Source organism: Thiohalophilus sp., assembly GCF_034521165.1.
GTDB lineage: Bacteria > Pseudomonadota > Gammaproteobacteria > UBA6429 > Thiohalophilaceae > Thiohalophilus.
In genome coordinates this window covers 57,228-518,600 of sequence record NZ_JAXHMV010000008.1, presented here as the reverse complement: position 1 = coordinate 518,600, position 461,373 = coordinate 57,228, and the positions used below count along the sequence as shown (strand labels likewise).

The window sequence follows — 461,373 nt, the reverse complement described above, 5'->3', positions numbered from 1 at the left end:
GCAAACACAAAATCGCCGCCAAATTCATGCTGCGTTATTTTCAGGATGGTTACATCAGAGGTGTTCCAACCACGTCGGAGATCGACAAGCTGAAGCAGCATTTTCCCGGTACCGAAGTACAGATCCATGTTCAGCCCGGCATGTGGTTACGTGATCTGCCCGATCAGGACAGCTATAGTTATGAAATTGCCACCATTTTCATGGGGGCGAACAACCTGAAACAGTTACTGGCAAACTATCAGACCGCGCTGGAAATGCTTTCTTTCGAGATCCAGAATACCGAACGAGGATAATATATGCGCATCGTCAATGAATTTCCGCACAAGGTTAAAACCATCGAAAATGTCTGGATCCCCATGCCGGACGGCATTCACCTGGCGGCCCGGATCTGGCTCCCGGAAGATGCCGAACAGCAACCGGTACCGGCGATACTCGAATACATTCCCTATCGCAAGCGCGATTCGGTCCGCGCCCGGGATGAACAGATCTACCCCTATTTTGCCGGCCACGGTTATGCCGGCGTCCGGGTTGACCTGCGCGGCAGCGGCGATTCCGAAGGCGTGCTGCGCGATGAATACCTGCAACAGGAACTGGACGACGGTGTGGCGATCCTGCAATGGCTGGAGGCCCAGCCGTGGTGCAACGGCAAGGTCGGGATGATGGGAATCTCGTGGGGCGGCTTCAACGGCCTGCAGATCGCCGCCATGCGGCCCCCGCAGCTCAAGGCGATCATTACCGCCAGCTCCACCGATGATCGCTATGCCGACGACGTGCACCACATGGGCGGTTGCCTGCTGGGCGACAACCTCTCCTGGGCCTCGACCATGTTCGCCTATAACGCCTGCCCGCCCGATCCGGACGTGGTCGGTGACAACTGGCGGGATATGTGGTTCGAACGGTTGCGCGGCAGCGGGCTGTGGCTGGAGCAATGGCTGCAACACCAGCGCCGGGATGATTACTGGAAGCACGGCTCGATTTGCGAGGATTACGCCGCCGTGCAATGTCCGGTGATGGCCGTCAGCGGCTGGGCCGACGGCTATTCCAATGCGGTGTTCCGCCTGCTGGAAAACCTCAACGGGCCCCGCTGTGGACTCATCGGCCCCTGGAGCCACAAATATCCGCATATCGGCCAGCCCGGGCCGGCGATCGGTTTTTTGCAGGAGGCGGTGCGCTGGTGGGACAAATGGTTAAAAGATCGCGACAACGGTGTTGACGATGATCCGATGCTGCGGGTCTGGATGCAGGACAGTGTCCCGCCCACGACACGCTATCATATGCGACCCGGTCGCTGGGTTGCCGAGAATGATTGGCCGACGGCAAAAATCGAACAGCGGGAATTCATTCTTGCCCCGGCGCGCCAATTGCTCCCCGCCGATGAAACCGCCGGGCAGGAAACCCGTAACCTGCAATCCCCGCTCGGTCTCGGCCTGTTTGCCGGTAAATGGTGCTCCTATGCCGCCGCGCCGGATCTGCCTCACGATCAGCGCCAGGAGGATGGCGGCGCCCTGGTCTTTGACAGCGAGCCGCTGGAGGAACCTTTCGAGATCCTCGGCGCCCCCTGCGTCGAACTGGAAGTGATACCGGACAAACCCGTCGCCATGCTGGCGGTTCGGCTTTCCGACATCGCGCCCGATAATAAAGCCGCGCGCGTCACCTATGGTCTGCTGAATCTGACCCATCGCGAGGACTCGGAACATCCGCAACCACTGCAGCCGGGCAAGCAATACCGGGTCCGTATTCAGCTCAACCACGTCGCCCAGCATTTCCCCGCCGGCCATCGTCTGCGCATCGCGGTGTCCACCTCTTACTGGCCCCTGGCCTGGCCGGCACCGCAGTCCACCCGGATCAAGGTCATCGCCGGGCCCAGCCGCGCCTTTTTGCCGGTGCGCGCGCCCCGGGAAAGCGATAACAATCTGCGTCCATTTGACGAACCGGAAGCGGCACCGCCGTTGGTCACCGAGATGATCGAGCCGGAACACCACAACTGGCGCGTGATTCGGGATCTGGATCTCGATCTTTCGACCCTCAAGGTGATCAACGACAGCGGTATTGTCTATATCAGGGACATCGATCTGGCGATGGGCCGCAAGGCACTGGAGTGGTATACCTATCAGGGTGACGACTTCAACTCGGTTCGTGGCGAAACCCTGTGGGAACGCAGTTACCGGCGCGGCGACTGGTTTGTCAAAACCGTCACTCGCACCATATTGACCTCGACCGAAAGTGATTTCTATCTGCGCGCCGAACTCGACGCTTACGAAGGCGATAAACGCGTCTATTCGGCCAACTGGGACACGGTCATACCGCGGGATTTTGTCTAAACGGTCTCAACCGCATAACCGACACTTCATTGCTCGCGGCATGATTGACAGCCGCCCTTTTAATGATAGATAGTTGTCGTCATGGCCCACACGCACCATCACCCCGCCCCGCATAGCTACAACCGCGCTTTCACCCTGGGGATCAGCCTGAATCTGATCTTTGTTGTGATCGAGTTTGTCTACGGCTTCCTCGGCAACTCCCTGGCGTTGATCACCGATGCCGGACATAACCTCTCCGATGTGCTGACCCTGCTGCTGGCCTGGGGCGCCATCTATCTGGCCGGCAAGGAGCCCACGCCCTATCGGACTTATGGCTTTCGTCGCCTGACCATTCTCGCCTCGCTGTTGAGTGGCATGCTGCTATTGGTGGCAGTAGGCGCGATTGCCTGGGAGGCGCTGGGTCGCCTGAGCGAGCCACAACCGGTCGACGGTATGACCGTGATCGTCGTCGCCGCCGTCGGTGTGGTGATCAATACCGTCACCGCGCTGCTGTTCATCCGTGGCCAGAAAGATGATCTCAATATCAAGGCCGCCTTTCTGCATATGGCCGCCGATGCGGGCGTCTCACTGGGCGTGGTAATCGCCGGTGCCGTGATCCTGTTCACCGGCTGGCTGTGGGTCGATCCATTGCTCGGTCTGCTTATCGCGCTGGTGATACTCTACAGCACACTGGATCTGTTGCGTGATTCCACCGGCCTGGCCATCGATGCGGTACCGAAAAACATTGATCCCCACCAGGTTGAGAACTACCTGGCTCAGTTGCCCGGCGTCAGTGAAGTGCATGATCTGCACATCTGGCCCATGAGCACCACCGAAACCGCGCTCACTGCCCATCTGGTCGTCCCGCAATTCCCGGATGACGATTCGCTCGTGCAACGGGCCAGCGACGAGCTGCACCACCGCTTCGGCATCGATCACGTCACCCTGCAGTACGAAACCGGCAACGATTACTGCAAGCTGGCCAGCCCGGGCAGTTTATAACTAACAGAGCCATATCGGCCTGGCCCGTTTTTTCACCACGAAGTCTCGAAGACTCGAAATCTATAAATTATTTTCTTCGTGTCTTCGTGCCTTCGTGGTAAAGCTTTTATAATAATCCTGTTTAGTACCGGCACTCTGTTATAAATCATCCGTAGCTGGCAGTTACCAGAAAAATGGGGTATTCCCCTTCTTCCTTGTTGACCACATGGGCGGTTGTAAATCGGATATCGGTAAAACCCTGCTCGCGCATTAACGACTCGAGGGCGTCGCGCTCGAAACCGTGGTGGAAGACCCCTTCCACGTCGGCCGGGTGGAAGGTGCCGTCCTCCTTGTCCAGATCCGCCAGGGCGACCCGTCCGCCGGGCCTGAGGATATCGGCAAAGCGCCGGAACAGTTTTTCGGTGTCTTCCACATGGTGCAGGGCCATGGCACTGACGATCAGATCAAACTCCCTGTTCAGGGGTTCTTCGAGAATATCCTGACAACAGACTTCCACCTTGCCCTGTAACTCCGGCTTGGCGGCGAGCTTTTCCAGCATCGACTCGGAAACATCCACCGCCGTGATATTGTTGACATGCGGCGCGAGATGCGCGCTGATCAAGCCGGTGCCGGCACCGAAGTCCATGACGGCCATTTCATAATTCAACGGGATACGCTCGACAATCGCCGAGCCGATGCCGGACGACAGTGCTGTAATCATCTCGTTGGTATCCCAATCCCGGGCCTTTTCTTCAAATAGATCTGCCATGATTTACTTCTCTTATAACGTCAGTGTGTGATACTCCAATCTGAGCAGTACCCGGCATGATTTACCGGGGTACCTGATGCACAAGATCGCCAGCACCGTTCAAGAACGGTTATTCTGCCAGCCGTGTGGCGATTTTAACATGGTGGTGTTCCAGCGCCAGATCAAGGGCGGTTTTACCATCGATACTCTGTATTGCCCTGTCTGCACCGTTTTCCAGCAGTATTTCGACCATTTTCCCCCGCCCTTCACTGGCCGCCCACATCAGGGCCGTCCAGCCTCGCTCATCGTCCTGCGCATCAAGCGCAATCCCCTGCTCGATCAGGTATTCGAGCATCGCCACCTGGTTGGTAATGACCACGGCGGTCAGCGCATGGTAGCCATCCTTGTCCTTCACATTGATATCGGCCCCGGCCTGTAACAGGGCCTGCACCACGGCAAGATGGCCGTTTTGCGCGGCCCGCATCAGGGGGGTCCAGAGACAATTGTCCCGGGCATCGACCATCGCGCCCTTGTCGAGCAGGCGCCGGACGGTTTCCAGATCGCCCTGTTCCGCCGCCAGGTATAACGGCGTGCGGCCGCGACCGTCACGCGCCTCGAGATCGACTATCCAGTAATCCAGCAAGAAATAGGTCAACAGCCCCAGAGTCAACAACACCAGGTAAAAGAGGTAAGGGTGACGATAGATCTGACGGATCAGTGAATCGAACATAGTCGTTGGCCGGATTGTCCCGGGGAATTATTGATCCGCCGTGTCGAGCAGTTCAATCCAGTGTTTCACCGGCTTGCCGGCTTTGCTGGCCAGGTGCATCTGACAACCGATATTGGCGGTAGCGATCACATCCGGCTCATCACCTTGCAGGGCGGTGAGTTTGTTATCCAGTAGTTGTTGCGACAGCGCCGGCTGCAGGATCGAGTAGGTCCCGGCGGAGCCGCAACACAGATGGGCGTCGGGTACCGCGGTAAGGGTGAAGCCGGCGTTTTGCAGAATCGTTTCCACCACACCGTGTACCTGCTGGCCATGCTGCAGGGTGCAGGGGCTGTGAAAGGCCACCTTGCTGTAGCCCGAGTTGTTATCCAGCTGCGACAGATCCTCGTCACGCAGCACTTCGCTGATATCCCGGGTCAGGTCACTGACCCGCGCGGCCTGTTCGGCCCAGGCGGGATCATGTTTGAGCAGATCGCCGTACTCCTTGACCATGGCGCCGCAGCCGCTGGCGGTGATGACGATCGCCTCGGCACCGGCTTCAATATGGGACCACCAGGCGGCGATGTTGCTGCGCATAAAATCCAGCCCCTCTTCTGTCGCCGACAGATGATGGCTGACCGCGCCGCAACAGCCCGCCCGCTCGGCGCTGATCAATTCAATACCCAGCCTGTTCAGCACCCGTGCGGCGGCGGCATTGGTATTGGGGGTGGAAACACTCTGCACGCAGCCCTCAAGTACCAGCATCTTGCGCGCATGCGTTTGCTCGGGTCTCGATATGGGGGTTTGCAGTGTCGGTATCTGATTGCGCAGCGCAGCCGGCATGACGTTCCTGAAAAGATTACCGGCTCTGACCAACGGCGCAAAACGTTTTGGATAAGGGACCACCTTGCGCAATAGCCAGCGCTGCAGGGTTTCGAACTTGCCGCGCCCAACCTTCTCCTCGACAAGTTCGCGGCCGATCTCCGCCAGCCGGCCGTAACGCACGCCGGACGGGCAGGTGGTCTCACACGCCCGGCAGGTCAGACACCGATCCAGATGTTGCTGGGTTTTGTGCGTGACCGCATTCCCCTCCAGCACCTGCTTGATAAGATAAATCCGTCCACGCGGCCCATCCAGTTCATCCCCCAGCAGTTGATAGGTCGGGCAGGTGGCGGTACAAAAACCGCAATGCACACAGGCGCGCAGGATGTCGTTGGCTTCCTGTCCCTGGGGGTCTCTAAATACTGTTGGCTCAGGTTGGTCTGCATGGTTACCTTTGTCTGCCTTGTTGCATCCCCCAAAAAAAGTGACGAGGTACGAGGGACGAGTTACGAGGAAAGCCTTCACCACGAAGTCACGAAGACTCGAAGTAAACCAATAACCCTTCGTGGCTTCGCGCCTTCGTGGTTCAATTTCCGATTCCCGACTCCCGATTACTGATTACTGACTGCCCTCTGCCAACTGCCCTCTGCCAACTGCCAACTTAGATTGTTTTATACATCCGCCCCGGATTGAAAATGCCCCGGGGATCGAAGGCCTGTTTCAGATTGCGCTGCAGTTTCATCAGGCTCTCGGGTAACGGGTGAAAGACGTCCAGGTTGCCGGGCTCGCCGCGATAGAGTGTCGCATGGCCGCCGGCTTTTTCCGCCGCCTTGCGGATCCGCCCGGCCGGCTCGTCGGATACCAGCCAGCGTTGCGCCCCGCCCCACTCATACAGCCATTTGCCCTTTAACGGGATGGGCGGCGTGGTGGAGGCCAGTGACAAACGCCATAACGGTTTGTTGCTGGAGAAAAAGGCGTGTTGCTGTTCCTTGAGTTTGTGCCACCAGGTCCGGGTCGGCGGCACTTCCTCCCCGCCGAGCACCTTGCGCGCAGCGGCAAGGGTCCCTTCAGTGCCGGACAGGCGTACATAGAGACTCGCGCCGTCGTAACAGGTGGCCGAGATGGGCAATGATTGCTGCGCCCACTGGTTCATGCGTTTGATCGCTGTCTCCTCGGAACACTCCTGGACCAGGGTCTGTTCACCTTCGGGACGGGGCAGTACCTTGAGCGAGACTTCGAGCAACACCCCCAGCGTCCCCAGCGCCCCGGCCATCAGGCGCGAGACATCGTAACCAGCCACGTTTTTCATCACCTCGCCGCCGAAGTGCAGGATCTCGCCCTTGCCGTTGATCAGTTTACAGCCGAGGACAAAGTCGCGTGCCGCCCCGGCCGTGGCACGCCGCGGCCCGGACAGGTTACAGGCCACGGTGCCGCCCAGGGTGGCCCCTTCCCCGAACTGCGGCGGCTCGAAGGCGAGCATCTGGCCCTGTTCGGCGAGAGTCTGTTCGATGGCTTCCAGCGGGGTGCCGGCACGCGCGGTCAAGACCAGTTCGGTCGGCTCGTAGGTCACAATGCCCGTGTGATCGGCCAACTCCAGCGGCGTCCCCGAGACATCCTGTCCATAGAACGCCTTGCTGTTGCCGCCGCGAATCGCCAGCGGCTGATGCTTCTCCAGGGCGGTTTGCACCTGCTGTTGTAACTGTTCGCTGATGTCGGCCATGCTCAGAACCGATCCAGTTCGGGAAACGGCAGCTCGCCGTGGTGCACATGCATGGCACCGAACTCGGCACAACGATGCAGGGTGGGAACGGCCTTGCCGGGATTGAGCAGGCCTCTGGGATCGAAGGCGTTTTTAATGGCGTGGAACTGGGTCAGCTCCCGGGCATCGAACTGGACGCACATCTGGTTGATCTTCTCCATGCCGACACCGTGTTCACCGGTGATGGTGCCACCGACTTCCACGCATAATTCCAGTATCTTGCCACCGAACTCCTCGGTGCGTTCCAGCTCGCCCGGTTTGTTGGCATCGTACAGGATCAACGGATGCAGGTTGCCGTCGCCGGCATGAAAGACATTGGCTACGCGCAGATCATACTCTTTGGATAATTCGGCCATCTTGCCCAATACTTCGGGCAGATGTTTGCGCGGGATGGTGCCATCCATGCAATAGTAATCGGGCGAGATACGGCCCACCGCCGGGAACGCCGCCTTGCGGCCCTTCCAGAAATTCATTCGCTCTGCATCGCTGCTGGCGGTGCGCACTTCGGTGGCACCGGTGTGATTCAATATCTCGCGTACCTGATAAACATGGGCCGAAACCTCTTCGTTGGTGCCATCGAGTTCACACAACAAAATCGCGTCGGCACCAACCGGATACCCGGCATGCACAAAATCTTCCGCGGCCTGAATGGCCAGTTTGTCCATCATCTCCAGTCCGGCGGGAATAATCCCGGCGGAGATAATATTGCCCACCGCTTCTCCCGCCCTGACGACATCATCGAAGGCGGCCAGTATCACCTGGGCGCGATCCGGTTTGGGCAGTAACTTCACGGTCACTTCCACGATCACCCCGAGCATGCCTTCGGAGCCGGTCATCAATGCCAGCAGATCATACCCGGGCGCATCCAGTCCGCTGCCGCCGAGGGTCAGCAGCTCGCCGTCAATGGTCACCACTTTCAATTGCTGGATGTTGTGTACCGTCAGACCATACTTGAGACAATGCACCCCGCCGGCATTCTCGGCCACGTTGCCCCCGATGCTGCAGGCAATTTGCGAGGAGGGATCCGGGGCGTAATACAGACCGTGTTGGGCCACCGCCTCGGAGATCGCCAGATTGCGTACCCCCGGCTGCACCCGGGCAATACGCTGCTGGGGATCCACCTGCACAATCCGGTTAAACCGCGCCAGACTCAGCAAAACCCCCTGCTCGTGCGGCAAGGCCCCGCCCGACAGACCGGTACCGGCACCGCGCGCCACCACGGGCACCTCAAATTCGCTGCAGGCTTTTAAAATGGTCTGAACCTGCTCGATGGTATCGGGTAATACCACCGCCAGCGGCAACTTGCGATAGGCCGACAGTCCGTCGCATTCATAGGGGCGCAGATCCTCATCGCTGTATAACACCTGCTCGGCCGGCAACAATGCCTTGAAGCGGCGAAGCAGTTTTTCGCGAATCTGCGGGGAACTGTGTTGTGCGGTGCTGGCGTTCATACTGAACCATCAATGGGTGCAGGGAATAGCCCCTGCAAATACAGGTTATGGATCATAACGAACAGGCATTCTACCCCTGTTACGACAGCGGTGAAACCATGGGTGCAATGTACCCATGCAGGTCCCACTGTTTGTTATCAGACAGGAGAATGATACAAGGCTGATAGTGATTTTTCGGTCTATTTCCCTGCACATGATGGTGTCATCAGGGCGAATTGGGTAACATTCACGGCCAGAAAAAATACCATCAGGGGGAAGCATGTTCGAGGATGTCACCAATTATCTGATCGCCGGCGGCCTGCTGGCCGGTCTCTTCTACGGCCTGGTTGCCAGACACTTTGATCTGGATATGATGCAGGCGGTGCGCAATGTCTATCGCCAGGCCAGTCACCGCCAGTTGCTGGCCGTGGCCACGGCCATGCTGGTGGCGATCCTCGGCACCGGGTGGCTGGAAGCGTCCGGCACGGTGGATATCGCCAGTGCCGGCTATCGCAACGGCCAGTTTGACTGGCTGGGCGTCCTGCTCGGTGGCCTGCTGTTCGGCATCGGGGCCAGCCTCGGCGGGCAGGATGCGGCGCGGGTCTTCGTCAACGCCGCCGGCGGCGATCTGCGGGCCCTGCTGGTGCTGTCGGTGTTCATCATTTTCGCCACCATTACCCAGTTCGGCCTGCTCGAGTCGGTGCGGCTGTGGCTCACCGGCCTGACCGCCATCCACCTGACCGGCGGCGACGCCGGGATCGCCAGCATTCTCGGGCTGCCCGGCTGGCTGGTGGTCCTGGTGATCGGCGCGCTGCTGGCCGGCTATATTGCCCTGCGCTGGAAGCGGGGTGGGCAGATCTCCCTGCTGGTCGCCGGCGGCATCATCGGCCTGATCACCGTGGCCAGCTGGTATGTCACCGGGGTGCTGGCCTTTGACGACTTCAACCCCAGGGCGCCGTCGGGCATCACCGCCTCCGGCCCCATGTCCCGAATCGGCATGCTGGTGATCGCCGGCGACACCCCGCGCTTCTCCTATGCGGTCTCCTTTGTCGTGGGCCTGGCGGCTATCGGCTTTGTCTATTCCGTGGTCCGCGGCCAGTTCCGCTTTACCCCCATCCCCGGCGGCAAGCTGGGCAGCTCGATTCTGGGGGCGGCGCTGATGGGGATCGGCGCCACCGTCGCCTATGGCTGCAACATCGGCCAGGGCCTGACCGGCTTCTCCACCCTGTCGCTGGAATCGCTGCTGGCCGTGGTGGGCATGTTCCTCGGCGTCATGATCGCGGCCAAAAAACGCTGGGAATAACCGCTGCCGACGGGCAAAAACCGGGCGCGGGATGATGTTTTCCCCCGCCCGAATCGGCTATCATTGGGCCACTTTCCATAGATAATAATCGATAGGTCAGGATAGCCAATGCACTCTGCTTGCGATGCCCTGAAACAACTGCGCGAAGGCAATGAACGCTTCACTGCCAATGTTCGCAGTATCGACTCCCTGTTGAGTTATACCCAGCGGGCCAATCTGGCAAAAAGCCCGCAGGAACCCATTGCCATCATCCTGGGTTGCTCCGATTCGCGCGCCCCGGCCGAGCTGGTCTTCGATCAGGGCCTCGGCGATCTGTTCGTGATCCGGGTGGCCGGCAACATTGTCGCCCCCTCCCAGGTGGGCAGCGTGGAATTCGCCGCCGATCGCTTCGGCACCAAGCTGGTGGTGGTCCTGGGCCACTCCAACTGCGGCGCCATTACCGCCACCCTGGACGAACTGCAGCGCCCCACCGAAAACCAGTCCCCGAATCTACACTCCATCGTCAGCCGGGTCAGTCCGGCGGTGCGCAACCTGCTCGACATTAACCCGGACATGCCCCGGGAAGAGCTGATCGACAAGGCCGTGCGCGCCAACGTGCGCGCCTCCTGCGATCACCTGCGCCACGGCTCGGCCATTCTCGAGGAACTAATCGCCAACAACGGCCTGCTGGTCGTCGGCGCCGAATATTGCCTGGAGACCGGCAAGGTCGACTTCTTCGACGACGTGCCGGCGGAGTGTGAATAACGCTCATCTCTCCAGGTCACTGGAAAAAACGCGGAGAGCGCGGAGGCGTTTATGCCCGTTGTTTGGGTGCAAAGGCGCGGAGAAAAGATTTTATAATTTCGCCTGAAAATCCTTTCGCAGATTCAATTCGATAAGGGCTTTGCCCCGAATGGCATTAACCCTTCCGTCCGTCTTCTCCGGTGTTACCCATGATTCTCAGGATTTATGTTTTCTTTGAGTTCATTAGATAGCCCCTGGATGTCCGACTCATCAACCAGTCCTTCCTTTCGTAGCATCATAAGCTGTAGCGTAGCTTTTGACCGACTATGGCCATCAAAAAGCAAAGCAATCCGCTTATCGTAGTTCTCAATTAATTTATATAAATATAGATATTTCTCATGATTTGTTGGCATATCTCTACTCGCCAAACCCTCTGAAACATCTTGTAATATAGTTCCGCAGAAGCGCTCCAATGCCGCTTCTTTTATTTTCTTAAATTTCTTCCAGTCTGATTCGGAGATCATTTTTCGTTATTGATGCGTATTGTGTGAAACAATAACCCAATCCGGAGTGAGTGTTGATTGTTGATCTCTGAAAGTCAAAAGGCAATACCTGACCTCGGTGGTTGCAGGATTCCCGATCCCCGTACCTCATTTTGGCGTCGGCTGGATGGGCTTGTTATGGGAGCTAGGCCTTCTTAATAACACCAATTAAAAATAACAAAATAACAGCGCCAATAGTGGCCATAATGATAGAGCCTAAAAACCCGCCTGTTGTTATGCCAAGCAAGCCGAATACAAAGCCGCCCACTATGGCACCAACAATTCCTACGATCATATTTCCTATGACACCAAATCCTCTTCCCTTAACGATGGTGCCAGCAAGCCACCCAACCAGCGCGCCAACAGCTAGAAATATTAATAAGCTAATAATATCCATGTTTCCTCCAGTATTATTTTTTAGCGAATAGGTAGATGCCAACAACAAAACTTATGGCGCCAGCAATGTAGAAAGTCATTACCTTGTCTGTATCTGAACCTGTTACTGCTTGTGTTATTTCTGATCCGACAGAACCAGATAATTGATACCCCCATATTGCAAGGCCAATTCCTAAAACTACCAGGACAATACCAATAATTTTCATTGTGGTTCCTGAATGCATTTCCATGTTGATCTCCAGTAGCTGAAGAGGTTCAAGGGGTCAGATTACTTGCTTCTATACTTTCATCAAACCGATCTGAGATATTTTCAAGCAGTCTCTTTCCATGGATCACTGCAACTATCAAAACTCTATTCCGTTAAATTTGATATATCAGGCGATAACTGTAAATAAATCGCTCTCGTATGCTCTCGTCATCTATCTCGGGAACAATGCGTCCTATCAGGGGAAATTCACCCGTGCACCGGGAAATCGACAACGTTTCTGTGACAACAGCCCGCGCATAATACTCAGAATCCCGCGCAATATATTCAGCGATGGCCTTAAGATCCTCAATGGCCTCTGGCGACCACCTTACTTCGAGGTCCATTTACTGAACTGCCTCTCAGCTTCAGCCTGGCCAATTGTACCTTCCTTATCGGCGCGTTCGATCCCTCTGTGGATTTTTTCCGCCACGTAAAGATGATACTGAACATCTTCCAATGAACAATCATCCGGCAGCTTATCAATTAGAGCCTTTACTTCGTCTTTTGCAGTATTCATATTTTTTTACCTCTTGTCTTCACGCACATAATGGTGATTTAGACAGAATCTGCCTATCCCAGACCCGGGTCCTGATATTACAGAAATTACCCATAATCCTAGCAGGGAGGATGGATTTTTTCGAGGTTACCCTGTTGTTGTTTTGTCGGTCTATCAGGGTTTACCCTGATACCACTTCACTCAACTCATCCACCACCCACTCAATAAGCTTGTCCGCTTCGCTAGCCTCGAATGCCACCTCCGGCTTGTCCCCGGCATCCAGACCCACCAGGACGAGCTCCTCAGGAAGCTGCCCCATGGCGCGGGCCAGCGCAACCGCCTCGGCCACACCAAAGTTATGGCTGGAAAGCCCTGCCGCCTGTTCACCGACCTGTCCAGCATCCAGCCGGATCACCGTCCCGCGCGGCTTGCCGGCCTGCACCGCGTCAATGAGAACAACCCGTTCGTAACCCTGAAGAGTTTCGATCAGACCGGCACCGGGACGATCCAGTTTGCTGAACTGGCACTGCGACAACATGGCGTCCGCTTGTGAATGCTCCTGTAATGCATCAATCACCTGCCACCCCAGCTGATCGGCGCCGAAGGGCGAGCCGATCCCCGCCACCAGGATGGTTTTCACTGCCGGTCGACCCGGATCTTGAGAAAGTGGGTGGAGCAGGAGATACAGGGATCGTAGTTGCGGATCACGCTTTCGGCGCGCAGGCGCAACGCATCGTCATCGTTGTGCAAACCGTAAGCTTCGAGGGACTGGCGCAGGTCCTGTTCGATGCGCGCCTGGTTCTGGCTGGTGGGCGGAACGATGTTCGCTTTTAACACCATCCCTTCGCCATCCAGATCATAACGGTGCCAGAGGATACCGCGCGGGGCCTCGGTGCAACCGTAACCGGTCCCGGCGTTGGGTTCGATGAACTCGGCGCTTTGTCCGGGGCGTTGATAGTTGTCCAGAAGGCGCACGGCTTCATGGAGGGCGTAATACAACTCGATGGCGCGGGCGATGATCGAATGGAACATGTTGCGGCTGGGGAACGCGATCCCGGTTTGTTCGATCAACGCCTGAACCGGTTCAGGCAGTTTGTCCCGGTTCAGGTTGAGCCGGGCCAGCGGGCCGACCAGGTAGGGTTGATCGTCCAGCAGGGCATGAAAGGAAGTCGAGTGCGGCACCTGGAATTCGCGAAAGTGCTGTTCATACTCGTCGATGGCGATATCCAGCCCGGCATCGGAAACCAGCCGCCCACCATACATGGGATAGTCCTGCTCGTGGCGCAGTGCCACGCTGATAAAGTCCTGCTGATCGTCGGGCAGGGCCAGCCCGGCGGTCCAGTGAACCAGGGCCTCGGCCTCGGGCAGCGCCGCCTGCAAATCCTGGCGCAGACTCTCGACCTTCTCTGGCGCCGGTTCATGATGAAAACCACCCACACAGACGCCGACCGGGTGTACCGAACGGCCCCCGAACAGGCTGATCAGCCGGTTGCCCAGGGCCTGCAGCTGCAGGCCGCGGCGTACGGCATCGGGATGCGCCCCGGCCATTTCGATCGCATTGTTAAACCCGAGAAAATCGGGCGCCGCGAGCAAGTGAATATGCAGGGCGTGACTCTGGATCCATTCGCCGCAATACATGGCCCGGCGCATGGCCATCACCCAGTCACTGACCGGTGTGGCAAAGATATTCTCGATCGCCTGCACGGCGCTCATCTGGTAGGCCACCGGGCAGATACCGCAGATGCGCGCGACCATGTCCGGCACTTCGCTGTAGTTATGCCCTTCGAGAAATTTTTCGAACAACCGCGGGGGTTCGAAGATACGCAGGCGCATTTGCTCGATGCGGCCTTCGCGGGCTTCCAGTTCCAGGGCGCCCTCGCCCTCGACCCGCGCCAGCACCGGCACATTGATGCGAATGTCGCGTTGCTCGTCCATTACTCGTCCTGTTTCCAGTGTTGCCCGGCGGCAGTGAAGGGCTCGGCACCGCTATTGATAAAATGAAAACGGCGACCGACGGTCACAGGCAACAGGCCCAGTTGACGAAACGCCTCACCCAGCGCTTCGGTATTGCTGTTTTCGGCCGGACCATAACAGGCGTAACAGTCACGCCCCAGCGACGGACAGATAGCGCCGCAACCGGTCCGGGTGACCGGTCCCATACACGGCTCTCCCTTGGTCACCATGACACAGACATTCAGCTGGCGTTTGCACTCCAGACAAACCTTGTCCTGTTCCACGACCGGCACGGCGCCATGCAGCAACGATCGAATCGCGCCCATCACCTGACGGCCGTTGACCGGGCAGCCCCATAATTCATGATCCACCTTGACGTGATGCGAAACGGGCGTGGAGGTCGCCAGGCTGTCGATATACTCCGGCGAAGCATACACATCGGCCAGCCATTGCTCGCCGTCGGCCAGGTTGCGCAGGGCCTGCAATCCCCCGGCGGTAGCGCAGGCACCAATGGTAATCAGATACTTCGAATTACGACGGATAGCCTGGATACGTTCCTCATCATGGGCGGCACAGATGCTGCCTTCGACAAAGGCGATATCGACCTCCGCTTCGGGGTTCATCGGCCCCGCCTCGGCAAAATGCACCAGCTCGACCTGCTGCGATAACGTTAACAGCGCTTCGCCGGCATTCAAAAAGGCCAGCTGACAACCGTCGCAGGAGGCGAATTTGTGCACCGCCACTTTCGGTTTATCGCTCATCCTAGAATCCTCTTATCCCCAGCAGCGGTTTGATTTCCGGATAATTGAAGACCGGCCCGTCTTTGCAGACAAAGTTCGGTCCGTGCTGGCAATGGCCGCAATGACCGACTGCGCACTGCATGTTGCGCTCCATGCTCAGCCAGATAGACGGCTCGGGCACCTGGCGCGGTAACAGTTCCTTGAGCGCGGCGATCATCATCCCTTCCGGGCCGCACATCATGACACTGCAGTTTTGCGGATCGAAATCGATCTCGCTGACCAGCTCGGTGATATGCCCGGTCGCCCAGGGCCAGCCCTGCCCGCCCTGACTGGCCGCCAGCACCACCTGGGTATCCGGCATGCGGTTCCAGGTTTCATACTTCTCGCGCCAGATCAGGTCATTGGCATGCTTGACGCCCTGCATGATGATCAGTCGTCGAAAGCGCTCGCGGCGGTTCAGCACATAATTGATCACCGAGACCACCGGGGCGCAACCCAACCCGCCCGTGATAATCACCATATCCTTGTCTTCTGCCTGTTGCATGGGCCAGCCGCGCCCGAATGCACCGCGCACACCGATCCGATCACCCTGTTTCAGTTCAGCCAGAGTATGGGTCACCCGACCCAGACGACGAATGGTGTGATCGTAGGCGTGTTCATCCTCCGGATCCGAGACGATCGAAATCGGGATTTCCCCTACGCCATACACATACAGCATATTGAACTGGCCCGGATCAAACCGGTAGGCCGCATGCATCTGCGGATCGGTAAAGCGCAGGCGCAGGGTAAAAATATCGCGCCCCTCTTCCAGGCGCTCGAATATCTCGGCTTCATGCGGTAAATAGGCTGAACTCATGCGTCATCGCTCCCGCATATGACCTGCAACTCCTCGGTGACATCGATACCGACCGGACACCAGGTGATACAGCGGCCGCAACCGACGCACCCGCTGCGTCCGTACTGATCGTGCCAGCTGCCGAACTTGTGGGTCAGCCACTGACGATAGCGCTCGCGGGTCTGCTGGCGAATCGTCAGGCCATGAATATAACTGTGGCCGGCGGTAAAACAGGAGTCCCACTGGCGCACGTGTTCCGAACTGCCGCCGTCCAGCGGGGCCAGCTCTTCCTCGCTGTGGCAAAAACAGGTCGGGCAGACCGAGGTACAGTTACCGCAGGAAAGACAACGTCCGGCAACCTCGTTCCAGCGTTCGTGTTCGAGATTGGAAAACAGGGCGTCACGCAACTGTCGGCCCGGCACCTGTCTCAACTGTTCATGCGCCTTTTCCTGCTGTATCTCGATGGCCTCCCGATGCCCGTCGGTCACCGGAATCAGGTTGAGCCGCGCCATGACCGCCTCGCCCTCCGCGGTGCCGGCCTGGATCATGAATCCGTCATCCAGTTCGTCGAGCAGCAGGTCATAACCCTGTTTTGCCACCGGGCCGTCACCGGTGGACGCGCAAAAACAGGTCGAGGCCGGATGCGAACAATTGACCGCCACCAGCAGCAGGTTTTCACGCCGCGCGGCATAGGCGGGATCGGGGTATGAGCTCCGCAGAAAATGCTGATCCTGCAAGGCCAGGGCGGCCAGATCACAGGCGCGTACGCCGATGATCGCCCGTCTGGGCGGATCAGGCGGGGTTTCTTCGAAGTTCAGTCGACCGGTTTCATCGCGGTTGACCCGCCACAGGGTCTCGCGCGGAGCAAACAGGAAGGGCTTCAGGGCCTGCGGGCCATTGGCCCAGGCAAAATCGCGCGGGCTATCGTGGACCTCGCCGCAATATTCCGCCGGGTACTGGTTGACCTTGATCCCGCGGGGTAACTGGTCGACGTCGTCGAGACGATCGTAAATGATGGCATCATCACGCCACCGGGGGCCAATGCACTCGTAGCCTTCGGCCTCCAGGGCCTGCAGCAGCATCGGCAGACGTTCACGTAGTAAAAAGGCGTGGTTATCGTTCGCTCCCATCCCCGCATCCCGGCATCCCCAGAGACTTCAAGAGTAGCCACTGCGCCGCGACGGCGTCAAACAATTCCCGCCCGGGAATTACCCTTTTACCGCCTGTTCCATGCGGGCCATAGCGGCCTGCCAGGCTTCGTCGTGGATCCGGTTATCCGCCATCATCTCCATCAGGCCGTAGGCCAGCTGCCGGTTCTCCGGCGTAAACTCCTTGAGCTTGCCCAGCATGTACATATGCCCGGTCTTCTCCACGTTCAGGGTGGAAACCAGCGCGAACAGTAACAACGACTGCCCCGAACGGGGATCGGTCTCGATGATCGACGTCACCTGTTCCAGTACATCATTCGACATAGCTATACCTGATTTATTTTTGTTTTACCGCAGAGACGCCTCGATATAATTTTGAATGTTGAATTTTAAGTTTTGAATTTTTGTATTGGCAGGAGTACTGGCTGGTTCAGTAAACCACGACCGGAACAATCCTTTGCAGACTGCCACTAACTAACTGTCAATTCAAAATTCAGCATTAAAAATTCAAAACTATTTTTGGCGCCTCTGCGGTGAAAAGCTTTTAAACAAAAAAGGCGGGCCGAGGCCCGCCTTTGATACAGCGATAGTCCGTTGACTTAAGCCGCCTTGGACTTGATCTTCGGGTCCAGCTCGCCGGAGGCGTAGCGTTCGACCATTTTTTCCAGGCTGGTCACGTCGATCTTGCTGGCATTGCCGGCACAACCGAAGGCTTCGAAGCGGGCCTTGCAGATTTCCTTCATGGCGGCGGTGGAAGCCTTGAGGAATTTGCGCGGATCGAAGTTGCTGGGGTTGTCGGCCAGGTGCTTGCGAACCGCACCGGTGGAGGCCATGCGCAGGTCGGTGTCGATGTTGACCTTGCGTACGCCGTGCTTGATGCCTTCCTGGATTTCGTGCACCGGTACGCCATAGGTTTCGCCCATGTCGCCGCCGTAGTTGTTGATGATTTCCAGCCACTCCTGCGGAACGGAAGAGGAACCGTGCATAACCAGATGGGTGTCCGGAATCCGCTCGTGGATTTCCTTGATGCGATCGATACGCAGGATTTCACCGGTCGGCTCCTTGGTGAACTTGTAGGCGCCATGGGAGGTGCCGATGGCGATAGCCAGGGCGTCCACGCCGGTCTGGGCCACGAAGTCCGCCGCCTGTTCCGGGTCGGTCAGCAGCATGTCCATGTCCAGCTTGCCTTCGGCGCCGTGGCCGTCTTCTTCGCCCATTTCACCGGTTTCCAGCGAGCCCAGGCAGCCCAGTTCGCCTTCGACGGAAACCCCGCCGGCGTGGGCCATTTCCACGACCTTGCGGGTCACGTCGACATTGTATTCATAGGAAGCGGGGGTCTTCATGTCTTCCATCAGGGAACCGTCCATCATGACCGAGCTGAAACCGGACTGGATGGAACGCAGGCAGACGCCCGGGGCAGAGCCGTGGTCCTGGTGCATGACGACCGGGATATGCGGGTACATTTCCAGCGCGGCGGTGATCAGGTGACGCAGGAACGGTTCACCGGCATAGGAGCGCGCGCCGGCGGAACCCTGCATGATGACCGGGCTGTTGGTTTCATCGGCAGCCTGCATGATGGCATGCACCTGCTCCATGTTGTTGACGTTGAACGCCGGCATGCCGTAACCAACTTCGGCGGCATGATCCAGCAATTGACGCAGTGAAATCAGGGCCATTTTCGGGACCTCCTTAAATGTGTGTTTCCGACTATTTTACTATGTTAAATCTTATCTTATAAGTGCGATTATTCGAGCGTGGCATCCTGATCGATGCCGTCCACATCGCCCACCCGGACGATGGTCATGGCATTGGTGCCGCCCCGAACGCCCATCAGGTCGCCCCGGGTAATCAAGACCAGGTCGCCGTCGCGCACCGCGCCACGGCGCAGCAACTCATCAATGGCTTCCCGGTTAACGGCGGAGCGATCCAGATCGGGCGGTACATCAAAACTGACCGGATAAACCCCGCGGTAGAGAGTCACCTTTCTACGCGTCTCCACATAGCTCGTCAAGGCGTAGATGGGGATCCCCGAGCTGATACGGGACATCCAGCGCGTCGTTGAGCCTGACTCGGTCAGGGCGGCGATCGCCTTCACCCCCAGGTGGTTGGCGGTATACATCGCGGCCATCGCAATCGCCTCGTCGATGCGTTTGAAGCGGGTATCGATGCGGTGGTCGGAGCGCTTGGCGGTGCGCTGTTTTTCGGCCTCGCGGCAGATCCGGTCCATGGCCGCGATGGCGCTGTCCGGATAGCGGCCGCTGGCGGTCTCGGCCGAGAGCATCACCGCGTCGGTGCCGTCCAGCACGGCATTGGCCACGTCGAACACCTCGGCGCGGGTCGGGATATGGCTGGTGATCATCGACTCCATCATCTGGGTCGCGGTAATCACCACCCGGTTCATGGCGCGGGCCTTGCTGATCAGCTCTTTTTGCACCGGCGGCAGGGCGGCATCGCCGATTTCCACGCCCAGATCGCCGCGGGCGATCATGATCACATCCGCCGCCTCGATGATCTCCTCGATCTTGTTCAGGGCATCGGCCCGCTCGATCTTGGCGACCACATGGGCGGTACTGCCCGCCGCCTCGATCAGATGGCGGGCCTCGTTGACATCCGCGGCGTTACGCGGAAAGGAGACCGCGATGTAATCAGCCTTCATGGCTGCAGCGGCCTTGATGTCCTCGCGATCCTTGTGGGTCAGGGCCGGGGCCGACAGGCCGCCGCCCTGCTTGTTGAGGCCCTTGCGATCCGACAGCTCGCCGCCGACCACGACCCGGCAATGCACCTCGGGCCCCTCGATGGAATCGACCCACAACACGATCCGCCCGTCGTCCAGCAGCAAGGTGTCGCCCCGGTTTACGTCCTCGGGCAACTCCTTGTAGGCCATGCCGACCCGCTCATGGGTGCCGGCTTCGGGATCCAGTTTGCCATCAAGGATGAAGATTTCGCCGTCCTTGAGCGTAATCTTGCCGTCCTTGAAACGTTCGATGCGGATCTTCGGCCCCTGCAGATCGCACATGACCCCGACCTGGCGACCGTGGGCGCGGGCCCGGTTGCGGATCTTGTCGGCCCGATCGATGTGCTCTTCCGGGCTGCCGTGGGAGAAATTGATCCGGGCAACATCCACCCCGGCCTCGATGATCTTGTCCATGACCTTCGGATCATCGGTAGCAGGGCCAAGCGTGGCAACAATTTTGGTTCTTCTCATAAGTCTAGTGACGGGTTCCTGTTACCGGCTGGCAAATCCGCCGATTGGATAATTGATAGCAGCTGGCCGCAGTCCGGCCAGCTCTCATACGACTCGTTACTCGTTCCTCGTAACGCGTCACTGTTATTTTTTGGCTCGCTCTTCCAGCATGGCCACCGCCGGCAGGGTCTTGCCTTCCAGGTATTCCAGGAACGCGCCACCGGCGGTGGAGATGTAGGAGACCTTGTCATAGATATCGTACTTCTGGATTGCCGCGATGGTATCGCCGCCCCCGGCCAGGCTGAAGCCTTTGGCGTTGGCGATGGCCATAGAGATGGTTTTGGTGCCTTCGCCGAACTGATCGAACTCGAACACGCCAACCGGACCGTTCCAGACAATGGTACCGGCCTGGGCGATCTTGTCTGCCAGTTGTTTCGCAGAATCAGGACCGATATCGAAGATCATGTCGTCGTCGGCCACTTCATCGACTTTTTTCAGCACGGCCGGTTCGTTTTCATCGAAGTTCTTGCCGACCACCACGTCGGTGGCAATCGGGATACTGGCGCCGGCCGCCTCGGCCTTTTGCATCAGTTCTTTGGCCGTGTCGACCAGGTCATCCTCGCACAGGGACTTGCCCACCGGATGCCCGGCCGCCTTGAGGAAAGTGTTGGCGATACCGCCGCCGACGATCAGCTGGTCCACCCTGGTGGACAGCGCTTCGAGCACGGTCAGCTTGGTGGAGACCTTGGAGCCGCCGACGATGGCGATCATCGGCCGGGCCGGATCGGCCAGCGCCTTGGCCAGCGCTTCCAGCTCCTCGGCCAGCAGCAGACCGGCGCAGGCGGTCGGGGCAAACTTGCCGACGCCGTGGGTGGAGGCCTGGGCGCGATGCGCGGTGCCGAAGGCATCCATCACGAACACATCGCACAGGGCGGCATATTTTTTCGCCAGTGTTTCATCATCTTTTTTCTCGCCGGTGTTGAAGCGCACATTCTCCAGCAGCACGACTTCCCCCCGGCCGGCTGCGGATCGTTTTCCAGGTAATCCTTGACCAGGCGAACTTCCTTGCCCAGCTTGGCGGACATGTCATCGGCAATCGGCGCCAGGGAGTTTTCCTCGTCCGGCACCCCTTCTTCGGGGCGGCCGCGATGGGACATGACCATCACCGCCGACGCACCCGCTTTCAGGCAGTGTTCGATGGTCGGCATGGAAGCGGTAATCCGCGCATCGGAAGTGACCTTGCCGTTTTTTACCGGCACATTCAGATCGGCGCGAATCAGTACTCGCTTGCCGGACAGATCCAGATCCGTCAACTTGATAAATGACATGTTTGTTACTCCGTGTAAATTTTCAAAAACTATTAGCTAAACGGTCGGCGCTTGGCGAATAGCTCTTTGCGTAAACATTCGTAATTAAAACGCGGAGAGCGCAGAGACGCGGAGGCGCAGAGAAACAAATTAGTCTCTGCGACTCTGCGCCTCCGCGTGCTCTGCGTTAATCAACTAACCCCAGCTGATTATTTAGCTGCATGTTCGAGGAAACGCAGCATGTTGCAGGTGTAGCCGTACTCGTTGTCGTACCAGGCGACGACCTTGACGAAGGTATCATCCAGCGCGATACCGGCTTCGGCATCGAAGATGGAGGAATGACCGATACCGCGGAAGTCGGTGGAAACCACTTTTTCGTCGGTGTAGGCCAGGGTCTTGCTGATGTCACCGGATTCGGAAGCGGCCTTCATCGCCTTGCAGATGTCATCGTACCTGGCGCCTTTTTCCAGCTCGACGGTCAGGTCAACCACGGACACGTCGGAGGTCGGCACCCGGAAGGCCATCCCGGTCAGCTTGCCGTTGAGTTCCGGCATGACCACGCCCACGGCTTTGGCCGCGCCGGTCGCGGAGGGGATGATGTTCTCCAGGATACCACGACCGCCACGCCAGTCTTTCATGGACGGACCGTCAACGGTTTTCTGGGTGGCGGTGGCGGCATGCACGGTGGTCATCAGGCCGCGCTTGATGCCCCAGTTGTCATGCAGCACCTTGGCCACCGGCGCCAGGGCGTTGGTGGTGCAGGAGGCGGCAGAAGTAATCGCCTGACCGGCATAGTCTTCATGGTTGACACCGTAAACGAACATCGGTGCACCGTCCTTGGAAGGCGCGGACATCACCACCTTCTTGGCGCCGGCGTCGATGTGCTTCTGGCAGGCTTCCTCGGTCAGGAACAGACCGGTGGATTCGACCACGATATCGGCACCGACGTCACCCCATTTCAGGGCGGCCGGATCCTTTTCGGCGGTCAGGCGGATCTTCTTGCCGTCGACGATCAGGTTATTGCCATCGACCTTGACATCACCCTGGAAACGACCGTGTACCGAGTCGTAACGCAGCATGTAGGACAGGTAGTCCGGATCCAGCAGATCGTTAATGCCGACAACTTCGATGTTGTCGAACTCTTTGGCGACGGCGCGAAACACCATACGTCCGATACGGCCGAAACCGTTAATCCCGATTTTAATTGCCATGTTACTTTCTCCCCTTACTCTAAGGTTTATAAATCAAAATTGTTACAGGACGTCTTCAACGGCCTTGGCCACGTTGTCGACAGTGAAACCGAAGTATTCAAACAGCTTGCCGGCCGGTGCCGATTCGCCGAAGCGGTTCAGACCCACGACCTTGCCATTGAGACCCACGTACTTGTACCAGACGTCGGTCACCCCGGCTTCGACCGCCACACGGGCCGTCACGGCGGACGGAATCACGGACTCGCGATACGCTTCGTCCTGGGCTTCGAACACGTTGACCGACGGCATGGAGACCACGCGGATCTTCTTGCCGGACAGCTTCTCCGCCGCTCCCATGGCCAGCGCGACTTCGGAGCCGGTGGCGATGATGATGGCGTCCGGGGTACCGTCGCAGTCCTTGAGCACGTAACCGCCGCGGGCGATGTTGGCCACCTGTTCGTCGGAACGTTCCTGATGCGGCAGACCCTGACGGCTGAAGATCAGCGAGGTCGGGCCATCGTTGCGTTCGACCGCGGCCTTCCAGGCAATGGCGGTTTCCACGCTGTCACAGGGACGCCACAGGGACATGTTGGGAATCAGCCGCAGGGTTGCGGTCTGTTCGACAGCCTGATGGGTCGGGCCGTCTTCGCCCAGGCCGATGGAGTCATGGGTATAGACAAAGATGCTCGGGATCTTCATCAGCGCGGCCATGCGCAGGGCATTACGCGCATATTCGGAGAACATCAGGAAGGTACCACCGAACGGCTTGAACCCGCCGTGCAGAGTGATCCCGTTAATGATGGCGGACATCCCGAACTCACGAACCCCGTAAGACAGATAATTGCCGTCAGCCACGGTGTTGGTGAGGATTTTCGCGTCCGGCCAGTTGGTCAGGTTGGACGGCGTCAGGTCGGCCGAGCCGCCGAGAAATTCCGGCAGGGCCTTGGCAAAAGCGGTGATCGCACCCTGGGAGGCCTTGCGGGTCGCCGGCGAGTCGGCTTTTTCGATGCATTCCTTGATGAAGCTGTTGGCGACCTCTTCCCAGTTACCGGGCAGCTCACCCTTCATGCGGCGCTCGAATTCGGCGGCCAGTTCCGGGTAATCCTTCTTGTAAGCATCGAACTTCTTGTTCCATTCCGCTTCGGCCTGCTGACCCTTCTCTTTCGCATCCCAGCCGCCGTAGATTTCATCGGGAATCACAAACGGTTCGTGCGGCCAGCCGATGTTCTCGCGGGTCGCCTTGACTTCGTCGTCGCCCAGCGGCGCACCGTGGCAATCGTGGCTGCCGCACAGGTTGGGGGCGCCGAAACCGATGGTGGTCTTGGTGCAGACCAGGGTCGGCTTGTCGTTGACCGACCTGGCCTCGTGTACGGCCTTGTTAACAGCGTCGGCATTATGACCGTCGACATCGCGGATCACGTGCCAGCCATAGGCTTCGAAACGCTTGGGCGTGTCGTCGGTAAACCAGTTATCAACGTGACCGTCGATGGAGATACCGTTGTCATCCCAGAAGGCGATCAGCTTGCCCAGACCCAGGGTACCGGCCAGTGCGCAGGATTCGTGGGAGATACCTTCCATCATGCAGCCGTCACCCAGGAACGCGTAAGTGTAATGATCGACAATGTGGTGACCGTCGCGGTTGAACTGCCCGGCCAGGGTCCGTTCGGCCAGCGCCATGCCCACGGCATTGGAGATGCCCTGACCCAGCGGCCCGGTGGTGGTTTCCACGCCGGCGGTATAGCCGTATTCGGGATGGCCCGGGGTCTTGGAGTGCAGCTGACGGAAGTTTTTCAGCTCTTCCATCGGCAGGTCATAGCCGGTCAGGTGCAGCAGGGAATAGATCAACATGGAACCGTGACCGTTGGACAGCACGAAGCGGTCGCGATCGAACCAGTTCGGATTGCCCGGGTTGTGCTTCAGAAAGTCGTTCCACAGGACTTCCGCGATATCGGCCATGCCCATGGGCGCGCCCGGGTGGCCGGAATTTGCCTTTTGCACCGCGTCCATACTCAGAGCGCGGATTGCATTGGCGAGATCTTTGCGAGATGCCATAAAGTTCCCCTCGGTTCATTAAATTGCAAAAATGCTGTTATCGATACTGCCAGGGGCGAAGCGTTTTCCGATGTTCATGTTTCATCAGAAATGAGCACTCCACCCGCGCCGTCGCTCGGCGCGTCTGAATTCGGTTACTAGCTTCCGTCGGGATTGCCGTAATGATGGAAGTCGAGCATTGTTGTTGTCAGGCGCTGTGTTGCCTGATGAAAATGCCGGTTCGGCTTCCTCCCCGGTTTAACGAGGCCGGGATTTTCCCATTTTTACCTGTGGCGGGCAAGCGCCGGGTGCGCCAGTGCTCCCGGCGCCTGCCTGGCTTATGGGGCAAACAGTGAATTTTATTGGTAAAAGGGCGGGGTTCCTGGCTCAGTCGCCCTCTTTCCACTTGATGGAACAGCCCATGCCGGGGATCTGCTCGGCCGGCCCCCGGCCGGTTTCGGCCACCTGCACCATCGCCTCGAACAGATCCCGGCGCGCGTCCGCCGGGGCGGTCTCCTTGCGACTGGCATCGAACCGGCCCCGGTACTGCAGCTTGAGATCGGCATTGTAACCGAAAAAATCCGGGGTGCAGACCGCGCCATAGGCCCTGGCGACCGCCTGGCTCTCGTCCAGTAAATAAGGAAAGGGGAAGTCGTACTCGGCGGCCACCTTCTGCATGTTCTCGAAGGAATCCTCTTCGTATTCGGTCGGGTCGTTGGCCATGATCGCCACGGTGTTGATGCCGTGCTTGTCGCGCAACTCGCGGGTATCGCGCACCAGTCGCTCGCGAATCGCCTTCACGTACGGGCAATGGTTGCAGATAAACATCACCAGCAGGCCGTTTTCCCCGACACTGTTCCAGCGTCCAGGTCTCGCCATCGATCCCCGGCAGGGCAAAATCCACCGCCGGCGCATCAAAATCACAGACCGGTGTTTCAAGACTGACCATCATTTTCCTCCCTATTTTTTCTAAACTTTTGTCACGAACAGGCCGTTAACCCGTGATAGGACAGGGTAACTACTTGTGGCTCTACGGATTAATCCGTATACGAGCTGCGTCCACTGATTGTCACCCGGCGTCATGCAGGAGGTTTTATGCACCCCGTCATCGTTATCCCGCGGCGCATCGCTGTCACTATTGTGTTGGTCCTGTACCTGCTCGCGCCGATCAGCCAGGCCGACAGCTATACCCTGGCCATTACGCCCACGATGCCCAAGGAACAGACCGAGGAATATTACCGGCCGCTGGCCGAGTACCTGGGCACCCGCACCGGCCACGTGTTCCAAATCGAGGCCCACCATAATTATGTCGCTTACTGGGAGGCCATGCGCCGGGAGAATACCGCGGATCTGGTACTGGACGCCCCCCATTTTACCGGCTATCGGGTCGCCAAGGCCAACTACCAGGTGCTGGCCAAAATCCGCGATACCCTCAGTTTCAGTCTGGTCACAAATGAGGATCTGCTGCTGTTCGAGCCCGCCGAACTGATCGGCAAAAAAGTGGTGACTCCGGCCTCCCCCAGTCTGAGCGGCGTCGAGCTGGCGCGGATGTTCCCGCATCAGATGCGCCAGCCGACCATGGTCAGCACCCAGAATTTCAACCAGGCGCTGGAACGCCTCAAATCCGGCCGGGCCAGCGCGGCGCTGATCCCCACCCCGCTGGTCAGTGGGGATACGACCGTCAACACGGTGACCACCACCGAACCGGTCCCGCACCATGCGGTTTCCGCCTCGCCCGATCTACCATCCGAAGTACGCCAGCAAATCCGGCAGGCCCTGCTAACCGCCCATGAAACCCAGGCCGGCCAGGCCATGCTGGAGAAAGTGAATATCAGCGGTTTCGAGCCGGCCGATAACGATCTCTACCGGCCCTACGCCGCCCTGCTCGAAGGCGTCTGGGGTTACTAGGCCCCTGGATGAATTGGATTCCCGGTACAGGGCGAGTGTAGGAGCGGCTTCGCCGCGATTCGTTCATCATCGCGCTGGAAGCGCTCCTACATCAACGCAGGTTATTACGCCTTGCGAAAGTGCAGGATGCCCCAGCGCAGATAGCCCTTGCTGCCGGCGTCGACCCAGTGGCCCAGGCCGGTGATCATGCGATCGATATAGGCATCGGAGACCTTGTCGGTGATGCTGTCACGATTCTGCTCCAGCTCGCGACGAACCCGGCCGTAGTGCTTGACCAGGTTTTCGGTCATCTCCTCCACTTCGATCTCTTCCAGACCGTTCTGTTTGGCCGCTTCGCGATAAAACTCGATGGACCCCAGTGAGGGCAGGTGAATCCGGTCGTAGACCGGCTGCAACACGCCCTCCGGACAGTCGTCGACCTGCATCGGATCGGTCATGATCAGCTCGCCACCGGGCTTGAGCACCCGCGCGGCTTCGGCGACCACTTTGGCCCGCTCGCTGCTGTGCAGGATGGAATCCTGTGACCAGACCACGTCGAAACTGGCATCCCCGGCATCGACCGATTCGAAACTGCCGTCCCATACCTCGATCAGGTGGTCCAGGCCCTGTTCCTGGTTCATCTTGCGATCGCGCTCGTTTTCCCGCTCGCTCAGATTCAGGGCGACCACCTGGCAACCATAGGTCCTGGCCAGGTAGCGGGCCACGCCGCCGTAGCCGGCCCCCATGTCGAGCACCTTTTTGTCGGCGTCGAGCGTGAGTTGGATCTTGGAAGCCATGTACTCGACGGTGCGCCGGCTGGCATCACGAATCGGCTCATCCTCGGACTGATACAGGCCGATGTGAATGTCCTCGCCACCCCAGACGTGGAAATAGAAATTATCGGCATCCTCGCTGTTGTAATAATCGCGGGCCGTTTCTACGACATCGGAATAGCTCTTGCTCATTCGTTCTCCCCTTCGATATAGCGTTTTTCGGCTACGTGAATGAAGAAGTCCGGCTCGGCTTCACGGTAGGTTTCCTTGAAGTCACCGTAGGTGGTCACTTTCTGGAAGCCAACGTCACGCATCAACTTGCGCACATACTCCTTGCGCAGCGGGAACATATTCAGATGGAAAGTGGAATTGTCCGGGAACTCGTAGCGGAAACGGGCCAGAGACTCGTCGATATGCTCCGGACTCGCCTTCACATTATCACCACAATAGTAGTAGTTATGCGTCGGCTGTACCTGATGATCCAGCAGCGCGTCATAGTTACGCTGGTCCAGAATCAGAATACCGTCATGGCGCAAGGTGGCGTAAAACTCGGCCAGGGTCTTGCGCCGATCGTTGTCGCTATGCAGGTGGGTGAAGGAGTTACCCAGGCAAATGACAGCGTCGTACAGGTCATGTACTGACTTGTTCAGATAGCGCCAGTCGGCATGCACGGTACGCAGGATGTGTCCGCGTTTGCGGCCGTTTTCAAACGCCTTGGCCAGCATTTCGGGGCTGCCGTCACCGCTGGTGACTTCAAAGCCGCTCTCCAGCAGGCGCACGGAATGAAAGCCGGTCCCGGCTGCCACGTCCAGCACCTTCTTGGCACCGTGTTCCTGCAGCAGGCGAATAAAAAAGTCGCCCTCGCTGTTGGCGCGGCCGTCCCAGTCGATCAGCTCGTCCCACTTGTCTACGAAGCCGGAGACATATTCGTCTTTGTAGTGATCCGTATCACGGACATCTAAAGGATTCTTACCAAAATCTTGCGTTTTCTTTTCTTGGGTCACGTCGTTTTCCTTATCTTGTTCAACAGATGAAGAGAAAACGGGCCCCTCATGAGCCGTACAGCTATAGCACGTATCCTGTGAACAACCCGGTTGCCACCGTTCAGGCAACGGCAATTTATTACATCCAGTTGTTTCAGGACTTGCGCCCTGGGCAGGGATACGAGCCAGGCTCGTCAGATTGAGCGTGTTTGCGGTGTTCGCAAAACAACGTTTGAATGTTCACCGACAGAAACTTGTTAAAAGTCTTCACTGACGGGATGAGGACCCGTGTTTGCGTATCCCTCTATCTTACCGTGTTGAGCAAAAAACGCCAGTGTTTTCCCTGATTTATTGCCGAATGACTTTCATAAACAGCAAAAACTACCTGATTTTCCGGGAAATTCGCCTATTTTCGGCGGTTGATCAAACGTTTTTTATACATAGATATTATAAACAACTATTTATATGAGTATTAAACAACATTAATACTATTGTTATATCAGGGGTACTGCCCTTTAATCCGAGGCCGTTTTCTGGCATTATATTAATGATTACTAATCAGGGTTGAATAATACTCCAGACTAACCCGCCCTAGCTTTCGATTATTCACGAAAGCGTCTGCGAATTTAAGCTGTAACTTTAGCGATACCATGCCGCATACGGCGACATTGCGCCACGATATGTATCGGCGAACAAAACTTATAGAAAGAAAGAGAGGACTTTAATGGCTGAGAAATATATCTTTACATCTGAATCCGTATCCGAGGGTCATCCGGACAAGGTCGCTGACCAGATTTCCGATTCCATTCTCGACGCGCTGCTGGAGCAGGATCCCAAATCCCGTGTCGCCTGTGAAACCATGATCAATACCGGCATGGTTATCCTGGCAGGGGAAATCACCAGCACCGCGCAAATCGATATGCCGACTATCGTGCGCGAACGCCTCAAGGAAATCGGTTACAACAGCTCTGACATGGGCTTTGACTGGGAAACCTGCGCCGTCATGGTCGCGCTGGACAAGCAGTCTCCGGATATCGCCATGGGCGTGGATGAAGGCGACGACAAGGAACAGGGCGCCGGCGACCAGGGCCTGATGTTCGGTTATGCCGCCGATGAAACCGACGTTTTGATGCCCGCGCCGATCACCTATGCGCATCGTCTGGTGCGTCGTCAGGCCGAAGTCCGTAAAAACGGCACCCTGCCGTGGTTGCGCCCGGATGCCAAGAGCCAGGTCAGCTTCCGTTATGACAAGGGCGAGCCGGTGGGTGTCGACGCCGTCGTACTGTCCACCCAGCACAATCCGGAAATCGATCTGAAGACCCTGCAGGATGCCGTGATGGACGAAATCATCAAGCCGGTACTGCCTGAAGGCTGGATCACCAAGGACACCAAGTTCCATATCAACCCGACCGGCCGTTTTGTTATCGGTGGTCCGGTAGGTGACTGTGGTCTGACCGGCCGCAAGATCATCGTGGATACCTACGGTGGTATGGGTCGTCACGGTGGCGGCGCTTTCTCCGGCAAGGATCCGTCCAAGGTAGACCGTTCCGCCGCCTACGCCAGTCGTTACGTGGCCAAGAACATTGTTGCCGCCGGCCTGGCCAAGCGCTGTGAAATCCAGGTTTCCTATGCCATCGGCGTGGCCGAACCGACCTCTATCTCGGTTGACACCTTCGGTACCGGCAAGGTCTCCGAGGAGCGCATCGAGGAACTGGTACGCGAACACTTCGATCTGCGTGCCGGTGGCCTGGTGAAGATGCTGGACCTGCTACGCCCGATGTACGCCCCCACGGCAGCCCATGGTCACTTCGGTCGCGAAGACCTGGATTTGCCCTGGGAGAAGACCGACAAGGCCGAAGAGCTGAAAAAAGCAGCCGGCATTTGATAAAATGCGGTTTTCAGGGGAGGTTTCGACCTCCCCTTCTATAATGTAATCAGCAAGAATTCACTGGGGCTCTGAGGAGCGCTGCAGCCACGCTACTCAATCCGTTTTGTCACACGTCAGACGTGCTGGATGAGACAGGATTGAGTAGCGGGGTCAGGCTCAGACCACCCAGTCTAAATAAACAACGGCGCTCACCGTAATATATACGGAGCTACAACATGAACGCTGTTCCTAAAGACTTTACAGATTACAAAGTCGCGGACATCAGCCTTGCCGATTACGGTCGCAAGGAAATGGATATCGCCGAAACCGAAATGCCCGGCCTGATGGCCCTGCGCGAAAAATACGGCAAAGACAAGCCGCTCAAGGGTGCCCGCATCACCGGCTCCCTGCACATGACCATCCAGACCGCCGTGCTGATCGAAACCCTGGTTGAACTGGGTGCCGAAGTACGCTGGGCGTCCTGCAACATCTTCTCTACCCAGGACCATGCCGCTGCCGCTATCGCCGCACAGGGCATCCCGGTTTACGCCTGGAAAGGTGAGACCCTGGAAGAGTACTGGTGGTGCACCGAGCAGGTACTGACCTGGCCCAACGGCGAACTGCCGAACATGATCCTGGACGACGGTGGCGATGCCACGCTGCTGGTTCACAAGGGTGTGGAATTTGAAAAGGCCGGTGCTGTGCCGGATCCCGCCAAGGAAGAAAACGAAGAATTCCGTGCCGTACTGGGTGTACTGCAACGCAACTTCGAAAAGAACAAGGGTATGTGGACCAAGATGGCCGAGTCCGTCAAGGGTGTCACCGAAGAAACCACGACCGGTGTGCATCGCCTGTACCAGATGTTCAACAAGGGCGAACTGCTGTTCCCGGCCATGAACGTCAATGACTCGGTCACCAAATCCAAGTTCGATAACCTGTACGGCTGCCGTGAGTCGCTGGTGGATTCCATCAAGCGTGCCACCGACGTCATGATCGCCGGTAAAGTTGCCGTGGTCTGTGGTTACGGTGACGTCGGCAAGGGTTCCGCCCAGTCCCTGCGCGGTCTCGGTGCCAACGTCTGGATTACCGAAATCGACCCGATTTGCGCCCTGCAGGCCGCGATGGAAGGTTATCGTGTTGTCACGCTGGACGAAGCTATAGGTCAGGCGGATATCTTTGTCACCACTACCGGTAACAAGGACATCATCACCCACGACCACATGGCGGCCATGAAAGACCAGGCTATCGTCTGCAACATCGGTCACTTCGACAACGAAATCCAGGTCGAAAGCCTGCGTAAGTACGAGTGGATCAACATCAAGCCGCAGGTCGATCAGATCATCTTCCCCGACGGCAAGCGCATTACCCTGCTGGCCGAAGGCCGTCTGGTGAACCTGGGTTGCGGTACCGGCCATCCGAGTTTCGTGATGTCCAACTCCTTTACCAACCAGGTCGTTGCCCAGATCGAAATGTTCACCAAGCCGGAAAACTATCCGCTCGGCGTGTACGTACTGCCGAAGAAACTGGACGAAGAAGTTGCCGCCCTGCACCTTGGCAAGATTGGCGCCAAGCTGACCAAGCTGAGTCAGGAACAGGCCGACTACATCGGTGTCCCGGTTGAAGGTCCGTACAAGTCTGAACACTATCGTTACTAATACAAGGGCCGAGTAACGAGGGCCGGGTAACGAGGAATAACCTGTTTCCTTGTTGCCCGGCCTTTCTATCTCGGAAAAAAAGATTATGGAATCACAAAAGAAATACTCACCCGTTTTCAGTGTGGAGTTTTTCCCGCCCAAATCAGAAGATGGCGCGGAGAAGCTGCGCAAGGTTCGCAAGAACCTCAACAAAGGCATGCAGCCGAGTTACTACTCGGTGACTTTCGGTGCCGGCGGCAGTACCCAGCAGGGGACGTTTGACACTGTCGTTGAAATCCAGAAATCCGGTAATGATGCCGCACCGCATCTGTCCTGTATTGGTGCGACCAAGGACACGCTGCGCGATCTGCTGGGCCGCTACAAGGAAAACGGTATCAAGCGTATCGTGGCCCTGCGCGGTGATATGCCCTCGGGCATGCGTGGCCCTGGCGAACTTCGTTATGCCAATGAACTTGTCGAGTTTATTCGCGCCGAGACCGGCGATTACTTCGAGCTCGAAGTGGCGGCCTATCCGGAGATTCATCCCCAGGCAACGTCTGCCTCGGATGATCTGAAAAATTTCAAACGCAAGGTGGAAGCCGGTGCCAACACCGCGATCACCCAGTACTTCTTTAACCCGGATGCGTATTTCCGGTTTATCGATGAGTGCGAGCAGATGAATATCGATCTTCCGATCATCCCCGGTATCATGCCGATCACCAACTACACGCAATTATCGCGTTTCTCGGATATGTGTGGCGCCGACATCCCGCGCTGGATCCGCAAGCGTCTCGACGATTTCGGCGACGACAAGGAATCGATTAAACAGTTTGGCGAAGAAGTCATTACCGATCTCTGCCACACCCTGCTCGAAGCAGGTGCGCCCGGACTGCATTTCTATTGCATGAACCAGTCCGCGCCAACGCTGGCTATCTGGCGTAATCTCGGCATCGAGCAGTCCTGAGTTTTACCCAGGGACAAACCTCATCCGACAGATAGCGGATGATTGCCGACGGCACAGGGATGTGCCGTTTCTTATTTTCACTTCCCGAAACCGAAGCAATAGCCGAACATCTCCCGTTCGCAATATTGCCGTCACACCTACCTTGACCCTCTTGCAAGAGGCCGGCATAGTGCCGTTATCCCGCATATTGCAGAGCAACGACGATTTCCATGTCCGAACAGACACCACAGATTATCGGCTGGCGTGAATGGATCCGGCTGCCGCAGCTGGGCATCGAGCATATCAAGGCCAAGATCGACACCGGTGCCCGCACTTCCGCCCTGCACACCTTTGATCTGGAGCCGTATGACGACAAAGGCATGCGCATGGTTCATTTCAAGATGCATCCGGTGCAACATCAGACTCGAAACCGATCATCGAGTGCCATAGCCCGATACTGGATCAGCGCACGGTTACCGACTCGGGCGGCCACAAGGAACAACGTTTTGTGATCATCACCGAAGCCTGCCTGGGTGAGCTGTGCTGGGAAATCGAATTGACCCTGACCAACCGGGACAGCATGCGCTTTCGCATGCTGCTCGGGCGCACGGCCATGGCCGGCCGTTTTCTGGTCGATCCCCGCGCCTCTTATCTGATCGGTCATAGGCCCGGCCATTGAAACAGGTTAAACTGGCACTATTGTTCTACCCCGCAACTACGGAGTCCTTATGAAAATTGCGATCTTGTCACGGAACGCAAAACTCTATTCCACCCGTCGTTTGGCCGAGGCCGCGAAAGAGCGCGGTTATGAGGTCAGTGTGGTTAATCCACTCAAGTGCTATATGGATATCACCAGTATGCGTCCCGGCATCTATTACCGGGGCGAGCAGCTCGAGGGATTTGACGCCGTGATTCCGCGTATCGGTGCCTCGATCACTTTCTACGGCACAGCGGTATTGCGTCAGTTCGAGATGATGGGCGTCTATCCTCTGAATGAATCGGTCGCTATCGGCCGCTCCCGTGACAAATTGCGTTCCCTGCAACTGCTGGCCCGCAAGGGCGTGGGTCTGCCGGTCACCGGTTTTGCCCATGATGTGGATGATACCGACAGTCTTATCAAGCTGGTCGGTGGCGCACCGCTGGTGGTCAAATTGCTGGAAGGGACCCAGGGCAAGGGCGTGGTACTGGCCGAAACGAAAAAGGCCGCCGAAAGCGTCATCGACGCCTTTCGTGAATTGAACGCCAACTTCCTGGTGCAGGAGTTCATCAAGGAAGCCGGCGGCTCGGACATCCGAGCCCTGGTGATTGGCGACAAAGTCGTGGCCGCCATGATGCGCACGGCCAAGGAAGGCGAGTTTCGCTCCAACCTGCATCGCGGCGGTTCGGCCAAGGTGATCAAGCTGACCCCCGAAGAACGCTCCACCGCGGTGCGTGCGGCCAAGACCATGGGGCTGAACGTGGCCGGTGTGGATATTCTGCGTTCCAACCACGGCCCGGTCATCATGGAGGTCAACTCCTCGCCGGGGCTGGAAGGCATCGAAGCGGCCACCAACAAGAACGTCGCCGGGCAGATCATCGATTTCGTTATCAAGTCGGCCAAACCGCACAAGACCAAGACCCGGGGCAAAGGCTGAGTCCATGGACCCGGATATCATTTCGGTCAACGGCACCGATATCCCGCGCAATTCCCGCGTCACCCTCGATCTGCCGGTGGCCCGGCTCTATACCCATTCCCAGGTGGCCATGCCGGTGCAGGTGATCCGCGGCAAAAAGCCAGGCCCGGCGCTGTTTGTCAGCGCCGCCATCCACGGCGATGAACTCAACGGCGTGGAAATCATCCGCCGTCTGCTCAACCTGCCAGCGCTGAAACGTTTGAACGGTACCCTGTTCGCGATCCCCATCGTCAACGTCTACGGTTTCATCCAGCAATCCCGTTACCTGCCCGACCGGCGCGATCTCAATCGCAGCTTTCCCGGTTACGAGCGGGGCTCGCTGGCAGCGCGCGTGGCCTACCAATTCATGCACGAGATCGTCGAACAGAGCACGCACGGTATCGATCTGCATACCGGTGCCATCCACCGCAGCAACCTGCCGCAGATCCGCGCCAACATCGACGATCCCCAGACTGCCGACCTGGCCCATATCTTCGGGGTGCCGGTGATTCTCAATGCCGATCTGCGCGACAACTCCCTGCGCGAGGCGGCCGCCGAATACGGTATCCCGATGCTGCTGTATGAAGCCGGCGAGGCGCTGCGCTTTGACGAGGTGAGCATTCGTGCCGGTCTCAAGGGCATCGTGAATGTGATGCGGCACCTGAACATGCTGCCGGCCTCGCGGCGCAAGGCCAAACGAGAACATAAACCCCTGTACGCCCGCGCCAGCAGCTGGGTGCGGGCGCCGGCCGGCGGCATCCTGCGCGCGATCGTCCCGCTGGGCGGCAGTGTGGAAAAAGATCAGTTACTCGGTATTCTCTCCGACCCTTTTGGGGAAAAAGAAATCGAAATCCACGCCCCTTGCGACGGGATTGTCATCGGCCGCACCAACCTGCCCCTGGCCAACGAAGGGGACGCGTTGTTCCATATCGCCCGCTATCGCAAGCTGGAGGCCGTCACCGCGCGGGTCGAGGAGTTCACCGAACAGCATCAGCCCGACACCAGTCCCGACTCGCCGCCCGATGCCGAACCCCCGATTGTCTGACTCAATCGCGGCGGGTCAGCAGCAGGCAGCCCGTCGCATGCACCTCGGCCTGCCAGTGCGGGGCCAGATAGGTGGTCGAGACGGTTTCGGTGATCAGCGCCGGCCCGTGCAGGATCTGCCCGACAGGCAGGGTCTCACGCGTATACACCGGCACCGGTTGTTCAACCTCCGGTAAATTGACCGTTTCACACGGCCCGGCGTCCCCGGTGGCATTCACCGTCTGCAAGGCCAGGGCCTGCGGCGGCCGCTGCAGGCCCACGCGCAGATTCACCACCTCCACCGGCAGTTCCAGCCGGTGCCCGTAGCATTGTTCATGCAGGCGGTGAAAATCCGTCAGGGCCCGCTGGCGGTCCTGCCAGGGGACATTCAGGTAATAGGATTGCCCCTGGTAGCGCAGGTCCAGGCTGGGCAGGATCGTGATCTCCTCGCGTGCCACCCCTTCCTGTTGCATCGCTGTCAGTCCCTGTTCGATCAACGGCTGCAACTGATCCGCGATGGCCTGATCGTCCAGCACGTCCAGCAACTGGCCCAGGGTCTGCGACAGCTGGCGCGCGCGTGGCGCCACCAGCATCCCCAGCGCGGATAACACGCCGGCATAGACCGGCACAATAGCCCGGGGCATGCTCAATGTCTCGGCCAGGGCACAGACATGCAGCCCGCCAGCGCCCCCGAACGAGACCAGCGCCAGTTCACGCGGATCGACCCCGCGTTGCACCGACATGACCCGCAGCGCATGGGCCATGTGTTCGTTGGCCAGGCGGAGGATCCCCTGTGCCGCCTCTTCGATGGAGACCCCGAGTTGCCGGCCGATCGCGCCGACCGCCGCCCTGGCCGCCGCCACATCCAGCGACATGTTACCGCCCAGGAAGGCACCGGGGCGCAGACGTCCCAGCACCAGGTTGGCATCGGTCACGGTGGGGCGGGTCCCCCCCTGGCCATAGCAGGCGGGGCCGGGCGCGGCCCCGGCCGATTCAGGCCCGACCTGCAGCAACCCGCCGGCATCGACGCTGGCCAGTGAGCCGCCACCGGCGCCGATGGTGTGCATGTCCACCATCGGTACCGCCACGGGATAATCACGAATGCGGCCTTCGCTGGTCAGCTGGAGTTCGCCGTCGATCAGCGCCACATCGGTGGAGGTGCCCCCCATATCGAAGGTCAGCAGGCGCGACTGCCCCAGCTGCTCGCCCATATAGCGCGCCGCCGCCAGACCGCCGGCGGGGCCGGAGAGCAACAGGTGCACCGCCTCCTCACCGGCCTGATCGGCGGCGAGGGTGCCGCCGGAACTTTGCATGACCGTGATATGCGCGTGCGGGACGCCCTGTTGCAGACGCTGCAAATAACCCCGGACCCGCGGCCCGACCGCGGCATTCAGCCAGGTGGTCATGCCGCGTTCATACTCTTTATATTCGGGCAGGACACGGGAGGAACGGGAAATAAACAGATCCTTGGGCAGCGAAGCCTCGATCTGCTTTTCGAACCGGTCATCGAGATAGGAAAACAACAGATTGATCGCCACCGCCTCCGGCGCCAGGCGCTCGACGGCGGCGCGTAACTGCCGCAGATCGGTTTCGGTCAGCGGTTCGATGATCGTCCCGTCGGCCGCCAGCCGACCGCCGGTCTCCAGACACTGCGCCCGGTCGACCGGGGGCGCCACCGGCGCCGGTTGCAGGTTATACAGTTGAGTGCGGATCTGACGACCAATCGTGAGCATATCGCCCAGCCCGCGGTTGGTAATCAATACCGTGCGCGCGGTCTTGCCTTCCAGCACGGCATTGGTCGCCACGGTCGAACCGTGCACCATATAAAAGCGGGTATCGGGCGGCAGTTGATCCAGGCCCAGATCCCGCACGCCCTGCAGAATCGCCTGTTCCGGTGCCGCCGGCGTGGATAACACCTTGTGCGTGGTGATGGCGCCATCCCGAACCAATACAAAGTCAGTAAAGGTTCCGCCGGTATCGACGCCGAGTATGACGCTCATGGATAAACTGCCCCGTCCAGATTCGGGCGCCATTGTAGCATCCCGCGGCAATCACGCTGTGTCATGATTATTGTCCGATGCCCCCTGCTTAACGTGAGGCCTCGCCAGGCTGTCATTGGATTCCCTGTGCATCACTGAATAACTGTTCCAAATTCATACATACCTTATACTCTGGCTAATTCTGCAGGTCACGCTGGCGTTAGCCTGCGTGATACCCCTGCTGATACGCACAACCTGACCTGCACCTCTGAGCACTTTTCAGGAACAGTTATTCAGTTGCAGAACCCGTCGTCATCGTTTCCGGCCGGGATTGAACCAACTGCGCTAACGCCAGTCAAAATAAAGGTGAATTGATTGGCCAAAGCCTCAATGCGGGCTTGTCAGCACGGCGCAGAAGCTTATAATTTCAGGCCAGTTCCCATACCGAATAATAATACCGGTTAGCGTTTATCCGCATGTCGAATGACAATCTGATCAGTGTCAAACATCTTTACCGGCGTTATGCCGGTCTGACCGCCGTGAACGATGTCAGTTTTGAACTGGCGCGCGGCGAGGTCCTGGGCTTTCTGGGACCCAACGGGGCCGGCAAAACCTCGACCATGCAGATGCTCACCGGCAATCTCGCCCCGAGCAGTGGCCGCATTCTGATCAACGGGATCGATTTGCTGGATAATCCCAAACAGGCCAAGGCCCTGATCGGCTATCTGCCGGAACAACCGCCGTTGTACCGGGAACTCACGGTAGACGAATATCTCCAGTTTTGCGCGCGGCTCAACCGTATCCGGCGAAACGCGGTTAGCCAGGCCGTGGAGCGCGCCAAGCAGCGTTGCGGTCTGGAGCAGGTCGGTCGACGTCTGATTAACAATCTGTCCAAGGGCTATCAGCAACGGGTCGGCATTGCCCAGGCCATCATTCATTCACCGCCGGTGGTGGTGCTGGATGAACCGACCGTGGGACTGGATCCGATCCAGATCCGCGAGATCCGCCGTCTGATCCGGGAACTGGGCGAGGATCATGGCGTGATTCTCTCCACCCATATCCTGCCCGAAGTCCAGATGACCTGTGATCGGGTACAGATCATCAATCGCGGCCATCTGGTGTTCAGCGATAACATTGAGAATCTCAATCGCCGCAGGGACTCGAGCAGCCTGATCCTCGGACTGCATCAGCCACCGGCCGAAACGGAACTGGCCGCCCTGCCGGCGATCACCGAAGTCCAGGCGCTGGACAATCACCGTTTCCGGCTGTTTCACGCCAGCGAACAGACACCGGCCGAAGCGATCGCCGAACAGGCTGTCGCCAAAAGCTGGGGATTGTTCGAACTGAGCCCGGAATACAAGACCCTGGAGCAGATCTTTGTCGAGATCACCAGTTCCGAGCAGGCTATAGCGGAGGGGCATGCCGCATGATGGTCCTGACCCTCGCACAACGGGAATTACGTACCCTGTTTCTGTCGCCCCTGGCCTGGGCGATTCTGGCGGTGATGCAATTTATTCTCGCCTATCTGTTTTTGACCGCGTTGAATGATTTCATCACTTTGCAGCCGCAACTGCAGAGCCTGGAGTCCCCGCCCGGCGCCACCGAACTGGTGGTCGCCCAGGTTTACGGCAGTGCCGCGTTTATTTTCATGATGGTGGTGCCGCTGTTGACCATGCGCATTATCAGCGAGGAGCGACGTAATCGCAGTATCGCGTTGTTGTTCAGCGCACCGGTATCGATGACCGAGATCGTTCTGGGCAAATACCTCGGCCTGCTTGGCTTTTTACTACTTGCCTGCCTGATGATCAGCCTGATGCCACTGGCGCTGATGTTTGGCGGCCCGCTGGACACCGGCCTGTTGCTGGCCATGCTGCTGGGGCTGATCTTGCTGGTGGCCTGCTTTGCTGCCGTTGGCCTGTTTCTCTCCACCCTGACAGTGCAACCGACCATTGCCGCGATCAGCACCTTCGGCGTGCTGCTGTTGCTGTGGATCATCGACTGGGCCGGCGATCAGGTCGGCGACGGTGTCACCAGCGGGCTGCTGGAGTACCTGTCCATTCTGCGCCATTTTGAATCACTCAGTCAGGGCATCTTCAACAGCGCCGACATCGTTTATTTTCTGCTGTTCATTACCGTCTTTCTGGTCCTTGGTATCCGTCGCCTGGATGCCGACCGGTTGCAACACTAACGCAGGATTGGGATCCGTATGCAGGTTACCTCCCGAAGTCGCTTACAGGTTCGCATTCAAAACATTCTGTTTGTCGTGTTGTTTCTGACTGTCATCGGCCTGCTCGCCTGGCTGAGTCTGCATTACAACTATGAAAGCGACTGGACGGCCTCGGGGCGCCATACCCTGTCCGACGCCACGGTCAAACTGCTGGAGCGCATGGACGATCCCATCGAGATTATTGCCTTTGCCCGCTCCGGCAACATGGTCTCCACCCGACGCAACATTGCCGACATGCTCGAGCGTTACCGGCAACACAAGGACGAGATTCGTGTTCGCTATATCAATCCGGATACCGAACCGGATATGACCCGTGAATATAATATCAGCGTCGATGGTGAGCTGGTCGTCACCTATAACGACCGGACCGAGCATGTACGCAATCTCAGTGAAGAGAGCCTGACCAACACCCTGCAGCAACTGCTGCGCAGCGGTGAGAAACATCTGGTGTTTGTCGCCGGCCACGGCGAACGTCAGCCGCAGGGTCAGGCCAATCATGATTACGGCCAGTTTACCCGCCATCTGCACAGCAAGGGAATCAGGACCAGCAGCCTGAAGCTGAGCGATAATCCCGAAATTCCGGACGACACCGCCGCGCTGGTCATCGCCGGCCCGCAACTCGATTACCTGCCCGGTGAAGTGACCCTGATCCGCGAGTACGTGCGTCAGGGCGGCAATCTGCTCTGGTTACACGATCCCGGCAAGCTGTATGGACTGCAGCCCCTGCTGGCGGATCTCGGTCTGACATTTGTCGACGGAACGATTGTCGATCCGTCTACCCGGATGCTCGGGATCAATGATCCGACGTTTGCCGTGGTGGCCGATTACAGCGCCAGCGACCATCCGGTGACCCGCGACTTTCGCTTCATGACCCTGTTCCCGCGTGCGGCCGGCATTGAAATCGGCGAGACGGAGAATTTCGAGATCAGCCCGCTGCTGGAAACCGTGCCACGCAGCTGGTCGGAGACGGGAGAACTGGATGGCGTAATCAACTACGACGCCGACGAGGATACCGCCGGTCCGTTGCAGATCGGTGTGGCGTTGAGTCGTACGCCGCAAGCGCAGCAGGGCGAACAACGCATCGTGGTACTGGGCGACGGCGATTTTCTTACCAACGCCTATCTGGGCAATCAGGGCAACCAGGATCTGGGCTATAACATTGTCAACTGGCTGAGCCATGACGACCGCTTCATTGATATTCCGGCCCGCGCCGCACCGGATACCGATCTGAGCCTGAATTCGACCACCTGGTCGATCCTCGGTCTGCTGTTCCTGTTCGGTCTGCCGTTACTGCTGCTCGGCTACGGCCTGTACATCTGGTGGCAGCGGCGTAAACCCTGATGCGTGCCCGCCTGCTGCTCAACCTGGCCCTCCTGGTCACCGTCATCATCCTGGTGCTGCTGGTCAGCCGCACCCCGGACGAGCCGGATACCCCGACGCCCCGGCCGTTGACCGATCTGGCGCCGGATAACGTCAACCAGATCCGGTTGCAACGACGTGATCAGGAACCGGTGACTTTATATAAGGAACAGGGGATCTGGTACATGCAGCAACCCTATCACCTCGCGGCCAACGATTATCGCGTTCAGGCCCTGCTGCGCCTGTTACAGGCCGAGTATGACAGTGCTCACCATCTCGAGGAGGATCGGGACCCGGCTCGCTACGGACTGGATCAACCCGGCGCCAGCCTGACTTACAATGACTCGCTGGTCATCGAGTTCGGCGATACCGAACCGCTTTCCAGGCAGCGCTATGTCCGCATCGACGATCGGCTTTATCTATTAGCTGATACACATTACTACCATACCATCAGCCCGGCCACCGGTTATCTCAGCCACGCCCCGCTCCCCGCAGGCAAGATTGTCGCACTGGCATTGCCCGATCTCCGTCTCAGTCTGGAAGCCGGCCAGTGGCAGGCCCAACCGCCACAGCCGTCACATTCCGCCGATGCGTTGACCGAACTGATCGCCAACTGGCGCACCGCCCAGGCCCTGCGGCTCGAACCCTATACGCAGGACCGCCTGCCCAGCGCCGACATTGAAGTGCAACTGGAAGACCGGGAGAACCCCGTTCGCTTCACGCTCCAGGAAAAGGACGGTCAGCACAGCCTGTTACGTCATGATGCCAGAATGCGCTACATCATCAACGATGAGAGCCGCCAACAGTTGTTACAACTCCCCGAGCCGATTCCTGAACCACAACCGAAAACCAGAAATTAACCACCAAGACACGAAGACACAAAGAAAACTTTCAGATTTCGCAGGCCAGATTGCGCACCACGTTTCCTGACACTACATCCCTTAGAGGTCCGATTACAGGCTACCTGCCAGCAAGATCTACGGCTTTCAACCCTGATACTTAAAATCAAAGCATTTAATCAACAGACTGCCGGACTCAGACACCCTGCCCCTGAAATATTACTTGGTGTCTTCGTGTCTTGGTGGTGAAATAATATAAATTTTAGAGAGAGACTGCTCCGAAGCCTCATGCCTGAATTGCCCGAAGTTGAAACCACCCGTCGCGGCATCGCCCCGCATTTGCTGGGACGCCAGGTGCGCGAGGTGATCGTACGCCAGCGCCAGTTGCGCTGGCCGATACCGCGCAATCTCAATGGACTGTTATCCGGACAAACTTTTAAAACCATCGAGCGTCGCGGCAAATACCTGTTGCTGGGCACAGAGAAAGGCACCCTGATCCTGCACCTGGGCATGTCCGGCAGCCTGCGCATTCTGCCGGCGTCAACGCCGACACAAAAACATGATCACCTGGATATCGTTCTGGATAACGATCAGTGTCTGCGCCTGCGGGATCCGCGCCGTTTTGGCGCGGTGTTGTGGAGCCGGGCGGATCCGTCGCAACACAAGCTGCTGAAGACGCTCGGTCCCGAACCCCTGTCACAAGCCTTTACCGGTGATTATCTGTGGCAACGTTCGCGCGGACGCAAGCTGGCAATCAAAGCCTTTGTGATGGACAGCAAGATCGTCACCGGTGTGGGAAATATCTACGCCAATGAGGCGCTGTTTCTGGCCGGCATTCATCCGCAGCGAGCCGCCGGGCGTATTTCCCATGACCGTTATCAACGACTGGTCGAAGCGATCAAGCAGGTGCTGGAAGCCGCCATCCGCCAGGGCGGCACCACCTTGCGTGATTTTACCGCCAGCGACGGCAAACCCGGCTACTTTCGCCAGCAACTGCATGTCTATGAACGCGAGTGCCAGCCCTGCCATCAGTGTGGCCAGGCCTTGCGCCACCGGGTAATCGGTCAGCGATCCAGCTACTATTGCAGCCATTGTCAACACTGACAAATTTTATCACCAGCGAACCTGAAGCAATCCGATACAGAAGTGCCTTGTCAGTCGCGTATTGACGCGCGGCCCTCGCCACGCGGGTCGCTGGCCGCGCTCACGCGCCGGGTCGCCTTGTCCCAGATAATCAGTTGCATGTTGCCATAGGGATGATTCAACTCGGTCAGCACATGTCCGCGCCGGGACAGTTCCCGACGCTGCGCGGGTTCGATGGCCTCCGGTTCGTGCTGCACCTGATCCGGCAGATACTGATGATGATAACGCGGCATGGCGACGATTTCGGCGGCATCTTTGTCCCCGGTGAAACCGAGAATGCCGTGCAGTACCATGGTAATAATCCGACTGCCACCCGGTGTGCCGAGAATGGCAACGCGATCCGGGTGTTCGACAAACGTCGGACTCATACTGGAGAGCATCCGCTTGCCCGGTTCAATCGCGTTCGCTTCGGCCCCGATCAGCCCATAGACGTTGGGCACGCCCGGCTTGGCCGAGAAATCGTCCATCTCGTCATTGAGCAACACCCCGGTGCCCGGCGGCATAAAGCCCGAACCAAACGGATAATTGATACTCAGGGTGGCCGCAACCCGGTTGCCCTCCCGATCCAGTACGGAAAAATGCGAGGTATCGCTCCCCTCCTCATCCGTGGTCGCTGCCGGCAACAGACTGCTGTCGGTCGCCCGTTCAGGCTCGATACTCTGGCGCAGGCGCGCGGCATGGGCCTTGCCCGTCAAACGCGGGATATTCATCGCCACAAAATCGGGATCACCGAGATACTCGGCCCGGTCGCGATAGGCGCGTCGCATGGCCTCGATGATCAGATGCTGGCGATCCACTGCCGCTAACCGGTCCAGCTCATAGGGCTCGAGAATATTCAGCATGGTCGCCAGTGCCACGCCGCCGGAGGAAGGCGGGGGCGCGGAAATGATCCGGTAATCACCATAACGCACGCTGATCGGCTCGCGTTCATCGACCGTGTACTGCGCCAGATCCGCCTGCGTCCAGATACCCCCGGCCTCGCGCGTCCCCTCTACCAGACGCCGGGCCAGCTCGCCCTGATAAAATCCGGCGCGCCCGGCAACGGCCAGGCGTTCCAGCGTCTGCGCCAGATCGTGCTGGCGAATGATATGCCCCGCCGCTGGCACCTCATTGTCATGCAAAAACACCTCGGCCGCAGCGGGCGACCGACGCAATACCTCGAGGCGAAAACCGGCCATGCGCCGGTAATGGGGCGTGACCTCAAACCCCTCGCGCGCGGCGCGAATCGCCGGCGCCAGCGACCGACCCAGGGGCAGGCGGCCATACTCTTCAGCCAGATGCACCAGGGCCGCCGGCTCACCGGGAATCCCGGCCGCCAGCGGACCATCCACCGACAGCCCGTCGATCACGTTGCCCTGTTCATCCAGATACATATCCCGGTGTGCCTGCAAGGGGGCTTTTTCACGGCCGTCGAGCATGATGTTACGGCCACTGTCCGCCTCATGCAGCAGCCAGAATCCACCACCCCCCAACCCGGAACTGTAGGGTTCGACCACCGCCAGTGTGGCGCTGACCGCCACCGCCGCATCGAAGGCATTGCCCCCGGCGTCCAGGATCTCCAGCCCCGCTTCGGTCGCCAGCGGGTGTGCCGAAGCCACCGCGTCAGCCGGCGGCGCCGAGCGGTCACAGGCTGCAACCAGCGCGACCAGAAGAACAAGGCACAGGCGAAGAATTTTCATGAGCGCTCCCATTAAAATCAGGCATCCAGAAGCAGGCTTCCGGCACACGCACAAGCCGGTCAATCGCCCGGCTGTCCACGCCGTTATGATTCAAGCTTAACAAATTTTTCCGTGCGTCCCGGCGCGATGTTCAGAAGGGCCAATAAAAAAGCCCCGTAAAGGGGCTTTTGTCAGGAGCGGAGCGGGATTGTCAGGCCGAGGCCATCAGCTTTTCATACTTGGCCTGCAGCTGTATCTTGCTTTCCTGGTTGTCCGGATCGACGATGATGCAGTCGACCGGGCAAACCTCGATACACTGGGGCTCATCAAAGTGGCCGACACATTCGGTACACAGATTCGAGTCGATCTCGTAAATCTCGTCACCCTGGTAAATGGCAGTATTTGGACACTCCGGCTCACAGACATCACAATTGATGCATTCGTCGGTAATCAATAAGGACATGCCGAACTCCAGATAGTCTTGCGCAGTGGATAAATCTTATCGCATCCGCCGGCTCAATGCAGCCACAACTTTCTCGTGGACAAACGACGACACATCGCCGCCCAGCCGGGCGACTTCCCGTACCAGGCTGGAGGATATATAGGAATATTCTTCCGCCGGGGTCATAAACACGGTTTCGATATTCTCGGCCAGGTGCCGGTTCATACTGGCCAGCTGGAATTCATACTCAAAGTCCGAGACCGCGCGCAACCCCCGAATAATCACCGTGGCCTCTTGCTGGCGCATAAAGTCCACCAGCAGGATATCAAAACCGCAGACACGCACATTGTCGATATCCTGCAGGACTTCCTGTGCCATGCCGATTCGCTCCTCCAGTGAAAAGACCGGCTGCTTGCCGGTCCCGCCAGCGGCGATCGCCACAATCACCTGGTCAAACAGCCGCCCGGCACGCTGCACCAGATCGCTGTGACCGTTGGTGATCGGATCGAAGGTGCCCGGATAGATCGCAATACGCATAGTTTATCCCCACGATTGAACAGTGCCAGTGTAACGCGTCGCCCGCGCCGCGACCACGCCCGGCCAGGAGAGGATTATTCCTGCGGCGGCTGACGACGGGCAAGCTGGTAAGCCACCTGCCCGGCCTGTTTGTTGCGCAACACTTGCCAGTGGGCCGGCAGGCTGGGCGCCTGGGTGTGGCTGTCGTGTTCGAAGTAGATCCAGGCCGTCTGTGTCAGCCAGCCGGTCTCCAGGGCGGTAAAACAGTCTTCCAGTACCCGGGTCTGGTAGGGCGGATCGAGAAACACAATGTCACAGGGTTCGGGCGGGCGGTCCAGGTAACGCAACACCTCTGACTGGCAAATCGTCATCCGGCTCGCCTGTAGCAGGCGAACATTCTGTTGTAACTGCGATACCACCCGTGGATGGCTGTCCACCAGGGTAACCTGCGCCGCCCCGCGCGAGGCGGCTTCAAAACCGAGTGCGCCGCTGCCGGCGAACAGATCCAGCACCCTGGCGCCGTCGATCACCGGCGCCAGCCAGTTGAACAACGTCTCACGGACCCGATCCGGCGTCGGACGCAAACCGGGCGCGGGGAAAAAACCCAGCTTGCGCCCGCGCCACTGCCCGCCGATGATCCGAAACTGGTTACGTTGCCCTGCCATCCTGGTTGATTCCCGCTGATACATCGTCACGGGTGTTATATCACGCCATCGGGTTTGTACCAATTATGATTACTCTCGCCGAGGGGCAAAGGGAAAACATAACATGGCGATCTCTGCGTCTCTGCGAGATCATGAGATGACTTATAATACAGTTGTGTACCAGCAATAATGAAACTCTCGCCAGGCCGCAGAGATACAAAGGGAACAACATAATCCGGGCATGCTCTGCATCCTGGTGGGAATATCAAGCGTTATTCACTACGACTCCCATTGCCGACGGTCACGGTGAGCAGTTTGTCGGGATGGATGCGTCGCTGGAAGGCATCACGAATATCGGCGGCGGTCACCGCCTCGACCCTGTCGTTGAAGGTATCGAGATAATCATGTGGCAGACCGTAAAACTCGATCATCGCGATGTACTGGACAATGTCCTTGTTACTGTCGATGCGCAGCGGAAAACCGCCGGTGATATTCTTTTTAGCGTGCTGTAACTCTTCCGCGGTCGGGCCCTCGTCGATAAAGCGGGTCAGCACCTCCTGCAACAAGCTCAGCGCTTGTTCGGCCTGATCGTTGCTGGTCTGCAGTCCCATGATAAACGCCCCGTTGACCCGCTGCGGCACAAAGTAGCTGTAACTGCTGTAAGCCAGCCCCCGCTCTTCGCGGATGGTTTCCATAATTCTGGAACCAAACCCGCTGCCACCCAGGATGTGATTACCGACATACAAACTGAAATAGTCACGATCGCCACGCCGCATGCCGGCCTGGCCCACCAGCAGGTGGGTTTGCGCCGAGGGATGGGAGCGGTCCACCCGGTTCGCCTCGTCCAGGGCTTCCACTTCCGGCAGGGCGGGCGCCGCTTCACCGGCATTCAGTTTTGCCGTGATTTTTTCGGCCAGCGCCTCGGCCTGCGGACGATCCATATCCCCAACGATGGCCACTACCGCATTATTAGCCACCAGATAACGTTGATGGAAGGCTTTCAGATCCGCCAGTTCCATGGCCTTGATGCTCTCCTCCTTACCCAGAACCGGCGTGGCATAGGGGTGCTGGCCGAACAGATGACGATAAAACAGATCCTCGGCCAGTTCGCCGGGCGACTGCTTTTTATTCTGCAGACTGACCAGCGTGTTACGTCGCACACGGTTGAAAGCCTCATGCGGGAAAGTCGGCTCGGCCAGGATCGTGGCAAAGGTTTGCATGGCCTGCTCCAGCAGGTCCTCTTCGGTCAGGCTGCGCAGGCTGAAGGCGGCCATATCCCGTTTGACCGACACCCCGTAATTGGCACCGATATCATCGAACCGCTCGGCCAGTTGATCCGAATCCCACTGCCCGGCGCCTTCATTGAGCATCCCGGCGGTCACATTGGCCAGACCCGGCAAGTCACCATCCCGTGCGCTGCCGGCATCGAACACCACCCGAACATCAACCATGGGCAGCTCGGGTGCCGGCACAAACACCACCCGGGCGCCGTTTTCGGTCGTCCAGCTCTGGAACTCGAAACTGCTGTCAACGCCGGCGGAAACCGGTTCGTCGCCACGCTCGAACCGGGCCAGGGTAAAGGTCAATGCCAGAATAACAATAACAGCAAGGGCAATTTTCCAGTTCAGTCGCTTCATCATATTAATCATCAGATAGAAAGGTCTCAGTGTCCGGTGGCGGTCGGTGATCCAGCAGGTTGTTGGCCGTCAAGCGGTAACGGATCGAGTATCGTCACACTGCGGTTATCCTGACGCAGATATTTGCGCGCCACCTGTTGAATCTGTTGCGGGGTGACGGCGTTAATTTTCTCGCGATAGACTTCCATGGTTTGCCAGCCGAGCCCGACGGTTTCCAGAATCCCCATCTGCATGGCCTGATAGAATACGGAATCCTTTTCATAAACATCGCCGGCCACCACCTGGGCCTTGATCCGCGCCAGCTCCGCTTGCCCGACCGGCTCGTTTTTCAACGCCTCGATCTCCTCCAGCAGGGCCTGCTCCAGTTCCGCGATATCATGGCCGCGCGCCGGTGTTCCGCTGAGCATGAACAGGTTGTCCTGCCGCGAATAGAGATCGTAACCGGCATCGGCACCGGCCGCGATTTGCTGCCCGCGCACCAGCCGCGCGGGCAGACGGGCACTGCGCCCGCTGCTTAAAATACCGGCCATCACTTCCAGCGCGTAGGCTTCCCACTCCTGTTCGACGGTTTTGAGTACCGGCACGTGATAGCCGATCAACAAATAGGGCAATTCGGCCGGCTCCTGAACAACGACTCGCCGCTCACCCTTTTGCGGCGGCTCGACCCGCGGCTTGATCGGCGGCACATCGACCCGGGGCAGGCGACCGAAATGTTCTCTTGCCAGGCGGTAAACCGCATCCGGCTCGACATCGCCAACCACCACCAGGGTCGCGTTGTTCGGCGCATACCACTGGTGATACCACTGTTGCAGATCCTCGACGGTCAGGTTCTTCAGGTCGTTCATCCAGCCGATGGTCGGATGCCGGTACGGACTCACCATAAAAGCGGCCGCGTTGAATTTTTCATAGGCCAGGGCGCGCGGGTTATCTTCCGTGCGCAGTTTACGTTCTTCCATGACTACCTGACGTTCCTTTTTAAACTCGTCTTCCGGCAGGGTCAGGTTACGCATGCGATCGGCTTCCAGTTCGAAGCTGATCGCCAGCCGGCTTTTTTCCAGTTGCTGGAAATAGGCGGTGAAGTCCTTGCTGGTAAAGGCGTTCTCGCGTCCGCCGTTTTCGGCGATGATGCGCGAGAACTCCCCGGGGCCGTGTTTTTCGGTACCCTTGAACATCATGTGTTCCAGGACATGGGAAACGCCGGTGATGCCGTTATGTTCGTAACTGGCGCCAATTTTGTACCAGATTTGCGATACCACCACCGGGGCGCGGTGATCCTCGCGCACCAGCAGTTTCATGCCATTATCCAGATTGTATTCGTGGACCTGGCCCAGTGCCGGTAAACAAAACAGTCCCAGCCCGAGCAGAATCAGTAAACGTCGCATTGATTTATTTGGCCTGTATGAGAGGTTGGTGGCTTACTCAAAACATCAAGCAGTGGTAGGATAGTGTCCCTGAAACACAGGAACAACCGGTTCCTCCACATTCCTCGATCACACTCACTACGACCCTGAAATTGATGTTTGGTTTCCGTAAATCCGATTCTGACAAGCGCGACGCAAAATCCGCCGCACCGGGTCTGTTTGCCCGCCTCAAACAGGGGCTGTCACGCACCCGCTCCGGCCTCACCGAGAGCCTGACCCGCCTGGCCCGGGGCAAAAAACAGATCGATGATGAACTGCTCGAAGAGATCGAGACCCTGCTGCTGGGCGCCGATGTCGGCGTCGAGGCGACCCGGCGGGTTATCGATGAACTGACCGCCCGGGTCTCGCGCAAGGAACTGCAGGACAGCGACGCCCTGCTCGACGCCCTGCAACAGGATATGCAGCAGATTCTGGCCCCCTGTGAGGCTCCGCTGACCATCGACACCAGTTGCCAGCCGTTTGTGATCCTGATGGTCGGCATCAACGGGGCCGGCAAGACCACCACCATCGGCAAACTGGCCCGGCAACTCCAGCAACAGGGCCATTCCGTCATGCTGGCCGCCGGGGATACTTTTCGCGCCGCCGCCATCGAACAGTTGCAGACCTGGGGGGAGCGCAACGACATCCCCGTTATCGCCCAGCAACACGGTGCCGACAGCGCCTCGGTCATTTATGACGCCATGGCCGCGGCCCGCTCGCGCGGCATCGATGTGCTGATCGCCGACACCGCGGGGCGTCTGCATACCCAGTCCAACCTGATGGACGAGCTGAAAAAGGTCAAGCGGGTCATGACCAAGCTGGATTCGGCCGCGCCGCACGAGGTGATGCTGGTGGTGGATGCCGGCACCGGCCAGAACGCCCTGGTCCAGGCCGAACAATTCCACAACGCCGTGGGCCTGAGCGGCATTACCCTGACCAAACTCGACGGCACCGCCAAGGGCGGGGTAATCTTTGCCATCGCCCAGAAACTGGGCGTGCCGATCCGCTATATCGGCGTCGGCGAAAGCATCGAGGACCTGCGCCCGTTCCACGCCGGCGAATTCGTCCAGGCCCTGCTGGGCAGCGACGCCGACGAGGCGCAAGAGCAATAATAAAAACCAGGCGGTCAGCGATTTCGTGACCGCATCAGGCAAACAGGCTGAACCAAAGCGTTACGCTTACAGCAGGCAGGTAAAAGGGAATCCGGGGTGAATCTGATCCAACCACCGAAGACACTGAAGCCACTGAAACCGGCTTTGGCCAGGCCGCGTGCGCGCTTTCCTCGGCCCTCGCCCCTCGTCCCTCGTCCCTTTTATTGCTGATGATTCGCTTTACCTCGGCCAGCAAACGCTATCCCGGCGGCTATGAGGCGCTGACCAATGTGAGCTTTCACATGCCGGCCGGTCAGATGGCGTTTTTAACCGGCCATTCAGGCGCCGGCAAGAGCACCCTGCTCAAGCTCATTGCGCTGCTGGAGCGGCCCAGCCGCGGCCAGGTGCTGATCAACAATCAGAACCTGGCCCGTGTCGGCCGCCGCCGCATTCCCTATTTCCGGCGCAACATCGGCATCATTTTCCAGGACCATCAGCTGCTGTTCGATCGCACCGTGTTTGACAATGTGGCCCTGCCGTTGATCATCGCCGGCCAGCCGCAGCGCGAGATCGGCCGGCGGGTGCGCGCCGCGCTGGACAAGGTCGGCCTGCTCAACAAGGAGAAGGCCTATCCGATCACCCTCTCCGGCGGTGAACAGCAGCGGGTCGGCATCGCCCGGGCGGTAGTCAACAAACCACTCCTGCTGCTGGCCGACGAGCCGACCGGCAACCTGGACCCGACGCTTTCCGCCGAGATCATGGGCATTTTCGAGGACTTCAGCCAGGTGGGGGTCACCGTGCTGGTAGCCAGCCACGATCTGGCCCTGATCTCGAGCCTGCCCTACCGTCGCCTGACCCTGGAACAGGGCCGGTTGAGCGCCGACAGTGACCCGAGCGAGTAAACCCATGCGCCGCGACCGTCCTGCCCCGTCCTCCAAACCCCGGCGCAGTGAAGCGCGCCGCCCCGGCCCGCCGGGCCGGCTGCGCATTCACCTGCTGCGCCATGCCCAGGTGTTTTTCTACACCCTTGGCCAGCTCAGCCGCCGCCCGGCCTCGATGCTGATGACCGCCGCGGTCATCGGCATTGCCCTGGCCCTGCCCGCCGGCCTGCATGTGGTGCTCAAAAGCGCCCAGCAACTCAGTGGCGGCTGGGACGAGACGAGCCAGATTTCCCTGTTTTTGCAACGCGGCACCCCCGAGGCGGAGGCACGTCGGCTGGTCCGCCAGCTCGAGGAGCATCCCCGGGTTCGCCAGGTCAACTACATTTCCCCGGAGCAGGCGCTGGCCGAATTCCAGCGCCTGTCGGGCTTCGGCGAGGCACTGGACGCCCTGCAGGAGAATCCCCTGCCGGCAGTGCTGGTGGTCCTGCCGGCCCTCGAACGCAGCAACCCGGCCGCCACCGAGACGCTGCTGGCCGAGCTGCGCGAGAACCCCCGCGTGGATCTGGCCCGGCTCGATGTGCAGTGGGTCAAGCGGCTCTACGCCATCATGGATATCCTGCGCCAGGGGGTCTATGTGCTGGCCAGCCTGCTGGCCCTGGCGGTGCTGCTGGTGGTGGGCAACACCATTCGCCTGGCCATCCAGAACCGCCGCGACGAGATTGTGATCGTCAAGCTGATCGGCGGCACCGATGCCTTCATTCGCCGTCCGTTTCTGTATACCGGCTTCTGGTATGGCCTGTTCGGCGCCCTGATCGCCTGGCTGCTGATCACGGTGTCCCTGTGGATCCTGAGCGGCCCGGTGGAAAAACTGGCCGGCCTGTATCAAAACAGTTTCAGCCTGAGCGGATTGAATATCCAGACCACGGCCATATTGCTGCTATCGGGGATCGCGCTGGGGCTGGTGGGCTCGTGGATCGCCGTGGGCCGCCATCTGCGTGACATCGAGCCGGGCTGAAGCCCAAAATAACCTGAAAATTTGTTACAGATTGCCCTGTTACGGTCGATACCTGTAGCAGTACAGTAATTTGTATCCGATACCCAAAAATGTCAGACATACAGACCCGAATCCTGGTGGTCGATGGCTCGTCCGTGTCACGGGCGATCCTCGCTCGCATCCTGCGCGAGGAGATGGACCACGTCGAGGTGGTGACCTGCGAATCGGGCAACGAGGCGCTGGCACTGCTCAAACAGGCGCATTTCGACCTGATTACCACTGCCCTGCTGCTTTCGGACATGGACGGCCTGGCGCTGAGCCGCGCGGTACGGGACACCAGGCAGCATCATTACACCCCGGTCATCGTGGTCTCCGGCGACGCCGATGAACGTCTGCTGCGCGAGGGTTTCGAGGCCGGGGTCACCGATTATTTCGACAAATCCAGCGGTTACAAGGCCTTTGGCGACTTCATCAAATCCTTCATCCAGCGCAATACCGGGCTGGTCGGCCATGTTCTGTACGTGGAAGACAGCCGCACTGCCGCCGCGGTGACCCGGAAAATCCTCGAAAAACACGGCCTCAAGGTCACCCTGACCGACAACGCCGAGCAGGCCATCGTGCTGCTGGACAACCCCAATCCCGACAGCGAGTTCGACATGGTCATCACCGATTTCTTCCTCGAAGGGGCGTTGACCGGCGGTGACCTGCTGCACGCCATCCGCGCCCGCCTGCACCTGTCGCAGCAGGAGCTGCCGGTGCTGGTGCTGACCGGCTCCGACGACAAACAGAAACAGGTCGAGGTGTTCCACGCCGGGGGCAACGATTTTGTCGGCAAGCCCCTGATCGAAGAGGTGCTGATCGCCCGGGTCCGCTCGCTGCTGTTGATCAAGCACCAGTATGATGCGCTCAAGCAGCAGACCGAGGCGATGCGCTGGATCGCCGCCACCGACAGCCTGACCGGCGTGCGCAGCAAACGCTATCTGGTGGACAACGGTGAAAGCTTCATTCGGGACACCACGCAGCAGCCGGTCTGGGCTATGCTGATCGACATCGATCACTTCAAACGGGTCAACGATACCCTGGGCCACATTACCGGCGATCACGTGCTGGCCGAGCTGGGCGCGACGCTCAATCAGTGGTTCCCGGACGATATGGCCGTGCGTTTCGGCGGGGAAGAATTCTGCGTGCTGGTCCGACAGACCCAGGCCGACGCCATGTTCGAGCTGGCGGAAAAGCTGCGCCACCACATCGAGCACCTGCAGCCGGCCGGGGTCGATATCACCATCAGCCTGGGGCTGGCCAGCACCGAGGACCACCCCGATCTGCCCCTGAGCGACTTCCTCAACAAGGCCGACCAGGCGCTCTACCATTCCAAGGAGCAGGGCCGAAACCGCGCCAGCCTGTTCGCCAGCGACGGCGTGCAGGCCTCCCCATGGAACTATTCCAGCCAATAGTGTTCCACAAGTCTTTGTAATCTTGACAATTTCAGTCTATATATTAGAGTGAACTAATAAGGTATTTGGCACTCTAACTTATCGAGTGCTAGTATTGGTGAATATGATGAATGAGGAAACACAGATTATGAGTAAGGGTCTAGAACTGCAACTGGCCGTCCCGACCGGCAACCTGGAATCCTATATCCAGGCAACGCGCAGTATTCCGATGCTTTCGGCGGAGGAAGAGACCTCACTGGCCCGACGCTGGCAGGAACAGCAGGATCTGGATGCCGCGCAACAGCTGGTGCTCTCGCATCTGCGCTTTGTGGTCCACATTGCCCGCAGTTACAGCGGCTACGGCCTGCCCCAGGCGGATCTGATCCAGGAGGGCAACATCGGCCTGATGAAAGCGGTCAAACGCTTCGACCCCAACGTGGGGGTGCGCCTGGTTTCTTTTGCGGTCTACTGGATCCGCGCCGAGATTCACGAATACATCCTGCGCAACTGGCGCATCGTCAAGGTCGCCACCACCAAGGCGCAGCGTAAACTGTTCTTCAACCTGCGCAGCGCCAAGCAGCGTCTGGGCTGGTTCAACCAGAACGAGGTCGAATCGGTGGCCGAGGATCTGGGCGTCTCCGCCAAGGATGTGCGTGAAATGGAGTCGCGCATGAGCGGCCAGGACGTCGGCTTCGATCAGCCGGATGACGACGACGACGATCGACCCAACCTCTCACCGGTCGGCTTTCTGGAAGACATGAGCCATGAGCCGTCGCAGGTGGTGGAAGACCAGCAGTGGGAGGCGCACAGCAAACAACAGCTGCTGGGCGCCCTGCAGAAGCTGGACGATCGCAGCCGCGACATCATCACCCGGCGCTGGTTGAGCGACAACAAATCCACGCTGCATGATCTGGCCGATACCTACAACATCTCGGCCGAACGGATCCGTCAGCTGGAAAGCAACGCCATGAAGAAATTGCGCGGGGCGTTGTCCGCCTGACGTCAAGGGGCTAGTTTCTAGGCGCTAGTCACCAGAACCCAAATTGAGCGACCAGCATCAAACTACTAAAAGGCCTCCATGCGGAGGCCTTTTTGTTTTCGCTTCTCTCATACGCCCTGGGAAGTAACGCGGAGAACGCAAAGGCGCAGAGGTCGCAAAGTAAAAATTATTTCTCTGCGTCCTTGGCGTCTTTGCGATCTTTGCGTTTTATTCCAGAGCGCCGAAAAGTGGATACCGGCCTGTCAGACGCAGCATCCGCTTCGTAGTCACTTCCCAGGTCGATGCCGAGTTCTTCGGCCACAGCCTGCCAGTAGGGTTCGGCCTCGCAGGAGCAACAGTCGCACCAGACGGCGATACCGTCGTGCATGCTGATGGAATTCCGGGGCTGTGATTTGCCGCTCATGGTTCACCTCTGCCAAACAAGTGATCGCGGAGCCCGCACGAGGGATTGCTTCTTATCCACCAGAGATATTACTGATTTGGTTTGGGTTCCTCGGTATCGGGGTCCAGCTCTGGTATTTCATCTTCGTCATCCGTTTCATGCCCCTGTTCCTCACCGTTGTCACTGGAAACCACCTTGCTGATCTTCTGCTGCAACTTGAACATTTCGTTTTTCAGCCGTTGCTCGCCTTCCTTGTGCCCGCCTTCATACATGGAGGCGTATTCGTCCATCATGTTCTCCATGGTTTCCATGGTGGTCTCAAGGTTTTTCTGCAAACTTGCCTTCTCATCCCGCAGCTGTTTGTTTTCGCGCTTGAGCTTGACGAGCAGCGATTCACGTTCGGCGTCGCCCTCGTCTTCGGTTTCCAGTAAATGATAGTAGCTTCTGACCAGCCTTTCGACATCGTGATCCACCTGCAGCAGCTGTTCCGGGTCCCGTCCCATGAACAGGCGCAACACGTGGGAGTAGAGGCTGGTTTCACATTTGAGCATCGCCCGGGCCCGGGCCTCGGCCTGCTCGGCATTCATTTCAAGATGCTCGGTAAGCAGCGCGACGAGTTTCTGCCGCCGTTCGGGCTCCGACTCGCGCAGGCGATGGATCAACTCCAGGGCCAGCCGCCGGTGCTTGCGCTGACGGCGAATCATCCACACCAGCAGCACAATGGCGCCCAGCAACAATACCGCGCTCAATTCACTGGTCAGCACCAGCAAGCCGGTCAGAAACTCGTTCATAGTTCCAACTCCTTCTCTTCGGAGGCCAGAACATCACGGCGTAACTTGCGCAAATAAACATAGATCGCCAGACCACCCAGGATGAGTAACAAATTGGTCACGACCACCATGCCAATCACCCAGCGCCAGTCCAGTTCCGTTTGCGTCTGCGGTTCACTTTGTGGACCGCCGGCGGTTGAGGCCGGGCTGTCGTCCCCTTCGCTGGCCAGGGCGCTGGCCGGCGCACGGCCTATCAGGCGTTCCACATGACTGACAAAATCACGTCCATCCTGGCGGGTCGCCTGAAATTCAATGCTCAGGCTCTCGCCACGCAAGCTCGCCGGCACCTCGGCCTGCCAGGCATTGCCCTCGCGGGTCAGTTCGATCGGCATATCGGCGCTGTTATGCACCGCCACCTGGATTGAGTCGGGCTGGAACAGGGCCGTCACCGGGTTAATCTGAAGTCGGTAATCTCCCTCAGGTTGCTCGTCCAGTCGGATGGTCAGCGGCGCGTCATACACGCGCAGATGATGGACCTGCTCGCGTTCGAAGGTCGGGCTGCTGGCTCGCACCCGCAGAGTATGCTCACCGACTACCAGAGCCTGTTGCATATCGCGCTGGTAAGCCCCGTCGGTGTCGGTATCGTTCAGTTCATAGCGCGACACCCCGGAATCCGGCGGATTATCGGTATGCAGGCTGAAGTCGACCAGTTCAAGGAAGGATTGATCGTTGAGCCGTTGCCCTTTGTCACTGAGCCAGGCATTTATCTTCAGCGGATCCTGAAGCAACAGATGATCCGGCAACGGATCCACCTGCAGTTGCAGATTGGTCAGCACCGTGACCCGGTTATCGGGATCCTCGCGGGTCTGCAGCTGCCACTCACCGCTTTGCGGCTGTTCGATGGTCACCAGATCATAGGCCTGTTCGCCATACCAGCGTGCCGACGAAGGATGATCTGTTTCGCGCCAGGATTGCTGTTCGGGAGTGACGATACTCAGAGATGGGTCGCCATCTTCACGAAACACCAGCAAGGTAATATCCTCGACCATGTCATCGACGACAAAGCGGTTGTTCGTCAGGGGCAGGGTCTGCACCGTGACCGCCTTTTCAAACAGCCGCAGAAACAGTCGTTGCAGCGCCTCGCTGTCGCGGGCCTCTTCATACCAGCCGCCGCTGGCGGCCGAAAGTGTCGTCAGCAGTTCCCGATCCACGCCGTCGGAGAGCCCGAGCGTATGGATTTTGACCCCGGCGCGTTGCAGGCGCGGCAACAGGTCCTCCAGGATTCGCCGACGGGAAGCCGCGCTCTCGCGCGGCTTATCACTGACATCCACCTTGCCGTCGGTGAGTAATAACAGGTGCCGATCATAGGCCGGATCCGGCGATTGCCAGTTGAACGCCGCCTTCTCCAGCGCGGCCTCGATGTTGGTATACAGACCGCGGGAATGGAGCGCGTCCGCTTCACGCCGGGCGCGCGCTTTCCAGTCGGCGTCAACCCGCCCGTAGGGTACGGCCATGTTCACGTACTGTCCGAACGTCCAGACGCCCGCGCGGGTTCCCTCCGGCATCAGACCGGTGAGCAGCTTCAATGCCGGACGACGCAGGTTGTCGGGATCGGTCTGCTTCATACTGCCGGAGATATCGATCAGGACACGCAGATCGGTCGTCGGCGCCGCGTCCGCCCACAGGGGCGCAGCGCCCGATAAGAGCAGAAGCATAAGAAATAAAGCGTAACAGCGTGAGTGTTGCACAAATGCCAAAAACCCGAGACTCCATCTTGAAATGACTCCCGCACGGAGAAAAATCCCGGCGGTTCATTCAGTTATCGGCGAATGCGACGACAGAGTTGAGTGTTTGACGGACTTTTGACAGAAAAAGTGACAGGCAGAGGGGAACAACCGACCCGAAAAGCGCCTGCGCACTTTTCGGGCAGGCAACGGTTCAGCCGGCGATAATCACGGACAGTAAACTGAACCAGGCAATGGCGACCAGAACAATCACAATCACCATGGGCAAATTCTGGAACGTGAACATTTCTTTCATGGGGCTCTCCAAAAAAACGTCGTCTTCAATAAGTAAATTCTAATAAACCCGGGACGGCGCATCAAGTCGACCTGTCCTTATCCTCTTCGGAGGTGTCTTCCCGGCGCCGACTGGGAATCCGCGGATCGTCATCATCCATCAAAATCCGGTGGGCCGGGCCTTCCAGGTCCTCGAACTGCCCGCTGCGCACCGCCCAGATCAGCGCCCCGATGGCCACCGCCAGCACGATCACGGCGATGGGGATAAGCAGATAGAGGATCTCCATAACGTCTCCTTGAATTCCCACTCCCGGCTTTATCAGCCGGGACGCCCCTCATTATCCGCCACCGGCGATAGCGGTGAAACCCCGGCTTCCCGATCCGGTGCCGACGCCGGCTTTTCCCCGCGTAACAGGCGCAGGGCATTGAGTACCACCAGCAGCGAACTCAGGGACATGCCCAGCGCGGCAAGCCAGGGCGTCAGGAAACCGGCCGCCGCCACCGGCAGGGCCACCAGATTATACCCCAGTGCCCAGCCGATATTCTGGCGAACGATGCGCAGCGTGGCGCGTGACTGCTTGACGGCCCCCAGCAAATGGCCCAGCCGGTTGGACTGCAAAATCATGTCGGCGCTGTTGCGGGCCAGTTCCACCCCGCTGGCCATGGCAATGGAGACATGGGCCTGGGAGAGGACCGGGGCATCATTGACCCCGTCGCCGACCATCGCCACGGTCTGCCCCTGCTCCTGCAGTTCCCGCAAACCGGCCAGCTTGTCCGCCGGCAGCAGGGCGCCCCGCGCCTGTTGAATTCCCAGCTGTTCGGCGACCCGGCTCACCGCGGCGGCGTCATCGCCGGAAAAGAGCCGGACCTCGATCCCCAGCTCCTGCAGTCCGGCCACGGTCGCCTTCGCATCACAACGCAGCCGGTCGCTCAGCTCCAGCAGTGCCAGCATCCCCTCGCCCGAGCCCAGATAGACCGGGCTCGTGCCGGGCGTCGCCGCGGGTACCGCGCCGCCCTCGATGCCGCTCAGTTCGCTGACAAAGGCCAGCGTCCCTACCCGGTAGGTCACCCCGTCGATCTCGCCGCTCACCCCGCAACCGGGTGTCGCCTGCAGCCGTTCAACGGAGGGCGGCGCCCCCGCTTCGGCGCGAATGGCCCGGGCCAGCGGGTGTTCCGAGCCCTGCTCCAGGGCCGCCGCCAGTGCCAGCGCGCGTGGCGCCGACAGCTCGCCCAGCGGGCGGACCCGGGCGAGCGACAGCTGACCCTCGGTGAGGGTCCCGGTTTTGTCGAAAATCAGCGTATCCATGCGCGCCAGGGTCTCCAGCGCGTGGCCCCGCGTGGTAATCACGCCGCGGCGGGTCAACTGACCGGTACTGGCGGTCATGGCCACTGGCGTGGCCAGTGACAGGGCACAGGGACAGCTGACCACCAGCACCGCCACGGCCACCCAGAAGGCCCGGGCCGGGTCGATCTGCCACCAGATCAGCCCCGCGCCGGCGGCCAGCAACAGGACCAGCAACACGAAATGGCCGGTGCCGCGCTGGGCCAGCCGGGCTATGCGCGGTTTTTCACTCTGGGCCCGATCCAGCAGCCGCTGAATACCGGAGAGCACGGTATCCTGTCCGACCCGGGTCACCCGCATCTCCAGCGGACTCTCCACGTTGACGGCACCGCCGATCAGGCCATCGCCGGCCTGTCGCGGGCGGGGCAGGCTCTCCCCGGTCAGCAACGATTCGTCCACACTCGAGGTGCCGCTGAGCACCTCGCCATCGGCCGGTACCGTCTCACCGGGTCGGATGCGGACCCGATCGCCGGGCACCAGTTCGGCGACCCCGACCTGGGTCTCCTCTCCCTGCGCATTCAGCCGCGTGGCCAGCGCCGGTAGCAGCGTGGCGAGATTTTCCACCGCCGCGCTGGCGCGCTGGCGTGCCCCCATCTCCAGATAGCGACTCAACAGCAGGAAAAACACAAACATGGTGGCCGATTCAAAATAGACCTCGCCACCGCGCGTGACGGTGGCAATGGCACTGGCGATGTAGGTGCCGCCCACGGCCAGCGCTACCGGCACGTCCATGCCCAGCTGACGCTGGCGCAGATCCCGCCAGGCGGCGGTGTAGAACGGCCAGCCGGCGTACACCACCACCGGGGTGGCGATAATCAGGCTGACCCAGCGCAAGAAGTGCATCATGTCGCGGCTCATGCCCTGGTCCTCGCCGGCATACAGCGCCACGGCCAGCATCATGACCTGCATCATCCCCAGGCCGGCAATGGCCAGACGCCGCAGGGCGCGGCCGCGCTCGCGCTGCTGGACCTGGGCCTGACGGTGCGGATCGTAAGGATGGGCGCGGTAACCGATGGCGCTGATCGCCCTGAGGATGTCGCTGAGCTGAATCTGTCGCTCGTCCCAGCGCACGCGGGCGCGCTGGGTGCTGTAATTGACGGAAAATTCCAGCACGCCGGGCAAGTTGCCGACGTGTCGTTCATTGAGCCAGACACAGGCGGCGCAGGTGATGCCTTCCAGAATCAGCGAGGCCTCGCGCTCCTCGGGTTCACCGCTGACGAAGCGTTGCTGCACTTCGGGCCGATCGTAGAGATCCAGCGTCTTCAGTGCCTCGGGCACCAGTTGCGCGGGGTTGGGGGCATTTTCGGTGCGATAGCGATAGAAGTCTTCCAGGCCGGCCTCGACAATGGCATTGGCCACCGCCTCGCAGCCGGGACAACACATGGGCCGGGCCTCGCCATCGATCACAGCCTGGTAATGGCTGCCTGGAGGAACCGGCTGCCCGCAATGAAAACAGCTGTGATGTTCCTCGCTCATCGCAAACGGCTCAGCGCGCCGCCTCTATCCGGGTGCTTGCCTTGATCTCATGGCGCTGTTCACCCCGGCGTATCTGCAGCAGCAATTCCCAGCGCCCGCCTTCGGGCAACACCGGTTCGGCCAGATAACTGCCGGGCTCGTCGCTCAGCGGTGACATGACAAACGCCTGATCCAGCCGGCTGTCGCCCGGGCGCAAAAAGAGGCCCCGCACCTCGGCGTCACTGATCGGTGTCCCATCCCGCTCAAGAACCCGCAGCTTGAAGACAGACGCCTGCCCGGCCCGGGCCTCACCCAGCCAGCCTTTTTGCACCTGCCAGCCCCGTTCCTGCTGTTCCTCAAAGCGCTGTTGAAACTGGTTGAATTCATCCTGCTCATTGCGAAAATCGCGCGCCACGGTACCGGGAAAATGGGAACTCACCTCCCCGCCACTGTGCGGCTCGGGCAGCAGCCAGCGGGTCGCCTCGCTGTCCAGGCCTTTTTGCGCCAGCAGGATATAGACGGAATTGACGGCAATGACGACCATGAAAAAGATCACGATCGCCGCCGGTCCCCAGTGAAACCAGCGACCGGTTTCGCCATCCGCGCGGCGCGCATCGCGTTGGCTGCTGATAATCCCCAGCACATAGACCGTCACCAGATAAACGGCAATATGAATGGCAAACACATCGGCCCCCGGCCAGGTAATGATGACCGTGGGCATATAGATACCCACCACCAGCAAGGCCGCGACCACTGCCACCATCTTGCCGTCCAGCCGGCTGAAGCGGTACAGCAGGGCAAAACCAATGGCAATGGCAATCACGCCACCGAGCAGGGAATACAAAATATCTGTCATGGCAGCGACCTTAGTCTGTTAGCGGTGTATAGAAAACGGTATTACGACGGGTCGTGAGCGGATCGTCACTGTCCAGCTGACGAATCACAAACTCGAACGACCGGCGTTCCTGCTCGGCTGTTTGCGGCCGCCGGTTCACCTTGGCGATCAGCTTGAGACTGTGTTCAGCGCTGACCGTGACTTCACTGTTCCCCCCCAGGTCCAGTTCCGCCTGCGGGAGTCCTTCAATACTGATCCGGTAACGGATCGCGTCGCTGGTCTTGTTGTTGATCTTGATCTCGTAACGATTCTGAATCCGGCCGTCGGAGAGTGTGACGGACAACGGCTGACGGAACTGGGCCACACTCAGCTCAACCTTGTCCCGATGCGAGATGGCCCAGGCCAACAGGCTGACCGCGGCGATCAGCACCAGCGCATAGCCCAGATTTTTCAGGTTGAAGGGATTGCTCTTTTTCCCTTCCAGGGCGTTTTGCGAGGTATAGCGGATCAGTCCGCGCGGATAACCGATGCTGTCCATGATGGTATCGCAGGCATCGATACACAGGGCGCAGGAGATACACTGATATTGCAGGCCATTACGAATATCGATACCGACCGGGCAGACCTGCACGCAATAGCCACAATCGATACAATCGCCTACCTTGTCGGCGATACGCGCCTCGCGCTCCATGTAATCTTTGGACGGTTTATGCCGACCCTGCCCGCGCTCGCCGCGTTGCTCATCGTAGGCCACAATCAGGGTATCCCGATCGAACATCACGCCCTGGAAGCGGGCATAGGGGCACATATAGGTGCAGACCTGCTCGCGCGCCAGACCGGCCATCACATAGGTTGTGGCGGTCAGAAACAGGGTCGTGGCATACGCCGCGAAGGGCGCCTGCCCCTGGAAGAAATCCACGGCCAGCTGCGGCGCATCGCCCCAGTAGAGCGTAAACGTCAAACCGGTGACAAACGCCATGGCCAGCCACAGCAGATGCGTCATTCCCAGTTTGATAAACTTGGCCATGCCCCACGGCGCGTTCGCCAGTTTAATCCGGGCATTACGTTCGCCCTGCACCAGCCGTTCGATCAGAATATAAACATCCGTCCACAGGGTCTGGAAGCAGAAATAACCGCAGAAGACACGCCCGGCAACGCCGGTGACGAAAAACAGCAACAGCGCAAATATGACCAGCAGCCCCGCCAGCCAGAAAATATCCTGGGCATAGACCACCAGATCAAACAGATAAAACCGTCGTCCGGCCAGATCGAACAATACCGCCTGGTCCGGTGCGTTTTCGCGCGCCCAGCGTAACCAGGGCAGCAAAAAGTAAACGCCATAGGCCAGCGTCAATATCGCGTATTTAATCGTGCGAAAGCGTCCTTTGACCGAACGCGGATAGATTGGAATACGGGCCTGGTAAGCGGGTTGTGTCATTCCTGCATCAATTTAGTGTCAGACATCCACGGGTAATGCCAAATAAATAAAGGGAGGGACGTTCGCCTGTTGCAAACGCGCCCTCCCACCGGTTGTTTTTGTTGTTTTCGAGTCGGGCAATCGAGCCTAGTTCCCGCCGCCCATTTCGTGCACATAGAAAGTCAGAATCTTGATCTCGGTATCCGACAGGCGCTCTTTCCAGGCCGGCATTTCTCGCGATACACCATTACGTACCATTTTCATCACGGTCTCTTTTTTCGCCTGATTGCCCGCGGCACCCGGAACATCGATAATGGTCCAGATACTGTCGGTGAGGTTCGCTGAACCCATCGCTGTTTTGCCTGTGGCATTGTCACCATGGCATACCGCACAATTGGTATTGAATACCTGCTTGCCGCGTTCGACTTCTCCGGCATCCAGGTCATCGCCGGAAAGGCTCAGAACATATGCCGAAACATCGCTGATTTGATCCTGCGAGAGCTGTCCCTTGAAGGCCGGCATATTGCCCTGGCGACCTTCACGAATGGTATGTTCGATCTGTTCGAACGAACCACCCCACAGCCAGGCATCGTCGATCAGGTTCGGGTACTTGCCCATCACGCCATTACCTCCGGTCTGATGACAGGCGGCACAGTTGTCCGCGAACAATACCTTGGCCCTGGAAAATGCGAAACCACTCTGCTCAGGATCGGCCTGAATCTCCTGGTATGAAGCCTGACTCAACTGCTCAACATATTTGGCCTGTGCCTCGCGAGCTTCCTGCATTTCTTTTTCAAACAGCGCACGCGTATTCCAGTGCGTGGTGACTGTCTTGCCGTCTTCGGTGGTATAGGTGATGTCGTTCATCACACCCTTGGTATAATCGTCACCAATGGGTAATGTGGGGTAAAGAATCCAGTAAATAATTGAAAACACAACCGTGGCATAGAACGCCCACAGCCACCAGTTCGGAAGCGGATTGTTAAACTCCTGCAGATCACCGTCCCAGGCATGACCGGTTGTCTGTACTGTCTTCTGGCTTTTATCTTTACTCATTGTCTGTATCCTTGCGATGGCCTACGTCATCATCTTCAAACGGAATATTCTTGTACGACTCGAGACGGCGACTGCGCTTGCGGTTTGTAAAGACATACAAAATGATGCCCACAAACGTAATGAAGAAAAGAAGCAACAGGAACGTTTTTGCGCCCCCGGAATGCACCATCGATTCTATCCAGTCATACATATCAGGTCAGCTTCCCTTTAACGGTACTGCACAAAGTGCCCGTCCTCGAACTCACTGAAGTCCACCATGGTGCCAAGTACCTGCAAATAGGCCACGAGGGCATCCATCTCACTGACAACCATCGGGTTACCGTCGTAGTTACCCTGGTTGGCCTCGGTGACGAGGTTTTCCGTAGCGGCATTGATGTCCAGCTGTTTGGCGACGTCTTCGCCGAAACGTTCGACATTGGTCTGGTACTCTGCCTCGGTTTCTGAATAAGGCACACCCACGACTTTCAGCGCCCGCATGCGGTCGGCTACATCCTTATAGTTCAGCTTGTTTTCCAGCAGCCAGGGGTAATTCGGCATAATCGATTCAGGGACCACGGAACGCGGTGCAACCAGATGCTGGACATGCCATTCGTTGGAGTATTTTCCACCAACACGCGCCAGATCGGGCCCGGTCCGCTTGGAACCCCACTGGAAGGGGTGATCGAACTTCGATTCGGCGGCCAGGGAATAGTGGCCGTAGCGCAATGCCTCGTCACGAAACGGGCGCACCATCTGGGAATGACACAGATAGCATCCCTCCCGCACATACAAATCACGACCACGCAGCTCCAGTGGCGTGTAGGGCCGAACGGTTTCCTTGCCGGAAACTTTTACCTCTTCGATCGTGTCATCGATCATGTATAGCGGAACGATTTCGACCAGACCGCCGATACTGATGACGATCAGAGTCAGGACGATAAGCCAGCCGGCATTGGTTTCTATAGTTTCGTGTTTCATTGCTCTTCTCTAATCCTGTTGTTCTTTAGGCCTTGGCCATTTTCGTGGCCAGCTTGGCTTCCAGTTCAGCCCTTTCACGACTTGCCTTGCGGATGGTCATGTAGACATTGAATGCCATCAGGATCATACCGGCAACAAAGAATGCGCCGCCAATGGCCCGGAATACGTATGGCTGGTGCAGGAAGGCAACGGATTCCACAAAGGTATAAGCCAGATTGCCGTATTCATCAAAAGCGCGCAGCAGCAGGCCCTGGCCGATACCGGCCACCCACATGGCGCTGATGTAGAGCACGATACCGATGGTCGCCAGCCAGAAGTGCAGATAGATCAAGCGGTCGCTGTACATTTTGGTTTCCCACAGGCGCGGGATCAGGTGATACAGCGAGCCGAAGGTGATCATGGCAACCCAGCCCAGCGCACCGGAGTGTACGTGACCGATAGTCCAGTCGGTGTAATGCGACAGCGCGTTAACACTCTTGAGCGACATCAGCGGGCCTTCAAAGGTCGACATGCCGTAGAACGACAGGGCCACGATCAAAAAGCGAATGATCGGATCGGTACGCAGTTTGTCCCAGGCACCGGAGAGGGTCATGATCCCGTTGATCATCCCGCCCCATGACGGCATGAGCAGCAGGATGGAGAAGGTGGCCGCCAGTGTGGAGGTCCAGTCGGGAATCGCGGTCCAGTGCAAATGATGGGTACCGACCCACATGTACAGGAAGATCAGGGCCCAGAAATGGATGATCGACAGTCGATAGGAATAGACGGGACGGCCGGCCTGCTTCGGCACAAAGTAATACATCATGCCAAGGAAGGCCGCAGTCAGGAAAAACCCTACGGCATTATGGCCATACCACCACTGGGTCATGGCATCCTGAACACCGGCATGCAGACTGTAAGACGAGAGGCTGAACATGCTGACCGGGACGGCCATGTTGTTAAAGATGTGTAACAGGGCGGTTGCCAGAATAAAGGCGATGAAGAACCAGTTGGCCACATAAATGTGCGGCTGGCTGCGGCGGCGCAGGGTCTGTACATAGATCCAGAAATAGGCCACCCAGGTGACGGCGATCAACAGATCGATCGGCCAGACCATTTCCGCGTATTCCCGGGCCTGGGTGTAACCGAACATGTAGGAGATCGCGGCCAGCGCGATGGAAGCCTGCCAGCCCCAGAAGGTCAGATTGGCGAGACCATCGTTGTACAGGCGCGCCTGACAGGTCCGTTGCACCACATAATAGGAGGTGGCGAACAGCGCACTACCCCCAAAGCCAAATATGACCAGTGTCGTGTGCACCGGACGCAGACGACCAAAAGTGATTTCCGGGATATCGAAATTCAGAAATGGCCAGGCCAGTTCGGAGGCAATATACAAACCTGCGAACATTCCCAGCACACCCCAGACAATGGTCATAATGGTGAACTTGCGAACAATATCGTAGTTGTATTGTTCCGCAGCCTGTGCAGTTGAGTGGGCCATATAACGCCTCTTGGTTCTAGGTTGAATCAGGTGATGATAAGGGAGTTTTCCGCCTGCACCGCCACAGGAATCCTGAGAAAATCCCTCGGAAATATCGATATATAAGAATATTGTAAAGTATCTGTAAAGCGACAGGCAACTGCCGATGACCTGGCCAGTATAGACGCGCCATCCCCTTCAGCACCAATCGGGGGAGGGGATCTGCCGAAGTCGACAGATTATAGCTTACTTATTGTGCGGTTATTGCCAGAGCGCCAGCAGTAACGGAATGTAGTGGTCTATCAGCAACAGCGCGAACAGCAACATCAGATAGAGGATGGAATAGCCGAACGTTTTGATGGCGATTTTCGGATCCCTGTCCGACTGCATGCGAATGGCGTAATAGAGAAAGATGCCGCCGAGGATAAGCGCCCCGATAAAATAGAGCCAGCCGCTCATCCGGGTGGCAAACGGCAACAGCGTCACGCCAAACATAATAATGGTGTACAGCAGCACATGCAGACGGGTGAACTGTACCCCGTGGGTAACCGGCAACATCGGCACATTGACCCTGGCGTACTCCTCGCGTTTATGAATCGCCAGAGCCCAGAAATGGGGCGGGGTCCAGGTATAGATGATCAAAAACAGCAACAGGCTGTCGGGATGGATATGCCCGGTTACCGCCGTCCAGCCCAGTACCGGCGGCGCGGCACCGGCCGCGCCACCGATCACAATATTCTGCGGCGTGGCGCGCTTCAGGTACATCGTATAAACAAAGGCATACCCGATCAGCGACAACAGGGTCAGTACCGCGGTCAACGGATTAACCAGATAGATCAGGATCACCATCGAGGCAATGCCAAGCAGGGCGGAGAACAGCAGTGCCTGTTTGTTGGTAATCGTGCCGGAGGGCAGGGGCCGTTTTGAGGTCCGTTGCATCTGCGCATCGATCTTCTGATCCACAATCTGATTGATCGCCGCCGCCGATGCCGCGGCCAGACCAATGCCCAGGGTACCGAAGATCAGCGGCTGCCAGGGCACCATCCCCGGCACCGATAAAAACATACCCACAATAGCCGTGAATACGATCAACGCAACGACCTTGGGTTTACACAGGGTATAGTAGTCACACCATAACCGGAAAATATCCGGGCGAACTTCAGACTGTTTGACGGTCTCCCCCATCATCTTCTCCGCGGCTCGAATGCCAGGTGGTTCAGGGTTACCAGGGTGAGTAACAATAACGCACCCACGCCGTTATGCGCCACTGCCACAGCCAGCGGCAGGGACAGCAGGACATTGGCAATTCCCAGGCTGACCTGGAGTAACAATACGGCCAACAGGGTCAAACCCACAGGCCGCAGAGTTTCACCAAAACGGCCCAGCAACAACATCAATCCCAACGCACCCAGGTACAAAAAGGTGACCAGCGCGCCAAGTCGATGGGTGAAGTGAACCGTGACCCGTGCGGTGTTGCTCATCACCCCGCCTTCATAATCCGGCCCGATACCGTGCCAGAAAGTAAAGGCTTCGCCAAAGTCAGTCTGCGGCCACCACTTGCCCTGGCAGGTCGGAAAATCAGTGCAATGCAACGCGGCATAGTTGGCACTGGTCCAGCCCCCCAGCATAATCTGCCCCACCACGATCAACAGAGCGATCAGGGCCAGTTTTTTCAATTGCCCGACCTGTATGCCAGTACGTAATCGAGAAAACAGGTTCATATGCCGCAGTGTTATCCACCAGAGCAAAGACAGGGTCGCCATCCCCCCCATTAAATGCAGCATGACGATCACGGGTTTGAGCTTGATCGTGACCGTCCACATCCCGAGCAAAGCCTGGAAGATAATCAACACACTCAGGAACAACGGCAACTTGAGTGCCTGTTGTGGATGACGGCGATTGCGCCAGGCAATAAAGGCCAGAGTAAATACCAGCAGACCCAGAATACCGGCAAAATAGCGGTGTACCATTTCCTTCCAGGCCTTGTGCGCCTCGACCGGACGCTCGGGATACAGCGCATTGGCCGTCAGCACATCCTGCTCGCTCTTCGGCACACCCAGGTGTCCATAACAGCCCGGCCAATCCGGGCAGCCCAGCCCGGCATGCGACAGGCGGACATAGGCCCCCAATATCACCACACACAGGGCCAGCACGCTGGCAATCAAACCCAGTCTGGCAAACAGTGTTTCTTTGTTCATGTTTATTATCCTGATCGCGCAAACTTCAGCAAACGTTCCAGATCCCGGATAGCGCCCTTTGGTTCGTAGTCTTCGGGATAACTCATCATCAGATAACCCCGTGGGTCCACCAGATACATTGACTGTAGCGACGGGCCCGAACCGGTATCGTGTTTAAATTGATCAACTACTTTCCGCAGGTTGGCATCATCCGCATAGACGATCTTCAAATCCGGATGGTCTTCCAGGACACCACGCAGGCTTTCTTGTGGCGCACCGTCTGTCGAGATATGAATACGGACAAGCCGCTGCCGGTTGCCCCCCTGGGCCAGACGAATCTGACGCATCAGGTACAACTCTTCGACACATTCCGGGTTACAGCTCGCACCACCAAAATGGATCATCAACCACTTATCACGCACATCGGAGAAACGAAAAGTCGCACCTTCTTGATCAGTCAGGGCAACATCCGTCAGCAGGCGTGGCGGCTGAATCAGATCACCATGGTTGCGTTCACCACCTATATCCCATTTATCCAGATTAAAATACAGGACCAGGACAATAATAATCGGCAAAAAGAATACCGCGACAAGCAGCAGGAATTCCCGCCGACCCTTGTTTCGCTGTGCCTCACTTACGTTCGTGTTCTGCATGTTCAATTTTTCTACTGTTGACAAATATAAATATCAAAAACAGCGCCAGCGCCAGGGTAAACCATTGCACGGCATAACTGGTACTCTTCTCGGGTGAACTACTGACAATCTTCCACTCTCTGACGAACCCGTGTGGCTCATTTTCATCCAGTTGCAATATATACGGATACAGCTTGTGGCCTGTTTGGTCCTCGAGTTCGTTTATATCCAGCCATTGCACCACCAGTGGCCAGCTTGCGTCAGTATAACTTTGTTCGCCCAGCTTCAGACCGATGTCTGACGGCAGTTTCAAGCGACCCGTCAATTCAATTTGTTGCTTCGGTGTTGTAAACTTCGGCAGCTTGTCACGTTGTAAATGGCCATCGATCCAGCCGCGATTAACCAGGATGTATTGCTGCATACCGTCGATTCGTAACGGTGTCAGCACGTGATAACCCGCCCGCTTTTGATGAACCTGGTTATCCAGCAATATTTGCCGATCATCGTCAAACTGGCCGCTGATTCTGACCCGTCGATATTCTATCTGATCTGTCGGGACGAGCCGGGATAGTTCAACGGCAGGCCGGGCTTGCTGCTCGGCGAAGCGCTGCTCAATTTCCCGTTTTTCCTGCGCCCGGTCCAGTTGCCAGAAACCCAGGCGCAGCAATACCGGCAGCAGGATAATTGTTGCGATCGTCGGCCAGAGGCGCGGCCTGAATTCACGATTGCCAAATTGCATTTTATCACCCGCCGTCCATATGCCCGTCGCGACATTTTGGGTATACTTTATTCACCAGTTAGCGGAGGTAACCATGCTTTTTAAAGCAGCGATCGTCATTGTCCTCGTGCTGATATTACTCAGCCTGGCCACAGCCATGTTTTCCATGCTCAAAGGTAACCAGGACTCCACGCGTACCGTCAAGGCATTGACCCTGCGAATCGCGCTGTCTATCGGTCTGCTTATCTTTATTATGATCGGTTATTCGCTCGGCCTTATTTCACCACACGCGCTGATATAACGCCACGGTGAATTGACTTTTTCTTGCGTCGGATTTTTTCCGCTACAGTGATTTACGGCCGTTATTCGGCTAAATAACCGGCATCTGTTTGATACCAAAAAAAAGGCGCCGCAATCGCGGCGCCTTCCATAGCCATGTTATCGCCTGTTACAGCCAGTATACGAAAATAAACAGGCCGAGCCAGACCACATCCACAAAGTGCCAGTACCAGGCCGCGGCCTCGAAAGCAAAGTGGTGCTTCGCGGTAAAGTGACCCTTGATCGACCTCAACAACATCACCAGCAGCATGATGGCGCCAATCATTACATGCAGACCATGGAAACCGGTCAACATAAAGAAAGTCGAGCCATAAATACCGGATGACAGCTTCAGATTCAGATCACTATAGGCATGACCATATTCCCAGGCCTGCAGTGAAATGAACACGGCCCCCAGTAGCACAGTCAGGAAAAGACCCCCAATCAGTTGTGTACGGTTGTTTTTCTTCAGACCCCAGTGCGCCCAAGTGACGGTCAAGCCGGATGTCAGCAGAATAATGGTGTTATAGAACGGGATTCCCCAGGCACCGACAACTTCCTTCGGCTTGTCGAAACCTTGCTGGTTCGGTACCTCAATAAGAGGCCAGGCGGCCTGGAAGTTTGGCCATAACAATTCGCCTGTCATCGCGTTATTGCCTGCGCCGTCCAGCCAGGGTATTGCCCATTGCCGTACGTAGAACAGGGCGCCAAAAAAAGCAGCAAAAAACATCACTTCCGAAAAGATAAACCAGGCCATCCCCATGCGGAAAGAGGTATCCACCTGCGCATTGTATTGTCCACCTTCACTTTCGGAAATGACTTTGCCAAACCAGCCAAACACCATCATGATGACAATAATGGCACCGGCGATCATCCACAGGCTGGTGCCACCATGCAGCCACCCGGCAAAACCGGCCAGCATAGTGAACAGACCGATCGAGCCGACAATCGGCCAATGACTCGGCTCGGGCAAATAATAGCTACCTTGTGCGTTTGACATGGCTACCCCTCTTTTATGCTTATAGTGCTGATTGTTATTAGTTCGAATAGGTCAGACTGTTTTCAGTAACCACCGCAATGCGTTTGTTGTCACCTTCCAGCCTGGCATTTTTATCAGTATCAAAAAATGTGTAACCCAGCGTTATCGTACTGATGTTTTTAGGCAGATCCGGATCCACCACAAACACCAATGGCATTTCTTTGGCCTCTCCCGGTTGGAAAGTCTGCTGGTTGAAGCAGAAGCATTCCATCTTGGTGAAATATTTTACTGCCTGGGACGGCGCCAGACTTGGCACCGCCTGTGCCACCACGGTCTGGTCTGTCTTGTTCCTGGCATAAAACTTAACTTGTTTTATTTCACCGGGATGCAACTTCATGGTCCGGGTCATGGTTTTGAACTCCCAGGCCATGTTCTGATTTAACGTGGTCGTGAATTGTACTGTTACCGTGCGATCCAGGTCTTTCCTCGCGGCCAGTTGCCGACCTTTGATCGAGCCTTTTTCAGCCGTGTAGCTGCCATCCTGAATCTCAAGAAAACGGCCGTTAATACCAAAGGCGTCACAAACCATATTGTACAAAGGCACCAGCGCAAACCCGAAACCGAACATGGCAAACACAACGACAGTCAGCTTACTTATCAGTCGACCATGTTTTTTTTCAGACTTATTATTACCCGCCATGATCGGTTACCAGTATTTGGCAAAAATTGCGATATAAAACCCCAGGGCGATCAACACCAGGATTGCAATTGTCGATTTTTTTGCCTTCGCTCTTGCCACGTTACTACTCATCATTACTACCTTATTTGGTCATACGGTAAGGCAGTTTTCACTGCCTTACCGTCTCGACTCATTTAACCTGCGGCGGTGTTTCGAAGGTGTGGTACGGCGCCGGTGAGGGAACCGTCCATTCCAGGCCATCCGCGCCATCCCAGACCTTGTCGGTGGCTTTTTCCCCGCCACGAATGGTCTTGATCAGGATATACAGGAACAACAGCTGGCTGGCACCGAAGACGAAACCGCCGAGCGAGGACATCATGTTGAACTCGGCGAACATCGGAGAATAGTCCGGAATCCGTCGCGGCATCCCGGCCAGGCCGACAAAATGCATCGGGAAGAACAGCACATTCACGGAAATAGCCGACAGCCAGAAGTGCCACCGGGCCAGGGTTTCGCTGTACATGTTCCCGGTCCACTTCGGCAGCCAGTAGTACACGCCGGCGATAATGGCGAAGACCGCACCGGTTACCAGTACATAGTGGAAATGCGCCACCACAAAGTAGGTATCGTGGTACTGGAAGTCAGCCGGGGCGACACCCAGCATCAGGCCGGTAAAGCCGCCAATGGTGAACAGGAAGACAAAGGCAATGGCCCACAACATCGGTGCCTCGAAGGTCATCGAGCCCTTCCACATGGTGGCGACCCAGTTGAATACCTTGACCGCGGTCGGCACCGCAATCATCACCGTGGCGTACATAAAGTAGAGTTCACCCGCCAGCGGCATGCCCACCGTGAACATATGGTGCGCCCAGACGATGAAAGACAGAAACGCAATCGCTGCGGTGGCGTATACCATTGAGGCATAGCCGAACAAGGGCTTGCGGGCGAAGGTCGGGATAATCTGTGAGACCACACCAAACGCCGGCAGAATCATGATGTAAACCTCGGGATGCCCGAAGAACCAGAACACATGCTGGAACAGAACCGGATCACCGCCGCCGGCGGCATCAAAGAAGCTGGTGCCAAAGTTGCGGTCGGTCAGCATCATGGTCACCGCACCGGCCAGTACCGGCATAACGGCAATCAGCAGGAAGGCGGTGATCAGCCAGGTCCAGACGAACAGCGGCATCTTCATCAGTGTCATACCCGGCGCGCGCATGTTCAAAATGGTCGCGATGATATTAATCGCGCCCATGATGGACGAGAAGCCCAGCAGGTGAATCGCAAAGATAAAGAAGTCCGTGCTGGCCGGCGCAAAGGTCGTAGACAATGGCGCATAGAACGTCCAGCCGAAGGCCGGGCCGCCGCCTTCCATGAACAGGGTACTGACCAGCATGGTGCCGGCGAACGGCAGAATCCAGAAGGACCAGTTGTTCATGCGCGGCAGGGCCATATCCGGCGCGCCGATCATCAACGGGATCTGCCAGTTGGCCAGGCCGACAAACGCCGGCATAACCGCCCCGAAGACCATGATCAGGCCGTGCATGGTGGTCATCTGATTGAAGAAGTGGGGGTCGACAATCTGCATGCCCGGCTGGAACAGCTCGGCACGAATGACCATGGCCATGGCGCCGCCGGTCAGGAACATGATGAAAGCGAACCACAGGTACAGGGTACCGATGTCTTTATGGTTGGTGGTAAACAGCCAACGCGTAATACCCGTCGGATGGTGATGCTCGTGTGTCGCAGCTACTGTACTCATTCTTATATCCTCCACTACGCCTTAGCGTGCTGCCTTGACGGCTGACGGTTGTACAACACTGGCACTATTACCCCAGCTGTTGCGTTCATAGGTAATCACCGCTGCCAGATCGGCGTCATTCAATTGCGGACCAAAGGCCTGCATAGCCGTACCGCTCTTGCCATTCATAACAATATCGATATGTCCTTTAGCCGGACCGGTGGCGATTTTCCCACCGGCCAGTGACGGGAAGGTGCCCGGGATACCCTGTCCGTTTGCCTGGTGACAGGCAGCGCAATTGGCTTTGTAAACCTCTTCGCCACGTCTCATCAGCTCTTCCTTGCTCCATTCGCGTTCACTGCCCGCATTGGCTGCTGCGGCAACTGCTTTTTGTTCTGCAACCCAGCTCTGATATTCATTCTCGGCGACAACTTTGACCACGATGGGCATAAAGCCATGATTTATACCGCACAGCTCGGCACACTGACCGCGGTAGGTTCCTGTTTCAGTCGCCTTGAACCAGCTTTCGTTAATGTAGCCGGGGATAGCGTCACGCTTGATACCGAGATCCGGTACCCACCAGGCATGAATCACATCATTGGAAGTGGTCAGGATCCGGACTTTCTTGTTAACCGGAACCACAATCGGCTTGTCGACATCCAGCAGATAATTTTCGACCGTCCGCACATCCACACCGGAGTCCTTTTGCCGGGCCTCGTTACTGGCCTGATCGAGATTACTGAAGAAACTAAGGCCTTCATCCAGATACTCATACTGCCATTTCCACTGCCAACCAGTCGCCTTGACGGTCACATCAGCATTGCCCGTATCCTCATACTTGATCAGAGTCTTGGTAGCCGGAATCGCAATTAACACCAGCACCACCAGCGGAATAATGGTCCAGATAACTTCCACAGTCGTGCTTTCATGAAATTGCGCCGGTTTAGCGCCTTTGGATTTGCGGTGCTTGAACAGGGAGTAGATCATCACCCCGAACACACCGATACCAACGATCGTGACAATCCAAAGCACCAGCATATGCAGGCCGTAGATCTCCTTGCCGACAACAGTTACCGTCTCGGACATATTCAGATCGTATTCCGCAAATGCGCTGCCTGGCCCCAACAGCAAAACAGCATATAGGAAGCTTCGGAGCTTTCTCGTTATAGTATTTGCCGACATACCTCTACCTCTTCCGGTTGGGATTCACTTTAACTTTATTGATTATGATTTCTTATGCGCCCATCGCTGCACATGCCTGTCTTTTTAATCTTATGGCCAGCGCGAGTGGATAGTTTATTAATCTGGATCTACCTGCCATTTGAGACTGCTTGATTGCCTGCTGCAATCAATCCGCCGTTTATTCTTGTTGTTATATGCGCTTGTTTCGACGCGGTCATAGTCGCTCACGGGTACACCACCTTTTTCAGACTGTTATGCATGGTAATCAGACGTCCGGGGCTGCGCAATAAAAAAGATAGAATGGGCTTATAACAAACAGATATAAAAGTAACTGCTAATATGTTTATTTTCTAATTAGCTATTCACCGGTTTTCTGCTAGCAGTCAGCCGTAAATCGCGTCACCAGTCATGCGGCTCGTGTAATAACCTTAACGATCAACCGAGAAATGACCAAGGAGTTTCACTCTTTAAGAATATTACAACCAGCTTATATTGATGCTTGTGGCCAGTTGTGCGTGTTGTTGCGGGGTAAGCGGGGAAGGTTGATAGGGAATCTGGCCCAGACAGGGGGCAGCGAGGCGGGATTCGAGGGTCAGAAGGTTGCCCCGTTGCGCGGCAAAACCGGGATCAACGCCATTGGCGATCCAGCCGACCACCGGGATGTTTTGTTGTTGGATACTTTCCATCGTTAACAGGGCATGATTCAGGCAACCCAGGCGTAGCCCGACCACCAGCACCACCGGCAAGCCGAGCAGGCCAGGCAGATCGGAGACCGACAGACTGTCACTTAATGGCACGCGCCAGCCGCCGACGCCTTCCACAATGACCTGATCGCTGTGTTGTTGCAATTGCGCATAAGCCTGCTGAATCGGCTGGCGCGCGATACGACGCCCCGCCTGGCTGGCGGCCAGGTGCGGGGCAATCGGCGGCTCAAACACATACGGATTCACCCACTCGTAGGGATGATGCATACCGGACTGCTGTTGCAACTGCAGGGCATCCTCGTTGACCAGTCGCCCGTCTTGTAACTCTCCGCCACTGGCCACCGGCTTCATCCCGGCCACCTTCAGACCTCGCTGCTGCAACGCCGCCATCAGCAGGCAACTGCAGAAGGTCTTGCCGATCTCGGTATCGGTCCCCGTAACGAAAACACCGGGATACTGTGCCATATTTGAGCTCATCGCCGCGGGACAAAGTTGACCGGCACTTCCTGCGGCACGGCACAACCCGCGCCGGCAGTTTCCACCGCCCAGGCATGGCCATACAGCACTTCGTAACTGACCGGCAAACGTTGTTCCCGGCGAAACTGTTCATAAGCCTCACCGACCGCCTGCATACGGCGCTTGCCGGTCAGACCACGGGCACGTCCCCGGGTAACGTTATGCGCGCCAATCTGTTTGAGATCGCGCATGATGGAAAACAGATCCGGATAAGTCAATGTCAGCATTTCCATGTCCATGACCGGATCGCCGAAACCGTGACGCAACAGGGCGTCGCCAATATCGTGCATATCAATAAACCGGTTGGTATGGGAATACGCATCCACCGCCTCGAAGCACTGGCGCAATTCTTTGAGGGTGTCCGGCCCGAAAGTGCTGAACATCAACAATCCATCCGGCTTCAGTACGCGACGCATTTCGGCAAAAGTCCGGTCCAGATCCACACACCACTGAATCGCCAGGCTGGAGAAAATCATATCCACACTGGCATCGGCCAGCGGCAATTGCTCGGCGTCACCGGCCACATACCGAAAGCGGCCGCGCAGTTTTTGCCATAAACTCGGCTTGCCCCGCGCCTGATCCAGCATGTTCACGGACACATCCAGCGCCCAGATCTCACTGCCGGGATAACGCTGTGCCAGCGCGGGTAAGGTATAGCCGGTACCGCAACCCACATCCAGCAGGCGTTGCGGAACATGCTTGATGTAATCCAGCCGTTCCACAATGCGATCGGCCACTTCCCGTTGTAATACCGCGGCCTGGTCATAACTGTGGGCGGCACGCTCAAACGCCGTACGGGACTGGCGCTTGTCGATCACCTGTGCATCATTGTCTTGCATGTAAAAACATCATCACTTGTTGAACGAATGTCTGCGGGTGGGAAACAAATGGCGCATGTCCCGCCCCCTCGATAATGACGGTCTGACTGTCATCAAACGCCCCGGCCAATGCCGGTGCAACTGCTGGCGGGACCAGCATGTCCTGTTCGCCCATCACCAGCAGAAGGGGCACCTCGCGGATCGCCGGTAACCGCTCACGCAGATCCGCCTCTTTCAAAATGCTCAGACCGCTTTGCAACGCCGCCACGTTGACGTCGGCCGACGCCAGTACCCGCTGGCGCAACGTACGCAATGCCTCCCGGGCCGACTCACTCCCCTTGACCTGCAAAGCCAGAAAACGTTGCAGGGTCGTTCGATAATCTTCGCGCAACTGTTCCGCGAAACCCTCCAGCAGTCCGGGCGACATGGCATGCGGCCAGTCGTCGGCCTGGCTGAAACGCGGGGTACTGGCCACCAGCACCAGGGCCCGAACCTGCCCGGGCTGTTGCAGCGCAATCTGCATGGCCGCCAGGCCACCCAGCGACCAGCCCAGCCAGAAAGCCGGCTCGCTCAACTGCGGCGACACGCTTTGCCATATGTCTTCCGCCAGCTGTGCCAGATCAAACTCACTGTCGGCGTGCTGACTTTGCCCGTGGCCGGGCAAGTCCACCAGGTGCAGACGGTACTGCGGCGCTAACGATTCGACCAGCGTGTGCCAGATGCCGCTGTGCATGCCCCAGCCATGCAACAACACCAGATCCGGCCCCTGTCCCGTGCGGGTCACCTGAAGCGCAGAGCCTGGCGCCATGCCTTATAACACCGTCTCGATACTGTCCAGCAGCTGCGTGACATCCGCCGGCTCATGCGCGGCCGAAAAGGTAATACGCAGCCGCGCCGTGCCCTGCGGCACGGTCGGGGGACGGATCGCGCTGATCAGGATGCCCTGCTGTTTCAATGTCTCGCTCAATGCCACCGCCCGTTCGGTCTCGCCGACGATCCATGGCTGGATGGGGGTGGTCGACGCCCCCAGCTGCAGACCCAGTTGCGCGGCGCCGGCACGGAACTGATCGATCAACTGTTGCAGTTTTTCCCGCCGCCAGCCTTGCGTTTGCACCAGTTGCAGACTGGTCCGGGTCGCCTCGGCCACGGCCGGCGGCAGCGCCGTGGTATAGATATAACTGCGCGCCTGCTGAATCAGGGTCTCTATCAGGGCCTCCTCACCGGCGACAAACGCGCCGAACGTGCCAAAACCCTTGCCCAGCGTGCCGACCAGAATCGGTACCTCATTGATGCCCAGATCGTACTGTTCCAGCGAGCCCCGCCCACTGACCCCGATCACACCCAGGCCGTGGGCATCATCCACCATCAACCAGGCCGCGTGCTGCCGGGCCAGTTGCGCCAGTGCCGGCAACGGCGCCAGGTCGCCGTCCATGCTGAAAACGCCATCAGTGGCGATCAGTCTGGTTGTTGCGTGGCTGTTGCCCAGCAGCTGTTGCAGATGTTCACTGTCAGCATGCCGGTAACGTTGCAATCGCGCGCCGGACAATTGCGCCGCATCGATCAGCGAGGCATGGTTGATGCGATCCTCGAACATCGCATCCTTGCGCCCGAGCAACGCACTGGCCACGCCGAGATTGGCCATGTAACCGGTGGAAAACAACAGTGCCCGCGGCCGTCCGACAAACCCGGCCAGTTCCTCTTCCAGCTGATGATGAGGCCGGGCATGGCCGCTTACCAGATGCGCCGCCCCGCTGCCGACCCCGAACTCATCGACACCCCGTTTGAACGCCTGTTTAACCTCGGGATGATTGGCCAGACCGAGATAATCATTACTGCAGAAATTCAGATACTCACGCCCGTCGATCACCACCCGCGGCCCCTGCGGTCCCTCCAGCACCTGCCGCGAACGATACAACTGCCGCGCCCGGCGCTCATCAAGAGCCTGCTGCAGTTTCAACATATCAACCATTTCTCAAGGTCTCTAGAAATAACGCAAAGTACGCAAAGGCGCAAAGAACGCGGAGAATAACAATTACATTCTGCATGCCGTGCAATACGGACAGAGAAAAGCCAAATCAACCGAAGTCTTTCTGGCAACATATTGAGGATTATTCATTCAACGCTCCTGTTTACCCGATACACCTTCAACTTTTCTCTTTGCGTCCTCTGCGCCTTTGCGTACTTTGCGTTTATTCCACGCTTATATCGCCTGGATGCCGAGTTTATCGAACAGTTGCTGGTCGTGATCGGCGCCGGGGTTGGGGGTGGTCAGCAGTTTTTCGCCGTAGAAGACCGAGTTGGCGCCGGCCAGGAAACACAGCGCCTGCATTTCATCGGACATCTCCTCGCGTCCGGCCGACAGGCGCACGTAGGATCCGGGCATCAGGATTCGGGCCACGGCGATGCTGCGCACGAATTCGATGTGATCGAAATCCTCGGCTTCCTGTAGCGGCGTGCCTTCCACGCGCACCAGCATGTTGATGGGGACGCTTTCGGGATGCTGCGGCTGATTGGCCAGTTGTTGCATCAGGCGAACGCGGTCATAGCGGCTCTCACCCATGCCGAGGATGCCACCGCAACAGACATGCATGCCGGCGTTGCGCACGTGTTCCAGGGTATCGAGGCGATCCTGGTAGGTGCGGGTCGTGATCACCTCGCCATAATATTCCGGCGAGGTATCCAGGTTGTGATTGTAATAATCCAGCCCCGCTTCTTTGAGCCGCCGGGTCTGGCTTTCGGTCAACATGCCCAGGGTCAGGCAGGTTTCCAGGCCCAGATCCTTGACCGCCTGGACCATTTCGATCACCGGTTCCAGATCCCGATCCTTGGGACTGCGCCAGGCCGCGCCCATGCAAAAACGGCTGGAACCGTTGGCTTTGGCGGCCTTCGCCGATTCGATCACCTCGTCCAGCGGCATCAGGGGTTCGACTTCCAGTCCGGTATCGTAGCGAATGCTTTGCGGACAATAGCCACAATCTTCGGGGCACTTGCCGGTCTTGATGCTCAGCAGCGTGCTGACTTGCACCTGGTTGGGCTCGAAATAGTTCCGATGGACCTGCTGGGCATGGAACAGCAGATCATTGAATGGCAGGTTGAACAGGCCATCGATCTCCTCGACCTGCCAGTCATGACGAAGATTGTTATCAAGCGTGGTGGCGGTGGCGGTTTGTGTCATATTAGTTCTCCCCTTCCCCATAGATGTCTTGCCAGGTTTCCTGTTGAATACGATACAGATCCCACAGCGACCAGGGGATCAGAATCAGGGCGACGATACCGCCGGTGATGATCCACAACTGCCACTGGGTGCCATAAAAAGTGCCCACCGGGATCACGATGCCAAAAGCGCCGTAAAACCGGTACGCCGCCTGCTGGGTGTAATGACCGACCCGCTCGTTGGGATGGTGGCGGGCGATGGTATAGACCGCGATGGAGACGCCAAACCACAGGATCGGCGGCACTACCATCAGAATAAACATGAAAATCAGGGTCATGGCCGGCGGCTCCCCCAGCAGGATCCAGGGTGCCATAACCAGCCCCGGCGTCACGGCAATGATATTGCCGAAATTGAACAGACGCGCCATTCGGCGACAGCTTTCAGCACTGATAAACTGGCTGGAAGTGCTGTTTTGCGATTCCATGACGGATCACTCTCGGCTAGACTGGGGGCAAGGAACCGCATGATAGACACCCCACCGCCGGTGTCAACTCGCAAGGATGCGCAAAGTGAACAACTGGTTAAATTTCGACCTGTTTCGACCGATCTGCTGGCTCTGCCACGCGCCGCTGGCCCCCGGCCAGCCCCTGTGCGCGGGGTGTCTCGCGACCCTGCCACACAATCACCATGCCTGCCGCCATTGTGCCCTGCCCGTCGCCCCCGGCCAGAGCGAGTGCGGCCAGTGTCTGGCCCGCCCGCCGCGCTATCAACAGGCGCTGATCCCCTTTATCTACGCACAGCCCCTCGATCAATTGATCACCGCGTTCAAGTTTCAGCAGCGGCTGCAATATGCCCGCCTGCTGGGCGAGCTGCTGGCGGACCACCTGCCCCAAAAACCGCTCGCGACGCTGGATGCCCTGTTACCGGTTCCCCTGCATCCGCAACGCCTGCGGGAACGGGGCTACAACCAGTCGCTGGAAATCGGGCGTTTCCTTGCGCGGCGCTATCGCCTGCCCCTGCTGAAGCATCTCTGTCACCGGGTTCGTCCCACGGCCGTCCAGAGCAACTTGCCCCTGGCACAACGGGCAACGAATCTGCGCCGGGCGTTTCAGACCCATGCCGACCTGCAGGGTTGCGCCATTGGCATCATTGATGACGTGGTCACCAGCGGTCATACCGTCAACGAACTGGCCCATTGCCTGCAACGCGCCGGGGCCGGGTCGATTACCGTTATCGCGATTGCCCGGGCTGACTTTCCACGCTGAAACGTCGGTAGCTTCACTGAGTGACGGGAGCTGGAATTAACGCAAAGTACGCAAAGACGCAGAGAACGCCAAGCAGATAATAATTATGTGTTATGTGGTGAATAAAAATGATGTTCAACAGGGATATAACCACCGAAACACGGAACGCACCGAACAACACTGAAAAAAACAGGAAATTTAATCATCGGTGGATTCGTTGTGTTCAGAGAAGACAGCGCGCAGGACACGCCCTGTTTGACTTTGGAGTTACTCCCGGCAACACGCCAGGCACCAAAAGATCAGAAATCCATGAACAGATCGAGAAAGACGCCCCGGGATTCATATTCCAGTCCGGGAGTGGTCTGGCCGTTATCCAGGGAGTATTGCTGATGGCGCCAGCCGCCTTCCAGACCGAGGCCACGATGCCATTTATATTGCAGCTTGGCCTGGTAATCGAAAGCGCGGGCCCGTTCACTGTCGCGATGGCTGCCTTCCAGCGACGCGGACAATCCGTCAAACGGCAGCTCGAACAGGGCGGTGGCATAAAACATGGGAATGGCCTGGTTGAAATTATGCACGCTGACCGGCCCTTCTGCCTGCGGATAACGCCCCACCGCATCGAGATACTTGATGTTCAATCCCAGATCCAGTGACATACCGTGCGCCGTGTTGACCGGATAGAACAAGCGGGCGTCATATTGCTGCAGGCGGTTGGTCGTACCGGAGGATGCCGCCAGCGAATCCACGTTGTGTAACCGGGGCTGCAGAAGCGCCTGGTGTGACTCGCTATCGTCCCGCAGCTGCAGGACCCGCCGGGTATCGTCATCAAGATTCAGACGAAACTGCGGCAAATAGCCCGGCTCATGCTCGCTGGCCAACAGCGGCGGAGCCACGAGCAGCAGGCTCGCGGCAACACTGAGCAATCCGGCATTCAGATAGCTGTTCAAAAGCATGGGCAAGGTCGGCAAGAACAAGAATGAGTTGGCCTGATTATAGATCAGCCCGCAACCGCGAACCACACACAAAGCGCGACTTAACGCAGAATTTACAATCCTGCCGCCGCCAGTGCATTCATTCGTTTGGCGGCATACTCTTTAAGATTTTCCGGCAGGGCGGGGCTGTTGCTTGCCCGTTCATAGGCCGAGCGGGCCTCGGTATATTTCTCCAGTTGTTCCAGGGAAATCCCTAACCCGAGCCACCAGTTTCCCTGACGGGGATTGACCCGCAACAGATCCCGGTAGGTTGCCGCCGCTTTGAGGTGGTAACCCGCCTGCTGATAGATCGCCGCCAGCAGAGCATGATAATCACGGTCCGCCCCCACCGGAGGCGGCTGGCGCTCGAGCACGGCGATAGCCTGTGTCAGTTTGTCCTGCTTGAGCAGCACGCGGGCATAGAGCTTGGCAAACTGGCTGTTCTGCGGTGCCAGGGCGAAGCCCTCTTTCAGCAAGGCCGCGGCCTCCACATAACGTCCGCTTTGAATATAAACCCCGGCCAGCAGTTCGCGGGCCCGGTGATGTTGCCGGTAATGTTGCAGGGCTTCACGCAGATGGCGTTCGCCGGCCTCGGTTTGATCCCGGCCCAGCAATTGATACCCCTGTTTATAGGCCAGTTCCGCGCGCTGCTCATCGCTCAATGGCCGGTTTCGTTTGGTAACCGGCCCGGCGGCTTCATTTGCCGTCGACCCGGTTTGCGTCGAACGACGTTCGGTCCGGGGCGAGGCGGCTTCCGGTTCAGGTTCTGGCTCCGGCTTCGTTGCCGGGTTGTTCGAAGTCGATGCCGTCGCGACTTTTTCTTCCGCCGAATCCTCATTCGTCGTGGCCGGCTCAGAAGGAGTGGTTTCAGCGGGCTGGGCCGTTTGAGCGGTGTCCGGCTGCGGCAACGGTGCCGATTCGACCGCTGGCGCGGGAGCCGTGGCAACCGGCGTCGCCTTTTCGGCCAACCGGAGTGGATTGAGATAGACCCAGCCAAGCACGCCGGCCAGCGCTACCACCAATACCAGCGACGCGCTCAGGGCGTAGACCAGATAGGGCGGGCGCCGACGCGCCACGCTGTAACGGTTCACGCCTTTTAACGAACCGTCCGGTGAGGCCACCGAATCGGCGCGACGCTTTTCCAGATCCTTGAGCATCTGGTTAATCAGGCTCATAAACTGACTCCCTGCAACCTGTCTCCCTGCCAGTACAACAGGGCGACCGACACCAGCACGGTGACTGCCGCCAGCCACCACGGCCAGTGCCGGCGCGGTGGATGCGACAGCTGCGCATCCTCGGTGTCTTTGACCGCCAGGCGCATATGTTGCTCGTCAACCGTGGTATCTCCCCGTCCGTAGGCGGCCATCATCGCCTTGTGGGACAGAATATTGATCAAACGCGGTATACCGCGACTGCACTTGTACAGGGTCCGCATCGCCCGGTGCTCGAACAGGGCGCCCCCCTGATAGCCGGCCACCACCAGCCGGTGCGACACATAGGAATCGAGTCCCTCGCGATCGATCGGTTCCAGTCGATAGGAGAAGGTAATGCGTTGCTTGAGCTGACGCACCTGACGGGTATTAAGGCGTTCGTCCAGTTCCGGCTGGCCGAATAGCACGACCTGCAACAACTTGTACTTCTCGGTCTCCAGGTTGGTCAACAGGCGCAGGGTCTCCAGCGTTTCTGTAGGCATGGCCTGTGCCTCATCAAGACACAACACAACTTTCTTGCCTTCACTGGTCAGCTCGACCAGCCGATCGGTGATCATTTTTTGTAATTGATGATGCCCATAGGGCCGGTTGGACAGAGCAATACCGAGTTCCGAGGCCAATCCCGCCTGCAGGCCATAGGGGCTCAACTGCGGATTGGGGATGTAGGCCGAGACAAACTCCTTGTCCATGGAGTTGAGCAGCTTGCGGCACAGCAACGTTTTACCGGTACCGACCTCGCCGGTCACCTTGATAAACCCCTCCCCGCTGCGCAAAGCCACCAGTAACGTATTCAGGGCATCGGCATAATGGCCGTAAGAGAAAAAATAGGCGGTATCCGGGGTAATCGAAAAGGGCGCTTCCCGCAGTCCGAAATGTTGCAAATACATCATGTTCTTGCGCCCATTCGTCTTGCCTACTGCCGGTTACGCATGCGTCGGATCCGCTCCTGCGAGGAACGTACCGCATCGGACCAGGTTTCATCACCTTCGACCAGCACCGGCTTGAGCAAAATGATCAGCTCGCTCTTGCGGGTCACTTCACGGGTATGGCGAAACAGACCGCCAATCAACGGCAGATCCCCGAGCAGCGGAACCGAGGCATCCTCATCGGAGACCGAATCCTGCATCAGGCCCCCGATGACGACCACCTGCCCGCTGCGCGCGCGGATGATACTGTCCGATTCGCGAATGGTACTGATCGCCAGCGGCACACTGAAATTGGTGGTCGAGGAGACACTGATGTTTTTGGTTTTTTCAGTGACCGTGCTGACAGACGGATGAATATGCAAAATGATATTGCCGTCATCGCTGATCTGCGGAATCACATCCAGCGCTACCCCGCTGAAGAACGGAGTCAGTTCGACATTGCTGCTGGTGGTCGAGGTACCGGTGGTAATGTCGGTATTGGACGCCACGTCGGTAATAAAGAACTCGTCCTCGCCCACCTTGATGACGGCCTTCTGATTGTTAATGGTCGACACCTTGGGGCTGGACAGAACCTGCACATCACCCTGGGTCTTGAGTAGTTCGATAAAGGCGGCAAAATCGTTGCCGATGTTCAGCGCCATGGAGAACACCCCGCCGAAAGCCGATGCCGCCGAACCGTCCACCTGATTCAGGGAACCGGGGTTGAGATTGCCGTCGCTACCGGCGGTATCCGCCACGCCCGATCCACCAAAGACACTGCCGCCGCCGGTCTGGTTGAGCAAGAAACTGTTATTGGCCGTGTCGTGCAGGGCCGACCAGTTGATACCACTCTGGAACTGGTCATTGAGTTCGACCTCGATGATCTTGGCTTCCAGAATCACCTGACGCTGCACCACATCCTGCGTGGACTGGATAAAGCGTTCCACCGCACGCAGTTCCGCCGGCATGGCATTGACCACCACCAGCCCCGACTGGGGATTGACCACCACATTGCGCCCCTCCTTGTTTCCCACGATGGTCTTGATGGCCGAGTCCATATCTTTCCAGAAGTCCGACTCGGATTCGGTATTGATGGAACTGCCTGACAGACTGTTACGCTGACCGCCCGGCTGGTTGATATTGCTCGTCCCGCCAAAACCGCCCCCGGCCAGTCCGCTGGTACCGCTCGTCGGTGCGTTCTCGGTGACCTGGCCGGAACTGACCCGCAGGTTGGAAACGCCCTTGCGTTTGATATCCAGATAATCGAGTTTGAAAATGCGTGAGGTCAGGGTGTTGGGGAACACCTTGAAGCCGGTGCGGGTCTGGTCATAATCATAGCCGTAAACATCGCGCACCACTTCCATCACGTCGGCCACGGTCACATTTTTCAAATCCAGGGTAATGCGCCCCTCCACCTCCGGGTGCATCACCATGTTGTGCGGCGTGCCTTCCACCAGCTCCATGAAAAAACGGCGTGCGCTGGCGCGATTGACCTTGATATCGAAGCGCGGCTCGGTATCGATGCCGCTGCTGTCGGGTAACTGCAGATTAAACTGTGGCATCAGGGCCTCGCTGATACTGGCCGGTGCACCGCTTTGCCGATCGGCCGAGCGCGCCCCCGCTTCATTGAGCGCCTCGTCAATCGACTCCAGCGTCGCCGGTGGCGGCCGGGTCCCCGCGCAGGCGGCCAGCTGCGCGAGGCAACCTGCGATAAGCGTCATTTTCAGTGTTTTTATCATAGCTTTTTCCAGCACGATTGCCTGCTCCGCGGCCAGGCCGCGATCATTGTCTAGCGAAACTGTTTGCGAATGCCACCCGGTACGAGCCGGATAGCGATCTCTTCCTGTTTGTAGCGCAACTGCACATAGCCGGGCTGAATCGCCAGCACCCTGGCGCCGTTAACACTGTCGCCCTCGCGGACGCGCTGGCCGTTGATCACGGCGATCCGTTCTTGCTCGCCGATCTTGATAGTGTCCACATGCCAGCTGGGCGCCGCCGATTTGCCCCCCGGCACATACAGTCGATAACCCGGCGGGCGGGTCGGATCATCCAGCTGCGCGGCCACCGGCGTGGCGAATACCAGCCCCAACATCAACAACCCGGTAGCGGCCCTGTCAAACACCGATCCAACCCTCTTTGAGACTCAGGGTATGCACGGTAATGGTCACGCTGGAAACCGGATAACTTTTCACCTGCAATTGCAGACTGTCCCAGTAAAAATCCCATTGCAGTTCCTGCAAGGCCTTGAGATAGTCCAGCGTACTCAGATAGCTGCCGCTGAATTCGATCTGCATCCCATGGCGATAAACGCCCGAGTCGGGATAATCTCCTTCCGCATCACCGGACAATTCGAGCAACGGCTGGATCGGCAGGTTGCGCACCGAGATCAACTTGAGATCGGTTTTTTGCGTCAACACCGCCTCCAGCACCTGCGCCATCTGCGCCGGACTGATCAGACTGGCGGTTTTTTCCTGCAGCCGGGCATCCACCTCGGCCAGTTGTTCCTGCAACTTTGCCTGACGCCGACGCTTGGCCTGATCGGGATCACGCGCCGACTCGCCGCTCAGCGCCGCAATCTGTTGTTCGAGAGCATCGATTTGCGAATCGGTAGTCTGTATGCGATTGCTCAGACTCTCGTTCTGCTGTGTCTGGGCCAGGAAAACGAACTCCAGCCACAGGATGGCGATCACCAGCAGGGCGCCCACGCCCAGAATCAGCCGCTCGCGTAACGTCAGCGCATCAAAGCGTTCGGCCCACTGTTGCAGTGTCTGCTTCATTCGGCGGCCTCCTGCTTCACCCGGCTTTGCAACTGAAAATCCAGCTGCCGGGGCTGGTCCGCGTTACGACGGATACTGAAATTATCGAATTCGGTGCCGGCGAAGATCGCCTCGGCGGACAGTTTCTGCAAATAGTTGGGCACATACTCGGGCTTGAGACTGCGCCCCTGCATGTCAAGGCGCGTGCCGCCCTGGCGCAGGGCCAGTTCGGTCAACCACAGCCCGTCGATGCGCTGGCGTGCCAGCCCCGTCAGATGTGCCTCAAAGCCTTCGGTATTGCCAAAACGTTTGCCGGACAGCGCCTGCAGAATCTGTTGCTTGACTGCCAGCTCTTTATTCAATGCCTCGACGGCCTGCTGCAACTGTTGATCGCCCTCACGGGCCGCGAGTTTTTCGCGCAGTGTCGCGACCTGGTGTTCCAGCTCGGCCTTGCGCTGTTCGCGTTCCGCCAGCTCGGCATCGAGCCCCTGTTGCTGCCATTGCACGAAGCCGGACACCAGTGCCAGCAACACGATCAGGCCCGGCAGCGCCCGGCTCACCTGCCGCGCCGAGACCGGCAGCTGCTGTTCGCGGAAAAGATCCTGATAGAGATTGATCTGCTGGTTCGCCATCATATTCCCGGCCCCCGCAGTGCGGCTCCGATGGCCAGCAGTGTTTCGGCCTGGAGGCTTCGATCCGGCAGGGGCTCCGCCTCGAGCAGCTCACCCAGTTCCAGCGGCTTGATCGACACCCCGAGGTTACTGCCCAGGTATTCGAGCAAATCGGGCAACGGCGCCGGGGTCGGAGCGAGAGCCAGATGACTGATGGGGGGCAAACCGAAATGGCTTTCGAAGTAATCCAGCGAGCGCTGCACTTCCAGCACGATGGTGTCCAACGCCCGCTGCTGATCCGGCGAGCTTCCGGCCTCCAGCTGCAGGCCATCGCCGCTGCCGGCTGCCGCGGCGCTCGACTCGAGCATGCGATAGCCCACATCCAGCTCCCGCGCCAGATAAATCGTGCCTTCGCGGGTCAGGGTCAGCAGGCCCGAATCAGGGCCCAGCGACAACATGGCCACCCCGCGGGCGTCCTCGGGCAGACGCACGGCCAGATTGCGCTGCGCCAGCTCGGGAATATCCACGCAGCAGAGATCCGCGCCGGCCCCCTCCAGTTCGTCGATGTACTGTTTGACCCGCTCCTGGCGGGCCGCGACCACATACACCATGGGCCGGCGACCGCGCTCCTGCTGACCCGGGATGGTAAACACATCCAGCACCGCCTCATTGATATCGAACTCGAGCCGGTCCTTGATGCGCCAGCGTACCGCCGCCTGTAACTCGTCCTCGGCTACCTCCGGCGCCTCGATCATTTGCAGATCGAATTCGCCGTGATTGAGCACGGTGCTGACCCGCATGCCGTTCAGGGCCTCCCCGTCCAGCACCTTGGCCAGCGCCCGGGGGCGTTCGGCCGGGCTGGCGGTCACGAATTCACACGCGACCAGTACCGGCTGCTCCCCCTGGTAACGGACGGCCGCCACGGCGATACCCTGATCGGAGAGATGCACTCCGATCAGTCCCGGCACCGCCCTGGATTTTTTCAGCCATCCGAACAGGGAACACCCCCTTGTTTAATTGATAACCCGGAATCCCTTCAGTATTTATCCGATGTCTTCGGACATCGAGGGTTAAGGCCGGATCTTGATATCCAGCTCGAAAAATCAGACCTAACTTATTGTAGTGTATAGTATTGTAGTGCAATTTACAGCCAAAAACAGGGTTCGGCCCGGTTCAGTTCCAGTTTCAGCCCCAGGCGTAAGCCACCAGCAGCCCGGCAAACACCGCCCCGCCCAGCCAGCTGTTGTTCAAAAAGGCCCGAAAACAGGCCGCCGGTTCCCGATCCCGGATCAGGTACTGCTGATACAGGGCAAAACCAAGCGCCGCCAGCAGGCCTATATAATAAGGTGTTCCCAGCGCCAGCTGACGCCCCAGCAACAGCAGTCCCAGCAAGACCAGCCCCTGCATCAGGCCGACGATCAAGCGGTCCGCGTCGCCGAACAGGATGGCGGTGGATTTGACCCCGACCTTCAGGTCGTCCTCGCGGTCGGACATGGCATACATGGTGTCGTAGGCCACCGACCAGACCACGTTGATCACAAACAGCAGCCAGGCCACCTTTGGCACTTCGCCGGCCTGGGCCGCAAACGCCATGGGAATCGCCCAGCCGAAGGCCATGCCCAGCACCACCTGGGGCAAATGGGTATAACGCTTCATAAAGGGGTAGATCGCCGCCAGCGCCGCGCCGACGAAGGCCAGATAGATCGTCAGCCGGTTCATGGTCAGAACCAGCAAAAAGGCCAGTAAACAGAGCCCCACGAACAGTCCCAGCGCCTCGCGCGGACGCACCTTGCCGCTGGCGATGGGTCGCTCGCGAGTGCGCGACACATGCGGGTCGAACTCGCGATCGGCGTAATCGTTAATCACGCAGCCGGCCGAGCGCATCAGGATCACGCCCAGCACAAACACCACGAACACCTCCAGCCGCGGAAACCCCTCGGCCGCGATCCACAGCGCCCACAGGGTGGGCCATAACAGCAGGAAAATACCAATCGGTCGGTGCAGACGGGTCAGCAGGAAATACTGATACAGGCGGTCGCGAATCTGATCGCGGTTTATCACCGGTCGCTGCGAATTCATTCAACCTCTGTCGTGTGCTGGCCTGGGAGTGAATGCTGAATTGTAACAATAATCCTGAGGCATGCGGAATCAGAATCTGTCAAACACGAAGTTCACAGTTTTTCGATCGCGGGCAGAAAAATTTCGTTCACCAGCAGCGGCTTGGCTGCCAGGTAAAACAGCGAACGGCGGCCCCAGATCACGGCCGGCACGGCATCGAGCCGCTGCACCGCCGCCCCGAACAGACGCTCGCCGGCCTGCAGGCGGGTGAATTCCATTGGCTCGCGATGCATGCGGGGATCGGCGAACAGCACCGCGCCCAGCGGCCGGTTACCCAGCACAGCGAGATGGCGCTCGGCGCCACTGAGGGTCGGACGGGGAATAATCGTGCGGGCAAACACGCAGGGCGTGTCATCGCAGTACAGGTAAACCTGGCGGATCAGCGCCAGATGTCGCGCGGACATTCCCAGGCGGCGCCGTTCGTTGAGCTGCGGTCGGGCCCAGTGCTGGTCGACCAGCTCGACCCGGAAGTGGCCGGCACAGGCCTGTTGTAAACGCCGGGTCAGTGAACCGGTATCGAACAACCAGTCGGCGATCGGCGGCGGGGTCAGCAACTGCTCGCGTCGACGCCAGACCGGCTGGCAAAAACGGTGGGCACAACGTTTCATCGGCCGCGCTTAGACACTGCCATAACGCACGGCCTGCCCGACCCAGCGTTGAATCAGGGGTTTGACGGCCTCGGGGCGATCCTTGAGAAGCCGGTCGGTCAGGCTGATCACGGTGGGCATCAGTGCCTCGTCACGTTGCAGGTCGGCGATTTTCAATTGCAGCATCCCGGTCTGGCGCGTTCCCAGCACTTCGCCGGGACCGCGCAGTTCCATGTCCTTGCGCGCGATCTCAAAGCCGTCGTTACTGCGGCGCATCACCGCCAGTCGTTCACGCGCATTGGTTGAAAGCGAGCCATGATACATGAGAACACAGACACTCGCCCGGCTGCCGCGCCCGACTCGCCCGCGCAGCTGATGCAACTGGGCCAGACCGAGGCGTTCAGCGTTTTCGATGATCATCAGCCCGGCATTGGGCACATCCACCCCGACTTCGATCACCGTGGTCGCCACCAGCAAATCCAGTTCGCCGGCCTTGAAGCGCGCCATGACCGCTTCCTTGTCGGCCGGCTTGAGTCGCCCGTGGACCAGCCCGACCCGTACATCGGGCAGAGCTTGCGCCAGTACCTGCGCGGTCTCTTCCGCTGCCTGGCATTGCAACACCTCCGACTCCTCGATCAGGGTGCAGACCCAGTAGACCTGCGAGCCCTGCTTGCAGGCCTGGTGGACCCGGGCGACCACCTCGTCGCGACGCGAATCGGGAATCACCACCGTCTCCACCGGGGTGCGTCCCGGCGGCAGTTCATCGATCACTGAGCAATCGAGATCAGCATACACCGCCATGCTCAACGTGCGCGGAATCGGCGTGGCAGTCATGATCAGCTGGTGCGGCAGCGCATCCTCCCGCCGTCCCTTCTCGCGCAGCGCGAGTCGCTGGTGCACGCCGAAGCGATGCTGTTCATCGATGATCACCAGCGCCAGATCATCGAACACGACGTCTTCCTGGAACAGGGCATGGGTCCCCACGGCGATCGCCGTTTGGCCCGAGACCAGTTTATCCAGCGCCGCGCGCCGTTCGCCCTGTTTCGCCTTGCCCGACAGCCAGGTCACTTCGATTCCCAAAGGGGTGAGCCACTCGGCAAAATTGCGATAATGTTGTTCAGCCAGAATTTCGGTCGGCGCCATAATGGCCGCCTGGGCCCCGGCATCCACCGCTGCCAGTGCCGCCAGCGCCGCGACCACGGTCTTGCCCGAACCGACATCCCCCTGCACCAGACGCTGCATGGGAAGGCCTTGCTGCAGATCGGTATTGATTTCCTCCACCACCCGTTGCTGCGCACCGGTCAGTTCAAACGGCAGTGCGGCCAGAAACCGTGCACCCGGCTCACCGTGTACGGATAACGCTTTGGCCTGATGGGTATGACTGCGCTGGCGCAACTGGCGCAAACTCAACACATGCGCCAGCAAATCCTCGATGATCAGCCGCTGCATGGCCGGATGTTGCGCCTCCAGCAGTTCATCCAGATCCGCTTCGACCGGTGGCTGATGCACATACAACAAGGCCTGTTTGAGATCCGGCAGACCCTCGGCCTGCAGCAGATCCGTCGGCAACAACTCGGGCAAATGCAACCGATCCGAACCCAATAACGCCAGCGCCTGCTGCATCGCGTTGCGCAGGGTCAATTGATGCAACCCTTCGGTGGCGGGATAAACCGGCGTCAGACTCGCCTCCACCTCGGGCGCGGGTTCCGGCTCGATGACACTGAATTCGGGATGCACCATCTCCAGCCCCCCACTGCCCCGACGCACCTCGCCATAGGCCCGCACCCACTTACCGCGTGACAGGCTTTCCTGTTGGCGCGCGTTGAAATGGAAAAAGCGCAGCGTGATAAACCCGGTGCGATCGCTCAGCCGCGTCAACAACATGCGCCGACGAGCAAATTTAATTTCACTGAGCTGCACTTCCCCTTCAACCACTGCATGCATGCCGGCCCGCAACGCGCCCAGCGGCGTAATACGAGTCCGATCTTCATAACGCAGCGGCAGGTGAAACAACAGCTGCTCCACCGACTCGATCCCCAGGCGCGCAAAGCGCTCGGCCATCTTCGGGCCAATCCCCTTGAGGCGGGTCAGGTCAGTCGCGGAAGAAGTCGGTGTCACCATGGCAGGAGACTATAGCACGCGGGAAATCGCACTGAATAAATCATCCATGATTACATCCTGTACAAAAAATTGTTGTTATCCGGCGGAACAAGCATAACCGTCATCCCGCCTTGTTCGACCTGTTAAACCTGTCCGTTTAGCACCATTACTGCATCCATCTCCACTTCCGCGCCCTTGGGCAGCGACGCAACACCGATGGCGGCGCGGGCGGGATAGGGTTCGGCGAAATATTCGCTCATGATCTCGTTGACCGTCGGGAAGTGGCTCAGATCAGTTAAAAAGATATTCAGCTTGGCAATATCGTTCAGACTGCCGCCGGCGGCTTCACATACAGCACTCAGGTTGTCGAATACGCGACGGATCTGGGCATTGATGTCGCCGGTGACCAGTTCCATGCTCTCGGGGATCAGTGGAATCTGGCCGGACAGATACACGGTGTTGTCGACCTTCACGGCCTGGGAATAGGGACCAATGGCCTGCGGGGCGTGATCGGTTTGGATTATTTCGCGAGACATAACAAGCTCCAATCGTGTTGTTATTGATAGTTGACAGTCATCAGTTGGCAGTTAGCAGTCAATTGAATGCTGCCAACTGATAACTGCATACTGCTAACTGCTAAAACTGCCAACTCCGCATTCACCGTTTCAAACGGTGAATGCGGGAAACCATATCAAGCTTACGTAAATGACGCATGATGCGCGCCAGGTGCTGGCGGTTTTTCACCGAGACGGTAAAACTCAGGGTCGAATGCAGGCCGTCGCGTTCTTCGATGCTGACGTTTTCGATGTTGGCTTCCATCTCCGAGAGGGTCGCAGCGATGGTGGCCAGGACGCCGCGCTGATTATAGACCAGCATACGAATATCGATGGGGAATTCGCCTTCGATTTCCTGTTCCCATTTGACGTCGATCCATTTCTCGGGCCGGTTACGATACTCGGCGACGTTCTTGCAGTCCTCGGTGTGAATCACGATACCGCGGCCCGAGGTGACAAAGCCCAGAATCGGATCGCCGGGGATCGGCCGGCAACATTTGGCATAGGTCACGACCGCGCCCTCAGTACCCTTGATCGCCAGCGGCCGGGCCGAGGTCCTGGCACTCTCGCCGGCAGGCTCCCGTTCGCCGGACATCAGCGCGCGGGCGATGACCATGGCCATCTGGTTACCGAAACCGATCTCGCTGAACATCTGCTCCATGTTCTCGAAGTTAAACTCCCCGAGCACCCGCTGTACCGGCTCTTCAGCCAGCTCTTCGAGCGCGGCACCATGAGCGGCCAGGCTCTTGTTAAGCAGGCGCATACCGAGAATGGTCGCCTCTTCCTTGCGCAGGTTTTTCAAGAACGCGCGAATGTTGGAACGGGCCTTGGCGGTGGTGACAAAATCCAGCCAGGCCGGGTTGGGCTGGGCTCCCTTCGAGGTGACGATCTCGACGGTCTGTCCGTTGAGCAGAACGGTGCGCAAGGGCATCAGGCGTCGATCGATCTTGGCCGCCACACACTGGTTGCCCACATCGGTATGCACCGCATAGGCAAAGTCGACCGCCGTGGCGCCACGTGGCAGGACCTTGATCTCGCCATTGGGGGTGAGCACGTAAACTTCGTCGGGGAAAAGATCGATCTTGACGTGCTCGAGAAACTCGATGGAGTTACCGGCGTTCTGCTGCATTTCCAGCAGTTCATGCAGCCACTGACGGGCGCGCTTCTGGGCATTGTTACTGATGTTTTCGTTGGTCTTGTACAGCCAGTGGGCGGCAATCCCGGCTTCGGAAACCTTGTGCATGTCCTCGGTACGAATCTGCACTTCAATGGCCACACCGTAGGGACTCATCAATACGGTATGCAGGGATTGATAACCGTTGGCCTTGGGGATGGCAATATAATCCTTGAAGCGGCCGGGCACCGGCGTATAGAGATTATGGATCGCGCCCAGTACCCGGTAACAGGCATCGACACTGTCGACGATAATGCGAAATGCGTAGACATCCATCACTTCACTGAAGGCCAGATGCTTGTCGCGCATTTTTTTATAAATGCTGTACAGATGTTTCTCGCGACCGATCACCTGCCCGTTCAACCCTTCCTGCTCCAGGCGGGTTTTGATGGTTTCTTCCATCTTGGTGACGATCTCTTTGCGATTACCGCGCGCCTTGCGCAGGCCTTCGTCGAGAATCCGGCTGCGCCACGGGTACATGGCACTGAAGCCGAGATCCTCCAGTTCCAGGCGCACATTGTTCATGCCCAGGCGGTTGGCAATCGGCGCGTAGATATCCAGGGTTTCGCGGGCAATGCGCCGGCGCTTGTCGGGGCGCATAACGCCCAGGGTACGCATATTGTGCAACCGGTCGGCCAGCTTGATCAGTATCACCCGGATATCGCGGGTCATGGCCAGCATCATCTTGCGGAAGTTTTCCGCCTGCGCCTCGGCCTTGTTCTCGAAGTGGATGTGGGTCAGCTTGGAGACCCCGTCGACCAGTTCCGCCACGTCCTTGCCGAAGCGCTTTTCCACCAGTTCCTTGGCGATCTCGGTGTCTTCGATCACATCATGCAATATGGCCGCCATGATGCTGAGGTGATCCACGTGCAGTTCCGCGAGGATGCGGGCCACGGCGACCGGGTGGGTGATATAGGGTTCACCGCTCAGGCGGTGCTGACCGTCATGCGCCTCGGCCCCGAACAGGTAGGCCTGGTAGACCTCGGCGACCTGCTCGGGCTCAAGGTATTCATCGAGCATCTCGCACAGATGCCTGATGCGAAATGTCTCGTGCCGGGGAGATGGAATCTCTGAAATCGGGCGGGCGATTACTCGCTGTCCTCTTCTGAATCAGCCGCGGCTTCGCCGGAGGCCTGACCGGTAGTGTCATCTTCACTGCCACTGTCGCTGTCGCTGCCCAGCTCGGCACCCAGCGCCGCCTTGATCGCGGCGGCCACGTCCATTTCGTCCTCATCACTGACTTCGGGCTGATCGGGCGTGCTGCTGCCGGCTTCCAGATCGGCGGCCGCAGCCAGCTCGGCGGCGGCCTGCTCATCGGTCAGCTCGGCGAAATGATCGACCACTTCCGGCGCCTCGTCCAGAATGGAGGCATCGATCAGGCCCTCGGAAATCTCGCGCAGGGCCATGACCGTCGGCTTATCGTTTTCATCTTCCACCAGGGGTTCGCGACCATTGGCAAGCTGGCGGGCCCGGCGGGCGGAAACCAGTACCAGCTCGAAACGGTTTTCGAGGTTTTCCAGACAATCTTCTACGGTAACTCGTGCCATTCTTTACTCCGGATATTCGGGCCGCGCCCCTGCTGGCACGGCCGGCAATTTGGTCAGGGACCGACCATTATAGTCATCCGGGCAGGGTCGTGCCAGAGATAAAAAACAGGGCCGAGTAACGAGGTACGAGGGCCGAGGGGTTTGTGGGGCTGTTTTCTACCCCCTTCCCCCACCGGGTTGCCGGACACCCCCTTCACTATGTCCGGCCTACGCGCTGAGAGAGAAAGGGGTTTTTTCACCTCGTGCCTCGTCCCTCGGCCCTCGTCACTGCTCCGCCAGGAGCTGCTTGAGGGACTGATCGGACAGGCGTTCAGCCCCGCTGACAAGCTGGGCGAAAAATTTGTCAGGCATCTGGCGTGCTGCCTTGATTGCCAATGAGATATCCCCCGGTCGATCGCGAAACAGGACTTCCAGCAATAATTCCGCCTGTACGAGATCTTTGCGAACCTTGGTTTGTTGCGCGGCGGGGCGCCGGACCGCGGTCACCAGTTTATGCAGGGCAAAGCGGGCCGGCGCCGGCACATTCACCACGATACCGGCACGCGCGACGAGCACAGCCGGTTGAGCCGACTCCATCAGGTAATCGAGAAATCGTACCGGTTCGGCATAGGTCTTCAGCGCCGGGAGCAACACCGGTTTGCCGGCAGGTTTACCGACCAACGGGGTCAGCAGATCAACGCTCAGCTGCTTGCCCTGGATACGAAAAGCGGTGGAAGGAGATTTGCGATCCAGCGCGGGAACCTCGACTACCCCCATGCCCGATTCCAATAACGCCTGGCGCAAATTTGTCTTCGGGTCATCGATCCCCACCGTAACCCTTTCATCGCCGGCAATATCAATATCGTGCGTCTCGAGGATGCGGGTCGGCCATTCGACGCCGAGCATGTTGCCGTAGATCGAAAACGCGTGCGAGCCAACCAGCACACCGCCCAGCAGAAATACCCCCGCCCGCTCCAGCACCTCCAGCAGGCGCGCCTCCGCCGCGCTGACCGTCAACGCGCCCCCGCTGATCAGCATTGAAACCAGCTGTTCCCGGGCCGCGCGATCGGGTTCGGCTTCTTTCCAGAGCTGTTTTTCGTTTTCGATGAGGGTACGAACTTCCGGTGTATCCGGCCCGACATAATGCTGGGTTTTACGGCTGCCAATCGTTAGCTGCAGATACCAGTGTCGACCGCCTTTAATCGACTTGCTGACAAAGGAGAGTCCCCGGTGGGCAGGCGCGTTCGCCTGCAGGCACTGGCTCAGCAGCTGGGTATATAACAGTTGGGTGCTCTGCGGCAGTTCGCGCATCTCCCGGCCTCCCTGGTGGTTATACGCAGTTTAGTAAAAAACAGCGTATAACGCCAGAACGCATGCCAGACATAAAAACAGGACCGAGTGACGAGGTACGAGGGCCGAGGGCCGAGGGGTTTGTGGGGCTGTTTTCTATCCCCCCTTCCCCCCCACCGGATTGCCGGACACCGCCTTCGCTATGTCCGGCCTACGCGCTGAGAGAGAAAGGGGTTTTTCACCTCGTACCTCGTTCCTCGGCCCTCGTCACTGCTCCGCCAGGAGTTGCTTGAGGGACTCGGCGTGGCGCCGGGACTGGGCGGCGAAGCGCAGGCGGCGGGCGAGGACGATGTTTTGCAGATCGGCCAGGGCGGTTTCAAAATCGTCGTTGATCACCAGGTAGTCGAATTCGGCGTAGTGGGACATTTCGTTGACCGCGTCGCGCATGCGCCGGGCGATGACCTCGTCGGGATCCTGGCCGCGACCGCGCAACCGCTCTTCCAGTGCCTCGCGCGAGGGCGGCAGGATGAAGATGCCGACGCAGTCGGGGACCTGCTTGCGCACCTGCGCCGCACCCTGCCAATCGATCTCCAGGATCACGTCGCGCCCGGCCTCCAGTTCCTGTTCGATACTGGCCATGGCCGTACCATAATAGTTGTCGAACACTTTGGCGTGTTCCAGAAAGTGGCCCTCGCCGATCATGCGCTCGAAGGTCGGCACATCGGTAAAGTGGTAATGGATACCGTCCTGCTCGCCGGGACGCATGGGCCGGGTAGTGTGCGAAACGGACACGTCGATATCGGGCGTGCTCTCCACCAGCGCCGCCACCAGCGAGGTCTTGCCGGCCCCGGAGGGCGCGGCGATCACATACAGGGTGCCGAGGGTGGAATCTTTGTCTGTCAGTGCCATAGGTTGTTATCCGGTTTGTTATTCGATGTTCTGGACCTGTTCGCGCATCTGTTCAATCAGCACTTTCAAATCGACCGAGGCCCGGGTCATCTGCTTGTCCACCGATTTGGATCCCAGGGTGTTGGCCTCGCGATGCAGCTCCTGCATCAGAAAATCGAGCCGGCGCCCCACGGGCTCGTCGCTCGCCAGCACCTCGCGGATTTCCCCCAGGTGCATGCGCAGGCGATCCAGCTCTTCATCCACGTCCGCCTTTTGTGCCAGCAGGACCAGCTCCTGCTCCAGCCGATCTTCGTCGACTTCCTGACGCAATTCGTCCAGCCGCGCGCGCAGTTTATCGCGCCACGCCTGGTGAATGCCCGGCAGGGCCGATTGCAGCTCGGCCACAATCGTCTCGATGCCCTCGCAACGCTGCAACAGCACCTCGCGCAGTTTGTCCCCCTCGCGCTGACGCATGGCCTGCAGATCTTCCAGTGCGCTGTCGAGCAGCTCGCCGAGGGCGCGGCGCAATTGCGCCTCATCGGCGGGCGCGCTGTGCATCACGCCCGGCCAGCGCATGAGATCCAGGGAGCTGACCGGCGCCGGGTTATAGATGTATTTGTCCACCGCATGGCTGGCCTTGGCCAGCTGTTCGACCAGCGCCAGATCCACATCCAGGCCCTGGGCGGCGACCGCCGGCTGAAACCGGAGGCTGATATCCAGCTTGCCGCGCACCAGTCGTTTGCCCACCTGCTCGCGAATCAACGGCTCGAACGCGCGCAGATCCTCGGGCAGGCGCAGGTTCAAATCAAGATAACGATGATTGACAGAACGGATTTCAAGACTGAATTCGCCCGGTTCGCCCGACCAGCGCTGGCGGGCAAAGGCGGTCATGCTATAGACCATGTGCGTTATCTTTCTTTATAGATTGGTGGTGGATGCCGATAGTTATAGCGTACAGCAAGCCGACGGGGTTGACCATCCATCCGGACCAGGAGTGTGGTAATCTTGCCGGGCTGATGAGGGCAAACAACACGCTATGGCCAGAATCACCCACGAACTTCCCAATGACACCCGACTTGACGGGTACACCATCCAGCGCGTGATCGGCGGTGGCGGCTTCAGTATCGTCTATCTGGCCACCGATGATACCGGTCGCAAGGTGGTGATCAAGGAATACATGCCCAGCAAGCTGGCGGTCCGCGACGAGCAGCTGGACGTGGTGGCCTCGCAGGATCATTTCGTCGAACGCTTCGCCCATGGCCGGCGCCTGTTCTTTCAGGAAGCCGGGACCCTGTCGAGCATCAAGCACCCCAACATCGTCAACGTGATCAACTTCTTCCGCCAGCACGGTACAGTCTACATGGTGATGGAGTTCGAGGAAGGGGTGAACCTGCAGGGCTATATCCTCAAACACAAGGGCAAGATGAGCGAAGCCTTCATCCTGACCGTGTTCAACGGCCTGCTCGATGGACTCCAGCATATTCACAGCAAGGGGCTGCTGCACCTGGACATCAAGCCCGGCAATATCCATCTGCGCCCCGGCGGCCGGCCGCTGTTGCTCGATTTCGGCGCCGTGCACGAGATGATGCATACCCGCCAGTTCCAGCCCAACCAGGTGGTGACCCCCGGCTATTCCCCCATCGAGCAGCTGGATCCTGGCGGCTATGTGGGGCCCTGGACCGATATCTACGCCATCGGCGCCACCATGCGCACCTGCATGAGCGGCCAGCCGCCTATGTCCGCCACCAAACGCCGCGAACGGGACAGCATGCGCCCGGCGGTCTATGCCTTCAAAAAGGGCTATTCCCAACGCCTGCTCAGCGCCGTGGACCGCGCCATGGAAGTCGATCCGATGCTGCGCCCCCAGTCGGTGGAGGAATTGCAGGCCCTGCTGGCTCGCGGCGAACCCGACAACGCGGTGGAAGAAGGAGGCTGAATCGTGCAGGTGGAGATCGGTCGTACCAGCCGCCTTGGCAACCGCGAGATCAACCAGGATCGCCTCGGCGCCTTTGTCAGTGAACAGGGGGCCCTGCTGGTGCTGGGCGACGGCCTGGGCGGCCGCCCCGGCGGGGATCTGGCCGCCCAGGCCCTGGTGGATACCATCGAAACCGAACTGGAACTGCATCCCCTGCCCGCCGAGGATCCGCCCCGCTTCTTGCGCGAACTGCTGCGCCGGGCCCATCGCGCCGTGCTGCTGAGCGGCCAGGAACAGGAACCGCCGCTGGCGCCCGGAACCACCGCGGTGTTGTGCCTGATGCAGGAGGGCAAGGCATGGTGGGCGCATGTCGGCGACAGCCGTTTTTACCTGTTCCGAGACGGCCTGCCCATCTATCGCACCCAGGATCACTCCTATGTGGAACAGCTCTATCAGGCAGGACGTATCTCACTGGCCAAGCGTCACGGCCACCCGATGCGCAATTACGTCACCCAGTGCATCGGCCTCAACCCCGGCGAGCCGGAAGTCTCGATCAGCAACAGCATTCCGATACAGGAAGGCGACGTGCTGCTGCTTTGTTCCGACGGATTCTGGGAACCGCTGGACGATGCCCTGATCGGCTCCAGTCTCGACAGTGGCAGCCTGCGCGATACGATCGATCACCTGGCCGAACGGGCCGAACAATCCAGCTATCCCCACAGCGACAACACCAGCGCGGTCGCGGCGCGCGTGATCTCATTGCAGCAACTGCACAAAAAATCCCGCCAGAGCGCCCGCCGCCGCCACGACGTCAACACCCTCGACGGCGCCATCGAAGAGATCGAACGCGCCATCAAGGCCTACGAAGACGAAATGAAATAAACAGCTCACCACCAAGACACCAAGTTTCACAAATTTATTATCTTGGTGCCTTGGCGTCTTGGTGGTTAATATTTTTAGGCGTTAACGGCCAGAGACAGACGCGCTATACTGCCGCCTCATTCAAGCGACGAGATTCCGATTATGCGACCCAGCGGCCGAAACCCCGATCAGTTACGCGATATCAACATCACCCGCCATTACACCAAACACGCCGAAGGCTCGGTGCTGATCGAGTTTGGCGACACCAAGGTGATCTGCACCGCCAGCGTCGAGGATCGGGTACCGGGCTTTTTGCGCGGCCAGGGCCAGGGCTGGATTACCGCCGAATACGGCATGCTGCCGCGCTCCACCGGCAGCCGCATGGGCCGCGAGGCGGCACGTGGCAAGCAGGGCGGGCGCACGGTGGAGATCCAGCGGCTGATCGGCCGCTCGCTGCGCGCCGCGGTGGATCTCAAGGCGCTGGGCGAGTTTTCCATCACCGTTGACTGCGACGTCATCCAGGCCGATGGCGGCACCCGCACCGCCTCGATCACCGGCGGTTACGTGGCCCTGGCCGATGCCATCAGTCATATGCTGGAAACCAAACAGATCAAAAAAGATCCCCTGATCAACCATGTCGCTTCCATCTCGGTCGGCGTCTTCAACGGCACCCCGGTCATGGATCTCGATTACGCCGAGGATTCCAATTGTGAAACCGACATGAACCTGGTGATGACCGACGAGGGCAAGTTCATCGAAATTCAGGGTACCGCCGAAGGCGAACCCTTCTCACCGCAGGAACTGCAGGCCATGCTGGACCTCGGCAAGCAGGCGATCGACCAGCTGATCGACAAACAGCGTGAAGCCCTGGGCGCCTGAGCATGCAACGCCTCGTGCTGGCCAGCAACAATCCCGGCAAGGTACGCGAGATCGATCAGATGCTGGCCGGCATTGATATGCACGTGTTACCCCAGTCCGACTTCAATGCCGGCGAGGTCGAGGAAACGGGGCTGACTTTTGTCGAAAACGCGATCCTCAAGGCCCGCCATGCCGCCGGGCAGGCGGGCCTGCCGGCCATCGCCGACGACTCCGGCCTGGAAGTCGATGCGCTGAACGGCGCCCCCGGCATCTACTCGGCCCGCTATGCCGGGGCTGGCGCCAGTGATGCGCAGAACCTGCAAAAACTGCTGGCCGATCTGCAAGACGTTCCCGAACAAGAACGCACCGCCCGCTTTCAATGCCTGCTGGTGTATATGCGCCACGCCGCCGATCCCACCCCGCTGATCTGCCAGGGCACCTGGGAAGGCGTCATCACCCGTGAACCGCAGGGCGACAACGGTTTCGGCTATGACCCTGTTTTCTATGTTCCCGAGCAGGACTGCACTTCCGCGCAGTTACCGTCCGAGACCAAAAACCGGCTGAGTCATCGCGGCCAGGCCCTGCGTCAGCTGGTTGCCGCGCTGTCGCGCGGCAACAGGGGCTATAGTTTCTAGCTGCTAGTATCTAGAGGCGTAGGTCCGGTTGCGCGCAGCGCTACCCGACATTCTCCTGTGGGAGCGTCCCACGGACGCGATTTTTCGGCCAGGATGTCGCGGTCGTGGCCCGCTCCCACCTCACTCGTTCCAATCTCTCCAGTGGACGGATATCACGCAGGCCGCCGCCAGCGTGGTCTACGCAACTGACCACATTATTTGTAGGCCCGATAGAACGACAGTGGTATCGGGCAGCACTCAGCACTCAAGTAGTCTGATCCAGATCAACTAAATGCGGCCTCACCTGTCACATCACTGCCATAATCTGATCCAGATCAATATTATTTTCCCTGTTTCTGCCACAGTCAGTGCTAACAACAATTTTCACGACGAAACGAGGCATACTCATGAATTACAAAGCACTGTTATCAACTATTGCCGCCGCCACGGCACTGGGCCTGGCCAGCCAGCCCGCCACCGCCATTGAAGAAGGCGATCTGCTGCTGCGTTTCGGTCTGGCCAACGTCAGCCCCAATGATGGCAGCACCGGCGTTGTAGCCGACGATGCCGTTGGTGTCGAGGACGACACCCAGGCGTTCATCAACCTGACCTGGATGTTCACCGACAACCTCGGACTGGATATCTTGGGCTCCACCCCGTTCACCCACGACATTACCCTGAATGGGGTCAAAGCAGGTGAAACCCAACACTTGCCACCAACTGTTGGCGTTCAGTACCACTTTAAACCCAAATCAGATGTGCGCCCTTATGTTGGTGCCGGTATCAATTACACCACTTTCTTCAGCGAAGAAACCACCGGTGCTCTGGCAGGGACTACTATGAGCCTGGATGACTCGCTGGGCCTGGCGGCACAGGCCGGCGTGGATGTAGACATCAACCAGGACTGGTTCTTCAACGCCGACCTGCGTTACATGAACATCGAAACCACTGCTTCAATTAGTGGCGTGGGTAACATCGATGTCGATATCAACCCCTGGGTCATCAGCCTGGGCGTCGGTACGCGCTTCTAAAAATACAGGGCCGAGTGACGAGGGACGAGTCACAAGCCCACCCCCTAATACTGGAACTTCAGGTTGAACAACCTGAAGTTCCGGTGTTTTTATTTCCTCGTAACTCGTCCCTCGTACCTCGTCACTTCCCGGCGGGTTTGGCTTACAATAGCCCCATGCGCCACTTCGCCACGCTGCTCTGTTCTCGTTGTAAATCCATTTCCCGTAGCGGGAAACGGGGGGGGGCCTTTCGGCTCTCTTTTTATCTCTCCTGACGGGCGAGGGAGGGCGATGAATTGTTACTTGCCACGAACTTCTCCAGTTCTATGGGCTTGCTGATGAAATAGCCCTGCGCATAATCCACGCCAAAGTCCTTGACGATATTGAATATCTCTTCGGTGGCGACAAATTCCGCCACCACCCGTTTTCCCAGACTGTGCGCCACATCCACCATCGAGCGAACCATAACCCGGTCTTCCTCGCTATTGGGCAGATTACGAATAAACGAGCCATCGATTTTCAAAATATCCACCGGAAAATTTCGCAAATAGGTAAATGAGGAAAGGCCGGTTCCAAAATCATCCAGCGCAATTTGACAACCGAGCGCTTTAATTGAATCGATAAACGAACGTGCCGCGCTGATACTGTGCAGCGACGCCGTCTCGGTAATTTCAAAAACCAGATGCCCCGGATCCAGCTGCTGTTCCTCGAACAATGTTTCCAGCCATGCGAACAGCTCGGGATCACCGATATTTGCGCCGCTCAGATTGATGGAAATGGAAATATCAGAACCTATGGCATTATGGCCTGCCAGATGAGTGATGGCCAGCTCCATCACCCGTCGATCAATTTTCTTTATCAGGCCATATTGCTCTGCCACAGGGATAAATTCACCCGGCAAAATAATCTTGTTATCCGGTCCTTTATAGCGCACCAGGGCTTCATAGTGAGTCACTTTTCCGGATTGTATTTCGAGAATGGGTTGAAACAGCAGGAAAAACCGATTCTCTCTTATGCCGGAAATAATTCTGTCAATCCAGACTTCCCTGTTCCTTTCTCCTTCGTCATCCTCCTTCACATAAACATGAATAACCTGCTGACCATCGGCTTTGGCACTGCGCAGAGCCGCCTCCGAGTGCGTCAGTAATTCGTTCGGCGTAGCTCCATGTTCTGGATACGTTGCTACACCAATTTTACAGGTGATGTTGATTTTATCCTGATTAACAACGAAGGGTTCCATTTCAATAGCAGAAATAATTCTGCTACCGGCATAAACCGCGCCTGTTTGATCAGTTTCCGGCAATATCACTACAAACCGGTTTCCCCCTGCCCGAACAAGCAGGTTGTCGTCGTAGGCGGCCAATAGATCACTGGTTCTTATTATCTCGTCGAGGCGTTTTGCAAACTCTATGAGCACCTCGTCACCACCCGTATATCCATAGGTATTATTAATAGTATGCATTCGTTCGACATCTATATTCAGGCAGGACAAACTCCGCTTATGGCGGTTTGATTGTGACAACAAGCTTTCCAAAAGTACTGAAAACCCGTTCTGATTAATCAACCCGGTCATCGGATCATGGGTAATATAAAAATCCGTCAACTGCTGTGCTTCACGCAGCTGACTGACATCCTGCACGGTACAGATAAAATACTGAACCCCTTCTACCTGCGCCATATCCAGCGCAATCTTAATGAAATGAAGGCGGCCATCGTTGGCTTTGATTCGATACTCCTTGAATTGGCCCTCAATATTTTGATTTTTCTTTATCTGATATTCACTATCAAAAGATTCGAGCGTTTTGCTGAACTCATTGGCCTCCATTTCCGGCATCAGACTGACAATGCTGTGTTCAACCAGGCTGGCTTTATTCCGCCCAAAAATTTTCTCCGCCGCCTTGTTGACCGTCAGCACAATGCCATTTCGATTTAGCGTCAAAATCCCTTCCGCGGAAATGTCCAGCACGGTATTAACGAACGCATTGGTGGTCGCCAGCTCCTTGTTTATTCGTCGTAATACGTTGAACCGGAAGTAGCCATAAGCCAGCACGCCCAGAACCATCAGCGCCATGACCAGATAGGCAACGCGCCGATGATCCCAGAACACTGGCTCCGGATGCCAGCGGGCATAAGTTGTCTTGTAGGCATCTGATGCCAGAACTGTCTGCAATGCCCTGTCAAGCTTTTGCGCCAGCTCCGGCTGTTGCTGATTCACGGCGATCGCCCGGGGGATTTCACGCAGCGGCTCCCCCAGTGCCTGCAGGCTGCCTTTTAGCCGCAGGTTCCTGGCAAGGTGTTTTGCGATGGGTGCCGGATAGATGATTGCATCGATCTTGTCTGTCGCCAGATCCAGCAAGGCATCCGCCAGATGCGGATATTCACGGCTTCTGATGGTCGGTTCGTGACTCAAAATCCTGATCCCGACATTATCCCTCACAACACCGACAACAAAACGCGAACCCCTCAAGTCACTCAAGCGTTCGAACAGCCCCTTGTCCTCCAGCACCAGTAACGAGACGGGTATCTTGTTGATCGGGCGGGTGAAGTTGACGAAGGCTTTTCGTTTCTCGGTGACCCCCAGATTGGGAATCATATCCGCCTGGCCGCTTTTCAGCTGCGCGAAGGCCGCGTCCCAGGAGGCGACCGGAACATATTTAACCTTCACCCCGGCCCGCGAGGCGACCTCCTCCATGATTTCGATGCCGAAACCCGTCGGCAAATTGTTGACCGTGATGTTGTAGATCGGCGGAAAGCGCTCGGGAAAAACGGCCACGACCGTTGGCCGGGCATTCTCAGCGTGACGTTCATCAGGTTCGGCGCTAACGCCGGTTTGACATACCATCGCCAGGAGCAGGCCGGCGAGATATTGGCGCGTGTATCGTCCCATCTGGTGATTTGGTACTCTATTGTCCCTACTACAATTAACTTTATCGTCAAGCCGGTGAATTTCTTAAATTTACTACTCGATTTATTCGACCCGCTGATTTTGCCGCTCCCCTCGCATCCCGCCGCTTCCTGCCGGATACAGCAAAGGCATTAAAGGAGGCGCCGCCGCTAATACTTCTGCTAATCTAGCAGCATTCCCGATACTCACAAGCCCTGATTGGCAGGTTGCCCCGTTCTATGTTTATCTTTCGCTCACTGCCACCGCTGTCACTCTACATCCACTTCCCCTGGTGTACGCGCAAGTGTCCCTATTGCGATTTCAATTCCCATGCCCTGACCGGGGCACTGCCGGAGCAGGCCTATGTGGATACACTGCTGCGGGATCTGGAACAGGACCTGCCGCTGATCTGGGGGCGTCGGATTATTTCGATCTTCATGGGCGGCGGTACCCCCAGTCTGTTTTCCCCCGAGGCGCTGGATCGGCTGCTCGGTGGCATCCGCGCCCGGCTCAGTCTGGCCGCTGACTGCGAAATTACCCTGGAAGCCAACCCGGGCTCGGCCGAGGCCGACAAGTTTGCCGAATTTCGTGCCGCGGGTATCAACCGGCTGTCCATCGGCATCCAGAGCTTCGACGACGAGCCGTTACAGAAACTGGGCCGGATTCATGATCGCCGACAGGCCTTTGCCGCGGCCGAGGCCGCCCACGCGGCGGGGTTTGATAACTTCAATCTGGATCTGATGTTTGCCCTGCCTGACCAGACGCTCGATCAGGCCCTGGCCGATTTGCACAATGCCTTCGCGCTGGAGCCCGCCCATCTGTCTCATTACCAGCTCACGCTCGAACCCAACACCTGGTTCTATCACCACCCGCCACCGCTGCCCGATGACGATCTGGTCTGGGAGATGCAATCCCGCAGCCAGGCCCTGCTGGGCGAACACGGTTACGCCCAGTACGAAGTCTCGGCCTATGCCCGGCCCGGACGCCAGTGCCGGCATAACCGTAATTACTGGGAATTCGGCGATTATCTCGGCATTGGCGCGGGGGCGCACGACAAGATCAGCGATGCCGCCGCCGGGCGGATCGTGCGTCGCAGCAAGCAGCGCGGACCGCAGGATTATCTGCAGGCCCGCGACCTTGTGCAAAGCGAACAGCAGCCCGACGAGGCCGAGGTGGTATTCGAATTCATGCTCAACGCCCTGCGCCTGAATAGCGGTTTTGAACTCGCCCTGTTCGAGCAACATACCGGCCTCTCCCGCGAAGTATTGCGGCCCCTCTTGCAGGAAGCCCTCGCCGATGGCTTGATCGAACAGGAGAACGACCTTATAAAAACCAGTATGCGCGGACGGCAATATCTTAACGATCTGCTAGCACGGTTTTTGCCCGATGCTGGATGAAGTCGACATCGCATGTCCCTACTGCGGCGAGGTATTCACGACGGTCGTGGACTATTCCGCCGGCGATCAGGACTACATCGAAGACTGTTATGTCTGTTGCCGACCGATCCACTTTAGCGTTATGGTGGATATCAACGGTGAACTGACCGAGGTCATCACCCGACAAGACAATGAGTGACGATAACGACGACCGCTACCAGGCCATCTCCTGTGCTGACTACAGCCGCTATGAGGAGTGGATCATGCACGGGCAACGGCTGCAAATCGCCTGGCGCGATGCGCAGGGGCAGGACTATATCGGCCTGCTGCAACCCCTCGATTTACAATCCCGTCGCCGGCAGGAATTTTTGATCGCGCAACCGGTCAGCGGCGGCGACACAGTCCATATTCGCCTGGATCGGATTCTGCGCTGCAACCCGGATAAAACCTGATGCATACCCGCGACCGCGACATTGAAACCTACACCACCAAGGACGGCTCGCAGATCCGCGAGCTGATGCACCCGAATGTGCACGGCAACCGCAACCAGAGCCTGGCCGAGGCCATCGTCCCATCGGGCGAGATCACCCAGCTGCATCGCCATGGCCAGAGCGAAGAGCTCTACCACATTACGCAGGGCCGCGGCTGGATGACCCTGGGCGAGCAAGAGTTCGAAGTGAACCTCGGTGATACCGTGGCCATCGCCCCCGGCACGCCCCATCGCATCAAAAACATCGGTGACGAGCCGCTGCATATCCTCTGCAGCTGTTCGCCCCCCTACGCCCACGACGACACCGAACTACTGGAGTAACCATGCGCATCGGGATCGACATGGGCGGCACCAAGATCGAAGGCATCCTGCTCGACGAGCAGGGCCGTGAACAACAGCGCCAGCGGATCGACACCCCGCGCAACGACTACCCGGCCACCGTGCAGGCGATCGTCGATCTCATAAAACAACTGGAACGCGAACTCGACCAGCCGGCCACGGTCGGCATCGGCATCCCCGGCGCCATCTCCCCGGCCAGCGGTCGGGTCAAGAATGCCAACTCCACCTGGCTGATCGGCCAGCCGTTGCTGGACGATCTGCAACAGCAACTCGGCCGTGAAATCAAAATCGAAAACGACGCCAACTGCTTCGTGGTCTCCGAGGCCACCGACGGCGCCGCACAGGACGCCGATGTGGTCTTCGGCGTCATCATCGGCACCGGGACGGGGGGTGGTGTTTACGTACGCGGTCATTCCATCGTCGGCATCAACGCCATCGCCGGCGAATGGGGCCACAATCCCCTGCCCTGGCCGACGCCGAGCGAATACCCGGGACGCGACTGCTATTGCGGCAAAAAAGGCTGTATCGAAACCTGGCTCTGTGGCCCCGGCTTCAGCCTCGACCACCAGCTCAGCGGCGGCGGCCACATGCCCGCCCGCGAAATCGCGGAACTGGCGGCCCAGGGCGACGCCCTGGCCGAAGCCTCACTGGAACGTTACGAACAACGCCTGGCCAAGAGCCTGGCCTCGGTGATCAACATCCTCGACCCGCAAATCATCGTGCTGGGCGGCGGCATGTCCAACATCCAGCGCCTGTACAACAACGTGCCCAAACTCTGGGCCACCTACGTCTTCTCCGATCGGGTCGATACCAAACTCGTGCCGCCCAAACATGGCGACTCCAGCGGAGTGCGTGGTGCGGCATGGCTTTGGCCGCAATAAACACAGTTGGCAGGTTTTTACACCTCTTAACCACGAAGACACGAAGTCTCGAAACGAATCAATTTTTCTTTTATGTTTTCGTAGTCAAGCTTTTATAAAAACCCTGCCAACTGCCATCTGACGACTGCGAACTTTCTTTTTCGTGTCTTCGTGGTTGGTTTTCAGTTTTGCCTACCAAAGCCGGGACTCAGGTGGAACAGCTTCGCTTGTTCCACCCTACAGGGGGTGATCGGGGATTGGGAACTTTTATTTAGAATCTACTTGCCAGGCTCGACAGGTTTCAGGTGGATCCGCTTCACTTGACTTACCCTGCGAACTTCGATTTTCCGTCATCAAGTGCGGGCAGGTTCAAGTCCGGAGGCAAACGCGGCAGGTGCAAACAACCGGCATTAACCGAACATCTTACCGCATTCCGGCGCAACCCGGGGGCCACTCCACCCGGATAGGATATCCCACTCTGAACTACCGACTTCCGATTTCCGATTCCCGATTTCCCTGTTATCGTAGCCCCAGGCATTCAACCGGAAAAATCATCATGCACGCGCTTCCCAGACCCGTTTACCTTGCCATCCTGCCCTTGCTGATGATGCTCTCGCCTGCCGTCAGCGCCGAAACCCTGAACGCCGAACAGGTCAAAACCCTGTTCAGTGACAAGACCGTCGAATACCGCCATGAAAAACTGGGCTTCGAGTTTGTTGTCTACCACGCACCCGACGGCACCCTGCGCGGTACCCGCGACGGCCAGCTCATGAGCGAACTGCAGTGGTCGGTGAATGAGCATGGCGAACTGTGCATCGCCTATAACCGCAATCAGCGTTGTTACCCGATCATGCGCGATGATGGCAAATACAAAAAATACACGGTTGATGACAACGGCAAGCGAAAAATCCTGCTCACCTACCGGCGCTTTATCGACGGGAACCCGAATGACTTCTGACTTATTTTTCGTCTCGACGCTTTAATTCTTTTGATCGGCGTCGCCAGCATATTGCTGTTTCCTCGCCACTCGTCACTGTTTTAACCGATACCCGGTTCTAAACATCCACCACACAAGTCCCAGGCAGAGAATCAAAAACCCCAGAATCATCCCGATGCTCAACACCACGCTGACATCGGCGATCTCGTAAAAGCTCCAGCGAAAACCGCTGATGAGATAGACCACCGGATTGAACAGCGTCACGGTCTGCCAGGCGGGTGGCAGCATGTCGATGGAATAGAAGGTACCGCCCAGAAACACCAGCGGGGTCACCACCAGCAACGGGATCAATTGCAGTTTTTCAAAGTCGGTCGCCCACAGGCCGATGATGAATCCGAACAGGCTGAACGAGAGACAGGTGAGGACCAAAAACATCAGCATCCACAACGGATGGGCGATCTGGATATCCACGAAGAACCCGGCGGTCGCCAGAATGATCAACCCGATGATCAACGACTTGCTCGCCGCCGCGCCCACGTAACCGATCACGATCTCGATGAACGAGACCGGCGCTGAATGCAGTTCGTAGATCGCGCCGGTAAACTTGGGAAAGAAGATCCCGAACGAGGCATTGGCCAGACTCTGGGTCAGGATTGCCAGCATCACTAGCCCGGGCACGATGAACGAACCATACTCCACGCCGCCCACTGACTCGATACGTGAGCCGATAGCCGAGCCGAACACCACGAAATAGAGTACCGTGGTCAGCACCGGCGAGGCGAAGCTCTGCGCCACGGTCTCAAACGCCCGGCGCATTTCGTGTTTGTAGATCACCCGTATGGCGTAAATATTCATTGGTTTTTGTAATAGCCTGTCATCGCGAATTGATACTTTGTGTACAGAGATTGCTTCGTTATTTCATTCCTCGCAATGACCCTGCCAGTTGCTGTCATTGCGAGCGAGCAACGCGAGCGCGGCAATCTTTCCACTAATCGCATGCCAGCCTGGTTCATCCCGGTTCCACTCTGCCTGATCCGGCCTTCCTCTTTTGACTGCCATCTGCCAACTGCAAACTGCCAACTGTTCCTTTTCATTTTTTACCCTTCACCAGATTGACAAAGATTTCCTCCAGCGAGGTCTGGGTGGTCTGCACATCCTTGATCACCAGCCCCGCGCCGGCGATGGCCTGCAGGAACTCATGGATCCGGGTATGGGTACGATGCGGATCGTAGGTATAGGTCAGCTGCTCGCCGCTTTCGGATAATTCCAGCGGCCACTCCTGCAATTCAGGCGGCAACTCCCGCAGCGGCGTTTCCAGATCGATCACCAGCTGGCGCTTGCCCAGCTTGTGCATCAGGGTCTGCTTGTCATCCACCAGCAGCAACTCACCGTTGTTAATCACCCCGACGCGATCGGCGATAGCCTCGGCCTCTTCGATGTAGTGGGTGGTCAGAATGATGGTCACACCCGCGGCGCGCAGCCGGTAAACCAGCGCCCACATCTCCTGGCGCAGCTCCACGTCCACCCCGGCGGTCGGCTCGTCCAGAAACAGCACCATGGGCTCATGGGCCAGCGCCTTGCCGATCAGCACCCGGCGTTTCATCCCGCCGGAGAGCGTCATCAGCATGTTATTGCGCTTGTCCCACAGGGTCAGGTCCCTGAGCACCTGCTCGATATAGTCCGGGTTGGGCGGCTTGCCGAACAACCCGCGGCTGAAGGTCATGGTGTGCCAGACCTTTTCGAATGCCCCCAGACTCAGCTCCTGCGGCACCAGGCCGATGCGGCTGCGGGTCTGGCGATAATCGCGCCGGATATCATAACCGTCCACCGTCACCGAGCCCGAACCGGGCGTGACGATACCGCAGATGATCGAAATGAGCGTGGTCTTGCCCGCGCCATTGGGCCCCAGCAGCGCGAGAATTTCGCCCGGCTGGATGTCCAGATTGACGTTTTTCAGCGCCTGAAAACCGCTGCCGTAGGTCTTGGACAGATTGTTAATCGAAACGATGGGTGACATGGGATCATCCGGGCGAGTGGACTGACTATATTAAAAGGAAAAGCCGCCTATTGCGACAGCCACACCCAAACCCGCTTGCCGGCAGACTGGCTGCGGCCCCTTTCTCACCCGACAAACCGCAACGCCCGGTATTCTGTCATGGTGTTACCCGGCACACACTGACGGGCCCGACCAGGACTGGCTACGCTGCCATGCTCATCCCCGGCCTTGAACTGGCATCCAGCTCGCACCACGCGGGATTGCGGCCCTGGTCGCCATGTCGACAAGGTGGCCGCAACCGGGCTTTTGACTACAATAGAGACGAACCCGCGTCATGCCGGGCCTGACCCGACATCCAGTCCCGGTTCGAGGCGTATTGCCGGCCCTCGCCGCACTAACGAAAAGTGGCAAGCGCGGTTGAACATCTTGCTGAAAATGACTATTGATTGGCTATTCCAGCGTCCTTCGAGCGCCGGCTCAACAAGGCATGACAACCCGGGTAGTCGCCATAATGACCTGTTCACTATCGACAACCCCACCCATTCAGCCACACGGAGTCACACCATGCGCCTGTTTCTCACCAGCCTGTTCCTTGTTCTGCTGACCGCTTGCAACAACGCCACCGGCACCGACGAAAACCGCGCTTACGAAGTCGAGGTGCTGACCGATGAGCTCCGCCATCCCTGGTCCATGGCCTTTTTACCCAACGGCGATGTGCTGATCACCGAACACGCCGGGCGCCTGCGGATCTTCCGCGACGGCAAGTTGCTGCCCGAACCGGTCCGCGGCCTGCCCGAGGTCCATCCTACCGGCCAGGGCGGGCTGCTGGATCTGGCACTGCATCCGGAATTTGAAAACAACCGCTGGCTTTATATGAGCTACGCGGCAAAGCATAACGGCAAGGCCACCACCCATGTGGCCCGCGGCCGTTACCAGGACGGCACCCTGAGTGACGTGGAAGTGCTGTTCATTGCCGAGCCCGCCGGGAATACCGGCCGTCACTTCGGATCGCGCCTGGTCTTCGACAATGAAGGTTATCTGTATCTCACCGTCGGCGATCGCGGCACCCAGCCCCGCGCCCAGGATTTGAGCGATCACGCCGGCGGCACCCATCGCCTGCACGACGACGGCCGCATCCCCGACGACAACCCTTTTGTCGATCGCAAGGAGGCCAAACCGTCGTTCTACACCTACGGCAACCGCAACGCCCAGGGCATGACCGTGCATCCCGACACCGGCGTCATCTGGCAGGTGGAACACGGCCCGCGCGGTGGCGACGAGCTGAACATCATCAAAGCCGGGGTCAACTACGGCTGGCCGGTCATCACCTACGGCGTCAACTACAGCGGCACCCAGGTCGGCGAGGGCATCACCCGTAAAGAAGGCATGGCACAACCGATCCATTACTGGGATCCCTCCATCGCCCCCTCCGGCATGGCCTTCTATACCGGCGACGCCTTCCCCGACTGGCAGGGCAACCTGTTCGTCGGCGCCCTGGCCCACGAACACCTGGCCCGACTGGTCATCAAGGACAACAAGGTCATTAAAGAAGAAAAGCTGCTGCAGGAGCGCAGCGAGCGCATCCGCGACGTGCGCATGGGTCCGGACGGGTTGTTGTGGATCCTGACCGACGAATCCGATGGAGCATTACTACGACTGAAACCGGCCAGATAATCCCCTCCTATTATCTTGCTCCCCTCTCCCGTTTATGGGAGAGGGTAAACTCGCACCTCGTCACTCGTACCTCGTTACTGCCCGAAGGGCCCGGGAGAGGGTAAAACTCGCACCTCGTCACTCGTACCTCGCCCCTGCCCGAAGGGCATGTAGGAGCGCCCCACGGGCGCGATTCTCAACGAGCCGGATCCACTCCGCCTGATCCGGCCTGCCGGGACTGACGACTGCCATCTGCCAACTGCCAACTATCTCTTCCTGCCCCGTCCGAAGGACCCGGAATATACCGGCCAGCGACATGGCGTTGCGGTAACCGGCTCCCGGCATCATGCAAAGCGATCGGTCACCATCACCTCGTTCAGCTCAAGCTGCCCCGGTCTGGGCCAGGAATCCTTGATGCCCTTGCCGATGGTAATCATAAAGGCAATGGTATGGTCTTCGGGCAGGTTGATGATTTTGGCCACGGCCTCGAAATCAAACCCGTCCATCGGGCAGGTCTGATAACCCAGCTCCTGGGCCGTTAACATGATGGTTTGCCCGGCCAGACCGCAGGAGCGCATGCCTTCGTCACGTTCCACCTGTGGGTTGCCCCGGTAATAACCATCAATCGCCGGGACCAGCATATCCTGGACCTCCTGCGGGGCATTTTTCCAGTAACGTTGCGGCTCATGTTCCCAGGCCTTGTTGTCAAAGCACAGTACCAGTAACTCCGAAGCCTCGGTCACCTGCGCCTGATCCCAGGCCACGGCGCGAATCGCCTTGCGCTGCTGTGGGTCGCGTACCCGCACAAAACGCCAGTTTTGAATGTTAAACGCCGTCGGGGAGAGTATGGCGTGCTCCATCAGTTTGTTGAACGTCTCCTCCGGCATCTGATGATCCGGGTCATACCATTTGATGGCGCGTCGTGCGCGGACCGCTTCGCTGACTTGCATAACATGCTCCCTATATAAAAGACATGAAAAACACTACGATATAGAATTCAACGATTATTTCAAGCAGGTAACCTTCCTGCAACAATCGGGCTTATTGACAGCCCATAAAATAAATGCAGGGCGTGTCCCACACACTGTCATCGGTTTGCTGCAATACATGTCGTTGTTGCATCCTGACTGTTATTGAGTCGCCGATGAAATCGCCTCCGATCCGGTACCCAATGACAGACTTTAAGCTTTCATCAAATAAGTTATCCCCGCCTCGATCAGGTCTTAATACTATTAATGATGTTATGGGATCGTCGACAACCTGTTTGAACCGGAAGCAAAACGTATCCCCGCTGGTGAAAAACTGGTTAGAATGAATACCCTCTGTTTCCGTTGACAGGCCTCGTTCCCGACACACATTGGATGAATAACCCGGTGACTCCATGAACATCGCAATCATTGGCGGCTCTGGCGGTATCGGTCGCACTTTCGTCGAGGTCCTGGCGGGCCGCCCCGAAGTGAGTGCGATCCATGCTACCTATAACCGGACCCCACCGCCGTTTCAACATCCCGCTGTCACCTGGCAGCCACTGGATATCACCAACGAGTCTGCCATCCGGAACTGGGGACGTGAACTGGGCGAAATCGACTGGCTCATCAATGCCGTCGGACTGTTGCATGATCTCGAACAGGGTCCGGAGAAGAGCATTCGCCGACTCGACCCGGCGTTTTTCATGCAGAACATGAATATCAATGCTCTGCCAACGCTCCTGCTGGCCAAACACCTGCACCGAAATCTCAAACACGACCGCACAGCGATCTTTGCCACCATCTCCGCCAAGGTGGGCAGCATCGAAGATAATCGGCTGGGCGGCTGGTACAGTTACCGCGCCTCCAAGGCCGCTCTCAACATGGGCCTCAAAACCCTGGCGATCGAATGGCAACGCACCCTGCCCAATGTAGTGGTAGCCGCTCTGCATCCGGGCACCACCGATACACCTTTATCGAAACCGTTTCAAAAGCACGTTCCGAAGGGCCAACTGTTCACCCCGACGCGGAGCGTCACCGACATGCTCGATGTACTGGATAAACTCACTCCCGAAGACTCAGGGAAATTCTGGGCCTTCGATGGCGAATTACTACCCTGGTAATTTAACCCATGATGAAACAACAGCGATCACTGTTCTCAATCGGCCTGGTACTGCTGGGCACAGTGTTTGGCAGCGTCCGGTCTGTCGCAGCGGGGCCAATGTCAGACTATGTACGGCAAAATCGTCCCCTGCTCCTGTTCACACCGACACTTGCCGATTCCCGCTTGCAGCAGATCAAACGCCACCTGCAACAACGACGTTGCGAGCTGGATGACCGGGCGATGCTCATCGGCATTATCGTCAAGCAAGGTCAAAGCCGCCTGGATAACCACCCCATTTCCCGAACATACGCCACTACTCTGCGAAATCGCTATGCTATCGAAGACGCTCAGTTCACCGCGATTTTGATCGGCAAGGATGGCGGCGAAAAACAGCGTCTCTATGACATCCCTGATCTGGATGCTATCTTTGCGCTGATCGACGGTATGCCCATGCGCCAGGACGAGATGGCGCAAAACTCCATTGACTGTCGCAGGCAAACGCAATGACCCTGACTCTCCGCAACGGTTGTGCCATTCTGGCAATGCTGTTGTTCTACTACCCGGTGACCCTGATGGCCGAACAAGATACCAGGATGATTGATACACGCGACACCGGCGATCGACGCGCCAGCGCCGGCAATCAATGGCGCCTGGTCACTGACGGCGTAATGGGCGGGGTCTCGCAAGGCCAACTGACCGCCGGGGCGATTGAAGGGCGCCCCTGCCTGCGCCTGCGCGGCGACGTCAGCCTGCAGAACAACGGGGGGTTTATCCAGATGGCCCTGGATCTGCCCGATGCGATTCGGCGCGAGGTATCGGGGTATACGGGCCTGATGCTCGAGGTTTATGGCAACGGCGAGCAGTACAACGTTCACCTGCGTACCGAGGACATCTGGCTGCCGTGGCAATCCTATCGCGCCACCTTCAGCGCCACACCGCAATGGCAACAGATTTACCTGCCCTTTAGCGACTTCCAGCCCCACCGCATCAGCACCGGCCTGGACGTCGCCCGGCTGGAGCGTATCGGCCTGGTGGCGATCGGCCGGGAATTCACCGCCGACCTTTGCCTTGGAAAACTCGGGCTATATAAATCGCAATAAGGCCTGGCAGGCCAGGAACCGATTTATTCATTCAACGCGTCCCGGATGCGCCCCACCCGCTTGCGGTTGGCGCCCAGCGTCGGGCGCCCGGGCCGGGATGGCGAATAGACAGGGAGCACCTGAATTTGCATGGGTCCAGGCCCGCTCAGCGCCACCCATCTATTCCGCTGCCCCCGATCCGCCACGGAACCAACCCCCTCCCCGCCTGTCTACATCAATACGCTTTAAATAAAATCCGCATGGCAACACAACGCCTGGCCCGTGCCGCAGCGGGATGGACCAGGCAGGAGGTCCGGGACATGAACCGACGTCGCTTCATCATCCAGCTGGCGGGCATTACCTCGGCGACCCTGCTCGCGCCCCGGATGCTGCTCAGTGCCGAGGAACGCCAGGCGGCGATTGAGAAAATCAGCAAAAGCGAGGCGCAGTGGAAGCAAATCCTGACGCCGGAAGAATTCCACATCCTGCGCGAGGAAGGCACCGAGCCGGCCCACACCAGCCCGCTGAATGACGAAAAGCGCAAGGGCACCTATGTCTGCGCCGGCTGCGCCCTGCCCCTGTTCACCTCCGAGATGAAATATGACAGCGGCACCGGCTGGCCCAGTTTCACCACCACCCTGCCCGGCGCCGTCGAAACCAGCCTCGACTTCAAACTGGTCTGGCCACGCACCGAATATCACTGCGCGCGCTGCGAAGGCCATCAGGGCCACGTGTTTGATGACGGTCCGCCGCCCACCGGTCAGCGCTGGTGCAACAACGGCCTCGCGCTCAACTTCATCCCGGACTGACAATTCAGAATAACAGACGTAAAACGCCAGACTGCGAGACCGTCCCCGGACTTTGCCCCTGGAATTGAATCCTGTTTATTGACCAAACGCGGTCCGGAGTCTCTCCAGCCGCTGGCGGTTGACCCCAGTCACGGAAAACGCCATCAGAATCACAGCGAATATAACGCTTAGTGTAGCAAAAGAACAAATAAGCAGTTTCATGCTATCTGCCATATGAGGATACGGCCTGGTTCAATCAACACCGACTCCGTTAACAAGGGCAAGAATTTCATCACCTGAACTATGTCCGGCGCGGTAAATAACGTGCGCAATCACATGCCAGAATTACTCAAACCGATTGAATAAAGCAACTGTCCATTCAGATCAGCGTCAGGTTTTTTTGAACATCATCGGGTAATTCCCGAATCATTGTCTTGGCCAGCTGATAGCCGAGTTCGCGATAGGCCTCGAACTGGTTCTCATCGAAAACCTGGTCGCTGGTGGGTTCATCGGGAAAAGTATCATTGCTGTGCTTGTAAGAATAGATATCGGCCGGCAAGTTACGGGTAATGGTGGATTTGACATAGACCAGCACACCGGTCTTGCCGCTGCGGTATTTGATGTTGCCGATATTGTAGCCCTTTTCCGCGAAGTAGTTCAGACCGTAAGGTCGCTGCTCATCGTACTTTGGCACCATGGGATCGATATCAATCCCGATCTGGGCACCAAAATCCAACCTTACCTTTTCAATCAGGTTGGCCAGATCGGTAAAGCCAAAATCCTTATCCGCTGCCGCATCACTGACAAAAATGATATCGACCTCGCGGCGAATCAGTTCATACACTGCCAGGTTCTCGAAATGCCCGCCATCACTCAGTTCGACATAATTGGATTTTTCATTCAGTCCATAGGGTATAAAGCTGTCATACAACGCCGGGATCCACAGGTTTGGCTGGTGTAACACCGGCGGCAGGAACCCCGGCCGGGGTTTTTTAGCCGGGTTTTCCACCCACACGCCCAGACGCAGATTCAACAAGGACATCACCAGCGACAACAGGGGATTGCGGGTGGGTCCCTTACCGTTGGCGCCGGTATTGGGATTGACGGCTGCCCCGGATATCGCCATGGCGGAGGAATAGGTCATCCTGCCACCGATAAACCGGGTGGAGGGTTGCCAACCGGTCGCACTGCTGCCGCAGAACCGCGGCGAGAGAATAAAGTTATCGCCGCCTCGTCCCTTGAACTTCGGGATATCTGATCCGGGTAACAGGATGTTGGTGTTGATGATGTGATAAGGACCAACCGCACCGTTCTCATAATTGCAGATGTCCTGCACCTTGCCGATATTGGCCTGATGGGCAAAACGATCACCGCCCTTGTCCCGGAGACGGCTCACATCGGGCAAAAACAATTCCATCAGTCGGTCACGATAATATCCGTGCATGGTGATAAAATTAATGTTGATGATCAGGCCGAATAATAAAGGTACCAGCAGTAACCAGAACGAATACGGAACGGTAGACAACTGGGCGACAATGACATTGGAGCGGCTCAACAGATAATCCCCGGCCAGATAGCCCAGGATGAGGACGCCGTATATCAGCAGAATCGCCGCGACCGTGACAATTAGATTGGTAGGAATCTTGATCCTGGGCGCCCTGGTCGAGCTGGTGCGGACATAAGACCAGACGCCCGACAGGATACCACCGAGCGTGGCCAGAATCCCGCCTTCGAGTTTCAGGTCATGCAGGTAATTGATTACATACGGCAAGGTTCCCAGGATAAGAAAGACGATCCCCGCGATCCAGATATAGCGCATGATGCAGTAATAGCAACGATGCACCACATACAAAATCGCCGGGAAAAAGCGTCCGAAGGTCGCCGCCACCCCGTACACGATCGACAGCAGGATCCCCAGCACCAGCGCCGCAAACGCCAGGTAGAGAAAGTTGGCCAGGTTGCCCATCTCCACGTAGAAACCACTGAAAGCGGAGAACATCTCCGTCGGCGTGACCAGCCAGGAATAGATGAAATTGACCTGCGCCCCCTTGGTGCCAAACAGCGCCAGCAGCATCAACAGGAACACCAGTACGGGGCCATAGACCAGGATATTGATAAACATCCCGCGTAACAGCGCCGAAAGCAGCGCGGTATAATCCAGGCAGCCGCCGGGGAACAGGTAATTGATATTCTGGCGCAGATGGCGCAGCAGACTCATCTTCTCGCGACTGCCGGCCCCTGTCGCACTGCGCTGATTCGGCCGGGTACCAAACGGAAAATCTTCCTCCTCGAGCCCATACCGGGTTTCCTCCATACAACCATCTTCCCGGCGAATTTTCCAGGTTTTGTGTAACATCCAGGCCAGCGAGGAACCGATGTAGCCCCCGCCCGACACGGTCGACAGATAATCAACCTGCTTGAGCAGCTGATACTTGGCCATCGCCTGCAACAGGCCGAGCGCGAAACTCGCCGAGCGGATGCCCCCGCCGGAGAGGGCCAGACCGACGGTGGTCTTGCCCGGCGGCTTGTCCTTGCGGGTCTTGAGATAGGCGCGTTCCTGCTCCAGCAGCCTGTCCTCGTCTTTCCATGAATAATAGTCCGGGGTTTGATTCTTATTCTTTGCCACCTGATCCGCTCCCTGCCTCTTATTTCAGACTGCCGATATAACTGTCCATGTAGGCTTTTTTGTCCTTGAACAGCTCGAGTACATCCATCGAAATGAATACCCCGGTCTCTCCGTCCCGATCGACAGCGCCAATCGTATAAACATTCCCGAAGTGCAGCGCCAGGCCATAGGCCCAGTCATCCAGGTTGATCCGTTCAGAATAGACCCCGACGATACTGCCTCCGGAGAGCTGGTACCACTTGTCGCGCCGCCAACTGTTCCAGCCGACGAGCTCGAGCATGATGCCTTCCTCAGTCTGGTTACCTTCCACTGCCTCGGAGACATTTTCTATCACCACCGCGGGATGCATCAGGATCCATTGCGCATCCGGCGGACGAAGAAACTCGCCGGGTTGTTTATCCTTACGCCAGAAATAACTGTTGACCGCGCGCTCCAGCAAAGTCTGCGAGCGGCTCTTTTGATAAAAGTTTTCCCAGTCCTGCTCGACGATATTGAGATATTTGAGCACCGGTCCGGTGTCCAGTTTCTGGATGAGCAACTGGGCATGGTTATAAATCGCCGCATAGGCCATGATGTACTCGCGACAGGACCCGGCCTGGTTGGCCTGCGCCAGCGCCTCACAGGCGACGTGGTTGGCCTCCGACACCCTGAACTTCTCGCCCTCGAACCTGATGCCATCGCCCTGGGCCAGCGGCATGACCAGGAAGTTCGGCACGGCATTTTCCGTCTGCATCACCTGGTTGATGGCCTGGTTAACATCCCGGATCGGGAAAAAGAAAGTGTTGTTTTTCCTGAACCGGTCTTCGGCGGCCACACTCATCTGCGCGATCTGATCGGATATCGCGCGCTTGTTGGTCAACGCTCCGCTGCAAAACTGTTCGATGATCGCCTCGGAGGCTGTGGCCATCTGCGGGAAGATCTGATGATATTTCGGCTCCAGCCGGTAATCCTCGCAGAACCCGGTATCCTCGGCCTGTACCGGCAAGTGGGCACCGAGGACAACAAATAACAGTATCCATAAAGCCCTGGCTTTCATCCCTGCCTCCTTATTCGAAGTCTTTCCCGAACGCGGCCAACATGTCGCGCATTCCCTGGGCCGCACGGATAAACGCCTCAACGCTCTCCTTGTCGGCCAGATCGATGGTGTCCCATTTTTGCTGCAAGAATTCGGCCTTGCCCTGCAGGGCCGTGTCCTGATGCGCCTTGAACGCCTTTTTACGTTCGGTCTTGTTCGGTGCAAAATCGATGTTGAGTACCTGCAACAATGGCACGTGACACACCGGATTTTTCAGATAGTGGGTGACAGCGTGGGTATTGAGATCGGTGATCAACTTGGGCCGCAGCTCCTGGTACATAAACGCATCGTGTTCGATTTCTTCACACCAAATGTCGTTGATTACCGGTTCGAACGGCGAGGGAATCATGAACGGGTCCAGCACGTGGCGATACTGATAATAGGTACCGACACAACCGTTCCTGCACGGATTGACCACGGATCGGTTAACGTCGACAAAACTCTGCAACAGGCGGGAGACATTGGCAACCAGGTGCACCGAGGCCAGCTTGCTGGTGCGCAGTGACAGGTTATGATCCAGGCTGCTCTCCCCGGGCGGGGCATACAACGAGGCCAGCGTATCATGCACCACGCTGGTCCCCAGTGAGTGGCCGAGAACATGCACATTCTGGGCACCAACATCACGAATCGTCTCGCTAATCAGCCTGGCCAGCTTGACGCGAATCAGCTCACCCAGCCCGGTGTAGCGATAAAAGATCACATCCAGCCAGTGGGTTTTGAAAAAGTGATCCTGGTTAAGCTCCGAATCCCAGCGGGCGATCTCCTGCGACATCATCCCCGTCACCCCGGCGCCCTGTAATTTGTCCAGGCGCTGGACCAGTGGCAAGGCAGTGTCCGCCAGCTTCTCGCGGTGTTCATTGAAAATGGTGTTATAGCCGAAGGGGACGAGATTAACCCGTTCCTGGATTTGCTTTCCCTGCCACTTTTCATACAGGCCGAGGGCATAGTTGAGGGACGTGGTCACCTCTTCCCTGAACGAATCACCGGTGTGCTCGCCCATGCCGTGGACGAGAATCAGCGTGGGTTTATCGGGCATGGCTCTACTCCCTGTTGATTTTCAATGTCAATCCTTTCGAACCTGGAACGGCAATACCGATGCCATATAGTTTGGACCATAACTTCTGGATCCGCCACCTGCCCAACCACAGAAAGTACATCAAAACCATGCCAACGCTGCGTCCAGTCTTCGAACCATTCCCGCCTGGACGGCAATCCGGTCAAGCAACGCGGTGGCTTTTAGTCAGGCTTACTGGCAAAACACGCCCGGATTCGCTCCACCCGCTGGCGGTTGGCGCCAAAATCGGATCGCCCGACCCGGGATGCCGAGCGCACATGGATCACCTGCTGGCTTTGATTCAGCCGCAACTCCACATCATCGATAAACCGTAACCACGGGGTTTGATAGACCGCGTGCAGATAATCTGGCTGCTCGGCAATTACCTCCCCGCCGGTTTCGTCAATCACCCGTTTAACCCGGCGCCACGCTTCTTCCACCGGGCCGATATAGTTCAACGGTTCGATATAGGCATCGTTCGACGGGTATTCACTGCAGACACAATTGGGCGACGCCGGACAGGGTTGTAACCGGCCATCGACCAGGCCCAGCTCGGGCTGTTTGCGTGAGGCAATCGACAGCGCCACCAGAATAGCACCGACGACAACGATCAGCGCGGCAACAGAGTAAATATACGGTTTCATATCAAGTTCGACCGTGTGTTATTCCTGGCTTAATAACCGCTGCAGGATCTGCTGCAGCTTATCCTCACTCATATCAATGTACTCCACCACCCGGCCGTAGAGCATCGCGGTCGGCACGTTCCGGCCATCCCGCTCGGCCTGCGCCTGATGGAGGCAATACAGCACGATCCGTTCCCTGCGCGTCAGCCCGTCGCGCTCATCGGGGAGATTGTCGATGTCAATTGTATTCATGGCGCACTACATAAAACTTGGCTGGTGTATTTGCACTATTGTGAATTTGGTTTAAACAACCAAATTTCAGCCAATCCCTGTTTTTACTCTGACTCCAAACATCACCATGAGTCAAGCGAGCAATCGAAAGCCGCTGTTACAGGCACAGCCGTACATCCGGGTCGAACCAACTCAACTTATAAGCCGGTCCTCGACTCATCTTCATCAGTTAATATGATGAGCTATTTTAACGAAAGCAGCCTATAGTCGAGCTCGAACATCGCTACATCCTCTACCCTCACCGGTATACCACCAACAGGATGCAGTCCCGCCAGACGCGGCGCATTTCGCGACGCCTTGCAGGCGGCCGGCGATGTCACTGGAGGCGCCTGTGCCTGTCAAATTTACCCCCATCTCGCCCTCTGCCATCAAGCACCCGTTTCTAAGGCCCCTGGCCAACAAGTTCCGGCTGCCTGACCTGATGCCAACACTTCGCCCGCCAGCTACCACTCCCATGGCCGGGAAGAATATCAAGATGGCAAAGGTTCATCCGTTCCTGAAAGTCAGCGATCCGATGACCGTGTTGTCCATAACAACGCATCGTCAGCCAATCAGGTGTATCCCGTTCCACTACCCGAATCTGAGCCTGACCTTCCCCGCCAGCAATGACGACAAGCGGGGCAGTTAGCAGACATACAGAAAGCTGCCTTCCCACCAACATTCACCTGTTTAACATCAAACAGGTGAATGTATACACTCGACCAAGGCAATGACCCAGGACAGAAAATGAAGCAATACAGCACCAACGCTTACGCGGCTGAATCGATCAGTCCGCATCAGGAGCTACGACAAATCGCCTTCAAGGCTCAACGCTGGAATCGGGAGAAATCCCGCCTGCTCGCAGAAGGTGAAGGCATTATTTTGACCGATGACCACTGGGAAGTGATCACCTATCTGCGCAAGCGCTATCTCAAACAGGGTCTGCCCAGGCAGGCCCGAACTCTGGCCCGGGAGCTTAACGAGAAATTCCTCGCCAAAGGCGGAACAAGGTATTTGTATCAACTGTTCGCCGGCGGGCCTGTGACGCAAGGCAGTCGGCTGGCCAACCTCAACTCACCGTCGAACACCACCGACATGTCTTTTGGCAGTGTTTACTAGCCACAGCGTGACGCAGCATAAACATAGTTATACCAGTTTGCATGACAGCACGAAAAAGAGAGACAACCATGAGCAAGAATCAGAAAAGTAACAAAGAAAACAAGAAAAAAGCCCTGTTGACGCCAAAAGAGAAAAAGGCCGCAAAACGCGACAAAGCGCCAATCAACACCCTTGTCGGCGACGCCATCGATAATGGCAAACACCACCGCCAGCAGGGGAAATAATTATGGGCATCAGTGCCACATGATCGGCTGGCAGTGCAAATCGGCACTGACAGCTTCTTTATCAACTTCCCGCACAGCCGTCATCAGCCCGTGATGTACATAAGGTGATCAGAACATGAGTAAAAGCCAGAAAGCCGATAAGGCTAACAAACCAACCCCCCCGCTGACATCAAAGCAAAAGCGCTCCGCCAAGCGCGACAAGGACTCGATCAACCTCACAGAAGCAGGAACAAACAGCGGAAAACATCATCACCAGGACTGGAATTGATCGACGGGTTTCGTCCGGAACAAATGCTCTCACCGTGCTGAGGCGGTGGGGCTTTGACAGGCTATTTTCTGATTAAAATTCTGCCCCTTCGCCCTCTTTTTTAAACCCTTTAATCGTCGGTAGCGTTATCCAGGTGTCCAACCTTGACCAGGATCAACGTGGGCTCTTCCACGCGCGGATGGTGTTGACTCATGTGGGGACTGCGTAGCCAGCTCCCGGCCGGGTATTCGCCATGTTCGTCGATAAACCGGCCTTCGAGCACCACGATCTCCTCGCCGCCCCAGTGCGTATGGGGCTGGAAGACTTCATTGGCCGGCCAGTAGACCAGGGCCGTGCTCTCGGTGCCATAGGTATACAGCAGCAGGACTCGCAGGTTGCCGATCCCGGGCTGCCACTGCTGGTTCTCGGGGCGGAGGACAACATATTGCCTGTCGTCTTGCTGGAATTGCTCCAGCTTCACAAACAACGTGCAGCCTTGCTCGGTAAACGGCGTGTGCCGTGAGCCCGGCGGATTACGCAGGTAAGAGCCCGCCGGGTAATCCCCGTTCTCATCGGAGAACACCCCGTCGAGGACATAGATTTCTTCTCCCATGGGATGCGTATGCGCGCTAAAGGACGAACCGGGTTCAAAGCGGACAAAGCTGGTCGTGTGGCCCGACTCGGCGGCTTCGCGTTCCAGGTGAATGCGTGACACGCCATCCGCCGGGCTCGTCACCCACTGCTGCTCGTCGGCCAGCACGCAGGCCACCTGTGAAAAATCCATGTTAAGCCGATATGAATCTGTCATGCCTCAGCCTTTCAATAACCCGATCACGGCATCGGCGGCACTGCCACTCGACTGCGGATTCTGACCGGTGATTAGATTGCCATCGACGACCGTGTTATCCGCCCAGTCATCAGCCGGGACAAATTCCACGCCCATGTCGCGCAAACGGCTCTCCAGCAGAAACGGCATCAGTTTATCCAGTTGCACGGCTTGCTCTTCGCTGTCGGTAAACGCCGTGACTTTCTTGCCCCTGAGCAGGGAGACGTCATCAACAATCATATTCACAAAGCAAGCCGGACCGTGGCAGACCGCCGCCAGCGGTTTACCCGCCTGGTAGGTATCACGGATCAGGCGTTGCACATGCGGATTGTCCGGCAGGTCAAACATCGTACCGTGGCCCCCCGGGAAGAATACCGCGTCATAATCGGCCGCCTGGAAACTGTCATCCAGGGCGGGCAAGCTTTTCAGCGCGGCCTTCGCCTGTTCGTTTTCATCGGTCGCCTGGTAGTCCTGCAGACTGTTGGCATCCAGCGGCGCATCCCCGCCCGCCGGGCTGGCCACGGTGACGTCATAGCCGCTTTTTAGAAACTTGTGATAGGGAACCGAAAATTCCTCAAACCAGAGTCCGGTTTCGTGGTCATCATCAATGCGACTATGACTAGTAACAATCATCAGGATATGCTTACTCATGGTGCTCCTTTAATACATGACAGAGAGGAAGGGATTGAAGCTAACTGCGTGGACTTGAAAATTATAACGTATGACGACATTGAAAATAACAATGCCATAATTGTGTTTCCTGATGAAAGAGCACTATGCCAGATCCCGGTATGGCCTGGCACATACACATGGATACATGCGCTGTCAGACTAACTCATTCCAGTCTTGCTGAACCTAAAGCAGCCTGGCCTGTTGATCGAGTTTCTTGACAGAGACCGGCAGGGAGGTCCCGAGCTCCTGCGCAAACAACGACACGCGCATTTCCTCCACCATCCAGCGGTAGATCTCCCACTCGGGGCCGAGCTTTTGTTGCGGCGCCTCGCCGATCTGATCATAAACCCGGTTCCAGTGCTTTTGCACCTCTCCCTGGCGTTGTTTATCCGCCGCCAGCGCGCCGCGTTCCAGCTTGTCCAGTCGCAGATTAATGGCCTTGAGATAACGCGGCAGCTGTTTTAGCCAGTGGCGGGGCGTGTGGCTGATAAAGCCTTCGTAGACCAGGCACTCCAGTTGCTGGCGGATATCCTGGATGGCATCAAACCAGGCCAGCGGAATATTACCCTGCAGCCGCCTGGCGGCATTATGGTATTGCGACAAAATCTCGTACAGCCGATCACAGAGGTCATTCGAGACGCGCATCAACTCGCCTTTGGCCTCATCAACCCGGTGATTAAATATCTCCTGTGAACGAATATCCTCGATATCGTCCAGCAGGGCCTCATCGATAATGGCATCGATGAGATCCTGCAACAGGCTTTGCTTGTCGCCGATCGAGGTATAAAACAACTGGCTTTTGTCGATGTGGCGCAGATTCTTGCGCAGATACTTTATTTCCTTGCGGGCCACCAGCCGGAACAGCGCGCGCAGGCCGGGTCTTTGCGCATCACTTGCCTGGGCTTCATCGTTGAACAGGCGCACCGACACACTCTCGCCATCCTCACTGTCATCCACCAGTGCCGGGTAAGCGCGGATCGTCAGCCCGTGTTGCTCCAGCTCCACCACCTCCGGCAGATCGCCGAAGTCCCATTGGGTAATATTCGCCTTCTCAATATCCGAGGTGGGCAGCTCGGCCAGCACCCCTTCACTCAGGGTCGCGAGCTCCTGCTGCAACTGCGCCAGATCCCGGTTGACGCCCAGCACCTGGTTGTCCGGGTTCACCACGCGAAAGTTCATGTGATAAAACTCGGGCAGGTTATCCAGTTGCCAGACGTCACGATCGATGGTGGTGCCACTGATTTTTTGCAAATGCGCCGTCAGGTTGTCGAGTAACGGCCGATTGCGATCATAGTTTGAGGCCAGAAAGTCATCGGCATAACCGGGCACCGGCACAAACTGCTTGCGCAGTGCCTTGGGCAGACACTTGATCAGGGCAATCACCTTGTCGCGCAACAGGCCGGGGACCAGGTAATCGAACGAGGCTTCACGTAACTGACCCAGAACGGCCAGCGGTACGATCACTGTCACCCCGTCCTCAATATGCCCCGGTTCAAAGTGGTAATCCAGCTCGAGCGTGACCCCGTCGACCTCCATGGCGCCGGGGAACTGTGTCTCGTTAACATGTTCCGCCTCATGGCGCATCAGGGATTCTTTTTGCAGATAGAGGATCTCGGGATTCGTTTGCTGCACGGTCTTGAGCCATTTCTCAAAGGCCTTGCCGCTGTAGATCCCTTCCGGAATACGTTCGTCGTAAAACTCGAACAGCGCCTGTTCATCCACCAGAATATCCCGGCGCCGGCTCCTGGCCTCCAGCGATTCGATCTCCTCGATTACCGACTGGTTATATTTAAAGAATGACGCGCGGGTATCATAGTCCCCCTGCACCAGGGCCTCGCGGATAAAGATCTCCCGCGCCAGCACCGGGTCGATGGGGCCATAGTTAACACGCCGTTTCGGGGTAATCGTAATCCCATACAGGGTGGTGCGCTCAAAGGCTGAGACCTGGGCCGGTTTTTTCTGCCAATGAGGCTCCGAATAACTGCGCTTGAGCAAATGAGCCGCGAGCTCTTCCACCCATTCCGGCTCAATCCGTGCCACCACCCGCCCGTACAAGCGGGTGGTCTCCACCAGTTCGGCACACATGATCCACTTGGGCGGCTTTTTGGCCTGCCACGAGCCCGGGTGAATATGAAAACGAATATTGCGCGCGCCAAAAAACTCATTGCTCTCGAGGGACTTGTTGCCGATATTGCCCAGCAGGCCTGACAACAGGGCCCGGTGGATGTCATCATACCCGGCCGCCGTGGTATTGAGTCTGGCGCCCTGCTCTTTGAACAGCGTGTAGATCTGCTGGTAAATATCCCGCCACTCCTGCATCCGGTTGTAGGAGAGAAAATGTTGCTTGCAGAACCTGCGCAGCTTGTTCTGGCTCAGGTGCTTGCGCTTCTCTTCATACAGTTCCCACAGCCTGAGATAAAACAGAAAGTCAGATCGTGGCGCCTTCTTCTTCGAGCTATCTTTTTTGTGTTTGTGCCTGGGTGTATTGATCGGGTTGTCCGGGCCCTCGTTGTCCGGTTCCTCGTCGTCCGGCGGACTGTTAATCAGGCGGTGTTTCTCATCGGCCTGTTGCTGCTTGTCGGCCGGGCGTTCCCGCGGGTCCTGCACACTCAGGGCACTGCCAATAATCAACAGCTCCTGCAGGCAGTTGAACTGCCGGGCCGCGATCAACATGCGACCGATCTTCGGATCCACCGGCAGGCGGGCCAGCTCCTTGCCCAGCGCCGTGACCGTCTGGTGTTCATCGACCGCGCCCAGCTCATACAATAACTTGTAACCATCCTTGATATAGCGGGCGTCCGGCGGCTCGATGAAAGGGAAGTCTTCAATATGCCCCAGCCGCAGGGCCTCCATTTGTAATATCACCGCCGCCAGGTTGGTGCGCCTGATCTCCGGGTCGGTAAACTCGGGCCGCGCGTTAAAATCGGCTTCCGAGTACAGCCGAATACACACCCCTTCAGCAATCCGCCCACAACGCCCCTTGCGCTGATTGGCGCTGGACTGGGAGACCGGCTCGATGGGCAGGCGCTGGATCTTGCTGCGATAACTGTAACGGCTGATCCGGACCGTGCCGGTATCGATCACATAATGGATGCCGGGCACCGTCAACGAGGTCTCGGCGACATTGGTTGCCAGCACAATGCGCCGGTGCCTGGCCGGGCTGAACACCCGGTTTTGTTCCGCGCCACTCAGGCGGGCATATAACGGTAGGATCTCGGTCTGCGGTGGATGATGCTTGCGCAGCGCCTCGGCCGCCTGGCGGATCTCCCGTTCACCACTGAAAAAGATCAGGATATGCCCCGGGCTCTTGCCCTGCGCGGTATCGATCGCCGCCAGCTCATCCACCGCGTCCAGCACGGCCTGCTGCATGTCTTTGGGGGACCCGTCACTGTCATCATCGTCACTGGCTTGTGACTCATCCAACAGTGGCCGATAACGCACCTCGACCGGGTAGGTCCTGCCGGAGACTTCGATCACCGGCGCATCATCAAAATGGCGGGAAAAGCGCTCGGTATCAATCGTCGCCGAGGTGATGATCACCTTCAGATCCGGGCGCTTCGGCAACAGCTGCTTGAGAAAGCCCAGCAGAAAATCGATATTCAGACTGCGTTCGTGGGCCTCATCAATAATCAGGGTGTCATAGTCATTTAAAAAACGATCGCCCTGGATCTCGGCCAGCAAGATCCCGTCGGTCATCAGTTTCAGGTACGTCCCGGGACCCACCCGGTCCTTGAAACGGACCTTGTAACCCACCGTGGCACCCAGCTCACTCTGCAGCTCGTCGGCCACCCGCTCGGCAATGCTGCGCGCCGCCAGGCGCCGCGGTTGCGTGTGGCCAATCATCCCGGCCACGCCCCGGCCCAGCTCCAGACAGATCTTCGGTAACTGGGTCGTCTTGCCCGAGCCCGTCTCCCCGGCCACGATCACCACCTGGTGCTGGTCAATCGCCGCGCGAATCTCATCGCGGCGCTCACTGACCGGCAGATTCTCCGGGTAAGTCGGTTTTGGCAGGCCGACCCGTCGCTGCGCACGCAACGATGCCGAGGCCTGGATATCCGCGACCAGTTTCTGCCATTGCGGGTCAGCGTCGCCAGTCTTGCGCTTTGACTGCCGGAGTTTCTTTAAACGCCGCCGAAAGCGGAATTGATCGCGCAACATGCAGCTGGCAATCTGCTCAGATAATGATTCGGTACTGGATTCCGGCGGCGCGTTCATCAGGTATTATCGGGGGAGTATTGGGGATATTCAAAGGACGCTATGATAGCAATTTCAGGCAGGCCAGTGCTATCGATGCGAGACAAACTCGATCACGCGCCTATCAATTTTCTTCCAATGGTGGCAATAAACGCTCAATTTGCGTAATCAATACCGGGACATCTTGCTTAACGGTTTTATACAACAGAGTATGATCAATCTGACCGTATTCATGCGCCAGGATATTCCTTTGACCGATAATCTTTCGCCAGGGGATTTCCGGATGCGCCTCTGTCAATGTTACTGACACCCGTCTGGCCGCTTCACCGATTATTTCTACGCCCCGTTCAATGGCGCGTAATAGCATCCGGTTATCAAGAAAACTCTCCAGGTTATGATTCGCCATCATCGCCTCAACTTCCCTGGCGGCCTGAAGCATATCCCACAGATGCGCCGCATCCCTGTCCTCAGGCTGCATACAATTCCTTCATGTCCTTTTCAATTGCACGTCGGCGATAGGGATTATTCAATATAGACGGCGTGGCCACATCGACTCGACGGCCAAACAGCGCTTCGAAGGCATCCTGAATCTCGACCATGCCACCGAGTGAAGGCTCTTTGCCTTCTTCAAACTCCACCAACAGATCGATATCACTATCCGGCCGAAGCCCCCCTCTGGCCGCCGAGCCAAACAAACTCAAATGCCGGATGTGATGGCGCTTCACCAGTTGAAGCAGGTCTTCCTGTGAATAATTCAAATCCGTAGTAGCCGATATCGTTCCATGCACAGCCATGCCGTGCTCCATTTGTTGCCCTGCCTTCGCCAGCTGCTTTTTCAATGCCTTTTTCGCGATCTCCCGCTCCCTGGCACGACCACCGCGAATGGCATCGACCAGCGCCAATAATTCATAAAGCCGGGGATCTTTTCGCGCAGCTTTCGGTGCGGATTTATACAGAGGAGAAAACGATTCCCCACGCAGTTCGCCGTCGGACTCGGGCCATACCGGCGGCGGCTCATTATCCGACACCATGTATTTCGCCATCGGCTCGGCCGCGTGCGCGGTTGGAATGCCCCGGTTCATTTCTCCGCGCTCAGGGATGAAGACATACTGGATACCGTGGAGCAGAAACTCCTCGAGATTCCGTGTATTTGGCCGGATGTTCTCACCCGTTTTGACGGCCAACCTGGCCGCCAGCGTGCGCTTTACTGCAGCATGCACTTCCGACGGGCTCATACTGAGTTCATTGGCTAACTGGCTAAATGACCACGGTTTATCACCCATAGCAACCAGCTTTAACAATACCAGGATGTCCTGGGGCTTCAAGTTCATCGACATAGTCTCTGTTCGTGATTCGCGAATAGAGAATAGCAGCCCCGCATGCGGTGTCAAGCGACCAGCATAAAACCACCAGTAACAGAGCGTGTGGCGGTCAGAGCCTGGGCACCCATTCAGAACTGAAGTTACAATTATTCGCCTGAAAAGGTCCTTCTAAGGCTTATTTGAGAGTAAATCTTGAGGTTTCTAATTTTATTTCAATAAGTTGCGTTGGTTCGACCCCGCTCAGGTCCGATCTTTTCTCGTCTCTGCCCGAAGGGCAGATGTAGGAGGGGCTTACAGCCGCGACGGAAAAGAGACAATCCCGTCGCCGATGCGTCGCTCACGGCATCCATGCCTTCCGCGACATTAGTACATCCATGTACGTCAATCGCCTCCTACAATTTCCGTGGTCTTGCCTTCTCCTCTCGCGATGTTCTTGATTCTGCTCTTTTCTAACGACTGCTATCTGCCAACTGCCAACGATCTTTTATTATGACGAACAGCTCATATGCGACACCCCACCGAGGTCACTGACCTCAGGCGGTTTCAGCCGATAGTATTTCTCTTCGATCGCTGGCGACTGCTCGGCGTAAGGTTGCGTCATCACGTCCTGCAGTTCTCTAATCAGCGTGTAGTCCCCCAGGGCCGCTTGCTGATAGGCCGGGGCCAGCAACCATTCCCGCAAACTGTATTTGGGGTTAACGCGTTTCATCTGTGCTGAAATTTCTTCAGGCGTGCTCGGCGCATCGGTAACGAGTGATTTCCATTTTGTCAGCCACTCGGTCCAACGCGTTTCCAGCTCTTCATTCAAATCACGGTAGAAGCTCTTTTTCAGCGGGCCAATATCATCCGGTATCGACGAGAGTTCGCGGAAAAAGAGGGTGTAATCGACCGAGGTTTGCAGCATGAGACTGGCGAGCTCATTGAACAGGTCGACGTCCAACGACGCCAATCCCAGTTTGGCTGCAAACATCGTTTGCATTTCCTCCTGCATCGCGTTGGCAAAGCCATTTCTGATCTCGTCGAGCTGCTGTCTCGCCGCGTAATTCCCTTCCAGTAACGGCCGCAGCGCCGTGCAGAACATCTCGAAGTTGCGTTCGGCGGCCACGGGCTGGTTCCAGAACGAAAAGTGCTCGCCACCGCCCGTCCAGGGCTGGTAGTAGGGATCAAAGACTTCCATGAAGCCGAAGGGCCCGTAATCCAGGGTAATACCTCCCGCCTGCGTGTTGTCGCTGTTGAAATTGCCCTGGCAATAACCGACCCGCATCCAGTTCGCCACCAGCGCGGTCAGGCGGCTGCGAAATTCCCGGGCCAGCAAGACTACTTTCTCGGGGGTACTCAGACCCGGATCGATCACCTCCGCGTACTCCCGCTCGACCAGGTGCAACACCAGCTGCTCCAGTTCCGCCAGCGCAGCGGAGTGTTCCTGCTTGCGCGCCCGGCGACCGAACAGCTCGAGCTGGCCCACCCGAATGAATGACGGGGCCACCCGCGTCGAGATCGCCACCGCTTCAGAGACAATCTGGTCGGGATCGTGTGAGCGTGACCCTTCCGAATACCAGGGTCGCTGCACCTGCTCGGTTTTCGACACATACAGGCTCAAAGACCGGGATGTCGGCACCCCCAGGGCGTGCATGTGCTCCTGGGCCAGGAACTCCCGAACACTCGAGCGCAACACCGCGCGACCGTCCGCGCCGCGGCAGTAGGGCGTGCGACCGCCCCCTTTGAGCTGCATCTCCCAACGTCGGCCCCTATTCAGATCACGGTTCCGATCCCCGTTTCGATCCCCGTTCCGATCGGGCATCACCACCTCAAGCACCGACATGGCACGGCCATCCCCATAGCCGTTACCGGTCTGAAACGGGCACTGCTGGATGTATTCGGTGCCGAAAATAGACAGGGCATACCCCGTCGCCCAGCCCACCGGGCGCATCGGTGCCGGAACCTGCGAAAGATCCCCGCTGAATACCCGCATGAAATCGGCGGACTCTGCCAGGCTGTCGGCAAAACCCAGTTCCTGGAAAAACTGCCGACTGTGGGCGACGTACTCCGGGTTCTCGATTGGCGTAGGTTTCACGGGGACATAATGTCCCGAGAAGACCTGGCGCGGATCGTGATCAGCGCCGTATTCATTCGCCTGCGGATCGCTATTGAGCGTGTCCATGAAGGAATAGTCGGCGAGTGCAGCGAGCTCTTCCATCGTCGAGATGCCGGGGGCCGGTTCCTGGAATAGTTGATTTTTCATAAGGTAATCAGACACTTTTTAACTGGACGTAGAATATGCCATGCAAACGGAGGCGCTGTGAATAAGACTCTACATCAGCGCAGGGGTTCAAAAGGAAATAGTGTCAGACAACAAGGGGCTCTAAGAGTAGAAACAAATGTTCCATGAACGTTGTTGGTCGCGAACAAATTCAATCAGGAATTTTTGTTGATACAGCGGTATGTTTTGCACATGGATGTGCTTATGTCGCGAAGCCAATGGACGACTGAGAGTGGCGCATATGCCAGATATAGCCCGAAATAATGCTTCCTCCTTAAAACAATCTTTTAACCCCTGAATAAAGTGACTTGCGTAGATCAGACCCGCACTCCCAAAGAGAGTTATCTTAAATAGATTCTAGTCGTTCCCTCACCACGCAAGACTATAATAAATCTAACAGAATCAAGACAACGATAATGATAAGCATCGTTGGCAGCATTCCAATTATCAATTCAACTATAGGAGGTAAGTTTTTCATAAACATAACTTGTGTTTATCAGCCATCATTTAATGATGGCTCTTCTAAGTTACTTGCGTGGGTCAGACCCCGCCCTGTATAACGGTTTGTACGCAACACAATCGCGCCGTGGTTGGTGCAGGAGCGGCCCCGTGGCTGTGATCCTCAATCTGTCTGAACGGTGCTGCCTGCCCCGGCTTCTCACTGCCGACCGCTATCTGCCAACTGCCAACTATCTTTGCTCATTTCACTCCGGGAAAAGGCCTCTTAAGCCCCTGTCAGGCCTGGGTCCGCGTATTTATCCGGTAGTTCAACAGCCGGGGAGGCTCCGCCCCGCAGGATATTTAACCGTACAAAACCTTCTCCAGCTTCGCCAGGGCCGCTTTATGTTTTTGTCCGGACATACTGCGAATATTATGCAGCTTCCACTGGATTGCCGGCAGTTTCTCAACGCCCGGTCTGTTCAACAGTTCCCAATCGGGCTCGCCCTGTTTAAACGATAATAAAAATTGCTTTTGCGCATCGGTAAATCGAGCATGTATATCGCCGACCAGTTTTTCTCTCACTGCCTCGAGTTCTTCCAGTCGGGTTTCAATAAGCGACATACCCACAAATTGAGCCTCGAAGACTGATCGCAGCTCCTGAAATTTCGGCTGCAACATCTCGGAAACGGGTCGATTGCCACACAATAAATAAATCAAAAATATCTCATGCAATGACCGTGTCAATCCTTCATGTTCATACAATACCTTTACATCGAACAAGTCCCGCGGATGCTGCCGGTCCAGTGCGGCGCAGAGCTTGCCGGCATACAAATCCTCCAGACTTGATACATTAATCCGGGTATAGCCAAAGACTTCTTCGACCGGCTTGCTGACTTCCCGCTCTGACGGTGAGTTGACTACTCCACGCATCACCGGCGATGTTTCAATCACAATTTCCTCACCAGCCTGGTGGACCAGGATTTTACAGTCCATTCCCGACCTGGTTTTCAGCTTATCAACCCGCGCATCTGGCAGGCTTTGCGCAATCCTCTCCCCGATCCGGTCCATGGCGACCTGGATATTCGCCAATGCCTCATCGCGCGGTTCAAGCGGCAGATACACCAGGTCAATATCCACGGATAACCGTGGCATATCCCGCACAAACAGGTTGATGGCCGTTCCGCCTTTCAGGGCAAACACCGGCTCCCGGGCAATCTGCGGCAACACACGCACCAACAACCGGACCCGGGCATAATAGGGATTATCCGGGCCGAACATAAAAGGACTCCGGTACGGTGATTAAATAGGTCATATCCAGCTTACCTCCCTGTACGATACTGCGTTTACCCTTTCCTATGTCGACCTGCTTTACCGCCACCCGCTCCAGCCAGGGGTGTTGATAATAATCCGCCAGAAACAAAAACAGCCGCCGGGCCTTGACGTGGGTACAGGCCATCAGCAGATTGGTGACCCGCTCGGGGCGCAGCGTGGTCAGACCCTGCATCAGTTCCGCCGCATGGGTAAACGAAAATTCGTCATGCACATCGGACAACATTTCCAGGATCGCCCGCTCTGGCTCCGCGATTGTCAGCGGCCATTTCCTGATCGGCCCCGGCCAGGTCACCAATCCCATCGCCCGGGCATGCTCGGCAAACAGTCCCCGGGAATGAAATACCGGCTCCGCATCCAGTGGCAAGGCCTTGAACCAGGCAGGTATCGCGCCCCGACCATAAAGATGAATCTTCCCTTCGCTGCGCAGGCGCAAATACTGCGCGTGCCCCTGCAGATTCAGCGCCGACTCGCCGCCCGGATGCCAGGTCGTCGCCACGGTATGTTGCCAGGACGCCACGGCAGCCTGCCAGGACAACTCCGTCCCGGGCCGGGCATAGGCGCCGGAGCCCAACCTGATCAACCAGCCGTTTTTGACATATTTGTAGATCAGTTGCCTGGAGTATCCCTGCCGCTGGAGCCACTGGCCGGGTACCACCGCCCCTTCCGGCAGGATATTCTGCAAAAGGTTTAATTTCTCTTTTTTCAGTAAACTCATGGTTTACTATATAGGCTATTTATAAACCTTTTGCCAGTCGCGGGTTTACTTATCATCAAAATAATAGACCACTGGTTTACTAATATGTAATTTATTAAACCATTTAGCCCGAATAAATTTATCACTATTTGTTTTAAAGGGTTTTGCCAGACAATTCGGGTAATTGCCCGCCTACTGCAAACAGCACTTCTTGTACTTCTTGCCGCTGCCGCAGGGACAGGGATCGTTACGCCCGATCTTCGGCCCGGCCACACGGGGCTCCCGGGGTTCGGCCGCCTCCGCCAGGACCCGGGCGATGCTGTTGCCCAGGTCGGCATAACTGCGCATGGCCTCCTCGAACAGATCAAACAGGGTGGCGGCATAGGCCTCGATCGCATCACCGGGTTTGCCCAGCTCCCGGTAATAGGACTGTGCCAGATCCCGGTTCGCGAAGAAGGTCAGGATCATCACGCTGCTGCCCAGTTCCTCATCCAGCTCGTCCGGGGTGTATTCATCCCACAACGCCATCATCCCGTCATGCGCCTGGGCAAATCCCGTCGACCACTGCCCCAGGGCGGTTTCATCACCCACGTTGTTGATCGGCGGCTGAAGGATCTCGACATCTTCCGGCAGGCCCACCTCGCCGGAAACCACCTGCAGATTGATACGGTTGTAGAGCTCGAAAATTGCCTGGTAAACCGCCTGCGCCTCCGCCTCATCGGCGAAACCGGGATCCTCGTCATTAAAGATCAGCGGCATCCATTCGGAGGGTTTGATCATGTCCGGCGCGCAGGCCAACCCGAACAGAAAGCCCTGCAACTGGTGAAAGGTCAACGTGCCTTGCGGTCGCGACGGCGCGACAAGAAAAGCGGTGAGTAGCTGATTTTGATCTTCAGACATAGCAAAACAAACTGTCAGGGTGTGTGGCCATTATAGCGCGCAGGCGACTCGCCTGTCGCAATTGACCAGCAACCAAAACCTGGCCTGGCCAACGTATCCAGCACCACCGGCGAGAATGAGCCGGAACAGAACATCCTGCCATTCGGGGTCAGTTCAAGTATGCAGTTTTTTCTTAAAGCGAACATTTCATCCCTGAAAATGGCCTTCTAAGCCCCGATCAGACCTGAATTTTGCCCCTTTATCATTGTGTTTCAACGGTTTGCGGTGGTCCGACCCTCGTTCAGATCCTTTGTGGCTCGAAAATCAACACCTGCCTCATTCATTACAAGCTCAGAGGCAGAGCCACCAATCAATACATAGTGCTCTGTAAAATCAGCAAAGTGTTCTCGGAATAAATCCAGTCCTCTAATCATAAGTAACGTTCCAGCATCTCTTCGAGCACCATTTCAATACGCTCATCAGTTTCTCCCTGAAAACTTAGATACAGTGAAAAAGGATCAACCATACCATCTACTTCCAGAACCTTTGGATCATAGCGCCATACTTGCAGTAAACAGGTTCCAGGCTCATCCACAGGGATAGTCTCTACACCTTCTTTCTCTAATCGTTTCCAGGTGTCGGCACTTACGGCATATTCAGGAATATCTCGCTCAGCCATCATGGTTTGTTTTGACAATGCGGTAAGACCCGCTGCCAGAGCGTCTCCAGCTAGAAATACATCATTGCGCTTCATATCCCGCTCAGCGATCAGCTTTTGATGGCGAACAGGACTCTTTAGCCTGGGTAGTGCTTTTTTCCAGATATGCCGCTTTTCCAGCGCAAGCGTTAGCAGGCGTTCCCTTCCAATGCGCTCTACATGCCCGAGTTCCATGGCTTCCAGCTCATCAAAGGAGCGACTCATCGTCATCGTGCTGTAAAAGAGCTTTTTAGAGAGTACAAGGGGGCTAACAGGCTCCCTGATGCGTCCAAGCAAGCCATAAATCAGCACCACCTGGGTTGCCGGGCTCAAATGGCCTGGTTTCTTGCCTTTCTTGCTTGCTGAGCGGCTACGAAGCTCCATACCCATGCCAGGCAAATACATCTGTACATTTGGCACAACAAAGGAAATTCCCTTTTCAATCATACGCTTACGTACATAGCTGGGCAGAGATTCAGCAACCACACAAACATCATCCAGCTCAAAACCGGAAATCTGGGCAAAATGCTTCAAAAACTGACCAGGCTTAAATTCGTCTTCCTGCTTCAGAAATACAGCCAAATAAGACATAGTTCCCAATCTCATATCGGTGAGATCATATAGGCGCGTCATGAAGAACGGTAAATGGCTCGTACCATGGCTATGCATGGCAACTTTCATTCCCGTCACTTCATCGAGATAGTCTTTTAGTTTTGTCTCAAGTTGTTCCATAAGCGCTTAAAATAACATATTTTCTGCACGATAACATGGTTACTGTTATCGTGCAATATAGAGGTATCTTGTTGTTTTTTCTAGGTATTGTATTTCTCCCGCCTACGACGGAAGGCTTCTTCTGTACCGTCCATGATATCGAGAACGGCTTTGGTTACCGCCTCTTGGTCCAGCCCACCATTGGCGAGAACCTCTCCCTTACCATCACGCGCTTCGAAGGCGTAAACTAGCTCGGCATCTCCGTTTACCGGCAGATTGGCATTATCTGTAGCCATGATGAGCTGGCGCTTTGATTTCACCTTACCGCAGCATCGGAATCAGCTCTCTAAACACAAAATTGGAGTCCAGCTCATCCTCAGGCTGATCAATAACCAATGGTCCGCCATCCTGAGCCAACAACAATGCCAGCTCTGCAGTATTACGCTGTCCGTCAGACAGGCTACCTTTCGCGATGCTGCCTGCTTCAGTGCCATCAGGTCGAAAAAGCCTCATATCGACAGCATTCTCTACCCGAGCAACCTGCAAGGATTCCCATTTCTGAGCATTTTCACTAATATGCCTGAATAACTCTGTCGACAACTGCGTTAGGTCGGATCCTGCCGACTGCCAACTGTCTTTCATTTCACCCCGGAAAAAGACCTTTTAAGCGCCTGTGAGGCCCTGGAATTTGAGTATTTGTCGGGTAGTTCAATAGCTTGCGGAGGTTCGGCCCTGAGGCAGGATAGCGATAAAATCTGGATGCCGCTAAAATCATGCACAGCCCGGTTAACCAGGTGAACAATGCCATGATCCAGTTTCATCTCTCCAAAACACTCAGCAAGGACCTGGCCATGCATCTGAGCCAGGCGCAAGCGGTCAACGCGAGCGCCATGCAGTGGTACGCCCATCGGGTGACGGTGCTGCGGCGCAAATGCATCATCGCCATGGAGTGGCAAAGCCGCTATAGCATGGTGTTTTGCGGCCTGACCAAAAACGAATTCAGTCAGTTTCCAGAGATCTTTGCCGACCGCCTGTGGCGAGAGGCAGTCTCGCTCTGCCAGCTTGACGAACACGGCTCAGAAAAACTCGTGGCCTTGATCGAGATGCTCTCGGCGGAACAGCATTTCCAGACCGGCAGCGACCGCAGCGTGCAGGCCCACATCAACGATGTCGCCTGGCACCTGAAAGACATGGCCGGGCGGATTGGCCACCTGCCCGAATCACCCGAAGATGCCTTCGGCTTTGGCGTGCAGATGAATGAGTGGTTGCGCAAATGCAAGGGCGACAAAGACTACTTCAAACCCATCGAGGTGTTTCGGGATTTCTGGCTGGGGATGCTGGAACACGTGGCATTGGAACAACGAGACATCGCCCACTTCCCTGCCTAAAGGCATGGCAGAATGCTTCCTCCTTAAAGCGAACATTTCATCCCTGAAAATGGCCTTCTAAGCCAGATCAGGCCTAAATTTTGCCCCTTTATCATTGTGTTTGAATGGTTTGCGGTGGTCCGACCCTCGCACCCAGGTTATTTCGGTACCACAGCCAGGTGGCAGAGAGGCAGAGAGGCAGAGCCAGGTTATTTCGGCATAATATTGCATATTGCAATGCTCAGCGGATAACATGACATTTTTATAATTTACGGAAGTCTGATTCAAAATATTTCATATCACCTGACTTTATCCAGCGGTACAGCTTAACCATCATTTTTTCAAATTCAACGACATCACGAGTCACGCATTCCCATACAACTGCAACTCTCCAGTCATGTTCTATCAGGTGCTGAACTACTCTCTCATCACGCGACTTATTCTTTCTAAATTTCTCTTGCCATTTCTCTGAGTAATTTCTATCTGAATAGGCCAATTTACAGCCTTTATGCTGGTGCCAGAAACAGCCATGAATAAAAACTGCTACTCGATCCTTGGATAAAACTACATCAGGTGTAATTTTGCCAATTTTCTTGTTTAGCTTGTACCTATACCCCAATCTATGCAGCGCACTTCGCACAACAATTTCTGGCTTTGTATTATTGCTGCGTATACCAGACATCATCCTGCTTCGTGTCTTTTTATCTACAATATCAGCCATATGATTATTTGCTAGGACCTGGAATTGGATACGAAACCTGGTATCATCGAGTAACAATTATAAAAGACCATATAGATATGAAAAGCCCTTTTAAAATCATAGACTTATTCGCCGGTCCGGGTGGCCTAGGCGAAGGATTTTCCGGGTATAAGACCAAATCAGGTGACAGCCCTTTTAAGATAGCTCTTTCTGTAGAGATGGAGCAAAGCGCACATAAGACACTAGCCTTAAGAGCATTTTATCGCCAATTTCCAGAAAGTGAAGTTCCAGAGGAATACTATCAATACCTCGCTGGAAACATGGGAAAATCACCAGAGGATGAACTGTATAAAATCCCGCATTTAAGGTCTTACGCAAATAAAGCTAAAGATGAAGCAAGAAATCTTACCCTCGGTACTGACAACAGGGAAATATTCAAATCAATCAAGAAAGCTCTGGGAAAAAACACTAGAAACTGGGTTTTAATTGGCGGGCCTCCTTGCCAGGCATATTCAATAGTTGGTCGATCGCGAAATAAAGGTATAGATGGCTATATAGCAGAAGAAGATAAAAGAAATTTTCTGTACAAAGAATATCTAAGAGTGATCTCCAAATTCCAGCCTGCCGTATTTGTTATGGAAAATGTCAAAGGTATGCTATCGGCAAAAATAGCAGGAGAATTAATATTTAAACAGATACGCAATGATCTTAGATGCCCGTCTAAAGCCTTGAAGAATTCAGACGCGCGTGTTGAATATGAAATCCTGCCTTTAGTAGAGCCAGAACAAACTGATTTATTTACTCTGGACAAAATTAACCCAAAAGATTACCTGATAATGTCCGAGAATTATGGAATACCTCAGACAAGACATCGTGTAATACTTCTTGGCGTACGGTCAGATATATTAAAGAACTGGAATAACAATTTTATTAACAAAACAACCCCGCCAATTACCAGAACAATAATACAAGATTTACCAAAATTAAGAAGCGGCCTTTCAAAAGAAACAGATACATGTGAAAACTGGGTTAGTGAGATATTAACCAAAAGTGAAAAATTACTATCACAAACTAACAAGTTAGGCCTGTCAGATGTAAGTGGATGTATTGATCAGTCACTAGAACGGATATCACGAGCTGATCTACACCGCGGGGTAAACTGGTCTACAGAAAAATGTTCTGGAATGAGTAAAAAATTAGATCGGAAATTTCGCAACTGGTTTATTGATAAAACTGGGTGGCGAGGTGTGGTAAATCATGAAACAAAATCCCATATACAAGCTGACCTCCACAGGTATTTATTCAGTGCCTGTTATTCACGTGTAAAAAATGGTGAGATACCCAGAACAAAGGATTTCCCTCCAATGCTACGCGCAGACCATGCAAACTGGGAGACAGGACATTTTTCAGACAGATTCAGGACCCAAGCTTCGAATCAGGTTGCGAAAACAATCACAAGCCATATAGCTAAAGATGGCCATTATTATATTCATTATGACCCTGCCCAATGCAGAAGTTTAACAGTCAGAGAGGCTGCAAGAATACAGACATTTCCAGACAATTACTTTTTCGTCGGGACAAGAACTCAACAATATATACAGGTTGGTAACGCAGTACCACCATACTTGGCTAGACAAATAGCAGACATAGTATTTTCATTGCTTTAAAACTAATCTTTACTATTATTCTCAGCAACCGGCAACTATATAAATCTGAGAAATTACTTTGGCAAGTCCATATCCAGTCCTTCAGCACGTAATCGAGAACAGATCTCTACAATTAATACTGCCTGCTTTTCAGTAGGAAGTTTAGCAGGGATTTGACTTGCCGTTGTCAGCACGCCCATGTCACGTTCGGTAAGAAGCCTTTGGTTGAATCCCCATTCCTTCACTTGTTGCCAAAATGCACCTCCAGCATTATAAACTGCGGTCTGTGCTTCGATGCCATTCAATAACTGTTGATCCTTTCGCCCATCACGCTTTCGGCTACCTTCTTCCTCAAGTGAGATAAGTTGATTAAGAAAACCATCAGGCCAAGTAACATCCTCTTTCTTAACTCTCTCCCAGCATGCCTGCTTCTTAGCCCATTCAGTAACATTTCGTATACCATTTGGAGGATCGATGAGAATATCATGCGCAGTCTTTGCAGAAATTTCGAGAGCCTCTTCCATATCAGATGATATCGACTGAGAGTTCCAAATCGTCATAAAATCCACTGATTTTTTCATTACACCAACATCATGTGCTATTTTTGAGATGGCATATGCGACGATATTCGCTCGATAGCCCCCTTCATACCATCGTTGTTCTGAAACGAGTTTCTCAGTTCGTTTAAATATAATTGCCTTAGATACAGACTCTTTATAAAAGACTTCATTAAAACTATTCTCACTTTTGTTCCACGATTCGCCAATGGCATTGGCAAAATCTGCAAAGTTCTTTTGCGCACCCATGCTTACTTTATCTGGTTTTCCTTCCCATACATTAAGGTATTTAGCAAGGTCGGTCTTGGAAAAGAGCTGTGACCTTGGGCTTTCCAGGTCAAATTTTCTGCGGTTGGCTGGGGTTAATTTCGAGCGAGCATCGTTAAACTGTCCTCGAGCTCGTTCATAAAACCATTTTGTCTGACGGAAAGTACCATCAGGTGATGGAGCATATATCCGACGAGAGAAATCTTCAAACCTAACGTGAAATGGATGATTTGCAAAAAAATCAGCAGCATTAACCTTGTTCTGACTGTTAGCATATTCTGATATTTTTGGAACAACTTCTTCAGTCTGTTCCGGGGTAACTATTGAGAGCTTCATCTGGACAAACACTTTCGACAGGTCAATCTTATTCCTCATAGCCATATGAATCGATGCCGTTGTCTGACCACCATTCACAATTTGAATATTTTTCACGCCTGTCAATGCAAGCTGTCCATTCCGTTCCTCAATATTCACTTCCTCAGCAGTTGCGGTAATGCCATTGTTGTAAGCAAAAAACATAGACGGTTTGGTTTCTAATGTTTTCCTAATGCCCTTATTTACGTTACCACGCGCTTGCAGAAACACTCGCACGTTCTGTTCCAGCAACCGTGCCCCCCATCTATCATAAATCGAGGCAAGCATATGTCCGGGGACTACAGAAAGATACGCTTCGTAATCATCTGCTGAGAGATGTGCAGGTAAAAGTGGAAGGATACCGCCGAAATCCTTCTCGAGATCTATCTCAATCTCTTCTCTCCCATGACCAACCGTAGCAAATTGGTGCAACCTCTTAATATCCCAGACACTATATGTTACTGTACGACCATCTATTTCATCCGCTTCTCTTCCATCAACACGATCACTCAGTTCCCGATTACTGATCAAAAACATCCGTACACGGCTGACCGCACTCCATCTATTAGCAATTAGGTCAGCAAGACCGAAAGCAGGACTGGTTTCTTCCAAGGAATTACGCCATTTATGATCAAGCGCACGCTGAAGAAACCGTTCCAGCCTTGAGAAAATTTGGTTCATCTCAGTTTGCGTCAAACGCCCGGTATTCGATGATTGATTGAAGTCCGCAATAATTAAGCCAAGGGTACCATCAGTGGTGATCGGATCACCTCCGTAACCATCGACACGGATACCACTATTAGGAGGACCACGAAAATCAGCTCTATCAGCAGTATCAAGTTCTCCAGCCTCTGTTAGATAGCCACAGAATTTCTCGAAAAATACTGTCTCTACAAACTGTCCTGCCGCATCTGCCTCATTCAGAATTTCTTGGAAAAACTCTTCTGCGAATTCATCAAGACTAACCGCCATTAATTAGCCCTCAATATCGATATAATATGAGAATAATCCGATCGGAATTTTTCACACTCATGTAGCGAAATAGAATATCGGACATTTGTTACCCCGCTCGGAAACATATTTGGCGTCACGCGCGGAAAGTCTTCTGTAACTTTAAACACATGCTCTGCACCAATTAGCCATTTTTTGTCACTATAATTATCATCCCATTCGAAACCTACAGCCAGCAATCGCTCTTCGAAAAGCTCAATTGCAGAAGGATCTGAATCTTGGACAATATCGTAAATATTTCTACAAATATCAGTAACTGTAACGCCATTTGGATCATCTTCAGATGTGCCTGTAATCTCCGTGACATTCAAAAAAAGAGCATCAAGCCCCTCAGTATCCAACTGATGTTCCGTTGAGATTGCTACGAACGGTGTCGCAGTACCTCTTCGCGCCTTCGCCTCGATACATATACGCCCTATTTCGAAATCCTTAGGCGCATCAAACGGACCGACCCAAGAACTAATTGATGCAGCTATACCAATTGTTGGAAATAGGTGTTGATGCATAAGTTGAAGTTCGCCTATAAGACCTTTTTGCTCTTCATCAGACAACCTTTCATCACGCCCCCCTCGCAGTAATCTATGCCAGCGCCAAGTACGAGCAAGAAATCTTTCAATTGCATCTTTTTCATCACGAGCAGAACGTGTCGCAGATACTATATCGAGACAAAGCTGGTAAAATATCTCTCGCTGCTCATTCTCTTTGAGCCGTATAATTAAAAGTGAATGCTCTTCGTTATTTTGCTTACGTTCCTCAATCTCTAGTCCGCGCAGATTTGGCATCTTTCTAGTGGGACGATTTTCTGTCGCATGCTTAAAAATTAGTAGGCAGCTCCCATCCGTATCTACTGCCCAGTAAAGATTCCACTGGAGTTCTGAATCAACACGGCGACCACTAACTGTCGACATCTCGACTGGTTGCACCAACCCTCCCCATGGGTCCTCGTGATTATCAATCCTCATCACCCTCAGCCTCTTCTTCGTCTCCCTCTTCCTGATAACGTTCTCTGAACCAAGTAGTATTTACCACGTACTCGACTCTCTTCTCCTCATGTTCAGTATGAGGAAAGCTGATACTCCAAGCTACCACAGGCTCAGAATTACTTAGATCCGCATCATTACTTCCTATAGCTAACAAATGTACAATTAATAATGGCCTTTTTCGTACATAACGATAAATACGATCTGGGTAATTTACGCGGTCAGGTGACAATTCGAATTTTTTCTCTTCCAGATAATCATTACGTGCTTTGGCAATCTCACTATCTGATAGACCAATAGACTCTATCCCTCGAGACGATACCCGCTGCTTCTCTGTGATAAGCAGTGTATTCTCATCGCTTCGTTTACCAGCGCCACGCCGCTGGCAAACAACCGTAAAACCAAGGCTTTTATCTACAAGTGATTTTTCAGTCCCTTGTTGCAATCCAGGGAAGTAGATGTCCCACTCGGATAATTCAGTCTCACTTCTGTCCATAATGTATTTTAGAATAGGATCTGTTTCCGTCAGGAACGAACCCTGATGGTTACGAAATTCGGCAATAAATTCGAGTACATATGAAGCCGGGATACGTCTAACGAGCTGCCCACCTCTTACACGCTCTCCATTCTCTGGTGCAGCGTTATCAGACCTAAGGCGCATTGCAAGATTTTTTGCAGATTGATGGTTAGCATTTATACTCTCCCTATCGCGACGAAGTACTGCGGTTTCAACGAACTCATTAGCAAGTCCTACGGAAACAACGAGTCGTTCGCCAGAGCCCATCTTGTTGCGCGCGGTAACTATTAACGTATCTGGGTGACTGCGAACTTTAAGTCCGAACTCCTTCGGTGTTGCATTCGCTGCTTCCATGCGTCGTAGCTCATCTCTTAGTTCCTCGATAGACTCTGCTATATGCTCATACCACCCCTCAGCTTCTTCTGGCATCCAGACACGACAGAGATCGTCATAACCAGGCCTATATCCGAACCACCGCCCCATCTGCATCAGGGTGTCGTACATCATTGAATTTCGCAAAAAGTAACTTACCATAAGGCCTTCAAGGGTAAGTCCACGTGAGAGTGAGAACCCGCCAACGGCGATGACATTCAGTCCATTTTTATCATGAGAAACATAGTCAAGTGAATCTGAGGATCGACTATTTACCTCAACTACGCTAATGCGGCTAATACTTTCCCATAGCTTTGACTGCACATTAGCCCATATCACTCCGGTATTTCTATATTCTTCATCAAACAATTGCTTCAAAGTAGCAATCTCTGGGTCTCTTAGAGCAGAATTCTCTGAGTTTGAACCATTGACGCGAACACTACTACTAATCTCATTAATTCGGTTATGTATTTCATTGCGTAGTTGACGCTGTACATCCGTAAAACGGGACGCGTTAACTAGCATCGAATTGTGTGCCGTTGTATGCCCTCGGACAAGCCTGATCGCTCGACCGACTATAAAAGTCCTGATCGCCTTATCAAGGCTCTTAGGAATGTTAGTTACAACATGCGTCTTCTTGTGCTTAAGTGGAAGAATATCGCCATTATCTTCAATATGGCGCACTACAGTAGCTTCTTCAGTCTCATCTGTATCAGGAAGAAAGACGCGAGAAGGACCGAAATAATTCCCCGGTGGATCAAGGCTCACAATAAAGTCGCGCGGAAACAAATCAGCGCCAAACATTTCGTCTTCGCTGTCAGGATCGATGAATATATTTGCGAACGGTGTAGCCGTATATCCGACATAGCAACTTCGATCAAACAAATCAAGCAACTGCCTAATCTGTCCGTTTATTCTTGATACCTCATCATTACCTTTCTTTATATTAATTGAGGCATTATCAGCTTCATCATCGATAAGTAGCATTGGCGCCGATATCGATGATGCCCCTCTTTTTGCATTATGCTCCCTCAACCATTCAAGTAAATTCTTAAGCGTGCTTGTATTTTTCTTAATTACAAAGACTGCGGGCTGCTTAAGATTCTCAAGTGGAATACCTATACTCGTGGCTGTCTGCTTATTGAAATCTCTAAGCGTATTGGTAAAAGCATTAGGCCTACGCCTTGAATCATAACGCCCAACACCAATAATGCTCTCCACTCCATGCCTGTTCATTTGTAGTTTGGAACTATCATAACCTATAAAACCTTCATCAATTCTTGATTGTGTCTGACTACGAAGATTGTTATGAATTCCAGCGATTACTATTATAACCTCATACCCAGCGTCTGCCGCCTTTGTTATAAGCCCTGTATAGTTTGCCGTTTTTCCAGACTGAACATGACCTACAACCATCCCTCTACGATCCCATTTCCCACTTTTCTTTGGATTCTCGAGAAGCCCAAGTATCCGGTCTGTGATGCTGTCAATTGTTGCAAGCACCTGACCAGAAAAATTTCGTTCTCCAAGTAACCGATAATATCGATCCCAAAAATAAAATGTAATTTCAGATTTTGCGCTATCAAGCCATTTTTCGAAACCGGGCTCCTCTAGCATTGCCCCTATATCCATTGTAACACCATGGACATTCTCGAATTCTTTAGCCAATAATTCAGCCTGTTCGTCAGTCACCGCGGGATACAATGTTCTAACATGCTCAATACGCTCACGAATCATTTCAGGGGTAGGCAGACTCCTTGCTAAAACTGCACCAACCATATCTCGAATGCTCTGTAGATCAGAACTCATTTTTCATCACCTTCTTCAAGTTTTACTATAATTTTTTCTACTTCTTCCCAGTTAGAACGAAATGGTTCTGCAGAAGACATCATTAGTCTGATTTCATTACTCGCCAATTTGCCCGAATTCAAGGTCAGATAGGTTTCCATCACAAGGCTTACAAATGCCTCATCCTCCATTGACTTGGTAGATACACTTTTCGGGTGCGAACTTATATCAGAGAAGAACGTATCAAACGGTATTGTCGATTCGATCAAGGATAGTAGACGCGAAAACTCTTGTTTCTGGCCTTCCGAAAGGGTGTCGGTAAAATTTTTAAATATAGGATGATACAGATTCAAACCATATGAAATCTCATTTTTATCTTGAAACCTTATCCACACAGGTAATTGGTTTTCGCTGACAAGCCTATGTCCACGGGTAGTATAAGCGCGCTTGGAACCTGCACCGATTACTTCAATTATCCTGCGCAAACGGTCTCTAACCGGCCCAGGCGGCTGAGCCGAGGCTTTCTTGACGTCAATCTTCCACTCACCATCCATGCCATTTGGCATGTCGATTCTGACACGGGCTAGCTTCGTCAGCTCTGTCTGACGTGCCAGATTGAACCAAGTACCATGAATAATTAAGCGCTTCTCGCGATATAGATAAAATCCCTGATTTTTGATGTACCCCTCGGCCCCTGCATAACGGTCCCATTCTTCTGCAGTAACCTTCTTGTGGTGGGGCAGAGTAACTGGCTGGATTCGGATCTCGTGTTCACCCAGTCGGAATACATCCTCAGGGCCAAAAATTGTCGCAGGATGCCTTGAGTTGAAGGGGTCAAAAGCCTCAAGCTTGCGGCCGTTCAATGCCATCGTGACACGTTTCAGACCACGCTCACCTGCAAGAAATCTGTGAAATACGAGCTCCAGGTGGGAGGCAGTGTCATTTATCTGGCGAGTCAGGTCCTTTCTGTCTGACTCGTTCTTAGGGTCAACAAGGCGATCGAGTTTCTGCCAGACTACCAGAGTTCCATCTTGTTGAAGGCTGTCAGCCCAAGGTATTCCAACTGTGCTCTCTGGGATTTCAATGTACCATTCATCTGTTTCTGCAACGATGTCGAGATCCCATGCAGCACATGACGTAATTCCATTTCTTCGTGTAAGTACTGTCAGTCTCCGGCACTGAGAAAACGATGCTGTCTTGAGTCCCAGTCCAAAACGTCCAAGATCATCAATCTGGCCGATCCTCAAGAGGACTGCGTGTCCCAGGACGCATAGCCTCAAGCAGCTCATCCTCTGACATACCTGAACCATCATCGAGGATTCCGATTGCGGGTACATCACTCGTCGTATCAGCTAAAAATTCGACCTTCCCGCCCCAGCAGTAATCGAATTATCTATTACATCCGAAACAGCAGTCTGGAGTGAATAGCCGATGTCTCGCATACTCTCGATGAGCACCGAGGGGCGTGGTGCAACTCTTTCTCGCCTTGAGCTCATTTTCAGATCATCTAAAATCATTAGCCCAAATCTTATTATCTTAGTGTTTTTACATACATTTTATTCTGCAATAAAGATTCATTTTAATTTGAGGCCAATGCGGTGAATCTGTCTTTGTTTCTCCTCCCTAGATCCCTAATCCTAGCCTAGCATTCTTATTAATAGTATCAGGGAAACCCCCTGTTCGAAATCCGCCTTTTCGCGATTTCAACCGGGAAGTGGGCCAAAGAGAGATAGTTGGCAGATAGCAGCTGCAAACACAATTAAGGGATCAAAGCCCTTTAATTACTATCACCTGCTCACTGTACTTTTTTGTCGTAGCACAGTTTTCTCTCAAAACCGCCCCACCCGATGCACTCGCTCCTGCTGGTAACGGACCAGCTCTTTGTCGATGTTCTCCTGCAGCTCGCCCTTGCGTTGGCGGTAAAACAGCCCGGCGATGCCATAGCCGAACAGCGCGCCCATGACGTGGGCCAGGTAGTTGACCGACGAGGCGCCGGTGGTGAACAGGTAGAAGACATCCCAGCCGACGTACCACAGCGCCAGCACCCAGACTGCCAGTGTGCCATGCCAGAAGTAGAAAAGGATACCGAACAGGCAGCGGATCTGCCCGCGCGGGATGGCGTAGGCCAGAAAGCCGATCATCCCCGAGACGATGCCCGACAGGCCCAGGGTCAACTCTGCCGGCGCTGAGAGCATGGCGATCGACCAGGAGAAATCCAGCCCCACCTCGATGGCGAACAGGCTGAGCAGGAACTTGCCGGTATGGGCGATGAACACCTCCACCGCGCCGGCGAAGGCGAGAAAGAACACCAGGTTGCCGATCACGTGCCACCAGTCAGCATGGGCGAAGGCGGACAGAAACGAGCTGAACGGGTTGAACGAGCCGGCGCGGTAACTCAGGAAGCGGGTGAGATCCAGCGGGGCCTGCTCGGCAAAGTCGCGGTAGGTCATGCTCAGGTGGACTGCCAGGTTTTGCGGGTTGATGCCCGCTTCTTTCAGTTCTTCGCCGTGTTCGCTCACCAGGTTCTGGATGATGCTGTCCGGCTGTTTCTCACTGTGCAGGTACACCAGGTATTGCTGGCACGCACTGGCGGTGCTCTCGATGAATTCGTTTTCTTTTTCGAGCCTGACCAGAAATCTGTCCAGGGTCATGCCATGGTCGCCTGCGCAGAACTGCGCTGCCGATTGTTCGATACGGACCGCGGTGCTGGATTGCAGGTAGTAGATCAACAGACACAGCAACGCGATGGCCCAGGTCACCCACGGGCGGCGATGTAACGGATGGTCGAGCTTGTAGGGTAACAGGAGGAACATGCGCGGTACCGCCGCTGGCTTTTGTCATACTATTTGTAATGTGGACTCTCCAAGACTAGCCCAGGGCGGTCGGGATGAGTATTCGGGTTTACCCTTACCCGAAATGCACCTCCGGAGCATTTCGGCAGGGACGAGGGACGAGGGCCGAGTGACGAGCGAAATCGCGGTCGTGGCCCGCTCCCACAGGTCCTTCGGGCAGGAGGAAGTGCTGAGTTCCGAGTTCCAAGTGCTGGGTGCTGAGTCAAAATCGCGCCTGTGAGGCGAATAAAGACAGTTGATAGTTGGCAGATGACAGTCGTCAGACAAACGCCGGATCTCCGTAATATTCGATATCGCGCCTGTGGGGCGCTCCTACAGGGGCTTCGGGGTGGGCTGAGTTCTTAGTTCTTAGTTCTTAGTTCTTAGTTCTTAGTTCTTAGTTCTAGTCAGTTCTTAGTCTAGTCTTAGTTCTTAGTTCTGAGTTCTGAGTTCTGAGTTCTGAGTTCTGAGTTCTGGGTGTTGGGTGTTGGGTGTTGGGTGTTGGGCAGTCAATCAGAATCGCTTTACCCTTATTGTAATTCTTCAACCAACGCGATCGATTTCACATGCTTGTCGATCGTATTAATCGTCTCCGCAGATAGTGGCAGCTCTGCTTTCCGTTTTGGCCAGATATCCAGAAAATCCTGAACGGTCTTCCGCGCCGCATTTATAACAAGTGTCTTCGGTAACTGAGCCCTGGCAGAAAAATGGCTCAATTCATCAACGCTCAGCTCAGTCATACTCTTGGTGCGGCTATATTTCAATGCCATAGTTACATCTGGAAGATAGGGAATGGTTGAAACAAAATCATACCCCGGTGCAAGTGCCGGTGTCCGCCCATCAGGATAAATTAGCGACCAGTTCTTCAAATGCATATCGGCATTGCCAATTAGCGTATTGAACACAAGACGTCGCACAAACTCAATAATACCTGGCTCCCCGATTTCCGCCCAAATCACCTGTGCAATATTTCGGTAATTGGCTTTTTTATATTTGTTGTCTGGATAGATGTCGAACACTTGAGCGAAGTCTTCAATATGAATTGCAATATCATCCTCGGTACGATCAAATCGCTTGATTGCCAGTGCCTGTCCACCAATATTTCCCATACCCTCAGGCAAATTATCGATCTGTTCAGTCGGGTGAAGTGCGATTTCAGGTATATCCATTCCAAGCTCAGCCGCAAGGCTCATCATCGAGAATTCATTTTCGGGCACATCATCATACTTCGCGGAAGGAAGCTTGATAATCCAGGAGCCACCCACTCCCTGTGCCGGAATCGTGAGACCACCGGTAGCACTCATAACAGCGGAGAATTTGATCTGAACACCGGCAAGAGAAAAACGCAGTGCCTGTTCATGACCATGAGCAGACCGAGCTTCATCCTCAATGTCATCATCCGGCCAGGCCTCACCATCGGCTGGTTGAACCACAATCGAACCGGGTAGATCGCGACCAAGCACCCAAAGAAGAAAGAATTCCCTTTTTGAATTTACACCTGCCCGTTCTGCGAGATAATCACGCATATGGCCTTCGGGCAGGAGATTTGAAAAAAATGGCGGAACTTGTACCTGTCGAGGCTTTATATCAGTAATGAGATTACCAAGCTGATCTTTGAAGGAAAGGCTCAGCGTCGGGCGCGATGTATCGTTAATATATTCTTCAGTAAATGCAAAAAGGTTGCGATCGTGACCGATCTGGGTCAGCGTGCCGATCTGACGGCCATGGAGAAGAACATCCAGGACAGTTAAATTAGCCATTGTCCTGTCCCTCATCCTCGTCCAGGCGATAGGCCGGCTGAGGCTCTTCGATTCTATGAGATGCATCATCAGTGGCATACACAAGGCTGTTACGCATGGACTGTAGCTCCTTAAAGGCATTCTGAATGTATGAAATATCGCCGATACCTTTCTGAAACTGCTTGAGCTGTTTGTTGATTTTATCCAACTGTTCAAACTGTTGCGTCACAGCGGGAATTGTCTTTAGTTGCTCGGCCAGCCGGCTGACACGCGCCAACTCATTAATATTCTTGTATTTGTGCGAGAGCTCATCAGATAGTTTGTGAATACGATTTAGCTGCTGAACGGCTTTTTGCATGGATTCTGCTTTGGTGAACTGCTCCGTTTCAGAGCTGCGAATAATGCTCTGAACAGTCGGCACCAACTTGCGCGGCACAAGCGAAAGCTCCAAATCCAGTACCCGGGCAAATTCGATGAGGCTCGAGACTCGTATATCCACATTGCCGTTCTCAATCCTGGAGATATGACTCTGCGGCACGCCGACCTTCTCAGCCAAATCGCGCTGGCTAAGATTTTTGCGTAACCGGGCCGCCTTCAGCTGACGGGCAATGTCTTCAACAACATAGCTCATTTGATATGCCTAAATATATCATCATCTAATAAATATATATTTAAACATATCGAAATTATTATATAGATCAAGTATTGATATGTTTATTTATATCATTCATTATTAATTATATATTATTACGTATCTATTTCAATTAAGGGGTCACAATTAAGGGGTCAAAGCCCTTTAATTAGTCCGGGATTTCCCTGGTCGAAAGGCGTTCTGGGGCCCATTGCCGTCGGGACGAGAAGAGAAAGTAGGCAGTTGGCAGATGGCAGTCGTCAGACAAGCGTCGGATCTCCGGCATAGTCGATATCGCGCCCGTGGGGCGCTCCTGCAGGGGCTTAGGGCTGTGGGGTGAGTGCTGAGTGCTGAGTAAGCAAGGTGGATCCGCCTGCGGCTTGATCCACCCTACGATTCAAACAGGCAGGCCGGATCAAGCGACGTGGATCCGGCGCTTTATCTGGAAGCCCCGGGCACCAGCTCCTGACCCCGGCGGCCTCCGGCCGGGGATGATTCTCAACATAACGTCGAGAAATCAGGGACACGCATACTGGTTAAACGCTCAACATTCCCGCCGGGCTGTCGATAACGTTATCCTGTTTGAGGTGTCCCGGATTTCCCTCACCCTGGCGGCCGGCTAACTCTTGGCCGGTTGTGTTGTTACAACTAAACTATGGTTATGTCCCCCACTCTTTTATTCAGATTTACAGGGTTTTTCTTGTTGGCGCTGGTGTTGCCGGCGACGACGCTGGCGGCCGACGAGGCGGAGCCCGCGCCGCTGGTGATCTCGCAGGATCACAGTTGGCCGCCGCTGGCGTTTCGGGATCGCCACGGCGAGCCGCGGGGCTTGCTGGTGGATCTGTGGCGGGCACTGGGCAGGCAGATGGATCGGCCGGTGGAATTTCGCCTGGCGGACTGGCCAGAAACCATCGAGCAGGTCCGCGACGGACGGGCCGAGGTGCATGGCGGGCTGTTTGCCTCGCCGGAGCGCGCGAAATTCCTGGATTTTTCTCATCCGCTGATTCCGCTGGAGACGGTGTTGTTTATCAGTGCCGACATTCAGGCCCGCACGCTGGATGACCCGGCACTGACCCCTGTCGGTGTGGTGGCCGGCAGTTACGAGCGGGAGTTTTTGCAGGGACGGTATCCGGAACTGCCATTGCGCGAGTATCCCAATAACGCCGATCTGGTCACCGCCGCGGTGGCGGGCGAGGTTACGGCGTTTGCCGCCGATCACCCGGTGGGGCGTTATCTGCTGGATCAGTACGCCACGCCCGGTGACTTCCATGTGCTGGAAGTGCTGTACCGGCAGCAACTGGTGGCGGCGGTGCGGCCCGGGGAGTCCGTCCTGTTGAAAAAAGTCAACGAGGCTATCGCCAACCTGCCGGACGCCGAGCTGGATCGTATTACCCAGCGCTGGACCCATACCAGCACCGTTGAGGTTACCCCCCGCTGGCTGATGCCAACCCTGATCGCGGCCCTGTTTGTACTGGCATTGATCTTTTTCAGCCTCTACCTGCGCGGCCTGCGTCGTCAGCGGTCCGAACTGACCCTGCAATTACAGGAACGCACCCGTGAACTGCAGGAGCAAAAAAATCAGCTGCAGGCGTTGTTCGATAACAGCTCGGTCTCGGTGATGGTACATGATCCACACACCGCCGAAGTACTGCAGGCCAATGCACGTGCCCTGGAGATTCACGGCGTGGCGGATGTGGCAGAGCTGAACCGATTGTCTTTCGAGCTGCGCAGCATCTGGGTGGAGCCGCCCTATAGCCTGGAAGATGTCCAACGCTGGTTCGAACGCGTGCACAAACATGGGCCGCAACGCTTCGAATGGCTTACTTATAATGCCGGGGGCAAGGCCATGTGGGAGGATGTGTTCCTGCAACCGATGGCAGTCGGTGGTGAGGAGCGCATTGTCTCAACCTCCATCGATATCACCGCTAAAAAACAGGCCGAAGAAGACCTGCAACAGCAACTGCAACTGGAAGAACTGCTGCGTGACGTCTCCCTGTCTTTATTAAACAGTGATACCGATGCAAAGCATAATGGCATCTTTCACGCGCTCGAAAGCATGGGAGAATTTTTACACGCCCACCGCTGTGTATTGTATGATTACAGCCCCGAAAACGGCGGTCTGGATCTGTATTTACAATGGTGCGCCCCGGGGATTACACCACGCGAGGCGGACTTCCATATTCCGGCTGTCGTCGTCGCACCTTATTATCAAAAACTGTTGCATACCGACGCCGTTATTGTGCATGCCGAGAGTGAGAATCGGGACGTCCTTGAGCACGCCCTGCTGGTCTCCGGCGGCGAACAGTCAGTGCTGGTATTACCCATCCTGCGGGATGGCGTGCTCGCGAGCACATTGATGTTCTCCTTCGCCGAACAACAACCTCACTGGTCACATAATTATCTCAAATTGTTGCAGGTCGCAGCGGAGCTGATTGGCGGCACCCGGGTTCGCCAGCATCTGATCAATAAACTGGAACAGCAGGCTATTCATGACGCCCTCACCGGACTGTATAACCGGCGCAAGTTTGAAGCGTTGCTATTGCAGGAGCTGGAACGCGTGAACCGTTATCATCGCGCGTTGGCGTTGATTCTGTTTGATATCGATCACTTCAAGTCCGTCAATGATCGTTTCGGCCACAATGTGGGCGACGAAGTACTGCGCCTGCTCGCCGACACCCTGCGCGAACAACTGCGCAGCAGCGACATCCCGGCACGCTGGGGTGGTGAAGAGTTCATTGTTCTGTTGCCTGAAACAGAGCTCGATGCCGCCCTGCAGGCGGCTGATCACCTGCGCCGGCGCATTGCCGATATCGACTTCCCCTCAGCCGGACAGATCACCGTCAGTCTGGGAGTCAGTACCTACCAACCCGGAGACAGACTCGAAAGCCTGGTCAAACGGGCCGATGATGCGCTGTACCAGGCCAAGGAAGGCGGCAGGAACCGGGTCGTGGGGAATGCTTAGTTCTTAGTTCTTAGTTCTTAGTTCTTAGTTCTTAGTTCTTAGTTCTGAGTTCTGAGTTCTGAGTTCTGAGTTCTGAGTTCTGAGTTCTGAGTTCTGAGTTCTGAGTTCTGAGTTCTGAGTTCTGAGTTCTGAGTTCTGAGTTCTGAGTTCTGAGTACTTAGTACTTAGTACTTAGTTCAGTAGGGTGCGTTCTACGCACCATCAAACCACCGACATAAAGGAGCGGTGCGTGGGACGCACTCTACCTGAAACTCGGCACTCAGGACTCAGAACTTTTAACTAATATTGGCATGGGACTGTCGAGGCAACTGGCGAGGGTGCGCAATAACTCCTGCGCGGGAACGGTGGTGTTGCCATCGTGCAGGATACAGACGGCGCAGGCTTTGAGCAGGCGGGGTTTGGCCAGGGGTTTGAGTTGTTCGAGGGTGTCGAGTGCGTGGTTGAGTGTGTTGAGATCGAGCGCGTCGCGCGGCAGCAAGGTGAGATCGGTCATATCGGCTTCGGCCGCGCCGGCGTCGAAGGCCTGTTCGGCCTGTTGCGCGTCGGGGTACTCGGTATGTGCTACCAGCGAGAGCATCACCTGGAACTCGTCTTTGAGCCGGGTCAGTTTGCCGTGTACCGCCCTGGCGGGTTTGCGCAGACCGAACTGTTGATCGAGTTGTCGGATCACCAGCCGCTGCAGGATCCATTCTTTGAGATCGACGCGTTTGTCCGCGGCGATCAACGCCTGCACCACAGCCCGAAAACGGCGGTACTGCTCGTCGGACAGGCCTTCCAGCGCCGGCAGGGTCAGTTCGATCAACGGCAGGCGGGCCGCTTCGGGCAGTTCCCGGCGGTGGGCCGATAATGTTTTACTGAGCTCAACCACTTGCGGATCGGCCTGTTGTTCCAGCAGACGTTGTTGTTCGCGTTCGACCTGGGGACGGGGATCGAGTAACAACACGTAAATCACCGCCCGGGCGCCGAAGGGTTCGGCGGCGGCCTCGCGCAGTGAGGGCGGGATGGCGGCGATGATCGCCTGTGCCGCCTCGACCTGTTGTTTGTCAAAGCGGCCGACCTGGTCGACCATCCTGCCGGCGCTGAGAACCCCGGCGGCCACCACCGCGCCGACAATATCGATCGAGGGTTTCGCCGCTGTCGCGGCCGTGCCGCCTGATGCGGCCTCCATGTGCGGCGTTTCAGTTTGTGTTGCCTCGCCTGGCGGCACCTTGACCGGGACGACAAACTCGCCGTCCCAGGCGGGATCAAGACGCTTGATCCGATCCGGCAACGGCGGATGGGTGGAAAACAGCGACTGCATGAAGCCTTTGACGCCCTGGGCCAGGTAGGCATGGCTGTACTCGGAGGCGGCCGGGGTTTCCAGCAGCGAGCCGTGCATGGCACCACCGATCTTTTTCAATGCCCCGGCGATGCCCTGCTTGTTGCGGGTAAACTGTACCGCCGAGGCGTCGGCCAGGTATTCGCGCTGGCGACTGACCATGGCCTTGATCCATTGCCCGAAGAAGTGGCCCACATAGCCGATCACCAGCAGACCGACGCCCAGCGCGATGATCGCCACCACCAGTCCGCCGGCTTGCCGGTTGCGCGAGGCACGGACAAAGTAAGAGGAGCGCAACAAAAAGTAGCCGATCAGCGCCAGCAACAGGATGCCGTGCAGCACGCCGATCAGGCGAATATTCATGCGCATGTCGCCGTTGAAGATGTGACTGAATTCGTGGGCGATGACCCCTTGCAGCTCGTCGCGGGTCAGCGTCTCCATGGCGCCGCGGGTGATACCGATGACCGCATTGTTGGGGCTGGAGCCGGCGGCGAAGGCGTTGATACCCTCCTCCTCCAGCAGATAAACCCGGGGCACCGGCATGCCGGCGGCGATGGCCATCTCCTCCACCACGTTCAACACACGGCGTTCATCGGGATCGCGGCTGTCGGGGCTGAGCGCGCGACCACCGAGCATCTCGGCCACCTTGTGTCCGCCGCCGGACAGCGACATCGTTTTATAGGCACTGCCGAGAAACACCAGCGCGATGATCACCGCGGCCACGCCGAGAAACACATCCCACTGAAACTGCTCGGCCAGCAGGGCGGGAGAGAAAGTCGGTACCCCGGTCTGGTTATAGGCGAGGACACCCAGTACCAGCAGATTGGTCAGCAGGATCAGTCCCGCCACTGCCAGCATAAACAGCAATACCAGCCAGCCGGTCTGGCGTCGGGCTCGATCCTGCGCTTCAAAAAAGTCCATGGCTATCCAAACGCTCCGAATACCCGATCACGTTGTTCAAAAGATTGCTTCGCTTCGCTCGCAATGACTGAAAACAGTGACGTCATTGCGAGGAACAACGTGACGAAGCAATCTCTTTGAACGGGCATTCAAAACTCCTGTTTAGTGCAACAGCCGGGTCAAAATGAGACTTTGGGCGCGGCCTGGATCTCGGCGCTGTCCTCGAACTCCAGCAGATGGGCATCCTGGCCGTGGCCGAACAGGCCGGCGAACACATTCTGCGGGAAGGACTGCTTGTAGGTGTTGTAGGCCATAACCGCGTCATTGAACGCCTGGCGCGCGAAGGCGACTTTGTTCTCGGTGCTGGTCAGCTCCTCATTAAGCTGCATCATGTTCTGGTTGGCCTTGAGATCGGGATAGGCCTCGACCACCACGTTGAAGCGCCCCAGCGCGCCGGCCAGATTGCCTTCGGCCCGGCTCAGGTTATCGATCGCATCGGGGTTACCGGGATCGTCATGGGCCTGATCCAGCCCCTGCTGCGCGGCATTGCGTGCCTGCACCACCGCATCGAGGGTTTCGCGTTCGTGCTTGAGATAACCTTTGGCGGTTTCCACCAGGTTGGGGATCAGATCATAACGGCGCTTGAGCTGCACCTCGATCTGGGCGAACGCATTCTTGAAGCGGTTCTGCAACGCCACCAGGCGGTTGTAGATCGCGATGATGTAGACCACGATGATGCCCAGTACCACCAGGATCACGATTGTCGAAATATCCATTTTTTACTCTCCAGCGCGGTTCGTCAGGGCATCATAGCGGGATATAGATACAGGGGCCACAAGTTCTGAGTGCTGAGTTCGCAGTTGGCAGCTAGCTAGTGGCAGGTGATGTGGGAGGGGCTTTTAGCCGCGACTTTTCTAAGCCCAGGCAGGTCGCCGACAAAATCGCCTCCTACAGGCTCTGAGTGCTGGGTTCTGAGTTCTGAGTTCTGAGTTCTGAGTTCTGAGTTCTGAGTTCTGAGTTCTGAGTTCTGAGTTCTGAGTGCTAAGTGTATTGGTGCGTGGGACGCACCCTATACCTGGCCCTGGTTACTAGCCCCTGACGCCAACGGCGTCAATTGGCGTCACGGTATTGGGCAGATGATCGTGGATCACCCGGGCCAGGGTATGCAGAGCCTCGATGCGCGGGAAGCTGGCGCGGTAGACGAGGGAGACGCGGCGATAGGCGTCGGGGAATTCCAGCTCGCGGGTGACGATCCCGCTGCCGGTAGCCCAGCTGCCGCGCATGGCCAGGGCCGGCACCAGGGTGGAGCCAAAGCCGGCGCCGACCAGTTGCAGCAGGGTTTCCAGACTGGCGGCACGCAGATCGGCCATTTCGCCGCGAGTACTGCGCTCCTTGAGGCGACAGACTTCCATGGTTTGTTTGGCCAGGCAATGGCCTTCGGCCAGCAACAGCAGTTCGGTCGTCTCCAGGTCCTCGCGGGTGATGTGCTCCTTATTATAAAACGCGTGATCCCGCGGATGTGCGAGCCAGAAGGGCTCGTCGAACAGAGGCATTGTTTCCAGTTCCGGCTCCTCCACCGGGGTGGCCAGCAGGGCGGCGTCGATTTCGTGCTGTTGCAGGCGACGGGTCAGGGTGTCGGTCACCTCCTCGGAGAGCACCAGGCGCAGTTGCGGGTAGTCCTGCTTGAGCGGCATCAGGATCAGCGGCATCAGATAGGGACTGATGGTGGGAATCGCGCCCAGGCGCAGCGGCCCGGCAAGGGGGTCGTGATGGGCCTGGGCAACCTGCTCGATGGCGTCGACCTGCTCCATGATCTGCCGGGCGTGCTGCAGGATGACCTCACCGATGGGCGTCACCTCCACCGAGCGGTTGGTGCGCTCGAAGATCGCCACACCCAGGTGCTCTTCGAGCTTTTTGATCTGGCCGCTGAGGGTCGGCTGGCTAACGAAACTGCGCTCGGCCGCCTTGCCGAAATGGCGGGTTTCGGCCACGGCGATGATGTATTGCAGGTCTCTGATATTCATACGTTTTCTGGCCCGGGCTTATGATAGGTAATACCGATTAATACAGTATAAACAAACGATTTTAAAAATAAAGAGATCCTGCCTATGCTAAAGTTATGATGAAAACGACGACGACAAAACCAACCCAATCCCGCCCCGGCCCGGGCCCGGTGCCGGTGGTCCTGATTCGCCACGCCCAGAGCCAGTGGAACCGGGAGAACCGCTTCACCGGCTGGGCCGATCCGCCGCTGACCGGGGCCGGCATCGCCGAGGCCCATGCCGCCGGCAAACTTCTGCGCGAGCAGGGATTCGTCTTCGACGCGGCCTACAGTTCGCGATTGCAGCGGGCGGTAACTACGCTGGATATCCTGCTGGCCGAACTGGGTCAGGATGGCATTCCGCGCACCCGGGCCTGGCAGCTGAACGAACGCCATTACGGCGCCCTGCAGGGGCTGGACAAGGGTGAGGCCACCGCACGCCATGGCGAGCAGCAGGTGTGGCGCTGGCGCCGGGGCTATCACGATCGTGCCGACGCGCTGAGCCGCGAGGATGCACGGCACAGCTGCCACGATCCGCTGTGCCACGATATCGACCCCGCCCACCTGCCGGATGTGGAAAACCTGGCCCAGACCCGCGAACGGGTGATGCGCTACTGGAATGATGAAATCGTCCCGCGCATCCGCCAGGGCGAGCGTCTGCTGATCAGCGCCCACGGCAACACCCTGCGGGCACTGATCATGGTGCTGGCCAATATGAGCGTCGAGGAAGTTGAAGGCTTCGAGATTCCGACCGCCACACCGATTGTCTATCACTTCAATCGCGACGGGACACCGCTGGACTGGCAGTATCTCGAGCAGCCGGATCATCAGGCGGCATAAAAATAGTGCTGAGTTCTGAGTTCTGAGTTCTGAGCGGGTAGGTCGGATCAAGCGCAGCGGATCCGGCGCTTCCAGGTGCGAAGTGTCAAGCGAGAACGGGGGTTCCGCCTGCGCGCTTGATCCACCCTACAGCTCAGACAGGCAGTAAAAGCCATATCATGATTACTTTGCGACCTCTGCGTCTCGGCATTCTTTGCGTTTAATGTCCAGCGCGTTGAACCGAGGTTACCAGCCGAAGATCACGCCTTCGAGCAGGGTATTGTAATCCTTGAATTCCGCATTATCAGTTGCAATAAAACGTTTGGCCTTGCTGGCAAAGCGGTTCAGCGTCGGTTGCAAGGCCTGTGTTCCGGCTTCGGAAAGCAATGCCTGACGCAACTTGCCGCGCTCTTGCGGCGTCAGTCGACTGCTGACCGAGATAGACTGGTTGGGCATGGCCGGAGAGGTGTAGATAATTTTCAATCCCTTGCGATCTTCTTCGCTCATGGCATTTCGATAGTAAGCGGTCCGGACCACAAACGCCTCGCACTGCTCCTGTTGAAAGGCCTTGTATACCGCCCCCATGCCACCTTTGACTCCCCGTACGACCGGCTGGCGCACGGGATTGCGAAAGCGTCCCAGGATACTCAGGGTGGAAAGGTTGGGCGGGGAAATTCCGCAGAACTTGCGGCCGATCATATCATCCGGTTCATTGACCTGATCATTGCCCGCCCCGGTCAGCAGATGGAACTGCAAGGAGCCCGGCAGCCTGATCAGCATCTCGTGGTCAAGGTGGGCGACCCGCCAGGAGGCGAAATGCGGCCCGTCGAAGACGATGTCGTATACATCGTTGCGCATGTCATGCTGATAACGCAACCAGGCACCCGGGTGCTGGTAATGTACCGGCCTGCCCAGAACGTCGCTTATATAACTGGCCGTGACTTCATACTGTTTCTGGCCGGCCTCTTCAGACTCACGCGGCGGCGCCGTCATGATCAACGGATCGGCCGCCAGCGATGGCTGCATGACACACAAGCCGAGTGCCAGCAAAAGCATGCGAGCTCTCATGGTCCCTCCTTTTTATCGATTTATTCAATCCTGTCGACGGGACTTTTGTTATTGGCGGGAACAAAAGTCTGCCCGGCACGCAAAGCGAAACGTTCCCACTTTTGAGCCATTGACTCATGCAAACTCTGCGCCGACGGATATCCTTGCGTAAATCTTTCCGCATGAGGAGCCGCAAATCTACAAAGCACTACACAGGTCACAATAATTGCCTGGACCACCGCTGTGTTGGCCACTATAAATTAAGATTACTTTACTGCGCCCTGCAGTCCGATAGTTTGCAGTTTGCACCACACAAACCTCCCAAAGCTGCGTTATACTTCCTGTCACTGGCTTGATTACCGGATACTGTGCAAGTGACTTTACCTACTCTGGATATTCCCTCCCAGGACCTGTCGCGCCGGGCGCGCCCGCCCATGCGCGTCAAGAAGCTGCGTGAGTGGCTGCACAACCTGCCGACCGCCTATACCCGCAAGACTGTTCACCTGTTTATCAAGCAACTGGAGCAGCTTAACCAGACCGCCAGCCCTCCAGAGGATCGCATACAACTGCTGGATACCCTGCGTCCGGTCGCCCGCCAGTTACTGGTGACCCTCGCGCGGCATCTGAAGCAGGCCAGTATCCCGCTGAGCCAGAAAAACCTTCAAACCTATAACGACCTGCACGCCTTGCTGGACGGCATGGCGGCGGGCTACAAAATCGTGGTCAGCGAACTGGCAGCAAGCAAGCCGGAGAAAGAGCACCCCCGACTGCTGCTACGCGAAGCGATCTATCACAGTATCCAGTACCTGGGCCGACGTCTGTTGACCTGCTATATGGTTTACGCCACGGAATCTGAACATGTCTGGCGGGAACTGCATCAGTTATATCGTTATGCCGAATCGCAGGGTTTCCAGGACCAGCCGGTCGATGATCCGGTTCCCGATTACAGCCTGCCTGTTGGCTACACTATCGACCTGGTCTACAAGCGTTCTTTGTTGCTGTCACTCGCCGAGCCCTATCACCTGATGGCCGGGGAGGCGGATGATATTCATTATCTGGTCTCGGCCTGGACACCCTATTGCCATTTATTGCCATTGCCCGGTGATTCCCTGGCCGGGGAATTCGCGCTGGACTTTGAATCCGACCAGCCGCCACGTTTTATCAGCGAGGAGATCCAGTGGCAACCACGGGACGGGCGCCTTATCGAGATCGAGGAGGTCAAACAGCGCCTGGATGCGCATTTGCAGCGAATTCTCAAGACCGCCATGCACAACCTGGAAGAAGATCGTCACTCCATGGTACTGCGCTATCAACGGGACATGCTGCTGCGGCTCTCGGATGCCTGGGAGGGGGCACTCAAACGCCAGACCACGCGCTACAGCCACTCTGCCACGATTCGCATGGCAATGGGGTTAAATGCCGCGCATCACTATATTAATCAGCGCAACGCCTTTACCCCGGAGATGGATGAGTTCGTGATCAAATATCGCGATGAAGTCGATATTGCGCCAGAGGTCATGGCCACGGCCTATGACACCGCCATGCAAAAAGACAGTTATCATGCCCATGATTACAGCGCCAATCCCTGGTGGCAGCGAAACGCCAGCGCCCACGGCGCGGCTCTGGCCTGTACCCTCGAATCGGGTTGTTCCAACGTCAAGGTCGGTGAAATCGTGGCCTGGTGTGATAACGACCGTTGTCTGCACTGGCAACCGGGCGTAATTCGCTGGCTCAGGACCCGCCCGGCCGAGGGCATGGAACTGGGTATCATGAGCATTGCCAACTCGGCAGTCGCCGTGGCAGTGAAAGGTCTGCAGGGCACCGGCGAGGGCACCGACTATTTCCGCGGCCTGCTGATTCCCAAACAGGTATCGGTACAGCAACGACGCAGCCTGATTGTGCCGGCCTCGGTCTTCGATATCGACTCGGTGCTGTCGGTCAATATGAAGCGCCGCCTGTTTTATGTACGTTTGAAGAAACTGCTGTTATCGACCCACTCCTTCAACCAGTTCGAGTTTGAGGTCATGGAACGCCCGCCGGTGGATCCGGCCACGTTGTACATCACCTGAACGATTTTAGCCGGGAAACTTCTGAACCTTTCAACGCGGCGGCGTTCGGTAGATGCCCATCCTGACTCCTGGACGGAGTGGTTACTGCATGATCCGGGTCGCATGCCAGAAAGGTGATGCCTGCAATACACCCATACCGCGCTGTTTCGCCTGTTGCCACTGTTCTTTGAGTTGTTCGTCAGAATGATGCTGCAACAGTCGTTGCGTGACCTCGAGCAATACCGCCGATGGCGACGGCATGGGACCGTCGGGTAACGCCATCTGCCGGGCACCGTATCGCAGCAAGGGTAGCTCCTGCAGTTGCCAGCCGACCCGGCTGTAAAACCGCAGCCAGGCCTGTTTGATGATCGCCCGGGCCGTCGCCAGCACCTGCTGATCGCCGACATAAGCCGCATAGTCGAGCAGGCCTCTGGCGACATAGGCGTAATCCTCCAGTCCCACCTGCCCAAGCTGCTGGCCCGCATTAGCGGCCCGCCTGAGCTGCTTGCCATCCCACAATTCGGAGACGAGGAACGTCGCCAGTTCCCGGGCGCCATCGTCGAAGCGGGCATGCTCCCGGGCCCCTGCCACGTAGGCCGACAGCGCCAGCCCGTTCCAGGCGGCGATCTGCTTGTTGTCTTTGGGCAGGATGCGCTGGCTGCGACGATAGGCGAGCAACTTGTCGCGCGCCTGCTGCAGGATCTGTTTTGTCTCCTCCAGGGTCATCCCCAGCGTATCGGCCAGGTTGATGATATCCCGATTGAGTTGCAGATGATGGCCGTGATCCAGCTCCGGCGGGCCACTCACCCCCCAGGCGCGGCTGGCCACCTGGTATTGCTGCTCGTTCAGTACCTGTTTGAACTCGTCTTCCTGCCAGAGGTAATACCCGCCTTCCACGTCGTTGCCATCCAGCGCGGAAAAGCTGGCCAGCAAACCGCCATTATCCAGCTGAAACTCGCGATGCAGAAAATCGAGCGTCTCCAGGCCGACCTGCCGGTAACGCGGCTCCATCAATATCCTTTCGGCACGCAGGTAAAGTGATGCCAGCTGGGCATTGTCATAGAGCATCTTTTCAAAATGAGGCACCTGCCAGTCCGGGTCGACCACATAACGAAAGAACCCGCCGGCCAGGTGATCGTACAGGCCGCGTTGCGCCATCATGTCCAGGGTCAGGCGCAGAAACTCGCCGATCTGTTGATGTTTGTCGGGATCCTGTTGATAGACGCTGAGCAGCGTCTCCAGTTGCGGGACGGAAGGAAACTTGTTCTGATCGCCGAAACCGCCCTGCAAATCGTCGGCCTGATTCATGGCGGCCTCGATAAAACGTTGCCGCAACTGTTGCGGGGTCATTGACTCACCGGCGGGTGCGCTCCGGCTATCGAGCGACCGGGTGGTCTCCCGGGCCAGTTCGTTCAGCTGTGTTGCCCGCGACTGCCACTGCTGATGAATGCGCTCCAGGATGCGCCGAAAATCCTCCGGCGGCTGATAGACCATGCCCACCAGCGGATAGCCATCGGGCGTGATAAACACATTCAGTGGCCAGCCACTGTAACCCTGGGTCTGCTCGACAAAATCGATCAACCGGTCATCCAGTGCCGGGTTAAGCTCGCGATCCACCTTGACCGGAATAAAATGACGGTTGAGCAGTGCGGCGATCTCGCGGTTTTGATAACTCTCCCGCTGCATCACATGACACCAGTGGCAGGAAAAATAGCCGCTGGAAACATACAGCAGTTTGTTCTGCTGTTTCGCCCTGGCCACCGCATCGGTATTCCATAACTGCCAGTGCACCGGATCATCACCGTGCATGGCCAGGTAGGCCGAACCATGATCGGCCAATTCATTGCGCAACTGTTCACCGACCGCACTGAGCGGCAGGAACAATAAACTGAAACAGCATAACCACCTGGAGAGAAATAACATAACCAGTAGTATTAACGAAAACTTGTTATTAAGACAATGGTCGCACGAAAATATTCGGTTACTCGCCTATTATTCTGTGCTCTGGAAATTAACGCGGAGAACGCAAAGACGCAGAGTTCGCAAAGTAATAATTATATGTATTGACAGAAATGTTGCTGCACAATACAGCTAGTATCAGTGTTTGCAAACAATTTTATTCAGTCACTTCTCCGCGTTCTTTGCGTCTTTGCGTTCTCCGCGTTTGTTCCAGAATAATTGAGAAATGTCTTGGCGTAGTTATTCACCCCCATCTTCCTGCCTGTAGCTTTGCAGTTTGCGCCACAGGGTGGATTTGTTGATACCCAGGGTTTCGGCGGTTCGTTCCCGGCTGCCGTTGAAACGATCCAGGGTTTTGTAAATATAGCGCCGCTCCAGTTCCGCCAGGGTGGGCAGGTCGCTGTCGATGCTGCCGCCGCTGCGGATACTGCTGATGTCATCCAGATGCAGGGTCGGACCGTCGGCCAGGGCGATGGTGCGTTCGATCAGGTTTTGCAGCTCGCGTACGTTACCGGGCCAGTCGTGCTCCATCAGCTTTTGCAGGGAGGGGGAATCAAAACCCTGCACATCGCGATGATAAAGATTGGCATAGTGGTCGATGAAGTGCTGCACCAGCAGGGGGATATCATCGCGCCGCTCGCGTAACGACGGCATGCTGAACTTGACGACATTCAGACGATGGTACAGATCATGGCGGAACTTGCCTTCACTGACCAGCTCCTCGATTTTCTGGTTGGTCGCCACGATAAACCGCACATCAATGGGCGTGGGTTGCACACCGCCGACGCGGGTGATCTGTTGCTCCTGGATCGCCCGCATCAGTTTGATCTGCATGGCATCGGTGATGTTACCGATTTCATCGAGAAAGATGGTGCCTTCACTGGCCATTTCCAGCAGGCCGCGTTTGCTCTGATGGGCACCGGTGAAGGCCCCCTTTTCATGGCCGAACAGCTCGTTCTCCAGCAGGGTGTCGGTCAAAGCGCCGCAGTCGATGACCACGAACGGTTTGTCGGCGTATTCGCTCTGGTAGTGTATGGCGCGTGCCGCCAGTTCCTTGCCGGTACCCGATTCGCCCTCGATGATCACGTTACAGCGAATATCGGCAATCTTGCTGATAATCTTGTAAATCTCCAGCATCGGCCCGGCATGGCCGACCATGCCGAAACGATTGCGCTCGTCGCTGAGCTGGCGCTTGAGCAGCAGGTTTTCCTGGCGCAGGGCATCGAGCTTGAGGTTGCGCTCGATGAGCATCTGCAACTCATCCATGTCATAGGGCTTTTTGATGAAATCGGTGGCACCGAGACGCATGGCCTCAATGGCACTGTCGACATTGGCGTAACCGGTGATGATAATAAATGGAATGCTCTGATCTTCATCCCGCACCGCCTGCAGCAGCTCGGTTCCGCTCATATTGGGCATGCGCAGATCGCTGACGATCAACTCGACCGGGTGGTTTTTGAAGTATTCAAACGCTTCGAGGGGATCCTGGAATACCTGACAATCGAACGGCGCCTCTTCGCTGAAGCGGGACATCAGCTCCCCGGCCTTGGGATCATCATCCACAAACAGTATCAGGGGCTTGTTATCCATGAGCGATCGCGTTGTGGTTGGCGGTGGCGGCCCGCAGCGGCAGCATCACCGTGGCAGTGACACCGGCTTGCGGGTTGTTGTCGATATGCAGACTGCCGTTATGATATTCGATGATCCCGAGGCTGATCGACAGTCCCAGACCGCTGCCCTCGCCCTCGGGCTTGGTGCTGAAGAAGGGGTCGAAAATATTATCCAGCTTCTGGACGTCAATCCCTTCACCCTGGTCACAAATGGTCAGTCGCAATTGCTGTTCCTCGCTCTGGCAGCGGATAGTCACCAGCCCGTCAGCCGGGCTGGCCTGTATGGCGTTCAGTAACAGATTAATCAGGGCCTGTTGCAACTGGCTGCGATCCCCTTCAAGTTCGCCGTCATAGTCACACTCCAGCTGCAGCTCCACGCGCTTGCTTTTGGCGGCCTGTCGAACCAGCGCCAGGGTATTCTCCAGCCACGGCCGGACCTCGAAATGACTGTATTGCGGCGGTACCTGGCGGGCAAAGTTGAGAATTCCGCGCACGATATCCGAGGCGCGCAGCGCCTCGTCACGCAAGGCATTCAGATCATCCAGTAAACGTTGACGGGTTTGTGCATCGCCGTATTCCGTTTTTTCCAGTGTACGTTGTAACAGCTTGGCGTAGGAAAGCACATTGTTCAGCGGGTTGTTGATCTCGTGCCCGATTCCGGCCGCCATCTGGCCAATACTGGCCAGTTTGTTGCTCTGCAACATCATGTGCTCGGCGCGATCCCGCTGCTCGCGGGCTGTATCAAGCGTATCGGCCAGATAGTTGAAGGCTTGAGCCAGTGCCCCGATCTCATCGATAGCCTGTTTCTCCTCGGCCCGCTGGGCATGATCCCCGTTGGCATAAGCCTTGAGTCGCCCGGCGAGGCGACAGACCGGCTGCGCCACCTTGCGCACGCCAATGTCGGTGAGCAACAGGGTAATGATCAGCGCGGCCACCCCCAGCAGAGCAATGGCGATACGAATGACGGCATAGGGCGAGGTGATCACGTCCGAGTTGATGTACGAGGTCAGAACCCAGCTGATCAGGCGATCGGGATAGGGGTTGAGCTCAACATAATAGTTATGAAACTGTTCATCGTCGCTCAGATACAGTCCGCTGGTACTGTCCACCACCTCGGTCAGCATCCGATCGTTATACTGGTCGGCAACCTGTACTGATTCGGAACGGATCTGGGTGAAACGGATATCATTGCCCTTGTCGTACAGAATCCGCCCGTGGTGTTCCGGTCGATCAGGGTTGTTTTCCACCACAAACAGTTCGCCCCGGTACAGGCGCGAGGCGTTATCCAGAATCCGATCCAGATTACGTCCGCCCAGGGTGACCGTCAGGGCGCCCACCCACTGCTCGTCATGATAAAGCGGCACGACATAATCGAGCAGGGGAAAGGTTTGATCCAGGGTGTCATTGAACTGGTTGTGGGGTAATTCCAGCGCATGGGCCTGGTTCGGAACCAGTTCGTGCAGTCGTTGCACAAACGCCTCGGAATTGATCTCCTGTTCCACGTAGGCCAGCCCGGAAAGGCTTTCATAGGTTGGCACGCTGCGCATGTTGTGACTGACCTTGACCAGGCTGTTGCCGTTGACATCCAGCAGGCGCAGATAAAACGTGCCGGGCAGGATGGTCTGAAAACCTTCGAAATAGTGGTTGAGCCGCGAACGCAGCAACCGGCCTTGCGGCGGGATCCGGCCCGAGGCCTGCCCGACCAGCACCGGCAGGAATTCCTGCACCGCCGGCGCGCGCGACATGCCCAGCGCCAGTTCCTGGTTATCCTGCAGATGGCGTTCCAGTTCGTGGGCAACACTCTCCAGGCTGGTCAGTACATCCCGCGATACGACCTGTTGATAGGCATTCTGGCTGTAATAGGTGGCACCCAGCATCAGGCCGGTCAGCGGCACCACCGTGGCAAAGAACACCCAGATAAAAATGTTGGTCCGTATACGCAACGTTTCGCTTCCTGTCCGTCAGGCGGCTCGACGAAAATCTCACCACCAGGACACGAAGACACCAGGGGGAATAAAGTGGTGAATCGGGACTTCCCGGAACCCAAACAACGAATTCTTTGTGTCTTGGCGTCTTGGTGGTAATGCTTTTATGATCTATGCGTTAACGCACCTGTTCAGCGCCAGCGGCGCACTGCCTGTTCGGCAACGGCGTTGTCGGGCCGGGCGATCAGGCCGCTGGTGGTCAGGCTGACCGTGTATTCGGCGCGATCCGCCATCGGCATGTAGGTGGCGCTGCCATAGATCGCATCGACCCATGGCAACCAGCCCCGGTACTCGCGGGCCAGTTGCCAGATATCCATGCCGCGCGGCTGGTACAGACTGTAGACGGTATGCGGCGATTCCCGGGCCTGTTGCAGATTCCGGAAACGGCCGGTCAGGCGATCCAGTTGATAGGCAGTGTCCAGACCCAGCATGGTCGCCAGCCCGCTCCATTTCAGAACCCGTGCATCGATCTGCCATTCGTCACCGCGCAAGTCGAAACTCTGCGACAACTGATCGGGGTGGATCACATAGACCCGAAAGGCCTGCGGCCCGCGCGCTTCGAAACGCAGCGTGGCAATCGGTTGCTCCTGCGTGAAGCGTTGATAACCATACAGATTCAGCGCCACCGACCAGCTCAGGATGGCGGCAAAGATCAACAGCAGGCCGCTGAGCCCTTCCAGGGCACCGCGCAACAGCTTGCGCCGAAACAGCCGGGCGATGCCGGCCATCAGCAGCACCAGCCCCAGCAGTGAAATTCCCAGAATAACTATTTTGGTCAGCATACGCGTTACCGGCTGTTGATGGGGCCGCGACCTCTGACATCGGTCCGGCCATCCGCGTATAATGCCACAAACCTTCTATAAATGAGTCCGCCCATGCGCTTCTGCTGGCCACAAACCCTGTTTATCCTTCTGGTTATTGTCCTGGGCGTTGGCAGCATGCTCGCCGGCTGCGGCAAGAAAGGTCCCCTCTACCTGCCCGACGAACAACAACAAACCCGACAGGATTCCTGAACGAGCATGGATCATTTCAATTATCGCAACGGCGAGCTGTACGCCGAACAGGTGCCGGTGGCCGCAATTGCCGCGCAACACGGCACGCCCTGTTATGTCTATTCCCGCGCCACACTGGAGCGCCACTGGCAGGCCTTCGACCAGGCCCTGGGCGATCATCCACACCTGGTCTGTTACGCGGTCAAGGCCAATGCCAACCTGGCGGTGCTCAACCTGTTCGCGCGCCTGGGTTCCGGCTTCGATATCGTCTCCCAGGGCGAGCTGGAACGGGTGCTGGCCGCCGGCGGCGATCCGGCCAAAGTGGTCTTCTCCGGTGTCGGCAAACGGCCCGATGAGATGCGCCGTGCGCTGGAAGTGGGCATTCACTGTTTTAACGTGGAGTCCGAATCCGAGCTGCGGCGTCTCAACCAGATCGCCGGCGAACTGAACCTCAGCGCGCCGGTGTCGTTGCGGGTCAATCCGGATGTGGACGCCCGAACCCATCCCTATATTTCCACCGGCCTCAAGGAGAACAAGTTCGGTATCGGCATCGATCAGGCGCCGGACGTCTATGCCCGCGCCGCCGATCTGGCGCACATCACCGTTGTCGGCATCGATTGTCATATCGGTTCGCAACTGACCGAGACCGAACCGTTTCTGGATGCGCTGAGCCGGGTGCTGTTGCTGGTGGATCAGCTGGAGCAGGACGGTATCCCGATCGAACACCTGGATCTGGGCGGCGGTCTGGGGATCCGTTATCACGAGGAGACACCGCCGGAGCCGGGCGATTATGCCGCGGCCCTGCGCGAACTGCTGGCCGACCGGCCGCAAACCATTTTACTGGAACCGGGACGGGCCATCGCCGGCAATGCCGGTATTCTGGTCACACAGATCGAATACCTCAAGCAAACCCCGGACAAGAACTTCGCCATTGTCGATGCGGCGATGAACGATCTGATGCGCCCGGCCCTGTACAACGCCTGGCAGGAGATCATCCCGGTCAACACCGAACCCCACGGCGATCCCCGTTATTATGACGTGGTCGGACCGGTTTGCGAGACCGGCGACTTCCTCGGCAAGGATCGCGCCCTGTCGGTCGCCGAAGGCGACTTGCTGGCGGTGCGCTCCTGTGGCGCCTATGGTTTTTCCATGAGTTCCAATTACAACACCCGGCCGCGCGCCGCCGAGATCATGGTCGATGGCGATCAGATCCATGTAGTACGCGAACGTGAATCGCTGGCCGAGCTGTATGCCGGCGAAGCCACCCTGCCCTGAGCTGTATCCCCATGGAGCGTATCCCCGAACCGGAGCTGATGGACGAAGCGGAACAGGCCCGTGCCTATGCCTGGGCCGACTTCGACGCCCCGCACCAGTTTTTCATCGACTGTTTTCAGCAGCGTTTTACCAACCCGACCCTGCATGGCAACATCCTGGATCTGGGCTGCGGTCCGGCCGATATCAGCGTACGCTTTGCACGGGCCTACCCGCACTGCCATATTGACGGCGTCGACGGCGCCGAAGCGATGTTGCGGGAGGGTCGCCAGCGCCTGACGCAGGAACAGCTCACCGAGCGCATTCACCTGTATCGGGTCAAGCTGCCACGGGACACCATTCCCCTGCCCGCTTACGATGTCATTATCAGTAACAGCCTGCTGCATCACCTGCACGACCCGCAGGTGCTCTGGCAGGCCGTCATACAACACGGCCGCCCCGGCACACCGGTATTTGTCATGGACCTGCAGCGTCCCGCCAGCGCCCGGGAGGCACGCGAGCTGATGGAGCAGTATGCCGCGAATGAGCCGCCCATCCTGCAACGCGATTTTTATCACTCGTTGTGTGCCGCCTTTACGCCGGAAGAGGTGCGCCAGCAGTTACACCAGGCCGGACTCGATTATCTCGAGGTGAAAAGCGTCAGCGACCGGCATCTGGTGGTACAGGGCCACCTGGGCGAGTAGACTTATCACTATGGCCTTCACCAACCCCAGCCTTGAGGAAATCCGTGCCCTGCTCGGCACGATCCGGCACATTGCGGTGGTCGGTCTTTCTCCCAAACCAAACCGGCCCAGTCACCAGGTGGCCAGCGCGCTGCAACAGTTCGGCTACCACATTATTCCGGTCCGCCCGGCGGTGGACGACGTCCTCGGCGAGACAGCCTACGCAAACCTCGCCGACGCCCCCGGCCCCATCGATCTGGTCGACGTGTTCCGCGCCCCGGACCAGATCGCGCCGATCATCGACGCCTGCATCGAACTCAAACTGCCGGCCATCTGGCTGCAGGACGGCGTGATCAACGAAACCGAAGCCCAACGCGCCCGCGACGCCGGCCTCACTGTGATCATGGACCGCTGCATCTACCGCGACTATATGAATCTGATGCGTTAAAGCGCAGTCAAACGCCACCGGTTTGGTTACACTATCGTTCGTTAAGCAGGCTACCAGGCAGACTCGGCTGAAGACAAAGTGGTCTCTCCAGAGGTTTTAAATATAAAACTCTGCGCCTCTGCGTCTCCGCGAACTCTGCGTTAATTTTTTATTCTGGAAAAGTGACATGCCCTTACGGTTTACCAAAATGCACGGCCTGGGCAATGACTTCGTAGTCTTCGATGCCATAAATCAGGTGGTTGATCTGAGTCGCGAGCAGATCCGCCAGCTGGCGGATCGCCGCTTCGGCATCGGCTGTGATCAGCTGTTGCTGGTGGAGCCGCCGCGCGAGGCGGACGTCGATTTTACCTACCGGATATTCAACGCCGACGGCGGCGAGGTGGAACAGTGTGGCAACGGCGCGCGCTGCTTTGCCCGCTTCGTGCGCGACAAGGGCCTGATCGATCGCGACACCATCGAGGTGGCTACCGCCGCCGGGCGCATGACCCTGCAGATCGAGCCCGACGGGCAGGTGACCGTGAATATGGGCGTGCCACACTTTGCGCCGGCGGATGTGCCGTTTGAGGCACAAGCCCCCGCCGATCGCTACGATCTGCAGGTGGGGGATCAAACCCTCAGTATTGGTGTCGTTGCGCTGGGCAATCCGCATGCGGTGCTTGAAGTAGACAATATTGACACCGCCCCGGTCAGGCAACTGGGCCCGAAAATCGAGTCCCACCCCCGTTTTCCCCGGCGGGTGAATGCCGGGTTTATGCAGATACTCGATGCCGGCCATATCCGCCTGCGGGTCTACGAGCGCGGCGCCGGCGAGACCCTGGCCTGCGGCAGCGGCGCCTGCGCGGCGGTGGTTGTGGGTCGCCAACAGGGCCGACTTGGTGATATGGTTGAGGTCGCCCTGCCCGGCGGGGCCCTGCATATCCAGTGGCAGGGAGGGAATGCACCCGTACTGATGACCGGCCCGGCAACAACGGTGTTTGAAGGCAACATCCAGGTTCAGGGGTAATATCACGTTATGAGCAATCGCCAGGAAAACCCGCTTGCCGTGGACAAGGAGTTCGAGCGCGAGGTGGTGCGCTACCTGCGCGACAATCCCGATTTTTTCGAGCGCCATCTGGACCTGCTGGCGGACATGGTGCTGCCGCATCAGCCGCAGGGTGCCGTCTCCCTGATCGAGCGCCAGGTCTCGGTGCTGCGCGATCAAAAGCAGCAGCTCAAGCAACGCCTCCAGGAACTGACCGATTACGCCCGGCAAAACGAGGATCTCAGTACCCGGCTGAACAAGCTGATTCTGGATCTGCTGGATACCGATGACTTCGACAGCCTGCTGGGCCTGATCCAGGAGCGCCTCAAGTCCGACTTCGAGGCCGACGCGGTAGTGATTCGCCTGTTCAACTCCGGTGCGCCGATCCTCAAGGCCCATCCCGATATCATGGACTGGAGCGAACCGGCACTCGGTGCCTTTGAAAAAGTGATCGACGGCCGCAAACCGGTCTGCGGCCCCCTCAAACCGGGCCAACTCGATGCCCTGTTTAACGATTATGCCGACGTGGTGCGTTCCGCCGCGCTGATTCCGCTGGTGGAAAGCGAATCCAGCAAACAGTGTATCGGCCTGCTCGCCATCGGCAGCCAGGATCCACAACGCTTTCGCGCCAATATGGGGACCCTGTTCCTGTCTCATCTGAGCCACGTGCTCACCCGGATTCTGAAGCTCCATCTGGGCTCATGAACACCAGCGCACAGCAAGCCGTGCAGGATTATCTGGCCAAGCTGCAAAACGAACGCCAGGTTTCTCCCCACACCCTCAGCAATTACCAGCGCGATCTGCAACAACTCGCCGCGTTTTGTGCCGCGCACGATCTGACTGACTGGTCGCAACTGGATAGCCAGCATGTTCGTCAATATGTGGCACAACGCCATCGCAACGGCCTGGGCGCCCGCAGCCTGCAGCGGGCCCTGTCGGCCATGCGCGGGTTTTTTGATTTTCTGATCCGCGCGGGCCGACTCAACCATAACCCGGCCCGCGACATCCAGGCGCCGAAGATCAAACGCAAGCTGCCGCACACCCTGGACGTGGACAAGACCGCCGCGCTGCTGGATCTGCAGGGCAAGGATCCCCTGGTCATCCGCGATCGCGCCATTCTGGAACTGTTTTACTCCTCGGGGCTGCGCCTGGCCGAACTGGTGCAACTGGATCGATCCCAGCTGGATCTGGCCGAGGCGCAGGTGAGCCTGCACGGCAAGGGTAACAAAAGCCGCATCGTCCCCGTTGGCCGGCAGGCATTGGCGGCGTTGCAGGCCTGGCTCGTCGTCCGCCAGGCTATCCCCTTGCAAGATGAACAGGCTTTGTTTGTCAGTCGCCAGGGGCGGCGGATCTCCGGGCGCAATATTCAAAAACGCCTGCGCGAATGGGCGCAGCGCCAGGGTATCGATGTCCCGGTTCATCCCCACATGCTGCGTCACTCCTTTGCCAGCCATCTGCTCGAATCGAGCGGCGATCTGCGCGCGGTGCAGGAACTGCTCGGCCACTCGGACATCAGCACCACCCAGATCTATACCCATCTCGATTTCCAGCATCTTGCCAGGGTCTATGATCAGGCCCATCCCCGGGCGCGCAAGAAGCGGCGTGACTGAATCCGCACCTCACGAATAACCGCTGTCTATTCGCCTTTATCTGGGCTACGCTTGAGAATGTACTAATCGGACAACAGGAGTCCCTGACCATGTATCTGCTCCGCAAATTTCGTAAGGGCTTTAGTCTGTTCATTCTTACCACTATGCTGTCACTGGGGATCACGGCACCCGGTTACGCAGCCATGCTCGGTACCAATGACATTCTCGCTGGCGACAGCCTCCAGCAGGAACGGGCGCACGTAAAAGAAGTACTCCAGCGGGACGAAGTCCGGGACCAGTTGGTCGCGCTTGGTGTCGATCCGGCCGATGCGATCGAACGAGTTGATGCCATGACCGAACAGGAGATCCGGATGTTGGCCGGTCAGCTTGAGGAACTGCCTGCCGGCGCAAGCGCGCTGGGACTGCTCGCCTTTGTGCTGGTCGTTCTGTTGATTACCGATCTGCTTAACCTGACCAACGTCTACAATATCTGAGATCCGTTTTAATGGCTGTCTGTTACACCGGCCCCCGCCTTGCGGGGGTTTTTCTTTTGATCCTGACGGGTTTGCTGCCTGGCGGCTGTGCCGGAACACCGCAAAGCGATCGCCTGCTCGAGTCCGCTCCGGCCGACCTCAACCCGGTGGTGGAACTGACTGACGTCCCGTTTCATCCCCAGGAAGCCTATCAGTGTGGTCCCGCCTCACTGGCCATGCTTGCCAACTGGCAGGCTGTCGATATCACACCGCAGGAACTGACCCCGAAACTCTATATTCCCGGCAAAAAAGGCAGTCTGCAGATAGAACTGCTCAGCAATACCCGCCAACTGGGGCTGATCCCTTATGTCCTGAAACCCGAACTGCACGATCTGCTGCGCGAGGTCGAGGCAGGCAATCCGGTGCTGGTATTCCAGAATCTGGCCCTGGACTGGTATCCCCGCTGGCATTATGCGGTGCTGATCGGTTATGACCTCAATGCCGATACGATCATCCTGCGTTCGGGGACCGATCAACGACGTCTCAATACCCTGGCCCAGTTCGAACGCACCTGGCAGCGGGCCGATCGCTGGGCCATGCTGGCACTTCAACCGGGACAACTGCCGGCCACGGTGGAATACTGGCGTTATCTGCGCACCCTCGCCAGCATGGAACAGGTGAACCGACACGGGCCGGCGGCAGCGGGATACCGCGCCGGGTTGCAACAGTGGCCGGAGGATGTGCGCCTGCTGATGGGGCTGGCTAACAGTCAGTATGCACAGGGTCAAACCGCCGCAACGATGACGACCTTGCACCAATTACTCGATGCCCGACCCGATTATGCGCCCGCGCATAACAATCTGGCACACCTCTATTTGCAGCAAGGACGATTAACCCGGGCCGAACAACATGCCCGGCGCGCTGTGGCACTGGGCGGCGAACACCTCGGGACGTATCAACAAACGCTTGAGGAAATTCTTCAACGTCAACAGCTGGAGTAAATTATCGCGCCCGCTGTTTTCGGCTCAGCAGATAAAACAACCCGCCGGCTATTCCCAGTCCCCAGGCAATCATGGCCCCCGAAGGCAGATCAAATAATGCTGAGCACAGCAGCCCCACAAAATACCCGGTCACACCGATAGCGTAGGCCGCCAGACCCGGTCGACGCCAGTGCAGAGAGGCCAGCGCCGGAATGATCAAACTGGCAAACACCAGATAGACACCCACCAGTTGCGTGGAGAGGGTAATGGTCACGGCAAAAACGGGATAAAAGCCGTAGCTGCCAAGCCTCTCCCGCCAACCGAACCAGAGCGCCAGGATCACGGCATAGATGATCGCGGTGGCGATCAGGTCGCTGTATTCCACCCACAGGATCTGTCCGACCAGTACTTCACGCAATCGCTCTCCACCATGCGGATCCTTGGCCAGCAACAGAATACTGCCCGTCGCCGCCAGCATGAACAGGATGCCGATCAGGGCCTCCTGAATCGCAGCGGGGGCATGGCGTACCTGGTACAACAAACTGGCACCAACCACGGCGGCGCTGACCGCCACCAGCTGATTGATCAATGCCCCGTGCGCTTCCAGCCCGATAAAATGCGCGATGATCAGTCCCAGCGCCGCCATCTGGGCAATGGCCAGATCCAGGAAGATGATGCCCCGTTGCAGGACTTCCCGGCCGAGCGGGACATGGGTACTCAGGATCAACATACCGGCCAGCAAGGCCGGCAGGATGATGCCAAGTTGCAACATCAGATCATCAGATTTCACTGGCTGGCCTCCAGTAACTGATTCAGCATGGCGTCATACAGACTGAACAGATCCCCGGCCTGCTCGCTGCCACCGACGGTATAGGGCAGGGTAATCACCGCAAGCTGACTTCGCCGCGACAACCATTTTGCCCCCGATCATTCTGGTAGGCCGCAAGAATAATGAAGTCGGGCCTGTCGCGTTGAATATTCTCCAGCAGACTTGCCAGATGTCCGCTGGTCGGCGGCAAGCCGGGCTTCGGCTCCAGATCGGCGACCGCCTCGATCCCTAACCAGGCAAACAGATAGCTCCAGGTACGGTGTTGCACCACCGCCTTCTTGCCGTGTAGCGGTTGCGCTTTTTTCTCCCATGCAGTAATGGCCGACTGCCAGCGTTCGGAAAACGCCTCGAGATTGGCCTGATACGCGGCGGCGTTATACGGATCGATCTTCTCCAGTCGCCGTGCAAGTTGCCCGGCAACTTGCAACAATCGATAGGGATCCAGATGCAGATGCGGATTTCCGGCGGCATGGATATCGCCCATACTGCGATCCACTTGCTCGAGCTTTTCGATCAGATCCACCTGCCCGGCCGCCATAAAATACCCCGGCTTGCCCTGCTGAATCCGCCCGTTACCGGACTGGCGCAGCAACAGCGGCAGCCAGCCCACCTCCAGTTCCGCACCGGTGCAAACCACCATATCCGCATTACGGGCTCGCGCAATCAGCGATGGCCGGGCCTCGATGTGATGCGGATCCTGGTAGGCGGTTGTCGCGGAAACGACACTGACCTGCTGTTGACCAATCGCCTCGGCCAGCGCCGCCCATTCCGGTTCGCAGGCCAGCACGTCCACTTTCGCCACGGCCTGAGAGGCCGTGGCGAACAGGAGGGCGAATAATGCAAGGAAGACTGGTTTGTTAAAGCTTCGCATCATCCTCCTCCTTTTCAGTACTTGTGCGCGCCATGCGCACCCAGGCTCATGATGTACTGCAGCATGACCATGTCGTTTTTCTCGTGTCCGTTATCCAGTTCGCTGTACTGCAAGCGCAGGCGGCTGAAATGGCTGGGCGAATAATCGATCATGACACTGACACGTTCGGGATCCTTCGCCTCGGTTCCCAGGCCCGACTCTTCGAGGTATTCATCCAGATCAATGTTCGTACCGGCAAAGTTGGTGATGGCGTTATCGGCCTTGAGACGGTCATAACGCAGCCCCACGCGCCAGGCGGGCATGAACTGATACACCCCTTGAAGATAGAAGCCCTGCTGTTCACCAACATAGTCAGCACTTGCGAATTCAGTGTCAGACTCGGCAAAGTCCGAATCGCCCTTTTCGTCGCGCACAAAATATTCCGCCTGGAATTTGAAATTGGTCTGCTTCGGGTTGCCGTTGGGCGCCCATTTGTAGACAAAATCAATCCCGGCGATATCGACCTCACCGTTGAGCAATTCATTATCGGCCGCATCCGTGCCTGCGCCATGAGCGTGCCCGCCCGCTTCACGCTTGTCGAATTTCGAGCTGTAGTAACTGGCGCCCAGTTGCCAGCTGGAACTGACACTCATATCCCCGCCGGTTTTAACAAACAGGCTGCGCCCGTTGTTGTTATCCGCGTTCTCGCCGCCGGGAAATGCGCTGCCGGCGGTGATCTCCGCGCCCAGGCTCAGATAAAACGGGGTCGGCGCGACCCAGCGTACCTGCATCCCGGTATCGTTCAGATGCCCACCCAGCATGGCATCATAGACCAGCGGTCGATCGGCAAAGTCGTGCGCATGGTCGTGGATGGCATTGAGATAGCCGATCCCCGAATAGAACTTGCCGCCTCTTATCATGACCCCCTGACCCAGTCCCAGGGTTTCGATAAAGGCCTCTTCCAGTTCAACGGTGGTTTCACCATCCTCGTAGACAATCGGCGCGGTCATCTGACCGTAGAATTTGTCATCGATATTGGCCGAGAGCACCAGCTCGTTGTGTCCCGTGGCAAAGCCCTTCTCGGGCAGACCGGCTTCGCCGCCGAGTTGAAAGCCGGGCAGTTCCAGCTCGCTGTTATCGATATCGGTATAGCGACCATCCAGAATCAAACTGATCGCGGGATTGAACTCATTACCGGCTATTTTTCCCATGCTCTGGGCTTGTGCAACGATCGGCAGGCTGGCGACGCCTGCCACACTCAGTGAAAGTATGCTTGTTCTGAACATTGTTAGCTCCTGACTCATTGTCCCGTCACATCACACCAATGACGATCGCTCATGTCTTGCATGGCGCAAAAACACGGCATGCCATGACGGGAAGATCACACCTGTACGCAATGCCCCGTTCGGGGATTACACTGTCAATTTAAATTTATGATCGAGGGAGTTCAGGCGCGCGGCGGGCCACGGGACGAATTGGCATAGACAGGGGAGAAGTAAACCGGCTGTTCAACAGACGGCGCAAGGATCCCGCGCCGTTCGAAACAGACGTTCAGAACCGGTGCGGAGTGTACCGCATTCATATTTGGCTGGGCATGCAGACAGAGCTGACATTCGCTCTCACCCGCGAAATCCCTGGCGTGTTCGCTCTCGTGCAACAGCAACGCGGACTGCCCCAGCAACACGAGCAGTAACAACACGCGTGTCAGGTTATGCCATCGAAATTGTCGCCAGGAGTGCATTGCTGTTATCAAGTCCGCTTCATGGAGAGGTCAGCTGCAGCTTATAACCCGAAAACTTGCGCAGGTTCAAGACGCCGCTGCTTAAAATCAGATATTGCCCCTTGATTCCCTGTAGCACACCTTCAATGAGTGGGGTTTTGTCGAAGTTCAGGGAAGTGATCTTCTGCGGATAAGCGGTGACCGGATAGCGGATGTCCACCACGGTCTCATCGGTCAACAGGCTCAGGCTATCCTCACCTTGTTGCGCCGCCAGCTGATTCAGTTCATTACGGCATTGTTCGAACAGCTCATCCCGGCGCGTCGCCAGATCGACGAACTCGGGTTCGCCCTTGAGCATTCGCTGCCAGGCGGTCTTGTCCGCCACGTGTTGCTTGAGAATCACTTCCGCCAGACCGGAGATCAGGCGGTTTTTAACCCGCATGATCGGCAGTGCCTGAGAAGCCCCCTGGTCCATCCAGCGGGTCGGGATCTGGCTGCCCCGGGTAATCCCCACCTTGATGCCCGACGAATTGGCCAGATAGACATAATGGTCCCGCAGACAGTGCTGCGCGGCCCATTCCGGCTCGCGGCAGGTCCCTTCGAAATAGTGGCATTGCTCGGGCTTGACGATGCAGCTGTCGCACTGGGCCAGGGAGCGGAAGCAGGGATAACAATAGCCCTGGTTGAAGCTTTTGCTGGTCTTGCGACCGCATTCGATACAGTGAATCTCGCCGAGGAACTGCAATTGGATGGCCCGGCCAAACAAGGGGCTCATTGCCAGCTGTTGATCCCCGATGGGTAGCTGGTAATCGACCGGATCAGACAGGTGCGTGGTGAGCTTGCGAATATTACCGATAATTTCCATGAGCGGATTGTCGCACAGTTTACGTCCGGCGCCCATCGCCGGGTATAAACTGCAGGATTAATCGAATCGGTGTTGATCGATTCAGTCGCCTTTGGCGAACTCCTCACGCAATTTCTTGTAGAAGGCGTTGGTGCCGCCCTCCATGAAGTAGTAGTCCTTCACACCACGCTGTTCGAGACGATACATCAACCAGCGTACCTGCTTGCCGGCTTCGTCATAGATATACATAGTCTCACCGGTCCTGGCCGCTTTGGCGATCAACTCGCCCATTTTCTTTTCATCCGCCAGGGAGGCCCGGTGTTCCTTGCCCATGAACAGCGCATAACCCGCGCGCTGTAACGGATCACGTGCATCGACGATCATGTTGCCATCCCGGTTGGCATTACCGACAAACTCCTCCGGTTTTATCAAATGTTGTTTGAACACCGGCTTGGCGATCAGTTTTGCCGGATCCAGTGGCGACTCACCCAGCAGCACCGACCGTTCCGGCTGGTTTTGTGCCCAGTCCATGATCCCGGCATCGAATGAGACTACATTCTCAACGCCGCGCTGCAACGCTTTACGCGCCGCCTTGTAGGACTTCATGCAGGTCTTGCCGTTACAGTAGGTCACAATGGTCTTATCCGGATTTGCCTGACGCAGCTGGTGCATGCGATCGACATAATCGGAGGCACCGAGTGAAATATTGATCGCCTTTTTGATATGCAGGGTATCGTATTCATAGCCGGAGCGGACATCGACGATAATCACCTCGTCATAGCGTTTGGCCAGTTCATCGAGTTCGATATGCGGGACATCCAGATACAGACTGCGACCGGGGAATTCGTCATTGGCCTGCGCCGAAGAGACCGCGATCAGAAGCAGACTCAAAAAACCGACAAGTACACGCATTTGACACCTCTGTAGTCATAAGCTGTGGGGCTGGTTGAATAAAATATATCGACCATCTGCTGTTCTGCTTGAATTATTTTTGAACCAGCTCACCTATTTATAATGCGTGTTTAACCGCCGTGGTAGGGGACACTCAATTCGTGGACGGCGTCAATAAAGGCGCGGGCGTGTTCCGGGTCCACATGCTGGTGAATGCCGTGTCCCAGATTGAAGATGTGTCCCTCGCCCGGCCCATAGCTCTCCAGGATAGTGGCCACTTCGGCGCGGATGCGCTCGGGGGAGGCGTAGAGGACGCAGGGATCCATATTCCCCTGCAGGGCAACCTGCTGACCTACCCGCTGGCGGGCCAGGCCGATGTCGATGGTCCAGTCCAGTCCCAGCGCGTCGGCACCGATGTCGGCCTGATCCTCCAGCCACTGGCAGCCCCCTTTGCTGAAGATGATCACCGGCACCTTGCGACCTTCGTGCTCGCGGGTCAGACCGGCGATGATCCGGCGCATATAGTGGAGGGAGAATTCACTGTAATCCCGCGTGGTCAGCACCCCGCCCCAGGTGTCGAAGATCATCACCGCCTGGGCGCCGGCGGCGATCTGGGCATTGAGGTAGTCGATCACGGTATGCGCCAGCTTCTCCAGCAACTGGTGCATCGCCCGGGGATTTTCGTAGAGCAACCCTTTGACCAGGGCGAACTCCTTGGTGGTGCCACCCTCCACCATGTAGGTGGCCAGGGTCCAGGGACTGCCGGAGAAACCGATCAGCGGCATCCGGCCGTCCAGCTCGCGACGAATCGTGCTCACTGCGTCCATCACATAACCGAGGCTGTCGGCGACATCGGGGACCGGCAGTTGCTCGATCGCCGCGGCCGAACGCAGCGGCCGCTCAAAGCAGGGACCTTCGCCCTCGGCAAAGTAGAGGCCCAGGTCCATGGCATCGGGAATGGTCAGAATATCGGAAAACAGAATCGCCGCATCCAGATCGAAGCGATCCAGCGGCTGCATCGTTACCTCGGTGGCCAGCTCCGGGTTCTTGCACAGATCCAGAAAACTGCCGGCCTTCTCACGCGTGGCGCGATACTCGGGCAGATAACGCCCGGCCTGGCGCATCATCCACACCGGCGTCACATCCACCGGCTCACGCGCCAGGGCCTTCAACAAACGATCATTTTTCAATTCAGTCATTCTTGTCCACTTTTTATGATCGACGACTCAAACGCGGAGCACGCAGAGGCGCGGAGGCGCAGAGAGAATCAATTCTGTTTCTTGTTGTCGGTTGCAGGCAGGATAAAGTCGCGCAGAAACGCAGGACGAAATTTATTATTTTTTTCTCCGCGCCTCTGCGACTCAGCGTCCTCTGCGTTAATTATTCACACCTCAAGATAGTCGAGGATGCCTTCGGCGGCTTCGCGGCCTTCGTAGACGGCGGTGACCACCAGGTCGGAGCCGCGTACCATGTCGCCGCCGGCGAAGATCTTCGGATTGGCGGTCTGGTGTTTGTATTCCTGTTTTTGCGGGGCCTTGACCCGACCGCGTTCATCGATCGCGATCTGGTATTCCTCGAACCAGTCACCGGGGCTGGGCTGGAAACCGAAGGCGATGATCACCGCATCGGCCATGATGATCTCTTCGGAGCCGGCCACCGGTTCGGGACGGCGACGGCCGCGCTCGTCGGGTTCGCCCAGCTGCGTGGTCACCACCTTGACGCCTTCCACCTGGCCGTTGCCGACGATCTCCACCGGCTGACGGTTCCACATGAACTTCACGCCCTCTTCCTTGGCATTGCCCACTTCCCGTTTGGAACCGGGCATGTTGGCTTCATCGCGCCGATAGGCACAGGTCACCGAGGCGGCACCCTGGCGAATCGAGGTCCGGTTGCAATCCATGGCGGTATCACCCCCGCCCAGCACCACCACGTGGCGACCCTGCATGCTGATGTAATCTTTCGGATCTTTTTCGTAGTTATAACAATGATTCACATTCGAAATCAGAAAATCGAGCGCCGCGTAAACCCCGTGCAGATCCTCACCGGCGATCCCGGCGGTCATGTATTTGTAGGTCCCCATCCCCAGGAACACCGCGTCATATTGATCCGCGATCGCCTTGAAGGCGATGTCCTTGCCGATCTCCACGCCGAGCCTGAATTCGATGCCCATGCCTTCGAATATCTCGCGGCGCTTGTGGACGACTTCCTTTTCCAGCTTGAATTCGGGAATCCCGAAGGTCAGCAGGCCGCCGATCTCCGGATAACGATCATAGACGGTGACAGCAACCCCGTTGCGCGCCAGCACATCGGCGCAGCCCAGACCGGCCGGGCCGGCACCGATCACGGCAACCTTTTTGCCGGTCGCCTCGACACCGCTCATGTCGGGCCGCCAGCCCTGTTCGAAGGCGGTATCGCTGATGTATTTTTCGATGGAGCCGATGGTCACCGCGCCGAAACCGTCGTTCAGGGTGCAGGCGCCCTCGCAGAGGCGATCCTGCGGGCAGACCCGGCCGCAGATCTCGGGCAGGGAGTTGGTGCGATGGGACAGCTCGGCGGCCTCGGTGATATTACCTTCGGCGATCAGCTTCAGCCAGTTGGGAATATAGTTATGGACCGGGCATTTCCATTCGCAATAGGGATTGCCACACTCCAGACAACGGTCTGCCTGCTGTGCCGCCGACTCGGCATCGTACTGACCATAGATCTCGCGATATTCCTTGATCCGGATATTGACCCGTTTCTTTTCCGGATCGATGCGCTTGACCTGTAAAAACTGAAACGTGTTACCCATGATTTGCTCTAACTGCCCATTGAGGCAGCCGGACAATCCCGGCTGCGGATTTATACTATCAATTAAAGAATTACGCAGCGCGGCGCTGCAGATCGTCCATCAAGGACTCCAGTGAAGCCGCTTTCGGTTTGACCAGCCAGAAGTGGCCCACTTCATCGGCAAAGTTGTCCAGTAACATCTGGCCACGTTGACTGCCAGTTTCACGGACAAACTCCTCAATCACTTCGCGTAGATGATTGCGGTTGGCTTCCATGTGTTCGGGTACGATGCGATGAATGTCGACATCGTGGCTGACACAATCGATAAAACTGTTGTCCGCGTCATAGACATAGGCAAACCCGCCGGTCATGGCCGCACCGAAGTTGAGTCCGGCCTGACCCAGTACGGTGACATGCCCGCCGGTCATGTATTCACAACCGTGATCGCCCACGCCTTCGACAACCGCATGACAGCCGGAGTTACGCACGCCGAAGCGTTCGCCGGCCGTGCCGGCCGCGTAGAGCTTGCCGCCGGTCGCGCCGTACAGGCAGGTGTTGCCGATGATCGTGGTCTCATGGCTGGCAAAACTGCTGCCCCTGGGCGGATAGAGGACCAGTTTGCCGCCGGCCATGCCCTTGCCCACATAGTCGTTGGCATCGCCTTCCAGGTACATGTGCAGACCGCCGGCATTCCAGACACCGAAGCTCTGCCCGGCGGTACCGCTAAGACGTAAAATAATCGGTTTGTTCTCCATACCCAGATCGCCGTGGCGTACGGCAATCTCGCCCGACAGGCGCGCGCCAATGGAACGGTGGGTATTACGTACTTCGTAATTGAACTCGCCGCCGGTCTTGTTTTCGATCGCCGGCAGGCAATCGGTGACCATCTGCTCGGCCAGCTCGGCCTTGTCGAACGGCTCATTCCTGGGTCGTACGCAACATTGCGGCTTGTCTTTGGCCACATCCGCATCACTGAGCAGGGCGGAGAGATCCAGACCGCGCTGCTTGCTGGTTTCCCCTTCCAGGGCTTCGAGCAGATCGGTGCGACCAATCGCATCGGTCAGCTTGCGCAGCCCCAGTGCGGCCAGCAGCTCACGCACTTCCTCGGCGATGAAGCGGAAATAGTTCATCACCCACTCCACTTCGCCGCGATAGTGATCCATGCGCAGCACCTTGTCCTGGGTGGCCACGCCGGTGGCGCAATTGTTCAGATGACAGATACGCAGGTACTTGCAACCCATGGCGACCATCGGCCCGGTGCCGAAGCCGAAGCTTTCCGCGCCGAGGATCGCCGCCTTGATCACATCCAGGCCGGTCTTCAGGCCACCATCAGTCTGCAGGCGCACCTTGTCGCGCAGATCGTTGGCGCGCAGGATCTGGTGCGTTTCACTCAAGCCAAGCTCCCACGGGCTGCCGGCATATTTGACCGAGGTCAGCGGCGAGGCCCCGGTACCGCCGTCATAACCGGAGATGGTGATCAGATCGGCATAGGCCTTGGCCACGCCGGCGGCCACGGTGCCGACACCGGCTTCGGAGACCAGTTTGACCGACACCAGGCCGTCGGGATTAACCTGCTTGAGATCGAAAATCAGCTGGGCCAGGTCCTCGATCGAATAGATATCATGATGCGGCGGCGGCGAGATCAGCGAGACCCCCGGCTTGCAGTAACGCAAGCGTGCGATGAGATCGTTGACCTTGTGACCGGGCAGCTGCCCGCCTTCGCCGGGCTTGGCACCCTGGGCCACCTTGATCTGCATGACTTCCGCCGAACGCAGATAGGCCGGCGTTACCCCGAAGCGTCCGGAAGCGACCTGTTTGATCTTGGAGCGCTTGTTGGTTCCGTAACGCTTGGGATCCTCGCCCCCCTCGCCCGAGTTGGAGCGAGCACCGAGGCGGTTCATCGCTTCGGCCAGGGTTTCGTGCGCCTCGGGCGACAACGCCCCCAGCGACATGGCGGCCGAATCGAAGCGGGTAGCGATCTCTTCCATCGGTTCCACTTCATCCAGTGCAACACGCTGATCAGTCTCGCGCAGCTGGAGCAGATCGCGCAGGGTCAGCGGCTGGCGTTGATTGACCAGTGCGGTGTATTCCTTCCATTTATCAAAGTCGCTGCTTTTAACCGCTTCCTGCAGGGTGCCGATCACATCCGGATTGTAGGCGTGATCCTCGCCGCCGCAAATAAACTTGAGCAGGCCGCCCTGCTGGATCGGCTTGCGCTTGTTCCAGGCCAGTTTGCACAACAGGCGCTGATCCTCCTGCAGATCACTGAAACCGATTCCCTGAATCCGGTTGGTGGTGCCGTTAAAGCAAAGATCTACCACCTCCTGATGCAGGCCGACCGACTCGAACAACTGGGCACCGCGATAACTGGCGATGGTGGAGATCCCCATCTTGGAGGTGATCTTGTACAGCCCCTTGTTAATGCCCTTGCGATAATTGGCATCCAGGTTGGCGGCACTGGGATCGGTGATCTCGCCACTGCGCTGCATGTCCCGCAGAGTGGCATAGGCCAGATAGGGATAGACGGCCGTGGCGCCATAGCCGATCAATACGGCGAAATGATGAGGATCCCTGGCTGTGCCGGTTTCCACAACAATATTGGCATCACAGCGCAGGCCTTCCTGCACCAGCCGATGATGCACGGCACCCGTGGCGAGCAGCGCGTGTACCGGGCGGGTCTCGCGAGTGATCTCGCGATCGCTGAGAACCAGCACGACCTTGCCCTGCTTGACGGCATTAACGGCCTGCTCGCAGATATCGCGGATTGCCGCCTCGAGTTCCGTGTCCTCGGGATAATTCAGCGAGATGAGCTGATTGGCGTAATTCTTCTCGCTTTGCCCCATCTCCAGCAGCTGGGTGAACTTGGTGTGCGAGAGCACCGGCGAGTCGACCAGCAGTCGCTCGGCATGTTGCGCAGTCTCGTCGAACATGTTGCGCTCGGGGCCAAAACAGGTTTCCAGGGACATGACGATCTGTTCACGAATCGGATCGATCGCCGGATTGGTCACCTGGGCGAACTGCTGGCGGAAGTTGTCGTAGGGCGAGCGCACCATGCGCGATAGGACCGGGAAGGGTGTATCGTCGCCCATGGAGCCGACGGCCTCCTGACCGACTTCACCGAGCACGCGGATCACCTGATCCCGTTCCTCGAAGGTGACCTGGAACATCTTCTGATAGACATCCACCAGGGATTCGTCCACCGGGCTGGCGTTGTTCTCTTCCTGCAGCAGAGACTTGAGCCGCCGGGCATGCTCCCGCATCCACTGCTTGTAGGGCTGGCGGCTCTTCAAGCGTTGATCAATGTCCTCCGGCAGCAGCAGTTTGCCGCTGTCGGTATCCACCGCCAGCATCTGGCCCGGCTTGAGCCGGCCCTTGGCGACTACGTCCTCGGGGGCGTAGTCGTAAACGCCGATTTCCGAGGCCAGGGTGATATGCCGGTCTCTGGTTATCACCCAGCGTGCCGGACGCAGACCGTTGCGATCCATGCTGCAGGCGGCGTGGCGCCCGTCGGTCAGCACGATGCCGGCCGGACCGTCCCACGGCTCCATGTGCATGGAGTTGTATTCATAAAAGGCGCGCAGATCCGCGTCCATGGTCTCCACGTTCTGCCAGGCCGGTGGAATCAGCAGGCGCATGGCGCGGAAGATATCCATGCCCCCGGCCAGTAACGCCTCGAGCATATTATCCAGGCTGTTGGAGTCGGAACCCGACGGGGAGACCAGCGGGCGCACGTCCGCCATCGGAATATGCGGGCTGTGGAACTTGTGGCCGCGCGCCACCGACCAGTTGCGGTTACCCTGCACGGTATTGATCTCACCGTTATGGGCCAGATAACGGAACGGCTGGGCCAGGCGCCACTCGGGCCAGGTGTTGGTCGAAAAACGCTGATGGAACACGGCCAGAGCGGAGGCCATGCGCGAGTCGTTCAGATCCTCGTAGAACACCGGCAGGTAGGCGGGCATGACCAGTCCCTTGAAGGAGATCACCCGCGAGGAGAGGCTGGGAATATAAAAGGTATCGTCCTGCGGCTCGATCGCCTTTTCGGTGCGCCGACGGGCTATATACAGGTGTCGTTCGAATTCGATTTCATCCATCGCCGCCGGTGCATTGATGAACAGCTGCTCGATCGTCGGCAGAGTGCGCAGCGCTTCCTTGCCACAAGCATCGGGGTTGACCGGGACCGTACGCCAGCCGAGGACGTCCAGTCCTTCCTGTTCCAGCTCACGAACCAGCTGATTGCGCGCCGCCTCGGCCAGCTGGCTGTCGGTGTTGAGAAACACCATACCCACGGCAAAGCGCTCATTGAGTGTAAAACCCTGCTCTTTGGCGACAGCCTGGAAAAAACTTTTTGGCTGTTTCAACAACAGACCGCAGCCGTCGCCGGACTTGCCGTCGGCCGCGATCGCGCCACGATGGGTCAGCCGCGCCAGGGCGCCGATGGCGGTCTCCAGGATCCAGTGGCTGGCTTCGCCATCCATATGGGCAATCAGCCCGAAACCGCAATTGTCCCGTTCAAAGTTCGGTTGGTAGAGCCCGCTGGAAAGTTGAGTCAGTTTGCTTTGTGTCACTGGAACCGCCACTAAATTCTTACCGTGATTCGACTTTTTACCCGCAGATCGCGGGCAAAATGGCCCAGAAGTATACAGCCAGGCCACAGGCCCCTGCAATGCTCCATAAGGAGCTGTTTTGCTTGATGTTTTAGGACAAAATGACAGGAGAACCGACAGGGTTATCGGGATTCCCGGGTGGCTCAGGGTGCGGCGAGTTCGCTATGAATATCGGCGAAGGCGCGCGGCCATGGCGCCTGTTCGCGCAGCGTCGCCGGCAATGCCTCACGTGCCGCCAGCGCCGCCGCGCGATCGGCATGCCGGCCCAGTACCACCACGAACCAGGGGTTGCCCTTGCGCCGGGTCTGATAAAACACGGCTTCGCCGCGCAGTGCATGGTGATCGATAAAGTCCTGGATCGCCGGCTCATTAGAACCGGCAATCAGCTGCAGGGTATAGGCGTCCGGATCCTGATCCCACAACCAGGCGGTATGTGCCCGCAAGGTGGCGCTGTGGGGCACCGGCTTGTCGGTAATCGGCTCGTCGGCCGGGTGCGCCAGGCTCGCCTGAACGTCCCCGATACGCCGGATCCACGGCGCCTCCAGGTCACCGGGCAGATCCGCGGCCGCCTCCCGGGCCACCCCGGTATCGGGATAACTGCCAAAGACCGCGGCATACCAGGGTTCACTGTTCTTGCGACTTTCGACAATCACACTTTGCGTGTCCAGGTCATGGCGTTGCAGGAAGGCCTGCAGATTGTCACGTTGTCGCGTTGCCAGCAGCTGCAGCGTGTAGTGATCGGCCGGCTGGCGCTGCAGCCAGTCAATGTCGAGGGTTTCCTTCACCGCGACTGCTGCCTTGGCTGATGCCGGTACGGGATCATTCTCTGCCGCCGCCCCGGGTTCTACCGTGAAACGGGTTCGGACCCGTTCATCGCTTTGTGGGTTGCGCACCAGCAGTTCCCAGGTTTGCGCGCGGGTCCCGACGCGCAGACGAAAATCGAGCTGTTTGTCGTTGATCAGCGCAACCCGGGAAGCAGCCAGCGTTTTGCGCTGATTACCCCATTCGACCGTAATACGAGTGCTCTCATCAAAGCCCTTGCCGTGCAGACTGACTGTCTGCAGTTCATCACTGGCCGGTACCGGATTGGGCTTGATCGCCTCGATGTGCAGTGCGGGAGTCGATGCTGCCACGGGTTCGCCCACCGGCTCCACCGACAGTTCCCGATCGTCGGGCACGTGCTGATCGCGTGCCGCTTCAAAAGGCGTACCGCTCAGCCGTTCGGGACGCAGTTCCACGATCTCCTGCGACGACGACATTGCGGCCGGTTCGCCCTGGCTGATCGATGGCGAGTGCGACGAGTCCACCGACGGTTGGATTTCCGACTCCGGCCACCAGAGCATCGCGGCGACAAGCAACACCATCGCACCACCGGCGGCAAGATAGCCGCGGCCCGATGCCCGCTTTCGCGTTGCAAGCGGTGCGCTCTCCAACTCGAAATCCGTCTCCTCCCCAATCTCTATCCCGACGAGCAGGCGGTAGGCGGCATCATTGATCCGGGCCGGTATGCCGTCGGCACTCCGGTAAATTGCGCGAATATCCCGGAGGGTAAAGGGACTGGCACCGTCCAGCCCGGCGACGGCCAGACGATGGCGAATATACTCGGCGGTCTGCGCCTCATCGAAAGGGGCCAGGCGCATGTGGTGGGTCACCCGTTCCTTGAGTGGCTGGATGGCGGACGATTCAAGCATCACCTCAATCGCCGGCTCGCAGAACAGCACCAGATGCAGCAGATTGCCCTCGCCGGCTTCGGCATCGGCAAGATAAAACAGCGCCTCCAGAGCGTCCCGGGGCAGTTCATGGGCATCGTCCACCAGCAACACCGGTGTCCGATCCTGCTGCTGCAGACCGGCCAGATAATGATAGAGGTTGTTCTGCAATTCCACCGGGGTGGCGGGAATATCGAGCAGACCAAAGCCCCGGGCAACACCTGAGAGCAGCTCGTTGGCATCCATCATCGGATGCGCCGCGACGTCACTGATCAGGTAACGCTCATCCGCCTGGTTGATAAAGTGCTGTCTGATGCTGGTCTTGCCGATGCCCCGTTCGCCGACAACGATCAGCATCAGCCGGCTGTAACGGGTCAGATGCTGCAGCATATCGAGTAATTGCCGGCGCTCGTCGTCCAGGTAGATAAAGCGATCATCGTGCTCGGTAAAAAAAGGCGGTCTCTGCAGACCGTAGTCCGCCAGATAGTCGGGCTCGTGTCGCAGCGTCGGGATGTCGTCGTAATTACTCATGCGGCAGTTCCTGTCCCTGCATGAACATCACCTTGTAACCGCGCTCGAGCTGCATATCCCGTACCTTGAGCAGCGCTGTCTGGGCCTGTTCCAGATCACTGTAATGATCCTGCTTGACCCGTCCGCGGCTGCCGGTCTCGCCCCAGTTGCGAATCAGATTCCAGCCGTCTACCAGGTCCTTTTGCAGCATGAGCTGGTAGAACCTTGGCGGCTTGTCTTCCATGGCCGGTATTTGCATATAGATACGCATGAACTGGCGCGCTCACAACTACACGGTTCAGGTTAATTCGGCCGGATCGAAAATGCGCCCGTATTCGGCAATCGCATAGCGATCGGTCATACCGGCGATATAGTCGGCAACGGCGCGGGCGCGGCCATTGGTGCCTTCTTTTTCTTCCATCGTGTAGACCTTCTGCTGATGTTTGGGTTGCAACAGCCTGGGGTCCTGAAAGAACGCGCTGAACAGCGACTCGATAATCCGTTGCGCCTTCGAGGTCATGCGATGCACCCGGTAATGGGAATAGAGCCGACTGCGCAGAAATTGTTTGAGCGCCATATTGGCGGCGCGCATCTCGTCGCTGAAACCGATCAGACTCTGACTGTGCCGGCGGACATCATCGATTTTCTGTGGCGCCAGCACTTCGATCGCCGCCTGACTGGTCTCTACCAGATCGATGATCTGACGGTTGATCATACGCCGAATAATCTCGTGGATCAGCCGTCGGTCGGTCAGCTCCCGATAGCGCTCCCTGACTTCCCGGTATTGATCATTAAACAGCTCGATCTCTTCCAGTTCCGCCAGGGTAATCAGCCCCGAGCGCAGGCCGTCATCCACGTCATGATTATTATAGGCAATCTCGTCGGCCAGGTTCACCGCCTGGGCTTCCAGCGAAGGCTGAGTCTTGTCGATAAAGCGGCGCCCCACCTCGCCCAGTTCACGGGCGTGCCTGAGCGAACAATGTTTGAGAATACCCTCGCGCGCCTCAAAAGTCAGATTCAATCCCTCGAAGTCCGCGTAACGCTGCTCCAGTTTGTCGACCGTACGCAACGACTGCAGATTATGTTCGAACCCGCCATACTCTTTCATACAATCGTTCAGGGCATCCTGGCCGGCATGGCCGAACGGGGTGTGTCCCAGGTCATGCGCCAGGGCGATGGTCTCACTCAGATCTTCATTAATATTGAGAATCCGGGCGATAGAGCGGCTGATTTGCGCCACTTCGATGGAGTGGGTCAGCCGGGTACGGAACATGTCCCCTTCGTGATTGACGAACACCTGGGTCTTGTATTCCAGGCGACGAAACGCGGCGGAGTGAACGATGCGGTCCCGGTCCCGCTGAAATTCGCTGCGGTAACTGGGTGCTTCTTCGGGAATATGTCGCCCCAGACTGTTCTTTTCGTTCGCGGCATAGGGCGCAAGACTTAGCATAGAATTTACCGTCTGTTTATTCCGTGGCGCGATGGGCCTCGACGGTCTCGCGCAGCAGGGCGGGATCGAAATCGGCCGTAACAACCGCCTCGCCCAATGATTTTAACAGCACCAGATTAACCTGGCCGGCACGGACCTTTTTGTCCACCGCCATCAGCTCCATAAACCGCTCATAGGTCATATTATGCGGTGCGCGAGTGGGCAGCTCCGCCTTGTCAAGCAGGTTTTCCACCCGCAGCACATCCTGCTCCGATAACCAGCCCTGGCGCATGGAAAGATCCGCCGCCATCAGCATTCCGGTACCCACCGCCTCGCCATGCAACCAGTGACCGTAACCGGCCCCGGTTTCAATGGCATGGCCGAAGGTGTGGCCGAGATTGAGCAGGGCCCGCACGCCGCTTTCTTTTTCATCGGCAGCCACGATGGCGGCCTTGCTGCGGCAGGAGGTCTCGATGGCATACGCGGTGGCTTCGGGATCGCGCGCCAACAGTTTATCCATATTCTGCTCCAGCCACTCGATGAATTCGGGGTCTCGAATCAGGCCATACTTGATGATCTCCGCCAGGCCGGCGCTCAACTGGCGATCATCCAGTGTTTTCAGGGTATCGGTATCAATAATCACACAGCGCGGCTGATGAAACGCCCCGATCATGTTCTTGCCCTGAGGATGATTGACGCCGGTCTTGCCGCCTACCGAGGAGTCGACCTGGGCCAGCAGGGTGGTGGGGATCTGGATAAAATCGACGCCACGTTGGTAACAGGCGGCGGCGAAGCCGGTCATATCCCCGATGACGCCGCCACCCAGGGCCACCAGGGTGCAGTGGCGATCAAAATGGCGCACCAGCAATTCATCAAAGATCCGGTTTAGAATCTCCAGATTCTTGTATTGCTCGCCGTCAGGCAGGATAACGTGGCCGGGGTCGTAGTCAGTAAACGCCTGCAGGGCCTTGTCAAGATACAACGGCGCAATCGTTTCATTGGTAACAATCATCACCTGGGTGCCGGCAATACAGGGGCTGACCCGCTCGGCATCGCCCAGCAACTGCTGGCCGATGAATATCGGATAACTGCGTTCGCCCAGATCGACGTTGAGAGTAATCATGTTGCCTTCATTGCGCCGGTAACTGTCAGATTATACAGGATAGTCGGCACAGCGCGCGAGAAGCAACGGCTCAGGCAAGTTTTTCCAGAATTGTATCGACCACGCTGCGGATATTGCCCTGGCCGGTATTGACTACCAGATCCGCCAGTTCGAGATAAAGCGGTTCCCGCTCCTGCAACAAACAGGTCAACCGGCCTTCAGGATCCCCGGTCTGCAACAACGGCCGATTCTTGTCTTTGCGGGTGCGCTCCAGCAACTGCTCGACATCAGCCTGCAGATAGACCACCATTCCACGCTGTTTCATGTGGCGGCGGTTTTCCTCGCGCAGTACCGCACCCCCGCCGGTGGCCAGCACCACATTGTCACGTTCGGTCAGCTCGTCGAGCACTGCCGATTCACGCTCCCGAAATCCCGCTTCCCCTTCAAGCTCGAAGATCAACGGGATATTCACCCCGGTGCGTGCCTCGATTTCGTGATCGCTGTCCATGAATTCCTTGCCCAGGGCCTGAGCAAGCTGGCGGCCGATGGTGGTTTTACCCGCCCCCATCAATCCGACGAGAAAGATATTATTGACTGAAGACATGAGGCCGCAGAAAAAACAATCCGGCCGGTGATGCCTCGCGGCATTACCGGCCGATCTGACTAGATCTGCATCTCATCCTTGATGATCTTCGGCGTCACGAAGATCAACAGTTCGTTCTTTTCATCTTGTTCGGACTTGCTTCTGAACAGAGCCCCGACTATTGGCAGGTCCGCAAAGAAGGGCACCCGGTTGATGGTGTTACTCTTGGTCTGCTCATAAACTCCGCCCAGCACAATCGTCTCACCGTTATTGATCAGCACCTGGGTCTGAACGTTCTGGGTATTGATTGGCGGTACACCCAGAACCAGATTACCAAAGTCAGGATTGTCACTCTTGACTTCCAGATCCATGATAATCCGATCATCCGGGGTGATTTGCGGTGTCACCGTCAGACTCAGCACGGCCTTTTTGAAGGAAACACTGGTCGCACCGCTGGAAGTGGCTTCCTGATAGGGAATTTCCTGCCCCGATTCGATCACCGCCTCCTGCTGATTGGCGGTGATGACCCGCGGGCTGGAGACGATTTCGGTTTCCCCCTCGGCCTGGGCCGCGGACAACTCCAGCTCCACCAGGGTGCCGAACGGTAATCTTGCCAATGCCATGCCAATGGTGCCGGCTGAAGAACTTGCCGCGGGTAAATTTACGTTCCAGCGATCCGGAGACGTCAAGGTATCGTTGTTAATCAGCTGATCGACGGCATTCAAATTGCCGGAGGTTGCCCGTTCACGACCATCGGAGCCAACATAGTCTCGGGACACCCCGAAGCGCACCCCGACTTCCTTGCTGAAGTTGGTGCTGGCCAGCACGATGCGCGACTCAATCAGCACCTGACGCACCGGCACATCCAGCTCATTGACCAGGGAGATAATGGCATCGATACGTTCCGCCGTTTCCTGAACCAGCAATTTGTTGGTACGCTCATCAACGCTCACGTTACCGCGCTCGGACAGGAGTTCGCTGCCTTTTGTCTTGAGCAGGCTAGCCAATTCCGAAGCCTTGGCATAATTGACCTGGATCGTCTCGCTAATCAACGGGGCAAGCGCCTCGACTTGCCGGTTTGCCTCCAGCTCCATTTTCTCGCGCGCGGCGATCTCCTCGGCCGGCGCGACCAGCATCACATTTCCGTTCTGACGTTTATCCAGTCCCTTGGTCTTGAGAATCAGATCCAGCGCCTGATCCCAGGGCACGTTTTTCAGTCGCAGGGTCACATTCCCCGAGACCGTATCACTGGTCACCATATTGATGCCGGTAAAGTCCGCGATTAATTGCAGTACCGCCCGCACCTCAATATTCTGAAAGTTGAGCGACAGCTTTTCACCCGTATACTCTTCTCGTCGGCGTTGTTTCTCTTCTTCTTCGGCCTTGACGATCGGTTTGAGATCGATAGTCAATTTCTGGTCCGCCTGATAAGCAATATGTTCGAACTCATCCGTCGCGCTGATAATCACGCGTACATCATTACCCTGGTTAAAGGCATCCACGGTACTGACCGGCGTGGCAAAATCCTGTACATTGACGCGCCGCTCCAGTTTTTCATCCAGGACACTGTTTTTCAGTGTCACCACCACCTGACTACCGCGCCGCTTCATGTCCACGGCCGTGTTCGGATCAGCCAGAGTCATTTCCACCCGCCCTTCACCCGAGGCGCCACGACGAAAATCAAGATCCAGCACATTGACCGAAGCACCCTGGCTGAAAGTTCTCTTCTGATCTGCCCCACCGGCACGGGAGAAACGGGTTTCGCCGCTTTCATTCAGGGTAATCACCACATCATTGCCTTCCAACGCGGTGCTGTAACCCACCAGACTGGAAAGATTCAGAACAACCCGGGTTCGGCCGCCAGCCTCCGCTGTCGTGACACTGCGGGCCACGCCAATACCGATATCCCTGGTGCGCTCACCAAGATTCAGTTTGGTATCGGGCAGATCGAAAGCGATGCGAGCCGGGTTATCGATGGTGAAGCTTGCCGGTTCAGCCTCCAGCGGCCGATCCAGTTTCAGCTTGATCTGCACCTTGTCGCCAGGGAGAGTTGAATAGCTTATATCGCTCAGGCTATTTTGGGCCTGGGCCTGGGACGATACCAGAAACATCAACAGCATCACCGACAGCATGCCGGTGACGTTCATGATTCTGCTTGCATAACCACTCTGGTTTATCATGGTTCTACTCCAAAAATTATACGGAGCCCGACTTACTCGCTTTCCAGCGTGAGGGCCGCCTCTCTTTCAATCCATCCACCACTTCCATCAGACACAATTTCTGTTATCAGTACTTGGGTCTCGGAAATCTCTTCTATTTCGCCATAATTCTGGCCGATATAATTGCCTTCTCTTACCTTGTAGACAGTCGAATCCGGTGACGAGATCAGTCCCCACAGCACGCCATCTTTTTCCAGGTGCCCGACAAACACCAGTGAATCGAGCGAGAACTGTTCCAGTGCTTCGCGCTTGCGGTTTGTATCCGGCCGTAGCCCGGTATTGGCCGGCGTCTCCTGGACCGCTGCTTGCTGCACAAAAGGCGTGAAGGGATCCCGCAGATCATCCGACTTATAGGTAAATGTTTCGTACGGCTTGATCTCGGGTAACGGCTCAATACGGCCCTGTTTCTTTGCCTTGACCCGTTGCACATACTCCTGCAGATCGGCATGTTCCGGGCCGCTACACGAGGCGCCCAACAGCATCACGGCTGCCAACAGAGCAAGTTTTGTCAATTTGTTATTCAGCATAGGTTGCACTCAGGAATTGAACCCCTATCGCCTCCGCTTTTCATTCTTCTTTTTCGCTGAGGCCAGCTCATTTTCATCAAGATAGCGATAGGTCTTGGCCGTGACATCCATCTGCAATCTGCCATCCTTGCTACTTGTAAGATTAATATCATGAAGAGTCACAATCCGCGGCAGGGCGGCGACACCACTGACGAACTTTCCAAACTGGTGATACGTGCCCAGCATGCTTATCTGGATCGGCAGTTCGGCATAAAATTCGATTCGCTTTTCTGACTGGGGTTTGAACAGCTCGAACTCGACACCGCTGCTTAGTCCGGTTTGCGAGACATCGATCAGCAGGTCATCCACCTCGGTTTTACTGGGCAGCTGCCGCAACATGGTGCCGAAAGACTCTTCCATCTCCTGCATCTGTTTTTTATAGGCATCCAGATTTGCCGCCTTCGCCTGTTTCTTCTCAAACTCTCTCTTCAGGCTTGGCTCTTTGGCCCGTACCTGCTCCAGCTGCTCCATTTTTTTCTGAATATGCAGGAAATACCCCAGGGCCAATACTGCAACACAGACTACGGCAACTACCGCCGCCTTGACCGCAGCCGGCCAGGAACCGATGGTACTCAGGTCTAATTCACTTAAATCGAGATCTTTCATTTTTTCTCATCCCCATCGGCACTGTCCACACTGACCTGTGACAGATGCAGAACAAATTCCCTCGAACTGTCCCGCTCATTACCTTTGCCTTTTTTCTGGATAACCTCCAACCGGGGATCCGTCAGCCAGTCCGAGGATTCGATATTGCGCATAAAGGCCGACACCCTGGCATTGGATTGGGCAACGCCATTGAGCACCAGCTTGTTGCCAGATTGCTTCAGACTGTCCAGATGTATCCCGTCCGGGATAATCCGCGCAACTTCATCAAACAGATGGACGACCTCGGGCCGATTGCGCTGCAATTGCTGTATGACGTCCATGCGGGCCAACAGACGTGCCTTGTCCTTTTCGAGCTGATTAATTTCCTTGATCTGTTTTTCGACTTTGCTGATTTCACCCTGCAGATACTGGTTTCGCGACTCCTGGTGATCGATCATGCCCGCCAGGCGCAAATGTACCGCCAGAATGATCAGTCCCATGAGAATCACAGACAGAACAAGAATGGTCAGAAACTGCCGTTGCTGCTCACGGCGTAATTCTTCGCGCCAGGGTAAGAGGTTGATATGTGCCATCAGTCAAAACTCCTCATGGCCAACCCGCAGGCGATCATCAATGCCGGGGCATCATTACTCAGGCTCTGCGCCTTGACCTTTGAGGCCAGTGTCATATTGGTAAACGGATTGGCAATAGAGGTATGCACGCCCAGCTTGTCGGCGATCATTTCGTCGATCCCGGCAATCATGGCGCTGCCCCCGGCCAGGACAATATGGTCCACACTGTTGTAGGCGCTGGAGGAGAAGAAAAACTGCAGAGAACGGCTGACCTGCTGGGCCATGGCGTCCTTGAATGGCTCCAGCACTTCCGGCACATAGTTGTCCGGCAAGCCGCCCTGGCGCTTGGCCATCCCGGCCTCTTCATAGGACAGGCCGTAACGCCGCTGAATCTCCTCGGTCAGCTGCTTGCCGCCGAAGACCTGCTCGCGGGTATAGATGTTTTTCAGATCGTGCATGACATTCAACGTGGTCATGGTCGCGCCGACATCCACCACGGCGACGGTCTGATCCAGCCCCTGTTCCGGTAACTGGGGTGCCAGCATCTGGAAGGCATTTTCCATAGCGTAGGCCTCGACATCGACAATCTTTGCCTTGAGGCCGGCCAGCTCTATGGCTGCCACGCGCACATCCACGTTCTCGCTGCGCGAAGCGGCCAGCAACACGTCCACCCGCTCGGGATCATTTTCCGAGGCACCCATCACCTCGAAATCGAGGTTCACCTCTTCCAGGGGATAGGGAATATATTGATCGGCTTCCAGCTGGATCTGTTGCTCCATGTCATCCTCGCTCAACGAGGAGGGCATGGAGATGATTTTGGTAATCACCGCCGAACCGGCCACGGCCGCCGCGGCCTGTTTGTTACGGGTGCCCGAGCGTTTGACCGCCCGTTTAATCGCCTCGCCCACCGCCTCGACATCGGAGATGTTTTTCTCGATCACCGAGTTGGGCGGGAGCGGCTCAACCGCGTAACTTTCGACCCGCAGACGATCTCCGGCCTTGCCCAGTTCCAGCAGTTTGATCGCCGTGGAACTGATGTCGAGCCCGATCACCGGGGGTTTTTTCGGCTTGATGAGATCGCTGAGACCCATATTTTTCTTTATTCGTAGTAAGTTATGGTAGATATATGTATAACTACTTTAGGTTTATGAGTCAACTATAGGACATCAAATATATAAAAACAAATGGGAATAGTGTTCACAGAACAGAAGATTTATACTGGACGCTTCCGCTGTATCGGATGGCACAATCCGATTCTTTATTAAAATTAGATATATGAAGCCCATATTTAAGAAACTGGTCACATTTTCCCTCGCCTCCGCCTTAACCCTGGGTCTGCTTGGTGCGCTCGGCCTGCTGGGGGCCTACGCCTATATCACGCCACGCCTGCCGGATATCGACACCCTCAAGGATGTGCATCTGCAGGTCCCCCTGCGAATTTACGACAAAAAGGGCGGGTTGATCGCGGAATTCGGCGAAATGAAGCGAACTCCGCTGAAATACGAGGAATTCCCGCCTCGCCTGATCCAGGCGTTCCTGGCCGCCGAGGATGACCGCTTCTTCGAACATCCGGGCGTCGATTACCAGGGAATCCTGCGCGCCGCGATCAACTTGATCCTGACCGGCGAAAAGGGCCAGGGCGGCAGCACCATCACCATGCAGGTGGCGCGCAACTTCTTTTTGAGCCGGGAAAAGACCTACCTGCGCAAGCTCAACGAAATCTTCCTGGCGCTGAAAATCGAGGGCGAGCTCTCCAAGGAGGATATTCTCGCCCTCTATCTGAACAAGATCTATCTGGGCAAGCGGGCCTACGGTGTCTCCGCCGCCGCGCAGGTCTACTACGGCAAGGCGCTGGCCGATCTGAGCCTGGATGAAATGGCGATGGTCGCCGGACTGCCCAAGGCCCCCTCCAGCTACAATCCGGTAGCCAACCCCGCTCGCGCGATTCAGCGCCGCAACTATGTTCTGGGCCGAATGCGCGATCTCGACTACATCGCCGAAGAGGCGTACCAGCTCGCTCTGGCCGTCCCGGTCCACGCCAAAACCCACGGCCAGTCCATCGATCTCGAGGCACCCTATATCGCCGAGATGGTGCGTAACGAGATGGTCGCCCGCTACGGTGACGACGCCTACACCGCCGGTTACGAGGTTTACACCACCGTGGACCCGCAACGGCAAAAAGCCGCCAATCAGGCCCTGCGTGAGGCGTTGCTGGAATATGACCGGCGCCACGGTTACCGCGGTCCGGTGCAGCGGCTCAATTTGCTGGATAATATTGCCGCCGATCCGGCGTTGCAGCCGGGTGAACTGCCGGACGACAAGGCCGACAGCCAGGCACTGCTCGCTATTCCTGACGCCGAAACAGACTGGCCAGGCACTGCTTGCGTAATGTGCCGGCACCGGGTAATCTGACGCCGGCGGTGGTTCTGGAAGTCGAGGAGCGGGCGGTTTACGCCATCACCCGCGATAACCGGATCGCCTATCTGCCCTGGGAACAGCTCAGCTGGGCACGCAAATATATTGACGAGAACAACCGCGGTCCGGAACTGGAGTCGGCCGGCGAGGTATTACAGCGCGGCGACATCATCTATGTGGTGCCGGCTTCTGCCGGTTGCAGCTGGCTGGCCCAGCCCCCCCAGGTCGGCGGCGCGCTGGTCTCGCTCAACCCCGATAGCGGCGCCATCGAGGCCCTGAGCGGCGGGTTCGATTATTACACCAGCAAGTTCAACCGGGTTGTCCAGGCCAACCGTCAGCCGGGTTCCAGCTTCAAGCCCTTTATCTATTCCGGCGCCATCGACAAGGGTTTCACCGCCGCCAGCATCATCAACGATGCGCCGGTGGTCTTCGACGCCCCCGGACTGGAGGATACCTGGCGACCGGAGAATTACAGCGGCCGTTTCTATGGCCCTACCCGTCTGCGGGTCGCCCTGTTCAAATCCCGTAACCTGGTTTCCATCCGGCTGTTGCGCGAGATCGGCATCGGCTATGCGCTGCGTTATCTGGAGCGCTTCGGCTTCGACAGCAGTCGGTTACCGCGCGATCTGTCGCTGGCACTGGGCAGCGGGGTACTGACCCCGATGGAACTGGCCCGCGGCTACACCGTGTTTGCCAACGGCGGTTATCTGATCGAGCCCAACCTGATCGATTATGTCCGCGACGCCGACCAGAAAGTGGTCCTGCTCAATCGCTCGCCCGTGGTCTGTCCCGAGTGCCTTGAGACAACGGACGAGGAGGGGGAAAACGGCAACGGTCAGACTGAAACCGGCGCCACGGCAACCGCCGATCCCGGTACCGAAGAACTGGACTGGGTGCCCAGCTTCACCCGTGAAGATGTGACCCCCGAAGAGTGGACGCAAACCATGCAGGGTCCCCGAAAACCGGCTATTGCGCCCCGTGTCCTTCCACCCCAGACCGCCTTTTTGATGAACACCATGATGCGCGATGTGGTGCGCTATGGCACCGGCCGCGGGGCGCATGTTCTGGGACGTGATGATCTGGCGGGCAAAACGGGGACCACCAACGACCAGCGCGACGCCTGGTTCACCGGTTTCAACCGCAATGTCGTGACCATCTCCTGGGTGGGATTCGATACACCCCGGCCGCTCGGTAACCGCGAAACCGGGGCCCGCGCCGCCCTGCCGATGTGGATCAAATACATGCGCGAAGCCCTGCGTGATGAACCCGAAGCCCAACTGCAACAACCCCCGGGTATTGTCTCGGTATTGATCGATCCCCAGACCGGCGAGCTGGCCGCCAGCGGTGATCCCGATGCCATCTTCGAATATTTCCTCGCGGACCAGGTTCCCGAGCGCCGCGCCGGCGGTGGCAGTGACAGCAACGGCCAACGCCAGGATAACGGCAACATTACCCGCGATCTCTTCTGAATCGGCGGTCGGCATGGGGCATAAACACAGCAAGGATCTGCAAATGCGCCAGCGCCTGGCCCAGGCCGCGGCACAGATTCTGGCCGAATCCGGCAGTCGCGATTTTTACGCGGCCAAGCGCAAGGCCGCCCTGCACCTGGGCGCCGACGACACCCGTAACATGCCCAGTAATAGCGAGATCGATCAGGCCCTGCGCGAATACCAGCGCCTGTTCCGCGCCGACGCCCAGCCTGCCGCTTTGCAACAATTGCGCGCCCGGGCCCTGCAGGCGATGGAATTTTTTGCCGATTACCGCCCCAAACTGGTGGGCAGTGTCCTGGATGGCAGTGCCGATGAGTACTCGCCGGTAGTCCTGCATGTTTTCGTACCGCGACTCGAAGATCTGGATCTGTTTTTACTCGAACATCAGATCCCCTATGAACAGGGTGAGCGCAAGGTGCGCTTCTCCCCCGATCAGAGCGTCACGCTCCCGGTGCTGCGCTTCTATGCCGGTGACACCCGCATCGAACTGATGGTGTTTGTTCAGGATGGCCCGCACCAGCCCCCGCTGAGCCCGGTGGACGGGCGGCCGATGCAACGGGCTTCGTTAAACCGGGTGCGGGAACTGGTCGACAGCGACACCGTCGACCCGCTGGAAAACTGATCCGAGGCGGGCAAACACCTCACTGCACTTCGCTGTCCCCCGGCCGGATATCCCGCGCCACGCCGCTGTCGCGCGCGGCCTGCGACACCGCCTGGGATACGAAGGCCCGCAGACGCGGGTCAAACGGCTTGGGGATAATGTAGTCCCGGCCAAACGTCAACTGCGTCAGTCCATAAGCCTGCAACACACTCTCCGGCACCGGCTCATGGGCCAGTTGCGCCAGCGCCTTCACCGCCGCGATCTGCATCTCGGTATTGATGGCCGACGCCTGCACATCCAGCGCGCCGCGGAAAATAAACGGAAAGCCCAGCACGTTATTCACCTGATTGGGATAATCGCTGCGCCCGGTCGCCATGATCAGATCTGAACGGGCCGCATGGGCGTTGGCCGGGGTGATCTCCGGATCCGGGTTGGAGAGCGCAAAGACGATCGGGTTGTCGGCCATGCTCTGCAGCATGGCGGGCGAGACCAGGTCCGGCCCCGAGACGCCGATAAATACATCCGCCCCGGCCAGCGCCTCTGCCAGGGTGCGCCGGCCGGTACGCCGGGCAAATTCGCGCTTGTGCGCATTAATGTTGCGCCGCTCGGAATGAATCACGCCCTTGCGATCCACCAGCGTGATATGCCGTTTATCGGCCCCCAGTTTGTGCAACAGCCGCATCGAGGCAATCCCCGCCGAACCGGCGCCCAGGCAAACGATACGTGCTTCTTTCAAGGTGCGCCCGGTCAATTCCAGGGCATTGAGCAGGCCGGCGGCGATAATGATCGCCGTGCCGTGCTGATCGTCGTGGAATACCGGGATATCCAGCTGCTCCTTGAGGGCCTGCTCGATCTCGAAGCAGTCGGGCGCGGCGATATCCTCCAGGTTGATGCCACCGAAACTCGGGGCGATGCGACGCACGGTATCGATAAAGGCTCTGGGAGATTCCGCGTCCACCTCGATATCCACCACATCCACATCGGCGAAATGTTTGAACAACACCGCCTTGCCTTCCATCACCGGTTTGCCGGCCAGCGCTCCCACATTGCCCAGCCCCAGCACCGCGCTGCCATTGGAGATCACCGCGACCAGGTTGCCCTTGTTGGTGTAGCGATAGGCCTGCTGCGGATCCCCGGCAATCGCCTGCACCGGCACGGCAACGCCGGGGGTATAGGCCAGACTCAGATCGTGCTGGGTTGCGACCGGCTTGGTCAGGGCCGTGGCGGTTTTACCCGGACGCGGCTCGGCGTGATAGCGCAGAACCTGTTCGGCAAAAGAGAGCTTTTCATCATTCATCGTATGTTCACTGTTATCGATCGTGTCTCGCTGTCAGGGGAACAGGCTATCCGCCTGTCGGCATGAAGCCTACATGGTGGCGCATCGATCCCGGTTTTACCAGTGGCCACCGGCAGCTTTCAGGGGGTTTCGAGCAGGGCCGCGGGATGGCGCAGACGCAGGCGCCACTGGTTATTACGCCGGTAAATCCAGCCCTGGGCCAGCAGCGGCTGCTCGCGCCAGCGGGCGATCTGTTCGCGATCGAAATGCGCCAAATCCGCGCGGGCAATCCGCAGGGCAAACGCCGGGCCGAGATTCAGCCAGAGCGAGGAACGGCTTTCGCCAATCCGCGTCAGGCGCCCCCGCACCACACGATACTGGCCGCCGTGCCGCGAATTCAGCGCCGCCGCGGGCAATGTCTGATAGGCCGACAGGGCCCACAGGCCTCGTTTGTGCCGGCGAGCCCCGGCCTGGGCGCGCCGATAACAGTCGACAAAGCGCAGGTTGGGGGGCATCACCAGCAGCTGGCCAGCGCCCTGCTCCAGCAACCGGCGAGTGATACTGCGCCCCTGCTGGTCGAACACATGTGCCAGCAGGCGGCCGTAACGATCCCGTCGTTCCTGGCCATACACCAGCCGCCAGGGGACCCGGGCCTGTGCCTGCAGTTGCCGGCGGGCGGCCCCGGCATGGGGCTCGGCGGGCGCCTCGTCGCGGGCTCGCTCCGGGGTGTTGATGCCGATCAGGCGCAGCTTGCGCCCGTCACGCAGGTGCACGGTATCGCCGTCATGCACATAACGCACCGTCACCTGCTCATCGAACTGTGCCGGCCGACAGGCGTCGGCCATCGACCCCGATGACCAGAGAACCAACAAAAAAGGCGCTGTAAACAGCGCCTTTTTGATGATTGCCGTCGTGCGTTTTGTCACGGGGCTTACTTTTTCATGCCGTACTTCTGACGGAACTTGTCCACGCGACCGGCGGTATCCAGCAGCTTCTGCTTGCCGGTATAGAACGGATGGCACTGGGCGCAGACCTCGATATTCAGATCCTTGCCGACCGTCGAACGGGTGGTGAAGTGATTGCCACAACTGCAGGTGACAGACACTTCCTGGTAAGCGGGGTGGATTTCAGCTTTCATGGGTAACCTCACAGTCTCTTTCGGGCGTATCGCCACCCCGGCCTCTCCGGAGCACCATACGCAACGAGGCCGGCGATCATACGGGAATCAACTATCGCAGGGCAAGTGTTTGCGCCAATTCAGGCCTTGTCGCGCTGTTGCGGAGCGGGAAACGGCAAAATCCGCGCGCAACGCCGGAAAGGCCGGCGGGAGTGCTGCAAATCCTCGTAGGCCTCGCCCAGGTGGCTGAAGGTATCCCACATCATGTTGGAAATGGAAATGCAGGCCGACAGGGGGTTGCTGGCGGTGTTACGTACCTGGTTAACCCGCCATTGCAGGCAACGCAAGCGCTCCCGGCGATCCGCCGGCGCGCGGTCGATACAGTAATTGAGAACCCGGTTACGCAGGCTCTCGAAACGCTCGGGATCGGTCTCGGCCAGATGGGCCCAGGCATCAAAATCGATATGACACGCCGTCTCGGGTTTGGTCATAGGTCGGTCCTGCTTCACCGCGATCGCTATTGGGAGTCAGACCGGTATGGAACGCCAAGCACGCCATACCGATATCCAAATAGTCGTCGTTTTCAGCGCCCCTGTCAAAACCGGGCACGTGCACCGGCTCACAAACCGCCTCAACAACGGCGTACAAGGAACTGTAAAAGCAGGGTTTTTACCTCATCGAGGCAGATCGATCGGATTTTGCGCCTCGCGCTGCGAAGAGCCGCACACCAGCGAGGCGCCGGCCCTCGTCAATGCACAAGGATCGGCAACGGAGCCCACCGCGGTTCAGCGTTTCATGGAGTCAAAGAACTCGGCATTGGTCTTGGTCGCCTCGAGCTTGTTATGCAAAAACTCCATTGCAGCCACTTCATCCATATCATGCACCACCTTGCGCAAGATCCACATTTTCTGCAGCTCGTCGGGGCCGGTCAGCAGCTCCTCGCGACGGGTGCCGGAGCGATTGATGTTGATCGAGGGATAAATCCGTTTTTCGGCGATCTTGCGATCCATATGGATCTCCATGTTACCGGTGCCCTTGAATTCCTCGTAGATCACATCATCCATGCGCGAGCCGGTTTCCACCAGTGCGGTGGCGATAATGGTCAGGCTGCCGCCTTCCTCGATGTTGCGTGCCGCGCCGAAAAAGCGCTTGGGCCGTTGCAGGGCGTTGGCGTCCACGCCGCCGGTCAGCACCTTGCCCGAGGAGGGTACTACCGTGTTGTAGGCACGGCCCAGACGGGTGATGGAATCGAGCAGGATCACCACGTCTTTTTTGTGTTCCACCAGACGCTTGGCCTTTTCGATCACCATCTCGGCCACCTGCACATGGCGGCTGGCGGGTTCGTCGAAGGTACTGGAGACCACCTCGCCACGCACCGAGCGGGACATCTCGGTCACTTCCTCCGGCCGCTCGTCGATCAACAGGACGATCAGATGGCATTCGGGATAGTTGTGGGTAATCGAGTGGGCGATGTTGTGCAACATCATGGTCTTGCCGGCCTTGGGCGGCGAAACCACCAGGGCACGCTGCCCCTTGCCGATCGGCGCCACCATATCGATAACCCGGGCGGTGATGTCCTCGGAGCTGCCGTTGCCGATCTCCAGCTGCATGCGCTCATTGGGGTGCAGCGGCGTCAGGTTTTCGAACAACACCTTGTTCTTGGCTTTTTCCGGCGGCTCAAAGTTGATCTCGTTGACCTTGAGCATCGCGAAATAGCGCTCGCTGTCCTTGGGCGGGCGAATCTTGCCGGCGATGGTATCGCCGGTACGCAGGGAAAACCGGCGAATCTGGCTGGGCGAGACATAAATGTCATCCGGTCCGGCCATGTAGGAGCTTTCCGCCGAGCGCAGAAAACCGAAACCGTCCTGCAGTATCTCCAGGACTCCATCGCCATAAATGTCTTCGCCACTTTTGGCGTGAGCCTTGAGAATGGAAAAAATGATGTCCTGCTTGCGTGAACGGGACATCCCTTCGATGCTCATTTCCTCGGCGAGGACAATCAGATCGGCGACATGTTTTTGTTTGAGTTCGGTAAGATTCATAGATGTTGTCTTACAATCAGGTTGGTTACGCGGCGCATGACACGCACCGGTCGGCTACGCGTTCAGCGTCTGTGTATCAGGGTTACCAGAGGGGCGCCCGTATCAGGCAGGTTACAAATAAAACGATTGGTATTTGTTTACGTTCTTGGCGCTAAGTTACCACCAAAAACCGGACTCGTCCAGCCCGCGTTAACAGGCCGGACGACAAATCTTTTACAGGTTGCTGTCGATAAAGGCTGTCAGCTGGGATTTGGATACCGCTCCCACCTTGGTCGCTTCCACGTTACCGCTCTTGAACAGCATCAGGGTCGGAATGCCACGAATGCCGAATTTGGGCGGGGTACCCGGGTTCTCGTCGATATTGAGTTTGGCCACCTTGATCTTGCCGGCGTATTCATCGGCAATCTCATCCAGAATCGGGGCAATCATTTTGCAAGGACCGCACCAGTCTGCCCAGTAGTCCACCAGGACCGGCTCTTCCGCCTTGAGAACCTCATCTTCAAACGTGGCGTCTGTGACGTAAACGATCTTGTCGCTCAACGTAATTCTCCCATTTGTATTGTTTTGCAGTCGCAGAACATGACTGACTCGGGTGATGCCGGATGGCTAACCTTAACACACGGTCAGGCACCGGACATACCATGTGGGCCATCTGCCCCGCCAGATCGGCTGCCGCTGTGCAGGGGTGTATAAGATGCCATTTGAGCCCAAGATAGCCGTTATTTCAAGCCCCAAACAGAATCCGATCTGCTATTCTGTGCGCCCATGAGTGATACACACCTGTCCGATACCCGTTTCGACAGCCTGGAACTGCCCGCACCGCTGCTGCAAGGCATTGAAGAGGCAGGCTTTTCATACTGCACGCCGGTCCAGGCCGAAACCCTGCCCATTGCCCTGGCCGGCAAGGACGTCTCCGGCCAGGCGCAGACCGGCACCGGCAAGACCGCCGCGTTTCTGATCGCCCTGTTCGCGCACCTGTTACGCCACCCGGCCGCGGAACAGCGTCGACCCAACCAGCCGCGCGCCCTGATCCTGGCCCCGACCCGCGAGCTGGCGGTCCAGATCCACAAGGACGCCGAGTTGCTCAACAAACACCTCGGCATGCGCCTGGGCCTGGTCTACGGCGGCACCGGCTACGAGAGCCAGCGCCAGCAACTGGAAGCCGGGGTGGACGTGCTGATCGGCACACCCGGACGTATCATCGATTATTTCAAACAGCAGGTATTCGATCTGCGCGCCATCCAGGTGATGATTCTGGATGAGGCCGATCGCATGTTCGATCTCGGCTTCATCAAGGACATCCGTTTTTTACTGCGCCGCCTGCCCGGGGCCGACCAGCGCCTGAACCTGCTGTTCTCCGCCACCCTCTCGCACCGGGTCAAGGAACTGGCCTACGAGCATATGAACAATCCCGAAGCGGTGGAGATCGCGCCGGAACAGATCACCGCCGAGCAGGTGGAAGAGAGGGTCTATTATCCGGCCAAGGAAGAAAAAATCAGCCTGCTGCTGGGCATTCTTGCCAACCAGCACGTTGAACGGGCCGTGATCTTTGTCAATACCAAACGGGCGGGGGAGAAGATCGCCGACTACCTGCGCGGCAACGACCAGGCCGCCGCGCTGCTGACCGGCGATGTGCCGCAAAAACAGCGCCTTAACCTGCTGCGCAATTTCAGTGACGGCGAGCTCAACCTGCTGGTGGCCACCGACGTGGCCGCCCGGGGTCTGCACATTCCGGCGGTCAGCCATGTCATCAACTTCGATCTGCCGCAGGACGCCGAAGACTATGTGCATCGCATCGGCCGCACCGCCCGTGCCGGCGCGAAGGGTGAGGCCATCAGCTTCGCCTGCGATGAATACGTTTTCTCGCTACCGGATATCGAGCAATACATCGGCCACAAGATTCCCGCCGCCACGCTGGATCCACAGCTGCTGATCAAGCCCAAACCGCCCCGGCGGGATCCCAACGCGCAGCGCGTCAGCGGCAAAAAGAAAAGCGGGAAAAAAAGCGCGCGTCACAGCGGCCGGGGCCCACAGAACCGGTCCCGGCAAGGTAACCGCGCCGGCCAGCGAGAAAAGTGACCCCTCCCCGCCGGGCCGTCAGCAACCCCGCCCGGACAAACGCTCCCGTGCCGACGATCCTCTCCAGTCCCCCGGCGCCCAAAACAGCACGGTCTGCGGTTCCTTCGCAGCGGACGGGAACCGCCGTCCCGGCGGTTGATCGTGGCACTCAGGCCGGTGGCCCGGGCCTGTCACAAGGCTGCTGAAAATAGCAGGTCAGCGCGCCGGTCCCGGCCGTAAGCAGCCAGAATAAAAAGAACCCGATGGTATAGCCCCCCAGCCGGCTGACCGCCCCATAGCCGGCCACCTCGCCTAACTGCACCGGGTCGAAGGCGGTAAAAAACACAATGGTCGCCAGCGCGGCGGTCAAAAACGACGGCCACAACACGGCCACGATTTTCTGGACTTTCGGTATCTGCTGAGACATATCTCCAGCGCCCTCCCGGCACAAAAACGATCAGTTATTGCGTTTGCTCACCCCGGCCCCCGACAGGCTCAAGCCGCAGTCGCCCGTCACCGGGCCACACCAGCCGCCCGGTCAGACGCCACTGGCCGCCTTCAGGCTCAAGCAGCACATGCCAGTGGCCGACGTCGGGGACGCTTTCAAACTCGCCCCGAAAGCGCGTCTGCGAGGCGCCGGATAGTTCTAAACCAATGACCTGGTCCTGATCCGCCCGGGTCGGGTGCAGCAAACTCAGCCGCAGGCGTTGCGCCGCCTGCGGCTGCTTGCCCTGCAGGACCAGTTGTACCTGGCCTTCGGGACCAATCCCGCCCTCGGCGTGCAGGCCCAGAAAGCGGGCATGGCGATCCCGCGCCAGCGTCCGGTTAATCGCCAGCCCCTCCTTGTAATAATCGTCGACCACCAGGCCGTCCGGATTGTTTATCGCGATAATCACCGTGGCGATACTCGCGATGACCGCACTGGCGGGCAGGGCAATTAAAAACCAGGGCCAGAACTGGCGATACCAGGGGGATGACATGTCGTTGGCGGTTATCTGTTGCATGGGTTCTCCCCGTATTGGTCTCTATATCAGCGCATGACCGGGCCAATGAAACGGCCGGTCTGGGTGACCGACAGTTCCGGCTGATCGATGGCCTGTAGATGAAACTCGACATCATAGCCGGCCTTCTCCAGATAAACCGGGTCGATGCGTAACTGGACCGGCAGCTGGGTGACACTCCCGCCTTCCACGTGTAATGTCTCGCGCGCCATGTGTAACTCCATTTGCGGCGGGCCATCGACGGTCAACCGGTAGGTATGCGCCGCCTCGTCCATGTTCAGGATCTTGAGCGTATAGATATTCTCCACCAGCCCCTGGTTGGTTTCGCGGTACAGGGTGTTGCGATCGCGCATGACATTCAGTTCCAGCGGTATCCGGGTCGCGATGCTGTAAAACACCGCCGCCGTAATCAGCAACAGCAACAAGCCATACACAACGATGCGGGGCCGCAGGACTTTGGTCGGCTTGCCTTCCAGCGTGTTTTCGGTGGTATAGCGAACCAGGCCACGCGGGTAATCCATCTTGTCCATGACTTCATTACAGGCGTCGATACAGGCGGCACAACCGATACACTGGTATTGCAGACCATCGCGAATATCGATACCGGTGGGGCAGGCCTGGACACACAGGGTACAATCGATACAGTCCCCCAGCCCTTTCTCCTGTTTGTCCGTGCCGCGCTTGCGCGCCCCGCGCGGCTCGCCCCGGTTGGCATCATAGGAAATGACCAGCGTATCCTTGTCGAACATGGCGCTTTGAAAACGGGCGTAAGGACACATGTAAATGCAGACCTGCTCACGCATGAAACCGGCATTGCCGTAGGTGGCGAAACCGTAGAAAAACACCCAGAAGGTCTCCCACGGACCCAGATCCAATTGCAGCACGCTCTGCCACAACTCGGTGATCGGGGTGAAATAGCCGACAAACGTAAAACCGGTCCACAGGGACAACAGAATCCAGACAGCCTGCTTGCTGCCACGGCGCAGAATCTTATTGGCATTCCAGGGTGATTTGGCCAGTTTCATCTGTTTGGGCCGATCGCCTTCGATCTTGCGTTCGATCCAGAGGAATAGCTCTGTCCAGACCGTCTGCGGACAGGCATAACCGCACCACAGTCGCCCGGCCAGGGCGGTAAAGAAAAACAGCGAGAGGCCGGCAATGATCAACAGCGCGGCCAGATAGAAAAAGTCCTGCGGCCAGAAAGTCAGGCCAAAGATATAAAACTTGCGTGCCGGCAGATCGAACAGCACCGCCTGATGGCCGTCCCAGGAAAACCACGGCAACAGGTAATACAGGCCCAGCAAGACCAGCACCCCGAGAATTCGCAGGGTGGCAAAAATACCGTGCACTTCGCGCGGATAGATCTTCTGGTGTTTGGCGTAAAGTTCCTGCTCAACCGCCTGCTCGGACGAGTGAGCCTGGTGTTTAGGGTTATTCATCGACACCCCGATAACTGCTTGATTGTCCTGGTTTATCCAACCTGGTTCCCGTCAACCGGATACCGGCCCGGGCCAATGGCTCAGGGCCGGTGGCGGACGAACATATGCGATAGGTCATTGCTTGGGCGGTCGAATAAAAAATACATAAAAAAGATAGCCGACGATGGCAACCGAAATCACCAGCACGCTCAGCGACAGGATACCGGTCCAGGTTCCGAACAGCAGTTCCAGCATGACGCAACTCCTTATGATGTTGGGCGGCGGGCAACAGCCCGCCGCCGCCGCGGCGGATTAATCAGACAGACTGTAGACGTAGGCCGCCAGCAAATGCACCTTGTCCTCGCCAAGAAACTCCTCGTGCGCGGGCATCTGGCCCTGACGCCCCTCGCGAATTGTCTGACGAATCACTCCCGGCGATCCGCCATACAACCAGATGTTGTCGGTCAGGTTGGGCGCTCCCATCGCAATCTGTCCCCTGGCATCCGGGCCGTGGCAGACGGCGCAGTTCTGGTTAAATACCTGTTTGCCGGCCTGGATCCTGGCCGCATCGGCTTCGCGACCGCTGAGGCTCATCACATAGGCAGTCACATTATCGATCTTCTCCTCACCCAGATGGGCCTGGGCAGGCATCACGCCGGTACGCCCGTTGAGGATACTGGTCTTGATCGCCTGGGGATGCCCCCCCCACAACCAGGCATCATCCTTGAGGCTGGGAAACCCGCGCGCCCCGCCGGCATCAGAACCGTGACAGGTGGCGCAATAGTTCAGGAACAGGCGTCGGCCGGAGGCCATCGCCTCATCATCCTGCGCCAGCACCGGAATCTCGGTTTCGGCATAACGGGCAAAGATGGGACCATATTCCTGCTGGGCCACGTCCATCTCCTGCTCATACTGGCCGGTGGACGTCCAGTTCAGGACGCCCCTGAAATTACCCAGCCCCGGATACAGGATTAGATAGATCAGCGCGAAAATAATGGTGATGTAAAACAGCCACAACCACCAGTTGGGCAGCGGGTTGTTGTACTCCTCCAGGTTGCCATCCCAGGTATGCCCGGTGACATCGCCTTCGGCCGCCTCACCACTACGGCTTTTGGTGGTCCATTTAATTAACCAGTAGCAGGCGAAAATCATGCCCAGGCTAATCACGGCCACAAACCAGCTCCAGAAGCTACTCATGATCCGTTCTCCTTATTCTTTTGCTCGCGGGGATATTCCGGCTCGTTCAGGGGCAGATGAGCCGCCTCGTGAAAATCACGCTTGCGTTTACTGCTCCAGGCCCAGATAAAAATGCCAATGAATACCACAAAAATAACCACGGTGTACCAGCTGCGCACGTCGTTCATATCCATTGCGTTTACCTCCGTGCCTTGATGCTGGTACCCAGGCTCTGCAAATAGGCCACCAGGGCATCCATTTCCGTTTTCCCCCTGACGTCCTCGGCCGCGCTGGCGATCTCCTCCTCGCTGTACGTCTGGCAACCGTTACAGGTCGCTCTGGTGAGCTTGTTCATCACCTGCAGTTTTCTGGCCGTGTACTTGCCGTCGAGTTCATTCTCCGCCAGCCAGGGGAAGCCCGGCATGTTGGATTCGGGCACCACATCGCGCGGATTGATCAGATGAACCCGATGCCACTCGTCCGAATAGCGCCCGCCGACCCGCGCCAGATCCGGCCCGGTCCGCTTGGAGCCCCACTGGAACGGCCGGTCATAGACAAACTCGCCGGCCACCGAATAGTGCCCATAGCGTTCGGTCTCGGCCCGGAACGGGCGAATCATCTGCGAATGGCAGGTATAGCAACCCTCGCGCACATAGATATCCCGCCCTTCGAGTTCCAGGGCACTGTAAGGCTTGAGGCCATCAACCGGCTCGGTCGTATCCTTGATAAAAAACAGCGGCACGATTTCCACCAGTCCCCCGAAACTGATCACGATAACAATGAGCAGGGCCAGGAGGCCGGCACGTGTTTCTATTTTGTCATGACTCATGATGCTCTCCTCCGTTAAGCCGTCTGCGGAATGCGTTCATCCGCCGCGGCCTTCGGGCCGGCGATGGTCTTCCACACGTTGTACGCCATGATCAACATACCGGCCAGATACATCAGGCCGCCGAGCAGGCGCACGGCATAGAACGGATACATGGCCTCCAGACTTTCCACAAAGCTGTAGGTCAGGGTGCCGTCATCGTTAATGGCGCGCCACATCAGCCCCTGCATCACACCGGCGATCCACATGGAGGCGATGTACACCACGATACCGATGGTCGCGATCCAGAAATGCACATCGATCAGCTTCACCGAATGCATTTGCTCGCGTCCGAACAGCTTGGGAATCAGGAAATAGACCGAACCGATGGTCACCAGGCCAACCCAGCCCAGCGCACCGGAATGCACGTGACCGATGGTCCAGTCGGTGTAGTGGGACAGGGAGTTGACGGTCTTGATCGACATCATCGGCCCCTCAAAGGTCGACATGCCGTAGAACGACAACGAGACGATCAAAAATTTCAGAATCGGATCGGTTCGCAGTTTGTGCCAGGCACCCGACAGCGTCATGATGCCGTTGATCATCCCGCCCCAGGAGGGTGCCAGCAGGATCAGCGAGAAGACCATGCCCAGCGACTGGGCCCAGTCGGGCAGGGCGGTGTAATGCAGATGGTGCGGACCGGCCCACATGTAAATGGCGATCAGCGACCAGAAGTGCACCACCGACAACCGATAGGAATAGATCGGTCGTTCCGCCTGCTTTGGGATAAAGTAATACATCATGCCCAGAAAGCCCGCGGTCAGGAAAAAGCCCACCGCGTTATGCCCGTACCACCACTGCACCATGGCGTCGATGGCCCCGGGATACACCGAGTAGGACTTGGTCAGGCTGACCGGCATGGCCAGGCTGTTAATCACGTGCAATACCGCGATGGTCAGGATAAAGGCGCCGAAAAACCAGTTGGCGACATAGATATGCTTGACCCGGCGTTTGGCCAGGGTACCGAAGAAGACGATCGCATAGACCACCCAGACCAGCGTGATTAACAGGTCAATGGGCCACTCCAGCTCGGCATATTCCTTGCTGCTGGTCATCCCCAGCGGCAGGCTGATGGCCGCCAGCACGATCACCGCCGTCCAGCCCCAGAAAGTAAAGGCCGCCAGCCGGTCGCCAAACAGCCGAACCTGACAGGTACGCTGCACCACATAATAGGAGGTGGCAAACAGCGCCGAGCCCCCGAAGGCAAAGATCACCGCGTTGGTATGTAATGGCCGCAGGCGGCTGTAAGTGAGCCAGGGGATATCGAAATTGAGCGCCGGCCAGACCAGCTGCGCCGCAATCACGACCCCGACCAGCATCCCGACGATGCCCCAGACCACGGTCATTACCGTAAACTGGCGCACCACCCTGTAATTATAGGTCGATTGATTATCCATGGACTTTCCTTTTTTATTCTCGCAAAGCAAGGGAAGGCTTCTGATTTTATGACTTGAACAATACCCAAGCCGTGTTACTAAACCTAGCCCAGGTCTTGATCTGGATCAAAAGAAAAGTCGTCTTTTTTATGCGCCGATGATCCGGCGCGGGCTGAAGCCTCAGGCGCCGTGGGAACTGGAGCTATCGGCGGGCTTGCCGGGCAATTCCCGGCAATTGGAGGCAATCGCCTGCAGGCCGGCGGGATCGAGGATGCGAATATGTTTGCGTTCCACCCGGATCAGTCCCTGATCCTGGAAATTGCCGAGCAGGCGACTGATGGTCTCCATCGCCATGCCCAGCATGTTGGCGATATCCCCCCGCGACATACTGAGATTGAACTCGTTGGCCGCATAGCCGCGTAACTTGTACCGCTCGGAGAGTCCCATCAGGAAACTGGCCAGCCGGTTTTCCACCGGCATGCGGGCGAGAACGGTCATGTGACACTGGTCATGCTGAATCTCTGCGCTCATCAGGCGAAACAGATGCAGCTGCAATCCGGGAATCTCCCGGCTCAGGGATTCGAGATGGTCAAAAGGAATTTCGCAAACACTGGTGGTTTCCAGGGCTACCGCCGAGCAGGCATGCCGATGACCGCCAATCGCATCCAGACCGATCAGCTCACCGGGCAGATGCATACCGATCACCTGCTCCTGACCGTCGCTCTGGCTGGTGTAGGTTTTCAGAGATCCCGAGCGGATGGCATACAGGGAACTGAAGTCCTGACCGAGGCGAAACAGAAACTCGCCCTTTTCCACCGGCCGGCGACGCTTGATGATCTTGTCGAGTTTGTTGAGGTCCCCTTCGCCCAGACCCATCGGCATGCAGAGTTGATAGAGGCTGCACTTCTGGCACTGAGTGCGCACTTCGGACAGATTGACGACGCGTTCTCTGGACATGGACCTCGACCCGACTCCGGTTGGTTGGCTGTAGCAGACTGACGACACCCGCCGGGTGCCTCCAATAAACTATACTCTCACCGGCCCGATTCAACAAAAAAGTCCGTTTAATCGTTCGATTAAAAAACGCCACAATACCCGAGCCAAAACCTGCGGCATCGTTCAGGGAATCTGGTAGAATCCGGATTTTCCCGCAGCCGCTTATTTCGGTATGCTATCGCTTTAATTGGCGCCGGCCCGCGCGCCCTGACTGGAGTCATCATGTCCGCACGTCGTGCCAACATCGAACGCAACACGCTGGAGACCCAGATCCAGGCCCGTATTGATCTGGACGGCCAGGGCAGGGCCGAGTTCAACACCGGCCTGCCGTTTCTCGAGCACATGCTCGAGCAGGTGGCCCGCCACGGCATGATCGATATCACCCTCCAGGCCAAAGGTGATCTGCACATCGATGCCCATCACACGGTGGAGGATATCGGGATCAGCCTGGGCCAGGCCTTCGACAAGGCGGTCGGCGACAAACAGGGTATCCGCCGCTACGGCCACGCCTATGTGCCGCTGGACGAGGCGCTGTCCCGGGTCGTCATCGACTTCTCGGGCCGCCCCGGTCTGGAGTACGGCATCGATTTCCCGCGCTCGCACATCGGCGAGTTCGACGTGGACCTGTTAGGCGAGTTCTTCCAGGGCTTCGTCAACCACGCCCGTGTCACCTTGCATATCGACAACCTGCGCGGCCGCAACGCCCACCATATTGCCGAAACCGCCTTCAAGGCCTTCGGCCGGGCGCTGCGCATGGCACTGGAGCCGGATCCACGCATGCAGGGTATCACGCCGTCAACCAAGGGCAGCCTCTGAGCCACAACACCGGGGCTGCCCCGCCTGAGTATCCGAAGACTATGTCGACTGTTGCTGTAATCGATTACGGAATGGGGAACCTGCACTCGGTGAGCAAGGCCCTGGAAAAGGCCGATCCTGCCCGCCGGGTGACAGTGACCTCGGATCCTGAACAAATCCTCGGCGCCGATCACGTGGTACTGCCCGGTGTCGGCGCCATTCGGGACTGCATGGCGGAGATCCGCCGTCTGGAACTGGAGCCGGTGATTCTTCAGGTGGCTGAACAGGGCACGCCGCTGCTGGGGGTCTGCGTGGGCATGCAGGCGATGATGGAGTACAGTGCCGAGAACGACGGGACCCGCTGCCTGGGGCTGCTGCCCGGCAAGGTGCAGTCCTTTCCCCGCGACATGCGCGATCCGCTCAGCGACGAGCGGCTCAAGGTGCCGCACATGGGCTGGAACCAGGTCTATCCGCAGGTCGAACATCCGCTGTGGCAGAATATCGCCAACGGCGCGCGCTTCTATTTTGTCCACAGTTATTATGTGGAACCGGCCAGCCCGGATCTGATCGCCGCCTCCTGCAACTACGGCATCCCGTTTACCTGTGCGCTGGCAAAGGGTAATGTATTTGCCGTACAGTTCCATCCCGAAAAGAGCCAGCATGCCGGTATACAACTGTACACCAACTTTTTGAACTGGGACGGTTCCCTCTAGACGATACCCCGGACACCACGGTCACTTTCAGCCAATACGAGAGACTTTACCATGTTGCTTATCCCTGCCATCGACCTCAAGGACGGCAAATGCGTTCGTTTGCGTCAGGGCAAAATGGAAGATGAAACGATTTTTTCCGACGATCCGGTCAGCGTGGCCGCACGCTGGGTCGAGGCCGGCGCCCGGCGCCTGCATATCGTCGATCTCAACGGCGCCTTCGCCGGCAAACCGGTCAACGCCGAGGTAGTTCACGCCATCGCCAGCGCCTTTCCCGATCTGCCCATCCAGATCGGCGGTGGTATCCGCGATGAAGAGACGGTCGAAACCTATCTGGACGCCGGGGTGCAGTACGTCATCATCGGCACCAAGGCGGTCAATGCCCCCCATTTCGTCAACGATCTCTGCCTGGAATTTCCCGGTCACATCATCGTCGGCCTGGACGCCAAAGACGGCAAGGTGGCCATCGACGGCTGGTCCAAACTCTCGCGTCACGATGTCATCGATCTGGCCCAGCATTTTGAACAGGACGGGGTCTCGGCCATCGTCTACACCGACATCGGCCGCGACGGCATGATGACCGGCGTCAACGTCGAGGCCACGGTCAAGCTGGCCCAGTCCATGGCCATCCCGGTGATCGCCTCCGGCGGCATCACCAACATGGACGACATCCGCGCCCTGTGCGAAGTGGCGGATGAGGGTATCATGGGCGCCATCACCGGCCGCGCCATCTACGAAGGCAGCCTCGACTTCGCCGAAGGCGCCGCCCTGGCCGACACCTGCGGCGGGGAATAATGCCACTTATTGCTAACACTGATTACTAACGCCAAGAACGCAAAGACGCAGAGGACGCAAAGTGGTAATTTTGAATCAAATACAAAGTTGGTAATTCAAAGCTTAAATATCAATCTTGTATCTTTGCGTTCTCTGCGTCTTTGCGAACTCCGCGTTAATTTTGTATCTAGAAAAGAGAGCAATTATGGGCCTTGCCAAACGTATTATTCCCTGCCTGGACGTCGATAAAGGCCGGGTTGTGAAGGGGGTGCAGTTCGTGGATATCCGCGATGCGGGGGATCCGGTGGAGATCGCGCGACGCTATGACGAGCAGGGTGCCGATGAACTGACCTTTCTGGATATCACCGCCAGCCATGAAAACCGCGAGACCATGGTGCACGTGGTCGAGGAAGTCGCCGGACAGGTGTTTATTCCGCTGACCGTCGGTGGCGGGATTCGCAAGCTCGAGGATGTACGCGCCATGCTCAACGCCGGCGCCGACAAGGTCGCGATCAATACCGCGGCGGTGGACAATCCCGAATTCGTGCGCGAGGCGGCGCAAAAATTCGGCTCGCAGTGCATCGTGGTGGCCATCGACGCCAAGCAGGTGAGCGATAATCCGAAAAAATGGGAAATCTTCACCCACGGCGGGCGCAAGGCCACCGGTCTGGATGCGGTCGAGTGGGCGAAGAAGATGGTCGACTACGGCGCCGGCGAGATCCTGCTGACCAGCATGGACCGCGACGGCACCAAACAGGGCTTCGACCTGGATCTGACCCGCGCCATCTGCGAGGCGGTCAGCGTGCCGGTCATCGCCTCCGGCGGTGTCGGCAACCTCGATCACCTGGTCGACGGCATCAAACAGGGCCACGCCGACGCCGTGCTCGCCGCCAGCATCTTTCACTTCGGCGAGTACAGCATCGAGGAAGCCAAGCGGCGCATGGCCGGCAGCGACATCGAAGTCCGCCTCTGAACCTGCACCCTGATCAGTAACGCGAAGGGCGCAAAGGCGCGGAGAACGCGAAGAAATAATTTTTAGTGTTGAATTTTAAATTTTGAATTATGGCATCTGCCTTATAATTCAGAATTCAACATGAAACATTCAAAATTGCTTTGCGTCCTTTGCGCCTCCGCGACTCCGCGTCCTCTGCGTTTTAAATCGGGATACGACTTATGAGTACAAACTGGCTGGATGAGATCAAGTGGACCGGGGACGGGCTGGTGCCGGTGATTGCCCAGGAGACGGGTACGGGCCAGGTGCTGATGCTGGCCTGGATGAACCGCGAGTCGCTGGCGCTGAGCGTGCAGGAGGGCAAGGCGATCTACTGGTCGCGCTCGCGCGGGCGGCTGTGGCGCAAGGGCGAGGAGTCGGGTCACGAGCAGATCATCCACGATATCCGCCTGGACTGCGACAACGACGTGGTTCTGCTGGAGGTGGAGCAAAAAGGCGGAATCGCCTGCCATACCGGCCGACATCGCTGTTTTTTCAAGCAGTTACAGGGCGATCAGTGGGTCGAGGTGGAGCCGGTTATCAAGGACCCCGACGCCATATATAAATAGTGTCCCCACAAACGGCGCCAAACGTGGAATAATCCCCCTCTATGAGCGACATATTGCAACAGCTGGCCAGCGTGCTCGAGCAGCGCAAGGAGGCCGATCCCGACAGCTCCTACGTCGCCGGGCTCTACGGCAAGGGGCTGGACGCGATTTTGAAGAAAATCGGCGAGGAAGCCACCGAAACGGTGATGGCCGCCAAGGACGGGGACCCGCAACAGGTCGTTTATGAAACCGCCGATCTGTGGTTTCATACACTGGTGATGCTGGCGCACCAGGGGCTTGGCCCGGATCAGGTGCTCGATGAGCTGGCGCGCCGCTTCGGCCTTTCGGGGCTGGAAGAGAAAGCCAATCGGAACCAATGAGGTCATCATGAGCGACTGCCTGTTTTGCAAAATTCTCGCTGATGAAATTCCCTCGGATCGGGTCTATGAAGACGAGCAGATGATCGTCTTCAAGGATATTAATCCCAAGGCCGAGGTGCACCTGCTGGCAATTCCGCGCGAGCACATTGCCAGCCTCAATGAGCTGGATCCGCAACATGATGCCCTGATGGGGCATATGCTGCGGCAACTGCCGAAAATCGCCACACAGCAGGGGCTGGATGACGGCTTTCGCACCATTATCAACACCGGCGAAGGCGGCGGGCAGATCATTTTCCATCTGCACATCCATTTGATGGGCGGAAAGAATATGCCCGGCTTTGAATAGTCACAGCGTTGATTGTTTTGAACAATACAGACAGCGCTTCAATAAACGTTAACGTTCAGGACGTGGAGTAACATCATGGGTATTGGTATCTGGCAACTGGTTATTATTCTGCTGATTGTACTGCTGCTGTTTGGCGCCAAGCGGCTGCGCAACATCGGCTCCGATCTCGGCTCAGCCGTCAAAGGCTTCAAAAGCGCGGTCAAGAGTGAAGAAGACGCCGCTCAGGACAATGACTCGGCCAAACTGGAAAGCAGCGACGACGACAGTCAGACCATCGAGGGCGAAGCCACCAAGGTCAAGGACCAGGACAAAACCTGAGAGGGTTCTGATCATGGTAAATTTGCGCGGAGCCGGACAACGATTCGTCTCCTCGTCCCTCGTCCCTCGTCCCTCGTCCCTTATTTATGTTTGATATCGGCTTCCTTGAATTGATCATCATTGCCGTCGTCGGCCTGGTGGTGATCGGTCCCGAGCGCCTGCCCGGTGTGGCCCGCAACGTGGGCAAGTGGGTCGGGCGCACACGCCGTTTTGTTACCCAGGTCAAATCCGATATTGATCGCGAGATGAAGCAGGAAGATCTGCGACAGGCGCTGGAACGCGACGCCGGTCTTGATGAGCTCAAGCAGATCATGAACAGCGATCGCTTCACCATCGAAGAAGAAGACAAACCCGATTACCTGGTCAAGTCAATCGGCGATGAAGAGGCCGAGGCCGGCAAGGAAGAACCCTCTGCCGCAAGCAGCGACGACAGCGATACTCCCCAACACACCGACACCCCGAATAATGAGCCAGAAAAACCGCAACGATAACGATCAGGGTGTTGAACAGGAGACACCGTTTCTCTCGCACCTGGTCGAGCTGCGCGATCGCCTGCTGCGTATTGTCGGTCTCGTACTGGTACTCACCGTCGCGCTGATGGCCGTCGCCAATGATCTCTATTATTACTTTTCATTACCGCTTCAGGGTTATCTTCCCGAAGGGGCCAAAATGCTGGCCATCGGTGTTATCTCGCCGGTTTTCACGCCATTCAAACTGGCCCTGATTGCCGCGTTTTTTCTTTCCGTACCGTATGTACTGCATCAGCTATGGTCGTTCATCGCCCCCGGCCTCTATCAACACGAGAAAAAACTGGCGCGGCCCTTGCTGGTATCGAGCATTATCCTGTTCTACCTGGGCATGGCTTTTGCCTATTACGTGGTTTTCCCGCTGGTATTCGAGTTCACCTCCAACTTTGCCTCCGAAGGCGTCGACTACCGGCCTGATATCGCCAGCTATCTCGATTTTGCCGTTAAACTGTTTTTCGCGTTTGGTGTCGCCTTCGAGGTTCCCATTGCCACCATCATGCTGATCCTCGCCGGGATCACGACGCCCGAGTCACTGTCCCAAAAACGCCCCTATATCATCGTCGGCGCGTTTGTGATCGGCATGCTGCTGACCCCGCCGGACATTATTTCCCAGACCCTGCTGGCCCTGCCCATGTGGCTGCTGTTTGAAGTCGGTGTCATCTTCGGGCGTATCATGAAGCGCAAACGCGAAGAGACCGCCGACGAAACCGGGGAAACAGATGAGGAAGAGCCTCCGCTTAGCAGCGAAGCGATGGAAGCTGAAATGGAAGCTGAACTTGAGCGGGCCATTGCCGAGGAAGAGGAACTGAAAAACAGCAACGACACCGATAACGAGGATAACGACACCGATCGCAAGACATGATCCGCAGGAACGACCTATGACAAACTGCACAGATGATTGCCACCCCCCTTCAGCGCGACGGCATGCCTGCCCGCGCAATGGCAAGAGCTATCCCGTGGTTTCGACCACCACCCTTTTGCATCACCTCGAACAGCCCTGGCAGTGGAATCTGGCCGAACGGCACTATTATTTCTGCAGCGATCCGGACTGCCCTGTCATCTATTTCGGTGACGACGATTCTGTCATCGAACAAACCGGCGTACGCACGCCGGTGGGACTCAAGGATCCCTCGGATACGGCCTTGCTCTGCTACTGCTTCGGGGTCACGCGCGCTGACGCGCGCGATTCGACGATCAAGGCTTTTGTCCAGCAACAGACCCGACAGGGTGTCTGTGCTTGCCAGACCCGCAACCCGGCGGGTCGGTGTTGCCTGGGCGATTTTCCCGACAGCAAGGAAGGCATAGTCGACTGCAGATAGTATTCTGCAAGCCCGTCCTACCTCCACTCTCTTGCAGCAAGCCCATCTTGCAGGCCTGTTTCGAGAACACCCTTACGACTCATCGTTCCTGAAATCGTTTTCCGGTACAAACTTGTCAACCAGGGTAACGGATCGGCGCTGTCAGAAATTTTTACTCAGTGCAGCCCCGATAGTGCATCCGCCACTCGGGCCAAACAACGAGTGTCATATTCTTCCTCCTTGTTATCAGTAACTTAAAAATAGAACATCAAAATGTAAGTTATTTTACTCACGCCAAACACCAATGAACCGTCGAGCAACTTTACAATAAAATTTACACAGCCCCTGGGCAGGTTTTTTTCTTGCTTTAAAAACAGATAGTTATGATATTTATTTCGGTTGGCATAGGTATTGCTTAGTACTTAACACAGCTAAATATAAGGGGAGAATTCTCATGAAGTTCACAAAACTACTTGGCGCATCCTTGTTCAGCGTCATGTTGATGTTCAATGCGACAGGCGCCAAAGCGGCAAGCTTTGCCGATATCGCCTTTGTTCTCGACCAGTCCGGCAGTATGGGGGGCGAATACAACTGGTTGGGAAGCAGCATCAGCGCTATCGACACAGCATTATCAGCAGGGGGCGTCACCGCAAACTATGGCCTTGCAGGCTACGAGGAATTTGCTGGAAATGAACCTGGTGCACCTGCAGGTAGCACCTACCTTGATTTCACCAGCAACGTGGGCGACATCACCACCGCCGTGAACAATACCAATCTTTATGGGGGCACGGAGCGCGGCTACCATGCTGCTGACTGGGCCCGCACCGGCTTCAGCTGGACCGGCGGCGATTACGCCAAAGTCATCGTATTGGTCACCGACGAGGCGGCGGATCAGAACAGCGGCATTACCGAGACCCAGCTCGGTGCCAATATGACCGCTGGCGGCTTCCTGCTGAATGTCATTGCCCCGCAGAGCCGTGCATCCGAGTGGGATGAAGCCGCCTATAGCACAAGCGATTACCTCGGCTTTTTTGACCTTGGCTATCTGAATGACGATCCGGAAGGATTTACCAACGACTTTGTTAACGCAAAACTCCAGGAAATCCAGGATGTCACTCCGGTTCCGGCTCCGGCCACCCTCGCGCTGCTGGGCATTGGCCTCCTGGGCCTGGGTGCTGTCCGCCGGCGCCAGCGTGCATAAGACTGTCGCGATTAAAATAGCGTGACTAAAAAGGGCCTGACATTAATTGTCAGGCCCTTTTTGTTTTCAGGCATTGTCCATTTAGCGCTTATGACAATCACCCGGCCGGGCGTTGTTGTCTCAAGGACTTAAACTAAAGCGGACCAGGGATTGCTGCTCTAGATTGAGAATTCCCCTTCCCACTGACCCTGTTTAAAATCTATCGTCAGCTCGCGGGGACGCATCTTTTTTGCCCCGGGTGTATCCAGCTTTCGTTTACCCGGATAATGACGGGCAAATTCAACCGGATCACATTGATCGGACTGTACCGTGCGCACGGTAACAGACAATTGTTGCGTCACCGGCATGATCTCACTGTCGGACTCAAAGTCCGCCGGGTGAAACAATACCCGTTTTTTGACCATGCAGGAAAAATACAACTGCATTTCAACCAGCAACGGTTCCTCCCGCTCCTGCAACTGGCGCTGGGCCCGCCGGGTCCAGCGCACGGTCAGTTCCTTGTCCCGGTACTGGCACTGCGTTGCATGTTGATGCGGGTGGCGCAGCTTCTCCAGCCAACGCGACGGCGCGAATAAATCACCTGTCCCCAGGTAACTGTGATTGATCAGTAAACTTCGCATAATCTACCTCGATTAATAAGGTCATTGAATGGCGTGTCGCGCAGGGCAGGCCTTCATCCCGGCCAAACTCCACAGGCGCGGGCAGCGGGCTCTCAAAATTTGTTTCAATTTCAATCATAACAAACTTGAACGATCATTCAAGTATTGCCATACTCGGGATTATTGAATAGTCACTCAACAACCAGGAGGGCACAATGACCCGATTTACTTTTCATGATGAACACTCCGCACCCCAGGCAGCACAACCGACAATGGAACAGGCCAAACAGGCGTTCGGATTTGTCCCCAACCTGGTTCGGGGTATGGCCAATTCACCGGCTCTGGCGGAAGGCTATCTCACCCTCTCCGGGCTCTATGCCAACACCAGTCTCACTCCCCAGGAACAACAAGTGGCCCTGCTGGCCGTGAGTCGCTACAACGGCTGTGACTATTGCATCGCTGCCCACTCCATGATCGCCGAGATGGCACAACTGTCGGCCGATGCGATTCAGGCGTTGCGCGATGATCGACCGATTGACGATCCGAAACTGGAAGCCCTGCGGGTCTTTACCACCAAAATGGTCGACAAGCGCGGCTGGCTCGATGAGGCCGATACCCAGGCTTTTCTGGATGCCGGCTTCGACATGCAACAGGTCGGCGATGTGATCCTGGCGGTGGGCATGAAAACCCTGAGTAATTATTTCAATCACATCGCCAGAACGCCACTGGACGAGGCCATGAACCCGTATGCCTGGGCCGGAAGTGCGCCTGCCAAACAGGCGTAAATAACCGGTCATCCAGGATCGTTATTTTCACCAACCGCGTTGTAAGGAACCCTGTTTCCGGACGACCAAAGTTCAACAGAGATAAATGGAGAATCCCATGTCACAGTCAAAGAAAACCCTCAAATCCCTCTCATGGGCTGCCGGTGCCACACTGGCAACCACCCTGGCCGCCAGTAATGTCGCCTCCGCGGCCACACCCGCCGGAGATAACCCCTTCGCCATGAGCGAACTGGGCGGCGGTTACATGCTGCTTGCTGAAAAGGGTGGCGAAGGTAAATGCGGCGAAGGAAAGTGTGGCGGCAAGTCCAAAGACAAGGGCGCCGAAGGCAAATGCGGCGGCAAATCCAAGGACAAGGGCACCGAAGGCAAATGCGGCGGCAAATCCAAGGACAAGGGCACCGAAGGCAAATGCGGTGAAGGAAAGTGTGGCAGCCGCTAAGCCGGTTACCTGACGGCTCGACTGATGCGAGCGGGCGCCGCGACGGTCTCCTTCCCTGACCATCGCGCTCTGCCCGCTTCATCAGAATGTCCGTTCAGGCATTCAACTCCAGTGTACGCCTGTTTCCCCTGCTATAAATGGAAACCCCAATCAAAACAACGGAACGACTCCGGAGGATGCAATGAATTTTCTGTTCAAACTGCAAGGTCTGCTGGATAAGAGCAGGCAATTTGATTTTATCGCGCCGCTTTTACTGCGGCTGTTTCTCGCACCGATCTTTATTCTCGCGGGCTATGGCAAGCTAACCTCCCTGGATAATACGGCCTATTATTTCGGCGAAATGCTGGGTATGCCGGCTCCCATGCTGATGGCCCTGCTGGCCGGCGCCGCGGAGTTCTTTGGTGGAATCGCCATCCTGATCGGGCTGGCCACTCGCTGGTTTGCCATACCCCTGATGCTCACCATGATTATGGCCGCCACCACCGCGCACTGGGAAAACGGCTGGCACGCTCTGCCGGAAACCACCCTGACGGTACCCTGGGAGTGGCGCATGGATATGATCGAAGGTGCCGTTGAACGCCGCGATATGGCACGCGAAATTCTCAAAGAACATGGCAATTACAGCTGGTTGACCGAATATGGCAGCATTACAATTTTGAAAAACGGCATTGAGTTTGCCGCGACTTATTTCATCATGCTGCTGGTGTTGTTCTTCTACGGCGCGGGACGTTATGTCAGTCTGGATTACTGGATTGGCCGAAAGCTGGTCACTTGATTCACGCAGCCTCCTCGTGAATCGTTGCCGGTCCACCCTGGACCGGCTTTTTTATGTCTGGATGTCCTCGGTGACATGAATGTAATACGTGGTAAAAAGCTGAATAACCATTCCTAAAAGGTGCACAGAGGCATAGAGGCATAGATGCATAGAGCAGATTACGCGCCTTGCTCCCTGGTATTTTAGTCCATTCCCCCGGATTGATGTGACACACTCTACCCGGCCACAAAACTCTCGCAAAGACACAGATCACGCGGAGAACAAGCGATATCATTTTTTCTCTGCGCCGTGGCGTCTGTGCGAGAGATCAGCTTTTTTCTTCTACGGCACAGCCCGGTTGTGCCTCACCGCCAACGTCGGCGGTTTGCCAGGGTTTAATCAGGGAGAACCAGCCCTGACAGGCCGATGTGTCTAATTTTTACCGCTGAAACGCTGACAGGCTTTATGGATAAAATCGATCTGCTTGTTGTAGTTACGGCACCCCGAACACATCATCAGATGGAACCGCAGGGCCACCCGTTTGCGAAACGACAGTGACTCATCCTGCTGTTGCGACAGAAGTTTGGTGGTATCTTTACAATTGAGCATCGTGCATTACCCCTGTGCAAACCATTCTTTTTCGAGGCACAGCCGCAGCCGCGAACGTGCCCGGTGCAGTATCACCCAGCAATTGCTTTCGCTGATCTCAAGCTGAGCGCAGATCTCCGCCGTTTCAAAGCCAAGAAATTCGCGCAGGGTAAACACCCGTGCCGACTGTTCGGTCAGCTCGGCCAGGCACAGCTCGAAGATGTGCCAGAACTGCTCATTATCGAGCTCGTTTTCGGGATCGCCCCAGTTTGCCGGCCGCTTTTCCTCGCGCCACTCGCCTTTCTCATTAAAGAGCTGTTCGATCTCCACATCGCTGCCGTCCTCGGCGGTCAAACTCTGGGTCGGATGCCGGGTCCGATAGCGCAGCATATCGATAATCTTGTTGCGCAGGATCGAGAAGACCCAGGTCTTGAGCTGGGACCGGCCGGCAAAACCGTCGCGGGCGAGGTAGGCCGCCGCCAGGGCTTCCTGCACCGCATCTTCCGCGGCGGCCTCATCACGCAGCTGAAAGCGGGCAAAGCGCAGCATATCATGGCGCAGTGCGGCGATATTCGCGTCGGAGAAAGGCCCGCTGGCCTGCGAATTATCGGCATCCTGTGATGGCTGGCGCATGGCAGAAATAGCCCCGGGTAAAGAATTTTCCCCATTGTAACCGAGCCATCGGCCAGGCGGTATCCTGACGGTATCTGCTAGCAAGCAGCCTCCTCAATATTCAGACGGTGGCGCAGCCACGCCTCCGTGACGCCGCCGAGTCTGACCTCATCGATCCGGTCATTTGCGACAACAATAAAAGTGGGTGTGGCGGCCACGCCAAACCCGCGTGCCAGCTCCGGATGACTGGCCACATCCACCTTGACCAGGTTGGGGTATTCCCGGCGCAGCCGATCCACGAGCGGGGCCGCGGCCCGGCAGGGGCCGCAATGGGCGGCATGGAAGAAATAGATTCGTCGCGCCGCCCTGTTCGTCCCGTCGATCGCGGTGGTATCCGGCACCGGCCGGCCCACATTACGCTGGGCCTTGCGTAATACCGACCATTGCCACCATAACAGGAAACCGATTCCCGCAACGAGCAATCCCAAAATGAGAATCTTCATGAAGATCCCGGCTCATGTTCCGCTACGATTGAGCCTTGCGTAGCTCAAACCCAGAACCGCACCAAAAATGGCATGCAATACGAGAGTCGCGACCGGCACCATCATACCGCTGGGCATGGCCGTGCCAAACAAACCACCCCCCATCATGGGCATCAGGACTACCATCATCACCAGCCAGCCCACGACACCCAGGATAATGCCGCGCAGCCCATGGCCACCCAGTGGCAGATTGCCGAATACCAGGCTATAGGCCAGGCCGTAACCGATAACACCGATCATAAAATGGGCAAGCCAGCCCATGGCCGCTCCCGAACTCATTTGGGCAGAGAGCATAGCGATCACGTTCAAATCGGGCATCAGACCCATCATGCCTTTTAGCACCATGAGTATCGAAAGCACGACAGTGGCGGTCAGGCCGGCCATCAGGCCATTAGTCACATTCTTCATTTTTCTCTCCTTGTCATATTTTGCCGGGCCAATCCCGGCTTCTTGCAGGTTGGTCGTCTAACGGCCGGAATCCTTACAAACGTCAGACAGCGCATTTCGCGACGGGCTGTAAGGTTTGACCCTGCCGGACGTCTAAATAACTGTCCCTGAAAGGTGCGCAGAAGGTCAGGTTGCGCGCAGCGCTACCTGACACTCTCCGTATCAGCAGGGGCAACGCACAGTCTAACGCCAGCATGACCTGCAGGATTAGCCAGAGAGTTAGTCGGATATCGCCCCGGCAGGACCTCTCATAACTTGTCATGACATATCTGTCTTATAACTAGCGGAAAAGAGATACGATGAACTTTGGACGTCGCTGGTGGTTTTTGATTTATCTTATCGTGCTCGGCCTCGGCTCGGTATTGTCGATCTATATTTACCAGCAGGGTCAGAACGTCCGCGACGAAATATTACGTCTGAGCAACGACGATATCGCGCACCTGCACCGGATTGCCGATCTCAAACAAGCGGTCACCGCCCGTGAACCGATTCTCTACCGTTATTACGCCGACACCGACCGCGACAGTTACCTGACCTCGTACAGACGTAATACCAGGCGGGTTAATGACGGTATGGCGTGGCTGGCCAGGACCTTTGCGGACAATCCCGAGCTCGCCAAATTACAGGGCGACCATTCGGTGCTACAGAAGCTGGCAAAACAGCTCGACCAGGTATTGACTGCCGATTCAACAGACTGGGACGAGGCGCGCCGGATACTCGGCGAGGTCGCCATCGTCTCCCGTTCGCTCAACAACCGGCTGGAACGTTTTGTCCGCTCGGTTGAACGCCAGGTTGCCGAACGCGGTAACTACGTCTCCGCTGCCACGCTGGAGATGTTTTACTCGGTGGTCGCCGTGAGCGTGGTGATATTTATTCTGGCGCTGTTTTTCGGCCATTACGCCTATCAACATTTGTCCGACGCCCGGGCGCGGCGTTTACTGGCCCTGTTTCCGGAGCGCAATCCCAACCCGGTCTTTCAGGTTGATACGCACGGCAAGGTTCTGTTTGCCAACCCCGCCGCCTATAACATGCACAGTGTTATTTTCCCGAACAGCGGGGAGATAGAGAGGTTGCTGCCGCCTGACCTTCAAAAAAATATCAATGCAATGCACACCAGACATGCGCCTCTAATGCGTTTTGAATACACGGTCTCAACCTATATTTTTTTCTGCACTCTGCAATACCTGGAGGATCTCGACACCTGCCATGTCTATTTGCAGGATATTACCGCGCGCCGCAGCGCCGAAAATCGCAATGAATATCTGGCCTATCATGATTCATTGACTAATCTGGCCAATCGACGGCAGCTGGAAAAAGATGTCGCGGCAATGATTTCGAAAAACAGGCCGGACAACCGTATTGCAGTCGCCTTAGCCAATATTGATCGTTTCAGCATGGTATCTCAAAGCCTGGGCCATCTGGCGGGCGATGAGCTGATCACCTCTGTGGCGAACCGCCTGCAACACTGTTTCTCTGAAACGGAGTACGACAATCCGATTAAAATTTACCGACTGGAAGGCGATCATTTCGTCATTCTGGCAGACAATGCGGACGAGTCTTTTTTCGGTGAACTCTCTGAACATCTACGACGTATCGCCCGGGATCCCATTCTTGTTGACAATCATACTCTGTCACTTACCATGAGTGTCGGGCTGGCGTACTTTCCCGAGCATGGCAAGGATATCTTTCAGCTGCTCAAAAATGCCGAAAGCGCCATGCGTCGCATCAGCACCCGGGGCGGCAACGGGGTTTGTGTCTACCAGTCCGACATGAACGCCGATGCCCTGTTACGACTCGAATTATCCCATGACCTGCGTCAGGCGACAGCCAGAAACGAATTATTGATCTACTACCAGCCGAAAATCGATCTGTTCAGCGGCAACCTCGTCGGTTCGGAAGCCCTGGTCCGCTGGCAGCATCCCAAACACGGGATGATATCGCCGGCCGAATTCATTCCTCTTGCCGAGGAAACGGGCAGTATCAACCAGGTCGGCGAGTGGATTTTGCGCACCGCCTGCGCTCGTAACCTACTATGGCAATCACATGACCAATTACCCGTCGCTGTCAATATTTCCGCCCACCAGTTTACCAACGAGCTTCCCGATCTCGTTGCCCAGGTTCTGCGCGAAACCGGTCTGGATGCCAGATACCTGGAACTTGAAATTACCGAAGGGGTTGCCATGTCCATCGACTCATCGATCGATATAATGCACCGGTTACGCCACCTCGGTGTAACACTGGCGATCGATGACTTCGGCACGGGCTTTTCGTCCTTGGCCTACCTCAAACAATTTCCAATCCAGACACTCAAGGTCGATCAATCCTTTATCAAACAACTGGAAAACAGTCCGTCTGATCGGGCCATCGTGCGTTCTATTATCGAGCTGGGGCATCATCTCGGCCTTGAGATTGTCGCCGAAGGTGTCGAAACGCCGGAGCAGCAAACAATGCTCAGCGAATACGGCTGCGATATTATGCAGGGCTATCTTTTCGGTCGCCCTGTTCCAGCTGATGAATATGAAAAACTTTTTCTCGAAACCCGTCCGGAATCAAGCAACAAGAGGGAGATAACATGACCCTACTGTCTGACGTCACCATGCAGGCACTGATCATTATGGCAACATTGTTCGTTTTTGTTGTCGGCATTGTAGTATTAATCATCATCATTATTTTCATCCGGGATATTTCCCAGAAGAAAGATGCTATCCGGCACAATTATCCTGTTATAGGCCGGTTTCGTTATCTGTTCAGCTCACTGGGTGAGTTTTTCCGGCAGTATTTCTTCGCCATGGATCGCGAGGAGATGCCGTTCAATCGCGCCGAACGGGAGTGGGTTTATAAATCCGCCTCCGCTCACGACAATACCGTGGCCTTCGGCTCCACGAAAAATCTGACTCCCCCCGGCACGCCACTGTTTGTGAATACTTCTTTCCCGACGTTGACGGAGCACACCAGCGAACCGCCACCGGTTGTCATCGGGCCTCACTGCCCGCAGCCCTACGAACCGACCTCTTTAATTAATATTTCGGCAATGAGTTATGGCGCGCTGTCCGAACCCGCCGTGCGCGCTTTGTCGCGCGGGGCCAAACTGGCCGGCTGCTGGCTGAACACCGGCGAGGGCGGGCTGGCCCCCTATCATCTGGAAGGGGGATGCGATCTGGTCTTCCAGATCGGCACGGCCAAGTATGGCGTGCGCAATCCCGAAGGCCAGTTTGATGTTGAACGCCTGCACGAGCTTGCCGCCTCGTCCCAGATTAAAATGTTCGAAATCAAGTTAAGTCAGGGCGCCAAGCCCGGCAAGGGCGGTATCCTGCCGGGAGAGAAAGTGACGCCCGAAATCGCCCGCATCCGCGGCATTGCCCCCGGCCAGGACTCCATCTCACCCAATCGGCATATCGAGATTGGCGACACCGCTGAATTGCTGGATTTTATCGATGTCGTGCGCGAAGCGACGGGCAAACCGACCGGCTTCAAGCTCGTGCTCGGTGAAGACGAATGGCTGACGCAACTTTGTATGGCAATACACCAGCGCGGTATCCAGCATGCGCCTGATTTTATTACCGTGGACAGCTGCGACGGCGGCACCGGTGCCGCACCGATGCCTTTGATGGACGATGTCGGACTGCCGATCAAGGAGTCACTGCCCACGGTTGTCGATATTCTGACCCGTTACGGTTTGCGCGATCGAATACGGGTGATCGCCTCGGGCAAGCTGATCACGCCCTCCGGCGTTGCCTGGGCGTTATGCAGTGGCGCCGATTTCATCAACTCCGCCCGCGGCTTTATGTTTTCTCTGGGCTGTATTCAGGCGATGAAATGCAATCGCAACACCTGCCCGACGGGCATCACCACACACAATCCCCACCTGCAAAAGGGCCTGAACCCGGAGGAAAAATCGGTCAAGGTGAAGAATTTCGTCGACAAGATCCATTACGGCACGGCGCTGATCGCCCATTCCTGCGGAGTCCCTCACCAGCGTGCCCTGACTCGCGCGCATTGCCGCCTTGTTCAGCCGGATGGCAAATCCGTCCTGATGAGTACGCTTTACCCCAAACCGGAGGTATTGCCTGACTACCGACCGTAGTATGCTGGTGATATCTACCGGGTTTCACGCTGCCTCTGTCAGTACCCTTGAAATAGCGATTCAGTGATTTTCCACTTGAAAAATCTGCTGAATCTGCCGAAATAACAGGTATGAATACGAGTCAACCTGACAGGTCCAACTACGCGAAAATTGTTACAAGGATGTCGGCGAATGTCCGATGACAAAGGCTTCAAATCCCGCTGGAAAAGCACTCCTTTTGCCGGCGCCAACGCGGGCTATCTTGAACAACTGTACGAAGAATACCTGCGGGATCCCGGGTCAGTGGATCCCCAGTGGCAGGCACTGTTCCGTGATCTGCCCAAAGTGGATGGCATCGACAAGGACATCTCCCACGCGGCGATTCGCGCCCAGTTCCGCCACCTGACCCCGACCCGCCGCCACGCCGATGTCGACGTGACACTCATCCACAAGCAGGTCAAGGTCCTGCAGCTGATCAACGCCTACCGCTTCCGCGGCCATCAGCTGGCCGATCTGGATCCGCTGGGCCTGCGCGACAAAGGTCACATCCCCGAGCTGACGCTGGCGCATCACGAACTCAGCGATGCCGATCTGGATACCGAGTTTGAAACAGGCTCGCTGGTGGGGCCGGATCGGGCGCGACTGGCCGAGATCATCAATATTCTGGTCAACACCTATTGCGGTTCGATCGGCTCCGAGTACATGCATCTGGTCGACACGGCGGAAAAACGCTGGATTCAGCACTATCTCGAATCCGCCCGTGGCCACGCCGATCTTTCCGAGGGCCAGAAACGCGATCTGTTCAGCCGACTGACCGCGGCCGAAACCCTGGAAAAATACCTGCACAATAAATACGTCGGCCAGAAACGCTTCTCCCTGGAGGGCGCCGAGAGCCTGATCCCGATGCTCCACCGGCTGATCCAGCATGGCGGCGAAAGCGGCGTCAAAGAGATGGCCATCGGCATGGCCCATCGCGGTCGGCTCAATCTGCTGGTGAACGTGCTGGGCAAAACACCGGAGGAACTGTTCCGCGAATTCGAGGGCGTCCATCCCGGCAATGGCAACGGCACCGGCGATGTGAAATACCATCTCGGTTTCTCCTCCAATCTCGACACCCCCGGCGGCCTGTTGCATGTGGCGCTGGCGTTCAATCCCTCGCATCTGGAGATCGTGGATCCCGTAGTCGAGGGCTCGGTACGTGCCCGCCAGGATCGGCGCCAGGACTGGGAGGGTAAACAGGTGGTGCCGGTGCTGATCCATGGCGATGCCGCCTTTTCCGGGCAGGGCGTGGTGATGGAGACGCTCAATATGTCCCAGTCGCGCGGCTTTTCCACCAAGGGCACCGTGCATATTGTCATCAATAACCAGATCGGCTTTACCACCAGCAATCAGGACGAGGCCCGCTCGACTCTCTACTGCACCGACGTGGCAAAAATGGTCAATGCGCCCATTTTCCACGTCAACGCCGACGATCCCGAGGCCGTGCTGTTTCTCACGCAGCTGGCGCTCGATTACCGCATGCGCTTCTACAAGGATGTGATCATCGATCTGGTCTGCTATCGGCGTCACGGCCACAGTGAAGCCGACGAGCCCATGGCGACCCAGCCGCAGATGTATCAACACATCGACAACTTGCGAAGCTGCCGGGACCTGTATCAGCAGCGACTGGAAGCTGAAGGCGTTATCGATGCCGTCGGCGCCAAGCAGATGATCGCGGATTATCGCGACGCACTGGAGCACAACCGGCCGGTGGTCCACGAAATGATCCCGCCCGAGCAGGCCGATTACCCCTACAGTGCCGACTGGAGTGCCTATCATACCCGCGACTGTGTCAGCGACATCGACACCACAGTGGACCCGCAAACCCTGCAGGCCTTGCACGAAAAACTGGATCGTCTGCCCGAAGACTTTAAACTCCATCGCACGGTCGAGAAGATCATGGACAACCGCCGGCGCATGGCATCCGGCGAACTGGCGATGGACTGGGGCTTTGCCGAAACCCTGGCCTATGCCAGTCTGTTGCACGAGGGCTATCCCATCCGGCTCTCCGGCGAGGACAGCGGCCGCGGGACGTTTTTTCATCGCCAGGCCGTGCTCTATAACCAGCACGATGGCGAGGCCTATGTACCCCTGCGTAATCTCAGTGACGATCAGGCCAACTTTCTGGTGATCAACTCCCTGCTCTCGGAAGAGGCCGTGCTGGCGTTTGAATACGGCTACGCCACCACCGATCCCAGAACCCTGGTCATCTGGGAAGCCCAGTTCGGCGACTTTGCCAACGGAGCGCAGGTGGTAATCGATCAGTTCATCAGCGCCGCCGAGCAAAAATGGAATCGCCTCTGTGGCATTACCCTGTTTTTACCCCACGGCTACGAAGGCCAGGGACCGGAACACTCCTCGGCACGGCTGGAGCGGTTTTTACAGTTATGCGCGCAGAACAACATGCAGGTCTGTATTCCGACCCATGCGGCGCAGATCTTTCATCTGTTGCGCCGCCAGATGCTCCGCCAGTGCCGCCGGCCGTTGATCGTCATGACCCCCAAGAGCCTGCTGCGCCTGCCCGAGGCCTCCCGGCCGTTAAGCGAATTAAGCAAAGGAAAATTCTATCGGGTTATCGATGACGAACAGGTTCAAAACCCGGAGTCGGTCAAACGGCTGATACTCTGCAGCGGCAAGGTCTACTATGATCTCGATCATCGGCGACAACAGGATCAACGCGAGGATGTGGCGATCCTTCGCATCGAACAGTTATACCCGTTCCCTGAAAAAGCCTTACAAGCCGCACTCAGGCGCTATCCGAATGTGCAGGACTACATCTGGTGCCAGGACGAACCCATGAACCAGGGCGCCTGGTATTCCAGTCAGCATCACATGCGCCGGGCGATCGGCGAGCAGCATGGTCTGCAGTATGCCGGCCGTCCGCTGATGGCCGCCCCGGCGGTCGGCTATCCTTCCCTGCACAAACAGCAACAGGAAAACCTGCTCGCCGACGCGCTGGGCACCCCCGCCTGACAATAAAAGACAAAGGAATCGATCATGGCCATTGATATCAAGGTCGCACAGTTTCCCGAATCGATCACCGAAGGCACGTTGATCGAGTGGCACAAACAACCGGGCGAGACCGTTCGCCAGGATGAACTGCTAGCCGAGATCGAAACCGACAAGGTGGTCTTCGAGGTCAATGCCCCCGAAGACGGCGTGATGGGAGACTTGCTCGTCCAGCAGGGCGACACCGTCAACTCGGAACAGGTCATCGCCCGCATGCAGGCCGGCGAGGCCGTACCGTCCGATACCGAATCCTCCGAAGCGCCGGCTAAAGCACAAACTCCACCCCAAAGCGAACCAGAAGGCGCGGCGGAACCCCGGCTCGCTCCGGCCGCAAAGAAGCTGATTGCCGAGCACCAGCTTGATCCGAACCGGATTAAAGGCAGTGGCAAGGATGGACGGATCCTCAAGGAGGACGTGCAGGCGTATCTGGACAAGGATCAGCCCCAGCCACAAAAAGGGGCGCAACCAGCGCCCCCCTCAACACCCGTCCCCGAGCCGGGGGAACGCCCGCAAAAGCGGGTGCCCATGAGCCGCCTGCGCGCGCGCATCGCCGAACGGCTGGTCGAGGTTCAGCAGACCGCGGCGATCCTCACCACCTTCAATGAAATCGACATGCAACCGGTGATGGATCTGCGCGCCCGCTATAAAGATAAGTTCGAAAAACAGCACGGGGTCAAACTCGGCTTCATGTCGTTTTTCGTCCAGGCCTGTCTCGAGGCGCTGCAGCGTTTTCCCGAGATCAACGCCTCCATCGACGGCGAGGAGATCGTCTATCACGGCTTTTACGACATCGGCATTGCGGTCGGTTCACCGCGCGGACTCGTGGTGCCGATCCTGCGCGACGCCGACGCGCTGAGCATGGCCCGGATCGAAAAACAGATCGCCGATTATGCCGAACGGGCCCAGAGCGGCAAATTGTCGCTGGATGAGATTACCGGCGGCACCTTTTCGATCACCAACGGCGGGATCTTCGGATCGCTGCTCTCCACGCCCATTCTCAACCCGCCGCAAAGCGCCATCCTCGGCATGCACAAGATCGAAAAGCGGCCGGTGGTCATCGAGGATGAGATCGTCATCCGGCCGATGATGTATGTGGCTCTCTCTTACGATCATCGCCTGGTGGACGGTCGCGAGGCGGTGCAGTTTCTGGTGACCATCAAGGAGTGCGTGGAAGATCCGGCCCGCATGTTGCTGGATGTGTAAATCACCCCCGTCTCAGGAAGCCTCTTATGAGTGAACAGTATGATGTGATCGTGATCGGCGCCGGCCCGGGCGGTTACGTGGCCGCCATTCGCTGTGCCCAGCTGGGCTTCAGGGTCGCCTGTATCGATGACTATCTCGATGAACGGAACAAGCCCTCGCCCGGCGGCACCTGTCTGAATATCGGCTGCATTCCCTCCAAAGCGCTGCTGGAATCCTCGCACCATTACCAGCAGGCACAACAGCAGTTTGCCGCACACGGTATCCGTATCGGTCAGCTGGAGCTGGACCTGGCCACCATGCAAACTCGCAAACAACAGGTGGTCCGGGATCTGACCGGCGGCATCCAGTCGCTGTTCAAGGCCAACCAGATCGCCTTTTATGCCGGATGCGGCACCCTCGGGCAAAACAACCGGGTCGACGTCGTCGCTCACGACAACACCACCACACAACTGACCGCCGAACACGTGATTCTGGCCAGCGGCTCGCGCCCGGTCGAGCTGCCCTTTGCCCCGTTCGATGGCAAGCAGGTAGTCGACTCCACCGGCGCGCTGGCCTTTGAATCGGTTCCCAAACGCCTCGGCATTATCGGTGCCGGGGTCATCGGCCTGGAACTGGGCAGCCTCTGGCAACGCCTGGGGGCCGAGGTGGTGGTGCTCGAGGCGCAGGAAACCTTTCTGCCCGATGCCGACAGCACGATTGCCAAACAGGCCAACAAACTGCTCGGCCAGCAAGGTCTGGACGTTCGCCTGGGCACCAGAGTCGACGCGGTCCACACCGGCAACACCGTCAGGGTGGACTATACCGATGGCCAGGGCAGCCAGAGCCTGGAATGCGACAAGCTGATCGTCGCGGTGGGCCGGCGGCCCAACAGCGAGGATTTATGCAGCGACGACCTGAGCCTGAGCAGCGACGAGCGCGGCTTTGTGCAGGTGGACGATCACTATCGGACCAATCTGGAGAAAGTCTATGCCGTCGGCGATCTGATCCCCGGTCCCATGCTGGCGCACAAGGGCATGGAGGAGGGCATGGCGGTGGCCGAACGGATTGCCGGGCAATTTGCCGACGTGGATTACGACAACATTCCGTTTGTCATCTATACCCACCCGGAGATCGCCTGGACCGGGCGCACGGAACAACAACTCAAAGAGGCCGGCGTCGATTATCGTGTCGGCCAGTTTCCTTTCAGTGCCAACGGCCGGGCCCGCGCCGCCGGCGACACCGAGGGGGTCATCAGGATACTGGCGGATGCGCGCACCGATCGGGTACTGGGCGTGCACATGCTCGGCCCGCAGGCCTCCGAGCTGATCGCTCAGGCGGTAATCGCCCGCGCCTTCGCCACCAGCGCCGAGGATCTGGCCCTGACGATGTTCGCCCACCCGACCCTGTCCGAAACCTTCCACGAAGCCGCGCTGGATGTGGCAGATCGGGCGATTCATCGCGCCCCGCCACGTAAACCGCGCACATAAATACGGACAATACCTCGCTCGTCGCGGGGCTTTCCCTATCGCGGTTACAGCAATATGGCAATGACCTCCCGGCACTGGACAAGGCCGCGCAAATCCCTTTAATTAGCATTACGCAGCGGTGTCATTGATGGCTGTCCGCAATCGGGCCGTGCAAATCGCACGCTACCACCATTGAATCAACCGACCGCACCACGCTATGTTATTGTTTTTTTAAACTTTACATTTTGGCCCGAATTTTGCGACAGGATTATTAACTAATAATAAAGCCACCCGAGAGCAGGAGCTGCCATGCGACGTTTTGTCTTCATTTTATTATCCGTACTGTGGATCCCGTTCACGTCGGTCTGGGCCGATGCGCCCGAGGGCTATCCCTTCCACACCTTCGACGAGGCCATGGCAGAGGCACGCGAACAGAACAAGACGTTGTTTGTCTACTTTGGCCGTTACGGTTGCGGCTATTGCGAGAAAACCAACAAGGAAGCGTTTTCCGATGACAAGGTTCGTCAAATCTACACCGACAACTATGTGCTGGCCTATGTCGATTCGGAAAGCGGCAAGCGCCTGCAATTGCCCAGCGGTGAACGGATTACCGAACATGAGGTCGGCACCCGTTACGACGCGTTTGTCACCCCCGTATTCACCTTTATGACGCCACAGGGCAAACCGCTGAAACGCCTGGTCGGCGTCCAGCGGATCGAGGATCTGCTCAACGCCCACGAGGCAATCCAGGCCCAAACCGGTGACCCGTCATGATGTTTCGGCTTGCTTCCTCCGTCCTGCTGCTCGCCGCTTACGCCCTGGCCACGCCCACTGTCGCCCAGCCCTGGGCGTTTGACCCGCCGGTGGCGGTCACCGGGGTACAGGGCGAGGGGATCTTTCACCATCTGGAATCCTCGGGACGCCGCAACATTGCCGTCGCCGGCGACACGGTGGCGGTCAGTTGGGAAGATAACCGTAACGAGGCCCCGGCGATCTATCTGGCACGCAAATCCCTCGCTGACGACGCCTTCAGTCCGGCCGTGCGGATCAGCGGCAAGGATGACGCTTATGAGCCGTCACTGACCGCGCTGGACGGGGAACGCTTTGCCATCGCCTGGGAAGAAGCGGGGCGCGTCCGTCTGCGCCTTGGCGACGGCCAGCAACTCGGCCCCGTTTTGACCCTCGATGCCCCCCGGGCCGGCCAGGCCAGTCTCACCGCCGGGGACGACGGGCTGCTGCTGGCCTATGCCGCGACCGATCCGAACAGCCGTCATCGACGGATCTACTTGCAACAATTTGAGACCGACGGTCTGACCCTGCATGCCGACACGGCCTGTGGCGTGGATCCCGAACCGCTCAAGCAGGCCCAGCTCTATCCCAGCGTGAGTCAATTACCCGATCGCACCGTGGTCGCCTGGGAAGATCGCCGTCACGGCCATACCATCATCATGGCAGCCGAGAACCACCAGCCCGGCCGCTGCCGCTTCGACAAACCACAACGCATCAGTGAACCGCTGCCGGGCCCCCGTCCGCCCTACGGCGAGGGGCACGGCGTCACGCGGGTCGCCATGGACGCCTATGGCAAACAACAGCTTCTCGCCGCCTGGGCCGACAAGCGCAACTTTCGCGAGGGTTATGACATTTACGCCAGCCATTATCCGGCTGAGGGCGACGCCCTGTTCGGCCCCAACCAGAAAGTCCAGGATCCGTTCGGCGGCATCGCCCAGCAGTGGCATCCGAGCGTCGCCGGCAACCCGGCCGGCCAGCTGGTCGTGGCCTGGGACGACGGCCGCGATGATCAGACCAACATTCTGCTCAGCTGGTATAGCGACGGCCAATGGAGTGATGATCTGTCCGTCCCCGGGGCCAGCGGCAGCGCGATCCAGAATCATCCGTCCGTGACCCTGGATGACGAGGGCCATCTGCATCTGGCCTGGGTCGAGCGGGAGTTTGTCGGCGGCCCGACCCGGTTGCGGTATTTGTTCGGCAAAGCCTCCTCACCCTGATGCGGCGCCAGGCAGGAACGGGGCGACACGCCCGGTTCAGTTCACAGACTTTGCCCGATCGCTGTCGTCAATTAGCCCGCGTTGGCGCCGCGCTCCTGGTTCTGGCATCGCCTCTGGCGCTGTCGGCCGGACACGCCCTTGAGTCAGCACAGCTAACCCTCGCCGGCGAACACTTTCAGGTTGAACTGGCGATCAGCAACGAGGAGAAACGGCGCGGCCTCATGCACCGGGATCGGTTGGCGGCGGGCAGCGGCATGTTATTCATCTACGCAACACCTCAACCGACCCGCTTCTGGAACAAAAATGTCCGTTTTCCCATCGATATTCTCTACTTCGACGAGCACCGGGCTTTCCTGCGCGCCGACACCCACGTGCCACCCTGTCCCGCATTGCCATGCCCGGTCTATCAGAGCGGCCAACCGGTCAAATACGTGCTCGAATTGCCCGCCGGTAGCCGGCAACGGCTTGACCTGCAAGCCGGCCAACGATTCCTGTTTCGCTCAGGCGGAACGCCGCAGGCCGGATCGCCGTAACGTTAATCGGTACAAACCCGTTCCCGGCCCGGACGCGCTACAATGGATTATTCAAACCTGACCAGGAGGACTCTATGCTACTGCCACGTCATGTAGGAACGCTTGTTCTGGCTATCTGGCTGATTCTGACTGGCCTGTCGGCCTTTGTGAATCTCGGCGATCTGCGCAAGCTTCTGGACGTTATCGCCATTGCCGCCGGTGTCCTGTTGTTGTTGTCACGCTGAACAGCCGCTTATTCATTGCTCACGATGCGCATTTTTGTGCGTGACGAGGAGCCCGTTTTTACAGTAACGTGACCACTGGCAATGAAATAGCACAGAGGAACACGATCGATGTCAAACGAAGGTTTTCACGAAGCGATTGAGGAATTATCCGACGAGACCCGCGACATGCACCGCGCCATCGTCTCTCTGATGGAAGAGTTCGAAGCGGTGGACTGGTACAACCAGCGCATGGATGCCTGCAAGGATGACGAGCTGCGCGCGATTCTCAAGCACAACCGTGATGAAGAAAAAGAACATGCCGCCATGGTGCTGGAGTGGATTCGCCGGCGCGATAGCAAGCTCAACGATGAACTGAAGGATTATCTGTTCACCGAGAAGGAAATCGCGCATCAATAGGCGCCACCCCTCTCGCCGTCGCGAATCCTGCAATCCCGTCGTGCAGATTGCATGATCTGAGCCCGGGTTGCCGGCTTGATGCGAGACTATCTTATTGTTTTTACGCACTTTTGTGTTTTGGCCCGGAAATTGCGATACAAACATCACCTATATTAGGAGGAGGATAAACATGCAACGTAGAACCTTTCTGAAAGGCAGCCTGGCCAGCGGCACCGTCGCGGTGGCCGTCAGCGCCGGCCTGCTGACGCCCGGCGCCGTCATGGCCGCCTGGCCCAAGCGGGCGTTCGAAACCGAAAGCATGGAAACGGCCATGAACGACCTGTTCGGCACCGCTCAGACCCAGCCGACCGATGACATCACCATCAAGGCCCCGGATATCGCCGAAAACGGCGCCGTGGTCCCGGTCTCCGTGGAAACCGGCATCGGCGGCATTGAGGAAATCGCCATCATCGCCGAGAAGAACGGCAGCCCCCTGGCCGCCAACTTCAAGCTGGCGAACAATGCCAAAGGCTATGTCTCCACCCGCATCAAGATGGCCAAAACCTCGAATGTCATCGCCGTGGTCAAAACCGGCGGCAAGGCCTACTCGGCCCGCAAAGAGGTCAAAGTCACCATCGGCGGTTGCGGCGGTTAATCAGCCCGACCTCAAACGAATTGAATCAAGAGGATTTTAATTATGGCTAAGAGTATCCGAGCCCGGGCGACCCTCAAGGGGGACACCGTCACGGTCAAAGCGTTGATTACGCACGTTATGGAAACCGGTATGCGCAAAGACGAGAAAACCGGCAAGAAAATTCCCGCCCACTTCATTCAGGAAGTGAGCTGCGCCCACAACGGCACCGAAATCGTGCTGGCGCAGTGGGGACCGGCCGTCTCCAAGAACCCGTATCTGTCTTACCAGTTCACGGGTGGCCAATCCGGTGACGACGTTTCCATCAGCTGGGTCGACAACAAAGGACAGAAAGATTCCCTGACCACCCAGATCAAGTAAGCGTTAACCCGCCACTTGAAATAAAAGGCGAAGGGGTCTCCCTTCGCCTTTTTTATTGGTGCACAATCGCGACACAATCACCACACGCGATAAACTGATGTCCCAATTACCCGAATGTGTGGAAGTCGGCCCGGCCGACGCGCAATACAGCATCATCTGGCTGCACGGTCTGGGGGCCGACGGGCATGATTTCGAGCCCCTGGTTCCCGAGCTGGGGCTGACCGATCGCGGCGTACGTTTTGTTTTTCCCCATGCGCCGGTACAGCCTGTCACCGTCAATAGCGGCATGGCCATGCGCGCCTGGTACGATATCCGTTCGCCACAGATTCAGCAGGATGAGGACCGCGACGGGATTCAGGCGTCGCAAGCGATACTCGAAGCCCTGATCCGCCGCGAAGTCGAACGCGGTATCGACACTCGTCGACTGGTTCTGGCCGGCTTTTCCCAGGGCGGCGCCATCGCCCTGCATACCGGCCTGCGCCATAATGAACCGCTGGGCGGAATTCTGGCGTTATCCACCTACCTGCCGCTGGTTAGCACGTTCGAACAGGAGCGTGAGCCGACCAATCAGCACATACCCATTTTCATGGCCCACGGTAAAAGCGATCCCATCGTGCCCCTGTGGCTGGCCGAGGATTCACGCTATTTTCTGGAACAGGCGGGCTACAGCGTCGACTGGCATACCTATGCGATGCAACACCAGGTCTCGCTGGATGAAGTGAGCGATATTGCGGCCTGGCTTGGACATAACTTCGCTTGATTGTCTGACCGAACATTCACACCTTTTATCAGACGCTCTGGAAAATAACGCTGAGGACGCAAAGGCGCAAAGGGCGCAAAGTTAATATTGTATGGGCATGTTTACAGAGAGGTTGTCTCGTCACAGAGCCAACTTAATGTAACATCTGCAAGTGATTTTTATAAAAGATATCTCCGCGTTCTTTGCGCCTTTGCGTCCTCCGCGTTTCTTCCAGAAACCCAGAGAAGAGCCATGTAAGCACGGTGGCGGAAATTCTACATTGCGGTGCTTTTTAGCCTCGTCACTGTTTCTTCCAGACCAACGTCCGGTTGTTGACCGGCATTTCGAGATCCTCGATCAATGACAGTTCGGCGGCCCCGGCCAGTTGTTGCAGATCGTCCAGATCGCGCACGCCGCTGTCCGGGTCGCGCTGGCGCAGGAAGACATCAAAGCGTGCGTTGCTTTCGCTGGTATGCACGCCGCCGTATTTGAAGGGGCCGTACAAACAGAAACACCCACCGGGTTTCAGTACCCGGCCGATCCCGGCGAACATTTCCGCCACTGCCGACCAGCTCATGATGTGCACGGTATTGGCACTGAACACGCCATCGAAATGCGTTTGCGGCCACTGCGGCGCCAGCATATCCAGCGGCCAGGGCTCGCCCAGATTATCGCCGCCGTCTTCCGTCAGCCACTGGTGAATCCCGGGGAGATTCTCGGCGACATCACTGGGCTGCCACTGCAGGTGAGGCAGCCGGGCGGCGAAGAAAACCGCATGCTGACCGGTACCGCTGCCGATTTCCAGAACGGTCTGCGCCTCGGCGAACTGCCGCTGCAGGACGGCCAGAATCGGGGCCTTGTTTTGTTCACACGCTTCGGCAAAAGGCTTTATCATAAGTGACACCACAGCTTAAAAATTGACCGCGTTTGATCTGCATCAACAACCCGATTCTATATAAGTAATACAGTAACTACTAATGAATTCGCCACGCAATAAAGGAATCGGCATGCGCATTGTGCTGCTATTTGGCCTGCTGTCAATCGCCCTGGCCGGTTGCCAGGAACCGACTTCGGATTCCGCCGCACAACCCGATGGGGCGCAACTGTATGCGCAACACTGCGCCGCCTGTCACGGTGACAATGGCGGCGGCGGGGTGGGGGTGCCCCTGGACCTCGCGGCATTTCAGTATGGCGTCAGCGATGAATTCCTGAAAGTGACCATCCAGTACGGTCGGCCCGGTCGGATCATGCCGGCGTTTTCCGAACTCGGCGAGGCCGAAGTCAACGCCCTGGTCGAACATCTTCGCAGCTGGGCGCCGGGTAGACCGGTCATCCCGGCCAACGGCCATATCGAGGGCGATCCCCAGCGCGGCAAGGCCCTTTATGCCCAACACTGCGCCAGTTGCCATGGCAGTCAGGGCGAGGGCGGCGAGGGCACCGGAGTCACCTTTTCCCGCCCCCGCGATCTGCCCATTATCGCCCCGGCACTGAATAACGACGGCTTTCTGGCCGCCGCCTCGGATCAACTGATCAAGGCCGCGGTGGTTAACGGTCGCGAAGGCACACCGATGACCTCATTCCGCGAACAGGGACTGAGTGACTCTCAGATCAACGATATTGTCAGTTATGTGCGCAGCTTTGAAAATCAGCCCGATCCCAATCCGGTGGGCAACCCCGATGATGAACCGCTGACCATCGCCCACGACTCCCCCTATTCGGTTGAAGACACGGTCAAGGCACTGGAGCGCGCTGCGGTTGGCAGAAACTTCCGTATTATCCGTACCCAGACGCTGGAAGACGGTCTGTTTCCCGAACAGGAACAAAACCCGAACCAGGTAATTGTCTATTTCTGCAACTTTGACCTCGTCAATCGTGCGCTGGCGATCGATCCCCGGGTCGGGCTGTTCCTGCCCTGTCGTGTCACCGTGGTGGAGCAGGAAGATGGCGTGAAGGTGATGTCGATCAACCCCAAACGCCTGGCCTATTTGTTCAATAATGCTGAATTGAATCGGCTTTGCGATGAAATGGTAAAAACCTATTCCAATATTATCGAAGAAGCGACGTTCTGATGATAAAAAGAGTCACATTGCTGTTTTCCCTGGTGCTCCTGTTGTCGCCGCTGCAGGCGGCCGATCGTCTGCAGATGGCGCGCACTCCCCAGGCCTTCCCGGAAGCCATGCTGCAACTGCAGGAAGTGATCAAACAGCACGGTTACACCGTCAGCCGGGTCCAGCGGGTGGACATCGGCCTGACCACGTTCGGGTATCAGACCGACAAGTACCGGGTGGTCTTTTACGGCAAACCCGAACAGATCCGCGAGATGGCAGACGAATATCCACAGCTGATCCCCTATTTACCCTTGAAAATCGCCATTTTCGCCGAAGCCGAGGATACCTTGCTGGTCGCATCCAGCCCGATGCAATTGCTGGAAACCGATCAGCCCGAACTCAATCGGGTGTTGAAAGACTGGTCGACCGATCTGCTGTCGATCATGGAGACCATGCGCGGGGAATAACCTGTTTATTGCAGCTCGGCGAGCAGTCGCTCCTCGATCATTTTCTTGTACTCGAGAAACCGGACCGTCTGAACCTGGTTACCCCTTTCGTTTAGCAGGTTCGGTGCCAGATCGATATCGGTAATATAAATAGGATACGCCTCGCCACTGCGCCGCAAACCCAGAATATGCGCTGCCACCTGGCGATACAGATCCCGGCCATATTCGAGCGTGGAAAATTCACGGTCTTCGCAAAACACCGAAAACGCCGGCTTGTCCTCGACAGCACTGACCAGCACCTGCAAGCGCAGGTAGTCGGACGGTTTAACATACTGGTTGAGTGAATGGGGTTTAACGCTTTTCTGCCCGTCGTTGCCACTATCGATACGGTAAAACTGAACCTCGGCCATTGCGGTTTCGCCGAAGAACTCTTCCTGGCCGAGTAACAGCTGGCGTTCCTGGATGGAATCAAAGAACTCCTGGTAATGCCGGATCAGGCCCACCACGTCATAAAATGGTTTGTTCTGTACGGTCAGTGAACCCCGCTCATCCAGGATATACACCGTGACCTGCTCACCACGCACTTCATAAAAGCACTGGACCATACCGGGGCGGTTATTCTGGTAGATCACGGGCAACACGTTGTCCCCCCGATTCTCTTCGTCAAACACCGGACGACGAAAGTGAGCCTGCGGATTACCCAGATAGCCGCACAGGGCCTCCATATTACCGACCTTATGATACTGCAGTGTGTCATTTTCTATGCGCAGTACATAATACGCGGACTCAATACCCAGCACGTACTCGATATGTTCCGCGTCACCGTTGACATAAAAACAGCGCAGAATCCCGGCGAACAGATTCTCGATACGCCGGGCGATGGCACTGCCCCGGTAGGAGGAAAAACTGAACGCATTGATCGGTGGCGGGTGTTTGCCCGAGGCCGGTGGCGCCCATTTGATATAATCCTGCAAACACTTCATCAACCCGCTGACACCCAGATAACGATAGGTCATCACTTCCTGCCAGCTGTTGACGATCACCTGGTCGATACTCAAAGCAAGATTCTCGAACAGTCCGCCATATTTCAGTGCATCGGTGCGATTACTGGTCAGGTGACGACCCTGTCTTGTGCGGCTGGAGAAGGGATCCAGTCCCACATTCACAAATGTACCGATCGCCACGATGCGCGCCGGCTGGCGTAATTCGTGAATCGAGGACTCTTCGAGCACCTCATCCGGGAACAGCCGGCATAACCTCTCCACGACCTGCTGCAGCTCTTTTTCGGTCAGATCGGTATCATCGGTATAGATGCCCATCACCGTACGCGCATGCAATATGCGATTGAAATAGCACCAGGCAATCAGTTCCAGCAGACTATAGGCACGCCGCAGCGGGCGGGTCACCGCCAGCTCTGAGGCGGGAACCACCCCGTTGAAGACCATCCAGTATTCATCGCCCTCCTCGCTGAACAAACGATGAAAAGATAAATGGCTGGCATACATATCCGGCGTGATGCCGCGATACATGATCTCGATCTTGCCCGCCTTGCGCTCGAACGCGGCATACAGCTTGCGCCCCAGGATATGCACGTCCTCCGCCTTGATCAGGGTCGTCGTATTCCCCTGCTGGCGGGTAAATTCCGAGAGGAAGCGATAGGTCGTGGTAAATTCGCGAATGATCTGTTTGCGCTCGTCCATCACGCTGTCGAGCTTCCATGCATCACGCCGGTCCAGGCGCAGGACTTTCCCATGTGGCCAGCCCCAGCGTTCGACCAGCCGGATCAGTTGCTCCCGCCGCCAGCGGGTACCCACGCTGTTCGGTTCGGAAAGCTTCTCATTGACCTTGAAATAAAAACTGCGCCGCGCCAGGTCCAGCCGTTGCGGTGCCTCCTGCCGGTGAAGATACGCCTCGACCTTTTCCAGCATCATGCGATAGGGATCCAGCGCATCGACATCCGGCTCGTCTTCGCGGTAAAGCCGCCGTTTGAACTCGACACACAACAGATCGATATCGGGGAATTCGCTGGCGTAGGCTTCCATTAATAATGTTTTGAGTATCGACTTGTAGGGGGCATTGATCCCCTTGTACAACAGCCACAGCGAGGCGCCGTAAAACTCCTCCGCGCGGATGGCGGCCAGGCCACCGAAGTCGATATGATCCTTGCTGTGGATATAGCGCTTGCGCTTGATGTCCGCGACGTATTCATCGTAGTCCAGCTCATGTTCCGGCGGCACCAGCCACCACAACGGATATCGTCCCGCCAGCAACACCCCGGTGCGGTAGAATTCCTCCAGTAACAGGTAATGCTGCGTGCTGCCGCTGCTTTCACGGGTCAGCCGGCTGTGCTCGCCCTGGCGAAAACGCTCCGGGTTGACCAGAAACAGATGCGCCTCGATATCCAGCGTGCGCGCCCATTGCTCGATGCCCCCGGCCTTGAGTTGCAGGGCCTCGACCTGGTCGGGATCCAGGGCCGGATCGTGACAGACCCAGATGTCAAAGTCGCTGGTGGGGGAGTAGGCGATGGTGCCCGGGCTGCCCATCAGATACAGCGCCTGAATCTCGAAGCGCCGGTAGGCCCGCTTTTTCAGCTCGAAGCTTTTGGCCAGCCGCCGCGCGGCGCTTAGTGCCGGAGTGTCGGGCGAATAATCGGGGATCCCCGCCGGGGCCGCCTTGTCCACATAACCGGGCAGCAGAGGGTGGTTGATATGAAACAGCAACGGCAGCAGTTGCAGAAATTCCTGCTGCAGGGGACGCAAATCCCCGCTGATGCGCGCCAACCGGGCCCGGTTGAGGCGCTGAAAACGGGCCCGGATGGCCCGAAAATCGGGCAATTCGTCGATTGTCGGCTCGATAGGGTCACGCTGTTCCATCACCTTGAGGTTATCGGCGCCGGCCGCGGTTTCTTCAGTATCGCCCGGGACAGGCGTCACACTTTGGCCCCCGGCCCGGATTCCGCCCTCATGGCGCAGGCCGCCATTGCGGCCAACCTGCGTAACGCACTTGCACATCGGCCGCTGCGGCGGTAGCTTAGGTCTCCTCTCGCCACCGCAGCGCAACAGGCTTATCGACATGCTCGACAAACTCGACCCCGCCCGGCTCCAGCAGATCATCCGCGCCTGTCCTGCCGGTATCCTGCTGCTGGATAACCAGGGCCGCGTCAGCTGGGTCAACGACGCCCTGGGTGAGATGCTGGGTGAAACCCGCTGCGCACAACTGCTCAACAAGCGCAGCGATGAAGTGCCCGAACCCTTCTCAACTTTGTTCGATCTGACCACCACCCTGCACCTGCCCGGCGATGAACTGCACGAGGATCTGTGGCTGATGGGCCATCGGCAACTGCTGCCCGGCGACGCCGGCCAGGTACAGTATTTTGTCGACATCACGCCCCTGCACTGGCTGATGCAGGAGCGCGATCAGCTCAAGGATGAACTCAACGACGTCATCATGGTGGATAGCGAAACCGGGATGCGTAACCGCAAGGGACTCTATTACAGCCTGGAACCGCAACTGTCCCGCAGTCGCCGCTACGATCGCCCCCTGACCATCATCCTGCTGCGCCTCGACTGCCTGGACCGTTTCAGACAGCAATACCAGCGCGAGGATGCACGCCCGGTGCTGGTTACCCTCAGTCAGCTACTCAGTGATCAGCTGCGCTGGGCGGACATTGTCGGGCGCCTGAACGAAACCGACTTTCTGGTGGTACTGCCGGAAATTCACGCCGACGACGCCGGTACCGTGGTGGATAACCTGCGCCAGCAGCTGGGTGAACTGACCATTGACGAACCCGAAACCGAGGATTTCACCATTACCGCCCGCTTCGGTATCGCCGAATGGCGCAAGGGCGATGACATGAGCCTGCTGCTGATGCGCGCCCGGCAAATGCTCGACGACGACAGCGATCCCCAGCCCGCCGAACCCATGTCTCATGGGTAGGGGCGAGTGACGAGGGACGAGTAACGAGGAAAGGCTTCTTAAGGGCGCGTCTGCGGGCCAGCGCCCTCTATTACCGATTCTAATCCAAAGTACGAAATATTGAAATTCTTTCTTCCTTCGTGCCTTCGTGGTGAATATTTTCCTCGTCACTCGTCCCTCGTAACTCGGCCCTCTTCTTTTATCCGGGTACGCACCCGGATGATGGCGGCACGGACCTGTTCGGGGGCGGTACCGCCGATGTGGTTACGCGCGGCGACGGACCCTTCCAGGGTCAGTACCTCGAACACATCCTGTTCGATGACGTTGGAAAACTGTTGCAGCTCGTCGAGACTCATCTCGGACAGATCCTTGTCGTTGTCCACCCCGTGACGCACCGCCTTGCCGACGATCTCGTGGGCATCGCGAAAGGCCACGCCTTTGCGCACCAGATAATCGGCCAGATCGGTGGCGGTGGAAAAGCCGCTGCGGGCGGCCTCGTATAGCTTGTCCCGCTTGACCTCAATCTGCGGCATCATGTCAGCATATAGTTTGAGACACCCCTTGAGGTTGTCGATAGTATCGAACAACGGTTCCTTGTCTTCCTGGTTATCCTTGTTATACGCCAGCGGCTGACCCTTCATCAGGGTCAGCAGGGACATGAGGTGGCCATAGATGCGCCCGGTCTTGCCGCGCACCAGCTCGGGCACATCGGGATTTTTCTTCTGCGGCATGATGCTCGAGCCGGTACAGAAGCTGTCACCCAGATCGACAAAATCAAATTGCGCCGATGACCAGAGGATCAGCTCCTCGGAAAAGCGCGACAGGTGCATCATCAGCAGGGCGGCGTCGGAGACCAGCTCGATGGCAAAGTCCCGGTCGCTGACCGCATCCAGCGAGTTTTGCGCCACGCCATCGAACCCCAGTTCGCGGGCGGTAAATTCACGATCGATGGGGTAGGTGGTTCCGGCCAGCGCGGCGGCACCCAGCGGCAGCACATTGACCCGCTGCAAGGTCTCACCCAGGCGCGCCCGGTCCCGCACCAGCATCTCCACCCAGGCCAGCATATGATGGCCAAAAGTGACCGGCTGGGCGGTCTGCAAATGGGTAAAGCCGGGCATGATCGTATCGGCCTCCTGCTCGGCCAGTTGCAGCAACCCGTCGATCAGCCGTTTCAGTTCCGCCTGAATCTCGCGAATTTCCTCGCGCAGATATAAACGAATATCGGTCGCAACCTGATCGTTACGCGAGCGTCCGGTGTGCAGTTTCTTGCCCACACTGCCGATGCGATCGGTCAGCCGCGCCTCGATGTTCATGTGCACATCTTCGAGCGTGGTCGACCAGGCAAACTCGCCGCGCTCGATGTCCTGTTCGATGACCCTGAGACCCTCGATGATCGTATCGCGCTCGGACTCGCTCAATACCCCGACGTGCGCCAGCATGCGGGCATGGGCGACGGAACCGGCGATGTCGTGCTTGTAAAGACGCTTGTCAAAACCGACCGAGGCGGTAAACACTTCAACAAAGGCATCCGTGGGGGCGGTAAAACGCCCGGCCCAGGGCTTGTCGGTCTGACTGGCGTCGCTCATAACGGATCATCCATTTGTGTATTGGTGAAATCGATTATAACGGGTTCATCCCGGGCGCGCATGGGATAGCCCAATTTGTGCTTTAATTCAGTTAACATCATTCTCACAATCAATCTGGAACAGACTATGCCCACCCCGGAACACCCCCGCCCCAGCTCGCCCGAAGCGGAACAGGACAATCTATTCCTGCCGGATTTTTGCGGCATCCGCATGGTGTTTCTGGTGGTGGTGATCGCCGAGCTGGCCGCCATTGTCATTGCACTGGCGCCGATGGAAACCCCCCTGACCGAGCGCTGGGCCCGCCTGGGGCTGATCTCGCTGTTTGTCCAGTGGTGTGCACTGAGCAGCTGCGCGCTGCTCTGTTTGTTGCGCGAGCCTCTGTGCCGTTTGCGCCCCTGGCAGGCGGGGCTTGGCAGTTACCTGCTGATTCTGCTGGTCATTGCCCTGGTCAGCGAGGGCGCCTACTGGCTGATTCATTACCCCGGCGGCATGAACGCTCTGTGGCACGTCAAGTTTGTGGCCCGCAACCTGCTGATCGGGCTGATTATCACCGGCCCCCTGCTGCGTTATTTCTATGTCCAGCACCAGTGGCGACGTCAGGTACGAACCGAATCGGAAGCCCGTCTGCAGGCCCTGCAATCCCGTATTCGCCCGCACTTTTTGTTCAACAGCATGAACACCATCGTCAGTCTCATTCAGCACAAGCCGCAACAGGCCGAACAGGTGGTGGAAAATCTTGCCGATCTGTTTCGCGCCTCCTTAAGCGATGCGCGCCAGCGTGTGACCCTGGCCGATGAACTGGCCTTGTGTCACCGCTATCTGCAGATTGAAAAACTGCGCCTTGGCGAACGCCTCGACGTTCACTGGCAGGTCGATGCACTGCCCGAGGATGCGCAGTTGCCCGCCCTGCTTATTCAGCCTTTGATCGAAAACGCGATCTATCACGGCATCGAACCGCGTACCGATGGCGGCACAATCGAAATCAGCGGCGAGCTGACCGACAATCAGTTGCAAATCACTATCGAGAACCCGATCCCCGACAATCCGGCCCGGGCACATGGCCGGGGCAATCAGTTGGCCCATCAGAACATTCGCGATCGTCTGGCCGCCGGTTTCGAAGGTCCGACCGATCTGGCGCTTGACGAAATGGATCATCACTATAGAGTCTGCTTGAGTTTTCCCTATGAGCCCTGGCATGAAAATTCTGATCGCCGATGACGAACCACTGGCCCGTTCGCGCCTGCAATCCCTGCTCGGCGCCCTGAACGGATGGCAGGTCATCGGCGAGGCGGCCAATGGCCGGCAGGTACTGGAGCGGGTCCAGCAACACCAGCCGGATGTCGTGCTGCTGGATATTCGCATGCCCGGCATGGACGGCATGGAGGCAGCGGAACATCTCAACAAGCTGCCCAACCCGCCGGCGATCATTTTTACCACGGCTTACGATCAATATGCCCTGCAGGCGTTCAAAAACCATGCGGTGGATTACCTGCTCAAACCGATCAAGCAGCAACAACTGGAACAGGCCCTGCAGGCCGCCACCCAGTTAACCCGTGCCCAGTTACAGTCCCTGGCGCAACTGCAACAGGAACAGGAGACGTCCCCCCTGCATATCAGCGCCCGGGTCCAGAGCGGCGTGCGCCTGGTGCCGATCAGCGAAGTGCTTTATTTTCTGGCCGAACACAAATACGTGACCGTCTGTTATCAGGCGGGGGAAGTACTGATCGAGGAGCCGCTCAAATCCCTGGAACAGAAATTCGCGGATCAATTCATCCGCATCCACCGCAACGCGCTGGTGGCCAAACAATTTATCGCGGGATTACGCAAGGATAAGGAAGGGCGGGTATTCTTGCAGTTGCGCCATGGCGATCATCAGCTGGAAGTCAGCCGCCGCCACTTGCCGCAGGTGCGGGAACTGCTGCGCAGCCTGTCGGCGGCGGGAGATTGAAGCGTTATTGCAAGCGCTTATCCGACCCTGGCTGCAGCGACAGATTTACCGGCCGCAGCCGCTGCAAGGCCAGATCGATCGCATCATCCAGTTCACCCCCGTAAAAGTCCACGGTGGTCAGCCCGAGAATCCGCTCGGCCAGTTCATGGCCGCGATAGTCGACAAACACCACGGTCGGCGTAACACTGGCCCGGTAGCGCAGGGCGATCTCATCCGGCTCGCGCCACTGGCCGTCAAAATCCTTTATCTCCTCGAAAGCATCGAGCTTGATCCTGCGCATGATCACCTTGTCGGTATAGTCACCGCTTTTGCGCATGGGCTCAAGAAACTGCTCCAGCACCTGCTCGCAATAACTGCAGCCGGTCTGGGAAAACATGATCAGGATCGGCAGATTTTGTCGGCGCGCCAGCTGGCCGTCGGCTTTCAGATCCGTGGTTCGCGGCACCTTGTAGGCGGGAGCGCCCGAACCGGTCGCACTCACGGGCAGCGTCATCAGCAGGGGTAACAGGAAAGTGAGCAGTAAACGTCTTAACATCGGGGCATCGGGGCCAGTGGGAATTGGTGTATTATAAAGGTTTGTGCGAATCGCTCCGCAAAAGTTTTATAACCTCTTTTTATATCCCTATTAATTTTAAACCAAGAGTAAGGCATGACCGAGATTCTCCGCATCGCGACACGCAAAAGCCAGCTGGCCCTGTGGCAGGCCGAATACGTCAAGGCCGCGCTGGAAGCCAGCCACGCCGACCTGCAGGTGGAGCTGGTCAAAATGACCACCCAGGGCGACAAGATCCTCGATACCCCGCTGGCCAAGGTGGGTGGCAAGGGGCTGTTCGTCAAGGAGCTGGAGACCGGTCTGCTCACTGGCGAGGCCGATATCGCCGTGCATTCGATGAAGGATGTGCCGGTGGAGCTGCCCGAGGGACTGCATCTGCCGGTCATCTGTCCGCGCGAGGATCCGCGCGACGCCTTCGTCTCCAACACTCATAAAACCCTGGAAGATCTCCCACAAGGCGCCCGCCTGGGTACGTCCAGCCTGCGCCGCCAGTGCCAGATCGCCGAGCTGCGGCCGGATTTACACATCATCGACCTGCGCGGCAATGTGAACACGCGCTTGCAGAAGCTGGATGACGGCCAGTATGACGCCATCATCCTCGCCGCCGCCGGCCTCAAACGGCTGGGCTTCGAGCAACGCATCACCCGGTTCCTGGGTCCGGAGATCAGCCTGCCGGCCATCGGCCAGGGCGCGGTCGGTATCGAATGTCGCCGCGACGATGAACGCGTCAACCGGCTGATCGCCCCGCTCAACGACAAGACCACCGCGCTGCGGGTGCGCGCCGAGCGGGCCATGAACCACCGCCTCAACGGCGGCTGCCAGGTCCCGATCGCCGGCTACGCCGAACTGTCCCACGGCGTCATTCTGCTGCGCGGTCTGGTCGGGCGAACCGACGGCAGCGAAATCGTGCGCGGTGAAATTGCCGGCCAGCCGGAAGACGCCGCCGAACTGGGCCGGGTGCTGGCCGAAGACCTGCTCTCGCGCGGCGCCGATGCGATTCTGGACGCGCTGTATGCCGAATGATCTGGCCGGCTTGCGGGTGGTCATCACCCGCCCGCCTCACCAGAGCGCCGACCTGCAACAGCAGCTGGAGCAGGCCGGTGCGCGGCCATTGCTGTTCCCCCTGCTGGCCATCGACCAACCCGCCGACCCCGCCGCCGCGCAACAGGCCCTGAGCCGGCTGCGGGAGTATGACCTGCTCATCTTCATCAGTCCCAACGCGGTACAGCATGCCCTGGTCCTGTTGCCCGACGGCTTGCCCAACAACCTGCCACTCGCCTGTGTCGGCCGCGGCACCGCCCGCGCCCTGCAACAGGCCGCCGGGCGTTCGCCCGAGCTGCTGCCGCAACAGGGCCATGATAGTGAAGCCCTGCTGGCCCTGCCAGCGCTGCAACAACCACAGATTCGCAACAAACGGGTGCTGATCGTGCGCGGCGAGGGCGGGCGTGAAAAACTGGCGACCAGCCTGCGTGCCAGGGGCGCGCAGGTGGGGTATGCTGAGGTGTATCGCCGGGTTAAACCGGCCAATGATCCCGAAACCCTGCTCGGGCCGCTGCGTCGGGGCGAGATTGATATCATCAGCCTCAGCAGCAGCGAAGCGCTGGATAACCTGCTGGAGATGGGCAAAAGCGAACAGGAAACATTGCAACACACCCCGCTGGTGGTGTTTCATCAACGCATTGCCGACGCCGCCCGGCAACGGGGCTTTACCGGACCGATACAGGTCTGCGAACAACCCGGCGATCAGGGGCTGCTCGACACCCTGCGCCACTGGCGCCATGCTGAGTAACAGGTCATGACTGACAACGACAAGCCACACAACGACACCACCCCGCCCGGGGATGACGACGCCGACAATCCGCCGGTCCCGGAACCGGAATCGGAATCGGGCGAGACGACGGCGCCCGCCGGGGAACCGGCCCCGCGTACGCGCGGTGTCGGCGTCGCCCTGTTTGTCGCCTTGCTGGGGCTGCTGGGCGCCCTGGGTGTGGGGGCCGGCGGCTATTATCTGTGGCAGACCCAGCAACAGCTGGCCGGCGAACAACGCCAGCAACTGGCCGCGCTGCAGGAGACCCTCACCGGCCTGCGCCAACAACACAGTGAGCAGAACAGCCGCCAGGACGATCAGCTGCAGCAGCTGCAAACCCGCCAGCGGAACCTGGATGACGCGCTGCAGACCCTGATCAAAAGCCGCAGCCATCTGCGTAATGACTGGCTGCTGACCGAGGCCGAATACCTGCTCAAACTGGCCAATCACCGGCTGTTGCTGGAACGGGACGTGGCCACCGCCATCGTTGCCCTGCAGTCGGCTGACGAGCGACTGCATGAAGTGGCCGATCCCGGCCTGCTGAAAATCCGCCAGCGGATTGCCGCCGATATCAATGATTTGCGGGCCGTCGATCAGCCCGATCTGGCCGGCCTTTCCTTCAGCCTGAGCAGCCTGGCCGGGGATATTCCCCGCCTGCCGCTGGCCACCCCCGATCCCCGGACCCGCCAACAGCAGGAGACGGCCTCGCAGAGCGATAAGGTGGAGACCTGGCGCGAACTGCCGGAGGCCCTGTGGCAGGATCTCAAATCCCTGGTGGTGATTCGTCAGCATGATGAACCGATCCAGCCGCTACTGGCCCCGGAGCAACGCTTCTTCCTGACCCAGAACCTGCAGTTACAACTCGAGCAGGCGCGCCTGGCCCTGCTGAACGGCCAGACCCGCGTCTATCAGGAGCGGCTGCAACAGGCCCGCCAGTGGGTGGAAACCTATTTCGACACCGAGCAGGCGCCGACCCGGCAGACCCTCGAGCAACTGGCTGAGCTGGCCGGGCGGGAGATTCATCCCGAGCTGCCGGATATCAGCGACACCCATCAGGCACTGGAGCGCTTCCGGCAACAACGTCGCCTCGGCGACGAGCCTCCCGCGCAAGGCAGTGACGCGCCCGCCGACACAACCGAAAGCGACGCCTCATGAAGTGGTTGTTCACGGCCTTTTTGATTCTGCTGGCGGCCGTGCTGCTCGGGCTGCTGGCCTATCAGGACCCGGGTTATGTGCTGATCAGCCGGGGCCAGACCACGATGGAGATGAGTCTGTCGCTGTTTGCCAGTATCATCGTGATCGGTTTTATTCTGCTCTACTTTGTGATTCGCACGCTGGTGCGCGGCTGGCATGTACCGGGGCGCTTGCGCCGCTGGCGTCAGCTGCGGCGCCGGCGCAAGGCACGTCATTCCTCCAATCGCGGCCTCATCGAACTGGCCGAAGGCAACTGGCGACGCGCCGAACGGGCCCTGATCAATCACGCCAAAGACAGCGACACCCCGCTGCTCAATTACCTGTCGGCCGCCCGTGCGGCGCAAAAACAGCATGCCCACGAACGCCGCGATCATTATCTGTCGCTGGCGCATAACAGCGCGCCGGGCGCGGATGTCGCGGTGGAACTGACCCAGGCGGAGCTGCAACTGGCTCATGGTCAGCTGGAACAATCCCTGGCCTCGCTGATGCATTTGCAATCCCTGGCACCGCGTCATCCCCATGTGCTCTATCTGCTGGCGCAGCTGTACGAACAACTGCACAGCTGGGCCGATCTGCAGGCCCTGCTGCCCAAACTCGACAAATACCATGTCCTCGACGAAAAGGCACATGATCGGTTAAGTAAAACCGTCTATCGCAACCTGTTACAGATCAATGGCCACAAGGCGGAAGACCTCAACAATATCTGGCAACAGATTCCGCGTAACCTGCGTCACGATCAGGACCTGGCGGAAGAATATGCCTCGCACCTGATCGCCCTGGATCAACACGATACGGCCGAGTCGATTCTGCGCGATGCGATCAAACGGGAATACAACAACGAGCTGGTGCGCCTGTATGGCCTGGTGCAATCGACCAGCCCGGATCGCCAGTTACAACAGGCGGAGCACTGGTTAAAAGGGCGGGAAAACAACGCCAATCTATTATTGACCCTGGGCCGACTGGCCATGCATTGCGACTTGTGGGGCAAGGCCCGCAGCTACCTGGAAGCCAGCCTGGGCAATCATGAACAGCCCGAAACCTGCCGCGAGCTGGGGCAGTTACTGGACCGGCTCAATGAAACGGATCTGGCCGCCGAATATTATCGCAAGGGATTGTTACTGACGATCTGAGGCAGCGTCGGACCGGATTTCGTATTCACCCGATTCCATCTCGCCGACTTCTTTGGCAACTTCATCGAACAGGTTGTTACATACCACGCGCAGATCATGCAGCTGAGTGACCACCTCAGACGTTTTGTCGTAAATATCACCATGCAGATCCTGCTGCATGCGATGGGCCGTGCCATGCGCCATGCGCAACAAATCGCATAACTGGGCCGTCTCATCCAGCAGACGACTGCCTTTTTCCCCGACCGAATCCATCACCTGAGTGTTCCTTTGTTACGGCACCGACTGTCCTGTTTCCAAAGATAGCAGAACTGTGGGGATTTGCGACCCGCCTGTTCCCTCAATCCTTGTTGTATTCAAACGCGTCGGAATAATAGTGTTCCAGATCCAGGCCGTGGGCGGGGAAGGCGTCCTGACCGGCATAGACCATCGGCGGCGGACCCGAGGCATAGATGTCGTAACCGGCCAGCTGCGGATGATCGGTGATTATCGCATCGTGCACATAACCGGTTCGCCCCTGCCAGTGATCGTCCGCCATGGGCTCGGAGAGCACCGGGGTGTAACTGAAATGGGTATGCGCTTCGGCCCACTGTTCGGGCAGTTCGGGCAAATACAGATCCTGTCGCGCCCGTGCGCCCCAGTACAGATGCATGGGCCGCTCGATCCCGGTCGCGAAGGCATGTTCAATCATGCCCTTGATGGGGGCAAATCCGGTGCCACCGGCCATGAAGATGATCGGCCGGTCCGACTCCTCGCGCAGATAAAACCCCCCGAACGGGCCTTCGATGCGCAGGATATCCTTGACCTTCATCTTGTCGAACACTTCACCGGTAAAACGGCCGCCTTCGACATGCCGGATGTGCAAAACCAGATAGTCATCGTCATGCGGTGCGTTGGCCAGGGAAAAACTGCGCCGCCGGCCATCCTTGAGAATGAAATCCACATACTGGCCGGCCAGAAACTGCAATCGTTCGGTGCTGGGCAGCTTGAGTTTGAGCAACATGACATCATGGTTCAGGCGGGTCATCTCGGCGATGCGGCTCGGCAGCTTTTTAATCGGGATGTCCTGACCCTCTGCCACCTCGCGGGTTTCGATCACCAGGTTGCCCCGGGCCCGTGCCTGGCAAAACAGCGCCATGCCGGCGGTGGCCTGCTCTTCTGTCAACGCCGGGGGCAGCTCATCGTCGGGATAGGCGATCTTGCCTTCCACCACCTTGCCCATGCAGGATCCGCAGGCCCCGTTACGGCAGCCGTAGGGCAGGGCCAGACCATGGTGCAGCGCCGCGTCCAGGATCGGTTCATCCTCTTCTACCAAAAAGGTGTGGCCACTGGGCTCGACTTTGACGGAAAAACGCATAAAATTGCTCAACTTCTCATCACAAAGCGCGGAATTATCTCCTAATGAACCCGGCAGTAAAACCCCCTGAACAGGTATTTATCGTCGGCTGCGGCGACATCGGCCGCCGTGTCGCCCGGCTGTGGCAGGCCGAAGGTATCCCGGTCACCGGTCTGGTCCGCAATGGCGGCCGCCTGACGGCGACGGGTATCCCGGCATACCTGGCGGATCTGGATGACCCGGCCAGCCTGAGCGATCTGCCGGTCAACCAGGCCCTGGTCTATTACTTTGCGCCACCGCCGCAACACGGCCAGGATGATCCGCGCATGGCGCACTTTTTACAGGCCCTCGATCAACAGGGGAGCCGCCCACAGCGGATTGTCTATATCAGCACCTCGGGGGTGTACGGCGATCGGCAGGGCGAGATCGTTAGTGAGGATACCGCACCCAACCCGCAGGTGGATCGTGCCCGTCGCCGCTATGCCGCCGAGCAGGCGCTGCGCGAATGGGGTAGACAACACGCCGTGCCGGTGATCGTGTTGCGAGTCGGCGGCATCTACGGCCCCGACCGCCTGCCGATCAAACGTCTCCGGGAACAGGTGCCCATGGTTCATGAGGCGCTCGCGCCGCAGACCAATCGCATTCACGCCGCCGATCTGGCTGCCATCTGCGTCGCCGCCGCCCGACGCGGCACAGCGGATGCGATTTATAATGTCAGCGATGGCAATGACAGCAATATGACCCAGTACTTCAATACCGTCGCCGATTTTCTCGGACTGCCACGCCCGCCGTTGATCGACAGAGACGAGGCCCAACAGACCCTGAGCGAGGGCATGCTCTCCTACCTGGGTGAGTCACGGCGTATGGATACCTCACGACTGCGCGAGGAACTGGGTATTCAATTGCAGTACCCGACATTGCAGGAAGGGCTCGAAGCCACATGCCAACGAGACAGGGACGAGTTACGAGGGACGAGGGACGAGGGGCGTTGATTCCTGTTGCTGGTTTCAGACTGGCACTCCCCGTACAATGCGGGTTGATTTGATTTTCGCTCTGGACCGCGCATGAAACAACTCAGCCAGTTCTTTCGTCTGTTTTACATCAGCTTTGTGCTGATGCGTCACGGGCTGGACGGACTGGTGCTCAACACACCGTTGTTTCGCCCCTTCCGGATTCTGAAAATCTTCATGCCCTGGCTGTGGTGGTCGCGCAAGCAGCCACGCGGCGAGCGTGTGCGTCTGGCACTGGAAGATCTCGGGCCGATTTTTATCAAGTTCGGGCAGATCCTTTCCACCCGCCGCGATCTGCTGCCCGACGACATTGCCGATGAACTGACCCGGCTGCAGGATCAGGTCCCGCCGTTTTCCGATCAGCAGGCGCGCGCGATCATCGAGCGCGATCTGGGCGAGCCGATCGATGCCGTCTTTGCCGAGTTCGGCGCGACACCTTTTGCCTCGGCCTCCATCGCCCAGGTCCACGGCGCCACGCTGCATGATGGCCAGAAAGTCGTGGTCAAGGTCTTGCGCCCGAATATCCTGCCCGTCATCCGGCGTGATATCGGTCTGATGTACCTGTTCGCCGGCGCCTTCGAACGCTACTGGGCCGTCGGCCGTCAGTTGCACGCCGTCGATGTGGTCAGTGAATTCGAAAAAACCATTCTCGATGAGCTGGACCTGACCCGCGAGGCCGCCAATGCTTCGCAACTGCGGCGTAACTTCATCGACTCGCCACTGTTATATGTGCCGGATGTGTACTGGGACTATTGTCGCCGGCATGTGATGGTCATGGAGCGCATCGAGGGCATTCCCATTGGCAACATCGACCGCTTACGTCAGGCCAATATCAACCTCAAGGCACTGGCCGAACACGGCGTGGAAATTTTCTTCACCCAGGTCTTTCGCGACAGTTTCTTTCATGCCGACATGCACCCCGGCAATATCTTCGTCTCCAACGACGGGCAGTACCTGGCGGTGGACTTCGGCATCATGGGCACCCTCAACCCCAGCGATCAACGTTATCTGGCGGAAAATTTTCACGCCTTTTTCAACCGCGACTATCGCCGCGTCGCCCAGCTGCACATCGATTCGGGCTGGATCGATCCCGATACCCGCATTGATGAGTTTGAAGCGGCCATTCGCACCGTCTGTGAACCGATTTTCAACAAGCCCCTGAGCCAGATTTCATTCGGCCATCTGTTGCTGCGCCTGTTCCAGACGGCACGGCGTTTCAACATGGAAGTCCAGCCACAGCTGGTGCTGCTGCAAAAAACTTTACTGAATGTCGAAGGGCTCGGCCGTCAGCTCTATCCCGAACTCGATTTATGGCAAACCGCCAAGCCGTTTCTGGAGCGCTGGATACGCGAGCAGATTGGCCCCAAAGCCTTTATCAAACACCTGCGCATCAACTTCCCCATGTGGGCCGAGCGGATGCCGCAACTGCCCAACATGGTGCATGACGTGCTGCAGCAGGCCAAGGAAGGCAACCTGACCGTAGAGTTACAGGACAAGCAAATGCGCCAGCTACGTGGTGAAATCCGCCGCGCCAACCGCCGCACCTGGGGCGCGATCGTCGGCGGCAGCCTGCTGCTCTCCGCCACCATCCTCGCCGCGCTGGACGGCTACGCCAAACCCATGCTCGGCGATCTGCCGGTCTATTCCTGGGTGATGGGCGCCGTCGGCATCGTCATCCTGCTCGCCGCCTGGCCGGATTATCGGGACGATTGATTCTCACCGATTCTTTGAATCCACTGGAAATTAACGCAGAGGACGCGGAGGCGCAAAGTACGCAAAGAAGAAAATTTAAATAATAAAAGGAGTTATCTTAAACTCCCTATAGTCAGGCTAATCAGCCACTGAAACCTGCACAGGCAAAAGGCAAGACCTCGTATCTTTCAATGAGAAACAAACAAGGCATCACCCTGTAAAGGCGCTTTAATCATCAAATCCCGGTAATAAGAATATCGATTGCCTCGAGTATCTCGCCACGCAGATGTTCAATCGTTGTAACAGGACTTTTCAGGGCTGACATTGGAACGTTTGTCATCTGGTGAGTCAGCAAGACAAAGGACTCATCATTCAGGGTAACTTGCGGGCAAAGATTGTTAATATTTGTTTTCTCAAGATTACGATGCTGTGTCAGCGGGATAACAAGCCGGGAGTTCAGTGAGTCCAGGAGATTACATTGAACATCGACAAAATACGGGTATGTCTCCTTCGAGTCAGGATTCTGATTCTCATAAAGTGTAAATTGCGCCATTCATTAAAGCGTCTTGTATGATGAGGAAAATAATCCCTGTTTCTCGACCAGCCGATTTGAAGCATCGATCGCTTGTTTATTAGTTTCAAGCCATTGATCGCGCTCGGCTTTTTTAATCTCGGCTTCCAGGGCAGCTTCAAGCGTGGCCGACAAATTCAGTTTAAGGCTCCGCGCCCTGGAGAGTAAGTCACTGTTTATACTGAGGTTTGTGGCTTTTTTGACAGCTGTACGGTCGTAGATCTGGCTCATGGGGAACTCTCCTCTGACAGGCTGACAATGCGCATCTATAATGCGCATAAAATAAGGATAAGTGACAGCCCGGCCGTTAACAAGTCCATTCAGCTGCTCGGGGTTCGGAGTCGTCACTCCCGCAACAGCTCGGCCACGCCGAGGTCCAGCGCCAGAGCGACCCGATCCAGATCATCCAGCGTGATCGTGCCGATCCCCTGCTCCATGGCGGTAATCGTGGTCAGCGGCAGGTTGGCCTGCTCGGCCAGTTGCTGAGTACTCCACTGACGCTCGTGGCGGTAATGGCTGAGGTTACGGGCGACAATGGCGCGGATCTGACCCTCTCTCAGCCCGGAGGGAGATGGCGGCGGGGTCGCCGGATAGTGGGGAGAGATTTCCTCGCGCAGGATCATCAGATCCGGGTGCGCCTGTATACCGAGTTTGACCTCGTTTTCGATGATCCGGTTGACCAGCACCTGGATCGGCCCGTTTTCGAAGAACGTCCCCAGTGGCGCCGTCAGGTCCACCTCTGGGGCAGGCTGGATAGTGATGGATTGTCCGGGTTTGCGAAACAGTAACAGCATCTCATGGCCTCCTTTCCATTCCCTGATTCTCATCAAGTCCCGGTCAGTATAGAATGCTATTTATCGTCTGTCTACTGTTAGTAGGTCGATGAATTATCTGCATTTACATAGACTTGCACCATGTCAGTTACCGCCAGAGAATTACTTGCCCGGCGCGTGCGCGAGCTGCGCCGGGAAAAAGGCTGGTCCCAGGAGGATCTGGCCGTGGCCAGCAATTTGCACCGCACCTACATCGGCACGGTCGAGCGGGCCGAACAGAGTATTACCGTGGACAGTATCGAAAAACTGGCCACGGCATTGGACGTGCCGGTGGCAAAGCTGTTTGAGCTGTAGCCTGGCGCGAGATGCTTTCACCTCTGACGACCCGAAATCAAGCCTCCGCTGTGTTTACTGTCTGGCCCAGAACTGCTCCGCCAGAACCTGCATATCCCCGGCCACCACGTTCACTTCCTTGCATCGAGATAGGCACCTGATAGATAAGCCCGGACCATCGCCTCGTCTCGGGCTGAATGCTGACGTTGATACTCTTCGAGACTTTTGGCCAGCATGCGCCTTTGTGCTTTTGATACATTTCTGACAGTATTGTTATCAACTAGGCCTTTATGCGACGAGCAAATGCCTCGTCACCCAGTATCAGCTGATGCTGAAAAGCGCAACGGGGTCAGGTCCAACATTCGAACACTCAGTCTTCACGCGACGCCAGCCTTCTTACAGCTCGCCCTACGGTTACAGCATGTACGCCAAAGAAATCACCCACTGGAAGCATCGTTAATGGCACCGGGTGGTTTCATTCACCACTTGCTGACCTTTCTCCGTCTCGGTATGGGCTTCATTGGCTGCCTCGGCGGTTTGTTTCGAACGCTCCTCAACACTGCGGATCGAGGCGGTCATTTCATTCAGCGCCGTTGCCACCTGATCGGTTTCGGAATACTGCTGTTCTATGGTCTCCTGGCTTGTTCGCATGCTCGACATCAATTGATCCGAGCTGTTTTTAGTCGTATGGAGCGTATGCCGCGATGCGTCCAACAATCCCGCCAGTGGATGACTCGAGTTTTTTCAGTGCCAGCAAAACCTGCCCGGCCTCGTCATTGCGCCCGGTATAGATCCAGCGGGCCAGTGGATTATCGTAGACCTTTTTTGCCGCCGCGATGGCATTGTTCATCGGTCGCATCAAAAACCCGATCACTGCCGTGCTTGCCACGCTGAATCCCAGCCACGCCAGCATGGCGCTGTAAATATCGAGACCGGCGATCATCATACTCAGGGCCAGCATCCCAGAACTCTCCAGGGCCAGTCGGCCGGATTGCTGACCATCCCGGCACGTACCGGGTTGAGTACCACATAGCGGCTGACTTCAAGAAGATCAGCTTTCTTTTGTACCAGAATAGCCTTATAGCGACCTTGAAAAAGATGACCGGATAATCCGTGGCGGCGATTGAAGCGTTGGGTATAGACGCCGTTAAGTTGTCGCATTCCTTTTGACAAATTCGCATCCGGTGTTTCAACGAGAAAATGATAGTGATTGGTCATCTGACAATAGGCGTGTCATCTGACAATAGGCGTGGATAACCCAGTTAAATCGCTGGCCAGACTTCGTCCAGCACAGCAATCCACTCTCGCCGATCTTCATCATCTGTATAGATCGGCTCCCTCCGGTCGCCCCGCGCCGTCACATGGTACAATGCACCGGAAAACTCCAGAACGCAATGGTCTCGCCATAAAACAACCTCCCTGTTGTCTGATTTTACCTTAAAATACCACAATCAACTCACAACTTGAATGTTCGAATGTTGGACCTGACCCCGTTCCCGGCAGAAGGGGTGGTCAAATTCAGGGCGCTGGCGGACGTGGCATAAGGGCGAGCATTGGCATCGCGGCGGATCCTTCAAATCAAGGTGCAACGCCTTTTCTCATTATCCTTTTACGAGGAATCACGGCGGTCAGAATGACCGCCGGATCGCCAGCCGTTTAGCCGTTACGCCGCAATACCCAGATTTCGAGTAACGCCCACTCTTCACCCGGGTAGTTTTCCTGTTCCAGCGGCGACAGGCGGCGGTGGCGGGAGGCCATGCTGCCGACAAATTCCAGGTGGTTGAGCAACATGCGCTTGGTGGCGTCGGCTTTCTCCAGGGCGAAAGGATTGAGGAAGTTGACCAGCATGTAGCCCTCGCCTTTACCGCCGGCGAACGCACCGAGCAGCTTGTCGATGGCCTCGGGTTCCAGATAAACAAGCGAGGCGGTGGAGATCACGATGTCGGCATTTTCCATCGCCGCGGTAACCTGCTGATCGACGTCGGGCGACATGGCGTTGAGATCGGCCTCGATCGTGGTGTCATACAGGCCTGCCGAATGGCCGTAGGCCAGGGCATTGGCCGAGATGTCGATACCGGTAGTGTTGGCGGCAAACCGTCGTTGCGCATCGACCTTGCTGGCTGCTTCGGCATCGCGCCAGTTATTGCGTATGGCGTCATAATCCATGCCATACAGGGTCGCCATGGTGGTGTTGCCGAAACAGCCGGCCAGATCCACGAAGTTCAGCGGTTTGTCGCCGGCCTTCTTCTGTACCCAGGGCAAAATCAGCCGATCGAACGTCTGGCGATTGAAGTTATCGGAGACATATTCCAGCGTATCGAGGATCCGCTCCTTGAACGGCACCGGGTTCTCGGCCACGTAAATATCATCAAAATGTTGCTTTTTCTCGTCCGTGCGAACGTCCGGTTTGGCCATTGGGGGGCTCCTTGTTACTTTAAGTTGCTTTAAATCATGAAAAAAACGGTAATATGTTCATTATACCGGTTTGTGGACGACATCTACAGGCCACTCATAGAACCCATGATTTGAAAGAGTCTATACACTGCGTCCACAACACACCTGTGCTGCCAGGAACGCGTTTAACCAGCTCACTTGACGCACCTTGTTGCCCGCACCTTTAATACTCTGCGGGCCCAATCTGCCGACACAGGATTATTGACCGTTATGCATGCGTTACTGAGACAACTCTTCTGGTTTGTGCTGCGCTATTTTGAGTCCGGCGAGAAGCCCTTTAACTACAAACCGCTCAATCGAAAGATTTTGATCGTTGTGGGCGTGCTATTCTCGGGGCTGGGTCTGGTCAGTGCCTACTTTGCCATGGGTCAGGCTCAGGTTGGCTACCTGATTCCTGTTGTCGTCTTTTTTACGGTCGCTTTTGTCTGCCTGGTGGTCGGTTTGCTTGGCAGCGATCGGGCGGTCGCCAACATCTGGGGCAATCGTTAGACCCGGCTGTGACAGGTTATATCGTCGTTATTTGACCAGGATCTGCACACTTTCGGCCAGGTTTACGCACACCACGTTGACCGCCAGTAGCAACAGGGCGCCCAGGGCATATTGATAGTTTCCGGCCCCCAGCATCAGTCCCAGCGTGGCCGCCGGTGGCAACAGCGCTACAGCCACCATCACACCGACCAGGGTCGCCGAAACACCACTGGTCAGGCTCAGACCGGCGGCCATCCCCGAGGCCAGCGCCAGAGCGATACCTTCCAGCCCGACATCGGTGCGTAGTAACAATTCCTGGCTGTCGAAATTCAGCGGCCCGTTTCTTCCCGGGGCTGAAAGCACCAGTGATCGTAGACTTCGTACTGCTCGGCAATACTTTGTAATGTATCAACGTGGCCACAATCGGCCACCACCTCGATAATTCGCATCTGGCAATCTCGTTCGACAGCGGGCACCTTCCCTTGCTGTCCCAGTTACATCAAGCTCGCCGGCCATCTTATCCCAGACCGGGTTTTCGGGTACCGGATTCGACCCGCTTTTAATGCTAAAATCGGGCGGCACAGCACGTCCCAGTGCGTCGTGACGTTGTCAGACCCGGGTTCACATCACTATAACGGATAAAAACAGTCGCTATGCCCCGATCCTCTTTTGAAGAAACCTGGCGCCAGCGCTTTACCAAACGTGGCCAGATGTTCGATGACGACGCAGGCATCGCCGGCTGGACCGAGTCCGGCCTGGAAGTCCGGTTACGGCATTTTCAGCGGGTCTGGCCCGGTGATGCGCCGGGCGCCCGCTGGCTGGATATCGGCTGTGGCGCGGGCAGCTATACCCGCTATCTCGCCAGCCAGGGTATTGCGCCCGTGGGTGTCGATTACTCGCTGCCCTCGTTACAAAAAGCGCGCAGCCGCAGCGATGCCTCGATTCCCTGGCTGGTCGGCGATGCCACCCAGTTGCCGGTACGCCCGGCCAGCGTGGACGGGGTGATGTGCTTCGGGGTGATGCAGGCCCTCTCCGGCCCGGACAGGGCAACCCGTGAGCTGCTGACCCTGATTCGGCCCGGCGGACAAATCTGGATCGATGCCCTGAACCGGCACGCCCTGACCACCGTACTGAACCGCCTTCAGGCGCGTCTGCGCCGCCGTCCGCTCGGACTGCGCTACGACAGTCCCGCGCAACTGACCCGCCTGCTGCGCGCCGCCGGCGCCACCGAAGTCCGGTTGTACTGGGTGCCGATTCTGCCGGGATCGTTACGCCGCTTTCAGCCCTGGCTCGAATCCCGGCCCGTACGCTGGCTGCTGGCCAGGCTCCCCTGGCTGGCCTCGCCCCTGAGCCATGCCTTTTTGATCGCCGCGCGCAAATCCGGCAACTGACAGCCCCTGGCGATGCTGCGGACCCTGCGCACAAACCTTCAGACACTGGGCTGGTGGAACGGCATGCTGTATCTGCTGGGCACGGCACTGTCGCGGCTCAGCGCCGATCGACTGCGTCTCGTGAAATACGATCTGGTCAGCCAGCCGATCACCACCGCGCCCCTGTTGCCCGAACATCGCGGCAAAAAAATCCAGGTACGTGAAGCCATATCGGGCGATCCCCTGCTGCAGGGTGTGCCGGATCGCCGTGAGGGAGTATTCGCCGAGCGTTTTGCCCGGGGCGCGCGCTGCCTGGTGGCCGAGCTCAACGGCGAGCTGGCCGGGTTTTTATGGTTCGTGCAAGGGGACTATCCCGAAGATGAAGTGCGCTGCCTGTTTCGACCCCTGCCCGAAGGGCAGAGTGTCTGGGACTACGATGTGTATGTCGCAAAAAAACACCGTCTCTCGCCGGTGTTCCTGAAACTGTGGCAAGCCGCCAACGAACGTCTTTATGCCGAGGGCATTCATCACTCCGCCAGTCGGATATCGGCCTTCAACCCCGCCTCGCGGGGCTCGCACCAGCGGCTGGGTGCGCACAAGACAGGCTGGGCGCTGTTTGTCTGTGCCGGTCCGTGGCAGGGGATGCTGGCCAGCTGCCGGCCGTTTGTGCATTTGTCGTTGAGCCCAGGCAGTCAGCCCACCCTCAAAGTACGCCCGCCGGCCACCGCGCAACGCGGCGACCAGATGTGAGCTCTCAGCCAGTTATTCACCTGTAATCATCCCAAAACAGGACAATAGCGCAGATCAGGTTGGCGGTAAGCCTGCCTGACACAACCTTGAATCGAAGCGGAATGCCAGGTAGCGCTGCGCGCAACCTGGCCTACAACGTGGCGGGCACAGGGCCGGTTAAACCAGGATCTCCACTGGCTCGGGATGACTCAAGAACCGCGTCGGACTGGCCGTATAACCGTAGGCGCCGGACTGAAACACTACGATCAGATCCCCGATCTCGGCGCGGGCCAGATCCATCTGTTGCGCCAGGACATCCAGCGGGGTACACAGCGGTCCCACCACGTTGACGATCTCGCGCTCGCGGCCCTGCACCCGGTTGCCAACCACCACCGGGTAGTTTTTGCGGATCACCTGGCCAAAGTTGCCCGAGGCCGCCAGATGATGGTGCAGTCCGCCGTTGGTGATAAGAAAGATCTGGCCCCGGGACTCCTTGCGGTCGATCACCTCGGCCACGTAGATCCCCGCTTCCCCCACCAGATAGCGACCCAGCTCCAGAATGATCTCCGCCTCGGGCAACTGCTGGCGCACCGCCGGCAGACGACTTTCCAGATGCTCGGCGATCGGCGCCAGATCCAGCGGCATCTCGCCGGGAAAATAGGGAATACCAAAACCGCCCCCCATGTTGAGCATCTCCACCGGCCCGGGGGCCGACTCGGCCAGGCGCAGCGCCAGGTCGAAGGTCTGTCCCTGGGCCTCGATCAGGGCTTCGGGGCGCAGGTTCTGGGAACCGGAGAAGATATGAAAGCCGCGAAAATGCAGACCCAGCTCGCCGATGCGCCCGAGCAGCGCGGGGACCCGTTCGGCGTCCACGCCGAAGGCCTTGGGACCACCGCTCATTTTCATCCCGGAGGTCTTGAGTTCGAAATCGGGATTGACCCGTACCGCCACGTGGGCCATCTCGCCAGTCCGTGCCGCGATTTCCGCGACCCGTTCCAGCTCGGTCTCGGACTCGATATTCAGCGTAATACCGGCGGCCACGGCCATCGTCAGTTCGGTGAGTGACTTGCCGGGACCGGCAAAGCTGATCTCATGGGCCGGCATGCCGGCATCCAGGGCCACGCGCAACTCCCGCCCCGACGCCACATCCAGCCCGTCCACCAGAGCGGCCATGTGCTGCACCAGCGCCGGCATGGGGTTGGCCTTGACCGCATAATGCACACTGATGCCCTCGGGCAACGCGGCATACAGCGCGGCGAGCCGATCGGTCATCGCCTGCCGGTCATAGGCATAAAACGGTGTCTGGCCGACGCGCTGTGCCAGCTGCGACAGGGCGACGCCGCCGATCTGCAGGCAGTCGTCCACCACCGGAAACACATTGCTCGGGGCGTGGCCGGGGCGCGTGTCGCTCATGCAGGTTCTCCGGCAAAATAATCAGCAAAGCCGGCCGCCAGTTGCTTGCGATCGATCTTGCCATTGGCATTACGCGGCAGTGGCTCATGTTGGATGGCCACGTGTGCCGGCAACATGAAGGCGGGCAGCTGCGGACGCAATGCCTCCAGCACAGCCTCTTCGGTCAGGTTTTTTTCCTGCGGCAGCACCACCAGCACGATGCCATGGCCCAGCGTCGGATGGGGGACGCCCAGGGCGGCCGCCTCGGCCACCAGCCCGGTGGCATAGGCGACTTCTTCCACCTCGTTGGGACTCACCCGGTAACCGGAGGTTTTGATCATCTCATCGCGCCGGCCAATAAAATAGAGAAACCCGTCTTCGTCCATGCGTACCGTGTCCCCCGACCAGACCGCCACCTCGGACAGCGGGATCCCGACCGCGCCCGACAGGGGCCGAAATCGCTCGGCAGTACGCTCGGGATCGTTCCAGTAGCCCAGCGCCACCAGCGCGCCGCGATGGACCAGTTCCCCCGGCTCGCCCGGCGCGCAATGGCTGCCATCCTCACGCACCACCATCACCTCGGCATTGGGAATGGCCTTGCCCATCGAGTCGGGGCGCCGATCCACCTCCTCAGGAGGCAGATAGGTCGAGCGAAACGCCTCGGTCAGGCCGTACATTAAATAGAATCGGGTCGCTGGCAATTGCCCGCGCAGGGCATCGAGAACCTGGCGGGGCATGGCGCCGCCGGAGTTGGTGACATAGCGCAGGGTCTTTTGCGCCTCCTCGGGCCACTCCAGCCGGGCCAGCTGGGTCCACAAGGGTGGCACCGCGGCAAGACCGGTAACGCCCTCGCGGGCCACCGCCTTGATCACATCACGCGGCAGCAGGTAATTCAGCAATGCCACACTGGCACCGGTATGAAAAGCCGTAGTCAGCTGGCTCAGCCCGTAATCGAAACTCAGGGGCAATACCGCCAGCAGCCGATCCTCCGCCCGGTTTTGCAAATACTCGGCCACGCTCGCTGCGCCCGCCACCATGTTGCGATGGGAGAGCACCACTCCCTTGGGTCGGCCTGTGCTGCCCGAGGTGTAGAGAATCGCCGCCATATCCGTGTCAATACAGCGGTGTCTCCTGTCGCTACCGGCCTGACGCACCTGTGACCAGCCGAACACACGGTAAGGCGTTTGCCCGGTTTCCGGGACCTCATCGTCAATCAGCAACACCGTATGCAGATCGGGGCACTGTTCCAGGCTCGGCTGCAATTGGGCTAACCGATCCGCCGAGGTGACCAGTACCCGGACGTTACAATCGCACAGAATATAGGCAACCTGCTCTGCCTTGAGCAACGGGTTGACCGGCACGAACACCCCGCCAGCCAGGGCGGCACCGAACAGGGCATGAATGGTTTGCGGACGCTTGTCCAGATAGACCGCCACCCGCTCCTGGCGCAGCAGCCCGGTCTCGAGCAGTCCCGCCGCGGCTTTGTGTACATCATCCGCCAGACTGGCATAATCCTGATAATGACCACGCAGACCCAGCGCCGGAGCATCCGGGGTTTGCTCGGCGCGAGCGATGATCGAATCGTGCAACAGAGTGGACATGAATGGGTTATCGTATGGTAGGCCTGCGTGAATCAATTATACCTGACACGGAATGCGATGATAACATGACAAGCAGGAAGCCAGCGCGACACCCTCCGGGTGTCGGGGATTTTTACATGTTCGAAGCAATTTCACTTGAATGCGAAACGGCCCGTCGCCTGCCGGCGTTGACTGCAAGATCTCGGTATTTGCCGATCCTTGTCGTACTGCTGGCATTGTGTTTTGTTGCCCTGCCGATTCAGGCGCAGGAGTATTGCGGTAAACACACTCATCCCAGTGGCCCCTTTGATTACACCAATCGCCAAATACACCGAAAAGTACCTCGGCATGGTGGAGGGTTACCATTTCACTGATGATGTAAAAAATTTACGCAAAGGAGCCTCAACAAGCCGTATCATCGACGACCTCGAGTATGTTCTGAACTGGTTCCCCAACCATCATCAGGCACTCGACGCCATATCACGTCTTGCTGTTCGAGAGGGAACTACCCGCCCTCAAGGAGCCGATTACGACCTCGAATGTCGCTTCAAATGGGCGCATGACGTTGCCCCACATGACGCTATGGTGTATGTCATACACGGCCTCTACTACGCACGAATGAGTCGTAACAAAGAAGCCCGTTCCGCCCTGCAAAAAGCGGTGGATATGAATCCTCACCATCCCGAGATCCAATACAATCTTGGCTTGGTACTTTATAAGCTTGGCGATTACGAGAAGGCTCGCGTTCACGCCAGAAAAGCCTATGAACTCGGATATCCCTTACCTGGACTTAAAAACCTGCTCAAAGACGCCGGTTACAGCCTGGCGGATTAGGCCTGCCCGTGCGCGATTACCTGCTTTTTCTCATCATACTTGGCCTGGTGCCGTTTATTCTCCGGCGCCCGTGGCTGGGGATTGCCGCCTGGTTCTGGATAGGATTGATGGTGCCTCACGGACATACCTGGGGCTTCATGAGAACCTTTCCACTGGCGATGATCATCGGTCTTGTCACCCTCATTGCCATGCTGATGACTCGCGACCGACGCCCCATCCCCTGGACCCGGGAAATGATTTTACTGGGCACCTGGGTTGCCTATGTCACCATGACCAGTGTCTTCGCCGTGCATCCCAGACGCGGCCTGGGACTTCTGGATCAAGTTCATGAAGATCCTGCTCATCACGTTTATCACCCCGATGCTGGTCTACGGGGAAAAGCGCATCATCACGATTCTACTGGTCATCACCGCGTCCCTGGCGTTCTACGGCTTCAAGGGTGGGCTGTTTGCGATTACCACGGGAGGCAGTCACATGGTGCTCGGTCCACCTGGCTCCTATCTCTCCGGCAATACCTACATTGGCCTGGCGATGATCATGATACTGCCGCTCATTCTGGTCAGTGCGCGTATGTTTCATCGCCAATGGGTCGACTTTGATCTCGCGCCAATCGTAAAACGCTTTTCCCGGCCTCTTGGCCTGGGACTTTACGCGGTGTTCTGGTTGACGGTCCTGTCCATTCTGGCCACATATTCACGCGGCGCCCTGCTGGCGCTGCTGGCCATGACGCCTTTTCTATTATGGCGCATGAAACATAAATGGGTGATGGTCACGCTGGCGGTTCTGGCTATCGGTGTGGTGGGCGTGACCGCGCCGGATCGGCTCATGGACCGCTGGCAGACCATCGAAACCTACCAGGAAGACCGATCGGCCATGCAGCGCATTCAGTCCTGGGGCGTTAACTTCAACATGGCCAAAGAGAACCCGATAACTGGCACGGGATTCGGCAATACCAACATGGGCTATGACTGGTGGATTACCTATGCCAATTTCGAAGGTGACTGGCGCCATGTGCTGTCACCGCACAGTATCTATTTTGGGATCATGGGGCAGCATGGGTTCGGAGGCCTGGCGGTATATTTATTGTTGCTTGGCGCAACTTTCCTGACCCTGAACAACATCCGCCGCACGGCGATGCAACAGACCGGCCAACGCTGGCTGGGGGAGTATGCCTGGGCGATACAGCTCAGCCTCATCGGTTACGCGGCCGGCGGGGCCTTCCTGGATGTCGCCTATTTCGATCTTTACTACGCATTTATTGCTCTGGTGGTAATTATGCGACGCGAACTGGAAGAGGCGCCATCTCCCTCATCATCTCCCAGCGAAGCAAGCGCACAAAACACAAAACACAATACGGCCTCAACCTCAACCGTCTCCCCCAGGTTCCCCGACTTTGTCGCGCGCACGACGACAGACCGGGAGAAATCAAAACGACGATGAGAGTGTTTACGTGACTCCCCGGCCTGATACCCGGATCGACAGCCAGCTTGACGAGTGGCTCGCGAGACTGACCAGCGCATTGCAACATCAGGTTAAACCGGACGGAACACTCTGGGACCCGCAACAGGGGGAAGCGAGCCCCCCGGATCATTATGCGCAGATCAGCGCGGCACTTGCCATGTATCTTCGCCAGCCCGACGAGCCCCTTGTTCGGCGGATGATTGAACACTGGCTTGCCCTGACACCCAATCAACACGGCCATGCCCCGTTCAATCATTTTCTGCTGTTACTGCTTCGCGAGGCACTGCATACCCACGACGCAGCTCACAGTTCGATCGACGCGCCACTGATCGCCGAGTGCCTCTCCCGTTGTTCTCTGGCACGCCGCTATCCCTCGAATAACTGGGTATTGCTGGCACAGCTTTGCCGCATCATGGAGGCTGCTTCAAAAAAACAGCGCGCACGGGCCACTCGCGAACTGGAACGCATGCTGGATCGCTGGACCACGCCGGCAGGCGGTTTTGTGGACTTTCCCCGCCATGCTGCAAACCCTGGCGGTGCAACCCCCATGGCGTACCACCATAAAGCCCTGTTCGTCACCACAATGGCATTACACTACACGCACTCGCCCAGGTTGATGGCCCACCTGCAACGCATGCGGGACTGGATGTTGCTCGGCTGGGACGGTCAAAACCATGTTGGCGGATTCGGTCGCAGCACCCATTCACTGTTCGGGGATGCCTGTCTGCTGGCCGGCCTGATCCTGTCGGGGGCGGATCAACAGAAGCCATCGCAGTCGACCGGGGCGCAAATTATTACCGGCATACTCGAACGTTGGTCAGGGCAGTGTCGTGACGACGACTTGCTGGCACTCAACCCGGCGGGCCAGCAAGGCTGGGACAACTATATGTACCTGTCAGTCTATAACGCGTGGACCGCAGCCATTGTCGGCTGGGCCCGGCATGTCATAACGACCCGTACTCACCCTGTTGTAAAAGCGCACGCGCTTGAGGCGGCACCGGCATTCAAGCAGGACATTGACGCGGGGTTGCTGCGTATCGGCACCGACGCGGGACTGGTCGCCCTGCTATCCACCCGGGGACAACCCCCCCAGGGCTTCAGTCGTAACGAGGTGGAATTGCGTTATGCCGGCGGTGTGCCATTTCATGTTATTCATCATGATCAGCTGCTCTGTCCGGCATCCCTGCGTATCAAGGCAAAACGCTTGCTTGAACAACCCGCATTGGCCGGTTGGACACCCGTGTTTGTAATCGACGGGATACTGTGCGGGCTCACCGAATTTACTCACGTCCAGATCGAGGAGACCGCTTCAGCGCACCGGATCACGCTGGCCGGCTCGCCGTTGCCACTATTGCGAGCAGCGGATTACACTGCCTGGCAACGCCTGAAAGCGGCCATCGACTGGCGCTTTCTTGATGGCGCGCTCGGTCGCCGGGCCGTGCTGCAACGCCGGCCGGCGCAACAGGTACAGGCCCGGCTGATCATTTCTCTCAGCCGGCAGCAGCCCGAGTTGATCCATGAACTGACACTGGAACAGATACCAACGGGTCACATTCGCTATCTCAATCCCGCCGGCCATGCCCTGATAGCCAATGCGTTGCCCCGTACAAAAGATCTGGAAATCAGTCCCCGGGATACAAACCAAATAACCGATGATGCGTTTCACCACATGACTCTGGATTCGGCGATACCCGGCGCCACCGGTTACTGTCTGGCGGAACAAACGATTGGTGCACAGGGCTATCGCCACCGACTGGTCTTGCAATGGTGACAGCCCGGAGCATCTCCCCGACATGGACTTTATACAGGCGCAAGCCTGGCGGCACGCATTCGGCTGTTTGACGCCCGTTCCAGTTCCAGCGTGTAAAGCGCTGGTCGCAGATACCACGAATAGTCACACTGCCGTTTTCTCATATCCCGCAGCAGCATCAACATCACCCGCTCGCTCTTCATCAGGCGGGAGCCCAGGCTACCCGGATGACGGGCGAAATAGGCTGAAAACTCCCGCACCGCGCGCCGATAATAGCTGCTGTAATCTTTTCCCAACGGTGCCCTGGCATTCTTTTTTTCGAAAGGCAGATGGGCATACTCGGGATAGGCACGGCGAATGATCTCATCGTGCAGCGCATTGTCTATAGAGTATGTGGATCAAGATTTATCAAAAGATCAAACAAGTCATAATCCAGGTAGGGACGGCACACATTGGGGATATCCGCCAGCATGGCAAAAGGGATCAGGCCGATGCCGCGTCGCATCCAGCTCCAGAAGAGATACGTAACGAGTGGATGCCGAGCACCCTGGTGCCGGGCAAGTTCCGCGGCCAGTTTTTCAATTGCCAGCGACTCATCAAGTTGCGCGCTGAACCCGGAACGCAATGTACTGGCCAGAAAAGGCCCCAGCCCTGTTTCCCGCAGCAACAGGGTCGCCAGTTCCTCGAGCCGTCCCACACGGAACAGGGCCAGATTCTGTTCATCGACTTGCAAACCATCGGAGATCACATCCCCCGCCAGACCATCATACAGGGTCGTGGTGCGACCTTTAAGGTAAGAGGCAACCGGCAACAACCAGGTGTGCTCGCTGCCACAGAAGTTGGTCAGCTCGATGTCTTTTACGTTGGCCTGGAAATAGAACGCCGGATTATCGATTTCCGCATGTGGCAGTTTCAGCTCGGATGCCAGCATGCGGGCAATACGAATATCCTCGTTGGCCGAAGGCGGGCGCATTTTCACCGTGATCGTATTCGAGGGCCTGTAGCCCTGCTTGAGCAGGGCAAACAGAATGTGCCGGGAATCCCGTCCACCACTGATGGGAAGGGGTGAAATCGTCCTCCGCCGGCGGGCAGCGGGTGATGGCCTGTTCGAAAAGGTCAGCGTACTGTTCCACCGCCTCATCAAAAGATCGGACTTCATTGGACGGCGCGGGCGTTTCGATACTGCCTCGCTCCAGCTGCATCCGACCCTGTTGCCAGCTCAGGCGACTGCCGGGTGGCAGGATCCGGATCTGTTCGAACGGGGTATCTTCCCCGATGAAAAACCCCAGCCGGTAAAATACCGCCAGTGCGGCCGTATCCAGCGTCTTCGGAAAATTCCCCTTCAGCACATGATGAATGGAAGGTGAAATATGAATCGCATTATCGTGGCAGGCGTAATACAGCGGATAGATCCCGTAACGATCATTGCTCACGACCAGCCGCTGACCGTCACACTGCCACTGCACAAAAACCCCGTCGGCAACAGGCCTGCTTGCCCCGGGCAGCCGATGCCCCTGAAAAACCGTGCGTGCACGCCCTCGGTCACCACACCGGCGGGTGTCACACGCGCCGAGAAGAACGGCCTGTCGAAAGAAGATAAAACATCAAGACTGGATTGTGGCATCAGATCCTTTATCAGGCGTGCAAAACTGATTTTATAAATTCTACTTTTTATTCTGTAAATTTTGTAGCCGACTAAACCACAAGACCATATCAATTATCATTTGCGTGTAGCCAACATCGTTAGTCTTCAGTGCCCCTTTAGCAATCCTTGGCATCACCCACATGTTATTTATATATTTTTTGTTCGCATATGACTCAATGTAAACAAGGTTTTTTATTGCTTTTTTTCTTATATACTTTTCGGCATTTTTTTCATCGTCCTCAAACGCTACTGATCGTGAACATCCTGGTAACACCTTACCACTTATAAGATTTATGGCTGAATTGTGGAAGTCATTATTTTTGAAATTTTCTGGGTTGACCTGAAAAAGGTAATCGATAAGATCACGATTGAGATACGGAGTGAATATTCTCGTTTTATAATTTTTCATGTGCATTAATAATGCTATCTCTCTTCGAGTCCTGTTCCAGAACATGAACGGGAAGCCTTGAAATTCATCTTCCTGACTTTCTATCTCACCAGTTATTCTCGAAACACCCTTTTCCCATGTAAATATTCTTTTTGAATACCCTGATAACAAATTATTGAAAATAAACTTTTTGTGTTCATATCTTTTGATGATTTTATCAATCAGGTCTTTTTTATCTTCTCTTCCTCCCATTACTTACGCCATTTTCTAATCTACCTTTTAATAAATCCCCAGGACCAATGCCGTCAAAAAGATATCTGGAGTTGTTTTTTATCATATATCTTGACAACGGCATAAACCAAGTATGCTCATCTGTGAGGCAATCATATTTTAAATTTTTCCGAACCTCCTCTGAAAATGGGTCAGCTGAATATGGAATGGTAGTGTTTTTCACCCCGTAAAGCTCTGAAAGCTCTTTCGCTATAATGTGATCAGCTTCCATACGAGTTGGTGGCAATTCAATCGTCACTGTTTTTTTCGGAAACCTGTTAAGATTCATCAATTCGATGAAAATTTGCCTTGAATCCAGGCCTCCGCTCAATGGTAGTTCAAAATCACCATCAATCTCATCAACACATTCATTAATAGATTTCTTAAAAAGTTCCACATAATTGACTATTGCTTCCTTTTTATTGTGATTCAGGCTTGGTGCATATACAGGCCTGTTTTCTCTTACATTCAGGCCTTTATCATCCCATGTTAATATTCCGCCAACTGGAAAAGCCTTTATACTTTCAAATGGCGTATCAACACCCAGGAAATAACCCAAAATCAAAAATGATGACACAGCAATATCATCGATATCTCTTGGAATATCAAGGTTAATAAGCTCATCGATAGAATCAGACACCGCTACATAACTCCGGTTTCCCGAATAGAATAATGGGTGCATCCCAAGACGATCGACTTCCGCTATAAGCTTTTCACCATCCCAAGACCACTTTGCCCATGGGCCAGTATCACCATTTATATTTTCATTACCCAGTATTACATCCTGAGAACCATTAATTTTATATTCATTGTTTATTTTCTTTATATAAATAAACATATTTTAACTGAACCTGAAATGATCCTAACGACAAAAATAGATTTTAAATCCTATCCAAAAATCATTTTTTTGCACTTTACAATAATCCTGCTTAAAATGTTTTCCCCAAACACCCCTATGACAGAAATCCTGAAACAATCATAATCATCCCAAATCTCAGGGTGATTCTTTTTTCATCCTCACCAGGAAAACTATTGATGGAATAAATCTCTCATGATGAGTTTTCCACATCAACATTTTCTTCCTACATAACTCTATCGCGTCTTCTGGCATTCCATTTGACACCCCCCATTGATATACTTTTTTCCACAATAACATGCGATTCTTATCTAGATTTTTCGAATTCGTCACCCTGTTACTATCATGTATACCTCTAACAGCAACCGGTTGTTTGATTGATCCAGGAACTAGACGACATTTCACTGCCAAACGTAATAATAGATCTGTATCCTGACTAAGCCTTAGCTCAGTATCAAATAACCCAACCATATCAAAAACTTCTCTTCTTACGGTTAGCCCATTTAAATGAATATGACCTCGAGCAAGTTTACTTGCGCCCAACAATACATATAAAAGTTCATTAGCGTTTACACTGTCTGAAACCGATGTTATTTCTTTAAATTTTGCTTCTTGAAACTTTTTTTTACCTTTATCAGTGATATATGATGTGCCAATAGCGCCATATACACCATGCACTTCTCTCATCGTTCTGAATATCTTTCTCTCTTGATCAAACCTGTTAGGAAGATAAAAATCATCTGCATCAAGAAATGCAATATAATTAAACTTTGAGTTTTTTATTCCCTCGTTACGTGCAGCTGAAACACCTCTATTTTTACCGCCAGGTTGTTCAAAGACTCTAACTTTCTCATTTTTTAACTGAAAGCCCCGGCTAATCTCCAAAGTTTTATCCGAAGAACCATCGTCTACTATAATTATTTCTCCTACTTCAGATAATTCACTTGCTGACGCTATAGCTTTGGCTATAAATTTTTCTACATTGTATGCTGGAATTATTACTGAAATTTTCATCACAAACTCAATTCTATTTCGTGAATTCAATTTGTAAGTGCAACTTTGATAAAGTTGATGGGCAAGCTGGGCCAGGCTCAGTCATGCACTTCAATCGCCAAATCAAAGGAACACTTGATGAGACACTATACCCAGCTTACCCTGGAACAACGATACCAAATTCAGGCCTATATGAAAGCCGGTTTTAACGAAACTCAGACCGCCGATTTCATTGGCGTCGATAAATCGACCGTCAACCGCGAATTACGCCGCAACCGTGGCAAGCGAGGCTACCGGGCCAAGCAGGCCCACCGTCGCTGTTTGCAGCGACGTGCAGACAAAGCCCGCTCCCGCATAGATAATGCCACCTGGCGCCACGTCCGCCGCCTTCTACGCGAGGACTGGAGCCCCGAGCAGATCTGTCTCTGGCTCGCTCAGGAGACGGCGCAGTCCGTGAGTTGTGAGCACATCTACCAGTACGTGCTCGCCGACAAACGGTCCGGCGGGTCGCTCTATCGGCACCTGCGCTGCCAGAAGCAACGCAAGAAACGCTATGGCACCTATTCACGCCGGGGCCAGATCCCACATCAGATCTCCATCGACCAACGTCCGGCGGTGGTCGACTCCCGTCGTCGTTACGGCGACTGGGAGCTGGATACGGTTATCGGTAAAAACCACCGCCAGGCGCTGGTGACACTGGTTGAACGCAAGTCCAAACTGACACTCATTGCCAAGGTCGCCCGGAAAACGGCTGAAGCCGTCAGCGAGGCCATCATCCGATTGCTCAAGCCACTGGCGCCCTGGGTGCATACCCTCACCGCCGACAACGGCCGTGAATTTGCTCAGCATCAAAAAATTGCGAGAGCACTCAATGCCAAATTCTACTTTGCGCATCCTTTTGCTTCCTGGGAGCGGGGCCTGAATGAGAATACGAATGGACTCATTCGCCAATACTTCCCCAAAAAGCATGATTTTACGACCATCACTCAGAAACAGATTGAGCGAGTGATGGAGAAACTGAATAACCGACCCCGAAAATGTCTTGGTATCAAAACACCGAATCAGGTATTTTTCGGGATACACCCTGATGTTGCACTAGCAACTTGAATCCGCGCTTTTTTACAACCTTAATTATATTTATATTCAAAGCTTAACTTAGGCAACATTATCTTTGGAGCGATGTTTTTGTATACCTTTTATTATATTTGGAATATAAAGTATTATCTCGCCGGATCTTCCAATAAAGTTTTAGCCACTCTCTTCCAATCTATAACTTCCTTTTTTTTAAGCAGGTGCGGTATGCTCAGAGCAAAACTATACCTTGATTCTACAAGCTGTTTTTTAACATATTCTTTTTGTGACTGATTCAGTTCAATATTTTTTAGAATGGTTTTAGACAGCCGTATATAGCTCGACAAGAGCCTGATAGAGCCTGGCATACCCCATTGTGATTTATCAAAGATGTTGATGCCTTCGCCCTCAAACGCATAGAGCTTTGGCGAGAAGGCCACGCGCCGAAATCTCTGACCCAGGGTCAATTTAAACAGTCGATCCTGGCCATTGTAGATAGTCGGATCAAAACGCACCGCCGGAAATCGATCGAAACGATAGGCCATGGTGGTCGGCCCGATAATATTGCTGCGCCGGATCAATAAATCAAAAAAATCACCCTGGTATTCATAAATCCGCCGTTCAGGATCAATGGATAGGTGTTCCTCCGGATGAATGTTCAGGGCAGAATTTTTATCCCATTCAAAACGGCTGGTCTCACTATTAATCCGTGTGCTATTGCCCATGAACAGATCGTAGCCCTGCGCCAGCGCAACAACGGCGTCACTCAGAAAGGGTCCTGTCCATTGATCATCCGAATCGAGAAAAGTGACATACGGGGTACCGGGCGGCACGTTATCCAGGCCGGTATTGCGCGCCGCACCGGGACCGGCGTTTGGCTGGCGAATAATTCTCAGGCGATCAGCGGCATCGGGGAGAAACGGTGCAAGCTCCTGATCCGCCGGGATCGGGGATTCATCATCGACCACTACGATCTGAAAGTTCACCTCCCCCGGTTGTTCCAGAATGGAACGCACACACTGGGTCAACAACCCGGTTTCCCGCTGATAGAACGGAATAATCACCGCAATGTCGGGCGTGGACAAGTTAGTCATCATTAGAAAAGTACAACATAATAACGGAAGTTTAACCTTTGGTCAGTACAGCCGCACCCTTGTCAAAAGGCAGCAGCGCCTGGGAAGCCAGCATGGTCAGGAACAGTAGCAGGTAGTCCATATCATCAATTCTGTTCTTAATTTAGCGTATTTAGCGACACGGCCTCACATCCTGGCCACAAACCTGTTTAGAGCAGACAGATTGCCAGCTAAACCCGTCCGTCTCTAACATCTACCAGTGTAGTCTACTTTACTCACAGGTAACCTGATTCACCCGGGTAACGCGCCTGGTTGGTTGTTCTTTACTTGTCCGAACCCATTCCAGTGTCCATTGCGCCACCTGATCCCGCCACGCCTGGCGGGAGAAGGTATGATTGGCTTCCGGCAATTCACGCCGGGTGACCCGCGGCTCGTCCAGCAGTCCCTGCCAGGCCGGTTCGCTGGCAGCGGTCTCGCGGAATTCGGCGGCGGTAAGATCGTCACCGCTGAGGATCAGCAATATCGGGCCGTCGAACCGCCGCCAGCCGGCGGCCATGCGTTCGGGGAGGGGGCCTTCGGGCAGGGCGGAATCGGCGGCGGGCGGACCGGCCTTCGCGGCGCTTCGCCCCAACGCCCGGCGGCCCATGGCCAGCAGGGAACGCAGTGAGGCCACCGGGTTGAGCCGGCCGCGCAACAGCTTGCCCCAGAAGTCCCGGCTGAGCAGGCGCTGCAGGTAATAGGTTTTCAGGTAGGCCCGGGCCAGCCCCTCCTCGGTCCGCACCCAGGGATTGAGCAGCACCAGTCCCCGGATCCGCGGCTCCCGCCAGGCCGTCATCAGCGCAATGGAAACCGCATCGCACAGGCCCCAGATCACTACCTCGCGCACCCCCGGCACCTCGGTCTGGAAGGTGTCCACGGCGGCGAGAAGGTCGTCGCCCGCGCCCTCGAAGTCCCGTGGCTCGCCTTCCGAATCGCCCATGCCGCGATAGTCAAACCGCAACACCGGCACTCCCGCCGCCGCCAGATGCCGGGCCAGCAACAGAAACTGGCGATGGCTGCCGACCCGGTATTGCGGTCCACCAACCACGATCAGCACCCCACGGGTGGCCCGCGGGGCGCCCTCGTGGATGATACCCAGCAACCTGTCGTTGCCGATTGGAAAAATGACCGCCCGCTCGTTCATGCCAGCGCCTCCAGCGATTCGAGACTGGCCGTCAGCAAGGCCGGGGCTTGATGGATTTCCTGGGTGGTCCAGAACGGATCGCCCGCCACAGCGCTCGCCCGCACGTCAGCGTCCTGTTCCCGCCAGGCCGTGATCAGCTGTGTGCTGACCGGGGGCAGCGCGGGCGGGTCACTCTGTACCACCTCCAGCCAGATGACCGGGGCTACCGGGGGTACTGACAACCGGGCCGCAGCCAGACCGCTGGCCAGCGCCGGGGTTAGCGCATACCCGGCCACTTCCAGGGTTTCACCCCCCTGCAATCGGGCTTGTAACTGGCCGGTGGTTTCCTTGTTATCGCCCAGCATACTCGCGGCCATGCGCAGGCGCAGAAACTGGGCCAGATAGCGCTCACCCTGGATTACCGGCTGCCAGTAGAGCAGGGCGGCCGGGGTCAGTTGCCGGGTTTGCAGCAGATCGCTGATCAACAGACAGCCCGCTCGCAGCCCCCAGAGGATAACCGGCACGGCATACTGCGTCTGCAGCCATCGATAGCAAGTGGCAAGATCTGCCAGCCAGTCCTGCCAGCGAGCATCGCCAAAATCACCACCACTGTCCCCGCAACCATAGAGGTCCGGCATCAGGACCACATAGCCGCGTTCGGCCAGCAAGCGGGCCTGGCGAGCAGCCATGTGGCGGGATTTGTTGAGTTCCTCGGCGAAAGGCGGCACATACAGCACGGCGCCGCGTACGGCAAGGTCGTCAGGTTCATGTAAGAGGTAAAAAAGAGCCCCCTGTTCGCCTTGCCAAAAGCCCGCCTGCATCGACGCGTTCAACCGGCGAGTTTCGCATCCACGAAATCGACCAGGCTGCCCAGGGTTTCGAAAGTCTCGGCATCGATTTCATCATCGTCAACCATGAGGCCGAACTGCTCCTCGATAGTGGTGATCACCGTCACCACGGCCATGGAATCCAGTTCGTAAATATTGCCCAGCAGGGCTGTTTCGCGATCGAATTTCTGGGCGCGGCCGTTGAGGCCCAATGTGGTATCCAAAATGGTTTTCACTTGCTCAAGACTTGACACCGGATTCCCCCTTTTTCTCAGCCAACCAGGGCATCATGCCCTGCCGGTACAAATGCTCTATCATACGTCCCCACGGACGCGGCAAATTCGCGCCAGTATATCACCAACCCATAACAAAGAGAGACCGATGCAAGAGCTGGACGGCTGGTTTATCACGGACGGATCACCGGGGCCGGGTGAGGCGCCGCTATCCGATTCCCATTCACCAAATATCGCGGCCACGCGCCTGAGCACCCGGGGCGGGGCCTGTCAGGTACATGGAGGCTGGATCGCCAGCGACGCCGAGGGTCGCCTGGCCGCCGTGATCGGTCATCCCGGCTGGCGCGAACCGGCTGCTTCGCCCGCGGACCCGGCCCGGACATTACTGGTGGCCTACCAGCAACACGGCGCAGCAGTGCTGGAGCGGCTCGGCGGGGACTTCGCGCTGGCAATACTGGATCCGGTTGAAAACCGCCTGCTGGCCGGTATCGATCGGCTGGGCCAGTGGCCATTGTATTTCAGCCGCATCACCGGCGGGGTAGCCTTCAGCACCTCGCTTGCACGGTTGCCCACGCCAGATGGCCAGGCCCGAGAGCCGACCGCGGACGGGCTGTTCCATTATCTGTTCTTTCATATGCTGCCAGCGCCGGTCAGCCTGTACGCCGGGGTCGAAAAACTGCAAAGTGCGCATTGCCTCAGGCTCGGGCAGAACACGCTGCGCGTCGAGCCTTACTGGCTGCCGCGCTTCGAGGAACCCGCCCAGGCCGATATAGCCACGCTGGGTGGGCAACTGCGCCAGCACCTCGGCGATTCGGTCAAGCGGCTGGCAGAACCAGCCGCCACGGGAGCCTTCTTAAGCGGCGGGCTGGACAGCTCCAGCGTGGCAGGCATGCTGGCGGCACAGCGTCCGGGGCAGGCCGACACCTTCAGCATCGGTTTCGATGCACCCGGTTACGATGAAATCGCCTATGCCCGCCTTGCCACGGACCACTTCGGTACCCGCCCCCACGAGTACTATGTCACGCCGGAGGATGTGGTCGAGGCGGTGCCGCTGATCGCCGAGAACTACGACGAACCGTTCGGTAATTCTTCGGCACTGCCGGCCTACTTCTGCGCCCGGCTGGCCGCCGATGCCGGAATGACCCGGCTGCTGGCCGGCGACGGCGGCGACGAGCTGTTCGCCGGCAATGCCCGCTACGCCAAGCAAGGCGTATTCGAGCTCTGGTACCGGCAACCGGCGCTGGCCCGGCGCTTGCTGGAACCGCTGCTGACCCGCCTGCCGCGCCAGGTGCCGCTGCTGGGCAAGGCGCGCAGCTACGTGGAGCAGGCCCGCATCCCGCTGCCGGACCGGCTGCAAACCTATAACTATCTGCACCGGCTGCCGCTGGCCGAGATGTTCGACCCCGGGTTTCTGGAGCAGGTGAACACCGACGATCCCTGGGATCTGATGCGCGGGATCTACCGGCGCCCGGAAAACGCCTCGACACTCAATCGCATGATGTATCTGGACTGGCAACAGACCCTGGCCGACAACGACCTGCGCAAGGTCAGTCGCATGTGCCATCTGGCCGGTGTCGAAGTGGTCTATCCCATGCTGGATGATACGCTGGTAGAATTCGCCTGCCGGGTCCCCTCGACGCTGAAGCTGCATAAGGGCCGCCTGCGGCACTTTTACAAAGAAGCGATGAGCGGCTTTTTACCCGACGAGATCATCGACAAGAAAAAACACGGCTTTGGCCTGCCTTTCGGAGTCTGGATGCAGGAACACGCCCCCCTGCGCGAGCTGGCCTACGATGGGCTGCTGCGCTTCAAACAACGCGGTATTATCCGGCCGGCATTCATTGATCGGCTGATTACTCTCCACCGGGAGGGCCATGCCGCGTATTATGGCGAGCTGGTATGGGTTCTGATGATGCTCGACCTCTGGCTGGAAACCCATCATAAATAGTCCGCCCGGCCAACAGTCCCGGACGGAGCAAACAACAACACAATAATCAGGAAGGACAGGGAATGAATATCGCAATTTTCGGCATGGGGTATGTGGGCGCCGTTTCGGCCGCCTGCCTGGCCCGCGACGGTCACCAGGTCTTCGGCGTGGACGTGGATCCGACCAAACTGGATCTGCTGCGCCAGGGCTATTCACCCATCGTGGAAGAAGGCATCCAGGAGCTGACCAGCAACGTGGTCGAACAGGGCCGGTTGACGGTAACCGACAATGTCGACGAAGCGATCGGCCAGTGCGCGTTGTCCTTTGTCTGCGTGGGGACCCCGTCCCAGCCCAACGGCAGCCAGGATCTGGGGGCCATCGAGAAAGTCGCCGCACAGATCGGCGAGGCCCTGGCCCGCCACGATCAATATCACGTGGTGGTGATTCGCTCCACCGTGCGCCCCGGCACGGTCATGGATCGGGTCCGGCCCGTACTGGAACAGCACTCCGGCAAACAGCTGGGTGAGGGATTCGGTCTGGCATTTCAGCCGGAGTTTCTGCGTGAGGGTACCTCGATCAAGGATTATGACAATCCGCCGTTCACGGTGGTGGGCGGCGATTCGCAACGCACCCTGGACGGCATCCGGCCCGTTTTTGAACACCTGCCCTGTGAATTTGTCGGTACCGACATCGGTACGGCAGAGATGCTCAAGTATGCCTGCAATGCGTTCCACGCGGTCAAAATCGTATTCGCCAACGAGATCGGCCGCCTGGGCCAGTCCCTGGGCGTCGATTCCCGGGAAGTGATGCGCCTGGTCACCCAGGACAGACAACTCAACATCTCGCCCGCCTACCTGCGTCCCGGCTTCGCCTTCGGCGGCTCCTGCCTGCCCAAGGACCTGCGCGCACTGCTTTACATTGCCAAGGAACAGGACATGGAGGTGCCGATGCTGGCCGGAGTGATTCCCAGCAACCAGCAGCAGATCGATCACGCCCTGCAATTCATCCTGCGCAGCGGCAAACGCCGGGTGGGAATGATCGGTCTGAGCTTCAAAAGCGGCACTGACGATCTGCGCGAAAGCCCGCTGGTGACCCTGGCCGAACAGCTGGTCGGCAAGGGCATCGAGCTGCGGATTCACGATCCCAACGTCCAGCTCTCGCGTCTGATTGGCGCCAACCGTCGCTATATCGAGGAGAAACTGCCGCACCTGGGACGGCTGCTGGTGGACGATGCCGCCGAACTGATTGGCGACGCCGATATCGTGCTGCTCGGCCTCAGTGACGCCAACCTGGTGGAACAGGTAGTGAGCGAGGCCAGCGAAGCCCAGGTAGTGCTGGATCTGGTCGGCATGCCCGGCCGGGATCGGCTCAGGGCGGCCTACCGGGGCATCTGCTGGTGAGTGAAAAACCCCGGCTGCTGTTCGTCTCGCCGCGGTTTCTGTTCCCCGCCGATCAGGGCGGAAAGATTCGCACCACCCAGATCCTGCGTGGCATGCGCGGCGGCCGGTTCGAGATCGTGCTCGCCTCGCCGGCCGACGCGGGCGAGGTCGAACGTTATCGCTATGAACTGGATCAGGTATGCGATCGCTTTATCAGCTGGCCCGCACCGGCCAACGGCCCTCTCAAAAAACTGACCCGTTTTCGCCATCTGTTCTCGCCCCTGCCAATTCCGGTGATTAGCGACGCGTCCGCCGCCGGCGCGCGCATCGTGCGTGACGCCATGCAGGAAGCTGATGTGGTGGTGTTCGATTTTCTGCACGCCATGGTACTGGCCCCCGACATCCTGGATCGGCCGTCGGTGATCTTCACCCACAATGTCGAGGCCGAGATCTTTCGCCGCCATGCGGAGGTAGCGCGCAACCCGATCAAGCGCGCCGTCTGGCAGCAACAGTTTCGCAAGATGCAGCGCTATGAGGCCGCCAGCCTGCGGCGCTTTGATACCGTGGTGGCGGTCTCCGAACGCGACGCACAAACGTTCTCCGATATACCGGGGATTCAACAGGTGGCGACCATCCCCACCGGGGTCGATCTCGACTTCTTTGCTTATGCGCCACCCGGCGACGCGGATCACATCGTATTCACCGGCGCCATGGACTGGCAGGCCAATATCGACGGCATCGAGTTTTTCATGGACGCGATCTGGCCGCAGGTAGTGGCCCGCCGGCCCGACGCCCGGGTCACTCTGGTCGGACGTAACCCCAACCCGGCGTTAATGGAACGGGCCCGGCGCCGCAAGCTGCCGTTCACCTTCACCGGGTTTGTGGACGACATCCGGGAGCACGTGCAGGGCGCGGCCGCCTACATCATCCCGCTGCGGGTCGGCGGCGGCACCCGAATCAAGGCCTTCGAGGCCATGGCCATGGGCATCCCCATGGTCTCCACCGGGCTGGGCGTGGAAGGCCTGCCGGTGACACCGGAAGAACATTATCTGCACGCCGATACTGCCGAGGAGTTCGCCGACACCCTGGTGCGCCTACTCGAAGACGGTGATCTGCGCCAGACCCTGTCGCACCAGGCGCGGGATTACGTGGAGGCCCGTTTTTCCTCGCAGGCAGTGGCCGATCGGTTCGAGGCGATCTGCTGGCATACTTTGAATGCGAGCAACAATCCGACCTGAGACAGCGGGTCGCCTAAACGGCTTCAGGCCGTGTCTGACCGAGATTGCGTACCAGCCGCATTGCAAAGCGTAGCGGGGTTTGATCCCAGGGCGTGAAACGGGCGAGCTGATAGGGATCACGTGAGCCGGTAGACACGCCCAAAAGTAAATGGGGTCGGTGACAAACAAGAATTATTTGCATTATCATTTGTCACTTTGATCTAATTTAACCAGACGATAGGGTGTCAGGCAATTTCTGCGCGCCATGAAACACGCTCAAAATATCGATTTGCTCGGTTTTGATGACGTAAATCAGCCGATAAGGCCCTTCAATCACTTCCCGGATATCTTCTCTTTTAAATTCGGGCACCATTCGGCCGGATTGAGGAAATGCCGCGATCTGTTCCGATCGCCGGGTAAGCCTGTCGACTTGTTGTTTGGCGTAGACAGGGGAATCTTGCGCGATATAGTCGTAGATGCCATCCAGATGCCGGATGGCCGTGTTTGTCCAATGGACCTTCATTCAGGCAGGTGATAGCGGGCACGAACCTCTTTGACGTCCAGCGTGCGTCCAGCCTCGCTGTCGGCCAGGCCCGACTCAATAGCCTGACGGATATAAATCTCCTGCATCAGATCTTCCCACGTCGCCTGTTCGGAGAGATTGTCAACGAGACGGTGTGCTTCTTCTTTGATTTTCTCGGTAGCCATTGTTTTTGCTGCCAGCATAATAGACTAAATTCGTATTTAGATTAGCAAAGTTTCATTTCGGCAACAACGTACTAAAAAACGGGGACAGATTTATTTTCTCATCTTATCCTGACTATTCAAAACGCCAGGATTCCTCAAAGCCAGATACCTGCCCGGATCTTGCTGGTTTCAGAAAATCAGCAAATACGGAAATATTTCCACTTGATGCAAAACCCAATGATTGCTACCGCCGGAGTGACTTAACACTGGCGCCCTGAACATGTTGCGGCTGACTCTGCATCAGGTTGCGCACCAGCCGGGCACCGAAGCGAAGCGGGGTATGATCCCACGGGGTAAAGCGGGCGAGCTGATAGGGGTCGTGATGCCGGGTGGAGACGCCCCAGGCCGTGGAGACGGCCGCATCAAAGCCGCACTCACGGACCATGCTGACATGCTGCGCGGCATAGTCCTGGCCCGGCTTGCCGTTAGGGTAGGCGAACAGTTTGACCGGCTGCCTGAGTATCGATTCGAGGGTTTCGCGTCCGGCGGCGATCTCCTGTCTGGCCCGGGCATCGGAAATCCGCGCCAGGATCGGATGGCTCAGGGTATGCCCGCCGATGGTCATGCCGGCATCCGCCAGCTCTTGTAGCTGTGCGCTACGCATCATCAGATCCCTTGGCAGGGTGTCGTTGTTCAATTCCACCAGCGCCTGAACCTTTTCGTCGCGCTCTGCCGGATCGAGGTGTTTGATCTGTTTAATCACCTGCATGGCCAGGGCAATGCGATCGCTTATGCTGCTGATCGATTGCGGCGCCATGTCTACTGCACCCAGATCCACTTCGCCCTCGGGCAAGCGGCGCACGGTTTCGATCACCCGGTCGTTGAACATCATGCCGCCGTCGAGATACCCGGCGGCGACAAAGAAGGTTGCCGGCAGATCCAGCGCCCTGAGGATCGGCAAGGCGACTTCGGCGTTGTCCGCATAGCCGTCATCAAAGGTGATACAGGCGGCTCTGGGCGGCAAGCTGCCACTGGCCAGACGTTCAACCGCCCCGGACAACGGCAAGACATTAAACAGCCGGGCGACGGTCTGCATCTGCCAGCGAAAGGTCGCCGCATCCGGATCGCCGGGCAGCATGGGATCGGGCCGGGGCAGAACCCGGTGATAGATCAAAATGGACAGTCGCGCCCGTGAGCCTGCAGGCGACAGCATACTGGCCAACGGCCGTAATACGCCAGTTTGCAGTGCGCGGTCGATCATTCTTTCCCCCGGGGTAGACTGTCGGCATGGATCGTATCGAATGCCTGCACCAGTTGTCCGATGCGTTTTTCCCAGGCGTTGTCGCGGGCATAGGCCATAATCACATCGTGTTCCCATTGACGTTCAAGCCCTTCAGCAATGGCCTTGCGCAGCGCCTCGCCCTCACCGAACGGTACCAGCGTACCCACTTGCGGTTTGCTGATCACCTCGGCATTGCCACCCACTCGGGTGGCTACCGCCGGCAAGCCGCAGGCCGCGGCTTCGAGAAACACGTTGGCCCAGCCTTCGGTTCGCGAGGGCATGACATACAAATCCGCGGCGGAATAAAAAAAGCGTAGCCGTTCGGGCGGGTGAACGCCCATGAAGCGAACCCGATCCGCCACCCCGAGCTCCCCGGCGATCCGGCGCAGACGTTGCTCATCCCCGTTAGGGTGTTCTCCGCCCACAATCAGATAGACCAAACCCGGGAAGCGTTCGAGCAACGCGGGCAATTGTTCCATCACCCGGTGGAACCCCTTGTTTTCGGTTAGCGTGCCAACCGTCAACAGCACCTTCGCATCCGGGTCGATATCCAGTTCCTGGCGGCACTGCTGTTTGTTCTCGGGCTGAAACAGATCCAGATTGATACCGTTGGACACGACCTGTACATGGTCCGCCTTGATCCCTAACCTGATAGCCACCTGACGCAACGAATCCGCCACGGCAAACACCCGGGCGGCCGAACGCATGGCGCGGATCGCCAGTCTGCGACGCAAGCGTGTTCGGGCGATGCGCGGCAGGGCACCGCGCAGGGTGATGGTATAGGGCACCGCCAGCCACTTACCCAGCAGCCAGGCGGCGGTGCCGTCCGGATGAATAAAATGCGCATCGAGAATATCCAGCCGTCCGGCACGTTTGAGTTTCAGCAACAGCGGCAGACTGAACAGGGCTTCGAACACACCGTCGGTGAATTTTAAAAATCGAGGAATGGACAAAAAACGGGGATGATAGACATCGATGCCCTGCTGAACTTCATGATAGGGCACCAGCGGTCGATAGCCCGGGCGCAAACGTCGCAACAAACCTTGACCGGGAAACCACGGCACCGGTGACACCACGGTTACCCGCCGCTCGGCGGCAACACGAAACATGCGCTCGCGAATGAACAAGCCAAAGGTTTCCTGCGCCGGATTGGGAAACACATGACTAAAGACCACCAGCGCGGGGCGGTTTTGCATCTCACTCATGCGCGGGCCTCGCTGATCACCCAGCGGTACTTGCCGGATTTCTCCGGGGCAATGCTGTCGGTGACATGAAAATTAACCGGGACAATTTCATCCAGTATATTGTTCAACCCATCGCTAATTGTCTTTTTCTCCGTTTCGGTTAACGCTCGACTGGGAATCAGGTACAGATCAAAACTGTGATCACGACGCTGGCGGAGCTGGTACTGTTTCAATGCCGGAATTCCGCGCAGCACGTAATTGGCCGTGGAACTGTGTACCAGGCGGCCATTACGGCCGACCAGAAAATCATTGGCCCGCCCCTGTAGCTCACGCAACCGTGGTAACGGCAGACCACAGGCACAGGACGTTGTATCGAGCGCGCCGCGATCGCCGATGCGATAACGGATAAATGGCATGCCATAACCATCAAGGTTGGTAATCAGCAAATCACCGACGCCGTCATTATCAGGTTTGTCGACTTCGACGATCACCTGCTCGCCAAGTATGTGCAAACTCCCTTGCGGGCACTCATAGGCGATCATGCCGCCATCGCGGGAGCCGTATTCATTCGCGACCGGACAGGCGAACGCCCGGATAATTTCCTCGCGTAGATGCGGCAACAACATTTCCGAAGTGCAGACAATCAGCCGCGGCCGATAACTGCCCAGCACACCCGGGTGACTGGTGATATAGCTGGCCACCCGGTAAATCACCGTGGGATAGCCATAGATCAGGCGCGGACGGAACTGGTGCAGAAATTTCACGTAGCCGGCAATCCGCTGCTCGGTAAGATGAGAGGCGGACAGCACCACCTGATTCAGCAACCAGCGATCCTTGAGTTGCCGAATCCTGTTCTGACGGTTCATTTCAATCGGCGAGCCCCAGAAATCCACCTGTCGGTCTCCCGGATGGACGCCGAACCAGGAGCGGGCGCGTAACTTTTGCGCGTTCAGACAGGATTCACGGTGTTTGTCGGTATAAAACACCAGCGGCTCGCCGGTGGAACCGCCGGTACTGTACGGAATCAGTTTATGTTGATAGCCACGAGCCTGCACATCCTCGCCCTGGGTCCGCAATACATCCCGATCCAGCATCGGCAGTTTCTCAAGATCCGCTAACTGAAAGTCGCGCACATCATCCAGGCCAATATCCTGTAATACCTGTTGATAATAAGGCACGGATTCCCGGCAATGGGCCAGCAGGCGCCGCAGCTTGTCCAGTCGCAAGGCTTCGAATTGGGCCATATCCAGGCGATCGTTTTTGCGTAACCGGCGCCATTGCCCCAGCGTACTCCTGCCGCGCAGGCGCTCGTGCACGGGATAAAACAGATGGCGCGAGATGATTTCGTTGACACTCATGATGCCCTGGCCACTTTCAGGCTTGCAGACGCTGCATAAAGTTGTCGAACATGAGTAACGCCCACAACGCGGGGCTGTGGTCCCGGGCGCCACTGACATGCTGGCCCACCAGGGTGCTCAGATAGTCCATGTCGAACACACCGGTATCGGCCATGGTTTCGCCCAATACCTGCTGCTCCATACGTTCACGCAACGGTCCGCGGAACCATTCGGCGACCGGCACTGAGAAGCCGCGCTTCTTGCGATACAACACATCCGACGGCAAATAGGGTTCCAACGCTTTTTTAAACACGTACTTGCCCTCGGCGCCGTGCAACTTCAGTTCGGGCGGCAGACCGGACATCCACTCCACCAGTTTATGGTCCAGAATCGGCACACGGACTTCCAGCGCATGCGCCATGCTCGCCCGGTCCACCTTGGTCAGAATGTCACCGGGCAAATAGGTTTTCATGTCCAGGTACTGGACCAGTGACAGCGGATGATCGCTCGGCGCGCGACGGGCATGGCGACGCAAGACCTCTACCGCGTCATAGCCTTGCAACTCGCGTCGAAAGCCGGGCGAGAACAACCGTCCGCGCAATTCGTCGCGCAGGATCGCCACACCCTGGAAATAACCCTGTACCGAATCCCGCGCCAGAGCCTGAAACGTGGCTTTGGCGCGGAACATGCGCGGCGCCCAGTCCGCCTTGGGATAAACTCGGGCAAGCGCGCCGAACAGCGGCCTGCGCAGATCCGCCGGCATCAGGCCCCGCAAGCGTTCTTCGGCCAGGTGATGGCGATAGCGGCGATAGCCGGCCAGGTTTTCGTCGCCGCCGTCGCCGGACAGCGCGACCGTGACCTGGCGTTTGGCCAGTTCGCACACCCGGTAGGTCGGCAAGGCGGAGCTGTCGGCGAACGGCTCGTCATACATCTCGCCAAGGCGATCCAGCAGGTTGAAATGATCGGGATCGACCTGTTCGACGTAATGGTTTGTCCGGTAGCGTTCTGCGACCTGCCTGGCGTAGTCCGACTCATCATAGGCGGGATCGTCAAAGCCGATCGCGCAGGTGCGCACCGGCTCGTCGGACAATCCCGCCATCATCGCGACCACAGCACTGGAGTCGACTCCGCCAGAAAGAAACGAGCCCAGCGGCACTTCGGCTTCGAGGCGAATACGCACCGCTTCACGCAGGCGCTCGACCAGCTCATCAGCGGCCTCGGATTCGTTAATCGTCAACCCGGCAAAAGGCACATCCCAGTATTCGCGAGGATCGGGTATGGATTTCTGGCCTCGGCGCAGGGTGAGCGTATGCCCCGGTGGCAGCTTATGCACTGACTTGAAGATACTGCGCGGCTCGGGTATGTAGCCATAGGCAAAATACTCTTCTACCGCACAGGGATCGATGTCACGCGGCAGCTCAGGGTGAGCCATCAGCGCCTTGAGTTCCGAGGCAAAGATCAGCTGCCCGTCCGGCAACCGGCCGTAATACAGCGGTTTGATGCCCAGCCGATCGCGGGCCAGGAACAGGGTCTCGCGGTTGCGGTCCCACACGGCGAAGGCGAACATGCCGCGAAAACGTTCCACACAGGCCTCGCCCCATTGTTCCCAGGCATGCACGATCACTTCGGTATCGCAATGGGTGCGAAAGGTGTGCCCCGCCTGTTTCAGCTCGGTGGTCAGCTCACCGAAGTTATAGATCTCGCCGTTGTAGGTGACCACCACGCTCTCGTCTTCATTGAACAGCGGCTGCTGACCGCCAGACAGATCGATGATCGACAACCGCCGGTGCGCCAGTCCCACGCCGGGCTCCAGATGCACGCCACCCTCATCGGGACCGCGATGAAACTGGGTCTGGTTCATGGCTTCCAGCAGGGCCCGTCCGGGCGTGCGCCGTTCGCGCAAATCGAAAATTCCTGTTATCCCGCACATATCAGTCGAAGACCCTGCTCGTTGAAGTTATTATCGATTCACTATTATTTACTGACCAGTACTTTGTCATACACGGCCATGTAGCTATCTACCATGGCGGCCAGGCTGAATTGTTCCTCGGCCATGGCTCGCGCCTGCTGGCCTTCTTTGTCACGTCGTGCGTCATCGGTCAAATACGCCACCAGGGTGTCGGCCAGCGAGTCGGGTTGTCCGGCGGGTACCAGCACGCCGTTCTTACCGGGCTGAATCAGATCCGGATTGCCGCCGACCCGTGTCGCAATGACCGGCAGGCCGGTGGCCATGGCCTCGAGGATCGTATTACAGATGCCCTCGGCCAGCGACGGCAATACAAACAGATCCATCGCGCGCAGTAATTGCGGCACATCGTCGCGACCGCCGGGTAACCAGCTTTGCGAATCCAGGCCCGCCGCCGTCAGTTCCTTTAACAAGTCATCACGCAACGGCCCGTCACCGACCATGACCAGACGCAGGCGGGAAAATTGCTCCGCAGGCAGTCGTTCGCGCAGCTGAATAAACGCCTGCACCAGATCCCCCGGCGCCTTGACCGACTGCATACGCATCACGCTGCCGATTACCATACTGTCCGTTGCAGCGAAATCGGCCGGTAATGATGCTCGATTGTCCGTCGTTGCCGGACTGAAGCGCGCCACATCCACGCCATTGCAAATATGGTTGAGCCGCGCGCCATCCACACCTACGGCATCGTGCAGATACTGCAACTGCTGCTGCGACAGAGCGATATACTGATCAACCAGCGGCCGGACCAGGCGGCGCAGGCGGCGGTTTTTGCGATTACTGCCGTCCAGATCGCCCACGTTCCAGCCGTGCTCGCCGTGCACCCGGGCCGACACGCGTGCCAGCCAGGCCGTCACCTGAGTTTCCAGGGTCGCCAGATTACGAGTATGAACGATGTCGGGCTGCAATTGCCGTAATAAACGATACAGGCGAGTATGCACGCCGAAATCCTTGCCCTCGTGCTTGTGCAAGCTGTGCAGCGACACATCGGCCCGCTGAATGCGCTGACTGAATTCAGTGTAATCGGTCATGCAGATGATGGCATGTCGATAACGATCCACCGGCATGTGATTGATCAGGTTCACCAGTCCGTTTTCCATGCCGCCCACATCAAGCCGATGAATAATGTGTGCCACCAGTGGCGGCTCGCCAGTGGTAACCCGCTTATTCATTGATATACCCCAGTGGCTGCGGCAAGACCTGCGCAAAGCGTTGCAACCGTTCGCGTGCGCTGGCCACCGAATCATTCACTTCCGTACTCGCCGCGACCAGGAACGCACCTCGACCGTCACCCGCCAGGATGGCCAATGCCTCGCGCAGTTTGACTTCCACCGGGCGGGTCGTGTGCGCATTGCCCACCTGATACCAGTACCAGACCAGACGACGTGCTCCTTTGCCACGCAGCAGGATCTCCTGTACCGCGACATATTCTCCACCACGGGCTTCAAACTGTTGCTGGCTTTGTCCGATGCGATGCCAGGTTTCACTGTCGTAGAGCCGGTTGCGCCAGGAAATGAGCTCCGTCCCTGCTCCCCGGTTGAGGTACTGATACAGATACAACGTCACGTCCTCATTCACCTGACGATACCGTCCGACCAGTTGCGCATCGGCGTCGTAATATTCCGGTCGCCAGGCCTGATCTGTCTGTTGGTGGCCTTTCCAGCCATTTACAGCAACAGGCAAGGCGGGAGGCTGCGTCTCGACAATCTCGCTGGCCTGCTGTTGCAGCCATAATTCGCCACTGCGTGGGGCGATCAGGGTGCCCAGCAGCGCGATCAGCAGCGCACTGGAATACCACGGCCCCAGTTTGGCAGTGGCGGGCGAGTGTATCGGTGCATCGGTTCGTGATGCGGCGGGCTCGCGCCATAATGAACCCAGCCAGAATAACAGCAGCATCACCAGGCCAAAGAACAGCCAGCCGTATATCAGGTGATCCACGCCGACGGCATGCTGCATGTTGGTCCAGTGGGCAATCATGATGATGCCGTAGGCACGAAGGCCATTGGCCACGATCGGTAACAACACTGCCAGGGCAATCAGGGCGGCGCGGCGCCACAGACTGCGGTAGCTGATGTAGGCGAAGATCAGCCCCAGCGCGATACTGGCGATCAGGTAACGCACGCCACTGCAGACTTCGGCCACCACAAAATCGCCAGCAGGAATACTGATGTAATAGCCTTCTTTGAAAACCGGCAAACCGCTGACTTTGAGCATCCACACCGCAAACCAGGCGGTATATTCCTGCAGATAGGGCACAATAAAATTGCCAAAAGGCACGGCAAAGAACAGATAGGCGAGGGGAAAAATCAACAAGCGCGCGATGTGCGTACCCAGCAGGGTGATCACCAGCCCCGGCAACACGGCCACCAGCGCAAAATGCTGCCCCATTTCCACTCCCGCCGTGCGCGCCAGCATCCAGATCAGCCCCGCAGCTGCCAGCCAGAGCAGTCCCCACGGTGAAGGCTGAGGTACCGTGGCCTGCAGATCCCGACGCCGAGTCCAGGCCAGATACAGCGCCAGTGGAAAGATAATCACACCATGCGCATAGGTCTCGGAATTGAACCAGATATGGCTGATGCTTTTGACCGAGGGCCAGAATACTCCCAGGGCCAGCAACCAGCTAACCAGTAGCACGACCAGCGCGACGGACCAGCCATACACCACGCGACGTTGTCCATTCGCCTCAACCTGCCATGCGTTCACGGGTTGGCTCCCGGAGTATTGATCAACGCGACCAACCGATCCATGTGTTCGGCCCAGCTGTATTGTGACAGCACGCAATCCCGTCCGAGTGATCCCTGACGGGCGTTTTCCGCGGCAGGGCGATTCAAACTGTCGAGACAGGCGCGGGCAAAATCACCGGCCGTTTCCGCCACATTCCAGGGGGGACCGGCGCACTCATACAAACCATCCAGCGCCTGGGGCGTGGCTACCACCGGGCGGGCCATGGCCATGGCCTCGAGCACCTTGTTCTGTATGCCCCGGGCGATACGCAACGGCGCCACGGCAATATCGGCATGCGCCAGATAGGGGCGCACATCATGCACGGCGCCGGTGACCACCACGCCGTCCTGCTGGGCCAGGCGTTGCACCTCGGGGGCGGGCCGGGCCCCGACGATCACAAACTGCGTGGCCGGCCGCGCGGCACGAATGGCAGGAAAGACCTGTTCGACGAACCAGATCACCGCATCCACGTTGGCCCAGTAATCCATCGCCCCCACGAACACCAGTTTGGCGTCATTGCCTGGCAGTGGATCGGGATAGTCTTCATCGGGGGAAAAATAATCGGTATCCACGCCGTTATCGATGGCATGCACCCGGGCAGCGGACTCCGGCGCCAGCTGGCGAAACAGGCTGGCCTCCTGCTCGCTGACAAACACCGCTGCATCACTCTGCGCGGCGATCAGACGCTCGTAAGCCAGCAGGGTACGCGCCTCACGGCGGTAGACCTGGTTCATGGGGAAACGATGGCTCTGTGCATACTGGGCCCACTTGTCCGAATCCACATCGCAAAAATCAATCACCCGATGCAGGTTCGGCGCCTTCGGCGGCAGGTATTGTGCCATGGCCGAGGAGAACACCAGCGCCCGATCCACCTTGCCTGCCAGGCGCTGATTGACCCATTGCTGCATACGTCGATCCGCATAGTAGGGAAGCGTCAAGGGCCTTGAGCCCAGCAGGCCGCCAAGACTTTTTATTTTCGCCCGGGTTGAAGATAACGGCAGCAGGCAGACACTCTCGCAGTACCCGGCGACATCCTGCTGATACTGCCAGTCGTGTGGATCATCGACAAAACTGCCCAGATGGACTCGAAACGATCCGGCCAGATGCTTGAGCATATTGAACGAGCGGATCTTGTCGCCCTTGTTGGGCGGAAAAGGAATACGGTGGGCAAGAAACAGCAGATCGTTCATGGCCTGCACCTGCCCGGTAAATCTCGAGCTGATAAGAACGTGACAAGATCTGATTTTTTATCGACGGCAGGACAGCCAAATTGTTCATCCGCACACTTGCTCGACTGCATTCCGGACTCCCCCTGATCAGTGTCGCCGACCTAGCCAAGCCCGCGAGAAACCATCGGTCCCAGCAGATTCGCGACCGGTGTGGGTAACCGCTTCCAGGTTTCGATAAACAATCGGTATTTGGGGTTCAGTGGATTGATATCCGGGATCTGTTCGGCGCGCACCAGATGATACTCGTAATACAGTGGCTCGGGTGTGAAGCCCCAGTTCTTCTTGAAACTGTAAGAACCGGTGCCGACTTTACTGCGCCCGTAGTCGAACAGCCGGTATCCCTGTTCACAGGCGCGACGCATCAGGTCCCAGTACATAAAGTCAAAACTGGATACCGAGCGCGCTTCAAGGGTGCCGCCACCGTAATAGGGCAGCACTTCGTCCCGAAAGTAAAAACTCATCACGCTGGAAACCGGGCGGCCCTCGCGGGTTACCGTCAGCACCTGGCAGTCCTGGCCGAAGACCCGATGCAGGGCTTCAAAATAACGACGCGCGAAAACCGGCGTCCCGTGCCGCCTGACGCTGTCCGCGTATATCGGGAAAAACCGATCCAGATTCGAGTCAATGTCACTCTGCAGTTCCCGCTGCATGGCCTGCCGGACCATGCGGCGTTGTTTGCGTGGAATGGCCTGCATGTTTTGCTCGACGTCGGGATCGATCGGCTTGCGAAAGGTCACATACAGATCGTCCTTGCAGGGCCAGTCCGGGTTGCGCCGTGTCCGTGAACGTAACTCCAGATAATCAACCTGCAGATCCTCGGCCAGCGCACGGGCCGCGCCAGTGAGGGCGCGCTCGGCGTCGTCATCTTCTGTGGCAACGCCAGCATAAACACAGAAGGGAACTGAAATCAGCGCATTACCGAATAACCGGGTTTTCACATGCCCCAGTGGCAACACGCCGACAATACGACCGTTCCGTTGCGCATAAAGAAAATAGCCCCGATGTCCCAGTGCGCCCTCAAGCACCTGCTTCCATCCGGCCCGGTGAAAGAAGGTCGCCTCGGGGCAACGCATGACAAAAGCGTCCCATTCTTCGGCACGGGATGGATCCAGATAATCAACAGCCACAGATGCTGCTTGCCGATCATCGACCATGATCGAGTCATCGCGTGCAGCGACGGTCACTGTACCTGCTCCGCTTGTGGCAGAAAGATGCGATCCATGCGATCCCACTGAAAGTCATCCAGCAGCCGTGACAAGCGACCTTCCATGCGCGACAGGTTCAGATAATGTCGAAAGCGTGTCTTGAGACCGATCCCTTTCTGTCGAGGCTGCTGTGGGTCGATCTCCCACGGGTGAAAATAGAACACCGCCGACTCACCGTCATGCCGGTTGACCCGGTCGATGGCCCAGCGTGACAGGGCATAAGGGAACAGGCGAAAGTAGCCCCCCCCGCCGCAGGGATAGTTGCGCTGCCCGATACGTACAGTGGTGACCGGGATTTCCAGCAGCCCCTGGCCATCGCGATGACGAAAGGCAAAGCGTGAGGCCTCGGGCATGCCGTAAAGATCATGCTCGATGGGATAAATGCTGGAACTGTATTGATGTCCGGTTTCCTGCAGTTCATCCAGCGCCCACAGGTTGTCGCGGCCTATCGAATAACTGGCGGCACGGTAGCCAATCACCGGCACGCCGATGGTATCCTCCAGCAAGGCACGGGTGCGGATGATATCCTCGCGAAACGTCTCCGGGGTCTGGTTCACAACCCGCACATGCTGATAACCATGGCTGGCCACCTCGTGGCCCTGTGCATGGATCTGTCGCACCATATGCGGATAGCGTTCCGCCATCCAGCCCAGCACAAAAAAGGTGGCCTTGATCCCTTTTTGCTCGAACAGAGCCAGAATCCGTTCAATGTTATTTTCCACGCGGCAAGGCAGTGATTCCCAGTCTTTGCGTGCAATGTGCGGCTCAAACGCGGAAACCTGGAAATAATCCTCCACGTCGACCGTCATCGCGTTTTTGATTCTATTCCCGGCCTGGCTCTCGCTCATAACCTGTCAACCCCGTTTCATTTCCGAGAACCGCTGGCGAACATATTTATTGAGAATCTGAACGCGGCTCTCCAGCGCGGTGATACGCAATTCCAGATAATCCCACTGGAACTTCGCCGGAGCGGGGGCATTGGTTTTTTTCTTGCCCGAGTCTTTCGGTTGCTCAATTTCGGGCTGGGTAATTTCCGCATCCGAGATGCTGGGTATCTCATCATCCACAAAGCTGAGCTCATCTTCCAGCTCATCGGCCACGACATTAACCAGGTCTGCGTCGATTGACTTGCGATCTTCCAGATAGGCGTAGAGCATTAAACGATCGGCGAGACTGTTAATTCGCCGGGGCACGCCCTGGGTGTGCTGATAAATCTCCGGAAAGGCGTCATCCCTGAACTCCGGCTCGCCCTTCCAGCCGGCGGTTTCCAGGCGATACGCGATATACTCGCGGGTTTCTTTTTCATTCAATGGCGATAAATGACAGGCCGCAATAAACCTCTGACGAAGTTGCTCGAGATCGGGGTGTTGCAGTACCCGTTTAAACTGACTCTGCCCCAGCAAAAAGCTCTGTAAAAGAGGCTTGTCGTCCAAATGGAAATTGGACAGCATTCGCAATTCTTCCAGTGCATTCCAGGACAGATTCTGTGCCTCGTCCACTATCAATAAAACCCGCTTGCCCTCGCGGACTTTTTCATGCAAAAACGTCTCGAAGCGATTCAGCAAGGTTGATTTTGCCACCCTGTTTGTCTTCAAACCAAAGGCCTGCAGAACCATGCGCAGCAAATCATCGGCTTCCACCTGGGTAGTAGAAATCTGTGCGGCAATAACTTCATCCTTTGGTAATTCATCGAACAGCATTCGCGCAAGCGTCGTCTTGCCGGTTCCGACATCACCGGTTATGGCGATAAAACCTTCGGCCTGACTCAGGCCATACTGCAGATAGGCAAGCGCCCGCTTGTGAACACTGCTGCCAAAAAAGAACGCCGGATCCGGGCTCAGTTGAAAAGGTTTACGATCGAGCTTAAAGTGTTTTTCATACATAATTAATGATTCAAAAAGTTTTGCGAAAACTCGCGGTTACACGGTTTTCAACGAATTCATTGCCTGGCTGATTGGATGTGCGCTCTGTATAGCGATAATTCAGCGCGACACTGGTATTTGGACCTGCGTCCCTTTGCAATCCGGTTCCATAGATGTAATATTCATCCTCCCGGTCGTCCTCCTGATAAGTGGTTTCCTGCACACGCCCATTCAGAAGCAGACGAGTACGCGCCCCGATTCGCCAGGCAAGATTTGTTCCCACACCCTTCAAGCGCTCGCTTCGATCCGTAAGTTCGAACTCACGCCGTTCATTAAATCCACGCAGACTCCAGCTGAGTTTGCGTCGCTCGCCGGAAAACCCGAGACTGAAACGCTCCCTTAGATAGACGCCTGTCTGCAAATCAGGAATTTCCAGTTCCATGAAAACCGGGTTCCCGTCAACAATCACCGGACTACCCGCATCATCTACGATTGGTATCACGACCCGGTCAATATCAAAGTCTGTCACGGTCATCAACCCTTCCGAATACTCCATGCTGAATTCGCTGTTGCGAAAACGGTGGTTGAAGCTGCCGCCAAAAGTTTCTCCAAAAAACCGCTCGCCATAATAGGCTTCCATATCCGTCCGGCTGCCTGGTTGCCAGTTGAACCCCGCCCGCCAGAAGGTGTCATCCGGCCGGGCTCGGCTCGCATCCTGCTCGAATTCGTTGTCCTCCTCGCCGCCGGCGGCAAAAAGACTCAGGCGATCAGTCACATTCAATCGCAACAGAGCTTCGGCGGTTTGAAAGGTAACGGCCGAGCCGTCCTTGTAGTCGGTTTCGCTTCGCTGAAAACTCAACCCCCAACTAATTGTTGAAAACATCGTACCGCTATCCAGATTGGCGCTGACACGATCGGTCTCGCTACTGAATTCATCGACACTGCTATCCTGAAAATCCACTCGCTCATGGCTATAGCGCAGTCGGCCGGTCGCCACATTGCCCATGCGTTGGATATAATTGGGGCTGATACGCCAGGTCAGCACATCACTGCGATCGTTGGCGGCAAAACTGTTAACATTGTCCACCGCAACATTGTCGCGGCGGGATTGCAGACGCTGGCTGTATGTCGCCCTGGCATCGAGAAACAAATGCTCTGCAACCGCTTCAAACTGACCTTCACCAGCGAACTGATGAAACGTGTTATTACGCCGGTCATCACGCCAATAGGCGAAATGTTGTAAATTGTAGGCCATATTGGCGTTGGCTCTGCTGCCTTCTCGCGCAAGGCTGAAACCAATATCCGTCTGGGTAATATGTTCGCGATCTTCCTGTCCGGGCGGCCTCAATCCAACATTATCCGTGTAGATCTGGCTGAGTGATACATATGGCGTCAGATCCCAGCGGACAATCTCGTCTTCCGCAATAGCCGCCATCGGCAGACCAACGAGGCTGATCGCCGTTCCCAGCAGCAAGCCAACCTGTTGCCGTTGCCGGATCATGCCTGTTGATGCTCGCCATAGTTGTAGGCGCCATACCCATAATAATCCCCCATATACTGACTTACTTTATTTAAAACCAGCCCAATTGGTTTGGAAGTATCCAGCAGTGACAGGGCATCCTTAACGTTACTCTGCGGTGTTTTATCTGATTCAACCACGAAAACAATCTGGCCCATCAGACCCGCCAATACCACGGCTTCATTGGTCAACAGTAACGGCGGAGAATCAAAGATAACAACGCGGTCGCTGTAACGCCTTGCCAGCTCCTCGCATAGCTGTAACATTCTGCGACCAGCAAGAAGCTCATTGGCATGCGGATGAAAACGTCCCATCGGGATAACGCGAAGTTTTGGCAGGCTGGTGCGAAGAATCACATCCCCGACATCGATATTATCCTCGGTCAGCAAATCGATCAGGCCGGGTCCGAGCGGGGTTCCCAGTGTCTTGTGTACCTGTGCGCGCCCTACATCGGCATCCACCAGTAACACAGTTTTATCCATTTCCATGGCGATACTCATGGCCAGATTAATAGCGGTCCAGGTCTTGCCTTCACCGGCGTTGGCACTGGTCACCATAATCAGGTTGCCATGGTCAATTAGATCGGCATTGCGCCCGAAGGCATTTTCCAGTAACGGGCGTTTGATGAAACGAAATTCCTCGGCGACATTACTGCGCTCACCATCGGGGGTCACAAAACCTTTTTCCTCCAGCAAGACCAGATCGATATCGACCTTCTGGACGCTGTCACCCTCGTGGGGTGTGGCCGGTGTCTCGATCGACCTGGTTTCATTTAACTTTTTGGCCGGTTGCGCCGGCGCGCCAGCCCGGCCACTCTCTGCCGGATCGTTATTAAGTTTGGCCACGGCCTTTTCAATCAGGCTGATTTTTGGTTTATCGTCCTCGCTCATAACCGTGACACCCCGTTATTTCTAACCCATACTCATGATGATGACAGCAGCATAGACAAGCAGCAGCATGCCCGTCACAGCCCCGAATGAATAGATTTTGACTCGTTCCCTGGCGTCGCTCTTGTCATCCAGAATCAGGGAAACTGAACCGAGTACCGGAAACCCCGTAACCGTGTTCAGGGTTCGGCGATTATCAAACACCGGTCGTAACTGTGCGAACAGCAAAGCCAGCCCTACCCCCAGTCCCAGCGCAACAATCAACACGGCGCTATGTAGCAGCAATCGGTTCGGCGCAGCCGGTGATTCCGGTACCCGCGCTGGCTCGATGACCCTGAATTGTACCTGCTGGCCACCTGCCTCAACGTTTTGCGAGAGATTCGCCGCCTCGCGACGCTGTAAAAGCTTCTCGTAATTTTCCCTATTAACGCGGTAATCGCGGTCAAGCTGTTTGAGTTTGGCCTCGACATTGGGAATAGTATCCACCATACGCTGCAATTCCTTTACTTTATTTTCATAGCGACGCACACGGGAGCGCAGCGATGAGATTTCGACTTCGGCATTGGATAAAGTGATCCGCATTTGTTGATAAACCGGATTGGTTGCCAGATCCTCGTTCACCACCGATTGTCCACCATCGGGTAACAATGCCTGTTGCTCGGCTTTTTGTTCTTTTAAATCTTCTATTGTTCGATTTATAGCTTCTACGTCAGGATGTTGCTCTGTGTAAGTCAGTAATAATTCATCGAGTCGCTGCTGAAGATTCTCGATACGTTTGTCAATCGCAGAGTTGCCGGTACTTGATCCACTACTTTGGTAATCCGTAATCCCGAAGGTCGGCTCCTCGCCAGCCAGTTGCCGACGCACCTCGTCCCGCCGGCTTTCCGCCTCGGCCAGCCGCTGGCGGGCTTCCTCAAGCTCGCTCTGAGCATTTTGCAGTCGCTGGTAATAATCTCCCCGATCCCCAGGCAACATGCCAACGTTTTCCCGCCGAAAATCCGCCAGGCGCTGTTCCGCCTCGGAAAGACGCTTTTCGTATTTCTCTAATTGTTTTTCAATAAAATCCTGGGCCATATCGCCGTCCTGGCGGGTCTCACCCAGCGCGCTTTCGGTAAATATGGTCAACATCGCCTGCACAACCGAATGCGCCTGCTCCGGATTCTTGTCGTTATAAGAGAGGGTATAAAGATTTTGTCGTTGGTCGCCCTGAATAGTGACATTATTGTGCAGGCGCTCGATAATCGCCTCCATCTCACTGTCGGTATGGGCATCAAGATGCATATCGGTCATGCGCGCCACTTTTTCCATATTGGGGCGCGTAATGAGCGTGCGCGTCATCAGGTTGACCCGTTGACTGATGTTGGTGTCGACCGCGATGCCCCGCAACAGAGGGCGCAACATAGAGTCAGTATCCACATGCACGCGCGCCGATGCTCGATACACATCCGGCATCTGCGACACATACACCCAGCCGGCTATGCACACGACCCAGGCGACGGCCAGGGCAAGCCAGCGATGCCGCCAAGTCTGACGCACATAGGCGTAGATTTGGCCTAATAGTTCATGCATACCACGTCTCTCTTCATCCCCGAAACACGTCAGTTTTTACGTTCCATGTAACCTGCTGTAATGACTGGCTAGAACCAGCTTTCAGGAATGATCAATGTGTCTCCGGGCCTGACCGGCACATTCGCATCTATCTCGCCCTGCTTGATAAGATCATCCAGGTGGACGCCAAATTGTTTAGTTTCGCCATCTATTTCACGAACGATACTGGCGCGATTACCGGCGGCGAATTCGGTCAGGCCTCCCACTTCGATCATCACATCGAGAACGGTCATGTCTTCGCGATAGGGTATAGTTTGTGGATTAACAGCCTGCCCCACAACACGTATCTGCTGGCTATACGGTCCGACAAATCCGGTAACAATTACTGTAACAATCGGATCTCTTATATACTTCTTTAGCGCACGTTCCATGTCACGCGCCAGTCGGGTGGGTGTTTTGCCGCTTGCCGGCACGTCTTCAACCAGCGGGGTAGTAATTTTTCCATCGGGGCGGACCGGCACGGTGGCACTCAACTCCGGTTGCCGCCAGACAAATATATTGACGTTATCTCCCGGCCCAATCAGATAGTTGTGTTCGGGCGGTTCGGGTGACATCGGTGGGTGACCAGTGCCACAACCTACCAGCGCCAACACGGCGGTCAGTATCAAAACCCTGCTCACGGCGATTCCCCTTGGAATGAAAAATGTTGCGTTCAATGTTATTTCTCCCTGTCACAAGCCATTGGCCTGATGGTTATTGTTTACGCTTTCAACCCGGCCACAGACTTATCTGCTACGCCTGCCCTGGCGGCTACAGGGAAGGCCATGGCCGTTCGGCTTCTCCGGCCGAAATCAAGAGGCATTCCCAAAGAAGGTGACAGGTGTCACATTTTAAACAGGTCCGGGCGCACGTCAAGCAACCTCGGTCTTTTAAGCTTTCTCGACCTGCTGCGCATTTCTACGCCCATGGATAAGGGATCTGTCCGGCGGCCGGATGAGTTCGATAACTAAGGGAAAACCCTGATCCTCTCGCCCTCAATAATCTGTTCTGCCGCCCCTGTCCAACAACCTCACATGCAGCAGCGGTTTTTTTAATCCGAGCGCCGCATCCGGCTTTCCGGTAACACCATCAGCAAGGCGGGCAGCACGAGTAAATCAAAGACCAGCGCGGTGAACAGTCCCACGGCGGTCAGCAAGCCAAATTCCACGGTCGGCACGAACTGGGAGGTGGTCAGCAACAGGAACTGGCCGCACAGCACCAGAGTCGTCGCAATAACCGCACGGCCGGCCTGCCGGTAGGTCCGGGCCAGGGCCCAGACTCGCGAGCTGCCACTCAGCCGCCGGCGCCGGTAACCCTGATAGACATGAATCGTGTCGTCCACCGCGATCCCGACCGCTACACTGGCAATCATTGCCGTGGCCATATCCAGCCAGATTCCGAACAGCCCCATCAGGCTGAAGATGATCACGATGGGGGCAAGATTGGGAATCATGCCGATCGCGGCGGCGCCGGGCGATCGCCACAGCACGGCCATCAGGATAAAGATCAGCACCACCGCACCGACCAGGCCCCGCAACTGACCCTGGATCAGAAGTGTCTCCTGATCCGCGAACATTCTGCCGAACCCTCCGACGGTCACTGACAAACCGTCGAGCTGGCGAGCGTCAATTTCCTGCTCGATGCGCTGAATGACCTGTTTGATCTCGCGCGCACCATTGATATTCAGGTTCAGTAACAACCGCGTCCGATCGAATTCACGGTTGACCAGCTCGTGCAACTCCACGCCGTCATACACGAACAGGTACTGGGTAATCAGGGCCGCATTGTCCGGCAGGGTCCGGTATTCGGGCTGCTCATTGTGAAACGCCCAGTGCATTTCCTCGATCAATTCCACCATCGAGGTGGTGCGATCCACTTCCGGCAACGTTTCCAGCCAGCGCTGAAAATCCCGGATTTGCTCCAAATACCGGGGGGACTTGAGGCTGTCGCGACCGGGGCCGTCGAAGACCACTTCCAGCGTCGTCACGCCACTGAGCTGCTCGCGAATGCGTTCATTGGAATGGGTGATCGGATGATCGGGTTTGAAGAACCGGAACAGATCGGTTTCGGTCTGGACATGCGCGATCTGGGGCGCCAGCACCAGTAACAACAGTCCGGTGAGCCCCAGCACCCACAGCGGCCTGCGCATGCCCAGGTTGCGCAATAACGCCACGAAACGGTTGAAACTATGAATGCCACCCGCGTGCGCGCCCCAGTTGCCACGATCCCAGCGAATAAACACGGGTGGCAACAGCAATAACACCACGGCCGCCAGCAGCAGGGTACCGAGTGCGGCCACCAGGCCAAATGCCTGGATGGGCTGGATCGGGCTCAGACTCAGCGAGGCCAGCCCGGCGCTGGTGGTCAGGGCCGTAAAGACCGCTGGCCGGGCCACCTCGCGCCAGGCCTGGCCGACCCGGGCCGCGCCCTCCAGCCCTTGCCGGGCCGCCAGCGTCAGCGCGTTGAACCAGTGGATCAGCAGAGCGACCGACAGGGCGGCCATCAACGGTGGCAGGATGGCCGAGATCAGGGTATACGGGCGCCCGGCCAGGATCAGGATCCCCACGCTGCTGCTCACCACCGCGCCAATCACTGCCCCGGCCGCCAGCACCGCCAGCCAGCGGCGAAACATCCAGCCGATCAACAGCAGCCCCAGGCCGGTGGTCATAGGAACAAACATCATGCTATCGCGAATCATCGCCCGCAATTGCGCCACGTCCAGGGCCACCTGGCCGCCGACCGCCGTGATCTGCTCGCCCAGCGGCGTGGCATTGATGGCGGCCAGGGTGGTGGTTTGCAGCGCCAGCCGCTGCAGGCTGTCATCCATCGGCCCGGGCCGCACCACCAGGGCCACCGCGTCGCCGGATTCCGAGACCAGCATCCCCGGCGCGAACCGATCGCCGAGCACCCGTTCGCGCCTTGCCCGGAGATCGAGATCCGATGCCACAGAGGTATCCAGCAAGGGCTCCACGGCAAATCCATCCCTGGTACCGCGGATATGGTCCAGGGTCGGCAGGGCCAGCACCCGGTCCACATGCGGATGGGATTCCAGTTTGCCAACAATCTGCTCCATATCCGCCAGCGCCGCATCGCTGAACAGGTTTTCACCTTCCAGCAACACCACCAGTACCTGATCCAAAGGGAACTCCTCGCGCAGCTCGTCTTCCAGTTGCACGGCGGGAGAAGCCTCGGGGAAATAGATTTCGGGGGCATTGTTGAGCTCGATCTTCAGCAACAGCCCCCCGGGCAGGGTGGCCAGGGCGATCAACAGGAGCAGCGCCAGCGGGGCAGGGAGTCTGGCCGGGCTCAAAAACGCGCCCTCCAGCCGAGGGTGACCAGATCATGCTGCTGATGAAAGCCGCCAGGCGTATTCTCGTCGCCATCGAAATAGTGATATCCGAGATACATCTCGTGGGGTTCGGCCCCCTGGTAGATCAGCTGCGGATTCAGATACACATCCCGCTCATCCAGCCCCAGCGAATAGCGCAACCGGGCCCGCCAGCGTCCATGCGCGAAGGGGCTTTCGATATCGCCGAACAGACTATAGAGGTTCTCCCGATCCAGCAGTGCCTGCTCCGCTCCCAGCAAATGCAGACCGCGTAGCTGGGCCGTGATCCGCAGGTTACGGTCCCCGGGGAAAAACTCCACCCCGGCCACCCAGTCCACCGCATCGAGCGTGATATAGCGCAGGTCTTCGGTTGTCGCCGGGTGGTCACTGAGCCAGGCCAGCTCAAAGCGCCAGGTCGACGCGCCGCTGGCATAGACCAGATCGCCACCCACCACCCAGGTTCGCGGATGGCGTGCGATGAAAGTTTGCGGCGCGGCCGCCAGGGCGCCGGTAGTATCGCCGGGGTTGGCCAGCAGGTGCTGGCGTACTGCCGGATCCAGCGCGTAATAGGGCAGGGAGTGACGGGCATCCTGCACGGTCAGGGCATAATCCAGATCCCGGCCGACCCGACGCAGGCGCAGCCCCCAGCCACCACGGCCGTCATCATCCTCGACAAACCGGCCCTGACGAATGAGCGGCGCCATCAGCGGATCGGGGGCCAGACCAATGAATCGCCCGCGCTCGCGATCCACCGGAGACCAGATGCTGTCCTGCTCGGGCAACTCCGCCGCCCGAAAATCCGGCACATAGAGGAAGTCGAGCTTGTATTCGCCGACAAACTCCTCCCAGCGCGCGGCCAGGACCGCGCGGCGCCGATCTTCCACATCATCCAGCACGAAACGACTCACGTCCCGCACACTCAGACGATCAGTCGGCGGCAACTCATCAGCTCGACCCCACAACACGGTTTGCGCGCCCAGCGTCAGGCGCCGATTGTCGCTGCGATAGCGTATATAGGTATCGTCATAATCCAAGCCGGTTTCGTCGAATTCCGTTTCCCCGCTCTGGTGATAACTGTCGATCCGCGCGCCCACGCGCCCTTCCCAGTGTTCATGCCCGGGCCATTCAACCGCCAGTTTGCCATGCAGGTAATGACTGCCTTCGGCCGGTGCCGCCTCATCGGTCAGGGCACCGGCCTCGAGGCGCAGCGGATCGATCACCAGACGGGGGCCATTGGCCGACGCGGAATCCGTTTCGGCCAGTTCAGGAATCTCCACCGGAACGGGCGGCAAGTCATCCGCTGCTCCGCTCGCCTCACCGATAACGATGGTCTGCCCCGCCGTGTGCGATTCCGGCAACAGCGACACCACCCGGTAACGCGCCGGGCGGGCACGTAGCGGCAAGATGGTGATATTGGCGAAGCCCAGCTCCCGTAACCGCTCTACCCGAACCTGGACATTTTGTTCGCGCCGAAACGCACCCGCGCTGATCACATAGCCCCGCCGGTTTCCGGGGGCCAGGATCAGATGTTTGATGCCCGCCTTCTCCAGCACACCCGCATCCCTGCGCGCGGCCTCCCGATCCCGATAGCCGATCAGTTGAATCAGGGTCGGTTTTTTATTCTGGTGGAGCAGGCTGATGTTGCCCAGTCCCGCTTCGCGAAGTTGCTGCACCCGCCGGTCGACATTCTCGGCTTCCCAGAAAGCCCCGGCGGCGATCGAATAGGTGCGGGTTACCCGGGGAGCGAGGACCAGGTTATCAATGCCCACGTCGTCGAGGATTCGAGCGTCGTGGCGGGCCGCTTCCTCGCGGGCATAATCACCCAGCAATATAGCGATCAGGCCCTTTCGATCCCGGCCCGGGCTCAGCTCGGCCAGGCCGCCCTGGTTCCGTGTCTCAACAACTTTCTGGCGTGCCTGCGACAGGCTGCTGAACTCCTCCGTTTGTGCCTGTTCGATCGAGATTGCCCGCGGCGCGTCTGCTGTCACCGGCACGACCTGCAGCGGCTGCAATCCGGCCTGCTCGGCGTTGACGCGGGCGACACTGATTACGCGCGAGTCGGCGGATTCGGCCAGTACCAGCCGATAACCGGTCGGGTCTTGCGTGGCGACGATGCCCAGCCGGGCGAATTGATTCTGCACGGGTCTGGCCACCGCCAGCGCCGAGGCCAGATCGGGATAGGGCGGGGAGAGCAACCGCTGGACATCGGCCGCCCCGCAAAGACCGCTCCAGCCCGCCAACAGCGTCAATACCGGCGGCAGCACGCTCCACTTCAGCCAACGCGAACGGACACTCACTATGACTCCGCCCTCCCGGGGAACGGGCTCGACGACATCGCGCCGTTTGCACCCAGACTGTGATGCACGATCATGGGCGGTATCTGCGCTCGCTGGCCGGGTCCTCCAGGAACCGGCTGCTGAATAACTCCCCCGACAGACCGCGATCATAGACCACGACATCGTTCACCAGGCGAGTCTGGTGACCACTGTCCAGATCCGTCATGGTGTTGTCCATGATCGTCCAGTAACCCTGGATCTCCTCAATCCGATGCACTTCCAGGCGCTTGATAGGCTGGTCAGTCGGCCCGCGTCCGTAATAATCAATCCGCAGAGGCAGCAGGCTGGGTTCGTGGATCCAGCTGACCCGCTTGCCATAAGTCGAATTGCTGGCATCCACGGGGACGCTCTCCAGAACCCGGGTGGTCATCCCGGATATTTTCTCGCTACCCAGCAGGCGATGATGATCCATGTTCACCTTGCGATCCTGCAGATCCTCGAAAAAGATATCCGAACCGACAAATCGCCCCCCCTTGCGATTGGCGGAAATCCGCCGGGAGCGATCCAGCGCGGGAAGATAAATCCATTGGTCCGAGCTGCCGTCCGGGTAATCCAGGGTCAGCAGGCCCGTGTCACGAATATCCGCCGGGGCAGTGAAACGGATCAGGGAATGGACTTCAGCCTGCTTCACCTCTCGCCGGTAGGTAATCATCTCCCGAACCCGGGGTGAGTGGTCGGCTTCCTGTAAAATCATTTTGCCGCGGGTACTCATGTCGCGCCCGTCCGGGCGGTCATAGACCTGCTGTGCCAGCTGGCGCCCGGCACTCTCCTCGCCCGTACTGCCGGCTGCCAGGCCCGGAACCATCCCGAACAGACCCCACAACGCTATTATCAATAAGCTGCGCATTTCGTCAAACGTCCTCGCAATCACCTGTCTGACCACACGTGACACATGGCCTTTCAATGCCGTCGCCTGCAGGCCAAACGCCCTTGATTCTGGACCGGATTCCGGACCCCGTCCAGCATCGTTGCCTGCCGAAGACTCGCGCACAACCGGGCCCAACGGCAGCACAGCGCACAGGCAAGGCAGCCGGAATACGAGCTGGATCACAAAACAGAGCGAAATACGCCCAAAAAGGGCATTTCGAGCATTCTGTCACTTGTTCCTCGACGGAAATCCCTCTATAAAAAAACTAACCGGCGCTCCGCCTGTTTCTATACTAGAGAGTATCCCTCATGATGATTGCACAGCCCAACCCGGTCTCCCAGCCCAAACTGTCCGAACAGTTTCACCGGTGTTTCGAGGTTATTCCTGCCAACACCCCCGAACTGAAGAACATTGTCTATCGGATCCGTTACGAGGTGTATTGCCTTGAAACCGGCTTTGAAGATCCCCGAAATTTTCCCGACGGCCTGGAGCGAGACGAATACGACGACCATGCCCTGCATGCCCTGCTGCGCCACCGCTCTTCCGGGGAATACGCTGGCTGTGTCCGCCTGATCACCGACCGGCTCGGCTATCAGGATCGCCTCCTGTTTCCCTTCGAGCGCTTCGCCGGAAACAGCCTGCGGCGCAATATCATCGATCCGGCCACGCTCCCGCGCGGCTCGTTCGGCGAGATATCCCGGCTGGCCGTGCGCAGCCAGTTTCGCCGCCGCGCCAACGAGCAGCTGGAGCCGGGTGGCAACGACCTCGACATCGATGTTGACAAGCTGCAACAGGAAGCCCGTCGCCGGGTCTTCCCGCATATTGCCCTGGGTCTCTATCTGGCAGGCGCCGCACTGGCCATCACCCATGGCATGACAGGAGCGTTTGTGATGATGGAGCCCCGGCTGGCCCGGCACATGCAACGCTATGGCATCATCTTCCGGCCGGCCGGTGAGGTGGTCGAGTACCATGGTTTACGCGGTCCGTTTTATATCAGTGCGCAGAGTTTGCACAAACACCTCAAACCTGAACTGCGCGGGATTCTCGATACCATTACTGCCGCCATGGAAATGCGCCCGTACCACGCACAGCCATTCAGCCAGTTTGCTTTGTGATTCCGGCAGATCCTGATATAAAGGACGAATGGCGCGTTCCCCGTTTGATTACTTCACCGCCTTTTCACGCAACCTTGGCTGGGTCACTCGCGAAGAACAATCCCGACTCCGGGACAAGCGGGTCGCGATAGCCGGACTGGGCGGGGTTGGCGGAAGTCACCTGCTGACTCTCACACGTCTTGGGGTTGGCGCCTTCAACCTTGCGGAATTCGATCACTTCGAACTGGCCAACTTCAACCGCCAGGCGGGAGCGACGCTCTCCTCGTGGGGTCACCCCAAGCTGGACACCCTGGTCAACATGGCCCGGGATATCAACCCCGAGCTGGATATCCGGATCTTCCCCGACGGGGTGACCGACACCAATCTCTCCAGCTTTTTGACGGATGCCGATGTTTACGTCGACGGTCTGGACTTCTTTGCCCTGCATGCGCGCCGGATTGTGTTCGACGCCTGCGAGCAGGGCGAGATACCTGCCATCACGGCCGCGCCACTGGGGATGGGCGTAGCGCTGTTAAATTTTTTACCCGGGCGCATGGGCTTTGAGCGCTATTTTGGCATGGCCGGCCAGACCGAGAGCGAGCAGCTGGTGCGTTTTCTGGTGGGCTTGTCACCCGCCATGCTGCAACGCGCCTACCTGGTGGATGATTCCGCCGTGGACTTTGTCCGCCAACGCGGCCCATCCACCCCCATGGCCTGTGAACTGTGTGCCGGTGTGGCCGCTACCGAAACCCTCAAGGTTTTATTGGGCCGGGGCCCGGTACTCGCCGCGCCTCACGGCCTGCACTTCGACACCTACCGCCAGCGCCTGACCCACACCTGGCGCCCGGGCGGATACCGCAACCCCCTGCAGCGGCTGATTATGGCCCTCATGCGTCGCCATTTGCGGCGTATGGGCGCCATTTAAACCAGGACCCGTCCCGGCCACTTTATCCCCTCCCCGGACGGTCTCGTGTTCCTGCACGCCGTACCCTCGGCTAATAAAGACAATGCAAAGCCAGCGCCATACTCCCCATCAAACACCCAATAAAAAAGCCGCGGCCAAAGGCCGCGGCTTTTAAGGTAGAACCGTCTGTTGTCGCGAATCAGTTCACTGAACGAGAGCGGCGACGGGCAACAAACCCCAGGGCCAGCAACCCGGCACCGAACAGACCCAGGGTCCAGGGTTCCGGTACCTTGAAGACAACACTGCCATCCAGGTTTACCTGACGAATCAGCGAGGTACCATCATCGGTCGCGAAAGCCACCAGCTCGTCTTCGGTGGGCAACGGCGGGTTGACGTTGGTGTCCAGAATCCAGCTGACGTTCATCAAATTGCCCACGTCATAACCGGCTTTCCACAGGCTGTAGAAAGTCTCGCCGCTTTCAACATCGACGAAGAAGTTTTCCAGGAAAGAGTCGCCCGCGGCATCATCGATCCCATCACCGTCAAAATCGTAAGTGACGTTGCCGAAAAGATCCAGATTAGCGGCGGCCAGGTCTGATCCGGTGACGTTGAGTCGCACCACCTGAGTCCGGTCAGTGCCGTCCTCAAAGTACACATCAAAGTAACCGGAGTTGTAGCTGACTCCTGTTGCTGTGGTCGCGCCTGCGATCATGTAATCGTAAGTCAGACCCCAGGTACTGCCTTCAACGCCGGCAAAACCGTAATCGTTCGGGAATCCGCCCACACCGCTGACGAAGCCATTACCATCCGCAGCAGCAGTTGCAAAGTTCAGGGCATCGATGTTTTTCTGAGCCGGGTCAAACGGATAGTGCATGTCGACACTGCTGGTTCCGTCGATGGCGGTGAAGGTACCTTCTGCAAATCCGTAGGAATTCATCACGGACTCGATATTGGTATCAACCACCGGGGTGCCTGCCACACTGGGATCGCCCAGATAAATGGACGTGGCTCGCGTATCGGTGTAGCCCAGTTCATTAACGGCTGTGGTAGTGGTACCACCTGCGCCATCAAAATCGAAGCCAGTATCAATGACGAACGGGCCCGCCATCGCGACATTTGCGGACATTAATGCCCCCAATGCCGATACTACCAAGGTTTTCTTAATCATTTTCAAGACTCCTGTCTCCGGGTGTAGATCATGATGATCTAACTGCAAATTCTGCCTAACTTGAATGCAGCGTTCGTGCCAATATCCACGCCTCGCCCGCAAAAACATCATAACACATTGTTTTTTATTAGAATATTTTCCGACCGCCCGCCTGTAAGCGGGATCCGTTTCAGGCTCGTTAGTGGGTATTTGTAAAGCGCTCCGACAGCCCCCCGGTTTACTGCTGCAGCCGCTTCAGCAGCGCCCGGGTTTCCGCCATTTCCGCAAACGGCTTGTCCAGGTCCAGCGCCCGCTGCAAAGCGGCCCTGGCGCCCGTGATATCGCCTGTGGCATGGAGAGTACGCCCGAGGTGGTAGTGCACCGGCGGCCAATCCGGCGCCCCGTCCGCCGCGCGGACCAGGGTTTGCGCGGAATGCTCCAGTTCGCCGGTGTAAAAAAGTACGACACCCAGGGTATCCAGGATGCCGGCATTATCCGGGGACTGTTCTCGTGCCTGTTCCACCAGTGTCAGAGCCCGCTGTGTGTCGCGTTCGCGTAACAGCCAGGCGAGATTGTTGAGCGCGACCGTATCCTGTGGATTGCGTGCCACGATCTGTTCGTAATGGCTGATCGCCCCGGCCTCATCGTTGGCCACCATTTGCCAGCTGGCCAGGGTGTGACGAACCGGGATGTCATTCGGTGAGCGTGTCACCCACGCTGTCAGGGTGTTGATCGCCGCAGTCATATCCCCGGCGGCCCGCTGTGCATTGGCCAGTTCGAGCATCCATGGCCGGCGTGGATTTTTTTTCACCGCGCGCTGGTAATATTCTATCGCGCTCGACAAATCTTCCTCATGACGGGCCAGCCGACCCTGAATAGCCAGTACATCCGCGCGCTCGGCATGACGTTCTGTTAGTTTGCCCAGCTGGGCTTTTGCCTCGCTGATCTGACCTGCTTCGGCTAACAAGAAGGTCAGCCTGACACCCGCCATGTAGTGGCGCGGATCGAGTTCCACGGCCTGGCGCAAGCTGGCGATCGCTTCCGATATCTCCCCGGCTGACTCCTGAGCCACCGCCAGGTGGTAGAGAACATGGGCTGAGCGTGGTGCAATCGCCTGCGCACGCTGCAACACCCGCACCGCCTCATCGGCCCGGGCCTGTGCGCGCAGGGTTTGCGCCAGGGCGAAATACACCTGCAGCCGCTCGGGCTGACGTTCGCGTGCCGCGTTCAATGTCTGGATCGCCTGCTCGCCCTCACCCTGCTCAAGCTGGATACGGGCGAGCATCAATGCGGGCCCAGTGTCTTCCGGATGCGCCTTGATCGCCGAGCGTAACCATTCCCGCGCGGCCTGCGGGCGACCTTGTCGCATCTCCAGACTTGCCAGTTGTTGGGCGGAGGCGGGATGTCCGGGTTCCCGCGCCTGGATTGCCTCGAAAATCTCGCGCGCGGCCGCCAGATTATCGAGACGCATTTCCAGCCCGCCCAGGTTCATCGCGACCGAATGCTTGTCGGGGGCCAGCTTCAGAGCTTTGTCGAAAGCCTCGCGCGCCTCATCCACGCGGCCCAGCCCCATCAGGGCCGCGCCGATAAAATTGTGAGCCTCGGCATTATCAGGCTGTTTCTCGCGATAACGTTGCGCCGCTTTCAGTGCCGCCGCGTATTCTTTCGCCTGCAAATGGCTCAATATCAAAGTAGTATCGGCGTGACGCGGCCCGCTATCCATTCGTGAGGCCCTGTCCAGCGCTTCCAGCCCGGCATCGCGGTCTCCGCTGCGCATCAGCGCCACACCCAGCATTTCCTGCAATTCGGCCGAATCCGGATCGGCATCAACCGCCGTCTGCAATGTTTGCACACTGTTTGCTTCCTGGCCTTGCTGAAGATACAGACTGGCCAGCAATTCGCTGACTTTGGGTTGCGGGGAATCCGTGTTTGCCAGACTTTGCTCCAGAATCTCAATCGCATCATTGTTGCGCTGCTGTTGCACATTGACACGCGCCAGCAAGAGCGATGCCTCTGCGGAAGCAGGATTGGCATGCAAATAGCGACGCAGGTTATTCTCCGCCTGGTTCCAGTGCTCCTGAAAGAAATGCGCCGCCCCCAGCATGTAGGTAGTGGGTTGATGCTCGGGCAGCCGACTCAGCACCGCCTCGAAATCGACCTGGGCATCATTGTAGCGTTGATGACGAAAGTGCAGCACACCGCTGATATAGTGGGTAATCGGATGCTTGCCCGCCAAACGCCGCATCACGGAAAGATCCGTTTCGGCACCAGCCAGATCATCCCGTTCCAAACGGACCATGGCCCGACGCAGGTGAAGCTCAAACGACTTCCTGGCTGCGGTGATGGCCCGGCTATAGGCCTCATCAGCACCGGCAAGATCCCCATGTGCACGAGCGATGTCACCGCGGGTTCGCCATGCCGCGACATGCTCCGGTTCCAGATCCAGTGCCCGCTCAACCCACTGCTGCGCCTCAAGCAAGTCGCCCTCGCGCTGTTCACTCCAGGCAATGCCAAGTATCGCTTCAACCGAATCCGGTGCGATATTCAGTGCCTGTTCGAACAGACCACGCGCCACTTGTGGCTGCTCCTTGCCCAGCTGTGCCAGACCGCGCACCAGATGAGCCTCGGCATCGATCACCTGATCATCTGTATCGACTTCATTTAACAGCGCCAGGGCGTTATCGAATTGCTCCTGCAATACATGTGCTCGGGCCAGCGCGACCGTGAGGGCTGCCGAAGCCTTGCCCAGCTCGCGAGCACGCAACAGCTCGGCTTCGGCATTCGCGCCATCTTCCAGCGCCAGATAGGTGAGCCCCAGTTGCAGGCGGGCTTCCGCATTGTTCGGGTTTTGTTGCAAAACATTCTTCAGCTCGATCACACTGGCCCGCAGGTCGTTCTGCTGGCGATACTCAATCGCTTTTTCCAGGTGCTCGCTTTCATTCAATCCCTCCTGCCCGCAGGCGACCAGCAAACTTGTAAACAAGCCCGCCATAATCACTTGTTGAATCAGTTTTTCCAGTCTGATGTACATAGACGCCTCCAGGGCGATTAACGATTCAAACCATGCTTTTTAAGCAAGTCATAGAGTGTCGGTCGACTCACACCCAGCAGTTCCGCCGCCTGCGAAATATTGCCGTCCACGATCTGCAGGGTGTGTCGTAACGCCCGGCTTTCCGCCTCGTCACGCACCTGACGCAAATTGAGCATGAGCGGATCCTCACCACTATCGGATAGCTCCAGATCCTCGCTGGTCACCTGGGAGCCATCCGCCATGACCACCGCACGTTTTATACGGTTTTCCAGTTCGCGGACATTACCGGGCCAGTTATGCGCCTTGATGGCTTTGAGCGCCTCGGGCGTAAAACCTTTCACCGCCCGACCCTGCTCACGCGCAAAGCGTTCCAGAAATACCCGGGCGAGAAGATGGGCATCATCGCTGCGCTCCCGCAAAGGCGGAATGGTGATGGTCATTTCACTGATACGATAGAACAAATCCTCACGAAAAGCGTTTTCCGCAATCAGTGCCGGCAAATCCTGGTGGGTCGCGCAGATCACCCGCACATCCACGGGAATATCCTCGCGACCGCCGACACGCTCGATCACCCGCTCCTGCAAAAAGCGCAACAGCTTGGCCTGTAGCGGCAGTGCCAGATCCCCGACTTCATCCAGAAACAGGGTACCGCCGTCGGCATATTCGATCTTGCCGCGATTCTGTCGGGTCGCCCCGGTGAAGGCGCCTTTCTCGTGACCAAACAATTCCGACTCAAGCAGGTTTTCGGGGATGGCCGCACAATTGATCGCCACGAAAGGGGCATCGCAACGTTCGCTTCGGCTGTGTATGGCACGGGCAATCACTTCCTTGCCGGTCCCGCTTTCACCCAGCAACAGGGTCGTGACACTGGAGGGGGCCACTTTTTCCACGGTCCGGCAGATTTTCAGCATCTCCGGACTCCCGGCGATCAGGCCGGGCAGGGGGGAACTGTCCTGGCCTTGTTGCAACCGGCGGTTTTCTTCTTCCAGCTCGTAGATCCGATACGCCCGCTCCACGATCAACTTGAGCAACTCGGCATCGACCGGCTTCTGATAAAAATCGTACGCGCCAAGTGCCACGGCTTGCACCGCATTGTCCCGATCATTGTTGCCGGTCACCACTACCACCTTGGTTTGGGGCGCAAGGGCAAGAATCTGCTCCAGCGTTGCCAGTCCTTCACTGGCGCCCCCCGGATCCGGGGGCAGCCCCAGATCCAGGGACACCACTGCCGGCTCGGCGCGTCGCAACTGGGCAATAGCTCCATCCCGATCGGAAGCCGTGTAAACCTCGAAGTCGTCAAAACACCACCGCAACTGACTCAGCAGTCCCGGATCATCCTCGACCAACAATAGCGCCGGTAACTGCGACTTTTTCGCCATCAGGCCATGTCCCCCTGTAAATCATCGGCCGTCGTATCACCCGTATATAATGGCAGCAACAGACGAAAAATACTGCCCTTGCCGGGTGTACTGCGTACCTCCAGTTCCCCTCCCAGGGCGCGCAGAAACTCGCGACTTTCATATACACCAATGCCCATCCCCGTCAATCCCTTGGTGGAATCAAACGGCCGGAACAGGCGTTCACGAATAAACGCCGCATCCATCCCGCTGCCGGTATCCGATACCTCGAGACAGGCCTGCTCGCCGGCACGCCACAGGGCAAGTGATACCTTCCCTGATCCGGGTGTTGCTTCCTGCGCATTTTGAATCAGATGATGCAAGACCGACTGCAGCCGGTCCCGATCCGCGCGAACCTGAATTGGTTCATCCGGCGCTTCAAACTGCGGCACAGGCTTTTTACCGGAGGCTGTTTGAACTGCTTCATGCGTCAACTCAACGAGATCCAGCGGTTTTGCACCGGCCACCCGGGCTCCGCCCCGCAATTGCTGCATCAGTCGGTTCATGCGCTCGACGGCATTTTCCACCGTGCCAATAGCATCTTTGAGAAAAGCCGGATTATCACTGTGACGTCGCGCATTACTGACGACCAACGAAAGCTGCGCAACCAGATTTTTCAGATCATGAATGACGTAGGCTGAAAGTCTGTTAAACGCCTCGAACTGTCGTGCTTCAGCCAACGCCTGTAAAGCTTGCATCTGGGCCAGGTGGCTGGCGGCCTGCCGACCGGCTGTTTTGAGCAAGTCCCGATCCTCCCAGTTGATGCTCTGTCCTGCCCGCGAATGTGCCAGCAACAAAAAGCCCAGCAACGACTCCTCATGCATTAGCGGGACAATCAACCATAACCTGGATTCCTCCTGTGCCCAGTCAGGCAACACCAGGCCATTGTAATTCTCGGGCTTACTCCGGTATTCATCCAGATCGATGACCCAGCGGGTAGCATGTAGATAAGTGGCCAGGGAGCCGTCAGCCGGCTCGGGTGAATAATCACGCTCCGGCCAGTTTAAGCGCCCGTCGGCAAGATAGTGGCGGCCGCCATCAAACAGCCAGAGTTGCCCCCCGGGGCTTTCGACAATGCCGGTCATGGCGCGAATAACCCGTTCCGGCAGCGCCTCGCCGGAACTGGCAAGTGTATGGATAAAGCGCAACCACTCTTCACGATAGTCATATCGATAATTAAAAAAGTGCTTGCTTAAAAAGACCTTGAAAGAAGCGCGTAACTTGCCGGAAACCAGTAATGCGACCAGAAGAAGACCCGCCGCAAACAGAAAGATCGTCTGCAGAACCTGGCCCCAGTCACCCCCGAAACGACGCAAGTAAAATCCGGCTGCCGCCATCAACAACAGGTAACCACCGGCCATCACCAGCGCGGAGCCATGCAAGACCACGCCACGGGAAACATAAACATCGAGCGACCATTGAGGATTGCGTGCTGCGGATACCGCGATCAGGGGAACGACTATCGCATTTACATAACCACGGGCATCCCAGAGCGGTTGACTGATCCCCAGAAACAACAGCGCATCGGTGAACAGCACAAAATCGTAGACAAATAATGCACCGACCCCAAGGCATAGATATTTGATGCCCCAGCGCATGTCCTTGGCCGTATTTCGGTACAGTTGCTCAACCAGCACCAGGGCACCGATTATCAAGATTACCTTGCTGGCAAGAACCCATTGCAACGCATGGGAAAACGGCAGGAAAACCAACAACACAATTTGCGCAACAGCGACGAGCAACAACGCCAGTCCGAGAAGACGCAAGCCGCGAACATGCCGCGATCCAGCGCTCAGATGGCCCATCCAAAGCACGAGCCATAAAAAAATCAGCCACACCAGATCCCGAAACAGATCGGTCAACAATATGGTGCCGGGCCAGATCTCGCCCGTAGAAGTGCTCCAGGCGATCACTGCGGCCCAGATCAGAGATGCCAGGGCAGCGGCCAGCAGGGCCGAGCCCTGGGCGCCCCCGCGCCAGCCGATCGCCAGTACCGCGGTCAATGCCAGGAATGCCAGAACAGCAATTCCATAGCCGACCACTCCAATAGACAAACTGCCTGATTCTATCAATGCAAACGACCGCAGATAAGAGAGCTTGATGACGTGATGACAGACAGCGTACGCTGACTTGCTGCCCCGTGTCTATCGAGATTCGGACTACCCGGCGCGCTACGGCAGGAAGTGTTTTGCCTTACCCGCCGGCACACTGTCAGTCGAATCGCTCGACATCGCTATCGCCAAATATATTTGCTGAACAGAACAAAACGAAGCAGGAAATAATCACCTCCATGGTGATTTGCCCCGTCCCGGCATAGCAACCGTGGTTATCTGGCGCCCCGACCCCAGAGAACAACTTCCACCGTCTGGGCGATAATCATCAGATCCAGCGCGACACCCTGATTTTTGACATAGTATAGATCGTACTGGAGCTTCTCGAAGGCATCCTTTTCAGATGCGCCGTAGGGGTAGTTAATCTGTGCCCAGCCGGTCAGCCCCGGTTTTACCCAGTGCCGATCATTATAATAGGGTAATTTACCGGCCAGCTCGCTCACAAACTCGGGGCGCTCGGGACGCGGCCCGACAAAACTCATATCACCACGCAGCACGTTGAATAGCTGCGGCAGTTCATCCAGCCGTGTCTTGCGGATAAAACTGCCAAAACGGGTAACACGGGGATCATGCTTTTGCGCCCAGCGTGCCACCCCGTCGCCTTCGGCATTCATGACCATGCTTCGAAATTTCAGCAGCGTAAATGGAATTCCGTTCTGCCCTACCCGTTGCTGGCGGAACAGTATCGAACCATGCCCGCGACTTTCCAGGAAAATGCCCATCGCCGTTATCAACATGAGCGGCCAGGCCAGAAGCAACATCGAAAAACTGACCGTGATATCAACAGCTCGTTTGGCAACATCCCGGTACAGTGACTGCCGGAATCCGCGACTGAAAATCATTGCGCTGGGGCGCAATGAGTCCAGTTTGAGAAAACCGCACTCGCGCTCGAAAAAATCCGAGGTTTCAAGCACGTCAATGCCGGTCATTTTGCAGGCAATCAACTCCTCAACCGGCAGGCCACCGCGATGATCATCCAGTGCAATAACGATATCGTCGATATGATTCGCGCGCGCATATTCGTCCAGCGGACTATCGAGCCGGATAATCTCCGCTGGCTCCATGACAGAGTTACCCTGCCCACCCAGCACGGCAAAATTCACCAATTCGAAGTTCGGTTTCTCATCGCGTTGACACAACGACTTGAACAGGCTGGCTTTATTGCCCGCACCCAGCACAAGGACGCGGCGCTTGAGAGCGTTCAGCCCCAGCAAGCGCCCGGCGAACAGGCGAAGCGTAACGAGTCCGGCAAACGCGAGCAGGGCCGCCAGCACCAGTACGCCACGGCCAAAGAACAGCGAGGGAAAAACATAGAACAGGGCAGCGAGCATTCCCGCACCGATCACCAGGGCTCCCGTCACGCGCAACATCATATCCGCCAGCGAGCCGATATAGCCCCGGCGATACAGCCCGACACTCAACATCGCGAAAATATTGACCGCAACAAACAGCACCATCTTGATGGTAATGCCTTCAAAGAAGCCGCCTGCCGAGGCCGGGCCTTCCGGAAAACGCAACTGAACCGCGAAATAAAATGCCAGGACAAAAACCACCACTTCTGCGATAGCAAGGAGCAGCAGGGAAGCGGGGACATCGCGTCCCAGCAGCTGGATATGACTATGGCGCAAGCGCCCTTTGCGCCGGTTGTCATTTGCCGCCAGGCGCAGCGCGGCAGTACCACCAAATCCCAAACCCAGTTGAACCGCTTCTTGCGATGCTCCAGCGTCCGAATACGCTTTCCGACTCGCGGCGGCGTTGGCAGATTTTTGAGCCGCGACACGCTCATTCATTAGCGAATCACTCATGATCTTCTCACCGAATATCTATTGTTGATGTTGCCTTGTTGTACAGCGGAGGGGGGGACACGCCCGCAGACCATCAATTCCTGTGACGGGTTTTGCAAGATAGCATACGCAAGCTTGACATTCGAGGTGAATCTCGGCTAGCGGCAACTATTTTTAATAACCCTGCAAGATCAGGCCCGTAGCCGATCTTATTAACTCAGATTGTTAAATTTCGGGGGAGGTTGACTACTTGCTGCCATGTATCATCACCGGTGGTAACGTAAGTAAGGATCAGGGAAAACCCTAATACCTTTGAAGGCTGATTCGCTCCGCCAACCAACCCGCGCTGCGGGTTTTTCTTGTTGTTGCAGCCACTGTGTCCCGGTCGTAACATGCAATCATGGTTACGGGATAAACCCTGCGGTCTTGTCAACAACGCACTGCCAACAACAGGACGACCGGGTCTGTAACAAAGTCGACACAATAATGTTCAAGCCATAACTGTATTCACTCTCGACAGATGGCAAACTCAAAAACATCGTATCTATATGTCTAATAATGCCATTCTAGTCACCGGCGGTGCCGGTTATATCGGCAGCCATGTTGCCCTGATGCTGTCTGAAGCCGGCGAACAGGTCGTCGTACTGGACAACCTGTCCACCGGGTTTCGCGAAGCGGTATTGCAGAGCGAGTTTATCGAGGGTAATACCGGCGACAGTGAACTGGTTGACCGGGTGCTCAGGGATTATCACATCGATACCGTCATGCATTTTGCCGCGCACACCATCGTACCCGAATCCGTTACCGATCCCCTCGGTTATTATCAAAACAATACCTGTGCGACCCGCAACCTGCTTGAGAGTTGTCAACGGGCCGGTGTAAAGCATTTTGTTTTTTCGTCCACAGCCGCGGTTTATGGTATGCCCGACAATGGCCTGGCACGGGAAACCAGCCCTACCACCCCGATCAATCCTTATGGCACATCAAAACTGGTGAGTGAATGGATGCTGCGGGATCTCTCTGCCGCCTCCGACCTGCGCTATGTCGCATTGCGCTATTTCAATGTGGCTGGCTCGGATCCCCGTGGTCGGATTGGTCAGTGCACTCGCAAAGCCACCTTGTTGATCAAGGTGGCGTGCGAAGTGGCATTGGGCAAACGCCCGGAGCTGACAATTTACGGCACTGATTACCCCACCCCGGACGGCACAGGTGTACGTGATTACATCCATGTCACGGATCTGGCGGCCGCGCATGTCAGAGCGCTGGAGTATCTGCGTCGCGGGGGCACGTCGCAGACATTGAATGTCGGTTATGGCCAGGGCTTCAGTGTACGCGAGGTGATCGCTGCAATAGAGCGTGCCAGCGGCAAGCCGCTGCCTGTCCGTGAAGCTCCAAGACGCAGCGGGGACCCGGCACAACTGGTTGCGATCAGCGACGCCATTCGCGAAGTCCTTGACTGGCAGCCAACGCTGAACGATCTTGATACCATTGTCTCAACCTCGCTGGAGTGGGAACGGGCTCTGCTGGCCGGCAAGGTTGGCTGATGTGTCGAGAATATTTACACCTTATAGCTCCAGGTGCCCGTAACGCGCCGCGAGAAACAATACAAATGACTGATTTTGATGTACACTTATTGTTCAGGCACAGAAAATGCATCCAATAATGGCGGGATATAACTGCCCGAGTAACGGCAATCGATTCTCTGCATCACGATCGCCGGTATAACGCAATACAATGTACCAACAACAAACACCGTCTCAACGGAGCGTTGCCCCAAATGAACGAGACACCTAACGATAGCAGGGACGACAAAGTCAAAGAGGACGTCACACAGCCCACGCCTGACGACAGCCAACATGATGCTGGCCGCCGTCGGCTAATCCGTGGCGCGGCGGCCACCCCGGTCATTTTTACCCTGGCCAGTCGCCCGGCCTGGGGCGGCGTCTGCACGATATCGGTGATGGCCTCGGACAATCTGTCACACCCGGGGCGGACTGATGACTGTCGCGGCTGTACGCCCGGTTACTGGAAACAGCATCCGGATATGTGGCCGGCACCCTACGAAGCGGGTACCTGTGTCGACGGTGGTAATAACAAGAAAGGCAAAGGCGCCAGTGGCTGCCAGAACTACGGCGACGATGGCACCAAATTTAAACATGTCTTCGGCATGGCCCACCCCGCAGGCCACAACAAGACCATGATGCAGGTCATGCAGTTGGGTGGAGGCGAGGACCCTTATCAATTGGGCGCACACGCGGTAGCCGCGGTGCTCAACGCTGCCTACTGGGGTTCGGAAATCTTTGGTTACACACCGGACGAGATCATCCACATGTACAATACCCGGTATTACGAGGATCCCGAGGCCCTCAAGTACGATTTTGAAATGCTCAATATCCGGGGTTGTCACGGCTAGCACTGTCCCATGGCTGATGTGGAGCCTGTTGACAACCCTTTTCGCCTGACTCCCGGACTCCGTTTGCGTCACTGGGATAACGATATCCTTGTCTACGATCCAGCGCGCGGCAACACCCACCTGCTGTGCGGCCCGGCGGCGACGTTGCTGCACGCCATTGAGCATGGCGAAGCGGTTGATATTGATACCGATAGCCATGCTCTGGTCGATCAACTGCACGGCCTGGGGCTGATTGAACAGGTTGGCTTTTGAATCTCCAGACACTGTCGTATTCTGATCTGACATCGCGCCTTCGCCATCAGGGCATCATCCTGCGTACCGGCCCGTTTCACTTTCGCATACACAGCAATCTTGAGCCGGTCGCCATCGGCCTGCATACCCTTTACGATCGCTTCCCGCTGGGAGACGAAAACGGCTATATCGATTTTGATGTGCAGGTCCGCACACCGTTATGGCGCCGTCTCATTCGCTCCCAGGCCCATTTTCTGATCGACGATCACGCTCCTTTCAAACCCCTGCCGGGGGATCAGGCCTTTGCCATGCTGGAGTGGGGCCTGAACTACTGTGTCTACGCCCATGCCCACCAGTACCTGATCATCCACGCCGCGGTGCTGGAACGAAACGGCCAGGCCGTGATTCTCGCGGCACCTCCCGGCTCCGGCAAAAGCACACTCGCTGCCGCGCTTGCCTGTCGCGGCTGGCGCTTGCTGTCGGACGAACTGACACTGATCGATCCGTCCCGGAATGGTCAACTGGTTCCCCTGGCACGACCGGTCAGTCTGAAAAACGACTCCATTGACGTCATTCGTCGATTCCATCCTTCGGCAGTCTTCGGTCCCCTGGCCCATGACACCAGTAAAGGCACGGTCAGCCACCTCCGTCCACCCGACGAAAGCGTGGCACGCATGGATGAGACCGCCACGGCAAGCCATATCATCTTTCCACAGTACTCACCGGACGCAACAACCTGCCTGGAACCGCTTACGCGCGGCGATGCCTTCATGCAGTTGGCCGAAAATACCGTCAATTACAGTCTGCTCGGCGAGGAGGGATTTATTCAACTGGCGGATCGAGTCGAAAATTGTATCTGTCACCATTTTCGTTACAGCCAGCTCGAAGAGGCGGTGGATATTTTCCACCAGTTGTCCTCATGAACAGCCGGTTGACGACACGCCCGCTGATTCTCCAGGCGCTGCATGACCCCGGTTTGCTCGCACAACTCACGCCCGGGCAATGGAATGATCTGCTGCCTCAGGGACGCCAGTCCCATCTGCTGGCGCGCCTGGCATACCTGGCCCGATCACAGGGGCTGCTCGATGAGTTACCTCCTTCTCCGCGAGGTCATCTGCGTGCTGCACTGGTGGTCGCCGCGCGCCAGAGGCGGGCAGTGCATTGGGAATTGACCCGCATACAAAAAGCACTGGCGACAAACGAGACACCGGTGTTACTGCTCAAGGGGGCCGCCTATCTGGTCGCCGATCTCCCCGCCGGTCAGGGCCGTTTGTTCAGTGACATCGATATCCTGGTCCCCCGGGCGCAGCTGGATAATACCGAAAGCGTGCTTAAAGCCTATGGCTGGACCGGCGACCCGCATCTGGATGCGTATGACCAGCGTTATTACCGGCAATGGATGCATGAGTTACCACCGCTGCGCCATCCCGTGCGCGGCAGCGTGATCGATGTACATCACAACATCCTGCCGGATACCGCCCGGGCGCATCCCGACGCTGCGCGTTTACTGGCCGACGCGGTCCCGGTCGCACAATACCCGGGCGTTTATGTACTCTCGCCTGAAGATATGGTTCTGCACAGCGCCACCCATCTGTTCTGGGACGGGGAATTTGATCATGGCTTGCGGGATCTGGTGGATCTGGATGCACTGCTACGCCACTTTGCCGGCAAAACCGGTTTCTGGGACAGCTTGCGGGAACATGCCCTGCACCATGGTCTGACCCGCCCGCTGTACTACGCCTTGACGTATACCCGTCGCCTGTTCGATACGCCGATTCCTGACGAGCTGTATGCTGCACTGAACGATAAACCACCGGCACCGGTAGCCAGCATGATGCACTGGGCGCTTGGCCGTGCACTGCGACCCATGCACCCGAGCACAAAACTGTTGGGTGACGGTTTTGCCCGCTGGCTGCTTTATGTGCGCGGGCACTTTTTACGCATGCCCGCGCACCTGCTCATCCCTCACCTGGTCCGCAAGGGATGGAAAAAACGCCTGGCAAGAGATGAGCAAACTTAACTCCAGACGATAAACATCGCTCGATTCACCGTGGTGTTACCGCAGCTGCTCGAGTAATCGCTGCGCCTCTGCCTTTTCGCCAAATTCAACGTCTTTTTCCAACAGGTCCTTCAATACTGCAATCGCCTCGGCAGGACGCTCGTTACGCGATAACGCCAGAGCATGATGATAGGCAATAGCAGGTTCGTCGGGCAGACTCTCGCGCGCAGCTTCAATCAAGACCAGACCCTCGGCAGGATCGCCATGCTCCAGCATGGCAACACCGAGCGTATCCTTGATCCGGGGCTCATCCGGACGCAACTGATGCGCCTTGCGCGCCATCTCCAGCGCTCGCGCGTCATCCAGGCGCTGATAGAGAAACGCCAGATTATTCAGCAGAACCGGATTATCGGGAAATTGCTCCACCAGAATTTCGTAATGGGGCAACGCCTCTGCATAGTCATCCGTCTGGAGGTAGGAAGTCCCCAACACACCGCGGCTCTGGACATCATCAGGATGGTCAGCAATATGCGCGGCCAGCTGCTGCCGGGCAGCATGCCGGTCTCCCATTTGCGTTGTGATTTCAAAGCGTTTTACCGCCGCCAGCGTAGACGGTTCAAGCCGGTAAGCCTGGACATACGCCTCCCGTGCCTGCTTCAGCTGTTCGCGGTCCCGCAGGATATCGCCCTCCAGCAAATAACCCCTGGCCTGATAACCTTCCAGGTCCTGGGCCCGCCGCGCAGAGGCCAGAGCGTTATCGTCCTCCCCGACCCCTCGCTGCACACCCGCAAGTTCCAGCAGAGCCGGACCATGGTTCGGGTCAATGGCGACAGCGTTGCTCAACGATTCCAGCGACTTACGCTCCCGGCCCGCCCGCCATTGCGCTACGCCAAGCCGGAAATACCCCTCCGCACTGTCAGGGGCGATGGCTACCAGCTCATTCAGCGTATTGATCGCGGCTTCCGGCTGGTTCGCCGATATCTGCGCTTCAGCCAACAACTGCAGATAGTCCCGATTCGACGAATACCGCTCTCTGATCTCGCCCAGCAGTGAAACTGCCCGACGTGGCTCCTTTGATCTCAGATACTTGCGCGCCATAACCAGCCGCGGCTCCAGCGCCTGTGGGTGCGCCGCCAGCGCCTGTTCCAGTAATTTTATGGCTGTCTGTGAATTACCTTGCTGGTCTTCGAAATTGGCCAGCTCCATCAGCAAACTCAGGTCATCCGGCCGCCGGGTCAGGGATTGTTCGAAAATCGCACGGGCCTGCTCCGGACCGCTCTGCCGAAAGGCAATGATGGCAAGGCTACGTGTCGCGGCAGGGTTACCGGGATCCAGCTCCAGACTCTGCTGAAAGGCGGCCTGTGCGTCCTCCACCCGTTCCAGTCCCAGCAGTGCCGCCCCTTTGAGATTGTGAATCTGTACCAGCTCCGGGTGTTTTTCTGCCAGCGCGGAGGCCTCTTCGAGGGCACGCTCAAACTCCCGCTGTTCCAGCAATTGGGCAATCAGCGTCAGATTGATACCGGCATCCCCGGGCGCCAATTGTCGTGCCGCCTCCAGCTCGTCCATGCCGGTGCGCGTCTCACCGCTCTCCAGCAAGGCCTTCGCCAGACGCACCCGCGCACGGGGAGATGTCGGCTCCAGGGACACCCGCTGACGCAACAGCTCCAGGCTGGCCGCGTCATCACCGCGCGCGGCACGAATGCCCGCCATCATGTCCAGTGCGGCAACATCCTCCGGGTTACTGCCAAGCACGCGCTCGAGTATGTCCTGCGCATCCTCCAGCTCACCACCGCGCATTTGCACCGCGGCCAGCAGATAATTGGCCATGGGCGCGTTCGGTTGTCTTCGCAGATAGCGTTCCAGATAACTTTCCGCCTGACTCCAGTTACCCTGCGCAAAGTGACTGGCGCCGGCGAAAAACAGCGCCGGCAAATGCTGCTCATTACCCCGTAATACCCGTTCCATGGCCTGGCTCGTCGCCGGGTAGTCCTGCCTGTAAAAGTGTAAAAGTCCTTCGACATAGACCGTGGCAAACAGGGTTTGTCCCAGCTCCTGCAGTCGCTGGTGGTCTTTCCCGGCACCTTGCCAGTCCTCGCGGATAATGCGGGTCAGTGCACGCTTGTAATAGCCTGTATAAGGTGCATCAGCCACCTCCACCAGGCGGGTGAATGCCGCTTCGGCCTCTTCCAGTCGACCCTGTGCACGGTGAATCTCCCCGAGAAGATCCCAGGCATCGGCATAATCGGGCTGGTGATCCAGCGCCGTCTCCAGGCGATCTTGCGCCTCGTCCAGTCGTTCATGAAACAGGTTGATCCGGGCCAGCCCGGTCAGAGCCGGCGCATGCGCCGGCGTAACCTTCAAGGCCGCGCGCAATTCCCGCTCTGCCTCTCCGGCGTTGTTCTGCCCCATATAGGCCTGCGCCCGCAGCACATGGGCTTCGGTGAGTCGCTCGTCACCCGTGAGCTGCCAGGTTTGCAGCTGCTCCAGCACCGCGTCAAATTCCCGCTCCAGCAGTCGTGCCCGGGCCAGTTGCAAGGGCGCGTCCGGGCTCTCCCAGCCCAGGGCCAAACCGCGCTCCAGCGCGGACAATGCCGCCGCGCCATCCCCCAGTTCAAGGTAAGCCAACCCCAATCGCCAGCGACCTTCGGTATGCTGCGGCTCGTTTTGCAGCAGGTTTTTCAGTTCGATGATGCTGGCGCGCAGATCGCCTTCGGCCTGGAATGCTGCCGCGCGCTGCAGCCGCTCGGAAGCCGAAAAATCTGTCTGGCCGCACCCTGACACCAGCAGGAGGGCCGCCAGCAAGGGTAGCGCCAGTGCAGCAATCCTGTTCGGCCTGCCGCCAACCGTGCCAACAATTATCGTGCTCATTGATTCATACCTCGCAAATCATCCATCACGGCTCAAGCATCGGTCAGTTTATCTTCCCTGGCTTGTGCCACAAACCCCAACGCAAAATATTCCGGCCTCATTGTGTTGCACCGAACGGGAACATTACACCAAACCCTGCTGAAAATCAGAACGAACCGCGATACCCGCTGACCGCCTGACAACAAACAGGCCACTGCCTGATCCGATTCTGTGGTGTTGCACGCACTGGTTTTTATAGCGGCCCTGTCCCGATTAGACTTTGTCAGTGAGTGTGGCCCATCGATAAAAACTCACCTGTTCGGGATATTTAATTGTTTTCACCCGACCGACTTGCTGCGTGACAGGGGATCAGGCCTTGAATAATTGCAGCGCACGTTTCATGCCAACGGAGCAATCTGTTATCAATCAAAATGTTAAACATTTTTTCCTCCCCGTAAACACCGCTCACTGGTGCCAGTGTCAAATCACCCGACACACCAGACAGCGAAGAGTCTCTCCTCGTGCTAATCTCGTAAAGTATCCCGACACGCTGCCGCCATACTGGTTAGTGACCCTTGTATCGATACCATCACAGGAGACTACGTACCATGGAGCTTATTAAACGCCTCGGAGATCTGTTCGCCATCGCCGGCATACTGATCTGTATCGCGCCACTGATCGCTCGCCTGAGCGGACAGTATTATCTGCTCGGCTTTGAGCTGAAAACGCTCCTGCTCGGCGGGATGTTACTGCTACTTCTGGCCTGTCTTGCCCGGCTGGAGATTCTGCTGCGCCAGGGATCCCGTGCCGGATGACGCCTCACGCCCAAACATGTTTGGGCGTGGTGTCGTTGCAGCGGCAGACCTGGCAAGAAACAGCAACAGGATCAGGTAAAACAACATCGACAGCCGTGGCGACCAGAAGACCGTGCTGAACAGCCCCACGACCAGCACGCCCGTGATAGACGCCAGCGCCCCCAGGGCCAGCAGATTATTGTTTAACGCTCGCGCGGCAAGATAAAACCAGGCGTATACGGTCAACAGCACAAAGGCGAGCAGGCCCAGCCAGCCCTGATCGAACAGCACTTCCAGCCACTGGTTTTCCAGGCGGTAGGTATCCAGCGCATCGGAGGTGAAATACCAGTGATCCGCGCCCCGGGAGAAGTCGCCATTACGCAACAGGTCACGTCCTCTGGCATCGCGCAGCGCCAGCGAGCGAATATCCACCAGACTATTATCGCCCAGATTGGCGATCGACAAGACCGTGCCACGACGCGCAAACCATGGTCCAAGACCCAGCTCACCCGTATTGAATTGCCACTGCAACGACTGCCACGACATTCCGCCGCTGTCCACCGGCAAGACAGTCCGCTGACACTGGAACGAATGTTTGATGTGCTTTTCGCACACGAATAGCCCCAGACGCGCGTTGCCCTGAGCGCGCGCCTGGATCAGCAACCGGTAATCGGTGTGTCGCGCCAGACTGACCCGCTGATTGAGATAGAGCGAGTCTCCCTTGCCCAGACGCAGGAAACCTTCCCCCTGCCCGGATTCCAGAAACGCCAGATTCACCGGCACGCGTCCCTCGGGATTATGCGTCTGGAACATGCCGGGAAAACTGCCCGGACCGTGACCCAGCAGACGCGCCACAATCCCCGACTCACGCAGGGCGAGACCCTGGCGCCAGAGGTCCTGGCGAACTTCCAGATCCCGATCCACCTGCTTCAGACGCTGTTCGGCAAAACCGCCGCCCATCTGTGTCCACAGTCCGGCGACCAGCAGTAGCGGCAACGTAACCCCCAGCCCCCATAACCAGCGCGCGTTGCCCCGTGCCCGCGACGCGCGAATCAGCATCCCGACGGTCAACACCAGAGCGATCGCCGCAAACCCCAGGTAACCGGCGCGCGAATAGGTCATGATCAATCCGTACACGCCGGCGCCGAACAACCCGAATGCCAGCAGCCAGATCCCGACACGGCGCCGGGTCCAGGCCCAGACAAGCACAAACGGCAACCCCATCAGCAGGTAAGTTTCGATACTCGGGCCCCCCACGTGCATATCGGCAAACAGACCGGTCACCCGATAAGTGCTCTGAAAATTGAACAGGCCGGGATAGGTGGCCCGCTCCCAGAGCAGCACCAGCACCAGCCCCGCCAGACCCAGCACCATGCCGGGCACAAAGCGTCGCCGGAGCAATTCGCTGACCGGCATTCCCGAACGGGGTAATACGTAATAGAGAATGACAGCCCAGACAAACCCCTTGATCGCGCGCAGGCCATTCCACGGACTCATGTAATCAATAAAGGTATTCACGTTCAGTGGTGGCAAAGGCCACAGAGACAAGACCAGACTCAGAGTCGCTGAGAAGCCGAACAGTCCGATAAACCCGGCAAACCGGCCCGGCAGTACGGTGCGATGTTCCGCGCGAGATGGGTGACTCATCAGAACCAGCACCGTCACCGCCAACAGCAAATCGAACTCATCGAAGAAGTAGCGGCCTGACCAGGGCGCCAGAAACAGTACAGGCAACAACGCAGGAATCAGCAACGCCCAGCCATCGGGTCGATACCACAACCAGACGCTACAGACGATGAGCCCGAGCGCCAGCCAGCCACCGGCCACTGGCCAGGACAGTGCCAGCAGACAGACCAGCGCAACGGGGATTAACCAAAGCCAACGTGTCTGTGACGATAGCGGGGTTTCAGATTCTGCCTGTTGCAGCCTGCCAGCTTTCAAATCTGGTATCCTGTTCAGCCGTGGGTCCGGGTTGCGAAGCGTTGTTCACTCCGATGGCAAGAGAACGTGAACTGGCCCCGGGGATGAGCCACCACCATAAAGCCAGATACACCCCCCCGGCCGACAGGCCGGCCAACAGCGGCGCGGCGGTGTCCGGGCGTAAACCCTCCAGCAACAATTTGCTCGCCTCGAGCAACAATGCCACGACGGCGGCGATACCGACAAACCGGACACTGCGCCGCGCCTGCGGCCCCCCACGCGTGCGCCAGTCCCACAACCAGCCACCCAGACCGATGACGCTGTACATGCCAAGATGCAGGACCACACTCTGGATTGCCGTGGCCTCGGGCACGAAGTAATGATAATAAAACGGCAGCCAACGCAAGGAATCGAGCTGTGTAACGATCGCCTCCGGGGAGGCGAGTCCCCTGGCCTCAATCAGCACGAGACTGCCCACCAACAGCAGATACACCGGCAGAACAAGCAACAGCAGCGCACGCAGGTGTAACAACCCGTGGTGCACGGCAAACCGATCCCGGTACAGCCACACACCGGCCCCCAGTGCCGCACCCAGCGCACGCAGCCACACCGAGGCCCCCTCGGCGATGCCGGAGACAGTCACAAGTTGTCCGGTCTCCACCACCAGCCCAAGCACAAAGCCGGCCCCCATGGCGAACAACAAACGTCGCCATGGTTCCCTCTTGAAACGGCAGGCGACCCATAATCCCAATGGCAGTGCAAGGCCAATCTCCAGCCCGCGCAGGGCGAGGCAACGCAAGCCCTGCCAGCAGCCCGCTGGCGCGGTCAGCCAGCCCCATTGATCGGAGCGCAGTTTGCTCAGCCATTCCTGGGCCGCAAGCATGAAATCCAGCGGTAACAGGCTGACAAAAACATAGGCAAACAGATACACCACCAGCCAGGTGTTGAGTCCGCTGCGCCGCTGTATGAAATGTCGAACCGTGTTGCGCAACACAGACAGGCGGCTGACCAGCCAGAGCAGGCCACCGACAAGGCCGCCTGTGGCATTGGCACTCATGTCCGTCAGTGACGCCGCCCTGTTCGGTAACCAGAGCTGAAAAAATTCGACCGTGGCCGTCACCCCGAGACACAGCCCGGCCACCAGCACCACCCCAAGCCCGCGTGACCCGCCATGCTGCCAGCGATATCCCCACCATGCCGCCAAGAAAAACCCCAGCGGAAGAAACATCAATACATTGGCCACCCATTGCTGGCGTGCCGAGCTGCTGGCGGACTCAAACTGGATACGACTGTATTGACTCCAGGCCTCGGCAAAAGTCAGCCCCGGGTCAAACTCGAAAGGCAACAGGGTGAGATACACCACCACCACCAGATAACCGAGGGCGATTATCCGCCAGTGGCGGGGAGACAGTGAGCTTGTGCTCACGTTGCTTTCCGATTCACCGCCGGGTAAAGACATCAATCACATGCTGTTGAGCATAACGGGAATGCGGGGAGGCCGATCGCATAAACACTCCATTGTCAGGCGTTTAAACAGTGCGCCCCTGAATCGCGCCTTTTCGACACCCAGGCTGTCGTCGGGATGACATATTCAGGAAGCCCACAGTATCGTCAGGCAGATTATTCTTCATGCCTTTTTAGCAATTCGCGCACGTAGTTGGCCGGAATGGCATAACTGATCCCGCTGGGGCGATCCAGCGCGCTTTCGCGTCCCTCCTTGACGTACACCATGTTCAAAATCCCGATCACCTCCCCGCTATTGATGTCGAACAACGGGCTGCCGCTGTTACCGGGATAAGCTGTCGCATCCAGTTGAAAAACCGTGTAAGGATCGCGCATGCGCCGAATCAGAGCGGGATTCAGCTCTCGCCCGCTGCGGGTGGGCAAGACAACCGGCGCAATCGCCGAGATAATGCCCCGGTGCGTCGCCGGAATCAGTCCCAGTGCTGCACCGATGGGAAAACCGGTAAATGCCACCCGCTGGCCCTCGCGAATTTCCGCAGAGTCACCCAGCTCCAGCGCCGGCAGGGCCTCCCCCTCGATGCGCAACAAGACCAGATCCCGGGCGGGATCCGACGCCACCGCACGCGCCTGACGGACCCGGGGCCGCGTTCCCGGCAAAAACACCGCCAGTACCTCGCGATTTTCCGAATCCAGCTCTGTCGGCAGCACATGTTCGTTGCTCACGACATAGCGGCCGTCGCCCACCGCAAATCCCGTACCCTTGAGGTTCGCCCGGGGCTGGCGGGTTTCCTGATAGGTTCCCACCCCCACCACCGAGGGCTTGATGCGCTCAATGACATCCGGCAGCTCGGCACCCCACGCCGGCGCGAGCCACAAGACGATAATCCCCGCACTGATCGAGCGTTTTAGTGATTCAGTCTTCATATCCAGCTCCCCGTTGTGATAATGCCCCAACCTACGACTACCCGACCCGCCGCAATACAAGCCGCCTATCGGACGCTATACTTTATGGAATTCATAGCCCAGATCATAGCGGAGAAAGTGCCGGCATCCAGTTGGCTCCCACGCTCGCATCGTCGTCTCAAAGATGCCTTCAGGCGACACGACTCCTTCAGGGACTGCCATGACAATGCTATTTCGCCATATATTATCTTTTTTTATATTGAACGCGCTCATAATCGCAAGCCCTCCGGCAGCCAGTGCGACATTGTCAGATACGGCGTTAGCCCGTCTGGCCGCCAAATTGGCGCCGGGCGAGTTCCGTAAGCTGAACGCCAACTTGCCTGACGCATTCGAGACCTATCACGACTTTCTGCGCCATACCTTCACCTCGGATTGCCCGGATCAGTGGGGTGAGCAGGGCCACTGGCATCGAGGGCGTGGGCAGGCGTTCTTTCTGGGTGACCGGACCCAGAGCGCGCAGCAGCGCGACCCGGACGATGACGATATTGTCTTCGTCTCTTACCTGGCCGGGGAAAATCGTTGGGTCCACAACTCCAAGACCGGGGTCCGTGATTCCAATGACCACCACCCCTATTCCCAGATGGCGCTGGATGAAAAGCGGGATCGGTATTACCGGATCAAGAATGATACGGCCTGGGTGTACGACATAGGCGCGGACACCCGTAAAGGCTACGAAGGCCCGCAGGCGTGGACCCGAGTTAATCATGTATTCCCTGGTGGTGGCAATTCACCCAAGGAGGTCCATGAGGCGCTGGACCGCATCGTCATGGCGGATGAAGACGGCAATGTCTATGGCATTAACCCGGACGATTTTTCTGATCAAATTCTGCTGGGCACACGTCCAGGCCAAAACAGCTATCAGTCCCTGATGACTTACAACCGGGTTCGCAATGAATTGTTATGGATAGGAGGGACCTATAGCACCACCAGGCAGATGGTCACCCTTGTAGATGCACAGGGAAATGTCGTTGCGAAGAATGACGCCCCGAGCGAAGTCGTAACCAATATATCAAAGGCAAGGATCTTTTACGACCCGACCACTGGAAACTACCTCCTGCTCGATGATAGGGGCGCCAGCACAAAGGGCGTTTTGTGGGAGTACAGCCCTTCGCTGGATGAGTGGCGTGTTGCGGTAGATTTCGCACAAGAAACAACGATAGAGTGGCCTGGCAATTATTGCGGGCACGTAATGATTCCGCTGGATGAGTATGGCGTGATCATGTGGATGACCCGGTACGGCACTCGGCTTTACAGGCACAAGAGCATCTTCTCGGGGAACGAAGAACCGACCTCCGAGCCAGAACCAACCCCAGATCCAGGGCCGATCCCAGATCCAGAACCGACCCCGGAGCTGTCTGGCGAGCATCCGTTCTATGCGATTACAGCGACCATGCAGCCAGGCGAGTTCAGGCCGGTAGAGACAACTTTCCCACCGGGCGTCGGGAGCATGTCCCGGATGAATCACACTAGTTGGCATCCCGATGACGACAGTGCTGGGACCTTCGGCGTCGGCTGGACGGACCGGACCCTGTTCGATCCACAGACCGGCCGCCTGTTCAATGTCCTCATGCGCAGCAAATACACCCGATCGATCACCTGGCTTGAACCTGATCTGCGCTGGACCGGAATCATGGCGCCCCCGGAGGCGGGGATTGGTGGCCGGCGCCCCTATAACCGCCTGATGGACGGTGGCGACGGGTATATGTATTTCGCTCCCGGTGACCGTATCGGCCGTCTGACCCGAGCCCCGTATAAGAACCCTGCCCAGTGGGAGGATGTGGGCGCTCCACCGCTACCGATGGACTATAGTGGCCACGCTGTAGGTGACTACTCCACGATCTGGCACCCCGATATAGGCAAGTTCGTGTTCTACATCTTCGGCAGAGGGCCAAACGAGGACGTGGGCATCGAGGCCCACGAACAGGGGCATGTGTGGATATGGGGCCCTGGGGATGACCAGTGGACACGACCCGACAACCATCCGGATGAAACAGCCTCGCCAGGTCGTACCCAGTCATCCGGCTATGGTGGCACCACCCTTTACAACCCTGTGCGACGTGAAGTCCTGATATATGGGGGCTCAGCCAACTGGAGCAACCCGCACCCTCTCGGGCCGCAGTGTATGGCCACCATTAACAGCGAGGGGGAGTTCCGCCGTCATGGGCCCAGCGGCCTACCCTACTCCGCTAAAAAAGAACGGATCACGTTCGACCCGGTTACAGGTGATTACATCATGACAGTAGGGCCGGAACATCGCGGGGATCAAACGGACCTAAAGATGTACGTGGGCGACCCTATTCGTGGAAAAGACTGGGAACTGATCCACGACTGGGTGGGCCTGACCGGGGCAGACCGGCCGTTGCACCACTATGAGAACTGGCATCGCGTTACCCCGCTGCCCGGCACCGATGTGCTGATCTGGTCGGATCTGCGGCGCGGGATCGTTCTGCAACGCCTGCCGGCCACGCACTGAAGCACACTGTCCGGATTTGACCAATCCGAAAACGCGACTACCCCCGTCTCCGTGCCACGATGTTCTGAACAGGTTCCGGCATGGATGACCGTGCCCCTGAATCCACAATGCTTTACAATCCGGTAAATCAGCTCACCCGGAAATATTGACTAATGGACGCACCACCCCCGGCAAAAGTCGGCTCTACACAGACCGAACCATCGGCGACCGCCGGCATGCCACGGGTTTCGGTGATCATGCCCGCCTATAACACCGCGCAGTATATTGGTGAGGCCATTAACAGCGTCCTCAGTCAGGATTATCCCAACAAGGAACTGATTATCATCGACGACGGCTCAACGGATGGCACCGTGGATATCATCCGCCGTTATGAACCCGCCGTGACCCTCCTGACCCAAAAGAATCAGGGTTCGGCCGTCGCGCGCAACGCCGGTCTAGACGCAGCCCGGGGTGACTATGTGGCCTTCCTCGATTCCGATGACATCTGGTTGCCCGGTAAACTCACCGCGCAAGTGAGGTATATGGAGCAACACCCGGAGATCGGCATGAGTTACGGTCGCTGGCAGGTCTGGAAACCGCAGTCCGATGGCGAATTCTCCGCCCCGAAAGTCCCCTGCACAGACGATCAAGCCGGCCTTGTCGAAGACGGTTCCGGCTGGTTATATAACCGCCTGCTGTTTACCTCTCTGCTGCACACCATTACCGTCATCGCCCGGCGTGATCTTATCGATAAAGTGGGGCGTTTTGACATAACCCTGAAACGTGGCCAGGATTATGATTACTGGCTACGCGCATCCCGAATCACCGAGATCCACCAGCTCGACCAGATCCTCGCGCTCTATCGGCTTCACGGAGAAGGTTGTGTTAAAAAATGGCCGCACGTAAACTATGAAAAAGTCGTCGTCGAAAATGCGCTCAGCCGCTGGGGGCTTGAAGGCCCAACCGGCGAAGTGACCACAAAAGCGGACATGCAACGCCGGCTGGCCGGTACATGCTTCAGCTTCGGCTACCACCATTACTGGGAGGGCAGTCCCCGACTGGCCGTTCAGGCCTTTCGCCAGTGTCTCGGTTATCGTCCGGGCTATCTTGCAGCTTGGCGTTATCTGATGATGAGTCTGGTCAAATCCATCGTCAAACCCTCTGGCCAGGGCTTGCCCGCTACAAACCAGCAATAACACTTTTCTCTCAAGGTTTCGCTTTAAATTATGAAAACTATCCAGTCCGTGCTGAATCTTCTGAACCGTCGAGAGCGCTGGCAGATGCTATTCATTTTGATGTTCATGCTGCCCAACGCCCTGATGCAAGTTGCCGGCGTCGCATCCGTCATGCCCTTCATTGCGGTAATGGCTCAGCCGGAACTGGTCGAAAGCAATTCGCTGCTGGCCGCGCTTTACAGCGCACTGGGTAAGCCTGCCATGCGCGAGTTTTTAACCATTCTGGCCAGCGTCGCACTGGTCTTACTCGTTGTGGGTAATGCACTTGCGGCTTTCACCACCTGGTTAATCCTACGATTCAGCTACATGCGAGTACATACGCTTTCCCGAAAATTGATGGAAATCTATCTTGGCAGCGAATACCACTTTTTTCTGTTACGCAATCCCTCGGATCTGACCAAGAATGTCATCAATGAAGTGAATCACCTGGTGACCGGTTTCCTTATGCCTCTGCTGCAACTGGCCGCCAATGGCTTTATCGTCACGGCGCTTTTACTCATGTTGTTGTGGAAAGATCCAATCTTGGCCATGACAGTGGGACTGATTCTGGGTGGATCTTACGGGCTTATCTACATTATCCTGCGCAACCGTATGCGCACACTCGGCCGACGACGGCTGGAGGCAAACGCCCGGCGGTTTAAAACCACGCACGAAGCCTTCGGCGCCATCAAGGATCTCAAAGTCTCCGGACGCGAGAACTACTACCTTAATGCCTACTCGGATGCCTCCTATGCCTTCGCCAACAACCAGTCCAGTCACCAGGTGATTGCCCAGATGCCGCGTTATGCCCTGGAGTCCATCGCCTTCGGCGTGGTGCTGCTCATTGCCCTTTATCTGACCGCGACACAAACATCCTCTCAAGGTGTCCTGCCCGTCATCGCACTCTACGCCATGGCAGGCTACCGGCTCATGCCCGCTCTGCAGAAAATCTTCGATAACGCCGCCACATTACGCTTCTCAGCGCCTGTTGTAGAACGCATCAATGAAGAGATGTCACAAAGCACCGTGCAAAATGCTCGCACGGCATATGACACACCATCACCCGGCCGTAGCACTGATACACCGCTGGCGCTACATAACGCCCTGACACTCGAACACATCGCCTACCGCTACCACGGTATGACGACCCCCGTGCTGAATGACATCACTATCACTATCAAGGCACGCACCACTGTCGCTTTTGTCGGCGAATCCGGCGCCGGCAAAAGCACTCTGGTGGACATCATCCTCGGTCTACTCAAGCCCGATGACGGCTCGATTCTTGTGGACGGGATCCCCCTGGACGATCACAACCTGTCCCAATGGCGCCATCACCTGGGCTACGTACCCCAGGCTATCTACCTCGCTGATGACACCCTGCGCCGCAACATCGCGCTGGGTATTCCGGATCGGGAAATTGATGAGGAGGCCGTCATTACCGCCGCCAAAGCCGCCGCTATCCACGACTTTATTACAAGGGAACTCCCCGACGGCTATGAAACCGTTGCGGGCGATCGCGGTATTCGCCTCTCCGGCGGACAACGCCAGCGCATTGGAATTGCGCGTGCTTTATATGGTAATCCAGAGCTGCTGATACTGGATGAGGCGACCAGCGCCCTGGACGGATCAACGGAAGCAGCTGTCATGGATGCAATCGATCAACTCAGCGGTCAAAAGACGATCATCATGATAGCCCATCGTTTGAGCACCGTGAAAAACTGCGATCAGCTCTATTTGTTAAAAAATGGCAAACTGGTCGCCAACGGCACCTATGACCACCTACTTTCGAACAACGCGGACTTTCGTCGCATGGAAAAAACAGCACATGCTTCAACGCGTCAATAATTCACATGCAGTTTTATCTCGGTTAATTCAGATAACCGCCTGACAAGACGGATACCTCAAGCAGCAGGACGTTGCAATCCAGCCTCGACTTCATCCCGTTTAGCTTTACCCAATAGATGCTCAATCAGGGTCAGGGCAAAATCCATTGCCGTGCCGGGACCGCGCGAGGTAATCACCTTGCCGTCGACGACGACCGGTGTCTGTTCATATTGCAGGTTGTCGGTCTGAATGTTGTCCAGCGCACCGGGGAAACTGGTGGCATGCTTGCCATTTAATAACCCGGCACTGGCCAGTACCTTGGGGGCGGCGCAGATGGCCGCGGTGTATTTGTCGGCATCGGTCATCTGCAATAACAGCGTGTGAATGCGCGGGTCGTTGTTGAGGTGATCGGCCCCGGGCAATCCACCGGGCAGGACGATCATATCGAAATCCCTGTCCAGCACCGCCTCCAGGGTGGTATCCGGCATCAACACGGTTCCGCGACTGGCCTTGACCGGCTGATCGTCGAGGCCGACGGTGGTCACCTCGACGCCGGCACGGCGCAGCAGATCGATGACGGTTACGGCTTCGAGTTCTTCGCAACCCTGGGCGAGCGGGATGAGTACATTGGCCATGTGGAATCCCTCCGTTGTTGTCGCAGTTCAATCAGTTCGGACACCGGGACCAGGCGCACGCCATGCTCCTGCAGCAGCGGCAGCCACTGTTCCAGCGTTGTCAGGGTCGCCGGATAGGGGTGGCCGATGGCCAGAGCGGTCCCGTCACGCCGGGCCCGCTGGATCAGTTTAGTCAATTGTTCGGCGACCACCTGCGCATCGTCGCGGTAATCGAGAAAAATATCCCGCGAGGTGTTGCGGATCCGCCGCTGGCTGGCCTGTTGCTCGGCCACGGTATGATGCGTGGTGCGACTGTCGATGAAATAGAGATCATCGCGAAACATGGCGGCCTGCATCAACCAGCGCATGCGGCTGGTACTGGCGGTCAGCAGACTACCCATGTGGTTGTTGAAGCCCACGGCGTGGGGTACCGCCTCGAAATTCCGGCGCACCGCGGTTTTGAACTGTTGCTCGCCCATGTCGTGCACCAGCGCCGCCGGGGCCCAGCGCCGCCCCGGTCTCGGCTTCCATGGGAAGGTGAATCATCACTTCCTTGTTCTGCCGGTGGGCATGGCGGGCCAGCAGGCGGGTAAACGGGCGATGGGGCAGGATGGCGTAGGTCACCGGGCCGGGCAGATCGATGGCGCGCAGCCCGCTGCGCTGCTGGTTGCCCAGATCGTCAATGATGATACTGACCGCCGGCTGCAGGCTGCCAGCCGCCGCCGGTGTGCTCTGAGTGTCGGCCAGCGCGGTTGTTGCGCCCAACAACAGTCCCCACAACAACACGCTTTTCGCTATCGGGTTAATCAGGGTTTACTCCCGAGTTTGAAGCAGATGCAGCCCCTTGAGCAGGTTCAGCGCCTCGAAGACCGGATAATCGTCGCTGGCCAGGGAAAGATCGTCTTCTTTATCACTCTTCTGATCGGCGCTGTCTGTCTCTGTATCCTCGCCGTTGCCATTCATCAGGTGACCGCCGAGATCCGCCTCGCGCAACGGCTTGAAGCCATCTTCGCGGGCCGCCACGGTCACATCGCTGAGCTTGATATCCGGCTGGATCCCTTCGGCCTGAATCGAACGCATACTCGGCGTGTAATACAACGCCGTGGTCAGCTTGATGGCGGTGTTGTTTTGCAGATCGATCACGGACTGCACCGAACCCTTGCCAAAGCTTTTGCTACCCATGATGATGCCACGGCGATGGTCCTGCAGGGCGCCGGCGACGATCTCCGAGGCCGAGGCCGAACCGCCATTGATCAGCACCACAATCGGCGCGCCCTTGAGGATGTCCTCGGGCGAGGCACGGGCGGTTTTCTTGTTGTCGGCCGTGCGCCCCTTGATGGAGACGATGTCACCTTCGGTGATAAACGCATCGGAGACGGAGATCGCGGCATCGAGCAGGCCGCCTGGATTGTTACGCAGATCCAGTACCAGCCCCTTGAGATTGCCGTTGTTTTCTTTTTTCAGCCGGGTCACTTCCTTGCGCAGATCCGCGCCGGTGCGCATCTGAAAGTTGGAGATGCGAACATATCCATACCCATCGCCCAGCAATCGCGCCTTGACACTTTCTACCCGGATCTTGTCTCGCGTCAGTTCAAAGGTGAGCGGCTTGCTTTCACCTTCGCGCACGACGGTCAGCGTGATCTTGCTGCCGGGCTCACCGCGCATCAGCTTGACCGCGTCGTCCAGGCTCATGCCTTTGACCGACTTGTCATCAAGCCGGATGATCATATCACCACTTTGAATACCCGCTTTTGCAGCGGGCGTATTATCGATGGGGGAAACCACCTTGACGAAGCCATCTTCCATGCCGACCACGATCCCCAGCCCGCCGAATTCACCGGAGGTGCCGATGCGCAGCTCGGTGGTCGCCTTCTCGTCCAGGTAGCTGGAATGGGGATCGAGTCCGGTCAGCATGCCGCGAATGGCATTTTCCAGCAGGGTCTTGTCGTCGACATCCTCGACGTAGTTCTCTTTCACACGCTGGAACACTTCGCTCAGGGCCTGCACGGTTTCCAGCGGCAAGTGTTCGGCAACCGGCGGCTGACGCTCGGCAATCACCCCGCCGGTGATCGAGAGAGAGACGCCCAGCACCAGGCCAAGCAGCAGAATAAGAGTGTTACGGGTAAAGGCATTCATTGCTCTAACTCCTGGTGCCGGAGTTCATTCCGGCATGAACTTGTCACGCTACGTCGTTGATAACTTTCAGGTATTAACTTTAACACCTTTTGTCAGGCTTGTCGGTCAAATCTTCATCCGCGCCGGGTCCGGCGACACCAGCTGGCGGGATTGGTCGGCTTGCCGTTGTGACGGATTTCAAAATAGAGTCCCGCTTCATCCCGGCCGCCGCTACTGCCCACCTCGGCGATCGGCTCGTCCGCCTCGACCCAGTCACCAACCTCTTTTAACAGACCCTGATTATGGCCATACAGGCTCATGTAGCCGTCGCCATGATCGATGATCATCAGCAGCCCATAGCCCCGCAGCCAGTCGGCATAGGCAACCCGGCCGGGCGCCACCGCATAGACTGTATTGCCGGCACTGTCGCCGATCAAGACCCCGTTCCAGCGCAGCTTGCCGGCATTGCGTGACTGGCCGAACAGTTTTTGCACATCGCCCCGGGCCGGCCAGGTCAACCGCCCCCGCCGTTCGGCGAAGCGCTTCTGGCTGTCCTTGCCCATCAGCAAATCGCCCAGTTCCCGGTTCAGCCCCTGCAACAGTTGCTGTAACTGTTTTTCATCCTCCCGCAGACGGCTCAGCTGCTGATCCTTGCTGCTGATTTCCCGCTTGAGCTGCACCAGGGCCTGGGAGCGCTGACGAAAGTTTTTTTCCAGCTCCTGCTTCTGCCGGGTTTCTCGCGCCAGCAGAGTTTGCAATTCACCGCGCTGCGCTTCGATCTCGCTTTCCACCCGATCCAGACGGGTGATCGTCTCAATGGCCTGTTCGATCTGTTCGCTGCGGGCACGATTGAAATAATCGTAATAGGTGGAAACGCGCCCGAGCGCGGCCGGACTTTGCTGATTGAGCAACAGCTTGAGAAATTCCTGACGACCGATGATATAGGCGGCCTTGATCTGCTGGCCCAGCAACTCGCGCTGCTCGGCGAGCTCGTCCTGCAACTGGCGTTGCTCCTGTTGCAGCCGGGCAAGCTTGCGGTTCCGGGTTTTTAACTGATCTTTGATATTACGCAGGCTTTTGACCTGCCGACCGATACGGGTTTCGATCTGTTGCAGTTCGCGCACCACTTCACTGTGCAGATCCCGTCGCGAGGCCAGTTCCTGTTTGAGCTCATCGATCTTCGCCCGCAGCGCCTCCAGCTCACGGGCCTTTTGCTGTTGCGTGGCGGAATCGGCGTGCACCACAGGCGGTGACGCCAGCGGGAACATCAGTACCAGCAAGATTATCCAGCGGGGGAGGGCGGCTAACATGTTCGGCATCTTAACCCTGTTATCGCGGCAAATACCATTGCAGGCAGGCAACAATCACAAAGCGCCCGGTAACCCCCTGATTCAAGCGTTTCAGCCGGGCGCTTTATGTTCCGCGTTGATTGTCGTTAGCCGCTTATACCGTGTCCTGCACCGCATCTTCGGATTGGGCAATCAGTGAGCGGCCGTTCATCTCGGACGGCTGGGGAATGCCCATCAGCTCCAGCATGGTGGGGGCGATGTCAGAGAGGGCACCGTTGTCCTCCAGAGCGAAGCCCCGCCCGACATAGATCAGCGGCACCAGGTTGGTGGTGTGCGCGGTGTGCGCCTGATTGGTCTCGGGGTTTTGCATCATTTCGGCGTTGCCGTGATCGGCGGTGATCAGCATCTCGCCACCGGCCTGGCGGACCGATTCGACCACCCGGCCGACGCATTCATCAAGGGCTTCGATCGCCTTGACCGTGGCGTCGAAGTTGCCACTGTGGCCCACCATATCGGGGTTGGCGTAGTTGCAGATGATCACATCGTATTCATCGCTTTCGATCGCCGCGACCAGCTTGTCGGTCAGCTCGGGCGCGCTCATCTCGGGCTGCAGATCGTAGGTGGCCACGTTGGGCGAGTTGATCAGCACCCGGTCCTCGAATTCAAACGGCTCCTCGCGCCCGCCATTAAAAAAGAAGGTCACGTGGGCATATTTTTCGGTCTCGGCGATGCGCAACTGATGCATGCCCAGTCCGGAAATGTATTCGCCGAACACGTTTTTGAGCCGATCGGGGGGATAAGCCACCGGAACATCGTATTCCGCGTTGTATTCGGTCAGGCTGACAAAGCGGCCCAGTTTCGGGGTCGCCGCGCGCTCGAAGGCATCGAAATCGGGCTCGATAAAGGGTCGGGTGATCTGGCGCGCGCGATCGGAGCGGTAATTCATAAACACGATCACATCGCCGTCTTCCACTTTCACCGGCTCGCTGCCAGCCGGCACGATGGCGGTGGACTTGACGAACTCATCGGTCTCGTCACGCGCGTAGGCCATCTCCAGCCCCTGCGCGGCGGTTTCGGCAGTGAACTCGCCCTTGCCAAGGGTAATCAGATCATAGGCGCTCTGGATTCGCGGCCAGCGGTGGTCCCGATCCATGGCGAAATAGCGCCCGATGATGGAGGCAAAGCGCCCGCCACCGATCTCGGCGAATTTGGCTTCCATTTTCTCGATCGACGCGGCGGCACTTTTGGGCGCGGTATCGCGGCCGTCCAGAAAGGCATGCACATAGACCTTTTTCGCGCCCTGGTTGACCGCCAGCTCGGCCATGGCGTGGATATGCTCTTCGTGGCTGTGCACGCCGCCGGGGGAGAGCAGGCCGAGGATATGCACCGCCCGGTCGGTGTCCACCGCCAGCTGGGCGGCGTCCACCAGGGTCTGGTTGGCGAAAAACGAGCCGGTTTTGATCGAGCGACTGACCCGGGTGTACTCCTGGTAGACCACGCGCCCGGCGCCCAGATTGAGATGCCCCACCTCGGAGTTGCCCATCTGGTCGGCAGGCAGCCCGACCTCGGCGCCGGAGCCGCGAATCAGGGTGTGCGGGCATTCCTGCCACAGGCGGTCCCAGACCGGCTTGTTGGCATGCTCAATGGCATTGCCTTCGGTGATTTCGGAGTAACCCCAGCCATCGAGAATAACCAGGACCATCGGTTTCGGATTCTGTGACATAAAGTAGAGGTAAGCGCTCGATTTCTAACAAGTTTTAAGTTTAGACGGAGTCTAACGGATAACCCCGCGTGGCGCCAGCATTACGCGGCGGGCCCGCCCACCGTCGGCCGGAAAATCCCTACTCCGTCTGCGAAAAGCCTTCTCAAACGGTAGATTATTGTATAATGTTTTATTAATAAAAGGCACCATGGTGTGCCACGACAATTTCAAGACCTGACAACACGCAGGTATAGCATTCGGAAGGTCCTATGAATACAGAGACGATGGAAATGCCCGGTTTGATGACCCGCGACGAGGATATTGACCGCGCCTCCCGTTCCCTCAAGGCGATGTCACATCCGCTACGGCTGAAAATCCTGTGCACCCTGGGCGACCAGGAGACCAGTGTTCAGGATATCGTCGAACAGGTCGGTACCTCGCAGAGCAATATTTCACAGCATCTGGCGATTCTGCGCGACAAGGGGATTCTCGACTCCCGCAAGGACGCCAACCGCGTCTATTACCGGGTGGGTGATGCGCGAACCCTGCGCCTGATCGAAATGATGCGCGAGGTGTTCTGCAGCGCCAGCTGACCCGGCTGCGGCAACCGGCTGACATAGCGGACTGGTTTTCCCAGGGGCAGACACTCGCTTGAATTTCGCCACCCTGTCCCTATCGTGACAATATTCTTTTGATACTACTCGAGGCACTGCCAACTATGACGACTGAAAGAATCATCCGTTCGCTGGCCGGTTTTCTGTTGCTGCTCTCCCTGGCACTGGGCGTGGAAGCCAGCCCGGTCTATCACAGCGTTCACTGGTTGTGGCTGACCGCCTTTGTCAGCCTGAACCTGCTGCAAAGCGGCTTCACCAATTTCTGCCCGCCGGAAAAACTATTAAAACGCTTCGGCGTCAAAAGCAGTCACTAATAACCTGTTTCGCAAGGAGTTCTCGTGGATCAACTCACCACCTTCGTCACCAACAACTGGATTCTGGTCGGCGCCCTGATCGTTATCCTGTTTTTGCTGGTCTACAGTTACATCGGCGGGAGTTTGCGCGGCTATGCCTCCACCTCGCCCAGCGAGGCGGTGAAAATGATCAATCGTGAGGACGCGCTGGTCCTGGACGTGCGGGAAGACACGGAATACCAGGAAGGGCATATCATCAACGCCATGCATCTGCCGCTCAGCCAGCTTAACGATCAGATGAAAAAGCTGGAAAAACACAAAGAGCAGCCGATCATCGTGGCCTGCCGTTCCGGCCAGCGTTCCGGCCAGGCCTGCGCCACGCTCAAAAAGGCCGGTTTCGACAACGTCTACAATCTCGGCGGCGGTATCCTGGCGTGGAAGAACGCCAATCTGCCGCTGGTCAATCAAAAACAAAGCAAATAACAGGGAGGCAGCTCATGGCTGACATTACCATCTACACCACCCGCTTCTGTCCCTACTGTGTGCGTGCCAAGCGACTGCTCGACAGCAAGCAGGTCAGCTATCATGAAATCCCGGTCGACAGCGATAATGAACAACGCCAGATCATGATGGAACGCAGCAAGGGCCACACGGTGCCGCAGATCTTTATCAACGATGAACATGTGGGTGGCTGCGATGAACTCTATGCCCTGGAATCCGCGGGCCAGCTGGATCAGCGCCTGGGACTGAGCGACGCCTGAGCCAGACCGGAGCCAGTGATCATGAGCAACGCACTGCATATCGTTTGCCCGCATTGCGACAGCATCAACCGGCTGCCGGCCGACAAACTGAGCGCGGGCGGCAAGTGCGGCAAATGCCGTCAGCCCCTGTTTGACGGGCGGCCTGTCGAATTGACCGCCGGCAACTTTGCCCGGCATATCGGCAAAAACGACATTCCCGTTGTGGTCGACTTCTGGGCGCCCTGGTGCGGCCCGTGCAAGATGATGGCCCCGGTGTTCGAACAGGCCGCCGCGCAACTGCAACCGAAGCTGCGCCTGGCCAAGGTCAACACCGAACAGCAGCAACAGCTGGCCGCCCAATACCAGATCCGCAGCATCCCGACCCTGGCCGTGTTCAAGCACGGCCAGGAGCTGGGACGCCAGGCCGGTGCCATGGATCTATCGAACCTGAGCCGCTGGGCGCAGCAGTTTATCTGAGCCACACCCTGCCCAGGCCCGTGACCGATCTGCTACCATGCCGGTCCTGACGGACAATCCGATTTTTAACAACCACAAGACGAACTCATGGCCGATAACGACACCCCGCAAACTTCTGACCAGCAAGCGTCGAGCGAGAATGCCGAACAGCAATTCGCCGTCCAGAAGATCTACACCAAGGATATCTCTTTCGAATCGCCCAACGCGCCGACGATCTTTACCGAACAGCTGCAACCGCAGATCAACCTCGAGCTGAACAGCAACGGCAAGCGCGTCGCCGACGATGTCTACGAGGTCGTGCTGGCATTGACAGTCACCGTCAAGCACGAAGAGAAGACCGCCTATCTGATCGAAGTCCAGCAAAGCGGCGTCTTTTATATCAAGGGATTCAATCGCGACGAACTGGGCCACATGCTCGGCAGTTTCTGCCCCGAGATGCTGTTCCCCTATGCCCGCGAAGTGGTCTCGGATATTGCCACCCGCGGCGGCTTCCCGCAGCTGTTACTCGCGCCGGTCAACTTCGAGGCCCTGTACGCCAAGCACCTGGCCGATCAGCAACAGGCCGCCACCGAAAGCGCCGAACAGTAAGCCCGGACCATGGCCCGTCCCGCGCAACGCTTTGCCGTTCTGGGCGCCGGCTCCTGGGGCACGGCGCTGGCCATGCTGCTGGCCGACAACGGCCACAGCGTCACGCTCTGGACCCACCGTCCCGAGCAGGCCGACATCCTCAATCGCGACCGCGCCAATCAACGTTACCTGCACGGCCTGGGCTTTCCCAAAGGCCTGAGCGCCAGCGGCGATCTCGAGACCACGGTCGACGGGGCGGATATCATTTTGCTGGTGGTCCCGAGCCACGCCTTTCGCGAGACCCTGACCCGCATCAAACCCCTGCTGCGCGGCGACCATAAAGTCTGCTGGGCCACCAAGGGGCTGGAACCGGGCAGCCAGAAACTGCTGCATCAACAGGCCGAGGAGGAACTGGGCAGCGACATTCCCATGGCCGTCATCTCCGGGCCGACCTTCGCCCGCGAAGTGGCGCAGAAACTGCCCGGCGCGGTCACCATCGCCTCGCGCAACAGCGATTATGCCCTGGAACTGGCCCGCGCCCTGCACAACGATCACTTCCGCGCCTATACCGGCGAGGACATCATCGGCGTCGAAGTCGGCGGCGCCTGCAAGAACGTGCTGGCCATCGCCGCCGGCGCCGCCGACGGCCTGGGCTTCGGTGCCAACGCCCGCGCCGCCCTGATCGCCCGCGGTGTCGCCGAGATCATGCGCCTGGGCGTGGCGCTCGATGCCCAGCACGACACCTTCATGGGCCTCACCGGCCTGGGCGATCTGGTCCTCACCTGCACCGACAACCAGTCCCGCAACCGCCGCCTCGGCCTGGCGCTGGGCCAGGGTCGCAGCAAGGACGAAGTGGTCGAGGAGATCGGCCAGGTGGTCGAAGGCATCAACACCTGCAAGGAAGTCTTCGCCCTGGCGCAGCGGCATAATGTCGACATGCCCATCACCGAACAGGTCTACCGCGTCATCCACGAAAGCCACACCCCCACCGAAGCCCTGCATGCCCTGATGGAACGTGCCATCCGACCGGAGCTGGATTAAAAACAAGATCTCAATGCAGAGGCGCAAAGGACGCGGAGAAGGAATTCATTTTGCGTGGTTGGGGAACACCCTGTTCAAGGGCCGATGTAACTGACCGGCTGCAACCAAATCAAAGTGACCCCTTAAATCATATTTTTACATACGGCCTCCTTCCCGTCTCAACATCTCTACTCTAAAAATTAAAGGGCTTTGACCTTAATCGGGAACATACCCATAAATCTCGGACAAAACCGGTGCTGGCCTCCCTCCCTGCACATAATGTTTTGCTGAGGGACGGGCAAACAGCCCGCCCCTCGACCTATTTGTGAATGATTTCCTCCTTGAGCGAATAGGCAATGCCCAGAACTTCGTCGCAGACCGGGCGCGGATATTCCATCTCGTTCATGGCTTGCATGATATCGTCGACCACGGCGACATATTCGGCCTCGTTGACGTTCATCCCGGTATGCGTTTCGAGCATCGACCGACCGGTGTATTCCACGGGTCCGCCGGAGCCGGCCGCGAGGAACTCCTTGACCTTGTTGCGGGCGTGGTCTATTACCTCGTCGTCGAGGGCTCGGTATCGTGGTCCGGCGACTTCGTTCTGGAGATGAAGGTCGACAATGCGATCGACGAGCTTGTCGATACCATCGCGACCGCCGAGTTTTTCAAATAGGGTTTCACTCATGTCAAATGCTCCTCTCTTGGATGATTTTTCGACAGGTGCACCGGGCACCTACCCACAAGGCGTGACAATCCTTGTTACAGCCGCAACAAGGGAGGGTTGAGCAGTGTCCGACGCGGAACTGTCGCCGATTCGAGCCGCCCTCGACGCCGGCAACTTCGCTCGGGCACAGGAACTGCTCGCCGGACTCACCGCGCCGCCCTCGGCCGAACTGTTTGAGCTGCGGGCCCAGGCGGCGTACGGAACCGGTGATCTGGAAGAAACGCTGGCCGCGTATGGGGATCTCTACCGCCTGCACCTGGAAGGCGGTCGCACCCAGGAGGCCGCCTTTGCCGCCGTCATGGTCGGCATGTACCTGATGATGGACACGGGCCTGATGGCCACCGTGCGCGCCTGGCTGGCGCGGGCGGAGCACCTGATCGAAGACGCGCCCGACAGCCCGGTCTGGGCGTGGCTCGCCGCCGTGCGGACCTACGAGCGCCTGATGTGTGGCGACATGCCGGGGACGGGGCAGTGGGCCCAACGGGCCATGGACGGCGGGCAAAAGCACGGGCTGGCCCCGCCGTCGATCATTGGACAGGTGGCCCTGGCCAGGGTCCGCATCCATGATGGTGACCTCGATGAAGGGCTGAGCGCGCTGGACGACGTTGCCGTGGAGCTGAGCGCCGGTAACCTCGATCCCCTGACCTCGGGGCAGATGTGGTGCGAGCTCATCTGCGCGATGCAGTGGATCGGTCAGCACGACCGCGCCGAACAATGGACCCAGGCCATGGAACGCTGGCGCCAGGGGGCGGCGTTCGGCGGTCTCCACGGCCGCTGCCGGGTTCACCAGGCGGAGATCATGCGCCTGCGCGGGCCCTGTGACGCCGCCGAGCAGGAGGCGTTGCTGGCCTGCGAAGAACTGCGCCCGTGGATGCGGCGGGAGTACGGCTGGCCGCTGACCGAACTCGGCAACGCGCGGCTGCGCAAAGGCGACTTCGCGGGTGCTGAAGAAGCGTTTCTGGCGGCGCACCAGAATGCCTGGCTGCCTCAACCGGGACTTGCGTTGCTGAGACTGGCCCAGGGACGAGTCGATGAAGCCTTTGCAATGATCGAGAACGCGCTCGATCACCCGTTCGATATCCCGTCGAAGGAGCGCCCGCCTTCGGGGGGCCTGCAGCGGGCTCCCCTGCGCGATGCCCAGGTGGTCATCGCGCTGGCGGCCGGCGACGACGACGCGGCACGTACTGCGGCGGCCGACCTCGCGGAGATCGCCCAAATGTACCGGAGCCGCACATTGCAGAACTCCGCGCTCGCCGCAAAGGGACGCATCGCGCTGCACGATGGGCGCAGCAGCGAAGCAATCCGGCTTCTGAGCGAGGCCGTCATGGAGTGGGTCTCGCTGCGCATGCCGTTCGAGGCGGCGAATCTGCGCGTCGAGCTTGCGGCGGCGCACCGCGCGGCCGGTGACGACAGGACGGCCGAGCTGGAACTCGACGCCGCCTGTCGGGCGCTCGAGGAGCTCAACGCCGCGACCTGGGCGGAACTGGCTCGCGAACGCGTCCCGGTGACGCCCTCGCGGTGGGATGCCGAACCCGAACGTTGCGTCTTCTGCCGCGAGGGGGATATGCGAACGGCGACCTTCGACGGCGCCACCGTCCGCTTGAAAGATCTCAAGGGTATGCGCTACCTGGAACGCCTGCTGGCGGAACCCGGCCGGGAATTCCACGTCCTCGACCTGGTGACGGTAGAGCGCGGAGCGCTCCCCGTCGGTATCCCTTCGGATGCTCCCCAACTCGATGCGCAATGCGGATTGGAGGTGTTCGACTCGAAAGCTCGCGAGGCCTATCGGCAGCAACTCACCGAGGTGGAAGAGGACATCGCCGAAGCCGAGCTGAACAACGACCTGCACCGCGCGGAGCTCGCGCGTGCCGATCGCCAGTTTCTTATCGATGAGCTCCGCCGGGGCGTCGGCTTAAACGGTCGGGCCCGGACCGTCGGCGACGGCGTGGAACGAGCGCGTACCAGCGCAACCCGCTCGCTGCGCTACGCCCTCGATCGAATAACCCGGCATCATTCGCGTCTCGGCGAACACCTGGAACGGACGATACGCACCGGTACCTATTTCGCCTACGAGCCCGACCCGCGTGCGCCGGTGGACTGGAAGACCTGACAGCGACCACGTCGAAGTACCGCCACTTGAAGGGATAATGAACTGAGATCAGCTGTCCATCCGGCCAGAGCTGGATTAACAGCAAGATCAAGAGATTAACGCAGAGGGACGCTCCCTGCCTCCTGCCTCCCGCGACACTTGTACATCCCTGTACATCGCGCAACAAAGGCGCAGAGGAACGCAGAGAAAGAAATAATTTTGTATTGTTGTAGAACAGGCTTTTGCTCTGAGCCTAAACTTCGTTTCAGATATGACGGGATAAAAATTGTCGTTTTGGCGTGAAATGTCGCCTCATCCTTAAAGTAACGCTTTAATCCATAAAATGAAGTATTTAAGACTTAAAACAACGTTTACTTCAATATGAAATCTCGCGCTTTCAATACGTTACGGTGGTTCGACCCCTGGCTGCTCTCATGCTGCACTTAAACGGCACGCTTTAATTCTTCGCGGATTATCTTACGCAAGGTACTCTCAAGTTCTTTGTCATGCGCCTGAATATATTCGCGCAGCGCATCATTGATCAGTGTTTGGTAATTGCCACCGCCTGTCGCATGCACACGATTTTTAAAATGTTCGATAATATCAGCATCCAGCCGTATCGTAATTCGCACTTTGTTTGGATCGGACTTAATGACAGGACCGCGCGTTCCTTTTGAAAAATCTTCAGCCATAGTAATCGAGACCTTGATAGTATTGCTTGATTTCATGCTTCGTTGCGGGCCGGGCAGAAATAATCCGGAGACAGTCTTCATCGCGCTCGGTATGCACAACATATAAGACTTTGAGGTAAGGACCCATTCCCAGGGTTTTGAATCTCAGCTCCTGCGCATCGCGATCTTCAATAGTTAAGGCATTTTCATCTTCAAGCGCGATAACGGCATCGGCAAAATCAACACCGTGTTTGCCAAGATTTTCGACCGCCTTCCGTGGGTCCCATTCGTAGTCCATGTATCAAGTGTATGCACATTTTGTGCACGTTTCAAGTGCCATTTTTTGACGATGTTTCAATGGTATAGCGAGCAAGCCCAGCCGAGAAAGGCCGCATCGCGGTCTGACGTCGGCTGGAGCGCCGTGTTATGCCGTGGATTCGAAAGCCCTTTTCCAGATCAAGAGATCAACGCAGAGGCGCGAAGGCGCAGAGAAACGCAGAGAAATAATTGATTCTGTGTTGTTGTAGAATGTGCTTTACTCTGATTGAAAATGAGAATCGTTTGTCACCGACCCCAATCCGCTCTGATCCTGAACTTCTATAAATTTTTTTCGTTCTCTTTGTTGTGCCAGATCCTTAATATATAGATGATTTCATCCGCGATAAGGTAACGGGCCGTATAGTCGCCGCTGTAAAGATCACGGATTTGTTCCGGGTCGGGGGCCTTCAAAACGGGTAAACCGATTTTCGGAAACTGCTTCAGCCTGTCGACGCCCTCCTGGAGATCGAGCGCGATTCGACGGGCCGCGAACGGGTTCTTAACCTCAACAAATTCCACCACTCGCCGAAGGTCATCGATAGACTCCGGCGAGTACCTTACCCTCATGATTCCGGTGGCGACTTGCGATGATTCGTCCCCCAGCTGTTCAGCCAGGCATTCACATCCTCTTCATCAACCGATTGACCGGCTTTGATGGATTCAAGCGCCTCAAGGGTCTCCTGCCACCGGGAGTCCTCCAGCGACTGCCGCGCCAGAAACTCCTTAATGGCCTGGTTGATCAGATAATTCTTGCTCCTATCAAGCCGTTTGGAAAGCGCCTCCAGGGGTTTTTCCACCTCATCAGCGATCCGAATACTCGTAATACCCATGGCACAACCTCGGTGTAGTGAAATGTATTACATATTAGTACAAGCAGGCTGGTATGACCAGGACGTCAGGGATTCGATAAGGGCTACGACCCCTTTTCCCCGGGCTGGTATGACCAGGACGTCAGGAATTCGATAAGGGCTACGACCCCTTTTCCAACCCCTTTTCCCCGCTCATAGATCTGAAGGGGTCTCCTGTTTCCCGCGTACTGCGTAGTGACGGATTGCGCCAATGAAGTGCAGCACGAGTAATGCCGGTAGTAAATATATGCCGGTGTTTACATGGATCCATTCCATTGGTTCGTGAATGACCGACAAGCTTTCAAGAGGCACACAGATTGAAAACCAATTGAAAACATTGACGCACTCATTTTCTGTGAACAGGTACATCGGACCCGTAACCACCATAAGTGCCAACAAAAGCAATATTGCCCTGTGAACCACATAAGCAGCCTGGCGTTCCAAAACAGTCTCCCCAACATTCTCTGGAAACCCCTCATACAACCGGAATATGGCGCGCCATGCCACGAAAAGAAATACAAAGAAACCCAGGGATATATGAATACCCAGCACATAATCCTCGATTATCTCCGATGGTGCGGCTGCCACTGTATAGCCCAAAGCCAGCATGGCAACGACTAGAAGCGCCGTTACCCAGTGATTAATAGTCGAGATTGCAGAGTAACGATTTTGATTCGGCATTTTGTATTCCTTATTGGTGGTCGTAGTCGCAGCACCGCCAGTCAGCCGGCGGCCCAGACACAGATCCGGACGTGCGGAATTACCGCATCCGGCTCCTCAGTCATGTTATTCACCCGTGCTGGCACGGCCCTGGTACCAATCTACCACAACATGGTGTCGTTCCAGACGCGCAGCGGCTGAATTCCATAATAATTCAGCACGGCTTTAAGTCCGATCCAGTTGTAGCTGTGGCGTTGACTCCGACGATTCAACCACTTATAGAGGCTATGGACAACATGCCGGTATAGCCTGGTAAGGCTCCGGCTGTTGTCAGGCAGCCCGAAGTAGTTCGCTATGCCAACCAATTTACGCTTGAACGCCGGCATCAGGCAAGAGAGCCGCTGGTGCCGGTTGAGCTTGATCCAGCGATAGACGGTGCTCATCAGTTCGTGCTGTTTATTGGTGGATATGCGGCAACACCATCTCGCTTGTTTGCGGCGATCCGTGCTCCAATAGAACTCCAATCCCAGAAAACGAAAGCAGTGTTGTGTGCCCGGATGAAACCGGCTGAAACGCATCAGCCGGGTCTTTTCAGGTGCAATCGCCAGATTGAATTTCGCCTGTCGCTGCGGCAGTGTACGATAGAAGGCATGTGCATCCTGGCGCAACTGAAAGGCGACGACAAAGTCGTCGCAGTACCGGATCAGCATCGCTCTGCCCTTACGCCCTGGCTTGACCACTTCTGCCTTCAGCCATTGTTGGATAAGGCTCCGCAGGCGTTTGTTGTCTATTCGCTGCGCCAGCATCTGTTGCAACCAGGCATGATCGACCGTATCGAAGAAACCTTTGATGTCGGCCTCGACAAGATAACCATAGCCTTTATATTGCAGATTAAACCCCAAATGTATATGGCGACTATCATGCTCGTGCCGAAACCGCGAGGAAGAACCGAACTCCTCCAAGCAGCACAAAAGGCAGACCAGCGAGAACAAACAGCGTTGCCTTGGCCCAAAGCCGAAGGAAGGAGGCTACAATTGGTGGGCGTCGATCAAGTGGGTCGTAGCGAACAGAAATGTTTTCACCTACGTCGTAAAGTTCACCTCCTGCGCCAACCTCGCTTGTAAAGCGCTGCGTATGACCAGCCTGGCCCATAAACTCCACAACTGGGTAGTACAGCAGCGCTGGAGTCTTTCGCGGTGCCGATTCATAGGCGGATTCATAATCAACGACGACACCCTGAACCGCCTTTGTGCCAGCCACTAAATCCCTAGAGGCTGTCCATGCATTCACAGCATAGTACCAAGGCACCAGCCCGATGACTAAAAGAATCAGAGGCGGTAGGATGCGTCGTTTTTTTTCGTTCATCTATAATCCTGTTGCCCGACAGTTATAAAGACGGCCGTTCGCCTAAATACAGATAAAGTAATAATTGCGTAGGCCGTTTGCAGTTAAATTGCTTGGCTCTGCTTCCATTGTTATTTACTTTTAAACATCAAACTAAAAGGCTTTGACCCTTAAGATCTGTTCGGCGCATTACGCATAGACAAGGCGACGTCCTTTTGGCTCAGGAATGGGGTCTGCGAACTCACGAGCTGTATCAAGCCATAATTGCATGGCTTCTTGAGCATTAGCCAGCGCCTCATCTGGAGATGCGCCGTGCGCCATGCAACCAGGCAATTCCGGTACATCAGCAATGAATGATTGATCTTCCTCGCTCCAATAAATAATGGTTTCGTACTTATACATAGCTATTTACCTGCCAAGTGATATTTCAATAATATCTCACGAACCTGCATTACCTGATAAGGCTTGGCCTTGTTTCCCGACCGTTGCATGTTTATTTTTTCCTCAACCCCTTCTTTTCGGTACACGTGATGACTACCGCGTATTCGTTCATCGAATCCAAGATGAAGCAGCATTCCTCGAATATCATCAAATGCAATATTTGCATCTGATGCGCCACGAAGGATTTTTTCCATTGCCACGTCCTTCGGATCCCCAGGCGCTTAATCATGATTTAGACAGAATCTGTATTTCAGGAATCACGCAGATTCTGCCAAATACGGTAAAAGATGGAAATTACGCTTAACCCTGGCAAGGATTTTCTGCATTTTCACCCTGACACCTCGCTTGTTGCCGAAATATCAGGGAAAACCCTTGTCCCACCAGTCCGTTTTTGACACCGTCAGACGCCGCCGAGCATCGCAGTGGAAGGAGGATTAGCCCGTAAGGATGCGCGCAGGGGACCGATTCAGCCATTGGAAATGGCTGAACCGGCGGCATCTTTCAGGCGCGTTTCCTTTGGTTCGTTTCGTTGTCGCGTTACAACGACAAATTCGTCGGGATGACGTACATGGATGTACTAATGTCGCGGGAGGCAGGATGCCGGGAGCGACTCGAATTTGGACAGCCGGAGGCTGCACAAAGTGCGAAGGCCATGGACGGCCTTCGTCAGATAAACTCGCCGCGCGGGCGCGAGAGCCCGCTTTCTAAATTCAGGCTGCCCGCAGGGCGATCATTTAGATACAGGAGTATTTCTCAGCAAGAGTATCGCGCCCGCGGGGCGCTCCTGCAGTACATTTTGATGTGGCCGGATGCCCGATACCGCGAAGTTACCCCGAACGTAGCTCTTCGCGAATAACTCGACGCAGCGTTTCTTCATCCAGCGGGCCGGCACTTTTGCCAAGAAAATCACGTAGAGCTTGATTAATCAAGGTCTGGTAACCTGAACCGGATTCATCTGCCAGCTTGAGAAAGGTTTCAACCACGTCATCATCCAGATATATGGTGATACGGGTTTTACCTTTCGGTTTTATCACCGGGCCGCGTTTGGCCTTTTTAAAATCATATTCCTTTTTCATAAACATTCATCTCTTTGCGAGTGGCAAGGCGCGCCGATATGATCCGAATCGTATCGCCACGGTAGGTATACACGACCACTAAAGCGAGTGTTTTGGGTATTAGCTCTTCCCAGTACGTCAATCGCCTCCCACACACGGGATGCCGGGGCCGGCTCTGCACCGGCATGGCGGGTTGTTGTCGGCATGCAGAGCCAACTTACTCAGCCCCGGCAAACCCCTGCTGCCGCCAGGCCTCGTACACCACCACCGACACGGCATTGGCCAGATTCAGGCTGCGGTTGGTCGGCTGCATGGGCAGGCGCAACACGAAATCCTCGCCCAGCCCCTCGCGCAGTTCCTGCGGCAGTCCGCGGGTTTCGGGGCCAAAGATAAACGCATCCCCCGGTTGATAGACCACGTCGAACACGTTGCGTTTCCCTTTGGTCGACAAACCGAACAGGCGTTTGGGCTGCACGCCTAATAAAAAGGAATCGAAACCGGTATGCCGCCGGACCTGAGCGTATTCGTGGTAGTCCAGCCCGGCACGTTTGAGGCGCACATCATCCAGCTCGAAGCCCAGCGGTTCGATCAGATGCAGCTGCGCGCCGGTGTTGGCGCACAGGCGAATGATGTTGCCGGTGTTGGGCGGAATTTCAGGTTGGTACAGCACGACGTGGAACATGGCATTGAGCTCTGGGCATCTGTACTGGTCATCATACCGTAATGGCTCATTGTTCTGATCGGATAGTTGCCGGACACCGTTGCACTATCTCCGGCCTACCCCCGTGGATCAGGTACCAGGACCTGGCGGGTAGGGTGCGTTCTACGCACCATCATCCTTGAACCTTGTACCGATATCCGGTGCGTAGTACGCACCCTACAGAACCCTGCGCGCAACACGGATTGCCGGACACCGCTATCGCTATGTCCGGCCTACCTCTGCGCGCAACCTGGCCTACGACTCTAATTGCGCGATCGGTTCCCCCTCCCTGAGGGAGGGGGTCAGGGGGAGGGGATACAACTCTCGTTACTCGTCACTCGGCCCTCGTACCTCCTCGCTGGCCCAATTGAGTACATATCTTCGAAAAGGTCGCCGGCTCGCCAGTGTGCCTTCCTTTCCTGACTCGATCCAGCGAGGCTGACTTGTCCCAGCGACGTAATAGGGTTATCTTGCCTCGCCATGACCACTGACGAGCTCGAGCTGCTGCGCACCGATTTTTGCGGGATGGAATTCCAGACCCCGCTGGTGCTGCTGTCGGGGTGCGTCGGCTTCGGCGAGGAATACACCCGGGTGGTCGGCTATTCCAATCGCGATGTCGGCGGGGTGTGTCTCAAGGGCACGACGCTGGAGACGCGTCTGGGCAATCTTCCGCACCGGATTTTCGAAACGCCGATGGGGATGCTCAATGCCATCGGGCTGCAGAACCCCGGTTCGCGGCACGTGGTGGACACGATCCTGCCGGAACTGGATTTTTCCGAAACCCGCTTTATCGCCAACCTCTCCGGCTCCACGCTGGAAGAGTACGTCGAGGTGGCGCGGATCTTCGATGACTCGCCCATCGATGCCATGGAGATCAACATCTCCTGCCCGAATGTGAAGGAAGGCGGGGTGGCATTCGGTAATGACCCGGATATGTCCGCCCGCGTGGTGGCCGCCTGCCGCGAGGTCACCAACAAACCGCTGATCACCAAGCTCTCACCCAACCAGACCGACATCGCCGACAACGCCCGGCGTTGCATCGAGGCAGGCACCGACGGCTTTGCGGTGATCAACACATTGATGGGCATGGCCATCGATATCGAATCGCGCTCGCCCATCATCGGCAACAATCAGGGCGGCCTCTCCGGCCCGGCGATCAAGCCCATCGCCCTGCTCAAGGTGCACCAGGTCTACCAGGTGGCGCGCGAGCACGGCATTCCGATCATCGGCCAGGGCGGGGTCAATTCGGCCGAGGATGCCATCGAGTTTCTGATCGCCGGGGCCTCGGCAATCGGGGTAGGGACGGCGCTGTTTTATGACCCGCTGATCTGCGCCAAAATCAATGCCGGTATCGTGGAGTATATGAATCGTCACGGGCTGGCCAATGTGGGGCAGATCACCGGCAGCCTGCGGTTGAATGACGCCGGCGGCTCCTGCAGTTGAGGCGGGTGCCGGACACCGCTGCGCTATGTCCGGCCTACCCGGTCTCGCAGGTCCGATAGAGCGGGAGCGGTATCGGGCAGCGTGAAATTCGCGCGAGGTGCCGGACACCGCGTTGCTCTGTCCGGCCTACCCGGTCTCGCAGGCCCGATAGAGCGGGAGCGGTATCGGGCAGCGTGAAATTCGCGCGAGGTGCCGGACACCGCGTTGCTCTGTCCGGCCTACCCGGTCTCGCAGGCCCGATAGAGCGGGAGCGGTATCGGGCAGCGTAAAATTCGGGCGGGCAGGCCGGACACTGCGCTGCTCTGTCCGGCCTGCCCCAGGCGCATTTCATATAATAAAGAAAAAACCGCTCGCAACCGATAACCCTTTCATCTAACGTATTGTTATATAACAATTGAGCCTTTAATCGAGCCCGGTACCATGGCCACAACCACCGCCCCCCGCAAAAAAATCCGACTCGGCGATTTGCTGGTCGAAAACAATGTCATCAGCGAGGACCAGCTGATGGCGGCGCTGGCCGATCAGAAAAAGACCGGCCAGAAGCTGGGTCGCACCCTGATCCAGAAGCAACTGGTTACCGAACAGCAGCTGATGGAGCTGCTCTCCACCCAGCTCAATCTGCCGTTTATCGATCTCAAAAAATATAACTATGATCCCGACACAGTCCGCCTGATTCCCGAAACCCTGGCACGCCGTTACCGGGTGATCGCGCTCAAGCAAAACCCCGACAACAGCCTGCTGGTGGGCATGGCCGATCCCACCGATATCTTCGCCTTCGACGAGCTGGCCAAGGTCCTCAAGCGGGATATCCAGCAGGCGGTGGTACGCGAAAGCGATCTGCTGGCGGCCATCGATTCCACCTACCGGCGCACCGCCGATATCAGCAACCTGGCCGAGGAGCTGGACGATCAGCTGGATGAGAGCGATATCGACCTCAGCCAGATCGCGCAGAACGAGGACGTGGTCAACGCCCCGGTAGTGCGCCTGCTGCAGACCCTGTTCGAGGACGCGGTGCAGATCGGCGCCTCGGATATTCATATCGAGCCGGACGAGTCTGTGCTGCGCATCCGTCAGCGCGTGGACGGCGTGCTGCAGGAACAGGTGATGAAAGAAAAGCGCATCGCCAATGCGCTGGTCTCGCGCCTCAAACTGATGGCCGGGCTGAATATCTCCGAGCGCCGCGTACCGCAGGACGGGCGCTTCAACATCCGCGTGCGCGATAAAAGCATCGACGTGCGTCTGTCGACCATGCCGGTACAGCACGGCGAGTCGGTGGTCATGCGTCTGCTGGATCAATCGGGCGACATGCTGCATCTGGAACAGCTGGGCATGACCGACGACATTCTGCAGCACTTTCGTAACCAGATACAGCGCCCCTACGGGATGGTGCTGGTCACCGGCCCGACCGGCAGCGGGAAGACCACCACGCTGTATGCCGCCCTGTCGGAGCTCAACGATGCATCCAAGAAGATCATCACCGTCGAGGACCCGGTGGAATACCGCCTGCCGCGCATCAATCAGGTGCAGGTCAATACGCGCATTGATCTCACCTTTGGCCGGGTATTGCGCGCCGCCTTGCGTCAGGACCCGGATATCGTGCTGATCGGCGAAATGCGCGATCAGGAGACTGCCCAGATCGGCCTGCGCGCCTCCATCACCGGCCATCTGGTGCTTTCCACATTGCATACCAATGACGCCATTTCCAGTGTGAACCGTCTGCTGGACATGGGCGCCGAAGGCTATCTGCTGGCCGGGGCCTTGCGCGCCGTGATCGCCCAGCGCCTGGTACGCCGGGTCTGCGACAGCTGCAAAACTCCGTATCATCCGGAGCCCAATGAGCTGGCCTGGCTGTATAACACCCTGGGCGATGAGATTGACGAGACCCGTTTCGTGCATGGCGCCGGCTGTCCGCACTGCAACAACACCGGCTATCACGGGCGAATCGGTGTGTTCGAATACCTGGAAATCAACGAGGATCTGGCCAACGCCCTGCGCCGATCCGATTCAGTGGAATTCACCCGACAGGCCCGACGCAGCGATACCTTCCGCCCGTTCGCCCGCCACGCGCTGGATTACGCCCAGCAGGGGGTGACGTCACTCGAGGAAGTCATGCGCGTGACCGGCACCGTGGAAGAGGTCGAACTGCCGGTCCCGCCGCTTGACGAGGCGGGCACGGACGACGCGTCAGAAGCGAGCCATGCCCCGGTTTGATTACAGGGGCCGGGACCGCGCCGGCAGCGCCATCAACGGCAGTGTCGAAGCGCCCTCGGTCGACGGCGCCGCCAGCCAGCTGCTGAACAGCGGCGTCACCCCCATCGAGATCACCGAATCCCGACCCCGCACCACGCTGGCGGATCGCTATCGCAAATGGCGCGCCAGCCGCCGGCCCAAACTGGACGACATGATCCTGTTCGCCCGCCAGCTGTATACCCTGATGCGCTCGGGCGTGCCCATCATCCGCGCGCTCACCGGCCTGGCCGATAATGTCGACAACCCCTATCTGCAGGACGTGATCCGCGATCTGGTCGTCGGGCTGGAGTCGGGGCTCAACCTCTCCGGGGCCATGGCCCGGCATCCGAATGTCTTCTCCGATCTGTTCATCAGCATGGTCCAGGTCGGCGAGCACAGCGGGAACCTCGACGATGCCCTGCTGCAACTCTCAGAATATCTGGAGCGGGAAAAGGACACCCGGGATCGGATCAAGACGGCCATGCGTTATCCGGTTTTTGTCCTCGTGGCGATCGCTATCGCCATCAGTGTGATCAACTTTTTTGTGATCCCGACCTTCGCCGGGATCTTCGCCAAGTTTGACGCCGAACTGCCCTGGCAGACCCGGCTGCTGGTGGGTATGTCCAACTTCATGGTGCAATACTGGTATGTGCTGGCGGCGGTGCTGGCCGGGGCCCTGTTCGGCCTGCGTGCCTGGCTCAAAACAGAGAATGGCCGGCTCACCTGGGATCGCTACAAGCTCAAGCTGCCGGCGGTCGGGATTATTTTGCACCAGGCCCTGCTGCAACGCTTCGCCACCGCCTTTTCCATGACCCAACGATCCGGCGTGCCGCTCACCCAGGGCCTGACCGTGGTGGGCAATGCCGTGGACAACGCCTATGTGGAACAACACATCCATGGCATGCGCACCGGGGTGGAGCAGGGCGAGTCCCTGACCCGCACCGCCACCAACAGCGGCATGTTCACCCCGCTGATCCTGCAGATGATCGCCGTGGGCGAGGAAACCGGCGCGGTGGACGAGATGCTGGACAATGTCGCCGCGTTCTATAACCGCGAGGTCGATTACCGGCTCAAGTATCTGAGTAGCGCGCTGGAACCGATCCTGATCGTGATCCTCGGCGCCATGGTCTTCGTGCTGGCACTGGGCGTCTTTTTGCCGATGTGGGATCTGATGTCCGCAATGCGGGGAGGCTGATGAGATTGCCGGTACGCCGTCCCTCCCGACAACCGGGCTTCACCCTGCTGGAACTGGTGCTGGTCATCCTGATCATCTCCATTCTGGGGATTGCCGCCATCGATCGCCTGCTCGAGTATCGCGTCGACGCGGAGCGGGCCATGGTCCGGACCGTGGTCGGCAATCTGCGCAGCGCGCTGGGGATGGAGGTGGCCAAACGGGTCGCCCGGGACCGGATACGGACCATTAACAACCTGGAAAACAGCAACCCCTTCGCGTTGCTCGCCCAGCCCCCGGAGAACTATATTGGTGAGATCGAGGATGAATCCCGGGTCGTCGAAAACGGGGTCTGGTATTTCGATACCGGGACATCGGCGCTGGTTTACCGGATCCGGTTCGCCGACTATTTTCGCAGCCCCTTGCCCGGGCCGGCCCGGGTGCGCTACCGCATCGAGCTGGTTCTGGCGAATAACAACCGGGATAACCGTACTACCCAGGTGACCGGGCTAAATCTGGTTCCCCTGGAAAATTACCAATGGGAATTTCCAAAATGAACAATAATCATTCGGTTCTGGATTCGGCCCTGTTACAGGGTACATTGACGGTGCTGGGCATTTTGCTCGTCCTGACAGCGCTGTACGGGTTGATGCTGCTTGTCAGCCCCAACCTGGGCCTGCGCTTTAACCGTTCACTCAGCCAGTGGTTCTCCCTCCGTCGGCTGGGACAGTTTCTGGACCGGCAATTTCACATCGAGCGCTATTTTTACCGCCACGCCAAACTTTATGGCCTGCTGCTCATCGTCGGCTCCGGCTATCTGCTCTACCGGCTGTTTTTCGATTTTCCGCTGGAGAACTATGCCGGGATTCTGCCCGGCATCCTCCCCACCGACGTCTGGGGCTGGCTGCTGGAGACGCTGCGGATTTTTCTCGTGTTGATCGGGATTTTCACGCTGTATATCGGCCTGGTGGTCCTGATCCGCCCCAGTAATATCAAGGGTCTGGAACAACAGGCCAACCGCTGGATCGCCACCGGACAGCGCCCGTCCAGCGCGGGCTACAACACCGCGGCCCTGGACAATGTTGCCGCACGCGCCCCCCGGCTGTTCGGCGGCATTGTCTTCCTGGCTTCTATAGTTATATTATTTATATTGTTATAGTGAACAAAAATGCTTCAATTCCACCCGGTTTTGCCGATATTCTTAACCAGGGTCTTGTAATTTGACCCCATCTTGCTAGATTACTTGATATAATTACGCTAAATTATTGAATCATCTTGTTTCTGCTGCGGCAGAAGGGCTACTCCCGGCAACCGCGGTTGCCACACTGAACCGGACACTGGAGATCATCATGAATCAACAACGTGGTTTTACCCTCATCGAACTGGTCGTGGTCATAGTTATCCTCGGCCTTCTGGCGGCGACCGCGCTGCCCAAATTCATCGACGTCACCACCGACGCCCGCCAGGCCAGCGTGCAGGGTGTCGCCGGGGGCCTGCGTGCCGCTGCCGCACTGGGACAGGCGCAGTATGTGGTTAATGGTGATAGTTCAGCAATAAGCATCAGTATGGGTGGCACCAATGTCCAGGTGCTTGACGACGATACCTATACAGGTCTTGGGGGTCGCCCTGATGGCTCTGACTTTGGTATTCGTATTGCCATGCCTGACCCGGATGGCTTCACCGTCAACGGTACTGCCGGTACATTGGGTACTGTCACCACCGACAGCGTGACTTACCGGCCCGACTCCGGCCCTGGTGACAATACCTGTCAGGCAGAATATGATCCGGACAATACCAACGATCCGGTCATTGTGACACTGACTGGCTGCTAAAAAATTACAGACAACTAACTGAGGCCGCTTCGCGGCCTCAGTACTTTCCATGAACCGTTTATTCCCTGCTTTCGCCAGCTCCCGCGTGGCGATACTCTCGACATTCCTTTTTCTCACCGCCTTCATCGCGGCGCTGATCTTCAACGGCTTTTATCTGCAGTATTACAGTCTCGCCCAACTGGCCCTGTTCGCCTGGCTGCTGCTGGCGTTACTGCACGGCTATCACCGCCACCACACCCTTGTCATCACCCCGCTGACGATCGTGGTCGGTCTGTTTTTCGCTTTTCTGGCTGTCAGCCTGATCTACCACCCGGTGCCGTATCTGGGCGTGATGAATCTGTGGTGGGTCGGGGTCTTCGCGCTGATTGTGGCGATCTATCTGTTGTTGCCCGAGGCGGAACAAACCTGGCGCTACAGCTTCAACCTGCTGATGGTGATTATTACAGGACTGGCGCTGTGGGGCTTTGGCGAACAGCTCCTTTATGACGTTTCACCCGACGCCAGCTTTTATAATAAAAATTCCCTGGCGGCGTTGATCAATCTCGCCCTGCTGCCGCTGGCGGCCCGGTATCTGACAAGCGAAGACCGCCGACGTTCTCGTTATTCGATCGCCACGGCACTTGTGATACTCGCGTTTGTGCTTGGCCTCATCAGCAGCCGCGGCGCGCTGCTCGCCTTTGCCGTGGGCCTGATCGTCCTGGTCTATCTGCTCTGGCAACCAGTGAGCCGACAACAACTGGCCGCCCTGGGCGCCTGGCTGGCCAGCGGCTTCGTGCTGGCCACGTTGTATACGCAATTGACGGGTTTTGTCGGCAGGGACATGTTCTCGCGCATGGCGACCCTGGCCGATCCCGGTGAGTCGGGCAATCCGCGTTTTATGCTCTGGCAACCGGCCTGGGAGATGCTGCAGGCCCAGCCCTTCAGCGGTATCGGTCTGGGGGCGTTTTTTCTCAAGCTACCCACCTCGGCCCATCTTGAAGACACCAGCGCCGGCTATTACGTGCATAACGATTATTTGCAGATCGCCACTGAAACCGGCCTGCCGGGCTTGTTTTTCCTGTTACTGATCATTGGTGTATTGATCTGGCAATTCGTTCGCCTGGCACGGCGCTATCGCGCCAGAGGCGCTCCTACTACCACCGATTCCTTGCAGTCCGGTAGGAGCGGCTGCGCCGCGATTTCTTCTTCCTCTTCTCCAGTCTATTTCGAGGCGGTCGGCCTGTTCAGTGCCTTGCTCGCCTTCGGCCTGCACAGTGCCTTCACCTATAACTTTTATGTGTTGCCCCTGATGATCGTCGCCGGCCTCTATCTGGCCCGGCTGGATCGGCTGTTTGCTCAACATAGCGCAACGCCCACCTGGCGCTTTACCTGGAAATCCCATTTTCATCCGCTGTCGTTCTATCTGGTGAGTTTCGCGATCGTACTGATGGCGGCCGGCTATTTCGTCACCCTGGCGCTTTCCGATCATTACCATCAAAAGGGTAACGCCCTGGCGGCGACCGGCCGGTTGCAACAGGCGCATTTCGCTTACGAGCGCGCCCAGCAACTGTCACCCTATATGGACAACCATTTTTATGCCGACGCGGATCTGCTGTTACGCAGCGTGGCCGTTCTGCCGCCGGAGAGTCCCAAACGCGATGATCTGCTCGACTATGCCGCAGACAAACTCGACCGGGCCGCCGAACTCAACGCCTATCAGGCCTATACCCCGTATCTGCAGGGACGGCTGCAGGAACTGCGCGATGCCGATACCTACAGGATCATCGACGATTATCGCCAGGCACTGCAAAACAATCCCCGTTTTTTGCCCGCCCGTCTGGCTCTGGCGCGCGTTTATCAACGCCGGGAACAGCCCGAACAGGCCTTTGCTATACTGCAGGCAGGGCTCGACTACCCCTATCACAGCCTGAGCCGGGAACTACTGGATTACGTCCAACTGACCGCCGAGATAGCCACACAGACCGGACATGATGAACTGGCCACACAATTGCAGCAGCGACTCGAGCAGTTCCGCCAGGCCTATGCGCAGCAGTCAAAGCAGGGCCAGCGCCGCCCGTCGCAACGCTATTAAGCCGATGACCCGCCACATGTCACCAGCCGCAACAGCCGGGTTTACCCTGGTAGAGCTGATTGCTGTGATCATCATTCTCGGTATTCTTTCGGTGGTGGCGATTTCGCGCTTTATCGATCGCGGCAGCGTGACCCCGTCTGCCGCCCAGGCCCAGGTAATCAGCGCCGCCCGGCAAGCGCAACAACTGGCGATGAACCAGGGTGGCGGGGTCTTGCTGGCCACGGACAACAGCAGCAAACAGGTGACCATCACTCCCGTCATCGGCTCACCCATTACAACCTCGTTGCCGAGCGATATCAGCATCACGGCTGCCAATATCAGCTATGACGCGCTCGGTGACGCCCATGATGGCTCCGGCCCCCTGAGTGGCCCACTGACATTGAACATTACCAACGGCATCACCCGCCGGGTATGTATTGAGCCGACGGGGTATGCGCATGACTGTTAAATACAGTTACGAGGGACGAGGGACGAGGAACGAGGCCGGCTTTACGCTGGTCGAGATGGTGGTGTTTATCGTGGTGCTGGCGGTGGGACTGTCCGGGGTGGTGCTGGTGATCAACCGCACGCTGCTGGATGCGCCCGAGGCGCTGGTCAATACCCGGGCGATGGAAATTGCGCAGTTGTATCTGGATGAGATCGGCGCCAAAAAGTATGACGAAAACACGCCCCAGGGTGGTCTGCCGCCCTGCGACAGTCCGGACGGCGATGCCTGTACCGCCGAGGCAAGCTTTGGTCCCGAGGGCAGCGAAAGCCGTGATCTCTTCGATGACGTGGATGATTACCACAACCCGGCCTTTCAGACGGCCGCCGATGCGGATAACAATCCGTTACCCAACTATTCGGACTACGATGTAGGTGTGACCATCAGCTACGCCGGTACGGAACTTGGCCTGGCCAACGATCGGCTCGCCAAGCGCATTGATCTGATTATACGCACACCCCGTAACCAGCAAATTCCCGTCACCTTGTACCGGACCAACTTCTGATGCGAATGCGACATCGACACACCGGATTTACCCTGGTCGAGCTGGTGGTGGTCATCGTCGTGCTCGGCGCCATCAGTGCCGGCACGGCGGTGTATATCGTTCGCAGCATGGAAGCCTACAGCGATACGGTGCGCCGCGATCAACTGACTTCCACCGCGCGCATCGCGGTGGAGAAAATGACCCGTGAGCTGCGTAATGCGCTACCAAACAGCGTGCGAATTCGCTGCACAACACCTTCCTGTACCAGCAGCGACACACACTGTATCGAGTTTTTTCCGGTGCAAAGCGGCTCATCCTATGAGTCGGTCCCGCGAACCGCCGCCAACGTCTCTTTTGCCGCGGTTGACTATATCGCGCCTCAAACACCGGCTACGGCTTATGTCGCGGTCTATCCCTACAGCACCTCGTCGCTTTATGACAAGAACAACCCGGGACCGCTGGCCGATTACGACGACAGCAATTCCGATCCCGCCAACGGAGAGGTCTATCTTACCTCCAGTCATCGCTTCACCCACGACTCGCCGCACAAGCGGTTTTTCCTCACCGGCCCACCGATCAGCTATTGTCTGGGTACGGGCGGCGACCTGCGACGCTATCAGAATTACAGTATCAACTCGGCCCAGCCGGTTCCGCCGGCCGGAAGCGGGGCCTTGCTGGCCGAAAACCTTCAGCTCAGCGACGGCGGCACGGCGGTGACACCGTTTCGTTATGATCCCGGCTCCCTGCAACGCAATGGTGTCGTGACCCTCGATTTGAGAGTCCGGCAGGATAATGAGTGGGTCCGCCTGCTGCACGAGGTGCAAATCCGCAATGTACCCTGAACCCGAAAACAATCGCGGCACAGCCGCTCCTACAGCAACTCGCATAACGCTACTCTGTAGGAGCGGCTGTGCCGCGAATCCGTCCGGGACGAAAAGCCTGACGTGTCGATGGCGCTCCTGCGGTTTGTGCTGTCAACTATTCCTTGCCTCGTCCCCCGTCCCTCGTCCCTCGCACCTGCCCGCAGGGCATAGGAGCGGCTGCGCCGCGACAGATCTGCCCGGGACGGAGAGCCTGTCGTCTCCCGGACATCTTTTGAATGCCCCGTCCCTCGTCCCTCGTCCCTCGTCCCTGCCCGCAGGGCGCCAGCGCCAGGGCGGCTTCAGCCTGCCGCTGGCCATTTTCATCATCGTCATCATGGCCCTGATCGGCACCGCCATGGTCAGCCTGAGCCAGACCGGCCAGCGCTCGGTCGCCAGCGAGGTCCAGTCGATCCGCACCTTCTACGCCGCCGAAACCGGCGCCCAGACCGCTGTGGCCCAGCTGCTCCCGCTGGATGGCAGCAACCCCGGCTGCGCTGCGGTCAGTGCCAGCCTCACCCTGACAGCGCCGGCCCAGGACGGCTGCAGCGCCACATTAACCTGCGAGGCCCTGACCCTGGCCGGCGACGACTATTACCGGATTACCAGCGACGCCGCCTGCAGCTTTGCGGGTAACGACACCCGGCGGCAAATCGAGGTCATGGTGCGCCATCCTGATTGACCCGGGTGGAAAGGCCCGGAATAACGTCTTTTATTGATAATCAGTGCCTTATGCCCGACAAACGGCCCAATAATTACAACCGGAATTGCTAAAATTGAAAGGATTTACTGCCGATAAGTCTATTATGCCGCAATACCGACAATTCGGAATTCGCACGTCTCGCCCTGCCGGTCTGTGGGCCTGGGTTCTGCTTGTCCTGGGTTGCCTCATCTGGGCACCGGCAGCCCTGGCGGACAGAACCATTGACTCCGTCACCCTGGACGGCTCTGCCTCGGTCACTGTCGAGCCCGGGGCGACCATCACTGCCTCGGTCACTGTTACAACCACCGGGCCGGGCAATAGTCCCGCGACAAGATGGGAATCCACCGACTGGCGCATTGCTTCCTCACCTCCCGGTTCAATCAATTGTGAGAACACACCTGATCACGGTGGTGCCGGGACCTACAATGAAAGCTTTTCAATTACCGCCCCGGCTACCAGTGGTACTTATAATGCGTACTTCATCGCCTATGAGGATGATAGCTGCGGTGACGGCGCCAGCACTCTCTTCACGCTAACTGATGCCGTTACGGTCAGTTTACCTCCGGTTGCCGATTACCGTCTGGACGAAGATGCCTGGGACGGAACGAGCGGCGAAGTACTGGATTCAAGCGGCAATGCTAATCACGGCACCGCGGTCAACGGTGCCGATACGCTAGATCCGGGACGTATCTGCCGCGCCGGTCTTTTCGACGGCAATGATGACTACGTGGATGTTCCGAATCTATCTGACAGCCTCAATGGTACGGCAAGCCTGGCCTTCTGGATCAGAACCACACAAACGGGCAATAACACCGCGTGGCAGGCCCCCGGAATAACCGGTGTCGAGCAAAATGGCGGGACGGACGATATTTTCTGGGGCTGGATTGACGCTGCCGGACGCATTGGGATCACTGTAGGCAATGACAACAGCGCGAAATCGAATACTGTCATAAATGACAATCTCTGGCACCACATTGTCCTGACCCGCAATGCCACTAATGGCGAATACAAGATCTATATCGACGGCAACCTGGATGCCTCTGGCACCATTGCCTTTGGCACTATCGGGACAGACTACAGCAGTATCGGTCGTATTGAAGATACCGGCGGGTCACCGGAATACTTTCAGGGTGAACTCGACGAAGTCTTGATTTTTGATGCCGTGCTGAATGACGCCGAGGTTCAGGCCGGTTATACCAGCCAGAGCTCGGGGAATAACTGGGATGGTACCGGGCGCACCTGCGCCGGAGCACCGCCCTCCGCCTGCCAACCGATTACACCTGGCAATACCACCACCAATACTGTCAATGATGACTCAATTTCTCTCGATGTCCCGGCCGATGTCGATGCGGGTGATATTCTGATTGCCCATGTCTCGGTTCGTCGGGATGACAGCTGCTGGTTAAGTATTTGCGCTGATAATATCACGCCACCCTCGGGCTGGACCAAAGTACGCCATGATGTCTCCGGTGACTGGGGTGGTCCTTTCAATTGGCGATTCGATAGCTCTATGAGTCAGGCTGCTTACTATCGAATTGTTGATGGTACCGAACCCGGCTCTTATCAATGGACTTTTCCCGATGATCGCGCGGCCGGTGGTATTACCGCCTTCAGTGGCATCGATGTCACGGATCCGATTGATGACGACAGTGGTCAGGCCGACGATGATTCGACCATCACAGCGCCTTCTGTCACCAGCACCGAAGACAACAGCTATCTGGTCGCGCTGTTTGCCAGTGCAAACGGGAACACCGATGTCACTCCCACGGCTTCTCTGACGACACTGTATCAACCACGCACGGGTGGTGGCCCCAATGGCATTGCCATCGCCACCGGCATACACGCATTACCCAATGCAGGCGCCACCGGTGACCGTACCGCAACCGCCAGCAATACTGACAATATCGGCCAGATGCTTGTTCTACGACCCGAAGACTGTCCGACCGGTATCGATCATTTTGAGATCCGTCATGATGGATCGGCCCTGACCTGTAACCCGGAACCCGTCACGATCAGAGCCTGTCTGGACAGTGGCTGTACGACCGAGGCTTCCAGCGACGTCAGCGTCACCCTGTCGCCCACCGGCTGGGTAGGGGGCGACACCAAGATCATCAGCGGCGGCTCGGCCAGCTTCGATCTACGCCACACCACGGCGGAGGCGGTCACCCTGGGCGTCGCCAGCTCCTCGCCCTCGGCTGACTTTCCGCCGGTCTGCGTGAACACGGCTGACGGCACCGACAGTTGCGAGCTCACATTTCATGACACGGGTTTCCTGATCGATGTACCGGCCCAGACCTCCTGTGAAACCTCGACGAGTCTGACTCTCAGTGCTGTCAGAAAGAGCACCACCAATCCAGAACGATGTGTCCCGGCCTTTTCGAGCACAACCAAAAATCTCAAGATCTGGGCAAACTATTCCGACCCGGCCAGCGGTACGCAGAATGTCACCCTGACTCATGCAACCAATGATTACACCCTGCCTGATTCCGAGCCCGGCACGCCCAACGTCCCGGTACAGTTCGATGCCAACGCTGATGCCATCTATAACCTGACCTATCCCGATGCCGGCCAGCTGACATTGAATGCCAAATATGAAGGTAGCGGTGACGATGCCGGACTGACCATGATCGGTAACGACACTTATGTGACCAAACCGGCCCGGCTGTATGTTTACAGCGACGATGCCAACGCCGCTTGCCCCAGTGGCGATGCCAGTTGCTCGCTTTACACTTCCGCCGGGAATAATTTCAATCTGAAAGTCCGCGGTGCCTGTGCCGACACTTCTCTCACACCAAACTTCCAGCTGAATAATATCAGCCTGGGTCACAATCTTGTTGCACCGGCGGGCGGTGATACGGGGTCAATTAATGTCAACAATTTCGACATCACCGCCGCTGACGGTGGCGAACATCTGATCAATAACCAAACAGTGTCCGAGGTCGGCGTGTTTACCTTCACCGCCAGCCTCGGCGCCGGGGTCAGCTATTTTGGCGAAACCACGATCGGTAACGCTACGCTCAATACCAGCGAGAATATCGGCCGCTTCAGCCCGCACCATTTCGATGTCACCGTCACCGAGGCCTGTAATGGAACATTTACCTATTCCGGCCAGCCTTTTACCGTGACGCTGGATTCATTGAACCTGGGCGGTAACCCGACACGCAATTACCGCGACGGATTCGTGCGCGATCCGGTGATTTCCGATGCCGGCAACACGACCAACTTCACCAACAACACGCTGAATACCACCTATTTCACGACCAACGACGGGATCGGCGTGCGCAACGATGTCACCTATACCTTCCCGGACAAGGAAACCGCACCGCTATCGATTACCGAACTGCGCGCCACCGACAACGACGGGATCAGCTCGGACGGCTATACGGAAGGGCAGGTCAATATTCGAAGCGGCCGGATTGCGCTGGACAACGCTTATGGTTCCGAACTGGCCGATCTGCAGGTGCCGATGTTTGCCCAGTACTACAACGGCAGTGCTTTTGTTACCAACACCCTCGATGTCTGTGATAACGGCGTCACTATCGATCTGCTCAATCCCACCGATACCGTGACTGTCGGCGATGGCGATTCGCGTGGTGAGACCTGTGTGCAGGACACCGGCGATCCTGGCGACAGCGGCAGTGGCTGTGCAGTCGCCGCACCGGACACGGATATCCAGTATACTGACACGCCTGACGATGGTGTTTATACGCTCTATCTCAAGGCACCCGACAGCGATGCCAACTTCGATCCCGACAACCCGATCTACGGTAACGTCACCGTGCATTCGAACACACCGGCCTATTTAGAATTCGACTGGGACAACGATGGCAGCGAGCAAGATCCCGAGTCCACCGCCACCTTCGGCCGCTATCGGGGCGACGATCGGATCATCTACTGGCGGGAAAAATTCCAGTAAATAAAGATTCACCACCAGGACACGAAGAATAAATATAATTCGATTGGTGTTATGGCAGACGTAGGCCCGATAAAGCGCAGCGGTATCGGGCATTCCGAAAGATGCCGGACACCGCTATCGCTATGTCCGGCCTACATCAAACCCCCGCCCAGACGTAGGCCCGATAAAGCGCAGCGGTATCGGGCATTCCCGGAAGTGCCGGACACCGCTGCGCTATGTCCGGCCTACCTCAAACCCCCGGCCAGGACGTAGGCCCGATAAAGCGTTAGCGGTATCGGGCATCACGGAAAGTGCCGGACACCGCTTACGCTATGTCCGTCCTGCCTCTCACGCCCAGAACGTAGGCCCGATAAAGCGTTAGCGGTATCGGGCATCACGGAAAGTGCCGGACACCGCTGCGCTATGTCCGGCCTACCTCTCACGCCCAGGACGTAGGCCCGATTTAGCGCTAGCGGTATCGGGCATTTCTTCTATTCGAGATCCATCCCACCAATATTCTTTGGTTCGTTCTTACCCCATCCTGACGAATAGTATCCAATCTCCAGATATTTCTGATAAGAACTGAAAGGCCAGACGACGGGATCATTGACCAAACCGTGTCTTATCGGATTGTAATGGATATAATCTATATGGCGACGCCAGTCTTCCTCGTCCCGAATGAGATGCTCCCAGAATCTGGGTTGCCAGATGTTTCCCGACACCCATGACAGGTGACGAGTTACATAACCTTTTAGCATTTTCCACCGATTAGAAAAATCCGCATCATCCTCGGGCATTCGCCATATACAGTGGAGGTGTTCGGGTAATATCACGATGGCATCCATTTCAAATGGACGACGCTCTTTTACATAACGAAAACCGTTACGCAATATATCTACCGATGATGAAGAATTGAAAATCGGGCATCGGTTTGCGGTTACCACGGTGAAGAAATATATACCGCCCCGAACATAAACGCGTTGATAGTCGGACATGGTTCCTCCCTGAACCTGGTCTTTTTCGTTTGTTGGCAATTTATGGCATCTATCAGAGCATGACAACCCCTTTGTCTGGCCACCCCAAATCCCAACAAATCGCATGTCCGTCTTAGCGCAGCGGTATCGGGCATCCCGAAGAGCGCCGGACACCGCTGCGCTATGTCCGGCCTACATCAAACCCCGGCCAGAACGTAAGCCCGATTAAGCGATAGCGATACCGGGCATCCCTGAGAGTGCCGGACACCGCTGCGCTATGTCCGGCCTACATCAAACCCCGGCCAGAACGTAAGCCCGATTAAGCGATAGCGATACCGGGCATCCCGGAGAGTGCCGGACACCGCTATCGCTATGTCCGGCCTACGTCAAACCCCGGCCAGAACGTAGGCCCGATAAAGCGCAGCGGTATCGGGCATTCCGAAAGATGCCGGACACCGCTATCGCTATGTCCGGCCTACATCAAACCCCGGCCAGAACGTAGGCCCGATAAAGCGATAGCGATACCGGGCATCCCGGAGAGTGCCGGACACCGCTATCGCTATGTCCGGCCTACATCAAACCCCGGCCAGAACGTAGGCCCGATAAAGCGCAGCGGTATCGGGCATCCCGAAGAGCGCCGGACAACGCTGCGCTATGTCCGGCCTACATCAAACCCCGGCCAGAACGTAGGCCCGATAAAGCGCAGCGGTATCGGGCATCCCGAAGAGCGCCGGACACCGCTGCGCTATGTCCGGCCTACATCAAACCTCCGACCGAGACGTAGGCCCGATATAGCCTTAGCGGTATCGGGCATCCCGAAGAGCGCCGGACACCGCTATCGCTATGTCCGGCCTACCTCAAAACCCCGGCCAGAACGTAGGCCCGATAAAGCGTTAGCGGTATCGGGCATCCCGGAAGGTGCCGGACACCGCTATCGCTATGTCCGGCCTACCTGAATATTTTAATAATATTTCCTTCGTGTCTTCGCGTCTTCGTGGTTCAGCTCTTTGAGCTCTTTTATAAATTCAGTTCCTTGATCTTGCGGGTGAGGGTGTTGCGGCCCCAGCCGAGCAGTTTGGCGGCGTCCTGGCGTCGGCCGCCGGTTTTTTTCAGGGCGGTTTCGATCATCACCCGTTCAAATTGCGGCATGGCCTGATCGAGGATGGCGGTATGACCCCGGGAGAGTTCCTGCTCGGCCCAGTGACGCAGCAGTTCGCTCCAGTCGCCGTCGAAACGGGTTTCGTCCTTGCCGTGCAGCATCTCGGGGGGCAGGTCGTCGATGTGCACGACCTGGCCAGGGGACATGACTGTCAGCCAGCGGCAGGTGTTCTCCAGCTGGCGCACGTTACCGGGCCAGTCTTGCCGTGACAGATACTCCATCACTTCGCGGTCCAGGCTTTTGGCATCGACGTTGAGTTCTTTCGCGGCTCTATTTAGAAAATGTTGTGCCAGCAGCGGAATATCTTCCCGTCGCTCGCGCAACGAGGGGATGTGAATGCGAATCACATTGAGGCGATGAAACAGATCCTCGCGAAAGCGCCCCTGTTCCACCAGCTTTTCCAGGTTCTGGTGGGTCGCAGCAATGATACGCACATCCACCTTGACCGCGCTGTGGCCACCCACCCGGTAGAATTCGCCGTCGGCCAGTACCCGCAACAGTCGCGTCTGCAGTTCCGAGGGCATGTCGCCGATCTCATCCAGAAACAGCGTGCCGCCGTCGGCCTGTTCGAAACGGCCCTGACGGGCCGTGTTGGCACCGGTGAAGGCCCCTTTTTCATGACCGAATAATTCGGACTCGAGCAGATCCCGCGGGATCGCTGCCATGTTCAGGGCAATGAACGGCTGTCCGGCGCGCGGGCTGTGGCGATGCAGTGCCTGCGCCACCAGCTCCTTGCCGGTCCCCGATTCGCCGTTGATCAACACAGTGATATTGGATCGCGCCAGACGACCAATGGCCCGAAAGACTTCCTGCATGGAGGGCGCTTCACCGATGATCTCGGCGTCGATCTGGCCCGCCGGGGTTTCCCCGGTATCGGTTTCGCGTCGATGATTGATGGCGCGGCGCGCCAGATCCACCGCCTCGTCCACATCGAAGGGTTTGGGCAGATACTCGAACGCACCCACCTGATAAGCGTTGACCGCGCTTTCGAGATCGGTATGCGCGGTAATAATGATTACCGGCAACCCGGGGTATTTGTCATGAATCCGGCCCAGCAGCTCCAGACCGTCCATGCCCGGCATGCGGATATCACTGATGATCACATCCGGCTCGCTGCGATTGAGCGCGCGCAATACGCTGTCGGCCTCGTCGAAACTGCGCACCTCCATCTCGGCATTTTTAAAGGCCTTCTCCAGCACCCAGCGGATTGAGCGGTCGTCGTCGACGATCCAGATGGTTTCCTTGCTCATGGTTGTCTCACGCCTCAAGTTCGATCGGTATATAGATGGAAAAGACGGTTCGGCCCGGTTCACTGTCGCATTCGATGATGCCGTTATGCTGCTGAATCAGTGACTGGGCGATAGCCAGCCCCAGACCGGTGCCTTCGGCCCGGCTGGAGACCATGGGGAAGAAAATCCGCTCCAGAATCTCCGTCGGGATGCCCGGGCCGTTATCAATAATCTGGATTTGCGCGACCAGATCATGCTGTTTCTGACCAATGGTAAATTTACGCACCACCCGGGTCCGCAGGGTGACATCGCCTTCGCCCTGCAGCGCCTCGATGGCGTTGCGAATGATATTGAGCAGGGCCTGGACGATCTGATCCCGATCGGCGGTCAGGTCGGGAATACTGGGATCATAATCCCGACGCAAGCGGATCCCCTCGGGGGCTTCGGCCAGCAGCAGGCTACGCACATGTTCGAGGACTTCATGGATGTTGACCGCTTCCAGTTTCGGCAGTTTGTTCGGCCCCAGGATCCGGTTGACCAGCTTCTGCAGGCGATCCGCCTCGCTGATGATGACGCCGGTGTATTCCTTGAGCTCATCGGTGGGCAGCTCGCGCGCCAGCAACTGGGCCGCGCCGCGCAGGCCACCCAGGGGGTTTTTGATTTCATGGGCCAGACCACGCAGCATCTGCTGGGTGGTCTGCTGCTGGGCGGCGCGACTTTCGTCCCGGGCGATGCGCAACAGCCGATCCATCTGGCTCACTTCCACCAGCAGTTCCGGCGCCTGTTCCCGCTCCACCAGCGGCAGGGCGGTCAGATCCACCACCACCTCCCGACCGTGGATCAGCTTCAGGCTCACCTCATGCCGGGTAAAGGGATGGCCGCTGGCCAGGGCATCGCGCAGTTCATCGGCGACATTGTCGGGGGTTTCGAACAGCTCCTCGAAGCGGTGCCCGATTAAATGCGGGCCACTGCTGCCAAACAGCATCTCGGTTGCGGCGTTCACATAGCGCAGGCACAAATCCTGGTCGAACAGCATCAGCCCCGAGGTCATGGCCTCGAGGACACGTTGTTGCAAATCGGGGGATGGGGTCATCGTCTCCATACCCGGGCTGTAGCAAGAACCAAACCATAACGCACCATTTTCGATGCCCGTACGGCAGGTTTTTGACCAGCCCGATAAAGGGCTTGAATTACAAGCAGTTAGTGAGCTTGCTCAGTGCTGTTTTGAAATCGCTGCGCTGTTTTGGGCCGCGACGACATACTGTACACACTACAGCATAGCGCAGACTGGCCCTGTATGCACCAAAGTGGTGCGGACCCCTTCAGGGCGAGGATGAAGGTGTCACGGTTTGGGCGGATTGGTCGGTGTTGGTCCGGGAATCGTAACTTTCGGCGGATTGGTGGGCGTCGGCCCTGAACCCGAGGACGAGCTCGATGGCGTAATACTGCGACGCAGCAGGTGGAAGGTGATGCCGGAACTTGCGGCCAGCACCTCACCGTCATTATCCACCACTTCCAGTTTAATTGTATGGGTGCCGCGATCGACGTTGGTCAGAGTCACCGTGGTGCCGGTTTGCTCCAGGGGCTCGCCGTCCAGACGCCAGCGTAACTGATGACCACCGCGCAGGGCCGGCTGAACGTTACCCTGCAGCGTCACGTTACCGGCATTGGCGCGGATGGATTCATCATTACGCGGCGAGGTAATGGTGACCTCATAGCTCGACGCCGCCTCCCGTTCCCGCTCCGGCGGCTGGTAATTGATATCGGGGGATTTTTCAAACCGGATGGCGGGCGCGTCTTTCAGCTCCAGTTCCTCGCTGCCTTCAAAAGGCTGATCGCTGTACTCCACCGAGCCGTCCGGGTTGACCTTTTTGTACACCTTGTCAGCCGCCACAGCCGGCAGGGTGAACAACAGCAAAATAATCAGGCAGTAATTTTTCATATCTCAAGGATAGCCCTGGCACGGCATATCCACAATAGATCTTTACTTCAGGGCGGGCTTATTGGTCAAGAATCCGCTTCGTAAGTAATAGCTCAGGGGCGAGGGACGAGTAACGAGGGTCGAGGGTCGAGGGAACTATAGGCTGCAGGAGGCCAGCCCTCTGGCCGATTGGTTAAGAATAGCACGATCATCGAGGGTGAATCGCCGAGGGGGCTCGGCTCCCACAACGAGATAATTTATTTGCCTTCTTCGTGTCTTCGTGTCTTCGTGGTAAAAGTTTCGTTACAAACAAAAACGCCCCCTTGCGGGGGCGTTTTGTTTTCGCCTGTGTTTCTGCTTACAGGCTGTAGTACATGTCAAACTCGACCGGATGGGTGGTCATGCGGAAACGGGTCACTTCATCCATTTTCAGTTTGATGTAGGCATCGATGACATCATCGGTGAACACACCGCCCTGGGTCAGGAAGGCCCGGTCTTCGCTCAGACAATCCAGCGCCTGATCGAACGAGTGGCAGACGGTCGGGATGCTGGCGGCTTCTTCGGCCGGCAGATCGTACAGGTCCTTATCCATGGCGTCGCCCGGGTGGATCTTGTTCTGGATACCGTCCAGACCGGCCATCATCATGGCGGTGAAGGCCAGGTACGGGTTGGCGGTCGGATCCGGGAAGCGCACTTCGATGCGGCGACCTTTCGGGTTAGCCACGTACGGGATACGAATGGACGCGGAGCGGTTACGGGCCGAATAGGCCAGCATGACCGGCGCTTCGAAGCCCGGCACCAGACGCTTGTAGGAGTTGGTCGAAGCGTTGGTGAAGGCGTTCAGCGCGCGGGCATGCTTGATGATCCCGCCGATATAGTAGAGTGCGGTTTCGGACAGGCCGCCATACTCGTTACCGGAAAACAGGTTCTGGCCGTCTTTCATCAGTGACTGATGCACGTGCATACCGCTGCCGTTGTCACCAACCAGCGGCTTGGGCATGAAGGTGGCGGTCTTGCCATAGATGTGCGCGACATTGTGGATCACGTATTTCATACGCTGGTTCCAGTCGGCCCGCTCCACCAGGGTGCTGAACTTGGTGCCGATTTCACACTGGCCGGCGGTGGCGACTTCGTGATGGTGTACTTCAACCGGCACGCCCACCTCTTCGAGTGCCAGGCACATGGCGGCACGCAGATCGTTCAGGGAATCGACCGGCGGCACGGGAAAGTAACCGCCTTTCATGCCCGGGCGGTGACCGATGTTGCCGTCGGTGTAAACCCGCTCGGAGTTCCATTCGGCTTCTTCGGAATCCACCTTGTAGAAGGCGCCGCTCATATCCGTGCCCCAGCGGACGTCGTCCAGGACGAAGAACTCGGGTTCCGGGCCGAACAGGGCGGTATCGGCAATGCCGGTGGACTGCAGATAGGCTTCACCGCGCTTGGCGATGGAGCGGGGATCGCGCTCGTAACCCTGGCCGGTGGCCGGCTCCAGGATGTCACAGGTCAGGTTCAGGCTTGGCTCTTCGGAGAAGGGATCCAGAAAGGCGCTGTCGGCATCGGGCATCAGGATCATGTCCGATTCGTTGATGCCCTTCCAGCCGGAGATGGACGAGCCATCGAACATCTTGCCTTCGGTAAACAGGTCTTCATCCTCGGCGTGGGCCGGCACGGAAACGTGCTGCTCCTTGCCGCGGGTATCGGTGAAACGGAAATCAATAAATTTGACGCCGTTATCTTTAATCATCTTCATGACTTTGTCAGACATTTAAGCTTCTCCGGTTATCTCAATATTCAGTGTTATCCAGAATTGCGCTGTCGTTGGCGCAGTCCAAAATCTGTTGCCCAATCAGGTGCACGAACCATGCCACACCGTAACAGGCTGATTCGACAGGGGTTTTATACCCTCGTTGCCCGCTACGCGGGACCGTGCGCACCATCACAGTGCACATAATTCAGTATTTGCTTCATCTCGGTGCATTAACGGTACAGCAACCGGACCGATTGCACCCCGTCCACCTCCCGGGCCGCGCGGGCAAAACGCTGGCGCAGGGCTTCGCGCTGATTCTGGTCCCGTTCCAGGGCCAGGTCGATCGGCAGGATCAGCTCCACCTGGATACCGCCCTCCAGATAGTGCAGGGTAGTGTGGGCAATCCGCCGGGATTCTTCAATCTCGCTCCAGGCCTTTTCCAGCCGGGCGAGCACATCGCTGCGGGTGGGCAGTTTCAGATTCAGCGGCACTTTCTCATCGTTTTCGGGATCGATGTGCACCGTAACGTCGTTAACCTCTTCCACGTCCGTGATCACCTTCTTGCGCACCCGTTCGCTGACGTAATGGGCCTCGGACACGCTCAAATAGGGATCGACCTGGATATGCACATCCACCAGGGCCTCGGATCCACTGCGGCGGGTGCGCAGAATATGTAACGCCTGCACGCCGTCGACCTCGAGAATCGCTTCCCGGATCAGCGCCTGGCGCTCCGGCTCCAGGGCCGTATCCACCAGTTCCTTGACGCTGTGGGCGGAGAGATCCCAGCCGATCCTGGCAATCATGTAGGCGACGCCGATGGCGGCGATCGCATCCAGGTATTCCAGCCCCGCCATGCTGCCGGCGACCCCGAGCAAGACGATCAGCGAGGAGATGGCATCGGAGCGGCTGTGCCAGGCGTTGGCCTTGAGCATATGGGATTTGTATTTGCGGGCGATCACCATGCTGTAGTGGTAGATCGCCTCCTTGCCCAGGATCGACACGCCCGCCACGACCAGCGCCCAGAAACTCGGGTGCAGCAGCTTGTCCGGATTGAACAGCCGAATTACGGCATCAATACTGATACCGACGGCCACAGCCATCAGGGCGACACCCAGCCCCACCGTCGCCAGGGTTTCGAAGCGGCCATGGCCATAGGGGTGCTCGGCATCGGCTTCGCGGCTGGAGTGGCGGGCGGCATAAATCACCACCACATCGGTCGCCAGATCCGAGAAGGAATGAACCCCGTCGGCGATCAGCGCCTGGGACTGGGCCAGCCAGCCGACCACGACCTTGAGCACACCGAGAATCAGATCCACCAGAGCACCGACCAGGGTGACCCGGGTAATCTGGCGGGTGCGATCATCCCGCTCGGCGCGGGTAATCACGGGGGCCTGATCCTGTTCAGTCGTTGCCATCGCCAACCTCGATGCGGATCACGATCTCTTCATCCTGTTGCGTGGTTTCCAGCACCTGATGACCGTTGATCCGGCACCAGGCGGGGACATCGTTCAGCGCGCCCGGATCGGTGCAGGTCACCTCCAGCACCTCGCCGGGGGCCAGCACGGCAATCGCATCCTGCACCCGGATCACCGGCATGGGACAGAGCAGACGCCGGGCATCCAGTTGGTGAGTACTCACAAATACCACTCGCCGGGGATACCATCCATGGCCAGGGGAGCGACCTGCAGGGTGCGCTGATGGCCGTCAGTGTAGTTCACTTCCACCTCGACCGCCTCGGCGTCGCGCCCCTGACTGAAGCGGGCAGCGACCCGCGCGGCGGTTTCCACGTCGGCCTCGCTGATATCGCCATCGATCAGGGCCAGCGGCCCGTTGTGGCTGGTGGTGCGCAGGTGCACGAACTGGTTGCGATAGCCTTCCAGGAATTTATTCTCGCCTTCCTCGCGCCCGATGATCACCTTGTAGTTGGGCGCCGGACGCAGATGCCGGCCCACCTTGAGCAACATGATGTCATCCAGCTGGTAATCGCGACCGGGTCGATGCTGCCACATATCCACCAGTTTGTCGGAATAGTTCTTGTCGGTGAGAAAACAGCAGCCGCCGGCCGGCTGGGCGTAGTCGGTAAAACCGAACTGCGCCGCCAGGGCCATTTGCGGCTTGCGCGAACGACCGCTGAAATCATATAACCGTTCACGATCCACCCAGCCTTCGCGCTCGGGCAACGTCGGTGGCAGATTCTTCGCGCACAACGGACGCAGCAACCGATCGCCCGCGCCGGACTCGCGCTGAATCACCGGCATGGTGTCCTTGCGCTGGGACATGGGACGCTGACCAATCACCTCGCCGGTCACAATAAAATCAAACCCGTTGGCCGCGATCCATTCGTGCGCCTTGCGCACCATGAAGCCCTTGCAGTCGAGGCAGGGATTCATGTGCTGACCGTAACCGTGTTTCGGGTTCAGCAGCACGTCCTTGTACTCCTCGATCACATCCACGATATGCAGCTTGATCCCCAGCTGCTCGGCCACCCACAGGGCATTGTTGCGCCTGGGCTTGTCCTTATCCTGCTTGCGGATCGCGTGGGTATGCCCTTCGACACAGAAGCCGGTGAAAAAATTGATCCCCTCCACATGCACGCCCTGCTCCATGAGCACCTTCGCGGCCAGCATGGAATCAAGACCGCCTGAAATCAGGACGACAGCTTTGCGTTGCTCGGACATGGATAGTTACCGGTGTTGCGGGGTTGGTCTGGGGAGAGCAAGGATAGCAGATTCCGTCTCCCGACTCACGAAGACAATCTTAACGCAGAGGAACGCAGAGTTTTCTTTTTCTGTTACAGCAAGGACCTGGTCAGGTTGACGCGGGGAGCAAGCCTGTAAAATTACCACATAACCAGCGGGGCAAAAGATCCCGGTTTTCCAAAAACCCGATCAGACCAGTTCAACTAAAAACTGATTATGAAATCAGTTATTTAACCCTGGCTTGAATCCTTGCCTAAAACGGGAGCCAGGGAACCGCAAGAATTAATTATTGTTTCTCTGCGTTCCTCTGCGTCTTTGTTGCGCGATGTACAGGGATGTACAAGTGTCGCGGGAGGCAGGATGACCTGAGCAACGCGAAGTAATGCTGAATGAAACCCGAAGGGGTTCTACAGTGAGCCGGGAGCGACCCTCTGCGTTGGGTTTTTTTTAATGCAGTCGCCCCTTGCCGCGGGTCCGGCGGGGATCGGGATCGGCCTGCGGGGTGGCATCGGTGATGTCGCCCAGCGCCTGGCGGGCCACGGCGGAGCCGGTGTCCTGCCACAGTTCCAGGCTGCCCAGGGGATCCAGCTGCTGTTCCTGGCGCAGGTTGCGGATCGCCTGCAGGATATCCATGGCGATCACAAAGATCCGGGCCAGTTCGGCGTAGAGTGTGGCGTGGGCCGTGCCACAGCAACCCAGGTGGTGATAGGCGCTGCGGCCCAGATCGACGTAATAGCTGACCCGCACACGGCGGCGCTCGGCGCGGCGCGGAAACAGGCCGCTGTAAAGCAGGCACTGATCACCCACATCGCGCAGCCGCTCCTGCTGTTCCCGGCCCTGGCAGTGGGCGGCCTCAAGGTAATCCAGCGCCAGCACCCGTTGCGCCATCTCCGGTCGATCGAGATAACGCATCAGGGTGAAGACCAGATAACTTTCCAGCTCCGGCTCCAGCGTGACGCCCACGGCCTGTTCGGCCTCGCTGATCAGCGTGTGCCACTGGGACAGCGGCGTATGCTCGGTGTCGATCACAATCGGCCTCCTGATGTGAATCGCCCTGTAAAAATCATCGGCCCATCCGGAACCGAACTTGACTCTTTTTGCACCGGCGGCCGTAAAAACCACGCGCCATGAGGTTATCAGCGGCAGACGGCGCGGCTATAATGAGCGCTCTTTTCGCTGTGTCTATATTAATAAAGGTGTCCGCTTGAGCAAATCCCGCCATCCCGCCGCCGCCCGTACCTTCCAGGGGCTGATCTTCGCCCTGCAACAGTACTGGGCCGAACAGGGCTGCATCGTCCTGCAACCCTACGACATGGAAGTGGGAGCCGGCACCTTTCATACCGCCACCTTCATTCGCGCCATCGGCCCCGAGCCCTGGGCCGCCGCCTATGTGCAGCCCTCGCGCCGGCCCACCGACGGCCGTTATGGCGAGAATCCCAATCGCCTGCAGCATTACTACCAGTTCCAGGTAGTGATCAAACCCTCGCCGCTGGATATCCAGGAGCTGTATCTGGGCTCGCTGCAAATGCTCGGTCTCGATCCGCTGGTGCACGATATCCGCTTCGTGGAAGACAACTGGGAATCGCCCACGCTTGGCGCCTGGGGTCTGGGCTGGGAAGTCTGGCTCAACGGCATGGAAGTCAGCCAGTTCACCTATTTCCAGCAGGTCGGCGGGCTGGACTGCAAGCCGGTCACCGGCGAGATCACCTACGGACTGGAGCGCATCGCCATGTACCTGCAGGGGGTGGAGAGCGTGTTCGATCTGGTCTGGACCGACGGCCCGCGCGGCAAGGTCACCTACGGCGATGTGTTTCATCAAAACGAAGTCGAACAGTCCACCTACAACTTCGAACACGCCGACGTGGAGGATCTGTTCCACCAGTTCGACCAGGCCGAGAAGATGAGCCAGCAGTTGATCGCGGCGCAACTGCCGCTGCCCGCTTACGAACAGGTGCTCAAGGCCTCGCACAGTTTCAACCTGCTCGATGCGCGCCATGCCATTTCGGTCACCGAACGCCAGCGTTATATCCTGCGGGTGCGCAACCTCTCCCGCGCCGTGGCCGAGGCCTATTATGCCGCTCGTGAGGCCCTGGGCTTCCCGATGTGCCAGGAGGGCGTCAAATGAGTCCCTCTATCACCAAAACCAGCGATTTTCGAAAAGAGGGACACCGGGATCTGCTTGTCGAGATCGGCACCGAGGAGTTGCCGCCCAAAGCACTGCTGGCCCTTTCCGCTGCCTTTGAAGAGTGGGTGCGTTACGGGCTTCAGGAAAGTCGCCTGGGCAACCCCGAGATTCAACAGTATGCCAGCCCGAGAAGACTGGCATTACTTGTTAAAGGTCTCCCTGAATCCACGCCGGACCGCACCATCGAACGAACCGGCCCGCCTGCCACTACCGCCTTCGACGAAGAAGGCGCCCTGACAAAAGCCGGCGAAGGCTTTGCTCGCAAATGGGGCGCCAGCGCAGAAGATCTACAGACCAATGACGAAGGCAAGGTTGTTGTTCAACACTATGAAGCCGGTCTGTCAGCTGAATCACTTATTCCCGATATCGTGCGCAACGCACTGGATAAACTGCCCATTCCCAAGCGCATGCGCTGGGGCGATCTGGATGCCTGGTTCGTGCGCCCGGTGCACTGGGTCGTGTTGCTGTTCGGCGACGAGGTGATCGAGGCGGAGATTCTGAGCGTGACCAGCGGACGCGAAACCCGGGGTCACCGTTTTCATCATCCCGATACCATTTATATACCCGCCCCGGCGGAATACGAAGTGCTGCTGGAAAACGAAGGCAAGGTGATTGCGGATTTTGAACGCCGCCGCACCGCCGTGCGCGCCCAGATCGAACAGGCCGCCAGTCAGCACAAGGCCCATGCCGTGATCGATGAAGCGTTGCTCGATGAGGTCACCGCCATGGTCGAATGGCCGGTGGCGATCACCGGCCGTTTCGATGAACGTTTTCTGGATGTCCCCCAGGAGGCGCTGATCTCCACCATGAAAACCAACCAGAAGTATTTCCATCTGGTGGATGACAACGGTCAGCTGCTGCCGCTGTTTATTACTATCAGCAATATCGAAAGCAAACAGCCCGAACAGGTGCAAAAAGGCAATGAACGGGTCATCCGCCCGCGCTTTGCCGATGCCGAGTTTTTCTGGCAACAGGATCGCCAGACGTCGCTGGCACAACGCCTCGATTCACTCAAGAGTGTGGTCTTCCAGCAAAAACTGGGCACGCTGTACGACAAGACCCGGCGGGTGGAAAAGCTGGCCGGCGTCATTGCCGAACAACTGGGTGGCGACAAACAACTGGCCATCCGCGCCGCGCAGCTGTGCAAATGTGATCTGATGACCGAGATGGTCGGCGAGTTCCCCGAACTGCAGGGCATCATGGGCCGTTATTACGCCGGGCTCGATGGCGAACAGCCGCCGATCGCCCGGGCGCTGGATGATTATTACAAACCGCGCTTCGCCGGCGACGATCTGCCTGATGACGTCATCAGTCAATCGCTGGCACTGGCCGATCGGCTCGACACCCTGCTCGGCATTTTCGCCATCGGCCAGATCCCCACCGGCGACAAGGATCCTTTCGCCCTGCGCCGCGCCGCGCTCGGGGTCTTGCGCATTCTGATCGAACAGCAGCTCGATCTCGATCTGCAGGCGTTGCTGGAACAGTCCGCCGCGGGCTTCGACCCATCCCTCAAGGCAGATGAAGCTGTGGAAGCGGTGATCGGTTTTATTCTCGAACGCCTCAAGGCCTATTACCGCGATCAGGGCATTCGCGCGGATGTGCTCGATGCGGTGACCGCTAACCGCCCGACCCGGCCGCTGGATATCGAACAACGGCTCAAGGCAGTGGATCACTTCCGTCAGCTGGAGGCCGCCGACAGCCTGTCCGCCGCCAACAAACGCATCGGCAACATTCTCAAGAAAGTCGAAGGCAGCTTGCCGCAGAACATCGATGCCAGCCTGTTACAGGATCCCGCCGAACAAACCCTGCATGATCGCCTGACCGGCCTGCAGCAACAGGTCAACGAGCAGGTTCAGCAGGCCAACTATCAGCAAGCCCTGAGTCAGCTGGCCGACCTGCGCGAACCGGTGGATCAATTCTTCGACGATGTGATGGTGATGGCCGAGGACGACAAACTGCGCAATAACCGTGTTGCCCTGCTGAACAACCTGCATCAACTGTTTATGCAAATCGCGGACATTTCCCGTCTGCAAGGATAAGCCGATGAACTCCGACTCCTATGACGAAATGCTCCAGGCCGTGCAGGCGTTTCACGACAAGCATGATTTCAAAGGCACCGGTGGCGAGGACCTGCCCTATCGCATCGCATTGATGGCCGAAGAACTGGGCGAGATCTCCGCCTGCGTCACCAAGGGCAAAGACAAGGAACAGCTGGCCGAAGAGGTTGCCGATCTGTTGATTCTGATCATGGGCACGGCCATCTCGGCCGACTTTGATCTGAACCAGGCTTTCTGGGACAAGATGGACAAAATCATGCAGCGCGAATCCAAAATGGTCAACGGGCGGATCCGCGTTTCTGAATTTAAAGACAACTGATCACCACCAAGACACGAAGACACCAAGAACAATTGTTTAATTTATCCATTTTATTCTTTGTGTCTTGGTGCCTTGGTGGTAAATCTCTATCGCTATGAAACTGATCATTCTGGATCGTGACGGGGTTATTAATTACGACTCCGACGACTATATAAAAAGCGTCGACGAGTTCGTGCCGATTCCGGGCAGTCTGGAGGCGATCGCCCGCCTGAACAAAGCCGGCTATCACGTCTATGTCGCGACCAACCAGTCGGGGATTGCCCGCGGCTATTACGACGAGGCCACGTTGCAGCAAATGCACGACAAACTGCGCAAGTTGCTGGCCGATCACGGCGGCCGGGTCGATGGTATCGTCTATTGCCCGCACGGGCCGGACGATCACTGTGACTGTCGCAAACCGTTGCCGGGCCTGCTGGAGCGTATCGCCCATCTCAGCGATCACACTCTGGGGAAGGTGCCGGTCGTCGGTGACTCGCTGCGGGATATCGAATCGGCCCGCGCGGTCGGTGCCACGCCCTACCTGGTCAAAACCGGCAAGGGCGAGCGGACACTGGCCAGGGGTGAGGGCGTCGAAGGTGTGCCGATATATGCCGATCTTGCCCGTTTTGTTGATGATTTTCTCGCCCGTGAGGAGGGTTAAATGCTGTTCCTTCGCTCCACTCTGTTCAGCCTGTCGGTGATTATCACCAGTGTGGTGATCACCTGTATCGTCCTGCTGTTTTATTTTGCGCCGTTTTCCTGGCGCTACTCCATTATCAGTCAGTTCGCCCGCTATAACCTGTGGGTCCTTAAAACCGTCTGCAAGCTCGATTATGTGGTCGAAGGGCGCGAAAACATCCCGGACTCGGCCGCGATCATCTTCAGCAAGCACCAGTCCACCTGGGAGACCATGGCCCTGCAGCAGGTCTTCCCGCCGCTGACCTTCGTGATTAAACGTGAACTGCTGTGGTTGCCCTTTTTCGGCTGGGGCCTGTCGTGCATGGATCCGATTGCGATTAACCGTTCGGCCGGACGCAATGCCATTCGCCAGATCATCGAACAGGGCAGCGAACGCCTCAAGCGCGGACTGTGGGTCGTCATTTTTCCCGAAGGCACCCGGATACGTCCCGGCACCCAGGGCCGCTACAAGATCGGCGGCGCGGTATTCGCCGCCGAGTCCGGTTATCCGGTTGTACCCGTTGCCCACAACGCCGGTTACTTCTGGGCCAAGGGGCAGTTTCTCAAACGGCCCGGTACCATTCGCATGGTCATTGGCCCGCCCATCGACAGCGAAGGCAAATCGGCTGAACAGATTTTGACCGAAGCCAAAACCTTTATTGAAGGTGAGATGGCGCGCCTTGCTCCGGTTGATTCAAGCACCCAAAATCCTCATTAAAAATAAGCTCATGCTATCGCCCCACTTCCTGGCGGTTCAGTATATCGGTTAATATTGATATACTTATCTTTTACCCTGGCAGCGGATATCCCTCCGCGCCGGGGCCGGACCGAACAGACAACCGAATTTATCGAGGCTAGCATGCGAGACGGAAGAATCACCATTACCCAGTTCATCATCGAGGAACAGCGCCGCATCGAGGGCGCGACCGGTGATTTCACCTCCCTGTTGAACGATGTCGTGACCGCCTGCAAGGAGATCTCCAACCTGGTTAACCACGGCGCGCTGGTCGATGTGCTCGGCCAGGCCGGCACGGAAAACGTGCAGGGCGAGGATCAGAAAAAACTGGATGTGATCTCCAACGACGTATTCCTCAAAACCAACGAGTGGTCGGGCCACCTGGCCGCCATGGCCTCCGAGGAAATGGAAGAGATTTACCATATTCCCCAGCAGTACCCTCGTGGTAAGTACTTACTCACTTTTGATCCGCTGGACGGTTCCTCGAATATCGATGTGAACGTCTCGGTCGGGACCATCTTCTCCATCCTGCGCTGCAAGGGCGATTGCCAGGATCCGAGCGCCGGGGATTTCCTGCAGGCCGGTACCGAGCAGATCTGTGCCGGTTACGCCCTGTATGGCCCGTCGACCATGATGGTACTGACCACCGGCAACGGCGTGAACGGCTTTACCCTGGATCAGAATATCGGGGAGTTCATCCTCACCCATCCGAATATGACCATCCCCGCCGACACCAAAGAATTCGCCATCAACACCTCCAACATGCGTTTCTGGGAACCGCCGGTCAAACATTATGTGGACGAATGCCTCTCCGGCACCACCGGCGATCGCGACAAGGACTTCAACATGCGCTGGGTCGCCTCCATGGTCGCCGAGGTTCACCGCATCCTGACCCGTGGCGGCATTTTCCTCTATCCGATGGACGAGAAGATGAAAGCCAGCGGCGGAACCGGCAAACTGCGCCTGATGTACGAAGCCAACCCCATGTCGTTCATCGTGGAACAGGCCGGCGGTATGAGCTCCACCGGCCGCGAGCGGATCATGGAGCTGCAACCGAGCGAGCTACATCAGCGGGTCCCGGTGATCCTCGGTTCAAAGCAGGAAGTCGAGCGGGTCGTGCAATACCACAAGGAACACGACACCAACGCCGCCGCCTGAACCGGGACAACTGGCTGACTACAATAAAACCCGCGGTGAGATCGCCTCGCCGCGGGTTTTTTGTTCCACTTCGGCGACCGCCTGACCCAGAATCCGATCCGCCGTCACCGGCCCCAGGTATTCGCAACAGCCCAGCCACGCCTGATGCACTATCCTCCGCATCTGCTCGCGCCGCAGGTTGACCGCCAGCGTTGCCTCGATGCCCAGCAACCAGCTGTTCAGGCGCCGGGTTTCCGTACTGAACGTTCCACCTTGTAACATCCTCTCGCGTAAAAACTTGCGCAGGCGCAACGCCGTCGGATAGTCCTCCGTCTCCAGTCGCGACAGCAGGCTTTGATAGAGCTGTTCGAACACCGGCTGGGCCGGATCCTGATCGGCCCCCTCCCGCACACCGGGATCATCCAGGTCTCCCTGAAACAAGGTCGCATACTGCCCTTCAATTTCGCGCGGCAGCAGGGCCATCACCTTGGTGACATTGAGGACCATCTCCTTGCGATACGGCCACAGCGGATTGTCCGGTGTAATCAGTTGCTTGATAAATTGCTGGATCGCAAAGCGGGGCGCCCGGCTGAAATGCTGTTCCCAGTTATCGGCCGCCTCGCGACAGGCTTCCAGCGCCATGAAGGGGCTGAGCCCCACCATAATGGCCTGCTTGCGAATGACCAGGCTGTTCTCTTGCGGTTCGGATACGGTTGCGGCCATCGTTTCACTCTCCCTGTTAGTGGTTTTTGCCCTGATGCAACTGGGCGCCCTGGAACTCGGGGTAGGCGATCTCGTAATGCTCGCTGTAGTCCAGTCCACGCTGTTCATCCTCGCTGCTGGCACGCAGGCCACGGGTCAACTGGATCAGGCCGTACATCAACAGCGCCACGGGGAAAGCCCAGGCGAATCCGGCCAACACCCCCAGTACCTGCACCAATACCTGGGCCGGGTTGAACAGATCGCCGGTCAGGAACAGACCGGCCGCCACGGTACCCCAGGCTCCGGCGAAGCCATGTACGGGGACGGCCCCGACGACATCGTCCAGGCGCAATCTTTCCATCAACGCCGTGCCAACCACGACCACCCAGCCGGCAACCAGTCCGGTGATGACCGCATACAGCGGTTCCATGCTGGCACAGCCGGCAGTGATCGACACCAGCCCGCCGATGCCACCGTTGATCGTCTGGGTTAACAGCACCGGTTTACCTCTTAATCCCATGCTCAACAGCGCCCCAACGGCGCCGGCGGCGGCCGCCAGATGCGTATTCAGCGCAATCAGCCCAATACTGGCCTCGGCGCTGGCGGTGCTCCCGGCGTTGAAGCCGAACCAGCCGAGCCAGAGAATAAATCCGCCCAGGGCCACGCTGTTAAGATTGTGTCCGGCAATCAAACGACTCTTGTGTTGTTGATCGTAACGGCCCAGTCTCGGCCCGAGCACAATGATCCCGGCCAAGGCGATCCAGCCACCGATCGAATGGACCACGGTGGATCCGGCAAAATCGATAAAGCCCAGCTCCGCCAGCCAGCCACTGCCTTCGTAAAGGCTGCCCCATACCCAGCTGCCATAGACCGGGTAGATCACGGCACACACAATCACCGCGCCAATTAAATAGGCACCGTAACGGGTCCGTTCGGCCATGGCGCCACTGGCGATGGTCACCGCCGTGGCCGCGAACATGGTCTGGAAAAACAGCAGGCTGTAATCCATATGCTCGGCATTGCCGAGCCAGAAATGACTTTGCCCCAACAGGCCGGTGGGATTGGCACCGAACATCAGGCCATAACCGATTAACCAGAACGCGAGACTGCCCAGACACAGGTCCATGTAGTTTTTCATCACCACATTGACCGAATTCTTGGCCCGTGCCATGCCGCTCTCCAGCAGGGCAAAACCGGCCTGCATGAAAAACACCAGCGCCCCGGCGGTGATCAACCAGACGGTATCCATTGATTGTTGCAATTCGGCCGTATTATTCGCCATGGCCGGGGCAATACCGGCCAGCCCCAGCATGAGCACAATCCACTTGCGTTGTCGTTTCATTCCTGCCCTTTGTCTTTGCTATTGAATAACAACGTGATTCACTGCAAAGCATTGAGCAATTGCTGTGCCAGGAAAAAATCAGGGTAAACCCCGGTTCTTTACCCTGACCTGCCTCTTTTTGGCACAAAGCCTTTTGCGCCATGCACCAGAACGTGGCCTCAGTTGATCCGATCACCCCGGGTATTATCCGGCGCCAAATCAACGACTGCCCGCAAGGCGGGTTGTATGATGAACGCCCCCAAAAAGGGGATGTCAGGGAGTGGGGAACGTAAAACGCACGTCTACACGACGATAATAGTCTCGCAGAGACTTATAGCATGCTGAAAATGAGCGATATCAGATCTCTTTGCGCCATGGCGGCTCTGCGAGAGATAACTTTTCCTGCTGCTGCAGACCAGAGCAAAACAGATGATGCCCGGCCATAATACTCTCGCAGAGACGCAGAGCACGCTAAGAAGTGAATAAAATCAGATTCTTTTGCGCCGTGGCGGCTTTGCGAGAGACACGTTTTTCCTTTCAGCGGTTATCGGGGTTGTAGTAATAGGCGAAGCAGCCAGGGCACAGGCCGTAATCGATCGGGGAGGGGGGATGGCTGATCCAGTCCGGGATCCAGTCCCAGTGGTTTGAGCGGTTCTGTTGCCGATTTCTATAACAGCGGCAATGGGTACACTGGCAATAGTGTCCCGCACTATCGCGGTACAGTTCGCTTTGCGCCGGGTGTGGCGTACGCCAGTGCCGGCCTACCTGTTGATCGCGGTTTATCACCAGCAAGCCGGCGCCGAAGCCCAGGTTATGCAAACTCATGTTAAAGCAGCGATACTCTTGCGCAGAGGAACATTCATAATCGTGCAACAACGGCTGATCACTGCTATTTTCCAGGCCGCGCAGATAAAGCTCCACATAAAACGGGTGTAACACTTCCGGCAGGGCGTCGGTGATGTGACGTCCCCGGGTCCAGTCAGTACTGATGACTGGCTCACCCTGGTTATCCCGGGCAAACCGGAACCAGGCGGGATTCATATAGGCGAGGGCGAAATCCGGCCATAAACCGTAAACAGTCCCGGGATGCTGTTCCAGCAAGGCGATCGAAAAATGCTGCGCCAGCAGTTGCCGAAAACCGGGATCGCAATGCAGTTCAGACATGTTTCATCGGTCAGATTCAGACAGGCAGCAACCGTATCAAAGACCAGGGACAAATCGGCCGGATCGGCAGATTGGCGTTTACTGACCGACTTTACTCCGGCTGTTGCCGCAGCTCAATGCAACATGGCCGGATGCAAAACAGGTCTATCTATTGCGCGACGCCATGGAGCCGGCCGGACGGCCGGAGTCAGACGTCGAGATTATTCGCGTTCAGGGCGTTGGTTTCGATGAACTCGCGACGCGGTTCGACCTGATCGCCCATCAGGGTCGTGAAGATCTCGTCGGCCGCAATCGCATCCTCGATCTGCACCTGCAAGAGGCGACGGGATTCGGGATCCAGGGTGGTCTCCCAGAGCTGTTCGGGATTCATTTCGCCCAGGCCCTTGTAACGCTGAATGTGTTGACCGCGCTTGGCCTCTTCCAGTAACCATTCCATGGCCTGACGAAAGGCGGTAATCGGATGCTGTTTGTCACCGCGTTGAATGAATGCACCGTCTTCCAGCAAGCCGTCCAGCTGCTCGCCCAGGGTACGAATCGCCTTGTATTCCCCCATTTCGAAAAATTCGCGGCTAAACAGATAGTCGCTGCTGATGCCGTGGCGAATGGCGGTCACCGTCACCTGCCAGCTACCGCTTTCATTTTCATCGCTTTTAAAATGGAACTGGAACTGTTTGTTGGTGCTGTCGTCAGTGGCCAGCCGTTGTTGCAATTCAGCAAACCACTGCTGCATGCCGTCGTTATCCAGCAGTTGCGCATCCTGCAATCCGGGCATGTAGATCATTTTCTCCAACACGATCGCCGGATAGCGACGACTCAGGCGGCGAATCGTGTCATTGACCAGCATGTGCTGTCGGGCCAGCTCTTCCAGGGCCTCGGCGCTGAGCGGCGGGGCACTGTCGTTCACATGCAGTTCGGCGCCATCCAGCGCGGTCTGCAACAGATGCGCGTTGAGCTCGGGATCGTCTTTGAGATAGCGCTCCTGTTTGCCTTTTTTGATTTTGTACAGCGGTGGCTGGGCGATATAGATATAACCGTGCTCGATCAACTCGGGCATCTGGCGATAGAAAAAGGTCAGCAACAGGGTGCGGATGTGCGAGCCGTCCACGTCGGCATCGGTCATGATAATGATACGATGATAACGTAACTTATTGATATCAAACTCTTCTTTACCGATTCCGCAACCCAGGGCGGTGATCAGCGTGCCGACTTCCACCGAGGAGAGCATCTTGTCGAAACGGGCTTTTTCCACGTTCAGGATCTTGCCCTTCAATGGCAGGATCGCCTGGGCACGACGGTCCCGACCCTGTTTGGCCGAGCCGCCGGCGGAGTCGCCCTCCACCAGGAACAGCTCGGAGAGGCTGGGATCTTTCTCCTGACAATCGGCCAGCTTGCCGGGCAGGCCGGCGATATCCAGCGCCCCCTTGCGACGGGTCATTTCGCGCGCCTTGCGGGCGGCCTCGCGGGCACGGGCCGCATCCAGAATCTTGGAGGCGATCCCCTTGGCATCATTGGGATGTTCGAGCAGGTATTCGCTGAATTTCTCACCCATTACCGATTCAACGACACCTTTAACTTCCGAGGAGACCAGTTTGTCCTTGGTCTGGGAGGAGAACTTGGGATCCGGCACCTTGACCGACAAGACGGCGCAAAGCCCCTCACGCGCATCGTCGCCGCTGGGATTGACCTTGGCTTTTTTTGTAAGCCCTTGATTTTCAATATAGTTATTCAGCGTCCGGGTGAGCGCGGTCCGAAACCCCGACATGTGGGTGCCGCCGTCACGCTGCGGAATGTTGTTGGTAAAGCAGTAGATATTCTCCTGATAGGAGTCATTCCACTGCATCGCCAGCTCGACCCAGATGCCGTCTTTTTCCAGATTCAGATAGAACACATTTTCGTGTAGCGGGGTCTTCTTGCGATTGAGATGCTCGACGAAAGCCTTGATACCGCCCTCGTATTCGAACACATCCTGCTTGTCCGGCTCGCGCTCGTCGCTCAGCACAATGCGGACACCGGAGTTCAAAAATGAGAGTTCGCGCAGCCGTTTGGCCAGGATATCGTAGTGAAATTCGGTATCGGTGAAAATTTCGGTGCTGGGCTTGAAGCGGATTTCGGTCCCGGTCTGTTCGGTTTCGCCCAGCGGCTTGAGCGGGTACTGGGGCTCACCCAGCTGGTATTCCTGCTGATAGACCTTATTATCCCGGCGGATCGTCAGTTTGAGGTGTTCGGAAAGCGCATTGACCACGGAGATCCCCACCCCGTGCAGGCCGCCGGAAACCTTGTAGGAATTGTCATCGAATTTACCGCCCGCGTGCAGCACGGTCATGATCACCTCGGCGGCGGAACGGCCTTCTTCCTCATGCAGGTCGGTCGGAATCCCGCGGCCGTCATCCCGGACCGAGACGGAGCCGTCGCTGTGGATGGTGACCTCGATACTCTTGCAGTGGCCGGCCAGGGCTTCGTCGATGGAGTTGTCCACCACCTCAAACACCATGTGGTGCAGTCCGGTGCCATCATCCGTATCGCCGATATACATGCCGGGGCGTTTGCGCACGGCATCGAGCCCTTTCAGAACCTTGATATTCGAGGAATCGTAATGTTGTTCGCTCATGGGCGGGATCTCCAGTCAGGTCGCCATTATACCACTTCTCGAACCACGCCGTGTTCCACGTGGAACATTTTGATCATTTGCTGTTCGGCCGGCTCAAGCAGCCCCGCTTCGGTGGCGGTCACGAATAACTGGGCGCCGGATTCCACCAGCAATCCCAGCAACCGGGCCCGACGTTCCGGATCCAGTTCGGCCGGCAGATCATCTACCAGCAACACCGGGATCTGTTCACGCACGGCGCGGAACTGGGCAATCTGGGCCAGGCGCATGGCACTGGCCAGCAGTTTCTGCTGCCCCCGGGAAAAATGGTTCTGCACCGCCTGGCGATCCTGACGAATCATCAGATCCGCCCGATGCGGTCCGCTCTGGGTAAAACCCTGCTGGCGATCCCGTTCGAAACCCCGCGCCAGGGCGGTACGCAGATCCAGCTCCTGGTTCCAGCCCGGCTGGTAGTGCCAGTCCGGCACGATCCCCAGCAATGCCTGGCTGTAACGTGTCAACCACGGTTGCAGGGCCGTCAGATAATCGCGGCGCAACTGCGTCAGTCGCTCCCCCTGTTCGATCAACTGAACATCCCAGTACTGGATATCCCGGGGTTGGGCTCGAGACTTCAACGCCGCATTCCGCTGACGAAGTACCTTGTGATAGGCCTGCCAGGTGGGCAGGAACGAGTGTTCCACGTGGAACACTCCCCAATCGAGAAACTGGCGGCGATAGCGGGGCCCCTGTTCCAGAATCCGGTGGATATCGGGATTGATCACCTGCACCGGCAAGACGGCGGCCAGATCGGAGGTTTTATGGGCGGTCCGCTGGTTGATCCGAATGCGGGTCAGGTCCCGGCCTTTCTCCAGCCCGATCGCGGTAATCTGTCCACCCTGGCCCCGGATGCGGCCGAACACGGTCAGGGTGGGGTGATCCCGCTGAATAACGTGTTGAATTGAAGTGCTGCGAAAGGAGCGGGCCAGGGAGAGGAGGTGGATGCCCTCCAGCAGACTGGTCTTGCCGCTCGCGTTTTCCCCAAAGATCAGATTGATCTGATCGCAGGGCGCCATCTCCACCGCGTCCAGGTTACGAACCCGGTTGATCGCCAGGTGAGTCAGGCTCATCGGGCCGTCATCAGAGCCGCATCGGCATGATCACATAGCGACTGTTGGCGTCGTCATCTCCCTGGATCAAACAACTGTGGTTGGCATCAATCATGCCGATGGAGACCTGTTCCGACTTCAGGGCCGAGAGGGCATCCAGAAAATAGCTGACATTGAAGCCAATCTCGAATTCATCCCCCTGATAACTGACTTCCACTTCTTCCTCGGCCTCTTCCTGTTCCGGATTGTGAACAGTCGCCTTGAGCTGGTCGGGCGAGAGGCTCAGGCGCATGCCCCGGTATTTTTCATTGGAGAGCACCGCCGCCCGATGAAAGGCTTCGTACAGCGGCTGACGTGCGCAAGAAACGATGTGCGGCGGATCTTTAGGTATAACCTGTTGATAATCCGGGAATTTTCCATCGATCAGCTTGGAGGTAAAGCTGATATCCGGCAATTCGACCCGGATGTGATTCTCCCCCAGCTGGATGCGCGCGGTACTTTCGCTGTCATCCAGCAGGCGCATCAGTTCAGTCACCCCTTTGCGTGGCAGGATCACCTGGCGCGGTTCGTTCACCGGTAATTCCGCTTCCACTTCGCAGACGGCCAGGCGATGCCCGTCGGTCGCGACGGCCCGCAACCGGTTGTTCGCCAGCTCCAGCATCAGGCCGTTGAGGTAATAACGCACATCCTGCTGGGCCATGGAGAACTGGGTCTGCTCGATCAGTTTTTTCAGCTGCTGCTGGGAGAGGGAAAACTCCAGCGGCGATTCAATCGGATCGATATTGGGAAATTCCGCCGCCGGCATGGTGGCCAGGGTAAAGCGGCTGCGCCCTGAGCGGATGATCGCCTTGTCCTGCTCGATCTGGACATCCAGCTGGGCGTTTTCCGGCAGGGCGCGACAGATATCGATAAACTTTTTCGCCGGCAGGGTGATATCACCACTGTCCGCGGCATCGACCGGCATCTGGGCCACCATTTCCACTTCCAGGTCCGTGCCGGTTAATGTCAGTTTCCCGTTATCGATGGAAAACAGGATATTGGAAAGGATCGGGAGGGTCTGCCGACGCTCCACGACACTGCCAACCGCCTGCAGAGGACGCAGGAGCGTTTCACGTTCTAAAGTGATCTTCATATATTAAATACCTGAATATATATCTTCTTATTGTTAGATCTATTAGTCCACCGCAAAACGGTTGATAAGCCAGTTTTTTGCTTGATTATTATAGACTTTTTCAGCATAACAAAGGACAAATAAAGTCTGTATGAAAGTGGTAAAGGCTGTGGATAAATTGTGAGGATGCCGCACCCGCCCGAACAGGGTCAAGTTAAAAACAGGTTGTCCACAGTTTACGGGCATCATGTGCTCAGAGTTCTCAACAGGTTGGAGACATCCTCGTTAATGCGTTGATCGCTTTCCTTGAGCTCTTCCACCTTGCGGCAGGCATGCAACACCGTGGTGTGGTCCCGGCCGCCGAACGCATCGCCGATTTCCGGCAGACTATGACTGGTCAGCTCCTTGCACAGGGCCATGGCGATCTGCCGGGGCCGGGTGATGGAGCGATTGCGCCGTTTGGAATGCAAATCAGCCACCCGGATCTTGAAATATTCGGCTACGGTTTTCTGAATATTATCGATGGTGACCAGCTTGTCCTGAATCGCCAGCAGATCGCGCAGCGCATCCTTGGCAAAATCCATGGTAATGGGGCGGCCGGTAAACTGGGCATTGGCGATCACCCGGCGCAGCGCGCCTTCCAGCTCCCGCACGTTGGAGCGAATGCGTTTGGCGATAAAAAAGGCGACTTCGCTGGGCATCTCGATCCCCGACAGTTGCGCCTTGCTCATCAAAATCGCAACCCGGGTTTCCAGCTCCGGGGCTTCAATAGCCACCGGCAATCCCCAGCCGAAACGGGACTTGAGCCGTTCTTCGAGGCCGTCGACTTCCTTGGGATAGCGATCGCAGGTCATGATCACCTGCTGGCCGCCTTCGAGCAGGGAATTGAAGGTATGGAAAAACTCTTCCTGGGAACGCTCCTTGCCGGCGAAAAACTGGATATCATCGATCAGCAGAGCATCGACCGAGCGATAGAAGCGTTTGAAATTGTTAATGGTGTTGTGCTGCAGCGCCTTGACCATCTCGGCCACGAAGCGTTCGGAATGCAGGTAAATCACATTGGCTTGCGGGTTTTGCTGCAGGATCATGTTACCCACCGCGTGCATCAGATGGGTCTTGCCCAGACCCACGCCACCGTAGATCAGCAACGGGTTATAGGCCTTGCCGGGGTTTTCCCCGACCTGGATCGAGGCCGCCTTGCCCAGCTGGTTGGATTTGCCCTCGACGAAATTCTCAAAGGTGAAATTGGGATTGAGGCTGCTGTTATTGCGCGGCGCCGGTTTGGCATTCGCTGGCGCGCTCTGGCTCGCTGCGGGTGTGGCGCGGGCCGGGGCGGGGTTAGCCGGGCGGGATTCGGCGGCCGGGCCGGCCGGTTCTTCGAACAGTGTCTGGCTGCCAACCTCGGTGACGATAGGCACCGATAACCCGGCAAGATCGCAGGCGATCGCCTCAATTTGCGGCATAAAGTTGCTTTCTATCCGCTCTTTGACAAAGCTGTTGGGGGCCAGCAGACGCAGGGTATGGGAATCGTAAACCGCGTGCAGCGGCCGTATCCAGGTATTGAACTGTTGCGGCGTCAGCTCGCCCTGTAGACGATGCAGACACTGATCCCATAGTGAATCCGACACGGTTCCCCCTGACGCAGAGTAGGTTTGGAATAATTGTGACCCCTGAGAGGGACACCCAGTCTATACGGATCGAAAAGAGTTATCCACAGGAGGCAAGCCCTTTTTATCTGCGGGTTATCTGCGGGATTTTGCCTGATGGCAGTTGACAGACGGGCCCCGGCGCAGTATTGTTGCCGACCTTTTTCGGGGCAAGTCGGCCGGCCAAAACGGCTGATAAAATGATTCGATAAACAATGGTTTAGGTCATGAAACGTACTTTCCAGCCCAGCAATCTGAAACGCAAACGGACGCACGGTTTTCGTGCCCGCATGAAAACCCGTGGTGGTCGTCAGGTCATCAACGCCCGTCGCGCCAAAGGCCGCCACCGCCTGGCAGTCTGATCCGGAGTCGGCGGATGAGCACCGAGCGTTTTGCTCGGCACCAGCGGCTGCTGACCTCCTCCGACTTCCGGCATGTATTCGCCCATCCCCGGCGCTTCAGTCATCCCCATCTGATGATGCTGGTTCGATCCAATCAAAAACCGTATGCCCGTCTCGGTCTGGCGATTCCCAAACGCCATATCCGGCGCGCGGTCGATCGCAATCGCATCAAACGCCAGATCCGCGAATCCTTTCGCGCCCGACAGACGAAGCTGGTAGGATGGGATATTGTCGTGATGGCGCGCAGCGGTGCCGCGCGCCTGAGCAAACGGGAGCTGCGTGAGGTGCTGGAATCCCACTGGCAGAGGCTGGCAACAGAATGCGCAGACTCCTGATTATATTGATCGGTGGCTATCGCTATCTGATCAGCCCGTTGATGGGCCATCATTGCCGTTTTTACCCCAGTTGCTCCGAGTATGCCCAGACGGCCATCGGCCGCTTCGGTGTGTTTCGTGGCAGCTGGCTGGCGGTCAAACGCATCAGTTGTTGCCATCCCTGGCATGAGGGCGGCATCGACCCGGTACCTGAGAAGAAGAAGTAAATGGAACAACAACGCCCGCTATTATTTATCGCCCTTGCCATTATCCTGTTCCTGCTGTGGGACGCCTGGCAACGGGATTTCGGTCCCCAGCCTGAACCGCAGACGACGCAGCAAACCGATCAGGTCGCCGACAGCCGTCCCGATCGCGCCGATGTACCGATGGGCGCCGATGAAAGCGAAACGCCCGCCCAGAGCGACAGCCGCTCGGCCGATGTGCCATCGGGCAGTGGCGATGGGGGCCGCGTGCTGGAGAGCGGATCGCGCATCGAGGTAGTCACCGATGTCTTTCGTGCCGAGATCGACACCGTGGGCGGGGATCTGCGGCATGTCGAGTTGCTAGAGTACCCGGTTTCCAGCGATAAACCGGATGAACCGGTGGTGCTGATGAACGACAGCCTGCCGAACCTGTTTGTCAGCCAGTCCGGCTTTACCGCCAAGCGGCAGCGCGAAGGCGATGACAGTCTGATCGAAGCGCCGAACCATTACAGCCGCTATCAGGCCAAGGCCAATCGCTATCGGCTGCGCGAGGGCCAGGATCAACTGAGCGTGGATCTGGTCTGGGAAAGTCCCGAGGGCGTGGAATTTATCAAGACCTACACGTTCACCCGCGGCGATTATCTCGTGCAAGTGGAACACACCGTTAATAACCAGACCGATCGACTGTGGCGGGGCAATCTCTATACCCAGATACAGCGCACCCAGGTGTCGCAAATCGATAGTCCCCGGTTCGTCTACACCTACATGGGCGGGGTGATCTACTCGCCGGAAGAAAAATACGAGAAGATCGACTTTTCCGACATGCAGGACCAGGATCTGGAACGCACCATCACCGGCGGCTGGGCGGCCATGATCCAGCACTATTTCCTCGGTGCCTGGATTCCGCCGGCGGAGGAAGCCCAGACCTTCTATAGCCGGCATATCAAGAACAACACCCGTTATGTGCTGGGGATGAAATCGGCCAATGAATTGCGCGTGGCCGGCGGGGAACAGCAGACTCTGAGCAACCGGTTGTTCGTCGGGCCCAAGCTGCAGGATCGACTTGAAGAAGTCGCGCCGGGGCTGGAGCTGACGGTCGATTACGGCCTGCTGCATTTCATTTCCAAACCGCTGTTCTGGATCCTCGATTTCATCCATGACTTTGTCGGCAACTGGGGCTGGGCGATCGTGTTGCTGACGATCCTTATCAAACTGGTGTTCTACAAACTCTCCGAAGCCAGCTACAAATCGATGGCCAACATGCGCCGGGTTCAGCCGCGCATGAAGCAGCTCAAGGAGCGTTACGCCGGCGATCGGCAGAAGATGAACCAGGCGTTGATGGACCTCTACAAGAAAGAGAAGATCAACCCGCTCGGCGGCTGTCTGCCAATCCTGGTACAGATCCCGGTATTTATCGCGCTCTACTGGGTCTTACTGGAAAGTGTCGAGATGCGTCAGGCGCCCTGGATCCTCTGGGTGCAGAACATGTCCGCGCCGGATCCCTATTTTATTCTGCCATTGCTCATGGGTATCACCATGTTTATCCAGCAGAAACTGAATCCGGCGCCGATGGATCCGATTCAGGCCAAGATCATGATGGCCCTGCCCTTTGTCTTTACCATCTTCTTTGCCTTCTTCCCGGCCGGGCTGGTGCTCTACTGGGTGGTCAACAACACCCTGTCGATTGCCCAGCAGTACTACATTACCCGCTATGTGGTGAAGGCGTGAGGTGGCGAGGGTGTGAGTTCGCGAGATCGCGCTAATTCCTGTTCAACTGACGATTTAACGAGGTCACGCGCTTACGCCCCCGACACCATCGCGGCCCTGGCCACCCCGCCGGGGCGCGGCGGGGTCGGCATCATTCGTGTTTCGGGTCCGGCCTGTGCGGCGATTGCCGGGGCGGTGCTGGGGCATCTGCCCCGACCGCGCCAGGCCGAATACCTCCCGTTTTACGACAGCGCGGGCCAGGCAATCGATACCGGCCTGGCGCTCTGGTTTCCCCGTCCCCATTCATTTACCGGCGAAGACGTGCTCGAACTGCACGGTCACGGCGGCCCGGTGGTCATGGACATGCTGCTGACGCGGGTGATCGAGCTGGGCGCGCGCCTGGCCCGGGCGGGCGAGTTTTCCGAGCGGGCGTTTCTCAATGATAAGCTGGATCTGGCCCAGGCCGAGGCCGTGGCCGATCTGATCGAGGCCGGATCCGAGCAGGCGGCGCGCTCGGCGCAACGCTCCCTGCAGGGGGTGTTCTCCGACTGGATTCACAGCGTGGTCGAACAGCTGACCGAACTGCGCATCTACGTGGAAGCGGCCATCGATTTTCCCGAGGAGGAGATCGACTTTCTCTCGGACAAACGGGTGACCGATCAGCTCGACGGGTTGCAGCGCGAGCTGGACGAGGTAATCAAACAGGCCCACCAGGGCCAGCTGTTGCGCGAGGGGATGCGGATCGTCCTGGCCGGCCAGCCCAATACCGGCAAATCGAGTCTGCTCAATGCCCTGGCCGGGCGCGAATCGGCCATTGTCACCCATATCGCCGGCACCACCCGCGATGTGCTGCGCGAGGAGATCAGCATCGACGGCCTGCCGCTGCACATTATCGACACCGCCGGCCTGCGCGAGGGCGGGGATGAAGTGGAGCGAATCGGGATGGAACGCACCTGGCAGGCCATCGAACAGGCCGACCGGGTGCTGCTGCTGATCGACGATCGCCAGGGCTTCGGCGACGGCGAGGCCACCATCCTGAAGCAACTGCCGGCGCATCTGCCGGTGACCCGGGTTCATAACAAGATCGATCTCAGCGGGGAATCGCCGAAAGTGCAGGAAGGGGCCCGGGGCACGCAGGTCTATCTGTCGGCGGTGGAAGGCCAGGGTATCGAGCTGTTACGGGATCATCTCAAAGCCTGCGTGGGCTACACTTCAGCCGGTGAAGGCGTGTTCATGGCCCGGCGCCGGCATGTGGATGCCCTGCAGCGGGCCCATGAACTGATTGTCAACGGTAGCGCCCAGCTCAGCGAGCACGGGGCCGGCGAGCTGCTGGCCGAGGATCTGCGTCAGGCCCAGCAGGCCCTGGGTGAAATTACCGGCGAGGTGAGCAGTGACGATCTGCTGGGGAAGATCTTTTCCAGTTTTTGTATCGGCAAATAAGTCCGATCAACGAAGGAGTCTCGATCCATGTCTATCAAACGCAATTTGATCCTGCTGCTGAGCGCGGTGCTGGTGATTGCCTGTACCACCAGCCCGACAGGCCGATCCCAGTTGATGCTGATCTCCCCGAAGACCGCCATCGTCGAATCGGAAAAAGCCTATATGAATACGGTCGGGGCGCTGAGCAAAGAGAATAAACTGGTGCGCGATTCGGCGGTGAATCAGCGCGTGCAGGAGATTACCGGTCGGCTGGTTGCGGTTGCCGTGAAGCAGTATCCCGAATCGAAAAACTGGAAATGGAGTGTGGCGGTGATCGATGATCCAAAAACCGTGAATGCCTGGGCCATGGCCGGCGGGCGGATGGCGGTCTATACCGGTCTGATCGATCAGCTAAACCTGACTGACGCCGAGCTGGCCCAGATCATGGGCCATGAAATCGCCCATGCCCTGGCGAATCACACGGCGGAACAGATGTCCGTGGCGATCGCGACCCAGCTGGGCGTCAGTGCGGTCGGGATTGCCACCGATGCCTCGGATTCCACCCTGACCGCCGGCGCCATTGCCGCGCAACTGGCGGTGCAGTTGCCCAACAGCCGCACCGCGGAATCAGAAGCCGATCGCATCGGGATCGAGCTGGCGGCCCGGGCCGGCTATGACCCGCAGGCGGCGGTGACGCTCTGGCAAAAAATGGAAAAAGTCAGTGGCAACGGTCCCCCGCAATTTTTGAGTACCCACCCGGCGCCCGGTAACCGGCAACAAACCTTGCGTCAGCTGGTTCCGCAAATGCGCCAGCTGCAGCCGCCGAGCCCCGGTCCCGTCGCGCCGGTCGAACTGGCCCGGTGAACCCGGTCTGGAATCCAGAAAGACTGTTAAGCGGTGTCGATCAGGTTCGCGTAGCGTTACCTGACATTCTCCGTATCGGCAGGGTGTCACGCAGGCTAACGCCAGCGTGACCTACGGGATTAGCCAGAGTATAAATAGTGGTAGGCCGGACATAGCAACGCGCTGTCCGGCAATCGGAGGGGTTACCCGAGACCATGGAGTTTATGCCCGCAGGGGCTAGCGGGGTGGATAGCGCTCGAGGATCGCCTCGACCAGCTCGTTGATCAGCCGATTGCTCTTCTGTGGGGTACTGCCGGAATTCAGTCGTCGGCTGTCGGAGCCGCGCCATAACAGCTTTTCGTCAGGGCTGTGGAGGTCGATGGTGAGGATAATGCGATCGTAGGATTCCACATCGGCGGCGGGAAAACCGTAGCCAAAACCGATACCCACGTTACGGCTGAAGGTGCCGATCCCCACCGAGACACCGGAGGGATCGCTTTCGATTTCCTGTGTGACATCAATCCGATAACTGACACGCACATCCGGTGTCGGAGCGGCCTGCAAACCCTTTTTGATCAGTGCCTCACGAATGGCGGTCACGACCCGTTGTTGCATCAGGCTGCTGTCGATACGTGGGTCGTCGCTGATTTTAACGGGCTGGGTTTGGAGTTTGAAACTGTGAATGGCCGCAAAGTTGATACTTTGATCGTAATCGACATTGACGGTTGTTCCGCAGGCCACCAGCGACAGGGATACGAGCAACAGAACAAATCGACGTAATGCAGACATGAGCTAGACTCCCTGGCTGCGCTTGCTCCTCAGCCATCGAATTAACGGTTCCCACTGTTCCAGATCCCACCACACCTGCGAGGGCGCCATCTCGAAAATACCGACACCCCGCTCCTCGGCGCGAATGTAATTCTGGGTGTCGCGCAGGGTGGTGACAAACGGAATCTTCAAATTTTTCAAGAACGCCTGCAGGGACTGGTAGATCAAGGTGTTCTCCCGGACCCGGTTGGCCACCACGGCGACGCGGGTCTCCTTACGAGAGACCTTGCCGGTGGTCAGAAGTTCCTTCATGAAATCAGCCGCTGCCCGAATATCAATGGGCGAGGGCAGCACCGGAACGATGATGGTCTCCACCCGGCGCACCAGCCGGGTCAGTTCCGGGCCCTGCACCCGGGCCGGGGCATCCATGATGACAACCTCTGTCTCTTTGGGTGCGCGAACCGGGTTGCGGGTCGCATCGATGCCATGAATAACCGGATAGTTATCGGGCCGGGCACCCAGCCAGGCCAGGCTGGAGCCTTGCGGATCAAAGTCGGCCAGGACAACCTGCTTTTCCAGTTCATAAGCGTAGTAACTGGCCAGGTTGGTCGCGATCGTGCTTTTACCACAACCGCCCTTGGCATTGAGCACCATGATATTACGCATCCGGTACGACCTCCTTGGATCTCAGGGACGAGGTACGAGGGACGAGTAACGAGGAAAGGCGTACCGTATCAGTACCGATTCAATTCAGTGTAGACAAAATGCATCTTGCATGTGAAGAAAAAATCACGATCGGGTAACCCTGGAAGGGATAGCGAAACGTTAACCGAGACAAATAGAGTTTTAAAGAATTTAAATCTTCGTGTCTTTGTGCCTTGGTGGTTATGCTTTTTCGCTGTTATCGAAAATACCCAGCTCGTCCCAGATGGTGTCAATGCGTTGTTTGACGCTGTCATCCATGCTGATGGGGCGGCCCCATTCGCGTTGGGTTTCGCCCGGCCATTTGTTGGTGGCATCGAAACCGATCTTGCTGCCCAGGCCGGAGACCGGCGAGGCGAAATCGAGATAATCGATCGGTGTGTTGTCGATCAGGGTGGTATCCCGGATGGGATCCATGCGCGTGGTCATGGCCCAGATCACATCCTGCCAGTTGCGCACGTCCACATCCTCGTCGGTGACGATCACAAACTTGGTATACATGAACTGGCGCAGGAACGACCAGACGCCGAGCATCACGCGCTTGGCGTGACCGGGGTACTGTTTTTTCATACTCACCACGGCCATACGGTAGGAGCAGCCTTCCGGCGGCAGGTAAAAATCAACGATCTCCGGAAACTGTTTTTGCAACAGCGGTACAAAGACTTCATTGAGCGCCACGCCCAGCACCGCCGGTTCATCGGGCGGGCGGCCGGTGTAGGTGCTGTGATAGATGGGATCGGGGCGGTGGGTGATACGCTCGACGGTAAACACCGGGAACTGTTCCACCTCGTTGTAATAACCGGTGTGATCGCCGAAGGGCCCTTCATCCGCCATTTCACCCGGATGAATCACGCCTTCGAGGACAAATTCGGCCGAGGCGGGGACCTGCAGATCCGAGCCCAGACATTGCGTCACTTCGGTCTTGTCGCCGCGCAACAGGCCGGCAAAGCCATACTCGGAGAGCGTATCGGGCACCGGCGTGACCGCGCCGAGAATGGTGGCGGGATCGGCGCCCAGCGCCACGGCCACCGGAAAGGGTTCGCCGGGATGGGTCTGTTGCCAGTCGCGATAATCGAGCGCGCCGCCGCGATGCGCCAGCCAGCGCATGATCAGCTTGTTGCGACCGATCAACTGCTGGCGATAGATACCCAGATTCTGCCGTTCCTTGTTGGGTCCTTTGGTAATGACCAGCGCCCAGGTAATCAGCGGGCCGGCATCGCCCGGCCAGCAGGTCTGGATGGGCAGTTTGTTGAGGTCCACCTCATCCCCTTCGATGATCTGTTTCTGGCAGGCGGCGCCCTTGACCACTTTCGGCGCCATGTTCAGCACCTGCTTGAAGATCGGCAGCTTGCTCCAGGCATCCTTCATGCCTTTGGGCGGATCGGGCTCTTTTAAGAAGGCGAGCAACTTGCCAACCTCGCGCAGGGCCTCGACCGACTCTTCCCCCATGCCCAGCGCCACCCGCTGCGGCGTGCCGAACAGGTTGGCGAGCACGGGAATATCCGAGCCTTTGGGGTTTTCAAACAGCAATGCCGGTCCGCCGGCGCGCAGGGTGCGATCGCAGATCTCGGTCATTTCCAGATAAGGATCGATCTCGGTCTGAATCCGTTTGAGTTCCCCGCGCTGCTCGAGCTGGGCGATAAAATCACGTAAGTCGCGGTATTTCATAGACGTTACCTGCTGAACTTCGCTGCATCATAACGACAGACGGATAACATGTCATCCAGAGAGTATTGTGAATATGACTCCCGCAAAGACGCCGTGGTGCAGAGTAAGCATTTATTGGTTTTAAACGTTGCGTGCTCTGCGGCTTGGCGAGAGTTAAATCAATCAGGATTGAAAAAAGTTCAAAGTTGAACAGTTGCCACGACCGGGGCGTGATCGGAGGGGCGTTCGAGTTTGCGCGGGGCGGTGTCGATGGTCGATCCCATTACCCGGTCGGCCAGGTGATCGCTGATCAGAATATGATCGATGCGCAGGCCCAGATTGCGGCGAAAGGCGGCGGCGCGGTAGTCCCACCAGCTGTAGGAGCCTGCGGGCTGATCGAACAGTCGGAAGCTGTCTTTGAAGCCCAGCGCCAGCAGCTGGCGAAATTTTTCCCGCTCCGGTTCGCTGACCAGCACCGAGCCCTGCCAGGTTTGCGGATCGTGCACGTCGCGATCTTCGGGGGCAATATTGAAATCACCGACGACCACCAGATCGGGATACTCCCGGCGTTGCGCCTCCAGCCAGGCCAACAGGGCGTCCAGCCAGTCGAGTTTGTAACGAAACTTGTCCGAGCCCACTTCGGATCCGTTGGGCACATACAGATTAATAAACCGGACACCGTCGCAGGTGGCGGCGACCACACGCCGCTGCGAATCCTCGAAGTCGGGAATGTCGAGTGCAACCGCCCCGGGGGTCAGAGGCTGGCGGGCCAGCAGGGCGACGCCATTATAGGTTTTCTGGCCATTGGCGATGACGTTGTAGCCGGCGCTGGCCAGTTGTTCGATGGGAAATTGCGCATTCTGCAATTTGGTTTCCTGCAGGCCGACCAGATCCGGCTGATGAGCGGTGAGCCAGTCGAGCACCTGCGGTAACCGGACGCGCAGGGAGTTCACGTTCCAGCTGGCCAGTTTCAGCATATTCGATCGACCGTGCGCTGTGTCTCAGATGCGAAAACCGCCATGACGTCGACGCAGCCGGAAATCCATCCAGCCAATCCCGGCAACGATACCGATAATCAGCACGGTCAGCAGCGTACCCCAGTACCAGCCCGGCAAGGCGGGACGCCATTTTTCCAGTTCCTCGGCACTGGGGAGTTGTTCGCGACCGAGAAATTCCTGGGCCAGATCGATACGGGCCTGTAGATCCTCGTTACGTTTTTTCTGTTGCTCCAGCTGGGCCCGGTATTGTTCCACACCCGGGGGATCGGGGGTGGCCTGTTCCGATTGTTCATTCAAAGTTTCGATCTCCGCCTGGAGCTGTTCGATCTGGCGTTCCTTTTCGGCCAGCTGCTTCAGGTTTTCCTCGTTCAGCGCCTCGCTGTCGCCCCCGGCGTCAATCTGTTTTTTTAATTCGCGGATGGTGGTTCTGGCATTGGATAATTCGTCGCGGCGGATTTGCAGATCCCGTTCGAGTTTGCTCAGGCGTTCGGTTTTTTGTTTGATTTCGCTGGTCAGCTCATCATGCTTTTTGGCCAGCAGATCGTATTCCACGGTGGCCGGTTGACGGTCGACCAGGTAGGCGGCATGGATCCAGCCTTTACTGCCGTCGTTCAGCTGGACCTGTTTGAAATCTTCCCGTGCCTGCAACACCTCGACGCTGTCACCACTGGAGAGCATGGTGGTGATCGGGCTGTTCGTGTCGGGTTGCTGATGAACACCGATCTCGATGCGATCAGTGACATATTCGGTGGCTGCCTGGCTCAACGGGGGACCAGCGAGTAACAAAACCAGGCAGGTAAACCGCAGGAGTGTTTTCATTCTGTAAACATCCAGATATTTGAATTATTTGGTCCGCACAACCTTCTTTAGCAGGACGTTGTGCGGTCATACCGTCTGTTTGGTGACGGTGCTATTTTCATTGTTCCGGTCTGTCCATGAAGCCATCCGCGATTCGCTTTCAGGCCGCGATGCCGGTATGGCGTAACAATGCATCGATCCGGGGCTCCCGGCCACGGAAGTCGACGAACAGCTCCATCGGCTCCCGGGTGCCACCCTGCTCCAGTACCGAGGTCAAAAACCGCTGCCCGGTGGCGCGATCGAAAATCCCCGTTTCCTCAAACAGGGAGAAGGCATCCGCCGACAACACTTCCGCCCACATGTAACTGTAATAGCCTGCCGCATAACCGCCGGCGAAGATGTGCGCAAAACCGTGCTGGAATCGATTATACGGCGCCGGTTTGACGACTGTCACTTCCTCGCGCACCTGATCCAGCATTTCCTGAATCCGGCCGCCCTGCTGCGGGTCATATTCCAGGTGCAGGCGAAAATCGAACAACGAGAACTCCAGCTGGCGAACCATGAACATCCCGGCCTGGAAATTTTTCGCAGCATACATCTTCTGGTAGAGATCCTCCGGTAATGGTTCACCGGTTTGATAATGGCCGGTGATGACATCCAGGGCGTCGCGTTCCCAGCACCAGTTTTCCATGAACTGGCTGGGCAGTTCGACCGCATCCCAGGCGACGCCGTTGATGCCCGATACGCCGATATGGTCAACCCGGGTCAGCATGTGGTGCAGGCCGTGACCGAACTCATGGAACAGGGTAATCACCTCGTCGTGGGTGAACAGCGCCGGCTGGTCGCCGACCGGCGGCGTCAGGTTGCAGGTCAGATAAGCGACCGGGCTCTGCAGCTCGCCACTGGTGTGGCGCAGGCGTCCGCGACAATCGTCCATCCAGGCGCCGCCCCGCTTTTTGGAACGTGCATACAGATCCAGATAGAACTGGCCCCGCAGCTCGCCCCGGGCATCGCGGATTTCGTAAAACCGGACATCCGGATGCCAGCTATCGACTCCGTCGACTTCGTTGATCTCGATACCGTAAAGCCGTTTAACCACCTCGAACATGCCGGGGATGACGCGGCTCTCCGGAAAATAGGGTTTGAGATCTTCCTGGGAGAGGGCGTATTTGTGCTGACGCAGTTTCTCCGAGTAATAGGCGATATCCCATGGTTCCAGCTGCTCCAACCCATGCTGCTGGCGGGCGAAGTCACTGAGTTCGGCCAGATCCTGCTCGGCCACCGGTTTGGCCCGCCGGGCCAGATCGTGCAAAAAGGAGAGCACCTGTTCGGGGGATTCGGCCATCTTGGTGGCCAGCGAACGTTCGGCATAGTTGGCAAAACCGAGCAGCCGGGCCAGTTCATGGCGCAGCGCGAGGATCTCCTCCATCACTGGCGAGTTATCCCACTGACCGGCATGCGGGCCCTGATCCGAGGCGCGGGTGACATAGGCCTCGTGCAGTTCGCTGCGCAGATCCCGATCGTCGGCATGGGTCATCACGGCGTAATACGAGGGAAAATCGAGAGTAAAGACCCAGCCTTCCAGCGCTTTTTCTTCCGCGGCCTGGCGGGCCATGGCGCGGGCCGATTCGGGCAGGCCGGCCAGCCGGCTTTCGTCCGTGATTTGTTTGTACCAGGCATGGGTGGCATCCAGCAGGTTCTCCTCGAATTTAGTGGTCAGGCTGGAGAGTCGTTGCTGGATTTCCTTGTAACGCTGTTTTTTCTCGGCGGGCAGATCCACGCCAGAGAGATGAAAATCGCGCAGGGCGTTGTCGATGATCTTTTTTTGCGCCGCGTCCAGTTGCGCATACTCGGGCGAGTCGGCGATCGCCTTGTAAGCGGCATACAGCTGCTCGTTCTGGCCCAGCTCGGTGGCATAGTCACTGAGTTTGGCCAGACAGGCGTTGTACGCCTCGCGCAGGGCGTCGCTGTTGACGACCGAGTTCATGTGACTGACGGGTGACCAGGCACGATCCAGTTGATCATCCATCTCTTCCAGAGGCTGGATCAGGTTCTCCCAGCTGTAGCCATCGCGATCGGCCAGCAGCTGTTGCAGTTGCTCACGGTTGCGTTGCAGCAGGGTGTCGATCGCCGGTTCGACGTGTTCGGGTTTAATCTGGCCGAAAGGCGGCAGACTGGTCATTTCGAGCAAAGGATTGGACATCAATACGGTACCTGATACTGTGTAAGTGAATTCGGGCGCACGTTGCGCGGACTAATTTAGCATGAACCGCCATCGCCTGCGGGACGGGAGACAGTTTTGGCCGAACACAGCTTGCCCTATGCCAATCTGACTCCGGCCTTAATACTGGATGCTGTCGACGCCTGCGGTTTTCAAGCCAGCGGCGCCCTGCTGGCATTGAACAGTTACGAAAACCGGGTCTATCAGGTCGGCCTGGAAGATGGCGATTTCCTGATCGCCAAGATCTACCGCCCGGGGCGCTGGTCGGATGAGGCGATTCTGGAGGAACATGCTTTCGCGCAGGAACTGGTCGAGCTGGAAATCCCGGTGATTGCGCCACTGCGGGTGTCCGGGGATCAGACCCTGCTGCACCACGCCGGTTACCGGCTGGCCCTCTATCCTCGTCGCGGCGGGCGTCCGCCGGAGCTCGATGATCCGGCGCATCTGCGCTGGATGGGGCGCATGCTGGGGCGCATCCATGCCTGCGGCAGTCAGCGGCTGTTTCGTCACCGCCCCCGACTGAGCATCGAGCTGCTCGGCAGCGGCCCCTATTCCTATTTAATGGAACACGATTTTGTCCCCGCCGAGCTGGCCCACAATTATCGCCAGGCGGCCGAAACCCTGCTGGCGGCGATTACGACAGTCTGGGCCGAGGTCGGGGAGTGGGTCGAGCCCCTGCGGCTGCACGGTGACTGTCATCCCGGCAATATCCTGTGGACCGAACAGGGCCCCCATTTTGTGGATCTGGACGATTGCATGATCGGCCCGGCGGTGCAGGATCTGTGGATGCTGCTCAGCGGCGAGCGGGAGGAGATGACCCGCCAGCTGGCCCTGCTGCTGGAAGGCTACAGCCAGTTCTATGATTTCAATGCACTGGAATTGCGCCTGATCGAAGCCCTGCGTGGCCTGCGGCTGATTCACTACAGCGGCTGGCTGGCGCGACGCTGGGACGATCCCGCCTTTCCCATGCACTTTCCCTGGTTCAATACCCCCCGCTACTGGGAAGAACAGCTCAACATCCTGCGCGAGCAGGTGGAACGGCTGGAACAACCCCCGCTGGAGCCGTGAAACGCAAGCAGCACCGCGTGTCCCACGGCCAGTCCCGACCCATCTGGTAAAGGGGAGGGTTTAGGCCGTTGCGAGTAGAATCAATGCCGGCGGGGCATTGCGCTCCTTTGTTACTGCGGATTTATTCCGGCTTCCAGATGCCAACGGCCGGGTCGTCGGTCTGTTCGCTGCGGCCCTGGGGCGCGGCCGGTTGCTGCTGCGCGGCGGAGTCCTGCGCTTCCTGGGCGGCCACATGCTTGGCGAAGGCGGCCAGCTGGTCGATCACCTCGTCGCGTTCGTTGTCGTTGCCGGGATAGCCGGCGGCCAGATAGCCGGAGACGGCGGACAGGTATTGCAGGGCCAGCATCATGTTCTTTTCCACATTGGCGTCGTGTTGCACGATGACGTTGTAGATGCCGTGGATCAGATCATCGGACAGGGTGATGGAATCGCTCATTCTCGGTTTCCCGCTTTGCTTTAGAAATGGATGCAGGATCTTACGATCTCTATATAATATTGTCTCTAGCAGGCTGCTGAAAACTACTGTGCCTGGTATGACGGCACTCGTAACGTTTTCAACAGCCTGCTTGCCAAAAACCCTGTCATTTTTCAGGCTTCAGGAAAATTCATCCCCAATCGCAGTAGAGAGTCTCTATGAGTCAACATTTCGATCTGATTTCCATCGGCGCCGGCAGCGGCGGATTGTCCGCGGCCGAGCGTGCCGCCGAGTACGGGAAAAAAACCGCCGTCATTGAAAACAACAAGCTGGGCGGCACCTGTGTCAACGTCGGCTGTGTGCCCAAAAAGGTCATGTGGTTCGCCGCCGGGGTGGCCGAAACGTTACATGACGCCAGCGGTTACGGCTTCGACGTCAGTCTCAACAAGTTCGACTGGGGCAAACTGGTGGAAGCGCGCGAAGGCTATATCAACGGCATCACCGAGTGGTATGGCAATTACCTGAAAGATTCCAACATCGAGCACATCCAGGGTACGGCCCGGTTTGCCGATGCCCACACCGTGGAGGTGGACGGTGAGCAGTACACGGCGGACCATATCGTGATCGCCCCCGGTGGTTATCCGGTGGTGCCGGAGGTGCCGGGTGCCGAGCATGGTATCACCTCCGACGGCTTCTTTGCCCTCAAGCAGCAACCCAAACGGGTGGCCGTGGTGGGCGCCGGGTATATCGCCGTGGAGCTGGCCGGGGTACTCAACAGCCTGGGCAGCGAGGTGAGTATGCTGCTGCGCCGGGATCACTTTCTCTCGGATTTCGATGCCATGCTGCGCGAGACCCTGATGGAAGAGATGATGAACGCCGGGGTCAATATCATGTCCCGGGTCAATGTCGAGCGGGTCGAAAAACAGGCCGACGGCACGTTGAATATTCACTGCCAGAGCGGCGTTACCCTGGAAGGTTACGATTGCCTGATCTGGGCCATCGGCCGCGCCCCCAATACCGCCAATCTCGACCTGGAGGCGGCCGGGGTCAAACATAATGATGACGGCACCATCCCGACCGACGAATACCAGCAGACCAATGTCGAAGGCGTGTATGCCGTCGGTGACGTGATCGGCAAGGCTCAACTGACCCCGGTGGCGATTGCCGCCGCGCGCCGGTTGTCCGATCGGCTATTCAACAACATGCCCGAACGTAAACTCGATTACGACAATATTCCCACGGTCATGTTCAGCCATCCGGCCATCGGCACCATTGGCCTCAGCGAGGACGAGGCCCGCGAGCAGCACGGTGATGCGGTCAAGGTTTACCAGACCGGTTTCACCGCCATGTACCATGCTTTCAGTCCCCATCCCCAGCGTACCGCCATGAAACTGGTTTGCATCGGCGCCGAGGAGAAAGTGGTGGGTTGCCATATCATCGGCATGGGCGCCGATGAAATGCTGCAGGGCTTTGGCGTGGCGATCAGGATGGGTGCGACCAAGAAAGACTTCGATAACTGTGTTGCGATTCATCCTACGAGCTCCGAGGAACTCGTGACTCTGCGTTAAACGGATTAACCGGGTGATCGCGATGTAGGAGCGCCTTTGGCGCGATAGGCCGTGCGGTACGGGAAAGCCTGTCGCGGCGCAGCCGCTCCTACACAAACAAAGGATGAAACCAGGTGGCCATTCGCGATTTTGAAAATATTCTGCCCGACCTGCATCCCGATGCCTATGTGGATGAATCGGCGCTGGTGATCGGGGATGTGGTTGTCGGCGCCGACAGTTCCATCTGGCCGTTTACGGTGATCCGCGGCGACGTGAATCATATCCGTATCGGTGCCAATACCAATATCCAGGATAATTCCGTGCTGCATGTGACCCACGACGGGCCACACAATCCCGGCGGCTATGCGCTGAACGTGGGTGATAACGTGACGGTCGGTCACCGGGTCACCCTGCATGGCTGTACGGTCCACGACAACTGCCTGATCGGGATGGGAGCGACCGTCATGGACGGTGCCGTTGTGCATGCGCATACCATCATCGGTGCCGGCGCCCTGGTGACCCCCGGCAAGGAACTGGAAAGCGGTCTCTGGCTGGGCAGCCCGGCACGCAAGGTACGCGCGTTGACGGACGAGGAACGTGAATCCATCGCCTATTCCGCCCAGCACTATGTACGCCTGAAAAACCGCCATCAGCAATCCTGACGCCATGGCACGACTGGGGCCGGCGTTTTTCGATCAGGAGCCCGCTGAGCTGGCAAAAGCCCTGCTCGGTAAAGTGCTTCGCCATCGTCATGCTGAACGCTGGCTGGCCTGCCGCATCATCGAAACCGAAGCCTATTATCTCGACGAGCGTGGCAGTCACTCCTCGCAGGGGTATACCGGGAAACGCCGTGCCATGTTCATGGACCCGGGTACGATTTATATGTACTACGCCCGCGGCGGCGACTCGCTGAACATCAGTGCCCGCGGCGAAGGTAACGCGGTGCTGATCAAATCGGCAGTCGCGTATTTTGATCGCAAGTCGCCGCGCGACAATCTGGCGATCATGCAGGGTCTCAATCCGGTCAAAGGCTCGGGCAAACAACGCCCGGAAGCAAAACTCTGCAGCGGGCAAACGCTGTTATGCGCGGCACTGGGTCTGAAGGTCAATCGCTGGGATCAACAGCCGTTCGACAAACAGCACTTTTATATCGACGATGTCGGTTATCAGCCGGAATCGATCATTCAGACCACGCGTCTGGGTATCCCCGAAGGTCGTGATGAACACCTGATGTACCGGTTTATCGATCGGGCACATGCCGGGCAGTGCACCAGCAATCCTTTAAGCAAACGCCACTGGCAGGAAGGACGCGATTATGTTCTCCATGCTGTATCTGCTGCTGGCTGAACTGACGGTTCTGCTGCATTTTCTGTTTGTCGTCTTCGTTACTGTGGGCGGACTGCCGGTATTGCGCTGGCCGAAACTGGCCTGGCTGCATCTGCCGGCGTTATTCTGGGGGATCTATATTCAGTTCAGCGGCGGTTACTGCCCGCTCACGCCGCTGGAAAAAACCTTCCGCCAGCTGGCCGGCATGGAAACCTATGAGGGCGGGTTTATCAACCACTACCTCATACCGATAATCTATCCACCCGGATTGACCTACGAAATGCAGATAATGATCGGCATCGGGTTGATCATATTGAACGTGGTGATCTACACGGTTTTCATCTACCGCCAACGGCATAGAGGTAATAGTTGGCGCATTAGAAATAACGCAAAGGGCGCCAAGACGCAGAGGACGCAAAGAGAAAAGTGATTTAATGGTGCCACCGAATAATCGGCAGTGCGTTGAAGCGCCGGGAACATATACTTTAAAGGACCGGAGCAATAATGATTTACTTTGCGTTCTTTGCGCCTCTGCGTCCTTTGCGTATCTTCCACCACGCTGCCTAAGAGGCCATCTCGCGGCGCAGTTGTTCGATGACGGTTTTGGTCTCGGGCCGCACGCCGCGCCAGATGTAGAACGATTCGGCGGCCTGTTCCACCAGCATGCCCAGGCCGTCGAGTACGGTCGTCGCGTCCTGTTCGAAAGCCCAGCGCATGAAGGGCGTGGGTTCGGCGCCGTACATCATGTCGTAACAGACGGCGCCGTCGGCGAGCAGGTTATCGGGCAGCGGCGGTAGTTCACCCTGCAGGCTGGCGGCGGTGGCGTTAATCACCAGATCGAACTGTTTGTCTTCCAGCGCCGCGTAGCCACAACCCTCGATCTTTCCCAGATCGTGGAAGGCGTCAGCCAGTTCCCGGGCTTTTTCTGCCGTGCGGTTGGCAATCACCAGTTGCGCCGGTTGCTGTTCCAGCAGCGGGGCCAGCACGCCACGCGCCGCGCCGCCGGCGCCCATCAGCAACACCCGTTTGCCTTTAATGACAAGACGGTTGTTGAGCAGATCGTTGACCAGCCCGATGCCATCGGTGTTGTCACCGTACAGTGTGGCGTCACCAAACTTGATGGTGTTGACCGCGCCGGCCCGTTCGGCCCGCTCGCTGCGCTCGTTGACCAGCGCCCAGGCCTCCTGTTTGAAAGGCACGGTGATATTCAGTCCCTTGCCGCCACTGGCGTCGAAGTTGCCGACGGCCTGGGGAAAACCGCCGGGATCGACCTGGATCGCTTCGTAGTGGACCGGCTCGCCGGTCTGCTCGGCAAACAGCGAGTGTATGCGGGGCGATTTGCTGTGGGCAACCGGGTTGCCCATCACGGCATAGTTGTCGAGGCGGCGGCGAAAATCGAACAGGTCGCTCATAGTTCTGGCTTCATTGGTGGCTGATTTGAGTCTGGTATGTAAGCCGTGTTCCTGATGTCACATGCACCAGGGCAGCGTGTTAGTATTGTATCGCATCCGGCGCCGAGTGGATAAAACCGCATAGTATGATTTTTTCCCGTTCCCGAAAAGAGCAGTTTCACCGTCAGCTTGCGGCGGTGGATCTGGGTTCCAACAGTTTTCACATGATTGTGGCCCGTGCCAGCGACCGTGCCCTGCAGGTGCAGGATCGCTTGCGCGAAATGGTGCGTCTTGGTGCCGGGCTGGACGAGGCCGGGAATCTGGATGAAGCGGCACAGCAGCGCGCGCTGGACTGCCTGGAACGGTTCGGCCAGCGTTTGCAAAGTCTCAAGGATCGGGAAGTGCGGGTGGTCGGCACCAACACCTTGCGCGCGGCACGCAATGCCACGGAATTTTTACAGCGGGCGGAAACGGCGCTGGGACAATCGGTGGAAATCATTTCGGGCATTGAAGAGGCCCGGCTGATCTATCTGGGGGTAGCCCACAGCCTGGCCGAAGATGGTAATCGCCGTATGGTGATCGACATCGGGGGTGGCAGTACCGAGGTGATCATCGGCGAGCGTTTCGAACCCCTGTTGCTGGAAAGCCTGTATATGGGTTGTGTGAGTATGAGCCGGGAATTTTTTCCGGATGGCGCGATTACCCCGATCCGTCTGCGAGCGGCCGAAATGGCGGCGCAACTGGAGCTGGAAGGGTTTGCCTATCGCTGTCATCAACTGGGCTGGGAGCAGACGGTCGGGGCCTCGGGTACCGCGAAGGCGCTGGCAAAAGTGGTGCAGGCGCAGGGCTGGTGTACTGAAGGCATCACGGCCAAAGCCATGAAACAACTGCGCAAGGCGTTGCTGGAGGCCGGCCACGTTGATCGGCTTTCCCTGAAGGGCTTGAATGAGGGACGCAGACCGGTCTTTGTCGGCGGGTTTGCGATCATGTGGGCGCTGTTTCAGTCACTGGATATCAAGCTGATGCTGGTTTCGGACGGGGCGCTGCGCGAAGGGTTGCTGTACGACATGCTCGGTCGGCATCAGCATGAAGATGTGCGCGAGCACAGTGTCGAGCAGTTACAAAAACGCTATCAGATCGATCTCGAGCATGCCTGGCAGGTGGAAAAAACGGCGCTCACCTTGCTGGATCAGGTCAGTGAGTCCTGGCAACTCGACCCGTCGCGATATGCACAGCTACTGGGCTGGGCGGCCCGCCTGCACGAGATCGGTCTGGCCATTGCGCATGCCGGTTATCACAAGCACGGGGCCTACCTGCTGGAGCACTCTGATCTGCCCGGATTCAGTATCCAGGAGCAGCAATTGCTGGCAAACCTGGTACGCAGTCATCGGCGCAAGCCGGACCCGCGGACATTTGACAATCTGCCCAAAGCGCTGCGGGAGATCGCTGTGAAACTGACGATCCTGCTGCGCCTGGCGGTAAAGCTGCAACGCAGTCGGTTGCACGACGCCCTGCCCGATGTCCATCTCAAGGCCAGGCCCCGACAACTCAAGCTGAGCTTTCCCGATGCGTGGCTGGATCAGCATGATTTGACGCGGGCAGATCTGGAGCGCGAGGTCGAGTACCTGCAGTTACTCGATTATGAACTGAAAATCACCACACCGTAATTGCAAGGCTCTGGTCATTGGCGGCCAGTGGTAGGCCGGACATAGCAACGCGGTGTCCGGCAATCTGCGGTGTTGCCCGGTACTGCTTCGCTTTATCGGGCCTGTTCCTTTGTCTGAACACCCTCAATCCACCCGTGATTCACTCTCCTGTTTTCTGTGCGGATTGGTGTGTCCATTGTTTCGATGGTGATATCGGTTTAGGAAAGGTGTGCCATAGAAGGAAAACGCGTAACTCTCGCAGAGTCGCAAAGGCGCAGAGAAATCTGATATTGCGCATTCCCGGCGTGCTCTGCGCCTCTGCGAGAGATCATTATCTCCATATTGGTAGGGGTGTCACGCAGGCTCATGCCAGGTGACCTACCCGCAGTAGCCTGGATCAAGGAGCAACGCGACGAATCCAGGTTTTGCCGGGGTTCAGGTGGAACCGCTTCGTTTGTTCCACCCTACATGGGATGATCGGGTATTGGGGACTTTTATATAGCAGCCAGTGACTAGTTATTTTTCTCGGTACCCGGATCCGCGGCCAGTTTTTCCAGCAGCTGGCGTTGCACATTACGCGGTTTCTGGTTGCCCTGTTTAATCTTGCGGTAAGTCCCATCGGTCTGCAGTTGCCAGGCAAGGGTATTGTCCGCCAGATAAGCCAGCAGTCCGTCGTTTATCACCCGTTTTTTCAGGGTCGGGTCCTCAATGGGGAAACAGGTTTCCACCCGGCGGAAAAAGTTACGATCCATCCAGTCGGCGCTGGAACAGAGTACCTGCGGATCGCCCTCGTTTTCAAAATAATAGACCCGGGTGTGTTCCAGAAACCGGCCGACTACCGAGCGAACATGAATGTTGTCGGAAATCCCGGTGACGCCGGGGCGCAGGCAACAGATCCCGCGCACGATCAGATCAATTTTGACCCCGGCCTGCGAGGCAGCATAAAGTCTGGCGATGATCTTCGATTCCACCAGGGAATTGATCTTGACGATGATCCGGGCCGGCTTGCCGGCACGCGCGGTTTCCGCTTCCTGATCGATCAGGCTCATCAGCCGTTTATGCAGAGTAAACGGCGACTGCCACAACTTGCGCAGCTTGGTGGCCTTGCCCAGGCCGGTCAGCTGGGTGAAGAGTCGATGCACATCATCGCCAATGGCCTTGTCGCAGGTCAGCAGGCCATAGTCGGTATACACCCGCGCGGTGCCGGCGTGGTAGTTGCCGGTCCCCAGATGCGCGTAGCGGCGAATCCGGCGCCCTTCGCGACGGACGATCAATAGCAACTTGGCGTGGGTCTTGTGCCCGACCACACCGTAAACCACATGTGCGCCGGCATCCTGCAGGCGGGTCGCCAGCTCGATATTGGCCGCCTCGTCGAAACGGGCGCGCAGTTCCACCACCACGGTAACTTCCTTGCCGGTACGGGCAGCCTCCACCAGCGCGTCGACCAGGGGCGAATCGGCACCGGTGCGGTACAGGGTCTGCTTGATCGCCAGCACCTGCGGATCGCCGGCGGCCTGTTTCAACAGACTGATGACCGGGGCAAAGGACTCGAAGGGATGATGCAACAGCACATCGCCGTGGCGAATCACCTCGAACAGGTCCTCGTTGTTCTTGATTCGTTTGGGAATACCGGGAGTGAACGGCGGATACTTGAGATCGGGCCGGTCCACCAGATCATGAATCTCCATCAAGCGGTTGAGATTCACCGGGCCATTGACCTGGTAGAGATCCTCCTGATTGAGCTTGAACTTATGCAATAGATACTCGGCCATCTCATCGCTGCAATTGTCCGCCACTTCCAGACGCACCGCATCACTCAGACGGCGCGAGGAGAGCTCGCCCTTGATGGCGCGCATCAGATCGTCGATTTCCTCCTCGTCCACAAACAGATCGCTGTCGCGGGTCACCCGGAACTGGTAGCAACCGGTGACGTTCATGCCCGGGAACAGTTCACTGACATGGGTGTGGATGATGGAGCTCAAGAAGACAAACGTATCGCCGTTGGCAAGCGACGAGGGCAGACGGATCAGGCGCGGCAGACTGCGCGGTGCCTGAACGATGGCGATACGACTGTCACGACCGAAGGCGTCCTTGCCTTCCAGGGCGACGATGAAGTTGAGACTGCGATTGAGCACCCGCGGGAAGGGATGGGACGGATCCAGCCCCAGCGGGCTCAACACCGGTAACAGATCGTTGGTGAAATAGCGTTTGATCCAGGCGGCCTGTTTCTGGTTCCAGTGCGTGCGTTTGAGAAAGTGGATCCGCTGTTTGCCCAGTTCGGGGATCAGGACTTCGTTCAGGACCCGGTATTGCTCGTCCACCAGGCGATGGGCCTCGTCGCTGATCCGGGCCAGCAGCTGCTCCGGCGTCAGGCTGTCGGCACTGCCACTGGTGGATTCGAGTGCGGCGCGATGCATCAGCCCGGCCACCCGGATTTCGAAAAACTCGTCCAGATTGGTGCTGGAGATGCACAAAAACCGCAGTCGCTCGAGCAGCGGCACACTCTCGTCGCTGGCCTGGGCCAGCACGCGCGACTGAAACTGGAGCAGGCTCAATTCGCGGTTGAAATAGAGATCGGGGTCGGTCAGGTTGATTTTCTCCATGTTGTCATAAAACCATAACCGTATGACAACCGGATGACAAATGGATTCTAACTAAAATCAAGTGTTTCCAAATCTCGACCAGGGACAGGTATGTGGAACGCAGCTCTCCCTGAGGTAGTTGATTTCAGCTGCCGAAAATACCTTTGAACATGAAGAAGAACAGAATCGCCAGGATCGCGCCGGCGGGCAGGGTGACGATCCAGGACATGAAAATGGTGCGCACCACAGCCATGTTGACCGCGGCGATACCGCGCGCCATGCCCACGCCGAGGACCGCGCCGACCAGCGTATGGGTGGTGGAGATGGGCAGGCCGGTCCCGGAAGCGATCACCACGGTGGTGGCCGCGGCCAGCGTCGCGGCAAAGCCGCGGCTCGGGGTCAGTTCGGTAATGCCCTGGCCGACGGTGGCAATCACCTTGTGGCCGTACATCATCAGTCCCGCGACGATGCCAACCCCGCCCAGCAGCAGGATCCAGGGCGCCATCAACGAACGCTGGGTTACCTCGCCCTCGTTCTGCACGATGCTGACGACCGCCGCCAGCGGCCCGACGGCATTGGCCACGTCGTTGGAGCCGTGGGCGAAGGCCATCGCGCAGGCGGTGACCATCATCAGAACCCCGAAGACCTTTTCCACGTTGGTAAAGTGATAATCCCGATCGGCATCGGGGTCGAACCTGAGCCGGCGGATGAAATAGATCCCGATCAGCATGGTCACGATTCCCACACCGATGGCAACCAGGTAGCTCTGAAACATATTCAGTTCCAGGCCGATGTGTTTGAGCCCCTTGAGCATGGTGACCAGCGCGACGATGAAGCCCACCAGGAAAATGTAACCCGGCACATAACGACGCGCATTGGCCAGCGGGTCATCGGTATTGAAAATCAGCTTTTGCACGCTCATGAACAGGGCAAACGCGATGGCGCCCGAGGTCACGGGCGAAACCACCCAGCTCATGACGATGGTGCCGACCTTGGCCCAGTGCACGGCTTCGATACCCAGCCCGACCGCGGCAAAACCGACAATGGCACCGACGATGGAATGGGTGGTGGAGACCGGCCAGCCGGCGCGGCTGGCGATGAGCAGCCAGATCCCGGCGGCCAGCAGGGCGGCCATCATGCCGTAAACCAGGAGCTCCGGCGAGCCGGCCATGAGATCAGCGTCGATCATGCCTTTGCGAATGGTGGCGGTCACCTGACCGCCGGCGAGAAAGGCGCCGAGAAATTCGAATACGGCGGCGATGATGATCGCCTGTTTGATGGTCAGCGCTTTTGAGCCGACCGAGGTGGCCATGGCATTGGCGACGTCATTGGCTCCCACACCCCAGGCCATGAACAGGCCGAAGACACACGCAAGAATAATGAAGGTCAAACCAAATTCCATCATCTTCCCCTGGTTGTTATTTTTTAGCGGGCCAGCATCAATTCGAGCCGGCTGCCGACGCGCTGGGCCAGGTCGGCCAGGTCCCCGATCCAGTCAAGAATCCGGTACATGAACATCACGTCGACAGGGGGAAGGTCCTTTTCCATCTTGAACAGTACGGCGCGTACCGCGACCTGAATATCGTCGGTATCGCTCTCGATTTCATCGAGCTTGTGAATCATCGATTCCACCAGATCGATTTCGTTGCCGCCGAAACCGGTGGCAATCAGCTCATCCAGCTCATTGATCGCGGTCTGGGCCTGCGCCGTGGCATCGGCACAACGGTCCACAAAATCCAGTAACGGCGCATGCATGATATCGGGGAACTGCATTTTGCGCCCCAGCATCAGCCCGGCAATGTCCTTGGCCTTGTTGGCGATGCGATCCTGCATGGTCAGCACCTCCAGCAGATCGCGACGAGAAACCGGCATGAACAGCCCGCGAGGCAGCTTGAGTCGCAGTTCTCGCTTGAGTGCATCGGCCTCGTTCTCGCGAGTGGCGATCAACTGTTGCTGGGATTCAGCCTGCTCCCAGTCTTCTTTCAGGGCGGCCTTGAAGAACGGCAGTAGCTCGGTCACGGTTGCCTGGACCTTGGCCATGTGCTGCTGCAGGGGGGAGATAGGCGAAGAGCTGAACAGTCCGGATATATAGCTTCGGGGCATGGCGAATACCTTGGCGTTAGGGTTTGCTCACCGGCAGTTGACGACGGGCGTCAGCTGCCCGCGCAGTATACCGACGTGAAGAAAAATATGACAGTTTTGTGACGGCGGACACAATGTGCCGTCGGGCAAAGAATCAGCCGTCTTTTAACCAGCCGGCGGCGCGTTTTGCGAAGTAGGTGAGAATCCCATCGGCGCCGGCGCGCTTGAAGCCCAGCAGCGATTCCATGATCACCGCTTGTTCATCCAGCCAGCCGTTTTGCGCCGCGGCCATGAGCATGGCGTATTCGCCGCTGACCTGATAGACGTAGGTCGGCGCGCCGAATTCCTGTTTCACGCGCCGGACGATATCCAGGTAGGGCATCCCCGGTTTGATCATCACCATGTCGGCGCCCTCGTCCAGATCCAGGCCTACCTCCCACAGCGCCTCGTCGCTGTTGGCGGGATCCATCTGGTAGCTGTATTTGTTACCGCCGCCCAGGTTGGCCGCCGAACCCACCGCGTCGCGAAACGGGCCGTAGAAGCTGGAGGCGTACTTGGCCGAATAGGCCAGAATCCGGGTATGGATGTGACCGGCCCCTTCCAGCGACTGACGAATCTGGCCGATACGCCCGTCCATCATGTCCGATGGCGCCACCACGTCGGCGCCGGCCTCGGCGTGGGAAAGTGCCTGGCGAACCAGCACCTCGACGGTCTCGTCATTGAGCACGTAGCCGCTGCGATCGAGCAGGCCGTCCTGGCCGTGGGTGGTGAAGGGATCCAGGGCGACATCGGTGATCACGCCCAGTTCCGGCAGCTGTTCCTTGAGTGCCCGCACCGCCCGCTGGGCCAGCCCCTCGGGGTTGTAGGCCTCGCGGGCATCCTCGGATTTGGCCCCGGGCGGGGTGACCGGAAACAGGGCCACGGCCGGGATGCCGAGCTCGAGCAGCTGTTCGCCCTCGCGCAGCAGCTGGTCGATGCTGACCCGTTCGATGCCGGGCATGGAAGGTACCGCTTCGCGCAGTCCCTCGCCTTCGAGCACGAACATGGGATAAATCAGATCATCCACGCTCAGCTGCGATTCGCGCATCAGCCGGCGGGAAAAATTGTCCCGCCGCATCCGGCGCATGCGCACGCCGGGATAACGGCCGCGTCCGGTCTCGATTTGCGCCACCTGCCTCTCCTGTGAAAAAGTGAACCGGTGCCCTATTCGGGCAGCCAAAGCTATATAATAAGTCTGAGCTGGAGAATCGGCCCAGAAAGGCCGATAACCTTACTTGAGCATACCGTAACCGATACCCATTTTAAACGGGAGCCGCACCATCATGAACCAGTCAACCTTGCCCGCCACCCTGTTTCGTCTGCCTGCCTGGATCGGCACCCTGCTGGTCATGCTGCTGCTTGTGTCGGGGCGTCCCGCCGTGGCGGCCGATAACGATCCCGATCAGGCCCGGCAACAGCTGGAACAGGTCGCCCGGGAGATGATCCAGGCGACCAACCAGCGCCGCGAGGAGATCAAGCAAAATCCGAAAGTGGTCGAGGAACTGGTGGAGGAGCTGCTGCTGCCGCATATCGATCTGATCACGGCCTCGCGCTGGGTGCTGGGCAAACACTGGCGGCGTGCCAGCAAGGAGCAGAAGATCAGCTTCATGAAACATTTTCGCGGCATGCTGTTACGCTTTTATTCCACCGCGCTGGCCGATTATCTGGATGAAAACACGGTCGATGAAAACCTGATCCGGTTTCAACCGGTGCGCGCCGAAGCCGGCAGCGAGGATATTACCGTCCGCTCCCACGTGCACCCGCCCAATGGTCAGCCTGTCCCGGTCAACTATCACATGCATATGACGCGCAAGGGCTGGAAGGTCTATGACGTTTCCGTCGAAGGCGTGAGTTTGATCACCACCTATCGCAATAGCTTCAACGACGAGATCCGTCGCAATGGTCTTGACCAGCTTATCGCTCGCCTGGCCAGTGAAGACGAGGATCTGGTCAAGCAGCCGGCTGGCGCCAATAGCTGAACCGGTAATCTAAAGAAGAAGACTCGTTGAAGAACGTGAATACTGTTCCCGGCAGTGCCGAATAATCGTCCAGAGAGAACCATGTCAAAACCGATTTTAAAGCGAATCGAACAATCCGACGGTTACAAATTTACAAAACTGTTGGTCAAACGACTGGTCGGTGAAGAGCTGTGGCTCAGGCCGGAAATCCGGATTAACACGCTGAACAAAGGAGGCTGGCTGTTTTATCCGGACAGGCTGAATAGCGAATCCGTTGTTTATTCGTTCGGGGTAGGGGAAGATATCGATTTCGATTTGGTATTAATAAACCAGTTTGGTTTGTCGGTATATGCATTCGATCCCACGCCATCCACTGTTGACTGGTTATCCGGTCAGTCGGATATTCCCGGGAAGTTTCAGTTCCATCCCTGGGCGGTAACCGACAGTGATGGGTCCATGACGTTATACCCGCGTGTCAGGGGTAACAAAAAATCAAAAGTGATGTATACGCTAATTGCCGAAGAGGGTGTCGCCGACTCCGGCGTTGACGTGCCTGCGTTTACGATCGGCAGTATCATGGCCAAACTCGGCCATGATCATATCGACCTGATGAAGATCGACATTGAAGGGGCCGAGTACGATGTGCTGGAGAACATGCTCGATCATTCAATCAAACCGGAACAGTTGCTGGTGGAGTTTCATCACCGTATACCCGGTATTGGACCGAAAAAGACAGCGGCACTGATCCGGCGGCTGAGGGCGGCAGGCTATCGCCTTTTTGCGATTTCCGAGACGGGACGTGAATTGTCCTTCCTGCTTCAGCAATAGAGGCCATCGTGATGGGCATGCAGAATGCCGGTCTGGGCGTGGTGCTGGCCCACTTTGCCGAGCAGCCGCAAACCGCGCTGCCCGGGGCATTGTTCGCCGTCTGGTGCATCGTCACCGCCGCCGGGGCCACGGCCTGGTTCCGGCGCCGGGCCGCCGCCCGTCTGGCGAGCGAAACCCCTGCCTGAGGCGCAGGGTTTTTTGTCCGCGCCGCTGGTGTACAATGCCCGGCCCGTACAGCGACAGGAGCAGGCGGTGAAACAGTTTGACGGCACGACAGTGCTCTGCGTGCGGCGCGATAACAAGGTGGTGCTGGGCGCCGACGGCCAGGTCAGTTTTGGTGACACGGTCATGAAGGGCAATGCCCGCAAGGTACGTCGCCTCTATCATAACAAGGTGCTGGCCGGTTTCGCCGGTGGCACGGCCGATGCCTTCACCCTGTTTGAATACTTCGAGGGCAAGCTGGAAAAACACTCCGGTAATCTGGTGCGCTCCGCCGTGGAGATGGCCAAGGACTGGCGCACCGATCGCACCCTGCGCCGGCTCGAAGCTCTGCTGACCGTGGCCGACAAGGAGGCGATGCTGATCATCTCCGGCAATGGCGATGTGATCGAACCGGAGTACAACCTGGTGGCGATCGGTTCCGGCGGACCCTATGCCCAGGCCGCGGCCCGGGCGCTGCTGGAAAACAGCGAGCTGGATGCCCGCGCCATCACCGAGAAAGCCTTGAATATTGCCGCCGACACCTGCATCTATACCAACCATAACCTGGTTATCGAAGAACTCGAACACTGAACCCCGACTGTTAAGGCCTCCCATGTCCCAGATGACACCGCGCGAGATTGTCCAGGAACTGGACAAGCACATTATCGGCCAGTCCGCCGCCAAGCGGGCGGTGGCTATCGCCCTGCGCAACCGCTGGCGACGCAGTTGTGTGGATGTTGAGCTGCGCAACGAGATCACGCCCAAGAACATTCTGATGATCGGCCCTACCGGGGTCGGCAAGACCGAGATCGCCCGGCGTCTGGCACGGCTGGCCAATGCCCCGTTCATCAAGGTGGAAGCGACCAAGTTCACAGAAGTGGGCTATGTTGGTCGGGATGTGGAGTCGATCATCCGTGATCTGGTCGAGGTCTCCATCAAGATTACCCGCGAGCAGGCGATGGACAAGGTCCGCCACCGGGCGTCCGATGCCGCCGAAGAACGGGTCCTGGATATCCTGCTGCCGCCGGCACGCAGCAGCAGCTTTGGTTTCAATGCCGAACAACCCGCCGAAAAGAGCAGCGAGCAGGAAAATGCCACCCGGCAAAAATTCCGCAAGAAATTGCGCGAGGGCGAGCTGGACGACAAGGAAATCGAAATCGAGGTCAGCGACTCACCGATGGGGGTCGAGATCATGGCCCCGCCCGGCATGGAGGAGATGACCAACCAGCTACAGGGCATGTTCCAGAATCTCTCCGGTCAGCGTACCAAAACGCGCAAGATGACCATCAGCCAGGCCCTCAAGACCCTGACCGACGAGGAAGCCGGCAAGCTGGTCAACGAGGAAGAGATTAAAATCAAGGCGGTGGAAAACGTCGAACAGCACGGCATCGTGTTTCTGGACGAGATGGACAAGATCGCCAAGCGCAGCGAAACCTCCGGCACCGATGTCTCCCGCGAAGGTGTCCAGCGGGATCTGTTGCCGCTGGTGGAGGGTTCCAGCGTCAGTACCAAGTACGGCGTGGTGCGTACCGATCACATCCTGTTTATCGCCTCGGGGGCGTTTCATCTGTCCAAGCCCTCGGATCTGATACCCGAATTGCAGGGCCGCTTACCGATCCGGGTCGAGCTGGAACCGCTGACAACCGACGACTTTGTTCGCATTCTTACCGAGCCCGATGCCTCGCTGACCGAACAGTATCGTGCCCTGATGTATACCGAGGATGTGCAACTGACCTTTACCGACGACGGCATCCATCGCCTGGCGGAGATTGCCTGGCAGGTGAATGAGCGGACAGAAAACATCGGCGCCCGACGCCTGCACACCATGCTCGAACGACTGCTGGAGCAGATTTCATTCGAGGCGTCGGAACGGGCCGGCGAACAGATCAAAATCACCGCGGACTATGTGGATGAAAATCTCGCCGAGCTGGCGCAAGATGAGGATCTGAGTCGTTATATTCTGTAAGTGTCCCGCGCGGGACAGACGCACCGAATTATGAGGTAATCCAAACATGAACAATGTGAAACCGACTGAAATCAATCTGCACCAGGCCTCCCATATTCTGGAAATCGCCTTTGACGACGGCAGCCGTTTCGAACTGCCGACCGAATACCTGCGGGTTTATTCCCCGTCGGCGGAAGTGCAGGGCCACGGCCCGGGCCAGGAAAAGCTGCAAATCGGCAAGCAGGACGTCAACATCGAACGTATCGAGCAGGTCGGCCACTATGCCATCCAGCTCTACTTCGACGACAATCACGATACCGGTATCTATTCCTGGGACACGCTCTACAACCTGGGCCAGAACTACGATGAGCTGTGGCAGCAATACCTGGACCGGCTCAAAGAAGCCGGCAAGGAACGGCCCGAACCCGAACACCTTAAAAACAGGGCCTAGGGACGAGTTACGAGGGACGAGGAAAATTACTCACCACCAAGACACCAAGGCACGAAGTAATAAAAATTTTTCTTTGTGTCTTGGTGGTAAAAAAATAAAACTCGGTAACTTCACCTGACAACGGCGAGCGCCATGAAAAAGACCACCCATTTCGGTTATGAGGAAGTCCCGTACGAGGAGAAGGTGCGCAAGGTCGCGGGGGTGTTTCATTCGGTGGCCGGCAAGTACGATTTGATGAACGATCTGATGTCGATGGGCGTGCATCGGCTCTGGAAGCGGTATACGCTGGATATGAGCGGTGTTCGCCAGGGTGACCATGTGCTGGATCTGGCCGGGGGGACCGGCGATCTGGCGGAAAAGTTTTCCCGCATGGTGGGCTCCGACGGCGCCGTGACACTGGCCGACATTAATGAATCCATGCTGCGCATGGGTCGGGATCGGCTTATCAACGACGGTATCGTCGGTAATCTGCAATATGTGCAGGCCAACGCCGAGTGCCTGCCGTTTCCGGATAATCATTTTGATGCTATTACCATCGCCTTTGGCCTGCGCAATGTGACCGACAAGGACGCCGCGCTGCGCTCCATGTTGCGTGTGCTCAAACCGGGCAAACCGTTGCTGGTACTAGAATTTTCCAAACCGGTCATCAAACCGCTCAACCCGGTTTACGACGTCTATTCCTTCAAGGTATTGCCCCTGCTGGGCAAACTGTTCGCCAACGATCCCGACAGTTACCGTTATCTGGCCGAGTCGATTCGCAAGCACCCGGATCAGGAGACACTCAAGGGGATGATGGAAGAGGCCGGCTTCGAGCGCTGTGAGTATTACAATCTCAGCGGCGGCATTGTCGCCCTGCATCGCGGTTACAAGTTATGACCGCGGCGGTTGCCAGAATCCAGTATGCCGGCTTCTGGCGCCGCGCTCTGGCGTTACTGCTCGACAGCCTGCTTTACACGGCGCTGATTCTCCCGTTGCTGGTCGGGATCTACGGGCCCGGTTATCTGAACTGGTGGCTGGGTGACAGCAGTCAGCTGGCCAGTTATGGCATGACCGATCTGCTCATCACGTATGTTGCGCCATTTGTGCTGGTGATCGTTTGCTGGCGGCGCTGGCAGGCGACCCCCGGGAAACTGCTGCTCGATTGCCGGGTGGTGGACGCGCGCACCCATCAACCCTTGAGCCTGCGCCAGGCCGTCATCCGCGCGCTGGGCTATATCCTCTCCGCGCTGCCCTTTTATCTCGGTTTTGTCTGGGCCGCCATCGACAAACGCAAGCAGGCCCTGCACGACAAGCTCGCCGGCAGCGTGGTGATCCAGGTAATCGACGATGACAGCGACATCAATGTCGCGCAATGGCGGGAGCGTCTGGGCCTGTGAGTCTGGCGGGTGAGACACTCGTGTTGCTGGAGGCGGCCCTGGAGGCCAGCCTGAACCGGGCGTTGCGCCTGGACCCGGTGACCTTTGAGCAACTGGCTCGTTTTGAAGGCCGGCGCATCGCGCTGGAGTTGCACGGCACCGGCCTGACCCTGTTGCTGTTGCCGGGGCAGGATGGCATCCAGGTCATGAGCGGTGACGCCGGGCAGGCGGATACGGTGATCAGCGGGACGCCGCTGGCCCTGGCCGAACTGAGCTTCGGGGATGCGCGACGGGTCCTGTTCGCCGGGGATGTGACCATACGCGGCGACGTGGAAACCGGTCAGGCCTTCAAGCGCCTGCTGGATCATCTCGAGATTGACTGGGAAGAACAGTTGAGCCGTTACACGGGCGATGTGGTCGCTCACCAGCTGGGCGATCTGTTTCGCGGTTTGCAGGGCTGGGGAGCGCAGGCACGGCGCGTGCTGGGGCGTAACCTGGCGGAATTCCTGCAACAGGAAAGCCGGCAACTGGCGACCCGGGACGCGGTCGCGGAGTTTGTTCGGGAGGTTGATCGGTTGCGCGACGACGGCGAGCGTCTGCAGCAGCGTGTTATGCTGCTGCAACAGCATTTGCCGTCAGACAAACAGACTTCATAAATCCCGCTTTGCCGGCTATATAAAAGTTAATTTGCACCAGAGGGAGAGCTTCGCAGAATAGGGCGCGATGCATTTTTTAATGCATTGAGGTATGCTTTGCCTTTCACACTGCTTTGAAGGAGCAGGAACCATGAGTCAGATCCCGAATTTCGCCGGCGAGCGGAGCAAGGCCCGCGAGGTCGCTCTGCAGGCACGTGTTGCCGACGACCGCTTCAGTGCGCAGGCGCGGGAACTGACACAATGGGCGGCCGCCCTGCGGGAGCATCACGGCGTCCATTTCATGGCGGCCGATTTTGATCGGCAATGCAACAAGCTCAACGGATCCGACCAGTAATTTTCCACAATGCCTGCCCCGTGCAGGCATTGTTGTTTTGATCAGGATAAAAAACCGTACCACCATATTCAGTTAATAGAGGGGAACGAACATGGCTACCAAGAAAAAAGCCAAAAAGAAAGTCGCCAGGAAAAAGACCGCGGTGCGCCGGGTGAAAAAAGAGGCGCCCAAAAACGCCTTTTACGCCCAGTCCGGCGGGGTGACCGCCGTGATCAATGCCAGTGCGGCGGGCGTGATCGAAACCGCGCGCAACAACAAGAACAAAATCGGCAAAGTCTATGCCGGGCGCAACGGCATCATTGGCGCACTGAGCGAGGACCTGATCGATACCAGCAAGGAATCCGCCGCAGCCATCAAGGCCCTGCGGCATACGCCGTCCGGTGCCTTTGGATCCTGCCGTTACAAGCTCAAGAGCCTGGAAGCCAACCGCCGCGAATATGAACGACTGATCGAAGTGTTCGAAGCGCACAACATCGGTTATTTCTTCTATAACGGGGGCGGCGATTCGGCGGATACCTGTCACAAGGTGTCCATGTTGTCGGAAAAAATGGGTTACCCGGTGCAGGCCATCCATGTACCCAAGACCGTGGATAACGACCTGCCGATCACCGACAACTGTCCCGGGTTCGGTTCGGTGGCCAAGTACATTGCCGTCTCCACCCGTGAAGCCAGCTTTGACGTGCAGTCCATGGCCAAGACCTCCACCAAGGTGTTCGTAATAGAGGTGATGGGTCGCCATGCCGGCTGGATCGCCGCCGCCGGGGGCCTGGCTTCTTCCGAAGATACGCCGATCCCAATCGTCATTCTGTTCCCGGAAGTAAAATTCGATCAGAAAAAATTCCTGGCCCGGGTGGATCAGCTGGTCAAGAAACACGGCTATTGCTCGGTGGTGGTCTCCGAAGGGGTGCACTGGCCCGACGGTCGTTTCCTGGCCGAATCCGATCGCAAGGACGCCTTCGGCCACGCCCAGCTGGGCGGTGCCGCCACGGTCATTGCCGAGATGGTGGGCAGTGAACTGGGTTACAAGAACCACTGGGCCGTGGCCGATTACCTGCAACGGTCCGCGCGCCATATCGCTTCCAAGACCGACGTTGACATGGCCTATGCTATGGGCAAGGCCGCCGTGCAACTCGCCATCAAGGGACACAATGCGGTGATGCCCACGGTGGATCGCATCTCCAACAAACCGTTCAAATGGAAAGTCGGTATAGCGCCGTTGTCCAAGGTGGCCAATGTCGAGAAGATGATGCCGAACAATTTCATCACCAGTGACGGTTTCGGCATTACCAAAAAATGCCGTGACTACATGCTGCCGTTAATCAAGGGCGAGGACTACCCGCCCTACAAGGACGGCCTGCCCAAATACGTCCGGCTCAAGAATGTGGCTGTCGCGAAAAAACTGAAGAAGTTCACCGTATAACCCGGTTAACAAAAATAACCATAAAGCAGTAAGCAGTTGGGGCGGTTTTTACCGCCCCGTTTTATTTTAATGATCAGCCGTTGAAAGATTTGATCAGCAGCTCGGATAAACTGACGTAAAAAAGCGCTGAGTGCTGAGAAGTCAGGTAGGGTGCGTTCTACGCACCGTTTTCTCTGAGCATACCGAATCCACTAACGATTCAATCCCCTGTTTTTTCAGTTTAGGTCGGTGTGTTCGGTGTTTCGGGGGTTATACCTGTTTGGGCCAGGTATGTAGTAGAAGGAATAAGCTTGTCTCTCGCAGAGACGCCACGGCGCAGAGAGACTGCTATCGTTGATTCTCCGCGCGCGCTGCGTTTCTGCGAGAGTATTATGGCCGGGCAGAGTGTGCCCTGCATGCCATCTGTCGATACCCGGATAACGGTGCATGGAACGTAGCCTATCTCTGACATAGTCCCTCCGAAGGATTCATCATACTACCCGCTTTGCGGGGGGGCTTGATGAGAGGTGGGCGTTATAGCTGTGTTGAGGGCCATCAGGAGTGTGCCAATGTTTCGTTAGTCCGTGTCGTTTATCAACGCCCTTTTTCGTTGTTCGGGGGAGAGCCTGGCGAGCCGTTCGACGGCCGTATAGAAAGCCGTCAGATCGCCATCCAGTGAGTCCAGCAGCTGTGCGAATCCGGCAACCTGTTCGCGATAGGTGGCGACCAGGGCCAGGTGGGCATTATTGAGTGGTTGTTGCATCCAGTTATCATAAGCTTCATAACCTCCCCACTGCTGTTTCAGGGTTTGATAATCCCGTTTGAGCTGCGCGAAATACTGCTGCTTTTTGGCTCGCTTGTCGGCGTCATTCAGATCGCTTGCATACAGTGGTTTCAGCCGCTGGCGGGTGGCCAGTAACAGGGCATGAAACTGACGGCGGCGTTCGAGGGTCTGGCGATAACGGGCATAAGCCTGTGGGCGCTCCTGTGCAACAAACCAGCGTTTGACACCCTCCTGTTCGATGAACACGGCAAAACTTTCGTTAAAAGCCGGGTCATCGGCAAGATAGAGTTTTTGATGCGCCAGTTCATGAAACACAATGCCGATCCGCCGGGCCTCATCACGTAACAGCATGGTGTTGAGCAGCGGATCGTCGAACCAGCCCAGGGTGGAATAGGCACGCGCCCCGGCCACGTAGGTATCATAACCGGCCTGTTCCAGACCGGCGGCATAGTCGTTGGCCTGCCGCTCGCTGAAATAACCGCGGTAGTTGAGACAGCCGGCAAACAGAAAACACCACCGGCGAGGCTCGACCGACAATTCGGGTGTGGCGATCACATTCCATACGGCATACTCGCGCTCGATATCCGCGTAATAGCGATAGCTGTCATTATCGGGCAGCTGTAATGCCTCGACCGCAAACTGACGGGCGCGCTGGATATCAAGCAAGGCAGATCGAAGTTCGGCACGGGTGGTGGGATCGGCGATAACTTCACTGACCGGCCGCTGCTGGTTAAGGATCCCGGCATGGCCGTTAACCGCGCCCAGGTAGTAGGAGAAGGAACTGCAGCCCGAAAGCGTGGTGAGGATCACGCACAGCAACAGGGTTTTACATATGTGGAACATCATAATTCGGTAAACTGTGTGCGTGTGGTGCCGATACATCAGGTGAACCTACTATATAATAGCGTGTCAGATTTTCCACAGCTTTTCGTCGAGTGATTATGGACAGCCCCGTCAAACCCGATATTCGCCCCCTGCATCAGGCTATTTCCCGTCTTGGTGAGATCATCGTCGGCAAACCGCGGGCGATTCGCCTGGCGGTGACCTGTCTGCTGGCCCGTGGGCATCTGTTGATCGAGGATCAACCCGGGGTGGGCAAAACCACACTGGCGCATGCCATTGCCGCGGTGATGGGACTGCAATACCACCGCATCCAGTTCACCAGCGATCTGTTACCGGCCGATATTCTCGGTGTGTCGGTGTATGAGCAGGGCACGGGGCAGTTTAAATTTCATCCCGGGCCGATCTTCGCCCAGTTGATCCTGGCCGACGAGGTCAATCGCGCCACACCCAAGACCCAGAGCGCCCTGCTGGAAGCGATGGAAGAACGACAGGTCACCATCGAAGGGGAGACCCGGGCCCTGCCCGAACCCTTTTTCGTGATCGCCACGCAAAATCCAACCTATCAGATCGGTACCTTCGCCCTGCCCGAGTCCCAGCTGGATCGGTTTTTAATACGCCTGGCACTGGGTTATCCCGATGCGTCGGCCGAACGAGCCCTGCTCGGCGGCGAAGATCGCCGGGATTTGCTGGAACACCTGCAGCCGGTGCTGAGTCCGGAGGATCTGCTCGCCTATCAACAGGCGGTGACCCGGGTGCACGTCAGCGAAGATTTGCTCGATTATTTGCAGGCGATGATTACTCTCAGCCGGGAACATCCGGAGATCGCCGTCGGTCTTTCCCCGCGTGCCGGTCTGGCACTGTTGCGGGCGGCCCGCGCCTGGGCGCTGCTGGAGGAACGGGATCACGTCCTGCCCGACGATCTGCAGGCGGTATTGCCCGGCGTGGTCACGCATCGGTTGCGGCCGGTGACCGGCGAGAGCGGCCAGGCGGTCGAGCGACTGGTGCAGCAGTTGCTGGACGTGCCCATCCCCTGAGCCGCGCATGAGCCTGGCCCGTCGCGCACCACGCCCGAGTTTCCTGCAGCGTTTTAATCTGGCGCGTTTTTTCAAGGGCGATGCACCCAGCGCGGCCCCCTGGGTGCTCGATCGGCGCAATGTCTATATTCTGCCGACCCGCCAGGGGCTGTTTTTCGCCGTGACGCTGGTGATCATCCTGCTCGGCGCGATCAACTATAACAACAGCCTGGGTTATTTTCTGACGTTCCTGCTGGGCAGTATCGCGATCGTGGGTATTTTGCACACTTATCGTAATCTGCTGCGCCTCGAGGTGCGCCTGGCCAACATCGAGCCGGCGTTTGCCGGCGGCGAGGTGACCGTCCCGGTGGCACTGCACAACCCGGGTACTGAAAGGCGCGAACAGATTGCACTGGCGTTTGCCGATCAGGAGCCGAACCGCTGTGCCATTCCGGCGTGCGGTCAGTGCGTGGTCTCCTTGCGCAGGCCCGCCGGGGAACGGGGCTGGCAACCGGTCGGCCGTTTCTCGCTGGCCAGTACCTTTCCCCTGGGCCTGTTCCGGGCCTGGAGTCACGTGGTGCCGGACTCGCACTATCTGGTCTATCCCGAACCCGCGAGCGAGGCGCGCCTGCCGCAAACCTCCCGCTATATGGCCAGCCTGGTCGGCGATCAGGGTATTGGCAGTGATGACTTTGCCGGCCTGCGCGGGTATCGCAGCGGGGATTCGCTCAAGCACGTTCACTGGAAAGCGCTGGCCCGTGAGCAGGGACTGTTAACCAAGCAATTCGGTGGCGATCGCAGTGAACGGTTATGGCTCGACTGGCGCATGCTCGAGGGCAGGGAGACCGAAGCCCGCCTGTCGCAATTGTGCCGCTGGGTGATCGAGGCCGGGCAACAGGGACTCGAATTCGGACTGTGGTTACCGGATCAGATCATCGAACCGGGTCGGGGTCACGCCCATCAACAACAGTGCCTGCAGGCACTCGCCCTGTTCGGAGGCTGAGATGGCGCGGCCAAATCGATTACCGTTGCCCAATGCCTTGTTGTTGGCCGGCATCACGCTGGTGGTATTGCCGCATGTGCCGCATCTGCCCCTCTGGTTGTCGATCGCCACGTTGAGCGTGATTGCCTGGCGCTTGTTGCACGATGCCGGCCGGGTGCCGTTGCCGAACCGGTTTATGCGCATCCTGCTGGTCCTGCTTGCGATTGCGGTGCTGCTGGTCACTTACCGTACGCTGGTGGGGCGCGAAGCGGGAACCGCGTTGCTGGTGTTGATGCTGGTTCTCAAGCTGTTTGAAATGCGCAGCTGGCGGGATGTCACGGTTGTCGTGTTTCTCGGCTTTTTTGTCATGGTGACGGCCTTTTTGTTCAGCCAGTCCTTGCTGATGGGGGCCTATACGCTGGTGGTCGTGGCATTGTTGATTGCCAGCCTGATCAGTTTTCAGCAGCCGACCCGGCCGTTGGCCCGGGAGCCGTTGCTGGGTGATTTGCGTCACGCTGTTCGCCTTGTGCTGCAGGCGTTACCGGTGGCCTTGATCCTGTTCCTCCTGTTTCCGCGTATTCCCGGGCCCCTGTGGGGTTTGCCGGAAGATGCCGCTGCCTCGCGCACCGGCCTGAGCGATGAAATGGAACCGGGGCGCATCAGTCGCCTGGTCGATTCCAATGAGGTCGCCTTTCGTGTTCAGTTCGAAGGGAATCGGCCGGCGCCGGCACAACGCTACTGGCGGGGGCCGATCCTGTGGCAATACGATGGCCGAAAATGGCAAACAGAGCCGCACCGGGTTCGTCTGCCACAACAATTCGATCTTGATTTCAATGGTCCGGCGCTGGACTACCAGGTCACCCTGGAGCCGCATAACCGCCAATGGTTGTTTGCCCTGGAGATGCCGGCCACGCTTCCCGAGCAGGCACAGCTCAACAGTGAATATCAGCTGCTGTCACGCCGGCGTGTGAGCGAGGTATTTCGTTATGAAGTGCGCTCCTATACGGATTACCGGCTCGATCCCGATATTCTGCTGGAGCGGGAACGTTATCTTGCCCTGCCACCGGGCACGTCACCTCGCACCCGGGAACTGGTCAAGGCGTTGGCCGCAGAAACGACATCATCGTCGCAACTGGTCCAGCGCGTCCTCGATTATTTCAGCGAACAACCGTTTTATTATACCCGGGAGCCGCCACTGCTGTTCGACGATCCGGTTGACGAGTTTGTCTTCGAGACCCGGCGCGGTTTCTGCGAGCATTATGCCTCGGCCTTTACCGTCATGATGCGCCAGGCCGGCATTCCGGCCCGGGTGGTGACCGGGTATTACGGGGGCGAAATGAATCCGCTGGCCGATTACATGATCGTGCGCCAGTCGGATGCCCATGCCTGGAGTGAAGTGTGGTTGCAGGGGCGTGGCTGGGTCCGGGTCGATCCCACCGGCGTGATACCGCCATCGCGGATCGAGATGAGCGCCGATCTGGCGCAAAGAGAGCCGGCCGTGCGCAGCCGGCTGGACGCCGAACGTCCCTGGTGGCTGCGTTCCCTGCGCCGGGCCGGTTATGCCTGGGACGCGGTCAATAACCGCTGGCAGCAGTGGGTGGTGGGCTATAACCAGAGTCGACAGAATGCGCTGCTGCGGGCGCTGGGCATGGAGGATATCAACTGGGGCAAACTCGTGTTCCTGTTGATGGTGATATTGTCACTGGCCCTGCTGATCATCGCGGCGCTGGTATTCCGATCGGGCGCAAAGACTCATAAGCACGTTAACCGGATCTACCACCGGTTTCTGCGCAAACTGGCACGACGGGGCATCAACAAGTCACCGGCCGAAACCCCCGGTGCCTTCGGCGAACGTGCCGTGCAACAACAGCCGACAAAGAGCGAACGGATCGGGCAAATCACACAAACTTATTTGCTCTTGCGCTATGCTGATCTCGATACGCAGACGCAACGTCGGTATCTCAAATGGTTCGCGCGGGCAGTGCGGCAGTTTCGTCCCGATTAAAAGATCCCTGCCACGCAAACCCGCGGTGTCATCTCGGTTACGTGTTAACAAGGTAAACCACGATGAAAAAACGGCTGTCGCATAAACGGTTCAAACGTTTCGTTAATGATGTGTACACACATACTCCCGTGACCAGAATGGTCTTGCTGTTGGTGATACTGTGGTTGAGCTTCTCTTTTGGGATTTATCTGGCAGAACGGGATGTTGCCCTGGCCACGATCACAAGTTATGGCGATGCCCTTTACTGGGGCGTGGCGGCTTTTTCGACCGCCGGTATTGCCGACACCCCGACATCCGGGGCGGCGCAGCTGATCGGCGGTGTCTGGATTGTCATCGGATCCATCCTGTTTTTCGGTACGATTGTGGCAACGGTAACCACCTATTTCATGCGCCCCATGCAGCGCCCGCACAAGAAAATCATCGATACCATCGAATACAACCTGGAGCAGCTCGATGAGCTCGAGATTGAAGAACTGGATTTATTAAGGGTCACGGTGGACAGCCTGATCGCCCATGTGGAGGAATTAAAGGCAAGGCATTCAACGCCCGCTGCAGACCAGTGATCCAGAAGCCCGTGCTAAATATAAAGATCCCAATACCCGATCACCACCTGAACCCCGGCAAACCGGGATCCGTCGCGTTGCGCCTTGAACCAGGCGACTCAGTAAAATGATCGGGTATTCGGAACGCTTATTTAGACATCCTGCAAGGCGCGAGCTGCCTCGCACGGGTAGCGTGCCTCGGGCGATGGATTCAGATTGTCTTGCGGTGCCCGAACGGCCGCCAGGCCGGCGAGATCACGTTGGGCATCTCGGAGCGGCCCAGTAGCCGGGCCGGGGCCAGGGTAAACTCGCCATAGCGCTGATTGATCGCATCCATCACTTCATTACTGGCGCGTTGCTGGATGGGCGCGGGTTCGAACAGTTGCAGTTGTTGATGGCCGCTGTGCGGATCGAGCGCCGTGACCTGCACCTGATGAATCCCTTCGCCCCGCCAGACATGGCGCAGCACCTGCTGACAAAGCTGGTAGATAATTCGGCCATCATCCGTCGGCAGGCGCGACTGGCATCGCTCACCCAGCCAGCCCTGGCGGCAGCGCAGCCCGATAAAAAACGCCCGGGCCTGCATGTTGTGACGCCGCAGCCGTTCGCCGACTTTCTCGCTCATGTGCAGTAAAAAGGTGAGCAAGGTTTCCCGGCCCCGGGTATCGGGCGGGATCACCTTGCCGTGGCCGATGGTTTTGGGCGGGGCCACATTGATATGCACCGGATCAGGATCCTCGCCCCGCGCCATGTACCAGATACGCCGGCCGGGATTGCCGAAACGCTGCGCCAGCACCCCGATGGGCAGTTTCGCCATGTCACCGCAGACGTGCACGCCGCGCGCGGCCAGAAACTCGCCGATGCCGCGATTGATGCCGCACAGTTCGGTGACCGGCACATCGGCCAGTCGTTGTTTTGCCTCGTCCGGCGGGATCACCGTCAGCCCGTCGGGTTTGTTGAGCTTGGCGGCATACTTGGCCGTGGTCTTGTCACCGCTGACGCCGACCGAACAGCGCAGGCTGGAGGCCTCGAACACCACCTGTTTGGCGCGTTGCGCGATATCGGCCGGATGGCCCAGCAGGTTTTGACAGCGAGTAATATCGAGAAAGGCCTCGTCCACCGAAAAGATTTCCATGTCAGGACTGATCGTCTCCTGCAGCGCGCTCATTATCGCGGTGGAGACGGCGGCATAGCGATAGGGGCGTGAGGGTACCTGGATCAGATCGGTGCATAACTGGCGCGCCTCTTTCAGGCGCATGCCGGTCTTCACGCCGTGATGACGGGCCTCATAGGAGCAGGTGATGATGCAGGTGCCTTGCTGGCCATTGGTAATGGCCACCGGCCGATCGCGCAATTCGGGGCGGTCCAGTTGCTCCACCGAGGCGAAGAAGGCGTTCATGTCCACCAGCAAAATGGCGCGCGGCCAGGCTTTGAAGGCGGGCGTGCTGGCGGAGGGGAAAGGGGATCGATCCGGCATGATCCACCGGAACGCTTATTGATAAGTGCGCAGCTGGCCGACCAGGATGCCCTGGATACGGACCCGGCGCGGATCGAAGACCATGGGCTGCAGATCCGGGTTCTCCGGGCTCAGTTCCACGCGGCCGTCGGCATAGCGTTTGTAACGTTTGAGCGTGGCTTCTTCTTCGTCGATCAGGGCGACCACGATATCGCCGTATTCGGCGCGATCCCGGGGTTCGATGATCACCAGATCGCCGTCGAGAATGCCGACCCCGATCATGGAGTCGCCCTTCACTTGCAGGGCGTAGCGATCGCGCCCCACAAACATGTCGCTGAGATTCAGTTCTTCCTGGCCAGGAATGGCCTCGATAGGGTGGCCTGCGGCAATCCGACCCACCAGCGGGAGGGTTGTGGATCGAGTGGGAGTGGGACTGGCAAGTCGAATGCCGCGCCATCCACGTTGAACATGCTCCAGCTCGCCCTTCTCGATCAGCGACTGCACATACCGGTGGACCGTGCCCTTGGAGCTGATCTCCAGGGATTGGCCGATCTCGCTCAGGGTCGGTGCGTGCTCATGGTCACCGATATAGTCCCGAATGAAATCCAGTATGCGCTGTTCGAGTTGAGTAAGCATATGTTCTCCTAACGTTCTCTAACTGTAGAGAACTTTTAGAGAACGATCAAGCCCGCCGGGCAAAAAAATTTTCAGCCAGCTAAGTTCATGAAAAATCGGTAAAATAATCACCGCACGGCACAGGTCGCCGGCGCCACCACAAAGAGAACAACAATGAATCCGTTTTACAGCAAGCTCTCCGAGAAAATCAGCGACCTGATCCTGGCGGTCATTGCGCTGGGGTTATTGGTGGTCTCGGTCGAGTATGTGCAGTACATGGCCGATTACCCCGGCACCCTGCACAACCCGGAGTTCTGGAAACGCATCGCACTGACCCTGCTGGTGATCATCTTTACGGCCTACAAATTTATTGCCTATTCGGCCTATTTCTGTGTGCCGGATAACGCCTCCACGCTGGCCAGCCTCGGGCCGTGGCGCATTATCCTGATGTTCCTGTGCGATCTGGCCCAGGTCACCCTGGTCGCCTGGCTGTATGCGATCCTGTTGATCGGGCATCTCACTTCCGCCGGGGATAGCAGCAGTACCAACGACGTCACCCTGGGCGCGAACGTGATGCTCTATTTGTTTGCCTTCATGGCGTTGTGGCACCTGGCGGTACTGATCTGGTATGTCCTCGCGCGGGGGCAACGACGGAACAAAACGATCCATGGCGGTTTCGTGCTGGTTTATGTCCTGGCTGTGGGGATCCTGTTGCTGATCGAGCCGGTCCGTGACAGGACGATCGCGGACTGGAGCGCGATCGGGTTTTATGCAGTGTGTATCCTGCTGTTATACCGACTCAAGGCCGTCCCGGACATCAACAAGGCCATAACAAGCGGTTAATACCGCGCCTCAATCCCGCCCATAACCTGGTGGCGGGCGTAATCATACGCCGTGATATTGGAATCGTTATCGATATAGCGATAGTCGACAAACAATGCCGTTTTGTCGGCCAGGCGTTGCTGCGCGCGGATGCCGGCCAGATAGCGATGATCCTCGCGGCTCACTTCTTCGATGGTGCCGTTACTGATCCGGTAGGGGTCATCGTAATTGCTGTAGCGGTATTCGCCGCGCAGGGTGTAGCGCCAGTGGCCGGCGTCGGGAAGGGTGAGGCGCGCGAACAGGCTGTGGCGGGTCGGTGAGTAGCTGAAGAACTCGCCATTTTGTTCGAGATCGTCCCGATCATTGAGTTCAAGCTGATAGCCGAAACGTAACCAGCCCGCGCCGGTCGGCAACAGGCTGTCGATGCCGAGCCGTTGTTCCCAGCCGTCGAGATAGGCATAACGGGATCCGCCGTCGATCAGGCCGGCCTGGTAATGCACGCGCAGATCGCGACCGCCGCCGAGGGGCCGACGGGCGTGGGCGGCGAAATTCAGCGATTGTTCAAAGCGGTCCGAGTCGACATGGATGCTGTCCAGATAGGCGCGCAGATCCAGTTGCCAGCGCTGCAGGATCTGCTCCTGATTGAAGCCCAGGCGCAGGCTTTGTTGATCGAATTCACTGACATCCAGGTACTGGCGCAGGTGCAGGCCGCCGAACAGATAGCGGGCGCGGTTACGGTCGGCACTGAGACGGTGATTGATTACCGCCCCGGCCTCGACGAACAGATCGCTGTTGTCGGTCAGGTTGACGGTCTCGGCATCGGGCGCCAGCGCCACGTTACTGTCGTAGCCGACGGCCACCGTGGCGGACAGGGTGGTGCCGGCATCGGCGCGCGTGCCGGGCAGCCGATCCAGGGCGCTGGCGGCCAGCGCCCGCAGCCGGGCGTTATCGCTGCGCCGATAGGCCTGCTCGAAATGATCGGCGGCCCGATCAGGATCGTCCAGGCGCCGGGCCACCAGCCCCAGGTTGTAATGCGCCAGCGCGGCCCACTGCGGATCGCCGGTCAGTTGCTCGAACTGTTGCGCCGCTTTGGCATAGTCTGCGAGGCGGAAGTAACTGACACCCAGGTTGTACTGCAGGGCCGGTTTATCGAAGCCGGCGCGTTGCGCCTGTAAATAGGCTTTGATCGCCTGTTGATGGTCGCCGTTGCGGGACGCCGCGAGACCCTGCTCGAATTCCGCCTGGCCGGAGGTGGCTCCGGACGCCGGCGTAACAGCACTGAACAGAAGGAAAAGAATCGCCAGCGGCGCCAGATAGTGGGTAAACCGGTAACACGCCATAGGATAAACCTTTATGTTTTATGTTATTGGTTAAACACAACAAGCCACGCCGGTAAAACCGGCGTGGCTTGCGTGGGAGGTTGTTGTTAGCGCGTGGTTACGGACGACCTCCAGGGTTCCCCCCTGGGATCTCGATATTTTGGGTCCGTTCCTCGGCCCGTTCCCGGGCGGCGCCGGAGACATCCTGGCCGAAGTCTTCGCCCATCTCCTCGCGCAGACGACGCGCCTTGTTGGCCGTGTCGATGCCGAAGGCGGCGTTTTCATGCGCCTCGGCATCGGCATCTTGAGGTAATACAATATCATTGACCGCCGCATCGGCGGAGCTGTCGGCCGGGACTGCCTCGAGGGTGACTTCAAGATCATCCTCCTGGGCCTGGGCGCCAAGCGGGAGTAGTAAAGCTGCCATCAGGGTCAAAAGCGAAAGTTTCAGTGTTTTCATGGTCGTGCTCCTGTCGGGTTGGGTTTACAGCGTCTGTTGCGGGGTGACTGTGTTGGCCGGCGAATTAACCCGGGCCTGGATACGAAATTCCCGTTGTCCATTGGCGTGTTCGAGGCGGGCGATCAGCTCACCGCCCTGCCAGTCATTACTGCGCAGAATCAGCGGCAGCCGCAGGCGGTTACTGCCCTGGGCCAGATCGGTCTGCCAGCTCAGCTCGCGGCGGCCGGGATAGCCGTCGATCTCGACGTGTTCGGGTAACTGCAGGGTCAGGCGGACATCCTCCAGCGCCTGCCGGCTGTGAAAGGCCAGCTGCACGGTCCGGGTTTGTTGTGGCGCCAGCGTGACCATGATCGTCCCGTCAGTCTCGCCGCTGCCGGAGAGGTTACCGGCCAGATAACCGGCGAACAGGGCGGTGACCAGCGCGCCGGCCGCGATCGATCCTTTCAGCCAGCCGCTTGTGGCGATGCGCCGCGGCCGGGTGGCGTGTTGCATGACGCGCCGGGCAAAGTCGGACGAGGGCGGCGCCACGGGCAGATCGCGCAATGCCTGTTGCAGCTCCCGGGCTGTGGCGTATTTCCGCCGGCAGCTATCACACTGTTGCAGGTGATCCTGCAGCGCGTCCTGAACGGTGGGCGGCACCTGGCCGTCAAGCCAGTCATCCAGTTGCTGTTGAAAAGTGGTGCAGTGGGTCATCGTCATCGGTTCGCTCCTTACTCGTTAACACGCTCGACGGGCGTGGAAGGTTCCCGCTCGGACGAAAAAATCTCACGCAAGCGGGCGCGAGCGCGGTGCAGGCGCGACTTGAGCGTGCCGCCGGGAATATCCAGCACCGCCTGCAACTGTGGCAGGGTGAACCCCTCCACATCGTGCAGCAGCACGACCAGGCGCTGCTCCTCGTTCAGTGAATCGATGGCCTGTTGCAAGTCGTGTTGCAGGCGGGTCTGTTCCAGGGCGTGATCGGGGGTATCCCGGCGCTGGTGCAGGTTGTCCAGAATCTCGTCACTGTGTGCGTCGTTCAGATCGGTGGGCGTGCGCTGCGATTTGCGCCGCGCATCGATGTACTGGCGATAGAGGACGGTCAGCAACCAGGCCTGCGGGTTATCCAGATGAACGAGGGGGGGCTGTTTCTCGAACAGGCGGGTCAGCAGTTCCTGGACCAGATCCTCGGCATCGTCGCGATTGCCGCACAGTCGAAACGCATAGCGATACAGCGCCGGCAGGTGCGGGCGCAGCTGTTGCTCAAACTGGCGGGCGCGGCGCCCGGCTAGCAGGGGGATTATGGCCATACCCTGTTACACGTTCGTGCGCGGCAAAAGGTTCCCTTCAGCTTTGTAAAATACCCTGCAAATGGGGGCGGAAGATAAAATAGACCGCTCCCAGCAGGCAGAGACCGGCCCACAGGAAATCCAGCCGCAGCGGCTCTTTCATATAAAAGTAGGCAAAAGGAACAAATACCGACAGGGTGATCACCTCCTGAAGAACCTTCAGCTGGCCCAGGTTCATCACCGTGTAGCCCGTGCGGTTGGCCGGAACCTGCAACAGGTACTCGAACAGGGCGATGCCCCAGCTGATCAGCGCCGCGACGATCCAGGGCTTGTGGGTCAGATCGCGCAGATGAGCATACCAGGCAAAGGTCATAAACACGTTGCTGGCCAGCAACAGACTGACGGTGATGCCGATGGGCGGTAAATTCAGGGACATAACGTTTACACTCCTTGAAGCGAGAAATAAGCGATTGCTTCGGACCGGGCAGGATTGAATCTGTCCAGAAGGCTGACAGCCTGTCGGCGAATTCTGACAGGAATCAGAGAAAAGCCCTACACGATTTTCAGCCTGGTCTGACAGGCAAAAAAGATTGCCCCCGCTATGCTTTTCGACCCTGACAAGGCATAAGGCGGTGATCACCATGTACCGGTTTGACGACGAAAAGGAACAGGCGCCGGCCCGCTCGGAGCGATTTTACGAGGTGAATGGCGAATGGTTTTTTGCGGTGCGCAAGGGTCCGGATCGGGGGCCGTTTGCCAGCAAGGAAGCGGCGCATGCCGCGCTGCGGACCTATATCGTGGAACAACTGGCCGAAGAGAAACACCGTCGCCCCGGCGGGCGGCGGTTTTCGTTGCGCTCATTGATCTGAGCCGCAAGGGCTCAGCTCGTCACGCCCATGGCCGGGCTGAGCCGTCCCGGTATTTTGAAATCGAGGAAATACTGATGGATCAACATGGTCCATGTCGTTGAACGGTTCGGTGTGGTTTCGTCGGCCCGGGCTTCAGCTCTTCCTGCCTATTAAACAAGTATATTTGTCCGGCGTTGCCGGAATTGTGCAAGCTATTGCCGGATGAGGTAGGTATCCATCCGCGTCGGCTGCGAGAGGTTTCCCGATTTGAAGGCCAGGCCAGGCCAGACCAACCCGGCACGGGCTCTCCTTTGTTCAGTCCCCGATTCTGGTATTTTTCGGGCGGGATTTCGAAAAAGCTTGAATGATAATACGTATCATTTAGAATATCACTCCTGTAGATTTCGAATTGAGAGGGGATCATGCTTCATTTTATGACAACGCGTTTTCCATGGCTGTTGGTAGCGGCTTTTGCCACTGCCCTTATGAGTGGTCCGGCCCGGGCCAGCGGCGAGATCGGTGATCATGTCAAGGATCTCAAGACCCACATTAATGAGTACACCAAGGAGGTTCACTGGTTGATCGAAAAGGTGGATGGCATCGTCGCCACTTATGAAAAACAGGGCGCCACGGCCGCCGAGCCGACCCAACTGGTGGATCACTGGGAAGCGGTGAAATTTCACGCCGCCATCGAAACCAATTATGTGCCGCTTTACGCCAACATCTGGCAGGGGTTGTACGGGGTTCAGGAGGCGATCATGAAAGAAAAACCGGTGGCCGAGGTGCGCCAGCAGCAGGCAATCCTGGAACAGGCGTTCTGGCAGTCACTGGGGGCGGTCAAGCTGGCCGCCAAACTGCAGGTCGAAGGCCACACCACGTCCGGGGGGAGCAAGGCCATGGGGCCCGTGGCAACGATCGATGAGATCAAACATAACCTCAGTGAAGTGGTGATCGAGTTTGCCGAGAAAGAGTATGAAGAGGCGAAGGAACTGGTGTATGAAACTTACCAGACCCGCTTCGAGGGCATTGAGGGCGCCTTGATCGAACAGGATGCCGCGCTGGTCGAAGATCTCGAGAAGGACTTCAATGTCACGTTGCCGCAGCAGCTCAATGCCGACGGCTCGATGGAAGTGGTGAAGCAGATCGTTGATGCCATGCAGCAAAAACTGGATCGGGCTCGCCAACTGCTGAGCGAGGCCGAAAAGAACAAGCGGGATGTCTTTTGAAATGCAGCGCCGGACTTTTTTGCAAAGCCTGACGGCGCTGCTCGCTAGCGGCGCGTTGCCGCCGGGGATAACCCGGACGCTGGCTGCTGATGCCGGCGCCGTGTCGGTGGAGTCGCTGCCGGCCCTGGAAGGGGATCTCACCCTCTACCTGGGCCGCGGCGAGGGAGGCCTGTATGAAGACGTGCTGGGGGCGATCAAAAAGCGCAACCCGAAGCTGAATCTGCAGATCCGTCGGGGGCCCACTGCGGCACTGGCCAATACCCTGGTGGCCGAGGCCAGGGCCGGCGTTAAACGGGCCGATCTGTTCTGGGCAGTGGATTCGGGCGCACTGGGTCTGGTTGGTGATGCCGGTCTGGCCCGGCCCTTGCCAGAGGATATCCGCAACCAGCTCAAAGCCGATTTTCGTTACCCAAACTGGTCGCCGGTCACCGGTCGGATTCGGACTCTGCCGTACAACACCGAACGGATCGCGCCCGAGCAGATCCCCGATGACATCATGGCACTGGCGGACAGCGATCTGAAAATCGGCTGGGCACCGGCCTATGCCTCGTTCCAGTCCTTTATCACTGCGATGCGCCTGCTTGAAGGTGAACAGGCCACCCGCGCGTGGCTGGGCAAGATGAAGAAGAAGTCGCGCAGCTATGCCGGCGAGCTGGGCGTGGTGCTGGCGGTCGAGCGCGGCGAGGTGGATGTCGGTTTTGCCAACCACTATTACACCCTGCGGCTGAAAACCGGCAAGCCGGACGCTAAAGTCGATCTGGCTTTCACCCATGATGATGCCGGCTGTCTGCTCAATGCCTCCGGGGTTATGGCCCTGAGCGAAGGGGAAACACCACGTAACTTTATTCGTTATCTGTTGAGTCGCGAGGTGCAGTCCTATCTGGCCGAGGAAGCCTACGAGATTCCGATGGTGCAGGGGGTGGCGATGCCCAAAGGCTTGCCACCGCTCAGGGACATTAACCCGCCCGGCATCGATCTGACCCGGTTGGCCGATCTGCGCCCCACACTCGATCTGATGCGCGACGTCGGCGTGCTATGACCCGGTTCCCCCGTTCCTATCCGGTGGCGGCGTTGGTCGCGCTGGCGGCGCTGGCGCCTATCGGGGTGCTGATCGTGCTGGGCGCCGATGCCGCGCAGTGGTTCGACAGCCACACCCTGGGCATTTTGATCAACACCTTGCTGTTAACCGGCTTTACGGTGATCGGCTCGGTATTGCTGGGTGTGCCGCTGGCCCTGCTGACCGCCTACGTGGAGCTGCCGTTTCGCCGCCTGTGGCTGATCGCCCTGGCCGCACCGCTGGCCATGCCCAGTTACATCGGCGCGTTTACCTTTTATGCCGCCTTTGGCCCCGGCGGCGAGATCGAAAATCTGATCGGCTTGCCGATGCCCAGCGTGCATGGCCTGGCCGGGGCGACGCTGGTGATGACGCTCTACACTTTTCCCTTTGTGTTGCTGACAACTCGGGCCTCGTTGCGCAGCCTCGATGGCAGCCTGGTCCACGCCTCGCGGATTCTCGGGTTGTCCCTGGCCATGAGCCTGTGGCGCGTGGTGCTGCCGCGGGTGCGCAATGGCATCGCCGCCGGCGCACTACTGGTGGCGCTGTACACCCTGTCGGATTTTGCCACCCCGGCGATCATGCGCCTGGATACCTTTACCCGGGTGATCTTCGTCGAATACAACGCCTTTGGTCTGGCTCAGGCGGCGATGCTCTCGTTGCAGTTGCTGGTCATCGTCGCCGTGGTGCTCTATCTGGAATCCCGCGTGGGGACATCGCGCGAACAGCCCGGGCGCACCCTGTCGCTGTGGCCCAGTCGCTGGCACATTGCCGGGGCCTCGGTGGCGGTGTTGATCGTGGCGGGCCTGGCTATCGGGCTGCCCCTGTTCATCTTTGCCCAGTGGCTGATCCGCGAGGGCAGCGGCGGCTTCGATCCGGTCTATGCCTGGAACTCGGCCTACAGTTCGCTACTGGCCGCACTGGTGGCCGTCGTGCTGGCGGTGCCGGTGGCCTACGCCGCCATTGCCGGGCGGGCCGGGCGCTTGATGGAGCGGATCACCTATCTGGGCTTCGGCGTGCCGGGCATCGTCATGGGCACGGCGCTGGTTTACGTGGGCCTGCAGTTGCCGTTGCTCTATCAGACGCTGGCCCTGCTGGTGCTGGCTTATGTCATGCGTTTCATGCCGCTGGCAGTGGGCTCGGTGCGTTCCACCGCCGAGCGCATGGACGACAGTCTGATCTATGCCGCCCGTAGTCTGGGCGCGACCCACCGTGAAGCGTTCCGCCGTGTTACGCTACCCCTGACCCTGCGTGGCATCGTCGCCGGCGCCGCACTGGTCTTTCTGGAGGCCATGCGCGAGTTGCCGGCGACCCTGATGTTACGCCCCACCGGTTTTGAAACCCTGTCGACCTATCTGTGGCGGGTGTACGAAGCCGGCTATTTCGGGCGGGCGGCGATTCCCGGCCTGTTGCTGGTACTGATTTCCGGAATTGCGCTGGCCTTCATGCTCTCGGGCGAACGGCGTGCCGAGCTGACCATGTTAAACGACGAGCGATCCTGATGCTGAATGTAGAGAACCTGTGTGTGCGCTATGGCGACACGCCGATTGTTAAACACCTCGATGTCAGCCTGGCCGAGCACGAGATTCTGATGCTGGTCGGACCCACCGGTTGTGGCAAGACCACTGTGCTGTATGCCCTGGCCGGGCTGGTCCCCATGTGCGACGGCACTATCCGCCTGGGTAACCGGGTTATCACACCCCGTCACCACGTACCGCCGGAGAAGCGCCATGTGGGCATGGTGTTCCAGGATTTCGCGCTGTTTCCGCATCTGAACGTCGAGCAGAACATCGCCTTTCGTCTGAGCGACACGTCCAGCGTCGATCACTGGCTCGAACTGCTGGGGCTGCAGGGTCTGCGTTATGCCATGCCCGGTAACCTGTCCGGCGGACAGAAACAGCGGGTCTCGCTGGCCCGCGCCCTGGCGCATGAACCGGCGCTGCTATTGCTGGATGAGCCGCTGTCCAACCTGGATGCCGCGCTCAAGGACAGTCTGCGCTGGGAGATCCGCAGCGTGTTGAAAGAGGCGGGCGTGCCGGCCATCTGGGTGACCCATGATCAGGAAGAGGCCCTGTCAGTCGGGGATCGGGTCGGGATCCTCAACCAGGGTAACCTGGAGCAGGTCGATACCCCCGAGGCCTGTTTCACCCGGCCGGCCAGCCGGTTCGTGGCGCGGTTTCTGGGCGAGGCCAGTTTCCTGCCCGGACAACTGGAAAAGGATCGGGTCCACACCCGGCTGGGCGCGGTGCCGGCGGCCCCGGTGGGCGGCGCCTCCGGCGAGGTGGACCTGTTGTTACGCCCGGACGATCTGTCGCTAATGCCGTCGGCGAATGGTAACGGTGTTATTGAGTGGGGGCGCTACGAAGGCGGAAGCCGGTTGTACGGCGCCCGGGTGGATGACGGGCCGGTACTGCAGGCGCGGGTTAACCACGAGATCCATCTGGCGCCCGGCGATCGGGTGGCGCTGGAGGTGATTACCACGCATCCACTGGCGGTCTTCGAGCGAAACCAATCCGGGACACTCACGTCGCTTCCCGGCGAAGCCCCGCGTGTTGCCAATGTCGGCTAGGCGATTGCCACAGACGTGCCGACGCGCAAACATCTTACCGACACTGCAAAGAGAGTCATCAGCATGGAACAGCGCATCGAACAGCTGGAAACCCGGGTCGCCTTTCAGGACGAGACGCTAAACCGGCTCAGCGAGATTATTGCCGAGCAGCGCCGGGAGCTTGATCAGTTACAACAGGAAATGGCCGAGCTGAAAGCAAGATTCCGGGAAATCCGCCTCTCCGCCGTTAATCCGCAGGAGCAGGAGAATCCGCCGCACTATTGAGCGGCTCGCGGCCGTCAAAGGGCGTGACGCGGACACGCTCCCCGGTGATCACATCTGTGATTGCAGGTAATTCTGCAAGCCAACCTTGTCGATCAGCTCCAGCTGGGTCTCCAGCCAGTCGATGTGCTCTTCCTCGCTTTCCAGGATCGATTCGAACAGTTACCGGCTGACGTAATCCTGTTTGGATTCGCAATATTCGACCGCCTGAATAAAAGCTCCCAATACCCCGCTCCCTCCGCTGTAGGGTGGAACAAGCGAAGCGGTTCCACCTGAACCCCGGCAACACCGGGATCCGTCGCGTTGCCCCTTGATCCAGGCGACTCAGTAAAATGGACGGGTATTCGGAACGCCTATTTAGCGCAGCAGCGGCACGGCTTCTTGTTCGATGGTGAGATCGCCTTTGGCATTTCGGTGACGTTCTCGCCTTGTAGACTGGCCGGAACCTGGCTGGTCAGAGGGTGGCGTCGCCCCGGTTGGGGGTGTGAAAGTAGAGCAAAGGTGCGAGCCGGGTCGCGGGTGGCAACCCGGTAAACCGCAGCGATCAGGCGACCTGACAGGCGGCGTCGAGACTGGCGATCTCTTGCTTTGTTTGCCGGATGACCTCGCGGGCGCACTGGGCACAGCGGCCGCAGTTGCTGGCCACGCCAAGTTGCTGGCGCACATGGCGCAGGCTGTCAGCGCCGTCGATCACGGCGTCGCGGATCTGGGTGTCGGTAACGCCTTTGCAAAGACAAACATACATTGTGTATTCCTGCCCGGTGGTTAATCTTGGTTTCTACTATATCTAAATGAGAATGATTGTCAATACTATTTTTTGTCTGGATCGGCGGCAGGGGAACATGTCCAGGCCGATCGTGTGCGGGACTGACGAGCGGTGGGCGGGTACCGGGGGCAGCCCCAGGCTGGCCCTGTTGCAACAAGCGGAGGCGGCCCCGATCGTCGTCGCGGGTTAACACCCCCACCACCCCTGTCACCAGCGCAGGGTAATAAAGCAGAGCGGTCCTTCGGTGTGATTACCAGTGCAGGGCGCGAAGCCGTGAAATCTTCTTGCGTTGATGGTTTTGCATGACTTTCAGCACCGCGCTCAATGAGCGCAGCGCATCGAGAATATAGGGACCCTTGTTCAGCATGACGCATTCCGCCCGCACACTCATGGCGGCATCGGTGAACTCCGGACGGGAGCGAACCCCGGTTTTGGCGATCGATTCCATGACCTGAGTTGCCCAGATGACCGGTACATGCGCGGCCTCGCACAGCCAGAGTATTTCTTCCTGTATTTCAGCCATACGCACGCTGCCAAGCTCTACAGCCAGATCACCACGGGCGATCATGACCGCGAACGAGTGATTACTGAACATACTGGCAAAGAGAATATCAGGCAGATTTTTCACGGCATTCGTCGTTTCAATCTTGGCAATGACAGGCATGTCGCTCGAATTGCGATCGGCCAACTCGGCGATCAGTTCATGCATATCATCAGCCGTTTCGATAAAAGAAAAACCAACCATATCTGAATGCTGGCAGATAAAATCCAGGTCCACTCTGTCTTTGGCGGTCAATGCGGGCAGGTTGAGTCGCGTGTCGGGAAAGTTGAGGCCCTTGTCAGGCTTTAGTTTGGCGCCTGTCGGGCCGGCCCGGGTGATACGCAGGACAAGGTGGTCATCGAATTTCTGGATAACCTGGGCACCGATTTTCCCGTCATCGAACCAGACCGGCGCACCCGGCTCGAGAATATCGATGACTGCCGGGGCGGTACAGCCGATGCTGGCCGGAACCAGCAATTCTCCATTTTCACTATATTCAGCCGGGTGGCCGTGATCTGACCGTTTGTGAAGATGCAAAATGTCGCCAGCACGCAAGCGAATGTTGCCTGACAGGTTATTGACTTGAGGATAGTGAAATGACTGCAGGGTTTTATAGGCGCTGCCGCTCAGGCGTTGCCATTCAATAACCGTGTTCGCCAGAAGACGAATATTTTTGTGCACATAACCAAACATGGAGTCAGGCTGCGTGATGGTGGCTATAGTCACATGACGCCGTTTGCCTTTGGCGTCGACAAAACAAAGTCGATCATCTTCGGCGAGCTGACTGAAAATCGCGTCAGGCACGATAAAAGGTGTATGAGTATCGGGTTCGCGGGTGGTTAGCTCATTTGCAAGTCTGACAGGCAAAATGGCGAACTCCGTTCTTCCGCTGGCAGAAGATTTTCTGTTGTGCCTGAAAACGGTCGAATCAGCTGCAGGCCTGATTTGTCCGGTACGGATTTTGTGTCCGGCAAGGTCCATCAGAACCCGGCACGATGAGTGCATCTCCCGATTGGCCTGACGAACATGTTTAATCATTGATCGCCAGGTAAACGGATCATCATGCGCACAGTTGATTCTGGCGATATTCATCCCTTGACGAATCAGATCATAGATGGCGCTGTAATCATGAGCCGTGTCACTGGATAAGGTCACCATGATGCGTGTCGTTCGATTGGCCGGTGAAGCCCCCAATGCCTGGTCCGAATTTTGGTCGAGTATCTCGAAACCTTCCCTGAAACCGGGCCACGGCAATCCGGGATCGAGTTGTAGTGGATCACCAAGGATCTGTCCGAGAATATTGATGATATTACTCAGATTGGCAAAGACATGAGCTTCGGCACGCCCAAGTGAGGAGAGCCCCGCTTCCGCCAGTTCTTCCTGCAACGGCCGTAAATCGATTTCACGCAGGGCCAGATAGTGCGCCAGATTAACGATACTTTTATTGACGGTTTCCGGCGGTGCCGTGGTGCGCTGGTTCTCCAGTCGATAGGCGCCGTGCTGGACTACGTGGCGAGCAAGACGATGGATCTGGTCCTGCAGGTGTTTAAGCTTGCTATAGTGGTCTTCACGATATAATGGGTGCATGACAAAATTGTAACCGGGAATTTTGAAGCTGATATTGCGGTTTTATGACAGTGCGTGTTTAACCGTTTAAAGCCCGGGAAATTGAGTGATAATTACCTATGCGGAAAGTGGATATGACAAATCTGCTCACCATAAATGCTGAACCAATAAGGGAATGGCTGGATGGTGGCAACCTGAATGATGAGAAACAGATACATCAGCTTCGAGTATGTATAAAAAAACTGCGTTCTCTGTTAAGGCTGATCCGGGATTTATCCGATGCAGACATTCCGGTAACGAAAATGGGCGACACCCTGAAATCAATGAGTCAATGTTTGTCGGGCCAACGGGATTATGATGTTGTCTGCGGGATTCTGTGCGCCAAAGCGGAGGAAGAAGAGGACGTTTCCCATAGAGAAAGCTTTATTCTGATCCAGAAACTTCTGGGTCAGGCATATCAAACAACGGTTCCAGAGCCGGCTCAGCTACGTGACTCGGGACAGATTGTTGTGACGGCGATCGATGAGTTGCCATCGATCGAACTGTCAAAAAAGAAATTGGCTGAATATCTGTCGGCCAATGCAAGAAGGATTTGTAAAAAAGGGCACAAGGCGCTGGCTACAGCGGGCTGTGTTCAGCTACACAAGCTCAGAAAAAGGGTAAAAACGCTGTTTTACCAGCTCACGATTCTGTCCGAGGCAGGATTTGACATAGATTTGCCAACAAAAAAGCTGAAAAAACTCGGCAACAGGTTGGGCAAAATTCACGACTATTGTGTGCTGGAAAACATGCTCGATGAATTACGCAACAACGATGCAACAAGCGAGAAAATCCAGCAGGCGGATTGGCAGCGAGTACAAAAGTATAGCAACGCTCAACGGCAGCAATATCTGACGCAGTCGAGCAAACTGCACCGCAAATGGTGCCGCCAGCAGAACCGGGTTGCCGAAAAGGCTTGATGCAAGTGGCGGTCCGCGCTTCCGGTGAGGCGTTCACCCGGTTCGTCGTTCCGGGCCACAGGCTGCGCCCGCCAGAGTATTTGCCCGATGGCGAAATAGTAAACAGCCGCGTACAATATCTCACCCGATTCATCAGGCTTCAGGCACATGTTTTATCAGGATAAATTCGATGTCATCGTAGTGGGTGGCGGCCACGCCGGGACCGAGGCGGCGCTGGCCGCGGCCCGGGCCGGTGTGCGCACATTATTGCTGACCCACAACATCGAGACCCTGGGCCAGATGAGCTGCAATCCGGCCATCGGCGGTATCGGCAAGGGTCACCTGGTCAAGGAAGTGGACGCGCTGGGCGGGCTGATGGCCCGCGCCACCGATCGGGCCGGGATCCAGTTTCGCATCCTCAACGCCAGCAAGGGCCCGGCGGTGCGCGCCACCCGCGCCCAGGCCGACCGCGCCCTGTATAAACAGGCGGTCCGCCTGGCGCTGGAGATCACCCCCAACCTGACCCTGTTCCAGCAGGCGGTGGAGGATCTGATCGTCGAGGGCGATCGGGTGGTCGGGGTCGAGACCCAGATGGGTTTGAAATTTGCCGCCGGGGCGGTGGTGCTGACCGTCGGTACCTTCCTGGGCGGGCGCATCCATATCGGTGAGTCCAATTACGAAGGCGGCCGGGCCGGTGATCCGCCGGCCAATGCGCTGTCGCGGCGCCTGCGCGAGCGGCCCTTCACGGTCGATCGGCTCAAGACCGGCACCCCGCCGCGCCTGGATGGCAAGAGCCTCGATTTTTCCCAACTGGAAACCCAGCATGGCGATGATCCGGTGCCGGTCTTCTCGTATATGGGTCGAGCCGAAGAACATCCGGCGCAGGTGCCCTGCCATATCACCTACACCAGTGAGCAGACCCACGACATCATCCGCGGCGGACTGGATCGCTCGCCCATGTACAGCGGCGAGATCGAAGGGGTCGGGCCGCGTTACTGCCCGTCCATCGAGGACAAGGTGGTGCGCTTCGCGGATAAAAACGCCCACCAGGTATTTGTCGAGCCCGAAGGCCTGAGTACCCACGAAGTCTATCCCAATGGCATCTCCACCAGTTTGCCCTTTGATGTGCAGCTGGATCTGGTGCGCTCGATCAAAGGCTTCGAAAACGCCCACATTACCCGCCCCGGTTACGCCATCGAATACGACTATTTCGACCCACGCGATCTGAAATCGTCATTGGAAACCAAACATCTGCCGGGGCTGTTCTTCGCCGGGCAGATCAACGGGACCACCGGTTATGAAGAGGCCGCCGCCCAGGGGCTGCTGGCCGGGATCAATGCGGCCCTGCAGATCCAGGATAAAGAACCCTGGTGCCCGGCGCGCGACGAAGCCTATCTGGGCGTGCTGGTGGACGATCTGATCACCGCCGGGACCCAGGAGCCCTATCGCATGTTCACCAGTCGCGCCGAGTACCGCCTGATGTTGCGCGAGGACAACGCCGATCTGCGCCTGACCGAAAAAGGCCGCGAACTGGGGCTGATCGACGACGCGCGCTGGACCGCGTTCGAACAAAAACGCGAGGCAGTCGAACAAGAGCTGCAACGACTGCGTTCGACCTGGGTGCACCCGGACAAGCTCCCGACACAAAAACAGGAACAGCTGCTGGGCAAGAAACTGTCGCGCGAGGCGACCCTGCACGATTTGCTGCGCCGCCCCGAAGTGCGTTATGCCGATCTGGCTTTGCTGACGGATGGTGACGAGTGTGCCCCGGATCCGGTGGTCGCCGAACAGGTGGAGATCCAGGCCAAGTACGCCGGTTATATCGAGCGCCAGCAGACGGAGATCGCCCGCCAGCGGCGTAATGAAGCGACCGCGCTGCCGCTGGATATGGACTATCACGCGGTCAAGGGCCTGTCCGCCGAGGTTTGCGAGAAGCTCAACCGGATTCGTCCGGCGACGATCGGTCAGGCGGCGCGGATTTCCGGGGTCACGCCGGCGGCGATCTCCCTGCTGCTGGTACATCTGAAAAAGCGAGACGCCGGCAAGTCGGCCGAGCGGGCGGCCGGCTGAGTCTCAGGCCAGCGCTTCCTCCACCAGCGGCTTCAGCTCCTGTAGATCCACCGGCTTGTTCAAAAAGCCGCAGGCCCCCTGTCGAATCGCCCAGATATTGTCCGACATCTGTTCCTTGGTGGTGACGATCAGCACCGGAATATGGGCGGTCTTTTCTGTGCGGGTGATTTCACGCGTGGCGCGAAAGCCGTTCATGCCGGGCATCACAATGTCCATGAGGATCAGATCCGGGAGCAGGTCGTTTGCCTTTTTGACTCCCTCCTCGCCATCGGTGGCGACACTGATCTCGAAATCGCCAATCTGGCCGAGCTGATCCGTCAGGGCCTGCACATCGGTGGGGGAGTCATCGACTATCAGAATGTGTTTGCGAGCCATA

At 57.6% G+C, this 461,373-nt stretch carries 438 protein-coding genes, 9 pseudogenes and 1 riboswitch (1 of these 448 cut by a window edge); of the genes and pseudogenes, 185 read left to right on the top strand and 262 right to left on the bottom strand.

Annotation, left to right across the window (positions count from 1 at the left end):
• From U5K34_RS07215 to U5K34_RS07205, 3 genes are all read left to right on the top strand, one after another.
• Window positions 1-293, top strand: the 3' end of a protein-coding gene (locus tag U5K34_RS07215) for an ATP-grasp domain-containing protein (protein WP_416224044.1). 1,003 nt of this gene lie to the left of the window's left edge; 293 of the gene's 1,296 nt are visible here — the last part of the coding sequence; the start codon falls outside the window, past its left edge; its stop codon occupies window positions 291-293.
• A 3-nt stretch (window positions 294-296) separates the two neighbouring features.
• Entirely contained in the window at window positions 297-2,321 is a 2,025-nt protein-coding gene (locus U5K34_RS07210; RefSeq protein WP_322567752.1) for a CocE/NonD family hydrolase, read from the top strand.
• Between the two features lie 81 nt (window positions 2,322-2,402).
• Window positions 2,403-3,302, top strand: a complete 900-nt coding sequence (locus U5K34_RS07205) for a cation diffusion facilitator family transporter (RefSeq protein ID WP_322564703.1) — start codon at window positions 2,403-2,405, stop codon at window positions 3,300-3,302.
• A 145-nt stretch (window positions 3,303-3,447) separates the two neighbouring features.
• Here U5K34_RS07205 and U5K34_RS07200 read toward each other — a convergent pair whose 3' ends face one another.
• The 5 genes and pseudogenes from U5K34_RS07200 to U5K34_RS07180 all read right to left on the bottom strand — a co-directional run bounded on the left by U5K34_RS07200 (window position 3,448) and on the right by U5K34_RS07180 (window position 8,767).
• Window positions 3,448-4,050: a class I SAM-dependent methyltransferase gene (locus tag U5K34_RS07200; RefSeq protein WP_322564702.1), complete on the bottom strand. Its 603-nt coding sequence runs from the start codon at window positions 4,048-4,050 to the stop codon at window positions 3,448-3,450.
• Between the two features lie 109 nt (window positions 4,051-4,159).
• The gene (locus U5K34_RS07195; protein ID WP_322564701.1) at window positions 4,160-4,759 is read right to left on the bottom strand and encodes an ankyrin repeat domain-containing protein; all 600 of its coding nucleotides are present in this window, start codon (window positions 4,757-4,759) and stop codon (window positions 4,160-4,162) included.
• Between the two features lie 27 nt (window positions 4,760-4,786).
• Window positions 4,787-6,003 (bottom strand): annotated as a pseudogene (gene glcF / locus U5K34_RS07190) (glycolate oxidase subunit GlcF).
• Window positions 6,004-6,218: 215 nt separating this feature from the next.
• Complete coding sequence (glcE, locus tag U5K34_RS07185) at window positions 6,219-7,277, bottom strand: glycolate oxidase subunit GlcE (protein ID WP_322564699.1); 1,059 nt, start codon at window positions 7,275-7,277, stop codon at window positions 6,219-6,221.
• A 2-nt stretch (window positions 7,278-7,279) separates the two neighbouring features.
• On the bottom strand, window positions 7,280-8,767 hold the full coding sequence (locus U5K34_RS07180) for an FAD-linked oxidase C-terminal domain-containing protein (protein WP_322564698.1): 1,488 nt from the start codon (window positions 8,765-8,767) through the stop codon (window positions 7,280-7,282).
• Between the two features lie 259 nt (window positions 8,768-9,026).
• On the opposite strand from U5K34_RS07180, the gene U5K34_RS07175 reads away from it, so the two are divergent.
• Window positions 9,027-10,049, top strand: a complete 1,023-nt coding sequence (locus U5K34_RS07175) for a YeeE/YedE family protein (RefSeq protein ID WP_322564697.1) — start codon at window positions 9,027-9,029, stop codon at window positions 10,047-10,049.
• A gap of 108 nt (window positions 10,050-10,157) precedes the next feature.
• The gene (locus tag U5K34_RS07170; protein WP_322564696.1) at window positions 10,158-10,793 is read left to right on the top strand and encodes a carbonic anhydrase; all 636 of its coding nucleotides are present in this window, start codon (window positions 10,158-10,160) and stop codon (window positions 10,791-10,793) included.
• 182 nt (window positions 10,794-10,975) lie between these two features.
• On the opposite strand, the gene U5K34_RS07165 is transcribed toward U5K34_RS07170, so the two are convergent.
• From U5K34_RS07165 to U5K34_RS07090, 17 genes and pseudogenes are all read right to left on the bottom strand, one after another.
• Window positions 10,976-11,296: a hypothetical protein gene (locus U5K34_RS07165; protein WP_322564695.1), complete on the bottom strand. Its 321-nt coding sequence runs from the start codon at window positions 11,294-11,296 to the stop codon at window positions 10,976-10,978.
• A 163-nt stretch (window positions 11,297-11,459) separates the two neighbouring features.
• Complete coding sequence (locus U5K34_RS07160; RefSeq protein WP_322564694.1) at window positions 11,460-11,711, bottom strand: GlsB/YeaQ/YmgE family stress response membrane protein; 252 nt, start codon at window positions 11,709-11,711, stop codon at window positions 11,460-11,462.
• A gap of 13 nt (window positions 11,712-11,724) precedes the next feature.
• Entirely contained in the window at window positions 11,725-11,940 is a 216-nt protein-coding gene (locus U5K34_RS07155; RefSeq protein ID WP_322564693.1) for a DUF3185 family protein, read from the bottom strand.
• A 130-nt stretch (window positions 11,941-12,070) separates the two neighbouring features.
• Window positions 12,071-12,301: a type II toxin-antitoxin system RelE/ParE family toxin gene (locus U5K34_RS16100; RefSeq protein WP_416224043.1), complete on the bottom strand. Its 231-nt coding sequence runs from the start codon at window positions 12,299-12,301 to the stop codon at window positions 12,071-12,073.
• Window positions 12,286-12,474 carry a hypothetical protein gene (locus U5K34_RS07150; protein ID WP_322564692.1) on the bottom strand — a complete coding sequence of 63 codons (189 nt, stop codon included), beginning with the start codon at window positions 12,472-12,474 and terminating at the stop codon, window positions 12,286-12,288. The genes U5K34_RS16100 and U5K34_RS07150 overlap by 16 nt, the downstream gene beginning before the upstream one ends.
• Before the next feature lie 160 nt (window positions 12,475-12,634).
• Complete coding sequence (locus tag U5K34_RS07145) at window positions 12,635-13,093, bottom strand: hydrogenase maturation protease (RefSeq protein WP_322564691.1); 459 nt, start codon at window positions 13,091-13,093, stop codon at window positions 12,635-12,637.
• Window positions 13,090-14,388, bottom strand: coding sequence for a Ni/Fe hydrogenase subunit alpha (locus U5K34_RS07140; protein ID WP_322564690.1), 1,299 nt, complete (start codon window positions 14,386-14,388; stop codon window positions 13,090-13,092). Before U5K34_RS07140 ends, U5K34_RS07145 begins: the two co-directional genes overlap by 4 nt.
• On the bottom strand, window positions 14,388-15,167 hold the full coding sequence (locus U5K34_RS07135) for a hypothetical protein (RefSeq protein WP_322564689.1): 780 nt from the start codon (window positions 15,165-15,167) through the stop codon (window positions 14,388-14,390). The genes U5K34_RS07140 and U5K34_RS07135 overlap by 1 nt, the downstream gene beginning before the upstream one ends.
• Window position 15,168: 1 nt before the next feature.
• Entirely contained in the window at window positions 15,169-16,002 is an 834-nt protein-coding gene (locus U5K34_RS07130) for an FAD/NAD(P)-binding protein (protein ID WP_322564688.1), read from the bottom strand.
• Complete coding sequence (locus U5K34_RS07125) at window positions 15,999-17,111, bottom strand: 4Fe-4S dicluster domain-containing protein (RefSeq protein ID WP_322564687.1); 1,113 nt, start codon at window positions 17,109-17,111, stop codon at window positions 15,999-16,001. The genes U5K34_RS07130 and U5K34_RS07125 overlap by 4 nt, the downstream gene beginning before the upstream one ends.
• Before the next feature lie 78 nt (window positions 17,112-17,189).
• On the bottom strand, window positions 17,190-17,453 hold the full coding sequence (locus U5K34_RS07120; RefSeq protein WP_322564686.1) for a hypothetical protein: 264 nt from the start codon (window positions 17,451-17,453) through the stop codon (window positions 17,190-17,192).
• 275 nt (window positions 17,454-17,728) lie between these two features.
• Window positions 17,729-18,805, bottom strand: a complete 1,077-nt coding sequence (gene fba / locus U5K34_RS07115; RefSeq protein ID WP_322564685.1) for a class II fructose-bisphosphate aldolase — start codon at window positions 18,803-18,805, stop codon at window positions 17,729-17,731.
• A gap of 68 nt (window positions 18,806-18,873) precedes the next feature.
• A complete protein-coding gene (pyk, locus tag U5K34_RS07110; RefSeq protein ID WP_322564684.1) occupies window positions 18,874-20,334 on the bottom strand; it encodes a pyruvate kinase in 1,461 nt (486 codons plus the stop codon).
• A gap of 123 nt (window positions 20,335-20,457) precedes the next feature.
• Window positions 20,458-21,641 (bottom strand): annotated as a pseudogene (locus U5K34_RS07105) (phosphoglycerate kinase).
• A gap of 188 nt (window positions 21,642-21,829) precedes the next feature.
• Complete coding sequence (gene gap, locus U5K34_RS07100) at window positions 21,830-22,831, bottom strand: type I glyceraldehyde-3-phosphate dehydrogenase (RefSeq protein WP_322564683.1); 1,002 nt, start codon at window positions 22,829-22,831, stop codon at window positions 21,830-21,832.
• A gap of 42 nt (window positions 22,832-22,873) precedes the next feature.
• Window positions 22,874-24,862: a transketolase gene (gene tkt, locus U5K34_RS07095; protein WP_322564682.1), complete on the bottom strand. Its 1,989-nt coding sequence runs from the start codon at window positions 24,860-24,862 to the stop codon at window positions 22,874-22,876.
• 366 nt (window positions 24,863-25,228) lie between these two features.
• Window positions 25,229-25,790: pseudogene (locus U5K34_RS07090) on the bottom strand (thioredoxin family protein).
• Between the two features lie 146 nt (window positions 25,791-25,936).
• On the opposite strand from U5K34_RS07090, the gene U5K34_RS07085 reads away from it, so the two are divergent.
• Window positions 25,937-26,749, top strand: coding sequence for a phosphate/phosphite/phosphonate ABC transporter substrate-binding protein (locus U5K34_RS07085; protein WP_322567749.1), 813 nt, complete (start codon window positions 25,937-25,939; stop codon window positions 26,747-26,749).
• Between the two features lie 104 nt (window positions 26,750-26,853).
• On the opposite strand, the gene U5K34_RS07080 is transcribed toward U5K34_RS07085, so the two are convergent.
• Window positions 26,854-27,693: an SAM-dependent methyltransferase gene (locus U5K34_RS07080; RefSeq protein ID WP_322567748.1), complete on the bottom strand. Its 840-nt coding sequence runs from the start codon at window positions 27,691-27,693 to the stop codon at window positions 26,854-26,856.
• Window positions 27,690-28,505 (bottom strand): class I SAM-dependent methyltransferase, encoded by an 816-nt coding sequence (locus U5K34_RS07075; RefSeq protein ID WP_322564677.1) that lies wholly within the window; start codon window positions 28,503-28,505, stop codon window positions 27,690-27,692. The genes U5K34_RS07080 and U5K34_RS07075 overlap by 4 nt, the downstream gene beginning before the upstream one ends.
• A gap of 703 nt (window positions 28,506-29,208) precedes the next feature.
• Between U5K34_RS07075 and metK the strand changes: the two genes are divergently transcribed.
• The 6 genes and pseudogenes from metK to U5K34_RS07040 all read left to right on the top strand — a co-directional run bounded on the left by metK (window position 29,209) and on the right by U5K34_RS07040 (window position 35,625).
• Window positions 29,209-30,369: a methionine adenosyltransferase gene (metK, locus tag U5K34_RS07070; RefSeq protein WP_322564676.1), complete on the top strand. Its 1,161-nt coding sequence runs from the start codon at window positions 29,209-29,211 to the stop codon at window positions 30,367-30,369.
• A gap of 67 nt (window positions 30,370-30,436) precedes the next feature.
• A riboswitch (S-adenosyl-L-homocysteine riboswitch) is annotated at window positions 30,437-30,569 on the top strand.
• Between the two features lie 18 nt (window positions 30,570-30,587).
• Window positions 30,588-32,006, top strand: coding sequence for an adenosylhomocysteinase (ahcY, locus tag U5K34_RS07065; RefSeq protein WP_322567747.1), 1,419 nt, complete (start codon window positions 30,588-30,590; stop codon window positions 32,004-32,006).
• Window positions 32,007-32,091: 85 nt separating this feature from the next.
• Window positions 32,092-32,949, top strand: coding sequence for a methylenetetrahydrofolate reductase [NAD(P)H] (metF, locus tag U5K34_RS07060; protein ID WP_322567746.1), 858 nt, complete (start codon window positions 32,092-32,094; stop codon window positions 32,947-32,949).
• A 209-nt stretch (window positions 32,950-33,158) separates the two neighbouring features.
• Window positions 33,159-33,607, top strand: a pseudogene (locus U5K34_RS16095) (ATP-dependent zinc protease).
• A 49-nt stretch (window positions 33,608-33,656) separates the two neighbouring features.
• Window positions 33,657-34,562: a 30S ribosomal protein S6--L-glutamate ligase gene (rimK, locus tag U5K34_RS07045; protein WP_322567744.1), complete on the top strand. Its 906-nt coding sequence runs from the start codon at window positions 33,657-33,659 to the stop codon at window positions 34,560-34,562.
• Between the two features lie 4 nt (window positions 34,563-34,566).
• On the top strand, window positions 34,567-35,625 hold the full coding sequence (locus U5K34_RS07040; RefSeq protein ID WP_322567743.1) for a succinylglutamate desuccinylase/aspartoacylase family protein: 1,059 nt from the start codon (window positions 34,567-34,569) through the stop codon (window positions 35,623-35,625).
• 1 nt (window position 35,626) lies between these two features.
• On the opposite strand, the gene U5K34_RS07035 is transcribed toward U5K34_RS07040, so the two are convergent.
• A complete protein-coding gene (locus tag U5K34_RS07035) occupies window positions 35,627-37,636 on the bottom strand; it encodes a hydantoinase/oxoprolinase family protein (protein ID WP_322567742.1) in 2,010 nt (669 codons plus the stop codon).
• Between the two features lie 422 nt (window positions 37,637-38,058).
• On the opposite strand from U5K34_RS07035, the gene U5K34_RS07030 reads away from it, so the two are divergent.
• From U5K34_RS07030 to mutM, 5 genes are all read left to right on the top strand, one after another.
• Window positions 38,059-39,012: an ABC transporter ATP-binding protein gene (locus tag U5K34_RS07030; RefSeq protein WP_322567741.1), complete on the top strand. Its 954-nt coding sequence runs from the start codon at window positions 38,059-38,061 to the stop codon at window positions 39,010-39,012.
• Window positions 39,009-39,770 carry an ABC transporter permease subunit gene (locus U5K34_RS07025; protein ID WP_322567740.1) on the top strand — a complete coding sequence of 254 codons (762 nt, stop codon included), beginning with the start codon at window positions 39,009-39,011 and terminating at the stop codon, window positions 39,768-39,770. The genes U5K34_RS07030 and U5K34_RS07025 overlap by 4 nt, the downstream gene beginning before the upstream one ends.
• A gap of 18 nt (window positions 39,771-39,788) precedes the next feature.
• Complete coding sequence (locus U5K34_RS07020; protein ID WP_322567739.1) at window positions 39,789-41,150, top strand: GldG family protein; 1,362 nt, start codon at window positions 39,789-39,791, stop codon at window positions 41,148-41,150.
• Window positions 41,150-42,028: a DUF4340 domain-containing protein gene (locus U5K34_RS07015; RefSeq protein WP_322567738.1), complete on the top strand. Its 879-nt coding sequence runs from the start codon at window positions 41,150-41,152 to the stop codon at window positions 42,026-42,028. The genes U5K34_RS07020 and U5K34_RS07015 overlap by 1 nt, the downstream gene beginning before the upstream one ends.
• 267 nt (window positions 42,029-42,295) lie before the next feature.
• Complete coding sequence (gene mutM / locus U5K34_RS07010) at window positions 42,296-43,111, top strand: bifunctional DNA-formamidopyrimidine glycosylase/DNA-(apurinic or apyrimidinic site) lyase (protein ID WP_322567737.1); 816 nt, start codon at window positions 42,296-42,298, stop codon at window positions 43,109-43,111.
• A 50-nt stretch (window positions 43,112-43,161) separates the two neighbouring features.
• Here the strand turns inward: mutM and ggt are convergent, their stop codons facing one another.
• The 6 genes from ggt to U5K34_RS06980 all read right to left on the bottom strand — a co-directional run bounded on the left by ggt (window position 43,162) and on the right by U5K34_RS06980 (window position 49,429).
• Window positions 43,162-44,829, bottom strand: coding sequence for a gamma-glutamyltransferase (ggt, locus tag U5K34_RS07005; protein WP_322567736.1), 1,668 nt, complete (start codon window positions 44,827-44,829; stop codon window positions 43,162-43,164).
• Window positions 44,830-45,019: 190 nt separating this feature from the next.
• A complete protein-coding gene (locus U5K34_RS07000; RefSeq protein WP_322567735.1) occupies window positions 45,020-45,271 on the bottom strand; it encodes a YfhL family 4Fe-4S dicluster ferredoxin in 252 nt (83 codons plus the stop codon).
• Between the two features lie 36 nt (window positions 45,272-45,307).
• Window positions 45,308-45,787, bottom strand: a complete 480-nt coding sequence (gene coaD / locus U5K34_RS06995; RefSeq protein WP_322567734.1) for a pantetheine-phosphate adenylyltransferase — start codon at window positions 45,785-45,787, stop codon at window positions 45,308-45,310.
• Between the two features lie 74 nt (window positions 45,788-45,861).
• A complete protein-coding gene (rsmD, locus tag U5K34_RS06990) occupies window positions 45,862-46,431 on the bottom strand; it encodes a 16S rRNA (guanine(966)-N(2))-methyltransferase RsmD (RefSeq protein WP_322567733.1) in 570 nt (189 codons plus the stop codon).
• Between the two features lie 251 nt (window positions 46,432-46,682).
• Window positions 46,683-48,050: a pitrilysin family protein gene (locus U5K34_RS06985; protein WP_322567732.1), complete on the bottom strand. Its 1,368-nt coding sequence runs from the start codon at window positions 48,048-48,050 to the stop codon at window positions 46,683-46,685.
• A 23-nt stretch (window positions 48,051-48,073) separates the two neighbouring features.
• A complete protein-coding gene (locus U5K34_RS06980) occupies window positions 48,074-49,429 on the bottom strand; it encodes a pitrilysin family protein (RefSeq protein ID WP_322567731.1) in 1,356 nt (451 codons plus the stop codon).
• 134 nt (window positions 49,430-49,563) lie between these two features.
• On the opposite strand from U5K34_RS06980, the gene ftsY reads away from it, so the two are divergent.
• From ftsY to rpoH, 5 genes are all read left to right on the top strand, one after another.
• Window positions 49,564-50,559 carry a signal recognition particle-docking protein FtsY gene (ftsY, locus tag U5K34_RS06975; RefSeq protein ID WP_322568087.1) on the top strand — a complete coding sequence of 332 codons (996 nt, stop codon included), beginning with the start codon at window positions 49,564-49,566 and terminating at the stop codon, window positions 50,557-50,559.
• Window positions 50,560-50,768: 209 nt separating this feature from the next.
• Window positions 50,769-51,440, top strand: coding sequence for a cell division ATP-binding protein FtsE (gene ftsE, locus U5K34_RS06970; protein WP_322567730.1), 672 nt, complete (start codon window positions 50,769-50,771; stop codon window positions 51,438-51,440).
• Window positions 51,441-51,444: 4 nt separating this feature from the next.
• Window positions 51,445-52,434 (top strand): permease-like cell division protein FtsX, encoded by a 990-nt coding sequence (ftsX, locus tag U5K34_RS06965; protein WP_322567729.1) that lies wholly within the window; start codon window positions 51,445-51,447, stop codon window positions 52,432-52,434.
• An 89-nt stretch (window positions 52,435-52,523) separates the two neighbouring features.
• On the top strand, window positions 52,524-53,867 hold the full coding sequence (locus tag U5K34_RS06960) for a response regulator (RefSeq protein WP_322567728.1): 1,344 nt from the start codon (window positions 52,524-52,526) through the stop codon (window positions 53,865-53,867).
• A gap of 127 nt (window positions 53,868-53,994) precedes the next feature.
• Complete coding sequence (rpoH, locus tag U5K34_RS06955) at window positions 53,995-54,846, top strand: RNA polymerase sigma factor RpoH (RefSeq protein WP_322567727.1); 852 nt, start codon at window positions 53,995-53,997, stop codon at window positions 54,844-54,846.
• Between the two features lie 166 nt (window positions 54,847-55,012).
• Here rpoH and U5K34_RS06950 read toward each other — a convergent pair whose 3' ends face one another.
• The 15 genes from U5K34_RS06950 to U5K34_RS06885 all read right to left on the bottom strand — a co-directional run bounded on the left by U5K34_RS06950 (window position 55,013) and on the right by U5K34_RS06885 (window position 70,085).
• On the bottom strand, window positions 55,013-55,249 hold the full coding sequence (locus U5K34_RS06950) for a hypothetical protein (protein WP_322567726.1): 237 nt from the start codon (window positions 55,247-55,249) through the stop codon (window positions 55,013-55,015).
• 68 nt (window positions 55,250-55,317) lie between these two features.
• The gene (locus U5K34_RS06945) at window positions 55,318-56,019 is read right to left on the bottom strand and encodes a hypothetical protein (protein ID WP_322567725.1); all 702 of its coding nucleotides are present in this window, start codon (window positions 56,017-56,019) and stop codon (window positions 55,318-55,320) included.
• The gene (locus U5K34_RS06940; RefSeq protein WP_322567724.1) at window positions 56,016-57,713 is read right to left on the bottom strand and encodes a vWA domain-containing protein; all 1,698 of its coding nucleotides are present in this window, start codon (window positions 57,711-57,713) and stop codon (window positions 56,016-56,018) included. Before U5K34_RS06940 ends, U5K34_RS06945 begins: the two co-directional genes overlap by 4 nt.
• Window positions 57,714-58,099: 386 nt before the next feature.
• Window positions 58,100-58,303, bottom strand: a complete 204-nt coding sequence (ccoS, locus tag U5K34_RS06935) for a cbb3-type cytochrome oxidase assembly protein CcoS (protein WP_322567723.1) — start codon at window positions 58,301-58,303, stop codon at window positions 58,100-58,102.
• 32 nt (window positions 58,304-58,335) lie between these two features.
• Entirely contained in the window at window positions 58,336-60,834 is a 2,499-nt protein-coding gene (locus tag U5K34_RS06930; RefSeq protein WP_322567722.1) for a heavy metal translocating P-type ATPase, read from the bottom strand.
• A 10-nt stretch (window positions 60,835-60,844) separates the two neighbouring features.
• Complete coding sequence (locus tag U5K34_RS06925) at window positions 60,845-61,669, bottom strand: FixH family protein (protein WP_322567721.1); 825 nt, start codon at window positions 61,667-61,669, stop codon at window positions 60,845-60,847.
• Window positions 61,670-61,679: 10 nt separating this feature from the next.
• Complete coding sequence (gene ccoG, locus U5K34_RS06920) at window positions 61,680-63,086, bottom strand: cytochrome c oxidase accessory protein CcoG (protein WP_322567720.1); 1,407 nt, start codon at window positions 63,084-63,086, stop codon at window positions 61,680-61,682.
• Window positions 63,087-63,212: 126 nt separating this feature from the next.
• Window positions 63,213-64,121, bottom strand: coding sequence for a cytochrome-c oxidase, cbb3-type subunit III (gene ccoP / locus U5K34_RS06915; RefSeq protein WP_322567719.1), 909 nt, complete (start codon window positions 64,119-64,121; stop codon window positions 63,213-63,215).
• Window positions 64,114-64,290, bottom strand: coding sequence for a cbb3-type cytochrome c oxidase subunit 3 (locus U5K34_RS16090; RefSeq protein WP_416224061.1), 177 nt, complete (start codon window positions 64,288-64,290; stop codon window positions 64,114-64,116). Before U5K34_RS16090 ends, ccoP (U5K34_RS06915) begins: the two co-directional genes overlap by 8 nt.
• 38 nt (window positions 64,291-64,328) lie before the next feature.
• Complete coding sequence (gene ccoO, locus U5K34_RS06910; protein WP_322567718.1) at window positions 64,329-65,078, bottom strand: cytochrome-c oxidase, cbb3-type subunit II; 750 nt, start codon at window positions 65,076-65,078, stop codon at window positions 64,329-64,331.
• Between the two features lie 25 nt (window positions 65,079-65,103).
• Entirely contained in the window at window positions 65,104-66,558 is a 1,455-nt protein-coding gene (gene ccoN, locus U5K34_RS06905) for a cytochrome-c oxidase, cbb3-type subunit I (protein WP_322567717.1), read from the bottom strand.
• Window positions 66,559-66,798: 240 nt separating this feature from the next.
• Window positions 66,799-67,725 carry a heme o synthase gene (gene cyoE / locus U5K34_RS06900; protein ID WP_322567716.1) on the bottom strand — a complete coding sequence of 309 codons (927 nt, stop codon included), beginning with the start codon at window positions 67,723-67,725 and terminating at the stop codon, window positions 66,799-66,801.
• Entirely contained in the window at window positions 67,722-68,735 is a 1,014-nt protein-coding gene (locus tag U5K34_RS06895) for a COX15/CtaA family protein (RefSeq protein ID WP_322567715.1), read from the bottom strand. Before U5K34_RS06895 ends, cyoE begins: the two co-directional genes overlap by 4 nt.
• 5 nt (window positions 68,736-68,740) lie before the next feature.
• Window positions 68,741-69,367 (bottom strand): SCO family protein, encoded by a 627-nt coding sequence (locus tag U5K34_RS06890; RefSeq protein WP_322567714.1) that lies wholly within the window; start codon window positions 69,365-69,367, stop codon window positions 68,741-68,743.
• Window positions 69,345-70,085, bottom strand: coding sequence for an SURF1 family protein (locus tag U5K34_RS06885; protein WP_322567713.1), 741 nt, complete (start codon window positions 70,083-70,085; stop codon window positions 69,345-69,347). The genes U5K34_RS06890 and U5K34_RS06885 overlap by 23 nt, the downstream gene beginning before the upstream one ends.
• Window positions 70,086-70,158: 73 nt before the next feature.
• Here U5K34_RS06885 and U5K34_RS06880 point away from each other — a divergent pair, with 73 nt between their 5' ends.
• On the top strand, window positions 70,159-70,365 hold the full coding sequence (locus U5K34_RS06880; RefSeq protein WP_322567712.1) for a twin transmembrane helix small protein: 207 nt from the start codon (window positions 70,159-70,161) through the stop codon (window positions 70,363-70,365).
• Between the two features lie 147 nt (window positions 70,366-70,512).
• Here the strand turns inward: U5K34_RS06880 and U5K34_RS06875 are convergent, their stop codons facing one another.
• The 10 genes from U5K34_RS06875 to U5K34_RS06830 form a co-directional block, all read right to left on the bottom strand.
• Window positions 70,513-71,382 carry a cytochrome c oxidase subunit 3 gene (locus tag U5K34_RS06875; RefSeq protein WP_322567711.1) on the bottom strand — a complete coding sequence of 290 codons (870 nt, stop codon included), beginning with the start codon at window positions 71,380-71,382 and terminating at the stop codon, window positions 70,513-70,515.
• A 37-nt stretch (window positions 71,383-71,419) separates the two neighbouring features.
• Window positions 71,420-72,061, bottom strand: a complete 642-nt coding sequence (locus U5K34_RS06870) for a cytochrome c oxidase assembly protein (RefSeq protein WP_322567710.1) — start codon at window positions 72,059-72,061, stop codon at window positions 71,420-71,422.
• A gap of 169 nt (window positions 72,062-72,230) precedes the next feature.
• Window positions 72,231-73,802: a cytochrome c oxidase subunit I gene (gene ctaD, locus U5K34_RS06865; RefSeq protein ID WP_322567709.1), complete on the bottom strand. Its 1,572-nt coding sequence runs from the start codon at window positions 73,800-73,802 to the stop codon at window positions 72,231-72,233.
• A gap of 21 nt (window positions 73,803-73,823) precedes the next feature.
• Window positions 73,824-74,963 (bottom strand): cytochrome c oxidase subunit II, encoded by a 1,140-nt coding sequence (coxB, locus tag U5K34_RS06860; protein WP_416224042.1) that lies wholly within the window; start codon window positions 74,961-74,963, stop codon window positions 73,824-73,826.
• Window positions 74,964-75,439: 476 nt separating this feature from the next.
• Window positions 75,440-76,132 carry a dethiobiotin synthase gene (gene bioD, locus U5K34_RS06855; RefSeq protein ID WP_322567707.1) on the bottom strand — a complete coding sequence of 231 codons (693 nt, stop codon included), beginning with the start codon at window positions 76,130-76,132 and terminating at the stop codon, window positions 75,440-75,442.
• 8 nt (window positions 76,133-76,140) lie between these two features.
• A complete protein-coding gene (gene bioC, locus U5K34_RS06850; protein WP_322567706.1) occupies window positions 76,141-77,022 on the bottom strand; it encodes a malonyl-ACP O-methyltransferase BioC in 882 nt (293 codons plus the stop codon).
• Window positions 77,009-77,809 (bottom strand): pimeloyl-ACP methyl ester esterase BioH, encoded by an 801-nt coding sequence (bioH, locus tag U5K34_RS06845; RefSeq protein ID WP_322567705.1) that lies wholly within the window; start codon window positions 77,807-77,809, stop codon window positions 77,009-77,011. The genes bioC and bioH overlap by 14 nt, the downstream gene beginning before the upstream one ends.
• A 3-nt stretch (window positions 77,810-77,812) precedes the next feature.
• Window positions 77,813-78,961 carry an 8-amino-7-oxononanoate synthase gene (gene bioF / locus U5K34_RS06840; RefSeq protein ID WP_416224060.1) on the bottom strand — a complete coding sequence of 383 codons (1,149 nt, stop codon included), beginning with the start codon at window positions 78,959-78,961 and terminating at the stop codon, window positions 77,813-77,815.
• Between the two features lie 240 nt (window positions 78,962-79,201).
• Entirely contained in the window at window positions 79,202-80,176 is a 975-nt protein-coding gene (gene bioB, locus U5K34_RS06835) for a biotin synthase BioB (protein WP_416224041.1), read from the bottom strand.
• Window position 80,177: 1 nt separating this feature from the next.
• Window positions 80,178-80,639, bottom strand: coding sequence for a hypothetical protein (locus U5K34_RS06830; protein WP_322567703.1), 462 nt, complete (start codon window positions 80,637-80,639; stop codon window positions 80,178-80,180).
• Window positions 80,640-80,724: 85 nt separating this feature from the next.
• On the opposite strand from U5K34_RS06830, the gene U5K34_RS06825 reads away from it, so the two are divergent.
• Complete coding sequence (locus U5K34_RS06825; RefSeq protein ID WP_322567702.1) at window positions 80,725-81,420, top strand: ComF family protein; 696 nt, start codon at window positions 80,725-80,727, stop codon at window positions 81,418-81,420.
• Between the two features lie 278 nt (window positions 81,421-81,698).
• Here the strand turns inward: U5K34_RS06825 and U5K34_RS06820 are convergent, their stop codons facing one another.
• From U5K34_RS06820 to U5K34_RS06740, 17 genes are all read right to left on the bottom strand, one after another.
• Window positions 81,699-82,352, bottom strand: coding sequence for a hypothetical protein (locus U5K34_RS06820; RefSeq protein WP_322567701.1), 654 nt, complete (start codon window positions 82,350-82,352; stop codon window positions 81,699-81,701).
• A gap of 92 nt (window positions 82,353-82,444) precedes the next feature.
• The gene (locus tag U5K34_RS06815) at window positions 82,445-83,545 is read right to left on the bottom strand and encodes a tetratricopeptide repeat protein (protein ID WP_322567700.1); all 1,101 of its coding nucleotides are present in this window, start codon (window positions 83,543-83,545) and stop codon (window positions 82,445-82,447) included.
• The gene (locus U5K34_RS06810) at window positions 83,542-84,468 is read right to left on the bottom strand and encodes an ExeA family protein (protein WP_416224059.1); all 927 of its coding nucleotides are present in this window, start codon (window positions 84,466-84,468) and stop codon (window positions 83,542-83,544) included. Before U5K34_RS06810 ends, U5K34_RS06815 begins: the two co-directional genes overlap by 4 nt.
• Window positions 84,469-84,494: 26 nt before the next feature.
• On the bottom strand, window positions 84,495-86,225 hold the full coding sequence (gene mshL, locus U5K34_RS06805) for a pilus (MSHA type) biogenesis protein MshL (RefSeq protein WP_322567698.1): 1,731 nt from the start codon (window positions 86,223-86,225) through the stop codon (window positions 84,495-84,497).
• 50 nt (window positions 86,226-86,275) lie between these two features.
• On the bottom strand, window positions 86,276-86,608 hold the full coding sequence (locus tag U5K34_RS06800; protein WP_322567697.1) for a general secretion pathway protein GspB: 333 nt from the start codon (window positions 86,606-86,608) through the stop codon (window positions 86,276-86,278).
• Window positions 86,601-87,263 (bottom strand): hypothetical protein, encoded by a 663-nt coding sequence (locus U5K34_RS06795; protein ID WP_322567696.1) that lies wholly within the window; start codon window positions 87,261-87,263, stop codon window positions 86,601-86,603. The genes U5K34_RS06800 and U5K34_RS06795 overlap by 8 nt, the downstream gene beginning before the upstream one ends.
• Entirely contained in the window at window positions 87,260-87,877 is a 618-nt protein-coding gene (locus tag U5K34_RS06790) for a PilN domain-containing protein (RefSeq protein ID WP_322567695.1), read from the bottom strand. The genes U5K34_RS06795 and U5K34_RS06790 overlap by 4 nt, the downstream gene beginning before the upstream one ends.
• Window positions 87,874-88,803 carry a pilus assembly protein PilM gene (gene pilM / locus U5K34_RS06785; RefSeq protein WP_322567694.1) on the bottom strand — a complete coding sequence of 310 codons (930 nt, stop codon included), beginning with the start codon at window positions 88,801-88,803 and terminating at the stop codon, window positions 87,874-87,876. Before pilM ends, U5K34_RS06790 begins: the two co-directional genes overlap by 4 nt.
• 235 nt (window positions 88,804-89,038) lie before the next feature.
• The gene (gene ubiA, locus U5K34_RS06780) at window positions 89,039-89,932 is read right to left on the bottom strand and encodes a 4-hydroxybenzoate octaprenyltransferase (RefSeq protein WP_322567693.1); all 894 of its coding nucleotides are present in this window, start codon (window positions 89,930-89,932) and stop codon (window positions 89,039-89,041) included.
• A gap of 92 nt (window positions 89,933-90,024) precedes the next feature.
• On the bottom strand, window positions 90,025-90,579 hold the full coding sequence (locus U5K34_RS06775; protein ID WP_322567692.1) for a chorismate--pyruvate lyase family protein: 555 nt from the start codon (window positions 90,577-90,579) through the stop codon (window positions 90,025-90,027).
• Window positions 90,580-90,588: 9 nt separating this feature from the next.
• Window positions 90,589-92,679, bottom strand: a complete 2,091-nt coding sequence (recG, locus tag U5K34_RS06770; protein WP_322567691.1) for an ATP-dependent DNA helicase RecG — start codon at window positions 92,677-92,679, stop codon at window positions 90,589-90,591.
• A gap of 122 nt (window positions 92,680-92,801) precedes the next feature.
• Entirely contained in the window at window positions 92,802-93,194 is a 393-nt protein-coding gene (locus U5K34_RS06765) for a RidA family protein (protein ID WP_322567690.1), read from the bottom strand.
• A gap of 121 nt (window positions 93,195-93,315) precedes the next feature.
• Entirely contained in the window at window positions 93,316-95,406 is a 2,091-nt protein-coding gene (spoT, locus tag U5K34_RS06760; protein ID WP_322567689.1) for a bifunctional GTP diphosphokinase/guanosine-3',5'-bis pyrophosphate 3'-pyrophosphohydrolase, read from the bottom strand.
• Window positions 95,407-95,474: 68 nt separating this feature from the next.
• Complete coding sequence (gene rpoZ, locus U5K34_RS16085) at window positions 95,475-95,933, bottom strand: DNA-directed RNA polymerase subunit omega (protein WP_416224040.1); 459 nt, start codon at window positions 95,931-95,933, stop codon at window positions 95,475-95,477.
• A 264-nt stretch (window positions 95,934-96,197) separates the two neighbouring features.
• Window positions 96,198-97,223 (bottom strand): GSU2403 family nucleotidyltransferase fold protein, encoded by a 1,026-nt coding sequence (locus tag U5K34_RS06750; protein WP_322567688.1) that lies wholly within the window; start codon window positions 97,221-97,223, stop codon window positions 96,198-96,200.
• A gap of 246 nt (window positions 97,224-97,469) precedes the next feature.
• A complete protein-coding gene (gene gmk, locus U5K34_RS06745) occupies window positions 97,470-98,111 on the bottom strand; it encodes a guanylate kinase (RefSeq protein WP_322567687.1) in 642 nt (213 codons plus the stop codon).
• Window positions 98,112-98,129: 18 nt separating this feature from the next.
• A complete protein-coding gene (locus U5K34_RS06740) occupies window positions 98,130-98,993 on the bottom strand; it encodes a YicC/YloC family endoribonuclease (RefSeq protein WP_322567686.1) in 864 nt (287 codons plus the stop codon).
• Between the two features lie 133 nt (window positions 98,994-99,126).
• On the opposite strand from U5K34_RS06740, the gene U5K34_RS06735 reads away from it, so the two are divergent.
• The 5 genes from U5K34_RS06735 to U5K34_RS06715 all read left to right on the top strand — a co-directional run bounded on the left by U5K34_RS06735 (window position 99,127) and on the right by U5K34_RS06715 (window position 103,369).
• Window positions 99,127-100,026, top strand: a complete 900-nt coding sequence (locus U5K34_RS06735) for a serine/threonine-protein kinase (protein ID WP_322567685.1) — start codon at window positions 99,127-99,129, stop codon at window positions 100,024-100,026.
• 3 nt (window positions 100,027-100,029) lie between these two features.
• Window positions 100,030-100,887, top strand: a complete 858-nt coding sequence (locus U5K34_RS06730) for a PP2C family serine/threonine-protein phosphatase (protein ID WP_322567684.1) — start codon at window positions 100,030-100,032, stop codon at window positions 100,885-100,887.
• Window positions 100,888-101,028: 141 nt separating this feature from the next.
• A complete protein-coding gene (gene rph / locus U5K34_RS06725) occupies window positions 101,029-101,745 on the top strand; it encodes a ribonuclease PH (protein WP_322567683.1) in 717 nt (238 codons plus the stop codon).
• Window positions 101,746-101,747: 2 nt separating this feature from the next.
• Window positions 101,748-102,359, top strand: coding sequence for an XTP/dITP diphosphatase (locus U5K34_RS06720; RefSeq protein WP_322567682.1), 612 nt, complete (start codon window positions 101,748-101,750; stop codon window positions 102,357-102,359).
• Between the two features lie 386 nt (window positions 102,360-102,745).
• Complete coding sequence (locus tag U5K34_RS06715; RefSeq protein WP_322567681.1) at window positions 102,746-103,369, top strand: OmpW/AlkL family protein; 624 nt, start codon at window positions 102,746-102,748, stop codon at window positions 103,367-103,369.
• Between the two features lie 241 nt (window positions 103,370-103,610).
• On the opposite strand, the gene U5K34_RS06710 is transcribed toward U5K34_RS06715, so the two are convergent.
• Entirely contained in the window at window positions 103,611-106,235 is a 2,625-nt protein-coding gene (locus U5K34_RS06710) for an EAL domain-containing protein (protein WP_322567680.1), read from the bottom strand.
• A gap of 236 nt (window positions 106,236-106,471) precedes the next feature.
• On the opposite strand from U5K34_RS06710, the gene hemW reads away from it, so the two are divergent.
• The 6 genes from hemW (at window position 106,472) to U5K34_RS06680 (ending at window position 110,255) form a co-directional block, all read left to right on the top strand.
• Entirely contained in the window at window positions 106,472-107,629 is a 1,158-nt protein-coding gene (gene hemW / locus U5K34_RS06705; RefSeq protein WP_322567679.1) for a radical SAM family heme chaperone HemW, read from the top strand.
• Complete coding sequence (locus U5K34_RS06700) at window positions 107,619-107,807, top strand: CPXCG motif-containing cysteine-rich protein (protein ID WP_322567678.1); 189 nt, start codon at window positions 107,619-107,621, stop codon at window positions 107,805-107,807. Before hemW ends, U5K34_RS06700 begins: the two co-directional genes overlap by 11 nt.
• The gene (locus U5K34_RS06695) at window positions 107,800-108,060 is read left to right on the top strand and encodes a hypothetical protein (RefSeq protein WP_322567677.1); all 261 of its coding nucleotides are present in this window, start codon (window positions 107,800-107,802) and stop codon (window positions 108,058-108,060) included. Before U5K34_RS06700 ends, U5K34_RS06695 begins: the two co-directional genes overlap by 8 nt.
• Entirely contained in the window at window positions 108,060-108,419 is a 360-nt protein-coding gene (locus U5K34_RS06690; RefSeq protein WP_322567676.1) for a cupin domain-containing protein, read from the top strand. Before U5K34_RS06695 ends, U5K34_RS06690 begins: the two co-directional genes overlap by 1 nt.
• Window positions 108,420-108,421: 2 nt before the next feature.
• Window positions 108,422-109,318, top strand: a complete 897-nt coding sequence (locus U5K34_RS06685) for an ROK family protein (protein ID WP_322567675.1) — start codon at window positions 108,422-108,424, stop codon at window positions 109,316-109,318.
• Between the two features lie 535 nt (window positions 109,319-109,853).
• Window positions 109,854-110,255, top strand: coding sequence for a hypothetical protein (locus tag U5K34_RS06680; protein ID WP_322567674.1), 402 nt, complete (start codon window positions 109,854-109,856; stop codon window positions 110,253-110,255).
• 72 nt (window positions 110,256-110,327) lie between these two features.
• Here the strand turns inward: U5K34_RS06680 and U5K34_RS06675 are convergent, their stop codons facing one another.
• Window positions 110,328-111,089 (bottom strand): ABC transporter permease, encoded by a 762-nt coding sequence (locus tag U5K34_RS06675; protein ID WP_322567673.1) that lies wholly within the window; start codon window positions 111,087-111,089, stop codon window positions 110,328-110,330.
• A gap of 235 nt (window positions 111,090-111,324) precedes the next feature.
• The gene (locus U5K34_RS06670; protein WP_322567672.1) at window positions 111,325-112,251 is read right to left on the bottom strand and encodes an ABC transporter ATP-binding protein; all 927 of its coding nucleotides are present in this window, start codon (window positions 112,249-112,251) and stop codon (window positions 111,325-111,327) included.
• Between the two features lie 543 nt (window positions 112,252-112,794).
• Here U5K34_RS06670 and U5K34_RS06665 point away from each other — a divergent pair.
• Entirely contained in the window at window positions 112,795-113,904 is a 1,110-nt protein-coding gene (locus U5K34_RS06665) for a PQQ-dependent sugar dehydrogenase (protein ID WP_322567671.1), read from the top strand.
• A 323-nt stretch (window positions 113,905-114,227) separates the two neighbouring features.
• Here the strand turns inward: U5K34_RS06665 and U5K34_RS06660 are convergent, their stop codons facing one another.
• The gene (locus U5K34_RS06660) at window positions 114,228-114,833 is read right to left on the bottom strand and encodes a nitroreductase family protein (RefSeq protein ID WP_322567670.1); all 606 of its coding nucleotides are present in this window, start codon (window positions 114,831-114,833) and stop codon (window positions 114,228-114,230) included.
• Between the two features lie 431 nt (window positions 114,834-115,264).
• On the opposite strand from U5K34_RS06660, the gene U5K34_RS06655 reads away from it, so the two are divergent.
• From U5K34_RS06655 to msrB, 4 genes are all read left to right on the top strand, one after another.
• Window positions 115,265-115,972 (top strand): SDR family oxidoreductase, encoded by a 708-nt coding sequence (locus U5K34_RS06655; protein ID WP_322567669.1) that lies wholly within the window; start codon window positions 115,265-115,267, stop codon window positions 115,970-115,972.
• 98 nt (window positions 115,973-116,070) lie between these two features.
• Window positions 116,071-116,460 carry a DUF4174 domain-containing protein gene (locus U5K34_RS06650; protein WP_322567668.1) on the top strand — a complete coding sequence of 130 codons (390 nt, stop codon included), beginning with the start codon at window positions 116,071-116,073 and terminating at the stop codon, window positions 116,458-116,460.
• A complete protein-coding gene (locus U5K34_RS06645) occupies window positions 116,457-117,053 on the top strand; it encodes a CIA30 family protein (protein WP_322567667.1) in 597 nt (198 codons plus the stop codon). The genes U5K34_RS06650 and U5K34_RS06645 overlap by 4 nt, the downstream gene beginning before the upstream one ends.
• Window positions 117,054-117,352: 299 nt before the next feature.
• Window positions 117,353-117,841: a peptide-methionine (R)-S-oxide reductase MsrB gene (msrB, locus tag U5K34_RS06640; protein WP_322567666.1), complete on the top strand. Its 489-nt coding sequence runs from the start codon at window positions 117,353-117,355 to the stop codon at window positions 117,839-117,841.
• A gap of 358 nt (window positions 117,842-118,199) precedes the next feature.
• On the opposite strand, the gene U5K34_RS06635 is transcribed toward msrB, so the two are convergent.
• The 5 genes from U5K34_RS06635 to U5K34_RS06615 form a co-directional block, all read right to left on the bottom strand.
• Window positions 118,200-120,446, bottom strand: a complete 2,247-nt coding sequence (locus U5K34_RS06635) for a patatin-like phospholipase family protein (protein WP_322567665.1) — start codon at window positions 120,444-120,446, stop codon at window positions 118,200-118,202.
• A gap of 19 nt (window positions 120,447-120,465) precedes the next feature.
• Entirely contained in the window at window positions 120,466-121,482 is a 1,017-nt protein-coding gene (locus U5K34_RS06630; RefSeq protein ID WP_322567664.1) for a hypothetical protein, read from the bottom strand.
• 10 nt (window positions 121,483-121,492) lie between these two features.
• A complete protein-coding gene (locus U5K34_RS06625) occupies window positions 121,493-122,557 on the bottom strand; it encodes a hypothetical protein (RefSeq protein ID WP_322567663.1) in 1,065 nt (354 codons plus the stop codon).
• A gap of 200 nt (window positions 122,558-122,757) precedes the next feature.
• Complete coding sequence (locus tag U5K34_RS06620; RefSeq protein WP_322567662.1) at window positions 122,758-123,219, bottom strand: DUF1499 domain-containing protein; 462 nt, start codon at window positions 123,217-123,219, stop codon at window positions 122,758-122,760.
• Window positions 123,220-123,237: 18 nt separating this feature from the next.
• Window positions 123,238-123,450, bottom strand: coding sequence for a hypothetical protein (locus U5K34_RS06615; RefSeq protein ID WP_322567661.1), 213 nt, complete (start codon window positions 123,448-123,450; stop codon window positions 123,238-123,240).
• Window positions 123,451-123,964: 514 nt separating this feature from the next.
• On the opposite strand from U5K34_RS06615, the gene U5K34_RS06610 reads away from it, so the two are divergent.
• The 4 genes from U5K34_RS06610 to U5K34_RS06595 all read left to right on the top strand — a co-directional run bounded on the left by U5K34_RS06610 (window position 123,965) and on the right by U5K34_RS06595 (window position 125,079).
• A complete protein-coding gene (locus tag U5K34_RS06610; protein ID WP_322567660.1) occupies window positions 123,965-124,117 on the top strand; it encodes a hypothetical protein in 153 nt (50 codons plus the stop codon).
• A gap of 98 nt (window positions 124,118-124,215) precedes the next feature.
• A complete protein-coding gene (locus U5K34_RS06605; RefSeq protein ID WP_322567659.1) occupies window positions 124,216-124,587 on the top strand; it encodes a TusE/DsrC/DsvC family sulfur relay protein in 372 nt (123 codons plus the stop codon).
• 68 nt (window positions 124,588-124,655) lie between these two features.
• On the top strand, window positions 124,656-124,811 hold the full coding sequence (locus U5K34_RS06600; protein WP_322567658.1) for a hypothetical protein: 156 nt from the start codon (window positions 124,656-124,658) through the stop codon (window positions 124,809-124,811).
• Window positions 124,812-124,926: 115 nt separating this feature from the next.
• The gene (locus U5K34_RS06595) at window positions 124,927-125,079 is read left to right on the top strand and encodes a hypothetical protein (protein ID WP_322567657.1); all 153 of its coding nucleotides are present in this window, start codon (window positions 124,927-124,929) and stop codon (window positions 125,077-125,079) included.
• A 109-nt stretch (window positions 125,080-125,188) separates the two neighbouring features.
• Here the strand turns inward: U5K34_RS06595 and U5K34_RS06590 are convergent, their stop codons facing one another.
• The 11 genes and pseudogenes from U5K34_RS06590 to U5K34_RS16080 form a co-directional block, all read right to left on the bottom strand.
• Window positions 125,189-125,866 (bottom strand): cupin domain-containing protein, encoded by a 678-nt coding sequence (locus tag U5K34_RS06590; RefSeq protein ID WP_322567656.1) that lies wholly within the window; start codon window positions 125,864-125,866, stop codon window positions 125,189-125,191.
• Window positions 125,867-125,869: 3 nt separating this feature from the next.
• Window positions 125,870-126,535 (bottom strand): type 1 glutamine amidotransferase domain-containing protein, encoded by a 666-nt coding sequence (locus tag U5K34_RS06585; RefSeq protein WP_322567655.1) that lies wholly within the window; start codon window positions 126,533-126,535, stop codon window positions 125,870-125,872.
• Window positions 126,536-126,739: 204 nt separating this feature from the next.
• Entirely contained in the window at window positions 126,740-130,771 is a 4,032-nt protein-coding gene (gene hrpA / locus U5K34_RS06580; RefSeq protein ID WP_322567654.1) for an ATP-dependent RNA helicase HrpA, read from the bottom strand.
• Window positions 130,772-130,874: 103 nt separating this feature from the next.
• Window positions 130,875-131,228, bottom strand: a complete 354-nt coding sequence (locus U5K34_RS06575) for a DUF86 domain-containing protein (protein ID WP_322567653.1) — start codon at window positions 131,226-131,228, stop codon at window positions 130,875-130,877.
• Window positions 131,218-132,081 carry a nucleotidyltransferase family protein gene (locus U5K34_RS06570; protein WP_322567652.1) on the bottom strand — a complete coding sequence of 288 codons (864 nt, stop codon included), beginning with the start codon at window positions 132,079-132,081 and terminating at the stop codon, window positions 131,218-131,220. The genes U5K34_RS06575 and U5K34_RS06570 overlap by 11 nt, the downstream gene beginning before the upstream one ends.
• 478 nt (window positions 132,082-132,559) lie before the next feature.
• Entirely contained in the window at window positions 132,560-134,314 is a 1,755-nt protein-coding gene (locus U5K34_RS06565; protein WP_322567651.1) for a protein adenylyltransferase SelO, read from the bottom strand.
• Window positions 134,315-135,133: 819 nt separating this feature from the next.
• Entirely contained in the window at window positions 135,134-136,051 is a 918-nt protein-coding gene (locus U5K34_RS06560) for a nucleotidyl transferase AbiEii/AbiGii toxin family protein (protein ID WP_322567650.1), read from the bottom strand.
• On the bottom strand, window positions 136,035-136,820 hold the full coding sequence (locus tag U5K34_RS06555; RefSeq protein ID WP_322567649.1) for a type IV toxin-antitoxin system AbiEi family antitoxin domain-containing protein: 786 nt from the start codon (window positions 136,818-136,820) through the stop codon (window positions 136,035-136,037). Before U5K34_RS06555 ends, U5K34_RS06560 begins: the two co-directional genes overlap by 17 nt.
• A 171-nt stretch (window positions 136,821-136,991) precedes the next feature.
• Entirely contained in the window at window positions 136,992-137,699 is a 708-nt protein-coding gene (locus U5K34_RS06550; protein WP_322567648.1) for a UPF0149 family protein, read from the bottom strand.
• Window positions 137,700-138,108: 409 nt separating this feature from the next.
• A complete protein-coding gene (locus tag U5K34_RS06545; RefSeq protein ID WP_322567647.1) occupies window positions 138,109-139,107 on the bottom strand; it encodes a hypothetical protein in 999 nt (332 codons plus the stop codon).
• A gap of 80 nt (window positions 139,108-139,187) precedes the next feature.
• Window positions 139,188-139,683, bottom strand: a pseudogene (locus U5K34_RS16080) (TrlF family ATPase); the annotation flags it as partial.
• Window positions 139,684-139,859: 176 nt separating this feature from the next.
• Between U5K34_RS16080 and U5K34_RS06530 the strand changes: the two are divergent.
• Window positions 139,860-140,474, top strand: a complete 615-nt coding sequence (locus U5K34_RS06530; RefSeq protein ID WP_322567644.1) for a DUF6933 domain-containing protein — start codon at window positions 139,860-139,862, stop codon at window positions 140,472-140,474.
• Window positions 140,475-140,715: 241 nt separating this feature from the next.
• Here U5K34_RS06530 and U5K34_RS06525 read toward each other — a convergent pair whose 3' ends face one another.
• Window positions 140,716-141,174: a DNA mismatch endonuclease Vsr gene (locus U5K34_RS06525; protein WP_322567643.1), complete on the bottom strand. Its 459-nt coding sequence runs from the start codon at window positions 141,172-141,174 to the stop codon at window positions 140,716-140,718.
• A gap of 77 nt (window positions 141,175-141,251) precedes the next feature.
• Here U5K34_RS06525 and U5K34_RS06520 point away from each other — a divergent pair, with 77 nt between their 5' ends.
• Window positions 141,252-142,820: a DNA cytosine methyltransferase gene (locus U5K34_RS06520; protein ID WP_322567642.1), complete on the top strand. Its 1,569-nt coding sequence runs from the start codon at window positions 141,252-141,254 to the stop codon at window positions 142,818-142,820.
• Window positions 142,821-142,873: 53 nt separating this feature from the next.
• Here U5K34_RS06520 and U5K34_RS06515 read toward each other — a convergent pair whose 3' ends face one another.
• From U5K34_RS06515 to U5K34_RS06485, 7 genes are all read right to left on the bottom strand, one after another.
• Window positions 142,874-144,949 carry an AIPR family protein gene (locus U5K34_RS06515; protein WP_322567641.1) on the bottom strand — a complete coding sequence of 692 codons (2,076 nt, stop codon included), beginning with the start codon at window positions 144,947-144,949 and terminating at the stop codon, window positions 142,874-142,876.
• Entirely contained in the window at window positions 144,949-145,950 is a 1,002-nt protein-coding gene (locus U5K34_RS06510) for a PD-(D/E)XK motif protein (RefSeq protein ID WP_322567640.1), read from the bottom strand. Before U5K34_RS06510 ends, U5K34_RS06515 begins: the two co-directional genes overlap by 1 nt.
• Entirely contained in the window at window positions 145,940-148,666 is a 2,727-nt protein-coding gene (locus U5K34_RS06505) for a Z1 domain-containing protein (protein ID WP_322567639.1), read from the bottom strand. Before U5K34_RS06505 ends, U5K34_RS06510 begins: the two co-directional genes overlap by 11 nt.
• Window positions 148,663-149,958 (bottom strand): ATP-binding protein, encoded by a 1,296-nt coding sequence (locus U5K34_RS06500; protein WP_322567638.1) that lies wholly within the window; start codon window positions 149,956-149,958, stop codon window positions 148,663-148,665. The genes U5K34_RS06505 and U5K34_RS06500 overlap by 4 nt, the downstream gene beginning before the upstream one ends.
• 516 nt (window positions 149,959-150,474) lie before the next feature.
• Window positions 150,475-151,458 carry a rhomboid family intramembrane serine protease gene (locus tag U5K34_RS06495; protein ID WP_322567637.1) on the bottom strand — a complete coding sequence of 328 codons (984 nt, stop codon included), beginning with the start codon at window positions 151,456-151,458 and terminating at the stop codon, window positions 150,475-150,477.
• A gap of 548 nt (window positions 151,459-152,006) precedes the next feature.
• On the bottom strand, window positions 152,007-153,236 hold the full coding sequence (locus U5K34_RS06490; RefSeq protein ID WP_322567636.1) for a type II toxin-antitoxin system HipA family toxin: 1,230 nt from the start codon (window positions 153,234-153,236) through the stop codon (window positions 152,007-152,009).
• On the bottom strand, window positions 153,229-153,846 hold the full coding sequence (locus U5K34_RS06485; RefSeq protein ID WP_322564459.1) for a helix-turn-helix transcriptional regulator: 618 nt from the start codon (window positions 153,844-153,846) through the stop codon (window positions 153,229-153,231). Before U5K34_RS06485 ends, U5K34_RS06490 begins: the two co-directional genes overlap by 8 nt.
• A 712-nt stretch (window positions 153,847-154,558) precedes the next feature.
• Here U5K34_RS06485 and U5K34_RS06480 point away from each other — a divergent pair.
• Window positions 154,559-156,808 carry a diguanylate cyclase gene (locus U5K34_RS06480; RefSeq protein WP_322568086.1) on the top strand — a complete coding sequence of 750 codons (2,250 nt, stop codon included), beginning with the start codon at window positions 154,559-154,561 and terminating at the stop codon, window positions 156,806-156,808.
• 259 nt (window positions 156,809-157,067) lie between these two features.
• Here the strand turns inward: U5K34_RS06480 and U5K34_RS06475 are convergent, their stop codons facing one another.
• From U5K34_RS06475 to U5K34_RS06465, 3 genes are all read right to left on the bottom strand, one after another.
• Window positions 157,068-159,047, bottom strand: a complete 1,980-nt coding sequence (locus U5K34_RS06475) for a M48 family metallopeptidase (RefSeq protein ID WP_322567635.1) — start codon at window positions 159,045-159,047, stop codon at window positions 157,068-157,070.
• 158 nt (window positions 159,048-159,205) lie between these two features.
• On the bottom strand, window positions 159,206-159,802 hold the full coding sequence (locus tag U5K34_RS06470) for a LemA family protein (RefSeq protein WP_322567634.1): 597 nt from the start codon (window positions 159,800-159,802) through the stop codon (window positions 159,206-159,208).
• Window positions 159,803-160,114: 312 nt separating this feature from the next.
• Window positions 160,115-161,050, bottom strand: a complete 936-nt coding sequence (locus U5K34_RS06465) for a LysR substrate-binding domain-containing protein (RefSeq protein ID WP_322567633.1) — start codon at window positions 161,048-161,050, stop codon at window positions 160,115-160,117.
• 98 nt (window positions 161,051-161,148) lie between these two features.
• Between U5K34_RS06465 and U5K34_RS06460 the strand changes: the two genes are divergently transcribed.
• Entirely contained in the window at window positions 161,149-161,907 is a 759-nt protein-coding gene (locus U5K34_RS06460; RefSeq protein WP_416224058.1) for a 2,3-bisphosphoglycerate-dependent phosphoglycerate mutase, read from the top strand.
• Between the two features lie 225 nt (window positions 161,908-162,132).
• Here U5K34_RS06460 and U5K34_RS06455 read toward each other — a convergent pair whose 3' ends face one another.
• Window positions 162,133-162,954, bottom strand: coding sequence for a phosphate/phosphite/phosphonate ABC transporter substrate-binding protein (locus U5K34_RS06455; RefSeq protein WP_322567631.1), 822 nt, complete (start codon window positions 162,952-162,954; stop codon window positions 162,133-162,135).
• Between the two features lie 353 nt (window positions 162,955-163,307).
• Between U5K34_RS06455 and U5K34_RS06450 the strand changes: the two genes are divergently transcribed.
• A complete protein-coding gene (locus U5K34_RS06450; RefSeq protein ID WP_322567630.1) occupies window positions 163,308-165,002 on the top strand; it encodes a hypothetical protein in 1,695 nt (564 codons plus the stop codon).
• A gap of 81 nt (window positions 165,003-165,083) precedes the next feature.
• Here U5K34_RS06450 and U5K34_RS06445 read toward each other — a convergent pair whose 3' ends face one another.
• From U5K34_RS06445 to U5K34_RS06430, 4 genes are all read right to left on the bottom strand, one after another.
• Window positions 165,084-166,832 carry a thioredoxin domain-containing protein gene (locus U5K34_RS06445; RefSeq protein WP_322567629.1) on the bottom strand — a complete coding sequence of 583 codons (1,749 nt, stop codon included), beginning with the start codon at window positions 166,830-166,832 and terminating at the stop codon, window positions 165,084-165,086.
• A gap of 348 nt (window positions 166,833-167,180) precedes the next feature.
• Window positions 167,181-168,530, bottom strand: a complete 1,350-nt coding sequence (locus U5K34_RS06440) for a sigma-54 dependent transcriptional regulator (RefSeq protein WP_322567628.1) — start codon at window positions 168,528-168,530, stop codon at window positions 167,181-167,183.
• Entirely contained in the window at window positions 168,523-170,493 is a 1,971-nt protein-coding gene (locus tag U5K34_RS06435; protein ID WP_322567627.1) for a sensor histidine kinase, read from the bottom strand. The genes U5K34_RS06440 and U5K34_RS06435 overlap by 8 nt, the downstream gene beginning before the upstream one ends.
• A gap of 173 nt (window positions 170,494-170,666) precedes the next feature.
• Window positions 170,667-171,317: a hypothetical protein gene (locus tag U5K34_RS06430; RefSeq protein WP_322564447.1), complete on the bottom strand. Its 651-nt coding sequence runs from the start codon at window positions 171,315-171,317 to the stop codon at window positions 170,667-170,669.
• 93 nt (window positions 171,318-171,410) lie between these two features.
• Here U5K34_RS06430 and lptM point away from each other — a divergent pair, with 93 nt between their 5' ends.
• The 9 genes from lptM (at window position 171,411) to U5K34_RS06385 (ending at window position 177,993) form a co-directional block, all read left to right on the top strand.
• The gene (lptM, locus tag U5K34_RS06425) at window positions 171,411-171,548 is read left to right on the top strand and encodes an LPS translocon maturation chaperone LptM (RefSeq protein ID WP_322564446.1); all 138 of its coding nucleotides are present in this window, start codon (window positions 171,411-171,413) and stop codon (window positions 171,546-171,548) included.
• Window positions 171,549-171,554: 6 nt separating this feature from the next.
• Window positions 171,555-172,802 (top strand): diaminopimelate decarboxylase, encoded by a 1,248-nt coding sequence (gene lysA / locus U5K34_RS06420; RefSeq protein WP_322564445.1) that lies wholly within the window; start codon window positions 171,555-171,557, stop codon window positions 172,800-172,802.
• Between the two features lie 11 nt (window positions 172,803-172,813).
• Window positions 172,814-173,482 (top strand): class I SAM-dependent methyltransferase, encoded by a 669-nt coding sequence (locus U5K34_RS06415; protein ID WP_322564444.1) that lies wholly within the window; start codon window positions 172,814-172,816, stop codon window positions 173,480-173,482.
• 10 nt (window positions 173,483-173,492) lie between these two features.
• Window positions 173,493-173,909, top strand: a complete 417-nt coding sequence (locus tag U5K34_RS06410; RefSeq protein ID WP_322564443.1) for a CoA-binding protein — start codon at window positions 173,493-173,495, stop codon at window positions 173,907-173,909.
• Between the two features lie 166 nt (window positions 173,910-174,075).
• Entirely contained in the window at window positions 174,076-174,912 is an 837-nt protein-coding gene (gene dapF, locus U5K34_RS06405; RefSeq protein ID WP_322564442.1) for a diaminopimelate epimerase, read from the top strand.
• A 9-nt stretch (window positions 174,913-174,921) separates the two neighbouring features.
• Window positions 174,922-175,635, top strand: coding sequence for a DUF484 family protein (locus U5K34_RS06400; RefSeq protein ID WP_322564441.1), 714 nt, complete (start codon window positions 174,922-174,924; stop codon window positions 175,633-175,635).
• Complete coding sequence (gene xerC, locus U5K34_RS06395) at window positions 175,632-176,540, top strand: tyrosine recombinase XerC (RefSeq protein WP_322564440.1); 909 nt, start codon at window positions 175,632-175,634, stop codon at window positions 176,538-176,540. The genes U5K34_RS06400 and xerC overlap by 4 nt, the downstream gene beginning before the upstream one ends.
• A gap of 89 nt (window positions 176,541-176,629) precedes the next feature.
• Complete coding sequence (locus U5K34_RS06390; protein ID WP_322564439.1) at window positions 176,630-177,013, top strand: PA2779 family protein; 384 nt, start codon at window positions 176,630-176,632, stop codon at window positions 177,011-177,013.
• Between the two features lie 56 nt (window positions 177,014-177,069).
• On the top strand, window positions 177,070-177,993 hold the full coding sequence (locus U5K34_RS06385) for a PA2778 family cysteine peptidase (protein ID WP_322564438.1): 924 nt from the start codon (window positions 177,070-177,072) through the stop codon (window positions 177,991-177,993).
• Between the two features lies 1 nt (window position 177,994).
• Here U5K34_RS06385 and U5K34_RS06380 read toward each other — a convergent pair whose 3' ends face one another.
• The 19 genes and pseudogenes from U5K34_RS06380 to U5K34_RS06285 form a co-directional block, all read right to left on the bottom strand.
• Window positions 177,995-178,762: a metal ABC transporter permease gene (locus U5K34_RS06380; RefSeq protein WP_322564437.1), complete on the bottom strand. Its 768-nt coding sequence runs from the start codon at window positions 178,760-178,762 to the stop codon at window positions 177,995-177,997.
• Window positions 178,759-179,672, bottom strand: a pseudogene (locus U5K34_RS06370) (metal ABC transporter substrate-binding protein). The gene U5K34_RS06380 and the pseudogene U5K34_RS06370 overlap by 4 nt, the downstream one beginning before the upstream one ends.
• Window positions 179,673-179,686: 14 nt before the next feature.
• Window positions 179,687-180,937 carry a hypothetical protein gene (locus U5K34_RS06365; protein WP_322564435.1) on the bottom strand — a complete coding sequence of 417 codons (1,251 nt, stop codon included), beginning with the start codon at window positions 180,935-180,937 and terminating at the stop codon, window positions 179,687-179,689.
• Between the two features lie 161 nt (window positions 180,938-181,098).
• The gene (locus U5K34_RS06360) at window positions 181,099-181,392 is read right to left on the bottom strand and encodes a hypothetical protein (protein ID WP_322567624.1); all 294 of its coding nucleotides are present in this window, start codon (window positions 181,390-181,392) and stop codon (window positions 181,099-181,101) included.
• A gap of 19 nt (window positions 181,393-181,411) precedes the next feature.
• Window positions 181,412-182,236 (bottom strand): DUF2797 domain-containing protein, encoded by an 825-nt coding sequence (locus tag U5K34_RS06355; protein WP_322567623.1) that lies wholly within the window; start codon window positions 182,234-182,236, stop codon window positions 181,412-181,414.
• Window positions 182,237-182,317: 81 nt separating this feature from the next.
• Entirely contained in the window at window positions 182,318-183,127 is an 810-nt protein-coding gene (locus tag U5K34_RS06350) for a rhodanese-like domain-containing protein (protein ID WP_322564432.1), read from the bottom strand.
• Window positions 183,128-183,237: 110 nt separating this feature from the next.
• Window positions 183,238-184,305, bottom strand: coding sequence for a uroporphyrinogen decarboxylase (gene hemE, locus U5K34_RS06345; RefSeq protein ID WP_322564431.1), 1,068 nt, complete (start codon window positions 184,303-184,305; stop codon window positions 183,238-183,240).
• 185 nt (window positions 184,306-184,490) lie between these two features.
• Window positions 184,491-185,897 (bottom strand): glutamate synthase subunit beta, encoded by a 1,407-nt coding sequence (locus U5K34_RS06340; RefSeq protein WP_322564430.1) that lies wholly within the window; start codon window positions 185,895-185,897, stop codon window positions 184,491-184,493.
• Window positions 185,898-185,967: 70 nt separating this feature from the next.
• The gene (gene gltB / locus U5K34_RS06335) at window positions 185,968-190,443 is read right to left on the bottom strand and encodes a glutamate synthase large subunit (protein ID WP_322564429.1); all 4,476 of its coding nucleotides are present in this window, start codon (window positions 190,441-190,443) and stop codon (window positions 185,968-185,970) included.
• Between the two features lie 182 nt (window positions 190,444-190,625).
• Window positions 190,626-192,722 (bottom strand): SPOR domain-containing protein, encoded by a 2,097-nt coding sequence (locus tag U5K34_RS06330; protein WP_322564428.1) that lies wholly within the window; start codon window positions 192,720-192,722, stop codon window positions 190,626-190,628.
• Window positions 192,715-192,972, bottom strand: coding sequence for a WGR domain-containing protein (locus U5K34_RS06325; RefSeq protein ID WP_322567622.1), 258 nt, complete (start codon window positions 192,970-192,972; stop codon window positions 192,715-192,717). The genes U5K34_RS06330 and U5K34_RS06325 overlap by 8 nt, the downstream gene beginning before the upstream one ends.
• Window positions 192,973-192,999: 27 nt before the next feature.
• A complete protein-coding gene (locus U5K34_RS06320) occupies window positions 193,000-194,151 on the bottom strand; it encodes a deoxyguanosinetriphosphate triphosphohydrolase (protein ID WP_322564426.1) in 1,152 nt (383 codons plus the stop codon).
• 16 nt (window positions 194,152-194,167) lie between these two features.
• The gene (gene aroB / locus U5K34_RS06315; protein WP_322564425.1) at window positions 194,168-195,253 is read right to left on the bottom strand and encodes a 3-dehydroquinate synthase; all 1,086 of its coding nucleotides are present in this window, start codon (window positions 195,251-195,253) and stop codon (window positions 194,168-194,170) included.
• Window positions 195,254-195,323: 70 nt separating this feature from the next.
• On the bottom strand, window positions 195,324-195,836 hold the full coding sequence (aroK, locus tag U5K34_RS06310; protein WP_322564424.1) for a shikimate kinase AroK: 513 nt from the start codon (window positions 195,834-195,836) through the stop codon (window positions 195,324-195,326).
• A 59-nt stretch (window positions 195,837-195,895) separates the two neighbouring features.
• On the bottom strand, window positions 195,896-197,995 hold the full coding sequence (pilQ, locus tag U5K34_RS06305) for a type IV pilus secretin PilQ (RefSeq protein ID WP_322564423.1): 2,100 nt from the start codon (window positions 197,993-197,995) through the stop codon (window positions 195,896-195,898).
• Window positions 197,996-198,027: 32 nt separating this feature from the next.
• On the bottom strand, window positions 198,028-198,561 hold the full coding sequence (locus U5K34_RS06300) for a pilus assembly protein PilP (protein WP_322564422.1): 534 nt from the start codon (window positions 198,559-198,561) through the stop codon (window positions 198,028-198,030).
• A gap of 24 nt (window positions 198,562-198,585) precedes the next feature.
• Window positions 198,586-199,206, bottom strand: a complete 621-nt coding sequence (locus tag U5K34_RS06295; protein ID WP_322564421.1) for a type 4a pilus biogenesis protein PilO — start codon at window positions 199,204-199,206, stop codon at window positions 198,586-198,588.
• Entirely contained in the window at window positions 199,203-199,778 is a 576-nt protein-coding gene (locus tag U5K34_RS06290; protein ID WP_322564420.1) for a PilN domain-containing protein, read from the bottom strand. The genes U5K34_RS06295 and U5K34_RS06290 overlap by 4 nt, the downstream gene beginning before the upstream one ends.
• Window positions 199,778-200,848 (bottom strand): pilus assembly protein PilM, encoded by a 1,071-nt coding sequence (locus U5K34_RS06285; protein WP_322567621.1) that lies wholly within the window; start codon window positions 200,846-200,848, stop codon window positions 199,778-199,780. The genes U5K34_RS06290 and U5K34_RS06285 overlap by 1 nt, the downstream gene beginning before the upstream one ends.
• A gap of 184 nt (window positions 200,849-201,032) precedes the next feature.
• Between U5K34_RS06285 and U5K34_RS06280 the strand changes: the two genes are divergently transcribed.
• From U5K34_RS06280 to U5K34_RS06270, 3 genes are read left to right on the top strand one after another with little or no spacing between them, the layout of a single operon-like run.
• A complete protein-coding gene (locus U5K34_RS06280; RefSeq protein ID WP_322567620.1) occupies window positions 201,033-202,169 on the top strand; it encodes a transglycosylase domain-containing protein in 1,137 nt (378 codons plus the stop codon).
• Complete coding sequence (locus U5K34_RS06275; protein WP_322568085.1) at window positions 202,148-203,641, top strand: penicillin-binding protein 1A; 1,494 nt, start codon at window positions 202,148-202,150, stop codon at window positions 203,639-203,641. The genes U5K34_RS06280 and U5K34_RS06275 overlap by 22 nt, the downstream gene beginning before the upstream one ends.
• A 13-nt stretch (window positions 203,642-203,654) precedes the next feature.
• Complete coding sequence (locus U5K34_RS06270) at window positions 203,655-204,284, top strand: hypothetical protein (RefSeq protein ID WP_322567619.1); 630 nt, start codon at window positions 203,655-203,657, stop codon at window positions 204,282-204,284.
• A gap of 19 nt (window positions 204,285-204,303) precedes the next feature.
• Here the strand turns inward: U5K34_RS06270 and U5K34_RS06265 are convergent, their stop codons facing one another.
• The 6 genes from U5K34_RS06265 to trxA all read right to left on the bottom strand — a co-directional run bounded on the left by U5K34_RS06265 (window position 204,304) and on the right by trxA (window position 209,238).
• A complete protein-coding gene (locus U5K34_RS06265) occupies window positions 204,304-205,560 on the bottom strand; it encodes a malic enzyme-like NAD(P)-binding protein (RefSeq protein ID WP_322567618.1) in 1,257 nt (418 codons plus the stop codon).
• Window positions 205,561-205,679: 119 nt separating this feature from the next.
• Window positions 205,680-206,384 (bottom strand): thermonuclease family protein, encoded by a 705-nt coding sequence (locus tag U5K34_RS06260; RefSeq protein ID WP_322567617.1) that lies wholly within the window; start codon window positions 206,382-206,384, stop codon window positions 205,680-205,682.
• Window positions 206,385-206,470: 86 nt separating this feature from the next.
• On the bottom strand, window positions 206,471-206,677 hold the full coding sequence (gene rpmE / locus U5K34_RS06255) for a 50S ribosomal protein L31 (protein ID WP_134080516.1): 207 nt from the start codon (window positions 206,675-206,677) through the stop codon (window positions 206,471-206,473).
• Window positions 206,678-206,796: 119 nt separating this feature from the next.
• Window positions 206,797-207,147, bottom strand: a complete 351-nt coding sequence (locus U5K34_RS06250; RefSeq protein WP_322567616.1) for a DUF3135 domain-containing protein — start codon at window positions 207,145-207,147, stop codon at window positions 206,797-206,799.
• Between the two features lie 294 nt (window positions 207,148-207,441).
• Window positions 207,442-208,698: a transcription termination factor Rho gene (gene rho, locus U5K34_RS06245; protein WP_322567615.1), complete on the bottom strand. Its 1,257-nt coding sequence runs from the start codon at window positions 208,696-208,698 to the stop codon at window positions 207,442-207,444.
• A 213-nt stretch (window positions 208,699-208,911) separates the two neighbouring features.
• Entirely contained in the window at window positions 208,912-209,238 is a 327-nt protein-coding gene (gene trxA / locus U5K34_RS06240; RefSeq protein WP_310693555.1) for a thioredoxin TrxA, read from the bottom strand.
• Between the two features lie 225 nt (window positions 209,239-209,463).
• Here trxA and rhlB point away from each other — a divergent pair, with 225 nt between their 5' ends.
• A complete protein-coding gene (gene rhlB, locus U5K34_RS06235; protein WP_322567614.1) occupies window positions 209,464-210,777 on the top strand; it encodes an ATP-dependent RNA helicase RhlB in 1,314 nt (437 codons plus the stop codon).
• Between the two features lie 148 nt (window positions 210,778-210,925).
• Here the strand turns inward: rhlB and U5K34_RS06230 are convergent, their stop codons facing one another.
• From U5K34_RS06230 to fnr, 9 genes are all read right to left on the bottom strand, one after another.
• Window positions 210,926-211,183, bottom strand: coding sequence for a hypothetical protein (locus tag U5K34_RS06230; protein WP_322567613.1), 258 nt, complete (start codon window positions 211,181-211,183; stop codon window positions 210,926-210,928).
• Window positions 211,184-211,217: 34 nt separating this feature from the next.
• Window positions 211,218-211,760: a FixH family protein gene (locus tag U5K34_RS06225; protein ID WP_322567612.1), complete on the bottom strand. Its 543-nt coding sequence runs from the start codon at window positions 211,758-211,760 to the stop codon at window positions 211,218-211,220.
• Between the two features lie 26 nt (window positions 211,761-211,786).
• Entirely contained in the window at window positions 211,787-213,196 is a 1,410-nt protein-coding gene (gene ccoG, locus U5K34_RS06220) for a cytochrome c oxidase accessory protein CcoG (RefSeq protein ID WP_322567611.1), read from the bottom strand.
• A gap of 114 nt (window positions 213,197-213,310) precedes the next feature.
• On the bottom strand, window positions 213,311-213,430 hold the full coding sequence (locus U5K34_RS06215) for a DUF3149 domain-containing protein (protein ID WP_322564407.1): 120 nt from the start codon (window positions 213,428-213,430) through the stop codon (window positions 213,311-213,313).
• 57 nt (window positions 213,431-213,487) lie between these two features.
• Window positions 213,488-214,372, bottom strand: a complete 885-nt coding sequence (gene ccoP, locus U5K34_RS06210) for a cytochrome-c oxidase, cbb3-type subunit III (protein ID WP_322567610.1) — start codon at window positions 214,370-214,372, stop codon at window positions 213,488-213,490.
• Window positions 214,369-214,545 (bottom strand): cbb3-type cytochrome c oxidase subunit 3, encoded by a 177-nt coding sequence (locus tag U5K34_RS06205; protein WP_322564405.1) that lies wholly within the window; start codon window positions 214,543-214,545, stop codon window positions 214,369-214,371. Before U5K34_RS06205 ends, ccoP (U5K34_RS06210) begins: the two co-directional genes overlap by 4 nt.
• A 5-nt stretch (window positions 214,546-214,550) precedes the next feature.
• Window positions 214,551-215,180, bottom strand: a complete 630-nt coding sequence (gene ccoO / locus U5K34_RS06200) for a cytochrome-c oxidase, cbb3-type subunit II (protein ID WP_322567609.1) — start codon at window positions 215,178-215,180, stop codon at window positions 214,551-214,553.
• A 14-nt stretch (window positions 215,181-215,194) separates the two neighbouring features.
• Entirely contained in the window at window positions 215,195-216,613 is a 1,419-nt protein-coding gene (gene ccoN, locus U5K34_RS06195; RefSeq protein WP_322567608.1) for a cytochrome-c oxidase, cbb3-type subunit I, read from the bottom strand.
• A 159-nt stretch (window positions 216,614-216,772) separates the two neighbouring features.
• Entirely contained in the window at window positions 216,773-217,549 is a 777-nt protein-coding gene (gene fnr, locus U5K34_RS06190) for a fumarate/nitrate reduction transcriptional regulator Fnr (RefSeq protein WP_322567607.1), read from the bottom strand.
• Between the two features lie 261 nt (window positions 217,550-217,810).
• On the opposite strand from fnr, the gene hisB reads away from it, so the two are divergent.
• The 12 genes from hisB to U5K34_RS06130 all read left to right on the top strand — a co-directional run bounded on the left by hisB (window position 217,811) and on the right by U5K34_RS06130 (window position 225,476).
• Window positions 217,811-218,404, top strand: a complete 594-nt coding sequence (hisB, locus tag U5K34_RS06185) for an imidazoleglycerol-phosphate dehydratase HisB (RefSeq protein ID WP_322567606.1) — start codon at window positions 217,811-217,813, stop codon at window positions 218,402-218,404.
• 41 nt (window positions 218,405-218,445) lie between these two features.
• Window positions 218,446-219,096, top strand: a complete 651-nt coding sequence (gene hisH / locus U5K34_RS06180) for an imidazole glycerol phosphate synthase subunit HisH (RefSeq protein WP_322567605.1) — start codon at window positions 218,446-218,448, stop codon at window positions 219,094-219,096.
• A gap of 51 nt (window positions 219,097-219,147) precedes the next feature.
• Window positions 219,148-219,888 carry a 1-(5-phosphoribosyl)-5-[(5-phosphoribosylamino)methylideneamino]imidazole-4-carboxamide isomerase gene (gene hisA / locus U5K34_RS06175; RefSeq protein ID WP_322567604.1) on the top strand — a complete coding sequence of 247 codons (741 nt, stop codon included), beginning with the start codon at window positions 219,148-219,150 and terminating at the stop codon, window positions 219,886-219,888.
• A gap of 184 nt (window positions 219,889-220,072) precedes the next feature.
• Entirely contained in the window at window positions 220,073-220,840 is a 768-nt protein-coding gene (hisF, locus tag U5K34_RS06170; protein WP_322567603.1) for an imidazole glycerol phosphate synthase subunit HisF, read from the top strand.
• Between the two features lie 200 nt (window positions 220,841-221,040).
• Entirely contained in the window at window positions 221,041-221,427 is a 387-nt protein-coding gene (gene hisI, locus U5K34_RS06165) for a phosphoribosyl-AMP cyclohydrolase (protein ID WP_322567602.1), read from the top strand.
• A gap of 41 nt (window positions 221,428-221,468) precedes the next feature.
• Window positions 221,469-221,786 (top strand): phosphoribosyl-ATP diphosphatase, encoded by a 318-nt coding sequence (locus U5K34_RS06160; RefSeq protein ID WP_322567601.1) that lies wholly within the window; start codon window positions 221,469-221,471, stop codon window positions 221,784-221,786.
• Between the two features lie 7 nt (window positions 221,787-221,793).
• Entirely contained in the window at window positions 221,794-222,132 is a 339-nt protein-coding gene (locus tag U5K34_RS06155) for a histidine triad nucleotide-binding protein (RefSeq protein WP_322567600.1), read from the top strand.
• A 75-nt stretch (window positions 222,133-222,207) separates the two neighbouring features.
• Entirely contained in the window at window positions 222,208-222,450 is a 243-nt protein-coding gene (tatA, locus tag U5K34_RS06150; RefSeq protein WP_322567599.1) for a twin-arginine translocase TatA/TatE family subunit, read from the top strand.
• 86 nt (window positions 222,451-222,536) lie between these two features.
• Window positions 222,537-222,941: a Sec-independent protein translocase protein TatB gene (tatB, locus tag U5K34_RS06145; protein WP_322567598.1), complete on the top strand. Its 405-nt coding sequence runs from the start codon at window positions 222,537-222,539 to the stop codon at window positions 222,939-222,941.
• A complete protein-coding gene (gene tatC / locus U5K34_RS06140) occupies window positions 222,916-223,839 on the top strand; it encodes a twin-arginine translocase subunit TatC (protein WP_322567597.1) in 924 nt (307 codons plus the stop codon). The genes tatB and tatC overlap by 26 nt, the downstream gene beginning before the upstream one ends.
• Window positions 223,840-223,855: 16 nt before the next feature.
• Window positions 223,856-224,296, top strand: coding sequence for a putative iron-sulfur cluster-binding metallochaperone (locus U5K34_RS06135; protein WP_322567596.1), 441 nt, complete (start codon window positions 223,856-223,858; stop codon window positions 224,294-224,296).
• 433 nt (window positions 224,297-224,729) lie between these two features.
• A complete protein-coding gene (locus U5K34_RS06130) occupies window positions 224,730-225,476 on the top strand; it encodes a vWA domain-containing protein (RefSeq protein ID WP_322567595.1) in 747 nt (248 codons plus the stop codon).
• A 158-nt stretch (window positions 225,477-225,634) separates the two neighbouring features.
• On the opposite strand, the gene U5K34_RS06125 is transcribed toward U5K34_RS06130, so the two are convergent.
• Window positions 225,635-226,096, bottom strand: coding sequence for a hypothetical protein (locus tag U5K34_RS06125; RefSeq protein ID WP_322567594.1), 462 nt, complete (start codon window positions 226,094-226,096; stop codon window positions 225,635-225,637).
• Window positions 226,097-226,290: 194 nt separating this feature from the next.
• Here U5K34_RS06125 and U5K34_RS06120 point away from each other — a divergent pair, with 194 nt between their 5' ends.
• From U5K34_RS06120 to U5K34_RS06110, 3 genes are all read left to right on the top strand, one after another.
• The gene (locus U5K34_RS06120) at window positions 226,291-226,860 is read left to right on the top strand and encodes a carboxymuconolactone decarboxylase family protein (protein WP_322567593.1); all 570 of its coding nucleotides are present in this window, start codon (window positions 226,291-226,293) and stop codon (window positions 226,858-226,860) included.
• A 97-nt stretch (window positions 226,861-226,957) separates the two neighbouring features.
• Window positions 226,958-227,299, top strand: coding sequence for a hypothetical protein (locus U5K34_RS06115; protein WP_322567592.1), 342 nt, complete (start codon window positions 226,958-226,960; stop codon window positions 227,297-227,299).
• Between the two features lie 181 nt (window positions 227,300-227,480).
• Complete coding sequence (locus U5K34_RS06110; protein ID WP_322567591.1) at window positions 227,481-228,074, top strand: DoxX family protein; 594 nt, start codon at window positions 227,481-227,483, stop codon at window positions 228,072-228,074.
• A gap of 411 nt (window positions 228,075-228,485) precedes the next feature.
• Here the strand turns inward: U5K34_RS06110 and U5K34_RS06105 are convergent, their stop codons facing one another.
• The 4 genes from U5K34_RS06105 to U5K34_RS06090 form a co-directional block, all read right to left on the bottom strand.
• Entirely contained in the window at window positions 228,486-228,662 is a 177-nt protein-coding gene (locus tag U5K34_RS06105; RefSeq protein ID WP_322564386.1) for a zf-HC2 domain-containing protein, read from the bottom strand.
• A 6-nt stretch (window positions 228,663-228,668) separates the two neighbouring features.
• Window positions 228,669-229,274 (bottom strand): sigma-70 family RNA polymerase sigma factor, encoded by a 606-nt coding sequence (locus U5K34_RS06100; RefSeq protein WP_322567590.1) that lies wholly within the window; start codon window positions 229,272-229,274, stop codon window positions 228,669-228,671.
• A 77-nt stretch (window positions 229,275-229,351) separates the two neighbouring features.
• Window positions 229,352-229,756 (bottom strand): thioredoxin family protein, encoded by a 405-nt coding sequence (locus U5K34_RS06095; RefSeq protein WP_322567589.1) that lies wholly within the window; start codon window positions 229,754-229,756, stop codon window positions 229,352-229,354.
• Between the two features lie 12 nt (window positions 229,757-229,768).
• Window positions 229,769-230,203, bottom strand: a complete 435-nt coding sequence (locus tag U5K34_RS06090) for a DUF6789 family protein (protein ID WP_322567588.1) — start codon at window positions 230,201-230,203, stop codon at window positions 229,769-229,771.
• Window positions 230,204-230,541: 338 nt separating this feature from the next.
• On the opposite strand from U5K34_RS06090, the gene U5K34_RS06085 reads away from it, so the two are divergent.
• From U5K34_RS06085 to U5K34_RS06025, 13 genes are all read left to right on the top strand, one after another.
• Window positions 230,542-232,818: a bifunctional diguanylate cyclase/phosphodiesterase gene (locus tag U5K34_RS06085; protein WP_322567587.1), complete on the top strand. Its 2,277-nt coding sequence runs from the start codon at window positions 230,542-230,544 to the stop codon at window positions 232,816-232,818.
• Window positions 232,819-232,838: 20 nt separating this feature from the next.
• On the top strand, window positions 232,839-234,326 hold the full coding sequence (locus U5K34_RS06080) for an FMN-binding glutamate synthase family protein (RefSeq protein WP_416224057.1): 1,488 nt from the start codon (window positions 232,839-232,841) through the stop codon (window positions 234,324-234,326).
• Between the two features lie 171 nt (window positions 234,327-234,497).
• On the top strand, window positions 234,498-237,317 hold the full coding sequence (locus tag U5K34_RS06075) for a 2-oxoglutarate dehydrogenase E1 component (RefSeq protein WP_322567585.1): 2,820 nt from the start codon (window positions 234,498-234,500) through the stop codon (window positions 237,315-237,317).
• Window positions 237,318-237,341: 24 nt separating this feature from the next.
• Entirely contained in the window at window positions 237,342-238,556 is a 1,215-nt protein-coding gene (gene odhB, locus U5K34_RS06070) for a 2-oxoglutarate dehydrogenase complex dihydrolipoyllysine-residue succinyltransferase (protein ID WP_322567584.1), read from the top strand.
• A gap of 26 nt (window positions 238,557-238,582) precedes the next feature.
• Window positions 238,583-240,022, top strand: a complete 1,440-nt coding sequence (gene lpdA, locus U5K34_RS06065; RefSeq protein WP_322567583.1) for a dihydrolipoyl dehydrogenase — start codon at window positions 238,583-238,585, stop codon at window positions 240,020-240,022.
• Between the two features lie 288 nt (window positions 240,023-240,310).
• Window positions 240,311-240,775 carry a thioredoxin family protein gene (locus U5K34_RS06060; protein ID WP_322567582.1) on the top strand — a complete coding sequence of 155 codons (465 nt, stop codon included), beginning with the start codon at window positions 240,311-240,313 and terminating at the stop codon, window positions 240,773-240,775.
• The gene (locus tag U5K34_RS06055; RefSeq protein ID WP_322567581.1) at window positions 240,772-242,007 is read left to right on the top strand and encodes a hypothetical protein; all 1,236 of its coding nucleotides are present in this window, start codon (window positions 240,772-240,774) and stop codon (window positions 242,005-242,007) included. Before U5K34_RS06060 ends, U5K34_RS06055 begins: the two co-directional genes overlap by 4 nt.
• A 50-nt stretch (window positions 242,008-242,057) precedes the next feature.
• Complete coding sequence (locus U5K34_RS06050; RefSeq protein WP_322567580.1) at window positions 242,058-242,540, top strand: DUF192 domain-containing protein; 483 nt, start codon at window positions 242,058-242,060, stop codon at window positions 242,538-242,540.
• Between the two features lie 74 nt (window positions 242,541-242,614).
• Complete coding sequence (locus U5K34_RS06045; protein ID WP_322567579.1) at window positions 242,615-242,764, top strand: hypothetical protein; 150 nt, start codon at window positions 242,615-242,617, stop codon at window positions 242,762-242,764.
• Window positions 242,765-242,872: 108 nt separating this feature from the next.
• Complete coding sequence (locus U5K34_RS06040) at window positions 242,873-243,160, top strand: encapsulin-associated ferritin-like protein (protein WP_322567578.1); 288 nt, start codon at window positions 242,873-242,875, stop codon at window positions 243,158-243,160.
• 169 nt (window positions 243,161-243,329) lie between these two features.
• Window positions 243,330-243,794: a thiosulfate oxidation carrier protein SoxY gene (soxY, locus tag U5K34_RS06035; RefSeq protein WP_322567577.1), complete on the top strand. Its 465-nt coding sequence runs from the start codon at window positions 243,330-243,332 to the stop codon at window positions 243,792-243,794.
• A gap of 42 nt (window positions 243,795-243,836) precedes the next feature.
• A complete protein-coding gene (soxZ, locus tag U5K34_RS06030) occupies window positions 243,837-244,151 on the top strand; it encodes a thiosulfate oxidation carrier complex protein SoxZ (protein ID WP_322566939.1) in 315 nt (104 codons plus the stop codon).
• Window positions 244,152-244,248: 97 nt separating this feature from the next.
• Window positions 244,249-244,911, top strand: a complete 663-nt coding sequence (locus U5K34_RS06025) for an alpha/beta hydrolase (protein ID WP_322567576.1) — start codon at window positions 244,249-244,251, stop codon at window positions 244,909-244,911.
• Window positions 244,912-245,191: 280 nt separating this feature from the next.
• Here U5K34_RS06025 and U5K34_RS06020 read toward each other — a convergent pair whose 3' ends face one another.
• Entirely contained in the window at window positions 245,192-245,785 is a 594-nt protein-coding gene (locus U5K34_RS06020) for a DUF938 domain-containing protein (protein WP_322567575.1), read from the bottom strand.
• Between the two features lie 112 nt (window positions 245,786-245,897).
• Here U5K34_RS06020 and U5K34_RS06015 point away from each other — a divergent pair, with 112 nt between their 5' ends.
• Both U5K34_RS06015 and U5K34_RS06010 read left to right on the top strand, forming a co-directional pair.
• Window positions 245,898-246,959, top strand: a complete 1,062-nt coding sequence (locus tag U5K34_RS06015) for a c-type cytochrome (protein WP_322567574.1) — start codon at window positions 245,898-245,900, stop codon at window positions 246,957-246,959.
• Window positions 246,959-247,405 (top strand): DUF302 domain-containing protein, encoded by a 447-nt coding sequence (locus tag U5K34_RS06010; protein WP_322567573.1) that lies wholly within the window; start codon window positions 246,959-246,961, stop codon window positions 247,403-247,405. The genes U5K34_RS06015 and U5K34_RS06010 overlap by 1 nt, the downstream gene beginning before the upstream one ends.
• A gap of 5 nt (window positions 247,406-247,410) precedes the next feature.
• Here the strand turns inward: U5K34_RS06010 and U5K34_RS06005 are convergent, their stop codons facing one another.
• Complete coding sequence (locus U5K34_RS06005) at window positions 247,411-250,317, bottom strand: class I adenylate cyclase (protein ID WP_322567572.1); 2,907 nt, start codon at window positions 250,315-250,317, stop codon at window positions 247,411-247,413.
• 139 nt (window positions 250,318-250,456) lie between these two features.
• Here U5K34_RS06005 and U5K34_RS06000 point away from each other — a divergent pair, with 139 nt between their 5' ends.
• On the top strand, window positions 250,457-251,320 hold the full coding sequence (locus U5K34_RS06000) for a diguanylate cyclase domain-containing protein (protein ID WP_322567571.1): 864 nt from the start codon (window positions 250,457-250,459) through the stop codon (window positions 251,318-251,320).
• 146 nt (window positions 251,321-251,466) lie between these two features.
• On the opposite strand, the gene argH is transcribed toward U5K34_RS06000, so the two are convergent.
• Window positions 251,467-252,885, bottom strand: a complete 1,419-nt coding sequence (gene argH / locus U5K34_RS05995; protein ID WP_322567570.1) for an argininosuccinate lyase — start codon at window positions 252,883-252,885, stop codon at window positions 251,467-251,469.
• 126 nt (window positions 252,886-253,011) lie between these two features.
• Here argH and U5K34_RS05990 point away from each other — a divergent pair, with 126 nt between their 5' ends.
• Both U5K34_RS05990 and U5K34_RS05985 read left to right on the top strand, forming a co-directional pair.
• Window positions 253,012-254,103, top strand: a complete 1,092-nt coding sequence (locus U5K34_RS05990; protein ID WP_322567569.1) for a sensor histidine kinase — start codon at window positions 253,012-253,014, stop codon at window positions 254,101-254,103.
• Window positions 254,081-254,833 (top strand): LytTR family DNA-binding domain-containing protein, encoded by a 753-nt coding sequence (locus tag U5K34_RS05985; protein ID WP_322567568.1) that lies wholly within the window; start codon window positions 254,081-254,083, stop codon window positions 254,831-254,833. Before U5K34_RS05990 ends, U5K34_RS05985 begins: the two co-directional genes overlap by 23 nt.
• 4 nt (window positions 254,834-254,837) lie before the next feature.
• On the opposite strand, the gene U5K34_RS05980 is transcribed toward U5K34_RS05985, so the two are convergent.
• The gene (locus tag U5K34_RS05980; RefSeq protein WP_322567567.1) at window positions 254,838-255,368 is read right to left on the bottom strand and encodes a thioredoxin family protein; all 531 of its coding nucleotides are present in this window, start codon (window positions 255,366-255,368) and stop codon (window positions 254,838-254,840) included.
• 114 nt (window positions 255,369-255,482) lie between these two features.
• On the opposite strand from U5K34_RS05980, the gene hemC reads away from it, so the two are divergent.
• Genes hemC through U5K34_RS05960 form a run of 4 tightly spaced genes read left to right on the top strand, consistent with a single transcriptional unit; the run spans window position 255,483 to window position 259,517 of the window.
• On the top strand, window positions 255,483-256,409 hold the full coding sequence (gene hemC, locus U5K34_RS05975) for a hydroxymethylbilane synthase (RefSeq protein ID WP_322567566.1): 927 nt from the start codon (window positions 255,483-255,485) through the stop codon (window positions 256,407-256,409).
• Window positions 256,399-257,175 carry a uroporphyrinogen-III synthase gene (locus tag U5K34_RS05970; protein ID WP_322567565.1) on the top strand — a complete coding sequence of 259 codons (777 nt, stop codon included), beginning with the start codon at window positions 256,399-256,401 and terminating at the stop codon, window positions 257,173-257,175. Before hemC ends, U5K34_RS05970 begins: the two co-directional genes overlap by 11 nt.
• A 6-nt stretch (window positions 257,176-257,181) precedes the next feature.
• Window positions 257,182-258,348 (top strand): uroporphyrinogen-III C-methyltransferase, encoded by a 1,167-nt coding sequence (locus tag U5K34_RS05965; protein WP_322567564.1) that lies wholly within the window; start codon window positions 257,182-257,184, stop codon window positions 258,346-258,348.
• The gene (locus U5K34_RS05960; protein ID WP_322567563.1) at window positions 258,345-259,517 is read left to right on the top strand and encodes a heme biosynthesis protein HemY; all 1,173 of its coding nucleotides are present in this window, start codon (window positions 258,345-258,347) and stop codon (window positions 259,515-259,517) included. Before U5K34_RS05965 ends, U5K34_RS05960 begins: the two co-directional genes overlap by 4 nt.
• Here U5K34_RS05960 and U5K34_RS05955 read toward each other — a convergent pair.
• Together U5K34_RS05955 and U5K34_RS05950 are read right to left on the bottom strand one after the other, a co-directional pair.
• Window positions 259,503-259,772: a hypothetical protein gene (locus U5K34_RS05955; RefSeq protein ID WP_322567562.1), complete on the bottom strand. Its 270-nt coding sequence runs from the start codon at window positions 259,770-259,772 to the stop codon at window positions 259,503-259,505. The genes U5K34_RS05960 and U5K34_RS05955 overlap by 15 nt on opposite strands.
• An 82-nt stretch (window positions 259,773-259,854) precedes the next feature.
• Window positions 259,855-260,871, bottom strand: coding sequence for a CDP-6-deoxy-delta-3,4-glucoseen reductase (locus U5K34_RS05950; RefSeq protein WP_322567561.1), 1,017 nt, complete (start codon window positions 260,869-260,871; stop codon window positions 259,855-259,857).
• Between the two features lie 44 nt (window positions 260,872-260,915).
• Here U5K34_RS05950 and U5K34_RS05945 point away from each other — a divergent pair, with 44 nt between their 5' ends.
• Together U5K34_RS05945 and ubiB are read left to right on the top strand one after the other, a co-directional pair.
• A complete protein-coding gene (locus U5K34_RS05945; protein WP_322567560.1) occupies window positions 260,916-261,842 on the top strand; it encodes an SDR family oxidoreductase in 927 nt (308 codons plus the stop codon).
• 72 nt (window positions 261,843-261,914) lie between these two features.
• A complete protein-coding gene (gene ubiB / locus U5K34_RS05940; protein ID WP_322567559.1) occupies window positions 261,915-263,573 on the top strand; it encodes a ubiquinone biosynthesis regulatory protein kinase UbiB in 1,659 nt (552 codons plus the stop codon).
• A 214-nt stretch (window positions 263,574-263,787) separates the two neighbouring features.
• On the opposite strand, the gene U5K34_RS05935 is transcribed toward ubiB, so the two are convergent.
• The 3 genes from U5K34_RS05935 to U5K34_RS05925 all read right to left on the bottom strand — a co-directional run bounded on the left by U5K34_RS05935 (window position 263,788) and on the right by U5K34_RS05925 (window position 264,917).
• Complete coding sequence (locus tag U5K34_RS05935) at window positions 263,788-264,105, bottom strand: CcdB family protein (protein ID WP_322567558.1); 318 nt, start codon at window positions 264,103-264,105, stop codon at window positions 263,788-263,790.
• A 3-nt stretch (window positions 264,106-264,108) separates the two neighbouring features.
• On the bottom strand, window positions 264,109-264,354 hold the full coding sequence (locus tag U5K34_RS05930) for a type II toxin-antitoxin system CcdA family antitoxin (protein WP_322567557.1): 246 nt from the start codon (window positions 264,352-264,354) through the stop codon (window positions 264,109-264,111).
• Window positions 264,355-264,467: 113 nt separating this feature from the next.
• Window positions 264,468-264,917 carry a carbon storage regulator gene (locus U5K34_RS05925; protein ID WP_322567556.1) on the bottom strand — a complete coding sequence of 150 codons (450 nt, stop codon included), beginning with the start codon at window positions 264,915-264,917 and terminating at the stop codon, window positions 264,468-264,470.
• 120 nt (window positions 264,918-265,037) lie between these two features.
• Between U5K34_RS05925 and U5K34_RS05920 the strand changes: the two genes are divergently transcribed.
• Window positions 265,038-265,250 (top strand): helix-turn-helix transcriptional regulator, encoded by a 213-nt coding sequence (locus U5K34_RS05920; protein WP_322567555.1) that lies wholly within the window; start codon window positions 265,038-265,040, stop codon window positions 265,248-265,250.
• 435 nt (window positions 265,251-265,685) lie between these two features.
• Here U5K34_RS05920 and U5K34_RS05915 read toward each other — a convergent pair whose 3' ends face one another.
• The 4 genes and pseudogenes from U5K34_RS05915 to U5K34_RS05900 form a co-directional block, all read right to left on the bottom strand.
• Window positions 265,686-265,880 carry a hypothetical protein gene (locus U5K34_RS05915; RefSeq protein ID WP_322567554.1) on the bottom strand — a complete coding sequence of 65 codons (195 nt, stop codon included), beginning with the start codon at window positions 265,878-265,880 and terminating at the stop codon, window positions 265,686-265,688.
• Between the two features lie 28 nt (window positions 265,881-265,908).
• On the bottom strand, window positions 265,909-266,190 hold the full coding sequence (locus U5K34_RS05910) for a hypothetical protein (protein WP_322567553.1): 282 nt from the start codon (window positions 266,188-266,190) through the stop codon (window positions 265,909-265,911).
• Between the two features lie 11 nt (window positions 266,191-266,201).
• Window positions 266,202-266,636, bottom strand: a pseudogene (locus U5K34_RS16075) (transposase); the annotation flags it as partial.
• A gap of 249 nt (window positions 266,637-266,885) precedes the next feature.
• Window positions 266,886-267,644 carry a hypothetical protein gene (locus U5K34_RS05900; RefSeq protein ID WP_322567551.1) on the bottom strand — a complete coding sequence of 253 codons (759 nt, stop codon included), beginning with the start codon at window positions 267,642-267,644 and terminating at the stop codon, window positions 266,886-266,888.
• Between the two features lie 249 nt (window positions 267,645-267,893).
• Here U5K34_RS05900 and U5K34_RS05895 point away from each other — a divergent pair, with 249 nt between their 5' ends.
• Window positions 267,894-268,172: a hypothetical protein gene (locus U5K34_RS05895; RefSeq protein ID WP_322567550.1), complete on the top strand. Its 279-nt coding sequence runs from the start codon at window positions 267,894-267,896 to the stop codon at window positions 268,170-268,172.
• A 27-nt stretch (window positions 268,173-268,199) separates the two neighbouring features.
• Here U5K34_RS05895 and U5K34_RS05890 read toward each other — a convergent pair whose 3' ends face one another.
• Entirely contained in the window at window positions 268,200-268,514 is a 315-nt protein-coding gene (locus U5K34_RS05890) for a DUF389 domain-containing protein (protein WP_322567549.1), read from the bottom strand.
• Between the two features lie 290 nt (window positions 268,515-268,804).
• On the opposite strand from U5K34_RS05890, the gene U5K34_RS05885 reads away from it, so the two are divergent.
• Complete coding sequence (locus tag U5K34_RS05885; RefSeq protein ID WP_322567548.1) at window positions 268,805-269,542, top strand: class I SAM-dependent methyltransferase; 738 nt, start codon at window positions 268,805-268,807, stop codon at window positions 269,540-269,542.
• A gap of 12 nt (window positions 269,543-269,554) precedes the next feature.
• Window positions 269,555-270,271: a GNAT family N-acetyltransferase gene (locus U5K34_RS05880; RefSeq protein WP_322567547.1), complete on the top strand. Its 717-nt coding sequence runs from the start codon at window positions 269,555-269,557 to the stop codon at window positions 270,269-270,271.
• Between the two features lie 156 nt (window positions 270,272-270,427).
• On the opposite strand, the gene U5K34_RS05875 is transcribed toward U5K34_RS05880, so the two are convergent.
• Together U5K34_RS05875 and U5K34_RS05870 are read right to left on the bottom strand one after the other, a co-directional pair.
• Window positions 270,428-271,663, bottom strand: a complete 1,236-nt coding sequence (locus tag U5K34_RS05875; RefSeq protein WP_322567546.1) for a pyridoxal-dependent decarboxylase, exosortase A system-associated — start codon at window positions 271,661-271,663, stop codon at window positions 270,428-270,430.
• Window positions 271,660-273,243: an acyl-CoA ligase (AMP-forming), exosortase A system-associated gene (locus tag U5K34_RS05870; RefSeq protein WP_322567545.1), complete on the bottom strand. Its 1,584-nt coding sequence runs from the start codon at window positions 273,241-273,243 to the stop codon at window positions 271,660-271,662. Before U5K34_RS05870 ends, U5K34_RS05875 begins: the two co-directional genes overlap by 4 nt.
• A gap of 285 nt (window positions 273,244-273,528) precedes the next feature.
• On the opposite strand from U5K34_RS05870, the gene U5K34_RS05865 reads away from it, so the two are divergent.
• The 3 genes and pseudogenes from U5K34_RS05865 (at window position 273,529) to U5K34_RS05855 (ending at window position 277,288) form a co-directional block, all read left to right on the top strand.
• Window positions 273,529-274,056, top strand: a complete 528-nt coding sequence (locus tag U5K34_RS05865; RefSeq protein WP_322567544.1) for a tetratricopeptide repeat protein — start codon at window positions 273,529-273,531, stop codon at window positions 274,054-274,056.
• An 8-nt stretch (window positions 274,057-274,064) separates the two neighbouring features.
• Window positions 274,065-275,458, top strand: a pseudogene (locus U5K34_RS05860) (putative O-glycosylation ligase, exosortase A system-associated); the annotation flags it as partial.
• A gap of 48 nt (window positions 275,459-275,506) precedes the next feature.
• Window positions 275,507-277,288, top strand: coding sequence for a hypothetical protein (locus tag U5K34_RS05855; RefSeq protein ID WP_322567542.1), 1,782 nt, complete (start codon window positions 275,507-275,509; stop codon window positions 277,286-277,288).
• A gap of 29 nt (window positions 277,289-277,317) precedes the next feature.
• On the opposite strand, the gene U5K34_RS05850 is transcribed toward U5K34_RS05855, so the two are convergent.
• The 7 genes from U5K34_RS05850 to U5K34_RS05820 form a co-directional block, all read right to left on the bottom strand.
• Window positions 277,318-277,563, bottom strand: coding sequence for a hypothetical protein (locus tag U5K34_RS05850; RefSeq protein ID WP_322567541.1), 246 nt, complete (start codon window positions 277,561-277,563; stop codon window positions 277,318-277,320).
• 86 nt (window positions 277,564-277,649) lie between these two features.
• Window positions 277,650-278,198, bottom strand: a complete 549-nt coding sequence (locus U5K34_RS05845; protein ID WP_322567540.1) for a hypothetical protein — start codon at window positions 278,196-278,198, stop codon at window positions 277,650-277,652.
• Window positions 278,155-278,700 (bottom strand): hypothetical protein, encoded by a 546-nt coding sequence (locus U5K34_RS05840; RefSeq protein ID WP_322567539.1) that lies wholly within the window; start codon window positions 278,698-278,700, stop codon window positions 278,155-278,157. The genes U5K34_RS05845 and U5K34_RS05840 overlap by 44 nt, the downstream gene beginning before the upstream one ends.
• Window positions 278,697-278,891 carry a hypothetical protein gene (locus tag U5K34_RS05835; protein ID WP_322567538.1) on the bottom strand — a complete coding sequence of 65 codons (195 nt, stop codon included), beginning with the start codon at window positions 278,889-278,891 and terminating at the stop codon, window positions 278,697-278,699. The genes U5K34_RS05840 and U5K34_RS05835 overlap by 4 nt, the downstream gene beginning before the upstream one ends.
• Before the next feature lie 40 nt (window positions 278,892-278,931).
• The gene (locus U5K34_RS05830) at window positions 278,932-279,552 is read right to left on the bottom strand and encodes a hypothetical protein (RefSeq protein WP_322567537.1); all 621 of its coding nucleotides are present in this window, start codon (window positions 279,550-279,552) and stop codon (window positions 278,932-278,934) included.
• Window positions 279,533-280,408, bottom strand: coding sequence for a hypothetical protein (locus tag U5K34_RS05825; protein ID WP_322567536.1), 876 nt, complete (start codon window positions 280,406-280,408; stop codon window positions 279,533-279,535). The genes U5K34_RS05830 and U5K34_RS05825 overlap by 20 nt, the downstream gene beginning before the upstream one ends.
• A 156-nt stretch (window positions 280,409-280,564) precedes the next feature.
• On the bottom strand, window positions 280,565-281,440 hold the full coding sequence (locus U5K34_RS05820) for a glycosyltransferase family 2 protein (protein WP_322567535.1): 876 nt from the start codon (window positions 281,438-281,440) through the stop codon (window positions 280,565-280,567).
• A 117-nt stretch (window positions 281,441-281,557) separates the two neighbouring features.
• On the opposite strand from U5K34_RS05820, the gene U5K34_RS05815 reads away from it, so the two are divergent.
• A complete protein-coding gene (locus U5K34_RS05815; RefSeq protein ID WP_322567534.1) occupies window positions 281,558-282,526 on the top strand; it encodes an IS30 family transposase in 969 nt (322 codons plus the stop codon).
• Window positions 282,527-282,639: 113 nt separating this feature from the next.
• Here U5K34_RS05815 and U5K34_RS05810 read toward each other — a convergent pair whose 3' ends face one another.
• The 4 genes from U5K34_RS05810 to U5K34_RS05795 all read right to left on the bottom strand — a co-directional run bounded on the left by U5K34_RS05810 (window position 282,640) and on the right by U5K34_RS05795 (window position 285,806).
• A complete protein-coding gene (locus U5K34_RS05810) occupies window positions 282,640-283,575 on the bottom strand; it encodes a glycosyltransferase family 2 protein (protein WP_322567533.1) in 936 nt (311 codons plus the stop codon).
• A 259-nt stretch (window positions 283,576-283,834) separates the two neighbouring features.
• Complete coding sequence (locus U5K34_RS05805; RefSeq protein WP_322567532.1) at window positions 283,835-284,746, bottom strand: hydrolase 1, exosortase A system-associated; 912 nt, start codon at window positions 284,744-284,746, stop codon at window positions 283,835-283,837.
• A complete protein-coding gene (locus U5K34_RS05800; protein ID WP_322567531.1) occupies window positions 284,743-285,546 on the bottom strand; it encodes a hydrolase 2, exosortase A system-associated in 804 nt (267 codons plus the stop codon). Before U5K34_RS05800 ends, U5K34_RS05805 begins: the two co-directional genes overlap by 4 nt.
• Window positions 285,547-285,554: 8 nt before the next feature.
• Entirely contained in the window at window positions 285,555-285,806 is a 252-nt protein-coding gene (locus U5K34_RS05795; RefSeq protein ID WP_416224039.1) for an acyl carrier protein, read from the bottom strand.
• A gap of 127 nt (window positions 285,807-285,933) precedes the next feature.
• Here U5K34_RS05795 and U5K34_RS05790 point away from each other — a divergent pair, with 127 nt between their 5' ends.
• The 3 genes from U5K34_RS05790 to U5K34_RS05780 all read left to right on the top strand — a co-directional run bounded on the left by U5K34_RS05790 (window position 285,934) and on the right by U5K34_RS05780 (window position 290,329).
• Window positions 285,934-287,733, top strand: a complete 1,800-nt coding sequence (locus U5K34_RS05790; RefSeq protein ID WP_322567529.1) for an asparagine synthetase B family protein — start codon at window positions 285,934-285,936, stop codon at window positions 287,731-287,733.
• A gap of 62 nt (window positions 287,734-287,795) precedes the next feature.
• A complete protein-coding gene (locus U5K34_RS05785; protein ID WP_322567528.1) occupies window positions 287,796-289,112 on the top strand; it encodes a nucleotide sugar dehydrogenase in 1,317 nt (438 codons plus the stop codon).
• Window positions 289,109-290,329: a glycosyltransferase gene (locus U5K34_RS05780; RefSeq protein WP_322567527.1), complete on the top strand. Its 1,221-nt coding sequence runs from the start codon at window positions 289,109-289,111 to the stop codon at window positions 290,327-290,329. The genes U5K34_RS05785 and U5K34_RS05780 overlap by 4 nt, the downstream gene beginning before the upstream one ends.
• 205 nt (window positions 290,330-290,534) lie before the next feature.
• Here the strand turns inward: U5K34_RS05780 and U5K34_RS05775 are convergent, their stop codons facing one another.
• From U5K34_RS05775 to U5K34_RS05685, 19 genes are all read right to left on the bottom strand, one after another.
• Window positions 290,535-290,831 (bottom strand): type II toxin-antitoxin system RelE/ParE family toxin, encoded by a 297-nt coding sequence (locus U5K34_RS05775; protein WP_322567526.1) that lies wholly within the window; start codon window positions 290,829-290,831, stop codon window positions 290,535-290,537.
• A complete protein-coding gene (locus U5K34_RS05770; RefSeq protein ID WP_322567525.1) occupies window positions 290,828-291,016 on the bottom strand; it encodes a hypothetical protein in 189 nt (62 codons plus the stop codon). Before U5K34_RS05770 ends, U5K34_RS05775 begins: the two co-directional genes overlap by 4 nt.
• Window positions 291,017-291,239: 223 nt before the next feature.
• Complete coding sequence (locus U5K34_RS05765; RefSeq protein WP_322567524.1) at window positions 291,240-292,208, bottom strand: polysaccharide deacetylase family protein; 969 nt, start codon at window positions 292,206-292,208, stop codon at window positions 291,240-291,242.
• 44 nt (window positions 292,209-292,252) lie between these two features.
• The gene (locus tag U5K34_RS05760; protein WP_416224056.1) at window positions 292,253-293,473 is read right to left on the bottom strand and encodes a glycosyltransferase; all 1,221 of its coding nucleotides are present in this window, start codon (window positions 293,471-293,473) and stop codon (window positions 292,253-292,255) included.
• 5 nt (window positions 293,474-293,478) lie between these two features.
• Window positions 293,479-294,819 carry a hypothetical protein gene (locus U5K34_RS05755; protein WP_322567522.1) on the bottom strand — a complete coding sequence of 447 codons (1,341 nt, stop codon included), beginning with the start codon at window positions 294,817-294,819 and terminating at the stop codon, window positions 293,479-293,481.
• A 16-nt stretch (window positions 294,820-294,835) separates the two neighbouring features.
• Complete coding sequence (locus U5K34_RS05750) at window positions 294,836-296,728, bottom strand: XrtA/PEP-CTERM system amidotransferase (RefSeq protein WP_322567521.1); 1,893 nt, start codon at window positions 296,726-296,728, stop codon at window positions 294,836-294,838.
• Window positions 296,729-296,772: 44 nt separating this feature from the next.
• A complete protein-coding gene (locus U5K34_RS05745) occupies window positions 296,773-297,936 on the bottom strand; it encodes a TIGR03088 family PEP-CTERM/XrtA system glycosyltransferase (RefSeq protein ID WP_322567520.1) in 1,164 nt (387 codons plus the stop codon).
• Window positions 297,929-299,467, bottom strand: a complete 1,539-nt coding sequence (gene xrtA, locus U5K34_RS05740) for an exosortase A (protein ID WP_322567519.1) — start codon at window positions 299,465-299,467, stop codon at window positions 297,929-297,931. The genes U5K34_RS05745 and xrtA overlap by 8 nt, the downstream gene beginning before the upstream one ends.
• Window positions 299,464-300,678 (bottom strand): TIGR03087 family PEP-CTERM/XrtA system glycosyltransferase, encoded by a 1,215-nt coding sequence (locus U5K34_RS05735; protein ID WP_322567518.1) that lies wholly within the window; start codon window positions 300,676-300,678, stop codon window positions 299,464-299,466. Before U5K34_RS05735 ends, xrtA begins: the two co-directional genes overlap by 4 nt.
• Window positions 300,679-300,818: 140 nt before the next feature.
• Window positions 300,819-301,844 carry a FemAB family XrtA/PEP-CTERM system-associated protein gene (locus tag U5K34_RS05730; RefSeq protein ID WP_416224055.1) on the bottom strand — a complete coding sequence of 342 codons (1,026 nt, stop codon included), beginning with the start codon at window positions 301,842-301,844 and terminating at the stop codon, window positions 300,819-300,821.
• A gap of 53 nt (window positions 301,845-301,897) precedes the next feature.
• Window positions 301,898-302,770 (bottom strand): XrtA system polysaccharide deacetylase, encoded by an 873-nt coding sequence (locus U5K34_RS05725; RefSeq protein WP_322567516.1) that lies wholly within the window; start codon window positions 302,768-302,770, stop codon window positions 301,898-301,900.
• Between the two features lie 6 nt (window positions 302,771-302,776).
• Complete coding sequence (locus tag U5K34_RS05720; RefSeq protein ID WP_322567515.1) at window positions 302,777-303,805, bottom strand: XrtA/PEP-CTERM system-associated ATPase; 1,029 nt, start codon at window positions 303,803-303,805, stop codon at window positions 302,777-302,779.
• Between the two features lie 10 nt (window positions 303,806-303,815).
• On the bottom strand, window positions 303,816-305,285 hold the full coding sequence (locus tag U5K34_RS05715; protein ID WP_322567514.1) for a TIGR03016 family PEP-CTERM system-associated outer membrane protein: 1,470 nt from the start codon (window positions 305,283-305,285) through the stop codon (window positions 303,816-303,818).
• Window positions 305,282-306,193 (bottom strand): XrtA-associated tyrosine autokinase, encoded by a 912-nt coding sequence (locus tag U5K34_RS05710; RefSeq protein ID WP_322567513.1) that lies wholly within the window; start codon window positions 306,191-306,193, stop codon window positions 305,282-305,284. The genes U5K34_RS05715 and U5K34_RS05710 overlap by 4 nt, the downstream gene beginning before the upstream one ends.
• A gap of 21 nt (window positions 306,194-306,214) precedes the next feature.
• The gene (locus U5K34_RS05705; RefSeq protein ID WP_322567512.1) at window positions 306,215-307,759 is read right to left on the bottom strand and encodes an XrtA system polysaccharide chain length determinant; all 1,545 of its coding nucleotides are present in this window, start codon (window positions 307,757-307,759) and stop codon (window positions 306,215-306,217) included.
• Between the two features lie 68 nt (window positions 307,760-307,827).
• On the bottom strand, window positions 307,828-308,352 hold the full coding sequence (locus U5K34_RS05700) for an XrtA/PEP-CTERM system exopolysaccharide export protein (protein WP_416224054.1): 525 nt from the start codon (window positions 308,350-308,352) through the stop codon (window positions 307,828-307,830).
• Between the two features lie 476 nt (window positions 308,353-308,828).
• Window positions 308,829-311,087 (bottom strand): efflux RND transporter permease subunit, encoded by a 2,259-nt coding sequence (locus tag U5K34_RS05695; protein ID WP_322567510.1) that lies wholly within the window; start codon window positions 311,085-311,087, stop codon window positions 308,829-308,831.
• On the bottom strand, window positions 311,084-313,402 hold the full coding sequence (locus U5K34_RS05690; RefSeq protein WP_322567509.1) for an SPOR domain-containing protein: 2,319 nt from the start codon (window positions 313,400-313,402) through the stop codon (window positions 311,084-311,086). The genes U5K34_RS05695 and U5K34_RS05690 overlap by 4 nt, the downstream gene beginning before the upstream one ends.
• A 70-nt stretch (window positions 313,403-313,472) precedes the next feature.
• Window positions 313,473-314,288: an outer membrane lipoprotein-sorting protein gene (locus U5K34_RS05685; RefSeq protein ID WP_322567508.1), complete on the bottom strand. Its 816-nt coding sequence runs from the start codon at window positions 314,286-314,288 to the stop codon at window positions 313,473-313,475.
• A gap of 329 nt (window positions 314,289-314,617) precedes the next feature.
• Between U5K34_RS05685 and U5K34_RS05680 the strand changes: the two genes are divergently transcribed.
• Together U5K34_RS05680 and U5K34_RS05675 are read left to right on the top strand one after the other, a co-directional pair.
• Window positions 314,618-315,424: a PEP-CTERM/exosortase system-associated acyltransferase gene (locus tag U5K34_RS05680; protein WP_322567507.1), complete on the top strand. Its 807-nt coding sequence runs from the start codon at window positions 314,618-314,620 to the stop codon at window positions 315,422-315,424.
• A 28-nt stretch (window positions 315,425-315,452) separates the two neighbouring features.
• Complete coding sequence (locus U5K34_RS05675; protein WP_322567506.1) at window positions 315,453-316,328, top strand: ThiF family adenylyltransferase; 876 nt, start codon at window positions 315,453-315,455, stop codon at window positions 316,326-316,328.
• Between the two features lie 178 nt (window positions 316,329-316,506).
• Here the strand turns inward: U5K34_RS05675 and U5K34_RS05670 are convergent, their stop codons facing one another.
• The 5 genes from U5K34_RS05670 to U5K34_RS05650 all read right to left on the bottom strand — a co-directional run bounded on the left by U5K34_RS05670 (window position 316,507) and on the right by U5K34_RS05650 (window position 325,798).
• Complete coding sequence (locus U5K34_RS05670; protein WP_322567505.1) at window positions 316,507-317,475, bottom strand: PEP-CTERM sorting domain-containing protein; 969 nt, start codon at window positions 317,473-317,475, stop codon at window positions 316,507-316,509.
• 217 nt (window positions 317,476-317,692) lie between these two features.
• Window positions 317,693-320,485: an XrtA/PEP-CTERM system TPR-repeat protein PrsT gene (prsT, locus tag U5K34_RS05665; protein ID WP_322567504.1), complete on the bottom strand. Its 2,793-nt coding sequence runs from the start codon at window positions 320,483-320,485 to the stop codon at window positions 317,693-317,695.
• 17 nt (window positions 320,486-320,502) lie between these two features.
• On the bottom strand, window positions 320,503-321,864 hold the full coding sequence (prsR, locus tag U5K34_RS05660; protein WP_322567503.1) for a PEP-CTERM-box response regulator transcription factor: 1,362 nt from the start codon (window positions 321,862-321,864) through the stop codon (window positions 320,503-320,505).
• The gene (gene prsK / locus U5K34_RS05655; protein WP_322567502.1) at window positions 321,864-323,936 is read right to left on the bottom strand and encodes an XrtA/PEP-CTERM system histidine kinase PrsK; all 2,073 of its coding nucleotides are present in this window, start codon (window positions 323,934-323,936) and stop codon (window positions 321,864-321,866) included. The genes prsR and prsK overlap by 1 nt, the downstream gene beginning before the upstream one ends.
• A 272-nt stretch (window positions 323,937-324,208) precedes the next feature.
• Entirely contained in the window at window positions 324,209-325,798 is a 1,590-nt protein-coding gene (locus U5K34_RS05650; RefSeq protein ID WP_322567501.1) for a TIGR03013 family XrtA/PEP-CTERM system glycosyltransferase, read from the bottom strand.
• A gap of 527 nt (window positions 325,799-326,325) precedes the next feature.
• Between U5K34_RS05650 and galE the strand changes: the two genes are divergently transcribed.
• From galE to U5K34_RS05625, 5 genes are all read left to right on the top strand, one after another.
• Window positions 326,326-327,321 carry a UDP-glucose 4-epimerase GalE gene (galE, locus tag U5K34_RS05645; protein WP_322567500.1) on the top strand — a complete coding sequence of 332 codons (996 nt, stop codon included), beginning with the start codon at window positions 326,326-326,328 and terminating at the stop codon, window positions 327,319-327,321.
• 233 nt (window positions 327,322-327,554) lie between these two features.
• Entirely contained in the window at window positions 327,555-328,190 is a 636-nt protein-coding gene (locus tag U5K34_RS05640) for a hypothetical protein (protein ID WP_322567499.1), read from the top strand.
• Window positions 328,191-328,199: 9 nt separating this feature from the next.
• Window positions 328,200-328,442, top strand: coding sequence for a hypothetical protein (locus tag U5K34_RS05635; RefSeq protein ID WP_322567498.1), 243 nt, complete (start codon window positions 328,200-328,202; stop codon window positions 328,440-328,442).
• Window positions 328,439-329,344 (top strand): HprK-related kinase A, encoded by a 906-nt coding sequence (locus tag U5K34_RS05630; RefSeq protein WP_322567497.1) that lies wholly within the window; start codon window positions 328,439-328,441, stop codon window positions 329,342-329,344. Before U5K34_RS05635 ends, U5K34_RS05630 begins: the two co-directional genes overlap by 4 nt.
• Window positions 329,341-330,441: a nucleotidyltransferase family protein gene (locus U5K34_RS05625; RefSeq protein WP_322567496.1), complete on the top strand. Its 1,101-nt coding sequence runs from the start codon at window positions 329,341-329,343 to the stop codon at window positions 330,439-330,441. Before U5K34_RS05630 ends, U5K34_RS05625 begins: the two co-directional genes overlap by 4 nt.
• Window positions 330,442-330,477: 36 nt before the next feature.
• On the opposite strand, the gene prsT (U5K34_RS05620) is transcribed toward U5K34_RS05625, so the two are convergent.
• Complete coding sequence (gene prsT, locus U5K34_RS05620; RefSeq protein WP_322567495.1) at window positions 330,478-333,288, bottom strand: XrtA/PEP-CTERM system TPR-repeat protein PrsT; 2,811 nt, start codon at window positions 333,286-333,288, stop codon at window positions 330,478-330,480.
• 587 nt (window positions 333,289-333,875) lie between these two features.
• Here prsT (U5K34_RS05620) and U5K34_RS05615 point away from each other — a divergent pair.
• Window positions 333,876-334,082 (top strand): hypothetical protein, encoded by a 207-nt coding sequence (locus U5K34_RS05615; RefSeq protein WP_322567494.1) that lies wholly within the window; start codon window positions 333,876-333,878, stop codon window positions 334,080-334,082.
• On the opposite strand, the gene U5K34_RS05610 is transcribed toward U5K34_RS05615, so the two are convergent.
• From U5K34_RS05610 to U5K34_RS05600, 3 genes are all read right to left on the bottom strand, one after another.
• Window positions 334,020-336,002, bottom strand: a complete 1,983-nt coding sequence (locus U5K34_RS05610; RefSeq protein WP_322567493.1) for a hypothetical protein — start codon at window positions 336,000-336,002, stop codon at window positions 334,020-334,022. The two genes, U5K34_RS05615 and U5K34_RS05610, sit on opposite strands and share 63 nt — an antisense overlap.
• Window positions 335,968-337,407, bottom strand: a complete 1,440-nt coding sequence (locus U5K34_RS05605; protein ID WP_322567492.1) for a VanZ family protein — start codon at window positions 337,405-337,407, stop codon at window positions 335,968-335,970. The genes U5K34_RS05610 and U5K34_RS05605 overlap by 35 nt, the downstream gene beginning before the upstream one ends.
• Before the next feature lie 194 nt (window positions 337,408-337,601).
• Window positions 337,602-338,369 (bottom strand): serine protease, encoded by a 768-nt coding sequence (locus U5K34_RS05600; protein WP_322567491.1) that lies wholly within the window; start codon window positions 338,367-338,369, stop codon window positions 337,602-337,604.
• Window positions 338,370-338,568: 199 nt separating this feature from the next.
• Between U5K34_RS05600 and U5K34_RS05595 the strand changes: the two genes are divergently transcribed.
• From U5K34_RS05595 to U5K34_RS05585, 3 genes are all read left to right on the top strand, one after another.
• Complete coding sequence (locus U5K34_RS05595; RefSeq protein WP_322567490.1) at window positions 338,569-340,881, top strand: hypothetical protein; 2,313 nt, start codon at window positions 338,569-338,571, stop codon at window positions 340,879-340,881.
• Between the two features lie 215 nt (window positions 340,882-341,096).
• Window positions 341,097-342,056, top strand: coding sequence for a glycosyltransferase (locus U5K34_RS05590; protein WP_416224053.1), 960 nt, complete (start codon window positions 341,097-341,099; stop codon window positions 342,054-342,056).
• A gap of 30 nt (window positions 342,057-342,086) precedes the next feature.
• Entirely contained in the window at window positions 342,087-343,919 is a 1,833-nt protein-coding gene (locus tag U5K34_RS05585; protein ID WP_322567488.1) for an ABC transporter ATP-binding protein, read from the top strand.
• Window positions 343,920-343,975: 56 nt separating this feature from the next.
• On the opposite strand, the gene U5K34_RS05580 is transcribed toward U5K34_RS05585, so the two are convergent.
• From U5K34_RS05580 to gpmI, 6 genes are all read right to left on the bottom strand, one after another.
• Window positions 343,976-344,533 (bottom strand): DJ-1 family glyoxalase III, encoded by a 558-nt coding sequence (locus tag U5K34_RS05580; protein WP_322567487.1) that lies wholly within the window; start codon window positions 344,531-344,533, stop codon window positions 343,976-343,978.
• Complete coding sequence (locus tag U5K34_RS05575; RefSeq protein WP_322567486.1) at window positions 344,479-344,991, bottom strand: divergent polysaccharide deacetylase family protein; 513 nt, start codon at window positions 344,989-344,991, stop codon at window positions 344,479-344,481. The genes U5K34_RS05580 and U5K34_RS05575 overlap by 55 nt, the downstream gene beginning before the upstream one ends.
• Window positions 344,906-345,277, bottom strand: a complete 372-nt coding sequence (locus tag U5K34_RS05570; RefSeq protein ID WP_322567485.1) for a divergent polysaccharide deacetylase family protein — start codon at window positions 345,275-345,277, stop codon at window positions 344,906-344,908. Before U5K34_RS05570 ends, U5K34_RS05575 begins: the two co-directional genes overlap by 86 nt.
• Before the next feature lie 48 nt (window positions 345,278-345,325).
• The gene (locus U5K34_RS05565) at window positions 345,326-346,648 is read right to left on the bottom strand and encodes a S41 family peptidase (protein ID WP_322567484.1); all 1,323 of its coding nucleotides are present in this window, start codon (window positions 346,646-346,648) and stop codon (window positions 345,326-345,328) included.
• A gap of 113 nt (window positions 346,649-346,761) precedes the next feature.
• Entirely contained in the window at window positions 346,762-347,937 is a 1,176-nt protein-coding gene (locus U5K34_RS05560) for a murein hydrolase activator EnvC family protein (protein ID WP_322567483.1), read from the bottom strand.
• A gap of 133 nt (window positions 347,938-348,070) precedes the next feature.
• Window positions 348,071-349,639 carry a 2,3-bisphosphoglycerate-independent phosphoglycerate mutase gene (gene gpmI, locus U5K34_RS05555; protein WP_322567482.1) on the bottom strand — a complete coding sequence of 523 codons (1,569 nt, stop codon included), beginning with the start codon at window positions 349,637-349,639 and terminating at the stop codon, window positions 348,071-348,073.
• 248 nt (window positions 349,640-349,887) lie between these two features.
• Here gpmI and U5K34_RS05550 point away from each other — a divergent pair, with 248 nt between their 5' ends.
• The 7 genes from U5K34_RS05550 (at window position 349,888) to U5K34_RS05520 (ending at window position 353,350) form a co-directional block, all read left to right on the top strand.
• Window positions 349,888-350,211: a metalloregulator ArsR/SmtB family transcription factor gene (locus U5K34_RS05550; protein WP_322567481.1), complete on the top strand. Its 324-nt coding sequence runs from the start codon at window positions 349,888-349,890 to the stop codon at window positions 350,209-350,211.
• 125 nt (window positions 350,212-350,336) lie between these two features.
• Window positions 350,337-350,546 (top strand): DUF2892 domain-containing protein, encoded by a 210-nt coding sequence (locus U5K34_RS05545; RefSeq protein WP_322567480.1) that lies wholly within the window; start codon window positions 350,337-350,339, stop codon window positions 350,544-350,546.
• A gap of 24 nt (window positions 350,547-350,570) precedes the next feature.
• A complete protein-coding gene (locus tag U5K34_RS05540; protein ID WP_322567479.1) occupies window positions 350,571-351,008 on the top strand; it encodes a rhodanese-like domain-containing protein in 438 nt (145 codons plus the stop codon).
• Between the two features lie 14 nt (window positions 351,009-351,022).
• Entirely contained in the window at window positions 351,023-351,286 is a 264-nt protein-coding gene (gene grxC, locus U5K34_RS05535) for a glutaredoxin 3 (RefSeq protein WP_322567478.1), read from the top strand.
• Window positions 351,287-351,307: 21 nt separating this feature from the next.
• Window positions 351,308-351,742 carry a thioredoxin TrxC gene (trxC, locus tag U5K34_RS05530; protein WP_322567477.1) on the top strand — a complete coding sequence of 145 codons (435 nt, stop codon included), beginning with the start codon at window positions 351,308-351,310 and terminating at the stop codon, window positions 351,740-351,742.
• 87 nt (window positions 351,743-351,829) lie between these two features.
• On the top strand, window positions 351,830-352,330 hold the full coding sequence (secB, locus tag U5K34_RS05525; protein WP_322567476.1) for a protein-export chaperone SecB: 501 nt from the start codon (window positions 351,830-351,832) through the stop codon (window positions 352,328-352,330).
• Between the two features lie 9 nt (window positions 352,331-352,339).
• A complete protein-coding gene (locus U5K34_RS05520; protein ID WP_322567475.1) occupies window positions 352,340-353,350 on the top strand; it encodes an NAD(P)H-dependent glycerol-3-phosphate dehydrogenase in 1,011 nt (336 codons plus the stop codon).
• 298 nt (window positions 353,351-353,648) lie between these two features.
• On the opposite strand, the gene U5K34_RS05515 is transcribed toward U5K34_RS05520, so the two are convergent.
• Complete coding sequence (locus U5K34_RS05515) at window positions 353,649-354,017, bottom strand: group 1 truncated hemoglobin (protein WP_322567474.1); 369 nt, start codon at window positions 354,015-354,017, stop codon at window positions 353,649-353,651.
• Between the two features lie 103 nt (window positions 354,018-354,120).
• On the opposite strand from U5K34_RS05515, the gene U5K34_RS05510 reads away from it, so the two are divergent.
• Window positions 354,121-356,166, top strand: coding sequence for a hypothetical protein (locus U5K34_RS05510; protein WP_322567473.1), 2,046 nt, complete (start codon window positions 354,121-354,123; stop codon window positions 356,164-356,166).
• 422 nt (window positions 356,167-356,588) lie between these two features.
• Here U5K34_RS05510 and U5K34_RS05505 read toward each other — a convergent pair whose 3' ends face one another.
• The 12 genes from U5K34_RS05505 to trmL all read right to left on the bottom strand — a co-directional run bounded on the left by U5K34_RS05505 (window position 356,589) and on the right by trmL (window position 362,164).
• Window positions 356,589-356,837, bottom strand: coding sequence for a BrnA antitoxin family protein (locus tag U5K34_RS05505; RefSeq protein WP_322567472.1), 249 nt, complete (start codon window positions 356,835-356,837; stop codon window positions 356,589-356,591).
• The gene (locus U5K34_RS05500) at window positions 356,830-357,114 is read right to left on the bottom strand and encodes a BrnT family toxin (RefSeq protein WP_322567471.1); all 285 of its coding nucleotides are present in this window, start codon (window positions 357,112-357,114) and stop codon (window positions 356,830-356,832) included. The genes U5K34_RS05505 and U5K34_RS05500 overlap by 8 nt, the downstream gene beginning before the upstream one ends.
• 299 nt (window positions 357,115-357,413) lie before the next feature.
• Window positions 357,414-357,701 carry a type II toxin-antitoxin system RelE/ParE family toxin gene (locus U5K34_RS05495; protein ID WP_322567470.1) on the bottom strand — a complete coding sequence of 96 codons (288 nt, stop codon included), beginning with the start codon at window positions 357,699-357,701 and terminating at the stop codon, window positions 357,414-357,416.
• Entirely contained in the window at window positions 357,698-357,964 is a 267-nt protein-coding gene (locus tag U5K34_RS05490) for a transcriptional regulator (RefSeq protein WP_322567469.1), read from the bottom strand. The genes U5K34_RS05495 and U5K34_RS05490 overlap by 4 nt, the downstream gene beginning before the upstream one ends.
• Window positions 357,965-358,135: 171 nt before the next feature.
• Window positions 358,136-358,663, bottom strand: a complete 528-nt coding sequence (locus U5K34_RS05485) for a cytochrome b (protein WP_322567468.1) — start codon at window positions 358,661-358,663, stop codon at window positions 358,136-358,138.
• Between the two features lie 140 nt (window positions 358,664-358,803).
• Window positions 358,804-359,544 (bottom strand): reverse transcriptase domain-containing protein, encoded by a 741-nt coding sequence (locus U5K34_RS05480; RefSeq protein WP_322567467.1) that lies wholly within the window; start codon window positions 359,542-359,544, stop codon window positions 358,804-358,806.
• Window positions 359,545-359,560: 16 nt separating this feature from the next.
• Window positions 359,561-360,007, bottom strand: a complete 447-nt coding sequence (locus tag U5K34_RS05475) for a DUF3592 domain-containing protein (RefSeq protein WP_322567466.1) — start codon at window positions 360,005-360,007, stop codon at window positions 359,561-359,563.
• A gap of 168 nt (window positions 360,008-360,175) precedes the next feature.
• Window positions 360,176-360,388 carry a type II toxin-antitoxin system HicB family antitoxin gene (locus U5K34_RS05470; protein ID WP_322567465.1) on the bottom strand — a complete coding sequence of 71 codons (213 nt, stop codon included), beginning with the start codon at window positions 360,386-360,388 and terminating at the stop codon, window positions 360,176-360,178.
• A gap of 2 nt (window positions 360,389-360,390) precedes the next feature.
• Window positions 360,391-360,621, bottom strand: coding sequence for a hypothetical protein (locus U5K34_RS05465; RefSeq protein WP_322567464.1), 231 nt, complete (start codon window positions 360,619-360,621; stop codon window positions 360,391-360,393).
• Window positions 360,622-361,254: 633 nt separating this feature from the next.
• Entirely contained in the window at window positions 361,255-361,503 is a 249-nt protein-coding gene (locus tag U5K34_RS05460; RefSeq protein WP_322567463.1) for a BrnA antitoxin family protein, read from the bottom strand.
• Window positions 361,487-361,669, bottom strand: coding sequence for a BrnT family toxin (locus U5K34_RS16070; RefSeq protein ID WP_416224038.1), 183 nt, complete (start codon window positions 361,667-361,669; stop codon window positions 361,487-361,489). The genes U5K34_RS05460 and U5K34_RS16070 overlap by 17 nt, the downstream gene beginning before the upstream one ends.
• A 30-nt stretch (window positions 361,670-361,699) precedes the next feature.
• Entirely contained in the window at window positions 361,700-362,164 is a 465-nt protein-coding gene (gene trmL, locus U5K34_RS05455) for a tRNA (uridine(34)/cytosine(34)/5-carboxymethylaminomethyluridine(34)-2'-O)-methyltransferase TrmL (RefSeq protein ID WP_322567462.1), read from the bottom strand.
• Between the two features lie 498 nt (window positions 362,165-362,662).
• On the opposite strand from trmL, the gene U5K34_RS05450 reads away from it, so the two are divergent.
• The 12 genes from U5K34_RS05450 (at window position 362,663) to U5K34_RS05395 (ending at window position 377,375) form a co-directional block, all read left to right on the top strand.
• Window positions 362,663-363,625: a dihydroorotate dehydrogenase gene (locus tag U5K34_RS05450; protein WP_322567461.1), complete on the top strand. Its 963-nt coding sequence runs from the start codon at window positions 362,663-362,665 to the stop codon at window positions 363,623-363,625.
• A gap of 420 nt (window positions 363,626-364,045) precedes the next feature.
• Complete coding sequence (locus U5K34_RS05445; RefSeq protein ID WP_322567460.1) at window positions 364,046-365,836, top strand: GspE/PulE family protein; 1,791 nt, start codon at window positions 364,046-364,048, stop codon at window positions 365,834-365,836.
• Window positions 365,823-367,049: a type II secretion system F family protein gene (locus U5K34_RS05440; RefSeq protein ID WP_322567459.1), complete on the top strand. Its 1,227-nt coding sequence runs from the start codon at window positions 365,823-365,825 to the stop codon at window positions 367,047-367,049. Before U5K34_RS05445 ends, U5K34_RS05440 begins: the two co-directional genes overlap by 14 nt.
• On the top strand, window positions 367,049-367,582 hold the full coding sequence (locus tag U5K34_RS05435) for a prepilin-type N-terminal cleavage/methylation domain-containing protein (protein WP_322567458.1): 534 nt from the start codon (window positions 367,049-367,051) through the stop codon (window positions 367,580-367,582). The genes U5K34_RS05440 and U5K34_RS05435 overlap by 1 nt, the downstream gene beginning before the upstream one ends.
• Window positions 367,579-368,184 (top strand): hypothetical protein, encoded by a 606-nt coding sequence (locus U5K34_RS05430; RefSeq protein WP_322567457.1) that lies wholly within the window; start codon window positions 367,579-367,581, stop codon window positions 368,182-368,184. Before U5K34_RS05435 ends, U5K34_RS05430 begins: the two co-directional genes overlap by 4 nt.
• A gap of 190 nt (window positions 368,185-368,374) precedes the next feature.
• A complete protein-coding gene (locus U5K34_RS05425) occupies window positions 368,375-368,857 on the top strand; it encodes a type II secretion system protein (protein ID WP_322567456.1) in 483 nt (160 codons plus the stop codon).
• 49 nt (window positions 368,858-368,906) lie between these two features.
• Entirely contained in the window at window positions 368,907-370,928 is a 2,022-nt protein-coding gene (locus U5K34_RS05420; RefSeq protein WP_322567455.1) for an O-antigen ligase family protein, read from the top strand.
• Window positions 370,929-370,944: 16 nt separating this feature from the next.
• Window positions 370,945-371,376, top strand: a complete 432-nt coding sequence (locus U5K34_RS05415; protein WP_322567454.1) for a type II secretion system protein — start codon at window positions 370,945-370,947, stop codon at window positions 371,374-371,376.
• Window positions 371,360-371,917 carry a type IV pilus modification PilV family protein gene (locus tag U5K34_RS05410; RefSeq protein WP_322567453.1) on the top strand — a complete coding sequence of 186 codons (558 nt, stop codon included), beginning with the start codon at window positions 371,360-371,362 and terminating at the stop codon, window positions 371,915-371,917. The genes U5K34_RS05415 and U5K34_RS05410 overlap by 17 nt, the downstream gene beginning before the upstream one ends.
• Window positions 371,917-372,738: a prepilin-type N-terminal cleavage/methylation domain-containing protein gene (locus U5K34_RS05405; protein WP_322567452.1), complete on the top strand. Its 822-nt coding sequence runs from the start codon at window positions 371,917-371,919 to the stop codon at window positions 372,736-372,738. Before U5K34_RS05410 ends, U5K34_RS05405 begins: the two co-directional genes overlap by 1 nt.
• Window positions 372,739-372,991: 253 nt before the next feature.
• Window positions 372,992-373,438, top strand: a complete 447-nt coding sequence (locus U5K34_RS05400; RefSeq protein ID WP_322567451.1) for a hypothetical protein — start codon at window positions 372,992-372,994, stop codon at window positions 373,436-373,438.
• A 94-nt stretch (window positions 373,439-373,532) separates the two neighbouring features.
• A complete protein-coding gene (locus U5K34_RS05395; protein ID WP_322567450.1) occupies window positions 373,533-377,375 on the top strand; it encodes a LamG domain-containing protein in 3,843 nt (1,280 codons plus the stop codon).
• Between the two features lie 470 nt (window positions 377,376-377,845).
• Here the strand turns inward: U5K34_RS05395 and U5K34_RS05390 are convergent, their stop codons facing one another.
• From U5K34_RS05390 to U5K34_RS05350, 9 genes are all read right to left on the bottom strand, one after another.
• Window positions 377,846-378,349: an REP-associated tyrosine transposase gene (locus U5K34_RS05390; protein ID WP_322567449.1), complete on the bottom strand. Its 504-nt coding sequence runs from the start codon at window positions 378,347-378,349 to the stop codon at window positions 377,846-377,848.
• Window positions 378,350-379,345: 996 nt separating this feature from the next.
• Entirely contained in the window at window positions 379,346-380,737 is a 1,392-nt protein-coding gene (gene ntrC, locus U5K34_RS05385; RefSeq protein WP_322567448.1) for a nitrogen regulation protein NR(I), read from the bottom strand.
• A 7-nt stretch (window positions 380,738-380,744) separates the two neighbouring features.
• Window positions 380,745-381,809, bottom strand: a complete 1,065-nt coding sequence (gene glnL / locus U5K34_RS05380) for a nitrogen regulation protein NR(II) (protein ID WP_322567447.1) — start codon at window positions 381,807-381,809, stop codon at window positions 380,745-380,747.
• A 249-nt stretch (window positions 381,810-382,058) separates the two neighbouring features.
• The gene (locus U5K34_RS05375) at window positions 382,059-382,658 is read right to left on the bottom strand and encodes a DUF4124 domain-containing protein (protein WP_322567446.1); all 600 of its coding nucleotides are present in this window, start codon (window positions 382,656-382,658) and stop codon (window positions 382,059-382,061) included.
• Window positions 382,659-382,995: 337 nt separating this feature from the next.
• Entirely contained in the window at window positions 382,996-384,402 is a 1,407-nt protein-coding gene (gene glnA / locus U5K34_RS05370) for a glutamate--ammonia ligase (protein ID WP_322567445.1), read from the bottom strand.
• Window positions 384,403-384,614: 212 nt separating this feature from the next.
• Entirely contained in the window at window positions 384,615-385,799 is a 1,185-nt protein-coding gene (locus U5K34_RS05365) for a cation diffusion facilitator family transporter (protein ID WP_322567444.1), read from the bottom strand.
• Window positions 385,786-386,022 (bottom strand): sulfurtransferase TusA family protein, encoded by a 237-nt coding sequence (locus tag U5K34_RS05360; protein ID WP_322567443.1) that lies wholly within the window; start codon window positions 386,020-386,022, stop codon window positions 385,786-385,788. Before U5K34_RS05360 ends, U5K34_RS05365 begins: the two co-directional genes overlap by 14 nt.
• The gene (locus tag U5K34_RS05355) at window positions 386,019-387,062 is read right to left on the bottom strand and encodes a hypothetical protein (protein ID WP_322567442.1); all 1,044 of its coding nucleotides are present in this window, start codon (window positions 387,060-387,062) and stop codon (window positions 386,019-386,021) included. The genes U5K34_RS05360 and U5K34_RS05355 overlap by 4 nt, the downstream gene beginning before the upstream one ends.
• A gap of 468 nt (window positions 387,063-387,530) precedes the next feature.
• Complete coding sequence (locus U5K34_RS05350; protein ID WP_322567441.1) at window positions 387,531-388,112, bottom strand: hypothetical protein; 582 nt, start codon at window positions 388,110-388,112, stop codon at window positions 387,531-387,533.
• A 175-nt stretch (window positions 388,113-388,287) separates the two neighbouring features.
• Between U5K34_RS05350 and glyQ the strand changes: the two genes are divergently transcribed.
• The 6 genes from glyQ (at window position 388,288) to U5K34_RS05320 (ending at window position 394,195) form a co-directional block, all read left to right on the top strand.
• A complete protein-coding gene (gene glyQ, locus U5K34_RS05345) occupies window positions 388,288-389,208 on the top strand; it encodes a glycine--tRNA ligase subunit alpha (protein ID WP_322567440.1) in 921 nt (306 codons plus the stop codon).
• Window positions 389,205-391,307 (top strand): glycine--tRNA ligase subunit beta, encoded by a 2,103-nt coding sequence (glyS, locus tag U5K34_RS05340; RefSeq protein ID WP_322567439.1) that lies wholly within the window; start codon window positions 389,205-389,207, stop codon window positions 391,305-391,307. The genes glyQ and glyS overlap by 4 nt, the downstream gene beginning before the upstream one ends.
• Before the next feature lie 4 nt (window positions 391,308-391,311).
• Complete coding sequence (locus U5K34_RS05335) at window positions 391,312-391,644, top strand: nucleoside triphosphate pyrophosphohydrolase family protein (protein ID WP_322567438.1); 333 nt, start codon at window positions 391,312-391,314, stop codon at window positions 391,642-391,644.
• A 94-nt stretch (window positions 391,645-391,738) separates the two neighbouring features.
• The gene (gmhB, locus tag U5K34_RS05330) at window positions 391,739-392,284 is read left to right on the top strand and encodes a D-glycero-beta-D-manno-heptose 1,7-bisphosphate 7-phosphatase (RefSeq protein WP_322567437.1); all 546 of its coding nucleotides are present in this window, start codon (window positions 391,739-391,741) and stop codon (window positions 392,282-392,284) included.
• On the top strand, window positions 392,285-393,019 hold the full coding sequence (locus U5K34_RS05325) for a lysophospholipid acyltransferase family protein (protein WP_322567436.1): 735 nt from the start codon (window positions 392,285-392,287) through the stop codon (window positions 393,017-393,019). It begins immediately after the preceding gene.
• 141 nt (window positions 393,020-393,160) lie between these two features.
• A complete protein-coding gene (locus U5K34_RS05320) occupies window positions 393,161-394,195 on the top strand; it encodes a class 1 fructose-bisphosphatase (RefSeq protein WP_322567435.1) in 1,035 nt (344 codons plus the stop codon).
• Between the two features lie 18 nt (window positions 394,196-394,213).
• On the opposite strand, the gene U5K34_RS05315 is transcribed toward U5K34_RS05320, so the two are convergent.
• From U5K34_RS05315 to dnaA, 7 genes are all read right to left on the bottom strand, one after another.
• Window positions 394,214-394,897, bottom strand: coding sequence for a hypothetical protein (locus U5K34_RS05315; protein ID WP_322567434.1), 684 nt, complete (start codon window positions 394,895-394,897; stop codon window positions 394,214-394,216).
• Between the two features lie 16 nt (window positions 394,898-394,913).
• Window positions 394,914-396,218, bottom strand: coding sequence for an ammonium transporter (locus tag U5K34_RS05310; protein ID WP_322567433.1), 1,305 nt, complete (start codon window positions 396,216-396,218; stop codon window positions 394,914-394,916).
• Window positions 396,219-396,734: 516 nt separating this feature from the next.
• The gene (locus U5K34_RS05305) at window positions 396,735-397,361 is read right to left on the bottom strand and encodes a hypothetical protein (RefSeq protein ID WP_322567432.1); all 627 of its coding nucleotides are present in this window, start codon (window positions 397,359-397,361) and stop codon (window positions 396,735-396,737) included.
• A gap of 187 nt (window positions 397,362-397,548) precedes the next feature.
• Window positions 397,549-399,969, bottom strand: coding sequence for a DNA topoisomerase (ATP-hydrolyzing) subunit B (gene gyrB, locus U5K34_RS05300; RefSeq protein ID WP_322567431.1), 2,421 nt, complete (start codon window positions 399,967-399,969; stop codon window positions 397,549-397,551).
• Window positions 399,970-399,995: 26 nt separating this feature from the next.
• Window positions 399,996-401,072 (bottom strand): DNA replication/repair protein RecF, encoded by a 1,077-nt coding sequence (gene recF / locus U5K34_RS05295; RefSeq protein ID WP_322567430.1) that lies wholly within the window; start codon window positions 401,070-401,072, stop codon window positions 399,996-399,998.
• Between the two features lie 10 nt (window positions 401,073-401,082).
• Window positions 401,083-402,183 carry a DNA polymerase III subunit beta gene (gene dnaN / locus U5K34_RS05290; RefSeq protein WP_322567429.1) on the bottom strand — a complete coding sequence of 367 codons (1,101 nt, stop codon included), beginning with the start codon at window positions 402,181-402,183 and terminating at the stop codon, window positions 401,083-401,085.
• Between the two features lie 224 nt (window positions 402,184-402,407).
• Entirely contained in the window at window positions 402,408-403,790 is a 1,383-nt protein-coding gene (gene dnaA, locus U5K34_RS05285; protein ID WP_322567428.1) for a chromosomal replication initiator protein DnaA, read from the bottom strand.
• A gap of 245 nt (window positions 403,791-404,035) precedes the next feature.
• On the opposite strand from dnaA, the gene rpmH reads away from it, so the two are divergent.
• The 6 genes from rpmH to U5K34_RS05255 all read left to right on the top strand — a co-directional run bounded on the left by rpmH (window position 404,036) and on the right by U5K34_RS05255 (window position 408,716).
• Window positions 404,036-404,170, top strand: a complete 135-nt coding sequence (rpmH, locus tag U5K34_RS05280) for a 50S ribosomal protein L34 (protein ID WP_310692379.1) — start codon at window positions 404,036-404,038, stop codon at window positions 404,168-404,170.
• A 14-nt stretch (window positions 404,171-404,184) separates the two neighbouring features.
• Entirely contained in the window at window positions 404,185-404,544 is a 360-nt protein-coding gene (gene rnpA / locus U5K34_RS05275; RefSeq protein ID WP_322567427.1) for a ribonuclease P protein component, read from the top strand.
• Entirely contained in the window at window positions 404,529-404,750 is a 222-nt protein-coding gene (gene yidD / locus U5K34_RS05270) for a membrane protein insertion efficiency factor YidD (RefSeq protein WP_322567426.1), read from the top strand. The genes rnpA and yidD overlap by 16 nt, the downstream gene beginning before the upstream one ends.
• Entirely contained in the window at window positions 404,751-406,454 is a 1,704-nt protein-coding gene (gene yidC / locus U5K34_RS05265) for a membrane protein insertase YidC (protein WP_322567425.1), read from the top strand.
• Between the two features lie 87 nt (window positions 406,455-406,541).
• Window positions 406,542-407,873, top strand: a complete 1,332-nt coding sequence (gene mnmE, locus U5K34_RS05260) for a tRNA uridine-5-carboxymethylaminomethyl(34) synthesis GTPase MnmE (RefSeq protein WP_416224052.1) — start codon at window positions 406,542-406,544, stop codon at window positions 407,871-407,873.
• Window positions 407,874-407,900: 27 nt separating this feature from the next.
• Entirely contained in the window at window positions 407,901-408,716 is an 816-nt protein-coding gene (locus U5K34_RS05255) for a M48 family metallopeptidase (RefSeq protein ID WP_322567423.1), read from the top strand.
• A gap of 216 nt (window positions 408,717-408,932) precedes the next feature.
• On the opposite strand, the gene U5K34_RS05250 is transcribed toward U5K34_RS05255, so the two are convergent.
• The 6 genes from U5K34_RS05250 to prlC form a co-directional block, all read right to left on the bottom strand.
• Complete coding sequence (locus U5K34_RS05250) at window positions 408,933-409,484, bottom strand: DUF4136 domain-containing protein (RefSeq protein ID WP_322567422.1); 552 nt, start codon at window positions 409,482-409,484, stop codon at window positions 408,933-408,935.
• A 3-nt stretch (window positions 409,485-409,487) separates the two neighbouring features.
• On the bottom strand, window positions 409,488-410,129 hold the full coding sequence (locus U5K34_RS05245; RefSeq protein WP_322567421.1) for a ParA family protein: 642 nt from the start codon (window positions 410,127-410,129) through the stop codon (window positions 409,488-409,490).
• 219 nt (window positions 410,130-410,348) lie between these two features.
• On the bottom strand, window positions 410,349-411,833 hold the full coding sequence (gene ubiD / locus U5K34_RS05240; RefSeq protein ID WP_322567420.1) for a 4-hydroxy-3-polyprenylbenzoate decarboxylase: 1,485 nt from the start codon (window positions 411,831-411,833) through the stop codon (window positions 410,349-410,351).
• 179 nt (window positions 411,834-412,012) lie between these two features.
• A complete protein-coding gene (xth, locus tag U5K34_RS05235; protein ID WP_416224051.1) occupies window positions 412,013-412,786 on the bottom strand; it encodes an exodeoxyribonuclease III in 774 nt (257 codons plus the stop codon).
• A 27-nt stretch (window positions 412,787-412,813) separates the two neighbouring features.
• On the bottom strand, window positions 412,814-413,629 hold the full coding sequence (locus U5K34_RS05230; protein ID WP_322567418.1) for a TIGR04211 family SH3 domain-containing protein: 816 nt from the start codon (window positions 413,627-413,629) through the stop codon (window positions 412,814-412,816).
• A 139-nt stretch (window positions 413,630-413,768) separates the two neighbouring features.
• Window positions 413,769-415,811 (bottom strand): oligopeptidase A, encoded by a 2,043-nt coding sequence (prlC, locus tag U5K34_RS05225; RefSeq protein WP_322567417.1) that lies wholly within the window; start codon window positions 415,809-415,811, stop codon window positions 413,769-413,771.
• Window positions 415,812-415,907: 96 nt separating this feature from the next.
• Between prlC and U5K34_RS05220 the strand changes: the two genes are divergently transcribed.
• On the top strand, window positions 415,908-416,897 hold the full coding sequence (locus U5K34_RS05220) for a serine/threonine protein kinase (protein ID WP_322567416.1): 990 nt from the start codon (window positions 415,908-415,910) through the stop codon (window positions 416,895-416,897).
• A gap of 121 nt (window positions 416,898-417,018) precedes the next feature.
• On the opposite strand, the gene U5K34_RS05215 is transcribed toward U5K34_RS05220, so the two are convergent.
• Window positions 417,019-417,333, bottom strand: a complete 315-nt coding sequence (locus tag U5K34_RS05215; RefSeq protein ID WP_322567415.1) for a hypothetical protein — start codon at window positions 417,331-417,333, stop codon at window positions 417,019-417,021.
• Between the two features lie 197 nt (window positions 417,334-417,530).
• On the opposite strand from U5K34_RS05215, the gene gorA reads away from it, so the two are divergent.
• The 4 genes from gorA (at window position 417,531) to U5K34_RS05195 (ending at window position 420,615) form a co-directional block, all read left to right on the top strand.
• The gene (gene gorA / locus U5K34_RS05210) at window positions 417,531-418,880 is read left to right on the top strand and encodes a glutathione-disulfide reductase (RefSeq protein ID WP_322567414.1); all 1,350 of its coding nucleotides are present in this window, start codon (window positions 417,531-417,533) and stop codon (window positions 418,878-418,880) included.
• Between the two features lie 113 nt (window positions 418,881-418,993).
• On the top strand, window positions 418,994-419,521 hold the full coding sequence (locus U5K34_RS05205; RefSeq protein WP_322567413.1) for a gamma carbonic anhydrase family protein: 528 nt from the start codon (window positions 418,994-418,996) through the stop codon (window positions 419,519-419,521).
• A gap of 4 nt (window positions 419,522-419,525) precedes the next feature.
• Entirely contained in the window at window positions 419,526-420,206 is a 681-nt protein-coding gene (locus U5K34_RS05200; RefSeq protein ID WP_322567412.1) for a DNA-3-methyladenine glycosylase, read from the top strand.
• Window positions 420,175-420,615: a DUF2784 domain-containing protein gene (locus tag U5K34_RS05195; protein ID WP_322567411.1), complete on the top strand. Its 441-nt coding sequence runs from the start codon at window positions 420,175-420,177 to the stop codon at window positions 420,613-420,615. Before U5K34_RS05200 ends, U5K34_RS05195 begins: the two co-directional genes overlap by 32 nt.
• A 133-nt stretch (window positions 420,616-420,748) precedes the next feature.
• Here the strand turns inward: U5K34_RS05195 and aroE are convergent, their stop codons facing one another.
• Window positions 420,749-421,597: a shikimate dehydrogenase gene (aroE, locus tag U5K34_RS05190; protein ID WP_322567410.1), complete on the bottom strand. Its 849-nt coding sequence runs from the start codon at window positions 421,595-421,597 to the stop codon at window positions 420,749-420,751.
• Between the two features lie 125 nt (window positions 421,598-421,722).
• Between aroE and ppx the strand changes: the two genes are divergently transcribed.
• Window positions 421,723-423,243 carry an exopolyphosphatase gene (ppx, locus tag U5K34_RS05185; protein WP_322567409.1) on the top strand — a complete coding sequence of 507 codons (1,521 nt, stop codon included), beginning with the start codon at window positions 421,723-421,725 and terminating at the stop codon, window positions 423,241-423,243.
• A 491-nt stretch (window positions 423,244-423,734) separates the two neighbouring features.
• Here ppx and ppk1 read toward each other — a convergent pair whose 3' ends face one another.
• The 4 genes from ppk1 to hemB form a co-directional block, all read right to left on the bottom strand.
• On the bottom strand, window positions 423,735-425,825 hold the full coding sequence (gene ppk1, locus U5K34_RS05180) for a polyphosphate kinase 1 (RefSeq protein WP_322567408.1): 2,091 nt from the start codon (window positions 425,823-425,825) through the stop codon (window positions 423,735-423,737).
• 124 nt (window positions 425,826-425,949) lie between these two features.
• Window positions 425,950-427,209: an inorganic phosphate transporter gene (locus tag U5K34_RS05175; RefSeq protein ID WP_322567407.1), complete on the bottom strand. Its 1,260-nt coding sequence runs from the start codon at window positions 427,207-427,209 to the stop codon at window positions 425,950-425,952.
• 20 nt (window positions 427,210-427,229) lie between these two features.
• Window positions 427,230-427,907: a TIGR00153 family protein gene (locus U5K34_RS05170; RefSeq protein ID WP_322567406.1), complete on the bottom strand. Its 678-nt coding sequence runs from the start codon at window positions 427,905-427,907 to the stop codon at window positions 427,230-427,232.
• Between the two features lie 133 nt (window positions 427,908-428,040).
• Window positions 428,041-429,012, bottom strand: a complete 972-nt coding sequence (gene hemB, locus U5K34_RS05165) for a porphobilinogen synthase (protein ID WP_416224050.1) — start codon at window positions 429,010-429,012, stop codon at window positions 428,041-428,043.
• A 196-nt stretch (window positions 429,013-429,208) separates the two neighbouring features.
• Here hemB and U5K34_RS05160 point away from each other — a divergent pair, with 196 nt between their 5' ends.
• From U5K34_RS05160 to U5K34_RS05110, 11 genes are all read left to right on the top strand, one after another.
• Window positions 429,209-429,904, top strand: a complete 696-nt coding sequence (locus U5K34_RS05160; protein WP_322567404.1) for an ABC transporter substrate-binding protein — start codon at window positions 429,209-429,211, stop codon at window positions 429,902-429,904.
• Between the two features lie 81 nt (window positions 429,905-429,985).
• Window positions 429,986-430,711, top strand: a complete 726-nt coding sequence (locus tag U5K34_RS05155) for an FkbM family methyltransferase (protein ID WP_322567403.1) — start codon at window positions 429,986-429,988, stop codon at window positions 430,709-430,711.
• 8 nt (window positions 430,712-430,719) lie between these two features.
• Window positions 430,720-430,896, top strand: a complete 177-nt coding sequence (locus tag U5K34_RS05150) for a hypothetical protein (RefSeq protein ID WP_322567402.1) — start codon at window positions 430,720-430,722, stop codon at window positions 430,894-430,896.
• Window positions 430,897-430,963: 67 nt separating this feature from the next.
• Window positions 430,964-431,503, top strand: a complete 540-nt coding sequence (gene hslV, locus U5K34_RS05145; protein WP_322567401.1) for an ATP-dependent protease subunit HslV — start codon at window positions 430,964-430,966, stop codon at window positions 431,501-431,503.
• Window positions 431,504-431,525: 22 nt separating this feature from the next.
• A complete protein-coding gene (hslU, locus tag U5K34_RS05140) occupies window positions 431,526-432,878 on the top strand; it encodes an ATP-dependent protease ATPase subunit HslU (RefSeq protein WP_322567400.1) in 1,353 nt (450 codons plus the stop codon).
• A gap of 46 nt (window positions 432,879-432,924) precedes the next feature.
• Window positions 432,925-433,308, top strand: a complete 384-nt coding sequence (locus U5K34_RS05135) for a DUF971 domain-containing protein (protein ID WP_322567399.1) — start codon at window positions 432,925-432,927, stop codon at window positions 433,306-433,308.
• A 132-nt stretch (window positions 433,309-433,440) separates the two neighbouring features.
• A complete protein-coding gene (gene ubiE, locus U5K34_RS05130) occupies window positions 433,441-434,184 on the top strand; it encodes a bifunctional demethylmenaquinone methyltransferase/2-methoxy-6-polyprenyl-1,4-benzoquinol methylase UbiE (protein WP_322567398.1) in 744 nt (247 codons plus the stop codon).
• The gene (locus U5K34_RS05125) at window positions 434,181-434,684 is read left to right on the top strand and encodes an RDD family protein (RefSeq protein ID WP_322567397.1); all 504 of its coding nucleotides are present in this window, start codon (window positions 434,181-434,183) and stop codon (window positions 434,682-434,684) included. The genes ubiE and U5K34_RS05125 overlap by 4 nt, the downstream gene beginning before the upstream one ends.
• Complete coding sequence (locus tag U5K34_RS05120; RefSeq protein ID WP_322567396.1) at window positions 434,681-435,319, top strand: ubiquinone biosynthesis accessory factor UbiJ; 639 nt, start codon at window positions 434,681-434,683, stop codon at window positions 435,317-435,319. The genes U5K34_RS05125 and U5K34_RS05120 overlap by 4 nt, the downstream gene beginning before the upstream one ends.
• Before the next feature lie 130 nt (window positions 435,320-435,449).
• Window positions 435,450-435,653 (top strand): hypothetical protein, encoded by a 204-nt coding sequence (locus tag U5K34_RS05115; RefSeq protein ID WP_322567395.1) that lies wholly within the window; start codon window positions 435,450-435,452, stop codon window positions 435,651-435,653.
• A gap of 91 nt (window positions 435,654-435,744) precedes the next feature.
• Complete coding sequence (locus U5K34_RS05110; protein WP_322567394.1) at window positions 435,745-437,073, top strand: 6-phosphofructokinase; 1,329 nt, start codon at window positions 435,745-435,747, stop codon at window positions 437,071-437,073.
• Window positions 437,074-437,629: 556 nt separating this feature from the next.
• Here U5K34_RS05110 and U5K34_RS05105 read toward each other — a convergent pair.
• Window positions 437,630-438,682 (bottom strand): aminopeptidase, encoded by a 1,053-nt coding sequence (locus U5K34_RS05105; RefSeq protein WP_322567393.1) that lies wholly within the window; start codon window positions 438,680-438,682, stop codon window positions 437,630-437,632.
• Window positions 438,683-438,777: 95 nt separating this feature from the next.
• On the opposite strand from U5K34_RS05105, the gene U5K34_RS05100 reads away from it, so the two are divergent.
• From U5K34_RS05100 to U5K34_RS05085, 4 genes are all read left to right on the top strand, one after another.
• Window positions 438,778-439,713, top strand: coding sequence for an AAA family ATPase (locus tag U5K34_RS05100; RefSeq protein ID WP_322567392.1), 936 nt, complete (start codon window positions 438,778-438,780; stop codon window positions 439,711-439,713).
• A gap of 7 nt (window positions 439,714-439,720) precedes the next feature.
• A complete protein-coding gene (locus tag U5K34_RS05095; RefSeq protein ID WP_322567391.1) occupies window positions 439,721-440,695 on the top strand; it encodes a DUF58 domain-containing protein in 975 nt (324 codons plus the stop codon).
• Between the two features lies 1 nt (window position 440,696).
• Complete coding sequence (locus U5K34_RS05090) at window positions 440,697-442,679, top strand: DUF3488 and transglutaminase-like domain-containing protein (RefSeq protein WP_322567390.1); 1,983 nt, start codon at window positions 440,697-440,699, stop codon at window positions 442,677-442,679.
• Between the two features lie 62 nt (window positions 442,680-442,741).
• Entirely contained in the window at window positions 442,742-443,242 is a 501-nt protein-coding gene (locus tag U5K34_RS05085; RefSeq protein ID WP_322567389.1) for a hypothetical protein, read from the top strand.
• Window positions 443,243-443,432: 190 nt separating this feature from the next.
• Here U5K34_RS05085 and U5K34_RS05080 read toward each other — a convergent pair whose 3' ends face one another.
• A complete protein-coding gene (locus U5K34_RS05080; RefSeq protein ID WP_322567388.1) occupies window positions 443,433-444,698 on the bottom strand; it encodes a DNA polymerase IV in 1,266 nt (421 codons plus the stop codon).
• A 15-nt stretch (window positions 444,699-444,713) separates the two neighbouring features.
• On the bottom strand, window positions 444,714-445,313 hold the full coding sequence (lexA, locus tag U5K34_RS05075) for a transcriptional repressor LexA (protein ID WP_322567387.1): 600 nt from the start codon (window positions 445,311-445,313) through the stop codon (window positions 444,714-444,716).
• A gap of 153 nt (window positions 445,314-445,466) precedes the next feature.
• On the opposite strand from lexA, the gene U5K34_RS05070 reads away from it, so the two are divergent.
• Window positions 445,467-446,135 carry a hypothetical protein gene (locus U5K34_RS05070; RefSeq protein ID WP_322567386.1) on the top strand — a complete coding sequence of 223 codons (669 nt, stop codon included), beginning with the start codon at window positions 445,467-445,469 and terminating at the stop codon, window positions 446,133-446,135.
• On the opposite strand, the gene U5K34_RS05065 is transcribed toward U5K34_RS05070, so the two are convergent.
• From U5K34_RS05065 to U5K34_RS05045, 5 genes are all read right to left on the bottom strand, one after another.
• On the bottom strand, window positions 446,132-447,454 hold the full coding sequence (locus U5K34_RS05065) for a tetratricopeptide repeat protein (protein ID WP_322567385.1): 1,323 nt from the start codon (window positions 447,452-447,454) through the stop codon (window positions 446,132-446,134). The two genes, U5K34_RS05070 and U5K34_RS05065, sit on opposite strands and share 4 nt — an antisense overlap.
• A gap of 97 nt (window positions 447,455-447,551) precedes the next feature.
• Window positions 447,552-447,893 (bottom strand): hypothetical protein, encoded by a 342-nt coding sequence (locus tag U5K34_RS05060; RefSeq protein ID WP_322567384.1) that lies wholly within the window; start codon window positions 447,891-447,893, stop codon window positions 447,552-447,554.
• A 24-nt stretch (window positions 447,894-447,917) separates the two neighbouring features.
• On the bottom strand, window positions 447,918-448,592 hold the full coding sequence (locus tag U5K34_RS05055) for an anti-sigma factor family protein (protein ID WP_322567383.1): 675 nt from the start codon (window positions 448,590-448,592) through the stop codon (window positions 447,918-447,920).
• Between the two features lie 11 nt (window positions 448,593-448,603).
• Complete coding sequence (locus U5K34_RS05050) at window positions 448,604-449,179, bottom strand: RNA polymerase sigma factor (protein ID WP_322567382.1); 576 nt, start codon at window positions 449,177-449,179, stop codon at window positions 448,604-448,606.
• Window positions 449,180-449,216: 37 nt separating this feature from the next.
• Window positions 449,217-449,594 carry a DMT family protein gene (locus U5K34_RS05045; RefSeq protein ID WP_322567381.1) on the bottom strand — a complete coding sequence of 126 codons (378 nt, stop codon included), beginning with the start codon at window positions 449,592-449,594 and terminating at the stop codon, window positions 449,217-449,219.
• Between the two features lie 205 nt (window positions 449,595-449,799).
• Between U5K34_RS05045 and U5K34_RS05040 the strand changes: the two genes are divergently transcribed.
• The 6 genes from U5K34_RS05040 (at window position 449,800) to U5K34_RS05015 (ending at window position 455,119) form a co-directional block, all read left to right on the top strand.
• On the top strand, window positions 449,800-450,027 hold the full coding sequence (locus U5K34_RS05040) for a DUF6316 family protein (protein ID WP_322567380.1): 228 nt from the start codon (window positions 449,800-449,802) through the stop codon (window positions 450,025-450,027).
• Window positions 450,028-450,440: 413 nt separating this feature from the next.
• Window positions 450,441-451,232: a hypothetical protein gene (locus U5K34_RS05035; protein ID WP_322567379.1), complete on the top strand. Its 792-nt coding sequence runs from the start codon at window positions 450,441-450,443 to the stop codon at window positions 451,230-451,232.
• A gap of 1 nt (window position 451,233) precedes the next feature.
• Window positions 451,234-452,271: an extracellular solute-binding protein gene (locus U5K34_RS05030; RefSeq protein ID WP_416224049.1), complete on the top strand. Its 1,038-nt coding sequence runs from the start codon at window positions 451,234-451,236 to the stop codon at window positions 452,269-452,271.
• Window positions 452,268-453,788: an iron ABC transporter permease gene (locus U5K34_RS05025; protein WP_322567377.1), complete on the top strand. Its 1,521-nt coding sequence runs from the start codon at window positions 452,268-452,270 to the stop codon at window positions 453,786-453,788. The genes U5K34_RS05030 and U5K34_RS05025 overlap by 4 nt, the downstream gene beginning before the upstream one ends.
• Complete coding sequence (locus tag U5K34_RS05020) at window positions 453,788-454,855, top strand: ABC transporter ATP-binding protein (protein ID WP_322567376.1); 1,068 nt, start codon at window positions 453,788-453,790, stop codon at window positions 454,853-454,855. Before U5K34_RS05025 ends, U5K34_RS05020 begins: the two co-directional genes overlap by 1 nt.
• A gap of 63 nt (window positions 454,856-454,918) precedes the next feature.
• Entirely contained in the window at window positions 454,919-455,119 is a 201-nt protein-coding gene (locus U5K34_RS05015) for a SlyX family protein (protein WP_322567375.1), read from the top strand.
• A gap of 48 nt (window positions 455,120-455,167) precedes the next feature.
• On the opposite strand, the pseudogene U5K34_RS05010 reads toward U5K34_RS05015, so the two are convergent.
• From U5K34_RS05010 to U5K34_RS05000, 3 genes and pseudogenes are all read right to left on the bottom strand, one after another.
• A pseudogene (locus U5K34_RS05010) lies at window positions 455,168-455,323 on the bottom strand (ferritin-like domain-containing protein); the annotation flags it as partial.
• A gap of 337 nt (window positions 455,324-455,660) precedes the next feature.
• On the bottom strand, window positions 455,661-455,861 hold the full coding sequence (locus U5K34_RS05005) for a bacterioferritin-associated ferredoxin (protein WP_322567374.1): 201 nt from the start codon (window positions 455,859-455,861) through the stop codon (window positions 455,661-455,663).
• A gap of 271 nt (window positions 455,862-456,132) precedes the next feature.
• The gene (locus U5K34_RS05000) at window positions 456,133-458,010 is read right to left on the bottom strand and encodes a pyruvate kinase (RefSeq protein ID WP_322567373.1); all 1,878 of its coding nucleotides are present in this window, start codon (window positions 458,008-458,010) and stop codon (window positions 456,133-456,135) included.
• Window positions 458,011-458,123: 113 nt separating this feature from the next.
• On the opposite strand from U5K34_RS05000, the gene U5K34_RS04995 reads away from it, so the two are divergent.
• Together U5K34_RS04995 and mnmG are read left to right on the top strand one after the other, a co-directional pair.
• On the top strand, window positions 458,124-458,948 hold the full coding sequence (locus U5K34_RS04995; RefSeq protein WP_322567372.1) for a CHAD domain-containing protein: 825 nt from the start codon (window positions 458,124-458,126) through the stop codon (window positions 458,946-458,948).
• 147 nt (window positions 458,949-459,095) lie between these two features.
• Window positions 459,096-460,997, top strand: coding sequence for a tRNA uridine-5-carboxymethylaminomethyl(34) synthesis enzyme MnmG (mnmG, locus tag U5K34_RS04990; protein ID WP_322567371.1), 1,902 nt, complete (start codon window positions 459,096-459,098; stop codon window positions 460,995-460,997).
• Window positions 460,998-461,000: 3 nt separating this feature from the next.
• Here the strand turns inward: mnmG and U5K34_RS04985 are convergent, their stop codons facing one another.
• Entirely contained in the window at window positions 461,001-461,372 is a 372-nt protein-coding gene (locus U5K34_RS04985) for a response regulator (protein ID WP_322567370.1), read from the bottom strand.
• Window position 461,373: the final 1 nt, after the last annotated feature.

Coding starts and splice junctions, on each gene's coding strand:
- U5K34_RS07210 (WP_322567752.1), top strand. CDS start 297: ATGCGCATCGTCAATGAATTTCCGCACAAGGTTAAAACCATCGAAAAT.
- U5K34_RS07205 (WP_322564703.1), top strand. CDS start 2,403: ATGGCCCACACGCACCATCACCCCGCCCCGCATAGCTACAACCGCGCT.
- U5K34_RS07200 (WP_322564702.1), bottom strand. CDS start 4,050: ATGGCAGATCTATTTGAAGAAAAGGCCCGGGATTGGGATACCAACGAG.
- U5K34_RS07195 (WP_322564701.1), bottom strand. CDS start 4,759: ATGTTCGATTCACTGATCCGTCAGATCTATCGTCACCCTTACCTCTTT.
- glcE (WP_322564699.1), bottom strand. CDS start 7,277: ATGGCCGACATCAGCGAACAGTTACAACAGCAGGTGCAAACCGCCCTG.
- U5K34_RS07180 (WP_322564698.1), bottom strand. CDS start 8,767: ATGAACGCCAGCACCGCACAACACAGTTCCCCGCAGATTCGCGAAAAA.
- U5K34_RS07175 (WP_322564697.1), top strand. CDS start 9,027: ATGTTCGAGGATGTCACCAATTATCTGATCGCCGGCGGCCTGCTGGCC.
- U5K34_RS07170 (WP_322564696.1), top strand. CDS start 10,158: ATGCACTCTGCTTGCGATGCCCTGAAACAACTGCGCGAAGGCAATGAA.
- U5K34_RS07165 (WP_322564695.1), bottom strand. CDS start 11,296: ATGATCTCCGAATCAGACTGGAAGAAATTTAAGAAAATAAAAGAAGCG.
- U5K34_RS07160 (WP_322564694.1), bottom strand. CDS start 11,711: ATGGATATTATTAGCTTATTAATATTTCTAGCTGTTGGCGCGCTGGTT.
- U5K34_RS07155 (WP_322564693.1), bottom strand. CDS start 11,940: ATGGAAATGCATTCAGGAACCACAATGAAAATTATTGGTATTGTCCTG.
- U5K34_RS16100 (WP_416224043.1), bottom strand. CDS start 12,301: ATGGACCTCGAAGTAAGGTGGTCGCCAGAGGCCATTGAGGATCTTAAG.
- U5K34_RS07150 (WP_322564692.1), bottom strand. CDS start 12,474: ATGAATACTGCAAAAGACGAAGTAAAGGCTCTAATTGATAAGCTGCCG.
- U5K34_RS07140 (WP_322564690.1), bottom strand. CDS start 14,388: ATGGACGAGCAACGCGACATTCGCATCAATGTGCCGGTGCTGGCGCGG.
- U5K34_RS07135 (WP_322564689.1), bottom strand. CDS start 15,167: ATGAGCGATAAACCGAAAGTGGCGGTGCACAAATTCGCCTCCTGCGAC.
- U5K34_RS07130 (WP_322564688.1), bottom strand. CDS start 16,002: ATGAGTTCAGCCTATTTACCGCATGAAGCCGAGATATTCGAGCGCCTG.
- U5K34_RS07125 (WP_322564687.1), bottom strand. CDS start 17,111: ATGGGAGCGAACGATAACCACGCCTTTTTACTACGTGAACGTCTGCCG.
- U5K34_RS07120 (WP_322564686.1), bottom strand. CDS start 17,453: ATGTCGAATGATGTACTGGAACAGGTGACGTCGATCATCGAGACCGAT.
- fba (WP_322564685.1), bottom strand. CDS start 18,805: ATGGCCCTGATTTCACTGCGTCAATTGCTGGATCATGCCGCCGAAGTT.
- pyk (WP_322564684.1), bottom strand. CDS start 20,334: ATGAGAAGAACCAAAATTGTTGCCACGCTTGGCCCTGCTACCGATGAT.
- gap (WP_322564683.1), bottom strand. CDS start 22,831: ATGGCAATTAAAATCGGGATTAACGGTTTCGGCCGTATCGGACGTATG.
- tkt (WP_322564682.1), bottom strand. CDS start 24,862: ATGGCATCTCGCAAAGATCTCGCCAATGCAATCCGCGCTCTGAGTATG.
- U5K34_RS07085 (WP_322567749.1), top strand. CDS start 25,937: ATGCACCCCGTCATCGTTATCCCGCGGCGCATCGCTGTCACTATTGTG.
- U5K34_RS07080 (WP_322567748.1), bottom strand. CDS start 27,693: ATGAGCAAGAGCTATTCCGATGTCGTAGAAACGGCCCGCGATTATTAC.
- metK (WP_322564676.1), top strand. CDS start 29,209: ATGGCTGAGAAATATATCTTTACATCTGAATCCGTATCCGAGGGTCAT.
- ahcY (WP_322567747.1), top strand. CDS start 30,588: ATGAACGCTGTTCCTAAAGACTTTACAGATTACAAAGTCGCGGACATC.
- metF (WP_322567746.1), top strand. CDS start 32,092: ATGGAATCACAAAAGAAATACTCACCCGTTTTCAGTGTGGAGTTTTTC.
- rimK (WP_322567744.1), top strand. CDS start 33,657: ATGAAAATTGCGATCTTGTCACGGAACGCAAAACTCTATTCCACCCGT.
- U5K34_RS07040 (WP_322567743.1), top strand. CDS start 34,567: ATGGACCCGGATATCATTTCGGTCAACGGCACCGATATCCCGCGCAAT.
- U5K34_RS07035 (WP_322567742.1), bottom strand. CDS start 37,636: ATGGCGCCCGAATCTGGACGGGGCAGTTTATCCATGAGCGTCATACTC.
- U5K34_RS07030 (WP_322567741.1), top strand. CDS start 38,059: ATGTCGAATGACAATCTGATCAGTGTCAAACATCTTTACCGGCGTTAT.
- U5K34_RS07025 (WP_322567740.1), top strand. CDS start 39,009: ATGATGGTCCTGACCCTCGCACAACGGGAATTACGTACCCTGTTTCTG.
- U5K34_RS07020 (WP_322567739.1), top strand. CDS start 39,789: ATGCAGGTTACCTCCCGAAGTCGCTTACAGGTTCGCATTCAAAACATT.
- U5K34_RS07015 (WP_322567738.1), top strand. CDS start 41,150: ATGCGTGCCCGCCTGCTGCTCAACCTGGCCCTCCTGGTCACCGTCATC.
- mutM (WP_322567737.1), top strand. CDS start 42,296: ATGCCTGAATTGCCCGAAGTTGAAACCACCCGTCGCGGCATCGCCCCG.
- ggt (WP_322567736.1), bottom strand. CDS start 44,829: ATGAAAATTCTTCGCCTGTGCCTTGTTCTTCTGGTCGCGCTGGTTGCA.
- U5K34_RS07000 (WP_322567735.1), bottom strand. CDS start 45,271: ATGTCCTTATTGATTACCGACGAATGCATCAATTGTGATGTCTGTGAG.
- coaD (WP_322567734.1), bottom strand. CDS start 45,787: ATGCGTATTGCGATCTATCCGGGCACCTTCGATCCGATCACCAACGGT.
- rsmD (WP_322567733.1), bottom strand. CDS start 46,431: ATGGCAGGGCAACGTAACCAGTTTCGGATCATCGGCGGGCAGTGGCGC.
- U5K34_RS06985 (WP_322567732.1), bottom strand. CDS start 48,050: ATGATGAAGCGACTGAACTGGAAAATTGCCCTTGCTGTTATTGTTATT.
- U5K34_RS06980 (WP_322567731.1), bottom strand. CDS start 49,429: ATGCGACGTTTACTGATTCTGCTCGGGCTGGGACTGTTTTGTTTACCG.
- ftsY (WP_322568087.1), top strand. CDS start 49,564: ATGTTTGGTTTCCGTAAATCCGATTCTGACAAGCGCGACGCAAAATCC.
- ftsE (WP_322567730.1), top strand. CDS start 50,769: ATGATTCGCTTTACCTCGGCCAGCAAACGCTATCCCGGCGGCTATGAG.
- ftsX (WP_322567729.1), top strand. CDS start 51,445: ATGCGCCGCGACCGTCCTGCCCCGTCCTCCAAACCCCGGCGCAGTGAA.
- U5K34_RS06960 (WP_322567728.1), top strand. CDS start 52,524: ATGTCAGACATACAGACCCGAATCCTGGTGGTCGATGGCTCGTCCGTG.
- rpoH (WP_322567727.1), top strand. CDS start 53,995: ATGAGTAAGGGTCTAGAACTGCAACTGGCCGTCCCGACCGGCAACCTG.
- U5K34_RS06950 (WP_322567726.1), bottom strand. CDS start 55,249: ATGAGCGGCAAATCACAGCCCCGGAATTCCATCAGCATGCACGACGGT.
- U5K34_RS06945 (WP_322567725.1), bottom strand. CDS start 56,019: ATGAACGAGTTTCTGACCGGCTTGCTGGTGCTGACCAGTGAATTGAGC.
- U5K34_RS06940 (WP_322567724.1), bottom strand. CDS start 57,713: ATGCTTCTGCTCTTATCGGGCGCTGCGCCCCTGTGGGCGGACGCGGCG.
- ccoS (WP_322567723.1), bottom strand. CDS start 58,303: ATGGAGATCCTCTATCTGCTTATCCCCATCGCCGTGATCGTGCTGGCG.
- U5K34_RS06930 (WP_322567722.1), bottom strand. CDS start 60,834: ATGAGCGAGGAACATCACAGCTGTTTTCATTGCGGGCAGCCGGTTCCT.
- U5K34_RS06925 (WP_322567721.1), bottom strand. CDS start 61,669: ATGACAGATATTTTGTATTCCCTGCTCGGTGGCGTGATTGCCATTGCC.
- ccoG (WP_322567720.1), bottom strand. CDS start 63,086: ATGACACAACCCGCTTACCAGGCCCGTATTCCAATCTATCCGCGTTCG.
- ccoP (WP_322567719.1), bottom strand. CDS start 64,121: ATGAGTAAAGATAAAAGCCAGAAGACAGTACAGACAACCGGTCATGCC.
- U5K34_RS16090 (WP_416224061.1), bottom strand. CDS start 64,290: ATGGTGCATTCCGGGGGCGCAAAAACGTTCCTGTTGCTTCTTTTCTTC.
- ccoO (WP_322567718.1), bottom strand. CDS start 65,078: ATGAAACACGAAACTATAGAAACCAATGCCGGCTGGCTTATCGTCCTG.
- ccoN (WP_322567717.1), bottom strand. CDS start 66,558: ATGGCCCACTCAACTGCACAGGCTGCGGAACAATACAACTACGATATT.
- cyoE (WP_322567716.1), bottom strand. CDS start 67,725: ATGATGGGGGAGACCGTCAAACAGTCTGAAGTTCGCCCGGATATTTTC.
- U5K34_RS06895 (WP_322567715.1), bottom strand. CDS start 68,735: ATGAACAAAGAAACACTGTTTGCCAGACTGGGTTTGATTGCCAGCGTG.
- U5K34_RS06890 (WP_322567714.1), bottom strand. CDS start 69,367: ATGCAGAACACGAACGTAAGTGAGGCACAGCGAAACAAGGGTCGGCGG.
- U5K34_RS06885 (WP_322567713.1), bottom strand. CDS start 70,085: ATGCAATTTGGCAATCGTGAATTCAGGCCGCGCCTCTGGCCGACGATC.
- U5K34_RS06880 (WP_322567712.1), top strand. CDS start 70,159: ATGCTTTTTAAAGCAGCGATCGTCATTGTCCTCGTGCTGATATTACTC.
- U5K34_RS06875 (WP_322567711.1), bottom strand. CDS start 71,382: ATGTCAAACGCACAAGGTAGCTATTATTTGCCCGAGCCGAGTCATTGG.
- U5K34_RS06870 (WP_322567710.1), bottom strand. CDS start 72,061: ATGGCGGGTAATAATAAGTCTGAAAAAAAACATGGTCGACTGATAAGT.
- ctaD (WP_322567709.1), bottom strand. CDS start 73,802: ATGAGTACAGTAGCTGCGACACACGAGCATCACCATCCGACGGGTATT.
- coxB (WP_416224042.1), bottom strand. CDS start 74,963: ATGTCGGCAAATACTATAACGAGAAAGCTCCGAAGCTTCCTATATGCT.
- bioD (WP_322567707.1), bottom strand. CDS start 76,132: ATGGCACAGTATCCCGGTGTTTTCGTTACGGGGACCGATACCGAGATC.
- bioC (WP_322567706.1), bottom strand. CDS start 77,022: ATGCAAGACAATGATGCACAGGTGATCGACAAGCGCCAGTCCCGTACG.
- bioH (WP_322567705.1), bottom strand. CDS start 77,809: ATGGCGCCAGGCTCTGCGCTTCAGGTGACCCGCACGGGACAGGGGCCG.
- bioF (WP_416224060.1), bottom strand. CDS start 78,961: ATGTTGAAACTGCAGCAGGCTCTTGATGAGCGCCGGGCGCGGCAGTTG.
- bioB (WP_416224041.1), bottom strand. CDS start 80,176: ATGACACAAACCGCCACCGCCACCACGCTTGATAACAATCTTCGTCAT.
- U5K34_RS06830 (WP_322567703.1), bottom strand. CDS start 80,639: ATGGAATCGCAAAACAGCACTTCCAGCCAGTTTATCAGTGCTGAAAGC.
- U5K34_RS06820 (WP_322567701.1), bottom strand. CDS start 82,352: ATGCTTTTGAACAGCTATCTGAATGCCGGATTGCTCAGTGTTGCCGCG.
- U5K34_RS06815 (WP_322567700.1), bottom strand. CDS start 83,545: ATGAGCCTGATTAACCAGATGCTCAAGGATCTGGAAAAGCGTCGCGCC.
- U5K34_RS06810 (WP_416224059.1), bottom strand. CDS start 84,468: ATGTATTTGCAACATTTCGGACTGCGGGAAGCGCCCTTTTCGATTACC.
- mshL (WP_322567698.1), bottom strand. CDS start 86,225: ATGATAAAAACACTGAAAATGACGCTTATCGCAGGTTGCCTCGCGCAG.
- U5K34_RS06795 (WP_322567696.1), bottom strand. CDS start 87,263: ATGAAGCAGACACTGCAACAGTGGGCCGAACGCTTTGATGCGCTGACG.
- U5K34_RS06790 (WP_322567695.1), bottom strand. CDS start 87,877: ATGATGGCGAACCAGCAGATCAATCTCTATCAGGATCTTTTCCGCGAA.
- ubiA (WP_322567693.1), bottom strand. CDS start 89,932: ATGAATTCGCAGCGACCGGTGATAAACCGCGATCAGATTCGCGACCGC.
- U5K34_RS06775 (WP_322567692.1), bottom strand. CDS start 90,579: ATGAAACGTTGTGCCCACCGTTTTTGCCAGCCGGTCTGGCGTCGACGC.
- recG (WP_322567691.1), bottom strand. CDS start 92,679: ATGGTGACACCGACTTCTTCCGCGACTGACCTGACCCGCCTCAAGGGG.
- U5K34_RS06765 (WP_322567690.1), bottom strand. CDS start 93,194: ATGTCTCGCGAAATAATCCAAACCGATCACGCCCCGCAGGCCATTGGT.
- spoT (WP_322567689.1), bottom strand. CDS start 95,406: ATGCTCGATGAATACCTTGAGCCCGAGCAGGTCGCCGAGGTCTACCAG.
- rpoZ (WP_416224040.1), bottom strand. CDS start 95,933: ATGGCACGAGTTACCGTAGAAGATTGTCTGGAAAACCTCGAAAACCGT.
- U5K34_RS06750 (WP_322567688.1), bottom strand. CDS start 97,223: ATGCGCGAACTGCCGCAGAGCACCCAACTGTTATATACCCAGCTGCTG.
- gmk (WP_322567687.1), bottom strand. CDS start 98,111: ATGGCACTGACAGACAAAGATTCCACCCTCGGCACCCTGTATGTGATC.
- U5K34_RS06740 (WP_322567686.1), bottom strand. CDS start 98,993: ATGGTCTATAGCATGACCGCCTTTGCCCGCCAGCGCTGGTCGGGCGAA.
- U5K34_RS06735 (WP_322567685.1), top strand. CDS start 99,127: ATGGCCAGAATCACCCACGAACTTCCCAATGACACCCGACTTGACGGG.
- rph (WP_322567683.1), top strand. CDS start 101,029: ATGCGACCCAGCGGCCGAAACCCCGATCAGTTACGCGATATCAACATC.
- U5K34_RS06720 (WP_322567682.1), top strand. CDS start 101,748: ATGCAACGCCTCGTGCTGGCCAGCAACAATCCCGGCAAGGTACGCGAG.
- U5K34_RS06715 (WP_322567681.1), top strand. CDS start 102,746: ATGAATTACAAAGCACTGTTATCAACTATTGCCGCCGCCACGGCACTG.
- U5K34_RS06710 (WP_322567680.1), bottom strand. CDS start 106,235: ATGGGACGATACACGCGCCAATATCTCGCCGGCCTGCTCCTGGCGATG.
- hemW (WP_322567679.1), top strand. CDS start 106,472: ATGTTTATCTTTCGCTCACTGCCACCGCTGTCACTCTACATCCACTTC.
- U5K34_RS06700 (WP_322567678.1), top strand. CDS start 107,619: ATGCTGGATGAAGTCGACATCGCATGTCCCTACTGCGGCGAGGTATTC.
- U5K34_RS06695 (WP_322567677.1), top strand. CDS start 107,800: ATGAGTGACGATAACGACGACCGCTACCAGGCCATCTCCTGTGCTGAC.
- U5K34_RS06690 (WP_322567676.1), top strand. CDS start 108,060: ATGCATACCCGCGACCGCGACATTGAAACCTACACCACCAAGGACGGC.
- U5K34_RS06685 (WP_322567675.1), top strand. CDS start 108,422: ATGCGCATCGGGATCGACATGGGCGGCACCAAGATCGAAGGCATCCTG.
- U5K34_RS06680 (WP_322567674.1), top strand. CDS start 109,854: ATGCACGCGCTTCCCAGACCCGTTTACCTTGCCATCCTGCCCTTGCTG.
- U5K34_RS06675 (WP_322567673.1), bottom strand. CDS start 111,089: ATGAATATTTACGCCATACGGGTGATCTACAAACACGAAATGCGCCGG.
- U5K34_RS06670 (WP_322567672.1), bottom strand. CDS start 112,251: ATGTCACCCATCGTTTCGATTAACAATCTGTCCAAGACCTACGGCAGC.
- U5K34_RS06665 (WP_322567671.1), top strand. CDS start 112,795: ATGCGCCTGTTTCTCACCAGCCTGTTCCTTGTTCTGCTGACCGCTTGC.
- U5K34_RS06660 (WP_322567670.1), bottom strand. CDS start 114,833: ATGCAAGTCAGCGAAGCGGTCCGCGCACGACGCGCCATCAAATGGTAT.
- U5K34_RS06655 (WP_322567669.1), top strand. CDS start 115,265: ATGAACATCGCAATCATTGGCGGCTCTGGCGGTATCGGTCGCACTTTC.
- U5K34_RS06650 (WP_322567668.1), top strand. CDS start 116,071: ATGTCAGACTATGTACGGCAAAATCGTCCCCTGCTCCTGTTCACACCG.
- U5K34_RS06645 (WP_322567667.1), top strand. CDS start 116,457: ATGACCCTGACTCTCCGCAACGGTTGTGCCATTCTGGCAATGCTGTTG.
- msrB (WP_322567666.1), top strand. CDS start 117,353: ATGAACCGACGTCGCTTCATCATCCAGCTGGCGGGCATTACCTCGGCG.
- U5K34_RS06630 (WP_322567664.1), bottom strand. CDS start 121,482: ATGAAAGCCAGGGCTTTATGGATACTGTTATTTGTTGTCCTCGGTGCC.
- U5K34_RS06625 (WP_322567663.1), bottom strand. CDS start 122,557: ATGCCCGATAAACCCACGCTGATTCTCGTCCACGGCATGGGCGAGCAC.
- U5K34_RS06620 (WP_322567662.1), bottom strand. CDS start 123,219: ATGAAACCGTATATTTACTCTGTTGCCGCGCTGATCGTTGTCGTCGGT.
- U5K34_RS06615 (WP_322567661.1), bottom strand. CDS start 123,450: ATGAATACAATTGACATCGACAATCTCCCCGATGAGCGCGACGGGCTG.
- U5K34_RS06610 (WP_322567660.1), top strand. CDS start 123,965: ATGGCAAAGGTTCATCCGTTCCTGAAAGTCAGCGATCCGATGACCGTG.
- U5K34_RS06605 (WP_322567659.1), top strand. CDS start 124,216: ATGAAGCAATACAGCACCAACGCTTACGCGGCTGAATCGATCAGTCCG.
- U5K34_RS06600 (WP_322567658.1), top strand. CDS start 124,656: ATGAGCAAGAATCAGAAAAGTAACAAAGAAAACAAGAAAAAAGCCCTG.
- U5K34_RS06595 (WP_322567657.1), top strand. CDS start 124,927: ATGAGTAAAAGCCAGAAAGCCGATAAGGCTAACAAACCAACCCCCCCG.
- U5K34_RS06590 (WP_322567656.1), bottom strand. CDS start 125,866: ATGACAGATTCATATCGGCTTAACATGGATTTTTCACAGGTGGCCTGC.
- U5K34_RS06585 (WP_322567655.1), bottom strand. CDS start 126,535: ATGAGTAAGCATATCCTGATGATTGTTACTAGTCATAGTCGCATTGAT.
- hrpA (WP_322567654.1), bottom strand. CDS start 130,771: ATGAACGCGCCGCCGGAATCCAGTACCGAATCATTATCTGAGCAGATT.
- U5K34_RS06575 (WP_322567653.1), bottom strand. CDS start 131,228: ATGCAGCCTGAGGACAGGGATGCGGCGCATCTGTGGGATATGCTTCAG.
- U5K34_RS06570 (WP_322567652.1), bottom strand. CDS start 132,081: ATGAACTTGAAGCCCCAGGACATCCTGGTATTGTTAAAGCTGGTTGCT.
- U5K34_RS06565 (WP_322567651.1), bottom strand. CDS start 134,314: ATGAAAAATCAACTATTCCAGGAACCGGCCCCCGGCATCTCGACGATG.
- U5K34_RS06560 (WP_322567650.1), bottom strand. CDS start 136,051: ATGTTCGGCCCGGATAATCCCTATTATGCCCGGGTCCGGTTGTTGGTG.
- U5K34_RS06555 (WP_322567649.1), bottom strand. CDS start 136,820: ATGAGTTTACTGAAAAAAGAGAAATTAAACCTTTTGCAGAATATCCTG.
- U5K34_RS06550 (WP_322567648.1), bottom strand. CDS start 137,699: ATGTCTGAAGATCAAAATCAGCTACTCACCGCTTTTCTTGTCGCGCCG.
- U5K34_RS06545 (WP_322567647.1), bottom strand. CDS start 139,107: ATGGAACAACTTGAGACAAAACTAAAAGACTATCTCGATGAAGTGACG.
- U5K34_RS06530 (WP_322567644.1), top strand. CDS start 139,860: ATGCACAGCCCGGTTAACCAGGTGAACAATGCCATGATCCAGTTTCAT.
- U5K34_RS06525 (WP_322567643.1), bottom strand. CDS start 141,174: ATGGCTGATATTGTAGATAAAAAGACACGAAGCAGGATGATGTCTGGT.
- U5K34_RS06520 (WP_322567642.1), top strand. CDS start 141,252: ATGAAAAGCCCTTTTAAAATCATAGACTTATTCGCCGGTCCGGGTGGC.
- U5K34_RS06515 (WP_322567641.1), bottom strand. CDS start 144,949: ATGGCGGTTAGTCTTGATGAATTCGCAGAAGAGTTTTTCCAAGAAATT.
- U5K34_RS06510 (WP_322567640.1), bottom strand. CDS start 145,950: ATGAGGATTGATAATCACGAGGACCCATGGGGAGGGTTGGTGCAACCA.
- U5K34_RS06505 (WP_322567639.1), bottom strand. CDS start 148,666: ATGAGTTCTGATCTACAGAGCATTCGAGATATGGTTGGTGCAGTTTTA.
- U5K34_RS06500 (WP_322567638.1), bottom strand. CDS start 149,958: ATGATGGTTCAGGTATGTCAGAGGATGAGCTGCTTGAGGCTATGCGTC.
- U5K34_RS06495 (WP_322567637.1), bottom strand. CDS start 151,458: ATGTTCCTCCTGTTACCCTACAAGCTCGACCATCCGTTACATCGCCGC.
- U5K34_RS06490 (WP_322567636.1), bottom strand. CDS start 153,236: ATGGCTAATTTAACTGTCCTGGATGTTCTTCTCCATGGCCGTCAGATC.
- U5K34_RS06485 (WP_322564459.1), bottom strand. CDS start 153,846: ATGAGCTATGTTGTTGAAGACATTGCCCGTCAGCTGAAGGCGGCCCGG.
- U5K34_RS06475 (WP_322567635.1), bottom strand. CDS start 159,047: ATGGACTTTTTTGAAGCGCAGGATCGAGCCCGACGCCAGACCGGCTGG.
- U5K34_RS06470 (WP_322567634.1), bottom strand. CDS start 159,802: ATGGATATTTCGACAATCGTGATCCTGGTGGTACTGGGCATCATCGTG.
- U5K34_RS06465 (WP_322567633.1), bottom strand. CDS start 161,050: ATGAATATCAGAGACCTGCAATACATCATCGCCGTGGCCGAAACCCGC.
- U5K34_RS06460 (WP_416224058.1), top strand. CDS start 161,149: ATGAAAACGACGACGACAAAACCAACCCAATCCCGCCCCGGCCCGGGC.
- U5K34_RS06455 (WP_322567631.1), bottom strand. CDS start 162,954: ATGAGAGCTCGCATGCTTTTGCTGGCACTCGGCTTGTGTGTCATGCAG.
- U5K34_RS06440 (WP_322567628.1), bottom strand. CDS start 168,530: ATGGATAACAAGCCCCTGATACTGTTTGTGGATGATGATCCCAAGGCC.
- U5K34_RS06430 (WP_322564447.1), bottom strand. CDS start 171,317: ATGCTGACCAAAATAGTTATTCTGGGAATTTCACTGCTGGGGCTGGTG.
- lptM (WP_322564446.1), top strand. CDS start 171,411: ATGCGCTTCTGCTGGCCACAAACCCTGTTTATCCTTCTGGTTATTGTC.
- lysA (WP_322564445.1), top strand. CDS start 171,555: ATGGATCATTTCAATTATCGCAACGGCGAGCTGTACGCCGAACAGGTG.
- U5K34_RS06415 (WP_322564444.1), top strand. CDS start 172,814: ATGGAGCGTATCCCCGAACCGGAGCTGATGGACGAAGCGGAACAGGCC.
- U5K34_RS06410 (WP_322564443.1), top strand. CDS start 173,493: ATGGCCTTCACCAACCCCAGCCTTGAGGAAATCCGTGCCCTGCTCGGC.
- dapF (WP_322564442.1), top strand. CDS start 174,076: ATGCCCTTACGGTTTACCAAAATGCACGGCCTGGGCAATGACTTCGTA.
- U5K34_RS06400 (WP_322564441.1), top strand. CDS start 174,922: ATGAGCAATCGCCAGGAAAACCCGCTTGCCGTGGACAAGGAGTTCGAG.
- xerC (WP_322564440.1), top strand. CDS start 175,632: ATGAACACCAGCGCACAGCAAGCCGTGCAGGATTATCTGGCCAAGCTG.
- U5K34_RS06390 (WP_322564439.1), top strand. CDS start 176,630: ATGTATCTGCTCCGCAAATTTCGTAAGGGCTTTAGTCTGTTCATTCTT.
- U5K34_RS06365 (WP_322564435.1), bottom strand. CDS start 180,937: ATGTTCAGAACAAGCATACTTTCACTGAGTGTGGCAGGCGTCGCCAGC.
- U5K34_RS06360 (WP_322567624.1), bottom strand. CDS start 181,392: ATGCACTCCTGGCGACAATTTCGATGGCATAACCTGACACGCGTGTTG.
- U5K34_RS06355 (WP_322567623.1), bottom strand. CDS start 182,236: ATGGAAATTATCGGTAATATTCGCAAGCTCACCACGCACCTGTCTGAT.
- U5K34_RS06350 (WP_322564432.1), bottom strand. CDS start 183,127: ATGCGTGTACTTGTCGGTTTTTTGAGTCTGCTTCTGATCGCGGTCTCT.
- hemE (WP_322564431.1), bottom strand. CDS start 184,305: ATGACTGAATTGAAAAATGATCGTTTGTTGAAGGCCCTGGCGCGTGAG.
- U5K34_RS06340 (WP_322564430.1), bottom strand. CDS start 185,897: ATGGGTAACACGTTTCAGTTTTTACAGGTCAAGCGCATCGATCCGGAA.
- U5K34_RS06330 (WP_322564428.1), bottom strand. CDS start 192,722: ATGAGTAATTACGACGACATCCCGACGCTGCGACACGAGCCCGACTAT.
- U5K34_RS06325 (WP_322567622.1), bottom strand. CDS start 192,972: ATGCGTATCTATATGCAAATACCGGCCATGGAAGACAAGCCGCCAAGG.
- U5K34_RS06320 (WP_322564426.1), bottom strand. CDS start 194,151: ATGCTAAGTCTTGCGCCCTATGCCGCGAACGAAAAGAACAGTCTGGGG.
- aroB (WP_322564425.1), bottom strand. CDS start 195,253: ATGATTACTCTCAACGTCGATCTGGGCGAACGCAGTTATCCGATATTC.
- aroK (WP_322564424.1), bottom strand. CDS start 195,836: ATGTCTTCAGTCAATAATATCTTTCTCGTCGGATTGATGGGGGCGGGT.
- pilQ (WP_322564423.1), bottom strand. CDS start 197,995: ATGATAAACCAGAGTGGTTATGCAAGCAGAATCATGAACGTCACCGGC.
- U5K34_RS06300 (WP_322564422.1), bottom strand. CDS start 198,561: ATGCTGAATAACAAATTGACAAAACTTGCTCTGTTGGCAGCCGTGATG.
- U5K34_RS06295 (WP_322564421.1), bottom strand. CDS start 199,206: ATGAAAGATCTCGATTTAAGTGAATTAGACCTGAGTACCATCGGTTCC.
- U5K34_RS06290 (WP_322564420.1), bottom strand. CDS start 199,778: ATGGCACATATCAACCTCTTACCCTGGCGCGAAGAATTACGCCGTGAG.
- U5K34_RS06285 (WP_322567621.1), bottom strand. CDS start 200,848: ATGGGTCTCAGCGATCTCATCAAGCCGAAAAAACCCCCGGTGATCGGG.
- U5K34_RS06280 (WP_322567620.1), top strand. CDS start 201,033: ATGAAGCCCATATTTAAGAAACTGGTCACATTTTCCCTCGCCTCCGCC.
- U5K34_RS06270 (WP_322567619.1), top strand. CDS start 203,655: ATGGGGCATAAACACAGCAAGGATCTGCAAATGCGCCAGCGCCTGGCC.
- U5K34_RS06265 (WP_322567618.1), bottom strand. CDS start 205,560: ATGAATGATGAAAAGCTCTCTTTTGCCGAACAGGTTCTGCGCTATCAC.
- U5K34_RS06260 (WP_322567617.1), bottom strand. CDS start 206,384: ATGGCCGACGCCTGTCGGCCGGCACAGTTCGATGAGCAGGTGACGGTG.
- rpmE (WP_134080516.1), bottom strand. CDS start 206,677: ATGAAAGCTGAAATCCACCCCGCTTACCAGGAAGTGTCTGTCACCTGC.
- U5K34_RS06250 (WP_322567616.1), bottom strand. CDS start 207,147: ATGACCAAACCCGAGACGGCGTGTCATATCGATTTTGATGCCTGGGCC.
- rho (WP_322567615.1), bottom strand. CDS start 208,698: ATGAATCTTACCGAACTCAAACAAAAACATGTCGCCGATCTGATTGTC.
- rhlB (WP_322567614.1), top strand. CDS start 209,464: ATGAGTGATACACACCTGTCCGATACCCGTTTCGACAGCCTGGAACTG.
- U5K34_RS06230 (WP_322567613.1), bottom strand. CDS start 211,183: ATGTCTCAGCAGATACCGAAAGTCCAGAAAATCGTGGCCGTGTTGTGG.
- U5K34_RS06225 (WP_322567612.1), bottom strand. CDS start 211,760: ATGCAACAGATAACCGCCAACGACATGTCATCCCCCTGGTATCGCCAG.
- ccoG (WP_322567611.1), bottom strand. CDS start 213,196: ATGAATAACCCTAAACACCAGGCTCACTCGTCCGAGCAGGCGGTTGAG.
- U5K34_RS06215 (WP_322564407.1), bottom strand. CDS start 213,430: ATGCTGGAACTGCTGTTCGGAACCTGGACCGGTATCCTGTCGCTGAGC.
- ccoP (WP_322567610.1), bottom strand. CDS start 214,372: ATGAGTAGCTTCTGGAGCTGGTTTGTGGCCGTGATTAGCCTGGGCATG.
- U5K34_RS06205 (WP_322564405.1), bottom strand. CDS start 214,545: ATGGATATGAACGACGTGCGCAGCTGGTACACCGTGGTTATTTTTGTG.
- ccoO (WP_322567609.1), bottom strand. CDS start 215,180: ATGAGTCATGACAAAATAGAAACACGTGCCGGCCTCCTGGCCCTGCTC.
- ccoN (WP_322567608.1), bottom strand. CDS start 216,613: ATGGATAATCAATCGACCTATAATTACAGGGTGGTGCGCCAGTTTACG.
- fnr (WP_322567607.1), bottom strand. CDS start 217,549: ATGTCCAGAGAACGCGTCGTCAATCTGTCCGAAGTGCGCACTCAGTGC.
- hisB (WP_322567606.1), top strand. CDS start 217,811: ATGTCCGCACGTCGTGCCAACATCGAACGCAACACGCTGGAGACCCAG.
- hisH (WP_322567605.1), top strand. CDS start 218,446: ATGTCGACTGTTGCTGTAATCGATTACGGAATGGGGAACCTGCACTCG.
- hisA (WP_322567604.1), top strand. CDS start 219,148: ATGTTGCTTATCCCTGCCATCGACCTCAAGGACGGCAAATGCGTTCGT.
- hisF (WP_322567603.1), top strand. CDS start 220,073: ATGGGCCTTGCCAAACGTATTATTCCCTGCCTGGACGTCGATAAAGGC.
- hisI (WP_322567602.1), top strand. CDS start 221,041: ATGAGTACAAACTGGCTGGATGAGATCAAGTGGACCGGGGACGGGCTG.
- U5K34_RS06160 (WP_322567601.1), top strand. CDS start 221,469: ATGAGCGACATATTGCAACAGCTGGCCAGCGTGCTCGAGCAGCGCAAG.
- U5K34_RS06155 (WP_322567600.1), top strand. CDS start 221,794: ATGAGCGACTGCCTGTTTTGCAAAATTCTCGCTGATGAAATTCCCTCG.
- tatA (WP_322567599.1), top strand. CDS start 222,208: ATGGGTATTGGTATCTGGCAACTGGTTATTATTCTGCTGATTGTACTG.
- tatB (WP_322567598.1), top strand. CDS start 222,537: ATGTTTGATATCGGCTTCCTTGAATTGATCATCATTGCCGTCGTCGGC.
- tatC (WP_322567597.1), top strand. CDS start 222,916: ATGAGCCAGAAAAACCGCAACGATAACGATCAGGGTGTTGAACAGGAG.
- U5K34_RS06135 (WP_322567596.1), top strand. CDS start 223,856: ATGACAAACTGCACAGATGATTGCCACCCCCCTTCAGCGCGACGGCAT.
- U5K34_RS06130 (WP_322567595.1), top strand. CDS start 224,730: ATGAAGTTCACAAAACTACTTGGCGCATCCTTGTTCAGCGTCATGTTG.
- U5K34_RS06125 (WP_322567594.1), bottom strand. CDS start 226,096: ATGCGAAGTTTACTGATCAATCACAGTTACCTGGGGACAGGTGATTTA.
- U5K34_RS06120 (WP_322567593.1), top strand. CDS start 226,291: ATGACCCGATTTACTTTTCATGATGAACACTCCGCACCCCAGGCAGCA.
- U5K34_RS06115 (WP_322567592.1), top strand. CDS start 226,958: ATGTCACAGTCAAAGAAAACCCTCAAATCCCTCTCATGGGCTGCCGGT.
- U5K34_RS06110 (WP_322567591.1), top strand. CDS start 227,481: ATGAATTTTCTGTTCAAACTGCAAGGTCTGCTGGATAAGAGCAGGCAA.
- U5K34_RS06105 (WP_322564386.1), bottom strand. CDS start 228,662: ATGCTCAATTGTAAAGATACCACCAAACTTCTGTCGCAACAGCAGGAT.
- U5K34_RS06100 (WP_322567590.1), bottom strand. CDS start 229,274: ATGCGCCAGCCATCACAGGATGCCGATAATTCGCAGGCCAGCGGGCCT.
- U5K34_RS06095 (WP_322567589.1), bottom strand. CDS start 229,756: ATGAAGATTCTCATTTTGGGATTGCTCGTTGCGGGAATCGGTTTCCTG.
- U5K34_RS06090 (WP_322567588.1), bottom strand. CDS start 230,203: ATGAAGAATGTGACTAATGGCCTGATGGCCGGCCTGACCGCCACTGTC.
- U5K34_RS06085 (WP_322567587.1), top strand. CDS start 230,542: ATGAACTTTGGACGTCGCTGGTGGTTTTTGATTTATCTTATCGTGCTC.
- U5K34_RS06080 (WP_416224057.1), top strand. CDS start 232,839: ATGCAGGCACTGATCATTATGGCAACATTGTTCGTTTTTGTTGTCGGC.
- U5K34_RS06075 (WP_322567585.1), top strand. CDS start 234,498: ATGTCCGATGACAAAGGCTTCAAATCCCGCTGGAAAAGCACTCCTTTT.
- odhB (WP_322567584.1), top strand. CDS start 237,342: ATGGCCATTGATATCAAGGTCGCACAGTTTCCCGAATCGATCACCGAA.
- lpdA (WP_322567583.1), top strand. CDS start 238,583: ATGAGTGAACAGTATGATGTGATCGTGATCGGCGCCGGCCCGGGCGGT.
- U5K34_RS06060 (WP_322567582.1), top strand. CDS start 240,311: ATGCGACGTTTTGTCTTCATTTTATTATCCGTACTGTGGATCCCGTTC.
- U5K34_RS06055 (WP_322567581.1), top strand. CDS start 240,772: ATGATGTTTCGGCTTGCTTCCTCCGTCCTGCTGCTCGCCGCTTACGCC.
- U5K34_RS06045 (WP_322567579.1), top strand. CDS start 242,615: ATGCTACTGCCACGTCATGTAGGAACGCTTGTTCTGGCTATCTGGCTG.
- U5K34_RS06040 (WP_322567578.1), top strand. CDS start 242,873: ATGTCAAACGAAGGTTTTCACGAAGCGATTGAGGAATTATCCGACGAG.
- soxY (WP_322567577.1), top strand. CDS start 243,330: ATGCAACGTAGAACCTTTCTGAAAGGCAGCCTGGCCAGCGGCACCGTC.
- soxZ (WP_322566939.1), top strand. CDS start 243,837: ATGGCTAAGAGTATCCGAGCCCGGGCGACCCTCAAGGGGGACACCGTC.
- U5K34_RS06025 (WP_322567576.1), top strand. CDS start 244,249: ATGTCCCAATTACCCGAATGTGTGGAAGTCGGCCCGGCCGACGCGCAA.
- U5K34_RS06020 (WP_322567575.1), bottom strand. CDS start 245,785: ATGATAAAGCCTTTTGCCGAAGCGTGTGAACAAAACAAGGCCCCGATT.
- U5K34_RS06015 (WP_322567574.1), top strand. CDS start 245,898: ATGCGCATTGTGCTGCTATTTGGCCTGCTGTCAATCGCCCTGGCCGGT.
- U5K34_RS06010 (WP_322567573.1), top strand. CDS start 246,959: ATGATAAAAAGAGTCACATTGCTGTTTTCCCTGGTGCTCCTGTTGTCG.
- U5K34_RS06000 (WP_322567571.1), top strand. CDS start 250,457: ATGCTCGACAAACTCGACCCCGCCCGGCTCCAGCAGATCATCCGCGCC.
- argH (WP_322567570.1), bottom strand. CDS start 252,885: ATGAGCGACGCCAGTCAGACCGACAAGCCCTGGGCCGGGCGTTTTACC.
- U5K34_RS05990 (WP_322567569.1), top strand. CDS start 253,012: ATGCCCACCCCGGAACACCCCCGCCCCAGCTCGCCCGAAGCGGAACAG.
- U5K34_RS05985 (WP_322567568.1), top strand. CDS start 254,081: ATGAAAATTCTGATCGCCGATGACGAACCACTGGCCCGTTCGCGCCTG.
- U5K34_RS05980 (WP_322567567.1), bottom strand. CDS start 255,368: ATGTTAAGACGTTTACTGCTCACTTTCCTGTTACCCCTGCTGATGACG.
- hemC (WP_322567566.1), top strand. CDS start 255,483: ATGACCGAGATTCTCCGCATCGCGACACGCAAAAGCCAGCTGGCCCTG.
- U5K34_RS05970 (WP_322567565.1), top strand. CDS start 256,399: ATGCCGAATGATCTGGCCGGCTTGCGGGTGGTCATCACCCGCCCGCCT.
- U5K34_RS05965 (WP_322567564.1), top strand. CDS start 257,182: ATGACTGACAACGACAAGCCACACAACGACACCACCCCGCCCGGGGAT.
- U5K34_RS05960 (WP_322567563.1), top strand. CDS start 258,345: ATGAAGTGGTTGTTCACGGCCTTTTTGATTCTGCTGGCGGCCGTGCTG.
- U5K34_RS05950 (WP_322567561.1), bottom strand. CDS start 260,871: ATGCGTTTTTCCGTCAAAGTCGAGCCCAGTGGCCACACCTTTTTGGTA.
- U5K34_RS05945 (WP_322567560.1), top strand. CDS start 260,916: ATGAACCCGGCAGTAAAACCCCCTGAACAGGTATTTATCGTCGGCTGC.
- ubiB (WP_322567559.1), top strand. CDS start 261,915: ATGAAACAACTCAGCCAGTTCTTTCGTCTGTTTTACATCAGCTTTGTG.
- U5K34_RS05935 (WP_322567558.1), bottom strand. CDS start 264,105: ATGGCGCAATTTACACTTTATGAGAATCAGAATCCTGACTCGAAGGAG.
- U5K34_RS05930 (WP_322567557.1), bottom strand. CDS start 264,354: ATGAGCCAGATCTACGACCGTACAGCTGTCAAAAAAGCCACAAACCTC.
- U5K34_RS05925 (WP_322567556.1), bottom strand. CDS start 264,917: ATGCTGTTACTGTTTCGCAAACCCGGACAATCCATCACTATCCAGCCT.
- U5K34_RS05920 (WP_322567555.1), top strand. CDS start 265,038: ATGTCAGTTACCGCCAGAGAATTACTTGCCCGGCGCGTGCGCGAGCTG.
- U5K34_RS05915 (WP_322567554.1), bottom strand. CDS start 265,880: ATGCGAACAAGCCAGGAGACCATAGAACAGCAGTATTCCGAAACCGAT.
- U5K34_RS05910 (WP_322567553.1), bottom strand. CDS start 266,190: ATGCTGGCCCTGAGTATGATGATCGCCGGTCTCGATATTTACAGCGCC.
- U5K34_RS05900 (WP_322567551.1), bottom strand. CDS start 267,644: ATGGCCAAACCGGACGTTCGCACGGACGAGAAAAAGCAACATTTTGAT.
- U5K34_RS05895 (WP_322567550.1), top strand. CDS start 267,894: ATGCATGCGTTACTGAGACAACTCTTCTGGTTTGTGCTGCGCTATTTT.
- U5K34_RS05885 (WP_322567548.1), top strand. CDS start 268,805: ATGCCCCGATCCTCTTTTGAAGAAACCTGGCGCCAGCGCTTTACCAAA.
- U5K34_RS05880 (WP_322567547.1), top strand. CDS start 269,555: ATGCTGCGGACCCTGCGCACAAACCTTCAGACACTGGGCTGGTGGAAC.
- U5K34_RS05875 (WP_322567546.1), bottom strand. CDS start 271,663: ATGAGCGACACGCGCCCCGGCCACGCCCCGAGCAATGTGTTTCCGGTG.
- U5K34_RS05870 (WP_322567545.1), bottom strand. CDS start 273,243: ATGTCCACTCTGTTGCACGATTCGATCATCGCTCGCGCCGAGCAAACC.
- U5K34_RS05845 (WP_322567540.1), bottom strand. CDS start 278,198: ATGCTGGCATCCGAGCTGAAACTGCCACATGCGGAAATCGATAATCCG.
- U5K34_RS05835 (WP_322567538.1), bottom strand. CDS start 278,891: ATGCCACAATCCAGTCTTGATGTTTTATCTTCTTTCGACAGGCCGTTC.
- U5K34_RS05830 (WP_322567537.1), bottom strand. CDS start 279,552: ATGGGAGGAAGAGAAGATAAAAAAGACCTGATTGATAAAATCATCAAA.
- U5K34_RS05825 (WP_322567536.1), bottom strand. CDS start 280,408: ATGTTTATTTATATAAAGAAAATAAACAATGAATATAAAATTAATGGT.
- U5K34_RS05820 (WP_322567535.1), bottom strand. CDS start 281,440: ATGAAAATTTCAGTAATAATTCCAGCATACAATGTAGAAAAATTTATA.
- U5K34_RS05815 (WP_322567534.1), top strand. CDS start 281,558: ATGAGACACTATACCCAGCTTACCCTGGAACAACGATACCAAATTCAG.
- U5K34_RS05805 (WP_322567532.1), bottom strand. CDS start 284,746: ATGAACGAGCGGGCGGTCATTTTTCCAATCGGCAACGACAGGTTGCTG.
- U5K34_RS05800 (WP_322567531.1), bottom strand. CDS start 285,546: ATGCAGGCGGGCTTTTGGCAAGGCGAACAGGGGGCTCTTTTTTACCTC.
- U5K34_RS05790 (WP_322567529.1), top strand. CDS start 285,934: ATGCAAGAGCTGGACGGCTGGTTTATCACGGACGGATCACCGGGGCCG.
- U5K34_RS05785 (WP_322567528.1), top strand. CDS start 287,796: ATGAATATCGCAATTTTCGGCATGGGGTATGTGGGCGCCGTTTCGGCC.
- U5K34_RS05775 (WP_322567526.1), bottom strand. CDS start 290,831: ATGAAGGTCCATTGGACAAACACGGCCATCCGGCATCTGGATGGCATC.
- U5K34_RS05770 (WP_322567525.1), bottom strand. CDS start 291,016: ATGGCTACCGAGAAAATCAAAGAAGAAGCACACCGTCTCGTTGACAAT.
- U5K34_RS05765 (WP_322567524.1), bottom strand. CDS start 292,208: ATGCTGTCGCCTGCAGGCTCACGGGCGCGACTGTCCATTTTGATCTAT.
- U5K34_RS05760 (WP_416224056.1), bottom strand. CDS start 293,473: ATGCAAAACCGCCCCGCGCTGGTGGTCTTTAGTCATGTGTTTCCCAAT.
- U5K34_RS05755 (WP_322567522.1), bottom strand. CDS start 294,819: ATGAGTGTCAACGAAATCATCTCGCGCCATCTGTTTTATCCCGTGCAC.
- U5K34_RS05750 (WP_322567521.1), bottom strand. CDS start 296,728: ATGTGCGGGATAACAGGAATTTTCGATTTGCGCGAACGGCGCACGCCC.
- U5K34_RS05745 (WP_322567520.1), bottom strand. CDS start 297,936: ATGAATAAGCGGGTTACCACTGGCGAGCCGCCACTGGTGGCACACATT.
- U5K34_RS05735 (WP_322567518.1), bottom strand. CDS start 300,678: ATGAACGATCTGCTGTTTCTTGCCCACCGTATTCCTTTTCCGCCCAAC.
- U5K34_RS05725 (WP_322567516.1), bottom strand. CDS start 302,770: ATGAGCGAGAGCCAGGCCGGGAATAGAATCAAAAACGCGATGACGGTC.
- U5K34_RS05720 (WP_322567515.1), bottom strand. CDS start 303,805: ATGTATGAAAAACACTTTAAGCTCGATCGTAAACCTTTTCAACTGAGC.
- U5K34_RS05715 (WP_322567514.1), bottom strand. CDS start 305,285: ATGATCCGGCAACGGCAACAGGTTGGCTTGCTGCTGGGAACGGCGATC.
- U5K34_RS05710 (WP_322567513.1), bottom strand. CDS start 306,193: ATGAGCGAGGACGATAAACCAAAAATCAGCCTGATTGAAAAGGCCGTG.
- U5K34_RS05705 (WP_322567512.1), bottom strand. CDS start 307,759: ATGCATGAACTATTAGGCCAAATCTACGCCTATGTGCGTCAGACTTGG.
- U5K34_RS05700 (WP_416224054.1), bottom strand. CDS start 308,352: ATGTCACCCGAACCGCCCGAACACAACTATCTGATTGGGCCGGGAGAT.
- U5K34_RS05685 (WP_322567508.1), bottom strand. CDS start 314,288: ATGCGCAGCTTATTGATAATAGCGTTGTGGGGTCTGTTCGGGATGGTT.
- U5K34_RS05680 (WP_322567507.1), top strand. CDS start 314,618: ATGATGATTGCACAGCCCAACCCGGTCTCCCAGCCCAAACTGTCCGAA.
- U5K34_RS05675 (WP_322567506.1), top strand. CDS start 315,453: ATGGCGCGTTCCCCGTTTGATTACTTCACCGCCTTTTCACGCAACCTT.
- U5K34_RS05670 (WP_322567505.1), bottom strand. CDS start 317,475: ATGATTAAGAAAACCTTGGTAGTATCGGCATTGGGGGCATTAATGTCC.
- prsT (WP_322567504.1), bottom strand. CDS start 320,485: ATGTACATCAGACTGGAAAAACTGATTCAACAAGTGATTATGGCGGGC.
- prsR (WP_322567503.1), bottom strand. CDS start 321,864: ATGGCGAAAAAGTCGCAGTTACCGGCGCTATTGTTGGTCGAGGATGAT.
- U5K34_RS05650 (WP_322567501.1), bottom strand. CDS start 325,798: ATGAGTGATTCGCTAATGAATGAGCGTGTCGCGGCTCAAAAATCTGCC.
- galE (WP_322567500.1), top strand. CDS start 326,326: ATGTCTAATAATGCCATTCTAGTCACCGGCGGTGCCGGTTATATCGGC.
- U5K34_RS05640 (WP_322567499.1), top strand. CDS start 327,555: ATGAACGAGACACCTAACGATAGCAGGGACGACAAAGTCAAAGAGGAC.
- U5K34_RS05635 (WP_322567498.1), top strand. CDS start 328,200: ATGGCTGATGTGGAGCCTGTTGACAACCCTTTTCGCCTGACTCCCGGA.
- U5K34_RS05625 (WP_322567496.1), top strand. CDS start 329,341: ATGAACAGCCGGTTGACGACACGCCCGCTGATTCTCCAGGCGCTGCAT.
- prsT (WP_322567495.1), bottom strand. CDS start 333,288: ATGAGCACGATAATTGTTGGCACGGTTGGCGGCAGGCCGAACAGGATT.
- U5K34_RS05615 (WP_322567494.1), top strand. CDS start 333,876: ATGGAGCTTATTAAACGCCTCGGAGATCTGTTCGCCATCGCCGGCATA.
- U5K34_RS05600 (WP_322567491.1), bottom strand. CDS start 338,369: ATGAAGACTGAATCACTAAAACGCTCGATCAGTGCGGGGATTATCGTC.
- U5K34_RS05595 (WP_322567490.1), top strand. CDS start 338,569: ATGACAATGCTATTTCGCCATATATTATCTTTTTTTATATTGAACGCG.
- U5K34_RS05590 (WP_416224053.1), top strand. CDS start 341,097: ATGCCACGGGTTTCGGTGATCATGCCCGCCTATAACACCGCGCAGTAT.
- U5K34_RS05585 (WP_322567488.1), top strand. CDS start 342,087: ATGAAAACTATCCAGTCCGTGCTGAATCTTCTGAACCGTCGAGAGCGC.
- U5K34_RS05580 (WP_322567487.1), bottom strand. CDS start 344,533: ATGGCCAATGTACTCATCCCGCTCGCCCAGGGTTGCGAAGAACTCGAA.
- U5K34_RS05575 (WP_322567486.1), bottom strand. CDS start 344,991: ATGGGCGAGCAACAGTTCAAAACCGCGGTGCGCCGGAATTTCGAGGCG.
- U5K34_RS05565 (WP_322567484.1), bottom strand. CDS start 346,648: ATGAATGCCTTTACCCGTAACACTCTTATTCTGCTGCTTGGCCTGGTG.
- U5K34_RS05560 (WP_322567483.1), bottom strand. CDS start 347,937: ATGTTAGCCGCCCTCCCCCGCTGGATAATCTTGCTGGTACTGATGTTC.
- gpmI (WP_322567482.1), bottom strand. CDS start 349,639: ATGTCACAGAATCCGAAACCGATGGTCCTGGTTATTCTCGATGGCTGG.
- U5K34_RS05550 (WP_322567481.1), top strand. CDS start 349,888: ATGAATACAGAGACGATGGAAATGCCCGGTTTGATGACCCGCGACGAG.
- U5K34_RS05545 (WP_322567480.1), top strand. CDS start 350,337: ATGACGACTGAAAGAATCATCCGTTCGCTGGCCGGTTTTCTGTTGCTG.
- grxC (WP_322567478.1), top strand. CDS start 351,023: ATGGCTGACATTACCATCTACACCACCCGCTTCTGTCCCTACTGTGTG.
- trxC (WP_322567477.1), top strand. CDS start 351,308: ATGAGCAACGCACTGCATATCGTTTGCCCGCATTGCGACAGCATCAAC.
- secB (WP_322567476.1), top strand. CDS start 351,830: ATGGCCGATAACGACACCCCGCAAACTTCTGACCAGCAAGCGTCGAGC.
- U5K34_RS05520 (WP_322567475.1), top strand. CDS start 352,340: ATGGCCCGTCCCGCGCAACGCTTTGCCGTTCTGGGCGCCGGCTCCTGG.
- U5K34_RS05515 (WP_322567474.1), bottom strand. CDS start 354,017: ATGAGTGAAACCCTATTTGAAAAACTCGGCGGTCGCGATGGTATCGAC.
- U5K34_RS05505 (WP_322567472.1), bottom strand. CDS start 356,837: ATGGCTGAAGATTTTTCAAAAGGAACGCGCGGTCCTGTCATTAAGTCC.
- U5K34_RS05500 (WP_322567471.1), bottom strand. CDS start 357,114: ATGGACTACGAATGGGACCCACGGAAGGCGGTCGAAAATCTTGGCAAA.
- U5K34_RS05495 (WP_322567470.1), bottom strand. CDS start 357,701: ATGAGGGTAAGGTACTCGCCGGAGTCTATCGATGACCTTCGGCGAGTG.
- U5K34_RS05490 (WP_322567469.1), bottom strand. CDS start 357,964: ATGGGTATTACGAGTATTCGGATCGCTGATGAGGTGGAAAAACCCCTG.
- U5K34_RS05485 (WP_322567468.1), bottom strand. CDS start 358,663: ATGCCGAATCAAAATCGTTACTCTGCAATCTCGACTATTAATCACTGG.
- U5K34_RS05475 (WP_322567466.1), bottom strand. CDS start 360,007: ATGAACGAAAAAAAACGACGCATCCTACCGCCTCTGATTCTTTTAGTC.
- U5K34_RS05470 (WP_322567465.1), bottom strand. CDS start 360,388: ATGTATAAGTACGAAACCATTATTTATTGGAGCGAGGAAGATCAATCA.
- U5K34_RS05465 (WP_322567464.1), bottom strand. CDS start 360,621: ATGGAAAAAATCCTTCGTGGCGCATCAGATGCAAATATTGCATTTGAT.
- U5K34_RS05460 (WP_322567463.1), bottom strand. CDS start 361,503: ATGAAAAAGGAATATGATTTTAAAAAGGCCAAACGCGGCCCGGTGATA.
- U5K34_RS16070 (WP_416224038.1), bottom strand. CDS start 361,669: ATGCCGGTGCAGAGCCGGCCCCGGCATCCCGTGTGTGGGAGGCGATTG.
- trmL (WP_322567462.1), bottom strand. CDS start 362,164: ATGTTCCACGTCGTGCTGTACCAACCTGAAATTCCGCCCAACACCGGC.
- U5K34_RS05450 (WP_322567461.1), top strand. CDS start 362,663: ATGACCACTGACGAGCTCGAGCTGCTGCGCACCGATTTTTGCGGGATG.
- U5K34_RS05445 (WP_322567460.1), top strand. CDS start 364,046: ATGGCCACAACCACCGCCCCCCGCAAAAAAATCCGACTCGGCGATTTG.
- U5K34_RS05440 (WP_322567459.1), top strand. CDS start 365,823: ATGCCCCGGTTTGATTACAGGGGCCGGGACCGCGCCGGCAGCGCCATC.
- U5K34_RS05435 (WP_322567458.1), top strand. CDS start 367,049: ATGAGATTGCCGGTACGCCGTCCCTCCCGACAACCGGGCTTCACCCTG.
- U5K34_RS05430 (WP_322567457.1), top strand. CDS start 367,579: ATGAACAATAATCATTCGGTTCTGGATTCGGCCCTGTTACAGGGTACA.
- U5K34_RS05425 (WP_322567456.1), top strand. CDS start 368,375: ATGAATCAACAACGTGGTTTTACCCTCATCGAACTGGTCGTGGTCATA.
- U5K34_RS05420 (WP_322567455.1), top strand. CDS start 368,907: ATGAACCGTTTATTCCCTGCTTTCGCCAGCTCCCGCGTGGCGATACTC.
- U5K34_RS05415 (WP_322567454.1), top strand. CDS start 370,945: ATGTCACCAGCCGCAACAGCCGGGTTTACCCTGGTAGAGCTGATTGCT.
- U5K34_RS05410 (WP_322567453.1), top strand. CDS start 371,360: ATGCGCATGACTGTTAAATACAGTTACGAGGGACGAGGGACGAGGAAC.
- U5K34_RS05405 (WP_322567452.1), top strand. CDS start 371,917: ATGCGAATGCGACATCGACACACCGGATTTACCCTGGTCGAGCTGGTG.
- U5K34_RS05390 (WP_322567449.1), bottom strand. CDS start 378,349: ATGTCCGACTATCAACGCGTTTATGTTCGGGGCGGTATATATTTCTTC.
- ntrC (WP_322567448.1), bottom strand. CDS start 380,737: ATGAGCAAGGAAACCATCTGGATCGTCGACGACGACCGCTCAATCCGC.
- glnL (WP_322567447.1), bottom strand. CDS start 381,809: ATGACCCCATCCCCCGATTTGCAACAACGTGTCCTCGAGGCCATGACC.
- U5K34_RS05375 (WP_322567446.1), bottom strand. CDS start 382,658: ATGAAAAATTACTGCCTGATTATTTTGCTGTTGTTCACCCTGCCGGCT.
- glnA (WP_322567445.1), bottom strand. CDS start 384,402: ATGTCTGACAAAGTCATGAAGATGATTAAAGATAACGGCGTCAAATTT.
- U5K34_RS05365 (WP_322567444.1), bottom strand. CDS start 385,799: ATGGCAACGACTGAACAGGATCAGGCCCCCGTGATTACCCGCGCCGAG.
- U5K34_RS05355 (WP_322567442.1), bottom strand. CDS start 387,062: ATGTCCGAGCAACGCAAAGCTGTCGTCCTGATTTCAGGCGGTCTTGAT.
- glyS (WP_322567439.1), top strand. CDS start 389,205: ATGAGTCCCTCTATCACCAAAACCAGCGATTTTCGAAAAGAGGGACAC.
- U5K34_RS05335 (WP_322567438.1), top strand. CDS start 391,312: ATGAACTCCGACTCCTATGACGAAATGCTCCAGGCCGTGCAGGCGTTT.
- gmhB (WP_322567437.1), top strand. CDS start 391,739: ATGAAACTGATCATTCTGGATCGTGACGGGGTTATTAATTACGACTCC.
- U5K34_RS05325 (WP_322567436.1), top strand. CDS start 392,285: ATGCTGTTCCTTCGCTCCACTCTGTTCAGCCTGTCGGTGATTATCACC.
- U5K34_RS05320 (WP_322567435.1), top strand. CDS start 393,161: ATGCGAGACGGAAGAATCACCATTACCCAGTTCATCATCGAGGAACAG.
- U5K34_RS05315 (WP_322567434.1), bottom strand. CDS start 394,897: ATGGCCGCAACCGTATCCGAACCGCAAGAGAACAGCCTGGTCATTCGC.
- U5K34_RS05310 (WP_322567433.1), bottom strand. CDS start 396,218: ATGAAACGACAACGCAAGTGGATTGTGCTCATGCTGGGGCTGGCCGGT.
- U5K34_RS05305 (WP_322567432.1), bottom strand. CDS start 397,361: ATGTCTGAACTGCATTGCGATCCCGGTTTTCGGCAACTGCTGGCGCAG.
- gyrB (WP_322567431.1), bottom strand. CDS start 399,969: ATGAGCGAACAACATTACGATTCCTCGAATATCAAGGTTCTGAAAGGG.
- recF (WP_322567430.1), bottom strand. CDS start 401,072: ATGAGCCTGACTCACCTGGCGATCAACCGGGTTCGTAACCTGGACGCG.
- dnaN (WP_322567429.1), bottom strand. CDS start 402,183: ATGAAGATCACTTTAGAACGTGAAACGCTCCTGCGTCCTCTGCAGGCG.
- rpmH (WP_310692379.1), top strand. CDS start 404,036: ATGAAACGTACTTTCCAGCCCAGCAATCTGAAACGCAAACGGACGCAC.
- rnpA (WP_322567427.1), top strand. CDS start 404,185: ATGAGCACCGAGCGTTTTGCTCGGCACCAGCGGCTGCTGACCTCCTCC.
- yidD (WP_322567426.1), top strand. CDS start 404,529: ATGCGCAGACTCCTGATTATATTGATCGGTGGCTATCGCTATCTGATC.
- yidC (WP_322567425.1), top strand. CDS start 404,751: ATGGAACAACAACGCCCGCTATTATTTATCGCCCTTGCCATTATCCTG.
- U5K34_RS05255 (WP_322567423.1), top strand. CDS start 407,901: ATGTCTATCAAACGCAATTTGATCCTGCTGCTGAGCGCGGTGCTGGTG.
- U5K34_RS05250 (WP_322567422.1), bottom strand. CDS start 409,484: ATGTCTGCATTACGTCGATTTGTTCTGTTGCTCGTATCCCTGTCGCTG.
- U5K34_RS05245 (WP_322567421.1), bottom strand. CDS start 410,129: ATGCGTAATATCATGGTGCTCAATGCCAAGGGCGGTTGTGGTAAAAGC.
- ubiD (WP_322567420.1), bottom strand. CDS start 411,833: ATGAAATACCGCGACTTACGTGATTTTATCGCCCAGCTCGAGCAGCGC.
- U5K34_RS05230 (WP_322567418.1), bottom strand. CDS start 413,629: ATGAAAACACTCCTGCGGTTTACCTGCCTGGTTTTGTTACTCGCTGGT.
- prlC (WP_322567417.1), bottom strand. CDS start 415,811: ATGTCCAATCCTTTGCTCGAAATGACCAGTCTGCCGCCTTTCGGCCAG.
- U5K34_RS05215 (WP_322567415.1), bottom strand. CDS start 417,333: ATGAGCGATTCCATCACCCTGTCCGATGATCTGATCCACGGCATCTAC.
- gorA (WP_322567414.1), top strand. CDS start 417,531: ATGAGTCAACATTTCGATCTGATTTCCATCGGCGCCGGCAGCGGCGGA.
- U5K34_RS05200 (WP_322567412.1), top strand. CDS start 419,526: ATGGCACGACTGGGGCCGGCGTTTTTCGATCAGGAGCCCGCTGAGCTG.
- U5K34_RS05195 (WP_322567411.1), top strand. CDS start 420,175: ATGTTCTCCATGCTGTATCTGCTGCTGGCTGAACTGACGGTTCTGCTG.
- aroE (WP_322567410.1), bottom strand. CDS start 421,597: ATGAGCGACCTGTTCGATTTTCGCCGCCGCCTCGACAACTATGCCGTG.
- ppx (WP_322567409.1), top strand. CDS start 421,723: ATGATTTTTTCCCGTTCCCGAAAAGAGCAGTTTCACCGTCAGCTTGCG.
- ppk1 (WP_322567408.1), bottom strand. CDS start 425,825: ATGGAGAAAATCAACCTGACCGACCCCGATCTCTATTTCAACCGCGAA.
- U5K34_RS05175 (WP_322567407.1), bottom strand. CDS start 427,209: ATGATGGAATTTGGTTTGACCTTCATTATTCTTGCGTGTGTCTTCGGC.
- U5K34_RS05170 (WP_322567406.1), bottom strand. CDS start 427,907: ATGCCCCGAAGCTATATATCCGGACTGTTCAGCTCTTCGCCTATCTCC.
- hemB (WP_416224050.1), bottom strand. CDS start 429,012: ATGCGCCGGATGCGGCGGGACAATTTTTCCCGCCGGCTGATGCGCGAA.
- U5K34_RS05160 (WP_322567404.1), top strand. CDS start 429,209: ATGAACCAGTCAACCTTGCCCGCCACCCTGTTTCGTCTGCCTGCCTGG.
- U5K34_RS05155 (WP_322567403.1), top strand. CDS start 429,986: ATGTCAAAACCGATTTTAAAGCGAATCGAACAATCCGACGGTTACAAA.
- hslU (WP_322567400.1), top strand. CDS start 431,526: ATGTCCCAGATGACACCGCGCGAGATTGTCCAGGAACTGGACAAGCAC.
- U5K34_RS05135 (WP_322567399.1), top strand. CDS start 432,925: ATGAACAATGTGAAACCGACTGAAATCAATCTGCACCAGGCCTCCCAT.
- ubiE (WP_322567398.1), top strand. CDS start 433,441: ATGAAAAAGACCACCCATTTCGGTTATGAGGAAGTCCCGTACGAGGAG.
- U5K34_RS05125 (WP_322567397.1), top strand. CDS start 434,181: ATGACCGCGGCGGTTGCCAGAATCCAGTATGCCGGCTTCTGGCGCCGC.
- U5K34_RS05115 (WP_322567395.1), top strand. CDS start 435,450: ATGAGTCAGATCCCGAATTTCGCCGGCGAGCGGAGCAAGGCCCGCGAG.
- U5K34_RS05110 (WP_322567394.1), top strand. CDS start 435,745: ATGGCTACCAAGAAAAAAGCCAAAAAGAAAGTCGCCAGGAAAAAGACC.
- U5K34_RS05105 (WP_322567393.1), bottom strand. CDS start 438,682: ATGATGTTCCACATATGTAAAACCCTGTTGCTGTGCGTGATCCTCACC.
- U5K34_RS05100 (WP_322567392.1), top strand. CDS start 438,778: ATGGACAGCCCCGTCAAACCCGATATTCGCCCCCTGCATCAGGCTATT.
- U5K34_RS05095 (WP_322567391.1), top strand. CDS start 439,721: ATGAGCCTGGCCCGTCGCGCACCACGCCCGAGTTTCCTGCAGCGTTTT.
- U5K34_RS05090 (WP_322567390.1), top strand. CDS start 440,697: ATGGCGCGGCCAAATCGATTACCGTTGCCCAATGCCTTGTTGTTGGCC.
- U5K34_RS05085 (WP_322567389.1), top strand. CDS start 442,742: ATGAAAAAACGGCTGTCGCATAAACGGTTCAAACGTTTCGTTAATGAT.
- U5K34_RS05080 (WP_322567388.1), bottom strand. CDS start 444,698: ATGCCGGATCGATCCCCTTTCCCCTCCGCCAGCACGCCCGCCTTCAAA.
- lexA (WP_322567387.1), bottom strand. CDS start 445,313: ATGCTTACTCAACTCGAACAGCGCATACTGGATTTCATTCGGGACTAT.
- U5K34_RS05070 (WP_322567386.1), top strand. CDS start 445,467: ATGAATCCGTTTTACAGCAAGCTCTCCGAGAAAATCAGCGACCTGATC.
- U5K34_RS05065 (WP_322567385.1), bottom strand. CDS start 447,454: ATGGCGTGTTACCGGTTTACCCACTATCTGGCGCCGCTGGCGATTCTT.
- U5K34_RS05060 (WP_322567384.1), bottom strand. CDS start 447,893: ATGAAAACACTGAAACTTTCGCTTTTGACCCTGATGGCAGCTTTACTA.
- U5K34_RS05055 (WP_322567383.1), bottom strand. CDS start 448,592: ATGACGATGACCCACTGCACCACTTTTCAACAGCAACTGGATGACTGG.
- U5K34_RS05050 (WP_322567382.1), bottom strand. CDS start 449,179: ATGGCCATAATCCCCCTGCTAGCCGGGCGCCGCGCCCGCCAGTTTGAG.
- U5K34_RS05045 (WP_322567381.1), bottom strand. CDS start 449,594: ATGTCCCTGAATTTACCGCCCATCGGCATCACCGTCAGTCTGTTGCTG.
- U5K34_RS05040 (WP_322567380.1), top strand. CDS start 449,800: ATGTACCGGTTTGACGACGAAAAGGAACAGGCGCCGGCCCGCTCGGAG.
- U5K34_RS05035 (WP_322567379.1), top strand. CDS start 450,441: ATGACAACGCGTTTTCCATGGCTGTTGGTAGCGGCTTTTGCCACTGCC.
- U5K34_RS05030 (WP_416224049.1), top strand. CDS start 451,234: ATGCAGCGCCGGACTTTTTTGCAAAGCCTGACGGCGCTGCTCGCTAGC.
- U5K34_RS05025 (WP_322567377.1), top strand. CDS start 452,268: ATGACCCGGTTCCCCCGTTCCTATCCGGTGGCGGCGTTGGTCGCGCTG.
- U5K34_RS05020 (WP_322567376.1), top strand. CDS start 453,788: ATGCTGAATGTAGAGAACCTGTGTGTGCGCTATGGCGACACGCCGATT.
- U5K34_RS05015 (WP_322567375.1), top strand. CDS start 454,919: ATGGAACAGCGCATCGAACAGCTGGAAACCCGGGTCGCCTTTCAGGAC.
- U5K34_RS05005 (WP_322567374.1), bottom strand. CDS start 455,861: ATGTATGTTTGTCTTTGCAAAGGCGTTACCGACACCCAGATCCGCGAC.
- U5K34_RS05000 (WP_322567373.1), bottom strand. CDS start 458,010: ATGCACCCATTATATCGTGAAGACCACTATAGCAAGCTTAAACACCTG.
- U5K34_RS04995 (WP_322567372.1), top strand. CDS start 458,124: ATGACAAATCTGCTCACCATAAATGCTGAACCAATAAGGGAATGGCTG.
- mnmG (WP_322567371.1), top strand. CDS start 459,096: ATGTTTTATCAGGATAAATTCGATGTCATCGTAGTGGGTGGCGGCCAC.
- U5K34_RS04985 (WP_322567370.1), bottom strand. CDS start 461,372: ATGGCTCGCAAACACATTCTGATAGTCGATGACTCCCCCACCGATGTG.